The organism is Chitinophagales bacterium, from assembly GCA_020636495.1.
Taxonomy (GTDB): Bacteria; Bacteroidota; Bacteroidia; order Chitinophagales; family Chitinophagaceae; genus UBA5543.
Genome location: JACJXQ010000008.1, coordinates 230,685 through 692,057, shown reverse-complemented (window position 1 = coordinate 692,057; position 461,373 = coordinate 230,685). Strand labels below are relative to the sequence as shown.

The window sequence follows — 461,373 nt, the reverse complement described above, 5'->3', positions numbered from 1 at the left end:
GCGGAGGAGTAATATTCTTTACTTCGTAACGGGTAACTTTCACGCCCCATGGGTCACTGGCATTATCCACCGCATCTACTATCGTGCCGTTCATACTATCACGTTCCTCGAAAGTTTTGTCCAGCTCCATTTTACCTATGATGCTACGCATGGTCGTTTGTGCCAGTTGTATTGATGCGAAACGATAGTTATCGATACCATAACTGGCCTTTTGCGCATCCATCACCTGCAGATACAATACACCGTCTACCTCAACGGAGATATTATCCTTGGTGATACAGGTTTGCGCAGCCACATCTATCACCTGCTCCTTCAAGGTATGCTTATACGATACCCTGTCTACAAATGGAATGATAATGTGAAACCCCGCAAGCAATGTAGCCCTGTACTTTCCAAAACGTTCAATGATATATGCTGAACGTTGCGGGACGATCTTTATAGTGGTAAGAAAAATAAGAATGGCCAGGATAACCAGGCCGATAAAAATAACTGTGCCTCCGTTCATAAGTTTATTGAATTGGTTCTACAAATAGTTTGATGCTTTTATAGCCTGTTATCCTGAGCCTCTGCCCGGTGGTAACAGCTTGCTGCGCTATGGCTTCCCAGTTGCTGCCTTTAAAAGTAACTTTGCCCGTTTCTCCTGCAGCAAAACTACTGATCGCAACGGCAGTCTGGCCGATATATTCATCTTCCAGTTCACTATCCGGCGATTTGCGGTCCATGTACTTCTTTTTGATAAGGTTACGCAATAACACCAGGCTGATGAGCGAGCCGGCAAGAAAAATGAAGAGTTGTGTATTGATACCGGGATTGGATACTAGACAGACAAGCGCTGTTACCCATGCGCCTACGCCAAAGAACAATAACACCAACCCAGGGAGGACCAGTTCAACAAGAATGAGTACCAGCCCTACAAGGAACCATATTACAGCAGTATTCTGGAAAAATTCTGACAAGGGTATACTAATTTGATATTGCTAAATATACGAAAGTTTCCGATGTCACTTATCCGGGCAACACAAACTTGATATTTGTATAATGCCCGTTACCTTCGCAATATGTACCCGCATGTAGTGGATAAAGATCTGTGGTTTCCTGACGTAGAAGAAACGTTACCCGATGGGCTACTAGCTATTGGGGGCGACCTGTCTACAGACCGTTTATTGCTCGCTTATCAAAATGGTATCTTTCCCTGGTACGATGAGGGTGAGCCTATGTGGTGGTGCCCGGACCCCAGGTTTGTACTGTTTCCGCAAAACCTGAAAGTGAGCAAAAGCATGAAACAGGTCATCAAAAAAGGAACGCTGGAGTTCAGAATTGATTCAGCCTTTACAGACGTGATACACAACTGCAGGATGGCTCCCCGCCCGGGCCAGGACGGCACATGGATAGGCGATGATATTGTAAATGCATATACTCGGTTACACAAAATAGGCTATGCACATTCTGCCGAAGCATGGCAGGATGGTGTATTAGTGGGAGGGCTGTATGGCATACGCCTGGGTAATATCTTCTTCGGAGAAAGTATGTTCAGCAAAGTGAGCAATGCCAGCAAGTTCGCCTTTATCAATTATGTACAGTGGCTGCAGCATGATGGTGTACAAATGATAGATTGCCAGGTGTATACGGAACATTTAGAAAGCCTGGGGGCCGCCATGATACCCCGCAAGCAATTTATACAGATACTCAAAGAAAACACAACCACTGACCCTGAAACTTAATAAACCTAAAAAAGCAGAACACTACAGAACATTGTATTATATTTAATAATACTTACCATGGTAACTAGTGCTGTAAATAACCGCATCAGGTCCGTTGACATACTTCGGGGTATCGTTATGGTCATTATGGCGCTAGACCATACCCGCGACTATTTCAGCAACTTTCATAACAACCCTACCAACCTTACGGTTGCAAGTATGGGCATGTTCCTTACACGCTGGATAACACACTATTGCGCACCTGTGTTCGTATTCCTTGCAGGCACCAGTGCTTTTCTGTCACTCAGCAAAAAGAACAACAAAAAAGAAGCATCACTATTCCTGCTGAAACGCGGCATATGGCTCCTTATTCTTGAATTCACTGTCGTGCGTTTCGGGTGGATGTTCAATATGGACTATACACAAACTGTAGTACAGGTAATATGGGCCATTGGCTGGAGCATGATATTTCTCTCAGCACTTATTTACCTGCCCTTCAGAGGTATTTTAGCAGTAGGACTGGTTATGATATTCGGCCACAACCTGCTGGACATGATACAAACAGAAGCTGACACACCTTCAGGTGCCCTATGGTATTTCATACACCAATCAGGCTTTATTCAATACAACGGCAACAGCAGCGTGTTTGTCATCTACCCGATCATTCCGTGGATAGGCGTAATGGCAACAGGTTATTGTTTCGGCAGCATACTGCAACAGGATGAGAGAACCCGCAACAAGCAACTTTACCTGCTGGGAGGAACAACGATTTTGTTCTTCCTCATTATTCGTGCTACTAAACTCTATGGAGACCCTGCTCCCTGGGAACCACAAGAGAACTTTTCAAGAACAGTACTTTCGTTCATCAACTGTGAAAAGTATCCGCCTTCTCTGCTGTACCTGCTTATGACATTGGGTCCTGCCATACTTATTATGCCGTTACTCGAAAAGATGAGCGGAGCCGCCGGGCGTTTCTTTATTGTTTTCGGCAGAGTGCCCATGTTTTACTACATACTGCATATATACCTTGTACATGCTATGGCTTTGGTATGGTGTGTTATGCAGGGGCTTCCGGCAGATTATTTCACCGACGGCAATATGATATTTGCACCCAAGCAGGGCTGGGGATACGAATTACCTGTTGTTTACATGGTATGGATACTCGCCATACTTCTACTATACGTCCCCTGCAGATGGTTCATGTATATCAAGCTGAACCACAAAAAATGGTGGCTGAGCTACATATAGCCTATACGGCAGGTACGGATATTTTAGCCAACACAGCATCCCAGAGTTGTACGCGGCTGGCCAAAGCATCCTTAACGGCAACAAGACACTCATCCCATTTATCCTGGTCTGTACCGCACAGCGTAGCGGTCATTTCATAGGCCAGGTGAGAGTGATGATCACCATCTACTTCTATATGCCTTTCCAGGTAATACCTGAAGATATCCAGCTTACCAGGAAAGGTCTTACCGAGTTCCCTTACTATGCTGATAAACATGCCCGGTATCAGGTCTTCCCTGCCAAAAGTAAAGGCTGCGGCCTGTACATGTAGCTTACCGGTATCTGTCGTATCGAAAGTATTGTTCACAAATTGTACAGCCTCAACAGGAGCATCAATAGTTTGCAGGGCCTCCCTGATACCTGTATTGTTCCGCAGTTGGGCTACCAGATCATGAACAGGTTGCGTATTACAACCCGCCTCTTCCATAGCCCGCAGGTACAGTTCAAAATGGCTGATGCGATTACCATACTCATCTACATCGCTCTCCTCACCTGTCACTATCTCGTTGATAAGGTAACGCGTATCAGGACTGCCTACAGGGACCCAGGGTACATTAGTACAGGTAAGTCCTACCTGCAACGACTTAAGCAGACTCATAAAATCCCACACGGCATAAATATGATGCTCCATAAATGCCTGCATATCTTCTAATGATATAATAGAAGCGTACAAAGGATGATTCACCAACTGTTCGCGCAAAGGCGCTATCTCTGCTTTCAGCTTTTCTATGTACTGGTTCATTATCTTTCTTTTACCGGGATACAAACGATTTTTCCAACAAAAAGGTTTGTTCTACTTCCCGAATTTTTTCTTCAGCAGGCTAAGAGCGTCATTCATATTTGCACTCGGGGCTTCCTTCTGTCTGTTATTACCACCCTGTGGCCTGTCTGTACGGCCCCTGTCCTGGCGTGCCGGTGCTTCCTGCGTCTGTTTTATCGATAGCGCTATCCTTTTCCTGTCCATATCTACTTCCAGCACCTTTACCATTACCTGGTCGTTCAGCTTCAACACCTCATTAGGATCGGTGATGTATTTATGCGCTATCTCTGATACGTGTACAAGACCATCCTGTTTAACACCTATATCTACAAACGCACCAAAACGGGTCAGGTTAGTAACAATACCCGGTACTACCAAACCTACATGTACATCTTCTATACCGTAGATATTTGCAAATTCAAAAGCCTGTGCCTCGCTACGTGGGTCAAGACCGGGTTTCTTCAATTCGTTGATGATATCCTGTATCGTATGCGCTCCCGTTTCGCCCGTGATATACTTCTTAACGTCCAGTTGTTTCAGCAGTTCTTCATTGCCTATCAGTTTGCTTACCTCCACACCCAGGTCTTTCGCCATACTATTGACGATAGCATAACTTTCAGGGTGTACGGCACTGGCATCCAGCGGGTTCTCACCTTCTTTCACCCTCAGGAAACCAGCACACTGTTCGTATGCTTTACTTCCCAGTCGTGGTACCTGCATCAGTTGTTTACGCGATGTAAAGCCGCCTGATTCGTTCCTGTACTTCACAATGTTCTCCGCTATAGAAGGGCCGATACCACTCACATAACTCAACAAGTGTTTACTTGCCGTGTTCAGGTTAACACCTACCATATTCACACAACTGATCACTGTCTGGTCAAGCTTATCTTTCAATCTCACCTGGTTCACGTCGTGCTGGTATTGACCCACACCTATGCTCTTAGGATCCAGCTTTACCAATTCTGCCAGCGGGTCCATCAGCCTGCGACCGATACTTACTGAACCACGTACCGTAATGTCCTCATTGGGGAACTCTTCCCTCGCTATTTCAGAAGCGGAGTAGATGGAAGCTCCGTCCTCATTCACCAGGAATACCGGTATCTTCAGGTCCAGTTTCTTGATGAACTGCTCAGTTTCCCTGCCTGCGGTTCCGTCTCCTACGGCAATAGCCTGTATATTGTATTGCTGCACCAGCATGCGCACTTTATGCTCGGCATCGTCCAGCCTGTTCTTTTCGTGTACATATATCAAGTCGGTCTTTTTCAGATCGCCCTTTTCATCCAGGCAAACCACTTTGCAACCTGTACGATAGCCGGGGTCGACAGCCATAAGTCTTTTGCCACCCAGCGGAGAACTCAACAACAACTGGCGCAGGTTCTCGGCGAATACACTTATCGCTTCTTCATCGGCCTGTACCTTCAACGCCATTCTTATCTCGCTTTCCATACCCGTTTGCAACAACCTGCGGTAAGCTTCTTTCACTGCTTTCTTCACCTGATCGGCAGCAGCGTTATTACCTTTCACATACTGCTTTTCAAGTATAGCCAGTGCTATTTCTTCATCGGGAGAGAAACCCAGTCTCAGGAACCCTTCCATGAAACCACGCATTACCGCCAATACCCGATGCGAAGGTATTTTCGTCACAGGCTCAGAAAAATCGAAGTAGTCTTTATACTTGGCGCCTTCTGCCTCCTTACCTGTTACTATCTTACTGGTAACCGATGCTTCACGTTCAAACAGGTTACGCATCTTGGCACGTATCTCCGCATCTTCATTCACTATTTCGGCAATGATATCCCTTGCACCCTGCAAAGCATCATCTGTTGATTTTACATTTTCTGTTAGGAACTTTTCTGCCTCTGCTGCCGGGTCTATATCGCCCTGTTCAAATATCATAGTCGCCAAAGGTTCCAATCCATTCTCACGCGCCACTGTTGCCCTTGTTTTGCGTTTGGGTTTGTATGGTAGGTATATATCTTCCAGTTCTGCAATAGTAGTAGCTGCATTTATCTTCGCCTGCAACTCCTCCGTCATCTTCTCCTGCTCTGTAATGGTCTTTTCTATAAAGGCCTTCCTGTCTGCAAATTCCTTTTGTGATCTTGCCTCATCCTGTATCTGCTGTATCTGCACTTCATCCAGGGCACCTGTACGGTCTTTACGATAGCGGGCTATAAACGGTATCGTAGCACCCTCTGCCAGCAACTCCAATACCGCTGTTACATGATTTTCTTTCAATCCAAGTTTCCCGGCTACTGTATTAGCATATTCCATCATCCGTGTCTCTGTTTAGGACTGCGAATGTAAAATGTGAACCCGAAATACAAAAAGAAAATCTTTCCTCATATTTGCGTATGAACATCCGGGAAGAACTACTGAAAGACAACTCCAAAGAAGTTGCGGAGCAAATAGCCGCATGGGTAGTAACCACTCCCAAACGCATGCAGGAGTTCCTACATATCTTTCTCACTGACGAATACCGTGTAGTGCAAATGGCGGCCCATGCGCTGGGCAAAATAGCAGACGATCATCCCCAAGCACTGCAGCCCTATCTTGATCAACTGGTAAAACGCATGCAAGACCCTGATGTGCATATAGCCGTGAAACGCAATGTAGTACGCGTGTTGCAATATGTAGATATACCCGAACATCTGCACGGCGAAGTGATGAACACCTGCTTTGATATGCTGGCCGACCCCAATGAAGCTATAGCCGTAAGGGTATTTTCTATGACGGTACTGGACCATCTTTCAAAGAGCTATCCTGAAATAAAGCAGGAACTTAAGGCCATAATAGAAGACCAACTGGAACAAGGCTGTACAGCGGCCTTCAGGGCCAGGGCCAAAACCATACTCAAAGGCAAATAGTTAGTGCATTACCTTTAATTTTAGTGAATGCCGTGCTTCATTGGTTATTACGTTTATGATATACAAACCATCAGGCAATTGACCGGTAGGTATGCGTTGCTTATTAACCCCGACAACCGTTTCAGCCGCAGGGATATGTGCCATGGTTCTGCCACTGATGTCTGTGATGGTAATATCAGCTTTCCCTCTACTTTTTGCATCAAACTCCAGGGTTGTAAAATCATTGGCAGGGTTAGGATAGATCCCCGTAAAAGCTTGCTCTTTTTCACTACCGGCGACACTCAGGAAATAGCTGAGTTGGTTACTGTTGAGAATCAGCGTATCATCATTACGGAATAACATGGCAATAGCGCGCAGTTTGTTCGGGTCCCAATTGTCTTCCAGCGGTATTTTAAATTTCCGGTAATAGTTACCATTATATTTTAGCTCCGTTGCAAAAGATTTGTCACCACCCGGTGATGGCGTAATAATACGGGCTACATAATTATAATCCACATCTTTTAAAGGTACAGGGTCAGGCTTGTTCTGGTAATCTCCCATCGTACCCATAGCTCCGCCTGCATAGCCATTCTTCTGGTCCCACACACCACCTGTGCCAACCACTTTATCTTCAGTTATCACCAGCAACAACCTAAAATCTCCTGTTATGTCAATGGCCGGTTTCACGGTTACTCCTATTTCAATATTTGCTCCGTACACTCCCCCATGCATGACCAGGTCGGCATAGCCAAAGTGTTTTTTATACCTGTCAAAAGCTGAGAACAGTTCTGTTGGCTCTACATATTTCCTGTCCAGCAAAAAGAACTGGCCTGAATAATAGTTAAGGTTGTAGAAATAATCTGAATAATACTCAACTCCCATAGGGTCAGCCGTATGTACGGCTACCAAGCAGGCATCGTTATCGTAGTGCAGTGCATCCATATATACCAGCTCTCGTGGACCAAACTGGTCCCACGTGGCAGTACCTGCCTCTACAGCAACAATCTTTTTAGGTATAAAATTTACCCCGTTCAGCATGGAATGTACCGTATCGTTGCCCGTGTTGGCATCTCCTGCTGTCGATACCCAGGCTGTAATATTCACCTTGCCTATGGTAGCAATGGTATCCGGAACATTATGTGTAATATCATATTGCCCGAGTGGAGGTATGGCAATATTAAACAACTGAGACAATACATAACTATTATCACGCCTGTAGCTGACCGTAAATGAATGAACTGTGTCCAGCCCCATGTTCACCACCTTTCCTGTATGAACATATGTATTATTGATAGCCGTATATGCCTCTGCAGGGTCAAAAGGCGCGAATTGCGCCAATGCCAGGTCGTTTTTTGCAGGGCGGTAGAGTATTATATCATCTATGGCCCAACCACCGTATTTCTGGTCTACCCCCTGATCACTGTACCTGAAACCAATACGCACGTTACCATAGCCAACATACTGCGACAGATTGATGTACCAACTTGCAAAAGAATCTTTCGCTGACCCGGCAGGAACATCCTGTATCACCGTCCACGAGGCTCCGTCATTAACAGAAATCTCAACTGTGGCCTTCTCAAACTTATTGTAGGCATTCAACCGGTTGAAATAGGAATCATATTTCAGCACAACCCCTCCCTGCACAGCAGACAGGTTGATCGACTTTGTGTAAGCAAACACATCCTTATTATTCCTGGGGCCGCCTTTATCGCCGTAACAGCCTGAGATAGCAGCCACCTTTGCCCAGTATTTATACTGGGGAACCACGGAATAAGAACAATACAAGTTATACATATCGCTGGTACGCCAACCCACTGCCCCACTCTGTTTAGAGGTCCAACCCCCATTAAGATTGAGGCCCGGCATCTGGTCGAAAGTTTCTTTGAACAGTATCTGCTGGCCGCTGCCAGCATACGTTAATAGCATAAATAGTGTCAGTGCAAGCAGGTATTTCATAACCGGGTAGTTAAAAAGCAAGGTGAATGTACACACAGACATAGATAGTTTTATAATAGGATTGTCATTTGGCATGGATCAGTTTTTTGTACTTCGGTCCGAATTGTTAAGTAAAATATAGGAATTGTTGCCGGGTAGACAGAATGCAGCTTCTCCAAATATCTGACTATCAATACGATAGACAAAATTGTTAAGTATTGTTAAGTAATTGATGTCTTTGTTCATTTGCCTTAACGAGTTCGCAAGCTCAGTTGTTAAGTAATTGATGTCCTTGTTCTCGTTAATGTGGTGAACAAACCGGAATGGCCGCATCATTGCTTGTCTATCATCCAAATGTCTGCCACTTACTGTATGGTAGAACCCGATATATTGTATAATTTTTTTCATGGTTATAATAATACAAATATACAACAATTTAACAATTATTAAAAACAATTAAACTGTTTAAGTAATTCCTGTAACTTTTGATACACCTGTACGATTAACCTGTATTGAGACAGATAGAGTGGCTACTCTTTACATTTTAACAAATATATGGGAAGCCCCCTGAGTGTTGAATATTAAACCACAATAGATTTGCAAAAAACTACCTTATGAAAAAACTGATACCAATCACATCGTTGCTGATCATGAGCCTGGGTGTACATGCGCAGAACCAACAAGCTACAGTTCAGCAGTTTAAAAATGACCTGTACAGAACAATGACCAACCCTACCGGTACAGGGGGCGGTAACAAAACCACTGCAACGCTTTGGCGCATCTCCGCTACAGGCAACTGGGCGTTCAATGGTACATCGCTGGAAGCCAGTGACTCATCTAAATACAAATACTCCCTCTCGAGAGGATCAGACATAAATGCCAGCAGTGACTTTAGTATAGATGACTATGGACTGGGCGCACTGATTAATTATGACACTGCTTTGAAATTTGAGAACAGCGGCAGCGGCCTGGAACCCAGTGCCCGTTACACCGCAAGTTATGATGCCATGACGCAGAGAAAGGTATTCACCTCGCAGATGCCGGGTAGCGGGAGTTTTGTTAACGCCAGTGAGCACAGGGCAGTGCGTGATGGGAACAATAACCTTGTAAAAGAAGTGTATTTCACATGGAACTCAAGCAATAGTCAATGGGATACCACAGATGTGACTGAACATGCCTACGACAGCCAGAACCTGCTGGTAAAAGACAGCAGCTATCACTACAGTTCAGGTTCTACTACCCCGACCGAAGTATCATACTATGATTATGACAGCAATAAAGACAGGATACATTCCCTGACACTTACCTGGAACGGTACGAGCTTTGACTCCAGCCTGCAGTCAACCAGCACATATAGCAATCATCAGCCCGCACTGGTAATAGAACAATCCTATAACAACGGATGGGTGAACAGCAGCTACGACAGTTCAGGATATACCAGTGGAGGTGTATACAACTATAATGAATACCGTGAATGGGATACCCTGCTGAATGAGTGGGTAAATGTAGACCTGGAAACACGCGTAATAGGCAGTAATGGCCGCCCGCAGACAGCACATATCTCAGAATGGGACAGTACTGCCAAACAATGGAGCAATGTAGCTGATGCGACACTGACCTATGACAGTAATGACAACCCTACCAGACTAAGTGTGTATGTATATATCGGAGGTATAAAACTGCCTACGCCTTACTATATCAGCAATGTATATTATGAGTATTACTTCCCTGAAGGAATAAGTAATACACCTGTATCAGAAGCACTGAATGCATATCCGAACCCGGCTAACAATAATCTCAATATTATGTTGAATGGCAAAAAAGATGTACTACTTACACTAACCAGTATGACTGGCCAGACCGTACGCACCTTACAAGCAGGAAACAATAACAGTAAGGTATCTATGAATATCGCTGACCTGCCTGCAGGCAACTATATACTTACAGTACACAACACAGGGGCAGCACCTGCCAGGCAAATGATCACCAAACAATAGCAAGCAGGGGACAAAAAATTTAAACAGCCGGTCCAATGGGTCGGCTGTTTTTTCATGCATATACCCATGCTGCGAATAAGCCATTTGGCTATCATAGTCAATAATCATATATACAACAATAACGCATTATAATAATTTTGAAATTATTTTAACAATTCTATGGCAAAGCGTTTGATTGCTGTATGCAAAAGCACCTATAGATTTGCGCAAAACTTACCTTATGCAAAAACTAATAACCGGCGCCCTGCTCCTGGCTATGACTACAGCAAGCGCACAAGCCCACGCAAAAAATACACGAACGGAAAGAATTAAAGGCATTGACCGTATAAAAGTGCTGACAGAGACCTCGAAAAGTGCAGCAAAAACAACCGCGACCTTGTGGCGCGTTTCAGCGGTAGCCAATTATGACAACAGCGGCAGCGCACCTTCTCTGCAGGATTCATCAAAATACGTATATTCGAACGGAAGGGGATCGATGTTCGATTATTCCGAGCTATCGTATAATGATTATGGTATAGAAAGTGATGTATTATATGACACCGTGATCAGATACCAGGATATGGGAAGCGGCGCACAACTGTCGGGTCGTGACTTTATTTCTTACAACAGCAACAACAAGGCACTGAACCACACGCAACAACAGATGAATAGTGGCCAGATGACCAATACCAACAAAACTGTTGTGGTACGTGATGGTAATGACAATCCTGTTAAAAATGTAAGTCTTACCTGGAACAGTGGCAACTGGGATACCTCATTTGTATCCATTATGACCTATGATGCACAGGGCCACCTGTTGTCTGACAGCAGCTACACAAAATTTGGTGGCGTGGCATCTCCTGCCTATCGTACCAAGTATACCTATGATGGCAGCTGGAACCTGGTGCAATACCTGTATGACTACTGGGACGGTACAATGTGGACAGGCAACTCACGCACCAACTTTACCTACAACGGTACAAAGCTGGTAACGACAACCGACCAGGAATACGTGAACAGCAGCTGGCGCAACAGCTATATGGATAGTATTGGCTACAATGGTAGTGGTATCTATAATTTTTATGAGAGCCGGGAATGGGATACTGTTGGCGCCAAATGGGTAAACTCTGAACAGGAAATACATACCATCAACGGGAACGGGGTACCATCTAAAGTACTGTACTCAGAATGGAACACAGGTACTAAAAAATGGGATCCTTACTCTGAAACAGAAGTATTTTACGATGCCAATGGCAACCCGGTGCGTACGGATGTATATGACTATACCGGAGGTATAAAAGACAACACACCTTACTATATCAACTACATGTATTATGAATACTATTTCAACGTAGGAGTTAATAATGTGCCACAAGTCAATGTGGTGTCTGTATACCCTAACCCCGCCAGCAACAATGTGTATATTGTAATGAACGATATACAGGAGGGAGTAATAACATTGACCAATATGGCCGGGCAGGTTGTGCGTACCATAAGCGCCGTAGGCAACCAAAAGGTAAGCCTGGACATAACAGGTCTTGCAACAGGTAATTATATTCTGTCTGTTCAAAGCAAAGGCATGACAGATGCCAGGCAAATGCTGACGATACAATAATATTCTTTGCTGTTATAGTTCGGCCCCGGTGTTAGCGCACCGGGGCCTTTTTTTGTCATATATATAATACGTATGAAGTGCTTTTTGAAGAACTACTAAAGTTAGTGATACGCCAGGGGTAGCGGCCGATGTACTTTTGTATCACAATAAACAACAAAACAATTTCAAACAACATTCAACAACAAAAAACACAAAAACACAAAACAATGAAAAAAGTAATCGCAATCGCAATCTTCGCTACATCAGCTATCGCAGCTAACGCTCAAAATGCAAGCAGCACTGCTTCTCAGACAGTAAAATTGAACCTGAGCAACGCAATTGAACTGACCTTTACAGGTACAGGCGACAAAACAGGTGCTGACGTGAACATCCCTTTCAACAGTGTGAACGACTACGCTAACGGTGTAGAAAGCGCCAGCCAGGAACTGAAAGTTCGCTCTAACAAAGACTTCGCTGTAACTGTAAAAGCTAATGCTTCAGGTTTCACTTACACAGGTTCTACTACCCCTGCTCCTGCTATGCCGGTAAAAGACGTTCTGGGTATCCTGGTAAACGCTAACGGTACAGGTGGTACTATCGCTTCTCCGTTCTCTAACTCAACTTACGCTACCCTGACTGATAAAGACCAGGACCTGATAGACAACGGTAAGCGTGGTGGTAACCAAACCTTCGCAGTAAAATATAAAGCTACTCCGGGTTTTGCATACCCTGCCGGTACTTACGCAGTAGATGTAGTATATACAGCTACTCAACTTTAAGCGCTCGATCGCTGACAACGCGGAGTGGCGGTTTCGCTACCGCCCTCCGCACTTTTATCAAGCGGTCTCTGATATATATTCAAACAAAACAAACTTAAGACAACCCTTTATAAAGGGTTGTCTTAATCCCACAAAGGCGTTACAAAGCAAGTAGTAAATAATGCCATCGAAAACCGGAAATTCTCAATCGCATTATTTTAAAACTCAATAAAAAACACAAAATGAAAAAATTACTCCTATTCGTATTGCTGGCAGGTACCAACATTGTAACATTTGCACAGAATGTCAGCAGTACGGCATCTCAGACAGTAAAACTGAACCTGACGAACGCAATAGAAATAACTTTTACAGGTACCGGCAATAACACAGGTGCAGATGTAAACCTGAACTTCGTGACAGTAAATGACTACGCCAACGGTGTAGAAAGTTCAGACCAATGGTTGAAAGTTCGCAGTAATAAGGACTTCACCGTGGCGGTCAAATCGAATGATGAATACTTCAGCTACAGTGGCAGCAGCACATCAGTACCTAAAATGAAGGTAAAAGATGTATTATCACTGTTAGTGAGTGCAAATAAAACAGGTGGCTATATCTCTTCTCCATACTCGTTCTATAAGTTCAGAAGTATTGACGATAATAACAGTTACCTGTTGAAGAACTGCGACAGAGGTGGCGACCAGACCTTTGCCGTAAAATACAAAGCAGACCCCGGATTCCAGTTCCCGGCGGGAACATATAGTGTAGAGGTGGTGTACACTGCTACTCAACAATAATAATTAAACATTCTTTTTCATATGTGTATTACGCCTGATAGCTTTAGCTATTGGGCGTTTTTACATTATACATTATTATTTTTCTTTATAAAAAATAGACATTAAGATTTTTGACGTTTGATTTTATTAATACGTGAAATAGCCTTACCTTTGCGTTCCCAAAAATATCCGGCTATCTGCCTGTGGGTAGATATCCAGCGTTGCTGCCGGTATGAGGGACATTTTTTAACTAAGTAAATTATTTTATGGCAACAGAAAATTATCAGGATTACGAACTGATGATCATCTTCACGCCTGTACTGGCTGAAGAAGACTACAAAGCTGCACAAAAGAAGTACGCCGACTACGTAACAGAAAAAGGCGGAAAGATCGTGCACCAGAATGCATGGGGACTACGTTCACTTGCTTACCCCATTGAAAAAAAGACCACAGGACTTTACTGGGTACTTGAGTACCAGGCAGACCCTCAGATGAACGGCGCAATGGAGATCCAGATGAACCGTGATGAGGCTGTAATGCGTCACATGATCACCAAATTAGACAAATACGCCGTGCAGTATAATGCTAAGAAGCGTAGTAATGTAACAACTGAAGAGGGCGTTACTGCTTAATCACATTAAAAAAACTGAACAATGGCCAGACAAAATGATATCAAATTCCTGACCTCAACCAGGGTTGAGCAACGTCAGAAAAAATATTGCCGTTTCAAGAAAATGGGTATCAAGTATATTGATTACAAAGACCCTGAATTTTTGAAAAAGTTCCTGAACGAACAAGGTAAAATGCTTCCACGCCGTATTTCCGGTAACTCACTGAAATATCAGCGTAAAGTAGCACAAGCAATTAAAAAGGCACGCCAGATGGCTCTGCTGCCTTATGTAACAGATCTTTTAAAGTAATTAACAACCGATCATGCAAGTCATATTAATCAAAGATGTAGACAACCTGGGCTCTGCCCACGAGCTGGTAGACGTTAAGCCGGGATACGCCCGCAACTACCTAATACCTCAGAAATTTGCTCTGGAAGCAAGTCACGCTAACCTGAAAATGCAGCAGGAGCGTCACAAGCAGAAGCAAAAACGCGAAGACGCGCTGATGGCTGAAATTGCAAAAGTAACAGAAGTACTGAAAGCCAGCCCTGTGAAAGTAGGTGCTAAGACCGGTACAAGCGGAAAGATATTCGGTTCTGTTACTTCTATCCAGATAGCACGCGCTATCCGCGAGCAGAAAGGATACGAGATCGATCGTCGCCGTATATCAATAGTAGGTGATGTGAAAGAAGTAGGTATGCACAAAGTGCAGATCGACTTCGGTAAAGACAACGTACTGGAAATAGATTTCGAAGTGGTAGGTGAATAGTCTGCTGCTGAAAAGAAATACATAAAAAGGCTACCATATGGTAGCCTTTTTATTTTGTAGATGGTATTAAATATTAAGTCTTGAGCAATTTGAAAACATGCTGTTCATTTGAATCGAGCGTTATTACTATACGGTAAGTGCCCGAAGGCAACCCTGATAAGTTGATAGCAGATGTAGAATTACCTTCATTAAGTGTTATATCCTGCTGGTATAACACCCGGCCCAACACATCAAACAAAGATAAAGATATACCTTCACCAGGCATGTCAGATGTGTTCACAAATACCCTGTCTGCAGCGGGATTGGGAAACACCTTTATCTTAGTTCTGTTATCAACGATAGTATTCACGATAACATTAGTGTCAACTACTGTATCCTGCTGATAGGTATAATGAACTACCAGTAATGGCCTTTTTGTACTGTCAGGATGATCGCCGGAAGCAAATATCAATGACCTGAAGGTTTGCTCAGTCTCAAGTTTTAACATAAACGAAACTGATGTATCATGGTTAGCAGTATCAGTCCAGGCATCATTTACAATCCCTAATACATTAATGTTGAGATAATCCTGTGTTTTGGATGTAGAAACTGGAACAACGACCTGGTTCTTAGCAGTTGTAGCGGGTTGGTTATTCCATATCATAGAATCATTCCAGCCGGAAATCACTCTCATTAAAAAGCTTTTGTTGCTATCGTATGGCGAACCCGGATACATTGAATGTCTTTGCGTATGCAAGGATGTTGTGTTGCAATACAATGAAAGGTATGCACTTGTAATATTTGCGTTTGCTGGTATTGAAGCAAGGTTGAACCCGATATATGATCGTTGTATCATGAATTTGCCACCTACTGTCCATGCATTGCAAATGAAGTTTTCGTCATTACCTGCATATTGTGACGGGTACAAACTACTTACACTCACATCTTTGGCATCAAAGGGTCCGGGTCTTAATACTAATGAATCGTTGTACTGAACTGCAGATACATTAATAGAAAACATAGCAAGTATTATGAATAATAACGGTCGGCTGAAAGTTGATAGAGGCATCTGTCAGGAATTTGAATGAATGAAGTTAAACAATTATGGTACAAAAAGATGCGCTAATTCTATACCAGTTTATGCATTTTCCTGCCATTTTCAATAATAGTTTCGATAATACCCTCTGATTCAAGGTGTTGCTTTACAGTAACGGTAAACCATTCTACGGAGCCAAAAAAATCGGACCTGTTGTCCCTGATATACTCTGATACTTTATCGGCCAGGTCAGAGTAAGTAATTAATGGTGTTTGGGTAAGTATTTGTGTAATAGCTGTTTTGAATAGTTCGTAGGTCTTTACACTGATTTTAGGAGCGTTTTTACCCGCGGGATGTTTCAATTGTATCTTATCGCTTACTGCCATATTTTTGCCTGTACTGTTTTACACTGCTATATTACACATAACATTATAAATATAAATTAACTTATAGTTACTTTAAAGTATAGGATAAAGTCATAAATCATATTTCTTATTAGTAACTTTGCGGCGCTATGCAGATAGAAGTAATGAAGTCGAAGTTGCACCATATAAAGGTGACGGAGGCGAACCTGCATTATATGGGCAGTATTACCATAGATGAAGATCTGATGGATGCCGCCAATATGATAGAGAATGAGAAGGTGCAGGTATTGAACAAGAATAACGGGGAGCGCCTGGAGACCTATATAATAAAAGGCCCCAGGGGCAGTGGCGTGATATGCCTGAACGGACCGGCAGCACACAAAGTGAATGTAGGTGACATGATCATTGTTGTATCATTTGCCATTATGGATTTTGAAGAAGCGAAAAAACACACCCCTATAGTCATCTTCCCGAAAGCCGGGAATAAATTATAAACTACCCCTTATGAATAAAAAGATCCTGCTCACGGTATTACAATACATCATATTCCTTGGGCTGGGCATCGCCATTATCGTGTATATGTCCTCACAATTGTCAGAAGAGGACAAAGCAAGTATGATGTCTGCCATAAAAGGCGTAAGAATATGGTTGCTTGTACCGATATTCCTGGTAGGATTCTTATCACACTATTTCCGTGCTTTACGGTGGAAACTGCTACTGGAAGAGGTGGATATCAAATCGTCGACCGCTAATACCACCTTTGCTGTAATGATAGGTTATATAGGCAACCTGGTACTGCCGCGGGCAGGCGAGGTGGCCAAATGTACCGTACTGGCGCGCTATGAAAAAGTACCGGCAGATAAAATGATAGGTACTATAGTGGCCGAACGTGCTTTTGATGTGGTATGCCTTGTTGCCATTACAATTGCGGCATTCATATTACAGGCCGAGGTGATAGGTGAATACGCCCAGGGGCTGTTTGGTACCATGTCCAGCAATGCCAAAGGCATAGTAACTACCATTTACTTTCAGATATTCATCATAATAGCTGCAGTAGGGCTTATCACCTTTTTCATATTCCTGAAGCGTATCAAACAAACCAAGGTTGGCCAGTTTGTAAAAGGGCTGGGCGACGGTGTTGCCTCTATATTCAAATTGAAAAGGAGAGGAATGTTCCTACTATATACCACATTGATATGGGGCTGTTACTGGTTCCTGGTGCTGATGGGCTTCTGGAGTATGTCTCAACTGGAGCACCTGCCAGGGCTGGGCGCACTTGTGGTGCTTATATTTGGTAGTATTGGTATGATCACAACCCAGGGTGGTATAGGTGCTTATCCTTACCTGGTAGGCAAAATACTGGTATTCTATGGCATACCTGAAGTATATGGCCTGGCATTCGGTTGGGTATCGTGGACCGTACAGACAGGTGTTGTAGTAGTGTTTGGTGTGCTTTCTTTGATATTGTTACCTATATACAACAACAGGAGGGCCAATGATGCATAAACGACAATGGATAGAAGATAAGATAACAGACCTTGAAGTGCTGCAACGCAGAGTGAATATATGGCGTTCTGCCGGTAAAAAGATAGTATTCACCAACGGTTGTTTTGACATACTGCACAGGGGACACCTGGAGCTTATAGCCGATGCTGCAGATAAAGGCAATGTATTGATCGTGGGTGTTAACTCAGATAGTTCTGTAAAAAAATTAAAGGGCAATGACCGCCCCATATACCATGAACAGGACAGGCTGTTTCAACTGGCATCACTGCTGTGTGTAGATGCTGTTTGCCTGTTTGACGAAGACACCCCTGAAAACCTGATCAGGACGATCAGGCCTGATGTACTGGTAAAAGGTGGCGATTACAGTATAGAAACCATAGTTGGCGCAGAGTTCGTCATGAGCTATGGAGGCAGAGTGGAGGTCATACCATTTGTTGCAGGCTACTCAACCAGTTCAGTAATTACAAACATTAAGAAATTGTAAATTGTGCGTGTTGCATGTTGACAACTATCACTAATAATGGTGGTAGCGGTTAGTTTTGCAGCATTGCCAAGACAAAATATTGTATTTGTGAAATCGAATAAGCATACTATAGCAAGAGATATAAGCTGGCTTTCGTTTAATGCACGTGTATTGCAGGAAGCGCAGGATCCTAAAAACTATATTTATGACCGGCTTCGTTTCATAGGCATATTCTCCAACAACCTGGACGAGTTTTTCAGGGTGCGTGTAGCTACCCTGAGCCGTATGGTAAGGCTGGGCAAAACCGCCAAAATACACCTGGAACAAAACCCTGAAAAGATACTGGCCCGCATACAGCAGATCGTAATGCACCAGCAGATCGTATTTGATGAAACCTTTTCTGAGATAATTGCAGATCTGCAGGCCAAGAACATATTTATCAAAACAGAACGACAACTCAGCCCCGAACAGAAAGAATTTGTCAAAAACTACTTTAATGATAAAGTAAGGACACAGATCATCCCGTTGATGATAGAGAGCATCCCGCATATGCCGCTGCTGCGGGATAAATCTATATACCTGGCCTGCATGCTGGGCAATACACAAAACCCTATGTTGCAACGCTACGCACTCATAGAGATACCTACCAAAGTATTGCCAAGGTTCATTATTATGCCGTCTGAAGAAGGTAAGCATGACATCATATTACTGGAAGACATTATCCGGTACAACCTGCCCAACCTGTTCGCCCCGTTCGGATTCAACCGTTTTTTGGGGTACATTATCAAGGTGACCCGTGATGCAGAACTGGATATTGATAATGACATAAGCACCAATGTAATAGACGAGATAGAACGCGGACTCAAGAACAGGAAGAGGGGACGTGCCACACGCTTTGTTTTCGACAGGAATATTGACGCCAACCTACTGGACTACCTGATAAAAAGGCTGAACCTGTCGAAAAAAGATAACCTGATACCGGGCAGCAGGATACACAACTTCAAAGACTTTATGGATTTCCCTGACAAGGTTTTTGATGATATACAGCCCCGCCCCAAATCGTTTGTACACCCGCTTTTGCATCAGCCTTGCCGCATTATGGAAGTAATGGAGCGACGCGATGTAATGCTGAATTTCCCCTATCACTCATTTGACCCCGTGATAGACCTGTTGCGGGAAGCAGCCATCGACCCGTTTGTACAGAGTATAAAAATAACCTGCTATCGCCTGGCCAAAGACTCGAAAATAGTGAATGCACTTATCAACGCCGTGCGCAATGGTAAAGAAGTGACGGCTGTGCTGGAACTCAGGGCACGGTTTGACGAGGAAGCTAACCTGCTATGGAAAACAAGACTGGAGGAAGAAGGTGTAAAAGTGCTGATAGGACTGCCTGATATGAAAGTGCATGCCAAACTTTGTGTGATCAAAAAGCGTGAATTCAAAAAGACAAAGCAATACGCATTTATATCGACAGGCAACTTTAATGAAAATACAGCACGCTATTATGGCGACCATTGCCTGCTGACCACCAACCGGAATATCATTGCCGATGTGAACCGTGTATTCGCTTTCCTGGAAAGTCCCGTGCCCAACTTCACACACCTGGATAAGTGCAAATTGCTGCCTGTCTCGCCCAATACCATGCGTAATTTCTTTTTAGACCTGATAGAAAAAGAGATAAAAGCTGCTAAAAAGAACCAAACTGCTGCGCTTACCATCAAGCTAAACAGCCTGGTAGACGAAATACTGATAGGCAAGCTATATGATGCGGTAAAAGCCGGAGTAGACGTAAAACTTATCATAAGGGGTAGCTGTTGCGCCTATACTGAGCAGAAAGCATTTAAAAAACCGATACAGGCTATCAGCATAATAGACGAGTACCTGGAGCACGCACGTGTTTTTGTGTTTCATAACGGAGGGCAGCCCAAGGTGTTCATATCATCTGCCGACTGGATGGTGCGCAACCTGGACCATCGCGTAGAAACAGCCTGCCCGATTCTGGACAAAGAAATACAACAGGAATTAATCCACATACTTAATATTCAACTGAAAGGAAACGTAAAAGCTCGTATATTAGATAACGAACAACGTAACGAATACGTAAAACGTATAGCAGATGAGCCGGTTGTGCGTTCACAAATGGACATCTATGCGTTTTTACACCAGAAAAAGTATAAAGGTTGATATTAGCGGCTATAGATATTGGGTCGAACGCAGCAAGGTTGCTTATTTCAGAGGTCTCCGTTTATAAAGATGGCACGGTAGACTATACAAAACTTACATTATTACGCATACCTCTACGCCTGGGTTTTGACGTATTTACCCATGGGCATATTTCTGACAAAAAGCGGAAAAAACTGGTAGATACCATCAGGATATATAAACTGCTGATGGACATATACGAAGTTGAGAGTCTGCAGGCCTGTGCAACTTCGGCCATGAGGGATGCTGCTAACGGACCTGAGATCATGGAGGAGATAAAAAATGAAACGGGTGTTGAGATACAGATCATCAGCGGCATGGAAGAAGCTACCATACTATACGAGACCCATATAGCGGATAACATGAACAGCAGTAAATCTTACCTGTATGTAGATGTAGGTGGTGGTAGCACAGAGGTAACGCTGTTCTCAAACAATCATACCATATTCAAAGAGTCCTTTAATATTGGTACTATACGAATGCTGAACGAACAGGTGACAGAAGAGCAGTGGGAGCATATGAAATGGTACATAAAGACACATACAAAAGACTATCAACCACTGGAAGCAATAGGTACAGGTGGTAATATCAACAAGATATTCTCCGTATCAAAACGTAAAGAAGGCAAGCCTCTGCCATTGGAGCTGATAAAAGACTACTATAAAGAGTTGAGTGCCAGCACGGTAGAAGAAAGAATGCACCTGTACAACTTCAGGGCAGACCGTGCTGATGTAATTGTACCTGCTTTACAGATATACTCCTCAATTATGCGTTGGTCGGGAGCTGAAGAGATATATGTACCCAAAATAGGCCTGGCTGACGGGCTGGTACGTGTACTGTACAATAAATTAAGCCAGGAATCAGCTTCATAACTACCGGGCTTCCGTATTACCTGCGTCTTTAAGACATAAATGATTGGGGAGTATACCAACCATTTTACATTTTAAATACCATCTTTTTTATGGCATGGCAAAACACTGCTATGAGAATATTTGTAATTGCAAATAAGCCCCGTAAGGCTTGTTTACTAATTATAACTGTATCACTTAATAAAATGTACAACTATCCAATGAAAAAAGTATTTAAAATAGCCCTTGAGCTAATTATGTGGGCTGTAGTGTGGACCGTATTCTATGTCTATGTCCTGCCTGAAGACAGCGTATCCAATATCGTCGTAGGTGTTACCATCCAAACAGTATTGTTTACACTTATGTTCAGCATTCTGCTACGCCCTTTAAGAAGTTTTATGAATAATAAGACAACTGACGTTTACTAAGTAAAAAGGGAGAATATTTTATATTCTCCCTTTTTACATTTAATTCAGTCCTGCCCCTATAAAAGTCATTTCAAATACCATCTTTTTTAGGGTACCGCAAAGCTATTACGTTCAGATATTTGTATTGCAAAGTATCTGACGAACCGGTTCACCAATAGATAAATTGTACGCGTAATCCGAAAAGCGTGGAAACAGAGTAGGAAAACCTTTAATAACTCAAATCAATAATTAACATTATGAAAAAGTACGTATTAATTACTACCGGTATTGCACTAGCACTATTCTCGAGTATAGGGTTTTATTCTTGTACTAAAAGTGAGCAAGCATCTTCCCCTGCAAAAAAAGAAATAAATATTAATAACTATTCACGTAGTTGGATAAGCAAAATTTTAGGCTGGCTTGGATTAGTTCCATCAGTGTCAACAAGTTACAGATCTGGCTATTACGAGTCTACCGGTCCTGAAACCTTTAAATGTAATCCAGGAGATGGTATATGTGAATTTACAATCACTGCTGGTGGCATGGTAGTTCCTGACCCAGGGGATACATATCCAGTTGATGAGGGTGCAGCTGTTTTTGCGTACAAGGATGGTAATGTCATGATGATCATTGACAAAGAGACATTACATTCCACTACCTACAATAATCTGTATGCGGATGGAGTTATGTCTATTCCAGGCGACTGGGTACTACCCGAATTTGTAACCTCTGCATTAGGTATATCTGCTGGATATACAATTCCTCAAGGAGACTACACAATTGAAACTGTAAGCTATGAAAATGGTGATCCAGATGCAGTTGGGGACCTGTTAGTTGTTACATTTGAATAATTCTGAGTAATACAGTTGTAAGGGCATACATTTAAATGCCCTTACAACTGTCAATTCATCTTAAACCTATGAGAATAATTATCCTTTTTGTATTTTGTTTGTTTTGCATTTCTTCCTGTAGTTCAACTCCTACAAATGAATTGTCTAAGCCAATTGACACGTCAATAACAATACCTATTTATACTTTCCAGGAATTAGATGCACTGGGCGTACTCAAACTCAATTTCTCTGCAACAAACAATCTAATGGTTCAATACCAGGGCGATAAACTAATAATCTTACCTACAAGATCCGGAGAAGGCAGGGTTACATTCACTGATAAAAAAACATCTGATACATTAATTAACATTCGCGTAAAAACCCCTTCAGATACTAACTTCCAGAAAAAACTCAAAGACTACGACCCTATTAACAGGTTGGCAGGTGAAGATATCAGGCTATATTATGCAAATGAATATAAATTGCTAAATCACGAACTTCCTTATTTCAGCATCAGAAATATTAATGGGGATACCTTAACGGATACTGATATTCCAGGTCAAATCACCCTTATTAATTTCTGGTATTATGGTTGTCCGGCATGCATGATGGAAATCGAGGACCTGAACAGGATAAAAAAACATTTTGAAGATGAAAGGATCGTTTTCTATGCATTTTTCAAGGATAGCGCATATATAGAGAAGGGGCACAACCTATATTATGTAAAACTATTTGAAAACAATAAAAAAATATACAAATACCTGAGATCTGATTATTCTTTTGACCAGTATATCAATGCAGAATCGTCAGGCACAACTAGTAGCTTTGGGATAAAGGGTTACCCTCAAACATTTATAATAGACACCAAAGGTAAGGTTCGTTACGTCTTTCCCGGATATGGAGAAAATGTAGGTGAAACTATCAGGAACTGTATTGTAATGCTGCAAAATGAGCAGTAGAACGTTAAACAAATGTCATTAAGAGATAAATATATCAGTAAGCGGTTCGGGATATTTTTTGCGGTGAATTTTATATTAGGTATCGCCGCTGTAGGCCTCAATTCCTACATTGAATATAAAGGTATTTATTGGCCGCTATTTCTCACACTTATGCTGGGAGACCTGACCTTTATCTTTATCGCGTACGAGATATTATTAAGGTCGAACTGGAAAAAGCAATCTTAAGTCAGACATACTAAAGGGAGGATATTTTATATCCTCCCTTTTACATTTAACTCAGTACCTTCTTCAATAAAATGTTATTACAAATACCCCCATTTTTTAGGGTACCGCAATATTGTAGGATTCGGATATTTGTAGTGCAAAAATATCTGACGAACCGGTTCACCAGCAAGACAAGAAGCTGTACCAGGAACACTCAAGGCTGATGTAGTAGGTGCAGCTGTGGAAGGTGTTTACTATACTGTAACTTTCGGATGGAGTGGCTATGGTGCCCTATTAGGTTTTTTTGCAGGTGTTGTTAAAGGGGCAATGGATGGTTCCGCAATGAGTAAACTTCAAGACATTCTTTTTTAATTCAACCTTTCAGAACAAGGATAATACAATGAAGAATATCTTTCTCTCTAAGACGCCACTTTTCCCTATCCCTCTTTTAATTGTGGGTATTTTACGTGCAATTAATCTCTATAATATGAATGAGTTAAACATCGAAAGTTGTTTACAACTCGTTGCACAGCTCATAATAATACAATTACTCCTGTATGTTATATACATACTGTATAGGGTAATATGGAATCTTATTGGGAAAAAATTCAAATAAAAAAAGGTATATATTGGCCACTATTTCTCACACTTATACCAGGAGACCTGACCTTTATCTTCATCGCGTACGATATATTACTAAGGTCGAATTGGGAAAAGCAATCTTAAGTAAGACATACAAAAAGGGAGGATAATAATTATCCTCCCTTCACATTTACTTCAGTCTTTCCAAAATAAAATGTCATTTCAAACACCATCTTTTTTAGGGTATAGTGAAATGGTATAGTTATGATATTTGTAGTGCAAAATATCTGACGAACCGGTTCACCATTAAGATAGCTTGTACGCGTAATCCGAAAAGCGTAGAAACAGAGTAGGAAAACCTAAAAAACTTAACTAATTATGAAAAAATATGTATTAATAACTGCTGGACTGGGAATATTGTTATTTACAACAGTTGGCCTTTACTCTTGTAAAAAAAATAACCAAATCTCAAAAGTAGAAACTGTCAATCAAAAAGCACTTGCTACTGAAGAAGACGGATATGGTCCATTTGAAACAACCAGTGTTACCAACCCTACAACAGTTACAGATGTCAACACATACATTTCAAATAATGTTAGCAGTATACAACACGATAATAATGGTGTTCTTGAAACTGTGATATTCAATACTCAGGACCTTTCACTAACAACCGGTTATGATTTGTCTGTTTCAACCTATTATGCTTACTCAACCAACAGCTTTGGTAACATTCAATATGCGCTGGCAGTAATATATAATAGCGAACTTTCTGCATATACAGACTATATGATATTGAAAATAAACAACATATCTTCTACCTACAAAGAGATTGAATTCTATAACAGTTCTAACAATTTGATGTATACAATTGAATGGGACCAGGCAAATAATGAAGCTCGTGCTGTTGCTCCGTCCGGTCAGAATGTTATGGATTGTATAACTGATTTCTATACCAACAGAGGTTGGGTATCAGTAGGTTTGTGGTTAGGGACCCTGGTTGACCCGGGTATTGGTGGTTGCGTTGCAGCTGCATGTGCAATTGGTGAGACAGTAAAAGCAAACTACTAACATCAATTTCTGTATATAAAGTATCTATTAATCAAACAACTCAGCTATGAATAAGTATTTATATTGGATACTCATATTAACACCTGTATTTTTCATCTTGTACATGTTGTTTTATGTAGAACTCCGATACTCGATAATATTGCTTCTGATATATTCACTTGTATACAGACCTATTGTGGATGGCATAAGACTCATACATCTGGGACTGATTGATCAAAAAGATATCTGGAAACTTATATTTCCTATATACAGGTGGAAATTTTTAAGAAAACTATATTCATGATCAAAAAAGGGACGCTACATGATATAAACATGTAGTGTCCCTTTTTATGTATGCCTCATCTTTAAGACAACTACCATATAATCAGCTCATACAGGCAAAGAAGCTTAAAATCGTATACCGGGAGACCTGACCTTTATCTTTATCGTGTACGAGATATTATTAAGGTCGAATTGGGAAAAGCAATCTTAAGTAAGACATACAAAAAGGGAGGATAATAATTATCCTCCCTTTTTGTTAATTCAGCCCTACCCATAAAATGTCATATAGAACACCATCTTTTTTTGGGTACCCTAAAATCGCAGGATTCGGATATTTGTAGTGCAAAAGTATCTGACGAACCGGTTCACCATCAAGATAGCTTGTACGCGTAATCCGAAAAGCGTAGAAAAAGAGTAGGAAAACCTTTAAAACTTAACTAATTATGAAACTTTCGAAAATTTTATTCCCGACAATAGCCACGATAGCTATAGGTGCTATGACATTTGTTGCTTGTAAAAAGCAAAATATCGAAGAAAACAAAAAATCCTTCGATAGCCCAGCCCTTGCTGATATTAATTATAACCAATGGGGACAAGCACATAATGACGCGCTATCTCTTTCTGAGTATTATTGGGCCGATGCTGTATCTTATGATTTCACTACCTTGGTAACAACTATGGCAGAAGAAATGGATGCTCAATATCCGGAAGATGGTTTTGATGAGATCACATCTCAAGAAATCAGCGGTGCGGTTAATAGTACTTTATTCAATAACATGCTGGGTGTGCACAATATGACTGCTACACAGGGGACGACATTTTACAGAAATATGCTATCAGACATGTTATCTACAGGAGCTATTTCTCAAGAACTACATGACGACCTTTATGACATTGTGGATGTGTCATTAAGTTATGAAGACTGTCTGTCAGCTATCAACTCTGTAAATCAGTCTAATTATACCTCATCAGATATTGAGATATTTACCGCATTCAAATCAATCGTAGAAAGTTCACACGATTATTGGTCAAACTGGGAAACTAACCATCCAGAAAACACAGCCAGGCAAATTTCTAATGGTCAGCTTACCATTATTGCAGATGCAATAGCCGGTGCCGGCTTTTTTGCGGCAGGACCTCTAGGTATTCTTATAGCAGGAGCAATATCACTTGGTGTTAGTGACTAAAATACTGCTTAACCAGTGTACTTATGAATCAGATTACCAGAAAACACTCTATAATTTTATTCAGGCATAAATAAATATGAATACAATGAAACAATTGAATATCATTTTGAATTACCAGATGAAAATCGTCGGGATAATCTTATCGACAATTAGTTTAATTGTAATGATGATAGTGCGCATATCTGACATGTCAGTCATTGAAAGGCTAACTAACACTCAACAATATACTTTGTTTGAATGGGGAATGATATTTGGCTTATATATCATAGCTTTTAGCAAAGAAAAAAATGATAGTGATCATATTAAACTTGTCAGGCAAAAATCATTTCAGACTGCCTTTTTGTTCTCACATGGCTTATTACTCGCACTTATTTTTGCCAGCAATATTAAACCAAGCATTATTTTATCCGCGTATGACCTTTTAAGCATTTCGTCGTACAGTATAATACTGTATTTACTAACATTCTATCACAATTTATATTCTAGCAAATATTACAAAGCTACACAGGCTGAAAGCACAAAGAATAAAATAGGATATAATAGTAGTACGAAAATAACGCTCGCCTTTTATACAATAGCTGCTATTGCAATAGCTATAATGATAGCGTTAATGCTTTTGAGGCCATAGGACTACGTTTTTTAATAAATATTTGACAACTCAATATAAGCATAGCCTCCTATCCCACCTGGAGGCTATGTTGCGTAAAAGAAAATTTGATACACTTATTTAATCTGACGATCCTGACGTATCCCCTTATTCTGAAGTTTCAACCATAGAGTAAACATCGGATATTGTACATAATCACAATGCTATGAAAAGAATAAAAAAAACAACGCTCAAATTCATCATGTGGGTTATAGCCTGGACCATATTCTATGTGTATGTTTTCCCGCAAGACAGTACGCGTAATATTATTATCGGAGTTACCATTCAATCTATACTTTGCACACTTGTTTTAGGTATGATATCAGGACAAATAAAAAAAGTATTTCGCAAAATCGACAACGAAATACATTAGAAAGCACTATGAAGTATTTACTTATTATCACCTGTATTTTTCTATTCGCATCATGCAGGCCTTTAATGATGGCTACAGTTGGTATCGAGACGCCTCGCGTAAGAAAAGAAAAGAGGACCCTTAAAATGCTTAAAAGGAATAATATGGTTACAAAGGATGTTTATTATATGGATAAACAGACCTTTATTGATTTGAAAAACAAAAAATACAAACCCGGTATTGACGAAGGATTCAGATTCTTACAAATAAGATGCTATGACAAAGAGGGTCAACTAATTATGCAATGGGCATCCTGTGAAGGGCTATTAAGCGATCTGCAAACACTGCGTTCCCCTATCCCTAAAAACTACAATGGATTGGACACAACATTATCACTGGAAACTGATCTTTTGCAATATTGCGACTATAATGGCAATAAAGGAGTAGCTAAGATCCACGACAATATTGATTATTCATTTGTTGTATTTTATGCTACCTGGACAAGAGGTATGCAAAAGAGGCAACATATTTTCCGGGAGATCAACAATTTCATAGACAACAACCCTGACAAGAAAATTGCAGTTTATAAGATCAATTATGATAACGTGCCTTTTTGGGATACAAAAGTAAAAGCTAAGTTTAACATCAATAAAAATTGACCTTTGAAAACTTACCTAAAACGAATATCCATACTGCTTATAATAATCGCTACAGCAATTATTATTGAATTGATATGGAGCGGTTTTACTCCGGAAAAATATGATATGCTGGTGAGTATATCCGGCGCAATGTTTGTATTTATCGTCGTATGGATATACAATGAATACATACAAGAAAAGAAAAAGAATCTTACTGATATTAAAGGGCCTGCTAAAAGCAGGCCCTTTAAATATTGTATTAATGCAATTCTGCCAGGCAGGCATTTATAGCCTCAAAGTCGGGAATTTCACTTGGGTTATCCAGCACCTCAGCATATTTTACAAAACCCTCTTTATCTACCACAAAGGCAGAGCGTTTGCCTACCTCTTTCATGCCAAATGCAAAAGTATCGTGTACAATATCATAAGCATGAATGGTCTCCTTGTTAAAGTCGCTCAATAACGGGAATTGTAATCCATGTTCTTTTTTGAACCTGTCCTGCACAAATACATTATCGATAGAGATACCTAATACAGTTGCGTTCGCATTATTATAAGTAGCTATATTATCGCGAACCGAGCACAGTTCTTTAGTACAGGTGCCGGTAAATGCCAGTGGGTAGAACAACAGCAATACGTTATTGCCTTTCAGTCCGCTTAGCGAAACCTCGTTCTTATCAGAGTCGTACAAAGTAAAATCAGGGGCTTTTTGCCCTACTATTACAGCCATTTAGTAAAAATTTTAGGTCATAAAAATACTACAACAACAATTGTAAATGAAAGGTTGACAGTGTAGTATAAAAATTGGCTGACAAAAAAATATCATCATATTAAAAAAAGTCTGATTATCATGAAAAAATGGCGCAACTTTGTCAGCCCCGACCAAATGGCATAAAACATGCTACCTGAAAGGTTGAAATCATTAAACAAATTAAAAATCAAGATAACTATGGCTAACAAAGTGAACATTACTCCCCTTCATGACAGGGTGATCGTAGAACCGGCTGCTGCCGAAGAGAAAACTGCGAGCGGTATCATCATCCCTGATTCAGCAAAAGAGAAACCACAGCGTGGTGTTGTAGTGGCTGCTGGCCCCGGTAAAAAAGATGAGCCAATGACCGTAAAAGCAGGCGATACTGTACTGTATGGTAAATATGCCGGTACAGAAATAGCGCTGGAAGGTACAGACTACCTGATCATGCGCGAAAGCGATATCCTGGCAATCATCTAGTATAGTGCCGCTAAACAGGAACTAACAAAAATTGTAAACAGATTAAAATTGAACATACTATGTCAAAACAATTGTTTTTTAATACGAATGCCCGTAATAAGATGAAAGCCGGTGTAGACGCCCTGGCTAATGCGGTGAAAGTAACATTAGGACCTAAAGGCCGCAATGTGGTAATTGAGAAGAAATTCGGTGCACCCGCTATAACAAAAGACGGTGTTTCTGTAGCTAAAGAAATAGAACTGGAAGACGCTATTGAGAACATGGGCGCCCAGATGGTGAAAGAAGTAGCTTCAAAAACCGCTGACGTAGCCGGTGATGGTACTACAACTGCAACTGTACTGGCACAGGCTATCATAACTGAAGGTTTGAAGAACGTAGCAGCAGGTGCTAACCCGATGGACCTGAAGCGTGGTATAGACAAAGCAGTTGCTACAACTATTGAAAACCTGAAGAAACAATCTGAAAAAGTAGGTAACGACAACAAGAAGATAGAGCAGGTAGCAACTATCTCTGCTAACAGCGATAGCGAAATAGGCAAACTGATAGCAGAAGCTATGGCCAAAGTAGGTAATGAAGGTGTTATCACTGTAGAAGAAGCAAAAGGTACTGAAACTACTGTAGAAGTGGTAGAAGGTATGCAGTTTGACCGTGGTTACCTGAGCCCGTACTTTGTAACCAATACTGAGAAAATGAACGCTGAGCTGGATAACCCTTACATCCTGATCTACGACAAGAAGATCAGCACGATGAAAGACATCCTGCCATTGCTGGAAGCTACTGTACAAACAGGCCGCCCGCTGCTGATCATAGCAGAAGATGTAGATGGCGAAGCACTGGCTACGCTGGTAGTAAACAAACTGCGTGGTTCGCTGAAAATAGCTGCTGTAAAAGCTCCGGGCTTTGGCGACCGTCGTAAGGAAATGCTGCAGGACATAGCTGTATTGACAGGTGGTACCGTTATCAGCGAAGAGCAGGGCCACAAACTGGACAATGCTACCATCGAGTACCTGGGCCAGGCTGAAAGCATCACGCTGGACAAAGACAACACAACAATAGTGGGTGGTAAAGGTGCTAAAGAGAACATTGAAATGCGCATCAAGCAGATCAAATCTCAGATTGAATCTACTACCAGCGATTACGATAAAGAAAAATTACAGGAACGCCTGGCTAAGCTGAGTGGTGGTGTTGCTGTACTGTACGTAGGTGCTTCTACCGAGGTAGAAATGAAGGAGAAGAAAGACCGCGTAGACGATGCACTGCACGCTACACGTGCTGCTGTTGAAGAAGGTATCGTACCTGGTGGTGGTATCGCGCTTATCCGCGCTATCGAATCACTGGCAGGTATGGAAGGTGCCAACAACGACGAAACAACCGGTATTGCAATCATCCGCCGTGCGCTGGAAGAGCCACTGCGCCAGATAGTAGAAAATGCAGGTATCGAAGGTTCTGTAGTAGTACAGAAAGTGAAAGAAGGTAAGGCTGATTTCGGTTTCAACGCACGTACTGAAGTGTATGAGAACATGATGGCAGCAGGTGTTATCGATCCTACAAAGGTTACCCGTGTAGCATTAGAGAACGCTGCTTCAATTGCCAGCATGTTACTGACCACTGAGTGTGTGATAGCTGACAAACCTGAGCCAAAAGAAGCTGCAGGCCACGACCATGGCGGAATGCCGGGTGGTATGGGCATGGGCTACTAATATTAACAGAGTTAGTGAACATAAAAGAAGAACCCCGCAAATTGCGGGGTTCTTCTTTTATATAACCTCATAAAAATCAATAAAAATGCGGGCAAAGTGTGCGTGCCTTCTGGTATTTAGGATCTCGAAACAAGCCTGTTTTTACAATGGTCAGTTCATATCCGCCACGCAGGTTACTGGCAGCAGTCAATTTCGACACATTCGCATCATAGCTCATACCAAATGACAGGTCGTGGTAACGGACCTTTACAGTAGGTATTATCGCATCTCTGAAACGGTAGAATATACCTCCAAATATGGAGAACATGATAGTTGACGAGCTGGGTTCCGTCTTATTCCAGCCTAACAACCCTCCGGCTATCAGCTCATTATATGCACCCTGACTCATGTAGTTTGCGTGCAACTGGTAGCTGAATTTTTCACTTGCCTGAACACTTAAACCTGCACTCAGGTTCAGCCTCATAGCTATATTGATATTCCTGTCGTTGAAGAAAGAATATTTAGGCCTGGAAAAGTGGTAGCCGGCTGCACCCAGCACTATATTTATATTATTATCCTGGCCTGTGGTTGTATTAAAGCTGAAACCGGCACCCATATCTAACTGGTTGAAACTGGGCTGCGTGAACGACTCACCGGTAGCATATGAAGGGTCGTACCTGCCATTCTGGTATTGATTATCGAAAGTTGCTTTTGAAGGATCAAAGCTGCGTTGAATAAAGCCACCTGTAAAACCTACCGACAGATAGGTGTTCTTTTCACTGCTAAGTGATTTATTATAGTTCAATGCAGGATACAAGGTCAGTGTCTGCAGGCTTACACTGCCCGCCTTATCGTAATATGCCAACAGGCCAATACTGACAAAATCATTATTCATGCCCCTTACAGGAATTCTTGTTTCAGCATTTACAACGCCTGTCTGATAAGGTTTGCTGATACTGCTCCACTGACTGCGGTAAACAACACCTACTTTATAGTCGCCTGTAAATATCCCTGTGAACGAGGGGTTACGTAGAATAGAAGTTTCGTAAAACTGTGAAAAATGTATATCCTGTGCCAGCAACTGACAGCTGCAAAACAACATCAAAACAACATATCCAATCAATATCTTCTTCATACTATATCTCTCGTCTCCGTGTTTAGCGAATAATGGTTATATCACCCTTAGTTTTAAGCAGATCACCGTTCTCACAATATGCTTCTACCATATATACATACACATCCGGTGGCAGTTGTGCCCCATTGAAAGTACCGTCCCATCCTGCTGTTTGATCATTTACGTTTGCATTTAACCGTTCAAACAACAATTCACCCCAACGATTATACACCCTGAATGATTTTAGTGTGCTTATACCCGAACCACGCACCATAAAAATATCATTCATACCATCGCCATTAGGCGTGAATGTATTGGGTATGTACAACTGGCTATTGTCGCACAACACCATGATCTTTACATCTGCAGAGTCAACGCAATCATACAGGGTAAACACCTTAACTTTATATACTGTGTTTTTGAACGGAGAAGCTATCGGGTTGGCACAATCTGCACACGATAGTGTATTTGCAGGCGACCATAAGAATCTGACAATATTGTCCCCGGACGCCAACAGGTCAGCCGAAGTTCCAGCAATGATCGTTTTTTCGCCCCTTACATTTACAGTAGGTTTGGGATGCACTAATACTTCAACATAGTTTGTGTCCGGTATACAACTACCCTCATAAGCAACCACCATAAACTGCGTGGTTTTTGTAGGGTTGGCAGAAGGTGCAGGACTCTTTACATTATCCAGGTAGGCACCAGGTGACCATAAATATGTTCTTGCACCTGAAACACTAAGCTTAGTTGTTTCTCCTTCGCATATCTTGGCACCTTCACCTACAATACTTGTAACATGTGTTTTGATATCCACAACAGTCCTGCCTGTATCATGACACCCATTTACATCTGTACTGATGACTGTATACACAGTTTTCTTTTGCGGGAACGCAAATGGATTATTGCATTGAGTACAACTTAACGTTGCAGCAGGTGACCATAAGTAAGACACACCGCCATTCGGGAATAATTGTGCTGAGTCTTTCAGGCAGATAATAGTATCTCCCCCTGCACTGACTTCAATAGGTACATTGATAGTAATATTCTTTTCAATTGAATCAATGCAGCCCTGAGTATTCGTCACCACCAGTTTTACTTTATAAGTTCCCGGAGGCCCGTAATTGCGTTTTGGATTTCTTAACGCGCTGAAGGAACCATCATGGAAAGTCCAATTGGTAGTTTTTATAGGAGTAACTTCGCTCCAGGTTTTATTAATGAACTCAACTTGTGAATACTGGCAGGCAGGTCCTGTTTCAAAATCAGCAATGACACCATCTACCAGTATTGTATCCAGTCCTGCACTACCTACCTTACACCCAAGCCCATTATTAAATATCATACGTGGCAAATACCTGCCGGGAGTATTATATGTATGTGATACTTTCAATTGCTGATAACTGCCCAACAAAGTGTTACCATCGCCAAAGTCCCATATTATGGTCGGAATACTTCCTTTGACCTTCGAAGTAAAATTAACAGTCAAAGGAGTACAACCACTTATCGGGTCGTAGCTAAAGGCACCGGCATAACCCAACACCTGGATCGGCTTAGTTATGCTGTCTTTACAGCCTAATGAATCAGTTACAATCAATTTAACGTGGTATTCCTTCACATCGTTGAACACTACGGTATGTGTTTTTTTGTACCCCGGTGAAGAGCCATCATCAAAATGCCACTCGTACCTCTTCTCTCTCAACGAAACAGTGCCATCGAAATTTACGATCAGCGGAGCACAAACTGACATTGAGTCTGAAAGTGTAAAATTGGCGATAGGCTTGGTTGTTTCTACAGGAATAAGTGCAGTAGTATCTTTACACCCGAAAGTATCTGTTACTACCAATTGTGCATTAAAAGTGCCCATGGCATTATAGATATGCGTTGGGTCTGAATTTACGGTATCAATACCGCCGTCCCCAAAGTTCCAACGGAACTTAACGGCATTAGTAGATCCATTAAAGAATTTAGCTTCTGCACCAACACATAGTGGTGATTGCACATTAAATGCAGCATCTGGCTTGAGTACATGGATATACTGGCTTCTGAAAACCGTATCGGCACAGCCCAGGTTATCTACAACCACAAGTCCATTGTCATAATCACCGGTACTGTCATATAATACGGTTCGACTAACTCCAGATATGGTTAATGTGTCGCCGGGCGATCTCCCCCAATACCAGGTTCGTCGGACTATACTGGTGCCTGCACCTGCAAAAGACGTATCAGTGAATCTAACAGTGTCAGGGTTGCAGAGATGAGTCTTGTCTGTTACAAAACCAGCCGTTGGCCCCCCTACTGTTATCCAGGCATTTTTAATAAGAGTATCAATACAATTAGTATGCACATTAGTCGTTGTTACCATAATGGTGTACTGACCCGGCTGATTAAATACTTTTTTGTAATTGTCTATTTGTGCCGATACTTTTACACCATTTAAATACCAATCAAAAAGGGCAAAGCTTGTATCTTCTTTAAGGAAAGCAAAAAACAGCACTGAATCTCCTACACACAATTCTGTTTTATTAGCAACTACTTCGGGAGGATTATCTCCAAAAAAGATCATCTGTCTCATTGTATCATTACAATGTGTACTGTCATTGTGAACAATGAGCGTCACCAGATATTTTCCTTTTGTAGGATATATATGTACCGGATTGTCTAATGTTGATGTATCGTTATCCCCGAAAAACCATTTGGAAGATGAATAGCTTTGGGATCGATTAATAAATCTGACTCTCAATCTATTATCACAAGAGTCAAGCATAAAACCAAAATCTGCACAAGGCGGTTCTTTGATCACAAAATGTTCTTCAACCTTCGTACCTGAAATACACCCATTATGCGACACATACAGTTTTACGGTAAAGGAGTCTATACAAGGAGGTCCTCCCTGGTAAAAGTGCCATTTTACAGAATCACCAACAACAACCGCTTTTGTACTATCTCCGAAGTTCCAGTGATATTTCAATGTATCGTAGCTTTTTACATAAATTGAAGTATCACGTCTTGCGCGAGCTACAAACTTCACCCAGGTCCTGGGACATATCAATGTATCTGAAACCTCAAATGAGTCTACGACATGAAGGTATCCTGTCTTAATGTATAAACTGTCTTTTATGGTACATCCATTTTGGGTCTCGATCGTTACCAGCACCCTGAAATGGCCTATGTTTGTATAGGTATGTGTTGGGTTTTTCGAAGTCGAGGTACCACCATCACCAAAATCCCACTGGTAACTTTTTACACCATACGGATACGGAATTTTGTTTTCCCTGTATAGATTTACGCTAAACGACGCAAAAAAGGGAACGCAACCGGAGTCAGCATAAGCCGGAGGCCTGGCATAATGAGTATTAACCCTGGCTTCAATATTCAACTCGTAGATCTTAACTGTCTTGAATATAGTATCCATGCAGCCATTAGCATCTGTGATCACAAGATCCACCGGAAATTCACCATTGGTCGTGTAAGTGTGGCAGGGATTGGACGACGTACTTGTTGATAAACCAAAACTATCCTGGATAGACCATTGATACCCCGACATTGCCGGTACTGTCTTAAAACATATTACCTGTGGTGCCGGACAGACAGAATCTGGCACCTGCTTAATAGATGCACTTGGTTGAGGATGTATGATGATCGTCCTCATTGCCGAATCAACACACCCTCCAATAGATGTATACACCTTCACTGTATATGTTCCGGCGGCAGAATAAATATGACTTCCATTCAAAGCAACCAGTTGGCCGGTATTGTCACCAAAGTCCCATGTATGAGAAGCACCCGTTGTTGGGGACGCATTCGTAAAATTCACTGGTGTAAATACACAAGCATCAGAAGGCCCTGTAAACCCTGCCTGTGGTTTATGTAATCTAACATAGTTGGATTTCGTAACAGACCCGTCACAACCATTGCTGGATGACACAGTTAGTTTGACAGAATATTGTTTGGGAGCTGGTCCCATATAAGTATGTATAGGGCTGGTAGCGCTGCTGGTGGCACTGCCCGGAATGTCAAGGTTCCAGGCATATACATACGGTCCCGGAGCACCTCCCGTTATATTTGGAGTAAATAATACCGTAGCGGTGTCTGTACAAAAATCAGTCTGACTGGCAGTAAAGTTTACTATCGGTTTTTCTTTTACAGTTATATATAGTTTTTTAGTCAGAGAATAATAACAACTGTTGCTATTGGTAACACTTAATGTTACGTTATACTGACCTGCAGCAGAATAGCTGGTTGTGGCTGGTGACGTAGACCCCGTTGCAGGGGTTGCGTTATTGCCAAATACCCAACTAAAGGTAGGTGTGCCAGAACTACTCGCATTGCCGGTATACGTAAATGTAACTGCCTGATCAGGACAAACATTTGTACTTGATGCTGTAAAATCTACCGTAGGTGTAGGGAATACCGTTATGGTTGTTGATGCTGTTTTGGTCCCATTAGGACCTGTAACAGTGTGTGTTACAGTATAGGTACCCGGTGTAACATAAGTAGTTGACGGAGAGGGTGACGCATTGGTGATCGGAGGGCCGTTGCCAAAATCCCAGGAATGGGTAAACTGAGTTTCCTGGCTACTGAATGCAACCGATAATGGCACACAACCGGATGTTGGTGATGCTGTAAAAGCACCAGTGGATTGAGCATAGGTATAGCATGTAGATAATATAAGAATAAATATGGTGCAATATTTATATAAGTGTTTCATATCGTTATTTGTTCTAAGGCTGGTTTCGGGTTTTTGTATAATAAAGTTAAGAAATTCCTAAAATCACTTAACGTGTGATTTACAGACGGTTAATATTATTGTATCGTTGGTTGTTTTTCCATAATACAGGCAATTTTTATTAGTTTAATGATGATTTAATAAAACAAGCCATATGTCATATCCATTTCAGATAAAAACAGGTGAAGAATATACCCGTGTTTATGCGGAGAGCATCAATAACCCCGAAGCTTTCTGGGCAGGCGTTGCAGAGCATTTTGCCTGGAAAAGAAAGTGGGACAAAGTGCTGGAATGGAACTTTAATAAGCCTGACGTGAAATGGTTCATCGGGGCAAAGCTGAACATAACCGAAAACTGCCTGGACAGGCACCTGGCTGAAAATGGAGATACAATTGCCATCACATGGGAGCCAAACAACCCCAATGAAGAAGTTAAAACATTCACATACAAAGAGTTACACAGACATGTATGTCGTTTTGCTCATGTTTTGGCCAATAACGGGGTAAAAAAAGGTGATCGTGTATGCATTTACATGGGTATGGTGGCAGAACTTGCTATTGCAGTGCTGGCCTGCGCGCGCCTGGGCGCGATACATTCCGTAATATTCGGGGGATTCAGCGCACAGAGTATAGCTGACAGGGTACAGGATGCTCAGGCTGAATATATCATTACCGGCGATGGTGCTTACAGGGGTGCAAAAGAAATACAATTAAAATCCGTTGTAGATGATGCATTAACAACCTGTCCGTTTGTAAAAAGGGTGATTGTTTATGAAAGGACAGGCTGTGCGGTGAGCATGATACACCACAGGGACGTATGGTGGAGCGATGAACTGGAAAAGGTACAAGAAGATCATTTCCCGGCGGTGGAAATGGACGCGGAAGACCCACTGTTCATCCTATACACATCAGGCTCTACCGGTAAACCCAAAGGCGTAGTACACACCTGCGGAGGATATATGATATATACCACTTATTCATTTGTCAACGTATTTCAGTATCAGCAGGGCGATATTTATTTCTGTACGGCAGATATTGGTTGGATAACAGGCCACAGCTACATAGTATATGGCCCCTTAGCAGCAGGCGCTACATCATTAATGTTTGAAGGTATCCCCACATGGCCGGATGCCGGCCGTTTCTGGGACATCACTGATAAACACAAAGTGAATATCCTGTACACAGCACCCACAGCCATCCGTAGCCTGATGGCTAGTGGTCTTGAATATGTTGAAAACCACGACCTGGGTAGTCTGAAAGTATTAGGCAGTGTTGGAGAGCCTATTAACGAAGAAGCATGGCATTGGTTTCATGAACATATAGGCAAAAAAAAGTGTCCTGTTGTAGATACCTGGTGGCAAACAGAAACGGGAGGTATTATGATTTCGAACCTGGCAGGCGTGACCCCGGCTAAACCTGCACATGCTACATTGCCATTGCCCGGCATACAACCCATACTGCTGGATGAACAGGGTAAAGAGGTGTCAGGCAACAATGTAACGGGCAATCTGTGCATAAAATTCCCGTGGCCGTCTATGATACGTACTACCTGGGGCGACCATGAACGCTGTAAACAGGCTTATTTTTCTGCCTACCCCGGCATGTACTTTACCGGGGATGGTTGTCTGAGGGACGATAAAGGCAACTACCGCATTACAGGGCGTGTGGATGATGTAATGAACGTAAGTGGCCACAGAATAGGTACTGCTGAGGTAGAAAACGCCATCAATATGCACGAGGGGGTGATTGAAAGTGCCGTAGTAGGCTATCCACATGACGTAAAAGGCACGGGTATATATGCCTACGTGATAGCCGATCACATACATATAGATCAAGACCATATGCGCAACAATATCATGCAAACAGTTTCCCGCATCATCGGCCCTATAGCCAAGCCCGATAAGATACAGTTTGTATCCGGTCTGCCTAAAACACGCAGTGGCAAAATTATGAGACGGATATTACGCAAAATAGCAGAGGGTGAAACTGACAAACTCGGCGATACTACTACACTGCTGGATCCTGCGGTAGTGGATGAGATCATAAAGAATAAACAGTAGTTATATTGAATATAACAGGTTAAAAAGAGCAGGTTAGCACTTATAACCTGCTCTTTTTCTATTTTTGCACACTTATTTCATAAAACAACATGTACGAACCGATCAGTAACGAGCAGTTGATAGCAGTGGCCAAAGAGTTTGGCACACCCACTTATGTATATCATGCAGAGAAAATAGCTCAGCAATACAATAAACTGAAGGAGGCTTTTAAAGACCACCCGACCAAAATATTCTATGCCTGCAAGGCACTGACCAATATCAACGTGCTTAAATACCTGAAGAGCCTCGGCTCGAACGTAGACTGTGTGAGTATTTATGAAGTAAAACTGGCCCTCAAAGCGGGATTTGCCAAAGAGAATATACTGTTTACGCCCAACTGTGTTGATTTTGACGAGATCGTACAGGGAACAGAACTGGGTGTAAATATCAATATCGACAACATCTCAATACTTGAGTTGTTCGGACACAAGTTCGGGAATACCTATCCTATATGCATCCGTATCAATCCACACATTGAGGCGGGTGGCAACTACAAAATTTCTACAGGGCACGTAGACAGTAAGTTCGGTATCTCCATCCACCAGATGAGGCACATAGAGCGTGTGGTTAAAACCACCAACCTGAACGTACGCGGCCTGCATATGCATACCGGCAGCGAGATCAAAGACGCAGCTGTTTTCCTGCGCGGATTAGAGGTTATGTTCGAGATGGCGCGTCACTTTGACAACCTTGAATACCTTGACCTGGGAAGTGGATTTAAAGTGCCTTACCGCGATGACGAAATAGAAACAGACGTAGATGCCCTGGGGAAACAACTTACTGATGCAGTAAAAGAATTTGAAGCGGAGTATGGCAAGCCTTTGGAAATATGGTTTGAACCGGGCAAATACCTGGTGAGCGAATGTGGCAGCTTTATCGTTAAAGCCAATGTTATCAAACAAACACCCGCCACTGTATTTGTAGGTGTAAATTCCGGTTTCAATCACCTGATACGCCCTATGTTCTACGACTCATATCATAAGATCAGCAACATATCTAACCCAGATGGAGCGAAACGTATCTATACCGTTGTAGGTAATATTTGCGAAACGGACACTTTTGCCTGGGACCGTGTAATAAATGAAGTACACGAAAACGATCTGCTTGTTTTTCACAACGCAGGTGCCTACTGTTTTGAAATGAGCAGCAACTTCAACTCGAGACTGAAACCGGCAGAAGTAATGATAAAAGAAGGTAAAGCTTTTGTGATACGCGAGCGCGATGAGTTTGAAGACCTGCTACGCAACCAGGTAGAAGTTTTATAATTTGTTTAATATCGGTTGAACAGCTTTTCATTGATAAGCACTTATCTTTGATCAATACTAAAACGTACCAACACTAATGAAGAGTATAGCGGTTTTTTGCGGTTCGGGTGACGGATACAATGACATCTACAGGGAGGAAGCTTACCAGGTAGGCAGGCAACTTGCCGAAAGGGGTATTGAAGTAGTATATGGTGCAGCCAGGATAGGTATTATGGGTGCCGTGGCAGACGGCGTACTGTCTAACAACGGTAAAATAACCGGTATTATTCCGGGATTCCTGCAAACAAAAGAGATAGCGCACGACGGGCTAACAGAACTCATAGTAGTAGAAACGATGCACGAGCGCAAGCTAAAGATGTATGACAAGTGTGATGGAGTATTGGTGCTTCCGGGCGGTTGGGGAACCATGGACGAGATGTTTGAGATGTTGACGTGGGGGCAGTTGGGCATGCACTCAAAACCAATAGGCCTGCTGAATATCAATGGTTATTACGATCCGCTTAAAGCCATGAACTCAACTATGGTGCAGGAAGGTTTCCTGGATGAATGTACCCGGTCGATACTAATGTTCAGTCAGTCTTTAACTGAACTGCTGGATAAGATGGACAGCTACGAAGGACACGACCGTCCTCAAGTAATTGACAAGCAAACTACTTAAATGGGTGTGTTTGCTTTATTTCTCTTTCAACTTTAAGTTTTTTACCTTCAAAACCTGATACAGGTTTTATGGCATTAAGTAAGATATGGGCTGCATTCATCCTGGTAGCCATAGTAATGGCTGGTATACAGTTTACATACTATGGAGATAAAGAAGTATTCGGCCGTATGGTTACCGGTAAATCTTCCGATGAATACCCGACCATTTATTATGTCATTGAAGGGAATGCTCCCTCCGCATCTTTTGAAACACAGATACAGCAATACGGCTACCTGCCTGCAGACAGTGTACATGCTGCAGATGTTATCATTTGTAGCGATACCCGTTCGGCAAACATAATAGCTCTGGCACAGGTAACACCCGGAGCCAAAGCTTTGACCTTTAACAATGTAAAAGACCTCCTGGTAAAACACAATGACGGGATTATAGAAACCTGTAAAATTGCTGTAAACATATGTATAGGACTTATTGGCATCATGGCACTGTTCATGGGTATTATGGGGATTGCTGAACGTGCGGGAGGCATCAATCTTTTATCACGTATCATCGGGCCTTTCTTTACCCGACTCTTTCCTGACGTACCTAAAGGGCATCCCGCTTTCGGGCATATGATGATGAACTTCTCTGCCAACCTGCTGGGGCTGGACAATGCAGCGACACCATTCGGCCTGAAAGCTATGGAAAGCCTGCAGGAGATAAACCCGGATAAGAACACGGCATCCAATGCACAGATCATGTTCCTGTGCCTGCATGCATCAGGATTAACGCTCATTCCCGTCAGCATTATAGCTATACGTTCCTCAATGGGTGCATCCAACCCTACTGATATTTTCATACCCTGCATGATAGCTACGTTCATGGCAACACTTGCTGCAATGACACTGGTATCTGTAAGGCAAAAGATCAACCTGTTTCAGCCGGTAATACTTGCGTGGATAGGTGGTATTTCTGCTATAGTGGCTCTGCTGGTAGTATATGTCACATCGCTGAGCATGGACAGGGTGCAGAGTTTTTCATCTATACTCAGCAATGGGTTAATACTACTCATTATAGTAGCTATCGTACTAGGTGGTTTGTACAAAAAAATAGACATATTCGATGCTTTTGTAAGTGGTGCCAAAGGCGGCTTTGAAACCTCAATAAGGATCATACCTTACCTGGTGGGTATGCTGGTGGCCATAAGTTTGTTACGCACAAGCGGTGCTTTTGATATCGTTATCAATGGAATGAAACACCTGTTTATAGCTACAGGTATGGACACTCATTTTGTTGACGCGTTGCCAACGGCACTTATCAGGCCATTAAGTGGCAGCGGCGCTCGTGGCATGATGGTAGATACCATGAATACATTTGGTGCTGACTCCTTTCCAGGAAGACTATCTGGCATTATGCAGGGAGCTTCTGATACGACCTTTTATGTAATAGCGGTTTATTTTGGTGCAGTTGCAGTAAAGAATACACGCTATACTATTGGTTACATGCTACTGGCCGATCTTGTAGGTATCATTACCTCTATCGTAATGGCTTATCTCTTCTTTGGAGCTACATTGTAATCAATAAAAAAGGCCGCCATAGGGCAGCCTGATATTCGAAAATACTTTCCCTCAATTACATTTCTGTGGCGTCACCTTCTAATATGCCTTCTTCAGATGGCTCTTCGTCCAGATCGTCCTGCTTGGAGTGGCTCACCAACCATTTGCCGTTTTGTTTTTCAAGCCTTAGTTTTTGCTCCCCCGGCTCGTTAGATGCTGTGTAGATAACCGTCGCTTTGTCTCCCTCTTCTTTTACATCAACAATTTCGATCTTAATGAGTTTGGCGTTTTGCTTTACAGAGTCCGGCTGTTGTATAGAGAATTGCTCCATCAGGTTCACCAGTTCAATGGTTTTTTCGGTTGACACCGACCTGGCCTTTTCATAGTCTTTATGATAAAAAGCATTCAGGAATTTTTCGGCTACTGCCTTTGGCGAGTTGTCTGTACAGCTGGCCAGTCCAAGCATTAATAGAGCCGCAAAAATTGCAATAAAACGATTATATCTCATTGGTCACTATTTGTGTATGGGCAAAGGTATTACTTATATCGAACTTGGCAAATGCACCTTGTATGCTGGTTAAGGTATAGGTCGTCAACACCTGTAAAATGTTTACCATATGCATCACCTGAAGGTATATATGATATGTCACCCGTAGCCGTACTAACTGCTTTATACACCATTTCAGAGCAATAAAGCCGGTCATCGGTTTCTATATCAAAGTCCATGTCAAACATCCTCTTCTCCCTGTAATATGTATATACCATATCCACAAGCCTGTTTATTATACTGTCGCTCATGTCATACCTGTATGTGGCTATACAAAGGTTATTTGCCGGTGAGAACCAGGTTTCAGCAGGGTCTCTCCTGAGCAAAGCATCGGGGTTATCCTCGCCACCTATACTGTGATACACATATGGCTTCCCATTTTCGACAATAACTAACCCGCAATGCGAATAACTTTTATCTCTCCTGTTCAGTTGAGACAACATAAAGCTCGTCATATCATCACCCCTGCGCACGACAAGGTCGCCTGTATGTAACAAACCCGCGCAGGAATCAGCTGCACTAATATTAGCCGGATTGCTCTTCCTGGCCAGGTAGCGTGCTCCCTGCCAATGTTTATTGGCCGTATTCTCATACAGTACTTGAGCGCAATACATATATATTTTTGCCACAGCAATACATACCAGTATGATCAATGCTACGCGTATAGCATGCCTTTTGCCTGAATTAGTGTTATTCTTCATCTGCCGGGCAAAAATAGACATTTATACTGCCTATACCTTTATATACAACTCTTAAGGCAGGGTATACTAACTTTGCACCCGGCAAACCAAATCCGTAGTTGGTTTGTTTACAATCAGAACAGGATCATATGGCATATAAATCGTTACAGGCATTTATTGAGAAACTAGAAGCAGAAGGTGAGCTGATACGCATCAAAACATTTACAGACCCTGTGCTGGAAATAGCCGAAGTAACTGACAGGATATCTAAAACTCCTGACAGGAACAAAGCACTTCTTTTTGAAAATACCGGAACAGATTTTCCACTGCTTATCAATGGTATGGGTAGTGAAAAACGTATGTGCATAGCACTGGGTGTCAACGAACTGGACGAAGTTGCAAGGGATATAGAGAACCTGTTCAAAATGCTGACCGGCCCCAAAAACGGTTTGCTGGAGAAACTTGCCATGCTGCCACAGTTGGGCAAGTTTGCGTCGTGGATGCCTAAAGTAGTAAGCGGACGTGGCACCTGCCAGGAGGTAATTTTGGACAACCCCGATCTTGATAAACTACCCATACTGAAATGCTGGCCCAAAGACGGCGGAAGGTTCATCACACTGCCTGCCATACACACCAAAGACCCCAACAATGGCATACGCAACATAGGCATGTACCGTATGCAAGTGTTCAGCCCAACCATGACCGGCATGCACTGGCATAAGCACAAGGTATCTGCCAAACACTTTAACGAATACAAAAAGCTGGGTAAGAAAATGCCGGTAGCAGTAGCAATTGGTGGTGACCCTGTATATACTTATTCTGCGACAGCTCCGCTGCCCGAAAATGTAGATGAATACATGCTGGCGGGATTTCTTCGAAAGAAAAAAGTAGAGCTGGTAAAATGTATCACACAACCTGAAATAGAGGTGCCTGCTGATGCAGATTTCATAATAGAAGGATATGTAGACCCGAATGAAGAGCTGATATGGGAAGGCCCCTTCGGCGATCATACAGGGTATTATTCGCTACCTGATTTCTACCCACGTTTCCATGTTACAGCTATTACACATAAAAAGAACGCTGTTTACCCCGCTACTATTGTAGGTATACCGCCACAGGAAGATGCATGGTTGGGCAAAGCTACTGAACGTATATTCCTGGCACCGATAAAAATGACTATGGTGCCGGAAATAGTAGATATGAATATGCCGGTAGAAGGTGTATTCCACAACCTTGTTATTACCTCGATTGAAAAAGAATATCCCGGACAGGGGCAAAAGGTTATGAATGCTATGTGGGGTGCGGGGCAAATGATGTTCAACAAGATACTGGTAATTGCTGACGGAGGCATCAATATAGGCGACTATAAAACACTGGCGCAATATGTGCTCAATAACATGAACCCTGCTACAGACGTTTATTTCAGCCAGGGGCCAATGGACGTACTTGACCATAGCTGCAGCAAGCTGGGCTTTGGAGGAAAGATGTGTATTGACGGGACGAAGAAATGGGACGAAGAAATAACTACGCCACTTACGCCGTTCACGATTTCCAAAGATTTTTCGGCACAGGAAATCATGTCTGAGTATCCTGAAATCAAAGGTATCAACTCATCACTTGCGGCAGATGTGCAGTTACCTGTTTTGTTCGTATCTGTTGAGAAAACACGCAAAAGACAGGTAGAAGATCTGCATCTTTCGCTATGTGAGCTGCCTGCTGTGACCGGAATAAAAATGATACTGTATGTTGAACATACTGTAAATGTGAACGATATTGCCGACACACTCTGGCGTTTCTGCAATAACCTTGATCCACGTCGCGATCATTTTTACGGTGGTACTGAACATGACATATTAGGGCTGGATGGTACACTCAAAACCAAACCACTTGATGGATTTGAGCGCCCATGGCCCAATATCATAGTGGCCGATAAGGCAACCATAAGATCTGTAGATGAGAAATGGGCGGAGATGGGACTGGGAACGTTGATACCTTCCCCCTCGCTCAAGTACGAATCGCAGATGTATGGCGAGGAAGCTCAGATTCCGGGTAGCTAAATAAAGGGATTGATATAGTCGTTTTTTGTACATTTATGTAAAGCCGCTTTACATGAGGTTCCTATTGGTTATACTAATATACTGTGCTCAGCCTTTTGGCTCTTCAGGACAAACAGACACTATTGCTGAAATCAACGCTCAGCCCGACCAGCGTGTAATATTTCAATCTAAAGTGCGGCAACTGACCAGCTACCTGAATGAAGGAAACGAAAGTGCTGCAAACATCTTGTTCAAAGATGTTTCAAAAAGTATGGAAACCTTTATTAAAACGACACAGGCTGCTATAGACTCAGCAGACGGCAGCGAAAAAAGAAAACTCAAAGACAAACTTGATCGCCAACGCCAGCTCATGGCGCAGTTTCAGTCCTATCAGCCAAATCTCATCCGCAACCGCCAGTCTATTGACACGTGGACACACCAATTTGAAAAAACACTTTATCCCTGATGAGAATAAAATAAGTTAAAGTCCGGTAACGTTAAGCTCCTGCTTCCCTTTGTAACTTATAGGTACGTTGATAAATACACCTCTGCCGGCTTTTACATGCCCCTTCAGTTCTACGTCAATTGTATTATTTGCAAGTATCGCCAAGGCATTGGGTAATACCTGTTGCAGATCAGCGGTCAGGTTAACAGGTAATAAAAAAGTATCCAGGCCCGGCACATCATAGGTTTGCGCAAGCCTGGCATTACCTACTAGCCTGCCATTCAGGTAGAGGTCTATATTAGCGTCCTTCATGGTCATTCCGAATTTATTGGGGTTGTAAAACTGCACATCCATGCCAATTTTCGGGCGCATACTTACTTCCATTAGCCTGAAGTTCTTTACATCCTGGTATTCCAGGTCCTTAGGGTTAGCGCAAGACACAAATAAAATAGCTGTAACAGCAGCGAAAATGACAATATTAGCAAAAGACCTTACTCTTTCCATCGGTAAAAAAATCTGCGACAAATATAGGCTGAAACCAAAAGGCTTAATCAAAAAAACCTGTTAACTTGTAGAATAGCAATAATAACAATAGCATAACAGTAATGACAAATATCCACGAAGCTACTTTACTTCCTGTAGGAATGCCACTATCCCTTTGTGTCATTTTTTCAGCTCTCAGGTATTTGTTTGGATACTTTAGCTTATAGTACAAATTGCGAATCTCCACGGCAAAACGCCCTAATGTATTGACAATTATCTCCAATACCAGCGAGAATAATATTTCAAAAACAAGTTCCAATGTGTTCAAATATACAGGAATCTGTATGACTACCCATTAGTCATGGCAGAATATGCTGCCTATAAATACTGCTTATACCCGACAAGAAGCCCTTAAACCCGTTGAGATAGCAGAAATACCTACATTTGCACTCGTGGCAAGGGTATCGATAAAAATTAAAGCACAGCAGGTAGCTCCTATCGAGCGTATTCTGGGTCAGCAGATCCAGGTGCTGGAACGTATCCCCCTGCAAATAAACAACTATATTCATGCCGAATATATTGAGGTAAGTTACCCTGAAAACACCTGGCCGGAAGAACATGCCAGGCTTAACCTGTTCCCGATAGCAGACGGAAGTTTTTGTGTGCAATTACTTTACCTGCAGATAGATGATCAGCAAGAAACCGGGCGTATCTGCTGGATGGAATTCAAACCGGAATTCTTTGAACAATACCCGCTCGAAGCTTTGATGTCAGATATACCTTTCCGTTTCGACAGGGTTACTGAACAGCAGTTTGCCATCTGTACTCAAACTGCCAATTTGCTAGACAAGCTACTCAACACAGGAGAGCCCAGCGCCTTTACCAGGATATTACAGCAAACTGAAACGGCAACACACCTGCTGCGCAGGGCCATGGAGTGTATCATAGTTCCATTCACGGTTTGCCCGGTGCCCGCCTGCCGTTTCCTGGCCAATGACACTGAACGGGACAAAGTTGTAGAAGCTCAAAAGGTGATCCGTGAAAACCTGGACAGCCCTCTTACTATAAAAGAACTGTCACGTAAGGTTGCCATGAACGAATGCTACCTGAAAAAAGGATTCAAAGCACTTACAGGCAAAACCATACATGAATATACACAGGAGTTACGTATATCAAAGGCTAAAATATTATTACAGCAGGATGGTTACTCCGTATCAGATGTGGCCAACTCTCTGGGCTTCAGCAGCATCTCCCATTTCAGCACGGCATTCAAAAAAGCTACAGGGATGAAACCCTGCGAGTTGTTGGCATAATAGAGCATTCTGATAATCAATATTATATAAAGTAAGGAACTTTCAACCTGTTATCCCTGCCGTTTTTTCACAACATCTTAGGCTACAGGTTATTGTCGCATTGTTATGTCTTTATTATCTTTAACGATGTTCAAGGGATATTTTCGCGTTTTTCTCATTCTTTTTCCGCTGGTTTTCAGCTCTGTAACCAGCCCTTTTGCACAAACAAGCAATACAATTACCAACAATATTGAGCGTGCCCAGACACTGCTGAATGATGTGTATGCCGAGTTGAATTATAATAACACAGTAGGTGATTTAAAAATGTACATACACGGCACCTACATGCATGATGCTATGACCGAGCAAATGGGTGCTGCACGCGAGTTTCTGATGTCCGGTGTAATTACATTCAGTCATGGTGGAGAGCAACTTTTGAGGAAAGATACCTTCTCACGCATCGGTGAGAATACCATTACTTCATTTTATGATATCAATGACGAACATATTAATGTGACAGAGGCCAATGAGGTATTAAAGTTATCCGATAAAGACAGGGAAGCATACTTGTATCAGTCGCTAATATTCAGCCCGAACCTACTTTTGCAGGTTGTGCTGAAAGATGCATCGCGCAATAGCTTCATTGCTTCCGAAGACAAATACCATATTATTCGCCACAACAACAGAGCAGGCAATGCTTATTTCCTGTATATTAATTCGAAAACATATTACCTTGAAAAAATAGAACAACCCATGTACGACCCGGTTTCAGGCGACTACTTCCGTACCATAACTTATAGCAACTACGATGTTCAGGATGGCTACCAGGCACCGGGCAAAATAGTCATATCAAGGGATAGTACAGTGCTTTACAATTTATCTGTTGATATCAGGGAGATTTTGCCTCGCGTAGATTATGGCACAATGAGACTTAGCCAGAAAGACATTGGCGAGTGGTTGTACCTTGTGCCGATGGCCAAATGGAACTGCAAGACTGTTATTGCCGACATGAAAGATTTTCTTGTTGTTTTTGAACCACCGGGCACTAATGAGGCTGGCTATACTTTAATAGACAACATAAAAAGGGCCTATCCAGGCAAAGAAATTAAATACTGTGTAGTATCTCACCAACACCCCGAACATATCGGCGGTATCAGGCCTTTTATGGAAGATGGTGCCATCATAGTTACAACAGAAGCGAACAGAAGCTATTTCCAGGGTATTGCACGTAACAGGCACTTATTTTCCCCGGACGTGAGAGTAAAGAAATACATCACACCTAAATTCCTATTCGTAACATTGAACAAACAGGAAATAAAGGCCGGTGAAAGAGTGATCCAACTATTTCTGCTGAACAAGAAATCATACCATACCGATGATTATATCATTTCTTATATCCCTTCTGAAAAATTGCTCATTGAAGGTGACCTGATAAAAACATGGAACCTGAAAGAGCGTGCGTTGGATAAAAAAGAGCGCGGGCTGGTCGAGTTTATTGACGATATGAAGATCAATGTGAAGCAGGTAGTACAAACATGGCCACTTGAAAACTCGCCACATGTGTTTGATTACGACCTGATAAAACCTGAGTCAAATAATAAGTTGCTGAAAGGAACAAAGAAAGTGCTGGATGCTTTCAATTAACATTAATAGTGCTATACAATAAAAGGTCAGCTTGTGTAAGCTGACCTTTTTATTTTAAGATGATGATTAATGCTATTACAACTTGGTAAATCTTGAACGTGCCACTTGCTGATTACCCTCATCCAATAACTCTACCATATATATTCCTGCAGGCAACCTGCTTACATCCACACCTGTGCGGCTACCCTGGTTCTCTATATTACCTATCAATACTGTACTGCCTGTCTTGTCTATCACTTTGTACTTCATATTCGCAGTATTGGCTGTGCTGTTAAGCCTGATGTACAACTCCGAACTACCTGTTGGATTAGGATACAAAACCATAACCTCATCGCCGCCTATAGAATTAACAGATGTTGCCGGCGCTACACTCAATGTTGCAAATTCGCTGGTATCTCCCGGTGTAATACAACCCGAACTGGTGCCTACTATACAACGGAACCGGAAACCGTCCTGAACGTGGCTGACACCCAACACATGGAGAATATTGGTCTTTACACCCGAATAGATACCGCCGTCATTAATAAAGGCAAAGGTGTCAGGACCGGCCACCTGCCAGCGATAAGTAGCATACTTGCCCGATGCCTGTACGCTGAATACAATATTTTCTCCCTGCTTGGCCTGTACATCTTTGGGAGGTATAGCTACCGTAGGTATCGAATTAACTGTCAATGTCAGGTTAGTTGATGTACCTACGTCGCATATACCCGTAACCACACACCTGAACTGGCTGCCATCCAGTGTATCTAATACATCAGATATGGTCAGTTTATTGCCTGATTGTACATAAGGATACTGATTGGGGACATCTATAAAACCTCCGTTCACATATACCTGCCATTTATAACTTACAAGACTACCCGTACCTTTAACTTCCAGGTCTTTCGAGGCATGTACACAGGTAGTGTCTTTTACAGGCAATGGATCTAAATGAACCAGGCCATTCACTGTAAGCTGGGCGTCAAGGCTCGTATCTATACACGTAGACTTCATGGCCAGGCAACGGTATTTATTGCCATTAAAACTGAATGGTGTGTTCTTTACCGTTAATGAATTGGTAGTTACGCCTTCGTAGTTTGCACCATTGCTTATGTCCGCAAAACCGCTGCCCTCATCTACCTGCCACTGGTATGTGCTCACATCAGTTGCGCTTGCGTTAAATTTTGCCTGTTGGTTCTCACATATCGTTACAGGATTAGGACTCGAAGTAATAGCTGTATGACAAGTCTCGTAATACATTTCAACGCGACTGATATAACCACTGGGTTCTGTCCAGTAATTAGGAATACCTGATGACGGCATGTTACCCTGGTAACCCATTCTTTTTAATGTAACATTATGACCGGATATACTGGAAGTAACAGTTGTCGGGTCACCATATGAGTTCACGGTTCCCGCTGTACCTAATATCGCTATTTTTTGCCCGGCAGTTATTGGAATATTCACTGTTTGTATCACACCATTGGTGGCATTGTAAATTAATGCCAGTGTTGTGAAATTTGAAGAAGTTGTAGGATATGACACAGGGGTATTGTCATTGATCCTTATCACCTGTATTCTCTGTAATCCCGATCCGGCCTGCGAGGGTACACGCAATCCTGTAATAATAAAATCAATAGGCGCGGTAAACCAATAACCCCGTACTGCGCTTGAATACGTGTATGATTGGCTGGGTATAGCCATCATTGTTTGCGCCTTACCATACTGTAACGACAACAATGTAGCAAATGCAACAAGCAACAAGTTTGTGTATTTGTTGTGTATCATAATCAACAAGTTTTAATAAAATTGAAATAACATTTTCGTACCTGTTGAAATTTAGTCACATTACATATTGTCTCAAATTTTCACCATCTTGATTAATTTACATTTAACCCGATATGAGTAGTTTTAAAACAATCTTCATTTTATATTAATCAAATTAAAAAGGGGCATGATATCATGCCCCTTTAAATAATATGTTTTATTTTACTATTTCATCATTACAACTTGGTAAACCTTGAACGTGCCACTTGCTGATTACCCTCATCCAATAACTCTACCATATATATTCCTGCAGGCAACCTGCTTACATCCACACCTGTGCGGCTACCCTGGTTCTCTATATTACCTACCAATACAGTCCTGCCCGTCTTGTCTATCACTTTGTACTTCATATTCGCAGTATTGGCTGCTCCGTTAAGCCTGATATATAACTCAGAACTACCTGTTGGATTAGGATACAACACCATCAACTCGTCACCTCCTATAGAATTAACAGATGTTGCCGGCGCTACACTCAGCATCGCAAATTCACTGGTGTCTCCCGCTGTAATACAACCCGAACTGGTGCCTACTATACAACGGAACCGGAAACCGTCCTGAACGTGGCTGACACCCAACACATGGAGAATATTGGTCTTTACACCCGAATAGATACCGCCGTCATTAATAAAGGCAAAGGTGTCAGGACCGGCCACCTGCCAGCGATAAGTAGCATACTTGCCCGATGCCTGTACGCTGAATACAATATTTTCTCCCTGCTTGGCCTGTACATCTTTGGGAGGTATAGCTACCGTAGGTATCGAATTAACTGTCAATGTCAGGTTAGTTGATGTACCTACGTCGCATATACCCGTAACCACACACCTGAACTGGCTGCCATCCAGTGTATCTAATACATCAGATATGGTCAGTTTATTGCCTGATTGTACATAAGGATACTGATTGGGGACATCTATAAAACCTCCGTTCACATATACCTGCCATTTATAACTTACAAGACTACCCGTACCTTTAACTTCCAGGTCTTTCGAGGCATGTACACAGGTAGTGTCCTTGGCGGGTAGCGGATCTAAATGAACCAGCCCGTTCACTGTTAGCTGTGCGTCAAGGCTCGTATCTATACATGTAGACTTCATGGCCAGGCAACGGTATTTATTGCCATTAAAACTGAATGGTGTGTTCTTTACCGTTAATGAATTGGTAGTTACGCCTTCGTAGTTTGCACCATTGCTTATGTCCGCAAAACCGCTGCCCTCATCTACCTGCCACTGGTATGTGCTCACATCAGTTGCGCTTGCGTTAAATTTTGCCTGTTGGTTCTCACATATCGTTACAGGATTAGGACTCGAAGTAATAGCTGTATGACAAGTCTCGTAATACACCTCAACACGACTTATACTGGTACTTGCCGGCTCTGTCCAGTAATTAGGTATGCCCGATGTACTCATATTGCCCTGATAGCCAATCCTGGCCAATGTGATAGAATTACCCATTATGGATGCAGAAACCGCAGTACCATTGCCATACGAATTTGAAGTTCCAGCCTGGCCTACAACACCTATTTTTTCACCTGCATGTATAGGTATGTTCACAGTTTGTATCACACCATTTGTTGCCCCATATACTATACCCAGCGATGTAAAGTTGGTGGACGTGGTTGAATAAACTACAGGAGTATTATCATTGATACGAAACACCTGTATATATTGCAACCCTGATCCCGCATCTGAAGGTACACGTAAACCCGTTATCACAAAATCTACAGGGGCCGTAAACCAGAACCCTCTTATACTACCGTTATACACACTTGAGTGAGGGGGCAGTTGAATCATTGTCTGAGCATAACTACCGGGTAATGCAAATATTACCAATGCTAATGCCAGCGAAAAGCGTATTAATTTTTTTATAACAAACATTTTAACAGCTATTAATAATTTGATTTAATAGATTTTCGTTCGAGGTTTTTATTACCGAGCATAGATGCTTTACAAGCCACCTTACGCAATAAAAACTTATCGGAAGTTAAAATATTTAATACCTGTAGCCATTTGCGACAATTGATTTTAATTTACAATTAATTATAAAATTAAACGTATTTAATCTGAAGTTTTGCAGTGTTCAGGACACCTCCACTTCTATAATCAAATTCCTAACAATACTTAAAATGTCAGTTTTTTAAGATTTGGTAATAATACCATTGCATTACGAGCCTTACATTTGATATACTAAAAACTTATTCATATGCAAAATGCAAACGCTCTTAACTGGTTTGAAATTCCGGCAACAGATATCAACCGTGCAAAAACATTTTATGAGACCATCTTCGGCATAGACATGGGCGAAGTGGTAGACATGATGGGCATGCAAATGGTCATGTTCCCTGTTGAGCCCACAAGCGGCAAAGTAGGTGGCGGACTGGCACAAAGCGCCATGCACAAACCATCACATGACGGAAGTATTGTGTACCTGAACGCAAACGAAGCCGGCATGCAAAACGTCCTTGATCGTATTGAGAATGCAGGTGGACAGATAGCTATGCCCCGCACCAAAATAAGCGATGATATCGGTTACATGGCCTTTTTCATTGATAGCGAGGGCAATAAAATGGCACTGCATTCAGGCAACTGATACCAGGAACAAGCATCGTTTATAAAGGGAGCGCGCCGACAGGTTACTCCCTTTTTTATTTTATTCACCTGCGGTTAAACAAGTTATTTTAACAAGCCCTAAGCCATAAAATAACTGCTGTTTGGCTATATTTACCCTTTGAAAAATCCGGGATACAATATGAAAAGAACTTCACTGATAGCATGCGCATTAGCAATATGTTTTGCAACCCAGGCACAGATAGGTGATGTGTCGGCAGCAAAAAAGTCAGCATTCCTGGCGGCAAAAAGCATGGACGAAGCTATGGTGAACAAACGCTACGATGACTATGCCGCATTTATACATCCCCGCGTGCTGGAGAATGTGAAGGGTGGCCGTGCCGGTATGACCATACAAGTGGCCGAACAGATCAAAGAACTGGAAGAATCGGGCAACCTGCTGACGGCTGTGTGGCCCAACATGCCCGAGAATATGCTGGACACCAACGGCGAGTGGCAATGCGTACTACCCCAATATATGGAATACCGCCTGCCTGAAGGCAAAATAAAAGCCACAACTTCACTCATAGGCCTGTCGCCGGACAAGGGTAAGACCTGGTACTTCCTTGATGTAGCGGAACGCAACCTGGCCCAGATGCGCCAGCTATTCCCCAACCTGAGTTCTAAACTGGTAATACCAGCAGCGGTATCCCCACAGTTTACCGCCGACAAATAACATCAAACCAAAGAACGGTATACATCCATAACGGCTGAGGCGCAAACTTCGGGCGTGAAGTTTTGTGCGTGCACCAATCCTTTGGCTATCATGTCATCCCTCAGTGCAGTGCTGGTGCTTACATCATATATTGCCTGTGCCATATCCTCTACACTCTGCGGATCGATATAGCGGGCGGCGTCTCCTCCCGTCTCGGGCATGCAGGAGACATTGGATGTGATGACCGGCAGGCTGCTCCACAATGCTTCCAGAACGGGAATGCCGAAGCCTTCGAAAACGGAGGGATAGAGCATAGCGTGCGCCCCATGATAGATAGCCGGCATATCTGCCCCTGACACGCCTCCCGGCCTTTCGCTCAGGAAGAGGACCTTGTCCTGCAGGCCGTGGGTGGTTATATATTCCTTTACCTGCTTCATATAATCGCCACCCGTGCCTATTACTGCCAGCGGAATGTCCAGCCTGTCCTTGAGGCTGTGCAAAGCGGCGCAGACGTTCAGCAGGTTTTTGCGCTCTATGACGCTACCCACGCTGAGCAGGTATTGCTGCGGCAGGCCGTATTTCTCGCGCGCCTGCTTTTGTGCCTCCTCGCTAACTGGTTGTGCAAAACCCGGGTTACAGCTCTGGTAGCAGACCTTTATTTTGTTCTCAGGTACGTTGTAGTACGACATAAGGTCGGATTTGGTCTGGTGACTGATGGCTATGACCACATCGGCATGAGCGGCGGCGTAGCGGAATTTCTTCCGGTACACGGCCACATCGATGGGCTTGTATTGTTTGGGGTAACGCTCGAATATCAGGTCGTGCATGGTGACGACGGTGCGGATGCCCGTGCGCTGCAGGCCTACCGGCAGCTCGTGGCTGAGGCCATGATACAGATCTACACGAAGGCGCTGCAGGTCGTGGCGGACACCATTGCTGCGCCACAGGGCAGGAACGGCCTTGTACAGCCCCTGCGGGGTATGCACCTGTATATTGCCCCCCTGCTGTGGCTGAAACAGCGTACCCATCTTGGGGGTCATGAGGTGGTATTGGTGTTGCGGATAGCCGGCAAACAGGGCGCTGAGCAGGTTGCGGCTGTATTGCCCCAGTCCTGTGTTGTTGAGAAAAGCCCGTTTGGCGTCGAAAGCTATGCGCATGGGGTAAAGATAAGGGGATTTATAATTGTGTTTTCTACTCTTCCCGTTATGCCATGCCCCGACACTGTATCTCTCAACATGAGGGTCAGGTAACTCCGGTCAGCTTTCCGTTCATTTCTTTTGCCCCTCCAAAAGAAACGAACCAAAGAAAAAGAGGCCGAAACCATAAGCTTCAATGGTTTCGGAGGGTGCCCTGATGGTACTACATTACTACTGCGCTGCCGGGCTCGAGGATCTTAATTGTTTTCCATTTTTTGTTAAGTATTGTTAACCTATCGATGATTTTTTCTTTGTGTTAACGAGTTCGCAAGCTCAGTTGTTAACCTATCGATGATTTTTTCTTTGTGTTAACGAGTTCGCAAGCTCAGTTGTTAACCTATCGATGATTTTTTCTTTGTGTTAACGAGTTCGCAAGCTCAGTTGTTAACCTATCGATGATTTTTTCTTTGTGTTAACGAGTTCGCAAGCTCAGTTGTTAACCTATCGATGATTTTTTCTTTGTGTTAACGAGTTCGCAAGCTCAGTTGTTAACCTATCGATGATTTTTTCTTTGTGTTAACGAGTTCGCAAGCTCAGTTGTTAACCTATCGATGATTTTTTCTTTGTGTTAACGAGTTCGCAAGCTCAGTTGTTAAGTGAATTGATGGTATTTAACTCGTTCATTTCGGTTGTTGTGTTTTGTTGTGAAAAATGGATGTTCTCGCGAGTCAACCACCCCGATCGGGCTACATCCACCATAGGCGGACCGCCCGATATGCCTCCCTGAGAACAGGAGGGGAGCTACTTCTTCCCTGATCGGTTTTTTCATGGCTTTTATTGCAATTTCATTAATAGCAAATATACAATATTTAGTCAATATTATCAAATATGTATTTCTATGACTTTTTGCTGTATGCGGGTGTTAGTATATGTATGTCCCTTATATATAGTAAAGAGGCATGAAAAACGGGTACCCTCAAAATGTAAGTATAAAGAGGATCTATTTATTACAGAAACAAGTATATGTCGTTCGGATATTTGTGGTGCAATGTATCTGACGAACCGGTTCACCAAAAGATGTCTTGTACGCGGAATCCGAAAAGCGTAAAACAGAGTAGGAACAAAAAAATCTAAATTTTATCAAAATGAAAAAAGCATTCTTATTCTTAATGATCTGTTTCTCAGCATTTACCTACCAGGCACAGGCCATAGGTATCGAAGTTAGTTTTGAAAGGGGTATCCGTGAGTGGAACGAAGACCAATCACAATATGCCTGCATCGGTCCTAAAAAGACCTGTAAATTCACTTTCAAAATAGATTTCTCCCTGGCTATGTTTGCTGATGTTGCCCCGATGCCAGCCGGCGAAGGTGGTGTTTTCAACAACAACGGTGCGCTGACCGTGGTTATGCCTATATCTGCCATTACCGATCCTACCTGGAGCCAGATGTTTACCGGCACTTTCTTTGAGCTGTCTGCCGACTATCACCTGACACCGCAGGAGCAGGCCGCACTGGGTGCCAACTGTCCTGCTATCATACCGGCCGGCAACTACCCTTACGTTATCCAGAATAACGTAGTTGTTATCGCCATATAATCAATACACCAACAGCACTTTGCGCCTCCATGTGTTGCGCAAAGTGCTGTTATTATTTTTTAAACGAACTGTTATTAAAAAAACTATCGTGAGATGAACAAGTACCATACATACCTGCTGGCGGCTGTAGCCGTGTTGTTGTGCCTGGCCACCAACGCACAGGGGCTGAATGAAAAGGAAAGGGCCTTTATCGGGGAGCATAATATACAACTGGTAGACAGTACGGTATTATTCCGCGACCTGATGAAGGACAACGGGAAGGTGAAAATGGTGGTGATATTTACCAACTATTGCCCGGGCACACCACTGATGTTTGAGAATATAAAGAAGTTTAATGAACAGTATGCCGACAGGATAGAATATATATTGTGCAGCAGTGCAGGCAGCCACGAGCTACGCACCCTGGCTAAGGTGCCGGAGGCCAACGGGTATACCGGCAGAGTGTATTTTATAGACCCTGAACACTACCGCGAATACCGGGACGATGAGCGAAAAAAGGGCCTCCTGTTCAGGAATGCCATTTGCGGCCCTTGCAGGAACGAGGTGATAGGCACTCCTTATTACCTGTTCTTCGATACGCACAGTAACATCCTGTTTCACGGGTATAGCACCCGCAACGATTTTAATGCTTTGCTGGGCGAATATTTTAAACAACAATAATAACCATCGCAGGGGCGGGCAGACTCTCCCTGCGCTGTTTGTTTCATATATAGCATCCCGGTATTTGCCGGGATCTTTTGGTTTTGGGGTGTATACACTCTGCGACCTGCTGAACCTCTTCAGACCGCCGGATGAGATGGAGGGGGGAGGGGGTATATTTTTTGACGTTAAGTCATCATTACACTTTCCATGTAACAATCTAAAAAATCCTCTGTAACTCCTTTTAGCTTCCTTCGTTGACAAAGATTATATAATTCTTCCACTGAGGAGTATGGAAAATACTGGGCATTTAAGGGTTTAAATTGCTCTTTGTTTATTTCTTTAATTACTTTTTCCCGCTCTTCGTCCGGAGCAACAATCACGTAGCGAGTTTTAATCGAAGGTACCATATCATAAAACTCCTGCATTCTAGACAACCCAGATGTAACGCCTGTAGAATGTTCTATTTCCATAACCGCAGGCATTAACTTACCATTTTTGAACCAAATGCAATCTATCAATGCAGCGGCTTTTACAGCTTCTGACATAGACCGTATTACAGTTCCCTCATTCAAAGAAGCAATAACACCTTCATACTCACTTATTTTTTTGTCTTTATACTCTATGCTCCTATCATTTCTGGCTATCCATGTACTGTAACCCAACTGTTTACCAATAAAATACAGTGCGATCTGAATTTGTGAATGTCTTCTTTTTATGTCAATATCTATTTCACCTTTCAGTAATTCAATTGGAATATCTAACGAGTCATAAATCGCATCTTGTTGAACAATTTCTGAGATTACAATATCGGTATCAATTGGTGTAGCAATCCCATTTTTATGTACATTGTCAGGATTCCATAAAACATGTTTGTGACCATGTTTTATTTTTGTTTTACCTGCTATGTTTTCAACACGCCCTGGATAACAATAGTAAAATTGTGGTGTGTGTACAATTAAAGCTTCGAGTACAGATCTTGTATTATAACTAGCCCCTAATACACGGTCAAAATTTATTGGTCTTAAAGGACTAAATGCATTTGCAATTCTCCAAATCATTTCTGTAGAAATAGAGACCTCTTCCGCAGTACCTTCGCTTTCTCCTTTTTCAGCATTCCACCGCTTGACTCTAATTGGGCCTTCAGGACCATCTATGGACAATATTTTTATTTGGCCCTTGTTTCTATTACTTACGTAATGATATAGGTTATTCTTATCTAAATGTTTAATAAAAGTAACAATGTTATATGCTGTTAATTTTTGCATGGCTTTCTTTTACGTCTTTTATAGGGTTATCGAATAGAAAATCCAATATTGTTTTTGCGAGGCCAGAACTTAATAGATATGGAACACCATTACCTATTGACTTAAACATATTTGTTAACGAGATGTCTTCCGGAATAATAAAATCACTAGGCAAGCTTTGAACTGCTAATGCTTCTGCTACTGTAATACGTCTTGCTTTATATGGATGCAGATGGACTTCATTATTCCCATATGCAGCTGTTGGTGAATATCGCCATCTGTGAAGTCTTTTATATGACTTTTTAAGGTCATCTCCTTCCTGAATTTCAACAAATCGTTTTAATCCGGCCCTAGGCTTAAAGTAATGTTCTGAATTATTATGGTTCGAAACATCATTTTGAATAAACCAATGTTGAACAGTTAACTCTTCAGGAATACCCTCAGGCATATTAGTTATTGAATCAGGACGGAAAGGATCTAAACCGGGCCAATTATATTTAAAAACATCATCCTTATTATACGACGTATGCTTAAACCAATCAAAATTTTGGATTATTGGTGAACCATTCAATACAAATCCTAAATCACTTAAAAGATTACGTTTAAATCCTATCAGAATTATCCTGTCACGATTTTGAGCAACTCCATATTCAATTGAATTGACTAGTCTTTCAGTTAAATAGTAATTATTGGAAATGAGCTTGTTTTTTAATTCATCAAAAAAAGCTCGGTGTTTCTTTGTTCTATACAGCCCCTTTACATTTTCAAATAAGAAAAAATCAGGATTGAGTTTATTGATTAACTCTACATACGAGCCAGATAATTTGCCATTCTCACCACTTCTTCCTTTATTTTTCCCAGCTACAGAAAAATCAGGACATGGAGGTCCTCCAATAAAGCCAATGAGATCATGTTGTTTCCTTGCATCGGCGAGATTAGACTTCAATGTATTCAAATCTGTTGATGCCAGATAATTTTCAATACTTTTTACATTAATCCCATATTCAGGTCCTGAAATATTCATTTTATTTCTTGAACCTGAATATATATCTGCAAATGGTTGATGGAACTCATTTACAAATAGTGTGTGAAATCCATTCTGCTCAAATCCTAAATCCAAAAAACCTGCACCGGAAAAGAATGAAAATATGCCAATTTTACGGTCTATCATTGGAGGCAAATTATTTCAAATATTTCTGAAAATCAATTATTACTTATCCACGTCTAACTGGACAACAAATGAAGATTCAGAGTAGTGAATAATATTGTAAATTAGGCAAATACACTTCAAAGAATAATTATGACTGACATATGGCCTGAAAATAAGCGTAAGGAAGTAATGTCAAAGATCAGGTCGAAAGACACAAAACCTGAAATGTTACTTCGTAAAGCTTTATTCCAATCAGGATACAGATACAGGATACATTACAAGCAATTACCCGGTAAACCTGACATTGTTTTTCCCAAAAAAAAGATTGCCATATTCGTACATGGTTGTTTCTGGCACCATCACAAAGATTGCCGCGAAGGCAGGATACCTGATACTAATTCGAAATTCTGGAAAGAAAAGCTGGAAAAAAATATTAATAGAGATGCCCGGCATGTAGCAGAAATACAAAAAATGGGTTGGAAAGTGATTGTGGTTTGGGAATGTGAAGTAGAAAAACAACTTAACTCTACACTGGAAAAGATCAAAGACATGATGTAGCATACGGTCTATTTTATTACACAGCACCCACGTAACCTTTTACGCAAAAAAAAGAGGCGCTTGCGCGCCTCTCAGTATGTTAGCCCCTTAAGGGGTTGGGGGTTCATTTATATCATATACACCACTAAGCCGTCGCGGGTTTTGGGCTCAAACCAGGTGCTTTTGGGTGGCATTACGTTGCCGCTGTCGGCAATGTCAAAAAGCTGCTGTATGCTTACGGGGTAGCAGGCAAAGGCCGCCGCCATGTCGCCGCTGTCTACACGTTTTTCCAGCTCGCCCAGTCCGCGTATGCCGCCTACAAAATCTACACGGTAGTCGGTGCGTGGGTCTTTTATGTCCAGCAGTTTTGTGAGTACGTTGTTCTGCAGTATGGTCACGTCCAGTATGCCTATGGGGTCGGTGGTATAGGTGCCCTCTTTGGCGGTGAGCTTATACCAGTTGCCGCCCAGGTACAGGCCAAACTCGTGCAGTGCCTGCGGCTTATACTGCTCTTTGCCCATGGGCTCAGACAGTTCAAAGTCGTTCTTCAGCGCGGAGAGGAACTCATCGTTGCTCATGCCGTGCAGGTCGGTCACCACGCGGTTGTAATCAATAATAAGCAGTTGCGTATCGGGGAAGATGCAGGTAACAAAATAGTTGCTCCTGTCGTCGGCGGTACCTTCGGCTACCAGTGCCTCGCGCACTTTAGCGCCCGATGCGGCACGGTGGTGCCCGTCGGCTATATAGGTGGCAGGCACCTTCTCGTCAAACAGTTTGGTAATGCTGTCTACGGTGTCCTTATCGTTCACCACCCATACGGTGTGGCCTATACCATCTTCTGATATAAAGTCGTAGTCGGCATCGTGTGCTGCCTTCCAGTCTTCGATGATCTTGTTCACATCGGCCTGCTCGCGGTAGGCCAGGAATACGATACCCGTTTGCGCACGTGTGGTCTTTATATGGTTGATACGGTCGTTCTCCTTTACCGGGCGGGTGAACTCGTGCTTTTTGATAATACCATTGTTATAATCCTCTACCGACGAACCGCAGATGAGGCCCGTTTGCGCGCGGCCGTTCATCACCAGGCGGTAAATGTAGTAGCAAGGCTCCCTGTCTTCTACCAGTATACCTTCTTCAATCAGGTGGTTGAGGTTCTCTTTCGCCTTGTCGTACACCTGCTGGCTATGCACGTCTATATCCGCAGGCAGGTCTATCTCGGAGCGGGTAACGTGGTAAAAGTGATATGGTTCGTCTTTGTAAGCCCTTGCTTCTTCTACATTCACTACGTCGTATGGTAGTGTTGCTACTTCCTGTGCCAGTTCCTGTATGGGCCTTAATCCTTTAAAAGGGGTAATCTTTGCCATGTATCTATTTATAGTTTATTATTCAATTCAAATTCCTGCATTGCCGCCACTACGTATTTTACATCTTCTACGCTGATGGCGTTGTATAACGAGGCCCTGAACCCGCCCACAGAGCGGTGGCCTTTGATGTTAAGTATTCCGTTCTCTGTACAAAAGCTGTTGAAGAGTTCGCCCGTTTTTTCGTTCACCGCGCGGAAACATACGTTCATCATGCTCCTGTCGCTGTGCTGTACGGTGGTGCTAAATAAAGCATTCCGCTCTACTTCGTCGTACAAAAGGGTGGCTTTTATTTTGTTCTCTTCTTCTATGGTAGCGATGCCTTTGTTCTTTATCCACCTGAGTGTGAGCAGCGATACATATATGGCAAACACGGGTGGTGTGTTGAGCACCGAGTTCTTTGCCGCGTGCTGCGCATAGCTGAGCATGGGCGGCAGTTTTCGGCCGATGCGTTGCAGCATATCCTTGCGCATTACAACCAGCGTAGCGCCCGCAGGGCCGATATTCTTTTGTGCTACGGCGTAGAACATGGCGCAGTTGGTATAGTCTGTCAAACGGCTGAAGATGTCGCTGCTCATATCGGCTATAAGTGGTACATCTGCATTGGGCAACCCGGGCCATTGCGTGCCGTAAATAGTATTGTTGGTGGTGATGTGCAGGTAGGCAAGGTCTGCGGGAATTTCTGCAGGCCAGTCGGGCAATAGCTGATAACCGTGCTTTTTTGACGAGCTGAGCACGGACACTTTTCCGTAATACTCAGCATGCTTTATGGCATCTGCAGCCCATGAGCCACTGTCTACATAACCCGCGGTTTGCTCCTCGCCGAGGAAGTTCATTGGGATCATGGCAAATTGCAGTCGCCCGCCGCCGTGCATCCACATTACTTCGTAGTCATCGCCCAGGCCGCAGAGCTCTTTTACCAGTGCTTTGCTCTCTTCCAGTATCTCATTAAAAAAAACGCCACGGTGCGGTATGCTGAGTACCGACATGCCCGTATGCTCGTAGTTGAGCACAGCTTCCGCAGCCTGCTGTAGTACGAGTTGCGGCAGGGCCGCAGGCCCGGCGTTCAGATTAATGGCTTTTCCCGAATAGATCATGTTTGTGTTCTTCTACACTACTGGTAATACCGCCGCTCACGGCAAACTTCATGGCCTCGGCTGAGTTCATTTTAGTGACGGGCTTTATATTATTGGCATCTACCACTATCACCCAGCCTGATATGGCATAGGAGTGCGGCAGGTAGACGGAGACCTTTCCGGCCATGCCTACAAATGCAAGGTCTTTCTGTGTCATGAAGCCAATGCGCCACATTTCGGGGTGCAGGTTGGTACACACCCAAACGGGGGTATTGAAACGTTTTTTATCGCCCATGAAGGAGTCCATCACGTCTTTGATAGACGAGTAGATGAACTTGATGCCGGGGGTGTTTTGCAACAGGTAGTCGAACCCGTCGATAACCATGCGGCCGATGAACAGGCGTGTGCCCAGGTAACCGATGGTGGTAACCACGCCGATAACCAGCAGGAAGCCCAGCCCGCGCGGCAATGAGGGGATGAGTGTATCAATACTATCAAATACAGCATAAATGATATAAGCCGTTACCGCAATGGGGCTGAGTATCAGTATGCCCTGCAGAAAAGACCGTACTATTAAACCTGTAATTCTACGCATATCGAAAATGTTCGTTGGGCAAAGGTACAAAGTTGCGATAGGAAAGTATATTTGTTAACACATAAGCCATTATCTAACATAAATTTCAAATGCCATAATGTCCGGGAAAACCACCCTCCTTACCGTTTACCTGCTATTGTTATCGCTTGCCCAACTGTATGCACAAAACAGCTGGGACGGGATAGGCCTGGAAACAAATGTAATGCGGGGAAAGATATTCAGGCATACTAAAAAATTTCCTGTGCAGTTGCCCAAATCAGTGAACGGGTTTGAGCTGAACGCGCTATTCCAGACATACGGCACTAAAGACTGGCAGCAGCGGCGCGGGTTCCCGCTGGTGGGGTTCGGGATGATGTACACAGATTATGGCATTGACTCTATTTATGGCAAGTGCATCAGCATATACCCCAACCTGGAGATACCGATAGTAAAGTATAAAAAGTTTCAGTGGACGTTCAAGGTCTCATTTGGTTTGGGCTATGTAACCAAAGACTACCAGCGCTACCCTACGTTCGATACTATCAATACGGCCATAGGCAGCCATTTCAATAATTTTTCGCTCTTCGCTACCGACCTGCGGTATCGCGTGAACCAACATCTTGACGTACAGGTTGGGGGCAATTTTACGCACACCTCCAATGCAGCATTCCGCACACCCAACCTGGGCATTAACTCGTACGGGACGCATATAGGCATACGTTACTTCCCTACTACCTCTCAACCTGAAAAGCAGGTAAAAGAACTGACACCACTCAAGAACCGGTGGTTGATGCAAGCCAGGCTGGGGCTGGCAGCACGTGAGAATTTTTCCGCAGACGGACCTATGTACCCGATATACATTGTATCAGCCTTTGTGAGCAAACGCTACCGGAGCAAGAATAAGGTGTTCGCAGGACTGGATTACTCATATCATACCAATATGTACGCTTTTCTGCGTAATAACGAGATACTACCCGGCAAAGAAAAGGCCAACTCGTGGAAGAGCGCCGTGATAGTGGGTAATGAGTTCCTGCTGGGGCGTGTAGGTATTATGATGCAATTAGGGTTTTATATAAAGAACTATGCCATACCGGAGGATTTCTTTTACCAGAAACTGGGTGGCAACCTGTATTTAATACAACGCGAAGAAGGTTTTTTGAAAGAATTATCTGCCTCAATACTGCTGAAAGCACACAAAGCCGATGCAGAACTGGTGGAAGTAGGGCTGGGCGTGGGATTGTAAAAAATGACAAATGGGAATACATGTGATTCCTTAAATTTAAGGTATGCGCCTGCTTGTATACATATGCCTTACTCTATTGCTGCCAGTTGCGGCTCTGTGCCAGCCGGGATACATGAAAAAGGGCAAGGTATATAAAGGCAACGTACCCTTCTGCTCTTACAAAGAAAGCGGCTACCGTATCAGCACCCTGATGATGGGCAACCCCGGAGAGGTAAGCAACCCCAATGCGTATCCTGAGGCCGTGGGCGACCCTTTTAAAGATTATTCTTTTGGTACAGAATACCAGTCGTTCGTAACAGCGAAGGCTAAGATCTTTGCCTCTGCTCATGAATTGTACATCGTTTATTTCTACAATATCCGTATCCGTTTCGAGACGATGGACCTGGAACTGAATGTGCGGTACAACCCTATGCTCATCAGGACACTGGCACAGGATATGGTGAAATACGATGTGATCAACGGCAACTTTGTGAATGAAAAGAACATGCACAAACTGATAGACAAATGGAACGAGAAGAATGGCCTGCTGAATACCACACACCTGCAACAAGGCATAGTGAACAATTATAACAGCGGCACACCTACACCTGCGGAAAAACCACAATCGATAAACATACGTATAGCGGGCGATAAGATATACCGAAATGATACGCTGATGGGTTATTACCGCATGGATATGCACCTGCCACTGGGCAACCTGCACGGCAGCAGCAAAAACAACTACCTGTACAGGATAGAGGATACAACAGGAAAATTTATAGCATGGGTAAAGGTGCCTATGGCACGCAGCGTTTTCTTCATTTCTATTCCTGAAAACGATGAATCACTATGCGTAGTAACTACCGACCGTGACGAACGCAAGATCATCGCCTCTGCCGCCAAAGTGCTGACGGTGCATCTTGCCGGCAAACCATAGGTACAGGACATCCGTTAATTCTCTATTTTTGTATATGCTGATATTCTACCAGGCCATCATGGCCCTTGCAGGCTTTTTCGGGTTAACACGGGTATTAAGGCTTCCGCAACCGTTTCTGAAATACATTTTAGCATTACAATGTATCGCCATCATCCTGTCTTTTACCAGTGTTGACAGCATCCTTCTTTTTTACCTGCCGGTATTACTCATCATTATTTATGCAGCCATTGCCAAAGACATGACTACCATCAAAAGGAGTATCATCGTGCTTATTGCTTTGCCGGTACTCGCCCATGGTGTATTTACCATGAACCACTGGCCGCATGTGTACGAGTTGAAGTTCCTGCAGTTGCTTCCCCTTGCTCTTTACGCAGGTGTAGTGCTACCCAAACGCAATGATTATTACCTGGAACTTCCTTCATTGACCATCATAGCCGCAGATGCACTGATACAGGTAATATCGCTGATGGTGAGGTAATACTGACTAAATCAGCCCTTCCCTCACCAGGTCGTGCAGGTGCACGAAGCCTGAGTATTTGCCATCGTTGGTCACTACTATCTGCGAAATATTATGTTTGCGTATCAACTCTAAAGCCGCCACTGCCAGCTCTGACTCCTCAATGGTTTTGGGAGATGTGGTGAGTATATCTTTAGCCGTAAGCGATGCCGTATTATCATGTTTTTCCAGCATACGGCGTATGTCACCATCGGTAACTATACCCATCAGGTTGCCCTCATTGTCCAGTACCGCAGTAGCCCCCAGCCTTTTGCTGGATATTTCGTAGATAACCTCTTTGAGTGTCGCATCCATATGTACTTTTGGAGCTTCGTGCTGATGGCTCATATCTCCTACACGCAGATACAATCTTTTACCAAGAGCACCACCCGGGTGGAAACGTGCGAAGTCTTCTGCAGAAAAGCCTTTGAGGCTTAGCAGGCATACAGCCAGCGCATCACCCATCACCATTTGTGCCGTAGTGCTGGTAGTGGGTGCCAGGTTGTTGGGACAAGCCTCTTTTTCTACTGTTGTATTGATAAAATGGTCGGCATTGATAGCCAGGTAGGATGTTTCATTGCCGCAGATAGCCACCACGGGATTGCCAAAATTCTTAATGAACGGTATCAAAACCTTTATCTCGGGACTGGAGCCACTTTTAGAAATAATGATAACCACATCATCGGGCTGTATCATACCCAGGTCACCATGAATAGCGTCAGCCGCATGCATGAACAAGGCAGGCGTGCCCGTTGAATTGCAGGTGGCTACTATCTTCTGCGCTATAACAGCACTCTTGCCTATACCGGTTATTACCACACGGCCTTTTGCATTATGTATCAGTTTTACCACATCGGCAAAAGCCTTGTTGATATAACTCTTCAGTCCCGCCACCGATTGGACCTGCAGCTCTATTGTCTCTAAAGCCTGTTTGATGATATCTGCTTCTGAAAACATATTGGGTGCAAAGTTAACGTCATTCCTGTCAAAGTCTATATAACGGCGGTGTTTTAGCTGTTCGTATAAGTAAAATTTTGTTTTGGCATAGTAGTTGATACCTGTATTGCGATATGCTGTCGCACTCAGGCCGCTATCCCTTAATCATTTAAGTCAACCAGCCCCTCAATATCAGAAAGCGCTGCCCGGCAACAGGTGGTGCTTTTTTATGCTTGATATAAGGATATATACACTCTGTTCGTACAATAACCATAAGTTGTTATTTTTGCAGTCGATGAGTGATAATCTGGCCACATTTTTAGCAAAAAGCAAGGTAAAAGCTGCAGATCTTGAACATAAGCGCAAGCTGAGTTTCAACATTGACAAGTATGCCGCTACTGTAGTAAAGGGCAAACAGCAATATGCTGATCTGGACCTTGCCCGTAAAAGAGCCAAGAATATCAAGTGGAAGGCCATAGAGAACCTGGACAAGAACCTGGAACTTTTTGAGACCAACTTCACAGCAAGGGGTGGTAAAGTAATATGGGCAGAAGATGCCAATGAAGCGCTGGAGGCTGTTTTGCAGATATGCAAGAGCAAAAATGCCAAGCAGGTGGTGAAGTCAAAATCAATGGTGACAGAAGAGATACACCTGAATGATTTCCTGGCCAAACATAATATTGAATCTGTAGAGACCGACCTGGGCGAATATATACAACAACTGGACGGTGAGGCACCTTATCACATCGTGACACCGGCTATGCATAAGAGCAAAGAGGATGTGGCGAAACTGTTTCATGAAAAACTTGGCACAGCACCGAACCTGACTCCCAGCGAATTGACACAAATAGCGCGTGTAAAACTTCGTGCTAAATATACCAGCTCACAGGTAGGCCTTACAGGCGGCAACTTCCTGATAGCTGATACAGGGTCCGTATGCGTGAGTGAGAATGAAGGTAACGCACGCCTGTCTACCGCCTTCCCCAAAACACAGATCGCAATTGTAGGTATTGAGAAAATACTGCCTTCTATCAACGACTTGTCATTGTTCTGGCCGCTACTTGCTACTTATGGCACCGGGCAGAATGTGACCGTATATAATACCATCTTCAGCGGACCTCGCGCCAAGGACGAGACCGATGGACCGGATGAAATGTATGTGATACTGCTGGACAATGGCCGTACCAACCTGCTGCGTGAGGAGGTGCGTGAGAGTATGTACTGCATCCGTTGCGGCTCCTGCCTGAATGTATGCCCTGTGTATAAGAACATAGGTGGGCATGCCTATGGCACTACATATAGCGGCCCGATAGGCTCGGTGATCACACCACACCTGAAGGGCATGAGTGAGTTCAAACACCTGAGCAACGCCTCCAGCCTCTGCGGCAACTGTACAGAAGCGTGCCCTGTAAAGATCAATATTCATGAAATGCTGCTGGAGAACAGGCATATAGCCATTGAAGAGAAACTGGGCAACTTTGCCGAAAGCAGCGGATGGAAGATGTGGAAACTGGCTATGCTCAACCGCCGCTTAGTAAATATGGCCAGTGGCAATATGAAAAGTAAAGTGGTGAATACCCTTTTTAAAGAAAATTGGGTATCTGATCGCGCTCCATTAAATTTCCCTGCAAAATCTTTCAACGATCTCTGGAAAGAAAGGAAGTAGCATCCCTTATTTCTTGATGAAAACACGGGTACCCATGCCTGCAATTTTGTAAAGCTCGTCCATATCCGCATTTTTCAGGGCGACACAACCGTCCGTCCAACCTACACCCAGTTCTATCATGTCATCGCCACGATCCCATATTCCGTGTATACCTACATTTCCACCAATACGTGCGTTTTTGGGTATCACACCACGCTCTTTCAATCTTTGAAAGTTCTCGCGGTGCTTTTCATCCGGGTAGCTCAACTCCATAAATTTATTGTACTTGGAGTTGGGGTTAAGCCTGGTAATGGTAAACCAGCCTTCAGGAGTATTCCTGTCGCCCTCCATTTGTTTATTTAGCTGAGGGTTAGGACCGAATACTGCACGATAACGACGTATAAGCTTGTGTTTGTAGAACACCATCAATGTATAATGTGTTTTATCTACAAATATGATGAGTGAATCCCTGTTGAGCGTGTCGGGACGTATGGCCATGCCGGAAGACACCTTCTGAGGTTTGGGCATTATTACCGTCTCCGTAATGATAATTGAGCCACGTTTGTACTGTAATTCGCGTACAATATTACCCTTACCATCTTCAAATTCCCGTACCACTTTAACATCCTTCGGCCTTTCTGCCGGTTTTGCATCCTGTGCAAAACCTGAAAAGAAAGCGAACATGATAAGAACCATTAATAAAAAGGCCCTGGCAATAACTACTTTAAAATGTCTGTAACCTTTGTTCATTTATGCCTCAACTCTGTTTCTGCAACCTGCTAAGCTAATAAATTTCAGGTGTAATGTAAAGGGTTGGCAGCATGGAAGTTATCACTGATCGCGCCAGGCAGACATGCCTCCTTTCAGGTTGTATAGTGACATAAAACCATGTTGACCAAGCCTTTGGATGGCTATTACACTACGTACACCTTTCTCGCAATAAACAACAACCGGTCTATTTGGATCTATTTCAGTTTTTCTTTGTATTAATTCTCCCAACGGAATGTTTTTACCCCCGATATTGAATGCTGTATGTTCCCATTCTTCGCGTACATCTACCAGCGCAAAAACCCTCTGCTGCTGCATCCACACCTTTAGTTCACTTGCTGAAATATTTTTCATTATACCGATATAGAAATTCCTTAGTGCAATGTAACACTATCATAACATTTATGTACATACATTTGTTGAAACAATTAATGTATGTACACTAATAAATTATTTTTGACAATTTTATCAGGCACCATTTTACTTGCCTCATGCCAGGACGCACCCAAAGCTGATAACGCGGAAGCCTCTGAAGCACAAGAAACAGAACAGGTAACAGGTACAGATTATGTAGCTGATGTGAACCAGAGTAAGGTAGAGTGGGTTGGTACCAAGCCGGTTGGTCAACACCATGGTACATTCAGCCTGCAAAACGGGACACTTATTGTCTCTGACAATATGCTGCAAGGTGGCAACTTTACCATTGACATCAAAAGCCTGGCACCCGATGATCAGAACGATGAGTATAACGCAAAATTGCAGGGTCACCTGCTGAGCCCGGACTTCTTCGATGCAGAAAATCATCCTACCGGCACATTTGAGATCACCAATGTAACTGAGGGTACAGGTGACACAAATGCCCTTGTAATGAAAGATGCCACACATATGATCACAGGTAACCTGACCTTAAAGGGTATCACCAAAAGCATAACTTTCCCAGCCAAAGTTGACATGAACAATGGCAACGTAACAGCCGATGCCAATTTTAATATTGACCGTACACAGTGGGAGATGGTGTATGGAAATGATCAGAGCCTGGGTGACAAGTTCATTCGCCCTGAAGTGAACCTCCAGGTGCACCTGGTTGCTAATCAACAGATGTAATTAGTATTATCATAAAATGATAAACGCCCGTATGTTTCTACCTACGGGCGTTTTTATATTGTCAAAAAAATAGAGGCCCTGAAAAGGACCTCTGTATATAAGGGATAAGAGAGAGACTCTTACTCAGAACATTTACCGGCAAACACGGCTTGCCGACAATATTCTGTATGTTTCTTTTTCCTCTATAAATAACGGATGCAATAAATGGCTGATGATGTATTCTTTCCCCTGTATGTATGTCAAGCTAAAATTGTATCCCCTTGTAACCATGCAAATATGGTCAGGGAGTGTCAATGCTTCAAATGTTAACATGTTCATTAACGACCGCTTTACAAGCCATTAACAAGTAATTAACAAACAAGAATGAACTGTATATACGCAATAAGCCCCTGCAGAAGCAGGGGCTTTTTTAATTATTACGAGAGAGACAAAACTTATTCCTGAGTAGCAGTGTACACTACGTCTACTGCGTAAGTACCTGCAGGGTAAGCGAAACCTGGAGTAGCTTTATACTTTACACTGAAAGTCTGGTTGCCACCACGGTCAGCTGCTGTGATCAGGTCCTGGTTAGAAGCTGTCAGGGTAGAGTAAGCAGTTGAAGAGAACGGGCTGGCTATAGAACCACCTGTACCATTAGCTGTTACTTTTACTGCCAGAACACCACTTACAGGCATAGTTGGAGCCGGGGTAGTGTTACCTGTATATGAGAAGTTTGTAGCGTTAGCTTTAACAGCTACTGAGAAATTCTTGTTAGAACGTACTTTCAGTTCCTGTGCATCACTCTCAACACCATTAGCGTAGTCGTTAACTGTTGTGAAAGGGATAGTCACGTCAGCACCTGTAGCAGAGCTGTTACCTGTAAAAGTGATCTCGATTGCGTTGCTCAGTACCAGGTTGGTAGTTTGAGAAGCGGAAGAGGTTTGGTTAGCCTGGTTTTGAGCGTTAGCTTCGAAACCGATTGAAGCGAAAACTGCGATTGCGATGATCTTTTTCATAATTGTCTGTTTTTGTTAGTTTGGTTGTTTGTTTAAAAAATGTTTGTTGTTTGTGTTTGTCGTTATTGACGATACAAAGATGCGACGCCGGTACACATATGGGAAATATTTACGCCCGGTTAACGGTGCATTTGCAACCAGTTAACCGGGCGTTAACAAAATTTACAACACAGAAATCTGTATATCAATAAGTTACGAAATATCGAATAATAATACCTGCCAAGCTTTATCAATTTCGCCTGCTGCTATTAACAAACGGGCATAGCTATGCATAGCAGCTTCTGTAGCTGCTTTATCGCCTTTATTGTCTGCCAACAAGCGGTTTAGTTCTATATCAGTAAAGTTGGGATCTTTGGCAGGAACAGAAGTGCAATTGCCTAATATACCCAGATCGTTACCCGTGAGTATGTGGCTCTTCCTTATAGATTGAGGCAACATATCTACGCCTACACCTAATTCAAGATTGGGTTTTGTCACTTCAAATACCGCATTGCCCGAGGCACGGCAATAATAATTAGCGCCCATCCTGGCTACCAGGTCTATTTTATTCGGGTCAATGATACCGTTTGCATCTAATACATTATCGTCCAGGTGCATACATACTACCTCGCACACAATAAGGTTGCCGGCACCGCCTTCCTTGCCTGTCTCTATAATCTCTTTCACTTTGCACTCCAGTTGTGCGGGAGATTCTTTTACCCTGAAAGGCTTTACAAAATCGGACGCAATGGGTGTGAGGCCCGATTTGACAAACTCATCAACACCTTCCGGGTATTCGCAGCTCGCAAGGTTCATCTGCTGCACGATATTGTAATTGACTATATTGATAACAACCTCTCCTGTTCGCCTGGCATTTTCCAGGGTATGCTTGGTAGTATTATCCCTAACCCTGCGTGCCGGAGAGAATACCACGATAGGTGGTTTGCTGCCAAAAACATTGAAAAAGCTGAAAGGCGAAAGATTAGGCCTTCCATCTTCATCCACAGTACTGGCAAAACATATAGGGCGGGGAGCCACTGCACCTAATAAATAACCATGCAACTGGCCTGTCTTAATATCTCCTGGTATGATCTTCATAATCTTTAAAATAGAACGTTAATATAGACAAAATTAGCGGGTGAGAACCGGAGCATGGATAGATATAGCTGAAGACCGGGTATAAAATAACAATAGCACGCTGGAAAGCGTGCCACTGTTTTGCCGTTTACCTATGTTTACTCCTATGCTCTTGGAATAAAGCTCCTTTAAGAAGCTGATACAAATATATATCGCCATATATCCATAGAAAATTGAAATAAGACGAAACGGGAAGATTAACCGACGAAACAGGAATAACATATTATGCTCTAATATCTATTTTAATATTTCGACCGGAACAGCTACACCTGTTCTGTCCCATTCAATAGATAAACTGTCCTTTTTTACAGTAATAGTCAGCTTTTCCAGCATATCCTTCAACTCATAAACAGGTGTTGTAACCCGTAGTACATTCTTACGTTTATACTTATCATACTCATAAGCCCCCCACTGTCCCAGTTGTTTATTCAGGATGATCTGCCATTGTCTTTCTGAAGGGATAGTAAACAGTGTGTAGGTACCTGCTTTTATTTTTTTACCGGCAAAAACAGCATCTTTCTTAAATGTTATCTCTGTAGCCTCATTGGCACCTGTACGCCATACCGAATCGTAAGGTACCAGGCCACCGAATATCACACGACCTCTTTTAGAAGGCTGGCCATATGTCACAGAGACATCGCCATAAGTTGATGATGCTTTTGGACTTAGTAATTTCTTTTGCTCCTGTGCTGGTGCCGTAAACATAAACAGGCAACACAATACCGTAAATAATTTACCCATAGTTAAAATTGTACCGCAAAGATACATAAGACACAACTGATGCATCTGATGTATAGATACAGAAAGGGAGAAAATCACATGACAGATAATATTACAGCTATTCGTAACTTTAAGTGAACCGTTATCAGATGACCTACATAAAGAGCATATCATGAGCAAACATATCATCCTGTATTTTGTCATATTATTGGCAGCATACCAGGTACGGGCAGGTAATTATGGCGACTACAGAAGTTGGGAAGCCGCTTTAAAAAACAGGCATGAGGTACGCAAGATCAAGATCACCTTCCAGCAAATGGATAGCATTCCTGACGTGCTGGATCAATTCCCGAATCTTGAAGAACTAAATCTAAGCAATAACAACATCAGCAAGTTACCACCGTCATTGTTCAGATGTAAAAAACTAAAAACTCTGCTCCTGGTAAGGAACCATATAGCAAATATTCCTGAGGATCTTTGTAATATGACACAACTTGAAGAGCTATCGTTGGCCTATAATGGCATCATACAGGTACCTGACTGCATCGGCAACCTGCACAAACTAAATGAACTTAGCTTTTCAGGTAATGAACTGGACACGCTACCTGAAAGCATCGGTAAATTAAAGAACCTGACAGTACTGAGGCTGAACTGGAACCGGTTCAGGCATCTGCCGGCAGGCATTACACAACTCAGGAAACTGGAATTACTGGATGTTGGCAACAATTACCTGCAAGATCTTCCTGAGAACATTGGTGACCTTGACGAGTTGCATTTCTTTTATATTAACCGCAACCTGCTGATCACCATACCTGAATCTGTATCGAAAATGCAAAAGCTGCAAGAACTGGATGCTGTACGTTGTGGAGTTATCAGGCTAACAAACGCATTTTCTGATATCTGGTCGCTGGAAAATGTATATATAGATGACAGGACCCTGTTATTTTACCAAAACCCGAGATTTATCCGCCGCCAACAAATAACTGTTGTAGGCAAAGAAGGTAATGTATACAGACCTACCCAATAATAAAAAGCCCCTGCATAGCAGGGGCTATAAAATATATCGTTGAAATATAATTATGGTAAACGTACCTGTGAAAAACGATTCACATCAATAGGTGGTAATGATGAACCGTAATACTCATTGATAGTCCCTATCACACTGTTTGCCAGCAAAGCGTTACCCCTGCCAGTGAAATGTATACCATCTAAAGAATATATACCACCTGAAACGAATTTCACACTGTAATCAGCAGCGTTGAACTGTATGCCGTTATCAGTAACGCCACGCATGAAGAACCTTACATCAGAAGCTGCGACTTTATAGCTTGCTGCCAGTTTAATTATAGAGGAGTTATAACCTTCTATAGCATTGTTGATAGCCAAAACCTCATCCGATGTTATTACATAACGTGCAGGCATTGGCACTTTAGAACCCCAACCTTTACATTTAATAGAATCGATGGGTACATCCATTCTTACTTTTTCGCCTGCAACCAATTGCCTGAATCCGGTTGGTTGTTTCGGGTCTTCGATAACGAAATAGTTCATACCTACATCAAAGTGCACCTGTGTGCTGTTATAAGCCAGGTTGAGCGCATTAGCATCTTTTGCATTCAGCTCAAGACCATTAGCCGGAATAACATTGAAGAATGGCATATCCAATACATCGGGGATGGTCATAACCACACCTTTGGCACCGTTACGGGTCAGTGTATTCAATACGCTGTCGTATGCAGTTCTGAAGTTGCTTTGCTCTGTAAGCTTGTTACGGAATTTAGACGGACCGGCAGTGTCGCCACCCATAGTAGCATAGTCCAGTACATCATTCATACCCAGCCATAATGTAAAGAAAGTATGCTCAGGTAATAATAATTCGTCTACAGCCCTGGCAGTAGGAGCTTTCTTGAACATGCGTGCCGCAAACGGATTAGCCATTGCATAACCGGGAATCAGGTAGTCTGTAACTTTACTACCTGGTATACCCATATTACCGAACGGGCCTTCGCTACTATATATATTGCTGGCAGTTCCTGTAGTATCCAATGCCCCTGTAAAAGGCCTGGGTGCTAATCTTGGCGTACTGTCGCATGGCCCTTGTACATAATCCAGTATCAGTTTGCCAATTGGCCAGCCGTGATTACCCGGTACCAATGGTTGTTTGAAATTTCCGCCGCCTACGGCATTGAAAGCTTCGCCCAGCATTGCGGGGTAACTGTTCATCTGTCCGTCCAGGTAATAACTACCATCCATGATACCCGCAGTGTGCGAGCTACCTGCTGCCAGGTATGCACTGAAATCGGCATCGCCTCTTTCAGGTGCTTTTGGCTCTATGTTGGGTTTACACGCAGCCATTCCGCATACCGCCAAACCTAATATATATAACTTCTTCATTGCAGTTGAATTAATTGTTTTAGTTGAAATCGTAAGTAATAGCCAATCCCGGGTTGATCACTTTGGTATGGTATTTACCCTTGAAACCATTCTCTGTACTTAAGCCTGTACGTACTTCAGAAAATACATATTCTACAACACCTATAGCAGATAACCTTTCAGATATTTTGAAAGACAAACCACCTGTTGCTAACCAGCGCTTGGCATCAGGCAGGTCCGGCCCCAGGAAACCTTCCCTTACAGGAGACGGGTCATATGCTGTTCCCAACATACCTGCCCAGCGATCGTTCCTGAAAGTATAGTGAACACCCGCACGAAGTGTAACCGTGTTCCTGTAACGACGGGCTGAATGTATATCATCCAACTTGTCCGTATTATTTTCGAAATCAAAACTCAGTGTATCGTAAGCAGCCCAACCTGTATAATTCGCATCTACCTGCAACTTCAGGTTCTCGTTGATCTGCCAGCCCATACCGATAGACAATACCTGCGGCATTGGCAGACTTGATTCAAATGCTGTGTTGATAAATGATGAAGACACCGAGGAAGGTATATTGGAGAACCTGGCATAACCGCGTTTCACTTTCATATTCACTTGCGAGCGGTAGTTGATACCAAATTGTACATTCTCATTCGCTTTGATATGTATACCCAGGTTGTAACCTACACCATGTCCTTTGCCGGTAAGCTCAGCATTAGCTTCCTGTCCGTTAGCATTGGTAAGAGGCAGTGCTTTTGTGTAATCAAAATTGCCTATTGCATATACAAAACCGGCACCTACTGATATCTCATCAGTAAGTTGATAGCTCACAGTAGGCTGAAAGAAAACTGTCTGCAAACTAATACTCTGCACCATATACCTACCCGTCCAGTTGTCATCCCAGCTGATACCCGTACCAAATGGAGTATATACACCAAGGCCGATACTAACGGGACTTTTATATGCTAATGGCCCACCTATATACACATTGAACGGCGTGTATGTTTTCGCAGCAGCGTCTTGTATGTCTGTGCCCGTAGGCGCTGATACATAACGTGTACGCGGCATAAGCGCATTCATACTACCATATACCTGCACGTTGCGGATGGATGTAAGGCCTGCCGGGTTGTAAAAAATAGTAGATGCATCCCACGGTACTGCTACACCTGTACCACCCATAGCCAGTTGCCTCATGCCTTGCAGGTTGAGCTGGTAGCCCGCACCGAATACCATTGATGAGAACAGCAACGAACCGATGAGCAAAAAATGTTTTTTCATAAAGTTTCTTTTGTATTGATCTAAATAGGACAGCCTATATAAAAATTGCCTTTAAATTAGTTCTAATACTGCTAAAATGCAATAAGTTAGGTAGAATTGAAAATAATAATTCTTTGTCACCCGGCAATACCAATAGTGGCAATGCTCACCTTAACCCCTGAAACTGCTAATAAACACTGTGCACAAGCCTCTAAAGTAGCTCCCGTGGTCAATACATCATCAATTAACAATATGTGTTTATCCCGCAGCTGTTCCACCTTCAACACCTCGAAAGCGCCTTGCATGTTCTCCATACGCTCCTCTCTCGTTTTCTGGGTCTGTGTCTCTGTAAAACGGGTACGCTTTATTATTTTTTTTAATACCGGTCGGCTTAACACATTACTTATGGCCTCAGCTATGAGCAAAGCCTGGTTAAAGCCGCGTATAGCCTCCTTTTCAGGGTGCAATGGCACGGGAACAATAGCATCAATACCCTCTTGCCAGTTGGTTTGCAACAGGTCGTAGCCCAGTTGTGTACCCAGGTAGGTGCCTATTTCTTTTTTACCATCATATTTCAGCCCATGCAAAAGGTGTTGCAGCAGTCCATTTGGGGTAAAATATGCCAGTGATGTAGCTTTTTCTATCCGCACCCTGCCGGCAAATCGCATGAAGGTTTCATTCTCGTGAATATGGTGGTATGCCGTGCGTGGCAGGTTATATATACTGCAATTCAGACACAGCACCTGTTCCTCTGCCAGCAAGGGTTTGCTACACCCCTCGCACAGGCGCGGGTAGACAAGGTGACTCAGACCTTCTATCAGACTGTTCATGCTAACATTTAAATTCTTTTATACAATTGCCATTTTTATCCAAATGATACTCAAAGCCTTGCCAATCAGTGACTTTAATGATATCGTTCTCTATGACAAAACCATTTTCCACCGGTTGATAAGTAACAAATATATCTCTTGCTGAAAACTGCCAAATTATTTCACCCTTTAAACTTATATGCGTAATTGCCAGTTCTCCATGTACTATATAACCATTACTAAATCTTTGAATTGAAAAACAACAAGCCTCATCAGCCAAAACCCTCCATTCTAAATCCAGGTTTGGTATACTCAAACAGCAGATATCACCTCCAACACATATAACGATAGACTTATCTTCAGTTATCATTCTGTCTTTATGAGGCTCTAATATTGCTCCGGCAGCATTAATAACTGCTTTTGATATCATATTCCCTTCACTCGCATTACAGGTGATAACGAGGACATTATATATGTCTCCATTAGTGTACTGCTTAACATTATAATGTTCTCCGTATTCAGAGAATTGTTCCAAGCTGATATCAATAATATATGTTGATCGTTCTAAGTGCATAATTATTAAAACAACATCCTGTACACATCCTCTACTTTATTCACGGTCTTCACTTCTATCTTATAATTCTTCATGTCCAGCCCTTTGGCATTGGCTTTGGGTATCAGTATCACATCCATACCCAGCTTATCAGCCTCTGCTATGCGTTGGTCTATCCTGTTTACCGCGCGTATCTCGCCCGACAGGCCCACCTCTCCCACCAAACATATATTAGAAGGCAGGGCTTTATCTTCGTAAGAAGATAGTAATGCACATACCACTGCCAGTTCTATAGACGGATCTTCTACTTTGATACCACCCGCTATATTCACAAATACATCCTTGGCACCAAAATGGAAACCGCCACGTTTTTCCAATACGGCCAGCAACAATTGCAGCCTGCGCAGGTCCATACCGCTTACAGTACGTTGCGGCGTGCCATATACAGCCTGTGTTACCAATGCCTGAACTTCTATCATCAGCGGGCGCAAGCCCTCCATTGTAGACGCTATGGCTATACCACTGAGGGGTTCGTCGTGTTGAGACAATAATATTTCAGACGGATTGGATACAGGACGCATGCCTGTTGTCACCATTTCGTATATACCCATTTCAGATGTTGAACCGAAACGGTTTTTTATAGTACGCAGAATACGGTAGGCATAATGTCGATCACCTTCAAACTGTAATACCGTATCAACCATATGCTCCAGAATCTTTGGGCCGGCAATGGAACCGTCCTTTGTAATATGGCCTATGATGCAAACAGGTACATTGCTCGACTTGGCGAAACGTTGCAGCTCAGCCGCGCACTCACGCACCTGCGACACACTACCTGCTGCCGACTCTACATAAGGTGATTCCAATGTCTGTATCGAATCAACAATTATTAATTGCGGACGTACATTTTTTACTTCTTTGAAAATAGTTGCCGTATCAGTTGCCGTGAGTAAGTAGAGGTTTTCATTCTTTACACCCAATCTTTCCGCGCGCAGTTTTACCTGCTCAGCACTCTCCTCTCCCGATACATATAATATAGAAATATTATTCCACTGCAGTGCACATTGCAGGAATAAAGTAGACTTACCGATGCCCGGTTCACCTGCTATGAGAATTACCGACCCGGGCACTACACCACCACCCAATACACGGTTCAGTTCAACATCAGGGGCTATGATACGGGCCTCATTCTGGGGCGTGATATCGTCCAGTTTACGGGCTTTGCGCAGCTCCTTAGCCGCGTCATCCCAATCGGTCACCTTGGTTTTCGATTTGTCTTCCCGCTGGATAACCTCTTCCACAAAACTATTCCAGGCCCCGCAGGACGGGCATTTGCCGGCCCATTTGGGGGCCTCGTATCCGCATTGCTGACAGAAAAAAGCTGATTTGGTCTTTGCCATGCGCTAAAGTTAATACAAAAGAAAAGAGCCACCGGAAGAATCCCGCGGCTCTTACTTACTAACCCATTAAATTCACAACTTGACACAAATGTAATAAACTCAGCCCTATCAAAAAAATGGAAATTTTACGCTATGTGCAACATTTTTTGATATTAAAATAATTTATTATGATTGATTTTTAAGCTATGATTTGACTATCAAGACTTTGCATTTGTATTAAAAAATAATACATTTAATTGATACGAGCATTCGTTACATTGTATTAACATAGATTTTTTTATTTAATCAATATTATTTTTAATACATTAATGCTTTTAAATTTTATCTAATAGGTATCCGGTGATGAGTTTAACTTGAATGAGTTTTCCCAATTGGCTACGAAAGATGTACTTTTGCATCTCTATTTTATACCACATTTTAAACTAACTGCCGATATGCTGGCAACATTAGAACAAGCCAAACAACTTGGCCTTTTAGAACAAGAGTTTGAACAGATAAAAGAAATCCTGGGACGCACGCCCAACTTCAACGAGTTAGCCATGTACTCGGTAATGTGGAGTGAGCATTGCAGCTACAAAAATTCTATTACGTTATTAAAGACATTACCACGTGATGGTGACAAACTGCTGGTGAAAGCCGGTGAAGAGAATGCCGGCCTGGTAGATATAGGTGACGGGCTTGGATGCGTATTCAAAATAGAAAGTCATAATCACCCCAGCGCAATTGAACCTTTCCAGGGCGCTGCAACAGGTGTGGGTGGAATACACCGCGATATATTTACTATGGGGGCACGCCCTATCGCAGCGCTTAACTCACTGCGTTTCGGCAGGCTGGATAATCCTAAGACAAAGTGGCTTCTGAAAGGAGTAGTAAAAGGTATCGGCCACTATGGCAACTGCTTTGGCGTACCGACCGTTGGTGGTGAGATATACTTTGAAAGTTGTTACCAGACCAACCCTTTGGTGAATGCCATGAGCGTGGGCGTTGTAAAAGCTGGACAAACTGTTTCCGCCACTTCGCACGGAGAAGGCAACTCAGTATTTATTGTTGGTGCTGCAACTGGTAAAGACGGGATAGGTGGTGCTTCATTCGCGTCAGCAGATATAACAGAAGATAGTGCTAATGACCTGCCATCCGTACAGGTAGGCGATCCGTTTGAAGAGAAAAAATTATTAGAAGCCTGCCTTGAAGTGATTCCTACCGGCGCACTGATAGGTATGCAGGACATGGGTGCTGCAGGTATCACCTGCTCTTGCAGCGAGATGAGCGCCAAAGGTGAACATGGCATGATCATTCACCTGGACAAAGTACCAACCCGTCAGGACAATATGCTGCCATGGGAAATGCTCTTGAGTGAAAGCCAGGAGCGTATGTTGATAGTTGTAAAAAAAGGACGTGAGGCTGAAGTACAGAAGATATTCGACAAGTGGGATATCCACTGCGAGCAGATAGGAGAAGTAACTACAGACGGTCGTTTGAAATATTACATGAATGATGAGCTGGTAGCTGATGTACCTGCCGAAAGCCTGGTGCTGGGCGGTGGTGCTCCTGTTTATACCAGAGAGTCAAAAACACCCGAATACTTAAAGAAGATAAGTGCGTTTGTACAGGATGAAGTGCCTGTACCGGCCGATCTGAAAGCTACTGCAAAACAGTTGATACAGCTACCTACTATAGCCTCCAAGCGTTGGGTATACGATCAGTATGACAGTATGGTAGGCACTGGAAATACACAAACCAATGAGCCAAGTGATGCCCCCGTTGTTCGTGTGCATGGCAGCACAAAAGGCATAGCCTGCACAACAGACTGTAACAGCCGTTATGTGTTTGCCGACCCGTACAAAGGAGCTATGATTGCTGTAAGTGAAGCAGCACGTAATATAGTATGTAGTGGTGGTGAACCAGTAGCAGTAACTAATTGCCTGAACTTTGGGAATCCTTACAATCCTGAAGTATACTACCAATTCGAAAATGCAATTAAAGGCATGGGCGATGCTTGCCGTAAGTTAAGCACGCCTGTTACGGGCGGCAACGTAAGCTTCTACAACCAAAGCAGCGATGACGGACCGGTTTATCCTACACCAACCATTGGTATGGTAGGCGTTCTGGATCACCTGGAGCAGAAAATGACCATGTATTTCAAAAATGATGGCGATCTGATATATGTAATTGGTGAAAACAGGGGTGATATTAACTGTTCAGAGTACCTGCACAAACTATGTAACGTAGAGTACAGCCCGGCCCCATACTTCGATATGGAAGAGGAACACCAACTACAACAACGAGTGCTGAAAGTAGCCCGCAATAAAATGGTTCACTCTGCACATGACATATCAGAAGGTGGGTTGTTCACCACATTGATTGAAAGCTGCTTTAAGAACAACATGGGTTTTGAAGTGACCAGCGATGCCAACATCCGTAAAGATGCCTGGTTGTTTGGCGAAGGACAGTGCCGAGTGGTAGTGAGTGTGAGTCACGAAGAAAGACATGCGTTTGAAGCGGCTATGGAAGGTCACTACCATGTTCCAATAGGACGTGTAAAAGCAGATGGCAATATTGCTATTGACGGCGAGAACTGGGGTAGCATCAACGATTGGAAAGATGCATATGATACCGCAATTGAGAAACTGGTCAACAACTAATATGATTTTTACAACAGCCCCGTACATTCGGGGCTGTTGTATTTTCAATATATAATCCGGTTTATTATGTTGGGTATTATTAAAACACTGAACCTTGTATTAGCATTCACGCTTGAGATTTGTATGCTGGCAATAGTGGCATACTGGGGGTTTCATCTTAAACATAGCCTGCTGATAAGAATACTTGCAGGCATCGGAGTACCGGCAATTTTTATTGGCATATGGGGCATATTCCTATCACCTAAGGCAATAATCACTCTCGAACTGCCTGTAAAGATATCGGGCAAACTACTGCTATTTGGTATAGCTACAACATTGCTCTACAGTTCTGGCAAAACTACATTGGCTATCATCTTTGCTGTTGCAACCGCTATTAACCTGCTGCTGCTTATTACCTGGAAGCAATAGCAAAATCTCACAATTAGAGAGGTTTCTGTTCATGGCCTGAAACTGTCTTCTGTATATCCTCAACCTCTTTAATAAACTTACTGATATCTTCATTTGCATCAGCCCCATAACTATCTATCAGCATGCCCATTATCCCGTCATGAGATGTAATCAAATATAGAATAGCATTATCTTCAGGTGACGACTGGCCTTCAAAACGATAAAAGTTATCTATAACAACCTCATTCGGCAGGTAGCTTATTTTTGTAGTAGGAGCATACAAACCTTTTGTGGTCATCTTGAAGTTCTCCGTATACCCGCGTTTAATCGCTGTATTGGTAACAGTTACCATTGTTGTCATATCGCCTATATGTTCTCCGTTGTTTACCATAGTATCTGTTTTTTTATTGTTGGTATATACTTTTAGCTATTTGTCAACCGCTAACATTAAAACTATATACAACTGAAATTGTTTTCAGGTATTTGTTAATAACTGCGGATTTAACATTATTGCCAGCAAAAAAGGCTGCCAGAAGGCAGCCTTGTATATAATAATGGTAAACGTCCGAATTAGTGTGACTCTTCGCCTTCTTTCAGCGGAACAGTCTGTGGAATGAAGTCATTCCCGTTGCCGTCATCCTTGTAATCGTATGGCCAACGATATACGGTTGGTATCTCACCTTCCCAGTTACCGTGTCCCGGGTTGATCTTAGTCGTCCACTCAAGTGTAGGAGAACCCCATGGATTTTGAACCAGGCACTTACGGCCGCGGAAGATACTTACGAAGAAGTTAACCACGAACAACAATTGTGCAAAGAATACCAGGATGGCCGCGATACTGATGAAACTGTTCAGACTGTCAAACTGACTGAACGACTCCCATGCAGAGTAATCGTAGTAACGACGTGGCATACCAGCTATACCTTCATAGTGCATCGGCCAGAATATCAGGTAAGCACCGATGAATGTCAGGAAGAAGTGAATGTAACCGAGGGTATTGTTCATAAATCGACCAAACATTTTCGGGAACCAGTGGTATACGCCGGCAAACATACCGAAGAATGCACTCACACCCATTACAATATGAAAGTGGGCAATTACAAAGTAAGTGTCGTGCAGATGGATATCAAGTGCTGAGTTACCCAGGAAGATACCCGTAAGACCACCTGAAATAAACAGGGAAACGAAACCTATAGCGAACATCATTGGTACGTTCAGCCTGATATTACCTTTCCACATAGTTGTCAGCCAGTTGAACACTTTTACAGCAGATGGGACAGCGATCAATAAAGTAAGTAATACGAATATTGAACCCAGGAACGGACTCATACCCGTTACAAACATATGGTGTGCCCATACCAGGAAGGCCAGAACTGTGATACCTATTAATGATATGATCATCGCAAAATAACCAAATATAGGTTTACGGCTGTGGCATGATAATACCTCAGAAGCCATACCCATGCCTGGAAGCATAATGATATACACCTCAGGGTGACCCAGGAACCAGAACAAGTGTTGGTACAGGATTGGAGAACCACCGATGTTAGGCAGAGCTTTGCCTGCAATGAATATTTCTGACAAGTAGAAGCTGGTACCGAAGTTACGGTCAAATATCAGCAGCACGAAACCAGAGAACAGAACCGGGAATGACAATACACCCAATACAGCCGTGAACAACAATGCCCAGATAGTTAATGGCATACGGGTCATGGTCATACCCTTGGTACGCATATTTAAGATAGTAGAGATGTAGTTAAGGCCACCCAACAGTGACGAAACCACAAACAATGACATACTTGCCAACCAAAGATCCATACCCAAGCCAGAGCCCAAAGACGCCTCTTTCAGTGCGCTCAATGGAGGATAGGTAGTCCAGCCACCTGATGCAGGACCTGTCTGTACAAACAGAGAGATGAACATCACTACACTTGCCAGAAAGAAGAACCAATAAGACAACATGTTCATAAATGGTGAAGCCATATCACGTGCACCTACCTGCAGAGGAATGAGCAGGTTGGCGAATGTACCGCTCAGACCTGCCGTCAACACAAAGAATACCAGTATTGTACCGTGCATAGTCACCAACGCATAGTAGAATTCGGGAGATAGTTTACCGCCTTTTGCCCACTCGCCAAGGAATTTCTCCATGATCGGGAAAGTCTCGTCGGGGAAACCTAACTGTAAACGGAAAAATACAGACATCAATGCACCCACTACGGCCCAGAATATACCCGTGATCAGGAATTGTTTTCCTATCACTTTATGGTCCATACTGAATATCCATTTCAAAATGAAATGCTGCTCATGGTGTTCGTGGCCATGATGCTCTCCATGCGCATGTTCTGTGTGCGCTACATTAGGTCCTTGAATGATAACGTCGCTCATTTTTTGCACTTTTTTTGTCCCGGATCGTATCGGAACGATTACTTCATCGTTATTGCGTTAACACTATCAGTTTTCTGTTCAGGCTGCTCAGCCGGAGCATTATTCATAGCATAATAAGACTGCTGTCCTGCTATCCATGCATCATACTCCTCTTGCGTATGTACTATCACGGTTCCTCTCATAGAATAGTGGCCTTTACCACACATCTGGTCACATGATATTTCATAAACAAAGTCCGGGTTTCCGGTGATCTGTTTCATTTCCTCGGTACTAACCGTTGGGGTGAACCACATTGTAGTGATGATACCAGGCACGGCATCCATTTTCATACGGAAGTGAGGTAAACCAACATCATGTATTACATCTCGAGAACCGATAACGAGCTTCACAGGTTTGTCTTTTATCAAGTGGAGCTCACCATTTTGCAGGATGATATCATCCATATTGTTCTTGTCACTCCAATCAAGACCCAGTACATTATCAATATCATTAATACTGCGAAAATCCCTTTTGCCCAAAACTCCATCTTTGCCCGGGTAGCGCACTATCCAGTTAAATTGCTTACCTACTACTTCAACAACCATTGCCTCTTTCGGAGCTTCTGATGCCATAATATTCCAGTTCTTCAAACCTACTATCACGAGTATAGCCATGGCTATCGCTGGGATAGTTGTCCATACCATTTCCAATTTATTGTTGTGCGCGAAGAAAACGGAGGTACGCTTGTCGCCGGACTGGTATTTAAATGCAAACCAAAACAGAGTTGTCTGTGTCAGGAAGAATACGACACCTGTCACCAAGAGCGTAATCAGCAACATTTTGTCGTACTGTACTCCGTGGTCAGACGCTGATACCGGCAACATTTTGTCAATCAACGAGAAGTGACACTCGTAAACGCCCCACAATCCTAGCAGGAACATCAGCACTAACAACCAGGCCATTAAACGGTTGGTTTGTGCCCTGGACTTTTCTTCACCCCTAAGAATGGAAGCTAATTCACTTGCCTTAGCGATCTGGTATATGATAAAGAATACCAGACACGTTAAAAATATTGAAATAAATCCCGACATGGTCAGTTATCTTAATAGTTTCTTTTATTAATTAAATTCTTGTTGTTCTTACTCACACCTCTATCTTATGGACTTTCGTGCAAGATAGCTTCTTTCAGCAACGGATGATTAGCAGGTACTAATGATGCCTTTGATAATGTCGTATACACCAGGAACATCAGCAAACCTGCAAAACCTGCAAAAATACCCAGCTCATACCAGTTCAACTGCCAGTTGGCTCCTAACGGACCAGGCATCGTCATGATATAGAAATCCAGCCAGTGACCGAATATTATAGCCATTGCCATAAAGGTAACGGTAAAATAGTTACGTTTACTTGGGCGTGACATTAATATGAGTACCGGCATACAGAAGTTGATAATGAATACCGCATACCATATCAGTGAGTAGGGCCCTTGCTGGCGAATTTTAAAATATGTTGTTTCTTCAGGTATATTACTGTACCAAATCAGCATGTACTGGTCAAACCATACATAGGTCCAGAATATACTGAAAGCGAACATGAATTTACCAATATCGTGGATGTGCTCTTTGCTTACCAACTCAAATTGTCCCTGGTTCTTGATAGTTAGGACGAACAACATAATAATTGCCATGCCGCTCACGAACGCACTGGCAAAAGTGTACCAGCTGAACATGGTAGAATACCAGTGAGCATCAATACTCATGATCCACATCCATGGTGTAGTGCTCATTTGTGTCAACGCGTATACCAACAGGAAACCTGCAGACCATTTGAACATGGTCCAGTAAATCTTTGTGCTATTCTTAGGCGCTTTTTCCTGAGCCAGTGATAATGCACGGAATTTGCGACCGAAGAAAGCCCATAAAGCTATAGTAACAATAGTGAAACCTGCAAACATGCCCTTATTCAGGAATGCTGATTTACCTTCCAGCACAGCGTCTCCTTCAGGATGTACCCAGTGGTAAATCGGGTTGTGACCACCAACATTAAATCCGAATGCGATGTACATTAATACTATGCCTGCTATCAAACCGAATACCCATACATTGGCGCCTATCGCTTCGGGCACCCTTTTGTAGGCTACCAGCCAGCCACCCTGAGCCAGCGATGCAGCTGCCTGTATAAATACACTCGCTACAGTTACCAGCAAAAAGAATACACTGGTTTGCAAGAGCACTAACCAAAAGCGTGTTTGGGCATTGTGGTCACTACTACCCAGCATAGTTACTCCACCTATTATAAGTACCAGCAAGCCTATCACCATTAATGCGATACTGGTCTTCTTAATTCTTGCCGGGAACTCAAAACGTTCATTCATTGTGTATGCTATTAGAAGTACGTTTATTAAATCTTTTAGTGTGTTGTTGTTTCAGTCTCCTCATGTGCAGCCATTGCCGTTTGCTCAGCAGCGCCTAAAGTAAAGGGGCTGCCACCATTGTCGGCCTGCATCTTCTTAATATATGCTATTACCATCCAGCGCTGTTTGATATCCAGTTGGCTGGCATAAGAGCCCATCGCATTCTTACCATATTTGATTGCCGCGTACATGGTGCCCACAGACATGGCCATATACTTAGCATCTTTCAGGTTAGCCGGCATAGCTGCAAACTTACCGCTAGTATACAGCGGTCCCTGTCCGTCCATAGCCGTACCATGGCAGATGCCACAGTAAATATTGAACAAGCGGCCACCTTCTTCTACTTCAGCTGCGTTGAAACGCAGGTTGGTAGTAAAGGTCTTGTACGCATTGGTATCTCCTTCTACCAGGTGGTCAGGCAGTTCGTGCCCCTGTGCAACTGTACCATCTACCGGCAGGCGGCTTGTTTCGCCATCTGCAAAGTTCGGGTTAGCTGTATAAGCATCGTATGCACGTGAATAAGTCATGTCCGGTGCATAGGTTTTACCCGGGTTACGACGGATGCTACCTGAGTTGCACGCCGTAAGACCCAGCCCTATCGCCAGAATTGCAATCACTATGCCTTTGGTCTTATTCATAAATCAATATCTATATTCTTATCAAAAAGCTTTTATAAAAATTATACTGCCGCGTTCAGTTTCTCGTACTCTTCTTCTTTGTCAAAACGGCCATACCACCATTCACTCTCTGCCATTTGAATGGATATTTCCTGTGCACCGGTCGATTTCAGGAAATCCTTCACTTCCTGCTCAGAAGTATGCTCATTCAGTTCCAGAGCCACTACAAACAGGTCATCAGACTGGCGTGGGTGAAACACGTGTTTCTTAACACCCGGCATGATCTGGTTCAGGTAGCAAAAGGTAAGTACCATACCTACCGCTGCAAACAATACCGTAGTCTCGAAAGTAATTGGTATGAATGCAGGTAAGGCGAAGTGAGGCTTACCGCCAAAGTTGGTCGGCCAGTTGCTGGTAAATATCCAGCTCATGAACCCCAAGGCTGTACTGGTACCTGTGATACCGTATATAAAACCGGCAACGTGCAGGTCTGTATCCTTGTGGCCCAATGCTTTGTCTAACCCGTGAACAGGGAAAGGAGTGTACACGTCATGCAGTTTATAACCACTGTTGCGAACTTTTTCCACTGCCGGGAACAGTACCGCTTCGTCGTCATAACACCCAACCGCGAATTTTTTTATAGCCATTTTTATTAATTATTCAATTTGACAGTTAGCCACAGGGGCAATGTTCAAAAAAACTTTATTTCATTTACCGGACAAGCCAGAGCGAGCCCTGCATTCATTTTAGTGATGAGCATGTTGAGCAATGAACTCTTCAGTGCTCTGCTCTTCAATAACTTCCATTTTCTTCTTGTAGCTTTCACCTGAAGTTTTCAGTACGAACTTGATCTCTGCAATAGCTATCACAGGGAAGTATTTAGCAAACAGGAAGAAACATGTAAAGAACAGTCCGAATGTACCCAGGTAGAAACCTATCTCAGGCCATGTAGGGCTGTAATACGTCCAGCTACCCGGCAGGTAATCGCGGTACAGAGATGTTACGATGATCACGAAACGCTCGAACCACATACCAATGTTCACTATGATTGACATAAAGAACGTGAACGGAATGTTACGGCGCAGCTTCTTGAACCAGAACAACTGCGGAGAAACCACGTTGCAGGTCATCATCGCCCAGTAGCTCCACCAGTATGGACCCATAATACGCCAGTGGAATGCCGCTTTTTCATAAGGTACCATACTGTACCAGGCCATGAACAGCTCGGTCAGGTAGGCAACACCTACGATAGAACCGGTAAGTACAATTACTTTATTCATTGCTTCCAGGTGGCCTACGGTGATATAGTCTTCCAGACCCATGATCTTCCGGCATACGATAAGCAGCGTTTGTACCATGGCAAAACCTGAGAATATCGCACCCGCAACGAAGTATGGAGGGAAGATGGTAGTGTGCCATCCCGGTATAACTGAAGTAGCAAAGTCGAAAGATACTATCGTGTGTACAGAAAGTACCAATGGTGTACTCAAACCGGCCAGCACAAGAGAAAGTGCCTCATGACGTTGCCAGTTCTTAGCAGTACCTGTCCAGCCGAAAGAAGCCAAACCATACAGGCGTTTACGCAATTTTGTCTTTGCACGGTCACGTACAGTTGCAAAGTCAGGTACAAGGCCTGAGTACCAGAATAACAATGATACCGTAAAGTAGGTAGAGATCGCGAACACGTCCCACATCAAAGCAGAGTTGAAGTTAGGCCACAGAGCACCACGTGTATTCGGGTAAGGCAGTACATAGAAAGCGTTCCATACACGACCCATGTGGAATATCGGGAACTGACCCGCACACATTACCGCAAATATGGTCATCGCTTCTGCAGCACGGTTCACCCCGGTTCGCCAGCCCTGGCGGAACAGCAACAGGATGGCAGAGATCAGCGTACCGGCGTGACCGATACCGACCCACCATACGAAGTTGGTGATATCCCATCCCCAACCTACAGTGCGGTTGATACCCCATACACCGATACCAAAATAAACTTCCCACCAAACTGAGAATACACCGAAAGCCAGAAGAGCTGCCGAAAAGAAGAAACCAACATACCACATGCGGCCCGGTTTCTGCTCAATAGGACGAACAATGTCTTCTGTTACCTGGTGATAGGTCTTATCACCATCTACTAACGGTTCTCTAACAAACGATTCGTACTTCAAATGCATAGCACGTAATTAGTAATATCTTTTAAAATATATTAATAGCTTTCGCTAATTATTCAACGTTCAATTAAAACATCAATGGACTTACCATTTTGTCCGCATCCATATCGCCGGCTACTATCTTATCCGTGTTACGTATCAATGACAGATAGTTAACGTTTGGCAATGTGTGTATCTGCTCCAGAACGTAGTTTACACGCTCTTTCTGCTCCTGCTTGCGCAATTTGTATATCGCGCTGTTCTTATCGTTCACGTTACCGAATACGATCGCGTCAGTAGGGCATGCCTGCTGGCAAGCGGTACGCACTACACCATCTTTCAACGGAGTACCATCTTTCTTCGCTGCCAGTTTACCTTCCTGCAGGCGCTGAACGCAGAAGCTACATTTTTCCATCACACCACGGCTACGTACTGTCACGTCAGGATTCAATACCATACGTGTCAGGTCGCTGTTCATATCATCACGGCGGTAGTCCTCATACAGGTTGTCTGCAAATGAGTCAGCACCGTTCCAATCCATCCAGTTGAAGTGACGTACTTTGTACGGACAGTTGTTTGCGCAATATTTAGTACCGATACAACGGTTATAAGCCATTTGGTTCAGACCTTCGCTACTGTGGTTGGTTGCGTTAACAGGGCAAACGTTCTCACAAGGAGCGTTGTCACAGTGCTGGCACATCATCGGCTGGAATACTGTCTGAATGCTGTCCGGATCTTCAGGCATACCACTGAAATAGCGATCGATGCGTATCCAGTGCATTTCCTGCGATTTCAGTACGTGTGTTTTACCTACCACTGATACGTTGTTCTCGGCCTGGCAACCCATTACGCAAGCACCGCAACCAATACAGCTGGTCAGGTCGATAGACATACCCCAGTGGATACCCGGGTGGTCGTATACAGGGTACAGGGTACCATTCTTACGATAATCGTCTTCCCAGTTATCAGCATTATGATCGGCCATTGGCGCAGCAGCGTGCCCACCTTTGTGTTCATCGCTACCATGCTCCCATGGCAGGTGTGCATAATGTTCTAATTCTTCTTTACGTGTATTCAGCAGGTGCTCAGGCTCTTTGCTGAACTCCTCCAATGTATATTCGTGGATAATAGGACGGGCTTCGTAGCTGTGGTGGGTTTGTGTAATGGCAACATCGTGTGTATTTGCAGTTTTTTCAACTGTAACAGCACCACCGTAGTCAAATGTCTTACCGTTGAATGAGACCAACGGATAAGCATTCTTACCGCCTATTTCTTTGCCAAATTTATCTACACCACTACGCGCAGCCATACCAACTTTTGCGTCGCGGCCATAACCAACAGCTACGGCTACTACATCGTTGTGCATACCCGGAACTACCACGATCGGTAATTCTATGGTCTGACCGTTAGCAGTAGTCAGTTTTACTACACGCTTGGCATTAACAACTTCTGTAATGCTGGTCAACTCTTCGTCCATGTCTTTAGCCGTTTTAGGCGAAACACATACATAGTTATCCCAGGTTGCTTTTGTTATGGGGTCTGGCATCTCCTGCAGCCACGGGTTATTACTCCATGCACCGCCATGCCCGATAGATATTTTCTGATAAACAACCAGTTCTTTTCCTTCCAGTGGCTTAGATGGCTGTACAATAGACAGAGCACCTTCAGCATTGCCGGTAAAAGTGATACCTGCTATCGGCATATCGCCTGTTGGCTCAATAACACCATCCATCAATGCCATGTCCAGGTTGTGCTGGCCACCCAGTTTACTACTCCAGTAGTTCTTCCAGTAATCACCATAGGTCATACCGGCATCAGCCCATGTTAACAGGCTGTCCTGGAATGCACGTGTTTTGAACAGTGGAGCTATGCCTGGCTGCATCAGGCTGAAATAACCTGTTTTAGGTTCGGCATCTCCCCAACTCTCTAAGTAGTTGTTGTCTGGAACAACATACTTACAAGCCTGTGCTGTTTCGTCCCAACGGTCTGCGAAGGAAACAGATACGGCTACATTTTTAAGGCTTTCGCCAAATTTGGCACCATCAAAATAGTCGTATACAGGGTTTACACCGTGTATCAGTAATGCACCAACATTACCACTCTTCATGGCTTCTGTCAGAGCTACCATATCAGAGTCGATACCTTGTTTATTGTTGCTGGTCACTGCCCAGTTAATGGTAGTACCGTTAGCACCTATATTAGCGTTGATAGCATTCACTATCAACTGTATATCCATATTGTTTGAACCGCAAACAACCAATCCGTTACCTTTTTTCAGGTCAGCCGCCGCTTTTGTTATTGTTTCATTCAGTTTGTCCGTACCCAGGTTTGGTTTAGCGCCATTTACTACAGCGTTGTACAGTGCTGCAGCTATCTGGCCCATTTGAGATGGGCGGCAGGTAGCACGCATGTCAGCTTTGGCACCGGTAATAGTGTGCATCGCCTCTACCTGGTAGTGCTTAGACATCTTCAGGTTTTTAGCACTCACCTTACGGCCTTTGCTGTATTGCTTTGCAAATTCTATCGGAGTAAGCCATGTACCCAGAAAATCTGCGCCGAGGCTCACGATAGTATCTGCCTTATCCATATGATAAGTAGGCAGTGTGCGTTTGCCATAGCTGGCTTCGTTGGCCAATAGCATACCTGAGTATGATATCGGATCGTACACTACATGCTTTGCATTAGGATATTTGGCTAAGAATTTTGCAATTACGTCTTTTGTGGTCGGGCTGATAATGGTTGAAGTAAGCAGGTATGCTTCTTTACCATTGCCTGCCAGGCCATCTTTTATCATGCGGTCAATAGCTTCAAAGGTAGCTTCCTTACCTTCTGCATAAGGCTGACGCAGACGCGCATTATCATACAGGTTCAGTACAGATGCCTGCACACGTGCAGAAGTACCACCCCATGTAATAGATGATTTTTCGTTACCCTCTACTTTTATCGGGCGGCCATCACGGGTTTTGATAACAACCGGGCAATAATCACCGCCATCTACGAATGTAGAAGCATAGTAATTTGCTACACCCGGCACTATTTCCTCAGGCTTTATCGCATAAGGAATCACTTTACGCACGGGCATTTCGCAACTGGCAGCCAAAGTAGCTGCTGCTGTACTGAATCCCAGATATTTCAAAAAGTCGCGGCGGGGCGTTGTTGCATCAAGTAGTTTACCGTTCAGATCGTACGGTAAATCTTCTTTGAACTCGTTTTCAACCGCTTCCCTGTGGGCAGCAGTATCATTCAGTTCTTCAAGTCCCTTCCAATATTGTTTTTGACTCATATTGCTCGATTCGGTCTAATTAATGGTTCCGAATAATTTTTATATTATAATCAAACTACAATTAATAGTGGCATTTCTGACATTCAGTACCACCAATATCTTCTACAGTAACGCCTGAACGCTTGCCTGCTTTGATCTCTTCGTGGTATTTTTCAAATATGCTATAGTAATTGTTATCAGCGAATTGTACTTCTGTTTCGCGGTGACAGTTGACACACCAGCCCATAGACAGTGGCGCGAACTGGTAAACCTCATCCATGGTCTGGATACCACCATGGCAACGCTGACAAGCTACTTTACCAACTTTCACGTGCTGTGAGTGGTTAAAGTAAACGTGGTCAGGCAGGTTGTGTATCTTAACCCACTCAATAGGTTTAGCAAGGATATTGCCATCCGTGTCGCGGTTGTAGTCTTTTTTCTCCAGGTTCCAACCAGCATATTCATACAGCTTGTGTATCTCTGCGGTACCGTCTATCTCTTTACCTTCGTATGTGTGCAGCGGATCACCTGTATACTCACTGATAGACTTGTGACAGTTCATACAAATGTTCGGAGAGGGCACCATAGCGTGCTTACTCTTTTCAGCACCCGCGTGGCAGTATAAACAGTTGATCTGGTTTACACCTGCGTGTACTTTGTGAGAGTAGAATATTGGTTGCTCAGGCATGTAGTTCTGCTGGCGGCCCGCATTCACAGAGCCATTTACCACCCAGTAACCGGCACCTATAAATAACAATACCACTGCGATAGCGATGAATACCTTGTTGCGATACATCGGTATCTCCTTCTGATTAGGAATGCCTTGCTTTTCGAAAGCTACCCTGCGTAATGCATGGTTGATCCTCCACAGTATCAGCGTGAACAGTAATAATACAATGGTAACAACTGAATACAACCAGCTGTTGTCCTTTGCAGGCTCACCTGATGTTGTTGGACCAGCAACAGGTGCTGCAGGAGGAGGCAGATTTACATAAGTAACTATCGCGTCAATCTCCTCTTCGCTCAGGCCTGGGAAACCCGTCATAGCCGTCATGCCCCATTTCTTATACAGGTCATTGGCATACTTGTCACCACTGGCTATTACTGAAGCTGAGTTATGTACCCAATCGTATAACCACTCCTTGCTGGGCACACGGCTATCCACGCCATTCAGCGCAGGACCGGTAGCGTCCTTATAGGGGTTGTGGCAACTGGCACAATTGGATTGAAACAATGCTTTACCATCCGGCTGCGCGTAGGCTGAGCTTACACAAGCAAAAATTGCGATTATTATAGCGAAAGTGCTGGTAGCAATTTTCCGGAACAACGGCTTAATTGATTCTGACACGTAGATAAATTTGAAAATTAACGTTCCTTTTTGATAAAGTGAGGCAAAACTACAACACTCTGCCCAAAGTTTATACACATTTGTTAAAAAATGTTTGTCAATACTGGCAAGGCTTTCAGCCGATATTTTAATTGTGACAATGTGTCATTGTCACTTTTTTGTCACCTGAAAACCGCACCTCGCATTAATATATTTTTTATTAACAATGACAAAATATTGCCACTCTGTATATCAAATGTTTCTATAATTATATAGAACCCGTTCTGCCGCCGTCCACAGGTATGCTGGTACCGTTTACATAAGCCGCTGCAGGCGTAGCAAGAAATGCCACCATCGCGGCTATCTCCCCGGGTTTGCCAAAACGCCCGGCAGGTATCTCCTCCAGCATCTCTTTTTCTACCTCTTCCTTACCAGTACCTGTTTTGGCCGATTTATTATTGATTATAGATTCCAGTCTTGCTGTACCTGTAGCACCGGGCAACACATTATTTACGGTAATACCGTATTTACCCAGCTCATTGGCCATGGTTTTGGCCCATGACGCGACAGCCCCGCGTATGGTATTGGATACCCCCAGCCCCTTCAATGGTATTTTTACCGAGGTAGAGATAATATTAATGATACGACCGTAGCCGGCTGCCTTCATACCCACCATACAGGCTGTAGCTAATATATGGTTGCACACTAAATGCTGCTGAAAAGCAGCCTCAAACTGTGCTACCGTAGAGTCGGAAGCCAGTCCGGCCGGCGGGCCACCACTGTTATTTACTAAAATGTGTATCGTATTTTCCTGCACAAAGGCATTCACCGTTTCCCGTACCTGCTCCGGGTGACTGAAATCTGCCACCAGGTAGCTGTGTTTTTGCCCTTTTGTACTGTCCAGCTTGCTTACAGCTGTTTTAAGAGACTCCTCATTTCGGGAAATAAGCGTGCAGTTAGCACCCAGTTCGGCCAGTTCAGATGCAGCAGCAAAGCCAATGCCCTGCGTACTACCCGCCACCAATGCGTTTTTCCCTGCCAGATCTAATAATAACATGATTCTTACTAAGCTGCTAAGGTAATAATTGGATATCGGTTTTGAAAGGGGTTAAATTTCTCTGGTAATATATAAATTTTACCCGCTCATATTTCAACACACACCAACCAACTCAGGCTTTTGAAATTTTCCTATATTTGCACAAGCGTACCCCCGCAATATTGTCCATCCCTCCTTTTTCAGGGCAAAACTTGCAAATACATTCAATCATTACGCTTTTACAATTACTACGCTCGATATGCGTAGCTTTTATTAATTTTTTGAATTTTTACTTAAACAATGGAATATAATACTACGCGCAGCAAATTGCTGATGTCTGAATACGGAAGAAATGTGCAGAAAATGGTAGACTATATGCTGACCATTAAAGACAAAGAGAACCGTACCCGGTACGCGGAAATGCTGATAGAACTGATGAGCACCCTCAACCCCGGGCTTAAGGTGATGGAAGACTATAAACACAAACTGTGGGACCACCTGTACCTGATGTCTGATTTCAAACTGGATGTTGACTGCCCTTACCCGCCACCAACGGCCGAGGAGATGTTCAAAAAGCCTGACCCGGTACCTTATCCTCAAACAAAGATATCAGTAAGGCACTTCGGTAAGAACCTGGATGCTGTAATACAAAAAGCCATGGCAGAAACAGACGAAGAAAAACGTCAGAGCCTTACCCAGCTTATTGGTTATTACATGAAGCTGGCCTATATCAACTGGCACCGCGAGCCCGTACATGATGATATGATACGCAACGAGCTATCCGTACTTACAGGTGGTAAGCTTAATTATGAGCAGGGTGGCTACAGGGTGTACTTTGATAACCGCCAAAACTTTGGTGGCAATAATAATGGCAAAGGACGCAACAATAACAATCGTAAGGGCGGCAACCGCAATAATAAAGGCCGTAACAACAATAACAGGAACTTTAAGAATCGTAACAAATAATAAACTCCGGTATCATGAATGCTTTTGAAATACGGGGTGGCAAACCACTGAATGGAGAAATAACAGCACAAGGTGCTAAAAACGAAGCGTTACAAGTGCTTTGTGCTGCATTGCTTACTGACCAACAGGTAACATTTACAAATGTGCCAGACATACTGGATGTAAATACACTGATAGATGTACTGGGTGATATGGGTGTATCTGTTACACGCAAAGGCGCCAACACGGTAGTGCTACAGGCAACGGATGTAAATGACTCATTCTTCGTGGATCCCGCATTCAAAAAAAAATCGGCCAAACTACGCGGCGCTGTAATGCTGGCAGGACCTATGCTGGCGCGGTACAAAGTAGCACATATACCTCAACCAGGCGGTGATAAGATAGGCCGCCGCAGGCTGGATACACACATACGCGGCTTTGAAAAGCTAGGTGTTCACTTTGACTACAACAGTGAAGAAAGCCTGTTCACGCTGGATGGTAGCAACATGAAAGGCGCTACCATACTTATGGAAGAGCCCTCGGTTACAGGTACGGCTAATATCATTATGGCGGCAGTGCTTACCGAAGGCACTACCACCATCTACAATGCCGCATGCGAACCTTATGTACAGCAGCTTTGCCATATGCTCAACCGCATGGGCGCTAAAGTAAGCGGTATCGCTTCCAACAAGCTTATAATAGAAGGAGTAGAAAAACTTTCAGGCTGCGAACACCGCATGCTGGCAGACATGATAGAGGTAGGATCATTCATTGGCCTGGCAGCTATGACACAAAGCGACCTGACCATCAAAAATGCTGACATAGAACACCTCGGCATTATTCCTGAAACATTCAGCAGGCTGGGCATACAGATGAACATCAACGGTGATGACATACATATACCGGCACAAGAGCATTATCGTATACAGAAGTTTATCGACGGGTCGATACTGACCGTGTCCGACCATCCATGGCCGGGTTTCACACCCGACCTGTTAAGCATAGTGCTGGTGGTGGCTACACAGGCAAAAGGCACGGCACTGATACACCAGAAGATGTTTGAGAGCCGTTTGTTCTTTGTAGATAAGCTGATAGAAATGGGTGCCCAGATAGTACTCTGCGATCCGCACCGTGCAGTGGTCATTGGCCTGGACAGGCAGGTTCCGCTACGCGGCATTACAATGACCAGCCCGGATATACGCGCAGGGGTGGCACTGCTGATAGCTGCTTTATCTGCCAATGGCAAAAGCACCATCCACAACATCAACCAAATAGACCGTGGTTACGAACGCATAGACGAACGACTGAACGCACTCGGGGCCGATATAAGAAGGATAGACGGGTAAATTACTTCCTGAATGTTCGAAACAATGTGGTATCGCTCAGCAGTTGCTGCATAAAAACATTTACACCTTTTGCATTCAGGTGCATATGATTACTGAAAAGTGTCGAGTCATCGTATCTGGCGTCGTTAAAATCAACAACATTTATGCCATGCTCGCTTAACACTTGTTTATACTCCATACTATTGCTCATTTGGCTATAGGTTGGATAGCTGACCGGCGTAAATATGAAATAGCATTTAATGCCTTGTTGTTCCGCATAATTTTTAAATGAATCCAGGTAATCGATACTACCATCATTTACAAATCGCAGATCTCCCGGTCGCGACCAGGTATCTCCTCCCTCAACCCACATACCCCCATGGGCGGCAAAACCCTTCGAAGTATCCAGCCCAATAATATTGTCTGTTCTGTTTGTGATAAACTGGACCGATTGTTTACCTATAGCTAACATCGGCATGTATTTGTAGTAGGGCTTGTAACCTTTAAGTTGTTTCAGTGGGCCTATATCATACCTGTCCATAAACATATAAGACCTGAACCTGTGTGGACGGTATAATTCTGAACAGATCCTTAAAAATGCAGGATCGGCCTGCACATAGATTTCCTTAGGCTTTTTATTGTGTTTAGTGTACTCCTTAAATTTCCACCATAACATGTTAACACTCTGCCCGTCCTGGGCAAGGTCCTCGCAATTTGCACCTATGTGGTATCCAACAGCTACAGGGTCTATATGTGTCCATACTCTACTATTGCCGATAAATAATACATCAGAATTATGCCCTTCAAGAGTATGCCAATCGCTATGCAACGTAACAACAAAGTTATTACGGAGTTTGTACGTAACTATCCCTTCGATAACAAGGAATGGTAAGAAAATTATCGTCAGAAATAAAGCGGTATTTGCCAGAAACTTTGTCACAGGCTGCCGGGTATTTTGAAGACTGTGTAAACGAAATAGTTATCATTCTGATCAAACAGAAAATAACACGCAACCACTAATATATAATACATGATATACCTTATCAATTTGTTACGAGGCATCCTGACTACCTGCCCGGATCTGCTCATCCACCATTCTGCCAATATCAACGGAATAATATAATTGAGGATTGTAGCACCATAAGGCAACGACAAATATTGTGCTGGGAAATCAATAGAGTTGGTAATAATCCTTTTGATGTACTTTAGTGACGCTGACAGATCAGAATACCTCAAAAATATCCAACCGAATGTAATCCAACTAAATGTAATTAGCCCCGACAAATATCTCATGACACCTGTGGAAAACACATTACCCCATCTCAGCTGCAATAACATAAACACTACTACTCCGAATGCTTCAATAAGCGCACCGGTCATTATGCTTAAGTTGGCACCATACCACAATCCACCAGCCATGAACACGAGTGCTATATTTATAGAGGTGCACGTCACCCCTCTTTTTGAGCCTCCTAACGGTAGATAAACATAATCCTTTAGCCAGTATGAGAACGTGCGGAACCACCTTTGCCAAAAAGTTATCGGATCTTTTGCAAAAAAAGGGTAGTAGAAATTTACGCTTATGTCAAAACCAAAAAGCTTTGCAATGCCTAGTGCAATATCGGCATACCCACTGAAACTACCATACAACCAAAAAGAGAAACCAATAGCTGCAACTATTAATGAAAATGCACCATAGCTTCCGGGAGCATTGAATATCACATCTATAATCCCTGCAATACTGTCTGCTATCACCACTTTTTTGAACATACCCCATATAATGAGCCTGCCCCCTGCTACAGCCTGTGCATATGCAAAAAACCGTTTCCTACGTATTTGCGGAAGCATATGCCCAGCCCTTTCCACAGGTCCAGCCAATTGTAACGGGAAAAAGCCTGCATATAATGCATAGTCAACAAGACTCGATGCTTTTTCTTTGCCCCGATAGACATCCCATACATAAGACATATGCATCAACATATAGAATGAGAATCCTACAGGCAAAACAATGTCTGAAAGCAATTTATTGACAGCAATATCATTGTGAATTGTAATTCCGAAAACATTATTGTACCTGAAAATCACCCAAACACCAACATTTAGAAGTAAGCTTATCCATAAGTACAAGGTCCTGTTCTTAAAACCGTGCGTTACCAGTTTGCCAAAACTGTAGTTCACGATAGTACTCCCAAACAATATCAATACAAATCTGTAATCAACCCAACCGCAAAATATATAACTGGCAATGCTCAACAGCCAATTTTGTGATTGTACCGATCTGCTGAACACAGACCAATACAGTCCGAAAATTATCGGCAAAAACAGGAAAAATTCAAATGAATTGAATAACACAGATATAAATATATAATTGCAAATCTAATTATCTGCAAGCTATAGGCATATTCTCAGCCATTTCGCTTTTCAATGTATTGAGGAAAATTGCCAGCAAAACAATTGCAACAGTGTTAAAAGCTGTAAAAAAACGTGGCTCCAGGACTGGGAACAATAGCAAGTGGAGTGTGGCAGCCATTATTACAATCCGTATAATATGCTTTAATTGTTGCGGGGCAAAAAGCAAAAGCAATAGTGACGAAAAAAGGAAATAATAGTACCCTTCGCGCATAAACGCCTCGTAAATATGTTGCCATTGTGTAGGGTTGGTAATATTCTCCAGATATATGCTCAAGCCCCCAGGTATAGGGAAAGATCTCAGCATATTGAAGTGGACCGCAATCGAGGATGCAACTGCTCCGGCTACAGCCAGGATGATAACATATTTAGCACGTGGGAAATATTCAATAGCAATATACGAAGCCACTAAAACAATATTGTCTACTCGTGCAAAAACAGACAACAACATTGCAATGGCTATTATGTAGACAGGCTTTCTATTTGCCAACAGATACAGGCTAAGTAAAGTCAACATCGTTGACAAAGCACCAGGATCAGCACTGTTTTGTATTATGCTAAAGCCAGGTAAAAGCATGATTGCTGCTGCGCCTGCAAATGCAATATATCTTTCGTAACAACCACATAACCATCTATACAATATCAACACGATGAGAAAAACCGAGATGTATGAAGGTGCTTCTGCAGAGAAGGGAAGAGAACATCCTGCCTTTCGGAATACTCTGGAAACCCATATACTCAACGACCTGGTGCGATAATTATTAAGCATCTTTTCAAAACTCCTTACATCAGTGTAGGCGGCATAACACCTGTGACAGCTTTCGTAGGTGAGGTAATGAAAGTCATCTTTCGATACCAATGCTTTAAGTTCAGCATACACTGTAGAGTGTACTTTTTTTATATCAGGCTCAAAGGACCTCTCAACAATGCCCATATAGGGTATTATATCCCAGCCTTTTTTGTCGAGCTGTTTATGCCCAAAACGTAAAACAGCCCGAAAAGGACTATCATTATATCGAATATATAGTGAGCCCTTTTCATACTGAATTCTGGATGGAGTTATTTGCACCGGGAATAATAAGCCACCTGGTTTGAACGGTGGTTGCGAGGAAGCGCACAAACATCAAGAATATTGCATAGTTGTATGCTACCCAAAATCTTTCTTCTACCGAAGGAAACAGCACCAGATGCCCAAGAAACGTCAAACCAATAATCCTCAGCATCAACTTGCTATGACTATCTCCATATCTATGCAGCAGCAGCCACAAAAGCAAATTGAAAACAAAATACGGGGCTCTGAGCTGATGAGTAAATAATACAACAAAATGCTTACAATAATCAGAAAACGAATGCAGGAAATTGAATTGCAACAGCCAACCGGGAGTATTCCCAAATACGACCGGCACCATCAACAGCGCAAATATTGCCAGACCTGTAAAAAGGACGAATACATAAAGAAGGTTTTTGCCATAGAAGAAGCGATAGTATAATATTGCACAGGACAATATGAAATTATCTACTCTACATAAGGTCGCTAATGCCAGCATGATAATCACCCAACTACTTTTGCCCCCATGCGCTATTAAATACAATACTGCCAATACCAGCATATTCGACAGACCGTCTATTGGAGATTGGTAGGACAGATAAGAATTAACAGGCAATAGCGATATTACCCCTATCAACAGGTATAATGCCGGTCTTTTCACATATTCGCTTAACCAGGCAAGCAAGATCAACATCAAGATACACATACCAATTACGCCGGGGATGATAGTTGCAAATGCGAGCGAAACACCGAAACTATACAGGAGAAAAACCATAAGATTATATAATGGCTTTGCTCTGTGATAATTCAACACATTTCTATATTTGTCTATGTCCCTGTAGTACTCACTATACCAGTGGTTACCATCAGTATATTTATTGTAGATATTTTCCGGAGCAGCTCTCTTCAGTTCCCGATAAACTTCCTTATGAACTTCATTCAGGTCGCTGTTTGTAAATTCTAAAGTAATGCCCATATAGCACACCAGGTCAAAGCCGTCGTAGTCGGGACGAACATTATAAATAACTGACCCTAATAGTATCAATACAAAAACTATATCAAGCTTCTTCAGCCTCACTTCAGTGTTACGCATTTGGTTCCTACGTGCTAATATATAGTTATGTATTTGATAACCAAAACACGGCCATTCCGATCCATTTCCCAGTACTCCGGATAAATGACACAAAACGGAATTCGCCGAATTGTAACATTAGTCACCTTTTTGATATATCCCGGTATCTATCTTCACCACAAATTCCTATTGATGACGAATCGTATATTCCTTTTCTTTTGTACGCTACTGGCATTCAATCCGCTGCATGCGCAGGATTTCAAGTATAAAGTTGAGCTTACTTCAGTATCCATACCCGGCCTGCCCGGACTTCAATCCTATGCATTCGGGCAGGATAATGGCAAGTGGCTGATCATTGGCGGTAGAAAAGATGGACTCCACGCCCGACAACCGAACAGTTCATTCCCGCAGGCTCAAAACAACACAGACATTTACGTCGTAGATGTAGCCGCCAAACAGGTCTGGTATTCTCCACTCAGTAGCCTGCCAACAGGTCTGGCGGAGCAGTTGCAGTCTACCAATATGAGTTTTTACCAGTTGCAAGATACCTTGTACATTATTGGCGGTTATGCATATTCCGGTTCGGCTACCAATCATATTACTTTCCCGAACATGGCTACCATACAGGTATCCTCCACAATACAGGCTATCATTAACAACAGCTCTTTCACTTCCTACTTCAAACAGATATCCGACACTGCCTTTGCCGTTACAGGCGGGCACCTGGGCAGGATAGGAGACACGTTTTACTTAGTGGGCGGGCAGAAATTTACCGGGCGATATAACCCGATGGGCAACCCCACCTACACACAGGCATACACCAACCAGGTGCGTAAATTCAAAATAGATAACAGTGGCTCGCAACTAAGCTTTTCAGACTATTCAGTATTTACAGACCCGGTACATTTAAGAAGAAGGGATTACAACCTGCTGCCACAGATATTCCCCGATGGCACCGAAGGATATACTATTTCATCAGGCGTATTCCAGTTGAGTGCAGACCTGCCATTTTTATATCCCGTTGACATAAAAGCGAGCGGGCATACACCTGTCACTACCTTCAACCAATACCTGAGCAACTATCACTCCGCCAACGCAGCATTATATGACAGTACGTCCAACACGATGCATTCTTTATTCTTTGGCGGCATGAGCCAGTATTACTACCAGAATGGCACCAAAGTGAAAGACGACAATGTACCATTTGTCAAAACCATCAGCAGGGTGACACGTTCCTCCAACGGAACACTTACCGAATACCAACTGCCAGTCGAAATGCCTGCCCTGCAAGGCGCAAGTGCTGAATTCATTCCCAATGAAAATATTGCGAGTTACCCCTCTGATATTATCAAGATGCACAAGTTCAGCACAGATACCATACTGATAGGGCATATACTGGGCGGGATATTAAGCCCTTCTATCAACCCATTCGGCTCTAACCAGACCAGCACCACCAGCGCAGACAATTCAGTATACGAAGTAAGGCTGATAAAAGACACCGCTACCAACGTTACTACCATCAACGGGAGCAACCCGCATAGCTTAGAAGTATTTCCCAACCCGGTTAACGGAAAGATCAACCTTAAGTTATCCGGCACAAAATTCGGCCATGCTTATTATTACCTCACTTCCATTGACGGTAAAATATTACAACTGGGCATGTTCAAATCCGGCGACTTGTCGGGGAACCGTTATACCATAGATATGGAGGAGAACATCCCTCCGCAAACAATGACCCTGACCATGGTTTTTGACGATGTGTATTACATCACCAAAACAATAAGCAAACAATAGCAAAACAAACATAGATAAAACAGCCACTCTATTTGAGTGGCTGTTTTTATTTGTTAAGCCAGATCGAAACGATCCAGGTTCATTACTTTATTCCATGCAGCTACGAAGTCTTTCAGGAATTTCTCCTGTGCGTCAGAGCAGCCATATACTTCGGCCAAAGCACGAAGTTCTGAGTTAGAACCGAATATCAAATCTGCACGGGTAGCTGTCCATTTTACAGCACCTGTTTTACGGTCGCGGCCTTCAAACACATCCTGCGCGTCTGAAGTGGCTTTCCAGGTAGTACCTAGGTCCAGCAGGTTCACGAAGAAATCGTTGCTCAATGTACCCGGCTTGCTCGTGAACACACCATGTTTAGATCCATCGTAGTTTGTATTGAGCACACGCATACCACCCAGCAGCACGGTCATTTCCGGCACGGTCAGCGTCAGCAGTTGTGCACGGTCTACCAGCATTTCTTCCTGCGTAGTGTTATGTTTCGGGTTGAAGTAGTTGCGGAAAGCATCTGCAGCAGGTTCCAGGTATTCAAAGCTCTCTACATCCGTTTCTTCCTGCGACGCATCTACACGACCCGGCGTGAACGGAACTGATACATTATGTCCCGCATCCTTTGCTGCTTTTTCGATACCGGCACATCCGGCCAATACGATCAGGTCGGCCAGGGATACTTTTTTACTGTAGTCTTTCTGAATGCCTTCTAATGCAGCCAGTACTTTCTTCAACTGTGCAGGATTGTTCACCTCCCAGTTGTTTTGCGGTGCCAGCCTTATACGTGCACCATTGGCACCACCACGCATATCAGAGCCACGGAAAGTAGAGGCAGAAGCCCAAGCAGTTGATACCAACTCTGACACAGAAAGACCAGAAGCCAGTATTTTCCCTTTCAGGTCTGCTATATCACTGTCTGTCAGCTTATCATTATTATTGGCAGGCAGCGGGTCTTGCCATATCAATACTTCTTTGGGTACTTCAGGCCCCAGGTAGCGGCTTATCGGTCCCATGTCGCGGTGCGTGAGCTTGTACCATGCACGGGCAAAAGCATCTGCAAACTCATCAGGGTTCTCGTAAAAATGCCTTGAAATAGGTTCGTATATCGGGTCGAACCTCAAAGACAGGTCAGTCGTCAGCATGAAAGGAGCGTGCTTTTTGTTCGGGTCGTGTGCATCGGGGAACAGTCCCGCACCCGCTCCGTCTTTTGCCGTCCACTGATGTGCACCTGCGGGGCTCTTGGTCAGTTCCCACTCGTAGCCAAACAAGTTCTCGAAAAAGTTATTGCTCCATTTTGTAGGCGTGGTGGTCCATGCACCTTCCAGGCCACTGGTGATGGTTGCGTCACCATTACCTGTTCCAAAAGTATTTCTCCAGCCCAGGCCCTGCTCTTCTATGCCAGCGGCTGCAGGCTCTGCACCTACATACTTACCCGCATCAGCCGCACCGTGTGTTTTACCAAAGGTGTGTCCGCCTGCTATCAGTGCAACGGTTTCCTCATCATTCATCGCCATACGCTTAAAGGTCTCGCGGATGTCGATAGCCGCAGCCAGCGGGTCAGGATTTCCATTCGGACCTTCGGGGTTTACATATATCAAACCCATCTGCACGGCAGCCAGCGGATTTTCCAGCTCACGGTCGCCGGTGTAACGTTTGTCGCCCAGCCACTCACCTTCAGAGCCCCAGTATATATCCTGCTCAGGCTCCCACACATCTTCGCGGCCACCACCGAAACCAAAAGTTTTAAAGCCCATAGACTCAAGGGCGCAGTTGCCTGCCAATATCATCAGGTCGGCCCAGGAAAGTTTGTTACCGTATTTCTGTTTGATAGGCCATAACAGCAGGCGCGCCTTATCAAGATTCGCATTATCGGGCCAGCTGTTGAGCGGGGCAAAACGCTGCGTACCCGAACCTGCACCACCACGACCATCGCCTATGCGGTAGGTGCCAGCGCTGTGCCATGCCATACGTATGAACAGCGGGCCGTAGTGACCATAGTCGGCAGGCCACCAGTCCTGCGAGTTGGTCATCAGGTCATAGATATCTTTTTTAACAGCGGCGAGGTCCAGTTTTTTGAACTCTTCTGCATAATTAAAGTCTTTATCCATAGGGTCTGATAAAGAAGAGTTCTGACGAAGGATACCCAGGTTGAGCTGGTTGGGCCACCAATCGCGGTTTTGCGTGCCGCCTCCTGCACTTTGCCTCAATGCGCCATTATGAAAGGGGCATTTACTTTCCTGATTTTTTGAGTCCATGTTGTTACTTATTTTTAAAGATGATCAATACAATGTGTTCTGTCTAAATTATAGATAAATATCGACCAAGTCTATAACTAAAATCTATAATTACATGCCTGCGGGTTATCATTTGTTGCAACATCATACGAGGACATGAGCAATGAAAATTGTTAAGCACACGGGGCAAATTGTTAAGTAATAACAGTTTTTCTTTTAATTGACAGTTAATATCTACATAAGCTATGTAGCTGATAAACAGCTTGTTGCACAGAAAACTGTTAAGTATTGTTAAGTAAAACGGTAAGCGCGCCGTACTTAACAAATAATAAAAAATCCCGCCTGTGGGGCGGGATGATGTTAAATATTGTTGGCCGGCAAGGTAGGTGGTGGTGACTTGCCCGAGCCGATGGTAATATGGATCATTCATATGGTGTTAATTTCAGGGTATAACTATTATAGCAAATATACGCTATATTAACCAATTTAACAAATTGTATTTAAGAGAAAAGTCCTTAGTTGCAAACTAAGGACAGCTTATTATTATTTAAACTCTTCGGAGAGCCGTGAAAACAATAACTTTAGTCAGCTAAATGGATTCAATCTTCAATATTACTCATCTCATCTTCTGTTCATTTCTTTTGCTCCTCCAAAAGAAACGAACCAAAGAAAAAGAGTCCGAAACCATAAGCTTCAATGGTTTCGGGTGTTACCCTGATGAGACAACAGTACTACTGCGCTGCCATGCAAAGAATATGAATGTCCATAGTTTAGCAATACTTATTTTCAAGCAAGCCCTTAGTTTGCAACTAAGAACAGCTTATTATTTTTTGAAACACTACGGAGAGTCCGGGTTTTACGTAATCAGAATTTATTATATAATGTAGCTTGAATACCTATGCCTAAGCCTCCCGCAAGGCTTACTATATCAGATGGGAAGTACACTAACAACATTGCCTCTTCAGGATCAAATCGAAATCCAAAATCTAAAAAAGCATGTTGGATCTCTTTTTCCTTGCGGATGCATAATAATTTGTCATAATGCCTTTCAATGTATTTCTTTGCATCATTTATCTGTTTGTCTCTCGAATCGAAATCAGCCTCACTTACTTTAACGGATAAAACAGAATGTGGAAACTTTTGTCCATCTGGTTTATTTTTAAATCTTGGTTCCCCCTTATGTGTCTTGTTGTCAAACACTAATCCTGTTTTTAACTCAAAAGCATCAACATCGAAATTTTCACCCATAATACGTAGTACACATCCCATGATTTTTTTGTTTAATAATTTATGGCATAAATATATCTATACCAGGCAAGCTCCTGGTTACAAACTAAGGAAGATTATAATGCATCTTTAGGGTTTATTTTAGCGACAACTAAAACCTCCTCACATGTTTGTACAAACTTCTTGAGTTTTCTATTCTTTGTATGCAATTTTGGAGCTAAAATTGAATAAATGACTTTTTCCTGGCCAACTTTTAAAGTTAGTACAGCATTTGTAGCGTCATCATAAATAGTAACATCCGAAGGGTCCATACCTTCTAATATATCTGTTGAAGAAATAGATAAGGCAAGTTGTGTGATCTTATCAAATTTATCTTTGTCTATTTTCAGAACCGTATCTGCAATTTCATTATTAAGTATAGCTGATTTTTGTTTAACATCTATATAATACCCCTCACCTGTTTTATGCATATTCAACTCATAATAACTAAAATCTCTACTGTTCCTTTGAATTCTTAGGGACAATTCTACATAGTCATATTGTGCTGTAACATTAGTAGTACAGAGAGTCAACAACAATACAACCAGTAATGAATTAATTATTTTCATAATGACAATTTACTGTTTCTAATAATTGAGTACACCCATCCGGTGCAGGTCTTCTTTAATACTTCTTCTGTTCAATTATCGGTCTGTGACCATTATCTGAAAACTAATTTAAGCCTATTTTTATTAAGCCTGATATTTGTAGATGCAAGTCCTTAGTTGCAACTAAGGAAAGCTTATGTTATTAACAATACTCACCGAAAGGGAAGAAATAAAAAAGCTGAGTGTAGAAACACTCAGCCCCTATAAACCTTATCACCATGAAAACGATACAAAAGTACTGCAGGGTTCAACCTCTGTTTGCAACTTTTGTTACATTATTACTTAATGGTATGTTAATGCGTAGCTGTATGATATCCGGATAAAAGTGCTGTAGTTATAACACAATATATACCTGCCCTTACCACCTAATATTTTTAGCCGAAGTGCGCCCATGTCAGATCCAGGTTCAGTTGAAACTGCTTTTTTTCACGCGGGTCAAAGCATATCATGTGTACCCAGCCATTTCCAAAGAGTTTTTGCAAAACTGCGTGCTGGTGAACTATCTTTTCAATCCTCTCTTTTGGTGCATACACTACCACTGTTAATCTCATGAGTTGGTGGTACGGTTCATCATCAGATCTATATACCGACTGTAGAGGCAGCCCGTGCATCAGGTCGCTGGCGTTTCCCTGCATGATACCGATCTTACCTGTAATATTCTTGGTGACCTTGCTACCCCCACCAAAGGCAACATTGTCCAGAGTGGAGAAAAAGTATTGGGCATTGATCCATTGTGCTACGACCATTGGCGCTGTTAGAATGGTTGTCAATGATGATCCGTCATTATCTTTTTCCCATTCGTAAGAGTGCAGGAAAGAACGTCCTTCCAGGTTGACATCTCTTGTCAGCCACCTGGGCCCAACAATGAAGGCCGCATTCCCGGCCAACCCCCATTCCGGGCGAACCTGGGCCCAATCTTTAGCGCGCAATGCTGTTGCTTTTCCGGCCTCTTTAATACTTGTTTTGACACCTAATTCAGCACTTCGCCGGCAACTATTCTCATTCCTTGCCAGCTCAAGGTCGTTCCGGAGTTTTTGCACCTGCAATGCAAAACCACCTTCTGTATGCCCGCTGTATATTTCTACTTCATCGGTAGTAGTATTATGCTCTGCTGCCAGGAATAATGTATCGCCGGGTATTTCAATCTGCTGCTTTTTCAGTTCAGTCCGCACCTCTCTATTATTCAGGATCGTTGCAAGTATGCGGGCATTGGGAGCACCATGCCTGCCGCCGCATGCCCCGCAGTCCAGCGCAGTAGCATAAGCATTATTTTCAGTTGTGCTGCCATGTCCGCATAAAACAACCAATGGTGCAAAGTTTTCTGTCAGGCCCATCATTTTCAGTGCTCCGGATCCGAAGGCCACCTGCTGACCGATCGGTATGCCGGTTATGTCAGGAGTAACCGTATAATCTTTGGCTATCGATCTTTTTACAGCGGATCGCAGTGATGCTGCGCCCTGCGGTGACAGGCTTCTGACGCCCATCCACAATCCGCTTGCCAGGCCCATGGCCTCAACCAGGCTGAATGGTGTGGTAAAAGTGTACTTAAGCGATTGGTATAGTTTTCTGATCCCCTGTAGCCTGTCGTGTCCATCCCGGCAGGTTTGATGAGAAACGTCCGGCGTTTCTTTTACCTGATAGGCTGGCTTCAGAAGTACGGGGCAGGATGCGTAAGATTCTCCTGTTACTGTATTCTCTATTGAGACCGGGACACCGAAGAACCCGGCAAATCCATAAGTTTCATAGTTCCCCTGAGTCTCCAGGGCACGCCTGAAAGGCTCTGAACGCACATCGATACAAAATACCAGTTGCGCATCTGCCCTTGTGCTGTTTTGAGGTGCTTGTGCTGCCTTAAGCTGTTGCACCAGGCCTTGTTGGTAAGTAATCTCACTGCCTGAAATACTGCTGTATGTGCGGGTAGTATCTGCTTTTTGCAGCGCTTGCCTGTGCCACCTGAGCAGCTCTTTTGCCCCGGGCCAGATCAGGCTGGTCAGCACCAACCTTAGTGCCAGGTATTCTGCCTGTGTAACAGGATGCGGGTGCACCGCATCCTGAGCATCCGCCCAATTTGTACGATATTGAACATGAGCAGCCCAGCCGGGTAACGTTGTCAGCATCAGTGTCAAAAACTGTTCCTGGTCGGGCGATTGTATGCCCAGTTGAGAGAGTGTCTCAGCAATTATACCATCGGGGCTTTGCGGCAGATTTTCCAGCCATTGTATTTTCTGCTTATGATTCTTGTGTACAGGCTTGTCGAACCGTATCAGCGATAATACACTTTTTAGTAAGCCTCTGCTGCGCAGCGGCATATGTATGGTTGACTGTCCCTGGTCAAAAAATGCCTGCAGCCATTTTATTGATTCCCGGTTTACCTGCTGCATCTCTACCGGCAGTTCCTTTTGCTGGAAATATACGTTCGCCTGCCTTAGTCCATCTTCAAATTTCAGATCTTCGAACCCGGCGGCCGGATTGACTGCTATCAGATTTTTTAACGGCCAGAACGGTGCGATCTTTTTCCAACTGTTTGAGATTGCCGTATCCACCGACCTGCTGTCGTTACCAGATACAATCCTGGTTGTTTGTTCCATTGATCCTGTTTTTACTATTGCGTTCATATTGACCTCTTTTAATATTGATATTTATTGCGGTGAGCTGTAATAGTTTTAGGATGTGGCTGACTTGCATTGAGCATTTGCACATAACCTCTCAGCAACCATTGCGGGTATTGTTTTTGCCTGGCTGGCCTTGCAAACAGCATGGCCAGCCAGGATATTGTGAGTAATGCAGCAGCAATTAAGTGTATCGCATTGAGTTGCTGCGGCATTGATATTGCAAGCGGTTCGAGTGCCTGCTCGATCATATGCACGCTGAACCCATAACATGCCCCCATCACTATACCGGCAACTATGGCTAAAGGCAACCTTGTTTTTGCGTTGCCCCTAATAATTGGCAGAGCAAACTGCGCCCCCGCGATCATGGCAAGGAAGACCAGGAATAATGTCGTGTCTGTGGTTGTTATTTGTTTCCCACTGGTGAGTGAGAACATATATGCGGCAAGTACCCCGCATACCAGTGCCATAGAAAAGTGCCTGAATGACGGGGGGTAGTCCAGGTCTAGACGTTTTTCTTTGGCTGCAGAACCGGAAGACAGGAAGAGGTAAGCTTTGAACAGACCGTGCCAGCACAAGTGTGCTACCGCAGCCGGGAACAAACCCAGGCCACACTGGGCGATCATAAAACCCATTTGCCCCATAGTAGAGCTTGCAAGCATACGCTTTATATCACTCTGCATCAATTTCCATAGTGTTCCCACCAAGGCAGTTACTATTCCCGCAGTGAACATTATGCTCAGCACCTCCGGTTGACGTATCAATACAGGAGCAAAACGAGCCAGCAAGAAGCCTCCTCCATTAACCAACCCTGCATGCATGATCGCGGATACCGGTGTCGGTGAATTTAAAGAACTGGTAAGCCAACGGTGAAAAGGCCACAAAGCAGATTGTGTCATGGCAGCAAGTAGCAGCAGCAGACTGCTTAGTATCATCCAGCCTGACTCAAAAGATGTCGCAATAATACCCCGTATCGAAGTTTCCCCTGTATTGCTATACATGATCATTAACGCAGCACCCAGCAGTAAAAATCCGATCGCAAAGTTCCTGGTTGCCAGAAGAGATGACTGCCTTGCAGCCTCCCAGTCTTTTTTGTGCAGCATCAGTCTTGTCAACAAAAAGTTGCTTAGTCCCCAGGAGGCCAGCAGTAAGAGAATATGATCTGTGCTAACCATAATAACCACGGTTAGTACAAGTGCCGGCAAATTGGAGAAAAACGCTTTTCGCCTTCTGTCGCCGTTCATGTAACGAATTGCGAAAGAGCCTATACATAAGGACACGAAAGTCACCAGCCCGATCATTACCAACCCCAAACTGTCGAGATAAAATAAGTTGCTACTCGTTAGTGTGTATTCCATATTTCTGAATATTTTATGCTGTCTGTTTTACAGTGACGAAAATTTGTGATGTAACCTCTAATTCCTGCGATTTGTCCAAACGGCCTAAATAGTCTACCAGCTGTCTTCTCGCTTCTTTTAATTGTTCAATTCTTGCGAGTGAATGCTGATCCGGAACTCCGAACCTTTCTTCATGGCTGAAGTTTTTCCTGTTGTGATAGTTTATTTTTTCAGTAACAAGAGCTACCAAAACCTCTTTGGCACCAGACGGATCAAAATGACCGTCAATCAAAGTGAAATGTTCTGTTATGTTGTCCATATCATTAATTTTGGACAAAGTTGAGGTAATTAATTCATTAATATTTATTTATACTATTAATGAAATTCATAACCATCAGTTATGTATTATTTTCCGGCAAAGTACTTATGTGCAAACTATCGTTGCAACAACCTGAGACAAGAGATGGAATGAAAAGACAACCAGGAAGGCATACCGGAGCATGATAAACAAGATTATATGCCTGTACTTCAATGAGATCCCCAGCCGGAAATAAACGTGTATGGCTGTGGCAACAGATATTCCTTCTCCTGCGATAACAGAACAGAAACTTGTGAACTATAATAGTAGTTGGAATTGCGCCTGGCAATAGTTGATCAGGAGTAATTAATTACGCCGACCGCCCACAGTAAACTAATGTATTTGATATGCCATTTTGCCTTTAACTCAATGAGTTTCTGATTTGTTTGTAATAGTTTGTTCTCCCTTGAGTTGATCAGGAAGAGATTACTTTCACCAATATCATACCTGGTCATTTCGGCATAATACATTCTATGAAAATTTTGATAGGCATCTTCATACAGGGCAATTTGTTTATACAAATTGGTCACCTCTGTATAGTATGCCTTTATCTTATTTTCTATTTGAATCTGAGTGTATGACTGTTCTAATTCGGTTTCCCTGATCTTCAATGTAGTTGCCTTGTATCCGCCGTAAGACTTTCTGAAAAGGAGCGGCATTTTCAACTCAACGCCGGCAGCATAGTTATTTTCAAGAAAGGCCATTGAGAGGTTTTCGGGTGTTTTGTACCCCTTGTTTAACAGGTTTGCCTTTACGTTAACTGTTGGTAAAAATTCCTGTTGTTTTAATTTCTTTTCGATCTGCAATGCCTGAAACTTATATTCAAATAAGTTCAGCTTAGGGTGATTGGCATATGCTTTAGAAATTAATAGTTCTAACGCCGGAATATTTTCAGGAGCGACCCTGCGGTGCAATTCCATTGTATCAGGCAGGATATTATCATGCCATTCAAATGGCGTGTTGCTGTCCATCCACAGAAAAGTTGACAATTCAATACCTGTATTTAAAAATTTCACCCAGGCTTCATTTTCTGCCAATAGATAAGTTTGCAGTTGGGTAATGGCCTCAACCGTATCTATCGCTGCCCGATTACCCTGTTCATATTCTAACCTGATAAATTTTAACCTGTTTTTATTTACTTCTATAACACGTGAATAGAGCGTGTAAGTGTAGTACGCATTCACCCATTCCCAATATTTGGTTACGGCATCCAATACCGTATTGTTTTCTACCAACATTTTCTCCACCTCGCTCATACTCCTGTATGCGATTGCTTTTCTCAAAGTGGCTCTACGTTCATCAAAAAGCAATCCGTTCAGTATAGACATGTTCACTCCGGCATAACTGCTTTTCCCAAATGTTGACTCGGGGTTAACGTTGCTGCCATATGTTTCCTCCATTCCAGCCTGTATATCTATACCATACCATGTAGGTATCTTTAGTTCAGGATTGAGATAATTGTAGTACTGCTTGCCGTCGAGTGTCTTTTGCCTGGAAACCGCTGAAATACGTGGGTCGAACGCACCTCTGGCAGAGGTCACTTCAAAACCCATCCTGTCAATTCTGACATCGGCCTGTTTTACAACGGGGTGGAATTTTTTTACAATACTTATTACTTCGTCTTTGGATAAGTAAAACAGCGAATCCAGACCGAATACCGTGCCGGAATTCAGGCTTAATAAAATAAATAGTATCAATCTCCTCAAATGCATTTTTACTTTTTGGTCTTTATATCGTTATCCATATCTGGTCTGTAGTAGTCAGGAGGGAAGCCGTTAATATTACGCCATAGCTCATACCATATTGGTACGTCGTTCAATAATATTATTGCAGATGCACCTGCACCAATAGTAAGTCCTGGTGGCCATGGCTTTTTTTGTTTTTCTTCTTTAACCAGTACCCTGAATTTTCCGTTACTACTAACAGAACTTTCAATGGCAGCTACTTCGCCGGTAAATGTTCCGTAGGATGTATTAGGCCATCCACTAAATACAATTGCAGGAAATCCATCAAACAAAAACCTAACCTCTGTTCCAACTGAAAGTAGTGGCAGATCTACCGGGCGAACGAATATTTCTACTGCATGTTGCACTTTCCCGGGCACTATCTGCACAAGTTTTTCCCCGTCTTTAACAATTTCATTTAACCCAGCTTTCGTAGCTTTAACCACCTGTCCATCCTGCGGGGCTTTGAGATAATATTGCCCGGCGCGAATAGTATAATTAGTATATTGATTATTCAACTTGGATAATTCACCTTCCGACACAGCTACATAACTTTCTGTTGCTGCTATTTCACTTCGGGCTTTCATTATTTTCTCAGCGTATTCCTGGCGTATTTGGCTCAGCTCGATCAACGAATTTGAATACTTAATTTCTGTGCCCGTTGCTTTAGCCAATGCATCCTGATATTTTTGGTTTCTCTGTTCTAACTGAACCTTTGACACCAGACCGCTGTCTCTCATCACTAACTGTCGCTTATATTGCTCATCCGCAATTTTTAAGGCATTAGTTGCAGCAACAGCCTCAATGCTATCGCTTGTCACTTTCATTTTCAGTTGCTGTAGTTTGAATTCCAGCGCTTTTTCCAAAGCTGTTATCTGTGCTCTTGTAGCAGCTATCTTATCGTTATACGCCCTTATTGATGACTTTTTTGCAACAATCTGCTCTGATATTCTTTGGGTTAATTGCGGGTCCAGGTATTCATCTTTTATTTCTGCCAGCTGTACAATTGTGTCGCCTGCATTAACAAAATCTCCTTCCTTGACATACCATTTTACAATTTTACCGGGTATTATTGAGTTAAGTTCCTGCGGCCTGTCTTCCTGGCGTAATGTTGTTACAGAGCCACGTGCCCTGATATTCTGCGTCCAGGGCAAAAATATTATTATAGCTAACGTGACAAATATGCCAGCAACCCATCGTCTTATCTTGCTTACTTTATCTACTCTATATACCGTTGAGAATGACCGAATCTCATTCTCTTTCGTTATGCTACCGACAATTTTTTTTACTTCTTTCATGTTTACGATCTATTGTCAGAATTCAATATTTTCCCATTACTCAATCCAATGACTTTGTTGAAATACTCTTTGTTTATGCACGAAGTATCCGCGATAACAACAGTCGTATCTTTCATATGGGTATTTATATACTCAAGCACACTGACAACTCTTTCTGCTGATAAGCCTTTGAAAGGAGTATCCATCAGCAACAATTTCGGTTCGGTCAACAGCGCCCTGGTAAGTAATATTTTTTGTATGATGTCGTCTGGCAAATGGCAGGCAGACGGCTGTATGATCCTATCATAGCCATCTTTTATTTCCGCAACAAACTCTCTTAAACCGGTAATCCGTGCTACTTTGTCTACTTTATCGTAAGAGATGTCCCTACCCATCATGATATTATTCATAATTGATCCGCTGATAACTCCCGACTCAGAGAACAATACCGAAATGCGCTTTCTTATATCTTCAACCAGGTAATTGTTCAACGGCACATTATCAAAGGTTACCTCCCCTGAAGTTGGTTGATAAATACCACTTAATATATACAGCAACGAGCTTTTGCCTGAGCCCGGCATACCTTCCACAAATATCTTTTCCCCTGAACATATTTCCAGGTTGATATCTTCCAACACATCCCTTTCGCCGTAGGTAAAAGATACACTATTCGCTTTGATCTCAATTCCGGAATTGCCGGGCGAATATTTAAGACTACCTGTTCCTTCAAGCGGTTTCTCCAGTACTACATTTATCTTTTCCAGAGATGTCAACACATCATAAACTTTGTCGAGATTGACGATCAACTTTTCTACGGAGTTAATAACCAGGATTATGACAATTTCAGCTGCAATAAACTGACCGATGTTTAATTGTTGATTTACAAGTAACACGGCACCAACTATTAGCATTGCAGCTGTGATCAACAATTTGAACCCTATTAAAGACCAATACTGAATAAGAAGTATTTTGAAGTGTGATGTTCGTGCCTCCAGGTAATTACTTACGTGGATATCCGCTTTCTTCAGTGCAAATGAATTATCTATAAACTTGTAAGACCGCGACATCCTTGCTATTTCTTCAAGATGCGCAGCTACGCGGTATTTATGAGTACTCTCCTTTATACTTGTTTCCAGGCCTCTATTGCCTGTATACTGTAATATGATATAAAGGATAAAAACCAACAGGAGGCCAAATAAAATGAAAGCCGGATGGTAAAAGGACAAGAGTATAAGCCCAAACACTATCTGAATCGTTGCGGTTGGAATGTCTAACAATAATTTTGAAATTCCCTTTTGTAAGGAGATCACGTCAAAAAATCTATTTACCAATTCGGGCAAATAGTAATCGCTGATGCCTTTCAGATCTATTTTCTGTAGATTATATGCATATAGGAATGAGTAGCGTACAAAAAGTTGTTGCTGAATTTTTTCAATAATTTTCATTTGGTTTACCTGTAACAGGCCATTGACGAAAACACCGAAAACTACAAGTGTAATAAGAAGTACCAGAGAGGTTGATATTGAACCTCCTAACACAAAGCTAATAATGGATTGAATACCAAGCGGCAGGGTTAGCTGTACCAATCCAGCTAATATGGCATAAAAATATATGGCTGATATCTCCTTTCGCTCAAACTTTAGAATTTCCAGTATTCTATTGACGGGTCTTTTGCTACTCATTCATTATTTAATTAATACGTCTATTTTGTTGAATCAAATTAAACACTTTCACAGGGAAAAAGTTCACAAAACGCAGTAGAATATCCGTAGAAACCCGGAAACTGCTTTAGGGGAATCAAAATGACACGTTAGGATATTTTCAATTCTGTAATAAATATGCGGTGCATAGGTAATTATGCGTTCGAATAACAGGGACAGAATTCGAACACTATTTTGGTGTTGACCCCCAGGCAGTTGAATTCCTCAACGTTTGGCAATCTATTAATTTTACTAAGTTCAACTTCCAGCGAATCAATATTATTGTGTTGCATAACATTTACAGCCTGATCTGCAGGCTCTACTTTACTAATAAGCGCTTTTTTCATTTCAATTAGCTTCTCCAGTATTTCCTTTACGTCTTCGGTTGGATATTTACCGCTTAATAGTGTCACTTCCATTTCCTTCAGATTTTTGGCTCGATTGTTTTAATACGGTGCAAAGGTGCTGCAGTATATTCATTTAATTTTATTTATATTTATAATGAAAAGCATAAATAAAGATTATGAATTACACTCTTAATCAACTACAGATATTTTTAAAAATTACGCAGACGCAAAGCGTTACAAAGGCTGCCGAACAACTGCACTTGACGCAGCCTGCAGTATCTATACAATTAAAAAAGTTTCAGGATCAATTTGACATACCATTAACCGAGAGTATAGGAAGGAATATATACATAACTGATTTTGGATATGAAATAGCACAGGCAGCAGAAAAGATCCTGGAACAGGTATACGATATTAACTATAAGATGCATGCTTACAAAGGTCAGTTGATAGGTAAACTTAAGGTATCAATTGTTTCGACCGGTAAATATGTAATGCCGTACTTTTTAACTGATTTCATGAAATTAAGTACCGGTGTTGATCTACTATTGGACGTAACCAACAAAAGCCGGGTGATTGAAAGCCTGGAAAAGAATGAAGTTGATTTTGCCCTAGTCTCAATATTGCCCACTAATCTTAAAGTTGAAAAAGTTGATCTTATTACCAATAAATTATACCTGGTAGGCAATTCGAATAACCACTTAAAGAAAAAGGGATACCGTGCCGAATTGTTGAAAGAGCTACCACTGATATTTCGCGAAAAAGGATCAGGCACACGTGAAGCAATGTCCCGGTTTTTCAAGTCTCAGAACATCAATATCCTAAAAAAAATGGAGCTGACTTCTAATGAGGCTGTAAAACAGGCTGTAATTGCAGGCCTGGGATACTCGGTAATGCCATTAATAGGCATCAGGAATGAGTTGTACAATAAACAGTTAACGATAATACCCGTAAAGGGGTTGCCTATTGAAACAACATGGTCACTTATATGGCTAAAAGGTAAAGAGCATACAAATGTTGCAGAGGCATTATTGAACTACATAAAAGAGAAGAAGGAGGGTATTGTTCATGAACATTTCAGATGGTACGAGGAATACAAATAAGAAGATCACTTTCCGATACAAAACTTGCTGAATATATAATCAAGCTTATCCTCGGTAGTTACCTGCCCGGTTATCTCACCAAGATAGTGCAGGCAGCGGCGCACATCCAGCGCTACAAGGTCACCACTGATATGGTTATCCAGTCCGGCTTTTATATCGTGCAGCGACTTGAGTACTTCCTGCAATGCCGTATGATGGCGTGCATTGGTAACAATGGTGCCTTCCGTATATACTCTTCCATCTATCACATGGTCGTACAACGACTGACGCAGCGATTGTATGTTCTCTTTTTGTTTAGCGGATATGTATAGTACATCATTCCCGAATTTCTGTTTACCTGCCAGATCTGATTTATTACCAACCAACAGGTACTTCATACCTTCCTGTTCAAATACCGTTACCTGCTGCTGCAGCTCTTCCGGCTGTTCTTCGTTCACATCAAACAGGTACACTACTACATCTGCACGTTTCATGATATCGCGACTGCGCTGCACCCCCATGGTCTCCACAATATCACTGGTGTGTTCTCGTATACCTGCTGTGTCTATCAATCTGAACAATATGCCATTAATGTTCAATACCTCCTCGATACTATCGCGCGTGGTACCGGCAATATCGCTCACGATAGCACGTTCTTCATTCAGTAGCGCGTTTAGCAGTGTACTTTTCCCCGCATTGGGTTTACCTATTATCGCCACGCTCACACCTTTCTTTATCACATTACCCAGGCTGAAGGACTGTATCAATCTGTGTGTCGTATCGTCCAGTGCGGCTATCAGGTCGTAAAATCTTGTCCTGTCTGCAAACTCTACATCCTCTTCACTGAAATCCAATTCCAATTCCAGCAAAGCGCTGAACTGTATCAGCTGCTCGCGCAGGTCCTGCAACTCGCTACTGAAACCACCACGCAGGTTATGTATCGCCGCTTTGTGTGCGGCACTGCTCTGGCTGGCTATCAGGTCGGCAACAGCTTCTGCCTGTGCAAGGTCCATTTTATTATTCAGGAAGGCACGTTGCGTAAACTCTCCCGCCTTGGCCAGGTGCGCGCCATTACGAAGACACAGGTCCAGCACTCGTTCCAATACATACTGCGAGCCGTGGCAGCTTATCTCTACCACATCCTCGCCGGTATAGCTCTTAGGCCCTTTGTATAGCGAAACCACTACTTCATCTATTATCTCGTCACCATCCATTATTTTACCAAAATGTATGGTATGTGATGCCTGCTTTGTTAAGTCCTTCCCTGCAAAAATATCTTTAGTTATTGCAAAAGCTTTATCACCGCTCAGGCGTATGATGCCTATCGCACCTTCTCCAGGCGGAGTAGCTATTGCCACTATGGTCTCGTTTATGTTGTACATTCTTAAGTCAAAAGTAAAAAGTAAAAAGAGGAAGCAGGTTAGTTTTTAAAATCTTCTTTCAATATCCTGTAATACACACCCGGGTGTTCTTCAAAATCATATTCTTTCAAGAATCTCATCCCGATCTTTTCCAGCAAACGTATAGACGTGGCGTTGTCTTTCATCGTCCGGCCTACTACCCGGTTGAGGCCCAACTGTTCAAAACCATATTGTAAACAAGCCGCAGCAGCTTCTGTTCCATAACCCTTATTCCAAAACTTGCATTTTAAACGGTAACCAAGGTCCGTTTCCTGCACTGAATCAATATACTTTAAACCGCACCAGCCCAGTACCTCATCCGTTTCTTTCAATACAACCGTCCACCTGCCGTAACCATACTTAGCATACTGGTCATAGTTACGTATTAAATCCGCTGACTCTTCTACTGAAGCAAATACACGGTCAGCGGTATACCTCATCACTTCCTCGTCAAGGTTCGGTTCATAAAAATCCTGCGCGTCCGACAAATCGAACTCGCGTAGTATCAGTCTTTCCGTTTCGATCACAGTTTTCATCAATATAATATGCAATATCCAAAATCATTCGCACTTTTGCAGTATGCGTGCAGTAATACAAAGAGTTTCTACCGCAAGTGTCACAATACATGGCGATCTGAAGTCAGCCATTGGCCCCGGCTTTATGATATTGCTGGGTATAGAAACGGAAGACACCAAAGAAGATGCAGACTGGCTGGCAAAAAAAATAACAGGGTTAAGAGTATTCTCTGACGATGCGGGACTTATGAATAAAGACATAGCAGAGGCGGATGGCGAAGTATTGGTCGTCAGCCAGTTTACGCTACATGCATCCTACAAAAAAGGCAACCGCCCCTCATTCATCAAAGCCGCTCGTCCTGATGTAGCTGTACCTATGTATGAGTATTTTGTGCAACAACTGCATATACTCACGGGCAAACTTGTGGCTACCGGCGAATTTGGTGCTGATATGAAAGTTGCGCTGGTGAATGACGGCCCGGTAACTATAGTCATGGACACAAAAAACAAAGAATAAACAACTAATATCAAATATCCAGCATCGTAACAATGTTCGACGATAATTACTTTATGAAAGAGGCCTTGCGCCAGGCAAAGCTTGCCTATGACGCAGGAGAGATACCCATAGGTGCAGTTGTGACATGGGATAATAAGATAATTGCACGCGGGCACAACCAGACCGAACAGTTGAATGACAGTACCGCCCATGCCGAGATGATAGCTCTTACTGCAGCCTTCAACCAGGTGGGTAGCAAATACCTGCCCGAAGCTACATTATATGTTACCATCGAACCCTGCCTGATGTGCAGCGGTGCGCTGTATTGGTCTAAAATTGGCCGTGTGGTATATGGTGGTAGTGACGAAAAAAATGGTTATCATCGTGTAGCAGGTGATAATAACCCCTTCCATCCCAAAACAGAGATAGTGTTCGGGGTAATGGCAGATGAATGTATTGAACTGATGAAAAATTTTTTTGCGGCACGCAGATGATCTATAACTGGCAAATTGTTAAAACTGTCTCATTATCAAACCTTGAGGACAACAAACCAATAGAAATATCTGTTGATACTAAGGCGGTAGGGTTGCTGCGAAAAGGCGATGATATTTATGCATTTGCCGCTACCTGCCCGCACGCCGGCGCACGGCTTTGCGAGGGCTGGGTGGATGCACAGGGGAGGATAGTTTGCCCCCTGCATAAATACCGGTTTGACCCGGCAAACGGGCGCAACACCAGTGGCGAAGGATATAAATTAAAAACTTACCCCGTTGAAATAAGGAACGGTGCAATATATATAGGACTATGGTAAACGATCTGATCAACACACCTTCATATTTAAGAAGAGGCTCTGTAGTGGGTATTACCTGCCCTTCGGGCTATGTATCAGAAGACAGGGTACATTTTGCAGCAGAAACATTAAAACTGTGGGGGTTTGAAGTGAGAATAGGCAAAACTGTTGGCAATGAACACCACTACTTTTCAGGCACAGACAATGAAAGGGCCGCCGACCTGCAGGCAATGCTGGACAACCCGGACATTAATGCCATACTTATGGGCAGGGGCGGCTATGGTCTCAGTCGCATTATAGACAGGCTGGACTGGACCAAATTCAAACTCAACCCAAAGTGGATATGCGGGTTCAGCGATATTACCGTATTGCACAGCCACATTCACCACAACCTGCAGATACCCACTATGCATAGCCCTATGTGCGGGGCCTTCAATCCCAAGACTGTTAATTCAGGGCATATCAAAAGATTCCTCGCTTCACTCATCGGCGAGTCGCAACACTATCATACTGATCCTTTCGATTTGAATCGTATGGGCAAAACTGAAGGAATACTTACCGGTGGCAACCTGGCCATTTTAGCACACCTGGTAGGTTCTGCATCCGATGTCAATACAGACAATAAGATATTGTTCATTGAAGATATAGGCGAACACCTGTATAAGGTAGACCGCATGATGCTGACGCTGAAGCGTGCGGGTAAACTGGATAAGCTGAAAGGACTGGTGGTAGGAGGCTTTACCGAAATGGAAGACACGGAAAGACCGTTCGGGCAGACACTGGAAGAAATTATTCACGATAAGGTAGCTGAATACGATTATCCTGTTTGCTTCCACTTTCCCACCGGACATATGGAGGAGAACCACACCTTAACGTTGGGCATGTTGTATAAAATGAATGTCACCCCGCAGGGCGGGCATGTCGAGTTGGTGAAACATATTGAGGCATAACAACCGTTATACCTCCATGAAATAACACAGCATATTAGCAAAAGGCAACATGGAATTAATACCATGCGGGAAATAACATCTAGGGTTCCCGACAAACGGCATCATTGGCTTATTAAATGGTAGCCCCTGGTTATTCGCATAATCATATGGTTTATTAATTTAGCTGAAACATATTCTTAGTCAATGTTATGCAGGTTCCTTGTAACAATACTTTCCTGCCTTACGGGCCTGGCAGCCCTATATGCACAAAAGCCATTTTATAAGAACTATTCGTCAGGTAATGGCTTACCAACATCCAATGTATATTACATAACACAAGACAGGAACGGATACATATGGCTGGCAACCAATTCCGGTGTATCAAAATATGATGGCACAAACTTTATTACATACACTAATGAAGATGGGCTGGCTGACAATGAAGTTTTGCAGATACATGAAGACAGCAAGGGCAGGCTGTGGTTCCTTACCATGAACGGACAGCCCTGTTATTATATAAATAATACATTTTATACAGAAAAAAATGACAGTCATCTGCGTGGGGCAGCGATGCGATCCTTTTATTATTCATTTACCGAAAGCGACGATGGAATTATCTACCTCGGATCAGTAAGAGACCGCCTGGCTGCCATAAACAAAACAAAACAACCCTACAAATTACCGGGAGAGGTAGGAAGAATCTATTTCACGTGGTTTGAAAAAAAGCAATTGTACCTTCTTGCATCTGAAGGCATATACACTATCAGTAATGACTTGCGGTCTTACCGACTGCGATGTGCCATCTCTATACCACAGAGATATATTTGCCGAACTGCCAAAACACGTGAAGGGATAATCTTTAGTGTTGACAGGGATTTGTACGAATACAAGACAGAGACCAACAAAGTTGAAAGGCTGGCCAGGATAGACGAGCAGTTCTTTATGATAACCAGTGTAGATACAGCTAATGGTGAAAAAATATGTATAGGCACACAAAATGGTGTGCTTATATACGAGCACATAGAAGACATCAGGAAGCACAATTATACTCCTTACCTCCGTGGCTTAACTGTCACCAGTTCATTTAATGACAGGGAGGGCAGTATGTGGTTTGCTACACTGGAGGGGGGAGTATACTTTACTCCCTCGCAGGATATTGTAAGCTATAGCGACAAATTATCTGCAACCAAAGTGATATGTATTGAGAAGGATGCAAACGGCAAAATATGGGCTGGCGGTAAACGTAATCACTATATAATTTTAGATGGCAATAATGTAACGATCAATAAACTTGCGCCGGACGACAGGCTGGGAGATGTTATGGCGATCCATCATAATAAAGACGGAACAACCTATATCGCAGGTAAGTCCTGCTTGCTGAAGCTGAAGGGAAATAGCAAACAATATATTCCATATTGGGGCAATGATATTGCCCGAGACGTGCATGGTAACTATTGGATCGGGCTTTCTGTATGCTGGAGGGTTAGAGAAACAGGCATCAACAACATGCTTTCTCCACACTATTATAGCGGCTCTCTTAATTACAATAAATACGCCGAAGTAATGATCCGAGCTGCTACGAATATTATTTTCCCAATAGGAGACAGCATATTAATCGGGACAGTAAATGGCCTGTACATTGCAACAGATACCGGTGTGCAATATCTCGGTGAACGGTATACTCAACTTAAGGATAACATTACCGCCATCAACAGTATCGGCAATACATTGCTAATAGGAACCAAATACAACGGAATAATCTTTCTTGACAAAAATCTCTCCGCCACAATTTTCAATAAAGGAGCCCTGTCTGCTCTACATGTTACCTCTATTCACCCTGAAAATGATACAGTAATATGGGTAGGAACATTGGCAGGGTTGGATCGTCTGAAAAAAATTGACGGTCGTTGGCAGGCTGAACGATATCAACTGTTATCAGGCCTGGGTAATATTGCTGTTAACGGTATTGAAACACTGGGGAAATATGTCTTCCTGGCAACTGATGCCGGGCTGATCCGTTTTAGAAAAGACACCGACCAGCAGGGAATACCCAAACCATTGATATCAATTACCGGATTTGATATTGACGGGGAAGATCTTACTGCTACAGGGAAGGTTACTGTGCCATATTCAAAGAACAATGTCGCTATAAGGTTTAAGTCAGTATCATTCAAAGATCCCAATGCCATAAAATACCTCTACAAGATGGAAGGGATAGACGACTACTGGCAAACCACAACAACAACTGAAGTACATTACCTTTCGTTACCACCCGGCAATTACAGATTTAGTGTAAAAGCCGTCACCTCTTCGGGCGTAGAAAGCGACGAAACAAAACATGTGCAGTTTAAGGTAGGAGCACCGTTTTGGGAGACAAGGATATTTTATCTATTGGTAATATTCATTGCGATAGGTATAATAAGTATTGTATGGATAGTGCGTGTTAGATTCCTGCACCGGCATTTTGAATTGGAAAAACAAAGGATCACTGTCGAGAAGGAAAAAGCAGAAATGGAGCGTGACTTAAAAGAACTGGAGCAGAAAGCGATGCGACTGCAAATGAATCCGCACTTTGTTTTCAATGCACTAAATACTATTAAAGGCTACTATATAGAAAACAAAGCTGCTGAAGGAAATGTGTACATCAGTAAATTCTCCAAGCTGCTTAGGTTTATCCTGGAAAACGAAGAGTCTTTGATAAACATAGATACAGAAGTGCAGATGCTTCGTTTATATCTTGAGCTAACACAAATACGTTTTCAAGACAGATTCACTTTTGACATAGAAATTGACAAACAAATACTCATAACAGAAGCGCTCATACCATCCATGTTGCTGCAACCGTTCGTAGAAAACGCCATTATACACGGCATTGCTCCCCGCCAAGGCAAGGGCCATGTTTCTATATCTTTCAGGAAAGAAGACAATATGTTGCATTGTACAGTAACAGACAACGGTATAGGCCGTCGTGCTGCGGAGATCAACAACAGGAATCGTGAGCATAATTCTATGGCTACGATCCTTGTTCAGAACAGGCTGGAGATACTGTCAAAAAATACAGAGACAAACTGTACACTGGAAATTGTTGACCTGTACGACAAATCAGGTGACACCAAAGGAACGAAAGTGATCATTGTAATACCATATCAAACTGCATAGACATGTTCAGAGCAATTATTGTTGATGATGAAACACAGGCACGCTCAGTTTTGAGGGAGGAGCTTTTACAGAACTGCCCGAGTATAAAGGTGATTGCCGAAACTGACACTGTAGGTAATGCTGTAAAAGAAATAAAACGTAGCAACCCTGACCTTATCTTTCTCGACATTCAACTTACAGACGGTCTGGGTTTCAACATACTAGAACAAATAGGAGATAGTAATGCAAAGGTAATCTTCACAACGGCATACAGCCAGTATGCATTGAAAGCTATAAAATTCAGCGCACTGGACTACCTGCTGAAACCAATAGACGGACAGGAATTGAAGCAAGCCGTAGACAAACTGGTTAATATGCAGGACGACGAATATCAAAAAAGCCTGAAAAACTATATAAACAACAAAGGGCTGGAAGGGCGAAAAAAACGCATTGCGCTGCACACATCAAAAGGGGTTACATTGTGTCCGCTGGAAGACATCATCTACTGCGAGGCCGAAGGTAATTATACACGCGTAGTTTTTGCAAATGGCAAAACGCCCCTGTTGATGAGCAAAACACTGAAAGATTTTGAAGACATGTTATCTCATTTCGGCTTTGAAAGAATACACACTTCTTTTCTTATTAATATTGACCACCTGAGACTATATATCAATAGGGACGGTGGCTCGGTACAGATGTCCGACGGTTGCGAAATACCGGTTGCCCGGCGAAAACGTGCCGCATTGCTAAAGCTGCTGGAAGATTTTAACAAATAACCATTCTGTAACAATAGTTCTTCATTACCACATAATAAATCAACCATACCGATTGTAATGCACATAATGTTTTACAAACACTGTCACCATAAGTTTGTAATAATCAAAACTCTATGTATGCGGTGTATTATTACAATTTCCCTTCTTTATTGGTCTGTTGTCAGTTTTGCGCAACCCACAATAACCTGGAGTAAAAATTTTGGTGGTTCCAACCAGGAAGTTCAGTCGGCAATGGTTGAGTTGAGTGGTGGTTCTGTTATATTAGGATCATCAACCTTTTCTAACGATAAAGACGTGCATAACAACTATGGGAAATGGGACCTTTGGCTGGCTAAGCTGAGCCCAGCAGGAGACACGATATGGACAAAAAATTATGGCAGTACTGAAGGAGATTTCCTGAACGATATGATAGTAGACAGGACCGGCAGGTTGGTTTGTGTAGGGTCCAGTTATGCTAATAATACCGGAGATGTTGGCATGGGCAAAGGTTCAAGAGATATGTGGGTGATATGTATTGATACCGCTTCTGGTGCGGTTATCTGGTCGAAAGTCTACGGAAGTAGTGGATACGATGAGGGCTACGATATTGTTCAGATGAACAATGGGCATTTTGTTGTAGCGGGTATCAACCAGGGCAATGATGGAGATGTTACTAACAACCACGGAGGGTATGATGGATGGATAGTACAACTTGATAGTAATGGTAACAAAGTAAAAGAAAAGAGTTTCGGAGGCACCAAATTCGAGCAATTTTCAGATGTGATCGTATCTGCAAATGGCGGACTGGTTTTGGCCGGGGAGGCGCAATCTAACGATTTTGACGTTACGGGTAACCACGGCTCAAACGATATGTGGGTAGTGCGGCTGGACACTGCACTACAACTCGTTTGGCAAAAATGTGTGGGTGGCAGTAGCTATGATAATGCCTGGAGTGTTAAAGAACTTCCGGGTGGCAATTTATTGGCTGCGGGTTGCGAACAGTCAACCGATGGCGACCTGACCAGCGTCTCAAATGCCGATATAAAAGGCAACTATTACCTCGTTAAATTCAGCAGTACCGGAAATATTTTATGGCAAAAAGCATATGGCGGAACATCATACGACTACCTGGATGACATGCTGCAAAGAGGTGCCAACGAATTTGTACTGATAGGCGAGGCCGAGTCTGATGACGGAAATATTGCTACTAACTATGGTATGGCAGATATATGGCTGGCATCTGTTGATAGCAACGGGACTATCCTCTGGAGCAAAAGCATGGGTGGCAGCAAAGGGGATTTTGGCAACAGTGCCATCACCAACAGAGAAGGAGGGTTGTACGTCTTTTCTGTAAGCCAGTCGGCAGACAGTGACATTGTACAAACTAAGGGTAACAGTGACATCTGGGTAGTAAAACTTTGCCTGCCGGCAGATACAGGACTATCCAAAAGTATGTTCACTTATACGGCCGACCACAACTACCCCGGAGCAACATATACATGGATCGATTGTAGCAATAATTCCGTAGTTGGTTCGGGCAGGTCATTCACAGCTACCAAAAACGGGAACTATAAACTTGTAATCTCGCAACCATGCATTGCTGATACCTCATCCTGCTTTACTGTGACAGGTGTGGATGTAAAGAATGTGTTTGAACAACGTAATATAACTGTATACCCAAATCCCGGGCATGGTGTATTTGGGATCATTTCAGACAAAATTATTCCTAACGAAAAGATACTGGTTACCGACATATCAGGAAGGAGGATACCTACGCAACTCGTTTCAAAACAAAACAGGCAATATGTAGATCTAGGTGATGTTATCCCGGGTATCTACATTCTTACGATCGTTGATGATGTAAAAGTGAACAAGTTCAAGATCAGGGTTGAGTAAATTTTGCCTGGCAACCTGTTTGACAAGGGGGGTAATTTGATTACCCCCCTATTGTTATTATCATATAGCACATCATAACATTTTCCCTTATACATTTGACTCCTTTTATGGGCAGGATTTTATCTTTGTACCATGCGTAGAGTAGTTATAACAGGAATAGGTATATATTCATCACTGGGCAAAAACCGTGATGAGGTTGCAAAGTCATTGTTTGAGGGCAGGTCAGGCATCATACTTGACCAGGCCCGAAAAGAAATGGGTTACCGCTCAGGCCTTACCGGGTTTGTCGAGCGTCCCCAACTCAAAGGCCTGCTTGATCGCCGCTCCCGCATCATGATGCCCGAACATGCCGAATTTGCCTATATGTCTACCATTGAGGCTATGGAGCAGGCGGGTATGACCACTGAATATTTCGAGGAGCACGAGACAGGTATCATCTTTGGCAACGACAGCTGCGCACAGCCCGTTATTGAAGCTATAGACCTGATACGTGAGAAGAAAGATACTATGATGGTGGGCTCAGGCTCTGTATTCCAGGTACTCAACTCTACAGTTACTATGAACCTGGCTACTATATTCAAACTACGCGGGGTTAATTTTACTATCAGCGCAGCATGCGCCAGTGGTTCGCATTCTATCGGGCTGGGTTATATGTTCATCAAACAAGGCCTTCAGGACAGGGTGATATGTGGAGGAGCGCAAGAAGTAAATATCTACTCCATGCCCAACTTTGATGCGCTGGGCACTTTTTCAATTCGTGAAGATGAACCCACAAAAGCCAGCCGTCCATTTGATAAGGACCGTGATGGCCTGGTACCCGGCGGAGGCGCGGCTACGGTAATTCTCGAAAGCCTTGAGTCTGCTCAGGCACGTGGCGCTACCATTCTCGGCGAGGTTCTGGGCTATGGTTTCTCATCAAACGGGCAGCATATTTCCAATCCAAGCGTAGATGGACAGGTTCGCTCTATAGGCAGGTGCCTGGCAGACGCAGGTCTGTCAGCTTCAGACATACAATATATTAATGCACACGCTACTTCTACCCCTGCGGGAGATGGCGGTGAGGCAGAAGCTATATTCGAGGTATTTGGCGGAAAGACCCCGGTCAGCTCAACTAAATCTATGACAGGGCACGAGTGCTGGATGGCCGGTGCCAGCGAGATTGTTTACTCTATGCTCATGATGCGTGACAGCTTCATAGCTCCGAATATCAATTTTGAAAATCCCGATGAGCATTCTGCCAAGATCAATATCGTAGCTCAAACCCAAAAACAGGAGATTGATATCTTCCTATCCAACTCTTTCGGTTTTGGCGGCACCAATTCATCGCTTATCATCCGTAAATGGGATGAAAAAATAATTTGACATCGTCAAATTATAAGCATAAACAATTGATTATCAAAATCTATTTTTTAGTACGTCGTCAAATATTCGCTCGGCGGCCTCAATATTACCTTGTAAACCACTATTCAATAAGTCGGCATATACCAGCAGGGGTGGTGCTACATTAGTTCGGTAGTCATCATAGGTCCAGAACTTGCGAAATACCTTTATATAACCCTTTTCATCGCGTACCAGTCTGTAATTCTTCATCAGGTCGTGCCTGTTTTCCAGGCTATATATAGTAAGTTGGGTGGGTTTCAGCATACCTGTCAACAGGTGACCGCCCGGCTCACCTCCCCACATCGACTTTTTATTCTCCAGTTGGGTACGCTTCCAGTTTCTGTAGTCATCCTCAGATTCAAATCTGAAGGTTCCAATCTCAATTGCCGGTTTCAACCGGTGTTCATATTGCTCTATCCAACGCTCTGCCAAGAGCCTTTTTTGTCGTAACCTAAGCTTACCATCGGGAGTAATTTCCAGGAAATTGAGCTGTTTTAAAGCATTTATTATATTTGTAATATTTCCTAAACTAGTGTTTGTTTCCCTGGCTATCTGTCGATATGACATATCCAGAAATGCCTCGTTCATCAGGAAATGGAAGACTACTTTCAGCCCAGTTTTTGTGAAAGCTCTGCCTGTATTTTCTTTGGCGATAGGTCGTTGTTTGTTGCTGTCTATCCAGATATACAGATCCTTCTTTGGGATGAACACATTTCCATTACTCTCTATATATGCAATTCCGTTAGTAACAAGCTGCTCCTTAGCTGTTGCAGATATTTTACCCGCAATAATGATGGTCTCCTTAATACCCGTGACAGAGAGCAGTTTGGGCAACTGTTGCTCACGCAGCTCGGCCCTGGTCTCAACTACGTATTTCAGGGTCATGTCCCTTATATACAAACTTATCTCTATGCGTTCTCCGGTATGCACTACATATTTCCACATTCCTTTGAATAATGGGTTAGAATCCAGGCTATCCAGCGCAACATATATGATCTTCAGCTTTTCTTCGTTCACGTTTTATATATGTGTTCACGTTTCGTATACGTTCACATAACAATAATAAATTATCTTACTGACAAATTGAAGAATATCCATGATATTATTTTAAAATAGGTGTTTGATTATTATATAATAATGCTCAGATTGTATTATTTAACCATTTGATTACCTATCTTGTAGTAGTTTTTTACATGGTGGAAAGATTCCATTCAAAATTATTATTTGTGTTATATGAATTTACCTAAAATTGTTATAATATTATTTATATATACGTTTACTCTTCCCGTTTGCAAAGCACAAGAGGAAAAATCATTTATCAAAAAAAGAATAGATGCGTTGGCAAGCCCGGGCTTTCATGGCAGGGGTTATGTGATGAATGGTAATGCCATTGCAGCAGACTATATTGCCAAAGAATTGAAGAGTTATGGAGTACAACCCATCCGACAAAATGGCTCATATCTCCAGGACTACACTTTCTCAGTAAACACCTTCCCCGGCAAGGTACTGGTAGAGGTGAACGGGAAAAAATTACGCCCGGGTCCTGACTACATACTTAATGGAGCAAGCAATGCCTGGCACTCTAAAAAGCCGAAGAAGATGAAGTATTTAAACCTGGCTGAAATACGTGATTCAATTAGTTGGGACAATGTCAAAAAAGAGATAAAGCCCGGTAGTGTATATTATTTACAGAATGCCGACACTCCTGCCAACCACCTGAAGCTGGGCATCAGGAAATTTGCCACAGAACTACCGGAAGGGTTGTTTATCGTCCCCAAACATGGAAAACTTACCTGGACAGCCAATACCAACCAGGTACCCGGTACAATAATATATATAGAAGATACAGTGCTGCCTGCAAAACCCAAGAAGGTATTGGTAGATGTAGACGCAAAGTATATAAAAGAGTTTAATGCCAAAAATGTGATGGGCTATGTAAAAGGTACCGAGGTTGCAGATAGCTTCATTGTCTTTACTGCCCACTTTGACCACCTTGGCCGCATGGGCAAGACAGCACTTTTTCCGGGTGCCAGCGATAATGCAAGTGGTACTTCTATGGTTCTGTACCTGGCCAGCTATTTTGCCAAACATCCGCAACGTTATTCTATAGCTTTCGTTCTGTTCAGTGGAGAGGAAGCAGGACTACTTGGGTCTGAATACTATGTGTCTGATCCGGCTTTCCCTTTAGAACAAATTCGATTCCTGGTGAACCTGGACATGACCGGCGATGCTACCAATGGCATTACAGTTGTCAATGGCGTAGCCCACGAGCCCGAATTTGCCCTGCTGCAAGAGCTGAATGTGGATAGTTTGTATGCTACTAAGATCAACAAAAGAGAACGCACCTCCAACAGCGACCATTATCATTTCAGCAAAAATGGCGTACCCGCAGTATTTATATACAGCATGGGTACCAATGGCCATTACCATGATGTGTTTGATGTAGCCAAAGACATCAGCCTGGAAAGGGTGGACGACCTGGCCCATCTGCTTATCAAATTCACAGGCAGGCTAACCGGAGAATAAGCTTGACTGAGCTATTACTACGTTAAAACATTTATAAAAAACGGGAGTAATATGAACTCTCAGACATATATCCTGTTTCATAAGTATTAACCAAAAACATTAATTATGAAACAGATGATATTAACGGCCTTCTTTGGCTTACTGCTTATTTCATCTTGTACCTGCAATAATGAAAATGAGCCGGTGGTGACCAACGAGGACACAATGATGAACACCGAAGGTATGAACGGTACTATTAATAATGCTACTACCTCTGCTGAAACTAATGATGCAGAATGGCAAAAGATACGTAATATGTTTGACGAGAATAACTACACCCGTCAACAAATAGAAGACTATCGTAAAATGCACGATGAAATGGACTGGGGTAATGTTCCGGGCTTTTATCCTGAAGCTTCTACCAGGCAGTTGACCACGAACGACACCAAATTCCTGACTGAATGGGGACATACAGTAATGCTGAATGAAATATATGCCCGTCATGGTATGCGTTTTACCGATGAGGACCTGAAAGATCATTTCGGAAGACAAGAGTGGTACAAACCAACCCACGACGATGTAACCTCTATGCTTACAGCACAGGAAAGGGACAACATCACCTTCCTACAAAACCATCCAGCATAAGATCACTTTACTCACAGGCAGGCCATAATGCTTGCCTGTGATTTCAATATTATCACAACCTGTCTGCCATTTGCGTATTTTTACGCCGATGCACACGTTACAACTCAATATTCAACCACTGCCACGGCCCATCAGCTACGAGAGTAAACTATTCCTCTCAGGCTCTTGCTTTGCTGAGAATATGGCTATCCGGCTGAAACAGCATCGGCTCAACGTGCTGGACAATCCGCATGGCATCATATTCAATCCCCTGAGCGTAGCTAATAGCATAGATGGCTATATACAAGGCAAGTTATATAGTGAAGATGCACTTTTTTACCTGAACGAGCTCTGGAACAGTTGGGATCACCATACCAGCTTCTCACACATCAATAAAGAAGAAGCATTGTGCAGCATTAATACATCGCAAAAGGCAGCAACTGAATTTATTCGTACGGCTACCCATGTACTCATAACACTCGGCAGTGCCTATTATTATGTGTTGAAAGAAACAGGACAAGCAGTAAGTAATAACCATCGGGCACCATCGCAATGGTTTGAAAAACGTTTGCTTACTATCGAAGAAATAACGTCAAAATTCACCAATACTATTGAAAGCCTGTTGAAAGTCAACCCTGATGTCCAGCTGATATTTACCGTGAGCCCTGTAAGGCACTACCGCGACGGGCTGGTGGAAAATAACCGCAGTAAAGCACGCATCATAGAGAGTGTGCACCTGCTTTGCGATAAGTTTGAACAGGCATATTACTTCCCTGCCTACGAGCTGGTTATGGATGTGCTGCGCGACCATAGATACTATGATATTGATTTTGTACACCCCAACTATCTGGCAACCGATTATGTATGGGGCAGACTGACTGAGGCTTGTATGGATACATTTACGCTCGACCTGATGAAACAGGTACACGAAGTAGCCTTGGCCCGCAAACACAGGACACGTTTCCCGCAAACAGAAGCACACAAAAAATTCAGGGAAAGTTATGTACAAAAAATAAGGGCATTGATGGCTCAATACCCTTACCTACAACTCAATGAAGAGTTGGCATATTTCAGTGAATAATTAGCTGTTGTGAACTTCCAGTTCTACTTTTTTGTCTGACATTGACTTACCACCTGACACCTGGTCTGAGGTCATTTTGCACTGTCCGTTAAAGGTAGCGTTGGGTTCTATCTGCAGGCGCTTGGTATTTACATTACCATTTACAGTAGATTTTGCCTTGAGACACAGCAGGTCTTTGGCTATTACGTTACCATTTACGGTACCGAAAACGTCGGCATTTGTAGCATGCAGGTCGCCTTGTATAATACCGGATTCTCCAAGTACGATCTTGGCTTTACAGTATACATTGCCAATAATATTACCATCAATTCTCATGTCGGAATCAGACTCCATATCGCCATTAACCGTTGTACCTGAAGCAATTGTGCTTACCGCACCGGCCTGGCGTACCTGTTTGGGAGTATTTGTCTTTTCTTCGCGTTTCTTAACAAACATATACTGTTCATTTGTAATGGTTACACAATATGGCGGGGTAGGGAGACCGAAAATAATATTTTTAACTACATAATCATAAATATTACAATAAATTAAAATAATACGATTCTCTTTATATATGGGTTCAATTGCATTTTAGTTACCTTTGCACCTCATTTAAAAGTTTCATGGATCGTAATTCAGTCATTGGCTTTTCTTTGTTGGCAGTATTGGTGATAGGCTACTTTGCCTACAACAATTATTCCCAGTCAAAATTCGAAGAGCAGAAGATAGCAGACTCTATAGCCGCCGCCAAGGTGCACCCCAAACCAACAGCCGACGAAGCTAAACCTGCGGAGGTTACAATGACCGACGCTGCAGCAGAAATCAACGACTCTATTATAGAGGCGAAAGCTCCGGCATTCAAAGGGGAGGCAAACAACATAGTTCTTGAAAATGCCGACATAGCACTGACCTTCACTACCAAAGGTGCACACCCGGTTAAGGCCAATCTTAAAAAGTATAAAACCTACGACCAGGGACCACTCATCCTGTTCGACGGTGATTATAATAAACTAAGCGCAGTACTGCCTATAGATAATGGCGCTGTTGCCACCGGCGATCTGTATTATACTACCGAAGAAAAAACGGATGCCGAAGGCAACAAATCAATAATATTTACAGCAGATATGGGCGAGGGTAAAAAGACCTTCATTACTTATACCTTGCCTAAAGAAGGATATATGCTGCGCACCAACATCACGTTGGAAGGTATGCATACCAACAACCTGCCGGTAACATGGCAGACTCAGGCTCTGCATACTGAAAAGGACATCAACAACGAGCGTAAGAACAGCCAGTTCTATTACAATCTCTCTGATGGTGACCATGATTATTTCACCTTTATCAATACACAAAAAGAGAGCCTTGAAAAACCTGCTAACTGGTTAGGTTTCAGGGTGCACTTCTTTGCTACTGCATTGATATCAGAAGACGGTCTTAACCGCGTGAATATTGAAGGTGATACTAAACTGGATAATGAGAACATTGTTGCGCAAAACAGCAATACATTTGATATACCTGTAAAAGGCAACGGAAACCCATCTGTTGACCTGAAAATGTATATAGGACCCAACAGGTACAAAACACTTAACTCCTACAAAATAGGGCTGGAAGAAATGGTACCGCTGGGTTATGGCCCGATGTTCTTTGTAAAGTACATCAACAAGCTACTCATCATTCCAATATTCAATATGCTCAGCAGTTTCATCAGCAACTTTGGTGTTATCATCATGCTGATGACCATTATCATACGCCTGCTGTTGTCATTCTTTACTTATAAAAGCTACCTGTCCAGCGCAAAAATGCGTGTACTGAAACCTGAGCTGGACGAACTACGCGCACAATGTGGCGACGACCAGCAGAAATTCGGTATGGAGCAGATGAAACTATATCGCTCAGCCGGTGTTAACCCATTGGGTGGATGTTTACCAACATTACTGCAATTGCCCATACTATTTGCCATGTTCTACTTCTTCCCGTCGTCAATTGAGTTAAGGCAGGCAAGTTTCCTGTGGGCAAAAGACCTGTCTACCTACGATAGTATTGTCAGTTGGAGTGCCAATATCCCGGTACTGAGTTCAGTTTACGGTAACCATGTCAGCTTGTTTACGATACTTATGACTGTATCTAGCCTGTTCCTGGCACTGTACAACCGTAACATGACACCGCAAGATCCCAACAACCCGATTATGAAATACCTGCCGTTCATATTCCCGTTCATGCTGTTAGGCGTGTTCAATAAAATGGCCGCGGCACTTACTTTCTACTACTTCTTCTCCAACATGATCAGCATTGCGCAACAATTCATCATTCAGAAATATGTGATAGACGAAAAAGCTATACATGCTAAAATGCAGGAGAACAAAAACAAGCCGCCTGCACAATCTAAATGGCAGGCCAAGCTGGAAGAAATGCAAAAGCAACAAGCAGAAAGGGCTAAACAACAGCCTGTGCGCAAAAAGAAATAGGTACATACTTTTGTATATCAAAAATCCCCGCAGGTATACCTGCGGGGATTTTTGTTTTTTCCCGATTATGTAAGTAGCTTAGAGCAACAATTTATACCTTAAACCGTTGTAGCAGACCGTCCGGCCCTAAAGAAGAGGATTTTTTCTTACGATTTGTTTCGTGTTCAACATATTAACCCGTGTATTCGGAATAAAGACGCTTTCGTTTCAATAGGGGTAATGTCCTTTTTGCATCAGCAGAAAGGCATAAGTAAAAAGTCCTGCTTTCCAGCAGGACTTTGTTTATCTAAAGAATGTTAGTTGGTATCTGTTATACGTCAATCTTGGCGTACTTGGCATGGCTCTCGATGAACTCCCTGCGTGGTGCTACTTCATCACCCATCAGCATAGAGAAAACACGATCAGCCTCAGCAGCACTTTCAATGGTCACTTGCTTCATCAATCGTGTGTCAGGGTTCATGGTTGTTTCCCAAAGTTGGTCAGCGTTCATCTCACCCAGACCTTTATAGCGCTGTATGTTCACGCTGTCTTCTTTACCATGTCCCAGTCGCTCTATCAATGCTTTACGCTGTTCTTCTGTCCATGCGTATTCCTGCTCTTTACCTTTCTTCACTAAGTACAATGGCGGCTGTGCCAGGTACACGTGGCCTTGTTCTACCAGTGTGGTCATATAACGGAAGAAGAACGTAAGTATCAACGTAGCAATGTGAGAACCATCCACGTCGGCATCGGTCATGATAATGATCTTGTGATAACGAAGCTTGGATAAGTTCAGCGCCTTAGGGTCATCTTCGGTACCTACCGATACACCCAATGCAGTGAACATATTCTTTATCTCTTCGTTCTCGTATATCTTATGCTCCTGTGCTTTTTCTACATTCAGTATCTTACCACGTAGTGGCAATATAGCCTGGTAGCTACGGTCGCGGCCCTGCTTGGCTGTACCACCTGCCGAGTCACCCTCCACCAGGTACAGTTCGCAACGTTCAGGATCTTTATCAGAACAGTCGGCCAGTTTTCCGGGCATACCACCACCTGACAATACGCTCTTACGTTGCACCAATTCGCGGGCTTTACGTGCAGCTGCACGTGCCTGCGCAGCAATGATCACCTTGTCAATGATCATCTTGGCAGCTTTTGGATTCTCTTCCAGGTAAGCCTCTAATACACGGCTTACTGAAACATCAACCACACCCATCACCTCGTTGTTACCCAGCTTGGTTTTGGTCTGGCCTTCAAACTGTGGCTCAGGAACCTTTACAGAAATAATAGCACTCAGGCCTTCGCGGAAATCATCACCTGTTATCTCTACCTTGGCTTTTTCAAACAGTTTGTTCTTATCGCCATACGATTTGAACACACGGGTAATAGCCCTGCGAAAACCAGATACGTGCGTACCACCTTCAATCGTGTTAATGTTGTTAACGTATGAGAAGATGTGTTCGTTGTATGAGGTGTTGTAGTTCAGTGCAACATCTACTGCTACATTGGTATCATCATCATGTGCTTCTACATATATCGGGTTGGCAAGCAATGGTGTGCGTTTAGCTGATTCGTCCAGCATCTGCACAAATTCTACTATGCCGCCTTCACTGAAGAACACCTGCGATACATGCTTACCGTCTTCGTCCTGCTCACGCTCATCTACCAGCGTGATATGTATACCTCTGTTCAGGTAAGATAATTCGCGCAGGCGGCCTGCCAGTATCTCCCTGTTATAGGTGGTCTCTTTAAAAATACTATTATCGGGCCAGAAGTGCTGATGTGTACCGCGCTTATCAGTTGTCCCTTTTTCGCGTACGGAATACATGGGTATGCCCTTTTCATATTCCTGCTCAAATATCTTCCCTTCGCGGTACACGGTTGTGTGCATATGCATACTCAGTGCATTCACACAACTTACACCGACACCATGCAACCCTCCTGATACTTTATAGGAGTCTTTATCGAACTTACCACCTGCGTGCAGTACGGTCATTACCACCTCAAGGGCACTACGGCCTTCTTTCGGATGCATGCCTGTTGGTATACCGCGGCCGTCGTCCTGTACACTGATAGAGTTGTCTTCGTGAATAGTTACTGTAATGTATTTACAGTGGCCGGCAAGGGCTTCATCAATAGAGTTGTCTACGACCTCGTAAACAAGATGATGCAAACCTTTAACACCGATATCGCCAATATACATGGCAGGGCGCTTACGCACCGCTTCCAAACCTTCTAATACTTGTATACTTGCGGCATCATAGCCTGTATTACCCGGAGTGTTGACAGCAGAATTTTCTGTACTCATATTTTAGTTGAACAAGGCCCTGTTCTCAGGCCCGGAATGGTTACTGATCACCGCATAATACATACGGCAATTACATCATACGTTAGGTTAAAAATAACCATACAAAGATAACAAAAACACCCCGTTACAGCAAGCAATATCAGGGCTTTTAACAATATATCTTTGCCCCTGTTTTCAAGGACTTCAGCGGTATTATGAACAGGTTAAAATTACCTGCCTGCCACCACACTGATCTCTACATTTACACCTTTGGGCAGCCCTGCTACCTGTACCGTTTCACGCGCGGGAGGGTCTACGGTAAAATAGCCTCCGTATACCTCATTAACTTGTGCAAACTGGCCCATGTCCATCAGGAAAATAGAAGATTTGATCACATTCGAGAAATTCATACCGGCAGCAGCCAGTACCGACTCAAGGTTCTGCATCACCATACGCGTTTCAGCTTGTATATCACCCTCTACCAGGTTACCTGTTTTCGGGTCTATTGCTATCTGTCCTGATACGAACAGCATATCGCCGTATTGAATGGCCTGGTTGTAAGGCCCGATCGGTGCAGGTGCGTTATCTGTACGAATTACTTTCTTTTCCATACACAAATGTAATACTCACCGTACATTTGCAAACCATATATGGCCTATATTTTACACATAGATACTTCGGGAGACACCGGGCTTGTAGCACTGGCAAAGGACGGATCATCCATTGGTGTTATAGAGAACACTGATACACGTAACCATGCGGCAACGTTGAATACCAACATCGAACAATTGCTGCAGCAAAACAGCATCGGCCTGAACGACCTGCACGCCATTGCAGTTTGTGGTGGCCCGGGGTCATACACAGGACTACGCATCGGGCTGGCTACAGCCAAGGGCTTTTGCTATGCACTGGACAAGCCATTGATGATGCACAACAAACTGTTGCTCATGGCTACCCGTCATGCTTACAGTAATGAAGAGGTTGCAAACATTGTCAGTATACTACAGGCCAGAGATAAAGAATACTTTATCGCGGTATATAACAAAAGCCTGCAGGTACTAATAGAACCACGGCACATATTTGAAGAACAATTAGCAAATATTGCTGCTGAAATACCCGGCTCCGGGTTGGTAACAGGGTACATTAATGATGTTATCAGGTCTGTATTTAATGTCCAACCTGAACATGAAAACGGCACTGAGAAGATAGATATTGACAGTTGGGTAAGATATACGTCCGAACAATACAATTGTCATGGTTTTATCACATTGGCATCTGCCGAGCCTTTTTATTTAAAACAAGTTTATACACATAAACCAAAGACAACCAAATAGTTACAAGAGTCACACATTAATAATTTGCGTCAATTTAACGGTGGTTTAACAGAATTCACAAATATATTGTTGTTTCATATTTGCATTTGGTGTATGTTTGCACTCCGTTAATAGAACATATAGTAGGACTATATTATATTAATTAGTTTTTGTATTTTTTTATTATTCATTAGTAAATTTTTTGTAGATGGAAACGACTATGTCAGCAAACACGCTGGTTATTCGTAAAGATGAAGGTTCAAACGAACAAATTAAGCTGGATTACATGGCAGTAAAGAATGCAGCGATGACCTTAAGGGCTATCAACCACAAACTGCGCCAGCAGATCGTTAAGTTGTTGGAAGAGAACAAGCGTATGAATGTTACAGACATTTACGTGAAACTGCGTCTTGAGCAGTCTGTTGCTTCTCAGCACCTGGCTATTCTGCGTCGTGCTAACATCGTTATCACTGAGCGTGATGGTAAGTTCATCCACTATGCACTGAACCATGCTCGCATAGCTGCTGTTGCTAAGTTTGTAAACGAGTTGGTTAACTCTGACGAGGCGTAATCAAACTCAGTTAATAACTAATTAATAAAACCGTCCCGCTGAAAAGTGGGACGGTTTTATTTTACCCCCAGGCGATTATGTGTTTTGTCTATATTCACATATCAACCGATAAAACGCCACTCCTTATATTTGGTATATGTTGAAAGGCATCATCGTATCGCTGGTCATAGTTGGCATCATTGTAACGAACTACCTGCTTTGGAAAAGGAAGCAAAAAAAGCTGGCAGCTTACAAATTGCCGGCAGGTACTACATTCCTCCTGCATAGCTACGTACCCTACTACAGGGCATTGAGCGCAGAAGATAAAGCTATATTTGAGGAACGTATGCGCGATTTCCTGGCGCGAACCAAAGTGACAGGAACAGGAAATGTAGTAGTGCACGATGTTGACCTGGTATTTATTGCAGCCAGTGCTGTCATTCCATTGTTTGGTTACCTGAACTGGCGATACAACAACCTGGATGAGGTACTGTTATACGAAGGGACCTTCAGTAAAAGATACGAACTGGACGGACCGGACAGGAATGTATTAGGCATGGTAGGCGACGGCGTAATGAACCGTGAAATGATTCTTTCCCAACCAGCACTCAGGGCAGGCTACCTGTATCCAGACAATGCACACAATACAGCTATACACGAATTTGCACACCTGATAGACAAAGCCGATGGTGCTACTGACGGTGTGCCGCAATACCTGCTGGACAAGCAAAGTACCAAAGAATGGAAAAGCTATATGCAGGCATATATCAGGGCTATTAAAGAAGGTCTTACAGACATCAACCCTTATGGCGCTACCAGCGAAGCGGAGTTCTTTGCCGTGGTCTCGGAATATTACTTCAAACAGCCTGATCATTTCAAGTCTCAGTACCCTGAACTATACAACATGCTGCACAAAATGTATCAGCCCAAAGCAGCCTGATCATTTTCTGCTGTAAGGATAGTCTATCCGTTGTATCTCCCCGTTTATATCTCCTTCAATATAGGCCAGTATAGTACTGTCAGAGGTTTTGACATAAGTAATGCGCTGCGGAAAATCATGTTCCGCATTTAAAAAGCTGATGGAAGTATCTGTGTAAAAAGCTTCAGCAAAAACTATGGGCTCTCCTCCGTTCTGGTTACTTACAGTCGGGATATACAGCAACATATCTCCCCTCTGTATGATCTCTATCTCTTCGGTAGACATCACTTTACCCGATGAATCGATAAACTTGCCTACGCCCGAGTAACTGGTATCACTATTGCGTATCCACGATTCTGTTACGCTTCCTTCAGGGGTATTCATTTCCCAGTATCCTAATATCCAGCTGATAGATTTCAGCCTGGAACTTTCTTTGGAAGTATTATTGCCACATGCCTGTAGTGATATGCAGGCAGTGGCTACTAAGATTATCTTCTTCATAAATGTCCGGAATTTTACAACCTCGCCCTCCACGGCATGTCTTCAGCACCATTGATATGCGCTATATGCCTGGCCAGTACAAACAAAAAGTCTGACAAGCGATTCAGATAAGTAACAATAAGTTCAGGTACCACTTCGTTTTGCTCCTGCATAGCCACACAAATACGCTCGGCCCTGCGGCAAACACATCGTGCTACATGGGTTGTAGAAGATGCCAGGTTGCCTCCGGGCAGTATAAATGAACGCATCTCGGGCAATGACTCATTCATCTCGTCTATCTTCTGCTCCAGGAATATTACATCTGCCTCATGCAGATCGGGCAATTTCATTTTTATTTCTTTGCCCGGGTCAGTAGCCAGTACCGAACCGATGGTAAACAACCTGTCCTGCACCTCGTGTATCCATTCATTTACAAGTGCATCGTTGGCCATATCGCGCACCATACCCAGGTATGAGTTCAACTCATCTACTGTACCATAACTCTCTATGCGAATATGGTTTTTAGGCACCCTCACGCCACCTATCAGGCTGGTACTTCCTTTGTCTCCTGTTTTAGTATATATCTTAAATGCCATAATAACCCCAACCCCAATAGGGGCTAAATTGTTTTAACTGTTTATGATCTCTTTAGGAGTCCGGGTAGTATCACTTTCTACCACACCATCTCTTATCCTGACTATCCGGTTGGTAAAGTTGGCAATATCCTCCTCGTGTGTTACCAGCATTACTGTATTGCCCTGGGCGTGTATATCACCAAACAACTCCATGATCTCTTCCGATGTTTTGGTATCCAGGTTACCTGTAGGTTCATCTGCCAGTATTATTGACGGATTATTGATAAGTGCCCTTGCTACAGCAACACGCTGGCTCTGTCCACCCGATAACTCATTAGGTTTGTGATGCGCCCTGTCCGAAAGGCCTACTTTATCCAGCATGGCCCTGGCTTGCTCTTCCCTGTCTTTTTTGCTTATTCCGGCATAGATAAGCGGCAGTGCTACATTCTCCCATGCTGTCAGCCTTGGCAGCAGGTTGAACTGCTGGAACACAAAACCTATTTCTGTATTGCGTACATCAGCCAACTCATCATCAGTCATTTTGCTTACATCATGACCATTCAGGATATACCTGCCTCTGCTCAGTGTATCTAAACAGCCTATAATATTCATCAGGGTAGATTTGCCCGAACCGGATGGTCCCATAAGTGAGATATACTCATTCTGCACTACGGTAAGGTCTATACCTTTTAATACAGGTAGTTCCTGTTTACCCAGGTAGTAGCTCTTGTGTATATCGTTCAGACTGATGACTTCCTTCATAATTCCTTATGCTTCAAAAATGTGCAGGTTTCCAAAAATACAGATAATTTTATGCTTCGGTTTTGTTATTATGCACTTATGGTCTGTTTCCCCAACTGCAAGATAAACTTAGGATTATATATCACCAATCGCCGCCCGGATGGTTACCACGACCTGGAGACGGTATTCTACCCCATCAAAGGGCTGAACGATGCATTGGAGGTAGTTCCTGCAACAGGCCCAATGCCCAAGCTGGTACTGAATGGTAAAAACATTGCGGGCAACCCGGAACAAAACCTCGTATGGAAAGCCTATGAACTGCTACAACAAAGATTTCCGGCAAAGGTTCCGGCACTCGATATATACCTGCTGAAAGCAATACCCATGGGTGCCGGGCTGGGTGGTGGCTCTGCCGATGGTGCTTTTATGTTACGCCTGCTGAATGACTATTGCAGGCTGGAACTTTCTGATAAATATTTAGCAGAGATGGCACTGGAGCTGGGTAGTGACTGTCCCTTCTTTATATACAACACACCACATTTTGCCAAAGGCCGCGGGGAACAGATGAGCCCCATACCGATGCTTGACCTGTCAGCTTACAGTATTCAATTGATATGCCCTGAAGTACATATTTCCACTAAGGATGCATTCAGCATGATAACGCCACGCAAACCCATGTTCGACCTGAGAAAATTACCGGAACTTCCTATATCTCAATGGAAAGACAATGTCAGTAACGACTTTGAAGATGCCGTATTCATGCAACACCCCGAACTGGGCAAAATAAAAAGAGAATTATACGAGCAAGGAGCAGTATTCGCCTCTATGAGTGGCAGTGGCAGTACTTTATATGGTATTTTTGAAAAAGGGGCTAAAGCAGAGATAGTTTCCGGGCTACAGTTCACCATACACTACTTTGAATAAAGTATCAGGTATTGAACTTAGGCAAAGTTCTCACTTTTATCTTTTCTTCATGTTGTGTTTCTGATTGCAAACTACCGTCAGTGTTATATTTTTTCCAAATGCCGGCTTTCCTGAACTTGTAGCGCATACCCTGCTCCATTACCTTACCACTTTCACAATAATACCAGGTAGCCAGCCCGTAGGGTTTGTGTTTGTACTCTATACCCTCGTAGGTCACGTTACCATGCGTACAGTATTCATGCACCAATGCAAAATTGGTATCTTCAGCATACTGTGCTGTATACAGGGTTACTCCGGCAGTGTTCTTTATTACTCGTTCTACCAGGCTGCCCTTGCTGTACTTCAACTCTATTCGTGCTCCTTCATTCAGGTCAATATCTTCCCACGTGCTGTCAATAGTGGATTCATTATGTTCCAGCACTTCTTCTTTTATGTTTTCCTGCCAGTCAAGTATCTTATCCTTGTTGGTGCTCCCGCACGAACATATACCTGCCAAAAACAAACAATAAACAGCCAATATTCTTTTGCTCAACTTAGCACCTTAATTTTTAGTTACCTCACGTATTTCCAACCTCTCATTTCTTGATATAGCTCCGGGGTTTATTCCTGGTTCACCTTCAGGTACGGCTATGCCCAGCTCTTTATAGTAATTTATCCAGAATGGCATCAACTCACCCGTCTCAGGATCTGTGAAGGTCATCTCATTCAGCGGAAAAACTATACTATCTCCATTCGCTTCTTTAAAGCATTCATACACCAGCTCAGAACAGTAATAGCTGTCATCTCCCATCGTAAAGGCATTATCGTAAGCCTTGCCAATATATTTTTCTGATAACTCTGCACTCTTTAAAGCTAGTTTCTTATCACCCTTCAGCCTTCCTATCAATACTTTTGGATGCCCCTCACCGTCTTTACTCCTGGCAAGGAAACTATCGATACTTACCGCCTGTACTTTACCATATGCTTCCACAACTTTCAGCTGTCCATCTACCTCGGCAACAATACCACAGTGCGAAAAATCATGACCGTTCACACCTTCGGTTACTTTTTCTATTGCATCGCATGGCGCACCGCAATCAAGGTCCTGAAACAGGATATCACCTGCCTGTATGTTATAAACAGTATTACCCGCCTGCCTGCTGCCACAAGCTGCAAGTAATAAAATTGAAATAATAAAAACAGAACTCTTAAACATTGCTGATAAAAAAATAGCCGCTATCGGTGCGACAGCGGCTAATATAAATAATGTAGTAAAACCTATTTTACTTCTGCAACCAGCTTTTTGAAAGTCTCCGGCTCATTCATAGCCAGATCAGCCAGTACTTTACGGTTCAGATCGATGCCTTTAGCACTCAATTTGCCCATAAATTGTGAATAGCTCATACCTTCTTCACGAACTGCAGCGTTGATACGTGCTATCCATAATGTGCGGTATTCGCGTTTTTTCAGTTTGCGGCCTACATATTTGTAGCCCAACCCTTTTTCTAATACGTTTTTAGCAACGGTATAAACGTTTTTACGTTTACCGTAGAAGCCTTTGGCTTGCTTCAGTATTTTTTTCCTTCTTGCACGAGACGCTACTGCGTTAACTGAACGTGGCATAATTTTTACATTTAACCCACCCTATGGCAGGATGGTTGCTTATTAATAATATTTTTTCAAAAACCTCAGCCCTGCGGGCTTACGGTAAAATTATTAACCTTTAAGACCCAGCATGCGTTTTACCAGGCTCTCATTAGCCGGATGTACATATGCTGACTGACGCAAGTGACGCTTGCGCTTTGTTGCTTTTTTAGTCAATAAGTGGCTTTTAAAAGCCTTAAATCTGCGTATTTTCCCGCTTGCTGTTAACTTAAAAGTTTTCTTCGCGCGAGAATGTGTCTTAACCTTCGGCATGGACTAAATTTTGGGATGGCAAAGGTAGCACAAATAATAATTCTTCCAAAAATAAATTGTGCCCGGATCATAGATAATGGATAGCTGATATTGGATGTTGGATATTTAGATAGTGGAGCTGGATTACTGACACATCAATACCAGATGGTTAATAGCCGATTATACTATAACGTATATTTACATATGGCTTAAGGTTGGAATTTATTATTTCAAATTTGAATCTTTGCATATGTCGTCTTACAGCCACTTTCCCAAATAAATCCATTATTTTAGCGAACAGAAAGAGACGTTACATGCCTATATTACGATTCAGAGCTTATTGGGAAGAAGACGACCTGGTATACAGGGACATTGAGATAAAATCAGGACAAACATTCCTGGAGCTGCATAAAGCTATTATCCAGGCCTATGAGTTTGACGGGAAGCATACGGCCTCGTTCTGGGAAAGTAATGAACGTTGGGACCGTGGGCTGGAACTGAACTCAGAAGTATTGGTGAACAAAAAAGGCGCTCCGGCACTGTCTATGTCGCGTACACCGGTCTCTGCACTTACTTCTACCCCCGACCATAAGTTTGTGTACGAATACGATCCTGCTAAAAAGTGGACCTTCCTCATTGAACTGATAGGTATTACCCCGGATGAGAGTTCTAGGATCACCTACCCTCATGTGCTGCGCAAAGAGGGTGTTGGCCCTGCACAGTATGGCGTAAAGGGTGTGAACATGGACAAACTCCTGGAAATAGAAGAAAAGTACGACCTGGGTGCTGATGCGGAAGGCTTTGGTAGTGAAGGTGAAGACTTGCCGACCGATGATGGGAGCGGACTTGAGGATTAAACACTCGTGAACTCCAAAACAAATACGGTTTATATTATTGCCGGCCCCACAGCGGTAGGCAAAACGGCTATTGCTATTCAATTGGCTCAGGCCTTAGGGACTTCTATCATCTCTGCCGACAGCCGACAGTGTTACCGGGAGATGACCATAGGTACAGCCAAACCCAGCGAGGAAGAACTGGCTGCTGTACCTCACTACTTCATCAACAGCCACTCCGTTACCGACCACCTCAGTACTGCCGACTTTGAACAGCTGGCACTCCAATACCTGGACGAAATATTTAAAACGAACAATACAGCAGTGGTATGCGGTGGAACCGGCCTGTACATAAAAAGCCTGTGCGAAGGCATAGACGAAATGCCTGATGTTGATGCTGCTATTGAGCATCAAGTAAACGACCAATACAAGGCAAATGGTATAGAGTGGCTGCAAAAGACCGTTGAAACGGAAGACCCTGACTTTTATAAAACAGGAGAGATACATAATCCTGTGAGGCTGATAAGAGCTTTGTCATTTATACGCAGTACAGGCAAGAGCATTACAGAATACAGAACAGGTACTAAAAAGGAACGTCCTTTCAATATTATCAAGATAGCACTGGAGCTGCCACGCGAAATACTGTACGACCGTATCAACCGCCGTGTAGATATTATGATGGAAAAAGGCCTGTTGGAAGAAGCAACGGCACTATACCCGCAACGGCATTTAAAGAACCTGCAGACCGTAGGCTACTCTGAAATATTCGATTACCTGGATGGCAAATGTACACTTGACGAAGCCATAGATAAAATAAAACAGCATAGCCGCAACTATGCCAAGCGTCAGCTTACCTGGTTCAGGAAAGATAAGGAGTTTCATTGGCTGCAAGCAGATGAGACAGATATCACATCTAAAATATTGGCAAGTATTTAACTTCTGAAAAGATAAAGGGTTTTATTCACCAACGCTTTCCATACAAATATCATTAATAACATAACTACATAAATTCAAAGATCATTTCTTTGCACATCCATATGTAAGATACATAGTTAATATTAGGACGCACTCTTTAAACTATCAGCAATATCCTTACCCTTCAATACTTATAGCGTGTTTTTATATCCAACAGTCAAATAAAAAAACATGTCTACTCAACTATAAACATTTGCAGGATATTACTTATGAAAGTATTTTTGTTATTATTAATATCGTTGACTATGCTATTTGCAGCATCGGCATCAAATTCATTTTTCCCTGTGGAGCATGCTGTCTTACATTATAGGTTGATAGGGTTCACGGTCCCTGCTCATCACAAAGTAACACATTACAGGCTCGAGATATTTGAACCTTACAATACGGACAGTGATCAAGGAGCATCAAGGAAACTAATAACAAAAGAGACGCATAGTAACAGGATAATAGCGACAGTGCCGGAGTTTGGTCATAATTATTCATGGAAAATAACATACCTGAAAAAGAACAGGGTACTGGCTACTACTCCTGAATATCATTTTTCAGTTGCAGCAAACCCCTTTTCTGATACTAATACGACACGCTTAAGAATTATTGATAGTGCAACATGGTACTATGACCTGTGCATGTTTTTCGATAACACAAGATCGTTGTATAATATTTCAGGCGAAGCCCTATGGTATCTGCCGGTAATACCGGGAATAACTGACAGTTCCTGTGGTCGTATCCGTGACTTGAAAATGACAAAAGATGGTACTATCACATTCATGACAGAAAAGAATGTTCATGAAATAGACTACAATGGAAATGTGTTATGGTCGGGGCCGAACGACGAGCTCTTAAGTAGAGATACCACTGAACAATATCACCACGAAATAACCAAGCTATCAAATGGGCACTATATGGTAATCGGGAATAAGCTCATCAATGAGCAGCACGTGCAACCAGCCGAAGGGAAACAACTACCTGATCCATCTCACGAACATACAGACGAAACATATACACCCTGCGGCACTGTAGTAGAGTATAATAGCCAACAGCAGATAGTATGGACATGGAACTCCTGCGATTATCTGCATGCCGGAGACCCGCAAACACACTTCAATGCATTCTATTTTGATGAAGATAAAAATGTGTTTTATACCAGCTACAGGAATATTAGCCTGGTGGTCAAAGCCGCATACCCTTCAGGCGAAGTACTGGCCCGCTATGGTGCAGCCGTAAACGGTACACCTTGGGGCAATGGCATGTTCTACTCCCAGCACAATTGTAGTATTAACAGCAATGGAGACCTCTGTCTTTTCAACAACAACTTTAATATGCTGAGCACAGACCCTAAATACAATGATAACCGGGTATCATCAGTCATTGTATTTCATGAGCCTGCTACAAAAACTGACTCACTCAAAAAGCTATGGGAGTTTTCTTGTGACATAGACACATTTGCGCCGGCTATCACTTCGGGCGGGGGAAGTATGTATGAGCTGGACAGTGGCGATTACCTGGTGTGTATGGGATTATCCAACAGGGATTTTATTGTATCAAATGACAAAAAGATACTCTGGAATGTTCTTACTGAAACGTACTCCTGCGAATGGAAACCTCTGGCAGGATATAGGGTTTGCCCTGTAAGAAAGAAAGACCTGCGTAAGCTACTGTTCCGCTAAAAGAAAAGACGCTCTGTATGAGCGTCTTTTCTTTTGTATTGACCCTTTACCAATTAATGATGGTGGTGCTCATCGTGTGCGCTTTGCAGCTTGAAGAATGAGTCCTCATCTATTTCTTTGTCTACTAATTTGAACTTAGTTTCCAGGAAAGTGAATAGTTTGTCGAACAACAGGCGGCGGTAAGTTTCGTCCATGGTCTTCTCGTCCTTCATCACCTTAGCCATATACTCGTCCATCCATGGAGTATCTTCAGCAGCTTCAGGGCCCATACCGAAGTAAGCCAGTACGCGTGCTTTGATATCGTCCATCACCTCTTCGCGGCTCACTTTGATATCATTTTCCAGTATCAGTTTATCAGATATCAGTGTCCAGCGCAGCTGGTGGTCAAAACCCGGGTATTCCTGCTCAACCTCTTCAGCCGTTTTGGTCTTTTCGCTACCCTCCTGCAACCAACGCTTCAGGAAATCTACAGGCAGGTCGATGTTAGTGCTGTGTACCAGCAGTTCGTACATTTCGCTTTGCAGGCGCTCGCGCGACATGCGGTCGTACTCTTTACCCAACTCTTTTGCCAGCAGTTCACGGAAAGAAGCTTCATCTTTCACCTCAGCATTCTGAAACACCTGTGCGTACAACTCTTCATTTACTTCGTGCGGTATCAGCAGGCTCACTTTTGTGAGGGTCATTTTGTAATAGTTCTCCGCAGCTTCCACACCCAGCTTCAGGCTGTCTTTCATGAATACAGGCAGCTCTTCTTCTGTACAAACAGCTTTAGGCTGTATCACAACTGTGTCTTCTGCTTTCTTACCCATGATTAGCTCCTGTATCTTTACAGGCAGCTTATCCATAAGTTCTGTATCTTCTATTTTAGCCGCACCTTCTACCAGGTTACCATCTGCATCACACTGCTCAAAAGTGCTGTAGATGATATCTTCTTTATTGGTAACAGTTTCCTGTGGTTCAGCTTTACCAAAACGGCGTTGCAGACGTACTATCTCGTCGTCCAGCAGCTTGTCAGAAACCAGCACTTTGTAGCGTGTCAGTTCTTTTTTACCATTCAGCGCATCCAGTTCAAACTCCGGCTTCAGGCCTATCTCGAAAGTAAAGTCCACATCGCTGGGGTTGTTCATATCCAGCGTTTGCGGTGTACCTTCCCTCATAGCCATAGGTTGAGCGAATATCTGCAGTTTTTCATTCTTCAGGTATTCTTCTACCTGTGTACCTGCAGCACGCAGTACCTCATCTGTAAATATAGACTGGCCATACATTTTACGCACCATACCAGAAGGTACCATGCCCTTACGGAAACCCGGTACATTAATATTCTTAGCGTATTGCTTCAAAGACTTTTCAAAAGAAGGCGTGTAGTCCTCTTTTGTCAGCTTAACGATCACTTTGTCATGCAGTTTGCCAATCGTTTCACGTGTTACCGTTGCCATTTTCTGCTCTTGTTTTTAGTTTTAAAAAAAGCCGATACGAGGATCGGCTGATTATTGAGTGTGCGGGTGGAGGGACTCGAACCCCCAAGCCTCGCGGCACTAGATCCTAAGTCTAGCGTGTCTACCAATTTCACCACACCCGCTTTTGGGACGGCAAAGGTAGTATTTTTTTACACTCAAAATACTTGCAATAAAACAAATTCTTAATAGGGTGAAAAACTGCTGTTTATCCTGTCGAAATTCCGGTAATATCTCGAATTGTCATGTAATTAACATTTTTGTTGGCTCAGTTTCCGTTCTTTATGAATTGTCATTAATTTCATGTTTAGAAATCAAAACCACCTGATTATGATACGTAAAGACACCAAAGCAAGCATCCTGGTCGTAGAAGACGAAGAAAGCCTGAGAGAGGCGCTAAAACTGAACCTTGAATTAGAAGGTTATGAAGTAACCACCGTAGACAACGGTCCCGACGTACTCAAAGTAGTCAAGAATGAATATTTTGACCTGATCATATTAGATATTATGCTGCCGGATATGGACGGTATCACCGTTTGCGAGACCATCAGGGTACAGCACAATGAGGTACCTATCATGTTCCTGTCTGCCCGCAACAGCACAGCAGACAAAGTAGAAGGCCTCAAAAAAGGCGGCGATGACTACCTGACCAAACCTTTCAACCTGGAGGAGCTGCTGCTAAGGGTAGACAAGCTGATAGTTAAGAACAAAAAGATACACGACCCCCATACCGTACCCGATGTATATGAATTTGATGGATGTAAGATAGATTTCGCAGCCCACGAGTGTTTAGACCATAAGGGGGATAAACACGAGCTGAGCAAAAAAGAGGCCGCCCTGCTGAAATTGCTGATAGAGCATGAAAGCCAGGTAGTATCCCGTGAGCACATATTACAGATAGTATGGGGCTATAATGTATACCCTACCACACGTACTATTGACAACTTTATACTGAACTTCAGGAAGCATTTTGAGGAGGACAGCCGTAACCCCAAACATTTCCATTCAGTACGGGGTATTGGATATAAGTTTACCGCATGATTGCACCTTTAAAACTTTTTAGTATTTTCATAGCCGAATTACTTGAAAGAAAAATCCTGACATGCGTAAATATATATTTTTTGCTGTTGTAATTGCTGTCATCGCCGTTGCTTGTAAACAGGACAGGAACCTAGTAAAAGCCACAGTGGTTGATACCGGCGATATAGCCCTGAACGGTTGCGGATACCTGCTGAAAATTGAAGGTGAAGACAGACTGATGCGTCCTTCGAATCTGCCCACAGCATATATGCACGATGGATATAAGGTAAAAGTAAAGTACGACTCTGACGGCGGTGGCGAGGTTTGCGCCATATACCCGAAATATGATTTCATCGAGATCATACAGCTGACGGTAATTAAACCTGACCTGAACTAATCTTCGAACACCCGCCACCCAAGTTTGTGGATATAACCATCGCCTGACCGCTCCAGGACTATTGTTGAGTAGGTTTGGGTCTGTTCATTAAAATTACCTGCCTCAATCATTGCAGGATACAATAAGCCATTTTCAGAGGTGTTAAATAGGTTACTTTTTGACACCTCTCTTTTTTTGGTTATCTTATAGAATATCGCGTTGGTACTTTCATAGTTTTTATCAGCACTGTTGGAATACATGGAATCAACACCTGAGGCCAGATTTTTGTGGTCGTTAGATGGGAGGTCATTGTACAATACATAGCAATCTCCTTTGGGACTCATGAAAGATTTGTGAGACACAAACTGGTACAGCCAGTCAGAATTGGGGTCTGCCCGCCTGAACAGGCGTGCACTTTTCTCCCTGTTATGCAGGTCGTAAGAGGTAAGCACATTTTCCACGAACTGCTTTTTAGGCAGAATAACAGACCATGTTTCTTCTCCCATGTCATTCATTGTGGTTACAACAATATGCCCTATCAATGTACGGTTGGTGGTGATATTCTTTATGCGGAGTTTAAGTACGTTCTCCTCCGAGATCAGGGTCGTCATACCATATTTATTAGTATAAGCAGTCATTGGTATCGGCGCTATAAAAGTTGTCGTATCACCGGTCTGGTCTTGCAGGTATTTATTGGCCATTTTATGCGATATACCCGTATACTTCATACTAGAGATATCTGCCTTGTTATACATGAGCATAAAGGGTTCATATACCTCACGCGTAAGAGTCTGCAGGCCATTTTTATAGTATATCGTCATGGCATTCACCAGGAACAAATTCAGCATACCGCCAAAATCATTGTAGGTATACATCGAAAAATACGGCGCAGTATTGGCCGGTAGTTTTGTGACCACGCTGGAGAAAGCCGTAGATCCGTCGGGCAAATAGCATAACGCCAGGAACCTGTCGATGTCATTGGGGAAATGAATGATCTTTTTGTAAGTGAGGGTTACAACGTACGATCCATCGTTGCCGCACTGTGTGCTGACGTGCTCCACGAAATCGTAGTCATCCATACTAATAGGAACAGGGACCTCATGAGCCATGGTATGCTTTTCGTCAAAAACAAGCAGTTTCAGCGTCTCTTTAAAATTTGCCTCCAGGTCTTTCATACAAAAAACAGCATACCCGCCTTTGACAGTATTTCTCACGACACTGTACGTGTTTCTTGCTTTGAAGCTGGGTGATCGTACCAATGCCTCTTCCTTAATGATCTTGCCTGTTTGAGCATCAAAGCGCAGGAGCATAAGAGTATTATTATTCAGGATAGACTGGGTGAAGAACAATGCAGCTTCACCATTGATATCATAAAGACCATTGAACTCTGACAGTTCCAGGTCACCACAATCAAAGGTCTTCCCAAGGAATTTCTCGCTGGCTACCTCCTTACGGTCTTTATCAAAAACCTTTACCAGTATCGACTTTCGAGGTTCAAAATGAAAGAGGAGCGTGTTGCCGTTTGAGACTTGCAGGACCTTATTCCAGCCGGTGTTGGGCATATCTATGGCTTCGCTCAGTTCCACCTTGTCGGCATAAACAGTATTAGTACACAGTAACAGGCTAAGAACAGCCAGTAGGGTTCTATAGTTCATATGCAGAGTTTTGAGTGCCGAAAAATAATAACCTGATCAGTATTCTGCAAGAAAACGCCTCATCAATATGAATTGATGAGGCGTATAAATATCAACATTGTTATTGTTATGCTTCCGCATCCATGTAGGCAGAAACCGGTTCGCAGGTACAAACCAGGTTACGGTCGCCGTAGGTATTGTTGACACGGGCAACAGAAGGCCAGAACTTATTGTTCCTTACCCATACCAGCGGATAAGCCGCTTCTTCCCTGCTGTAAGCATGTGTCCACTCGTTGGCGGTAACCACGAACTGTGTATGCGGAGCGTTTTTCAGCGGGTTGTCCGTTTTGTCAGCCTTACCATTCTCAACAGCGGCTATCTCTGCACGTATCTGTAGCAGTGCATCGCAGAAACGATCCAGCTCGCCTTTATCCTCACTTTCTGTTGGCTCTATCATGATAGTACCGGGAACAGGGAAACTCATAGTAGGAGCATGGAAACCATAGTCTATCAACCTTTTGGCTACATCTTCAGCTTCGATACCTGCTGTTTTCTTGAACGGGCGCAGGTCAACAATGAACTCGTGCGCACATGTGCCGCCGCTACCGGTATATAATATATCAAAATCGTTCTGCAGGCGGGCACGCATATAGTTAGCATTCAGGATAGCATAAATACTTGCGTCCTTAACACCTTGTGCACCCAACAGGCGGATATATGCATAAGAAATAAGCAGGATACTGGCAGAACCGTAAGGAGCAGCAGACACTGCATGACCCGGCTGGCCGTGGCTGCTCTGAACATGACCCGGCAGGAATGGCGCCAGATGCTGACGAACACAGATAGGCCCCATGCCGGGACCACCACCACCGTGAGGTATAGCGAATGTTTTGTGCAGGTTCAGGTGGCAGACATCGGCGCCGATAAGGCCTGGAGCGGTTAAGCCCACCTGTGCGTTCATATTGGCACCATCCATATATACTTGTCCACCATGCTGGTGAACGATATTTGTGATGTCTTTTATTGTCTCTTCGTACACACCGTAGGTAGAAGGATAAGTCACCATGATACCTGCCAGGTTATCAGCATGCTGTGCTGCTTTTGCTTTCAGGTCTTCTACGTCTATATATCCGTTCTCAAGTGCCTTAACCACTACTACTTTGTAACCCACCATTACTGCTGATGCAGGGTTGGTACCGTGTGCGGATATAGGTATCAACATTACATCACGGTGTTTATCGCCACGGCTTTCGTGGTAGCCACGAATAGCCAGCAGACCGGCATACTCGCCTTGTGCACCACTGTTGGGCTGCAAGCTACAAGCGTCGAACTTGGTTATCTCGCACAGATATGCTGACAGATCTTTTACTATCCTGTGGTAACCTTCGGCCTGGTCGGCCGGAACGAATGGGTGTACTTTGCTCCAATGTGCCCAGCTGAGTGGTATCATCTGAGCAGCGGCGTTCAGCTTCATGGTACAAGAACCCAGAGATATCATACTGGTATTCAATGCCAGATCTTTGTTCTCCAGCATTTTCATATAGCGCATCATCAGCGTTTCGCTGTGATAGCTGTTGAAAACAGGATTAGACAAGAATTGAGAAGTACGTGTAAGCGCAGTAGGAATGTTGGTCAGTGCCAGCTCATTGCTGATATCAAACACTACTGCCTCTTCATTGTTCATGAATATATTGACGATATCAGCGATATCGGTCAGGTTGGTTGTCTCGTCGAGCGAGATACCTACCATTGTATTATCGGGGAAGTACCTGAAATTGATACCGGCTATCTCTGCCCTTGTTTTAATCACATCGGCCTGCGGTACTTTCACTACTACAGTATCAAAGAAAGATTCAGACAGGATATTAAAGCCTGCAATCTTCAGTTCTGCCGCCAGTGTGCTGGCCAGTACCGATACGCGTTTTGCGATGTCTTTCAGCCCGTCAGGACCATGGTATACGGCATACATAGCCGCCATGTTGGCCAGTAGTGCCTGTGCGGTACATATATTAGATGTAGCACGCTCGCGCTTGATATGCTGCTCACGTGTCTGCAGTGCCATACGCAGCGCGCGGTTGCCCTGTGCATCGATACTTACACCGATGATACGGCCGGGCATCTGGCGTTTGAAGTCGTCCGTAGAAGCCATGAAAGCCGCGTGCGGACCACCGAAACCTAAAGGAACACCGAAGCGTTGTGCGCTACCTAATGCTACATCAGCACCCAGCTCGCCGGGAGATGTAAGTAATGTCAGTGCCAGCAGATCCGTAGCCATTGCTACATAAGCACCTGCTGCATGTACCTTTTCAATAAACGACCTGTAATCTTCGATAGAACCTTTATCGTTAGGATATTGCACCAACGCACCAAAGTAGTTGTTATCTATCTCAGCCGTTTTGTAATCGCCAAAAACCAGCTCAATACCCAATGGTGTGGCACGCGTGATGACCACATCTTTGGTTTGCGGGAATGTTTCGTTATCAATAAAGAGCTTGTTGCGCTCAGGATTGTAGTGGTCTTTGTTCAGCGTGCTGAAGAACATAGACATCGCCTCAGCGGCAGCCGTACCTTCGTCCAGCAGAGAAGCGTTGGCCAAAGGCAGGCCTGTCAGGTCAGAGATCATCGTCTGGTAGTTCAGCAGGCTTTCCAGGCGGCCTTGTGATATTTCTGCCTGGTATGGGGTATATGAAGTGTACCAACCCGGATTCTCAAACAGGTTGCGCAGTATCACGTTCGGCGTCAGGGTATCGTAATAGCCCTGGCCTATGTACGTTTTGTTCAGTTTATTTTTCATGGAGGTTTCCTTCAGCTGGTTGAGGAATTCAGCCTCGCTTTGAGATGCGGGTATAGCCAAAGGCCCATCCATACGTATAGCCTGGGGAACGGTACGCGATATCAGGTCTTCGAGTGAAGATACGCCGATAGTCTTGAGCATCTGCTCTGTCTCATGCTCATCGGGGCCCATGTGGCGACCGATAAACTCCTGGTTCTGTTTAGAAAATAACTCCATGATTGCCTTGAAAAATTAAGAATATGCAAATGTAGCGGGATACTGCGTATTTGCAAAGTTCCAAGATGATAATATAGGCTGCTTTTATGGCTGTATATGGTTTTATTTCATCTGTCAGTTCACTCATGCAATTCTTTAATCATGTGATGGGTGTTTTGTGCACCTTGTGTGTCAACCCTGCCTACCGGCAGACAGGCCCCTTTGTCCTGATAGCTACCAGGATGTTCTGGTTTGTTGTGGAATTTCCTCCTATCCCCCTGAAGGGGGGTAACTATATACAATTTTACACTTAATTATGTTATATAAATTACACATTATTATTATATAAATAGTATATAGCTTTTGTATAACCATTTTGGTTATCTTTGCACCGACAAATATTTCAACCCAGATATGCAGCAAGAACTTGATACGCTCAAAAAAGAGCTTGACGAAACCCGTAAAGCGGTAGGTTTCATTATCCATTTGCTTGATAAAATGAATGCTACTATTGAAGATGGGTTTGAGAATGTGAATAAGAGATTATCAGAACTGGAGGGTAAAAATGGTATGCAGGGTGTAAACAAGCAATTGGGTGATATAAAAGGCGAACTACAAAAGATACAAAAAGCATACCCATATGACGATTACATAAAGAATATAGATGCTATCCAAAAGGGGGAAGCTTAAAAGCTACTTATTACATTCAACTTAAAAGCCCCTATTCGGGGCTTTTGTCTTTATCTTCTTTTGGGTTAAAGTTGAGTGCTTGTATTAACTTGTTGTCAAAATCTGTTCTTTTTGGCTTAGGTAATTTATCCTGCCTTAACTTTTTTCGGATAGCTAATACCTCCCTGGCTGATTTGACTTGCATCATATCTCCAAGTTGTTTTTCGAAATCTGAATATTCCCCCAAGTCTTGTTTTTCATGGAATAGGTCAGATTCATTACTTCTTATAACCTCCCCTTTTTCAGTTCTCATTATATCGCCTACAAGGTTAGCTAACTTTAACGCGTTTACCTCTCCCTGCATCTGTAAAAAATCCCATACGGCGTTTCTTACAGCTTCATACGTATCAAGCATTAGTACTTTATCGCTTTTCTTTTGAGTAAGCATCTTCCTTGTCAATGCAATATTATTATCAATGCAATATTGCATAATCCTATCATTAATGGTCTTTGGGTCTATATCAAGGATTTCGTTACGCCACTTATGAAAGTCCCTAAACGGGTTTTTTGAGCTGCTTTGAGATGCGTACACCTCTTTATGCGCATCCTCAACCATCTCTTGATGTGCAACAAATTTAAAAACCTCTTTTAGCCGTATTAATGCTAAAATTTGGTCATGATTAAGCAAGTCATATGAATACTTTTGACGCTCAACCTCTTTTAATCTTTGAATTTCTTCTACTAAAAAAAGTTCAAATTCGGGGCTTAGCCAAGCGGCAAACTTTATAGCTATATCCTTATGGGCATACGTGCCTATTTTCCCTGTTTCTCTTGTAAATATGCCCTTTGCGTTTGTTACATCTATATAGTATTTCAAAGATAAGCTACTGCCTTGGTCTTTAGCTTTCTGCAATACGGTGCCCATTTGGGCACCGCTAAATTTTGGGTTATGCTTTTCTTCCCAAACCTTTAAAAATGCTAATGTTTGCTGATTTTTAAGCCATGACTTAATTGACTTTCGGTTGCCCTTCCATGCATTAGCCATTTCGGTTAGGTTAACATAATCGTCCCTTTCGTCAGAAAATAAGGTTATGCTATTGCCCTGATATTTAATTATTGAGTCCTTATTATTAGCCATTGGTCAATTTTTTATACGTTAACCTTTTCGTTGAGTTTGAAAGTAATAAATTAAAACGGTTGCATTCATTATCGTGACGGGTATTGAACCTGAATGATAATTCATTGGCGTATTTCTGAATGTGCTTACCGCTTACATAATGGTAAGTACCTATTACCATACGGTCAAACATTGAAAATATACCCTCTATGCTGTTGGTATGTATTACAGCGTCCCTTACATATTCTTTCCTGCTATGGTCTACTGTCTCATGTGAAAGAAAGTGATTTTTAGCGGTACGGTAAGAGCCTGACAGGTCAGTAAGTAATACGCTGTCAGTAGCTACATTCTCTAATACGGCTGGGAATATTCCTGTTTTCTCAACGTGCTGTAACCTTAATTCGCCACCACGTACCAAGTAACCCATAATCATATGCTTATTGTCATTAGCGCCCCTTGCGCCTACTTCTTTCCTTTTCTTATGGGTCATGTTTTTCATTTTGCCGCCCACATAGGTTTCGTCAACCTCAACCATTTGACCGCCACCGCCTATTTTACCATCTTCATTATCGCTATCGGTAATGCCAAAGCAGTTACGGATACGTTGCAGCATAAACCAAGCTGTCTTTTGAGTAATATCTAAATCACGGGATAATTGCATGGAGCTAATGCCCTTTTTGTGGGCTGTTATCAGGTAGATAGCTAAGAACCATTTTTGAAGCTCAACCTTAGTATTATCGAATAATGTTTGGGTACGTACATTGAAGTATTTACCAGTGTTTTTGCAACGGTATTTATTGCCCTTACAGTTATATACTTTACTTTCAGGGTCAAAAGGAGATACTACATTACCATTCCAGCGCAATTGCTCTAAATGGTCAATACATGTTTGTTCGTCAGGGAAAGCCTTTATTAACTCTAAAACCGATTTGAATTCTGTGTTTATCATAACTATCTCCTTTGATAAAACAAAGGTAGTAGTTATTTACACAACTACCAAATTATTTTGTGTAAAATTGTATATAGTTACCCGATTTTGAGCAGGTGTCGTTGATGCCTTTGTCGCTCTCCTGTTTTTGTGGAACGTCACTACCAGGGTATGTAGTTTGTTGCTTTGAATTGCGAAATTTCCCCCTATCCCCCTGAAGGGGTGACCCAGATTGTATATTTCCCGGTGCGAGTACTCCTCCCTCGCCTGGCTGAACATTGATTCGGGCAGGTCCTCCATCGGGAATTGTTGTTTCATTCCCGTAGCTGTCGTTTTGTTGTTTTTTGTTGTGATTTTGAACTATTCTTTTATCCGGGTAGTGGCCGGCGAGTTTGCTGTCTTCGCGTAAGGCGGCGAGCATCTGGTTGATAGTGGGCGAAATGTACTGGCTGCATTGAGTACAGTTCTTGCCCTTGTATTTCTGCTCTACGTACATTTCGCCGGTGGCTATCAGTTTCAGTATGCGGCGTTTCTCGTAAATAGTGAGCAGTTCTTCGCGGTATTTCTCTTTCAGTTCCTGCTCTACCTCGTGGCGAATGGCATCGCGGGTCTCGTTAATGTATTCCGCTATTTCGGGTATGCGCAGCAGGCGGTTGGCAGCCGACATAATAGTGTCGTAATTTCTACCCGTTCCGTAAGCTCTGTTGTAAGCTACCAGTTTGCCGTTACCACGCAGGTATTCTTTCACAAAAATGAATTGTTTCTGGTTCATGGTTTTGGGGGATTTAGATATTTGATGATAAATGTTGAATTTCAAATTATTAACAACAAAAATAAATATTTAAATTGTTAAATACAAATTTAATTTTATTCGTGTATATAGATGGAGACCACCAATATTGTAAGCGGCTACTATACATATTTCCTGCGCAGGCGTAATGCTGCGTCCGGTAAGTAGTAAGTGAATATGTACTTTGTAGAAACTTAATAGCCCCTTTAGCGGGCAGGGTATACATTATTTTATATCTTAAAGCTTCAATAGAACAGGATGAAGCAGTTTCTTTTGATATGGTTGGTTGCCTTATACCCGGTGGCAAGTACTAATGCTCAGAAGCTGTACGGGCAGGCAGCAATTGATTCTATGTTGTCGGAGCTCCCCAAGGCTGAGGAAGATAGCAACAAGGTAAAGTTGCTGAACGTGATAGGTTTTCAGCTGTATGCTGTAGACCCTGATAAAGGTATCAAGTATGGCGACACGGCACTTGCATTGGCAAAGGAACTGAAATGGGAAAAAGGCATAGCAGATGCATACAAGATCATTGGCATCAATTATACATTAAAAGGGGATTATTCAATGGCGCTGGATCATTACACGCGTGCTTTTAAACAGTATGAAGCAATAGGTGATGATCAGGGTGTAGCCACGGTGGGCAGCAATATGAGCCAGGTGTTCGACTTGCAGGGCAATTATCCCAAAGCGCTGGAATATGCACTGGATGCCCTGTCTATCATTGAAAAGACAAAAACTGACAACAGCAGCCTGGGCAACACACTCAACACAGTAGGCACTATTTACAGTAACCTGGGGAACCACCTCAAAGCATTGGAATATCACCTGAGATCATATAAATACTATGTAGATAAGGATCATAAAACCGGGCAGGCCAACCTTGCATGTAATATAGGCATAGACTATATGGGCCTGGGAGATAACAAAAAAGCACTGGAGTACTATACCATTGCCAGGAAGATGGCCGAAGAAACAGATGATATGTCTGTATATATTTCCACCACTATCAATGTAAGCCAGCTTTATGCTGATCAAAAAGACTACCTGGCTGCGCTGACCTATGTACAAAGCGCATTACAAAAATCGAGAGCATTCGGCAGCAAGAACCACATTGTATACTGTTTCGGGATATTGGGGGATATATATCTTGGGATGGCAATAGATGGTGGCACTGTTTCAAAATCTATGATGCAACCTGTTGCAGACCTACCGAAAGCTGACATTCCTCAAGGACGGGCAGCACTTTTGGCCGCAGCAATAACATGTCTGCAGGAGCGGCTGGCCTTGAGTCTTGAAATGGGTGACCTTATCAGCACAAAGGCAAGCTATGAAGTATTATCCAAAGCGTACGAGTTGAAAGGTGACTTTAAGAAGTCGTTGGAAGCGCATAAACAGTACCTTGTTTTTAAAGACTCATTATTCAACAAAGAGAATACGGAGAAAATAGCGAAACGGGAAGTACAGGCAGAATATGAGAAAAAACAGATAGCAGACAGCATCCAGAATGCAGAAGCACAGAAGCTGGCGGATGTAAAGCTGCAACGCCAGCGTACTATGACCTACAGCGGCATTGGGGTAGCAGTACTTTTGCTAGCATTCAGTGTTTTTATATTCCGAAACAATAAAAAGCTGGGTGTGGAGAAAGAGAAATCGGAAACCCTGTTGTATAACATTCTCCCCGAGGAAGTGGCGTATGAACTGAAAGAGCGCGGAGCTACCACCGCACAACACTATGATAATGTTACGGTACTCTTCACTGACTTTGTGAACTTCACCACAGCAGGTGAGCGTATGGGGTCGCAGGCACTGGTAGAGGAATTGCACAACTGTTTTAAGGCCTTTGACGGCATCATGGAAAAGTATGGTATTGAAAAAATAAAGACAATTGGTGATGCATATTTAGCCGTTTGCGGATTGCCGACGGCTGATGAACAACATGCAGAAAAAGTAGTACATGCAGCAAAGGACATACTGCAATTTATGCTGAACAGGCGTACACAGTTAGGAGACAAAACATTTGAGATACGCATAGGCGTGCACAGTGGTGAGGTAGTAGCAGGTATAGTTGGCGTAAAAAAGTTTGCCTATGATATATGGGGCGATACAGTGAACACTGCTGCACGTATGGAACAGAACAGCACAGCAGGGCACATCAATATCTCGCAAACCACTTACGAATTGGTGCAAGACAAATTTACATGCACCTATCGTGGCGAACTGGAAGCCAAGAACAAGGGTAAATTGAAGATGTATTTTGTGGAAGTCAACACGTCAACATAACATTAAAACTCTTGCAGGCACTTGCATGCCACGATTAAATTGCGTTTTTTTATTGTGTGAGGGCATGCGTCATCATAATGTCTCTATTCCTTTTCAGCACCGAAGCCGGGGCGCAGCATCGTAATGGCCGTGTATTTGCAGACTCAGTATTAAAAGTATTACCCGGCATCAAGAATGATACGGACAAGCTGTATGCATATACTTTGCTTATCGATCAGTACAATGATATAAACATGGATTCTTCTGTATACTTTACTGAGAAAGTATTACAGCATGCACGCAAAATGAACTCTAAATGGGCCTGGAGTTCTGCCTGCAATACGGCAGGTTTTACCTACTACCTGGATGCACAGTTTGACACAGCACTACACTATTTCAAACAGGCTGAAGCCGGGTATATAAAACTGAAAGACACGCTGAGACTGGCCGGGGTGTACCATAATATGGGCGACCTGTACAGCCAGGACGACCAGCTCTCTACCAGCCTGAATTACTACCTGAAAGCATTGAATGCCTACGAGTCGATACATGACGATGGTATAGCGACGCTGTGTACTGATATAGGCGACCTGTATTGTACCGTAGATGAACGCGACAAAGCACGGTCCTATTACGACCGTGCACTGGAGGCCAATCAGAAACATGGCGATAAGTTTGACAGGGCATACATTATGATGAGCCTGGTAGAAGAATTGATAAAAGATAAGAAGTATGATGAGGCCATTACATATGCTGACTCAGTAGTGGCCATATATACCGAGTTCGGCAACAAATTCTTTATAGCTATAGGGCAGAACTACCTTGCCGAATGCTACTTACAGAAGAAGAACTACAACAAAGCCATGTCGCTGTTTAGGCAGGCAGAAGAATATTTTTCTATTGCCAGCGACGAATCGTACACGGCTTTCAGCATCGCTGCGATAGGCACTACCTACCTGCGGCTGGCTGCAGATACCACAGGCTATAAAGCAGATGCCACGCTCTTTGAGCCCACGCGCCTGGGCAATTACCACAAAGCTGTAGAATATCTGAATAAGGCAAGGGGATATTTTGAACAGGTAGATGACAAACCCAACCTTGTAGACCTGTACGGGAAGCTGTCTGAAGCCAGTGAAGCGTTGGGCAAAAAAGAGGATGCGCTTGCCCTGTACAAATTGCGCGCTGCATTAAAAGATTCCTTGGATATACAGAACGAGAGTAAGAAAGTAGCGAAGCTGGACGCCCAGAAAGCCATGGAACTGAAAGACAAAGAACTGGAGCTGCAAAACCTGCTGATAGCAAAAAAACATAATGAACGAATCGGGCTGATAACAGGCATTGTATTGCTGATAGTTGTTTCGGGGATCATATTCTACAATTACCGGCAAAGGGGCATCAGCAACCAGTTGCTGGCAGCAGAGAAGCAAAAATCGGAAGAACTGCTATTGAACATATTACCGGAAGAAGTAGCCGAAGAACTGAAAGAAAAAGGCACGGCAAACGCCACACATTTTGACGAAGTAACCGTATTGTTCACAGACTTTGTTAACTTCTCCCGTGCAAGTGAGCGAATGGACTCGCAAGAGCTGGTAGACGAGCTGCATACTTGCTTCAAGGCATTTGACAGGATAACAGGTAATTATCAAATAGAAAAGATAAAGACCATCGGTGATGCATACCTTGCCGTATGCGGGTTGCCGGTGGCAGACAAACACCACGCAGAAAAGGTAGTAAGCGCTGCTGTTGAGATACTGCATTTTATGAATAAACGCAGGCAAGAGCTGGGCGACAAGACCTTTGAGATACGTATAGGCATACACAGTGGGGATGTGGTAGCAGGTATAGTAGGTGTTAAAAAATTTGCCTACGATATATGGGGCGACACGGTGAACACTGCAGCCCGTATGGAGCAGAACAGTGAAGCAGGAAAGATCAATATCTCGCAAACTACCTATGATCTTGTTAAAGACAAATTCACATGTACTTATCGAGGTGAACATGAAGCCAAGAACAAGGGTAGATTAAAAATGTACTTCGTAGAAGTATAGGGATATATTTTATATCTTAAAGCTTCAGTTGTTTATGAAGCATATCCCCAAAATATTATCATTAGCAATTTTATCGTTCATAAACTCATATGCGCAGTCTGACTATGAGCTGAGATCTGACTCACTGATAAATGCGTTAAGGCAAGCTAAAGATGACACCAATAAAGTACGGTTGCTGTACAACATGTCCAGACATTTTAATGAGCCGGACGACTGTATGAAGTACAGCCATCAGTGTATGGAACTTGCTAAAAAACTAAATTGGGAAAAAGGATTAAGTCTTGCAGGCAGCGCACTGGGTTGGAACTATCACATGAAAAAACTCAACAGCGATACTGCTATTACCTTTCTGTTGCCTGCATTGGCTATAGCACAAAAGATAAGCGACGACACCATAATAGCACGTACGAACTTGACACTTGAAGGTGCGTACCGAAGAAAGGCTAACTACCCCAAAGCTATCGAATATGGAAAGGTAGCCTTAGAATACGCTGAAAAAACCGGGGACTACATGGATATCAGGTACAGCCTGAACACACTTGGTACTATATATAATAACATCGGTAACATAGACAAAGCGTTAACCTACTATGAGAAAGCCCTGGATCATGCAAGAAACAATGCCGACAAATCAGGCGAAGCAGCCGGGCTTAATAATATCGCAGGAATATACAGACAGCAAGGTAACGTTGACGAAGCGCTTCAATATTATCTTAAATCAGTTGCACTGAATAAGGAATTTAGTGCGAATAACCTGCCTGCAGACCTCTTTAGCATTGCCAGTATATATGAGCAAAAGGGGGATCAATTATTGGCATTGCACTATTTATTTGAGGCACTAAGATTGAATGAAGAATCAGGCAGAAGCACGTGGGCTTCAACAAACAGTTCCCACATAGGCGCTATCTATATAAAACTAGCCCGGGAAAACATCAGCAAGAATGAGTTAAGAAAAAATACTGAATTGGGCAATGAGGCTGAACATGTACTACAATTGATACCCAACGAAAGGAATGCAAAGATCCAAGTTGGGAAAAGATATCTGCATAGTGCTGCATCGCTACAAAAAGGCCACGGAATGGTTGACGAGCTAGCTTTTACATACATACAGCTTTCCAGGGCCGACTCTCTTTCAGGAGATTACCTTAGCGCACTTAAAAACTACCAGTTGGCAATACGCTACAGGGATTCTGTATTTAACCAGGAGGGAGCTGAAAGGATAGCCCGTATGGAAATACAGTCTGAGTATGAAAAACAAATGCTGGCGGATAGCCTGAAAAATGCAAGAACGCAGGAACTGGCGGAACAAAAATTGAGCCGCCAGCGCAGGTATACTTTTACTGGAGTGGGAGGCATACTACTACTAATATTTATTGCCTTCTTTATAGCCAAAGAGCGTAGAAAGAGTGACAAGTTATTATTGAACATCCTACCGATTGAGGTGGCAAAAGAATTGAAAACAAAGGGTGAATCGGATGCCCGGCTGTTTGACAACGTAACCGTGTTATTTACGGATTTTGTGGACTTTACAAAAGTATCGGAAAGGTTGAATCCTCAAGAACTGGTGCATGAACTGGATGAATGTTTCAAAGCATTTGACGGCATTATTGAGCAGTTTGAAATGGAGAAAATAAAAACGATTGGCGATGCCTACTTAGCTGTTTGCGGCATGCCAACAGCTGATAAACAACATGCAGAAAAGGTAGTACGAGCAGCACAAAACATCCGCAATTTTATGCTGCAGCGCCATAAGCAATTAGGCGACAGAACCTTTGAGATACGTATAGGTGTGCATAGCGGCGAGGTAGTGGCAGGTATAGTGGGTGTAAAAAAATTCGCTTACGATATATGGGGCGATACCGTGAACACTGCAGCCCGTATGGAGCAGAACAGTGAAGCGGGCAAGATCAACATCTCACAAACCACTTACGAGCTGGTACGGGATAAATTTACCTGCACCTATCGTGGTGAACTGGAAGCGAAGAATAAGGGCAAGCTGAAGATGTATTTTGTGGATGAACAGGTAGGGTAACAGGCTTATCAGCTATTGGTTTATCATTCTATTAATACAGCCGGTATATTAACAAGTATTTCATATCTTACCCATTAAACCATGGCACCAGTTGCTATAAGTTTAATTCACTGATGAAAAGACTACTATTCATTTTCCTTGCATTATTACCTGTTTTGGTATACGGCCAGGCCGATATCCAGATCAGTACAGCTCTAGGGCAAAAGAACATGCTGAAAATAATGGACTCGAGCTGGCGGTTCATTAATGCTGATGACAGCACTATGGCTATGCCTGATTACAATGACAGCAGCTGGGCTATGGTAAACCCCGAACTGAAAGGGGACAGCAGTATAGAAATGCTGAAAGGGATTGGCTGGTTTCGCAAACAAGTAAATGTGACGGACAGTGTGTGCCGCGAACCACTTGCCATGAGCATCAGGCATTACGGGGCTTCTGAGATATATGTGGATGGTAAGTTGCTGGAACGTTTCGGGAAAATATCAGGCAACCCTGACAGTACAGAATATTACAATCCCATTATGCAGCCTGTGATCTTTATTTTTCATGACACGGGCATGCATACAATTGCGATAAGGTATGCGAATTACCGAACTGAAGTGCCTTCGGGTCATGACTCATACATACACGGATTTACTGTGAGTATAACAGAAGCCAACAGTGCAATTGCCATGAACGGAATGCTACGCATGATCATAATCGGATTCATGATGGTACTCAGTGCGATATTTGCAACATTGGCGGGGCTGCATTTCCTGTTGTGGCTGTTTCGCTACAGCGACAAGTCAAACCTGTTCCTGAGTATTTTATGCGTTGTATTCTGCATCTACTTCATTATGCAGAGCTACTGGTCTCAGTCAGGCGATGCGGACGTATTCATTCATAAAAAACATACAACCGGGGTGTTACTGGCCATCGCACTTATTGTATTGAGTGCATTGCTCAACTACCTGTTCAGTCGTTTCGGCCCGCGCTTCCTGGTTATTGCAAGCCTATGTATAGCTGCTATGATAATGACCATGAATGATGCAAGACATGAAGACGTCATCTCATCGGCGATTATGGCTATCGTTATGCTGGAAGCCGTGATACTGATCATAGCGGCGATACGCAACAAAGTAAAAGGAGCCAAGATACTGGCCATTGGCATATTACCACTGGCTATTTGCACTATGCTCATCTTTATCATAACCTTGCTTATGGGCAATGATATGGAGGCGGCCGCCAAAAGCGGCAACCCCGGCGGGTCGCTATTGATGGCTATGGCTTTTCTTTCCATACTGTCACTGATAGCCTTTTCGGGCATCCCGCTTTCTATGTCTGTTTTCCTGGCCTGGCGTTTTGCGAGGGTGAACAAAGACCTGAGCATACAGTTGGAACAGGTGAAAGAACTTTCGGAAAAGACACAGCAGCAGGAAGCAGAGAAAAAACGGATACTTGAAAACCAGAAAGCACAGCTGGAACAGGAAGTGGCGGAGCGCACAAGCGAGATAATAGAAGAGAAAAAGAAATCGGATGACCTGCTGCATAACATTCTGCCACAAGAGGTAGCCAGTGAACTGAAAGAGCGCGGTGCCACCACGGCACATCATTTTGACCACGTGACAGTACTGTTTACAGATTTTGTGGACTTTACCATCGCAGGAGAGCGGATGGGCTCGCAGGCGCTGGTAGAAGAGCTGCATAGTTGCTTCAAAGCCTTTGACAACATCATGGGCAAGTATGGCATTGAAAAAATAAAGACGATTGGCGATGCTTATATGGCTGTTTGCGGCTTACCCCGTGCCGATGAACATCACGCAGAAAAGGTAGTAAAAGCAGCTATGGAGATACGCGCATTTATGCAACAGCGCTACGAGCAACTGGGTGACAAAACATTTGAAGTGCGCATAGGCATACACAGCGGAGAGGTGGTAGCCGGTATAGTGGGTGTCAAAAAGTTTGCCTATGATATATGGGGCGATACCGTAAACACCGCTGCACGCATGGAGCAAAACAGTGAACCGGGCAAGATCAACATTTCTGAAACAACACACGAACTGGTGAAACATAAATTCACCTGTACCTACCGAGGCGAACTTGATGCCAAGAACAAGGGTAAGCTGAAGATGTATTTCGTAGAAGCTTAACACTTGTATCTCTGCATGTTGGGGACTTCAAAGCACGCATACAGAATTAATGACGTCTTTCATTACCATCTGTGCGTAGCGTTATCGCCATACGGTACGTGATATTATTCAAAAAATATATAATTCCTGTTATTATTTCATATCTTAAGGGTGTTCATTGCCAATAGCATGAAAAACACCTTAATTATTACCTGTATTTTTTTGTTGCTGATCTTGCCTGTTAGCAACAGCATATTTGCACAGGTACCAGAGAACAGGGAACTGGTTGACTCTCTCTCCACTGCACTTTCTCAACAAAAAGAAGACACCACCAAAGTAGCTATACTCAACAAGCTTTCCTTTGTTTTTTCCGACATTAATCCTGACAGCGGGCTTATTTATGCTCGTAAAGCACTTGCACTGGCGAAACGATCGCGCTGGGATATAGGTATTGCTACAGCTTACTATCAAACAGGTATCAACCTGAATGAGCAGGGAATGTTTGACACTGCTGAGCAGTACTTTAAGAAAGGTTTAAAAATATACGTGGAAAAGAATGACAAACGGGGCATTGCCAACAGCTACAATGCTCTTGGAACTATGTACTTTTTCCAGGGCAATTATGTGAAAACAAGAGAGAGTTTTGACGAGGCATTGAAATGTTATACTGAGTTGCAGGATTCAGTACGCATGACAGCCGTCATGCAGAATCTGGGTTCTATATATTTTGAAACCGGTGACCCTGAGAAGGCCCTGGAATACGTAAAAAGAGGCTATGCCATTGACAAAGCACGGAATAATAAAATCGGGGTAGCGGTAACTCTTATCAACCTGGGTATGGGTTATTCCAGCCTGGGGCGGTATGATTCTGCTTTAATATTCTTCGATGAAGCGTTGGGCTTGTACAAGGAATTAGGCCATGACAAATCGGTAGCGCGGGTATATATGAATGTGGGTGTTGTGTATAACAGGATTGGCAAATACCGTGAGGCTATTGATAATTATAACCGGTCGTTGGGCATATGCCAAAAGATCAAAGACAGCATCGGTATTGCCGACAACCTGCTGAACCTGGCAATGGTCTATACGCAAACAGGCAGGGACAATGAAGCAATATCCGCAACAACACGTGCGCTGAATATATACACTGATCTGGGTATGATAGACGGCATGATGTATTGCCAGAGTGAACTATCAAAGGCTTATAGTCATAACAGGCAATACAAGCAATCGCTGGAAGCATACAAACAGTTCACTGATTTAAAAGACTCGCTCTACAACAAAGAGAATACAGAAAAAATAGCCAAGCTGGAAGTAAAAGCACAATACGATGCAAAACAGATAGCAGACAGTATAAAAAATGCCGAGGCTCAACACATTTCGCAATTGAAACTACAGCGCCAGAAAACATTTACCTATTCAGGTATCGGTATCGCGGTGTTGCTCCTTTTCTTCAGTATATACATCTATCGCAACAACAAAAAGCTTAATGCCGAGAAAAAGAAATCGGAAAGCCTGCTGCATAATATTCTGCCTGAAGAAGTAACTGAAGAACTGAAACAACGTGGTGCCACTACAGCCCACCAGTTCGATCATGTGACAGTCATTTTTACTGACTTTGTAGCCTTTACACAGGCGGGTGCACGTATGGGGTCAAAAGCACTGGTGGAGGAACTGCACAACTGCTTCAAGGCATTTGATGACATTATGGAGCGCTACGGCATAGAGAAAATAAAAACCATCGGCGACGCATACCTGGCAGTTTGTGGCCTACCGGTGGCCGATAGCAGGCATGCGGAGAAAGTGGTACGCGCAGCAAAAGACATACTGGCATTTATGGTGCAACGCCGTGAACAGCTTGGCGACAGGACCTTTGAGATACGTATTGGCATACACAGCGGAGAAGTAGTGGCCGGTATAGTAGGCATCAAGAAGTTTGCGTATGACATATGGGGTGATACGGTGAATACCGCCGCACGTATGGAGCAAAACAGTGAACCGGGCAAAATAAACATCTCGCATACAACTTATGAACTGGTTAAAGACAAAATTGATTGCACCTACCGTGGTGAACTGGAAGCGAAGGGCAAAGGCATGCTGGAAATGTATTTCGTAGAGAGCTAAAAGTTAAGTTAAAAAAGTATATACTTACCGATAAGTCTTTTGCCAATTAATACCTTGTAGTACCTGATACCATATACAAATGAAAAAGTATGCTTCTTTATTGTTTATTACTGTTTGCCTGAGTTCCTGTTTCAACTTCTATATCGCTATAAATGATACAGACTATTACTACCTGAAAGATGAACAAAGGGCGGAATTAAGACAGTTTGGAGATCCATACATTCCTGACAGCAATGGCCATTACCTGGTAGAGATAACCGCAAAGGATGTGTGCGCTTCAATCCTTGAACATACTTATACCTGGCTGCACCATTGGGTGCCCTACTGTAGTGGTGAGAACTGTAAACCGCTATTTTATTACAACAATATCATAAAAACACAGGAACAAAAAGAGGACATACAGATGTTCCTGATATCCAACTCATACGAATACAAAACTGTAAAAAAGCAGGTAAAAAACTTTGACCGGGATGTGTATGTGCTGAAAAATGACCGTTACGGTCATAAGGTGGGGAAAAACTCAAAAGCTTTTGCCAAGGAAATGCATGATGCGGGGTATTTTGATGTACCAACGTTCTGGTCAGACATGATATTTAAAGGCGATTCGCTGATATACAAAGGCAACCTTATATCCAATGCTATTGTAGACAGTGTTATTGCGGCGAATATGTAATCGTCTGCCCCTGATCGTGTACAAGGCATATTTCTATTTGCTATCTTTCCGCTGAGAAATGGCCATTCAGAAAATAAACATAAGTGATTTTTTGACGCAACGGGCGGAAGTTCCTGTATTTGACGTACGCAGTCCGGGCGAGTATACACATGCGCATATACCAGGTGCGCTCAGCCTGCCGTTATTTACAGATGAGGAGCGGAAAGTAGTAGGTACTGCTTATAAGCAACAAAGCAGGGAAGTAGCCGTAAAGGTAGGACTGGACTACTTTGGCGTGAAGATGCGCAGGATGGTAGAAGAAGTAGAGGAGTTGCTGAAAGGCCGAAACGACAAAAGAATAATTGTACACTGCTGGCGGGGCGGCATGCGCAGCGCAGGTGTTGCCTGGCTGTTGGACCTGTATGGTTTCAACGTGTCTACCCTTGTGGGCGGATATAAGTCGTACCGTAAATGGGTGCACCGGCAATTTGAGCAGGATCATCCTATTCATATCATAGGAGGCTATACCGGCTCGGGAAAAACACCGGTACTGAATGAGCTGGCACAAAAAGGACATATCGTAATAGACCTGGAAGACCTGGCTAAACATAAGGGCTCTGCTTTTGGTGCAATAGCAGGTGTGCCGCAACCCAAACAGGAAATGTTTGAAAACCTGCTGGCTGAAGAGCTTGCTCAAACAAAAGCTACTACCGATAACCCTATATGGATGGAAGATGAAAGCCAGCGCATAGGCAATATCAATATACCACCTGCATTCTGGAAAACGATGCGGAACTCGCCTGTATACTTTTTAGATATTCCTTTTGAAGAAAGGCTGAAACATATTGCAGCAGAGTACGGGCAACTGGATAAAGAGCAACTGCTGGGTGCCGTGTCGCGGATACAGAAAAGGCTGGGAGGGCTGGAAACCAAAACAACTCAGCAATGCCTGGAAGATAATGACATTACCGGGGCGTTCAGGATATTGCTGAAATACTATGACAAGCATTATAAAAAGGCACTGGAGAAAAGGAATAACCCTGATGTGGAGATAGGGCAGATACAAAGCAATGAAGTGAATGCAGAACTGAATACAAACATATTATTAAGATGGAAGGAGCTGAGCAAATCAGATTAACCCAATATGCACACGGAGCGGGATGCGGCTGCAAGATAGCCCCCGCCATACTGGAAGAGATACTGAAAAGCAATACCATACAACCAGATAATGACAAATTACTGATAGGCAACAGCAGCAAAGACGATGCCTGTGCCTACGATCTGGGTGACGGCACTGCACTTATCAGCACAACGGATTTTTTTACTCCCATAGTAGATGATGCCTATGACTTCGGGCGGATAGCTTCTGCCAATGCTATAAGCGATGTGTATGCCATGGGCGGTAAACCAATACTGGCTATCGCCATATTAGGATGGCCGGTAGACAAACTTCCTGCAGACCTGGCACAGAAAGTAATTGAAGGCAGCAGGGCTGTATGCAAAGAAGCTGGCATACCACTTGCAGGCGGGCATAGCATTGATGCCGCAGAACCTTTTTTCGGGCTTGCAGTGAATGGTCTTGCTAATATTGATAACCTGAAAAGAAACAATACCGCACAGGAAGGTGATATACTGTTTATGACCAAACCCTTGGGTGTAGGCATATTATCCACCGCACAAAAGCGGGGACTGATAACCGAGAAACAGCGGGCAGAAATGATAGAAAGTATGACCGCCCTGAACAAAGCAGGGGAAGCTTTAGGCAAGCTAAAAAGTGTACATGCGATGACAGATGTTACAGGGTTCGGACTGTTAGGGCACCTGGTAGAGATAGCAGAGGGTAGTTCTTTATCGGCAGAGATAAACTACTCTAAATTGCAGATAGTATGCGGTGCTGCTGATTACCTGAAGGACCGGGTAGTGCCGGATGCAACCTACCGCAACTGGAATGCTTACAGCAGCAAAACAGGTTTTGAAGCAGGTGTGGATGTAATGCAGGCGTTCAATCTGCTACCAGACCCGCAAACCAACGGTGGATTACTCATAGCCGTGGCACCTGATGCTGTAGCAGAAGTGCAGCAGGTACTGACTGATCATGAGCTGCATCATTTTATTGAGCCTGTAGGTAAAATGACTGTGAAAGGAGAAAAAGTAGTGCAGGTAAAAGCCTGAATGAATAACACAAAAAGAAACCGCCCTTAAGAATAAGGGCGGTTTTTATATGTCCGAATATGCGTGTTTTTAATCTTCTATTGATTTAGAGAAACGTTCTCTCCACCTCTTCACCCTAGCTTTGAAACGGAAGGCCAGCAACATCATTACCGGTACCAGTATCAGTGTCAGGAAGGTAGCGAATGCCAGGCCATATATCATGGTCCATGCCAGCGGGCCCCAGAAGGCTACGTTGTCGCCACCGAAGAATATATGTGGGTTCAGCTCTGAGAACAGCGTCGCAAAGTCTATGTTCAGGCCCACACCCAATGGTATCAGGCCGAGTATAGCAGCCGTTGCCGTCAGTACCACAGGTGTCATACGGGTACGTCCTGCTTCTACTATCGCGTTGTAAGGCTCCATACCTTCTTTCAGCATCAGGTCCATAAACTCTATAAGTAATATACCATTCCTCACCACGATTCCTGCCAGCGCTACGATACCGATACCACTCATTACGATAGAGAAGTCGTTACCGAAGATACCTACACCCAGGAACACACCGAATATACTGAAGAGGATCTCTGTCATGATAATAACCGTTCTGCTCAGTGAGTTGAACTGCATGATGAGCAGCAGGAATATCAAACCTATAGATACCATCATAGCACCACCAAGGAAGCCCATCGTTTCGGCCTGATCTTCCTGCTGGCCGCCCATAGTTATGGTAATACCAACCGGTGCTTTGAAGTTAGCCACTTCACGACCTATGGCAGCCACCACTTCGTTAGCATTATAACCTGTCAGTACGTTAGACTGTAATGAGATAATACGTTTCAAGTCTTTACGTTTGATACCACCATATGTTTTACCATACTTGATATCGGCAAATGAACTGATAGGCACCTGGCGGATGACACCACCCATACCCATATCGCGGAACAGCATCGGCATGTTTTTCACCGCGTCAATATTCTCGCGCTGGTCTTTCCTTACCCTTAATGTAATAGGATAATCATCATTTGCATCACGGAAACGTGATATCTCTTTACCGAACACTGCTGTACGCAATGCACCCACTATCTGCCCGGTCATGATACCTTCTTTGTTCATGCGCTCACGATCCAGGTCGAACACGATCTCCGGTTTATTAGCCTGGAAGTCGCTACGCAGTTCTTCTACACCTGCTATACGTTTATCATCCAGGTATTTTTTCAACCGCTCGGATGTTGCTATCAGCGAATCCAGGTCATCACCAACGATATCAACCACGATAGGCTTAGGCAATGGCGGACCACCTTGTTCCTTATCTACTGTTACTACCGCACCCGGTACACCTTTCACAGCGCTACGTATCTTGTCCAGGTATTCTGCCGTAGACACTCCGTGCCTGTCAGCAAATTCTACAAAGGCAACTGTGATACGTCCCTTGTTCGGGAAGTTACCTACCTCTCCACTGTTCGGGTCTACTGCACCTACGGTCACATTCGCTATCACCGATTTTACAACAGGGTTGGTCTTACCTGATTTGTAATCTATATCCAGTGCATCGGTCACACGTTTTTCCAATTTCTCCAACACTTCGTTAGTGTAAGCCTGATCTGTACCTACCGGCATATTCAGGTACACATAAGCAAAGTTCGGGTCGGCACTCGGGAAGAATACAACCTTCGGTGGGCGTACCATCATTATCACTATTGACAGTATCATGATACCTACTGCAATAAGCATCGTTTTACCCGGATGATTCAATGCACGTATCAACCACTTGGTGTACCACTCTTTGAATGACGGCCACAGTTTTGTCTGGAAAGCCTTTATCCATTTTGAGAAAACGAATTTCTCCAGCAAAACGAACAGGTATAAGAAGATAATGAAGTTACCCATACCTACTCCTCCACCCAGGTAGCTGAGCAATGCTATTGCGCCGAATATTACGGCAACTACCCTGTCAGACTTTCTGAAGCGTGGCTTTTCCGTGTTGTTATGATCTTCCGGCTTCATGAAGCTAACCGCAAATACCGGGTTGATGATGTAGGCCACGAACAATGAGGCCAACAGTGTAATTATCAGCGTTACCGGCAGAAAGAACATGAACTCCCCGATCACCCCTTTCCAGAATGCCAGCGGAATGAATGGCATAAGCGTTGTAATAGTACCGGTTAGTACGGGCAGGAATATCTCACCCGTCGCCGTCTTCGCGGCCTTTTCTATCGGCACCTTACCATTATCAAATATCCGGTGCGTGTTCTCTATCACCACAATGGCATCATCAACGACTATACCCACCGCCAGCAGGAAGGAGAACAGCACGATCATATTCAGCGTGATGTCTAACCCCGGCATTACCAGGAAGGCAATAGCACAAGACAAAGGCATAGCCATGGCTACGAACAACGCGTTGGTCACACCCATGAAGAACATCAATATGATGGTCACCAGTATGAAACCGATGATGATGGTATTGATCAGTTCATGCAGTGTATTACTTGTTTTCTCCGACTGGTCGCCCGTGATGACTATTTTCAGGTCTTTCGGCAACTCAGTTTCTTTCATCTCCTCTATCACCTGCTCAATATTCTCTGAGGCTGCTATCAGGTTCTCGCCCTTCGCTTTGATGACGTTCAGTGTAATTACGTTGTTACCATCCAGGCGGGCATAACTCTCCTGCTCTTCGAAAGAGTCTTTTACATCCGCGATATCTCTCAGGTACAGCGCACGGCCATACTGGTTCTTAATGATCAGGTTGCCGATCTGCTCAGCATTTTTGAACTCGTTACGGATGGTCAGGATGCGCTTCTGGTTGTTCATAGATACCAGGCCCGGTGTAGACGAAATATTCTCGTAAGCTACAGCATTCTCTATGTCACCAAAGGTGAAACCTGCGGCAGCCATTTTATACATATCTACATTGATCTGTATCTCACGCTCCAGCGCACCTACCATCTGCGCTTCCTTCACCTCTTTCAGTTCTTCTATCCTGTCCTGTATATCATCAGCGTATTCTTTAAGCCTTTTCAGGTCATAATCGCCCGATATGTTCACATACAATATCGGCAGTTCTGAAAGGTCTATATCTTTCACCTCGGGCTCGTTGGGCAGGTTCTGCGGCAGGTCCGTACGCGCTTTGTCCACCGCGTCTTTTACATCCTGCTTTGCCTTATCTATCTTAACATCTGTATTGAACTCAACAATCACCACCGAGTAATCCTGGAATGAGTTACTGGTTACTTTCTTCACACCAGACAAACCCTTTACTTCTTTTTCAATAGGTTTGGTTACGATGTTCTCCATATTTTCCGGAGAAGTACCGGGATAAACGGTCTGCACGATTATCTGCGGGATCTTGATCTCCGGGAACTGCTCTTTAGGCAGGCTGTTGTAGGTCATCAGGCCCGCCAGCGTTATGATGATCGTGAGTATGTATACAGCCGTGCGATTATTGATCGCCCAACTGGATGGTTTAAACTCTTTGAATGAATCTTTCATTGATTACTATTTTCAGATAATCTTTGTAGTGTAGTTTTTATTTTTCAACAGCAACAGGGTCGCCTGATGTTATTTCGCTCTGGCCTTCTGTTATCACCTGGTCGCCTGCACTCAGGCCACCAGTTATCTCCACCTGCCCGTTAGATGTTTCTCCCAGTTTCACTTCTACGCTTTTTGCTTTACCATCTTTCACAACAAATACCGAGTGGCCTTCAGGCAGCACCTGCACAGCAGATATAGGCACGGTCAATGCTTTGTCATTCGCGTAGCTTACGATCTGCATTTTACAAGACATGTTCGGGCTGATATTCTTATTGGTACCCAGCCATACCTCTACGTTGAATGCGCGCGATACCGGGTCTACCGAACGGGCTACATAGCTCAGCTTGGTATCGATAGTATCACCTGTCTCGGTGAATATCAGCTTTACCCTGTCACCTTGCTTCACTTTGCCTATATAGCTTTCACCCAATGCGCTTACCACTTTCAGTTTGTCGAAGCTTACCACGCGTATGCCCATAGCACCCGGAGCAGTAGCGTCACCTACCTTTACATTCACCGCATCAACAGTACCGTTGATAGGCGAAGTAATGGTGTACATACTCCTTTGTGCCTGCAGCGCTTCGTATTGCTTCTGCGTGCTTTCGTAGTTGGCCTTAGCTGTCAGCAACTGAACTTCAGAACCGATATTCTGCGCCCACAGCTTTTGCTGCTTTTCGTACACTTGTTTTACCAGTGTCAGTTGCGCTTCCTGCGCTTTTATTTGTTGCTCAACAGCAGCAGCATCCAGTGTAGCCATTACCTGGCCCCTGCTCACGTGCTGGCCTGAGCGTACATTCACCGACCTTACTACACCCGGCGCCTGCGGTGTAACGTTCACGTTCTCATCGCCGCTAACACTTGCCTGTACTTCAACATATGCGTTGAACCTGGTTGGCTGCAATACCATAGCTGTTACCGGTGTAGCCTGTCCGGGATTATCTTTCAGCACTTCTGCTTCCAGTTTGCTGATCTTGTCATCAAGAGCAGCACGTTCTTTCTTTAATTTATCCAACTTGGCAGCTTTATTTTCAGCTTGTTTTTCTTCGCCACCGCAAGAAGCCAGGATGATCGTTGTGAGTAGTAATATAACCGAGCGTTTCATGCTATTATATATTTTATATCGTTTTGGTTAATTTGATTATTTGAATTGACCCATTGCTTTTCTAAGGTCAGATTGTGCGTTTATTACATCCAGCATTGCCTGGAAGTAGTTGCTCTGTGCATTGAGCATTTCTGTTTGCGCCTGTGACACTTCCATACTGCTTCCTACACCTGCTTTATATTTTTCCCTTGTAGTTTCCAGCACACTTTTTGCCAGTGAGAAGTTACGCTCCTGGTTGTCCAGTGTGTACAATGCGTTCTTAAGCGTTGTTTTATATTGCTTATTTTCCAGGTCTATACCTCGCTTAAGGTTATCAATATTATTCTCAGTCTGCGTCAGGCTTATTTTAGCTTGCGATACCCTGCTACGTCTTTGCCAGCCGTCAAAAATGGGTACTTTCAATTGCAGGCCTATTACTGTATAGAATACATACTGATTTCCGAAAAACTTGCTGAAGTCATTCGTTTGATAAGTATATGCGGCAGTACCAAATGCAGCTAAAGACGGTAATGCTGACAAGTGATGCCTTTTCAGGTCGTACTCATTAAGGCTCTTTTGCGTTTTCAATAGCATATAGTCTGTACGGTCCGTATACTTAACCTCATCCAACAACATCTGGTTAGCTTCGGATATCGCATTACCAACCGCTGTATCTGTTAATATTATCGGTATTTCCATATCAATACCCAATTGATATTTCAACATTTGTTTACTTACAGCTATCAGGTTGCCTACCTTAGTACTATCTGCTGCCAGGTTATTTACCTGAACAGATATCCTGTCCACATCTATTTTTTCTGTAAAACCATTATCATAATAGGCTTTTGTCTCACGACCAATTGTCCTGATATACTGCATGGTCTCTTTCATGGTTTCGTATTGCTTTTCAGCCACTACCAGTGCGAAATAACCTTTCTGAATATTATACCTTATTTGTTCTTCGGTATACTGTGTCTGCCGGTCATACAACTCCAGCAAAGCTTCCCTGGCTTGCAGAGCTACCATGACACTACCATCAAATAATATCTGGGTTGCCGTTGCAGAAGCTGTTGCAGAATATTTGGGCGTAAATTGCACGGGAACAAAAGTACCCGGTGGGTATAATGGCTGACCATTTTTATCTGTAAAGAATGTACCGGGTAAGAATGATTTAACCGGATCAGGATATTGGTTATACTCACCTTTTGTACTCACCTGCGGCAATGCCAGGCCCCTCACCTCGTCGTTTATGGCCTTTTGCTTCATCCTGTCCAGCCTTGCATTCTTAGCCTGTACGTTATTTTTTACAGCCAGGTTCATGGCATCGTCCAGGCTTAGCTGCAACGGCTCACCATTTTGCTGTGCGTGTAGTGTGTTTGGTATCAATAATGCTATCAGCGATATTGAACAGAGTAGTTGTCTCATATTTTAGAAACTTGCTTAAAGTATTGTTCTTTATATTTCTGGTATAGTTTTTCTCCTTTGGGGGTCATGATGCCGTACAGGAAGTGTTCACTTATTTCCCTGCCCACAAACTGCAGGTTGAACCTGTCGTTGATAAGCAAAGTAGGGTGATACATCAGCAGCGACAGCTCCATTCTGTAACGTGCCATGAACTCGGCATCTATTTCGGGGCGGTAATAGCCCTCGTTCATGCCTCGTTCTATATTGGCCTTGATATTCTGCACGTCCTTCTCTACCATGCTGTCCCTGAACTCTTTGAACACTTCTGGGAAGAATCTTTCCAGTTCCAGCAGCGCCAGTGGATTCATTTGTTTGTTGATACTATCAAATACCTCCATCACCCGCACCATGGCCTCAACGGCATTTTCCGACTGTTCCATTATCGTGCAACAGTTCTCGGATATTTTTGTTTTGTACCAACTGATGGTTTCGCTCACCACCTCATTTTTATTGGCAAAATGCAGGTATAACGTCTTTTTAGATATACCCGCCCTCCGCGCAATATCGTCCATTGTAATTGTCTTAAAGCCGTATTGGCGGAACAATTCAATGGCAGCACCCAGTATTTTATCTAATGGTTCCATAATCTCGGGGGCAAAACTATGGAAACATTTATTATGAAAATAGTTTCCTGAGTATATTTTATTTCGATACCCGGTATTGCAAAAACAGATAAAGCCGGGTTTTGTTACTTCGATGTGGGTATTTTCCGCTTCGCTACACTTTCGGACGGAAATTAAATTTAGTATTTTGGCATACATAAAATTTCCCGTTATGAGTTTATTAAAAGATTTTAAGGCATTTGCCATGAAGGGCAATGTACTGGACCTGGCAGTAGCCGTAGTAATAGGTGGCGCTTTCGGCAAAATAGTAAGCGCATTGGTCAATGACATTATCATGCCGCTTGTAGGGGTATTGACAGGTGGCGGCAAATTCAATGACAAGTTCATTGTACTGAAAGCCGGCAAAGACGGGGACGTGTATGATACCCTGGCACAGGCCAAAGAGGCGGGCGCCAATGTATTATCATACGGTAATTTCATTCAGGCAGTAGTAGATTTCCTTATCATAGCCTTCTGTATCTTTATCATGATACGCATGATAGATAAGACCAAAAAGAAAGAAGAGGCCAAGCCTGCTGCACCACCGGAGCCTTCTTCTACTGACAAATTGCTGATGGAAATACGCGACGCGCTGAAGAAATAACGCACAGTTGCAAAGTTTTTGTGGCTAAAAACCATTTATTTACGCATTTTTGTGCTGTAAGAGTATTGTTGCATGGCTACAGGAAAGATATATGAAGACCTGAGAGCGCGTAAAAGAACGGGCAAAAGCGGCTTTGCCGTATTGGTAGACCCCGACAAGGTGGCCCCTGCCGATATGCAATACCTGGCAGAATTATGCAATGATGCGGGGGTTGACTACCTGCTGATGGGCGGAAGCCTGGTGGTAGAACACCAGTTGGAAGCCTGCGTAGAGCGTTTCAAAGCCAATAGTAAAATACCTGTATTATTATTCCCGGGCAGCCCGGCACAGGTCACACCATATGCGGATGCATTATTGTACCTCTCATTGATATCAGGCCGCAACCCCGACCTGCTGATAGGCCAACACGTGGTTTCTGCTCCGGCAGTTAAGGCCAGCGGGCTGGAAGTGATCTCTACAGGATATATGGTGATAGATGGGGGTACGCCCACTACTGTATCATATATGAGCCACTCGGCACCCATACCTGCCAACAAGCCTGATATAGCCCTGTGCACTGCATGGGCGGGCGAGCTGCAGGGCAAGCATATTATATATATGGATGCAGGGAGTGGGGCGAAAAACCCCATTTCGGAGGAGATGATACGCAAGGTGAGCGCCCATATTGAGATACCTATGTTCATAGGCGGAGGCATACAAACACCCGAAAAAGTGTACAAGAACTGTAAGGCCGGAGCCAATATAGTGGTAGTGGGCAATGCCATAGAGCGCGACCCCCTGCTGATAGCCGAACTGGTGCAGGCCACAAAAGAAGCTACAGCTTCTGTGAAATGATTTGGAAGGTATATATTTATCAATTACCTTTGCACTCCCTTAAAAAATTAAATACCACCCTGTAGCAGGGGTTAAAATAAAAATAAAGATGAAACGTACATTTCAACCTAGTCGTCGCAGCCGCAAATCAGTTCACGGATTCCGTAAGCGTATGCAGTCTGTAAATGGTCGCAAAGTATTAGCTGCACGTCGTAAAAAAGGCCGCAAGAAGCTGACAGTTTCCAGCGAAGCACGCCTGAAGTAATCATTAAAAACTAAAAGCCATTCGTAATACATTCAAAATATACGAGCGGCTGAAGCGCGAGCAACATATTGATACGCTTTTCCGTACAGGAAAAGCGTTTTCTATTTTACAGGTAAAATTCGTGTACCAGGTAGTGCCGCGCGAGGCCGAGCTGTCGCCCGCAAGGGTTGGCTTTTCCGTGCCTAAGAAAAAATTCCGCCGGTCGGTGCAGCGCCACCACCTGCGCAGGCTGATGCTGGAAGCATGGCGCCTGAACAAAAAAGACCTGTATGCCGCTATACCCGCCGACCAACACCTGCGCATCTTTATACTCTATATTGCGCGCGAAGCAGTGGATTTCAGTACCTTGCAACATAGCATACAAACAGGCATCAAAAGGCTGGCTGAAACTATGGCTGCTGACAATACATAAAACCATACATTACCCGGAGATAATCTGAGTTTTTGGTTTTCATTTTTGAATTTTGACTTATTAAAAAGTTTTTCTCCATATTATTCATCGGGCTGATACGCTTCTACCAGGGGGCGATATCACCATTGTTCGGCTCAAAATGCCGCTATACCCCCACCTGTAGCGCCTACGGACTGGAAGCCGTGAAAAAATACGGGCCATGGAAAGGCGGGCGTATGGCCATTAAGCGCATCCTGTCCTGTCACCCGTGGGGCGGTAGTGGATATGACCCTGTGCCGTAGACGTTCTTAAAAGGTCTATTGAGATAACGCATCAGTTGTCATGTTTTTACTTTTTTGGCTTTTGAATTTTTAATTTTACACATGTTCTATTCATTCAAAGGGTTTGTGCCGGTTGTGCACCCTACAGCTTATGTGCACCCACAGGCTGCAGTTACAGGTAATGTTATTATTGGTAAAGATGTATATATCGGGCCCGGGGCTGCCCTGCGTGGCGATTGGGGCGGTATAGTAGTGGAGGACGGATGTAATGTACAGGAGAACTGTACAGTGCACATGTTTCCCGGTGTGACGGTAACGCTGAAAGAGAGTGCGCATATAGGGCATGGCGCTATCATTCATGGCGCAACAATAGGTCGTAATGTGCTGGTAGGCATGAATGCCGTAATTATGGACGAAGTTGAAATAGGTGACGAAAGTATCATCGGAGCTTTATCCTTTGTGGCTGCCAATACTAAAATACCGCCACGCTCACTGGTAGTAGGCAATCCGGGTAAGGTGATCAAACAGGTGAGCGATGACATGATCAACTGGAAGACCAAGGGGACAGCACTTTATCAAAGCCTGCCCAAAGACCTGTACGAAACACTGCAGCCTTGTGAGCCTCTCAGAGAGATACCAGCTGACCGGCCCACACAGGAATCGCTGTATGATACATGGAATAAAATAAAGAACGGTTAATACAATATGTAAAAAGTCCCGCCGGTTGGCGGGACTTTTTACATATTGTATGCTAAAACTATTTAGAAGCTTTAGCCTGATCAGCGTCTTTGTCTGATTGTGCTTTTTTGTCGCAAGATTTTTTCTCGCCTTTTTTGCAGCACTCTTTTTTCTCACCTTTCTTGCAGCATTCTTTTTTGCTACCCTTGTCGCCTTCGCAAGCAAATGTTGTACCTACTATCAACAGGCCAACAAGCAGTAATGATAATTTTTTCATTGTTTCGTTATTTTGTAATTAATAATTTCGATAATATAATATACAAACTTAAGGCATTTTAGCTAAAACTGTTACACCGCCCTGGGTTATATCCCCAATTTTAACATTTATCGGTGTGCCTACGGGAAAGAATACATCTACCCTTGAACCAAAGCGAATGAAACCAAACTCTTTGGTTTGCTCTACACTGTCGCCCTCTTTTACATAATAGGCAATACGGCGCGCCATAGCACCTGCTATCTGGCGGGTAAGTAATTCCGTTTTACCATTGCTGATCACGTAGCTGGTGCGCTCGTTCAGCGTAGACGATTTAGGGTGCCATGCTACCAGGTATTTACCGGGGTGGTACTTAAAATACTTCACTACACCGCTTATCGGGTTCAGGTTCTGGTGCACGTTTAGCGGCGACATAAATATGGATACCTGTAAACGCTGGTCTTTAAAATATTCGGGCTCATATACTTCTTCTATCACCACTACTTTACCATCTGCAGGTGCAATAGCCAGACTGTCATCGCGGGTCAGATCGCGGGTAGGAATGCGGAAGAACCACAGCACCCAGAACCACAGCAGGAAGTAAACAAACTGTATAGACCAATGCAGCCAGGGTATGTTCCCCAAAAACTTATTGCTGGTGTACCAGATAATGATCCACAAAACCGTGGCTAAAACAATAAAGATATATCCTTCGCGATGTATTGACATGGGGGCAAAATTATTCTAAAAAATGGTCAATGGTAAATAATGCATGAATATATATGCGTAAACAAATGCAAATGGTGTAGCCACCAGCAAGGAATCAAAACGGTCCAGCGCACCGCCATGCCCCGGCATCATAGTGCCGGAATCCTTGATATTGGCCAGTCGCTTGAGTTTAGACTCTAAGAGGTCGCCCGCTGTGCCGGCTACCGCTGCGCACAGTGCCAGTGCCATCCAGTCGATCATAGAATAGTAAGGCGTGTAATAACCCCAGATAGCGGCACCTGCAATGGTGAGTATAGCTCCTCCTGCTGTACCTTCCCATGTTTTTTTAGGAGAAATAGGCGAGAAAGGGGTTTTCCCGATGAACGAACCTACCAGGTAGGCCATCGTGTCATTCATCCATATCATCAGCACCAGCGATAGCGGTATGAGTATAGACTGACTGCGCATATTATACAGCAATATCATGGGCAACATGATATATAATATGCCGCCCAGCGCCTGTATACCCGCCTGTAATGCCGTCTTTTTTGATAAGGTGGTCATCAATAGTATCAGCACCGGCACGAACAACATCATTTTAGAAAAGCGTACGCCATTCAGCACAGGTGTCTCTAACAACAACCATAGTAATGATAACACCTGTATGGTAACAGGCAACCAATTAGGCCAGTGTACATCAGGGAATATCTTCTTCATCAGCGGGAAATACTCCCTCAGGCATAACACCTGTATCAGGCTTATCAGCGCAATAAATGCATATTCGTTCCAGAGCAATCCCGCCATCATAATAGCGGAAAAAACAATGGCACTGCCAAGACGTGTAAAAAATGTAGGCCAATGTAAAGCCATATTATTGCCTGTTGTTTAATTCTTTTAATTTTTCTTCAAGTTCCTCAACGGTAAAATCGCTGCTCCAGCCGGCAGGTAGCGGTGTTGCCGGTTTTTTCAGCAACATAAAAAACAATACCGCCGCCGATGTACCTATTACCAGTACATACCAGGGAAAGCTATCGTTCTCTGTCACGGAATCGGGGATAATGCCATTCTTTGCCATATATTCCACTACTATCTGCAGGGCGTTGTTGGTAAAGTGTACAATGATATTGGCCCATATACTGCCGGTGTAATAATACACATAACCCAGCACCATACCCATGATAAAGATAGACGGCAGGTTGTATAACTGGCCGTGAAACAAAGCGAACAACCCTGCCGACATAAAAATAGCGAAGCTGATATTCTTTGTCTGCTTATGGAAAAAACGCATGATAACACCACGGAAGAACAGCTCCTCGCCAAAGGCAGGTATCACCGCCAGTACAAAAACCGTAAACAGCAGATCACCGACGGTCTTGTCCTGCATCAGCGCTTTCATAATAGTATCGCTGCGCTCCTGCGATTCGTTGGCTGCGGCAAAATTCAGCTCCCTCATCCACTGGCCCAGTTGCAATACAATAGGCAGAGAGGCCACCAGTAATAATAAAGAAACTACAACCAGCATCGGGCGTTTTACCTTCCTGAAACCTAAATAAGTAACTGGCTCAGGGTGACTGGTATAGGCAAATAAGAATGCGGTTCCGCCAAACAAGGCCAGGTTGCTGATCATCTGGAAGATCTTGAATGCAAATACTGTTTTATGCGGGCTGTTCACATCTATTGATACCACTTCGGCAGTAGATACTCCGGTGAGCATAGGCACCAGCAACAGGCTGAGCACTGTTGCTGCCGAGAACATAGTAAACACCATGAGTATCAGCAGCAATAGCTGCATCCATATAGGGTATTCTCTCCAGTACTTGTTAAACATAATTAAATATTACCCGCAAAGGTAACAGTGTAATGTTACTTTGGCTTGATTGTTGAAAGAATTTGGCCTGACAAGCTGTTAAAACAAGCATATCACTCAATATATTCAATTAAAATGCAACATTATCAGCGTTTTTAATGTTATTGGGCGTTACACATCGCTATCTTTTAACTATTTTTGACAGATTATTGCAAACATTGCTCATGAACGAAATTCAGGCAGGGCCGTTACTAACCAATATTGATACTCCCGCAGACTTGAAAAAGCTGAAAAAGGAGGAGTTACAGCAAGTTTGTACCGAGTTAAGGCAGTTCATTATTGACTGTGTAAGCGTACACGGAGGTCACTTTGGTGCCAGCCTTGGCGTGGTTGAACTGACCACAGCCCTGCATTATGTGCTCAATACCCCTTACGACCAACTGGTATGGGACGTAGGCCACCAGGCTTACGGCCATAAGATACTGACCGGCCGCCGTAAGGTTTTTCATACCAACAGGAAATACAAGGGACTGAGTGGTTTTCCCAAACGCAGCGAGAGTGAATATGATACTTTCGGTGTGGGGCACTCTTCTACTTCCATATCCGCGGCGCTGGGTATGGCCATAGCTTCAAAGTACAAAGGTGAGACCAACCGCCAGCACATAGCTGTAATAGGCGATGGCGCTATGACCGCGGGCCTGCCTTTTGAAGCACTGAACCACGCAGGTGTAAGCAATTGCAACCTGCTGGTGATACTGAACGACAACAACATGTCTATAGACCCCAATGTAGGGGCGTTGAAAGAATACCTGACAGACATCACAACTTCGCACACTTATAACAAGCTGCGCGATGATGTATGGAAACTGCTGGGCAAGCTGCCTTACGGCGACTACCAGCGCGACGTGGTATCTAAGCTGCAGGCGAGTGTAAAAGGTATGCTGTCTAAAACCAGCAACCTGTTTGAAGCGCTGGGACTGCGCTACTTCGGCCCGATAGACGGGCACAATGTGCTGAAGCTGGTTGAGGTGCTGGAACATATGAAAGACATTCCCGGCCCGAAATTGCTGCACATAAAAACAGTAAAAGGTAAGGGATACGACCTGGCCGAAAAAGACCAGACCCTCTGGCACGCACCCGGTACTTTCGATAAGATAACGGGCAAGATCAACAAAAAGACATACGACGTACCCCAGGCTCCTAAATACCAGGATGTTTTCGGGCATACCATTATAGAGCTGGCCAAAGCCAATGACAAGATCATGGGTATTACACCGGCAATGCCATCAGGCTGCTCGCTGAAATACATGATGGCAGAAATGCCCGACCGTGCTTTTGACGTGGGCATAGCCGAGCAGCACGCTGTAACTGTAAGTGCGGGACTGGCTACGCAGGGCATGAGGGTGTTCTGCAACATCTACAGTTCGTTCATGCAGCGTGGTTATGATATGGTGGTGCACGATGTAGCGATACAGAAGCTGCCTGTTGTCTTCTGCCTGGACCGTGCGGGACTGGTGGGTGATGACGGACCGACACACCACGGTGCTTACGACATAGCTTATATGCGTTGCATACCCAACATGGTAGTGAGCGCACCTATGAACGAAGCCGAACTGCGTAACCTGATGTACACAGCGCAACTGGACGAGAACCGGTACCCGTTTGTGATACGCTACCCGCGCGGACAAGGTGTGATGCCTGAATGGCGCACCCCAATGAAGCAAATAGAGATCGGTAAAGGCCGCATGATAAAAGATGGTGAAGACGTAGCGATACTGACACTGGGACACCCGGGCAACTTTGCCGTACAGGCCTGCAAAGAACTGATGACCGAAGGGCTGAACCCCGCGCACTACGACATGCGCTTTGCCAAGCCGCTGGACGAACCATTACTACACGAGATAGCACAGAAATTCAACAAAATAATAACCGTAGAAGACGGAACCATAGTAGGTGGTTTTGGCAGTGCGGTGTTAGAGTTTATGGCTGCTAATAATTATACACCCGAAGTAAAAATGCTGGGCATTCCTGATAGCATTATAGAGCACGGCAAACCTGAAGAACTGCAACGCGAATGCGGTTTTGACGCACAAGGCATAGCTGAAGCTGTACGCGAAATGGTGAGCAGGAGCGTGAAGGAGCTGGTTTGATAAATCAAAACCTAAAATAGAGTTCGTCATTTCGAACGAAACGGAGCATAGAGAGAAATCTCCTGAGTATTTCTCCTAAGCACGTAATATGCTTGTTTACCATTCCAACATTAACACGTGGGTACGTTGGAGAAGAACACAAACATATCTCCAACCCTACAGCTACATTAGAAATTCAGTTGTAACCCCACGGTATTCCCGCTTGTTGCAAATATCAATTGTTTTGATGGCCTTTTATGGGCGTACATTGAATTGACCCGGCCTTCCAGTGCATATCTGCCATTGCATTTTCTCTGGCCCAGGATAGCGAGAGGTATGGCAACAGCCAAAACCCCGGCACCGGCAATAGCCAGCCCCCATTCAGGGTCACCACCTCCCAGGTATGTACCGCATGGCCAGCCTATCAGGCCGCCACCCACAGCAGCAAGTACGTTACCGGTTACAGTTAGTCCATTCGTACAGGAGCCGGACCGCGCCCTGTTGTAAGCAGGGGCATGATAGTCAGTACTAACCGGAGCTGTAAGGTCGAATGCTTTTCCGGGTACGGCAGCTTTTGCAAGCAGGTCAGATCGTTGTGCATAACAATCGGCAGATAACAGCACCAACAACAATAGTAATTTATACATAGTTTACAAGTTTCAGGTATAACAAAACAATGTGAATTTAAGAAGTTCCGCTATTATTACAACTCCAGCCTGTATACAAACTCTTCTATCTCTTTCCCTCTGCCATTGGCAAAACCTTTATCCGTGCCTATTCGTACAAAGCCATTTCGCTCCAGTACTTTCTGCGAGCCTGTGTTATCGTAAGCTATTCTTGCGTATAGTATCTTCTTATCAGTAGTAGCTAATAATTGTTGAAGGGCTTTGGTGGCAATGCCCTTGCCCCAGTGCTGACGATCGATCCAGTAAGATACATTGGTTTCGTCCTCGATCTCAAAATGCGCTACACTACCTACCGGAACATCATCGACAAATATGGTTTTCATATTAATAGTGGAGTTGGCTACTATCTTTCTCCACTTCTCCATGTAGGCTTGCTTATCAGCAGGGTCGGGCGTGTTGAAAGCGGCAACATAGTTAGACGTTTCATCGGTTTGGAAAATGAACAAAGTTTCCAGGTCGTCAACTGTAGTTTTTTGCAAATGCATATTCATGATATAAATATCGGTAAACTTAGATTGTATACTTCAGTACATCCGGGTAAAAACAGGCATTAAATGTTTAACAAATAGCATTAATAACATTAAAATCTTTAAACAAAGTTACTATCTTGTATTAGATACATTCTTGTAATACAATTAATTATTCCCCTCTTGTAAAAAAATGAATGATACACTGAAAATGCATATCCTGGATGTGCTGCAGTATTCACGTGAAGTGATATGGTGTGTTGACATGAATACCTTCGATCTGCTTTACACAAACAAAGCATGTTTTGACGTATGGGGATATACCCCTGAGGAAATGATGGCGGACAAAAGCATTTTCGCTTCCCACTTACATCCTGAAGATGCAGAAATATATCAAAAAGGAGTTGCTGAAGCAAAACAAAATGGCAAGAGTCATAATGAGTTTCGTATCATACATAAAGACGGGAGCGTTAAAGTAATAAAAGGAGACGCCATTTTTTACAAAGGCGAAAATGGCTTACCTGACACGCTTACCGGTATAGCTGTTGATGTTACCCGGGAACGTGAACTGATAGAAGATCTGGCAATTAGCCAAAACAGGTTCCGGTCTATTTCTGATAATACGCCTGTAATGACATGGACGTCATCCGTTGACACAGGTGTGAATTATGTAAATAAGGCATGGGTAGATTTTACAGGAAAAAAGCTGGAAGAACTGCATGGTGCAGACTGGATGAGTATACTGCACCCTGATGACCATGACATCATCAACCGGCAACGCTCTGTTATCTACCACGAGGGCAAACCATTTGAAATAGAATGCCGGATGCAACGTAAAGATGGCGTGTACAGGTATATGATGTTAAAAGGCTCACCACAATATGACAGTAGTAATAATTGCATCGGTTTTGTGGGAACTGCTGTTGACCTTACAGATATAAAGCTACTGAACGAACAGCTGATGGATAGTGAACTGCGGTTCAAATCCATAGCCAATGATTCGCCGATACTTATGTGGACGGCAGATGAACATAAGCATTGTACTTTTTTCAACACCACCTGGGAGACCTTTTCGGGTATGAAACAGGAAGAACTGATGGGTGACGGATGGACAAAACTAATACACCCGGACGATATAGCAGGCTTCGCCCGCGAACGCGACACCCACTTTGAGTCACGTACGCCATTCGGGTTGGAATGCAGGCTTATGGGCAAAGACGGGGTATATAGATGGATGCAGGTAACAGGTAGCCCCCAGTTCAATTCCAAAGGAGAATTTTCCGGCTTCGTCGGCAATGGCACGGACATTACTGACCTTAAGAACTTCAGCGACCAGGTACAAAAGGCCAACATTCGCATGCAGGAAGCCTTGCTGGAGTCGAAACGACTGATGCGGGTCATCAACAGGACAAATAACATCATTGTTCTTGCCGATGCTGAAGGTAGAATAACCTGGGTAAATGATGCCTATACCAAAACAACCGGGTATACCATACAGGAAGCAATAGGTAAAAAACCCGGTGAACTGGTACATGGCCCCGAGACAGACCCCGGAACCGTAGCACTGATGACAGACGCTATTGTCAAAGGTGAAATGATAAAAGCTGAAATTCTCAACTACAGTAAAAACGGTGATAAATACTGGTTGGATGTACGTATTGAACCCATATATAATGGTGATACGCTAACCGGGTTTATGGCCATAGAAATGGACATTACCCAGCGGAAACAGGATGAAAAAGCACTGGCTGAAACCAACAAAAAGATCAGGCAATTCTCTTTTATCACATCACACGAGCTTCGTCATGAGTTTTCCAAGATCATGCTCTTGCTGAATGCAGGCAAACTACAGGATAATACAACTGAAGATATACTATCCTATTTTGCAGAACTCGAAGATCCTGTCAATAAGATCAACAGGATCATTCAGCACATGAATGAGACGCTCTTGTCAGCAGAAACTCATGGTACAAATTTCAACAACAGGAATATTGACCAGGTAGATGAGATATGCCTGGTAGACGATGACAGGCTCATCAACATGATCAACAAACGTCTCATATCGAAAATACTTCCCGACGTACAAATCAAAGTATTTGAGGCCCCGGATAGTGCTATTGAATATATGCGTATACAACCTGCACTTAACAGGCTTACATTCCTCGACCTGAATTTCCCGGACAATAAAACAGGCTGGGACTTTCTGGATGCATATACCCAACTGGACCTGCAACAGCCTGTTATTATATTATCTTCTTCTATTGACAACGAGGACAGGGAAAGATCCAAAAAATACAACCAGGTGGCAGACTACTATTCTAAACCACTGTCTATAGATGTAATAAATAATATATTCGACAGGTAAAACAAATATGCTGACAAACATCATGATATTTGTCAGCGTACTTGTTGAGCAAAATCCTTAGTATTACTGTTCGAAAACTGTTCTTAGATGAATATATCACGTTTATTAGCCGGGTTTGTCATTATATGCGTTATTGCGGTATCCTGCCAGCACGATCCATATGTTGTTCCCGTTCAGGACAGAACAGGGGTTCCGGGTTTATGTTTTGACAGGGATATACTGCCAATTTTCATATCAGAATGTGCTAAAAGTGGTTGTCATGACGCAGCCGGCCATGCCAAAGGGTATGTCCTGGATAGCTATGAGAACATTGTTGAGAAAGGTATTGCTCCGGGCAATGCAATAGGTAGCAAGATATATAAATCTATTGTTGGCCTTACTGAAGAACGTATGCCACAGGACGCACCGGCACTTAGCACAGAAAAAACCGACCTAATAAAAAAATGGATAAACGCAGGTGCATTAAAAGATAGCAGTTGCACATCTCCGTGCGACTCGAACAATTTCACATATGCTGCAGCCATTGAGCCACTGATGCAAAAATACTGTACGGGCTGCCACAGTGGCACTACACCCCAGGGCAATTTAGTACTAACGGATTATACTGCGGTGAAAAGTGCCGTACAAAACAAGAACCTGGTAAAATGTATCAACTATGAGCCAGGCTACCAGGCTATGCCACAGGGAGGATTAAAACTGACCAATTGCGAGATAAGGCAGGTGGAAAAATGGGTTGAGGCAGGCATGCAAAACAACTGATAGGTGGCATATAACACACGCCTACTAAATGACATCAACTAAAAAATAAATAGCATTAATTGTTATTTTTTACGTATTTTTGCGTAAGTATATTTTTTGTAAATGATACTTACGCTCTTTATTTAATGAACAACACAATGTTCCGAAGGCCTTTATATTTTTCTTCTGTTTTGGGAAACATTTGGAAACAAAACAGCGTAAAAATTTGACTATCAGCAAAATACAAGGAACCAAACAAGCTGTTTCAGTGCATTGATGGAAACAAAACGGGAACAATTTATATGCCGGGGAAACAAAACGAGAGGCGTAACATCTATAATACCCGTTTGCCAAAGGGCATCAGGCTGATCTCTACCAACTTAAAATGCTGCCTGCCGAAAGGTATGCCGATAATGGTGATATAAAGCAGTATACCAAATACGATATGGGTAATGGCTGTCCATAAGCCTCCACAGAGTATCCATATGATATTGAACAGTGTGGCCAGGCAACCGCTATTGCTGCTGCTGCTCACCACCTCCCTGCCAAAAGGCGCCAGCACCAGCCCGGCTATTTTGAAACATTGTATACCAAACGGGATACCTATGATGGTTAGTGTAAACAGTACACCACAAACAAAATAGATCAGCGCACTGATAAGCCCGCCGAAGACCAGCCAGATGATGTTGCCCAAAAGATGAAAAGGTGCCATAGTGAGTTATGTAGTGATAAAGCTACGAATAATCATATTACCGCATACTTGCATTGTACCATACACGAAACATTAACAGTTTTTGTTTTTCATTTTTATCCTTTGGCGTATCAATAACCTTATATTTGAGTTGTGAGTTTTATATACCCCTTATTCCTTACCGCGGCACTGGCATTGGCTATCCCGGTGCTGATACACCTGTTCAACCTGCGCAGGTATAAAACGGTGTATTTCCCGCATACCCGTTTCCTGAAGAATATACAGCTGCGCTCACAAAAGCAATCACAGGTACGGTATAAGCTGCTGCTGGCACTCAGGATGTTGTTCCTGGCACTGCTGGTACTGGCCTTTGCGCAGCCCTTTTTTACCAACGGCGATAAGAAAGCAACCGAAAACCGGCTGCAGGCGATATATATAGACAACTCAGGCAGCATGGGCCTGAGAAAGGACGCACAGCGCCTGCTGGACATAGCAAAATCTGCTGCGCGCAGACAGGTGAAGAATGCAGCACCGGGCACAAAGTTCGTGCTACTGACCAACGACCGTCCTGTAAGTTATCGCCCTATGCCTGCTGACAAAGTCTTAAACGAGGTGAACGGGATTGAATTATCGTCCACTACTAAAACGGCCCGGCAGGTGCTGTCCCTGCTCAAAAGTATCACTGAATCGGAAGCTATACCTGGTGCCGACCTATATTACTATTCGGACATGCAACAGGTAGCCGTAAGTGATCCGCCTGAAGCTGATGATAACATTACAGTATATGCCTTGCCTGTAAACGGTACTGAACCATTGAACATATTCATTGACACAGCCTACCTGGTTGACCCCGTCTTACAAACAGGGGAAAGCAACCAGTTGATAGTCAGAAGCAGGGTATCGGGCAAGGCGCCGGGGCAGGCGCCCGTTCTGAACCTGCTGGTAAACGGACAGATAAAAAGTGCTGCCACCATCAGCTTTGATGAGGACAACCAAAGTATTGATACACTATCCTTCAGGGCAAATGATGCAGGTTGGCAAAGAGCAGAACTGGTGATTGATGATGAGTCGGTAAAATTTGACGATACCTTTCGTATCACGGCACGAAGTGCGCCCAACCTGAGTGTACTGGCGCTGAACGAAGGACAACCCAGCCCCTACATTCAGGCAGCATTCCGTGCCTACAATGGCTTCAGGCTGAACAATGCCAACATAGATAACCCACCTGCAGATTGGAGTACTTACAGCCTGGTGATAGTAAACGGATGCACAAGGATCAGCCCGGCGCTGGGCAAGCAGATAGCCCTGGCCCTGCAACAAGGCCAGACCGTATGCCTATTCCCGGGCAAAACCAATAACATCGCCGAAATGAACGAAGGACTGGCAGAAATAGCAGACCTGTCCATTACAAATATTGATACCGTTACACAGGCTGCAACATCATTACAACAAGGCAGCGACCTGGTGCGCGACCTTTTTGAACAGGTGCCCGAAAATGTACAGTTGCCCGTAGCAAACTGGCACTATGTTATAAATTCAGGTATCACTGCCAACAGGCAGTCCGTCCTCAGCTTTCGCAACGGCGACCCGCTGTTTGCACAATACAGCCCGCAAAACGGAAAATTATACGTATTGACTACTGGTATCGATCTGCAATCCGGGAATTTCACCTCCGGCTATTTCTTTGCCCCATTCCTGTACCGTATGGGTATAAGCACCAACGGAGGAAATATGTATGCTTTGACGCTGGGCAACAATGAACCTGCTTACCTGCCTTTGAACAAGGCTAATGAGCGCAATATGGTGCATCTTTATACACAGGGCAGCGATGCAATACCAACACAACATGGATATGGTGCAGGGCTGAATGTGTTCATAGATGATGTGGTTCACCAACCGGGATTCTACAGCCTGTGGGCACAGGGCAGCGATACGACGGTAATTGCCGTTAACAGCAGCAGGACAGAATCGCAACTGGCAACAATAGATCCCGGGCAACTGAACAAGTTATGGCCGGGCATTGATGTAGAAATAGTGAGTGCTGATACAATCGGCACTACTGGTGGTTACAACAGGTGGGGCAGTTTCCCGCTTTGGAAACTTTGTGTTATTTTAGCCGTGATAATGCTGGCCGCTGAAACATGGGTTTTAGCCGGCAGCCTTCGCAAACCAACAGCTGCTACTCAATAGCCATATGCAAGTGCACATTCTACAGGCTAAGATCACTGACACGACGTCGGAATTTCATAACAAGGTCGTTGATATTACTATTAAAGATGGTATCATCAGCAAGATAGCCGCATCTGCAAAAAAAACCGGTGAAAGCAGTATAGAAGTAGATGGCAAAAAAGTATATACATCTGCTAAAAGTGAAGGCCCGATATCGGTAAGCAAAGGTTGGGTGGATATAATGGCAGACTATGCCGAACCGGGACATGAGCAGAAAGAAACGATACAAAGCGGCCTTGCTGCAGCGGCAGCCGGTGGTTTTACAGATGTATTCCTGGCACCAAATACAGACCCTGTAGTCAGCACAAAGTCAGTAGTTGAATTTTTACTGAAAAAGGCAGCAGGCAATATTGTAAACCTGCATCCTATGGGTAGTATTTCCCAGAATATCGAGGGTAAAAACCTGGCCGAGATGATGGACATGCAGGCACATGGTGCCATTGCATTTACTGATGGCTGGAAGCCGGTACAGACATCGAACCTGATGTTGAAAGCACTGGAATATGTAAAAGCATTCAATGGTACTTTGATACAAATACCGCAGGATGATTCCATAGCCAGCACAGGGCTGATGCATGAAGGAGCCGTGTCGACACGCATAGGTATGGCGGGTATACCACCTGAGGCAGAAACCATTATCATCTACCGTGACCTGCAGTTGCTGAAGTATACGGGTTCAAGGTTGCACTTTACAGGTATATCTACCGCCGCCGGCCTGGATATGATACGCAAAGCCAAAAAAGAAAAACTGAACGTTACCTGCTCCGTTACCCCCTACCACCTGGCACTGACCGATGAGGCACTGGTGGGTTACAGCAGCATGTATAAGGTAACACCACCGCTAAGAACAGAGAAAGACAGGCAGGCATTGATCAAAGGACTGAAAGATGGCACCATAGACTGCATCACATCGCACCACCGCCCGCAAGACTGGGATGCCAAAGTGAAAGAATTTGAATATGCGGCATACGGCATGAATATACAGGAGATTGCCTTCAACATTGCTCTTGAAGGTGTAGGCGATAAGGCAGAACTGGAAAGCATAGTGGATGCATTTGCCAACAAGCCACGCGAGATATTCGGCCTGGCCCAGGATGGACTGCAAAAAGGCAAGCCCGCCAATATGACCCTCTTCTCTGCAAAAGGAAAAGTTGTACTGAATAAGATGACATCCGCATCTGCCAACAATCCTTTTATTGGCAAAGAGCTACCCGGCAAAGTAATAGGCGTGGTGAATAACAACAATATCAAACTAAATCAATAATAAAATGACCCAGACACATAAAACATACGGCCTTGTAACAGCACTGGCAATGATCATCGTCAATGTTATCTTTTACGTAACAGGACTAACCTTTAAGACAGGCTGGGCAGGCTATGTCCAGTATGTACCCTTTCTGATAGGTATTATACTGAACGCGCAAGCTTATTCAAAAGCCAATGATGCCAATGTAACTTATGGCAGTGTATTCACCAGTGGTTTTAAAAGTAGTGCCATTACAGCGCTTGTATTGCTGGCATGGACTTTTCTTTCTGTCTACCTGATATTTCCTGAAATGAAAGACAAGTCGATGGAAATGGCAGCAGAGCAGATGGCCAAGAACCCGAATATGACCGATGAACAGATAGAGATGGGGCTTGAGATGACCAAAAAGTTCTTTATCCCATTCATGGTAGGCGGCGTCATTTTCGGTACGATGTTTTTTGGAGCTATCTTTTCCCTCATAGGTGCTGCTTTTGCTAAAAGGAACCCTGCACCAAAGGCCTAAATACCCTAAATTTATTTCCAGTATTTTAGCAACAGATGCAGACAGATATTAGCATAGTAATACCGCTCTATAATGAAGATGAGTCGCTACCCGAACTGGCGGAGTGGATAGAGAAGATGTGCACAGAGCATGGTTACAGCTACGAAGTGATCATGATAGATGATGGCAGCACTGATAACAGCTGGCAGGTAGTACAGGAGTTAAGTGCGCAAAACCCGCATATTAAGGGCATCAAATTCCAACGCAACTATGGTAAGAGTGCTGCACTGAACGAGGGCTTCAAAGCAGCTATCGGCAATGTAGTAATAACTATGGATGCCGACCTGCAGGACAGCCCGGATGAGGTACCTGAGCTTTATAAAATGGTAATGGCAGACGGCTGGGACCTGGTGAGTGGATGGAAAAAAGTGCGTTACGACAATGCTGTTACCAAAAACCTCCCTTCGAAATTGTACAACTCGGTCAACCGTATGGTATCAGGCATAAAACTGCACGATATGAACTGCGGGCTAAAGGCCTACAGGCGCAATGTGGTAAAGAGCATAGAGGTATATGGTGAGATGCACCGCTTCATCCCCGTGCTGGCCAAAGCAGCGGGTTTTCGTAAAATAGGCGAAAAGGTGGTACAACACCGTGCCCGTAAATACGGCGTTTCAAAGTTTGGCTGGGAGCGTTTTATCAATGGTTTCCTCGATCTGCTGTCCGTACAGTTCATCAGCAAGTTCGGCAAAAAGCCAATGCATCTGTTTGGTACTTTAGGCACATTAATGTTCCTGCTGGGCTTTGTAATGGTTGTGTACTTAGTGATACAGCGTCTTGCAGGAGGAGCAGACTACGGACTAACCAATAAAGTAACTTTCTACCTGTCTCTGGTCACTATGATACTGGGCACACAGTTCTTCCTGGCAGGTTTCCTTGCAGAGCTTGTATCCCGCTCCGCCGCAGACAGGAATCATTACCTGGTAGAAAAAAAGATAGGATTAGACGACTAATAAAGACATTATTAAAGCGGGGTGTATCAATGATACACCCCGCTTTTGTTTACTTAACAGCTTCAGTTGCAACAGGCTGTTCTGTCTTTGGCCTGTTGTGTACCGGTGTCAACAGGAACTGCACACCCAACACGCCTACCAGTATTATTGTAGTAACTATTGTATTGAGTTTTGTCTCAGGCTTACGAATGCCATTGAAAAAATACACAGGTAGCAGTACAAAGAACGAGAGAGTCAGCGTACTGATCCACATGATCCTTGCACCCGGCCAGTGCATGACCAGGAATAATGCCGAAAGACAGTATAGTATGCCTACCAGAGTGCCTGTTGTCAACACTACTTTATCGCGTGCAGAGCCGGCTTCTTTTGTTTTCAACAGAAACAGGACAGGCAGGAATAACAGGCTGAACAATACCATGCCAGTAACAAACAATATGCCTGCACCCGGCCAGTGAGCCAGTTTAAACAGCGAGCCTGTAAGTAATATAAATGCGGCTGAGGCTCCGCTTATTATCATCAGTTTTTTCATAGCATAATAATTTTTAAACGTTAATAAATTGATGGTCTCTTCTTCTATCTCCTTCAGGTCGTTCTTGTAGAACTGCCTGACGGTTTGCTGATAGAAGACCTCAAAGTCATCACCCTCTTTGAGGTTATACTCGATGATGCAACAGATATGATCCAGGAGGTTGAACTGCAGATCCTCCATTTCAACGCCATTACGTCTAATGTCATCGAGGATATATTCTACCTGTTCATCAGTGATGCAATACATTGTTATATCGTTTTGGGTTTCAGGTCCAGTAGAAAAGACATGGTATCCATAAACTCTGCTAATTCGCTCAGCTTTTCCGTAGTCTTAGTCTTGCCCGACTTGCTTATGGTATAATACTTTCGCTGGCGTTTGCCTATATACTCTATCTCTGTTGTTACCAGCCCATCTTTTTCAAGGGCATGTAGCGTTGGATATAGTGCGCCTTCTGTTATCTGTATCCTGTCGCTGGTCAGCTCCTTCACTCTTTGTGTGATCTCGTAGCCATACATTTTACCATTGTCATTCAACAACTTTAACACAATGGTTTTCAGCGTTCCTTTTATCAATTCGGATGAGAATATCATAGCCTGTATATTTATACCTAAGACAAATATACATAAGATTCCAATGTATTCAAATATTAAGTAAGATTATTTAATTATTTGCATACAAGAGCCCAGGCTCTGGGCGAGATAAATGACTTATTTTATAGTAGATTACTATTTGAGAGTTTCCGCAAACTCAATATCTTCTTCTGATTCGCTCTCGTTCAGCACCTGAATTATTACATCTCTAAATTCGGGTTTATCAGCTAATGGCTTTAAGTATGGCAGCAGGTTTTTCTTTTGTTTCATACTTAAGGAAACTATTGCATACCCTTTAATATTATCGTCCCATTTGCTAAGTGCATCCACAATATATGATATCGGTCTACTACCAGTATCTAACAATGCCATTGTTTGTAGCGCTAAAATTTTTGCTCTAGCACTTGTATCATTTATTCTCTCATAAGCAGTTTGTATGATGCTGGCTGTATCCATTCTTATATACATAGGCATCATGTGTGCGTCACCGTAATCTTCGTATTTTACAATAAAATCAAACAATACTGATGTCGACAGTGGTGCGGTTATTGCTACTGCATTGGCATTCCAAAATCCTGCGTAATCTTCTTTCTCATTTACTAATGATTTGCTTATCATATCTGAAAACGAAGTGTCCTTCAATGCTCCAACCAGTTTATAGCCTATAGCACGCTGGTATATATTATCTGCTAAAAGTAACTTCCTGATATTATTCATGTAGAGAGCATTGTCCTTAAAATCGGGTAAATAGTACCATTCGTCAGGCATTGTGGTGTCATAAATCACGCCAGGGGTATCTCTTTCCTGTATTAATTTTGAAGCTGTTTCAAAATCTATGGAAAGTGAATCTTCTAGTTTTGAAACTTCATCAAGTTTTATAGGCGGACGATTTCTATGCTTTGCATAATTAGCAAATCGCTCGGGATAATTGTCTATCATTTCTGCCAGGCTACTCAAAGAATCAATAACATTGAAAAAATAAAACATTGACTCTTTTGAATAATCTTTTGACAAACTACTCTTAAATAGACTATCCAATACGGGATTAGCTCCAGCCGAAGCAGACAAAGAATAGAGTGATAGTGATATTATCAGGCACAGGGTTTTCATAAACAATATTAATAGTTGAGAAACGATTACTAAATATAATACAGAACCCATGCAATTGCATGGGTTCTGTATTAATACCGTATAGTGTTATTACATATTCCTCCTGTACTGACCACCAACGTCAAATAAAGCTTTGGTTATCTGCCCCAGTGAGCAATATTTTACTGTTTCCATCAGCTCAGCAAATATGTTCTCATTCTTTATAGCTACATCCTGCAGCCTGTGCAGCATCTCCTGTCCTTTATCTCCGCTGCGCTTCCACAGGTTCTGTACGGTCTGTATCTGGAATTCTTTTTCTTCTGTTGTAGAACGTATCACCTCCTGCGGAATAACCGTTGGCGAACCTTTACTGCTCAGGAAGGTATTCACGCCTATTATCGGGAACTCACCATTGTGTTTCAGTGTTTCGTAGTACAGGCTTTCTTCCTGTATCTTGCTGCGCTGATACATAGTTTCCATAGCACCCAGTACACCACCACGCTCCGTTATACGATCGAACTCAGTCAATACCGCTTCTTCTACAAGGTCTGTCAACTCTTCGATGATGAACGAGCCTTGTAGAGGGTTCTCGTTCTTGGCCAGTCCCAGCTCTTTGTTGATGATGAGCTGTATAGCCATGGCACGACGTACACTTTCTTCCGTTGGTGTAGTGATGGCCTCATCATAAGCGTTCGTGTGCAGCGAGTTACAGTTGTCATATATCGCGTACAGTGCCTGTAAGGTTGTGCGAATATCATTGAAGTCAATCTCTTGTGCGTGCAATGAACGGCCTGATGTCTGGATGTGGTATTTCAGCATTTGCGAACGCTCATTACCACCATACTTATGCTTCATCGCTTTGGCCCATATACGACGGGCAACGCGTCCTATCACACTATATTCAGGGTCGATACCGTTGCTGAAGAAGAAAGACAGGTTGGGTGCGAACTCATCAATATGCATACCACGGCTCAGGTAGTACTCTACAAAGGTAAAGCCATTACTGATGGTGAACGCCAATTGTGATATCGGGTTAGCACCGGCTTCTGCAATGTGGTAACCACTGATAGAAACAGAGTAGAAGTTACGTACACCGTTGTTGATGAAATACTGTTGTACGTCACCCATTACACGTAGTGAGAATTCTGTTGAGAAGATACATGTGTTCTGTGCCTGGTCTTCTTTCAGTATATCAGCCTGTACGGTTCCGCGTACAGCTTTCAGGGTGTCTTCTTTGATCTTTGCATATACGTCAGCAGGTAATACCTGGTCGCCGGTAACGCCCAGCAGCATAAGGCCAAGCCCTTCGTTACCTTCCGGTAGTACGCCTACCGCTGCATCGCTGAAAGTGGATGCATTATATACAGGGCGGGGTAAACCTTTCTCTTTATATATCGCTTCTATCTTTTTATTTACTTCTTCTTCCAGTCCGTGCTCTTTGATATACAACTCACATTGCTGGTCAATAGCAGCGTTCATAAAGAAGGCGGTAATAGTAGGTGCCGGACCATTGATGGTCATAGATACCGAGGTCTTGGGGTCGGCCAGGTTGAAACCGCTGTAGAGTTTCTTGGCGTCGTCCAGGCAGCAGATACTCACGCCGGAGTTACCTATCTTACCATATATATCCGGCCTGTGGTCCGGATCCTGTCCGTAAAGGGTCACACTATCAAAGGCCGTGCTCAGGCGCGCAGCAGGTAACCCTTTAGATACATAGTGGAATCGTTTGTTGGTACGTTCAGGTCCACCTTCTCCTGCAAACATACGTGTCGGGTCTTCACCCTCGCGTTTGAAAGGATAGATACCTGCAGCATAAGGAAATTCACCGGGGAAGTTCTCGCTCAATGCCCATTGCAGTATCTCGCCCCATGCTTCAAACTTAGGCACGGCTACTTTCGGCACCTGTGTGTGAGACAATGACTCTGTATGTGTCTTTATCTTCAGCTCTTTATTACGCACCTTAAAGGTGTAATATTCGTCCGTATACTTCGCTTTCTTTTCCGCCCAGTTGTTCAGTAGTTCTTTGTTCTCGTGCGCCAGTCCTATCTCAGTTTTGCTGTACACCTCCTGCAGTGTCTTTATCAGGCGGTCTTTATCCTCTACATCACTATTTTTAAGCGTTTCAATGGTCTTGGTAATACCGAACAGTTTTTGAGCTATTGCAGCCTGGTCTTTTGTCCATTGGTCATACTTACGGTTGTTCTCAGATATCTCACTCAGGTAGCGTGTACGGTTGGGCGGAATGATGTATATCTTCTCGCTCATCTCGTTGCTCACCTCGAAATTAGAGTGCAGGTCTTGTCCCGTTTTTTCTTTGATGATGTCCATCAACGACTTGTACATAGTATTGGTACCCGGATCGTTGAACTGTGATGCTATGGTACCGAACACAGGCATACTGTCTGCATCCTTGTCAAACAACTTATGGTTGCGCTGGTATTGTTTCTTCACATCACGCAAGGCATCCATGGCACCGCGTTTGTCAAACTTGTTGATGACCACTATGTCAGCAAAATCCAGCATGTCTATCTTCTCCAGTTGTGTGGCTGCACCATACTCCGGTGTCATCACATACATGCTCAGGTCGCAATAGTCAGTTATCTGCGTATCGCTCTGACCGATACCTGAGGTTTCCAGTATGATGAGGTCATAATCTGCAGCCTTCAGGATGTTCACCGCATCGAGTATGTATTTAGACACAGCCAGGTTGCTCTGGCGGGTGGCCATGCTGCGCATATACACGCGCTCGTTACGGATGGCATTCATACGGATACGGTCTCCCAGCAGCGCACCACCGGTTTTACGTTTCGATGGGTCGACTGATATGATACCTATGTTCTTATCTTTAAAATCCAGCAAAAACCTGCGCACCAGCTCATCTACCAGTGAGCTTTTACCTGCACCACCTGTACCTGTGATACCCAGTACCGGTGTTTTAGACTCTGAGGATAATTCTTCTACTTTTTTCAGCAACGCTTGTGTTTCGGGCAGGTCATGATAGTTCTCTGCTGCTGATATTAACCGTCCTATCGCTTTGGGGTTCTTATCATTCAGATGTCCTACTTCACCATTCAGCTGGTTGCCTGTCGGGAAATCGCTCTTCTGTATCAGGTCATCTATCATTCCCTGCAGGCCCATAGAGCGGCCATCATCAGGCGAGTAGATACGTGTGATACCATAATCGTGCAGTTCCTTTATCTCTTCAGGCAATATTACGCCGCCGCCGCCACCGAATATCTTTATATGCCCGCAACCCTTTTCTTTCAGCAGGTCGTACATATACTTGAAATACTCCACGTGGCCGCCCTGGTAAGAGGTCATAGCTATCGCATTGGCATCCTCCTGTACGGCACAGTCTACCACATCCTGCACACTACGGTCGTGCCCCAGGTGTATCACCTCTACACCACTGCTTTGCATTACCCTTCGCATAATATTGATAGCGGCATCGTGTCCGTCGAAGAGGGAAGCGGCCGTGACAATGCGAACCTTATTTTTGGGCGTATATGACATATAAATATCTTTTTAGAAATGGGCCGGGACAGGCCATCAGCTTTTGTGAAACAGGCTGCAAAGTTACGAAAACAAGTACTAAAGATTGAGCATATATACATAAAAAAGAAACGTCCCTGCAATACAGGGACGTTTCAAATCATTTATAATTCGTTGATAATTATTCATCATCATCGTTAGCATCCATCTTCATCGGGCGCAGGTCATCACCAGGTTTTACATTACCTGTTTTGTGGTGGCAGCAGCCGAAGTTTTTAGTGATACCGAAGCTGAATTGGTTACCGAAGTTGAACATGAAGTTGCTCTGGTCGATAACTGCGTTCTGTGGACTTGGAGATTTAGGAGTATCGTAGCTGATAGTACGATAGCCAAGACCACCCATACCGAAGTTAAGTGCTAAACCATCGTGTACAGTTACAGCCACCATTGGAGTAATGAACGCCTGGAAGCCATTGTAGTAATCGTAGTTATAAATAACCTGGTTAACGATCTGGTTAGCGGTATAATCAACCATCCTTGTTTCGTCTTCAGAAACATTCTGACCGGAAACATAGCTCAGGTCCAATTGAGTATACATAGAGAATATGTTACCGAAGTATTTGGTATAACGGAAGAAAGCACCTGCTTGCCACTCCCTTGTTTCCCTTGCATTTCTCATCCATGCAGTGTTAGTTGGATTAGCGCTCCTGTTTTCACCGAATTCGCTCCAGATACCACCCTGAACACCTATCGTGATGTTGTCAGTGAATTGGTAACCAACACCAGGATTGATGTGCCAGTTAAAGCTTTTATTTTCGCTACCGCCGCCATTGTCGGTTTTGTTAGTTGACAGACCGCCAGTACCGTAAACAAGTACACTATTTTTTTGTGCATCAGCAGTACCCAAAGTTGATACAGCAAGTAAAGCTAGAATAAGTTTTTTCATACAGATCATGCGTTTTATAATGAAACAAATGTATATCCTAATTCCCTATTATGCAATAGGTACTGAGAATAGCAATAAAAATAAAAAATTGTCATATAAAGCCCTTATTTGAACCAAGAACTGTACATAACATAGTTATTTGCAATGCGTTGTACCTCTCCTTCCAGCAGTTCTGCACTGATATCTTTTACCTTTTTTGCGGGCACTCCGGCGAAAATGCTGCCTGAAGGCACCTCAGTATTCTCTAAAACAACAGCTCCGGCGGCAATAATACTGTTCTTGCCGATCTTCACATTATCCATAATAATAGCCCCCATACCCACCAGGACGTTGTCCTCTATAGTACAGCCGTGCACAATGGCGTGGTGACCGATGGACACATTATTGCCAATGATGGTTTTAGTTTTCTGATAGGTGCAATGTATGCAGGCTCCATCCTGGATATTTACTTTATCACCCATGCGAATGCTGTTCACATCGCCGCGGATCACAGCATTGAACCACACACTGCACTCCTTTCCCAAAACCACATCGCCTACAATAGTAGCATTCTCAGCTACATAACAATCTTTCGGGATATTGGGCAGTACTCCTTTTACGGGTAATATCAGCGGCATAATTATTTATTGAACAAGTTGTATTTTAAGATACAGTATATGGCCCTGAAGCCATCTTTCCAGCCTATCTTCTTACCTTCTTCATAAGTACGTCCATAATAGGAAATACCAACTTCGTAGACCCTTACCTTCGGCACCCTGGATATTTTGGCTGTAACCTCCGGCTCAAAACCAAAGCGTTTTTCACGAAGGTCAATTTTCTGTATGATGTCTGTCCTGAACAGTTTATAACAGGTTTCCATATCTGTCAGGTTCAGGTTGGTGAACATATTAGACATAAAGGTAAGCATGGCGTTTCCCAACGAGTGCCAGAAAAATAATATCCTGTGCGGATTGCCTCCCATAAAGCGGGAACCGTACACTACATCAGCAAATCCATTCACTATTGGTTTCAACAGCAGGTTATATTCGTTAGGGTCGTACTCAAGGTCAGCATCCTGGATAATGGTATAATCACCTTTGGCATATTTAATACCTGTGTGCAACGCTGCACCCTTACCCTGGTTCACCTCGTGTTTATAGTAACTGATAGGCAGGTCAGGATTGGCATCTTTATAGGCCATTATGGCATCTTCGGTATTGTCTTTAGAGCAATCGTTAACTATGATAACCTCTTTTCGGATGTTATCAATGAGTTGCACTTCCTTGATAAGGTTGAGTATCCGGTGTATGGTAGCACCTTCGTTGTAGGCCGGGATTACAATGGATAATGTTTTACTCATGCGGTAAAAAAATATGGTATGAAGTAACAAAAATAATATCATTTATAGTAAGAATTAACTGTTTATCCCCATTAGCGAGTGTTTTACCCTATTAAACTATGCTATAAGTTAACTTTGCGGTATCATATCTAAATATCGGTATTTATGCAGGCTTATCTAGATCTACTACAACATATACTGGATACGGGGGCAGAAAAGAGTGACCGTACCGGTACTGGCACTATTAGCTGTTTTGGCTACCAGATGAGGTTTGACCTGCAAAAAGGGTTCCCGATGCTGACCACAAAAAAGCTGCACCTGAAGTCTATCATATATGAGTTGTTGTGGTTCCTGAACGGAGATACCAATATTAAATATCTGAAAGATAACGGGGTAAGAATTTGGGACGAATGGGCAGATGAACGTGGCGATCTGGGCCCGGTTTACGGTCACCAATGGCGAAGCTGGACGGGGGCTGACGGTAAAACATATGACCAGATAAGCGAAGCTGTTCATCTACTGAAAACCAACCCTGACAGCAGACGCATCATTGTGAATGCATGGAATGTAGGCGACCTGAAGCAAATGGCATTAACACCCTGCCACGCCTTGTTCCAGTTCTATGTAGCCAACGGCAAATTGAGTTGCCAGCTGTATCAGCGCAGTGCAGATGTGTTCTTAGGTGTACCTTTTAATATTGCATCTTATGCACTGCTTACAATGATGATGGCACAGGTGTGCGGACTTGAATATGGCGAGTTTGTGCATACATTCGGTGACGTGCACTTATATAGCAATCATATTGAGCAGGCAAAACTGCAGCTTACGCGCGAACCATTGCCGTTGCCTACGATGAAAATAAATCCGGATGTAAAAGACATTTTCAGCTTTAAGTACGAGGACTTCACATTGGAGAATTATGAAGCACACCCGCACATAAAAGCCCCGGTAGCAGTATAAGTCAATGTTTTTAAACAGTGAAAAGGTAAAAGTTCCTGTTCACTGTTTGATTGTTTATTTCTGAATTTGTAAAATGATATTATCAGCAGTAGTTGCGATGTCTGAAAACAATGCCATTGGCCGTGATAATGATCTGCCGTGGCGACTGCCCGAAGACCTGAAGTTCTTTAAAAGAACGACTCTTGGCAGACCGGTGCTTATGGGCAGGAAAACATTCGAGTCGCTAGGCAAACCTTTGGTGAACAGGTTGAATATTGTTGTGTCATCTCAAAAAGGATTACACCTGCCTGAAGAAGTGCTTCTGTTCAACAACCTGGAAGATGCAATTGCAAGACTGGAAGAGGAAGATTTCAGTGAGAGCTTTATTATAGGCGGCGGCAAAATATATGAGCAATTAATAGATAGCATAGATCGCATCTACCTGACAAGAGTACATACCGTGATAAATGATGCGCATGCTTTCTTTCCGCACATGAACCATGCGCACTGGAAACTGACATGGGAAGAACCGCATGAAGCTGACGAAAAACATGCTCATGCGTTCACATTTCAACAGTGGGACAGGGTAAAAGAGATATAAAAAACGCCTGTTGCAGTAGCAACAGGCGTTCAATTTACCAGGCAGTTTAGTTGCCTAAATTCTTCATCATATCACCCAGCGGATCGTCACCATCCTGCTTGGCAGCAAGGAAACTATCTATCATCGGGTGCATCATTGGCGGCACTTTACTCATGATGTATTCTTTTACAACATTCAGTGCCTGCAGTGCCTGTTCTTCGGTCAGGCCGGCTTCTTCAGTAAGTTTTTTTACCAGGTCTTCCATATAGCTTTTATAGTATTAAATATGTTTCTGTATTATTTATGCTGCCCTCAGTTGGTTGAGCTTTGAATGCTCCAGCATCTGCCTTGCATAGTCTAATGTCAGCGTAAAATTCTTCTTATTCTTTTCAGAAGGTATATCGAACATCACATCTGTCAGTATCATTTCGCAGATAGCCCTCAGCCCACGGCCACCTAATTTATATTCCACGGCTTTTGACACCATGTAATCCAGCGCTTCATCCTCAACTGTCAACTCTATGCCTTCGTATTCAAACAGCTTTTTATACTGTTTCACCAATGCATTCTTAGGTTCTGTCAATATCCTCTTCAGCGCATCTGAATCCAGCGGGTTCAGGTAGGTAACTATTGGCAACCTGCCCAGCAACTCAGGTATCAGTCCGAACGAACGCAGGTCCTGTGCATTGACATATTGCAGCAAATTACTCCTGTCCAGGTCTGTAGATGCTTTGATAGCATTGTAACCGATAGAAGATGTCTGCACCCTGCGGGCTATCATTTTGTCTATACCTTCAAAAGCACCTCCGCAAATGAACAGGATGTTCTGCGTATTCACCTTAACCATTTTTTGCTCAGGATGCTTACGGCCGCCTTGCGGTGGCACAAGCACTTCGGAGCCCTCCAGCAGTTTCAACATAGCCTGCTGTACACCTTCGCCACTCACATCGCGGGTTATGGATGGATTATCTCCTTTACGGCCTATTTTATCTATTTCATCAATATATACGATTCCCTGCTCGGCGGCAGCTACATCATAATTACAGCTTTGCAGCAGGCGCGAGAGGATACTTTCTACGTCCTCACCTACATAACCGGCCTCTGTAAACACCGTAGCATCTACAATTGCGAATGGCACCTGCAATAAACGGGCAATCGACTTGGCCAGTAGTGTTTTACCGGTACCGGTCTCACCGACCATGATGATGTTAGATTTTTCAATTTCCACATCATCCACTACCGGGTGCATCAGTCTTTTGTAGTGATTATATATGGCTACAGACATTACCTTTTTAGCAGCGTCCTGGCCAATAACATATTGATCAAGGAAGTCTTTGATCTCCCTTGGTTTATACATTTTATGTTTCTTAAGTTCGTCTTTATTGTCTTTTCTTGGCTTCGCATCCGAAACAGTTTCCTGCAGCAGATGGTGGGCATTTTCTGTACATGTGTCACAAATATTGCCTTTGATCCCTGTAAAAAGTATGTTTACTTCACTTTCTACACGATCACAAAACGAACACCTTTTCTCACCTTGTTTGGACATTCAGTATATAGATTAGTCTGCAAAAGTACGAAGAAACTTACAAGTGATGAACAATGCGGTAATCTTATATAATGGCAGCAGGTAAACAGGATAGCATGAAGTCTTTTGATTAATTTGCATACTCATGTCTTTATTGCAGCAGGATAGTAAAAAAAATCATCACTCGTTCGCAGATATCATACTGCCGTTGAGCCTTCCACGCCTGCTTACCTATGGCGTGCCGATAGAGTTGCAGGCTGACATAAAGGAAGGCATGCGGGTAGAAGTTGCGCTGGGCAGGAACAAACTGTATTCTGGCATTGTGGCCGGGCTGCATGCTGAAAAACCTGATGCATACGAAGTAAAGCCGGTAAGAGCCCTACTGGATGAAGAACCTGTTGTCAACCAACTTCAATTGCAATTCTGGCAATGGATAGCTGATTATTATATGGCTGCGCCGGGCGAAGTAATGCAGGCGGCACTACCTGCCCACCTGAAACTGACAGGAGAGACAAGACTACAGTGGATGCCACAACACAATGACGTGGTATATGAATGGAGCAATAAGGCATACCCGGCTGCCGAAGCACTGGAAACAAGGAATGAACTAACCATCAGTGAGTTCAGGGCTATAACAGGAGTACGCAATTTCTCGGTAGTATTAAATGAACTGCTGGAAAATGAAGTGGTAGTTATCCACGATGAGTTGGAGACTGCCTATCGTCCCAAAAAAGAAAAGGTCATACGCCTGCACCATGATTATAAGGGCGAAGAAAAAATGCATCAATTGTTTGATGAGCTACAAAACGCCCCTAAACAATTGAGCCTGCTCATGGCATATATTGAGTTATCTGTTAAATACGGGACCGTTCCGCAAAAGAACCTGCTCGAACGGGCCGATGCTACCGCTGCACAGGTGAAGGCGCTCACCGACAAAAAGATATTTGTAATTGAAGAAGTGACCGTTGACCGCCTTACGGTCAAACACAACAACAAACCGGCAACTATCGACTTTACGCCCGCACAGGAAAAAGCATATAACGAACTGGAACTTGCACTTGCAGAAAAAGACGTTGTGCTGATGGAGGGCGTAACAGGTAGTGGAAAAACCATGCTATACATCAAAAAGCTGAAGGAGTGTATAGAACAAGGAAAACAAGCAATATTATTATTGCCTGAAATTGCCCTTACCACACAACTCGTGAGCAGGTTGTATGCCTATTTTGGCGATGAGCTTGGCGTGTACCACTCACGGTTTACCAATAATGAACGTGTAGAGATATGGGAAAAGACAAGGCTGGGCAAATACAAGATCATTGCAGGGCCTCGCTCTGCCTTATGGCTACCTTACGGCAACCTGGGCCTGGTAATCGTGGACGAGGAACATGACGCATCTTATAAGCAAAAAGACCCTGCACCACGTTTCAATGCGCGAGATGCAGCAATATACATGGCAGCATTACACGGTACCAAAACGATACTTGGCTCTGCTACCCCTTCGGTTGAAAGTATATACAACAGTCGCAATGAAAAATATGGGTATGTACGATTGGCAGAGCGTTACCTCGGCATTGAGATGCCCAATATCGAAATTGTAAATGCGAAATCGCTGGAGAGTGTACGAAAGCAGGGTGTAAGGATGATAACTCCTGAACTCACACAAGCAATTAAAGCTGCTCTTTCAAAACACAAACAGGTGGTACTTTTCCAGAATCGCAGGGGGTATGCACCTTTCCAGGTATGCGTTATGTGTGGATGGGTACCCCATTGTAAAAACTGTGCCGTATCACTTACCTATCATAAAAGCACGGATAAGCTACATTGCCACTATTGCGGGTTGAAATCTGCGGTAGTGCATGTATGTCCATCCTGCGGCAGCAATAGCCTGCAAGCCAAAACATTCGGTACTGAAAAAATAGAAGAGGAGATAGGGCAGATATTTCCTGAGGCAAAGACGGCTCGCATGGATGTAGACAGCATGCGTGGCAAAACAAGTTTTTCAGAACTTTTTGAAAAACTGGAACAGAGGAAGATCGATATTCTGATCGGCACGCAAATGGTTGTAAAAGGATTGGATTTCGCACCTATTGAACTGGTAGGTATCCTGAGTGCTGACAGCCTGCTTAACTTCCCTGATTTCAGGGTAAATGAGCGTGCTTTCCAGCTTATGGAGCAGGTAAGCGGAAGAGCAGGGCGCACAGACGGCAAAGGCAAAGTAATGATACAGGCATACAATCTGACACATCCTGTATTGCAATGGGTGAAAGCACATGACGTCCGTTCGTTTTACGAGCACGAAATAAAATACCGGGAGCAATTTGCCTATCCGCCGTTCACACGGTTCATCAAAATAACATTCCGGCACAGGGACGAACCACGTACTGTTGCTGCAGCCGGGCAAATGGCCCAAGCGCTTCAGCAGGTGCCAGAGGTAGGAGTACAGGGTCCTGTGCAGGCACTGATACCCAGGGTACGAAATTTATATGTACAGGAAGTGTGGGTGAAATGTCCCCGCAACATGAGCGTGATAGAAAACACTAAGGCCTTTATAAAAGCCACGAAAGAATACATCACATCAGCAAAAGGCAATAGTTCGCTACAGGTTCAGTTTGATGTTGACCCTATGTAATAAAATAGCCACCTCAGAGGGTGGCTATTCTGTTATTGAAATTAGATCTCTTACGTATAATTAATAAATCTGTCTATGATATTATTACCATCCGACATGATCAATGGCTCATCAAAAGCCTCTGTTGCAGTATTTGCAGTAATATCAAAACCATTGATACCTACTACGTCTATACCCGCTTGTGTAGTTGGTGTTTCGCCAGCGTATGCCCTCTGTGCCGCTGTGTTAGTGGTGTCTGAATTAGAGCCTGTTATCCAGGGCTTAATATCTACACCTATCCAGTAGCTACGCAGGAAGCGGACAAATGTAGCCTGTCTTGCCAGTACAGAATGAATACTCATTAAGGCACCGACCGTTGTTTTGTCAGAAAATACTTCTGTTATTGCACCTTTATACATGCGCGACCCACCGTCACTTAATACCTGCATCAGTATCAGGTAGTCTTCAAAAGAAGTGAGTGCTTTGTAGAATGGCCCTGAACCACTGCCTCGGCCACCGGTGGTGTCTATTTTGCCAGGTGCGATGGTGATCGGCGTGCCACCCAGGTCGGTTATGATACCCTGTATAATGCTGATATGTGACTTGTTATTCATGCCCATCTGGTCGATCTGGGGCTTGAAAGCCTCCGGAACCAGGTCTGTAGCATTAGCTGTCTCTGTGTAAAGTTGTTCTTTTACCAGTTCCAGCTTCAACAGGTAGTTCAGATAATTGATAATTGTTTCTTTGCTTTGGCCATAAGCCTTGTTGGCAAACAAGCTACCTGCGGCAAAAGGCACTGCAGCTACCGCGAGTTTTGTTCCAAAACCCTTCAGCAGATTCCTCCTGTGCTCCTTCTTTTCAAACTCAGTAGAGTCAGTACCTGCTATTTGATTGATTATATCGTTGAAGTTCATGTCTTACTACTGATTTTTTACTTGTTAGGTAGATTGTTTCCTGAAACTTTGGTTGACAGGAACCTGTTAAGTGTTGTCACAGCATTAGAAGGCAGCATACCCGGCTCAGAACCTGTAACGTCTACCGGTCCGAAGAAAGAGCCTGTATTTCTGAAATTGCTGATCGTACCTGCATGGCGCGCTTCAACCGTAGCAAGCTTTACTACTATTGCTGCATTATCGCTAAAAACCAGGAGTCTGCCTATCTCGTTATTTAATGCAACTACCAGGTTCTCTATCATTTCGGCATTTTCAAGCACATTGGCTTTATTATCAAAATTAACAGAACTAAAATCTGTCTGAACTGAAGTGCCTTTCCCTTTCAGGTAATTCCTTAAAAATTCCCTGTGAGCGATCTCATGGTCACGCATATCGGTCAGCAACAATTTTTCCGTAGGGTTCATTCCGCTGTATGGCGTCAGCAAAACCTGCGTGTAAAAAGCCGCCTCAACCTGTTGTGATACAAACATAAGATTGATCAACCCCTCATCATTTACGCCAAGGTCAGTTGCCCCGGCTTCCGGTGCTACTGTGTTGTCCTTTCCGCAAGATGCTATGAGCAACCCTGCACCAGCGAGCCCCCCGGCATAGCCTAAAAAGCGCCTGCGCGAAACACCGGTGCCATTGGCAGTTTCATGTTCAGCAATCACATTCTTTGCTTCTTTCATAATTGTGTATTAGTTATAACTTTTAAAAAGCCTTTGCAGCCTCATTATTGCATATTATCAACAATAAATAAGCTGTGCAAACATGAATTCGCACCTAAGATACAAAAAGCAGTAAGTAAATCTAATATATGAAATCTGCTTTTCATAGCATTTTTGTAAGGAAAAGTGCCGTTAAGCAGTATTTTTTGTTTTGCGATATGAAAATCGGCTAACAGATTATAGCATGTTGAATATGAACAACATACCGTCAGATGGCAATTGTTATATTAATTATTACAGGATAGGAATACAAAGGGTATACTCAATCGCTCATTAATGGCCTGGCGTAATTTGCGTGAAGACCGTATCACCTTATATTTCTGCAGATCAATTACTTCGAGTGTATTATAATGCTTTCGGCTAACAATGATATAACGTAAGTAATTCCTTAAAAAAGCAGCAGAATCAACGTCTGTAGCTAACAGCCCGTTGGTATACGATGTCCACACTTTGTTGTTATCACTCCACATAGGTCGTTGTTTTTTAGTGAAAACGTTTAGGAGATTTATACGCCCTGTTCAGGTCAGCACCGCAGCCACATCCTTTGGCTGATGTTGCACAGCTTTCTAAAATAAAGCACGATGCCAGTACCAACAACAGGTAAAGCGCAATTTTGTTCCCTTTCATCATATTCTTCTGTCTACTTTTGTAAAGTTAAGGATTTACAGTTATCAAAACTACAAAGCACATACTGGTTGCCCCGCTGGATTGGGGACTGGGCCATACCACTCGTTGTATCCCGCTTATCAGGCACCTTACAGCCTCCGGACACAAGGTGTTGTTTGCCGGTAATGAGCAACAAAGAGCCTATATAGATGCAACGATTCCTGCATTACCAACTGTACACCTTGATGGATATAATGTGCATTATGCATCACGAAAGTCCATGTTCATGCCAGCCATCATCAAGCAGGTACCGGGTATGCTATCAACCATAAAGCAGGAACATGAATGGTTGAAAGGAATTGTAGCGAACCATAAAATAGATGTTGTAATATCTGATAATCGCTATGGTTTGCATCACGATGGCGTTCCTTCTATAATCATGACACACCAATTGCAAGTACAAACAGGACTTGGCCAAACAACTGACAATATTTTCAGGAAACTGCACTATCGCTACCTGGAAAAATTTGATGAGTGCTGGGTTGTTGATGTGGCTGAGGCTCCGGGATTGGCAGGAAGTTTGTCTCACACTCAAAAGCTGCCAAAAAAAACCGGTTACATAGGTTTGCTATCTCAACAAACACCGCTATCAAATACAGACAATGATTACTTACTGGTTCTGCTTTCGGGCCCTGAGCCACAACGTACTATCCTATCAGACAAAATATGGGCACAGTTGCAAGACTATAAGTTCCCCATTGTTTTTGTAGAAGGCAGTAACAATATACAACCCCGAAACCAAATACCGGAACATATTACCTACCATAAACAATTGACTAAAGACGAACTTTCCAATGTATTTCGGAACGCCGGCATGGTTATCTGTCGCAGCGGCTACTCTACCATCATGGACCTGTTGCGCATGGGTAAAAAAGCCATACTTATACCTACTCCCGGGCAGACCGAACAAGAATACCTGGGCAGAATATTGCAGGAACATTGCATGTTCATATGTCAAGAACAAAGCGGTTTCAACCTCGCCAAAGTTATTGAGCAGACCCGCTGCTTCCCTTTTCTGACACATCATTTAGAGCATCATTTCGACGACTATAAAGCTGTAGTTGACAAATGCCTGGATAAAATATAAAGTACATTTGCTACGTGGATAACAAAGTCAAAGCACATTTAGCATTATTGGCTGTAAACATTTTTTATGGTGCGGGATTTACCGTAGCCAAATTCCTGATGCCGCGCCTGATACAACCACTTGGATTTATCCTGATTCGCGTAAGTGTGGTATGTGTACTGTTCTGGATGAGTTATGCACTTGGCAAAAAATACCGAAAACGTATACGGAAGAAAGACTGGCCGATATTGATACTCGGCGGATTGTTTGGTGTGGCTGCCAACCAGATGTTATTCTTCCTTGGCCTCAACAACACCATGCCTATACACGCCTCGCTGATCATGATGAGCACCCCTATTATTATTACTATACTCTCTCTCTTCCTTCTTAAAGAGCGGCTAAAGTGGGATAAAGCAGTAGGTTTACTATTAGGTATTGCAGGCGCGTCTTTGCTGATGAGTGCCGGTAAAGAGTTGACCACCCTTGGAAAGAATACTGCATGGGGAGATTTCCTTGTATTTCTGAATGCTACCAGCTATGCCATATACCTGGTCATTATCAAGCCCGTCATGGTACGCTACCGCCCTGTCATAGTTATTCGCTGGGTATTCCTGTTCGGGTTCCTGTTTGTACTGCCATTTGGCTGGCAGCAGTTTGCTATCATACAATGGTCAGCTTTTGCGGCGGCAGACTGGCTGGCACTGGCTTTTGTCGTCATGTTTGTCACCTTTTTTGCTTACCTATGGAACATATTTGCTGTGAAACATCTGAGTCCGTCCACCGCGGGAGCTTATATTTATTTTCAACCTTTCTTTGCCGGGCTTATATCGGTAATTGTGATGGGCGAAGAGGTGACATGGATGAAAATTTTCGCTGCGATACTTATATTTACAGGTGTATATTTTGTTAACTTCGGGTTAAACAAACAACCAAACAAACAATAAGCTATTTGCTGCTAACGTTCCAATTTTCAGAGGCCGGCAGTAAACGGTAACGTTCTTATGAGATACTTCATCCCACTATTATTAGGCGTAGTACTATGTATGTCCGCTGCATGGAGAACAGACTTCGCACAGGCAAAAACAGACGCTGCTAAACAACATAAATACATTATTCTTAAATTTTCCGGTTCTGATTGGTGCATACCCTGTATCAGGATGGAGAAGAAAATATTCGACCAGGAGGCATTTCAGCAATATGCAAAAGAAAAACTCATACTGGTGAATGCAGACTTTCCAAGACAGAAAAAGAACATGCCTGCTGAAGATGTGATAAAGGCAAACGATGCATTGGCGGAGCAATACAACAAATCGGGCCACTTCCCGCTCACCTTACTGCTGGATGCAGAAGGCAAAATTTTAAAAACATGGGATGGCTATAAAGACATGACCCCCGAAGAATTTGTCAAGGAGATAAAAGGAGTGTTGCATGAGTAATGAGGTCACATTTATCAGCAAAGGTGCTATACACAAAAAGATACTCAGGTTGATGGGTAACCGTTTTGAAATAACGGTGGTGGATAGTGACCATAAAAAAGCTGAACAATACATTGACCTTGCTATCAGCGAGATAAGAAGAATAGAAAAACTGCTGACCACATTTGCAGATGACAGCCAGGCCAATCGCATTAACGCAGAGGCAGGCATAGCACCCGTGAAAGTAGACAGGGAAGTATTTGACATTATTTACCGCTCTAACCGTATATCAGACCTGACACAGGGTGCATTTGATATAACCTATGGTTCGATCGACAAACGCTTCTGGAACTTTGACACCACTATGACATCCCTGCCTGACAGGGAAGTTGCCCGGCAATCCGTACGACTGATCAATTACCGTAACGTCCTGCTGGACAAAGGTAACTGTACTGTTTTCCTGAAAGAGAAAGGCATGCGTATAGGGTTCGGCGGTATCGGTAAAGGATATGCAGCTGAACGCGCCAAACAGGTATTACAGCAACAGGGCGTACAAAGCGGCATCATCAATGCAGCGGGCGACCTGTCTACATGGGGTTATCAACCTGATGGCAGCCCATGGACAATTGGTATCGCAGACCCGGATAGTATCGGTCAACCGTTCTCTTGTTTCAGTATCACAGATATGTCAGTAGCCACATCGGGCAACTATGAAAAATTTGTCATGATAGATGGTAAGAAATACAGTCATACTATAGACCCGAAAACAGGGTATCCTGTATCAGGTATCAAGAGCGTAACCATTATATGCCCGAATGCTGAAATAGCCGATGCGATGACAACACCGGTCATCATCATGGGCGTAAAAGCCGGACTTCATATGATCAACCAGGTGAAAGGCATTGCCTGCATCATTATAGACGATGACAACAACATTTATACATCAGATAATATTAAGCTGTCAGAAGCATGAGCAATAAACAGGTAATAAACACAGCATTATTGGCAATGGTATTATTTGCCGGTGCCTGTACTTCGGTAAAGGAATACCAGAAACAGTACATCAACGATGCCGAAATGGAACTAAGCGCCCGTAAGTCTGAAATGTTTGAAAGCAGTTTCCAGTCTTACCGTGAGGGTGCGTCAGGTGCCAATGGAGGAAAAACAGGCGGAGGCTGCGGTTGTAACTAAAAAAACACCCCTTATGAAAAAACTAACGTTAGCCATAATTGCTGCATTCATCAACCTGTTTGGTGCCTATGCGCAGGACGAAAGTGAATATAAAGACCGGAAGTTAAGTCTGCAGGAGGTGAATTTTGTATCATCATATTACCACCAGGAAGGTAACAATGCTGCCGTAACAGGAGGCATTGGTACAGAGAAGCTTACAGACTTTGCCAACCAGTTGGACATCAAATTACTCAGGAACGGCAAAAAAGACAGGAGCCATGTCATTACGGCAAGCGTAGGAATCGATAACTATACTTCAGCTTCGTCTGATAAGATCGACCCTTCAACCATATCATCAGCATCAGCCGGCGACACAAGGGTATATCCCAAACTGGGCTGGACGGTACATAATGAAAAAACAGGCTGGACAACAGGCGCCATAGCTGCATTCTCTATGGAGTTCGATTACCAGTCTTCGGGCCTGGGGTTGAGTGCTTCTAAATTATCTGCCGACAAAAACAAAGAGTTGTCGTTGAACCTGATGGGGTATTTTGACAGGTGGAAAGAAATACTGCCCATCGAGCTTCGCCCACCCTCATTACGTGCGCGTGAGACTGATGATGCTTTTAACTGGGCGCCCCGCAACTCTCTGAGCGCATCACTGGTGTACAGCCAGGTTATGAACAGGAAATTGCATGTTGCATTGTTGGCGGATGCCGTTTATCAAAGCGGGTTGTTAGGCACACGTTTCCACAGGGTATATTTTAGCGATGGCACGCTCCAGGCAGAAAACCTGCCGGGCAGCCGTTTTAAAGTGCCTGTCGGTATCAGGGTGAATTACTTCATGGGCAACAGGGTGATATTGCGTAGCTTCTTCCGCTACTATACTGACAACTGGGGGTTGAAATCCTATACAGCAGACATCGAATTACCTGTTAAGATCAACCCTTATCTTTCTGTCAGTCCGCACTACAGGTATTACGACCAGTCAGCTGTAAAATATTTTGCACCTTACGGATTGCACAGCTCGTCAGATGTATTTTACACCAGTGACTATGATCTGTCGAAACTCAACAGCCAGTTTATTGGTGGCAGTATTCGCTGGGCACCGGAGAATGGTGTATTCGGTATTAAGAACTTTGCCGTGTTGGAGTTAAGATATGGCCACTATATACGTAGTACCGGCCTGAGATCTGATATTATCACTGCTGCAATGAAATTTAAATAATATAACATGATACAGCCCTTGTGTTTAAAGTGTCATAATATACCTTTGCGCTATGTCTAAAAAACATAAAGGACGTGCAGACGGGCTGGTATACTCTACCAACCAGGACTACTACAATGATTATGAGGAGCAGCAGCAGGATGCCGAAACAGCACCCAAAAACCAGCAAAAACTGAGGGTAAAGCTGGATAGCAAACAGCGCGCAGGCAAGATAGTAACACTGGTGGAGGGTTTTTCGGGCACAGAAGATGATCTGAAAGACCTGGGCAAAGACCTGAAAACCAAATGTGGTGCCGGAGGCAGTGTAAAAGACGGGCTGATAATCATACAGGGAGACTATAAAGAAAAAATTATAGGTTGGTTGAGGGACTGGGGATATACATTAACCAAATGATAAACTTATTTTTGCGGCAATGTTACAGGATATAATAGAAACAGGTAAAAAAGACACTCGCTCTGGCTTTGGCGATGGCATTGCTGAAGCGGCACGTAAAAACCCGAATATCGTTGCACTGACAGCCGACCTGGCGGGCTCTCTGAAACTCAACCAGTTTATGAAGGAGTTTCCTGAACGCTACATACAGTGCGGTATTGCAGAAGCTAATATGATGGGCGTAGCGGCAGGGTTAACCATTGGTGGTAAGATACCTTTTACCACAACTTTTGCCAACTTCTCTACTTCCCGTGTGTACGACCAGATACGCCAGTCGATAGCATACAGCGACAAGAATGTGAAAATATGTGCATCCCACGCTGGCCTGACGCTCGGCGAAGATGGTGCTACTCACCAGGTGCTGGAAGATATCGGCATGATGAAAATGCTACCCGGGATGACAGTTATCGTTCCTTGTGATTACAACCAGACAAAACTGGCTACCATGGCCATTGCAGAGATGGAAGGTCCGGTATACCTACGTTTCGGACGTCCTGCATGGCCGATTTTCACCGCTCCTGACCAGGATTTTGAAATAGGCAAAGCACAGATAATGGCAGAGGGTACAGATGTTACCATCATAGCTTGCGGACACCTTGTATGGACCGCTGTTGAGGCTGCCAAAGAACTGGCAGAAAAAGGTATCTCTGTAGAGCTGATCAATATGCACACTATCAAGCCACTTGACGAGGCGGCTATACTTACATCTGTTAAGAAGACAGGTTGTGTGGTAACTGCTGAAGAACACCAACGCAACGGCGGACTGGGTGATTCAGTAGCGCAGGTGCTGTCGCGCAAATTACCTGCAGCACACGAATATGTTGCAGTAAATGACACCTTCGGCGAAAGCGGCAAGCCTGTTGACCTGCTGAAAAAATACGGTCTGGGCAAATCCAATATTATTGCAGCTGTTGAAAAAGTGATAAAGAGAAAATAGTATTGAATTAATACATTTTATTATATGATGCCGTGGCTTTGTCACGGCATTTTTGTATCAGGCAAAAGCCATGTTAGTGCTGAACTATGCAACAGGCTTCAATCCTGCTCAAATGTTACTACATTTGTCATTCTTTTTTAAAAAATATATATCATACGTGGCATACAGATCATTGGTACTTTTTCTCTCCTGTTTTCTTACTATCACCACATATGCGCAAAATAATACCGTGAAAGGTGTAGTCTCTGCCGGCAAGAACAAGCCTGTTCCATATGCTACGGTAACACTGCTGCAACAGGACTCTTCTGTCATAAACGGTACTATTACTGATGATGACGGAAAATTTGAGCTGACCCAGGTCAGGGACGGCGACTTTCTGCTCAGGGTAAGTGGTATCGGCATAACTACAAAAACTATTGCCGGAGTTAATGTATCCGGCGGCGCAGTAAAGAATATGGGCAACCTGCAGGTGCGCACCACATCGCAAATGCTCAAAGAAGTAGAAATATCCGGTGCCCGGCCGATGATGGAGATGGGCATTGATAAAAAAGTATTCAATGTTGACAAGAACATTACTTCTGTAGGTGGCAGCGCCGGAGATGTGTTACAGAATGTCCCTTCTGTTTCTGTAGACGTAGATGGCGGTGTGAGCCTGAGAGGAAAAAGTAATGTAACGATACTTATAGACGGTAAACCCGCCACCTTGCTAGGCGGTGACGATGCCACTGCTCTGCAAAGCCTGCCTGCTTCCAGCATCGACCAGGTAGAGGTCATCACCAACCCATCAGCTAAGTATGATGCCAGCGGCATGACGGGTATCATCAACATTATTACCAAACGAGAAAAGAAATTCGGTACTAATGGTAGTGTTACACTGGGAGCAGGAACACGCGACAAATATAATGGGAGCCTTAACCTGAATATGAAAAATGAAAAGTGGAACGTTTTCCTCAATAGCAGCTTCAGGCAGAACCGGCGCTACAGGCGAAATACCACTACCCGTGAAGACAAATATGACAACGGCTTGTCAGAAAGTTATGAAGACAACCTGCACATATTCAACGGCTTTTTTAATACATTGGGTGCCGAGTACAATATTGACACCAATAACAGTATCACACTGAAACAAAACATTAATAAAATGTATTGGGGTGGTAAGGGCAACTCTGATTTCAGTACATATGCCTCAGAAAATGACCTGCTGCTGAAACGCCTGAGGGATTTTGAATCAGGCGGCGGGCCATTGTCTTCTTCCTCTTCTTTAGAATACAAACACAAATTCAAAAAGAAAGAACGTGAGCTAAGTGGTAGCTCAACTTTTGCCCGTTCGTGGATGACACGCAAGCAGATATACACAACTAATGTGTACGATCAACAGGATGTACTCGTCTCAGGCCCTATACACCAGGATGCACCCGGTACCAGCAACAACTCAAGCCTCAACACACAGGTAGACTACGTATCTCCTATGTTCACAAAAAATGGCAAACTGGAGGCAGGTCTGAAATCACAACTTTTCTGGCTGCAGAGCAGCAACACACCCACTACGGACTCTGCAGGGAACGGAACAAAAGTAGACAGTGTGTTGCTGAATGGTTATGACTATACCCAGCAGATATATGCAGCTTACCTGAGCTGGGGAGACCAGGTTGGGAAATTCAGGTACAAAGCAGGCCTGCGCTCAGAATATGCATACTATGAAGGCACTGCAACATCAGTACAAGGCAAAAGGTATAGTAATGAGTTCCTGAACCTGTTCCCGTCCCTATTCTTTTCATACGAACTAAAGAAGGACCAGAGCGTCTACCTGAGTTATACCCGCCGGATTGACAGGCCACGATTTTACCACTTGTTGCCCTACGTAGACCTGTCAAACCCGCAAGACACAAGTGTAGGAAACCCCGCCCTGATACCGGAGTTCATTCATAATATCGAACTGAACTATAATAAACTGTTCGAACAGGGACATAATATCATAATCAGTACCTACTACCAGTACACTCAGAACCTGATATCACAATACCGTGTGCTTTATGGCGACGGAACATCGTATACACAACGCAGGAACCTGAATGCCGGAGTTACCTACGGGCTGGAACTGACCGGCCAGATACAACTGGTAAAAAAACTGTGGGATATGACCCTGAACACCAACTTTTTCAGGAACGAGATACTGGGTAGTAATATAGATCCGACACTGGACAATAGTGGTTTCAGCTGGTTTGGAAAAGTAAATACCACGGTTAAATTACCTAAAGAATTCTCCCTACAGGTAAATGGTAACTACGAAAGCCCTAAAGTAGTGGCCCAGGGTTTCAGGCAGGAAGTGTACTGGATAGATGTAGCGTTGCGCAAAAATCTCTTCAAAGGCAAAGCTAACCTTGTGTTAAATGTTTCTGATATATTCAACACCCGCAAGTACACTACCAACTTTGACTTTGGCCAATACCTGCAAACTAATTATAATGACAGGGAAACAAGAATAGGCAATATCAACTTTACCTATCGCTTCGGAAGCAGTGAAAACAAAGGGTTTGGCATGAAAAAGAAAAACGGGCGAAGCAAAAAAGCCGAAGTAAAACCAGATACGGAAAAAGACCACGATAACATAAAAGAAAAAGAGGACGACGCAGGTGGTTTCTAAGCCCCCACACTAATTATACTTAAAAGTCGTAAATTGTCACTATGAAAAAAATATCCATATTTATTTTGGCATGTTGCATGGTGGCAACATACGGATGTAATGCTCAACTGGGCGGGTGGCTGAACAAGGGTAAAAAGATCATCAATGACGCAAGTAACAATGGCGGAACAGGTGCACTTACCAACGATGAGATCATTGCTGGTCTGAAACAGGCACTTGAAGTAGGTTCTAACAATGCTGGGAAGCAACTCTCGACCATCAATGGATATTTTGGCAACCAGATCATAAAAATACTGATGCCGCCGGAGGCAAAGAAGGTGGAAAACACACTTCGTTCAATAGGTATGGGTGCGGAAGTAGACAAAGCTATTATGGCTATGAATCGTGCCGCAGAGGATGCCGCCGCAAAAGCTGCTCCTATTTTTATCAATGCTATAAAAACAATGAGCATACAAGACGGGCTGGGTATATTGAAAGGTGGTAATAGTGCTGCTACCAACTACCTGAAAAACAGGACCACGCAACAACTGACCAATGCTTTCCGCCCGGTAATAGAAAACTCACTCAACAAAGTAAATGCTACCAAATACTGGTCGCAGGTATTTACCATTTACAACCGGCTACCAACTACATTCAATAAGATCAACCCCGATCTGACAGGTTATGTTACAGAAAGGGCATTATCTGGTCTTTTTGTAACCGTAGAGCAGGAAGAAAATAAAATAAGGCAAAATCCTTCGGCACGCGTTACCGACCTTCTGAGAAAAGTGTTCGGGGCATAAGGCTAATAAATATGAATATTAATCAATGTAACAGGTAACAGACAGACCACATTGTTTCTATAAAGCAGCAGGCTATGACACAAGACACAAATCAGGCTACGGTATTAGCTGAATGGTGGGACCAATTATCCTTCGACCACAAAGATCTTTACACACTCACCGGCGAAGGTGAGTTGATGTTGAAAGCGTACCAGGGATACAAAGAACGTTCGGTAGGTACATTAGCACCGGACAGTATGGACATGGTTTTCAAACTATTAACTGAGAAGTTTCCCGAGGTGGAAAATAAAGTGACCGAGCTGGTAACCGAATGGAATGCCGAAGAGGACAAGACAAAGCTGGTAGGCAAATTAGAGCGTGTGAAGGAGTACCTGCATCACGCCAGTGCCATAGGTGATTTTCATACCATTTATAGATTAGTAGAGAATATAGATCATGAACTGGCTAAGCTGGTAGAAGAGAACTACAAGCAAAAACTGGCGCTGGTAGAAAAAGCAGAGCAGGAGGCATCCAGCGAAGAATGGAAAGCCAGTACCGATGTGATGCGCGATATGGCCGAAGAGTGGAAAAAACTGGGCTATGTCGAGAAAGAAAGAAATGATGCACTTTGGTCAAGGTTAGAGGCTGCAAAAGATAAATTCTTTGAACGCAAACGCGAACATCAGGAAGACATCAACAAAGAGATGCTGCAAAACCTGGACCTGAAAATGGAAGTAGTGGAAAAAGCAGAGGCACTGGCAGCAAGCGAAGACTGGAAGAAAGCTACAGACGAGTTAAAAGCATTGATGGAGCAGTGGAAAGGCATAGGCAGAACCATGCACGATAAGAATGAAGAGTTATGGAAGCGTTTCACAGAAGCTAACAATGCATTCTTTGAAAAGAAAAAGCAACATTTTGATGTCATTCATAAAGAACAGGAAGAAAACTACCAGGCGAAACTTGCATTGGTAGAAAAAGCCGAAGCACTGAAAGAAAGTACAGACTGGAATGAGACTACACAAGCGTATACTGACCTTATGGATGAGTGGAAAAAACTGGGGAGGGTACCAAAGGACAAGTCTGATGAAGTATGGAATGCCTTTAATGCTGCCCGTGACTACTTCTTTGGTAAAAAACGTGAAAGCTTCGAATCATTCAAAATATCGCTGGAAGATAACTATGCACAAAAACTGGCTTTGTTGAAAAGGGCAGAAGACCTGCAAAACTCCAATGCCTGGAGAGAAGCTACCGACGAGCTGAATGAACTGATGAATGAATGGAAAAAGATAGGCCCTGTCCCGCGCAAGCACAGCAATGATATCTGGGATCGTTTCATAAAAGCACGGAAAAAATTCTTTGAACGTAAGGATGCCAACCGTGAACAACGACGCAACTTTTATGAAAAGAAAGAGCAGGAGCGCGCTACCCAGACCAAAGATTTTGTTGGGAAAATAATAGCTGAGTTAAGAGAAGAGGAAGAGAAACTTGCTGATTTTAAAAACGGCCTGGAAAACATTGAACCAGGCATGAAAAAAGAAGCCGAACTAAGAGAGCACCTCACGAAGCTTATTGCACAAACAGAGCATAAGATAGAGCACAAAAAAGAGAAACTGGAAGAAGCCAAACAACAATTGGAGGCGCTGAAAGAAAAAGCTAAAGGTGAATAGCCGTTTACATGTATATAAATAAGAAAGCCGTTACAGTTGTAACGGCCTTTCTTTATACGTTCATCTTATTTATTACACAGAGAAACTGTCACCGCAACCGCAGGTACGGCTGGCGTTCGGATTATTGAAGTGGAATCCTTTACCATTCAGTCCGTCAGAAAATTCCAGCACGGTATCGCAGAGGTACAGGAAACTCTTCAGGTCTGTTACCAGCTTTACCCCATCTTCTTCAAAGACCTGGTCGTTCGGCTGCGACTCGTTATCAAAGTCCAGCTTGTATGAAAGGCCGGAGCAACCACCGCCTACAACACCAACACGTAGAAAATAGGTATCATCCAGCTCTGCGTTTTGCTTCAGCTGAAGTATCTTTTTCTTTGCTTTTTCACTGATGTGTATCATATCTCTGTCTCAGTTATCAAAAGTGGTTAATAGCATAGTAATTTCACCAGCGCTATTACAACACCTGAATTGTAACTATCCTGCTGCGTGATTAATGTTTTTTCTCGTCCAGTGCCAGTTCTTCCAGTCCGTTCTTCACACGGTAGTCATTGATCGCTGCCTTGATAGCGTCTTCAGCCAGTACTGAGCAGTGAATTTTCACCGGCGGCAGGTTCAGCTCTTCAACAATATCCATATTATCAATAGCCAGTGCCTGGTCTACGGTTTTGCCTTTCAACCATTCGGTAGCCAGCGATGAAGATGCGATAGCTGAGCCACAACCAAAGGTTTTGAACTTAGCGTCTTTGATCAGGCCGGTTGTATCGTCTACTTCTATCTGCAGGCGCATTACATCGCCGCACTCAGGAGCACCAACCAAGCCGGTACCCACGTTCTTTTGCGACTTATCAAGTGTGCCTACGTTCTTAGGATTCTGGTAGTGGTCGATTACTTTTTCTGAATATGCCATAATATCTTTTTCTTTTTTTTATTGGTTAGTGATGTGCCCATTCTATCGTGTTCAGGTCGATGCCTTCTTTGTGCATCTCCCAAAGCGGGCTCATTTCACGCAGTTTATTAACCGTATCCGAAATTGCTTTTATTGTAAAGTCTATCTGTTCGTCTGTCGTAAAACGTCCCAGGCCAAAACGCAAAGAACTGTGTGCTAGGTCATCGCCCAAGCCCAGCGCTTTCAAAACGTACGACGGTTCCAGCGATGCAGAGGTACAAGCAGAACCACTTGAAAGCGCTATATCCTTATTAAAGCCCATCATCAGTCCTTCACCTTCTACATACTTGAATGAAATATTTGCAACGTGTGGCAGGCGGTGTTCCGCGCTACCATTCACGTAAGCCTCTTCCAGCTCCAGCAGCCCTGCCTCCAGCCTGTCGCGCATTACACTCAGCCTTTTTGCTTCAGCTTCCATTTCGTTCATGCATATTTCGCAAGCTTTACCAAAACCTACAATTCCCGGAACATTCATGGTGCCGCTGCGCATACCGCGCTCGTGGCCACCGCCATCCATCTGGGCGGTAACTTTTACACGCGGATTCTTACGTCGTACATACAATGCACCTACTCCCTTGGGGCCGTACATTTTGTGTGCACTGAAAGCCATCAGGTCAATACCATCTGCCATAACGTCAACCGGTATTTTACCAACAGCTTGTGTAGCATCTGTAAAGAACAGTACACCATGCTTTTTAGCTATCGTGCTGATCTCTCGAATAGGTTGTACCACACCTATTTCATTATTACCATACATGATGGCAATCAATATAGTTTTGTCTGTAATGGCATTTTCCAGCTCCTGCAGGTCTATCAGCCCGTCAGGTTGCACCTGCAGGTAAGTTACCTCACCTCCCATTTTCTCAACATGCTTGCAGGTATCCAGTACAGCTTTGTGCTCAGTGGTGCAGGTAATGATGTGATTGCCTTTAGAAGCATACATTTCAAACACACCTTTAATAGCCAGGTTATCAGCTTCGGTAGCGCCTGAAGTGAATATGATCTCTTTTGAGGTTGCATTTACCAGTTTGGCCACCTGCTCACGGGCATAATCAACAGCTTCTTCAGCTACCCAACCAAAAGAATGGCTCCTGCTGGCTGCGTTACCGAACTTTTCGGTGAAATAAGGTATCATCTCTTCTACTACCCTTGGGTCGCAAGGTGTAGTAGCGTTGTTATCCAGGTAAATTGGTAATTTCAAACTCATGTATCAATAATTAGTCTAATGTTAAATCGAGCTACAAAGTTACGTACTAATTGAGTGTAATCAACCTTTTTGTACATTGTAGCTTTATATGTACCTATACTTAAAACTTATTTGAATTATATGCTGAAAATTGAGCACCTGGGCATTGCTGTTTCCGATCTTGCTTCTTCTGTTCACTTGTTCGAACAACTGTTAAATACACCCTGCTATAAAACAGAAGTAGTTGAGAATGAGGGGGTAAGTACAGCCTTTTTCCGTATTGGAGAATCGAAAGTAGAACTACTGGAAGCTACACGCGAAGATAGCCCCATCCGGAAGTTCATCGATAAAAAGGGACAAGGGCTGCATCATGTAGCTATAGAGGTAGAAAATATCGAAGCCGAAATGAAACGCCTGGCCGCATTGGGCTTCGAATTGCTGAGTGATCAGCCTAAAGAGGGTGCTGATAATAAGCTGATCTGCTTTCTGCACCCTAAAACAACAAACGGTGTACTGATTGAATTATGCCAGGAAAAAGATGATCAATCTCCTTTGTACCTGACAACCGGCAATACCAGGTAAGCTATAGCCAGGTAGACAATAAATCCTGTAAATAAACCAAGAATAGTTACCAGCAAGTACGACTTGCTGTTTTTGACCGGCACAATGGCATCGTCAATTACATAAAGGTTCAACGGCATTTCTTTTTTCTTCAGCAATTCCTGCTTCCTTTTGTACAACTCGTACGAAAGCTGGTAAACTGCTCCCCCCCCCGCGCTGTTATCCGCTGCAGACTGATCTGAAGAAGCCCTCGAAGAACCTACATTGTTCTTCCTCTTAAACGTGTCCATTAAAGCCAGTTGCTCAGTAATAAATTCAAGTTCATTATCTATTTCCTCTCTCCTTAGTTTCCTTTTCGATATCAGGTAACTATTGCCGGTTTCCAGGTAGGCAACAATGGCATCCTGCAGTTCGGCCATATAGCTGGTGTCATTCAGGTTCATGGTCACAATGAACGGTATCTTATCCGTATTCATGTCGGTAGACAGATCTTCACCCAGTATATTGGTTGCTGTTATTTCATTTACACTCTCAATAACAGGCTTTTTTACGTTCAGCAATACTTGTGCTTTAACGGTATTATTCTGCAACAGGTTATTCAGCTTCTCCAGCCTGTCGCCATATACTTTCCTTACCAGCTCTTCGTATACTATTGTAAATGAAGCGCTGTAAGAATTAGACTTTTTTATATTGTACCCAAGGAAAGATCCGGTTACTACGATAAGACACAAAAGAAAAACTACAATATTCCTTCGCAGATCGGCATAGAATTTGCGTAAAAATGCAATGACCTTACCGTACAACCCGGTACCAGATTCATTATTAAGGCTATTGCTTCCGTGACTCATAAATTACAATTGTTTTAGTATGTGGCAATGTGTTTATAACGCACGCAAAAATAAAAACTTTATGTCAAGGATAGTTTTTTATTTGTCATACTATTAAGTACTAATAACTAAATTAATAAATATAAAGTCAATTTTAATACTTGTAAATCATTAGTTTACTATCTTTATAATCCGCTTTACCAAAGTTTATTCCTGCATTTATTAATTTCTTAATCATTGTAATAATGATAAGTGATAGGACAATTGTGCAGGTTGTTGATAATGACGCCGACATACAGGAGGCAGTTGAAGCCGTGTTGAAATACTTTAATATTTTCAGGCACGCATTATATATTCATGAGATTCATAAGTTCCTGCAGGTAGAAACTACCCGCCAGGAACTGCTGGATACACTTAATGAAATGGTAAGAGAAGGCAGGATATTCTGCGACTATGGCTTGTATGCATTGACCAGCTCCAGCCAGATCTACCTTAAAAGGATAGTAGGTGCCGACGTAGCTGCCGAAAAAATGAAAGAAGCCAGCCGTAGTGCCCGCATGATATCCAGGTTCCCGTTTGTAAAAGGTATATGCGTTTCCGGCTCATTGTCCAAAGGTTATGCTGATGAAAATTCAGACATAGATTTTTTTATCATCACCGCCAATCAAAGGTTATGGATATGTCGTACTATGCTTCACCTGTTCAAAAAGCTAACTTTCCTGATCAATAAGCAGCATTCTTTCTGCATGAACTATTTTATAGACGAAGGACAGCTGTGCCTCGATGAGCAGAACCTTTTTACGGCCACCGAACTGGCAACCCTCATCCCCATGTACAATATGGATACATATGAAATGCTGATGGCGCAAAATATTGACTGGATCAAAGCTGAATATTTCCCAAACGTATGTGTACTCCAGGAAGACCTGCAAAAGAACAACAAACTAACACTCAAAAGATCAGCGGAATGGGTCTTCAATAGTCTGCGCCCACAAGCCGTTAATAAATTCCTGATGAACCTGACGGACACGTTATGGAGGTATAAATGGAAAAGAAAGAACTACCCGATGGAGGATTATGATCTGGCCATGAAAACAAAATGGTACGTGTCGAAACACCACCCGCTGAACTACCAGAAAAAGGTGCTGGAAAGGCATATGAAGGATTCTTATCAGTCACCGGCTATGGACATATAGATACTATGCGCATTTTGGTTTTGGGAGCTACAGGATTTACGGGTGCTGCCTTTCTGGATTACCTGTGTAATATCAAAGGATTAAGTGTTACGGCCTTGGTACACAACAGGCCACCGGCAAAAAGACATGCACAGGTGCACTATTTACAGGCGGCATTAAGTGACATTGAACTTTCTTTCCTGCAGTCCGGGAATTTCGACATAATATTTCACCTGGCCAGGATACCGGGCAAAAGATGGGGTGATGTAGGACGCACACTGGCCGGATGGCAGGGCGCAAAGGCTAACAGGCGGCTACTTGCAGCAATAAACAAACTTGATAAACGCCCAAAACTCATTTACCTGTCGGGTTCCTTAATGTACGGGCATATGCCTGGTGGAAAGGCCACAGAAAATAGCAAACTGAATCCTGCTGGCTTTGCAAAGTATTATTTGCATGCCGAACAGCCGATACTGAAAGCCATCAATAATGGTGCAGATAATATTATGATGCTCAGGGCACCGTGGATCATCGGTGATGGCTCATGGTATAAACAACTATATACTGAACACGTTGTAAAGCACAATTCAGTACCAATATATGGGAATCCGCAAAGGCAAATGTCTGTAATAACGGTGGAAGACTGTGCGGCTATGTTATGGCACTATGCTGCCAACGCTCCTTATGCTTCTATATACAATATATATACCTTTCAGCAGGTAGCCTATAAAAGCTTTGTTCAATACATCGCAGATGCATATAAATGTAATGAGCTGAAACAGTATACTAAAGATGAGATGATAGGTAAAATGGGCAAAACAGCTGCTGACTCTGTAAATTGTGAAATAATACTGGATACAAAATATACAACCATCAAGGAGAGGTATCAACCCATATACCCCGACCTGGCAAAATACATAACAGAAAAGGCAAAAGGATAAAATGACAGATACTACTAATACAGGAACTTACTACAACGAGGTAGGTAATTACTTTGACCTATTTGCAGAAAAACACCACAACAAGAGTGATAATAATATTATCCTCTCTGAAATGCGTAACTCATTCCGCACCTATGCCCTGCACAACAACCCGAAAAATATACTGGACATAGGTTGTGGCCCGGGCATGGATGTGGTCTACTTCGCCACCAGGTTTCCGCAGGCTACGGTGTATGGCATTGATGTGTCTGCCAAAATGCTGGAATGTGCCAAAGAGCTGGCAGCATCGCAACAATTATCTAACACACTTCATATTAATACGGGCATTGAACAACTGGCCGAGCAACTGGATGTAAATGTTAAATTCGACATCATTTGTGTCTTTTTCGGTGCGCTGAATACCGTCAGCTCATTGGAAGATGCAGCAGCCATCATTGACGAACGGCTTAACCCCGGAGGTACGGCAGTCCTTACTTTTGTCAACAAATTTTACCTGGCAGAGTTCTTTACCAATATTCTGAAACTGAGACCGGGCAAAGCACTGGCCCGCTGGGGTGAAATATGGCGGGGGTATTCCAACGACTATGAACTCGCAAGCAAAACATACACACCTTCACAAGTGATAAGTGCCTTTTCAAAAACCTCTCTGCAACTGCAAAAGAAAAGAGGTTATTCTATCTTTTACCCGGCATGGTTTCAGCAAAACAGGTTGAAGAAGTTCCCTGGCTTATGCAAACTACTCGCTAAAATGGATAACCTCGCCAATAAAACCGGGCTGCTCTGGGGTAACGGTGAGTACACGCTTTTTGTATACCAAAAGCCTTAGAACCAGCCCTTGCGCTTAAAATACCACCACATGATCAGGGGGATAAGGAGCATCAGTCCCACAGTAATATAAAAGCCATCCTGCTGGTGAGAAAGCGGGATAACATCAAAGTTCATACCGAAGATACCACCTATAAGTGTGGCAGGAGCCATAAGTGTTGCCAGTAATGTAAATACCTTCATCACTTCATTCATCCGCAGGTTGATCTGGCTCATTGACAGGTCCTGAAGGTTCATCACCATATCCCTGTGGTTCTCGGTATATTCACTGGCTTGTGTTATGTGGTCCAGTACGTCTTTGTAGTATTTCTCATGCTCTTCTTCCAGCAATTCACTCTGGCTTTTTATAAATGCCTGCACCAGGTCTTTTACAGGAGCTATTGAACGTCGCATCACCATTACCTCTCTACGCAGGATACTGAGCCTGGACAAGATAGCCTGCTCTCTTTTCTGCAATAGCAGGATATCTTCCAGTCTTTCTATTCGCTCGTTTATTTTTTCAATGATACCAAAATAGCTATCTACTATGATATCTATCAGGCTGTAACAGAGATAATCAGCCGTCCCTTTTCTTACCCTTGACAGCGGGTTTCTGATTCGCTCCCTGACCGGGTCAAAAACATCACGTTTAGGGTCTTCCTGAAAAGAGATAACAAAATCAGCCCCCAGTACAATACTTACCTGCTCGCTTTCTACCTGTCCTGTATCGTTATTATAATACAGCATGGGCAGCAGGCAGAATATCACGTTCTCGCTATCGTCCATTTTGGCACGCTGGCCTGAGCTTAAAATATCTTCTATCGTAAGGTGGTGTATACCATAGTGCTTACAAAGTTTCTCAACTTCTGCCTTATTGATGCCGTCCACATTTATCCATGTTACCCTGCCGCTTTCTATATATGGGTTACATTCCTCGTTCTTGATGTTCTTACGTTCTTCCAGCGTTGTTGCATCAAAGTCGAAAACAGAATATACAGGCTCAACTTCCGTTACACGTTGCTCGTCAATCTTGGTTGGGTTGAACGAGGTAAGCGGCTTCCTCAGGTCGATATTCCACGTCCATTCGGGTAATAATTTGGCCAGTCCGCGCCTGTATCTCCTTGTATTCATTACGGATATTTTATTAGCAGTACATCGGGTTTTTCATTAAGTTCGTACCTGAAAAATACAAAAGCAACTGCTAAAAAATAATATTTACACAACCATTTATGAAGAAGCTATTATTAACATTACTGAGTGCCGCTATCATAACAACCGCGTGGGCAAAGGATAAGACCAAACGCGTAACTATCGAAACGGAATACGGAAACATCACTTTTGAACTGTTTGACAACACACCCAAACACAGGGATAATTTCGAGAAACTGGCAAATGAGCATTTTTATGACAGCACACTTTTTCACCGCATAATACCACAATTCATGATACAGGGCGGCGACCCTGAATCAAAGAACGCACCGGCAGGCACCCCACTGGGCAATGGCGATGTAGGCTATCGCATAGATGCGGAGATCAACGATACCAATTTTCACCAATACGGTGCAGTGGCTGCTGCAAGGGATAACAACCCTAATAAATCATCATCGGGCTGCCAGTTCTATATAGTAGTAGGCAAGCAGTTTACTGATGCCGACCTGGACAACCTGTCTCAACGCACCGGCAGGAACTTTAGCCCTGCACAACGCGAGGTGTATAAGACCAAAGGTGGCACTCCGCACCTGGATGGTAACTACACTGTGTTCGGACAGGTAACAGATGGCATGGACGTGGTAGAAAAGATCATAAAAGAACCGCGTAACAGCATGGACCGCCCCAACAAAGACATGCGCATGCTGAAAGTGTATATGACTAAGAAGAAAAAGAAATTCCTGGGTATATTCTAACGATGGACGAACACCTGCAACAAATAAAGAACTTACTGGATAATAAAAGAAGGCTGTACAATCAGCCTTCTTTTATTAAGGGCGACCCTATATCTGTTCCGCACAGGTTCACAAAAAAGCAGGATATAGAAATAGCTGGCTTGTTCGCGGCAGTGCTGGCATGGGGCAACCGTACTGCCATCATCAACAGTTGCAACAAACTGGTAGCACTTATGGATAGTGCACCGCATGATTTTATACTGAACCATAAGGATACCGACCTGAAACCATTTATGCATTTCGTGCACCGTACTTTCAACGCTACCGACCTGCTGTATTTCATCCATTTGCTGCAATGGCATTATAAGCAACACGATTCGCTGGAAGATGCTTTTGTGCCCGGCAAGACATATAAAGAGGAAACTGTGGAGCAGGCACTGGTGCATTTTCATAATTACTTCTTCAGTATTGAGCATCCTGAACGTACGCGCAAACACATAGCCACACCCGCACGTAAAAGCGCCTGCAAGCGTATCAACATGTACCTGCGGTGGATGGTGCGCAAAGACAAGCAATGCGTTGACTTTGGCATATGGAAGAAGATAAAACAGCACCAGCTTGTTTGTCCGCTGGATGTACATGTGGCACGTGTGGCGCACAGGCTGGGGCTGATAGATAATACCAACTCCAACTGGCAGAACGCCCTGCAACTCACAACAGCACTGCGCGAAATGAACCCGCAGGACCCGGCTGTATATGATTATGCTCTTTTTGGATTGGGAGCTGAGGAAAGGTTGTAATGATTTTGTTTGTACATTTATTATTCAACTATTCCGCAATGAATAAAGACATACAGGAATACCACGACACTTTATCTGAAGAAGACAAGGCTATAGCCGACGTATTACACGATGAAATATGCAAAGCGCTGCCCAAAGCCGAGAATAAGATATGGCACAGGCACCCCGTTTGGTTCATTGAGGGCAACCCCATAGTAGGCTACCACAAACTGAAAGACTGCATGCGCCTGTTGTTCTGGAGCGGACAATCTTTTGAGGAAGAAGGCCTGGCTCCTGAAGGGAAATTCAAAGCCGCTGAAGCACGCTATACCGATGTAAAACAAATAAAAAAGACCGACCTGAAACGCTGGCTCAAAAAGTCAAAAGACATACAGTGGGATTATAAGAATATTGTTAAGCGTAAAGGAAAACTGGAAAGGTTATAACATAAATAGATTTACAATGCTGACACACATACACCCCAAACTACCCATGCGCGATAAGAACAAGAGCAGGGATTATTATATCAATCAACTTGGTTTCAGCCAATCGGGAGGAGATTATGATGGCTACCTGATGGTACATAAAGACGATATAGAGATACACCTGTTTGAGTTCAAAGACCTCAACCCGGAAGAAAATTACGGGCAGGTGTATATTCGCGCCAATGATATTGATGGTTTATACCAGTCTATGCTGGATAACAAAGTGGCTATTCATCCCAACGGCCCGCTGGAAACCAAACCATGGGGAATGCGCGAGTTCTCCTTACTCGACCCGGATAATAACCTGCTCACCTTCGGGCAAAGTGTAGTATAAAAAAAATACAATAACCCGCCTGTTGCCAGGCGGGTTATTTGTGTTATACGAACAACACTTCCTCCTCCTCTCTTTTCTTTTCCGGCAGTTTGTCTGCAAAAGCATCCGGTAACAATATCAGCGATACACCTTTTTGTTTCCACCAATTGCTTTCTGCTAATTGTGTACAACTGATGATGCCCGTTACACTGCAACGCTTTTCATTACTGGCCCACTCCTCTATCCGCTCAAACCTGTGATGCGGCACATTGAACAACCCGTCGAAACTGGCATATACGCGCAGGTAATACTCATCGGTAAGTACAGGGGTATTATCCCTGTTCAGCTTTTTGTATTCGTATTTATAATCATAACGCAGGGCTGATATATCACTCAGCACAGCCGATGCTGTCGGGAAACTGCCCGCACCCTTCCCGTAAAAGAATTGTTCTTCCGCAAGTCCGCTCACTATTACTACGCCGTTGTATTCATTCTTTACACGGTGTAAGAGATTGGCAGGGCGTACAAACTGGGGCAATACAAAAGCGGCTACCTTGCCATCATTCAGCTTACGCGCCTGTGCTACCAGTTTTATCTCGTAACCTTTTTCGCGTGCATATACAGCATCATGTTCGTTGATGTTCTGTATACCCGTGTGCACTATGTGCGATGGCCGCGCTACGATACCATAAGTATGCGCCAGTATGATAGCAAGTTTATTCACCGCGTCTATACCTTCCACGTCCAGTGTAGGGTTACTCTCCGCAAAGCCTTCACACTGTGCATCCAGCAGTGCGTCATGGTAACTCAGGTTATCTTCAAACACTTTGGTGAGTATATAGTTGGTAGACCCATTCACGATACCGCTGATGCCTGCCAGCAGGTCGTTGTCATAATATTCTTCCAGGTTGCGGATGACAGGAATACTGGCGCAACATGCAGCTTCATACAGCAACGGTGTGTTATATTCCTTTTGCAGTTGTAAGAGTTCCGGCAGGTGCTCTGCTATCATTTTCTTATTCGCACTTACTATGGCCTTACCTGCCTTCAGTGCTTTTTTAGTTATTTCAAAAGCGGCTTCTGCATCATCTATCAGTTCTACTATCACGTTGATGCTGCTGTCTGATAATAATATCTCCGGGTAAACGGTAAATAGTTCCGCAGGCGCGTCACGCTTTTTTTCAGGATGTTTAATACATACTTTTTTTATACTGGCGTTGAGCGAAGAAGTTTGGTTCAGTACTTTGTACAGGCCCTCGCCCACTACGCCAAAGCCGAATAATCCGATATTGAGTTGTTTCTGTTGTATAGACATTTCGTTATTGATTTTATTGCCTGCATGCCGCAGGTATGTTTAGACAATATTATTTTCCTGGTAATGATTATTGGTATTCAAACACGCGTGGCTCCTGCACTGTTTTATTCAGCCTGTTCAGTGCCTGTTCTATATCGCGCTTCAGGTCGGCTACATCTTCCAGCCCTACACTCAGGCGCACCAGGCTATCCTGTACACCTGCTGCCCTGCGTTTTTCTGCCGGAGTCGATTTGTGTGTCATCGTTGCAGGATGGCACAACAGGCTTTTTACGCCGCCCAGGCTCTCCGCCAGTTTAAACAGTTGTGTATTGCACACTACTTTCTTCGCTGCTTCTTCCGTGTCGTTCTTAAGCGTAAAGGAGATGATACCGCCAAAAGCCGATTGCTGTTTTGCCGCTATGTGGTGATTCACATGCTCTTTCAATCCCGGGTAGTACACCTTGTCAATAGCGGGATGCTGTTGCAGGAACAACGCCAGTTCAAAGGCATTGGCTGAGTGTTGCTGTGTGCGCAGGTGTAAGGTTTCCAAACCGCGAATGACCAACCAGCTATCGTGCGGGGAAAGTATCGCACCGCAGGCGTTCTGTATGAACTTGATCTGTTCGCCCAGCTCTTTGGTACGGCTCACTACCAGTCCCGCTATCAGGTCGCTGTGACCACCCAGGTATTTGGTAGCGCTGTGTATCACAATGTCGGCCCCCAGTTTTATTGGCTGCTGTAATGCGGGCGAAGCGAAAGTGTTGTCTACACACAACAGCAGGTTGTGCTGCTTTGCTATCTCTGCTATGGCTGCAATGTCGCTGATCTTCAGCGTGGGGTTGGTAGGCGTTTCCAGCCATACCAGTTTCGTGTTGGGCGTAATGGCTTCAAACACATTGGCAATATCTGTAGTGTCTACATAGTTCACCTTGATGCCGAACTTTTGGTAGATGTGTGTGAACTGCCTGAAAGCACCGCCGTAAATGTCATCTACCGCAAGTATCTCATCACCGCTTTGCAGCAGTTTTACTACCGCATCAATAGCCGCCAGCCCGCTGGCGAAAGCTGAAGCCTGCGCGCCACCCTCAAGCGTGACGATGAGGTTTTCCAACGTCTCCCTTGTGGGGTTATTGCTGCGCGCATAATCGTAGCCCTTGTTTACGCCCGGTGCTTCCTGCACGAAGGTAGATGTCTGGTAAATGGGCACCGATATAGAACCTGTAAGCGGGTCTACCGGGATGCTGTGGATCAATTCTGTTGCTGTACTCATTTTATTCCTGGTTTTTAAAAAGTGACAAAATCGTTACGTTCGTACGACTGCCTACCAGGAACTTACCGGAAAGAGCTGATTTGCGTAAAACAAAAAAGCTCTTCCGATAAAATCAGAAGAGCTTTAAGTTATGTATCAATAACGCCGCGGCGTTACTATCTGCAAACTATTGCACCTGACTTATCTGCCCCCGCCTTGCGGGGATGGAAGTAGCACCTTTCAAAGTTTTTACCTTGATGGTTGCTAAGACGTCAACGGGCCATATCCCTCAGTCTTTCTTGATAAGCAATGTTGTAAAGAACTGGTGCAAAGATATACACGCAGTTTTCAATTCTCCAAATATTTTTTTTGAAGTGCGCCTGAAAGTATTGGTGGTATTGGGTTTGGGGTTTTGTGATTTACTAGAAAATAACAGTACTATTGAGGAATAATAATATTCCAACTTATTGAATAGCCAATTCTATGGACAACTCTTGGTATTGTAATTCCACTATAGGTTTTCTCGTCATTTTTTATCAATATCGAAATATCATCCCAAGCACTTTTCGAGGGGCTAGGGATTAAGACGCACGCAGTAGCATCTACATTAAGTCCTCTTAAATAAATATTTGCTCCAAAAGCGATACGTTTATTCCCATCTTGCAAAATGGAAATACCGGTTGGTAATATTTTATCTTTTTCGAACCATGAAATTGGGACTTGGCAGGGATATTTTTTTTCTCCTTTTATGACTTGTCGAATTAAAGCACCATGATCACTAAAAACAAATTCGTAACCCCACCAAGCAAACGATAATAAATATGCAGACTTAACTAGTGCTCGTTCTAACTTATTACTATCATATAGTATTGGTTTAATTTTTATTCTAGGCATTTTACCAGAATTCACTCTGTTAAGAAAGTCAATATATTCTTGTTTGTGTTTTTTTAGATTTTCATTGAATAGAATATTAGTTTCCCCATTTTCATTGTGTGCAACACCCTTAATACATTTTCCTGTTTCAGGATCAGTTAACTCTACTTTCAGCTTTAATTTTTCATTTGGATCAGTTTTATCAATACCAAAATTTAAAACTTTTTCTATTTCTGATTCAAATGTTCCAGAATCATTATTGCATTTTTTACATGTAATGATTTTAAACCTCCCACTTGCTGATTTTGGTGGTAGATGATCTAGGGAAAATTCAGAGTTCCCATTTATTCCTGAACTAGTTTCGATGAAATAATTTTTAAGACATAATGGACATATGTATAAACCAAATGGTAATTGTGAATGGTATTTGGAGGGTATTATTTTTTGAATTTCTGGGATATAGTCCATTAAAGTTTTGCAGTAAGTAGACAAATGATCCTTCCATATATTTTCACTTATGGTATTAGGGAATATTCTCATCTTTTATATTTTGGTTTAATAAATCATTCAAAAGGGTAGTAACATTTTCTAAAAAGGCAATGCTCTGTTTTTTGTTGTTTATGGGGTCGTCATCATAATTTTTCTGGCACTCTTTCCATAACTCTGCATACTCGTCTTTAAATGTCATTTTTACTTGCTGTACTTGAGCAACTTTCATTAGTCGTGACATTTTAGACTGAATTACTGGAAAAAAAACTTCGTCATGTGGTTTATATCCTTCAGGAGAAGCACCTTCAGGATATTTTACGGTGATTTTTTTATCAACTTGTTTGCCTTCAATAACATCAATACAATATGTTTTTTCAAAGTCGTCACCATCAAAGTTATCACTTAATTTAAGTACAAAAGATAGAGTATTAAACAGCTCTATGTATACAAATAATATTTTGCGTTCTTTATTTCCCTTTATATAAATGCAATGACAAACCTCCAATGGCTCTAGAGTCATCGTTGGGTTTGGTTCAACATGATAGTGAATAAGATTACTATGTGCATTCTGTGGATTACCGATATATTTTACAGCAGTATTTATATATTTTCTATCACCTCCTAAATGTAAATATGAATTAACTCCTATTTTTGCGATTGTTCTAAAAAAATTTACCCCACCAAAATTCAATTGAAAATGTAATGGTTCACGCATTCTTGTTTTTGTCTCTACAAGCTTTTGTTCCCAATTATCTATTTCTAGTGTTGGCTCCTTTGCCTTAAGTTTTTGTATTATATGAGTAGCCTCCTTAATATCCCTTGCAGAAATAAAATAATTACTATCCAGTTTTTGTATTTGAGGTTTTATCTTAATTGGCTTTCGACCATTATGTAAATTATAAAGATTCCCATCCTTATCCTTTAAGTTTTTGATGTGAGGGAAATTCTTTCTATCACGTTTAATCTGTAGCAGTGCACAAAGAGGATTTAACGATTTGGCAAAATCACCTTCTATTTCAAGTCCCAACTTTGTATTACAATTTCTACACAATAAATTATATGAGCCTGCAAACCCGCCAATGCTATTAGGAATAATATGTTCAAATGACTTATTATCGCCTTCTAATGAACTATTACATATATAACAGTATGATAGAATCATTATACAATTTAATACAAAAACATTACTCTTTGACTCAATAGATTTTTATAAACAACCCTCCCCGGTCTAAGCGTCTCGCTTATACCCGGGATAATGCAAGCATCCGCTTGAAACCACAACATATTTTTATAAACAATTTTACGTACATTTACATATTATTAGTGCTGGATATTCAGCCACAGTTCTTTGACATCATGGAAACAAAACCGTAATACAGAGGAGGGATGATATCTCTTTTTAGTCATGGTGTTATACTAAATATATAACTGTTCAAACAGGCACATAAAAACACGCCAACACGTGCAAAAGTGGCAAAATCATAAACCATTGAAAATCAATCGCGAGCCGAAATAGAATTTTCTATCCCCTGCAAAACCGATACAAAACGATACAAAACATAACATTACTTAACAAAACAACCGCCTCAACCCAAAAACCACTTATATATCAGAAAATGTATCACTTATTCCTCTGCCGACATATTAACCGATTTGACCTTTTAACCAATTAACTATCTTTTCGCCTTTGTTGGTGTTCTTCACCAACAAACCCCGCGGCAGGAAAACAAAACTTATATTTCTATCTTTGCGCATTATTCACCTCATGGACTTACCCCAGGGCAAAAAAATATATTTCGCTTCCGACTTCCATCTCGGCATCCCAGACCGTGCTTCGAGCCTTGCGCGCGAAAAGCGTTTGTGCATGTGGCTGGACGAGATAAAAGACGATGCGGAGCAACTATATCTCGTGGGCGACCTGTTTGATGCCTGGTTCGAATACAAAAAGGTAATACCCAAGGGTTACGCCCGTTTCCTGGGCAAGCTGGCAGAGCTGTCTGACAATGGCCTGCATATAGAAGCTTTTTCGGGCAACCACGACCTGTGGATGAGGGATTATTTTGAGGATGAGCTGAATATTCCTGTACATCACCAGCCGGTAGAAAGAGAATTCAACGGAAAAAAATTCTTCATAGGCCACGGCGACGGGCTGGGCCCCGGCGACCATGGCTACAAACTGCTGAAAGGCGTACTGCGCAATAAGCTGGCACAATGGCTGTACAGGCGCATACACCCCGATACTGGCGTGGGCATGGCTGAATGGTTCAGCAGGTTGGGCCCCAAACACACCGACAGTAAAGAAGAGGTATTCCAGGGGCCGGAAAAAGAATTCCTCGTTCAGTTCTGCATAGAGAAACTGAAAGAAGAGCACTTCGATTATTTTGTTTTCGGGCACAGGCATATTACATTAGAATATCCCTTGCCGGGCAACAGCCTGTATGTGAACCTGGGCGACTGGATACGCTACGACAGCTACGGTGTTTTTGACGGTAACGAACTGAAATTGGCATACTACAAAGAAAAGTGATGATGGAAGGTCGACGATTATTGATGATAAGGCACGCAAAGTCTAGCTGGAGCAACCCTTTGCAAAGTGATTACGACAGGCCGCTGAATAAGAGAGGAGAAACAGATGCCCCGATGATGGGCGAAAGATTGAAGAAACTGGGCATCGTGCCCGACCTCATCATCAGCAGCACCGCAAAAAGGGCAGAACAGACTGCCAAAAAGATAGCCACTGCCATAGGATATGATATAAACAGCATAAAATGGGTAGAAAAGTTATATCATTGCATCCCCGCTGTTTTCGAAGAAGTGATATATGAACTGGATGACAATATAAAAACCGTGTTCATAGTAGCGCACAACCCCGGCATTACAGATTTTGTGAATGAGTTATCGTCCGCCTTTGCAACTGACAATATGCCTACATGCGGAATAGTTGGCGCAGAATTTGCGCTAAGGGACTGGAGTGAGTTCAGCAGGGTGGAAAAGAGAGTGATTTTATTTGAATATCCCAAGAAATATATATGACGGTATCTGTTACAGATAACATAAGCGTACTGGAGAAACTTTTTGAAGACCATTTTGAGACGAAGCCCGAAAGCATCACGGCATTACCCGTGTCCGGTTCAGACAGGAGGTACTACCGTATCAAAGCAGGTGCTATATCTGCCATTGGCACTTACAATTCCAATATAGCTGAGAACAACTCATACTTCTACTTTACTGACCTTTTTCGTAAGCACGAGATAAACGTGCCGGAGGTATATAAGGTAGGTAAAGAGCGCAGGTACTACCTACAGCAGGACCTAGGCAGCACATCGCTGTTCGACATACTGATGGAGAAGGGCCATACCGACGAAGTGAAAGATCTGTTTCACAAGTCGGTAGAGCAACTGGTAAAAGTACAGTGGCTGGCAGGACGTGAATGCAACTACAACCAGTGCTTCGCCTCCAAACAGTTTGACGAGAAGACCATCATGGCCGACCTGCTGTACTTTAAATACTACTTTGCCGACCTGCAAAAGATACCTTATGACAAGAATGCATTGATGGACGAAATGGAATCGCTGAGCCGCGACCTTGGGCGCATACAGCCACAGGCGCTGATGTACCGCGATTTCCAGAGCCGTAACATAATGATACACGAGGGCAAGGTTTTCTTTATAGACTACCAGGGCGCTATGCAGGGCCCGCCTCAATACGACCTCGCATCGCTGCTGTGGCAGGCCAAAGCGCAACTGCCGCAGGCATGGAAAGAAGACATGCTGAACAAGTATGTAGCCGCCATGGAAGACCTGAAGATAAGCCGCGTAGAAGAGATATACTTCCGAAAGGGCTACCTGCAGTTCGTACTGCTCAGGATGTTGCAGGTGCTGGGCGCCTATGGTTTCAGGGGCTTGCTGGAAAATAAACCACACTTCCGCACCAGCATAGGCCCTGCGCTGAAAAACCTGAATACCTTCCTTAACGACCATACACACTTACCTTCTTATACAGAGTTGCGCGCATTGTTGGAGAATATTTCTTCTGCCGCTATGCAAGAGCATTATGCAGTACCACAACCTTCTGCCGATGTAAAGCTGAAAGTGAACATCACAAGCTTCTCGTATAAAAAGAACGGCATACCAAAAGACAAGACCAGTCACGGTGGTGGTTATGTGTTCGATTGCAGGGGTATTAAAAATCCCGGCAGGTATAAAGACTACAAACACCTGAGCGGCCTTGACGAACAGGTAAAACAGTTCCTGGAGCGCGAAACGCGCATGTCAGAATTTTTGCAGCATGCCGAGAGCATGGTGTCGCTGAACGTAGAAGACTACATGTCGCGCGGGTTTGAGCATCTGAGCGTGTCATTTGGTTGCACGGGCGGTCAGCACCGCTCCGTTTACTCCGCAGAGCACCTGGCGGCATACATTACCAATAAGTATAAAATACCGGTTGAGGTCACCCACCTCAATCAAGAGAACTGGGTAACTGAATAACAAGTTTACATCATCCCCCTCCAGGTGCGCCGACAGGGGGATTTTTATTCCTTATATTATTCCTAACTTCACCATCCTTTTTTGAACATAAATACTTGATATGAAATATTTACCGATTCCATCCGATCTGTACACGCAAAACAGGAAACGTTTCATAAAAAAAATGAAACCCAATTCAATTGCCATCTTCCCTGGCAATCCTGAATTGCCAACGAACGGAGACGCATTATATACCTACAAACCAAATTCAGACGTACTGTGGCTGTCGGGTATAGTGCAGGAAAAAAGTATGGTCATATTATTCCCTGATAATCCAGACAAGTCGGCCAGGGAAGTGCTGGTGTTGCAACGCCCCAACGCTGATGTAGAAAAATGGTATGGTCACAAACTGCGCAAAGAAGAAGCGACGGCTATATCCGGCATTCAGAACATACAATGGATGGACAGCATTGACCCGGTATTGCAGGTGATGATGCACAACGCCGACAATGTGTACCTGAACAGCAACGAGAACGACAGGCTGGACACTGCTCTACCGCGTACCGACCTGCTTTTCGTGCGCAGTATCATGGAGCGCTATCCGCTGCACAATTATGAGCGTGCTGCACGTATCATGAAAGACCTGCGTGGCATCAAAACCAAAGCGGAGGTAGACGTGATAAAACAGGCGGTAGACATCACACACAAGGCCTTCCGCAGGGTGATGGACTTCATCGAGCCCGGTGTTATGGAATATGAAATAGAAGCAGAGATAACGCACGAGTTCCTGCGCAACAGGGCTACCAAACACGCTTACGACTGCATCATAGCCTCAGGCGACAGCGCGCGTATACTGCACTATGTAGATAACAACCGCGAATGTAAAGATGGTGACCTGATACTGATGGACTTTGGCGCCGAGTACGGCAACTACGCATCAGACCTGACACGTACCATTCCCGTGAACGGTAAATTCAGCAAGCGCCAGAAAGAAGTATATAACGCAGTGTTGCATGTACACAACTATGCTAAAAAGATACTGAAGCCCGGTATATCTGTAGTAGACTATACAGATAAGGTTGGTGCAGAGATGGAGAAGCAATGCATAAAACTGGGATTGATTACCAAAACAGATATCAAGAACCAGGATCCTGCTAACCCGGCTTACCGAAAATACCTGTATCATGGCATATCGCACCACATGGGTATAGACGTGCACGACCTGGGCACACGCACAGAGCCTGTTCAGGCAGGTATGGTCTTCACGGTGGAGCCCGGCTTGTATATTGAAGAAGAGCAGATGGGCATTCGTATAGAGAACGATATATGGCTCACAAAAACCGGGCATATCGACCTCTTCAAAGACATACCGATAACGGTAGAGGAGATAGAAGCCTGCATGAAGCGTAAAAAATAAAACAGGTGATAATTGATGCGCGTTGTTCATACAACGCGCATTTGCTTTATATTTAACAAGCAAACCGAAGGATATGAAAAAGATACTGACACCGATATTGCTGATGTTTTTACTGCAAAGCACAACATCTCATGCACAGGAAATGTACTTCAGGGGCGGTTTCGGCTATGCTACCGCACATGGAGGTTATGTTGAAGGTTCAGTATACGCAGGATTCCTGAACGCGGTATTACCTTATAATGGCAGCTATTCCGGTTACAACCTGCCCACTAACACATCAGAGACCTTCGATTATAAAAAAGCTTCTTTCTCATCAGGTCTGCAGGCAATACTGGGATTGGGTTTGATGCTGAACAAACACATAGGCGTAGAGCTGGCAGCCAATCTTGCCATGACAACACAGCAAATGGAATCAGATGTCTATTTAGAATCTCCGGATCTGAAAACCAGTATCAACACTAAACAACATGCTGACCAGCCTGTATTCATTACTCCCGCTGTGGTATTACAGACAGGTGGCAAAATCAATGCTTATGCACGAGGTGGTGTGGTACTACCTATACAGTCAGGCATAACACAAGACGTAACCTATACTGAAGAAAGATACAATGAAGCAACCAACTCATACGTCACCACTACCTGGAACATGATAGAGCAGTACAAAATGCGATTCAATGTTGGATTCTCAGGCGCTATGGGTGTAAAGTTCAAAGCTACCAAACGCCTGCAGGCATGGGCGGAAGCGGGCATTATGTCAACAACACTATACTTCAAAGAGTCTGTATTAGCAGCTTATTCTGAGAACGGGCAAAGCCTGCTGAACCAGGTGCACCCTTCGCAAAGAACAACCAAATATGAGCGAAAAGGTACTAACAGCGGCAGTATGAATACAGCGCCCACATCACAGGTACCCTTCAGCAACCTGAACTTCTGCGCCGGTATATCAGTAGGTATTTAGCTTTACCTCAACCTGTCTGTCGACCTGACGAGCTTTTCATCTTTACGAATACCACGCCAGGCCATAAAAAGGAATATTTCAGACACCAAAGGCACAAATGCAGCCAGTCCGTATGAACTTCCTGTAACTGCCGGTTTGTGATTGGTAGTAAAAGAGTCAATGCTCATAATGGAAAAAGCGACAAACCCGAAGTTGAGCACCATAGCTAATATGGTCATCAGCGACTGCTTCTTCCTGTTCCTGAACATGAATATGGCCACAAGCGGCAATACTACTAATACTGCTGCAAGTGCTGCCAGTAAATAGCCCTGTACACCAAAACCCAGTAATGTAAAACTCTGGTTGATCTCGCTTCCTGTACTTGCGTAATTGATGGTTACTATATTGAAGTAGAACAATAGCAAACTGAGCAAAGATGCTACCAGTAACCAGACTGTTTGAATTCTTTGTATCATTGATAAATCAAATTTATTCAGGATAGCCGAATGGGCATTTCATTAATTAATAATATTTCTTCCGAAGTAAGGTACCAGTATTTCAGGTATCCTGATACCTTCAGGCGATTGGTAATTCTCCAGCAGGCAGGCCATAATACGCGGTAGTGCCAGCGAGCTACCGTTCAGTGTATGCGCCAGTTGCGGCTTACCATTCTCTTCCCTGTAACGTATCTTCATCCTGTTGCTCTGGAAGGTCTCAAAGTTAGATACAGAGCTCACCTCCAGCCAGCGTTCCTGCGCCGCACTGTACACTTCAAAATCATAAGTAAGCGCCGAAGTGAAACTCATATCACCACCACACAATCGTAGAATGCGGTATTGCAGCCCCAGTAGCTTCAGTAACTGCTCTACATGAACAACCATTTCTTCCAATGCCTCATAACTCCTGTCAGGATGTGCTATCTGCACTATCTCTACTTTGTCAAACTGGTGCACCCTGTTCAGCCCTCGTACATCCTTACCATAAGATCCTGCCTCACGGCGGAACGACGGCGTATAAGCGGTCATCTTAACCGGTAGTTCGGCCTCGGCAGTAATTGTATCGCGGTAAATATTGGTCACCGGTACTTCGGCTGTTGGTATCAGGTAATAATTATCCTGTGTCAGGTACATCTGGCCTTCTTTATCCGGCAACTGACCGGTACCAAAGGCACTTTCTTCGTTCACCACATAAGGTGGGTAGTATTCCTTATACCCTGCGTTGATATTATGGTCCAGGAAGAAGCTGATAAGTGCGCGTTGCAGTTTTGCCCCTAATCCCATATAGACAGGGAATCCACTACCTGTTATTTTGGTGCCAGTTTCAAAGTCTATCAGGCCGTATTTTTCCGTCAATTCCCAATGTGGCAGTTTTTGAGCACTCAGGTCAGGGGTCTCACCATGCTGGCGCACCACCTCATTATCTTCAGGGGTTTTACCCACAGGAACACTGTTATGTGGCAGGTTGGGTAGCTTCACTATCGTATCTTGCAGTTCTGCTTCCAGTTCATTCAGCCTTTCAGTCAGCTCTTTGGTCTTGTCTTTGTTCTGTGCCACTTGTGCTTTGGCCTGTTCTGCCTCTTCTTTCTTGCCAGATGCCATCAGTTTGCCTATCTCTTTCGAGGCAGCATTGGTAGCGGCAAGAATACTATCATTCTCTGCCTGTATATGGCGGCGTTGCTCATCCAGCCCGATGATCCTGTCAACCAGTTCTATTTCCTTAAAATTCTTCTTTTCCAGCCCGGCTATCACCAAGTCCCTGTTCTGCCTGAATAGTTGTATCGGAAGCATTGTAGTTTTTTGTATTTCGTGGCAAAGATAGCTAAAAGGGTAAAGGGTTAAATTGTTATGCCGTTTTATTTATTGTCAAAAGCATGATTATTTCAATATGTAATATTGCATGAGACCTTGCGATAAATATTATACCAGCTGATCTTACCTCGTTGATAAATATCATGTAACCTAATCGATTACCAATACCCTTTCGGTATACCTTTGTCCATCAGTGTAAACGGTGATGCAATATACCCCCACAGGATAACTATGTGCATCCCATTGTCCATTCCCGGTAGTATTATATTGCTCTACTTGTTGCCCGCATGAATTAATAACGGAGACTTGTATTGGGGATGTATTATGTGTACTTATTAAAAACTGCCTGCCAACTGTAGGTACTACGAAAACAACATTTTTATCTACGGCTTCCACATTTACTGATGTTGCCGGTCGAACCTTCACGCAATTAGGGTCTGTAAGACCGTTGCCTGTGCAAAATAATCCCAAAAGTGTACCATCAGGTTTTACCAGGTGTACTGCATCCTGACCCCAGTCACCTATAAGCATATCACCATTGGGTAGAAAAGCTATTCCCTCTGGGTTGGTCATGCCAGTAACAAAAGTACTGATATATTGACCAGAAGAATCATAACGCAACACTTTGCCCAGGGTCCAGTCTTCTACCAGCAAGTCGCCGTTGGTATCAAACCATATATTGGTCGGGCCCTGCAAGATGTTGGTATTGACGAATACACCCATATCGTTGCCCATAGGGTCAAAACGTTGCACCACACCATCGCCGCCATTGGCATACAACGAGATATAAAAATTACCTTTAGCATCCCATACGTGACCCAGACCTTTAGGAGCAGGCGTACTGGTAAACTGATCTACATAATTGCCCTGCAGGTCAAAGCGAACTACTTTGTCCTGGGCCGAACCCCACTGTGTAACATATATAAGGCTGTCAGGACCGATAGACATTTTGGATGGCTTATTCAGAACAAATCCTTTTGAGAAATCTCCTATGAATGCTCCCGTTTTACTATCATATCTTTTTATGTAAGAATTATTATTACCTGTCACCAACACAGTACCATCCGGGTGAAAAAGAATATCTTCCGGCGCGCTCAATCCACCTCCGCCCGGGCTGATAAAGTCACCAAGATACTTGCCTGTCTCATCGTATTTCTGTACTGCTCCTAACGAACGGTTATTAACCAGTATCTCGACCCCAGTTTGCGCAATCCCCTGTAAATAACACGCCGGCAATAAGCACAGCAGGAAGTATAGCTTTTTCATAATGAGTGTATTGTTGATGATGCGTGAAAAAATGTACTGCGTAGTGTTTTCAACTCCTGTAAAAGTAGCTGTGATGGTTGCAGCATCAAATAAAAGCGTGTCATTTAATGGTCACTGTCATGTCATAACATCGTTTTGCATCTATTCTGTCAACAGAATAATTTCTGCATTTCTGATGTCGGCATCAAAAGTAGATATATCCCTGTTCAGAAATACTGTTACAGTTCCATCTGAAAAATAATCAGGTACATGCATATGCAGTTCATAGCTGTTCCATTGCTGGTTCCGGCTGATGGGATTGGCAAGCCTGGCCCTGGCCGTTTTTACTGAATCTCCTTTTTGTAACTGAATATTCAGGTATCCTTCCCAGAAACCATCTTTGACCTTTACGCTACACTTTGCTTTTATCCATGTATCCTGAGCATTGTCTGTATGCAACGTCTTTTTGCAAATAATACCTTTTTCACCCTCAACAAGTTTTACCGGGGTTTCTTCATCTGCCTGTGCCAATACAGTAGTGTTATATCCGCTTTCATTATGCAGCACTTCATCATTATCCAGCAGGCTCATATCAAGTGGAGTAGGATCTGTGTCCAGGTATACTGCACCGTAATACAGCCTGTTCATATCCCTGTAATGAATGATGGTCTTTGCATATTGCTCCAGTTGAAACAGGTTGAGCCCGATAAGATAACAGCCGGCAATATAGAACAGCCAACGCCACGATGATGTACGTATATGCTGCACAAATGCAGCCAGGGCAAATGCAAAAACAGGGTAGCTCTGCACAAGTGCCCTTGTACTGTAACTTCCTCCGTAATGCCAGTCGCGCCAGGCTATTATGATGTATATGTTCAGGATGCAAAACCAGAGTACGGAATTTCTTAAGGGATATTTTTTGAGATAAAAAAGTCCGGCTATAAAGAAGATGGTAACAGGTGTATAGATCAACCAACCCTTTTCCCAGCCAACAAGTACCTGTAGGTGCGGTGTAAGAAAATCCCATGCGCTGCCAACGTCGTATATCCATTGCCCGGATGCTGAATGCCAGTAAATGAGTTGAGGTAGTATACCTGCAACTCCGCCAACAATGGCAGCAACAACATGTGGCCTGTTTGCTTTTACCATTCGCCACTTTGCTTTAGCTATATCTTTGTTATATGTATTCCACAACAAAGGAATGAATAACATCACGGCTTCAGTAGGGCGGCAGATAGTAGCCAGGCCTATGATGTAGCCCGTTGCCGCAGCGATGAACGCAGAAGGCCGCTGATGCCAGCGCATGGTAGTATACAGCACCAACGAATACAACGGGAATATATACACGTGGCTCATGGCAGCATCAACGGCTACATACTGTATAAAATTCGTGGCCAGGCACAACAACAATATGGTAATGGCAACTATCCCGTCATCAAAATATTCTTTAAGTACACGCCGTAGTACAAATATGCCGAGAAAGGCGTAAAACAATGCAGCTATTGCTATAGCGTACTGGTAAGGAGCGGAAAAACCATCTTGCGAATAACCCAGGTAGGGCGCCAACCGGTGTGCTACTACAAAAAATGGCGACTCTAGTAAAGCCACACCGCCCAGGTATTTATATACATAATTACCGTTTTTCGCTTTGCCGGCCTGGTACAACCCGCCCCCGGTAAGATGATATTGTTCTTCCTTCTGCGGTAGCCAGTTCAGTTCTTTATAGTCATCATATATCACAACAGATGGCAGGTACATATAATAGCCAAATGCATCCCATGTAGTAAGTTTCAATGTTTCGTTACCTGCTTTGGGTATATGCGTATACCTGTGCTGTAGCAGCATTATACATACAAATGCACAAGCAATAATTGAAACATGTTTTTTCATCCCTGGATAAAAATATAACAATCAGTGAAGTATTATGGCGATAACCCTTTATTTGCAATATTAACATTCTTTGTTATTGACAACAGTTATTGAACAGGGGTATTTCAATAACTATTAGTTATTTATACAATTAACCCTGAGTTAATAAGTATCGGAATATCAATTAGTTTTCCGTAACTTAAGCTTATGCAAGAGGCGCAGCAAATATTATCAAAGCTTAAAAATGTCAAAACATCCTTAAAACGCCGTTATGGTGTTACGGAGGTAGCTTTGTTTGGTTCGTACAGCAGGGGCGAGGCTCAGCATGATAGTTATATTGAACTACTGGTGACCTTTGACAAGAACCCCGGCCTCCGTTTTACTGACCTGGAAGAAGAGCTGGAACAGCTACTGGAAAGGAAAGTAGATGTTACAATGCGCAAAGGGATAGAACAGCAATTCTATAAATCTATCCGTAAAGAGCTGTTGTACGTATAAAAAAGTCACATTCGTTTATGCCGCCGAAAAGGGGTAACATTCACCGCTGTATACTATCCGTTTACCGACAGTAATATTCTTTTTGCCGAAACATAGTTTTGTCATACAATTGTCTGGCTTACATTTGCCAAACAATAAACACCCCGAATGCACACACTGTTACGCTTATCATTAGTCTTATTCGTTGGAATGTTCACGATTGTGCAGGCTATGGCACAATCTACCATCAGTGGAAAGATAATAACTATGGCAGGCGAGCCCATCCCCGGCGCCAGCGTTTACCTGCTCAATACTATTGACGGATCTACTACAGACAGTAGTGGTACCTTCTCTTTCGAGACTGAAGAAAAAGGGCAACAAACTATTGTGGTAGAGGCGATGGACTACCAAAATGCCGGTAAGCCGATAACTATTAATGGCAACATAACGGATGTTGAACTGAAAATGAAAAGAGGTGCGGTAAGGTTGAAGAACGTGACCGTAACCGCCGGATCGTTTGAGGCGTCGGGCAGTGAAGCTACGATACTGAAACCCCTTGACATTGTAACAACAGCAGGTGCGCAGGCAGATGTGGTAAAAGCGATACAAACCCTGCCTGGCACGCAGCAACAAGGTACGCAGACTGGACTATTCGTACGTGGAGGTGATGCCAGCGAAGCGGCTGTTATCATTGATGGTATGGTGGCACAGAATGCATTCCTAAGCACTGCACCCGGCGTTGCAGCACGCAGCAGGTTCGGCCCGTTCCAGTTCAAAGGTGTGTCGTTCAGCAGCGGTGGTTACAGTGCGCGCTATGGACAGGCATTATCATCGGTGCTGGAGCTGAACAGTAACGACCAGCCTGATAAGAGTACCATCAATACAGGCGTTAATATGGCCGGTGTATACCTGTCTGCATCCAAGCTGCTGAAAAAGTCGAGCATAGAAGGCTCTGCCAATTATACCAACCTTACACCCTTCTATGGTATAGCCAAAACCAATTTTGATTTTTATGATGTACCAAAAGGCGGAGGTGGCTCATTAAAATATACCTACAAGCCTAACGACAAAGGCATCTTCAAAGCATTGGTCAACTATGCACAGTTTCAGAACGGCACCCGCCTGCCCGACCCAAGTGACGCCACACAAACGCTGGACTTCGGGTTGAAGAACCGTAACGTTTATACTGTTCTGTCGTACAACCAGATATGGAAAGCCAAATGGGGTATGTACGCCGCAGGTATGTACAGCTACAACCAGGACGACATCAACTACAATGGCACACCGGTTGTAAACAAAGACGACAGGGCACAGATGAGGCTGGAAGGTAAATACTACGGTGGTACAAAAATAAATGTACTGCTGGGAACTGAGATACAACAGTTCATGTACGACAGGACGTTCTCTGTATATAATAATAACTTCAAAGAAACACAGGTAGCCGGTTATGCAGAGGCAGAATGGAGCCCGCTGTACTGGCTGGCACTAAAGCCTGGTGTACGATACGAGCACAGTGCTTTGGTGAACCAGGATGCAGTAGCTCCGCGACTGGCAGCTGCGCTGCGTGCAGGAGAACATGGACAGTTCTCATTGGCGAGCGGTATTTTCTACCAGCTGGCAGACCCCCAGTATTACCTGCTCGGCTATCGCCCTAAATTGCAAAATTCCATACACTACATAGCCAACTACCAGTATATGGATAACGACCGTACACTAAGACTGGAAGCATATTATAAAGACTATAATCAATTGGTGCGTGAGCGACTCACTACTGTATACAACGCCAACACCTACCGTCAGCCTACAGGAATGGTTGATAACTCAGGCTATGGTTACGCACAAGGCCTTGAACTGTTCTGGAGAGACAGGAAAACAATAAAAAACGGCGACTACTGGATATCGTATAGTTATATCGATACACGCAGGTTATATAAAAACTACCTGGCAGAAGCGCAACCAGACTTTATTGCAACCAACAACCTGAGTGTAGTTACCAAATACTTTATACCTAAATGGTCAACACAAGTAAATGCCACATATAGTTATGCAAGCGGCAGGCCTTATTACAACCCGGCAAATACTACTTTCCTGGGAGACAGGACACCCGATTTTCATAACCTGAGTATCACAGTGAACTACCTGCACTCCTTCGGCAAATGGTTCTCCGTTATATACGCAGGTGTCGACAATGTTACTAACCATAAGAACATATTCGGATACAGGTATAGCGGCAATACACGCACGCCTATGATACCGGCTATATACCGTTCGGTATTTGTCGGGGTGAATTTCTCGCTATCTGCTTTCGACCTGGATGAATTATAAAAACTAAAAAATATATACATCAGAAAAACTACAATTATGACACGTTACATTTTACTTATCGCAACTGCTGCACTCATGTATATTCAATGTGGAGCACAGGACATGAACAGCACGCTACTGAAAACATTCAGCGCATTTGACAGCACACGGGACGTAACCGTAAAAACAGCCCAGGCCAACAAGCTGGGACTGATAGCAAAAAAATGGAAAGACGAATGGGCGCCACATTACTACATGGCTTATGCCAAAGCGCAGATGTCATTTATGATGCCACAGGATGAAATGGAAAAGAAAGATGCACTGCTGGACGAAGCAGATGTGGAACTGGATGAGGCTGTAAGTATTCTAGGCAAGGACAATGACGAGACATTTATTCTGCGCGCTATGCTGGCACAGGCACGCATGGCAGTAGACGGCAAGAACCGCTGGCAGAAATACGGCAAACTGTTCGACGACAACCTGAGATCTGCCAAAGAGCTGAACGAAGAGAACCCACGCATATATTATATGAAAGGAACCGCTACCTACTTTACACCAAAAGCATTTGGCGGTGGCGCAAAAAACGCGCTCAGTTATTTTGAAAAAGCACAGCCATTGTTTGAAAAAGAAGAGAAAGGAAATATGAACGAGCCTTTCTGGGGCAGTCGTGCAAATGAATATTTCATTATGCAGTGCAAACAAACCAAAGACGATGCTGCAGACGGTGCAGCCAAAGAAGAAACAGATAGCAAAGGCTAAAAAAATCTGTAATTAGTAATACATATCCCTGTACAGGTTAGCCCTGTGCGGGGACTTTTATTTTAGGGCGTGTCTAAAGTATTTAATTTCAATTAATTATGCGGGTTTAACATTTGTTTACCAACAATCCGGGGTCACGTATTGTTGGTAAAAGGTATCAACTTTTATACTAACTATTTACGGAAAAACTAAATCGGATAATTATGAAAATGAATATAAAAAGCTTTTCGGGATTAGTATTAGGTATGGCATCGGTGATCATGCTTTTTACAGCATGTAATAAAAAAGAGAGCACGATAACTGACAACTCGCAGAAGGCAAGCATCAACTTCAGGCTTACCGATGACCCTGCCAATTATGACGCTGTCTACATCGATATACAACAGGTAGAAGTAACAATGGAAGGAAGAGCAGCAGTAACACTGACACCTGTACGTGCCGGCGTTTATAATTTATTAGACCTGAGAAATGGTACAGATACACTGCTGGCTCGTACAGAATTACCCCCAGGCAAAATAAGCCAGGTACGATTGATATTGGGTAGCAACAACTCTGTTGTTATTGACGATCAGGTTCATACTTTAAATACACCTTCTGCGCAGCAAAGTGGTTTGAAACTGAACCTCAACCAGGAATTTATAGCAGGCGGTTCATATAACGTATGGATAGATTTTGATGCCGGAAAATCAATTGTTGAGACGGGCAATGGCAAGTACCAGTTAAAGCCGGTTATCCGTGCTTATTCATCACTTACAGACGGAAGGATAAAAGGTTATGTGAAACCGGCAGATGCAAATGTAACTGTATATGCTACTAACGGCACAGAGACCTATGCAGCAATACCGGCAGACGATGGTTTCTATATGTTCACAGGTTTGCCCGAAGGAGTGTATGATATAACTTATGATGCATCAGTAGCAATATATATCGATGTAACCCTGAATAATATTGCCGTCGGTTATGGGCAAACTACCGACCTGGGAACGACGATACTCGTCAAATAACTTTAAAACAGAGGATGGGGTGATATGAAGAAGGAAAGACAGGCTGATGTTTGTCTTTCCTTTTATTTTTTAACCAAACAGTAAATGTGTATTTTTCAGTCAGTATTTTGAGAAACTGCTGATACATGCAAAAGAAACTGACGAGACTCCCTTATATCATTTGTTATATCTGTGCCTTTGTTGTGGGTATGAAACAACTGCGCGAACCCGATATGTGGTGGCAGTTGCTTACCGGCCGCTGGATGCTGGAGCATGGTGAAGTAACACATACCGATATGTTCTCTTACACCATGGAGGGTACAAAGTGGGTCAATGTCAAATGGCTGTATGAAGTGTTGGCTGCCTTCCTCGAAAAAGGGCTCGGGCCACACGGGGTAATGCTGCTACAGGCAATAATGAACGTGGCTATTGTTTACCTGCTGCTGAAACTGCTGGTCAATATATCCAAACACATGGGCCAACAGGTGTCCACGCTTTTTTCTACTACTGCTGTATTATTATTCCTGGCCATCAGCGAGTTCAGGATGGCGGGCCGCCCAGAGATGATCAGCCACCTGATGGCTGCATTGTACCTCTTCATTCTCTGGCAATCTAAAGACCTGTCATGGAAAAGAATAGGGTGGCTGGTACCATTGCAATGCCTCTGGGCCAATATGCACGAAGGCTATCCTGTTGGTATGGCCATCATTGGTTTGTATGCAGCAGGTGGATTCATAGCCCATCTTTTAGATAAGAACAAAGGCTACTTGCAGCAGGCCATCCGTTTAACATTGCTGGGTGTCGCTATGGCTGCCGTTATTCTCATCAACCCGAATTTTACAGAACTGTGGTTGCATTCACTGGAAATATTCAGGCAGTTATCAGCCAATAAATACACTACGGAGCTTTTTTCTATATCGCAACCCGAATACTGGACCATCCAGGGCAAGGCACATATCACCATGCTGGCGATCGTTTGCCTGTTCTGGACAGCCCGTATCATGCAAAGCCGAAAAGGTAAATATCCGCTGGTATTCAGCCCGTTGCTGGTGGGCTATCTGTTGTCTATTCCGGTCATGGGTTATTTGTCTATGACCGCCAACCGCAACATACCCTTTGCACAAATAGTGCTGATGCCATCGGTGGCTATTATGTTGGTATGGGTCGTAAAAATGAGGAAACTGGATACGGAAGATTTTTACATCAAAGCGGCCAAACGTACCTTGCTGGTGAGTGCTGCTTTGGGTGTGCTTTTTTATATATCCATCGTCAGCAATAAATACTATAAGTTCACCAAATCTCCCAACAGATATGGTATACACCTCAACACGCTGCACAACCCTACTTCAGCGGCAGATTTTATAAAGGCATACAAGCTGAAAGGCCCGGCCTTCTCCGACTATTTTGTGTCGTCGTACCTGCTATGGGATCTCTACCCGCAGTTCAAATCTTATATCGACCTGCGCGACCTGGACATATTCCCGGCGAAATTCTTTGACGATTATTTTAAGCTATACACCCGGCCTACCGGTTTTTACGAGCTTGATTCCACTTATAAGTTCAACTATGTAGTGCTGAGTACATCACAGCTTACCACGCTGCAGCAACTGCTGTACTGGCAGGAAGGTTTTAACGTAGTGCATATTGATCCGGTATGCCTGGTACTGCTCAGGGATACAGAGGAGAACGAGCCCATCAACCACGGACCTGCCGCCCAACGATTGTTCGACTGGCCACAGGAAGCCATAGACCCCGGTTGGGCCGTTGCACTCAACACATTATTCAACCCCGCTGTCTCTTACGAGAAAGAAAATGAAAAATACGCGCCGCTGTATGCAGGCAGGTTCTACAATATGGTACAGAACTACCGGCTGACGCTAAAAATGATGCGCGCGCCTATCATTACCGACTTTGCCGAAGACCCTGAAGCACTGGGCATTGTGGGGCAAAGCATGCTGGGCGATGCTGAATTCAGCGAGAGCCCGCAGGAAAAACAACTGAAAAGAGACAGTGCACGCATGTATTTTGAGCGGGTACTTGAATATGACGACGAGAACATGGGAGCATACCTGGGCCTGGCCAGTCTGGCCATCAGCAAAGGTGATTTTGCAGACGCAATGGACAACCTGGACGATTACCTGATATTAGACAAGACAAACGACTTCGCTTATTTTATGTATGGCATCTGCGCGCGTAACCTCTGGCACAAAACAGGTGACAAAGCACTGTTGGAAGATGCCATAGCCAGCTTTGAACAAGCCATCAACCTGAATGATCAGAACGACAAATCTTACCTCTACCTCGCAGAAGTATACATGGCTGCAGGGCATAAAGACAAAGCCCGCGAAAGCATGCAGCACACGTTGAAAAATGATATCCGCTGGACACCGCAGGAAAGAACGCTGCTGGATACGCTCATCAGCCGTACAGGAGTAGAGCGGATACAGTCACCGATAGATATGATAAACCCCGTTGATGATCATGCGGGACATGACCATGGTCATTAATTCCATTAGGAGGATTTTGTAATTTCAGGGCAGCCAAATAGTATAGTTATGCAGTCAAAATTCATTACGTTGCTGGTCATGTTTATGTTAGGCACCGGCATAATGGGTTATGCCCAGCAAGACCTGAAGGACAGGCAGAAGAAACAGGAAAAAGAGATAAAAGCGGCCTATAAGAAAAAAAAGGTCTCAGAGCTGGAATACAATAAGCTGATGCGCGAGCAGGAGATCATCAAGCAGGCTATGGAAGACTATGCCGCCGACGACGTGTGGACATCAAAAGAAAAGAATGCCATATACGGCAAGCTGGAGCGTGCCGAAAAACGCCTCAGGAAATACAAGACCAACCACGAGATATACTAAACCTAAAAGGCCAGTATGAACCCGATAGTAGGTATGGATACCGGGTCGCCCTGCTTGATTATATAAGGTATCGCGTTGCTGCCGTCCATCTGTACAGGTTGCCCGTCAGTTGTGGCGAAAGCGGTATTATCCGGCGTACGCTGGAAAGTATATTGCGGGTACTGCGGCTGCACGCTGCGGTACACATTGGTCACGTCTACAAATACATCCAGCGCCCATTTCCTGAAGTTCCATTTCTTATCCAGGCGTATATCCATCGAGTGGAAAGCACCTAAACGCAAAGTATTGAACTGGCTGTTGTCAGCTATGCCCGAACCTGTGGTCAGGTAGTTCTGTTGAGAAGCTGCAAGGTCGAATGGCGTATAGGGCGCACCGCCCTGGTAACGGAACTTAACGCCCAACTCATAATTACGTTTGAATTTATAGCCCCCGATAAAGGACAACAAATGACGGTTGTCCCACGAAGCCGGCTTGTACACACCGTCAGCATTGGTAAACTCGCTGAAGTAATAGGTATAAGAAAGTATCGCAAAGAAATTCTTCGTCAGCTTTTGCTGAAACTGGAACTCCACGCCATAGCTCCTGCCTTTACCTGTTGAGGTGATAGGCTCGTTACCAAGCACATTGAAATCGCCACCCTTGTTAGCCAGCGATATACTGTCTATCAACGATACCGGGTAATTGCTGTATTGCTTATAAAAACCTTCCAGTGTAAAACGGGTATCACGCGCAGGCAGGTATTCAAAACCGGCTACCAGGTGGTCGCTCTGTATATAATCACTTCCCTTGTTCACATATACACCACCGCTCTGGAAACCCAGTACCGTATAGGTGGGTATCTTATAATAGCGTGCTGCCGAGGTATTGAACTTCAGGTTCTCTGCAACAAATACTGATGCGGTAAGCCTTGGCGAGATGGTCTTGCCCAGGTTATTACCGTTGCTGGTAAATGTATTTCCATCTGTACGCAGGCCTGCCGATACCGTCATACGCTCTTTGAACAGTTTTACCGCCGCCTGCGCAAAAGCACCATAGCGGAAGAAGTTGAGCGAGGTGTTTCCCTGCACAGCGAATGCGGGCTGCACCACGTTGCCATTAGCATCTTTAATCTCGCTGCGCACCCTTGTATAGTAATCATTGGAGAACTCGCAGAACTGACCCACTACCCCAAAGCTGTAGCTCCAGTGGTCAAAGTATTTATTCCATACAAAGCGCGTCCTGTTCTCCGCCTGTTGCGATTTTACTTTCAGTATCCTTTCCGATTCTACCGGGTTTTGGTTGTCCTCAAAACGGTTCAGCTCATTGTCCAGCATATTGCGGCTGAAGGTCAGGTTCCAGTAGCCGTTCTTTACCAAACCTTTTAGTCCATACCCGTTTGTGTAGTTCCACTGGTTGATGGTAGGGTTGCCTTTCAGGATGTACACATTCTCCGGTGTCAGCTCCTGTGGTACCAGGAAACTGAAGTTGTCTATCGCGCCAATGCCCAGTGTATAAAAGCTCAGCTTGTCGTTGATCTTATAATCCACCTTATACTGGAAATCCCAGTACGAAGGCTGTATCGGCACATCCAGTAGTTTGAACAGCAGTTGCAGGTAAGAGCGCCTGGCCGATGCCAGGAAGGTCAGCTTGTCCTTTTTTATCGGCCCGTCAACACTATAAGCCAGCTCCGTTGCGCTGAGCCTTACATTGTGCTGCACCTTATCAGGGTTGGCGCTGCGCTGCTGCATTTCCAGCACGCCCGACAGCGGGTTGTCATACTTGGCAGGAAAGGCCGAAGTGTACAGGTTCACCTCGCTGATGAAGTTGGTATTGACGATACCCGTAGGCCCGCCCGCGCTGCCCTGCGTGGCAAAATGGTTGATGACAGGCACCTCTATACCATCCAGGTAATATACATTTTCATTAGGCGCGCCACCGCGAATGATGAGGTCGTTACGGTAGCCACCTACCGAACCCGAAGTACCACCCACACCGGGGAAAGCCTGTATCACGCGCGATATATCAAAGTTTCCACCCGGGTTGCTCTTTATCTCCTGTGCAGAGAGCGATTGTAACGACAAAGGCGTTTCTGCCGACTTGCTGAATGGGTTGCTGCGTATCACCACGCCGTCCAGGTTGATGCTGTTCTTCTCCAGTTCTACCTGCAAGATCTCGGCATTACCCGTAGTGATCACGATATTATTCAGCATGATCTCCTTATAGTCGATGGATTTTATCCTGACGTTATAACTCTTTGGCGGAATGTTCTCAATGGTGAATTTCCCATCAATATCCGTTACCGTGCCCAGGCTGGCCCCCTCCAGCGATATGCTCACGCTGGGGATAGGCTCCTGTGTCTGCTTATCCTTTACCGTACCGGTAAGTATGCCCGAGGGCCCCGTACGCTGGGCATATCCTGCAATTGTATAGCTAAGAAAAACGAGTAGTAATGCGGCAATATGTCTCATATTCATTCCAAATATCCGAAATAGACAATTTTCATGCAAAAAGGTTGAGGAAAAGTAGAAAAACTATTGCACGGTGAAAACTCCCCTCCCGTCATCACACCCCCTCTCCCGTCATCATGAGGAGGTATTTATGAATGTAAATACCGGCGTGATGATCTCACCCAAACACGGACACATAACACCCCCCTCCCGTCATCACACCCCCTCTCCCGTCATCATGAGGAGGTATTTATGAATGTAAATACCGACGTGATGATCTCACCCAAACATGGACACATAACACCCCACTCCCGTCATCACGAGGAGGTATTTATGAATATCAATACCGACGTGGTGATCTCGCCCAAACATGGACACACAACACCCCACTCCCGTCATCACGAGGAGGTATTTATGAATATCAATACCGACGTGGTGATCTCGCCCAAACGTGGACACACAACACCTGGCAATCTCGCCACATCATACCTATACACCTTCTAGGCTATGGCTGGATATACCACTAATCCGTTGCAGTGTGTTCTTCACCTGCAACTTGTACTGCACGAGGTTTGTTGGTGAAGAACACCAACAAAGGCGGAAAGGGCATATCCTTCGTTCAACCGTCATGTAAGCAACATAGCAGCCAACATTGCAAACAAATTACTTGCAGAATGAACAATAGCTGTACTCCAGTATGCCTTACCACTTTGTGCGCGAGAATAATAGTAATGATATATATAAGCGAGTACAATTCCTGCTAAAGTAGCATTCAATACAGTTGTATTACCTGTATGTGCCACACCAAAGAGCAAGGCGGATATACAAAATATTAATAGGGGTCGCTGCTTAAAGTAAGACACTAGCAATAGTAACCTTATAATCAATAACTGAAAAATAAGCGTCTCTAATAATGGTGCGTATACCAGCCCATCAAACCATGTATGCCTGCTGCCCTGCACAGAAATATCCGGGTAAATGACCTTTAAGGCAATAGCAAAAGGTAATAACAGGATTTTGAATACGCAAACCAACAAACAGAAATACATCAACTGATATACATATGATTTGCCATCAAAAAACTTATCTATGCTACGCATCATGAAATATACAACTATAAAATTCGATATCACACTGAATATGAATACTATGATGGTTAATATACCTCACCACAATCCGTCATTTAATCTTCTTGTTGTTTTGATCTAACAAGCATTTTATTTTTCCACTCACGCCCCCACTGGCGCAGTTCTTCCGCAGGACGAACTGTGTCTGTCAGGTTACCCGGTCTGCGACCGGTATTCAGAACGGAAGAGTTAAATGTTATTCGTAAGAAAAATAGCCTTTATATATGTAGTCATGCCCCCACCCGTCCTAATTAGCAACGAGGATGTAACGGAACAGCTATTGTATCGCTACATTCGTACATCTTGTAAATCTTAAAATCTTTTAATCCTGATTCAGACAAAAATTACGTATATTTGCTGTAATAAAAGCGAATGCTTTTATGGAAGTCCCGCCCAAGCGGGATAGTATAATAATAAACCAAAACCATGCACCACCCACCATCATATCAAAGCCATTCAAACCGATTCAGTCCCGCCCATGCGGGACTTTTTTATGAGTTGTTAAATACGGTGCGTTTGCCCTTTTACTTAACATTACTTAACAATTTTATTGCAATGGGTTCTATATCAATTATTTACAGAAGCCTGGTATTGCTTTCAGTTAAGCCGGCAATTACATTACTTAACAAAATAAACCATGAAGTAGCTAATACCATATATTCGGCAAGCATATCGGCACATTAACTAACCGTTATTAGCCGCTTTGCCGCCTATATCGTAATTTTATAGTTCTTAGAAGTTATTATATATATGTTTTCGAGACTGTTTGGCACAAAGAAGGAAAAGATCACCCATGCATACAATGGCCAGCCATTGGTCAATGACCTGTCGTTTATCGGTGTGGATATGCACTCGCATTTCATACCCGCAATTGATGACGGTTCGCAGAGTATAGAGGATAGCATAGAACTGGTGCAGAGTTTGCAGCAACTGGGTTATAAAAAGATAGTCACAACACCGCATATCAAGGTCGACCATTTTGCCAATACCCCCGGTACCATTCTCAATGGCCTGGCCGACCTGAAAGAGGCGTTGAAGGAAAGAGGTATTGATATGCCTATACATGCGGCGGCTGAATATTATATAGATGATTATTTTTTGCAACTGTTAGATACGGAGCAACTGCTCACCGTGTGGAAGAATGAGGTGCTGGTAGAGATATCATTCATGTTTGAGCCTATCAATCTGCATGATATCATATTCAAACTGACCTCCAAGGGCTACCAGCCCATCATGGCACACCCCGAAAGGTACATGTATTACCACCACGACTTCAACAAATATGAAGAATTGAAAGACCGTGGCTGCTATTTGCAAATGAACCTGGGTGCCATAGCAGGCTATTATGGTAAGCAGGTAAAGCAGGTGGCGGAAAAGCTGTTCAATATGGGTATGTATGATTATATAGGCACGGATATGCACAATGTGAAACATGCAGAGGTGGCAAAGAGTGTGCTCAATAACCCCGATCTGCTGGCCACATTACAAAGCCAGCCTTTGAGAAACCCTTTAATTCAATTTTAACCGATGACAGGCGATAAATAATTTGTTATCGTTCATTGCCTGTTCTTTATACTTGGGCTGCTTTTATATATTTGCCCTCGTCGTAACCAAACTAAAAACAGGTAATATTTTATGCCCCGAAAAATACTTGTTACCGGCGGTGCCGGCTATATAGGTTCAGTACTAGCCCGGCAATTGCTCGAAAAAGGCTATCATGTGCGCGTTCTGGACAAGCTTATGTATGGCGGCGAACCTATCATTGATATGTTCAATTATGCCAATTTTGAATTTGTAAAAGGTGATGTACGTAACCGCCATGATGTAGAAAAGGCAGTTGAGGGAATGGATTGTGTAGCGCACCTGGCTGCAATTGTTGGTGATCCCGCCTGCGCTGCCGATCCTGAACTATCCCGTAGTACCAACCTGGAAGGCAGTAAGCTGCTCTATGATGTGGCCAACGAAAAAGGCGTTTCAAAATTCGTTTTCGCTTCTACCTGCAGCAACTATGGCAAAATGGATGACCCGGATGCCTATGTGAATGAAAATTCTAAACTGGCACCGGTTTCATTATATGCAGAAACCAAGGTGGCTACGGAGCATTATTTGCTCAGCCAGCCACATACAAATAAATGTAAACCAACATGCCTGCGTTTTTCAACTGTATATGGCCTGTCATTACGCCCTCGTTTCGACCTGACTGTGAATGAATTCACCAAGGAGCTGGCACTAGGCAGGGAACTGGTGGTATTCGGTGAACAGTTCTGGAGGCCTTATTGTCATGTATACGACCTGGCCCGCTCAGTAGTAGCGGTAATAGAAGCTGAAGAGGAAAAAGTTGCTTTTAATGTGTTCAACGTAGGAGATACGAAAGAGAACTACCAGAAGCAGATGATAGTGGATGAGATACTGAAGCAGATACCGGACGCCAAAGTAAAATATGTTTCTAAAAATGAGGATCCTCGTGATTATCGTGTGGACTTCACCAAGATAAAAGAGCAACTTGGCTTCGACCTCGTTTTTACGGTACCGGATGGTATCAGCCAGATAAAAGAGGTGCTGGAAGCAGGCTTTATCCTGAACCCTGACGACAACAAGTACAAGAATGTTTAACGAAGTTGTCGCATATATAAGAGAAGTTTTCAAAACACCTGAAGGGTTTATTCCATTGCATGCGCCCTATTTTGGTGGCAATGAAAAAAAGTACCTGGCAGATACTATCGATTCTACTTTTGTTTCGTCGGTAGGTGCCTATGTCAATCGTTTCGAGGAAATGATGGCTAAGATAACAGGCGCTAAATATGCCGTTGCTACTACTAACGGTACGGTAGCATTACAACTCTCGCTTATAGTTGCAGGTATACAGCAAGGTGATGAGGTCATCACCCAGCCACTCACCTTTGTAGCTACTGCCAATGCAATAGCACACGGCAACGCAACACCCGTTTTCGTTGATGTGGACAGGGATACTATGGGCCTCTCACCCGATGCGCTGGAAAAATTCCTGGAAGAGAATGCTACCATTAAAGATGGTGCAGCATACAACAACAAAACAGGAAAACGAATAGCAGCATGTATTCCCATGCACACATTTGGTTTCCCATGTCGTATTGATAAGATAGTGGAGATATGCGACCGTTGGCACATAACGGTTATAGAGGATGCTGCTGAATCATTAGGAAGTTATTACAATAGCAAGCATACAGGTACATTTGGTAAGCTGGGTACCTTTAGTTTCAATGGCAATAAAACAGTTACCTGTGGTGGTGGTGGCGCTATTGTGACAGATGATGAGGCTTTGGCAAAACGTGCAAAACATATTTCAACCACGGCTAAAGTGCCGCATGCATGGGAGTTTGTACACGATGAGGTAGGCTATAACTTTCGAATGCCTAACCTGAATGCAGCGTTGGCATGCGCACAGTTAGAACAACTGGACGCCATACTTGCTAACAAAAAAGAATTGGCGGAGCTATATCAGCATTTCTTCGCCGGCACAGATATCGGTTTTGTAACAGCAAAGAAAGGCAGTATAGCCAACAACTGGCTGAACTGTGTGATACTGAAAGACCTGGGGCAGAGAAATGCCTTTCTTGAGGCCACTAATAATACAGGAGTCATGACTCGCCCGATCTGGCAACTTATGAATAAACTGGCTATGTATCAGTATTGTCAATGCGGCGATCTTTCTAATGCTTTATGGCTGGAAGACAGGATAGTCAATATTCCCAGCAGTTTCCGACCGGGATAAAAATACAATGTAAATGAGATGTTATCACCATGTTGCGACGATGTTATTCACCTTGTAATAATCTTCATATGGCTATTGACCGCTGTATTTTGCGGTGGTATTAGTTATTAGAAAAGATCATTACAATGAAAAACATCGACAAAAAACATATACTTTACTGCAACCAGACCGTCCGTGAAGCATTGATAATGCTCAACGATCTGAAAAAGAATACCATTCTTATTGTTGTAGATGAAAATGAAAAGCTGGTAGGATCACTTACTGACGGCGACCTGCGTAGAGGATTTATCAAAGGGCTTACGTTCGATAACTCACTCAGGGATTATCTGCAGCCCGATCCGTTGTTCATATACGAAGATGAGTTGCCAAAGTCGAACCTGAACAAACTCAGGTTAAGGAACTTTATGGTAGTACCTATAGTTGACCGTACCAGGAAAGTAGTAAGAATACTGAGCCTGAGCGAGATACAGTCTGTAGTTCCTGCGGATGTATTTATCATGGCAGGTGGCCGTGGACAGAGGCTGATGCCGCTGACACAGAATACACCGAAACCTATGCTGCATGTAGGCGACAAGCCAATTATAGAACATAACATTGACCGGCTGATCAAATATGGAATAAAAAATATTTACCTGAGCGTAAACTACCTGGCCGACCAGATAGAAGAATATTTCGGTGATGGTAGCGACAAAGGAGTATCGATAAACTATGTACATGAAGATAAACCGTTGGGCACACTCGGCTCAGTGAAAATGGTAGAGGAACTGGAAAATGATTATGTGATGGTGATGAATTCGGACCTGCTGACAGACATTGATTTCAATGGATTCTTTCAAACCTTTATCAGGTCGGGTGCCGACATGGCTGTGGCTACTACGATGTACGAGGTGGATGTGCCATATGGAGTAATGGAAGTTGACAACGGTAACTTCGTAAACGCCCTACAGGAAAAACCACGGTACACTTACTATTCAAACGCAGGCATCTACATTATTAAGAAAGAGTTACTGTCGCTTGTGCCACATAACGAATTCTACAATGTGACCGATCTTATGGAGTCACTGATAGCACACGATAAGAAACTCATATCCTTCCCGATACTGGGTTACTGGCTGGACATAGGTAAGCACGATGATTTCATAAAAGCCCAGGAAGACATCAAATCTCTTGTGCTATAAACAGGGCTGAAACCCTTTACTTTAGCAATAATTATTTATATTTTTGTTACAGGTTGAGTAATAATATTACTCAACCTGTTGTCGTCTTATGGGACTGACTATGGCGAAGCCATGCCAATAAGGCTACTAAGGCAAAAATCTGATAACATGCTGGAAACATTGATATCCTCGCGAACGCGCATCAAATTATTGTTGCGGCTGTTCCTGAACCCCGATACTACTGCTTATTTGCGCGGCCTTGCCGATGAATTTGATGAAAGCACCAATAGTGTGCGGGTAGAATTGAACAGGTTTGAAGAAGCCGATATGTTAGTTTCTGAGAACAAAGGGAATAAAAAAATATACAAAGCCAATGACAAGCATCCCTTGTTCAGGGATATTCATAATATCCTGTTGAAATACATCGGTGTGGACAGAATAATCGGGGTGATCATAGAGCGGATGGGGAAACTGGAAAAGATGTACCTGACTGGTGACTATGCGATAGGAAGAGATACGGGTATTATTGACCTGGCCTTTGTAGGAGAAATAGACAAAAGTTACATCATGGAAATGGTGACCAAGGCTGAAAATATGATCAATAAAAAAGTAAGGTTTATTATATACAAGTCTGAAGAATGGTCGGAAAAGCGGCTGAAGGAAGACAGTAATGACGCGTATCTGCTATTGTGGGAGAATAAAATGGAAAAAGTATGAGTTGGTATGTGTTGTACACAAAATCAAGAAATGAAAAGAAAGTAGCCAAAAGGCTGGAAGAGAAAGGTATTGAGGTATATTGCCCCCTACGTGAGGAAGTCAGACAATGGAGTGACAGGAAGAAGAAGGTAGCTGAGCCTGTGTTCCGCTCATACCTATTTGTGAACCTGGCAGATTATACTAAAGAAAGTGTTGAAGTGCTGTATACGCCTGGTACTGTGAGGTTTTTGTGGTGGAACAACAAACCCGGTATTGTCAGGAAGCATGAGATCGAGGCGATAAAAAGCTTTCTGAATGATTATAAAGACGCAGAGATAACGGTTACGTTCAAAGAAGGTGAAAAAATAGTTGTTAATGAGGGGCCGCTTAAAGATGCACGTGGTAAGGTATTGATGATACAGGGAAATAAAGCGGTATTGCATTTACATTCACTTGGTTTGAATATGACCGCAAAACTACCTTTGCAGTCCTTGAGTAAATCTGATACTAATTAAACATTAAATATCATGATTTAGCTATAGATAAAGTGTTGATGTATATAATTCGCCTGTCTTTTTCACTACATTTGAGCAAAATTTTGAAGAATATGAAAATTGTACCTGGTATTGCTAAACAAAGAAGCCTGTTAGCCATTCTGTTATTATGGGTTGTTATCGGCTTTACTGACTGTAACAGTGCAAAGCAAGTGGCTTATTTTCAGAACATACCGGATAGTGCCGATGTGGTGAAGCGTATCAGGCACTCACAATTTATAGAGCCGGTAATTAATAAAGGTGATATACTGGACATAGACGTAACAACAATAGATGCTGAGTTTAGTGGTATTAGCAGGGAGAAGCAAACAAATATGGAATCCAGTGACCCGAGGTTATCTGGATATATGGTAGATAAGAATGGCTTTGTTGAAGTTCCAATATTGGGTAAAATATCTGTTGTAGGCCTTACTACAATTGAAGTGAAGGAGCTTGTAAGAAAAAATGCGTTGAAATATTATAAAGATCCATTGGTAAATGTTCATATCGTTAACTTCTACATTACGGTTCTTGGAGAAGTGAGAAACCCGGGAAGGTTCATTGTAAATAGTGAGAAGGTAAATATCCTGGATGCGATAGGCCTTGCAGGAGACCTGAAGATAACCGGCAAGAGAGGTAATGTTATGCTCATGAGAGAAGAGAACGGGGAAACGGTATTTACGAGGATAGATCTGAATAATACAGATATTTTCGAATCTAAATATTTTTACCTGCAGTCCGGCGATAAGATCTATGTGGAGCCATTGAAAGCTGCGGCAAAAGTCGGTACCAGGGATCAGAGCGGAGACCGTGTAATAAGCATAACGCTAGGTCTTGTAACACTGGCAATATCGATTATCACATTAGGCCTGAGGCTGAAGTCATAAATTATACCCGGTAAATTTATCTATGGAGGATACCCGCGAGCCGATTTTTGCTGAGGAAAAAAGACGAGGTAATGACCATGGTGTCAATGTAGAGAAGTTATTGACTAAAATACTGGTATACTGGCCGCTGTTCTTAACTTTCACGGTTTTCTCCTGTATTACAGCATATATATATCTGCGATATGCCACACCGAAATATATGACATATGCCAAGATACTGGTGAAAGATGATAAAGGTGGCAGTGGAGGAGATGGGAAATTATTACAGGAACTGGGCCTGCAAACATCCGCGGCAAATGTTGACAACGAAATAGAAATATTCAGAAGCCGGACACTGATGCAAAAGGTGGTAGCTGAGCAGGAGTTGAATATTCATTACTATGCTCCCGGAAGGATCAAGACGAGTGAATACTATTATAAAGATCTCCCTTTCAGGTTTTATCCTCTTTTTGATAACAGTAATGTACCAGCCAGGTACAAATACAAATTACGGATAGCAGGGGACAATGATTTTGTTATCGAGGATAAGAAAAAATCCTGGCCGGGACATTGGGGAGATACGATCAACCTGCCGGTAGGGCGGGTAGTACTCAAAGACAGGAAACAACTGGCCAATCCCGCATACATCTTCCCGGAATATACTATTGAAATAAAAGCTACGGAATACCAGGCAATAAGAACACTAAGGCTGTTATCAATAAAGCCGGTAAACAAAGCAACTATACTGGAATTATCTGTTTCTGACGTATTACCTGAAAGGGGTGAGGATATTCTGAATAAACTGATAGATGTTTATCTGCAGGCAAATATTGACGACCGCAACAAGACACAGGACGCGACGGTAGAGTTTATTGATGAGCGCCTGAAAAAAGTGACATTGGAACTGACGGGGATAGAAAAGAATATAGAGGAATTTAAGAGCAGCAGAAAGCTTACAGACCTTTCAGAGCAATCTAAATTATTGCTTGATTATACCAGTGAGAATGCCAAACAGGTGACGGAGCAAGAAGTAAAACTAAGTGTAATTGAAACACTTGAGCAATACCTGCAGGACGACAGGAACAATGACCGTATCGTACCTTCTACTTTGCTGGTAGAAGATAATGCCGCCATGACTGCAATGGAAAGCTATAATGATCTGCAACTTAAAAGATCGGCATTGCTGCTGACCAATACCGAGGATAATCCTTTTGTCAGGAATCTTGATAAGCAGTTGGAGAATATTCGTGAGGATATGATGCGCTCGCTAAAGTCAATGAAGCAGGTAACACTGGCATCAATAAAAGCACTGAATAAACGTTCCGGTACAGTTGATGAGCAGATACGTAAAGTGCCTGAAAATGAACGGATGTTTCTTGAATATTCGCGCCAGCAAAACATTAAACAAGAGTTGTACTTGTTTATGCTCACCAAGCGCGAAGAGGCTGCAATATCCAAATCATCGACAGTTGCTAATGCAAGGATCATTGACCCTGCTAAAAGTGATGGTGCTCCATTCTCGCCCGGCACAGGCCGTATATACCTGGCAGCTATAGCTTTGGGCCTGATGATACCCGGCACGTGGGTGTTTGTTCGTGAATTGCTGAATGTGAAAGTAGGAAGCAAAGAAGAAGTAAAACGTCTTACAGCTATCAGTATTGCTGCTGAGATAACTCATAACGATACATCGGAAGATATAGTAGTATACAAGGATAGTAAGACGGTAATTGCTGAACAGTTCAGGGCATTACGTACTAATATGCAGTTTCTGCTGGCCGATGAAAATGAGAAGGTCATATTATTGACCTCGAGTATGAGCGGAGAAGGTAAATCGTTTGTGGCATTGAACCTGGCGATCACATTAGCATTGTCAGGAGCAAAAGTGGCACTGATGGAACTGGACCTACGCAAACCTAAAATATCTGCCAGTCTTGACCTGAAAGGGAACGCAGGCTTTACCAAATATATAATCGGGCAAGCAAAAATTGAGGATATCATACATCCTTCAGGCATTGTTGATACACTTAGTGTGATACCATCAGGATCGATACCACCCAACCCCTCAGAGTTATTACTTTCGCCAAAATTGAAAGATATTTTCGTGCACCTGGGGAGTGAATATGATTATGTTATCATTGATTCGGCCCCGGTAGGTTTGGTTACAGATGCACAACTGTTGAGCAAGTACGCCGATACGGTATTATATGTATGCCGGATAAACTATACCTATAAAGAACAGTTGAGAAATGCGGAGGAACTTAGGAGATCAGGCAAAATGCAGAAATTGAACCTGATACTCAACGATGTGAAAACAAAAGGAAGCGTATATGGGTATGGTTATGGCTATGGTAGTCATAATGATGACTATTTTGATGATAGTGGAAAAAATAAAGGGATTTTTAATTCAATAAAGAATATTTTTAACAAGACTTCATAACTATACAAGTAACACATACTTTTATATAATGGCGGAGAACAATAAAAAAATCGCAGTAATAGGTCTGGGCTATGTAGGGCTACCTCTTGCGGTTGAATTTGCAAAGAAATTTTTAACGGTTGGTTTCGATATTAATGAGAAGAGAATAAAGGAACTTCAAGCTGGTGTAGACAATACACTGGAAGTGGAAGATGGAGAGCTGCAGAAGGTAAATATTTCCGGACCAAATGCTGAAAAAGGTTTGTACTGCAGCAATAAGCTTGAAGATATTGCAGGCTGTAACTTTTACATAGTTACTGTACCTACGCCTGTAGATAAATATAACCGTCCTGATCTTACGCCATTGTATAAAGCCAGTGAGACAGTAGGCAAAGTACTGTCTAAAGGAGACATTGTTGTTTATGAATCCACCGTATATCCCGGTGTAACGGAAGATGAGTGTGTTCCGGTGCTGGAAAGAGTATCAGGTTTGAAATACAATGTAGATTTCTTCTGTGGCTATTCTCCTGAGCGTATCAACCCCGGTGATAAGCAACATACTGTTACCAAGATATTGAAAGTGACCTCGGGTTCTAATGATGAAATTGCTGAAGAGGTAGACCAACTTTATAAGAGCATTATTGTTGCTGGTACACATAAGGCATCAAGCATAAAAGTGGCTGAAGCGGCAAAAGTGATTGAGAACGCGCAACGCGACATTAATATTGCTTTCGTGAATGAGCTGGCTAAGATATTCAATCGTATGGGTATTGATACCACTGATGTGCTTGCTGCTGCTGGTACTAAGTGGAACTTCCTGCATTTCAAACCAGGCCTTGTAGGTGGTCACTGTATAGGTGTTGACCCTTATTACCTGGCACAGAAGGCACAGGAAGTAGGCTACCACCCCGAAATAATACTGGCAGGACGTAGGCTGAATGATAGCATGGGTGGCTACATAGCCAATGAGGTAGTACGCGAAATGATCAAACGCGATATGCCGGTAAAAGATGCTAATATCCTGGTACTGGGTATCACTTTCAAAGAGAATTGTCCTGATGTACGCAACACAAGGGTGGTAGATATTGTGAATGAACTGCAGACCTATAATGTGAACCTGACCGTATATGACCCCTGGGCTAACCCTGATGAGGTGATGCATGAATATGGTGTGACCACTACTAATAAGTTACCTGAAAAAGGAAATTACAAAGCGGTGGTACTGGCTGTAGCGCACAAAGAATTCCTGGATACTAACTGGAAAGAATTCCTGGCAGAGGGCGGCATTATTTACGATGTAAAGAGCTCGCTGGATAAGTCAATGATAGATTCCCGTTTATAAGCAAAGTGATGAACTACTACGCACATCCCACAGCAGTAATTGATGAAGGGTGCGGTATCGGCGACGATACAAAGATCTGGCACTTTGCACATATCATGTGTGGATGTGTTATTGGTAGTGGGTGTAACATCGGGCAGAATGTGGTCATCTCTCCTAAAGTGATATTGGGCAATAATGTAAAGGTGCAGAACAATGTATCTGTATATACAGGTGTCACCTGTGAGGATGATGTCTTCTTAGGGCCTTCGTGTGTGTTCACCAATATCAGCAATCCACGCAGTGCTATTGTACGCAGGGAAAATTATGAACAGACACACGTAGGCAAAGGCGCTACGATAGGAGCCAATGCCACGATCATATGTGGTCATGATATAGGTGCGTATGCTTTCATCGGGGCGGGTGCTGTTATTACTAAAGATGTACCTCCTTATGCACTGGTAGTAGGCAACCCCGCCAGGCAAACAGGCTGGATGAGTGAGTATGGGCTTAAACTGCATTTTGATGAACAAGGCGTGGCGGAATGTCCTGAAAGCAAACAACAATACAAGTTATCAGGTGGTGTAGTTACACGCCTGTCATAATCCTTCATACAAGCAGGTAGCTCTTAATGAGTATCGGCAAAAAAGCAGGTAAAGGTTTTGTAAAACTGTTTCAGCGCAACATGCTGGAAAAGCTGATGGGTTTAACCACAGTCATCGTGCTGGCTCGTAAACTTACGCCCTACGATTTCGGGTTGGTGAGCATTACTGAGGTATTGTTGTATATGATATCAGTGTTTGGCACTACTGGTCTGAGCGAGTACCTGCTGGCTTACAAGAAAGAGGATGAGGAAGATATATTCAGAGCCGCTTTCTGGTTCAATGTGATACTGACCATTGTAGTTCTGGCGTTGTTTTTATTGGTAGCACCTTTATGGGCCAACTTTCAGCATGAACCCAGGATTTGGAATATCAGTTTTATAGTAGGTGGCATATTCGTGTTCTCACAATTATCTGTAATTCCTAAAACATGGCTGAGCAGGCACCTGATGTTTGACAAGCAGGTACGGATACAAACGCCATTTATCATCCTAATCCCACTGGCGAAACTGGCAGCCGTGTTTGCAGGTATGGGTGTATATAGCCTTGTAGTGCCTACATTGATTTTTACACCGATACAGACATGGATGTTTTACCGTGCCACAAAACTGGCTCCGGGCTCCAAACTATATTCAGAAAGATGGAAAGAGATATATGGTTTTACCAAACACCTGATAGGCTCCGGCCTGCTGCGACGCATGAGCGATCACGGTGATAAATTTATATTGAGTAAGTTCCTCGGACTGGGTATGCTGGGTATATACAACATAGCTATGCAGATGGCTGAGTTGTTTACTACACAGTTGATAGCCGTATCTAATAATGTACTCTCATCGGTATTGCCAAAGTATGTAGAGGATAAAGAACAGTTCTACAGTCATTATATCAACTTCCTGAAGACATTTGTTTTCGTGCTGTTGCCTTTTATGGTCATTATGCTGCTGGCAGCAAAGCCCATCATATTACTGTTGTATGGTGAAAAATGGATAGCGGCTGTATTGCCTATGCAGATATTGATCGTGTATTCAGCCATGCGCTCCGTCACCAGTTCGTTCAGTATTGTAATGAATTCTTTTCACCTGAATAAACTATCGTTCAAAGTAAACCTGTTCTTTACGCCTGCACATCTTATAGGTTCTGCTATAGGTGCATACTATGGAGGTGTAATAGGCGTTGCGATATCATTGGTGCTGGTACGTGCGTTCTTTTATAACTGGCGGATAAAGATGACCATGGATGCAGTGGACCAACCTGTATTGCGCTGGCACAAAGACCTGTACCCGTATTTTATCAGTGCTGTTGCAACCGTGGCTGTGTTGTGGCTGGCGAGTATGTACCTGTCGGGCGTCTTTACGGGGTTCTATGCTGTTTTCACAGTGGCGATCATTGGCATATCTGTTATCGTTATTTACAACGTGCTGGTGAAGTTCATTTTCCCGGGAGAGCTGAATATCATTTCAAAATTTTTGGGGCTAACCTTTCCTGAAGTGCAAAAACCATTCAAGAAGTTATACGGGGTATGAGGATAACCATTCTTTCCGGTTCGGTACCAACTACTACATTCATTGATGGCCTTATTAATGCAATGGCGGATGAAGGTTTTGAAATGACTGTAATAGGAAAAAGAACAGGAACATACCATTACCATAAGAATGTACAGGCCATCATTGTGCCGGATGGCTTTATCAGGAGGATCATCTTTATCAAACTAATGATATTGACGACGGGTTTTAAACACTTGGGAAAGATATTCCGCGCCAGTAAAGGATGGAAAGGTTTTTACAATGACCTGCTTTTCTACCTGCCCATTATCAGGTCGAAACCGGACCGGATACACCTGCAATGGACAGCTTTTATACATAACAGAGATCTGTTGTTCGATATGTTTCCCGGCAAGGTGCTGGTAAGTATGCGGGGTGCGCACATAAATTACACACCCATTACCACACCGGAAATAAAAGAAAGTTACCTGCGGTTGTTTCCATATGTACATAGGTTTCATGCTGTAGGAGAAACAATTGTAAAAGAAGCGGAACAATACGGTGTGGACAGGCAGAGAACGGACGTTATTTATTCTTATGTAGCAGATGAACTGCTGGCAAAAGAGATAATACCGAAAGAGACCAGGAAAGAGTTACATATTATATCAGTAGGGCGCTTCTTCTGGAAGAAAGGATATGAATATGCCCTTGACGCATTGCATATACTTAAACAAAAAGGTATACCGTTCAGGTACACATTGATAGCAGAAGGGAATACGCCACCGGACATAATCTACCAGCTGCATCAACTTGGGTTGACTGATTATGTGGATATACAGAATGGCGCAACGCACGATGAAGTACTGAAGCAGATTGAAGGACAGGATGTATTGCTATTGCCCAGTGTAGAAGAAGGAGTGGCCAATGTCGTGTTGGAGGCTATGGCATTGGGTACACTTGTTGTTACTACCAACTCAGGTGGCATGGAAGAAGCAATCGATAATAACATAAGTGGCTTTGTGGTACATGTAAGAGACACACAGGGCATAGCCGACGCACTGGTGAGGGTAAATGCTTTAAGTAAAGAAGAGCGATACACTATTGCATTGGCCGCAAAGAATACCGTGCTGCAAAGGCACAATAAAAAAGAGTTCGTTGCAAGGTTTGCACAATTCTATAAGCGTTAAATAATTAACAAGAGTATTGAAAAAGATCAAAGTATTATTCACATTGCCCAATCTTGTAACAGCAGGTAGCGGCAGAGAAATGCTGAACATCGTAGAACGTTTAGATAAAAATGTTTTTGAAGCATGGGTAGGTGTGCAGGAAGTGGGCGGAGATCTGTTTGATGAAGTGATAGCTAAAAAGCTACCAGTGGTGGTGCAGCCTTTTCTTGCAGAGGAGGGGTTGAACCTTGTGAATAAGATCAGAAAGGCGAAACGTTTTGCTAAAGACTTCAAAGCACTTGATTTTGATATATGGCAGTCGTTCAACTGGTCGTCAGATTTTTCTGAAGCCTTTGTGGCACGCTGGGCGGGTGCTAAGTATGTGTATGTGAAAAAAAGCATGAACTGGGGCCGTAAAGCGTGGAAGACAAAGAGCATGCTGTCTACGGCCATTGTTGCGAGGAATACAACTATGATGGAAACCTTTCTCGCAACAAAGAACCTGAAGAGGAAAGTACACTTCATACCGGGTGGCGTAGATACAGATGTATTCAAACCGGCATTCAATATGTCTGCACGTACTGAATTGGGTATTCCTGAAAAGGCGATCATGTTATGTTGTATAGCTCAGATAGTCCGCTCGAAAGATCAGACTACTTTGATAAAAGCAGTGGCAAAGGTTGATAATGTGTACCTGGTACTGGCAGGTGCCGCAAGAGATGAGGCATATAAAAAAGAACTGGATGCATTGATCAAGAAACTCGGTGTACAAGACAGAGTACAATTTACAGGTGCTTATAAAGATGTGAACAAACTGCTGAATGCATGCAATGGTTCAGTGTTGCCAACATCTAATTACCAGGGGCATGAAGAGGGTTGCCCAGTTTCGGTATTAGAGTCTATGGCTGCGGGTACAACATGTATAGTAAGCGACGTAGCAGGTAACAGGGATTTGATACAAAATGGTAAAACGGGAATGGTGTTCAAACCGGAACATGTGGATGGCCTTGCAGATTGTATCAGGGATTTTACACTAAAACCGTCATATCCGAAAGAGTTGGCAGAAAGAGCATTAGATAAAGTATATGCAGAATATACTATTGACAGGGAAGTAAAGAGATTTGAGGACTTGTATAAAAAAATAATGAAGTATTAGTGTCTGCCTTTTACGACATATGGATACATGCTAAGGGTACAAAGCCTTTATATAAAAGGGAGAAGAGTAGAGACTGGCAGTATGCTGACGATAATAGCTGGTTCAGCTACCCTGCTGAGGATAAGGGATTTCTAAGGAATGTAAAAAAGGATGGCTACCATTTGGTACTTATAGGGCAGTTGTATGAAATAATAAGTGATGATGAATTGTTACAACGTTGTATTACCTATATAATGCAGCCACAAAAAGAGTTTGATGATCCTGCGGGGCATTACATAATCTTTCTGACTGACGGGAATAAAAAGCAAAAACATGTGTTTACTAACCGTTTGGGTAGTTATCATGCATATTGGTCTGCTGATGGAGCAATAAGCACTTATTACCTGGGACTTGCAAAAACAAAGCTTGATAAAAAACTTGACTGGGAAGGTATAACAGGCTTCATGGCTATGGGTTACTTCCCCGAAGATAGAACCTACCTGGAAGGCATCAGCATTTTTGAGCCGGGAGCGTATTATGCTTTTGACGACCAACTGCAATTGCTCGACAAGAAGAAATACTACAAGTGGATTCATTCAACTACAAGTGATAGTGAAGAACACTATGCTGAATTGTTGCACGAAATATTGCAATCCTGTTTAAGCGTAGCTACTAAAGACAGAAGGACAGCCATACCACTTTCGGGGGGACTGGATAGCAGGTTGTTAGCGGGGGAGTTAACTGGGGAAGGTTTACCATATACCGGCTTGCAGGCTTTTTCATACGGATATTCAGATAGCTCTCCGGAGCTAAAAATAGCAACGCAGATAGCAGAGAAAAGGAACATACCGCTCTATGCATACAAAATGCCGGATTACCTGTTTGAGAAACTAGATGAGATAATAGATTCAGTAGAGTTGTTTCAGTATGTGGATGGAACGCGCCAGGCATCTGCTACTGAATGGCTGAATGAAAATGCAGATGTGGTAGTAGGTGGTCATTGGGGAGATGTGTGGATGGATAACATGCACGTGAATAGCAAAGACGAATTGCCTGATGCATTTCGTAAAAAGATCATTAAGAAAGGCGCCGACTGGCTGTTGGAAAATGTATGTGAACCACAACTAAAGAATGGTAGGGACAGTCTGGATGACTATTTCAGCACATGCGTGAATAAGTATAATGATATAGATGATGCTGAATTCATCATGAAGATTTACAAGACAGAACAATGGTCTTTTAGGTGGACGGCTGCCAGCCTGCGGATGTACCAGTCTGCATCATTTCCTGTTCTTCCTTTTTATGATAAGCGCGTAATCGACTTGTTCAGCACAATTCCTACAAGCATAGTAAGCGACAGGACTTTCCAGGTGAACTACCTGAAACACTATCATGACGACCTTGCAAGAATAACATGGCAGGAGTACGATGCTAACCTCTATTCATATAAATATTTCAACAACAGGAACATAGGCTACCGTGTAGTTGATAAAGTAAGAAGAACGGTAAGTGCGGAAAAGACGATACAACGCAACTGGGAAGTGTTTTACCTGAATCCTGAAGGAAGAAAGAACCTGGAAGAAAAATTATTGAACAATAAAATACTGAATGATATTGTACCTGTTGCAAAGATAAAGCAGTTGCTGGATGACCTACAGGAAAACCCAACAGCCGCTAATGGTTATTCTGTGTCTATGTTACTAACCTTTGCCCTGTTCCTACAGGAAGTATTTGAAAACTAAAGTATCAGAAATTGAGCTTGATATTATCCATAAATGCCGGTATCAATAGTTCCGTCGGTTTGTTCAAAGACGGACGGGCCGTTATCAGCATGGAAGAGGAACGCTTTAACAGGATAAAGAACTGGTTCGGATTCCCGGAGCAGGCACTGAACTATCTTATTGATGAAGGTTATGTGCATCCCGGTGAGATAACGGATATTGCCGTTTGCGATGAGGTGTCAGGTAATGCTAGCCGCGAACGTTTTTACGCACGTTATGAATATCATTATAACTATGGTAAGCTGCTGGCCTACAATGTCAACCTGGAACGCACTAAGCTGGACCTGAAGAACAAACTGAAATCAGCTGGGTTGTACAAAGCCTATACACAGGCAAGACATGAAAAGACTACAAGCAAAGAATACAATGAACAGTTGCACCAACGTCTTGATAGACTAGGATTTGATATAAGTAAAGTAATACATGTTGAACATCATTTGTGTCATGCAGCATCAGCATATTATGGGTTGGCAGACGATATGAATGAGCCGTATCTTGTATTTACACTTGATGGTGGTGGGGACAACCTTCGTTCGACAGTGAGTATTGCAAAGGGAGGCAATATTGAAAGGGTGTCTGCCGGTAATGAATATTCAATAGGTAATATTTACTCTGCCATCACACATCACCTGGGCTTTCGCAGCCATGAGCATGAATACAAATTAATGGGCCTGGCTCCATATGTTGACCCTAAATATGCACTAACTTATAAAAAGTTCTTTGAGCAATTCCTGTACCTGAAGAATGAGGATACAGAATTCGTTAATCCTGAGTTTCTGAACCACTCTTTATTCTTTGCCAGAGTAATACGCGAACTCGGTGGTGCACGTTTTGATAATATAGCTGCCGGCTTGCAGGCTTTTACAGAAGATATAGTAGTAAGGTGGGTAAAAGGCAACATTAAAAAACACGGTATAAAAAAAATACTCTGTGCAGGTGGTGTATTTATGAATGTGAAGCTGAACATGCTACTATCCCAACTCTCTGAAGTTGAGTTTATAGATGTGTTCCCTTCCTGTGGCGATGAGTCAAATATTTTTGGTGCGGCATATTATAGGCATAATAACAAGTATCAAAAAGAAACAGGCCTGCTGGAATACTATACACTGGGTACGACACCAATAGCCGGAATACAGAACACAATAGAAAAAAATAAAGAAAAAATTACGGTAACCGAAGAAGAGGATGTGAATAGTGTTGTAGCGGAGATGTTGAGTAAGAATATGATCGTTGCCAGGTGCACAAGTAATATGGAGTTTGGAGCAAGGGCCTTGGGTAACAGGTCGGTATTGGCTAATCCTTCACGCTTGCAGAATATCAATAAAATAAACAGGAGTGTGAAGAAACGTGATTTCTGGATGCCATTTGCCCCGGCTATGCTGAGTGAGGATGCTGAGACGATGATCAATATTCCTGCTTCATTGAAAAAGCAAGGCTCTCCTTACATGATGTTTGCCTTCGATACGAAAGAGACGAAACGCGATGATATTACCTGTGGTATTCATCAGGCAGACTCTACGGCACGTGCACAGATAGTTACAAAGGAGCAATACCCGGAATTTCATGATCTTATTACTAAGTTCAAACAGCTTACAGGAATACCTTGTGTGCTGAATACATCTTTCAACCTGCATGGTTACCCCATAGTGGAAAACAATGAGCAAGCTGTTGATGTGTTGTTACGTTCAGAGATAGATGTATTGGTAATAGACAATTACGTTATCAGGCGAAAATAATTTTATGGAATTGTATGTATCAGCTGGCAGCATAGACATAACTCCGGAAAAACCGGTTGCCTTATTCGGCTTTGCAGAACGTCATGGTCTGTATAGCCGTATACACGACAGCCTGGAGATCAACCTTTCTGCACTGAAGCAGGATAGTAAACTGGTATTGATATATTCAGTTGATACATTGTTTACACCTGAAGATTTTACAAAGCTGGTATTGGATAAGTTTGGCGGTGCATATGGGCTGACAGAAAAGGACATCTGGATGGCTGCTACCCATACGCATTTCGCACCATCGCTGGACAAAGAGAAACCGGGACTGGGGCATTTTGATGATGCGTATTACAATTATGTAGCCGATAAATTATTGTTACTGACAGAGCAGGTGTTAAAAGCATCATTTACTAAGGTCAGTATTCATTACGGCAATTCGCAGTCCGTATTGAATGTGAACCGCAGGAAAAAATTATTGCGACCCAAGCCCAAAGGTAAGTTCGGTTTGTACAGGAAGGTACTAATGTACCCTGACTTTAACGGACCGAAAGACAAAAATATACACACCATAAAACTGGTAGGTGAGGATGGCAAAACAAAAATGGTGTTGTGGAATTATGCCTGCCACCCTGTTGGATTCGTGCACCGAAGCCAGGTCACTTCAGAGTTCATAGGTGTCATTCGGGATGAGATGAGAGCACATTATAAACACCCGAAAATGCCTGTTGTGTTCTTATTGGGTTTTGCAGGCAACCTGAAGCCGGATGTTACACCGGTAACGCATACAAGGTTGAAGGATAAGATACGTTACTTTTTCCAGTTAGGACCTGAACACACACGCTTCCCGAATACGGATGCTTATATGGACTGGGCGGAAATGCTGTGGAAAGAAGTCAAAGAAGCGTTGCATCACGCTGATGAAATAAGTGGAACGACTATTACAACATCAAAGAATGAGATACCACTTAACGAAATAATAGGCGATCATACATTCCCGGTACATTTTTATAAGTTAAAGCTGGCTGATGAATTGCAATTCATCGGTGTTTCGGCTGAGGTATTGGTAGAGTATAAAGACATCGTAAAAGAGGCATTGAAAGGACAACCCTCAATTAATGTGGGCTGCCTGGCGGGTACGCATATATACCTGCCTACAGATAAACATGTTAAAGAAGGTGGTTATGAGGTACATTGGTTCCAACACAGGTTTGCTATTGTTGGCGAATTTAAAAACAACCTAAACGATAAAATAAAAGCAGCTGTTGCTCAGCTATGAGTAAAACGCCGAGAATAATATTAGTTACAAATTCTGTTCCCCTGCCGGATACAGACTTTCTGAAATATAAAGTGTTCGGATTGTCGCATGTGTTCGACCTCCATGTGATGTGTTGGGATACAGTTGCTAACAAGCAAGCGTTCTATGATAAATACAGTGACAAGGTAAGAGGTAAAAACATCTCGTTGTTTTACGATACGCTTAATGCCTTTACGGTATTCAAATTATTATTCATCAATTTTTTCCGGTTCATTACCGCACCGCATATTAGTATGCCACTTGCCAATAAACTAATAAACGTGTATGGCTGGGACCCGAAAAAATTGTTTACAAAGTTCACACTGTATTTCCCGATAGCAACACTCAAACCGGATATTGTACATTTTGAGTATGGCACACTGGCACATCGTTTCAGCGATATAAAACAATTTGTTAAGTGCAAAACAAGTGTCAGCTTTAGAGGTTACGACCTGAACTATGTAGGGCTGGAAGATACAGATTATTACAATAAGGTCTGGAAGAACTTTGATGGATTCCACTTCCTGAGTAACGACCTGAAGAACCGCGCGATAAAGCGTGGTTATCCCGAAGGTAAAACAGAAGCCCTGATACCGCCAGCCATAGATACTTTGTTTTTCAAACCTATAAGCGAAAAGAAACCTAATGATAAACTGGTCATCATTAGTGTAGGGCGGATGGCGTGGAAGAAAGGTTACGAGTACGGCCTGCAGGCGGTAGCCAGCCTGAAACAAAAAAAGATTCCTTTTGAGTACAGGATAATAGCTGATGGCAGAGATAGCCAGCCTGTCAGGTTTGCTATCTCTGAACTTGGATTGGAACAAGAGGTGAAGTTATTGGGTAGTAAAACCCCAGATGAGATAAAAGAAGAATTAGATGCCGCTGATGTGTTCTTACATCCTGCTGTGTCAGAGGGGTTCAGTAATGCTGTTCTGGAGGCACAGGCTATGGGCTTGCCTGTAATAACCACAGGCGCCGACGGCTTGTCTGAAAATGTAGCTGATGGTGTTACGGGCTTTGTAGTGCCTGTGTACGATGTGGCTGCAATGGCAGTGAAGCTGGAATGGTGCTATCATAACAGGGAACAACTTAATAATATTGGTAAGGCCGGAATAGAAAGAGTGAAGACTCACTTCAGGATAGAAGACCAGGTAAAAAATTTTGAACAGTTCTATAAGTCTTTAAATGAATAAGGGAATTGACCTGGTATGTTTTTCTAAGGATGGCTGTTCTGCTCTATGGGAAGCAGGTAATGTATTACATGCGTCTGATGGCCTTGCAGTATTAAAAAAGCAGGTAGATGAAGTTGTGGCTTCAACCGATGCGGAATGGCTCTTGTTTTGGGATTATTCATTGGGTGAACCGAAAAAGGAATTGATTCAGGAGCTGGCGCAAAAACCTGTTGATGTTTTTCATGCCGGCCTCAGGTGTGGAACAAGGGGCTTGCCGGATGTGCTCAACTATGTTCATCCCACATGGATGTACAATATAGATGGTGATGAAAATGTTACACATACCAACTTCAGGCTCAGCCTGAAGGCTTGCATGATAAGGACATCTGTTTTGAAACAAACAGGTTCTTTCTCTGATGAGTATGTGTCGTTAGCAATGAGTGGGGTGGCATTGGGCTATCGCATCCTGAAACAGGGAGGAATAATAAGGTATCATTCTGGTTTATTAGAAAAAGCACACCAAGCCAATGTTGAAGCACCATTAAAAGATGAATGGGTTTTCGCCAAACACTTCTTTACTAAAAAATGGTTGTTCTGGACCTTGTTTAATAAACCCGGTTTCGGGGCTAATCTTGCCGCATGGTCATCTGTAAGGGATGTGAAGTATATAAACCCTAAGCCCTGCCTGTATCCTTCTGCAAAAACGGAAAAGGCAGTCCAGCCCACCACTGTATCGGTGTTGGCACCAACACTGGACAGGTATCCTTACCTGGAAGAAGAGCTGAGAGAACTGAACCTGCAAACCATTCTGCCACACGAGGTATTGATAACAGACCAGACAGATAAAGAACACAGGCAACAAATAGATCTTACTAAATATAAGAATATCACGGTCAGGTATTTTCCACAGGATGAAAAAGGACAATGCCTGGCGTGGAATAAACTTATAGAAGAATCGACGGGAGAATATATTTTCTTTTTCGGGGATGATGCCTATAATATAAAACCTGACCTTATAGAAAAGATGTTGCAGACCATGTATCGTTTCGATGCGGATATGGTGGCTTCTAATGTGAGGGAGAAAGGTATTGTGTACGGGGCTGTTAATTATCACTACTATCTGTCAGACACTTTCCCTATTACACTGATAAAAAAGTCGGTAGTAGAAAAAGTGGGAGGCATGGACATGTTCTTTAACAGGAATGTAAAGGCTGACCACGACCTGGCGATGCGCTGTCATCTGAATGGCGCACTGATGATATTCGACCCCTCGGCAGAAATAGGTCACCATCGAGCACCTTCCGGTGGATTACGTGCGCACAATGCAAGGGTCATTACAAACTTCATGACGAAGAATACGGTTACTAAAGTATTGAATCCCTCTACCAGCGAGATATTCATTTATAACAAGTACTATACACACCGCCAGTTCCTCAACCATGTGAAGATAAAATACATGAACCAGGTCATCATCAACGGAAATATTCTTAAAAAAATAGCCCGGTTGTTTGTGTTGTTGTATAAAATGCCTTCAATGAGGAGGGCTTACAAAGCCAATTATCAAACCACGATGGACGAATTTAAAAAACGTGGTATAGAGGTTCGCTAATGAAAGTACTGCATGTAATAGACAGGCTGGAAACAGGTGGGGCAGAAAAGCTTTTTGTCAGCATCACAAAGTTGTTAACAGCCAGGGGTATTGAAACGGGTGCGTTGTTGTTTACTGCCGGTAGCGCGTTAGATAAAGAACTGGAAAAACGTTTACAACTGCATGTGTTGAACCGCAGAGGTAAGTACAACCTGCTGACATTATACAAAGCGCACAAAATATGTAGCGGCTATGATATTGTACACACGCATTTGCGTCACGTGTATGCATATATCAGGTTGGCGCAGTGGCTGTTTGGAGGGAAATACAAATTGGTTGTGCACGACCATGCAGCTATAATAAAAGATATACCTAAACGCTATGCAGGAATGTTCAAACCTGCTTACTACATAGGTGTAAACAAAGAACAAATAGCGTGGGCCGTATCGACCATAGGAGTACATAAAGAACATATTTTCCTGCTGGAGAATACAGTAATGCCTGTAACCGGTGATGAAAACAAAACCGACAACCCTAAAGACCTTATGGTGGTTGCCAATATACGTGCGGTAAAGAATATTGAGTTTGCTGTTGCATTGGCAAAGCGAATAAACTTCACGCTGGACATTTACGGGAATATCATAGAGCGTGATTATTACAAGAGGCTGTTGCAGGATATAGATAATGATACTATCCGAATGATACACGATGTATCAGATATGACGCCCATGTACGGGCAATACAAAATGGCCATACATTGTTCCCCTGCTGAAACGGGACCGCTTGTACTGATAGAATATCTTGCGGCAGGACTGCCCTTTATTGCATATAAGACTGGCAGTGCTGCAGAAGCCATTGCAGAAGAATTGCCGCAGTTGTTTATGAACAACTTTGAATATGAGGATTGGGGCAAACGAATAGAAGATATTTTATTGGACCATAGTTTGCCTGATAAAATGAAGACCCTTTATAAAAAGAAATTTAACCCTGAAGATTATACCAACAAGTGCCTGGACATTTACAGAAAAATATACTCCTCGTAGTTTCTGATACCGCCATGATGTATGACGGTAACAAGCTACTGGCTTTCGATCCCGTGCTGCGGGAGATGAAAGTGGTAGAGGAAATGTTCGATAAGATCATATGGCTTGGCGCGAGGACATTAAAAATGAAGCCATCACTGAAACCCGTCAGCAGTGCTAAGGTTCATCCGGTGGTTATGCCATGTGTCAGCCACAGTGGGTTCATTAATATACTGTATGTATTGTCTGCATATCCTGTGTTCCTGTATCAAATATTAAAACACCTGAAGTACGCCACACATGTACATACACGTGGGCCGTCACATCCTGCGCTATTAATGATACTTATATCCTTGCTGGATAATAAAAGAATATACGCACATAAGTATGCAGGTGAGTGGACGGATGATAATATCCCGTTTACATATCGCCTGCAGCGAAACCTGCTGAAGAAAGTCAGAAAGCCGAACATACGCATTACCGTAAGTGGTAAGAACGATACGGATAGTGAGAATGTATATGACCTGGAAAATCCCTGTATGTATGAAGATGAGTTAAGAGGCATGAACGCGACAGGTGCAGAAAAAGATTTCTCTGGCAAGCTGAGATTGCTGTTCGTAGGCAACCTCATGCCTTCAAAGGGTATCATTCCGCTGATGCAGGCATTGCAGAGTAGTAAGCTCAGTGACAGGTACGAAAGTATACATATAGTAGGTGGTGGTATGCTGATGGATGAAGTGAAAGCTCTTGCTGAAAATGTGCAGCACATTAATGTAGTGATAACGGGAGACATAAGCAGGGAAGAGCTGAATAAACTCTATGCATCCGCACATTTTATGATACTACCCAGCATTTCAGAAAGCTTCCCGAAAGTTGTGGCAGAAGCAGCGGCATTCGGGTGTATACCAGTTACAACCAAACTATCGGCTATAACCAAGCAGATAACGGATGGCAGGAACGGTTTCCTGATGAACAATACTTCGTCTGGATATATATTAGATGTGCTGAACAACATAGCCGTGAATAAGCAACTGAAGGAGATAAGCCTGAACGCGATAACGATGAGCAAACTGTTTACTTACGAGCGGTTCAAACAGAGAATGGCCAAAGTGTACAACATAGAGCAGTGAGCAACTACAACACAAATAAACTGACCTTATTACAGGTAGGGCTTTTAGTAGCAGTTGGTGTTGCGGGCTGTTATGTGCCATATATGGTCACGATAATATGGTCGCTGGTGTTCCTTGTTACGATATTCGCCTCTGTTTCCAACAGGCAGGAATGGATATGGTATTGTATAGCGGCATCACCCATACTTGAGGTATGGTCGAGAATGGTGAAGGGGTCTGTGATGGTGGATGAGGTTGGTAAGTATTATATATTATTTGCCATAGGCACCATCATATTGTACCATGTAAGGGAGCGCTCTGAAAAACCATTATACCACGCGGGTGTATTGATATGTGTTTTCCTGTTGCCGAGTTTGTTTGTCAATCTGGCAAGTTTTGACAGGGAGCAATGGGTGTTTAATATTCTCCCTACGCTGGAGCTAGCAGTGTTGCTGATATTGGTGTCAAGGGAGCGGTGGGATATAGAACGTTTTGCCAGTACGCTACAGTTCGGGCTGATGCCGATCGTTTTAGTGGCGGCATACCTGGCATTGAAAACCCCTGCTATCAGCAGTGTACATTTCAACCTGCGTGCCAATTTCAAAGCATCAGGTGGTGGCACCAACCAGGTGTCTACGATACTGGGTTTAGGTATTGTTTACACTATGCTGCTACTGTTGCTCAAGCGACCCATCATGGCAAAGTGGCTTTGCTATATATTAATAGGCTTCCTGTTCTTTCGCAGTTTTCTCACGTTCTCCCGTGGCGGGGTCTTTGCAGCCGTGGCATCTGTATTTGCCGCTATTGGTTTTGCTATGATGGTCAACCGCAGAACATTCATTCGCTATTCCGTCATCATGATATTGTTCAGCATATCAGGTGTGCTGGTGTTCAATAAGGTGGATGAGATGACCGGGCATATGTTGTCGGACAGGTATCGTGGCGAGACCATAGCTACCAAAAGCGGTGAACTGGAAAAGACGTGGAACAAAGTAACATCAGGCCGTACCAGCCTTATAGCTGCCGACTGGTATATCTTTAAAAGTAACTTTCTGTTTGGTGTGGGTCCCGGTGGTGCTAAAGATCTGAGAGGCAACTATGGTGGCCCTCCTGATTCAGCGGCACATACCGAATTTACAAGGCTTATAAGTGAGCATGGTATCGGGGGGCTGCTGGCGTCGTTGGTACTGTTGCTATTCCCTGTATACTGGATAAGCAAACAGAAATACCGTTTGTGGATGGGAGTAAGTGCGGCCTTGTTTTGCCTTGCGATACTTTCTGCTTCTCACTCGGCCATGCGTACCAATACAACTATAGTTTGCTATGTGCTCGCTGCCGTACCTGTTTATGTCACTACAAAAAAACGGTGTGAGTAATAAGCTGAGCATATTATACATTGGTAATAAATTGGCTGTACATGGCAGAACACCTACAAGTATTGATACGCTCGGCAAACTATTAGAGGAAGAAGGCCATACACTTTATTATAGTTCCTCGAAGCTTAAACAACGCTCACGTATGCTGGATATGTTATCGGCTATATGGAAGTATCGCGGCAAGGTTGATGTAGTGTTGATAGATACATATAGTACAGCGGCGTTTAATTTCGCATGGGCTTGTGGCAGGTTGTGTAAGATGTTAGGTGTAAAGTATATCCCCATACTGCATGGTGGCAATTTACCTGAGCGTTTCAAGAACTCTCCGAGAAAATGCAGGCAGCTTTTTGGACGAGCATTCACCAATGTTACTGTTTCTGCTTACCTGCAGGATCACTTAGTAAATGCAGGATATAAAGGTGTTACGATCGGTAACGCAATTACGTTTGAAAAATATCCTTATAAAGAAAGAAGCCGGATACAACCGTACATTCTTTGGGTGAGAGCGTTTCATACAACATACAATCCTGAAATGGCTATCCTTGCTTTTGAAATGTTTGTAAAAGAATTCCCGAATGCAAAGCTAACCATGGTTGGCCCGGACGTGGATGGCAGTATGATCCTGTGTAAACAGTTGGTCAAAGATTACAAATTAGAAGGCAAGGTTCAGTTCACTGGGAAACTGTCTAAAGAGGAATGGATACAACTGGCGCAGGACTGTAATATGTTTATCAATACCAGCAACTTTGATAACCAACCTGTAAGTATAATAGAAGCTATGGCACTTGGCTTGCCCATTATATCAACCAATGTCGGGGGTATACCATATATGCTGACGCATACAGCAACAGGAATGCTGATACCCCGGGATAATCCCGAAGCACTTTGCAATGCAATGACCCTGCTTATGCACGATGCCAAAATAGCAAACAGGTTGAGCATGAATGGCAGAAAGTACGCTGTACAATTTGACTGGGATATTTTAAAGAATAAGTGGGAGCAACTTTTCGCTTCTGTATAATAGACAATTGAGTCTTTTTGAAAAAATATTACAACTAAAGGGCTACCCGATAGGCAAAGCGAAAGCTGACCTTATACGTTTGCAATCAATGAGTAAAGATGAGTTCATTCATTGGCAGACAGAAAAGGCATGGCAGATAGCTAAGTTACATTTTGACAATAACGCTTTATACAAACAACTGGTCGGAAACATATTCCCTGATAGGTGGGAAGACTTGCCAGTAGTCACAAAAAAAGACCTGCAGCTGCCTTTGCAGCAAATGCTATCAAGTGGTATAAAACTATCTGATTGTCATACGGGCAGTACATCGGGTTCTTCAGGCACCCCGTTCTTTTATGCGAAAGATAAAATGGCCCATGCCATGACATGGGCGGTAATTGCCGATAGGTATAGCTGGTATGGTATTGATCTGTCATCAAAACAGGCACGCTTTTATGGTATACCCAAAGAACTGCTGGCCAATAAAAAAGAAGTATTCAAGGATGGGTTCATGAACCGTCAGCGTTTCAGTGTGTTCGATTTGTCAGATAAGGCACTGGACGGATTCATAAAACGTTTTCAACATAACGCCTTCGACTATATTTATGGCTATACCAATTCACTGGTTACGTTCGCTCGTCATTTGCTGAGTAAAGGATTGACCCTGAAAGAAATTACACCTACACTCAAAATATGTATCAGCACGTCAGAGACCTGCACGCCTGAAGACCATACAATACTTGAACAGGCATTTGGTGTGCCGAATATTCGCGAGTATGGTATTTCTGAAACCTGTATTACAGCCTTTGATGCTCCCGATGGGAAATGGAGACTGACGGAAGAAACTTTGCTTACAGAAACATTGGAGGACAACCGTATCATATCAACCTCGTTGTATAATATGGCCATGCCGATGATACGTTATGAAACAAGTGATGTAGGTATCATCAGCAATGAAAGGGCGGGCATATACAGAAGCCTGGAGCAGCTGTCGGGTAGGCTGAATGATACCATCGTCCTGCCCTCCGGCAAAAAAGCGGCGGGTCTTACATTCTATTATATATCCCGCAGTGTGCTGGAAGCAAGTGGTGTGTTGAAGGAGTTCATCATTCGCCAGACTAAGCTAAACGAGTTCGTCTTTGACATAGTTGCAGACAGGGATCTTGCAAAAAACGAGGTCGATTTAGTAAAAGAGAAGATAACCTTATATCTTGAGCCGGATTTAAACATTATAATAAACCGTGTTTCAAAAATAGACCGACCCTTATCCGGAAAGTTGAAACATTTTTATTCGGAATTGAACTGATATTGGAGAAGAAGCTCGTACTACTGACAAAATACTTTCCGCCCGAAATGGGTGCTCCTCAATCCAGGCTCTACGAAACCGTTTTAGGACTTCAGAAACGCGGTTGGGATATACGTGTCATTACAGCTATGCCCAATTACCCTACCGGCAGGGTGTTCGATAGGTACCGCGGGCGTTTCTCTATGCAGGATGATATGGATGGTATCAATGTGCGCAGATATACGCTTTATGCTTCTCATTCCAAAAGGTCTGTACCCCGTATCATCAGCATGTTGTCCTTTGGTTGCACATCAATGTTTGCGTTGTTCAAAATAAGAAGGTTCAGGCCGGTATATATTATTACCGAGTCACCGCCACTTACCCTGGGGTTGACAGGACTTGCTTTGGCCCGCCTTTCAGGAGCCAAACATATCATGAACGTATCAGACATATGGCCTTTGTCCGCGCTCAGGTTAGGCGCTATTTCTGAAGGTTATATTTATAAGAGATTGGAGAAACTGGAGCGTTACCTGTATCGCCGCTCATATGCATGTATGGGGCAGTCTGCTGAGATAACAGAACGACTGGAAAAAACAGATAGTAAAAGGACACTTCTGTTTCGTAATGGAGTGGATTTTAACCGCTTTGAAAAAATTAGAGATAAAGTAGTACCACAGGAAAGCAGAGGCAAACTACGCATAGTGTATGCCGGCCTTTTGGGTATAGCGCAGGGGGTGGCTGAACTTTGCAGGCAGATAGACTTCGGAGCTTTAGGTGCAGAGTTGCATATATATGGCGATGGGTCAGAAAAAACAGAGATTACAGAACTGGTGAAAAAGCAACCCAACCGCGGTATATATATATACCCATCAGTACACAGGGATATGATACCTGAAACACTGATGAAGTATGATGTAACTATAATACCGCTGGTAACACCTATCTATGGTGCTATACCCTCTAAGATATATGAGGCAATGGCTGCGGGACTACCGATCATATTTTCAGGCGGTGGAGAAGGTGAACAGATAATCAATGAATATGGTGCAGGCTGGACTTGTCAGCCGTCAGATTATAAACAGATATCCGTAAAAATAAAAGAGGTGGCAGAAACAGATGATGCGGAGATACAAAAGATAAAAGCTAATTGTGTAAAGGCTGCCCGTAATGTATTCAATCGTGAGATACAGATAGAGCACCTGAATCAATTTCTACTCAGGACCAACAAATGAAGTTAACCATAGTTGCAGGGGCCAGGCCCAACTTTCTGAAAATAGCACCGCTGATAAGTGAACTGGAAAGAGTGCGCGAACTCGGGGTGAACATCAGTTACAGGCTGGTGCATACGGGGCAACATTATGATGATAGGTTAAGCCGTGTCTTTTTTGATGAACTCGGTATACCTCTACCACATGTAAACCTGGAAGCCGGCTCAGGTTCGCAGGCGGTGCAAACGGCCAATATCATGATAGGGTTTGAGCAGGAGTTGCTGAATAATACTTGTGATGTAGTGGTAGTGGTAGGCGATGTGAATTCTACACTGGCATGCAGCATCGTTGCTAAAAAACTGAATATAAAGGTGGCGCATATTGAAGCAGGTATCCGTTCTTTCGATATGACCATGCCAGAGGAGATAAACAGGCTGGTGACGGATAGCATCTGTGATTATTATTTCACGCCTACAGAAACGGCCAACGAAAACCTGATGCGCAGTGGTGTGCAGGCTGGTAGTGTTTATTATGTGGGTAATATAATGATAGACAGCCTGTATGCTAACAGGAACAGGCTTACAGAGCCATCTATTGTACAAGAGCTGTCGCTCCATCTTGATAAATGTATCATTCTCACACTACACAGGCCGCATAATGCTGACGACCCGGAACAATTAAAGTCTTTACTTGACCGCATTGTGCAAAACAGCAAAGGACATAATATTATTTTTCCCGTACATCCACGCACGAAAAAGACACTCGACGAAACAGGTTTCTCTCATGAAAACCTGATAGTTATCGAGCCGCAGGGCTATTTATCCTTTATCTACCTGGTCAGCCGTTGCAAAGCAGTAATAACAGATTCGGGTGGTATACAGGAGGAGACCACCGTTATGGGTGTGCCCTGTGTAACACTACGCGAGAATACCGAACGTCCCGAAACGGTAAGCATCGGTACCAACGAGCTGGTAGGTAACGACCCGGATAAACTGGAAAGTGCATTGGCACGCATTTTTTCAGGCAACTGGAAAGAAGGTGCTATCCCCGACCTGTGGGATGGAAAGACAGCAGAGCGTATTGTAAAAACACTGCTCAGTATTGAAAGATTCATCAACGAATAATCTCCCCGTACAGGATATAATAGAATGGGACATACTTAACTGGTCTCAACTAATGGCTTATTGGCAACCTGTACTGGAACAACTTCCCCGTGATAGCAAAGTATTGGCCATAGGCGAGCGCAATGGTGGGTTATCGCTATGGTTGGCATTGATGGGGTATCATGTTACCTGCACCGATATTGATGATATAACATCAACAGCAGGCCAACTACATGCCCGGTATAATGTCTCCAATAAAATTGAGTACAGGAAACTTGACATAGTAAACGACAAGTGGCCTGATGAGCAATACGATATCATCATAGCAAAATCTGTAATAGGTGGAGTGAAGGCACAGCGGGATAATGCAGGCTCAAGAAGTTTTGAGGTTCAACGACAGGCAGTTAATAATATCCTGAATATGCTGAAGCCGGGCGGTTATTTCCTCTCGGCAGAGAATATGATGGGAGGATGGCTTACACGGTCGGTTCGTGGCGTGGGTAAGCGCGCTTCAGGCTGGCGTTACATTTCTTACAGCGAACTCAAAGAATTATTCAACGCCTTCAGCCTTGTACAAACCAAAACATTTGGTATTTTACCAACCTTTTTTTCTCGTAGGGTGTATAACACAACAGCGTATTTTTTAAACAGGTACCTGCTGGATATATTATCCCCTGCGACAAAATATGTAGCTTTTACGATAGCCCGGAAATAGATGGTAGTACGAATAAATGATAGAATTAGTTGATGAGTAGCGCAAAGATCCGTTTCGCTGTTCTTGGCTGCGGGCACATCGGTACTCGCCATGCTGATATGATTATGGCCAATGATGGTTGTGAGCTCGTTGCTGTTATTGATGCAGCACCTGCTTTGCAGAACAGGGTGGAAAAGGACTATCAGGTGCCTTTTTTCAGCTCATTGGAGGCATTCCTTGCTTCGGACACCCAGGCCGATGTGGTGAATATAGCAACACCCAACGCACTGCATGCCGCACAGGCACTTGCCTGTATCAAAGCAGGCTGCCATGTGGTTATAGAAAAACCAATGGCATTGACCACAGCAGATTGTAACAGCATACTGGAATGTGCAGCTACTCATGACAGGCAGGTATTCTGTGTAATGCAGAACCGTTATTCAGCCCCTATGCGGTGGTTGAAAGAATTAGTGACGCAAGGCATTCTGGGTGATATATACATGGTAAATGTGCATTGTTACTGGAACAGGGATGAACGCTACTACACGGGTAAGACATGGCACGGTACCAAATATCTGGACGGTGGCACGCTATTTACCCAGTTCAGCCATTATGTAGATTTATTATATTGGGTGTTCGGCGATGTGCAGGATATTACCGCGCGTTTCGCCAACAACAATCATAAGGAAATGATAGATTTTGAGGACAGTGCGGATATCAGTTTTAGGTTCAACGGTGGCGGCATGGGCTCCCTGAGCTATTCTACCTCTGTTTGGGACAGGAATATGGAAAGTACCCTCGTGGTTGTGGCTGAGAAAGGAACAGTAAAGATAGGTGGTCAGTATATGGATAAAATAGAATATTGCCATATAAAAGACTATGAATTAAAGGAAAACATATCTTCGCACAACTTGCAGGTAAACGGGTATACAGGAGCCAAAGCAAACCATTACTATGTGATACAGAACGTGGTAGATGTATTGAAAGGTAGCTCTGGTATTACCACTAATGCAATGGAAGGAACAAAAGTTGTAGAAATAATAGAGCACGTATACGCCCTAAAAGATTAAGATGCGGAAAATTGATTTTGCGCCGCCGTATATAGACGATGATATTGTAGCGGCTGTTACTGAAACTCTGAGATCCGGTTGGTTAACCACCGGCCCGAGAGTGCGTGAACTGGAAGATCTGTCTGCCCGGCTGTTTGGCTTAGAAAAAACAATTTGTGTTAACTCATGGTCGTCAGGGGCAGCAATTGTATTCAAATGGCTGGGCATTGGCCCCGGCGATGAGGTCATCGTACCTGCTTATACCTATGCAGCAACCGCATTGAGCGTTTTACACACGGGTGCAACACCTGTTATGGTAGATGTACAGGACGATTTTAACATTGACCCGGAAAAGATAAAACAGGCCATCACACCACGTACCAAAGCTATTATGTGTGTGGATATTGGTGGTTGGCCTTGCGACTATGAAGTTATAAACGAACTGGTAGAAGCAGACGATGTGCGGAATAATTTCCAGCCGGGTTCTGATATACAGGAAGCCTTTGGAAGGCCTGCGGTTATTGCAGACGCTGCACACTCCATCGGCGCGATATATGATAATCGCCCTGCGGTACAGTTTGCAGATATTTCCATCATCTCTATGCATAGTGTAAAGAATATCACTACTGCAGAGGGAGGTATCATTTGTCTGAGCTTGCCCGAACCATTTAACAACGAGGAGGTATACAGGTGGATGAAACTGATATCTATGAATGGCCAGGACAGGGATGCATTTGCCAAGAAACGCATCGGCAGCTGGCGGTATGATATAGTGACAGACGGGCTCAAAGCCAACCTGACAGATGTTTGCGCATCAATAGGGCTGACACAACTGCGTAAGTACAATGACTTTATGTTGCCCGAACGCCGTAGAGTGTATGACCATTATACTGCATTTTTTAAGGATAAAGACTGGGCCATCATCCCTCCGGGGCATGAGGAAACCCGTAAGTCTTCACATTACCTGTACCAGCTACGCATAAAGGACATTACCGAGGAGCAAAGGGATGATATCATTCAAAAGATAATGGATTCAGGTGTGAGTGTGAATGTACATTTCCTGCCTCTGCCTACACTTACCGTGTTTAGCGAACGTAGCTACAAAGTAGAAGACTACCCGAATACCTACAGGAATTATGCCTGTGAGATATCTTTACCTATCTATGTACAGCTTACTGATGAGGATTGTGCCTATGTTGAAGAGCAGGTGGAAAAAGCGTACATTGAGGTGGTTTCATGAAAAGGCTCCTGGATATTTTGTTCTCCCTTACCGGGATAGTAGTATTAAGTCCGCTCCTGTTGTATATCTCTATGCGTATCAAAATGGATACGACAGGCAATATTTTTTACAAGCAAAAGCGTGTAGGTAAGGGAGGCAAGGAGTTTTTCCTATTCAAATTCAGGACTATGAATGCAGGCTCTGACAAAACAGACCTACTTACATACGGCACAACCGATGCGCGCATTACCGGATTCGGCTCCTTTCTACGACGTTATAAGTTAGATGAACTTCCACAGCTTTTTAATGTATTGATCGGCGATATGAGCATTGTTGGCCCACGCCCGGAGGTGAAGAAGTATGTGGATTTGTACACGCCTGAGCAAAGGCTGATACTGAATGTAAAACCCGGCATTACTGATATGGCCTCTATCAGTTTTTTTAACGAGAATGAACTACTTGCAACACAGCCACAGCCAGAGCAATATTATATTGAATATATTATGCCTGAAAAGATCAAACTCAACCAGGTATTCATTACTTCCCCCAATGTGTTCAACTATTTCCGCATCATAGCATTAACCATAAAAAAAATAGCCACACATTAAGTGCGGCTATCGTATATCTTTTCTGAACCTTTCTATTGGTTTAGTTTCTTATCCAACTGATCACTGTTTTGGTAAGATGAATTGTTGCTGGTGTATTCCGGTACAAGATCTTTTATCAGTCCCACTGTTTCCAGCGTATAGTGCTGTTTCGCACTGGCCAACAACTTCTCTACTTTCTCTCGTACCACTTCAAAATCATATTCCGCTACTTTGGCTATCATTATTTTGTCGTGATACGTAGGCATCACATTTTCTGAGTCGCTCAATAATTCTTCGTACAGTTTTTCGCCCGGCCTCAGTCCGGTGTACTCTATCTTGATGTCTACATCCGGCTCTTTACCCGCCAGTTTAATGATCCTTCTGGCAAGGTCAACTATCTTCACGGGCTTGCCCATATCAAATACGAATATTTCGCTACCCTGTCCCATTACACCTGCTTCAATTACCAGCTGGCATGCCTCAGGTATGGTCATGAAATAACGTGTTATTTCAGGGTGCGTAACTGTTATCGGTCCGCCTTTATCCAATTGCTTTTTGAAGCGTGGAATAACGGAACCATTGGATCCAAGTACATTACCGAAACGGGTGGTGACGAACTTGGTGACACTTACTTTTTCACCGGTTTCATTACCTTTTATCAGATCTTTATAGTAGCTCTGGGTAAATATCTCGGCTATGCGCTTGGTAGCACCCATGATGTTGGTCGGGTTAACAGCTTTGTCTGTCGAAACCATCACGAATTTCTCTACACCATTGGCAACAGAAAGCTCAGCCAGGTTCTTGGTGCCCATCACATTATTCAGTACAGCTACAGATGGGTTATCTTCCATCAGGGGTACATGTTTATATGCTGCTGCATGGAATACCACTTCGGGGTTGAATATTTCAAACAGGTGTTCCATACGCACCCTGTCTGTGATATCTCCCAGGTAAGTTTTTACCGTGGCGTGTTTATAGTTCTCCATAATCTCCAGGTGCAGGTCGTGCATCGGAGTTTCAGCTTTATCACACAAGATGATGATTGAAGGCTTGTATTTTATCAACTGGCGTACCAGCTCACTTCCTATTGAGCCCGCTGCTCCTGTTACAAGTATACGCTTGCCCTTCAATTCAAAATGTATCTTATCGTTATGGATCTTGATCACCTCACGTTCCAGCAGGTCCTCGATCTTGATATCTTTTAATTGCTGTGCGCCCAGCTGTCCGTTCAGCCATTCACGTATCGGTGGCACCTGCTGCACCTTCATGCCATATTTCAGGCTGGTATCTACCAGATGCACCAGTTGCTCTTTCGAAAGCTTTTTATTGGCAATAATGAGTAGCTCTACTCCGTCTTCTTTCAGCTTCTGGAAGCTGGCATCATCCGTATTGTAAATAGGGATGTTCTCCATCAGCTTGCCGCTCTTGCTCAGCACGTCATCTATAAAAGCTACTATCTGTATGTTACTGCTGGGAAAATTATTGATCACTTTTTTAGTCTGCAGTCCATATTCTCCGGTATCAAAAACAGCAGCTTTGATCTTTACAGTCTCGTTCTGTGTGGCTTTGTAGTAGTTAAACGTATAGCGCACCAGCAAGCGGTAGGTAATCAGTACGAAGTTGGTAATGAAGAAGTTGATAACGACAACTGAAGTGGGGAAAAGGTTCACTTCTGAGGCGAAAAAGTTAACACCAAAGTTGATAGAGAAATAGAATATTGCTGCTATTGAGTTGACTATCAGCAGCCGAAATGTATCTTCAATATTGGTATACCTGATAATGCCCGCATAGCTCTTAAGCAAGTAGAACAAAATGCCATTCAGCAACAAAGATGCAATCAGTATAAAGGAGATATTATACTTGGCAACTTCCTCAAGGTTAAAATTGAAACGTAGAATAAAAGAAAAGAAAATACAAAGCTGGATGCACGCAAGATCTAACAGGAAAATAAACCAGCGGGGCAAAATGCGTATTTTATATTGCATATATTTTGTTTAATCTCAAAACATATAATGTTGTAACAAATTCATATATCCAACATCGTATGCACTTTAAATCCTTTTTGTTTCACCCTTATTCCATAGCAAAAGTAACAAATAGTAATCCTATTTGATAAAATTGAAACTTATTTAATGGAAATAAATTAATTAAAATAAGTAATTGATTGATTATCAACAATAAAAAGATGCAATTTTCCCGCTTAATGCTGATAATTAATAATTACTTGATAAACAGAAAATACCATGCCAACTTTCTTATTTTTGTTTAAATACACATACATATTTGGTAGATATTATTTGTAATATATGGAGGAGCAATTAGTTGATTTTGATTTTCTGGAGGAGTTGTCCGGAGGAGATTCGAAATATAAATTTGAATTACTGACCATTTTCCTGGATACAGTGGGCGAAGGTTTAGCCAACCTGGAAAAACTTATTAAGGAAACAGGTGATATGGATGCTATTTATAAACAGGCACATGCGCTCAAATCAAGTGCCGGTATTGTCAAAGTGAGAGATATGCACGGCCAACTGGCCAGGATTGAAGAGTTGGGCCGGGCAAATACGGGCGAAAGCGAGATCAACAGCCTGTTTGATGACCTTATGAGCACATACAGGCAAGCACATCCCTTGCTGGTTGGTGTGCGCGACAAGAATAAACCAGCAGATGCATAAAATACTAACGCCACCTATGCAAAAGGTGGCGTTAAAGTTAATAATGTAAAATAGTAGGTATGTTAGATACCTCCTATCCTTAGGCCTATGCTAAGCGGGTGCTGGTCCAACCCATTATCATGCAGCGCAGTTATCTGGTAGCTGGCATATAGCCTGAAGTAACCATCCAACCCTATTTCAGCGGTGGCACAACTATTAAAATCATTAAGGTTGAACTTATCATGATCTTTTTGCTTGCCATCTTCCTTTGATATCTGTTTCATGTGAGACGTGATACGATATCCCCCGGTAATACCAAATCCATAAACTATCCAGGCTTTTTTAGCCGCTTTGGTTTTAAAGGTCAGCATTAGTGGTATGCTCAGGTATGTTACTGCCAGTTTATTCTTCTTAAAAGTATGAGTACTATCCAGGAAAACAACGGGGTTGACATTATTGGCATACGTAACCGGTTTGTTAAACCGGAAGTTGTACATCTGTAATCCGACACCCGACCCGATGAATATTTTCTGGCCGTCACCGTTCACTAATCGCCAAGAGGGTAATACCGGCCAGATATTTACATTCCATGATTTACCGCTGCGCAGACTGAAGAGGTTTTCATTCTGATAATCATCCGGTACTTGCAACAGTGTTTGTGCAGCAGTGCTTGTATAGTTTGATTTATCCTGTATAGAGTTCAAGCCTATATCCAGTACAAAAAAGTCGATGTAGAATGGTTTGTCTTTCTGATTCCCCTTATCAAAGCTTATACCATCCTGGCTGATGGAAATGCTCTTGCCCACTTTACCATCTGTTTTCTCCTCTTCCTGTGCCTTTGCTGCATTGTTGAGTAACAGGCTTAAGGCAAACAACAGGCCTATTTTTTTTATATACATGATATATTGTTTTAAAAGTTTAAAGTCTTACGGTGAACAGTTCTTTTTTCCCGATTCTGAATGTTACATCCGTGTCTTTCAATTGATCTTTTACGTTTTTTGCTATTACTACTTTGTCATTCACTACGGTTTCGATTTCGTTAAATATCTGGGGTTTACTACCCAATACCGAAGCGATAAACCGGTTTTTCTTCTTGGGTTCAGATACAGCTATGATCTCTTCCGCAGGTTCTTCTTTAATATGCTCATCCTGTCCTCGCGCTTCTGTTTTTACAATAACAGTTTCAGGTTGTTTTTTTTCTGTCTCCACTGCCGGTTGTACTCGTTCTACAGCTACTTTTTCTTCAGGTTTGGCGCGGGGCTGTTGTTGTACCGGCTCAGTTTCCACAGGTGCCTGTGCTTGTGTTTTTTGTTTTGTTTCCACGGCAACAGCGTCTACAGGTTTAGTTGAATGGACTTCCTTTGCAGGTAGTGTATGCTCCTCAACGGTTGTTTCCTGTTGTGCTATAGCTTTTTCTGGTGGTGTATCTGCTGTGGTTTTAGGTGGCGTTAGTTCCTGTATAGTCACAGGTTGCTCAGTTGTCTGCTTTTCACCACTATGGTTTATGGCAAACAATGCTATGAATAGTATTACGCTTGCGGCGGCTGCATAGGTTTTCCAGCCATTTAGCCAAATGGCACCCTTACGGGGCTCATCTTTCATCAGGTCTTCTTTGCCTTCAAACACTATCGTAGTGTCCGGTTGCAGCCTTGTAGCAGCATAGGCTTTCAGTTCAGCCTGCAGTTCAGGGTGCTGTGCTACAAAGGCGAGTAATGCCTGCTCGTCTTCATGGTTCAGCTCCCCGTCTGCATACAGCAGCATATACTCCTCGTAGTTCGTCATGTTCACCATAGCTTCTGTTTTTTATATTATATGTTCAACGCTTACAAGGTAGTCCTTCAATGTTTTCCGTGCACGGTGCAGGTACACTTTTACCTGCGAGTCGGACAGCCCGGTTATTTGCGCTATTTCATTATAGGTATACCCTTCATAATCCTTCAGTAGCACCAGTGCCCTCGCCTGGTCGTCCAGTTTAGACAGGGCCCTGTCTAACACTTTCTTCAGGTCGGTATTAGTGGTCGTCACCACCCTAGCATCCTGTACCTCTTCTTTGTAGCTTATCCTGTTCTGTTTGCGGTACAGGTCGATCGACTGCCTATAGGCCACCTGGAACAGAAAAGATTTGGCTTTTGCCGGCTCCACATCTTCTCTTTTTTGCCACAGTATTGAGAAGCTGTTCTGAACTATATCCCTGGCGTCCTCCTGGTTGCCGGTGCATTTGCAGGCAAACCGAAAAACCGCGTCGGACCACTCCCTTACGCAAGTGTTATAGTCATTAAGCTCCATTCAATTACTAAATCGTGGTTGATTAGGAAAAGTTACAGTATATAGATATATTTTTTACAACAGGATTTATGTAAGGTGCCGGATGATGTAACTTGCTGCCAATTGTCGCCTGCATACTGTAAATTTACCCCATGGAAGATAAAAGACTCTTTTTACTGGATGCCTTCGCATTGATATTCCGTGCATATTATGCTTTGATACGTAGTCCTCGTATTACGAGCACCGGTAAAAACACCAACGCCCAGTTTGGCTTTACCAATACACTGTATGAACTGATAAGAAAAGAGAACCCTACACACCTGGCAGTAGTATTTGATACGTCAGCACCTACTGAAAGACATACTGATTTTGCTGATTACAAAGCAAACCGCCAGGAGGCACCAGAAGACCTCGTAGCAGCTATACCGGATATTAAACGTATCATCAAAGGTTTTAACATACCGGTTATGGAATGTGATGGCTTCGAAGCTGATGATGTGATAGGTGGACTGGCATACGAAGCTGCTGATATGGGTTACCAGGTATATATGGTAACACCCGATAAAGATTATGGCCAGCTGGTCCGTGACAACATATTTATATACAAGCCCGGGTACCAGGGTAATGGTGTGGAAATACTGGGGCCTAAAGAAGTGTGCGAGAAGTGGAACATTAAGAGAGTAGACCAGGTGATAGATATGCTGGGCCTTATGGGCGATGCGGTAGATAATATTCCTGGTATTGCAGGTGTTGGTGAAAAGACAGCTGCCAAACTGCTGGCAGAATATGATACACTGGAGAATATACTGGACAATGCAGATAAGATAAAAGGTAAGATGGGTGAAAAGATAGCTGCCGGCAGGGAGAATGCCATCATGTCTAAAAAGTTGGCGACTATCATTACCGAAACGCCATGCAAATTCCACGAAGAAGATTTTCACCTGGACCCACCTGATACAGAAGCCCTAAAGGAAGTATTTGCGGAACTGGAATTCAGGACACTGGCAAAACGCATATTGGGAGAAGATGCTGTACAAACCGCGGTTGTTGAGGTAAATGCCAATGCCCCGCTCGACCTGTTCGGCAATCCTATTCCACAGGCACAACGCCCTGCACCTAAAGAGACCATAACTGAAGAAGCGCCGGAGCCAGAGGCAACTCTCGAATTAAAAACTATTGCCAATACAGAACATAACTATAAACTGGTGACTGATGAGGCAGGTGCAAAGGAGCTGGTACAAAATATCCTGCAACAAAAGGAAGTAGCATTTGATACAGAGACCACAGGCATTGACGCCAACCTCGCGGATATATTGGGCATGAGTTTCTGCTGGGAGAAAGGTAATGCATATTATGTATCGGTGCCACACGATAGAGAGGCTGCTGTTGCCTTTATGAAAATTTTTCAACCTGTATTTGATAAAGAGGATATGCTATGGATAGGACAGAATATCAAGTACGACCTGACCATACTTAAATGGTATGGTTTTGCGCTGAAAGGAAAGATATACGACACCATGCTGGCGCACTACGTAATAGAGCCTGAGGGCAAGCACAACATGGACATGATGAGCGAGAAATACCTTGGTTACGAGCCGGTGTCTATTGAAACACTGATAGGCAAGAAGGGCAAAGGACAAGGCAGTATGAAAGACGCGCCGATAGAAGAGGTAAAGGAATATGCAGCAGAAGATGCGGATATCACATTGCAATTGAAAAAAGCGCTCGACCCGCTTTTAGATGAAAAAGAAGTACGCACCGTTTTTACAGATGTAGAGAACGCACTGGTGCCTGTGCTGCTGGATATGGAGTATGAAGGAGTTGGGATAGATACTGACTTCCTGAAGCAATACTCCAAAGAGCTGGAGAAGGATATTAAAGCTGCCGAAGAGAGTGTATATCAACAGGCGGGTATAGCTTTCAACCTGGCATCACCTAAACAACTGGGCGAGGTCCTCTTTGACAAAATGAAACTGGACGATAAGGCGAAAAAAACCAAAACAGGCCAGTATGCAACAGGTGAAGATGTCCTGCAAAAGCTGCGGGATAAACATAAGATAGTAGATGATATACTTGTATTCCGCGAGCTGAGTAAACTTAAGAGTACTTATGTAGATGCACTGCCCACCATGATCAATCCACGCACCGGTAGGGTGCATACAAATTTCAATCAATCGGTGGCGGTAACCGGCAGGCTGAGCAGTATCAATCCCAATCTGCAGAACATTCCTATTCGTACAGACCGTGGCCGTGAAATAAGAAAAGCATTCATACCAAGAGAAAAGGGCTGGTTGTTGTTATCGGCCGACTATTCGCAGATAGAGTTACGCATCGTGGCAGCCATCAGCAAAGATGAGGCTATGATACAGGCGTTTAAAGACAATGTAGATATACACACGGCAACTGCAGCAAAGGTATATGGTGTGTCGATAGATGATGTGACCAAAGACATGCGCCGGGCTGCCAAGGCTGTAAACTTTGGTATCATTTACGGGCAAACGGCATTCGGATTGGCGGGTTCATTAGGTATTGGCCGTACAGAAGCCAAGGAGATCATTGACAACTATTTCATACAATACCCGGGTATCAAACAATACATGGATGATACCATCAACTTTGCCCGAGAGACTGGTTATGTACAAACACTTATGGGTCGAAAGCGCTACCTGGCAGATATTAACTCTGCCAACCAGACAGTGCGTGGTTTTGCTGAGCGTAACGCCATCAATAGCCCCATACAAGGTACAGCAGCAGATATGATAAAGCTGGCCATGATAAAAGTGAAAAAGGCGCTGGATACTTCAGGACTTCAGTCTAAGATGATATTGCAGGTACACGATGAATTGGTATTTGATGTGCCGGAGAAGGAAGTAGATGAACTGAAAAAACTTGTGGTAGAAGGTATGGAATCAGCTATGCCATTGCCTGGGGATGTGCCGGTAATGGCCGAGGCAGGTGTTGGAGAGAATTGGCTGGCAGCACACTAAGGTTGTTGGTTCTTGAAAGGATGCCTCGATTCCCAGGCTCCTTCACTTTCGTCAATGTTTTTTTGCGCCTGCATCACACGTTGGCGAACAAAACGGTTTTTGATATATACAAATGTGGACAGGTACCTGGGTGTGCACCCCAAACGCGCTTTCGCGTCCAGTGCGGTACGTCCCAGTATCAGTTTGTTTTTCTTCATTAGTATGGCTTGCTCTATGGCAAAGTACAGTATGTTGAAATAGAGGTTCAACTCTTTGTTCTTCTCATAGTCAAATCCAATATAGAACATATCAAATGCCCCGTTGTGTACCCAGGCAGAGAAAAATCCTAGCAGGTTGCCATGCTCATAACCTGTCCATACTTTCAGGCGTTCCTCATTATGTCTTTTCAACACAGGCAAAAAATCAGAACTCAGCAAACCTATACGTACCTGTTGGTGATCAGTCACTTGTTGATACAGCGCAAATAACTCATGTTTATTTTCTTCAACTTCAGCTGAGGATAATTCCTTAATATCCAGGGATGCGAACGGTTGCTGTATCTTTCTGAAACGTTGCGCGTATTTATGCTTCAGTGCTTTTTCATAATCATGTATATCATTCCACTCAGCCGGAATATTCATTTCCATCGAGATGTCGTTGCGCAGCATGATATACTGTGGTTCGTAGTTCTGAAAATACTTGGCCAGTTTTTCAGGCATATCTTTTATTACTACTGCCGACGCACAGCTCAAATCCATTACATGATCAATGGCCTGCTTGTAATACAGGTAAGTATCATACACAGGTATCTCTGCTCCGCAATATACAGATGTCACATCATGGCGAAACAAGTGGCCACCCACCAGCAATTTGGGATGAGCAATAATGGTGAACGCACGCCAAAGCATTTGCTGCACGAGCTCTATCATCGCGGGATTGACATGCTTACTCTTCAGACTCAGAAGTTGAAACCCTGCTGCAAGCACCGGCTCGTTATTGTTGAATACCTGGACGTAGCAATATGACAGGTCCGGCAGGTTGGCAGATTCGGTAATACCCAGTTGTTTGCTTTGCAGAAAATGTCCCTCAGGGATAAAGTCATTCCACTCAACAGGCAGCTCGCTGCTGTTGGTGTAATGTTTGATGGTTATTGTACTCTTCTTTTTGTGACAGTGTTTCAACCTGTTCGTTTTTCCATTTGGATATGTGGTATGCCTACTTCTGTAAACTCATCGCCTGTCTGCAGGTAGCCCAGCCGTTCATAAAACCCTTTGGCTACCATTCGGGCGTGCAGCATGATACGCTCATAACCATGCTCCCGGGCAAATTGTTCGGCATAGTTTACTAATTGTTTGCCAATGCTTCTCCCCTGGTGTTTTACGGCAACGGCCATCTGTCTCAGTTGCACTGTGTTTCCCGGCCTGGGGCTCAGTATCAGGCAGGCTATTATTTCGTCATTATCCTCTGCAATAAGTATATGGTCATTCACCTCATCGCTCAGATCCTCATCATGCAGCGATAAGCCTATCGGCTTGCGCAATATCTCTTCCCTTAGTTCAAAAACATCAGCGTACTCTTTATCTGCCGGAGTTATCTTTTTGAAATTAAGGTGGGCCATCTGCATGGTATTAGTCCAGGGTTATTTCTGTTATCGTATTGCTCTTGATAATAAAATCCTTGATCTTGGGTTTAGGATTAGGCACCAGCGGGTCAGCGATATAGGCTATTTTATATCTGCCTGGCTGTATCAGGAATTCCTGCTGGTAGGCTGTACCTTTAACTTCTATTGGCGTAAATGATTCGTACCTGTCTCCATGCTGGTATTGAAATTCTACTTTATAAGCTTTGGGGTTCAGTACCCTTATCTGTCCGGGTTCTTCCAGGCTCAGGTAAACAGTAACGCCAAAATCCAGATCAACGTTAAAATGTTTGATCGGATTGGTATTCACAATAACGTGGTAGTTATCCGGTGGATAAGGTACAAGCTCTGTACACAATTGCCTGTTCTCCAGTCCTCTCCTTAATGCAATGTTGACTTTAGCAGCAAACTCGGTTACAGGCCTGCTGGGGTTGGCATTGTAGGTAAAACCTAATGAACCATCAGGAACAATGATCTTGTATTTGTTTTTCTCATTGGCACGAACCTCGATATTAGACACCACAAATCCATCTTTCCCTGTTACAGTCAGGTTGTAAGTACCCACTGGTACGCCTTTTTGTGGTTGAGGGTTGCCATATACATCCACCGTACGTTGAAATTTGTGTATGATGGCATTGGTTTTCATATCACGCAAAACCACTTCAGGAGCGGTTTCGTAATATTTACCTCTGCCATCCCAAAAGAATATTTCCAGGGTAGACTCTTTTGCTTCTTCTCTTGATACAGTATACTCTGCCGATTTAAAAGAGGGTTTTGTCGGTGTTGTTGCAGTCGTTTTGTTTGCGTTGGCTGTAGGCATAGGTTTGTATACCGGCTCTTTGGGTTTTTCCGGTTCAAACTCAATAACAGGTAATGTTACCTCCGGCACTTTCAGCACGGCAAATGAACGGGAGAAATAGGCTACGGGCAATATTCTTTGCCTGGTGGGCGAAACTACAGCTAGTTTATCCTTAGGCCTTTCCACTATCTCGTTCACCACAATGTTCGATTGTTTTTTTGGCTCCGGTTTGGGTGCCGGAGGTGGTGGTGGAGTATGTACTACGGTATCTTTTGGGTGTTCGGGTTTGGGCACAGGCTTTTTTATTACTACCGGTTCTTTCTTTACAGGCTCCGGTTCGGGTTTATCTTTAGGTATGGTCACCTTGAATTCCGGCGTGGTCACTTTCAGCACGCTTGGGGCCTTCCGGGCTGTTTCTATCAGCTTGGCCACAGCTACGGGCTGGATAAAAGTGTGCCTGTACGACTCTACTATTTTACCCACAACAGGTTCTATATCTTCCGGTTTGGTCACCAGCAGGTAGTCTCCCAGGCAGGCGTATTGCGAGCGCAGCGGTGCATAGTCTACCAGGCTCAGGATATAAGGTTTGAAGTCGATCTTCTTTTTCAGCAGTTTCTCTACTACGCTGCATATATCTCCGTCACAGCTTTCTCCACCGTCTGTTATCAGTATCAGGCTGTACTTGTTGTCTTTCAGGTTCAGCATGTCATTCTCGGCTGCCTGCTCCAGCGAGTAAGCTATAGGCGATATCCCCAGCGGGTGTAGAGCCGCCAGCCTCAGCATCATCTGCGTATAGTTGTCCTTACTGAACATTACCTCCAGCCGGGTATCATAACAGTTGTTCTTAGAGGTGGGTTGTGTATGGCCGTATACGCGTAGTGCAAACTCCACATCTTTGTTCACGGCATACACGCTGTCCATCAGGCGGTCTACTATTTTGGCTGCGGCCTCAAAACGAATGTTATCGGCAGTCCATTCGTGCAGCATACTCGATGAGCCGTCCAGCAATATCAATATGCGGGGATTCTTTTCTTTTTCCTCTGTTTGGGCTAATGCCTGGATACTACCCAGCAGCAATACAATAAATATGATAAAACGGTATCTGCGCATTAATATGTTTCTGACTCTTGCAAACCTACATTAAAACCCTGACTATATGCTGTCGCAGGTATCCCCTCATAAGGGTTATTTAACAATATATGCAGAATGCTTATCTGTTGATAACTGAAAAATAAACATACACTTTTTTTCGTTCATACTTAAACGCTGTTACCTTTCACATAATTGTAAAACAAAGGCGGGCAGGTGATAATGCGGGGAATTTTCCGTAACTTTTAAGGAGAAAATACAGCAGATGAAAAAAATACTCAAAGGCATATTCCGTTTCTTGCCCGTACAGTTGTTTTTGCTGCATTTTCGTAAGTACCAGCTCTTTCTCGTTTTCTGGATCTTATTAGTGCTGGTCATCACCGGCCACTTTGCATCTGTGTTCGGCGCGTCATCACTATTCCTTTCGCCTGAATACCTGGGCAAGACCAACTTTCGCAGTATGTTCCTGCTGGGAGGTGCTATGGCTGTATTTGTCATGGCTTGGCATATCACTACGTTTATTATCAACCATACACGTATACCTTACATTGGTGCTATCAGGTTCGCGTTTATTAAATACTGCCTCAACAACTCTTTGCTGCCGCTTATATATCTGATATTCTACACTATAACAAGTATCCGTTTCCAGCTGGTGCACGAAAAGGTGGCCATATACCAGCTGGTCAGGTTGCAACTGGGTTTTTACCTGGGTTTTTCTTTTGTCATTATCATATCATTTGCCTACTTCTTCCGCGTCGGGCGCGACCTGCTGAAAGTGGTGGTAGGCCGCATCACTAATCCTGCGCGCATACGCAAACTGGTGCCTTACGATAGCCTGGACTATGAAATAGACCTCATCAAAGCAGATACTTACCTCACAGGCAGGTTGGGTATACACAAGTTCTCCGAGCTGGATCATTATCACCCGCGTCTGCTCAATACCGTATTGAGGAAGCACAGCCGCAATGCTACCACGGCTACCATTTTCGCTATATTGTTGTTGTTGTTGCTCGGGCTCTTCAGCGAGCATCCGCAGCTCAGGGTGCCTGCTGCTGCCAGCTTTCTGCTGTTGTTTGCCGTTGTAATGGGACTGGTAGGTTCGGTAAAATATTTCCTCCGCAGTTGGGAGATACTGGGCTGGGCTATATTTATTTCCCTGTTCGCCTTCCTGGTAAAAGAACGAGTGGTAGACCTGCGTAGCATTGCCTACGGGCTGAATTACAAAACAGAAAAGACAGACATACCGGCCTATAACTATAAAAACCTGCAAGCCGTGTTCAGCAAAGAACGTTATGAGCGGGAAAAACAGGCAGAACTGCACAGGCTGGACAACTGGAAAAGCAGGATAGCCATGGGCCATAAGCCCACGCTGGTAATACTCTCTGTAAGCGGTGGCGGTTCGCGGGCTGCTTTCTGGACATTCCGTTCATTGCAATATGCCGACAGCCTAGCAGATGGCAAACTCTTCAGCCATACTGTAATGATGACAGGTGCTTCAGGTGGTATGATGGGAGCTGAATACTGGCGTGGCCTGCATGACAGCTACCGCGAAGGGAACATCGACAACCCTTACAGAAAACAATATCAGGAAAATATTGCCAAAGACCTGCTCAACTCAATCATATTTTCACTGGCCAGTGTAGATATGATCTCCCCCTTCAACAAGATATCATTGGCAGGCTATTCCTACACCAAAGACCGCGGTTATGCCATGGAGCAGGAAATGATACGTAACACCGAGGGAATACTGGATAAAAAGCTCGGCGATTTCAAACAGAAGGAACTGGAGGGGCTCATACCCATGGCCATAATCAATGGTACGGTCATTAACGACGGGCGCAGGCTCATGATGTGCGCGCAGCCGGTAGGTTACCTCACACAGTCTGAATACGATGTGCGCTATACCGCCTCCCCCGCTATTGATGGCGTAGACCTGGCAACATTATTTCATAAGCAGAACCCCTACAACCTGAGGCTGGCCACAGCTCTGCGCATGACAGCCACCTTCCCTTATATACTGCCGGTAGTACGGCTCCCGTCAGAACCGATGATGAACATTATGGATGCAGGTTTGCGCGACAATTTCGGTATCGAATTGTCTAATCGATACCTGCATACCATGCGCAACTGGATCATACAGAATGTTGGCAAGGTAGTGATGCTGCAGATACGGGACACCCGCCAGTTCGAGATATTTCCACCGTCAGACATGAACACGCTCGGCAAAATGCTGGCCGACCCGCTATTTGCGATACAGAACAAGTGGGAACCTTTCCAGTCATACAGCCAGGGCTACACCAAAGACTACCTGAAAGAGTACTTCGGCGACAGGCTGGAATATATTACCCTGCAATACATCCCAGAGGATGGCAAGAAGGTGGCGGCACTTAATTTTCATGTCACTGCCAAAGAACAGGAAGACCTGTTGCAAAGCATTTACAAGACGGAAAACCAGCGCGAGATACAAAAATTGATCACACTACTGGGGCAGGAATAAACAGCTTTAGTACTTTTACGCCCGGATGAAGGTTACCGGTTTCACATTTATCAGGAATGCTATTACGTACGACTACCCCATTGAGGAGGCCATACGCTCCATACTGCCCCTTTGCGACGAATTCGTGATCGCAGTAGGCAAATCAACGGACGGCACTCTGGCGATGATACAAATGATAGACCCCGCCAAAATAAGGATCATTGAGACAGAGTGGGACGACTCCCTGCGCACAGGTGGGCGTGTGTTGGCGGTAGAGACCGATAAAGCTTATGCAGCCGTAAGTGATGATACCGACTGGTGTTTCTACATACAGGGCGATGAAATAGTGCATGAAAAATACCTGGACACTATAAGAGCAGGTATGGAGAGATGGAAGGACGATAAGAATGTTGACGGCCTGCTGTTTCATTATGAACACTTTTACGGCTCATACGATTATGTTGGCACCTCTACCCGCTGGTACCCTTATGAGATACGCATAGTGCGCAAGAACAACAGTATATTTTCCTATCGCGACGCACAGGGTTTTCGCAAGGGCAATGATGAGAAGCTGAACGTAAAACTGCTGGATGCCTATATATACCATTACGGCTGGGTGAAAGACCCCCGTACCATGCAGCGCAAGCAGGAGATATTTCATAAGCTGTGGCACGACGATGAATGGGTAGAGAAGAACGTAGTAAAGGCCGAAGCCTTTGACTATACAGCGGATATAGACGCCGTGAAAAAATTCACGGGCACTCACCCTGCTGTTATGCAAGACCGTATCAGCCGCAGCAACTGGGCCTTCGATTACGACATCTCTTTCAACCGCATGTCACTCAAAGAGCGCCTCAAACAATTCGCCGATAAAAAACTTGGTCTCAACTTCAGCTACAAGAACTACAGGATAGTGTAAAAATTGCCAACCCCCTTCTACCATATTGCCTTACAACTTTTTTAAGTTTCGGGCAATTAAAAAAGATGGTTTTCCCCCATGCTAAAAAAATATTTTTAACCTACGATACAGGGGTAATAGTGACTTACATTATCCCCAAGTTTGTATCGCAGTTCATTCAGGGTGCCCAAAATTAATGAAATGACTTGTACGCGTAAACTGAAAAGCGGAAAACAGAGTAGGTAAAAACTGAAAAACTTTATACAAATGAAATCACAATCTTTAGCAATTGCCATTATGGCATTTATGGTATCTGTACTTTTTGCATGTAAGAAACAGGAGAAAAACATATCCGCGAACAATCCTAACCCGCCTTTAAGGGAAACCAGCAATTATTATCATAACGTTAAGAGTACAGCAGCTAACACACACAACGACTACCTGGAGTATATGTATACCCAGTTTGACAACCAGAGCATAGGTACTGATGATAATCTGAACAACTTCAACGCAATGTTATCATCAGCACAATCCTATTTCAATACACACGGATACCAGATCAACAGCGGCGACTGGAGCAGTTTGACCGCATTAATATCAAATTGGTACGGTACTTCTCAAAACATGGTTACATATGCTGAATCAAATATTGATAACCTGGGCGAAAGCGGAACAGCCTTTATTGACTATTGTAATTCGCTCAATGCACTGGTAACAAACGAGCCGCAAGACTTTGTATCTCAAACAGATGATATGCTGGACGACGCTATTGCTGATAATTCATTAACAGACGACCAGGTTGAAGCTTTTGCAAACATCATCGGTGTAGCGCAGGGCAGTTACGCATATTGGAGTAATACCAATAATTACGATAAATGGGTAGATATCAGCAATGAGCCACAGGCTATGTCTCTGTGGGGGGCATTTATCGGTGCCGATGCAGCAGGTGTTTGTGCAGGTGCATGTGCAGGTGCTGTACTTGGCGGTGTTGGTGCAGGTCCTGGTGCTGTGTGCATGGGCGCAATATTTTCAGGTGCCGTTGCTATGTCATGGTAATATTGTCAGCTAAAAATAAACTACAGGTTATGTCAAGTCTTTCTATAAAAAGAGAAAATCAGTTTGCTTCACGATTTCGCGACATTACTATCGAAATTGATGGTGGAAAAAATGGAACTATTCATGCCGGGGAAACAAAGAATATACTTGTGCAAGCGGGCAAACATTCAATAAAGGCAAAAGTAGATTTTTTTACCAGCAGCGAATATCATTTTACTGTAGCCGAAAATGCACAGGCTAAGTTAAGATTGCGCTCGCCTTATTTAATGGAAGGCTATAAATGGCTGCTGGTAGTATTTCGCCTCATAGCTGCATCTATCACAATTCTTATCGGTGCATACTATAAAAATTATCTCCTTATTGAGTATTTCTCCTGGTTTATTGTAGCATGGGTTATTCTTGAATACCTGTTCGATAAAAAGAATTCTATATTTTATTACCTCTTAAAGAGAAATGAATTTTTAGAATTCGTAGATGATAATAACAATTAACAAAAAGGCATGGAATTTCTCCATGCCTTTTTTACTTTTCTAACAACCTGATATTATTATGCCGAAATGTTATTTTCTTGACAGATGCACCAAATACAATGCGGCAGGGGTGTCCATTCAAAGAGCGCCACATACAATTCGCCGACAAAAAAAATCGGCCTCTACTTTAGCTATAACAACTACAGGATGGTGTAACATAGCTCCTAACCTTGCTGCTGTAAAGGTAGAATGACTGCAGACAGAACAACCCGCGAAGCAGAGACCTCCTAATGAGGTACTGGCGGAACGATGTTTACCATCCTTGTAAGTGGCTGCTGTGTTATTAAATTATGAACATCCGGTTCCACTACACAATGGCATAATATTTGTTTTTTTACTTGTATGAAACAACTATTCCTTTGCCTGTCATTCATCATTATCTCTTTTGCCATGCGTGCGCAAAAGATGGATACTATTCCTTCGCGCGTGAACTTGGGGCTGAACCTGGCCACGCTGGTCAGCGGAACGCCTGAGCTACAGGGCGAATACTATTTCAATAAGTATGTAGGTGCTTTTGCCGCCACGGGTTATACTTTTCGCCCGGTACGCGGGTGGATAAAGGTGAAGGACGATGTGAACCTGGAATCGCAACACGGGGCGTACTGGAAGATAGGCTTTAAGGCAAGGTTGTTTCGCCCCGACAAGCGCATACCATTGCCATGGATACAGTTACTGTACATAGGCTCGCAGTATGACGAGCGGGGTACGCAAGACTCATACAATTATACAACCGGCGCATATTCTGTTATCAACAGGCATGAATCGGGGATAGTGCATGGTGGCGCCGTGGCTGTGGGTGCCGATTTCCGGGCAGGCAGGCACTTTATCATAAGGGTCGGGTTTCAGTCGGGCTATTACAAAAGGAATGACCATATGGGTAGTTCTTTACTTACTTATCAGCCGGGGTTTGGCGCAGAAGGTTTCTTACTGCCTGAGCAGGCTATGCTTTGCGTAATGTACCGGCTGGGCAATGTGGACAGGAAGTGATGTTATTCTTCGGGCTCTTCCATATCGTTGGCCACGTAGTCTAAGATGATACGAAGCATATCCGTCTCCATGCTCTCGTCTACGGTTTCGGTTATCCTGCCTATCTCTTTCTGCCCGTCCAGCAGTATGAAAGTCGGCACCCTTGTTACATGATACTTCAGCTCTTCGCCGTCCTTACCTTTCTTCTCCATATCCAGCGCATACATGGTCACTTTCGATGCAGGGTAGTTGCAGGCCTGCAGCACATTGTAGAACTTGGGCAACAGTATATGCGTATCGTCGCACCAGGTACCCATGAATACGACCGGCTTTATATTGTATTGTTTCAGAGCAGCAGCCAGCTCGGATACTACATCTTTATTAGGCTGGTAGCCTTTTATGCCTGCTTTGTACCATACAAAATCAGGTTCTGTAGCAAGGTCGTTGAATGTTACTTGTCCCTGGTATATCAATTGCTTTGTGTCTTTGTCTGTGAATTTCTTATACTTTTCCTGCGCAGTGAGTTGAGTGGAGGCAATAAGGGCGAATATCAGCAGCAGGTATTTCATCGTTACTTAATGCTGTTTTTCAGTTGCACCAGCTTGTTGCGCAGTTGCAGCAGCGAGTCTTTCAGGTCTACGGAGTCAACTGATACTTTTTTGCTCTCTTTGAGTTTCGCCTTGGCGCCGTTAATTGTAAAGCCCCTGTGTTTCACCAGGTGATATATGGTGCGTATCTCCTTTATTTGCTCCGGCGTGTACAGCCTGTCGCCTTTGCGGGTGGTGCGTACTTTCAGCGCAAACTCTTTGGTCCAGTACCGGATGTTGGAGGTCCGCACGTCGAACAGTTTGGCCACTTCTCCTATTGAGTAATACTTTTTATCTCCTTCCCAATCTACCAGTATCTCCTGCTTCGGTTCTTCCGCTACTGCTGCTTCCTCTGTTTCGTCAATGGCAATTGATTCTTTCTCCGCTTTGGGTTTTTCCTCCTTCTTCTTTTTGGGCGTAGCCTTCTTCCTGCCTACAGCGTTCAGCTGTTCAGGAACTATCTCTTCGCCAAATAATGTGAGGATATGTGTACTCATTGATACGAAAATAGCAAAAATACCATCATCAAAACGCACCCCATGTAAAAAGAGGGACGTATACATATTTTTTCAACATCAGCATGCCATATACAGCTATCGGATATTTGTATGCGTGGGCGGGTTTTTTAGGTTAATTTTGCAGGTACCGGCCAATACAATTTGACAAGATGAATTTATCAGAATTATACAGTAAGGCGTTGAAGTTTGAATCGTTGAGTATGGAAGAAGGAGTATTCCTTTTCAACAACGCCCCGCTTGCAGAGCTGATGTTTGTGGCGAACGAACTGCGCAAGATACAGGTGCCGCATGGCAAAGTAACATGGATCATAGACCGCAACATGAACACCACCAACGTGTGTATCGCCAATTGCAAGTTCTGCAACTTTTACCGCATACCCGGCCACCCCGAGTCTTACATTACAGATATAGAGACCTATAAGGAGAAGATAGACGAGACCTTTAAATACGGCGGTGAGCAACTGCTGCTTCAGGGCGGCCACCACCCGGAGCTGGGACTGGATTATTATACCACCCTCTTCAAACAACTGAAAGAACTATACCCCGACCTGAAACTGCACGCACTGGGCCCGCCCGAGGTAGCGCATATATGCAAGGTTTCGGGCGTGACATATAACGAGGCGCTAACAGCACTGAAAGAATCCGGTATGGACAGCATGCCCGGTCCGGGAGCAGAGATACTGAACGACAGGGTACGCAGGCTGATATCTAAAGGGAAGTGCGGCGCGCAGGAATGGCTCGACATTATGCACGAAGCACATAAGGTAGGGCTGACCACCAGCGCCACGATGATGTTCGGCCACGTGGAGACGATAGAAGAACGCTTTGAGCACCTGGTGAAGATACGCGAGGTACAGGCCATGAAGCCCGAAAGCGCCAAAGGCTTTATCGCTTTCATACCATGGACTTTCCAGGATGTGGATACCATGCTGAAACGCATACGCGGCACCAAGAACCTGACAACAGGAGAAGAATACGTGCGCATGATAGCCATGAGCCGCATCATGCTGCCAAACGTGAAAAACATACAGGCTTCCTGGCTGACTGTGGGTAAAGAAGTGGCCCAGCTATGCCTGCACGCCGGTGCCAACGACTTTGGTTCCATCATGATAGAAGAGAACGTGGTGAGCGCTGCAGGTGCTCCGCATCGCTTTACTTACAAAGGCATACAACAGGCCATTAACGAGGCGGGCTTCCCGGCTCAATTGCGCAACCAGCAGTATGAGTTCAGGGAGATACCTGAAACCATAGAAGAGCAGGTGATCACTTATTAATACAAAACAGATTTTATACTTTTAGCCACTACGCTGATAACGTAGTGGCTTTTTCATGATTGCACTATCTGTACTTTGCCTTTTTGCTTTCGTGGCCGGCTTTGTTGATGCCGTAGCCGGTGGTGGCGGTATGATACAGCTTCCCGCCATGTTCATCCTTCAGCCACAACTTACACTGGTGCAAACACTGGCGACCAACAAGATGGCCTCTTTCTCCGGAACATCCGTAGCGGCGGTACGCTACATCAAAAAGGTGACGATCGACTGGCGGCACTTGAGCCCGGCGATTATTTCTTCTTTCATTGCATCATTTGCCGGGGCGCTATTAGTCAGCTTCATTCATAAAGAGCAGTTCATGCCTTTTATCATCGGGGCATTGGTACTGGTGCTGGCTTATACCGTTTTTAAAAAACAACTTGGCATGGTGCATGCCGTAAAGACGCTTACACCGGCGCGGTATTATATTTCCGCTATTGCCACAGGGGGTATACTTGGCTTGTACGAAGGACTGATAGGGCCGGGTACCGGCAGCTTTCTTGTCTTCGCATTTATCATCCTGTTCGGGTATGATTTTCTGCATGCATCAGCCAATGCAAAGGTTATTAATGTAACGGCCAATATCGGAGCGCTGATATTCTTCATCTCCAAAGGTTTTGTGATGTGGCATATTGCCATACCCGTTGCGCTATGCAATATGACTGGCAACTATGCCGGGGCGCATATGGCCATCAAGAAGGGCAGCTCATTCGTGCGGGTATTCTTTATCGTTATCTCCATCGCACTGATCATCAAGCTGAGTTCCGACTACCTATAACGTGGGCATCTTGATAACAGACAGCTTATCTACCGCGGCTTTGAGTGTTTCCTCTTTTTTGGCGAAGCAGAAACGTATGATCCTGTCGTCCTGCTTATTGCTGTAGAAAACACTTATGGGTATCGTCGCCACACCATGTTCTACTGTCAGCCATTTAGCAAACTCCGTATCCGGCATATCGCTGATTCGGCTGTAATCTACCGTCTGGAAGTAACTACCGCCAGCAGGTTGGTGTACCTTGAACGGCGTGTCTTTCAGCAGGTCGAGGAAGTAATCCCTCTTGCGCTGCATCATATTGGCTACGTCGGGCAAAACGGGTTGCGACAGGTATTGCGCCAGTGCATACTGCGCAGGTGTATTGACAGAGAATACCAGGAACTGGTGGATACTCCGGAAGGCTGCCGACAATTGCGGCGGCGCAATAACGAAGCCCATTTTCCAGCCTGTATTATGATATACTTTACCGAAAGAGTAGATAGCAAAACTGCGCTGCCTTAACTCTTCGTGCTGTAATACGCTATGATGTTGTTTGCCATCGAAAACCAGTTGCTCATACACTTCGTCAGACAGCAGGATGATATCAGTGCCGCGGAGTATCTCTGCCAGGCTGTCCCAGTCTTCTTTGGTCCATACCGCACCTGTGGGGTTGTGCGGGGTATTGATGATTATAGCACGGGTCTTATCCGTAATAGCGTCTTTTACCTTGTTCCAATCGACCGTGAACATAGGTGCTGATAACGGAACAGAAACCACTACCGCGCCATTCGTTTCTATGTTCGGGATGTAACTGTCGTATGCAGGCTCCAGTACTATTACCTCATCGCCTTTTTGCAGGATAGAGGTAAAGGCAGTGTAGATGCCATAAGTTGCGCCGGGGGTTACCGTCACATCGTTCGCATCAACCGGGGTATTGTAACGACGCTGCACATCAGCAGCTATTGCTTCCCTGAGCATGGGCAGCCCTGTCATGGGGGCATATTGATTGAACCCTTTCTGCACCGACTCGCCCAACAGCACACCCAGCTTCTCGTCTACCGGGAAATCAGGAAAGCCCTGAGACAGGTTGATGGCGTTGTGCTCAGTAGCCAGTGCGCTCATCACCGTGAAGATGGTTGTTCCTTTTGCTGAATGTTTTACGGGCAGGTTCATCTATTACAAATATTTATCTCCTTTGTTGCGTTTTACTTCGGCAACATAATCTTTTATCTGTTGCTCGCGGCTGCGCTGGCATATCAACAGTACATCCTCCGTATCTATCACCACACACTCTTCCAGGCCTTGCAGTACCACCAGTTTGTTATCGGGTGCTTTTATCATACACTCACTGGCGTCTATCACCATTACATTCTTACCGTACACAGCGTTACCCAGGTAGTCTTTTTCAGAATTCTCGTAGGCAGACTCCCATGTACCGAGGTCTGACCAACCGAAGTAAGAAGGTATCACGTATACATTCTTGGCCTTTTCCATTATACCATAGTCGATAGAAATGTTGGTGCATTGTGCATACAGGCTGCTGATCACATCATGCTCCTTCGGAGTATTATAAACACTGTCTGCCTGCATGAACACCTCATTCAACTCAGGCTGGTGTTTGGCCAGCGCTTCCATAATGGTCTTTACATTCCATACGAATATGCCTGAGTTCCAGAGGAAGTCGCCGCTTTTGATGAAGGTCTGCGCCAGCTCCAGCGACGGTTTTTCGGTAAAGGTCTTCACCTTGAACACCTTGTTGATATCCTCTTGCAGGTCGTGCTGTATATAGCCGTAACCCGTATCGGGGCGGGTAGGCTTGATGCCGAGCGTCAGCAGGGCGTCGTGATTTGATACGTATTCCAGCGCATCTTTGGCTGTTTTCTCAAAAGCCTTCTCGTCCATGATCAGGTGATCGGCCGGCGACATGATAATGTTGGCATCCGGGTTCATGGCCATCATCTTGTGGGCAAAGTATGCCGCACAAGGGCTGGTATTCTTACGGGAAGGTTCGCTGATGATGTTATCCATGCTCACCTCGGGTATCTGCTCCTTCAGGGTGTTGATATAACTCTCATTGGTAATGAAGTATATATTTTCCTGCGGCACAATATTCTTGAACCTGTGGTAGGTCCACTGTATCAGTGAGCGGCCCGTGCCAAGCAGATCCAGAAATTGTTTCGGGTAGCTGGTACGGCTCACGGGCCAGAAACGGCTACCTATTCCTCCGGCCATAATGGCCACATAATTGTTTTTCTCGTTCATCGTTTCGCTATAGAGGCGTAAAAATAGCATATTACTATGTTTTCAAAGGGTTTTTAAGGATTTATTGACGTTGGGTTCCATTATGATTAAAAGGTTAATATGTTAAAGGGGCAACAAGGCAAATTCATTCTATAATTATGCCTTTTCATTGGTCTTACTAAGGTTGCTGACGCTAAATTGTTAAGTAATTTAAACCGAGGTTTAACTGAAAGCAACATCCGATCTTTGTAAACAATTGATAAAGAGACAATTGCATTCAGATTGTTAAGTAATGTTAAGTAAAACGGTAAACGTGTTGTACTTAACAATTCATAAAAAAGTCCCGCCGGGGCGGAACTGAAAGCAATTCTGTTCGTCATATGTGTACTTTTCATGTGCTCAGGGTTATTTCATTAATAGCAAATATACGTCATTTATTTATAATTATAAAATTTAATTGCCCGGATCGTCTCCCATTGTTATCGGGTGCACAGGATAAATAGACTTTTTTAAGAGTTATCATACCGAAGCCCCCTTGCGAAACGGAAATGTCTATACCCGACACAAAAAAGCCCCGCTTAAAGCAGGGCAATTGACTATAACAAAAAAGACTTTTACTTACGAACCGTAGTATCCTGATATAATGCGTAGAATATAATAGGCCGCTACGCCCAGTACGATAAGGTTGCTTGCAAAGAGTATAAGTATTACTGCATTCAGTTTCATCACTTGTGTTTTTTAGATATGGTTTGCAGCAACAAACCTGATAACTAACACAAAATCGTAATAAATCAATGGTATTTTGTCCCGAGTTAGTAAATGACCTGAATTAGTTGTTTAACGATGCTTTTCTGTATATATGTGTTGCATTTGCTTCATTATATTAGTAACTGTCAGTATACACGTAAGGCCTGTTATTTAGTTTTTTCTTTATGTTCCCTGATCTTTTTAATGCCATATCCTGCTGCTAAAGCGGTAATAAAAGTCACACCTCCGTCAAACGGTACGGGTACATCTTCTACATCCTCATCAAAACCGGGTCCCTGTGCAAGAGCTACGGTAACCGAAAAACAAAGAGCACCCACAAGAACCAGAATAACTTTTAATTTTGTGCTGATCGTATACATATCTGTTTTTTACCTGTTACTGTTTGATTAGTTTTTCTGTAAACTGTGTATTGTTGCTTTGCACCTGAATAAAGTATACCCCTGCCGGAATATTGAGCAAAGGCAGAATAATGCTGCCTGTATTTCCTGTCATTTCTTTTGTCATCAATACCTGTCCTGTGATACTCAATAACTTCAGTTGCGCTTTGCTTCCTGATTTTTTGAAGGATATTTTCACGTCCTTATCAGCAGGGTTAGGAATTATTAGTATATCCGGATCAATATTTCCTGTTGTTGTCAAACCTGCTGCTTTGCCTACCATATTTATCTCAAAGCGATTGTTGCCCTGTGATGCAGTGTCACTGGTGACATCGAACCAATACGCAAAACCTGTTTTCAGTTCTTGTTTTACATTCAGGTATTTGTCATGCAAGAATAGTTTTGTACCTGCCGGAATGTCGAACATCCCGGTTGTTATTACGTATCGGTTGTATCGGTTGTAGGCAGTTAAACCAAGCGGAATAGCTGCTCCGTCATTATAAGGACGAACGTCTACTGCCAGTCGTACTTCATCTTTGGACAAGGTGAAGAAATCAAGCCCCGGATTATATAGTTTTTCTCCATCCAGATTGTCCTGTACATCCATGGCATTGTTATCCAGGTTGATGAGCAACCTGTCCCATTGTATTGTACTATCTGAGATGAGCAGCTCTACCCAATTACCGGGTGCAGTCTTTTTAAACAACGAGGCTCCTGATGTTACTTTATCAGCCTCTTCAAATGTCAAGGTGTTAGATGAGTTGGCCGTAGCTGTTGTAAACAATGCAGCAAAAGCCGGCAAGTTATATGACAGAGTAAAAGGATTGGTAACATATGCACCCGCAACACCTGATGTAGCATCCCAAACATAATAGTTTGCTCCTATATTTGCTCCCTTAGCTACATTCTGCATATCTACCGGACCTGGGAAAGGATTACCACATGAAACAAAATTGGAACCCGACCCTTTGGTGAGCGTAACCACCTGTGTACCCTGGTTCACCACACCTGTCATATCCAGCGTAACTGCCGAAGGGCTGTATGTACCTCCTGCCAGGCCTTCACCAATCGCGCCACGCACCAATATGCGCATCAATTCATATTGATCCCAGCTATTGGCGCTAACACCGTTGGTATTTGTAAATGGCGTCCAGCCGGGATTATTGCCCGATGTAGAATTGTCTGCGGCACTTACGTCGAACCAGAAAGCAGATGGGTTATTGGTTGTTGTTGTTGTGAAGCCGTTGGTCGCTCCACTGCTCCCTGTTATGTCAATATCATCCGTCAATGTTGTGAGCGCCTGTGAGGTGCTGAACGGGTGACCCAGGAAACGGAATGCGCGTTTACCGGGTATGTAGCGTTGCATTGTAACATTCCCGGAAAGGTAACCTCCCGCTGAAGGGCCCGCAATGCTGCCGGTATTACTGGCGTCTGAGCCAATGGTCAGCAGGCCGCCTGTAGATAATGTACAACCTGAACTGACCGTTACAGTTCCTTTTACGGTAATTGCATTACCTGATATACCTGCTGTTCCTGTTTTAGAAAAAGTAAGATTGCCCGCGCCGCTTATTCCATTGCCGTCATTTGTTACATCGCCATAAATATTAGCTGTTACACCACTTCCCAAAGTAAGAGAAATGCCACTGTTAATAGTGATGTCCCTGCATGTAAATGAACCCGGCGTAGTGCTTGATGCTATCTCAACATCACTTGAAGATGTGGGAGTTCCACCGCTCCATGCAGTACCATTCCATATATTGGTTGAAATCTCACCAAACGCAAACCAATAGTAGGTTCCACTGCTGGTGTTAACGCGTGACGTAGTACCTATCTCTATACCATTAGTCAGCAATTGCTGTATGGCATCTGTTACAGAATTGGTAGCATTGGGTATCAGTGTAATGTCTGTAGTAGTTCCTGTACTGGTCGATTTCATTGCACCTGTGGTGGCACCATCGCCCCGTTTCACTACTACAAATCCCGGAGTTAATCCGAAACCAGTTATCGACCTGTTGTCATTGCCATCACCGGTATAGCTACCAACAGCAAATTTTCCACTTACAGATTTGACGGCGACATAATTATATCCGGTACTCGAAGCATTAACCTTTGCATCATCACCCACCTGGAAACCATTACTATTGATCGCCTGTATCCAGTTTGCCGTCTGTGAAAACGAATTGAAGGTGATACTATTATCTCCGGTCATAGAAGAGGTGCGCCACACACATTGCTGGCCCGGAGACAAGACCCAGACAAAGTCAGGCTGAAAGCTAACGCCTGTAATATTGCGGTTGTCCGTTCCGTTTCCGGTATAGGTACCCAATTCAATTTCACCAGATACCGCTTTGATGGCTACATAGTGATACACATCAGAACTTGTATTTACATTAGCCGAAGCACCAATTGTAAATCCGCTTGACGTAAATCCTGTGATACGGTCTGTAGCACTGGTAGCGGAACTCATATCAATAGTTGTGCTCATTGTAGCCGTGCGAACGACTGCCGTTTGGCCTGTACCCGACGTGGCTCCTCTTTTTATTATAACGATGTCCGGCTGAAAACCCGGTGCCGTAATAGATTGTGAAGAGCCGTTACCGGTATATGAACCACTGAAAAATTGTGCCTGGCAAATGCCGCATATTGAAAGCAATATCGCCGATAATATTAAAACCCTCATAATTGAAGTTTGTCTGCCCGTAAGTAAAGAGTAACCGGGTGGCTACAGCAGTCAAATTTCAGGAAGGCAAAAAAGACTTCAATACCCGTATGTAAATACGGTATGAACTATATATCAAGCGGTACTCAATTATTAGTATGCGGCAATAAACATGTTTAGATATCGTAAGTAGTTCCTTCTATCGTAACCAGCGAATTGGGGAAAACCGTCATGGCTTCTTCCCTGAAGGGGGACAGGTCGCGGTATTTAGATGAATAGTGGCCGAGTAACAACTGTTTGGCGCCCGCCATTTTTGCTACTTCAGCCGCCTGGACTGACGTACTGTGGTAACGTGCTTCCGCCTTTTCAACTTCAGCATGCAGGTAGGTACATTCGTGATAGATGGTGTCTGCACCTTGTATGTATTTAATGAATGAATCGGTAAACTTAGTATCAGCGCAGAACGCGTATTTCTTTACCGGCGGCCCTTCTGTGGTCAATACCTCGTTTTTGACAACAGTCCCGTCTTTACGCATATAATCCTCTCCTGCTTTCAACTTATCATAATAATAACGCGGGATCTCATAGTCACGGCATTGAGCAGGCAATATCTTCCTGCCTCGTGTTTTACTTTCAACCAGGAAACCCATACATGGTATCCTGTGCTCTACAGGAAAGCAGGTTACTTTAAACGTATCGGTCTCTACCAATAATTCACTTGTTTCAGGCAGGGGATGAAAGTGTAACTCGTATGATAAAACCGTCTCTGCCAGGTCCAGCGTCTCCTGCAATATAGGCATGAGCGGCGCAGGCCCATACAAATGCAGTGGTGCCACACGTCCTAAGAGACTCATACTGTTGATAAGTCCGGGCAAACCAAAATAATGGTCGCCATGCATATGACTGATGAAAATATGCCCGAGTTTGCGCCATTTTATGGCATGCGTCTGCATCTGTACCTGTGTGCCCTCGCCACAGTCAATCAATAAATATTCACCATACACCGACACGATCTGCGCAGTGGGGTTTCTGCCAAATGCGGGTAGTGCCGAGTTGTTTCCTAAAATTGTTACTCTCATCTCAATAGCTTGATTAACATCCTAACGCTGACAAAAACAACAGGGTAAAATAGCTTCGTTTCAGTAAATCAAGGTGTTTTTGGTGAATAAACCAATTATTGACAAGTGTTTATACAATAATTGTGGTCAATACTAATCTTCATTCATCAGGTCTCGTTCCAGAATCTCCATGCTTATAATATCTACCGCTTCCTGCATAGTTGGAGCGATATTTAACATTTCGGCCAGTTCATTTTCATTCAGCGCATCCAGCACAGGAGCTTGTATACCGGTGAAAACCAGTGACCTCTGGTTCATATAGCAATCTTCATGCAGCTCTGCCAGTGCCGGGAATGACGTATTGTCGGTTTTTGAGCATTGTTGCATGTCGATAATAAAATTATTACTGCCCTTATTGATATACAGGGCTATCTGTTCCGCCAGTTGTCCTGTCAAATTAACATCCAGGGCATCTGTTTGGGGCGTAATGACCGTGTAAGAAGGTTTGGTATCAAATTTGAACTCCATATAGATGTAGTTTTGTAAGACGATTGTAAATTAGCACGTCTAAAAATAACATATTCGCAGTATTTTTTGTTTTATATTGTAGGTATACAAACTTTAGTTGTGCTGCTGATGTTGATATAGCAAATCTTAATACTTAGCTACCCACAATTATCGTTAATTTTAAGAAACAAAAAAGCGAGGGCATAAATCGATGGATTCAAATTTTTCACCAAAGGTAAAAGAGATCATCTCCTACAGCAGGGAAGAGGCGTTGAGGCTAGGGAATGACTTTATAGGCACGGAGCACTTGCTGCTGGGCCTTATCAGGGACGGAGAAGGGCTGGCTGTAAAAGTATTGCAGACCATGCAGGTAGATCTTTTTGACCTGCGCAAAGAACTGGAAATGGCCATAAGGGATAAGGGCAACAAACCGCTTGCCAACATCAACAGCCTGCCACTGACCAAACAGGCAGAAAAGGTAATACGCATAACCGTTCTGGAAGCTAAGGCGCTGAAAAGCCCTACAGTAGAAACAGAACATTTAATGCTGTCTATCCTTAAGAACAAAGAGAATGTAGCTACACAGATATTACATCAGTATGAAGTAGACTACGAAAAATTCAAAAGCGAACTGGCTATCGTACAGGGCGAAGCTCCGAGAGGAGATTACAGTGACCCGGGCGGAGAAGAGTTTGAAGAGGACGATGAACGCCGCCAGTTTCAGCAACGCAGGCAGGCAGGAAACACAAAATCGAAAACGCCCGTACTGGACAACTTCGGCAGGGACATTACCAAAATGGCCGAGCTGGGTACACTGGACCCGATAGTAGGCAGGGAAGAAGAGATAGAGCGTGTATCGCAGATACTTTCGCGCCGCAAAAAGAATAACCCGATCCTGATTGGTGAACCCGGTGTCGGAAAGACCGCCATCGTAGAAGGCCTTGCATTGCGCATCATCCAGCGTAAGGTTAGCCGGGTGCTGTTTGACAAACGCATCATTATGCTGGACCTCGCAGCGCTGGTGGCAGGTACCAAATACCGGGGCCAGTTTGAAGAGCGCATGAAAGCCATCATGAATGAGCTGGAAAAGAACCGCGACGTCATCCTCTTCATTGATGAGATACATACCATCGTTGGAGCTGGCGGGGCTACCGGTTCACTGGATGCTTCCAATATTTTCAAACCGGCTCTGGCCAGAGGTGAACTGCAATGCATCGGAGCTTCCACCCTGGATGAATACAGACAATACATCGAAAAGGACGGAGCACTTGACAGACGCTTTCAGAAGGTTCTGGTAGATCCGCCAACTGCCGATGAAACCATAGAGATTCTCAGCAACATCAGGCCTAAATATGAAGAATTTCATAATGTTGAATACAGCGAAGAGGCCATCAAAGCCTGTGTGACACTCAGTAACCGATACATCAGCGATCGCTTCCTGCCCGATAAGGCCATTGATGTAATGGATGAAGTAGGCGCTCGTGTGCACCTGAAGAATATCCATGTTCCTGATGAGGTAGTGCAGCTGGAAGGAAAGATCGAAGAGATCAAGGAAGAGAAGAATAAGGTGGTCAAGAGCCAGCGATATGAAGAGGCTGCCAAACTTCGCGATACAGAAAAACGCCTGTTGGAAGAACTGGAGACCGCCAAAAATAAATGGGAAGAACAGGTCAAGACAGAAAAATACCCTGTCGGGGAAGAAGATATTGCAGAAGTAGTGGCCATGATGACCGGCATTCCTACAAGACGTATTGCCCAAAGTGAAGGCAACAAACTGGTAGGTATGGCCGATGAATTGAAACAGGGAGTCATCGGGCAGGACGAAGCCATCGTCAAGATCACCAGGGCTATCCAGCGCAACCGGGTGGGACTGAAAGATCCTAAAAAACCCATTGGCTCATTCATATTCCTGGGGCCTACCGGTGTGGGCAAAACAGAACTGGCCAAGGTACTCAGTGAGTTCATGTTTGATTCCAAAGACGCTCTCATTCGAATAGATATGAGTGAGTACATGGAAAAATTCAGTGTGAGCAGACTGATCGGTGCGCCTCCGGGTTATGTTGGGTATGAAGAAGGCGGGCAGCTGACCGAAAAGGTCAGACGCAAACCATACAGTGTAGTGCTGCTCGATGAAATCGAAAAAGCTCACCCTGACATTTTCAATATTCTGTTGCAGGTTCTTGATGATGGCCAGCTTACAGACGGGCTCGGACGCAAGGTTGACTTCAAGAACACACTCATCATCATGACCTCCAACATTGGTGCCCGTCAGCTGAAAGATTTCGGTCAGGGCGTGGGCTTCAGTACCGGCGCCAAACAGGCAGCCGCTGAAGACCATAGTAAAGGTGTGATAGAAAGTGCCCTGAAGCGCACTTTCTCTCCTGAATTCCTGAACAGGATAGATGATGTGGTCATCTTCAACCAACTGGATGAAGTTGATATCAGTAAGATCATAGACATCATTATGAAAGATGTGCTGAAACGCCTGAGCAACTTAGGTTTCCAACTGGAGTTGAAAGAGGCTGCCAAGAAGTTCATCGCACAAAAAGGTTACGACCCTCAATTTGGTGCAAGGCCGCTGCACAGGGCTATACAGAAACACCTGGAAGACCCACTGGCAGAAGAACTGCTGAACCACAAAATAAAAGAAGGCGATACAGTTGTGGCAGACTTTAATGAGAAAGAAGGTAAGATCACTTTCAAAATAGAAAGCAAACCATCTGCCAAGAAAAACGAAAGCGCAGAAACTGAATAAACGTTTTAATGAATAGTTCAAAAAAAGGGTAGACAAATTGTCTACCCTTTTTAATTATCATTAATGTTGTTCTCTAAGCAATAGCCTCGTTCTTCTCTTCCAGCTTCCTCGGCTTTAAATCTTTCACCGCTTTGGCTATTTCACGAATATGATCGGGTGTAGTACCGCAACAACCACCAACTATATTTACCCATCCTTCCTGTGCAAAACCTTTTACAATATCAGCAGTCATTTTGGGTTGCTCATCGTATTCGCCCATAGCATTGGGCAGGCCCGCGTTAGGATAAGAGCTTACAAAGCATGTAGCGAGGTCTGACAGTTCCTCCACATAAGGCCTCATTTCATGTCCACCTAATGAGCAATTCAGACCTATGCTTATAGGCTCGGCATGCATCACGGATATATAGAAAGCTTCTAAAGTTTGTCCACTTAATGTTCTGCCCGAAGCATCAGTGATGGTACCTGATATCATCAGCGGCAGCTTTTCTTTACCTGTCTGCTGAAAGTAATTATTGATAGCGAATATGGCAGCCTTGGCATTCAGCGTGTCAAATATCGTTTCCATCAGCAGGATGTCCGCGCCGCCGTCTACAAGGCCATGTACCTGCTCTGTATAAGCATCTACTATCTCATCGAAAGTAATAGCCCTGTAACCCGGGTCATTCACGTCAGGAGAAAGAGATAGTGTTTTATTCATCGGGCCTATGGCTCCCGCTACGAATTTCTGCGTGCCCGGATGCTCCTGCATAAATTCCGTAACCGCTTCTTTGGCCAGTTTAGCAGCAGCCACATTTATTTCATATGCCAGCGATTGCATATCATAATCAGCCAACGATACCGCCTGCGCATTGAATGTATTGGTCTCTAATATATCAGCGCCGGCATCCAGGTATTCTTTATGTATCTCTTTTACTATCTGTGGTTGTGTCAGCACCAGCAGGTCGTTATTGCCTTTCAGATCACTTGGCCAGTCTTTGAAACGCTCGCCACGATAATCCTCCTCCGTCAGCTTATAACGCTGTATCATGGTACCCATGGCACCATCTAACACCAGTATCTTTTCACTTAATATATCGCGCAGTTGCTGTTCTTTTGTCATGTTGTAAAATTACGGTATTTGAGAAGATTATGCTCATTTTACTATCCTGTACAGAATTGAAATAAACTATACAGCGATGCTAAAAATAAAGATCCCGCCTGTATTTACAGGCGGGATACATATCATATCTGTCTCTCTATCTTATCAATGTTACATCGCCTCTTTCTTCTACTTCGTTATCAACATCATCATCTTCGCAGGAGTATTTAATGTAGTAGTAATAAGTACCGATACCTTGTGGCTGACCATTGTACGTACCGTCCCAGCGGTCGCGCTGGTTCCTGGTGCTGAATACCTCATCGCCATACCTGTTCACTATTCTGAAAGATGATATCCTGTAGTTACCGCTGGATATGATGCCGAACTGATCATTCCTGCCATCGTTGTTGGGCGAGAATGCACTTGGCAACACTGCCTTACAGCACAGCTTGATGCCTACATATACGCTGTCGTTTCCTGTACAACCAAAATCATCAGTAACAGATAAACGTATGTAGCCCGAACTAGGTATCGTTGCAATTACATCGGTAGACTTGTTGATAAGGAAGTATTCAGCCGGAGACCATTCGTATTTATGGAATCCCTGTAATACTTCCGCCTTCAGGTTAACGCCAGTTTTGGTACATATAGTTGTGTATTCAAGCGGTAATATCTTTGCCTTCGGCTCTTCTCTTACAGTGATCGTATCAGCAAACATAGGAGACATACAACCGGAATCTGAGATCGTTCTTAGTTTAACGGAATATATGCCGGGCTTATCCCAATAGGTGACAAAACCCGTACTATCAGACCTGACGATATCAGACGCGCCTTCAATGGTCCAGTTGTAGCCATACGCATATTTCAGGAAACTGTCGACAGTCGTTACTTCCAGTTCTTTGCCCGGGCATATCTCATCCGGCATATTGAACCAGGCTTCCGGCAGTGGCAGCACTTCTAATGTACTCGTGTCTGATGCCCTGCAACCATTATCTTCTGCATTCAAAGTTATTGTCTTTTTACCCGGAGTATTCCACTTCAGTATATATGGCCCTGACGTATCTCCTGACAACACATTACCTCCATCCCATGTCCAGGTAAACATTCCTGTGTCAGGCATTACACCTGTCTGTCCTATTTCTACTGAGTCTGTCAAACAGAAGAATTTATCACTCACATAAATATTTACAGTAACCAGGGTATCAACTTTTACAACCGCAGTATCGCGGGGGCTCTCGCAACCAAACATGGTTTGTGATACATAATAGCGTATGTAACCTATTGATGATGTAGTGGGTGTAGGCGCAGTTGCTAAAGGTGTACCTCCAAATGGAACGGTATACCATTTCAGGTCCTGGCCTGTTGCTGTAACAGGTTGTGCTACTCCATTCAGGCAATATTCAGCACTGTCTGCTACAGGCGCATCAGGTAACTGCACCACTTCTATTTCTACGGTATCACGGTCACTTTCACAACCCAATAGCGTCTGGCTCACATACCAGTAGAATGTTCCCGGTGTTGAGGTAACCGGCGACGGTGGAATAGAGATGCCTATGCCTCCTGTCGGCGCCAGGTACCACAAAAGGTTGCTACCTGTACCTGATAGGGGAACCGGTACTGAATACTGGCAAACAGAATCATCATTACCAACCGGAGGTTGTGGTTTCGGATTTACGGTTACTACTATTGAGTCTCTCTCACTCTCACAACCGTTCACTGTTTGCGATACATAATATTTGAACGTACCGGCAACTGATGTAGATGGTACTGGTGCTACCGTTTTGCCCGTACCTCCCGTTGCTGCAGCATACCATAACAGGTTCTGCCCGTTGGCAGCCAGCGGACCGGCAATACCAAACTGGCAATACGTGACATTATTCGTTTGCGGAGGCGCAGGATTAGCAATGACATTTACGATGATCATACCCCTTGGCCCTTCGCAGGTATTTTGTGTCTGCGATACATAATATGTATCTATAGTAGCAGTGGAAGTGTTAGCCACAGGGGCTGTGCTGCTGCCAATACCTCCTGTAGGTACTGTATACCATTTCAGGTTGCTGCCCGCTACCTGCGATGCTATGCTTGGTGTAGCCGGCCCACCCACACAATAATTTATGGGCGAAGTAATAGCCGGTGGTGCCGGAGTTGCATATATCGTTACTGTCACCGGCACACGATCGCTCTCACAACCTGTAGTACTGCTGGTTTGCGATACGAAGAAAACTGTGTTACCCGGTGTGGATGTAGATGGTGTTGGCGGGTTGGTCAACGGCGCTCCCCCTGTAGGCACTACATACCATTTGATATTGGTACCCGTTGCAGAGAGCGGCCCGACAACTGCGTTCTGACAAAAACCCTGGTTAGACGTAACAGTAGGGTTCGACGGTTTCGCTGTTATGATAACTGTTGCGGTATCTCTTGAACTTTCACAACCATTTACCGTTTGCGATACGTAATACCTCGTCACACCCGGGCTAGAGGTAGAAGGAATAAGTGTAGAGCTACCTGTACCTCCTGTTGGTACGGTATACCATTGCAGATTGGTACCCGTTGCAGTCAGTGCCGACGCCACCACAGACTGGCATAAACCTGTAGTATCCGGCGAGACGACTGGTGCCAACGGTACAGCATTAACTGTAATTGTTACGCTATCAGTATTCGTTACGCATCCGTCTTTTACAGCATACACATAATATTTGCCCGCATTTGCAGAGGTTGAATTATTTATGACCGGATTCTGCTGTGTCGACGTAAAACTATTCGGGCCCGACCAATGATACGTTACGTTGGTTCCTTGTATTGTCGACGCGGTAAGAATGATCTGGTTGCCCGCACATACCGGGCTGTTGCTGGAAGCGTTAGGGCCTGCGGGAACAGCTACGAGAACCTGTAGATTGAATACCTGCGAAGAGCAGGTACCATTATTAACTGATAACCCGTAAAATCCTGCATTGATACTTTGTGCATTGGGTATCACCGGGTTTTTCAAGGTTGAAGTAAACCCGTTTGGCCCGGTCCAATTGTAGTATACACCGGATACACCCGCGAATAGTTTCAGTGTATCGCCGGGGCAAACCGGGGAATTGCTGGTGGCGCTAACTCCCTGTTGTATGACGGTAACAGTTACCGTATCTGTATTTTGGTTGCAGACACTCGCGCTGTTGGAGTTGACAATGTAGCTGGTTGTAACTGTTGGTTTGGCAACTGGTGATTTACATGAGGTACAGCTCAGAGAACTGATCGGCGATCCGCCCGGAACAACAGACCATACATATGCCGTACCTCCAAGGCCGATGAGTACCGTACTGTCTCCCGTACAAATGGCTGTGTCCTTCAACGCATGGGTAACAGCCCAAACATATACCGGTACTGTGATGACATGGTTGATAACAACACCGGCAGAGTTACAACTTGAATCCTTTACAGTAACCACGAAAACACGATTACCTGTATCGGTAGGAGAAGGCGTCCATGAAACGCAACCCCTGATAGAATCTGTTTGCAGGTTTGTATATGAAATAGAAGAACCCGGCATTGCTACGCCACTGTTATCCGTAACAACAAGTTTAGCTGCCGTATCTGTTGATTTTATATCAAAACAGAAGGTAAACGCTTTTGTAGCACATGCTGTAATGCTACCGTTAGAATATACGCCTGAACCCGTAACACTGGCAGAGTCTGTATTTAAGGTAGGTGTAACACCACTACCATTACAGTTAAGCACCTGCACCTGTATGTCCCTCATTACCGAACCTATGAAAACACCATTCCGATATTCATTAGCTTTTATTGCCACGGTTTGCGAGCCCAGTAATCCGGGCGTGAATGACATTTCACCTGTAGTAGCGCTGATAGCAAATGTATTATTGGTTTGAAAAGGATTGTTGGGTATCGAATAGGCAGGAGTCCCTGACTGAAAGCTACAATTAGCTGCTGTACCCACACAATTGCCCGCAGCTAATGGATTAACCACCTGGAACGCTACCGAATCTCCATCCGGGTCAACACCACCATTATTATATTTGTAAAACTGGTTCAGGCAAACATAGGGTACCGGCTTTACTGAAAATACAGGCGAAGAGTTGCCCTGTGCTAGTTGGTTGTTCAATCTTACTTCTACATAAAAGTTTCCTGAAACAATGTTTACCGACGGGTTCCTGGCATTGATACTTACGCCGAACTGCCAGTAATTACACTTGTGTGTCAATGTCACGTCTGCACTGTACCACCATTCCCGGTAACCCGGAATTGGTGATGAAGTATTCTGACAGGTACTGGGCTGATTGGCACAACCTGTTGCTACCTGGCTACCGTTGGGAATACCTCCGGGTAGTGTGGTCAGCTTGTTCATGGTAGTATTAAAGTTCTGGTTAGTGCAGGTACTGTATGCGCATAAGTTTACCGTGCCCGGCTCCGGTATACCCGTACAGTCCCTGTAAAATTTAAAATAGAACCTGTAAGTAGAATCACTTACCCATTGATATATTAATTCACCACCCGCAGCATGCGACGCTTTTGCCTTAAAGCCCGTCAAGGTCATCAATAAAAATACAGCCGCGACAGAGGTATAAACTAGTCTTTTCAAGATCTATAAGTTTAGTTAGTAATAGCTTAAATAAAAGTAAGAAGAATGTGGTGAATATAATAATATGTAAACCACGCTAATTAAACACTATAAACTGACGGTTAATATTGCGAGCATGAAAAAGCCTCCCTAGGGTTAGGGAGGCTTGAATAGTCTTTCATTAATTCATTTACCTGATCAGGGTGACATCACCTCTTTCTTCTACTTCATTGTCTGCATCATCATCTTCGCATGAATATTTGATGTAGTAGTAATAGGTGCCAATGCCCTGCGGCTCGCCGTTCACGGTTCCGTCCCAACGATCGTGCTGGTTCTTAGTACTGAACACTTCGCGTCCGTACCTGTTCACGATCCTGAAGGCTGAGATCCTGTAGTTACCGCTGGAGATGATACCAAACTTGTCGTTCCTGCCATCGTTGTTTGGCGAGAACGCGCTTGGTAATATTGCTTTACAGCAAAGCTTAACGGCAACATAAATACTGTCAGATCCTGTACAACCATATTCATCGGTAACGGTCATTTTCACGTAACCCGAACTGGACAGTTTAGCTGTTACCTCTATGCTTTTGTTGTTCAGGAATAGCTCTGCCGGCGACCATTCATATTGATAGAATCCACCAGTAGTGATCGGTTCTCCTTTCAAAGTCAGTTCTGTCCTTGTGCAAATTTTATTATCATCAGGCCTGATGATCTTCGCATTCGGGTCATCCCTCACATTAACAGTATCTGCAAAAACAGGAGAAACGCAACCGGAATCGGATATCGTCGTTTGTGTTACAATGTGTTTGCCAACAGTATTCCATTTCATCGTAAATCCACCGCCAGACCTGAGCGCGATTACACTGGTCTCACTATCCCACTTGTAGCTGTACATGGATACCCCTTTAAGAACAGTATCCAGGTTCATCGTCAATGGCTTGCCCACACACACTTCCGCATCCATATTGAAATAAGATTCCGGCAACGGCAACACCTCAACCTTAGCAGTATCAGATGCTTTACATCCATTGTTCTCAGCATATACGGTTATCGTTTTTATGCCTGCCGTATCCCATTTCACAGTATACGGACCTGATGTATCACCGCTGATAACATTACCGCCCCCCCATGTCCAAGTAAATGCACTGGTGTCCGGCATCTTACCTGTCTGGCTCACCTCGATAGTATCTGTAAGACAGAATATCTTATCGCTTATCACAAGATTCACGGTTACAAACGTGTCCACTTTCACGGTAAGCGTATCACGCGGACTTTCACAATTATTGATCGTTTGCGATACATAATAATTTGTATAACCGATAGTGGTAGTGAGTGGTGTTGGCGCTGTCGGGCTACCTACTCCTCCCACGGGCACTGTATACCACAGCAGGTTCGTTCCCATCGCCGTCAACGGTTGGGCAATACCTCCCAGGCAATACTCTACCGTATCAGATGTCGGCGCAGCTGGCTGCGGTACTATTTCTATTTCTACGGTATCACGATCACTTTCACAACCATTGATCACCTGGCTTACATACCAGAAATAGGTACCCGGTATGGTGGTTGCCGGTACCGGAGCAGTTGTGCTGGCGAAACCACCTACTGCTGTATCATACCAACGCAGATTAGAACCAGTAGCTGTGATAGCAACCGGTGTGGTATACTGGCATATTGAATCGTCGTTGCCAACAGGTGGTTGCGGTTTGGCATTCACCGTTACAGTTATTGAGTCGCGCGGACTTTCACAACCATTGATGGTTTGTGATACATAATATTTGAATGTACCTGCCGAAGCTGTAGAAGGCGTAGGAGCCGTTGTGCTACCCGTACCTCCTGATGATGAGGTATACCATTTCAGGTTTTGCCCGGTTGCGGTCAGCGCGCCCGAAGGTGCAAACTGGCAGAAAGTGGTATCATTTGTCAGCGGCGGGGCCGGGTTGGCCTGTACAACTGCTATTATCATACCCCTGGCACCTTCACAAGTATTCAATGTCTGCGATACATAATAAGTATCATTTGTTGGCACAGATGTACTTACTACAGGAGCGGTAGTGCTGCCGGATCCTCCTGTGGGAACAGTATACCATTTCAGGTTGCTGCCAGTTACCTGCGAAGCAAGTGTAGGTGTTGCCGGTCCGCCCACACAATAGAACACCGGCGACACAATAGTTGGCGCAGCTGGGGTAGCATATATGGTTATTGTTATTGAAGCACGGTCACTTTCGCAACCGGTTGAGCCGTTGGTTTGTGATACGAAATAGGTAGAGTTGCCAGGTGTGGCTGAGCTAGGTGTAGGCGCACTGGATAAGGGCGAACCTCCGATAGGCACTACATACCATTTCAGGTTGGTTCCTGTCGCTGTCAGCTGGGGTATGGTAGCGCCCTGGCAGTATGATTGATTCGCAACAACAGTTGGCGCATTAGGTTTAGCAGTAATTATGGCTACCACCGAATCACGCGGTCCTTCACAACCATTACCATCTGTCTGCGAAACATAATATTTGAATGTACCTGCTACCAGTGTTGACGGGCTGAGTGTTGAAGATCCGGTTCCTCCCGTAGGTACATTATACCATTTCAGGTTAGTACCTGTTGCTGTCAGCGGACTGGCTACCACGTTCTGGCAATATCTTACCGTATCAAGTGTTGCTACCGGTGCCGCAGGTAATGGATTGACTGTAATACTTACACTATCCGAGAAAGACTGACAACCATCTTTTATTGCATAAACAAAATACTTACCTGAATCTGCATAGGTCACATTATTGCGTATGGGGTTCTGTGATGTCGAAGTAAATCCATTAGGGCCACTCCAGTGATAGGTCACGGTTGTTCCCGAAACGGTAGATGCTGTCAGTATCAATTGATTATTCAAACATACAGGGTTGTTGCTGGATGCGGCAGGGCCCGCAGGCGGGCCTACATACACCTGCATATTGAACACATCAGAAACACAACCATTGCTTCCTGTTACTGTAAGGCCATAGAAACCGGAGTTAACTGTAGAAGCATTAGGTATCACCGGGTTTTGCGATGTTGATGTAAAACTATTCGGCCCGGTCCAACTGTAGGTAGCACCGGCTACTGTTCCTCCGTATAGTTTCAATGTATCACCCGGACAAACGGGACTGTTGCTGGTTGCAGTTGCATTGGGCAATGGTAATACCGTAACAGTCAGCGTGTCTGTATTCTGACCGCATATCTGTGCACTGTTCGAGTTAACTACATAGCGTGTTGTTGTTGATGGTGTAGCCACGGGGTTTTTACAGGCTGTACAACTCAATGAGTTAATTGGGGAACCGCCCGGCACAACCGACCATACATATTGTGTACCGCCTACTGCGTTCAGTGTTACACTTTGTCCTGCACATATGGTTGTATCTTTTATTGCTTTGGTAACAGCCCATACATACAACGGCACCGTAATAGCATAGTTGATAGGTACGCCACCTGAGGCGCAACTGGAATCTTTTACTGTTACAACGAACACACGTGTGCCTGTATCCGTTGCAGATGGTGTCCATGTTACACAAGCTCTTACTGAATCTTTCTGGAGGTTGGTGTAGCTGATAGTAGAACCCGGCATTGCTACGCCATGGTTATCAGTAGCAACAAGATGCGCTGCTGTGTCAGTAGATTTTATGTCAAAACAGAAAGAAAATTGTTTTGTCGCACAACCGATTACCGTACCACCACTATACGTTGCCGCGCCTGATACACTGGCCGGGTCGTTAGTAATGGTAGGAGTGGTGTTGGTACCGGTACAGGTGATCACCTGCACCTGGATATCCCTCATCACAGAGCCTATAAAAACACTGTTCCTGTATTCCTTAGCCCTTATAGAAACAGTATGCGCACCCAGCAGGGCCGGAGTAAAGCCCAGCTCTCCTGTTGTGTTACTGATCGTAAATGTATTGTTGGTCTGGAATGGATTAGTAGGAATAGACAACGAAGGCGAAGCGGATTGGTAAGAGCAGCTTGAAGGACTGGAAGCACAGTTACCACTGCTGGTCAACGGTGTTAATACTTCAAATGCCACAGAGTCTCCGTTCGGGTCAACACCACCATTGTTATAATTGTAGAACTGGTTAAGGCAAACATAAGGTACCGGCTTAACAGAAAATACCGGGGACGAGTTACCCGGCGCATCTACACTGTTCAATACCGTTTCAACATAAAAGTTAGGCAGGCCAACAATATTTGCCGATGGATTTCTTACAGCAACTGTAACCGAAAATGTCCAGCTGGAACAGGCTGATGGCAATGTATAGTCAACACTGTACCACCACTCCCTGTATCCAGGTATAGGAGACTGGAGACTATCGCAGGTGTTTTTCTGGTTAGCACAGCCTGTTGATACTTGTGCGCCATTAGGCAGGTTGCCCGGAAGGGTTGTTAGCTTCTGCATGGTCCTGCTGCCACTTGTATTGGTACAGGGGTTATTGAAGCAAAGGGTAACTGCGCCGGGCTCGGCACTTCCGGAACAGTCACGATAAAATTTAAAGTAAAATCTGTAGGTCGTACCCTGCAGCCATTCGTACACTAATTCACCACCTGCAGCATGCGATGCCTTTGCATTACTGGAAAATAATGATGCTGACAGAACCAATAAGCAAATCGCCAGAAAAGTAAACTTTTTCAAGACTTCTGAATTTTAATAAGAAATTAACTATTTGAGTAGATAAAAGTAGCAATAATGCTACGATTGTCGATAATAAATTATCAGTATTTTATTTTATCTGACGAACAAAATGACATTTTCGTTTGCAGGCGCAAATAAAAAATCCCCGGAAAATATTCCCGGGGATTAAAACTGTACTATTATCTTATGATTTTAGGCTTCTGCCTTCATCATTTTTTCGTACTTCTTGCGGTCTTCTTCGTTCAGCTGTATTTTCCTCAGCCTGATGTTCTTTGGCGTTACCTCGATGCACTCGTCCTGCTGAATGTACTCCATACATTCTTCCAATGACATCACGATCTTAGGTGCGATGCGTGTAGCGTCATCACTACCGCTGGCACGGTGGTTGGTCAGTTTCTTACCTTCTATCGCGTTCACGTTCAGGTCGCCCGGCTTGATGTGCTCGGCGATGATCATACCTGCATATACTTCTTCACCCGGATCTACGAAGAAAGAACCCCTGTCCTGCAACTTGTCTATTGAATAACCTGTAGTAGTACCTGTACCTTTTGATATCAACACACCGTTGTTACGTCCGGGTATCGGGCCTTTCCATGGCTTGTATTCGTTAAAACGGTGCGCCATTACAGCTTCACCTGCAGTGTTGGTCAGCATCTGCGAACGCAGGCCTATCATACCACGAGATGGGATCTCAAACTCCAGGTGCTGCATTTCGCCTTTGCTCTCCATGATCAGCATTTCGCCTTTGCGCTGCGTTACCAGGTCTATCACCTTACCGCTGTATTCGCTCGGCACATCTACTACCAGTATCTCGTATGGTTCAGATTTTTTACCGTCTATTTCTTTTACAATTACCTGTGGTTGTCCTACTGTCAGTTCATAGCCCTCGCGGCGCATAGTTTCTACCAGTACACTCAGGTGCATGATACCACGGCCATAAACCAGGAATTTATCCGCATCGTCCGTATCCATTACCCTCAATGCCAGGTTCTTTTCCAGTTCTTTCATCAGCCTGTCCCTGATGTGGCGGCTGGTAACAAACTTACCTTCTTTACCAAAGAAGGGTGAGTTGTTGATGCTGAACTGCATGTTCATGGTAGGCTCATCAATAGAGATAACCTCCAGTGCTTCAGGATTCTCAAAATCAGCTATTGTCTCTCCTATCTGGAAACCTTCGATACCTACTACTGCACAAAGGTCACCGGCCTGTACTTCTTCCACGCGCTTCTTGCCCATACCCTCAAATACGTACAGCTCTTTTACTTTGCTCCGTACAAATGTGCCGTCTGTTTTGCACAGGTTCACATTCATACCTTCTTTCAGCGTTCCACGTGTTACTTTTCCTATAGCTATACGGCCCAGGAAGCTTGAGTAGTCCAGCGAGGTGATCTGCATCTGCAAATTACCTTCAGTTACCTTCGGCTCAGGTACTTTTTCCAGTATCGTATCCAGCAGAGTCTCAATACCTTCTGTTGGTTCCAGAGAGGTGTTGAACCAGCCTTGCTTTGAAGAACCATACAGGGTAGTGAAATCCAACTGCTCTTCTGTAGCATCCAGTTGGAAGAATAATTCGAATACAGCATCGTGCACCTCGTCAGGACGGCAGTTAGGCTTGTCTACCTTGTTGATAACAACGATAGGCAGCAGGTTCAGTTGCAACGCCTTCTGCAGTACGAAACGCGTTTGCGGCATCGGCCCTTCAAAAGCATCCACCAACAATATCACACCATCAGCCATTTTCAGTACGCGCTCTACCTCACCACCAAAATCGGCGTGGCCCGGAGTATCTATCACGTTTATCTTAACGTCTTTGTAAGTAACAGAAGCGTTTTTACTAAAGATGGTGATACCCCTTTCTTTTTCCTGGTCGTTGCTGTCCATGATCAGCTCACCTGTTTCCTGGTTGTCGCGGAAAACTTTTGTGGTGTGTAAGATCTTATCTACCAGGGTGGTTTTACCGTGGTCAACGTGTGCGATGATCGCTATATTACGTATATTCATAATCCTTTATTCCTGTAAAAAATAACCCCTCCTTTATGTTCGAAAAAAGGAAGGGTCTCCATTTCGGGCGCAAAGGTACGGAAATAAAGCTTTGAAAAGACTTTATACCCTTTTTTAATTTGTTAATTTATTATGACAATTAATTCCCCTTGAACGGAGCTTCCAGCTGAAACTCGGGAATGTTTACCGTGAAACGTGATTTGTTGAAGAGGTTCTCCATCTCGTAGGTGCCGTACATCTTACCGATGTCTGAGCGGAGGTTTGCAGCAGAAATGTATTGGTATATTTCGCCGGGCTGCATAATGGGTTGCTCACCTACTACGCCATCGCCCACCACTTCGCGAACTTCTGTACCATAAAATGTATCTGCAATATACCAGTGACGACTGATGAGCTGTACAGGCATTGGGCTCATATTTTCTATAGTGATACGATAGGCATGCAGGTATTCATTCGTCAGAGGGTTCGACTGTTCAGGTTGGTAGAATGTTTCTACAGTTATGCTTACTCCTTGTGTTACCTGTTGTACCATAGTTGCATGGTTTATGTAAATATAACCCTTTAGTAGTTGATTTGTTATATTTAATGTTTTAATATTTCGTTAACGGCCTCATTGATGAGTGAGCTCTCATATCCCTTTTGGGCCAGGTAACGGTATATTTTCTGCTTGCGGATGAATATGTTTTTCTCCGACCTTATCTCGTTAAGTTTTTTCTCCGCCAGCTTTTTTATAGTAGCCAGGTATTCATGCTCATCTATTTCGGTCAGGGCTTTCTTTATGCAATATTCTGAAACCTGTTGTTGCTTCAACTGTTGTACTATTTTGTTGCGGCCCCATTGTTTCATCCTGAATTTTCCACGTGCAACAGCCCGGGCGTAACGCTCTTCGTTCAGGAAACCCGCCTCTATTACTTTGATGATATACTCCTCTACCTCATCCGTAGTACAACCCAGTTCGTACAGTTTGTTCTTCACTTCTTTGTGCGAGCGCTCCTGGTAACGGCAGTAATGTGTAATAGATGCTAACGTAGAATCACCCCCACCATCTCCTCCTAACGGAGAGCGGTATATAGAATTATGTTGAAGTAAACTCAATTTTTGGTTTTGAGTTTTAAATTTTGACTTAATAATTATCTCCCCATGTACACCATCAGTATCTGCACATCGCTGGGGTTCACTCCGCTTATGCGGCTGGCCTGGCCCAGTGTACCCGGCCTTATTTTGTCCAGCTTCTGGCGTGCTTCGGTAGATAGTGCGGTCAGCTTATCATAATTGAACGATGCGGGTATGATCATATCCTCCAGTGTAGACATTTTTTTCACCAGCTCTTTTTCCTTCTCGATATACACATCATACTTGGCCTGTATCTCTGCCTGCTCCAGTTCCAACACATTAGCATCGCCTATCGCTTCAGCCAGTCCCGGTATCTCGGTCATCATTTCTTTCAGGCCTATGCCGGGGCGCAGCAACATTTTCAGTGCGCGTGTTCTTTCGTTTATGGTCGATGAGCCAATTTTTTCCAGGTATGCATTTGCCGCTTCGGGCTCTATCGGGAAATCTGCCAATAGCTTTTTGATCCTTTCTACCTGTTCTTTTTTATGGTTCACACGCTCCAGCCTTTCATCCGATGCCAATCCTATCTCGTGACCCAATGGCGTTAGTCGCATATCGGCGTTGTCCTGCCTCAGTATCGTTCTGAACTCGGCACGGCTGGTGAACATGCGGTAAGGTTCATCCGTTCCTTTGTTGATCAGGTCGTCTATCAGCACACCAATGTAAGCGTCACTTCTTTTCAGTACAACGGGTTCCTGCTCCTGCGCTTTCCTGTGTGCATTGATACCGGCCATCAGCCCCTGGCATGCCGCCTCTTCATAACCGGTCGTCCCGTTTATCTGCCCCGCAAAGTACAGGTTCTGCACCAGCTTGGTCTCCAGTGTAAAATGCAGTTGTGTCGGCGGAAAATAATCGTACTCAATGGCATAACCCGGGCGGAAAAACTTACAGTTCTCAAAACCCGGTACCGTCCTTAGTGCATTATACTGCACCTCTTCCGGCAGCGAGGTGCTGAAACCGTTTACATATATCTCCACCGTGTTCCACCCTTCCGGCTCTACAAAAAGCTGGTGCCTCTCTCTTTCCGCAAAACGGCTGATCTTATCTTCTATACTCGGGCAATACCTGGGGCCACTTCCTTTTATCCTGCCCTGGTACATGGGCGATTTCTCGAACCCGGTCTTTAAAATATCGTGTACTTCCTGGTTGGTATAAGTTATCCAGCAGGTACGCTGCTGTTCGGGTTTTATCCTGTCTACCGGTAAATAAGAAAACCCGACTATTTCCTCGTCTCCGTGTTGCACTTCCATTTTCGAATAGTCCAGGCTTCTGCCGTCTACCCTTGGCGGGGTTCCTGTTTTCAGGCGGGCGCTTTCAAAACCTATTTCTACCAACTGCTCTGTAATACCGGTTGCTCCCTTCTCGCCCATACGGCCGCCGCCAAATTGTTTCTCGCCCACGTGTATCACACCATTCAGGAAAGTTCCGTTGGTCAGTACCACGGTCTTGCCATATATCTCCTGCCCCATTCCGGTCACCACTCCTTTCACCGTTCCACGTGAAACGATGAGCCCTTTCACCATATCCTGCCAAAAGTCCAGGTTCGGTGTCTGCTCGAGCATCTCCCGCCACAAAGTAGCAAACAGCATACGGTCGTTCTGTGTACGGGGGCTCCACATACCCGGGCCTTTTGAGCGGTTCAGCATACGGAATTGTATCATGCTCTTATCACTCACTATACCGCTGTAGCCCCCCAATGCATCTATCTCCCGCACTATCTGGCCTTTGGCAATGCCACCCATAGCGGGGTTACAGCTCATCTGTGCGATGGTCTGCATGTTCATGGTGACCAACAGCACCTTAGAACCCATATTGGCAGCAGCGGCAGCGGCTTCACAGCCTGCATGCCCGGCACCTACCACTATTACATCATACTCCGGAAACATAAGGGCGCAAAGTTACGAACCATTACTGTTAAAAAGCCGTTACAACAGTTATGAATATGATTTTTCCTTAACTTTATTAAAACGATACGAAATGAAACTTATAACCACCACTCTTTTAGCCGCATTGTTGTGTGGCAGTTTATATGCTCAAAGCTTCTCCGCAGGTCTTCGCTCCGGAATTGGCAAAACGCTGGATGTTGCTAAGATCAATGAAGGCACTATCAATAATACATGGGATAAAGAATTGTTTCTGCGGTACGAGACCAAAGGCCGCTTTGCCTTTGAAGCCGGTGCTACACAATACATCTTCACACGGAATAATAGCGACAGTTATGTAAACACGATCATTTGCTTCCCGGCCGATGACTATTACTATAAATATGAACGAGTAAGCCAGTTTAATAAGTATAATGTCATTGACTTTGGCCTATCAGCACAATTAGACCTGACGTGTAAAGGCATGCAACAATGCCCTGTATTAAAAAACATGCGAAGCTTTGTAGGTGTTTATGGCTCTATGGGATATGCCTATACCACCACTACTTATACAGACAGGAGTTATGCAGATGGTATGGAAGTAAACCGTATTCTGGAAGATAAATACCCCTACAATGTGACACTGGGATTGAATCATACGCTGAAATATACCATCAACAAAATGTATATCACATCTGTTGTTGCATATGGTATTCAACCAGGAAGCTTCAGTTACATGTATTGGGCCGGCGATCCTACACCCAATAGCAAATTATCGCTAAGACTCGGTGCAGGCTATAACTTTTAGTATAATTGGTTGCTCATATTACAGCCCGTCAGTGTTATGCTGACGGGTTTTTTATTTGATTATCAATTAATTATACCCAAAATACACCCAGGCAAACCTATCCTGCATATACACTGTCTTTACCAGTACCATTAATGAACAGGAACATGAACAGGATCAACCTTATTACAATTGCCATATTACTCGTTTCTTCTCCGGTTTTTGCGCAAAACTTTTCCTTTGGAGCCCGGGCTGGTGTAGGTAACACCTACGATATGAGTAGCCTGAAGTCAGGTGTATTAGACAAAAGCCTGGATAAAGAACTTTTTCTACGCTACCAAAGCAAAGGCAGGCTTGCTTTTGAAGTGAGCTGTATACAATATAATGGCACCCATACCACACCAGCGCAAATATTCGATTGTAGGTGGGGAGAAACAGAGCCCCCAACATCTACAGACGGAGGAAGTAATGCCCTGAGTAATTATGTAGACCTCAACTTATCCGCCCAGTACGATATTTCCTGCCCTTATATTCAGGAGCATTGCCCGGTAATGAAGCACCTCCGTAGTTTCATCGGGATAAATATTGGTGCCAGGTACCAATCAAGTACTAACAAACATTACGTTATATCACTGTCAGATGGCAGTATATCCCAGGAAATAACGAGGTATAAAGAGATAAATACCCCACAGGCGGGATTAACCCATACACTTACATACAGCTTTGGTAAGTTCTATGCCAGTTCTGTAGCTTCGTTTTATATCAGGCCATGGGACATGTCTGCCATGTACATGAATAGTAGCATCTATCCTGATAGCAAATTATCACTCAGGCTTGGCCTTGGTTACAGGCTTTAGAGGTTCATTTGTGCTGTAAATCAATTACTTACCGCTCAATCAGGCCATTTAATTATTAACCGTTCCACGTGGAACATCACATTACTAAGACTATGAGACTTATACTATTATCATTGCTGGTGTTGCTATTTTGTACCACAACATACTGCCAGGAATATATCATCGGATATAGAATCGGCCCGATAAAGAACTTCGATGGAAATCAACCCACAAGGCGACCTTCATTTAAAACCTTTGAAAATGGTATTTACTATAGGTACAACTCCAAAGGACGTATATCCCTGGATATTGGGGTGAGCTATCATGAATATCGTGAACAATCCGGCCCACAAATAATATTTGATGCAGGCTATAATATTTATGACAGCAAGCTCAAACTCCAGATGCTGGACTTTCAATACGCTATTCAGTACAACATTACCCCTAAAAGTTATCAAAGATCCGGGGTATTGAAGCATGTGGACCATTATATGGGTATCGTGCTCGGGCACAGAAGTTGTAGAATAACCGATACATGGTATACAAAAGACTGGGGAACGGACTTAAAAAGAGAGCAGGTACATAAATCTGGGGACATATCTGCCTTTGCAGGTGTAAACTACACTCTATCGTACACTTTTAATCGGCTGATACTGCAATCTACCAGTACAATACTAACAAATTCAAGTGATTTCGGATTCCTTTCAAGTGATTACTATAACTTTCCATCCAGCAGACTATCCATAAACTTCGGCATAGGCTACAATCTGCACAAAGAAAAGAATGATGTTCCACGTGGAACGCAGGCAAAATAATTATCCCGCAATCATTATCTTTATTATAGGTTCCACGTGGAACCTATAATAAAGAGCTATGAAAAAAATTCTACTAGGGTTATCCCTGTTATTGACTGCCTGTAATCAAAAAGAACAGGTAGACACCATAATTACGGCCGCGGGAATATATACCTGTGATAGCCAATTCAGTACAAAACAGGCTATAGCCATAAAAGATGGGAAAATCCTGGCTACGGATAGCAAAGAAAACATCCTGAAACACTATACAGCAAAGGAGCTTATTGATGTACCGGACAAATGGGTATTTCCAGGCTTTATTGATGCTCATTGCCACTTTTCAGGATATGCTTTGCAGCAGTATAAGTGCGACCTGGTAGGAACTAACTCTTTTGAGGAAGTACTGGAGCATCTACAGGACTATGAAAAAGAAAATAAACTTAGCTGGATCTATGCCCGTGGTTGGGATCAGAATGACTGGGAGATAAAACAATTCCCCGATAATACGGAGTTGGACAGGTTATTCCCTGACAAACCGGTGATACTTAAAAGGATCGACGGACACGCTGTATTATGCAACAGTAAAGCATTACAATTGGCAGGCATTAATAGCAAAACAGTAATCAATGGGGGCATTATTGAAAAGAAAAACGGAAGACTTACCGGAATCCTGATAGACAATGCAACAGGCCCTGTAGAAAAATTAATACCTGCTCTTCCCGATTCGGTAGCTGTAAAATATTTGCAGCAGGCAGAGCGTGAATGTTTCTCTTTAGGACTTACAGGTGTAGTTGATTGCGGAGTCAAGGCACCAATAATAAAACAACTATTTGCATTGTATAAAAATGGCCAACTGCAAATAGGAAACTCACTGCTGCTGGACCAGGAAAAAAACACCTTAGATGAGTATGCTCCTAAAGGTCCATACAAAAAAGGGCAGATACAGATCAACGGTATAAAATTATATGCTGATGGTGCACTTGGCTCAAGAGGTGCATGTTTACTAAAACCATACTCAGATATGCCGGGTCATTATGGTATGCTCCTGTCTGATATTGATAAAATGGAAGAAGTTGCAAAGCTCGCTAAAGCCACTCATTTGCAGCTGTGCACACATGCTATAGGGGACAGTGCAAACCACGCGATTCTCAGGCTTTATAGCAAATTTCTACCTGAAAATAACGACCTGAGATGGCGTATAGAACACGCACAAGTTGTTGATTATCAAGACTATAACATGTTCGGAAAGTATAAAATAATACCCTCTGTACAACCGACTCATGCCATATCAGATATGCCATGGGCGGGTGAAAGATTAGGAGAGGAGAGATTACCCGAGGCTTATGCCTATAAAAGACTTTTAGACCAGAATGGTTGGATAGCACTAGGTACGGATTTCCCTGTGGAACAAATAAACCCCTTTGCAACATTTTATACCGCAGTTGCAAGAAAAGATAAAGACGGAGATCCGGAAAATGGTTTCATGAAAGAAAATGCACTGAGTAGAAAAGAAGCGCTTATGGGTATGACCTCCTGGGCAGCGAAAAGTGTATTCCTGGAAAAAGAAACAGGTAGCTTAGAAATAGGAAAACAAGCTGACCTTATTATACTTGATAAAGACATCATGAATATTCCTGAAAAAGAATTGCTCTCAACAAAAGTGTTATACACCATAGTAAAAGGAAAAATAGTGTACAACAAAAAAGGGGCTGAATGATCAGCCCCTTTTAATACTATTTCAATTCAACTATTTAATAACAGAGAACTTGCGTAATGTCTGCTGTCCGTCTACACTTATGATAAGGTAGTAAGAACCTGCAGCCAACTCTGAAGTATTAATAGTGTACTTATCGTTTGACACGTTGTTGTGTGTTACTTCTTTGATCTTGGCACCTATTACATTCAGTACAGAATAAGTAACATCGTTGGCTGGCTTATCCAGTGTAACAGCTACGTTCAGTACTTCAGTTGCAGGGTTAGGGTACAAACTCACATCAAACGCCGCTGACTGTGTATTCTCAACACCAACTTTGAACAGCGACATACTTACAGGGATAGAAGGTACCAGGCCATTCTTTTGTTGAGAGAACCTGATAGAATCTTCCAGGAAGTAGTATGACTCAAAAGGATAGTGAGCCGGAACACCATCAGGTGTAGTAGAACCTGTGAAAGAACCGAAGTTGTTAGGGAACAACGGAGCATATGGCTCACGTGTGCTGTTGGTAGCGTGTTTCCTTCCCCATGATCTTACAAAGTAGTTGCTCTCACCATCAACTGCCAGGAATGCATTGGTCGGCATTGCTGCGCTGATCCAGTACCAGGTGTTTGCTTCTGTAGTAATCACTTTTGAAGGTTCAAAAGCATCCTTAATAACTACTTTATGTACCTGTCCTGAAGTATCTGCAGCTACGAAAGTTTTTTCACCTAGACCTACGATAGAACACTCATCAGCTACGATAACACTGTCACCATTAGCATCAGTCCATTTCCATACCAGTATCTGCACTTTACCAATAGAAGCCATGCTATTGTCAGTTTGCGCATTCTCTTTAGACAGAGATATCATAGCATTCTCAAACTGGTAACCAGCTTTTTCCATATATAGGAATGGTCCCCAGGTGAACTCAGCATTAGAACTTAACCTGTAACCACGTCCAGAGAAAGGAACATCATTATTGAAATCATAACGGCCTTTAGAATAAACGTGGTTATCAACATAGAAAGAATAGCTTGCTTTGTTATCACCCATAAACTGGTCTGTGAATACATCAGACGTCAGCTCATACTCAACATCATAACGGCCTGTTCCTGTCGGAGCCAGGTCATAATCTTTATCGATGAATGGAGTAACGATAGAATCACCGGGAGCGAAACCTGTAAAGCTTGTAGAGTCTACCCTTACTACAGAAGTAGAACCACCTGTAGGTGTCCATTTAAGTGTAGCATACATTTTAACGTTATTAGCAGTAGTAGTACCGAAGTTACCTATAACAGCTCCGTAGAAAGCTTTGTAAGGTACCGATGATGCACCAGTGATCTGTGCCAATGGTATAGAATAAGCGTGTTGCAGACCAAGACCCGCATCAACAAATCCTATGTCATTGTTATAACCATTGCTCCATACAGACAACGACATTTTTACTGCACCGCTTGATAAAGCTGTCTCAATAGCTGCTCCTTCAACGTCAGATACCATGATAACAGGTATGGTAACGTTAGCGCCTTGTGCACCTGCACCCATACCTACCGGTGGGCCAGGGCTGTGGTTAACAATAATTACAGCAACAGCACCGGCGTTCTCTGCATTTAAAGCTTTGGCACCAAATTCACAGGTTCCCCTTTTTATCAGTGCTATCTTACCGGAGATTGCACTTGCATTTACCAGCGTTCCGCACGCATCATATGGGTCGGCTTTTACGATATCTATACCCACGATCGGATTCGACAAACCTGCAATAGATCCGCCCCACTGGCCACTTGACTTACCATCATTTGATATAGTGTGAATAACAGGTCCCGCAAGATTAGACGGAGTGCTGATCGTTACACGGCCACCAACATAGTCAATGTAGAAGTTGTTGTTAGACGGTGTGGTCTGGTCACCCCATGCACCCATTTTCGGCTGAGCTACCGCCAATAGCGGCATAGCCATGGCTGTAACCAGGAATGTTTTTAAAAAGTTGAATTTCATCATAGTATTTCCCTTTTTCTGTTATTTAGAAAATTAAAAAGTGTACTAAAATAGGCAATATTTGTATCTAAAGCAAAATTTGTACCCCTTTTAGGGGTATTTTAGATTACACTGTCATTTCTGTGTCAAATGCCTAATTCTGCGCTCATTTTCAGCATCCTGTTTATCGGTTTCTTTGCAGCTATCCTCACTTCTTCCTCCATGGTTATCTCCGGAAGTTCATATTTCATACACAGGTACAATTTCTCCAATGTATTCAGTTTCATATGGGGGCAATCATTGCAGGCACAGGAGTTGTCAGGTGGGGCAGGGATAAAAGTCTTTTCAGGAGAAAGTTTCTGCATCTGGTGCAATATCCCAGCCTCTGTAGCTACTATAAATGTATTTGAATCATGCGTTTGTGTATAATTGAGCAGCTGGGTGGTAGAACCTATAAAATCTGCCATCTTCAACACTACATCTTCACATTCGGGATGTGCTATCAACTGTGCTTCAGGATGACGTTCCTTAAGTTTTGTGATCTTTTCAAGCGAGAATAACTCATGTACCATACATGCGCCATTCCATAATAACATTTCACGCTTCGATACCTTGTTGATATATGCACCCAGGTTCTTATCAGGTGCGAAGATTATTTTCTGATCTGCCGGCAGACTTTCAACTATCTTCCGTGCATTAGACGAGGTACATATAATATCACTCAGCGCTTTGATACCTGCAGAACAGTTGATATAAGAAATAACTAAATGATCAGGGTGTTTTTCTTTAAATGCTTTGAATATTGCCGGCGGGCAACTATCACTTAGCGAACAGCCTGCATTAAGATCTGGTAACAAAACTTTCTTATCGGGGTTGAGGATCTTTGCTGTCTCTGCCATAAAATGCACACCTGCAAATACGATAATGTCGGCATCAGTGTTGGCTGCTTTCTGCGCCAGGCCTAAACTATCGCCTATGTAATCTGCTACATCCTGTATATCCGGTTCCTGGTAGTAATGTGCGAGTAGTATTGCGTTCTTCTCTTTCTTCAAACGCTCTATTTCTGCAAACAGATCCAGCGTCGGATCAATTTCCATGTCAAGAAATCCTCTTTTTTTCAAATTTCCCAACGAGATTTCAACCTTATCAACCATTGTAAAATATTAATAAAAAAACTTTTTAAAAACTGACTATTATAAACTAGGACTGTGGATATGGGGGTATTATTTTACTATCCCTATTGCAAAGTTAAATAAGTATACCCATACACAAATATTCCCGACAATATCCACACTAGCAATGCTCATTAAACGGACATTCCCACAAAAAACACCCGGTATGTGAATAAACAACGGTGTTAAAAAGTTCCGGGGTCTGAATATCGGACATGACTGTTGAAAAACAGGGTTATCAACATAACAAAAAAGTAATGTTGTATTAACAATTTATAAATATTGGATAACTACCCATGTTACCACAACGTTATCAACGGGAATCAACACCCCATCTGAATAACACAAAATAATGCATATATTTTAGGTATAATACTTATAAAACAGCTCCTATTTTGGCAAATAATATATTAAAAACAAAATCTGTAGACGAAATCACGATTTTTCATATAAATTTGCCGTCCTTACATTTAAAAGTCAGAACCTATATTATATGTCTGTAATACAGAAGATCAGGACGAAATACGCAAAACTCGCAGGTGGGGTTATTGCTGTGGCATTGGTTGCATTTATATTAATGGATGCATTGAATAGTAAAACCGGTAGCCTATTTGGTAAAGATAACAGCATAGCCAAAGTGAATGGTGAAGCAATAGATTACCTGGACTACACACGCCGTACCAAAGATTACGAAACATTATATGGTAGCAACCAGACCATTGATGATAATTTCCGTGCACAGATCAACGAAATGGCACTGCAGGATCTTATCAAAGAAAAACTAGTAGCTGAGCAGGCTGAAAAACTGGGACTGGTAATTACTGAAGCTGAGAAAAAGGATATGATATATGGTAACGATCCTGACCAGGCAGTAAAAAGCTATCAGCCGTTTACCAACCCCAACACGAAATCTTTCGACCCGCAATATGTAAAATTGTTTGAAGAACAGGCCGATCAGCTGGACCCTACCGGTAAAGCCCGTGCACACTGGGAGACTTTCAAGGATTACATCATCCGCACAGCAATGACCAAGAAATTCAATACGCTGTTCTCCGCAGCAGTATACATGCCCAAGTTCCTGGTCGAGGCAAGGTCTAAAGAACAAGCGCAAATGGCAGACATCAATTATGTGTCTGTACCTTTCGAATCTGTAAATGACAACGAGGTTGAACTGACAGATGCCGACTACAACAACTTCATCAAAGAACATAAAGCTGATTTCACTACCGAAGTTCCTACACGTGCTATTGAGTATGTAAGTTTCAATGTATTGCCTACTGCTGTGGATACGGCAAGGGCGCTGGGTGTTCTTAATACCATCAGAGAAGATTTCGTTAATACGAATGACAACGAAAGCTTCGTGAACAGGAACTCTGAAGAGTCTTTCGATTCTACTTATAAAATGAAGAAGTCTTACCAGTCTATATATGCTGATTCTGTTTTCGCAATGTCTGTTGGCAGCGTAATGGGTCCGGTATACGAGAACGAAACATACAAACTGGTAAAAGTAACCGGTAAGAAATCATATCCTGATTCTGTTAAGTGCAGGCACATATTAATTAAGACCGGCGAAAAAGGCCAGCTGACCGTAGAAGACAGTGTGGCTAAGAATAAAATTGACAGCATCGCAGCCGCTATAAAAGCAGGTACGCCTTTTGCCGAGATGGTTCAGAAATATTCTGACGATGAGGGCAGTAAAGAAAAGGGTGGTGAGTATACATTCTCTTTCGAGCAGAAGAACAACTTGTCTAAAGAATTTGGAGATTTCATTTTCGAGGGTAAAAAAGGTGAGTCTAAAGTGGTGAAGGTGTCCAACAACTCTTATGCAGGATATCACTATATAGAGATACTGGACCAGACCAACTTCGCTCCCGCACTGCAACTGGCGGTAATATCAAAGGCATTATTTGCCGGCGACGAAACAGAGAACGAAGTATATGCGAAAGCAGCTGAATTTGCAGGCAGCAATTCAAAAGCAGCGGAGTTCGACAACGCCATTGCAACTGAAAATCTGCAAAAACTGATGGCGGACAATATTAAAGTATCCGACTTCACTATACAGGGCATAGGCCCCTCACGCGAGATAGTACGGTGGGTATATGAGTCAGAGGTGGGCCAGGTGTCAGGTGTATTTGCACTGCCGGGCAAATACCTGGTAGCCAAACTTACTGCAGTGAACAAAGCCGGCCTCAGGACACTGGATTCAAATACACGCAGGAACATTGAGCCACAGCTGAAGAACGAGAAAAAAGCGGATGTAATTGCTAAGAAATATGACGGTAAAAAATCATTGTCTGAAATAGCTTCTACCGCAGGTACTGAGCTGCAGTCTTTCGATTCGTTCAGGGGCAACAACTCTTTCTCTGGCCCTATGGGTTATGCTCCGAAAGTGGTAGGTTATTCTTTCTGTAATGATTTCAAACCAAACACAGTTTCTCCTGCTATTAAGGAGCAAAGCGCGGTTTACTTCATCAGCGTGAAGAACAGGTATACTTCTGCTAACAAAGACGAGACTTTTAGCGAAAGAGAACGCGATATGATGCAGATGGAGATCAAGAACTCGCTGAACGGCAGGATAGAAGAGCAATTGAAAAAGAACGCCAATATCAAATACAACCCGCAAAACTATTAATATAAGTTTCTCTGAAGACGATATAAGCAAAAACGGCCCCGTAACCTCGGGGCCGTTTTTATTTGCTCACCAACTGTTTGTAACTTTGTAGCATGGATACGATCGTAAACAAAGTAGCCGAAAGCGGTATTATTACCCTGGATCTCGCAGCTTATCTGCCTGAAGAGGGTTCGGTTGTTCCTTTCGATATTAAACCGTTCTTGTTTCGCGAGATGATCCTGAAAGAAAAAGACTTTCGCGATGCCATGAAAGAACACGACTGGACAACATACAAGGATAAGTATGTAGCTATTTATTGTTCGGCAGATGCAATTGTACCTGTTTGGGCATATATGCTCATCTCATCCTGCCTGCAACCTTTCGCGGCCTCAGTGTACTTTGGTACGGTTGAAGAAATGACGAAAAAAATAGTTGCTGACAAAATTGGTGTGATAGATACCGCAGAGTATGTAGACAAGCGTGTAGTGCTGAAAGGCTGCGGTGATAAAAGCGTGCCTGAAATAGCTTATGTGGCAGCAACGGAAAAACTAAGGCCTGTTGTAAAATCGCTGATGTATGGGGAGCCCTGCTCTACGGTACCTATCTACAAGCAGCCCTTGAAAAGAAATTAAGCATCCCGGTCATTTACACTACCAGTATATTGACAGATATCTTTTCTGATAACTGAAAGTTGTCCCCGTTCTTATTGGTTACCCACACGCTGTTGTCGTAAGGCATACGCTCTGTAACGTTCAGCTCTGTGCCTATTTCCAGGTTAAAACGTTTCAGCTGCTGCAGAAAAGCGCTCGAGGTATCATTCACTGCTACGAATACACAAGTAGTATTTACCGGTATTTCAGTAAGCGGTACGGCCTTGCTGGCGGGCAACTCTCCGTTCTGTTTCGGTATCGGGTCTCCATGCGGATCATACTCCGGAAAACCCAGGTACTCATCCATGCGGTCTATCAGTTTCTGAGAGCGGATATGTTCCAGTTGTTCTGCTATCTCGTGCACCTCGTCCCAGGCAAAGTTCAGTTTGTCGCAAAGAAAGGTTTCCCACAACCTGTGCTTGCGCAGTATGGATAATGCAATTTGGGTTCCTTCATTCGTCAGCCTTACTTTCTTATATTTCTCGTAGTGTATCAACTCTTTTTCCGACAGTTTTTTGAACATGTCGGTCACCGTTGCGGGGCGGGTTTGCACGCGCTCGGCTATTTCATTTACAGAAACTTCCCCGGTGTCATTCCTGTCGGAGATGGTATATATAGCTTTGATATAATTCTCTTCTGTAAACGTAAGCGCCTGCATGCGTCTAAATTAAGAAACAATCGCTACAAACAACCGAATAAAGATGTCAACCCGCTTTTTTTGCCTGCATAAAATAATAGACTACCGGCAGTGTGGTCAGCCCCATGATCAATGGCAGCAACCATATGCCAACCGTGGCCGAATCCTGTGAGCGGACCATAGCATATGCCGTAGCCAGCATACTCACCTGTAGTCCGGTATTCAGCACCCGCAGCATGCGGGTGGCCAGGCTGTATTGTCGCAGGGCATTTTCTTCGGTAATAGCTACCGGGTAGTTGAACAGGTGCGGTGCTCTGTTCAGTGCAACAAACAGGAAAAACAGGAGGGTACTGATAATGGGAATGACAAACAAAGTGTTTTTGCTGCCGGTACCGTTCACGTGGCCCGAAGCGTCAAAATGGGTGTTGATGGTCTCCGGCAGAATATTGTAGTGATACAGCACTAGGCTCCAGATCCCGATCACCAGTACGATTGAAATAATATCCAGCATACGGTCTGCAGGGCCGGATGTAATTTTTATTTTTGGTCTTGCATTCACAGCGGTTTATTTTTAACACCTTAAGATAGATAAAAAACATAACTTGTTAATATATGAAAAAGACGATACTTGCACTGCTGTTGTTCATAGGTTGTATCAGCAATGCACGGGCAATGGGCATAAAACTGTATATAGGTTCTGCTGAAACAGAAGCCAACCAGTCTAGCCGTTTTTTCCTGCAACTGGTAGTGTGCAACAACAATACTGATACCATATACATAAGAAGGGATGACCTGGACAATATTTACCCGCGTGTAACGCTGGACGCGTCTGTAATAGGTGATGGCGGTAGTTATTACTTGCTGAATAATGTGACCAGGCTTATAGAAGAGCCGGACAGGATGCGCGAATTGGTGGGCAAACACCCGGCACAACATTTTGAGGCGACCACCACGCATCAGAAAGAGTTGTATGAAGAGAACAACAAGCTACCACAAAAAGAAGTGAGAGGGGAAAAGTATTACGTTATAGCCCCTAATAAATGCCTGACGGTAAATAGCGTTACCCAGTCCGCGATATTTGAGCTGGTGAAACTGGAAGACCTGACCAAACAAGAAAAAGAGGTGGCCGAGGTCTATCTCACTCTGCCGGTATGGTACCAGACTTATACGGATGAGACACGACGCCTGGACCTGCTCATTGCCCGCTCCTCCGACGACCTGAAAAAATGCATATTCGTGCATAATAAGCATTGATAAGTGTGCCTGAGTATGTTGTTGAAGAACACCAACATGTTCGTCATAGACAAGCAATACATTGCGAAAGTTGCCGGTGTAGAACACACTGCAACGTCGGACTAGATGTATAGCGGCTATTTTTTACGTACTTTCGATACCCCAATTATGAAGTTGACGGATAATCATGGAAGGGCGGTAAACTACCTCAGGCTGGCGGTGACGGACAGGTGCAACCTGCGCTGTTTCTATTGCATGCCCGAACATGGTATCGACTGGCTGGACAGGGCAGAGCTGATGACCTGGGAAGAGATGCTGCAGATATGTGGTGTATTGATAAATATGGGCGTTGAGAAGATACGCATCACTGGCGGAGAGCCTTTTGCCCGCAAGAACTTTATGGATTTTCTACGCAGCCTCTCGCAATTGGAAGGCCTGAAAGAACTGACACTTACTACTAATGGCGTACTGACAGCGCAATATGTACCCGAATTAAAGAAACTGGGGATCAAGTCGGTAAACCTGAGCCTGGACACAGTGGACAGGGACCGCTTTTTTGCCATTACCCGCCGCGATGAATTACCTAAAGTGCTGGATACCATGCACGAATTGTTAAGGCATGACATAGGCGTTAAGATAAACGCCGTGGTGATGGAAGGAAAAAATACGCAGGACATAATTCCGTTGGCAGCATTGACCAAAGACCTGCCCGTGGCGGTGAGATATATTGAAGAAATGCCTTTCAGCGGTACCGGTACCTATGCCGGGCTGACATGGGATCATATAAGGATATTGGACACGCTGAGAGAGCAATACCCCGATATTGAAAAAATGCAGGATCCTCTTTACTCCACTTCTTATAATTATAGCATACCGGGGCATAAAGGAACGGTGGGCATTATTGCCGCTTATACCCGTTCGTTCTGTGGCACCTGCAATCGCGTGCGCATCACACCACAGGGTGAGTTGAAAACCTGCCTCTATGGTGATGGCGTACTGAACGTCAAAGACCTGTTGCGCAAAGGTTATGATGAAGAAATGATACAGGGCAATATTCTGCGGGCGATAAACCACAGGGCGAAAAATGGTTGGGAAGCGGAAGAAAGCCGCAAGGCAGATGCCAACCGCGAATCAATGGCCGCAATAGGAGGATAACGATATGACCAGTGTAGCAGCAGCCGAACATATTATCTTGTCAGAAAAGAAAGACTATGGCACTGAGCTTGTGGGGATAAGACAGGCTACGGGTAGAGTATTGGCTGAAGACATTGGCGCAGACAGGGATTTTCCCCCTTACGATCGGGTGACCATGGATGGTATCGCGATACTGTTCGAAGCCTATGAAAAAGGCAACAGGACGTTCCGCATAAAAGGAACACAACAGGCAGGCGATGCACCGATAGCGATAGAAAGCGATGGAGAATGTGTAGAGATAATGACGGGCGCAGCGTTACCCGATATTACCGATACTGTGATACGTTATGAAGACCTGGAGATAAATGATGGACATGCCACTATCGTAACTGATAACATAAGGCAGGGAAAGAATATACATTACAAAGGCTCTGATAAAATAGAGAACCAATTGTTGGTTGCCGCCAATTGTGTTATAACGCCGGCTATTATCAATGTAGCAGCGTCAGTTGGCAAGTCGCAACTCTTGGTGAAAAAATTGCCGCGTGTAGGTGTATTATCAACGGGTAATGAACTGGTACCTATTGAGCAAACGCCTTCACCTACAGAAGTACGTCGCTCTAATACATATGCCATTGCATCCGTTTTGCAGCAATACCATATACAGGCAGATATGTTGCACATACCCGATGATGAGGCAATTATATTATCTGCATTGAGTAAATGCCTGCAGGAATATGATGTGCTGATATTAAGCGGTGGCGTATCGATGGGTAAATATGATTACCTGCCCGAAGCATTTGCCAAACTGGACGTAGAAAAGAGATTCCATAAAGTGAGGCAACGCCCAGGCAAGCCGTTCTGGTTTGGTGCGAGTCCTGAAGAGAAAATAGTTTTTGCCTTTCCCGGCAATCCTGTTTCTACGTTCATGTGTATGTACAGGTATTTCGTTCCGTGGTTGCAGGCATCGTTGGGTATGGAACAGAGCAAACCCTTGTATGCAGTATTAGACAGGGACTATATGTTCAAGCCGGAGTTGCAGTATTTTTTGCAGGTGAAAATTAACAGCACAGAGGACGGATGTTTGATAGCCACACCATCCGAAGGTAATGGCTCAGGCGATTTCGTTAACCTGCTGTACACCGATGCGTTCATGGAACTGCCGGAACATAAAACTAACTTTACAGAAGGAGAGGCATACAGGATATGGCCTTATAAAACTATTATATGAGTGAGCTGACACATCTGGACGAACAGGGACGCGCCAATATGGTAGACGTAAGCGCAAAGGCGGTAACCAAGCGCACTGCACGTGCCAGGAGTATTGTATTGCTTCCGCAAAACGTATTGGCGCAATTGGTGAACGGTGATATACAAACAAAGAAGGGTGCGGTTTTTCAGACGGCGATAATAGCGGGTATCATGGCTGCGAAAAAAACGGGCGAACTGATACCGCTTTGCCACCCGCTGGGCTTGGACAACTGCCATATAGATATACAGGTGAATGAACAGGATGAAGTGGTGATAGATTGCACTTGCAGCATCACGGCAAGAACAGGCATAGAGATGGAAGCGTTGACGGGCGCTTCTGTTGCGGCACTTACTATATACGATATGTGCAAAGCCATGAGCCATGATATTGTGATAAAGGAAACTAAGCTGATGGAGAAAACGGGAGGTAAAAGTGATTTCAAAAGAGACTAAACTATACGGGCTTGTACTGGCCGGTGGCAAGAGCCAACGCATGGGGCACGACAAGAGCATAATAGAATGGCATGGTAAAGAACAGCGCTATTATGTAGCCGACCTGTTGCAGGAGTTTTGTGATGAAGTATATATCTCCTGCCGTGCAGAACAACAAAACGAAATAGACAACCATTACCAAACACTTGTTGATAAGATAGAAGTGAAGGGCCCTGCAGCGGGGATACTCACTGCACTATTTGAAAAAGAAAATACTGCATGGCTGGTCGTTGCTTGCGATCTGCCCCTGCTATACAAAGACACGTTGCAATATCTTATTGATAACAGGGATCAAACGAAAGTGGCTACTACATTCAAAAGTCCGCACGATGGTCTGCCCGAACCGCTGATAACCATCTGGGAGCCGAAGGCCAAAGAGGCATTGTTGTCGTTTGTGGAAACAGGACATTCATGCCCGCGCAAAGCACTCATCAACAGTGATACCTATATTATAGAACCGCAATATCCTGAGGCGCTCATTAATGCCAATACGCCCGAAGATGCGGAACGTGTGCGGGATATTTTAACGGCTAAAATGAACACTACCCGATGAGCGACCTGGCAAGATATAGCTGTCAAATGGCATTGCCTGGTTTTGACATCCGGGCACAGGAAAAACTATCTGCCACAAAAGTGCTGATAGTCGGTGCCGGAGGTCTGGGTTGCCCTGTTGCGCAATATCTTGTTTCAACTGGTGTGGGTACACTTGCTATTGCAGACTACGATACTGTTGTTGTAAAGAACCTGCACAGGCAGATATTGTATACGCCTGCTGATGAAGGAAAGAAAAAAGTAGCAGTAGCCGCTGAACGTTTACAACAACAGAATCCGGAGATAAATATTATTCCGCTTGACCTGAAAATAACAGCGGAGAATGTTTTAGACATCATCAACGGTTATGATGTAGTGGTAGATGCAACGGATAATTTTGATACCCGTTATTTGCTGAATGATGCATGTGTATTGTCTGGCAAGCCACTGGTGTATGGTGCCATCTATCAATACGAAGGACAGGTAGCTGTTTGGAACGTAGCCAATGCTGACGGCTCCCGTTCACCCAATTACCGCGATCTTTATCCTGATGTAAATGCCGCCGTTGTTCCTAATTGTGCGGAAGGTGGTGTGCTGCCAACCATTGCGGGTATCATTGGTTGTATGCAGGCTAACGAAGTGATCAAATACATAACCGGCATAGGTGAATTGCTGGCGGGTAAATTATTATTCGTGGATGCAACCACCATGCAAAGCAGGACGATAAAACTCGGGAAGACCACCCAAACTAATATTACCGCCCTGCCTTTTTCTGTACAGGAAATATCAGCAACAGTTTTACAGAATGATACCACAGCCTATTATTTGATAGATGTAAGAACGGCAGAAGAGCGCAATACTTTTCATATCGGTGGTGTGCATATTCCATTACAGGAAATCACTAATGCCGCAATAGAAACAGGCAAACCGATAGTTTGTTATTGCGCATCTGGCAGGCGCAGCGCAGAGGCCGTTAAGATATTATCCGGAAGATTTCCCGGAGTTGAGATATACTCATTGCAGGGAGGTGTTGAGGCATGGAAGGTACATCAGGGGTGAGCAGCTACCCACACTTCGCCATCCTCAAAAATTTCTTTCTTCCAGATAGGAACAGTTTCTTTCAGCGTATCGATGATGTAACGGCAGGCATCAAAAGCAGCATCGCGGTGTGCAGCGGAGACTGCTATCACAACGGGTACATCACCCGTCACCAATATACCTGTGCGATGATGTATCACTACTTTCTGCAGCTCCCACTTTTCCATCGCCTGTTCGGCCAGCTTCTCCAGTTCTTTCAATGCCATGCTTTCATAAGCCTCAAACTCCAGGGTCACTACCCTTTTGCCGTTGGTCATATTGCGCACGGTACCGATGAATACATCTATGCCCCCGCACTCAGGCGCCTGTACCTGTTCGATACAGTAATTGATGTCTAATGTTTCTGATGAGATCTTTACTTCTATCATAATTATCCTCCGCTTACTGGTGGTATAATGGCTACTTCGTCTGCTTCTGTGATAACAGTACCCGCCTGTGCATATTCGTCATTCACCGCTATCATATAAGACCGCAGTTCTTTCAGTTCGGGATATTCTTCTTCCAGCGCAGCTTTCAGTGTAGCGGTTGTTGCATTATCATTCAGCTCAACATTGATCGCCGTGCCTCCGAAAATATCTTTCGCTATGCCAAATGCCAGGACTTCTATAGTCATACTCGTATGTTATTACAGGTGCTTTATCAGCACATTCACGCCTGCGGCAAATACCAGCAAGGCTGTCAGTCTTCTTATCCATAATGGATTCAGTTTTACCGCTCCCATTCGCGAGCCCAATTGCCCCCCGGCAAATACCGCTATACAAAGCAACGAAATCTGGCGGTAATTTATGTTATCCGGCAGTTGTGTTATTTGTCCCGCTATGCCTGCCAGTGAATTGACAAGTATAAATACACTCGCTGTAGCGGCTATCTTCCTGGGGGCGTCCCATTTCAACAGGTTGAGTAATGGCGCTAAAAATATACCACCGCCTATGCCTACCATCCCCGACAGGAAACCGATACCACCGCCCAATGCACTGTCTTTTACCATATTAGCCTCCCCGTTTATGGAGAGGATATTTGCTTTGGCTTTTTGTGTCTGCACCCAGAGCAACATAGCGGCAACAATAAGGCTGCAACCGAGAATGATAAAGAAGGTCTGCTCACTGATCTTCATAGTAGCGCCCAGGTAGGCCATAGGCACGCTGATGAGTACCAGCGGTAATATCTTGCGCAGATCTACCTGTTTGTTCCTGATGAAAATGATGGTGCCACCCGTTACCACAATGATGTTACAAATCAGTGCGGTGAGACGTATCTCTTTAAAGGGCAATGCATACAATGCCAGTATGGCCAGGTAGCTGGACCCGCCACCGAAACCCACCGAAGCGTACACAAATGCGATGACGAAAAAGAACAATAATAACTCCCAGTGCGGCATAGTGTAATATTAAGCAATAATGCCTTTCAGCAAAAAAGTAAATAAGCCGTACATTTATCCAAAATCAGTTCATATGAAAAATATTATCGCGGCGCTGGGCCTGGCCGCTATCTTTCTATCCTCCTGCGGCAATAGCGCCAATGTGCAACAGGATGCCCAGGCCTTCATTGATAAGTACACCGAAAAATATGTGCAGCTGTACACAGCATCAAGCGAGGCACAGTGGAAATTCAATATTGAGATAATAGAAGGCGACGAAACCAATAAACTGGCCGCGCAAAAAGCAGACGAAGAAATGGCTGCTTTTACCGGTAGTGCTGAAAACATTGAACAGGCAAAAAAATTCCTGCAACACAAAGATCAGCTGACCGATATACAGGTAAAACAACTGGAGCTTATTTTATACAGCGCCGCTAACAATCCGCAGACGGTTGCTGAAACAGTGAAAGAACGCATCAAAGCAGAAACCGACCAGACAGAAAAGCTGTATGGTTTCCAGTATATGCTGGGCGATAAAAAAGTAAGCACCAACGATATTGATGGTGTTCTGAAAACAGAGAACAACCTGGACAAAAGGTTGGCAGCATGGAATGCGAGTAAAGAAGTGGGCGCTCCGCTGAAAGACGGACTGGCACACCTGCGCGACCTGCGCAACCAGACCGTACAGGCGCTGGACTATAACGACTACTTCACATACCAGGTGAGCGACTATGATATGAAGACCGATGAGATGATGCAGACAATGGAGCGCCTTATGGGTGAGCTATACCCGCTGTATCGTGAGCTGCACACATGGATGCGTTACGACCTGGCTAAAAAATACGGCGCGAAAGAAGTGCCGGACTACCTGCCCGCACACTGGTTGCCTAACCGTTGGGGACAGGACTGGAGCCCGTCGATAGAAGTAGAAGGATTGGACATCAACGCAGTTCTGGGCGAAAAAACGGCTGAGTGGATAGTGAAAGAAGGAGAGAAACTATACACCAGTATCGGTTTCCCTGATCTGCCGCAGACATTCTGGGAAAAGTCAAGCCTCTACCCTTACCCCAGCGACTCTAGCGTGAAAAAGAACAATCACGCATCGGCATGGCATATGGACCTGAACAAGGACGTGCGCAGCCTCATGAGTGTAGAGCCTAATGCTGAGTGGTGGGAGACTGCCAACCACGAGCTGGGCCATATCTATTATTACATGACCTATACCAATCCTGACGTACCGCCATTGTTGCGTGGTGGTGCCAACCGTGCATACCACGAGGCTATTGGTAGTATGATGGGACTGGCTGCTATGCAGAAGCCATACCTGGTTGGTCGTGGCCTGGTACCTGCCGACGCTAAAACCGACGAGATACAAAGCCTGATGAAAGAGGCCATGAACTCTGTAGTGTTCATGTTCTTCTCTTGCGGTACCATGAGCCATTTTGAAAGAGACCTGTATGTGAACAATCTGCCCGAGGACCAGTTCAATGCAAGGTGGTGGGAGTATGTGAAGAAATACCAGGGTATCGTTCCGCCAACAGACAGGGGCGAGGAGTACTGCGATGCCGCTACAAAAACGCATATCAACGACGATGCCGCGCAGTATTATGATTACGCGCTCTCTTATGTATTGCTGTATCAACTGCACAACCACATAGCCAAAGAGATACTGAAGCAAGACCCGCGTGCTACCAACTACTACGGCGAAAAAGGTATCGGCGATTTCCTGAAGAAGATCACCTACCCCGGTGCTTCTAAAGACTGGCGCACCGTGCTGAAAGAAAGTACAGGCGAAGAGCTGAATGCAAAAGCTATGCTGGAATACTTCGACCCGCTGGTAAACTGGCTGAAAGAACAAAACAAAGGCAGAACCTACACCCTGCCCGAGCAACTATAATTTTTCACAACTAATATATAGTACAAACGCCCCAACAGGGGCGTTTGTAGTTTTAAGCGTATCATCACTTCCCTATAACCACTTTCCTGTGGCTGCGGCCCCATTTGCGCATTTCATCTATTATGCGTTCCAGCGTGCGGCCGTGAGGGGTGAGTTCATATTTAACTGTAGTAGGTTTGGTGTCCATTTCGGTACGTTTCACCAGCAGGTTCATTTCCAGGTCTGATAATTCTTTGGAGAGCATCTTGGTGCCTATGCCATCTACCAGGCGCAGTATCTCCATAAACTGGAGCGCACCGCCACAATTCAGCGTAGTGATGAGCTGTATCTTCCATTTGCCGCTCAGTACGGCAATAGTATCCATGGCGGCTATCAGCTCATCATCTTTTGTACATGCACTGTCCAATACGATGGTTTCTTTTTTTCTCATAGTAAATGGTTTGCCCCTTACAAATTTATCAAAAACACTGTTGGTAATTAGTTCCCTCGGGGAAACTACTTTCTTAAAGGGAATACAGGAGTATATACGGGTGCAATAAAGATAGTTTTGTGTTTTACAAACCATAAAAAACTTAGCTCTATGTCAGCAGTATTTACAGACGCGAATTTTGATAATGAAGTATTGAACTCCGGTAAACTATCAATAGTAGACTTCTGGGCCACATGGTGCCCACCGTGTATTGCCATCGGCCCTTCTATTGACGCACTGGCTACCGATTTTGAAGGACAGGTAAACGTAGGCAAACTGAATGCGGATGAGAACCCGCAGGTATCATTAAAATATGGTGTGACCAACCTGCCCTGTGTGTTATTCATTTACAATGGCGAAGTGGTAGACAAGGTAGTAGGTGTGGCATCAAAAGCGGCCTATCAGCAAAGGGTACGTAAGTTGCTGGAGGTGTACGCATAGTTAATGGTTCACTTGCGTGCTGTTATCAGCAGGTCGGTCACAGTTACACCATCGTTATGAGCATACTGTTTTCGTTGCAGGTCAATTACAGTAAATCCATTTTCAGCCAACGCGTGTAACAGGTATCCGGCTTCGTGGTAATACATATATATGCTATCGCCCGAGCTACCTGTTTCATAACCTGATTTGTTGTGATCATCTTCCATCGTGCTGATGTACAGGGCACCGTTATTATTTAGTATGGCCGCTGCATCTTTTATTAATTGAGTTGCCTCCTGCTTAGATAAATAAGGCATACAAAATCCACACACGATGCCATCGTATTTGCGCCCGATGCCTGCTATATCCCTGCAATCCATTAGCTGAAATGCAGCAGCGGGGTTATTGGTTTTTGCCAGTTCCAGCATATTGGCAGAAAGGTCGGTACCCAGTAGCTGAAGGTCAGGTCTTTTATCCAGCATGTATTTTGTAATGTTGCCCGGACCGCAGGCAAGTTCCAGTATGGTAGCATTGTCTTTCAGCAAACCACAAAACACATCCAGCGAATCGTGGTACAGGCTTATATCCATGAACTTGTCGGCGTATGCCTGTGCATGTTTGTCAAATACCTCTACTGCTTCTTTTGTTTTGTTCATACGCTGAAGAATAGTAAAGCTATGAAAAGCCTGTTAACATTAGTGTATGGCCCGGTGTACAAAACAAAAACTGTATATTCATACTACACTAATACAAATACAATGAAGCAGTTATCATACTTACTGGTTATTTCCGTTCTTTTATTTGGCTGTGGCTCTGCTACAAAAAATACGGCAGAAACAACAGACAGTGCAGCTGTGGAAGAAGCTCAGTTCAATGGTGAGCGCGAACCCTATGATGATGAGATACATGAGTATGGTATGGTGAAGGAAGTAGAGGATATGGGTTATCCTATATTTGCTGTGGATATGGAATTTCCTGAGCGGCAGATGGAGGCAAGCTTCAACCTTAATATTGAGCAGGGAGGCATAGACCACGATGCTGTTTACAACATGAAAGGTAAATACGTCACCTTTTACTATACAGTAAATGACGAACCCGACCTGGCAGACATGCAGGTAAACGGTAAGTCGCTGTTTGGACAATATGCACCTGAAAAGATCGACCCTGACTGGAAAAAGATAACAGGTACTTTAAGCGGTGCTAACGAGCCTACCCCTGGCGACCTGCCCGGCAAAGTGACGGTATCAGCTAAAGACGGCAATGCAGTAACCTTCAGATATTTTGTGGATGTTGCCATGGTGACAGCCAATGGTAAAGAGGTAAATGCTTATTATACCATGAGTGGCACACAGGATATTACTTATATAAAAGTATCAGAAGATTGATCATTGGTGAAAGTAAGGGTGATCCCAGATCACCACTTTAGGGTTAGCCGACTGTACTGCGGCATTCAGTTTTTTAGACACACCACCAAAGTCCCACGGAAAGTAGCGCAATTTGCGTTTTTTGCCCGTGCCGTCATCATAGGTCACTATCCAGTGGCGCCTGCCATTAATTTTAGACCTGCTCTTTTTTATGCTTTCTATGTCCGAAAAATGGATGGTCCTTTCTGCCCGGCCGTGAATGACGTATAAGTTCTGTTGGTCGAAACGTAATCTTCTTGCCCTGAGCAACAGCAGGTATAAACCAATACTGATAATAAGTCCCGCCAACATTCCTGCGTTTTTCCCTCCGCTGTTTATTACATCCATCGCAAATATCAGCACAGGTATATATAGTACATGTCTTAAATTCCTGTAGCCATTCGTCAGCAATATGCGCTCCTCTGTCATCAGTGAGAATATTGATATGCTAAAAATAGATAATTTCTGCTCTTTTCAGGGATTGTGTTAAGCGAGGTACCTTATTACCCATAAGTGAATATCTTTACTGGCAGGATTATTGATTAATATTATTGCCCCGTTGTCGGACCAATATAACAGGAATGAAAGAACTGATAAAGAAGGTATTAAAGAAATTACCCGTTGCCATTACCCAAAACCAGAAGTATGATAGCCAGACCACAAAGGTTATCAGCAGGGTGTGCAGTGCCGGTAGTTCCTGTATCGACATTGGTGCGCACAAGGGCGAGGTATTGGATATCATGCTGAAATATGCCCCCAACGGCACTCATTATGCCTTTGAGCCTATACCGGACATGTATAAAAACCTGGTGACAAAATATAAAGGCATGGGTAATTGCAAGATATATGATTACGCCCTGAGCAATAATACAGGTACAGCGTCTTTCAATTATGTAATATCCAACCCCTCATATAGCGGACTGGTAAAAAGAAAATACGATCGTGATAATGAAGAGGATACTAAAATAGAGGTGAAGACCGAGCTGCTGGACAATGTGCTGCCTGGTGGTTATATGCCCAACTTCATGAAAATAGACGTTGAAGGTGGCGAGCTGCTGGTGCTGGAGGGAGCTAAAAAGACGATCAGCAGCGCTAAGCCTGTTATTATATTCGAGCACGGTTTGGGCGCATCAGAATGTTACGGTTCTACACCAGAAAAGGTATACGAATTGCTTACCTCCTGCGGGCTGGTGGTATCTACCATGCACAGGTGGCTGAACAACAAACCACAATTCACAGAAAAGGACTTCTGCGACCATTATTACAAAAAGCTGGATTATTATTTCATTGCATATCCTCTATAGATAAAAGCATCTTGCATATGGCTACTGTCAAATTCAAAACCATTGATGAGTATCATGCCGCATTTCCCGCAGATATACAGCTATTGCTGGATAAAATGAGGGTTACCATCAGGCAGGCCGTACCGGGCGCTGCAGAGGTCATCAGCTATAATATGCCTGCTTTCAGGCAGCATGGAGTATTGGTGTATTATGCTGCAAATAAGGCGCATATCGGATTTTACCCCACAGCATCGCCGATGACTGTTTTTGCCGCCGACCTGGAGCAATACAATACCAGCAAAGGTGCTATACAATTCCCGCTGGATAAGCCATTGCCGGTTACACTCATCAAAAAAATAGTGAAATACCGAGTACAGGAAGACATAGAAAAAGCAGCAGCAAAGAAGAAAAAAAAGTAGATACCAAAATTTACCCGGGACAAGTGCGGTTGACTTGCGCAACCCCCTCCTGTCATCACAACCCCTCCCGTACGTCATCACGAGGAGGTATTTATGAATATCAATACCGACGTGGTGATCTCGCCCAAACGTGGACACACAACACCCCCTCTCCCGTCATTGCGAGCGAGTATCTGCGAATGCAGATAAGATTGCCCTCGTTCATAATGCCACTGGCATTACTCGCTCGCAATGACGGGAGGTGGCGATAACCTCACACAAAGCGTAATTTTAATGACTATTTTGTATATTATTACGTATATTTGCTGTAATAAAAGCGAATGCTTTTATGGAAGTCCCGCCCAAGCGGGATAGTATAATAATAAACACAAAACCATGTACCTACCACCATACCAAAGCCATTCAAACAGAGTCAGTCCCGCCCCGGCGGGACTTTTTTATGAGTTGTTAAGTACGGCGCGTTTACCCTTTTACTTAACATTACTTAACAGTTTAGCTGCAAATGCTTCTTTATCAACCTGTTACAAAATCCTGATATTGCTTTCAGTTAAACCCGCAAATGCATTACTTAACAAAATATTACCCTTTGCTCAAACACTTATGCATGTATTAATAATAAAATATGAATACTGTACAAGCACAAATACTAACCGTCATATATATGAAACTGCCATAAAATTGCAACCGCGGATTAAAAAAACCCTTAACATTTCCCCAACACTTTTAAAAAAGTGCCTGTCTTTATTGATTCCTGACGTTATGATGAAGCAAATCACTGTCCATACGGCGCTGCTGCTGGCGTTAGTAATGCACATTCATTGTGCAGGTCAGAACCTTGTGCCCAATCCATCATTCGAAACCTACAAAACCTGCCCCAACAACATTTCAGGGCTCGAATACTCTCCCGGTTATGTCAGTTTCCCAACCGTTCAGGGCTGGGTCAACCCCATGTCTTCCGGCTCTGCCGACTATTTTAATACCTGCGCCACCCAAAGCAGTTATGTATCCATACCCGGCAATGCTTTTGGCTACCAGCTACCGCGCACCGGCAATGCCTACATAGGCATGATAGCCTGGGAGGGCAGTAACCAGGGCGGCAATATGGTCAATGTTTTTGCAGAATATGTGCAGTGCAAACTCAATCAGCCTATGGTGGCCGGCACCAGCTACTGTGTCACTTTCTATGTTAATAATGGCGTATCGCCCGCTACCTACAACTATGTGGGCATCGATAAAATAGGGGTCAACTTCTCTGCCACCAAGGCCACGCAATCCACAGGTTTTACTATGGCACTGTCCAACAGCGTCATCAGTCAGCCCGGCAAGTTCCTGTCTGATACCTCGGGCTGGATAAGGATCAACGCCATATACAAGGCAACGGGCGGAGAAGAATGGATGACTATGGGATGGTTTAACAATGGCAGCGCGCCCAATTTCCTGCCCGTACAGCCGCAGGTGCCCAATCCCCGCGACAACTATCGCTGCTACCTGTTCATAGACGATGTATCTGTTGAGAAGATGAGCACTGTAGATACCTTGTTCACCTCGCAGGACTCCATAGCCTGTACGCCTGATACAGTATTTACCATGACCCTGAACAGTAATGCCCAACTGGGCGACTACCAATGGAGTAATGGTGCAACGGTAGAAAAGATCAACATTTCAGACACGGGCACTTTCTGGTGTGTAGCCTCGGCGGGATGTGTCACTTATATTGATACCTACAAAGTAAAATATGTACCCGCCCCCCGCCTTGACCTGGGCAAAGAACTGGTCAACTGCGAGAACCAGCCTGTGACCATTAATGCCAACTATCCGAACAGTACTTATCAATGGAGTACCGGAGCCACTACGCCATCCATAACTGTTAACAGCCCCGGAGTATACTCCCTGTCGATAAACAATAAATGCGGAACACAAACAGACTCGGTTCAGGTGTATATCCAGCCCCCGACACCCGCACCCGCCGCTACCGACACTATGATCTGCCAATTTGTTGACGACCCTGTCATCAACGTATCGGGTACGGATATCACCTGGTACACCCATGCAGGCGGCGTCTATGGCAGTAAGATCCAACCCCCTGTCGTAACACTTGAACCGGGTACCTATGCACTCTTTATCAGCCAGACCTACGGCAAATGCGAAAGCATTAAAGTGCCGGTTAACGTCACCATCGACTATACACCTCATGAAGAATTGGGAGATAAGGCCGTCATGTGCGAGAACAACATCGAACTGATAGGCAAGAACGTAGCAGGCGTTGACTACAAGTGGAATACCGGTGCCAGCGTCTGCTGCATTTATCCCGATCGCGAAGGACTCTACAAAAGGGCCATCACCAATGTCTGTGGCAGCTTTGTCGACTCAATATGGGTCTATCATACCTCATGTAACGACTGTATCGTATTTCCCAATGCCTTTACCCCGGGCCATGAGATCAATAATATCTTCAGACCATTGCTCAAATGCCCGGTCGATGAGTTCAATATTCAGATATTCAACAGTTGGGGTAATAAGGTGTACGAGTCGAATGATGTTACCAGGGGCTGGAATGGCAGGTATAACTATGATTGGGGAGAGGTAGGCACTTACGTATTTATGGTGCAGTATCGCGCCAAAGGCAAGCTGCAACAACAGGTAATAAAAGGTAATGTGACCCTGCTCAGGTAGGCTCTGCCCGTTTTCATATTCGGGAATAATATCCGTTTTTAAGCCTTAAGCGCTACAAACACCGTTATATAATGGTAAATTTGCGCTCTTATTCATGCGGGCTTCTTTTACCATAGCACTTGTCGGCAATCCCAACAGCGGAAAGAGTTCGCTCTTTAATGTGCTTACAGGCCTCAACCAGCGGGTGGGCAACTTCCCCGGTGTTACGGTTGATAAGAAGACCGGCGTCAGTCGCATTGCAGAGGGACTGTCGGCCAATATCCTCGATCTGCCGGGCACATACAGCCTCTACCCCAAAAGTGCAGACGAGCAGGTAACCTACGAGGTGCTGCTGGACCGCAACCATGCAGAAAGGCCGGATATGATCGTAGCCATAGCCGATGCGTCCAACTTACGCCGGAACCTCCTGTTCTGCTCGCAGATAATGGACCTGGGTATACCGGTTGTCATCGGTCTCAGCATGAACGACCTGGCCCGCAAAAAGGGTATCGAGGTAGACGTGGAAGGTTTGGAAAGGTTGATGGGTGTTCCCGTTGTGAAGATCAACCCGCGTAAGAACAAGGGTATATCTGCACTGAAGAAGACAATAGCCGATGTGTACCATACAGGTATAGGTACACAGACCCGGGAGTTCATTGACATAAAAGAGCAGGCGGGTGAATGGCTGGAAGAAGTTAAAGACTTCTGTAGCCTGAAGAGTACTTACAGCGCTATGCACGTGGCCTGCAACTATATGGAGCTGTCGTTCCTGAACGCTGCACAGCGTATACGCTTGCTGGCACTTACCAACGAGAACGGGTTTCATAAAGCGAAAGTGCAGGCTGAGGAGGTAATGGTGCGCTATCGTAAGATAGGTAGCATCATGGAGAAGTGTGTAGTAGAGACCAGTCCTCTGAAACAGAGCATGATGAGCGAACGTATGGACAAGATATTGTTGCATCCTGTTTGGGGCAATCTCGTATTGTTGGTTGTGTTGTTCCTCATGTTCCAGAGTATATTCTGGCTGGCAGAGTATCCTATGGATTGGGTAGAGCAGGCGTTCAGCTACCTGGCCAAAATGCTCAACAGTATCATACCCGCTGGTTTTGTGCGCGACCTTTTGGTTAACGGAGTGCTGGCAGGCATTGGTGGTATCGCCATATTCATCCCGCAGATCATGATACTCTTCGGGCTGATAACTCTGCTGGAAGATACAGGCTATATGGCTCGTATCAGCTTCCTGTCAGACAGGCTGATGCGTAGCGTAGGCCTCAACGGACGTTCTGTTATGCCATTGATAAGTGGTATGGCCTGTGCAGTGCCTGCGGTAATGGCAGCCCGTACTATCCAGAACAGAAAGGAACGGCTGATAACTATTATGGTCACACCGCTTATGAGTTGTTCTGCACGCCTGCCCGTATACACAATACTCATAGGCCTGGTCATTCCTGATAAGAGCTTCCTTGTTTTCAACCTGCAGGGGCTTGTACTTATGGGCTTGTACCTCTTGGGTTTTGTTATGGCACTGTTGGTGTCTAAGGTAATGAGCCTTATGATAAAATCTACAGAACGTAGTTACTTCCTGATGGAGTTGCCTGTATACCGCGCCCCCCGCTGGAATAATGTCATCACCACCATGATAGAGAAAGCAAAGATCTTCGTGGTTGATGCAGGTAAGGTCATCATGGTCATATCGCTGATCCTCTGGGTACTTGCAGCGTTCGGACCGCCGAAACAGATGCAGAAGGTAACGGCAAAGTACGCGGTGTTGAAGGAACAACATCCGGACAATCTGAAGCAACTGAAAATAGAAGAATCAACTGAGCGCCTGGAACACTCATTTGCGGGTATCATGGGTAAGGCTATTGAGCCGGCCATACGTCCACTGGGTTACGACTGGAAGATAGGTATTGCCATCATCACATCCTTCGCTGCTCGCGAGGTTTTTGTCGGCACTATGGCTACCCTATATAGTGTTGGCAACGATGAAACTTCTGAAACGGTAAGAGAAAAGATGCGTGCTGCACGCCGCCTGGACGGTACACCTGTTTATACCATAGGCACAGGAGTGTCCTTACTTATATTCTATGTATTCGCTATGCAATGCATGAGTACTCTTGCCATAGTAAAGCGGGAAACCCGCAGTTGGAAATATCCTTCTTTACAATTCGTTTACATGCTAGGTCTGGCCTATACCTGCGCCTGGATTGCTTTTCAGGTGCTCAGCTAACCCCCTTTCTTAACAGGTAGTTAATAGCATTTTTACACTATGTGTGCCTCTAATATTAAGTTAACTTCGTGAGATTAAATTGTAGCGAAAGACTGCGTGCAGACACGTAACAAAACAAAAAATACAGGCACCTTGTAAGGGTATCTGTCGGGCAGACATGACTATGAAGGAAGTAATAAACTTCTTTACGAACCTCTTTGAATACCAGGATTTCCGTCCTTTCTGGCAATGCGGAAATTGGACGGATTTTCATGGCTGGTTCTATATTGTAAGCGACCTGTTAGTATGGTCAGCTTACTTTGTCATACCCCTGCTGATACTACGCTACGCTCTGCGCATGGGTAAGTCTATCCGCTTTAATAAATTGTATTTCCTTTTTGCTTCTTTCATACTGGTTTGCGGCGCCACCTTCTTTGTTGATGCACTCATGTTCTGGGTACCGCTGTACAGGTTCAGTGCATTCATTCGTTTTGTTACAGGTGTCATTAGTTGGATAACTGCATTTTATGTAGTGAAGCATATGCCTAAGTTGTTCTCTTTTCGCTCGGGCGAGGAGATGCAGGTGGAGATACAGAACCGTATTGAAGCTGAGAACGAGCTGAAAGTGAAAAACGAGCAATTGCAGGAAGCTGAGAAACTGGCCAAGATAGGTTACATAAAATGGGATGTAGCCAATGAAAAAGTGCAGTACTCGGAGTCTGTACCGGAATTACTGGAAGTGGACGAACATAAAAAACTGAACTATCAGTTGTTGCTGGACATCATACACGAAGAAGATGAGAAGAACCTGGAAAAGGTTATTGATACCATCTTCATCAAAAAATTCTTCCCTAATTTTTATTGTCGTATCAATACGCCTCGTGGTGTAAAGCATATGTTGGTAGTAGGGCAGGTGATATTGTCTCCCATGGGTTCTATTATGGCCGCAAAAGGCACAATACAGGACGTAACGGAACAGCGCCTGTATATTCAGAAGATACAGAACCAGAACCAACGATTGAAAGATATAGCCTGGATACAGTCGCACAAGGTACGCGCCCCGGTGGCTTCAATTCTGGGTCTCGTGCAGTTGTTCAACAAAGAGCAACCGGACGACCCGATAAACCTTGAGGTGTTAGGCGGTGTGGCCGAAGCAGCACAGACGCTGGATGAGGTAATAAAGGAAATAAATGCAAAAACTGAAAGTGAGAAAGAGGAAGACAACAACGAGCACGCGTAATGCGTGTTCGTTTGCTTTTAGGATATCAACAAAACAGCGGACCACCAGTCCGCTGTTTTAATAAAAGCTATCGGCAATTATTTATACATTCTTCTTCAATGCCAGCAGGCTGAAGTCTGAATCTGCTTTTACTATCTTATTAGTCAAGGTACCCAGTCCGTCAATTTCCATTTCTACCACGTCACCTTCTTTGAGCCACTGTACCTGGTAGTTAGGGTCGTGGAACAGTCCCGTACCGTTCAGTTCCAACAGGCAGCCTGTACCTACCGTACCACTGCCTATCACATCGCCGGGCAGAATATCTGCGCCATATGCGCAACGCTCTACTATCTCAGCAAATGTCCAGTCCATATCACCCATATTACCATCACTCAGCAGTTCGCCATTCACCCAGCATTTCATGCCCAGCTTGTAGCTGTTACCGGTATGACCGTCTTTGGCGGGAACTTTATAAGGTTCCAGCTCATCAGGTGTTACCATTATCGGTCCGATCACTGTACTGAAATCTTTACCTTTTGCAGGGCCCAGGTTCAGCTTCATTTCTTCCATTTGCAGTGTACGCGCACTCATGTCGTTCATGATCATGTAGCCTGCAATATATTCATCCGCCTGTGCTGCCGTGATGTTACGTCCTTTTTTGCCTATTACTACAGCTGCTTCCAGTTCAAAATCCAGTTTGTTGAAATGGTCAGGCATACATACTATGTCGCCGGGGCCTTGTATGGCATTATGGTTGGTAAAGTACCATATAGGATATTGATCAAACTCTTCGATCATATCCACCTTCCGGTTGCGGCGTGCAGCAGCCACGTGCTGGCGGAATGCATAACCATCGCGGCATGAAGTAGGGTGTGGTACAGGAGCCATTATAGTCACTTCTCCATAGTTAACACCCATTACATTGTTCGTACCATTCTTAATACCTTCTTCTGTAGCACGCGCCAGGGGAGCGTACTCCTCCCAATCATTCAGCATTTGCCTCATTGTAGCAGGCAGAGCACTGTTCGCTTTGTTCGTATCGTATAATTTACCGTCTATCAACAGCGCTAACTGCTCTTTTCCTTCACGGGCATATGTTACCAGTTTCATATATCGTAATTTTTAGAGTGGCAAAATTAACCATTATAAGGCGTTTTTTAAACCTTTATAGACCCTATAACTGTTGATAGGCTGATATTCACTATTATTGTAGCTCAACAAATATGTATTTATGGCAGTTCCGTACGAACAGATTTTTGAGAATAATAAGCTGTGGGTAGAGAAAATGAAAGGCACCAATGCCGATTTCTTCGAACAACTGGCACAAGGCCAGCAACCCGACTACCTGTACATCGGGTGTGCAGACAGCCGTGTACCCGCTAACGAAATTATGGGTGTAAGCCCCGGAGACGTGTTCGTACACAGGAACGTAGCTAACCTGGTAAATAACATCGACCTGAATGTGATGTCGTGCATCAACTATGCGGTGCAGCACCTGCAGGTGAAGCACGTGGTAGTATGCGGCCACTATGGTTGCGGAGGTGTGAAAGCTGCTATGACGCCGCAAGACCTGGGCATACTGAACCCATGGTTGCGCAACATCCGAGATGTGTACCGTATGCATGCGGATGAATTAAACGCAATATCGGACGAACATGCCCGCTATGACAGGCTGGTTGAGTTGAACGTAGAGGAACAATGCCTGAATGTGATCAAAACGGCTGTGGTGCAAAAATCATATGCAGCTAATAAGTTCCCGGTGGTGCATGGTTGGGTTTTTGATTTGAATTCCGGTATGCTCAAAGACCTGGAGCTTGACTTTGAAGCAATGCTGAACAAAATACGGCAGGTGTATGACCTCACAGGAAAATAACAGTTTACAAATATTGAATTGAAGGGCGGATGAATTTCATCCGCCTTTTTTATGGCACGATTACTTTCTGTGCTCCTTTCTCAATACGGAAATGGATACTGTTGCTGCACTCATGTGCATCACCATCTGTCTGCATTAGTTTCAATTTGGGATGGCTGATGACTACCTCTTTGGCTGTAAAATGGTCTACATAAGGACTGTCAGTAATAGTGCCGCTCATGGCACGTAGCACCAGGGCACCGCCCAATACCTTCGGGAATTTTTTGATGATCACCACGTCCAGCAAACCGTCTGTCCAACTGGCGCCTGGTGCTATCTGGAAGTTGTAGCCAAACTGTTTACCATTGGCTACGCTTATAATGAATGCTTTTTCTTTTATCTCTTTACCGTCGATGGTGATGCTCCATTCCCACTCTTTGTAAGTCCACATATAACGGGTGACCAACCAGCTGTATATGGCAAAACCCCTGCGCACGCTATTCGCGAACTTTTTAGATATCAAGGCATCAAAAGCTACGCCGGCATTACTGATAAAAGGCCTGTCGTTGGCATAGCCTATATCCATCATAATGGTATTGCCACGATTGATGATGTCAATGGCTTCCTGTTCTTTCAGTGGGATATCCATTGTGCGCGCCATACCGTTGCCACTGCCTTTGGGTATAATGGCCAGTGCTGTGTTTGTACCTAATAGCCCGGCCACAATATCATTTACAGAGCCGTCTCCGCCTACGGCCACTACAGCATAGGCACCTTTGTCTGCAGCTTCTTTTGCCAGTTCCGTACCGTGTTTTGCATATTCTGTATGAATCAGCTCGTAGCTGAATTGTTCTTTATCCAGTTTGGTATCTATAGCCAGTTGTATAGCTTTTTCGCGCTCTACACCGCTTTTAGGGTTGATGATGAAGACCAGGTGTTTCTTACTCATGCCAGTTGTGCTTTTAAGCTAAGGTCCATACTAACAGCATGGTGTATAATTGCGCCAACTGATATGAAGTCTACACCTGTACGGGCATAATCCTCAACCGTATCTAAATTGATACCGCCCGATGCTTCCGTTTCATATTTACCGTCTACCAGTTGTACAGCTTCGGCCAGTTGTTCGGGTGTGAAGTTGTCCAGCATGATGCGATGCACGCCGCCATGTGCTATTACCCTTTTTACATCATCTATCGTTCGGGTCTCTATTTCTATTTTCAGGTTCAGCCCGTTGGCTTCCAGGTAATTGTTGGTGCTGGTAATGGCCTCTTCTATGCCTCCGCAAAAATCGATATGGTTATCCTTCAGCATGATCATATCGTACAAACCCATACGGTGATTCTGTCCGCCTCCTATCAGCACGGCCGCTTTTTCGTACGCCCTGAACAATGGTGTTGTTTTCCGGGTGTCTAAAATTTTCGTTTTATAGTTCTTTATCTTTTCAGCATATATATTTGTCAGTGTCGCGATACCACTCATGCGTTGCATACAGTTCAGCGCCAGCCTTTCTGCCTGCAGTATGGTGTGTACTTTGGCCAAGACGGTAAAGGCGGTCTCGCCTTTGGTCACCCGGTCTCCGTCTTTTTTGTAGAGTACAAATTGCGCCCCGGGCTCTATATATGTAAATATCTTCTGTGCCAGGTCTATACCGGCTATTATGCCATCCTCTTTTATCTTCAGCACTGCCTTGCCGGTAGCATCAGGGGCAATACAAGCCAATGTTGAGTGGTCTCCGTCCTTAATATCTTCCAGTAACGCCGCCCCGATAAATTCTAAAGTATTCACAAGCTCAATGTTTAATGCGTGCAAAACTACTAAATACATCAGTTACATATCAGATGTAACTATTTAATAACCTTGCGGTCAAATAAGTTTTGTAAGCCTTTTAAGGCCATATCAGGCAGCCGTCTCCATAACTCAGGAAACGGTATCCATGCTGCATAGCATGCTGATACAGGTCTTTCCATTTGTCGCCAATCATAGAGGCAACCAGCAACAATAGTGTGCTTTGCGGTTGGTGGAAGTTGGTCACCAATGCATCTACCACACGGTTTTTATAACCCGGCGCTATGAGTATCTGCGTGCGTGTCACCAGTGATGTGAGGTTCTCCCGTTGCAGGTAATCGACTATCGCCTGCAATGCCTCTTTAGTTTCAACGATGCTGTCTATTTCATAAGGGTCCCATTGGGTTACGGCAAAGCCTGCAAAATCCGGAGTGCCCCCGTTTGCCAGTTGTACGCCTATCCAGTACAGGCTTTCCAGCGTACGCATGGTAGTGGTGCCTACCGCTATGATGCCCGTATCCAGGTGTTTGATGATATGCTGTATACTACCAATATCCACGCCTATCCACTCGGCATGCATGGTGTGATCTTCCATGGTGTCCGTCTTCACGGGCATGAAAGTACCCGCTCCCACGTGCAGGTTCACAAATTCAGTATGAATATGTTTTTCTTTCAGGCTGCCCATGATAGCATCGGTAAAATGCAGGCCGGCTGTAGGTGCGGCCACACTGCCTTTATCGCGTGCGTATATGGTCTGGTAGCGTTCTTCATCACTATCTTCCGCATCGCGGTGCAGGTAGGGAGGTAAGGGAATCTTGCCCGCTATGTGCAGCACCTCGGCAAAACTTATATCAGTTCCCCAGGATAACTCAATGGTAAAAGAACCTTCATTCCTTTCTGTAATTTTTGCTTTGAGGATGAAGTCATCGTGCTTTTGCTCCAGCACCATGCCATGCTTCCACTTGCTGGCGCCGCCTACCAGGCAGTTCCACTGCACTTTTTGCGTTTGCAGCATGGCTGTCTGTACATCGCTGTATTGCTCGTGCGGCTCCAGGCAGAATATCTCTATCACACCACCCGTATCTTTTGTAAACAACAGGCGCGCCTGCACTACTTTGGTACGGTTGAACACCATTAACGCTTTTGCCGGAATATGTTCAGCAATGTTGCGATAGGTATCTTCTGCCGGTTGACCTTTTTTGTATATAAGCAGCTTCGACGCATCACGCTCCTCAAGCGGGTATTTGGCTATCCGCTCATCGGGCAGGTGGTAGGTATAATCTTCTATTCTCAGTTCCTTCGGGTGCATGCTTATTTTATTTCAGGTATGTTGATGCCTGTTATTTTACGGTATATGTCTATGGCGTAGAGGTCGGTCATGCCGGAGACAAAATCTACAATTGATAAGATATCCTCGTAGAGATTCTCCCGGTTGCGGCTGATGTGGAACTGTCCCGGCACTAATTGCAGCAGCTTGAACGATTTTGTTTTTTCGGGGTGCAGTATCGCCTGCATCAGTTCTTCCAGCAGGCCGCCTATTACGTTGTAACCCGCTATCTCGATCTCTACTACCGACTTGTAATTGTATATATGTTTGAATGAAAAATCGTTGATGGTCTTTATGAGTTGTTGCTCCTGTTCGGGCAGGCAGCTCAGCAGGTCGCTTTGCAAAGTGCCGGCCAGCAGTTCTTCTTCGTGCTGCATAAATATGCGGGCCAGCTTGTCGGTCATCAGGCCTATCCAGCGGGCACGTATGTATTGCACTTTCTGGTTGGCGTCGTGCAGGCTGTCTACTTTTTTATGAATGTACTCCCTACTGTTGTAGCCCTCCGGCTCGTTGAAGAAGGGGTAGAACAACTCCTGTATCTGCTCCAGGCTTACTATATCCAGCCTGTGGGCATCTTCCATATCTATTATACGGTAGCAGATGTCATCGGCCGCCTCGGTGAGGTATACGAACGGGTGGCGCGCGTAAACCGTATCATGCCCTTCTGTTTTAGGAATGTCCAGCGTTTCCGCAATATCCTTGTATATATCTATCTCGCTGTTGAAAAAGCCCGACTTGCGCGTGGCTATCAGCCCCGTTGACTTATTGAACCCTTCGTGCGAAGCGCAGGGGTATTTTACGATAGACGCCAGCGTGGTATATGTGAGCTTATAGCCGCCTTCCGCTTTTTCGTTGAAGTTGTTGGTGAGGATGCGCAGGGCGTTGGAGTTGCCCTCAAACAGTTCAAAGTCTTTTACCTGCTGTTCGGTAAGGCGTTTGTGTATCTCCGCTTTGGTGTCGTTATCCAGCTCTTTGAAAAAGGTGCGGATGGCATACTCGCCCGAATGACCGAAGGGTGGATTGCCGATATCGTGCGCCAGGCAGGCGGCGGCTATTACCGACGATAACTCGTAACGATAAAAATCGATGAACTCATGCGACTCATCGGGGTATTTTTCAGCTATGGCGTCGCCTACGTATTTGCCCAGCGAACGGCCTACGGAGGCTACCTCCAGGCTGTGTGTGAGCCTGTTGTGCACGAACACCGCGCGTGGCAGGGGGAACACCTGTGTCTTGTTCTGCAACCTGCGGAAGGCCGATGAGAATATCAGCCGGTCGTAGTCGCGCTGGAAAGAGGTACGTACACGGTCTTTGTTGGTTTTCTTGCCTTTGCTGTCACCCGTACGTATCGTGCTGTATAATGACGCCCAATTCATGCTGCAAATATAGCTTTCCTTTGGTTGGCAGTTGACAGACGTTATTGGTTGGCCCGTCTATAACGTTGTAAGGAAACCACAAAAGAATAAACAGCCAATAAAGCATACAGTAAGAAAAGGACCGTAAACCAGGTTGAACGCTCGTGCTGGATCGTATAAACAGACATTGTCATAAAAAAGACGAATGACATGGCACTAAAGCACATCCAGAAAATGTTTGCTTTTTTTGACCTGAATATTTTAGATAACTGTTTCATATTAAAGTTTGCCTGCCAAAGTTTTGTACTACAAATATCAGGAAGAAGAAAATAAACAGTACCCTAAAAATGAGGGTATTGGCAATTATAAAATAATGCGGCTGTTAATCAGGGGGAACGCATCCCGCCCATGTTGTTGAAGAACACCAACAACGGCGGAAAAGTATAGGTGATCCCTAATCGTCCTCGTTTGCAACTAGGATGTAATGGCATAGCGATTGTATCGCCCATATCTGAAATTATCCTACTTTCGCCATGCAAATGAATACACTGTTATCTAAGTTAACCGTGACAACGCTGCTGATAGCGGCACCGATATTATCATCAGGGAAAGGAGTAACCGAATCATTGGTTTATATCAAGAATGCATTGTTGCTGAACAAACAAGATGTGAAGGGGGATGTGGGTATCACAAAAATGGCCAACACATTGCAGCAGGGGATAGGGTATAATATTACCCGGTGTACAACACCGGGTGTGTTACTGTCATCAGGTATAGAAGCCGGCTATGAGCGGTACAATGCAAATATTAAATATCCCTTCAGTGATTATGGTTTTATAAAGCCTAAATATCCTGGCGACAATTACCATTTGCATGCAACTATACCGTACATACAACTGAACATAAATATCGGTTACCGGTTCACGAAAAAGAAATATATGCCTGAGTTCAGGATAGGACAGATATTGCATTTACCCCTGCATAGCAAACCACTTGATTATTACTCAACTGAAACGCCAATTAACGGGTTATTTGATTTTAATTACGAGATAAACGGGAGCTTCGGCAAGAATGATAATGCTTTTGTTGGCGAGCTGATCAACTATCTGTACCTGGGTATGCAAGTACCCGGCAAAGGGCATAAAAGTTACCGTTTAGGACTGCAGGTGCAACGTAAGTTTTTCAATAATATTGATGGGTTCAGTTCGTACCGTATCATTTATTACGACAAGTTTGGTTTTGAGCGCGGACGTGAGTACTTCAAAGGCACACATACATCCATAGGTATAGTACTGGGAATTACTATATAGTTTGCGATCCTTCTCCATGTTGGTAATGAACATAAAGGTGTTATTTCTCCTACTCTCGTCATCACGAGGAAGTATTTGCCTCCCCGCCCATGTTGGTGTTCTTCACCAACATGCTCGCGAGGTTCAAAAGTTCAATCAAAGATATAATGAGTAATGAAATCCCAATCATCGGTTCCGGTTTCATAATACTTTGCGCTGCTAAAAAGGTAATCTTCCGGAAGGTTACATAGATTTGCTTTTACGGGGTTCTCATGTATATAGTTCAACTTCTGTTTCAATACGGATTCAGACCTTACAGGTACTGATAATGGGTTTCGCTGCCATACCTGGTATTTTCTGTCTTTAGCATTTACATGTAAACTTTCTAATAATGGATGATTTGTATTGCGTAGTTGTTTTAATATCTGCTGTGCGGTGTACTTCAGAAAGTCCCGTTGTACGTTCTTTAATTCCTGCGGATGAATGATTTGCCATAGTAAGTGAATATGGTTGTTCATAATGCAGAAAGCACATACATGAATTCTATTTTCATGCACTAAAAATTTCAGGCTATCTAGTATTACCTGTTTATGAGTATTGCTTTGCAATACAGGCTGCCAGTCAAGTATCGTCGCGGTGAAAAAGTACAGTTCATATCGTTTGTAAGCAGACATACTTAAAAATACATATTTCGCGGTATATGCATGTTGCGTATTGTCCTGCACGAGGGTTGTTGGTGAAGAACACCAACAACGGCGGAAAAAATTGGAGTAGTTTTATCAAAATATCTTAGTAGTTTTCATAAATGATAACTTACGAAAAGAAGAAAGAGGCAATCTTAGCGCAGTATTTCAATCAATACACAGCCCAAATTTATCCTGCGATCGACCTGTATAACGACTTAGCACCAGAATACAACAATGGCATGTTAAACGTTATGCATACTATGTTCTTGTGCAGCGTTATAGATCATTTCGGTAAAGTGTTAAGAGTTGGACATACAAAGAGCGTTACTCCATTAAAGCCAGGGCAAAATGAAAAGAACTTCTTATTCTTTATCTCAACCTTTTTCCCGGCAGACGGTTGCAAAGGTGATATTATTTATAAACTTTTTAGAAATGGTGTCATGCACCAGTTTTTCCCAAAGGCATCGGGTGTATTTTGGTCGAATGAGGCTCAACATAAGTATGTGCTTTTAGACGAAGATGGCGGCCATCCGCGAATGAATAATTATGTTTTGGGCAATCATATAAGAAGTGCTTTGAAAAATATCGATAGCAATATTGCCAATGACACTTTGGCGGTTGAAATTGAAGAGATGTATCAGCACCTAATAGTTGATAACTACGGCTTTAATGATCATGATATATTAGCAAAGTTGAAAGCATCATATACTGCGCGGGGAAAATCGCTATACGACCCTTGCTAAATTAAGGATAGGAATTAAATAAACGCAACTGCACCCAAACAGTCAAACGGCCGTCTTAATTCTTCAAGACTTGATCCATCGCAGTTGAATGTTTGAAACCATATGGATTCAAAAATGTTGTACCTATATTGTACCAATGCTTCTTAATTCAGCATATAGAGCATGCCTGAAATCACTACCTATATTGAATTTTACTGTTTTCATGGATACGATAAAAATTAAGTGAAGAACACCAACAACGGCGGAAAAGTATAGGTGATCCTGGTCATGAGAACGGTATTTTCTTCCTATAGTGTAAATAACACATTTTGTTTTTTGTAAGCCGGACGCTTGTATTGTTTGGGGTCTAAGTGAGACGCTTAGACCAGTGGTGAGTAATATTGATTTGCCTCAATAGGGGTTCTTTTTATTGATCAATATCCTATAAACAATTGTAATTTCAACAAAATTACGTATATTTGCTGTAGTAAAATACAAACCAATACCATGCACCCGCCATACACAACATATTCTATAAAGTTCAGCCCCGCACATGCGGGGCTTTTTTATGAGTTGTTAAGTGCAGCGCGTTTACGGTTTTACTTAACAATACTTAACAGTTTGGTTGCAAGGTGTTATTTATCAATGGGTTACAAAGCATCCATATTACCCGCAGTTAAACCCGCTTTTCAGCTACTTAACAATTTAGCGTCAGCTTTGCACCTGTTTTATCGCCAACAGGCAGCAACAAACTGCCTGTTACCAACGCTAAACAGTCAGCCAAAGGAAACCTATATTTGCAGCATGGAATTACCACATCATATCTCAATAGCCTACCTGCAAAAAGCGGGCAACAACCCTATCAACCTGTCTGCCGATGCCATGGGCAGGATACAGGACAACCGCAAATATCTCGACAATATATTAAGCAAGGGCGAGACCTATTATGGTATCAATACCGGTTTCGGTTCGCTCTGCGATGTGCGTATCAACGACGACCAGTTGGCTGAGCTTCAGGAGAACCTGGTTTGCTCGCATGCCTGCGGTATGGGCGATGAAGTGCCCGAAGATGTGGTGAGGCTGATGTTGTTGCTGAAAGCGCACGGGCTCAGCCAGGGCTACAGCGGTGTGCGTACAGAGGTAGTGCAAAGGCTGGTAGACTTTTACAACCTGCGCATCCACCCGGTGGTGTACGAGCTGGGTTCCCTCGGTGCTTCCGGCGACCTGGCGCCACTGGCGCACCTGAGCCTGCCTATATTCGGTAAGGGCAAGGTCAGGTTCAACGGTAAGGTGCGAGAGAGCATGGAAGTGCTGGAAGAAATGGGGCTGGAGCCGATACCGCTGGCCGCTAAAGAAGGGCTGGCCCTGCTGAATGGTACCCAGTTCATGAGCAGCTACGGCACATGGGCGCTGATGGCGTCGGAAAGGCTGTATGCCTGGGCCAACGTAATAGGTGCTTTGTCTACCGATGCCTATCATTCAAAAAGCGACCCTTTCAAACACCCCATACACAGGGTGCGCCCGCACAAAGGGCAGATAACCACCGCACAGCAGCTGATGGACCTGCTGAAGGGCAGCGCCATACAGGATATTCCTAAAAAGCAGGTGCAGGACCCGTATTCGTTCCGCTGCATGCCACAGGTACACGGCGCCACCCGCGATGTGATAGACACGGTGAACAACGTAATAGAAACAGAGATCAACTCGGTAACGGATAACCCCATCGTCTTCCACGACGAGGATGAGATAATAAGCGGTGGTAACTTCCATGGTCAGCCGCTGGCCCTGCATTTAGACTTCCTGGCTATTGCTATGTCTGAGCTGGCCAATATATCAGAACGCCGTACTTACCTGCTGGTCAGCGGGCAAAGGGGCTTGCCCCCGTTCCTTGCTCCACAGGCCGGTCTGAACAGCGGTTTTATGATAGCGCAATATACCGCCGCGGCTATCGTAAGCCAGAACAAACAGCTATGTACTCCTGCTTCTATTGACAGCATTGTGAGCAGCAACGGGCAGGAAGACCATGTGAGCATGGGCGCCAACGCTGCTACCAAACTGCACAAGCTCATCAAGAATGTACAGCGGGTGCTGGCTATAGAATTGCTCACCGCTATGCAGGCCATAGAGTTCCGCCGCCCGGACAAGAGTTCAGAGCCGCTGGAAAAACTGGCTGCAGCTTTCCGCAGGCAGGTAACTTTTATGGATAAAGACAGATTGCTGCACGATGATATGATCATTGCGGAACAGTTCCTGGCGCAGCACCCGGATAATATCATTGGCAGTTAAAACAGATCATGAATAGTAAAACCCAAATACACCTATGTACTACAAAGAAGCGATACTCTGCCTGATGTTCGGCGTTGCCGAAGCCGATGACCACCTGCGCGAAGATGAACTTATCTCTATCGTGACGATGAAAGAGGTGTTCAAAGGTTATTCCGAGGTGGATATCATCAACCTGTATAAAGAATACAAGGTACGCTTTGAGGATAAGCCGTTCACCGAAACGGCTTACATCATGGCCAAACAGATACCCGCCGAATTGTACATGGGTACCTTATCAATACTGGCGGACATCATCGTGCTGGATTTTAATATCGATATAAAAGAAGGGTCGTTCATCAGTATAGTGGCCAATACCATGGGCATATCAGATGTAGCAGTAAAAACCCTCTTGCTGGCGTCGCTATCCAAAAAGCTGCTGATGACCACCGGCAAAGAATAGAACCATAAGTGGCGCCTATGTATGTATAAACATTAGTGTAAAGAATGGTATAATATATTGGTGTAAATTTATACTATGATGTCAAGACGTAAATTCATAAAAGGTTCGGCGATATTAGGCGCATCGGTAGCGGCACCCTCTTTGTTGTTAGGCCAGTCAGGCATGTACTCGGCGGCAGGCAACAGGAAGATACACAGGATACTGAATGCTGATCGTGTGAATGTGGGCACCTTACCTGTGATGCGTGCCTTTGCCGGCAATCATCTGGATTACGTCTCGCCCTTTGTGCTGTTCGATGAGTTTGGCCCCGTAGATGTTACCCCCGGAACAAATCCGCTGAGGGTAGACGCGCACCCGCATGCCGGGGTAATACCCACCACCTATTTCCTGTCGGGTAGCGGGCACCACAAGGATAGCCTGGATTATGATTTCCAGATAGAGAAAGGGGAGTTCATGATGTTTACCTCAGGCAAGGGGGCGATACATATGGAAGAGTCGGGTGCGAGGCTGAAAGAGGACGGCGGCAACCTGCACGGTTTCCAGGTATGGCTAAATATGCCTGCCAATAATAAGTATGACGACCCAACGACCATCGTGCATAGGAACGGTGTAATGCCGACCATTGTAAAAAAGGATTTTACAGGCAGGGTGGTGATGGGCGAGCTGATGGGCTATAAGTCTGAGATACAGACATTTACACCCACGTTCTACTACTACCTGAAACTGAATAAACAGGCAAGATTGAACATCCCGGTAGACCCGACACACAATGCTTTTGCCTATTGCGTGAGTGGCAAGCTGGAGATAGAAGACCAGAACGAACTGAAGCCCAACCAGGTAGTATTATACAAGCGTGGTGGTGGCAATATCAACCTGTACAGCGAAGAAGGTGCTGAGGTTTTCGTATTGGGCGGCCAGCCTTTGAATGAGCCTGTTTTTTCTTACGGGCCTTTCGTAATGAACAATGAAGAACAGATCATGCGCTGCTATGCCGACTACCAGTCCGGCAAAATGGGCGACCCGTATAAGGTTAATGAGTAGTTAACTACAATAAACATTACGGAATAACGTATATCGGATATATATATTTACGGCGGATAAGAGACCACCGTAATGAAAAACAGGATATACAACATACTGCTTGTAGCCCTTGCCGGGTTTATTGTGCTGTACTACAGCCAGAAGCCTGAGTATAACTGGGATATGATAGCCTACATGGGTATCGTGACTGAATACAGTGAGCCTGATATGCAGAAGATGCATGATGAAGTATATACCAGCCTGCAAAACGAAACGCCTGCTGAAATATACAACGGGCTTACAGCCGATATAGAAGACAGGCGAGATTGCCTGCTGGCTGCCGCAGCGTTTTATGATGAGCTGGAATATTTCAGGGTAAAGCCATTGTATACGGGATTTGTATACGCGCTGCATAAAACGGGCATACCATTGGTCAAGGCTACGCTTATCCCTTCGCTGATAGCATCATTCCTGTTGCTGATTGTATTGTATGCTTTGCTCTCATTGTATGTACAAAATCCCTTCGCTCTTATACTAACGGTGATATTGGGTTTGTACGAACCCTTCAGGGAGATAACGGCATTATCATCTCCTGATGCTATGTCTAACCTGTTCATTATGCTGTCGCTCTACCTGGTAGCTAAGCAATACAAAGGCATTTGGTTGCCGGTTGTGTTGTTCTTTTCTGTGGTGAGCCGTGTAGATAATTTCATTTTCGCGGGAGTGGTAAGCTATTTTGTGTACCTGCAGGGCAAGCGCAATGTACTCTTGCTGTCAGGCGTTATAGGTGCTATCGGCCTTGCCGGTGTGATACTGATTCCTGTGCTTATGGGTGATACACCCGATTGGTTCATGAAGTTTGCTTACGTCGCATCCATAGGTGATTATGTACAACACTGGAGAGATGTATTCTTCCTGTTCAGGCATTCTGTTTATGATATGCTTGTTATAGCTATTTCTATCTTCCTGTTAATAAAGACACATGGGTTGGCAAAGAAGATGACCTTAATAGTGCTGATAAGTGTAGCGGTACATATGCTGCTCTTCCCTTCGCTGCAGGAAAGATTTTTGGTAGCTTATGAATTTACTTTGGTAACTATGCTTGCCTGGTATGTAATCGCTAAATACAGGATATTACCTGCGCAGAAACTGGCGGTATAGTAATTTATAATACTGAAACAGTAGTGCTGCTATCCATATCGCTGATATGAAGTATTCCCGGCTTTTTACCTTTTTCTATACTGCCGACGGTATCATCCATTTGCAGGGCTTTGGCTCCATTATATGTTCCCCAGCGCAGCAGATCTTCCCAGTTAGTTTCCGGGTAGTGTTTTTTTATGGTTTGTAACTCGGCCAGTACAGATAGCTGATGGTTGGAAGAAAGGCTGTCGGTACCTACGCAGATAGTATCACATTCCCGCATCAGCATGGGTATATCAGGCAATGTATTTTCAATATACAAATTGGCATTCGGGCACAGGCACCAGTATACGTTCTTAAGCAGCGTTTGCGCTACTTCTATGTCCGCACGATGTGTGTAGGTATTATGCACGAAGATAAAAGGGTGAGATGCGGACAGCCATTGCAGGTAGGTTTGCAGCGATGTTTTGCCCGAAGGCAGAAAGAAACTGTCGTCAATACCCAGTGTCTGCAACAGGTCGTTTACCGGCCCCTTTTTTGTGAGGTAATATTCATCTTCTCCCCTACTTTCCTGGTTGTGAATAGACAGTAAAGCGTTCTCATCAAAGGTATCTATGAGCCGGAAAAGTTGTTCTGAAACACTGTAAGGTGCATGTGGTATAATAGATTGGCGGATGATCCTGCTTTCTTTTTGCTGTGCCGCAAATGCATGGTATACCGCAACAGAATAATCAAATTGCCTCTGAGGTGTTTGAGAAAAACCAAGAGCCTCGACAAAGCTATGGAAGTGTATCTTATCCTGTATACGCAGGTCGAGCGTATCGCTGGTATTGGCAATATCGCCTACAGCAACAACACCATTATTGCGCATGGCATGAAAAGCTTCATGCCGGGCGGTAACTTTCTGTTCTTCTGTAAAATTATTTCTTGTGGTGGCGACCAGTTTCAGAAATGGGATAAGGCCTGTATGTTCGGGAATGGCCCCTTTCATATGTGACAACTCCAGGTGGCAATGAGCATTGACAAAACCGGGGCAAATTATGCCCTCATAATGTTTTGCTTCCTCCCTATGCGTTTCAAAATAAATGCCTGTTACTACTCCGTCATCACTCAGTTCAATAACCGTACCTAGTGGCAACCAGTTTTTGCCGTCGTGAATGCGTGTAGCGGTAACCAGCATATTATTGTTTGAAGTGTTTCAGGTTGATTATCTCTTTTTCGTTGAGGAAACGCCATTTGGCACGCGGGATGTTCTTTTTGGTCAGGCCTGCATACATAACGCGGTCCAGTTTTTCCACAGCGTATCCCAGCGATTCAAAAATACGGCGCACGATGCGGTTGCGGCCACTGTGTATCTCTATACCTATCTCATTTTTCTTTTCAAGATAAGCAAGTGCGTCTACTTTCACTTCTCCGTCTTCCAGTGTCAGTCCGGCCAGTATCTTTTCAAAATCAGGTTTGCCCAGGTTCTTGTCCAGTGTTACCTGGTATACCTTTTTGATATTGTATTTAGGATGAGATAGTTTTTGTGCCAGTTCTCCATCGTTGGTCAGGAGTAATAACCCCGTCGTGTTCCTGTCCAATCTGCCTATGGGGTATACCCTTTCGTCTCCAGCATCTGCCACCAGGTCCATTACTGTCCTTCTTTCCTGCGGGTCGTCTGTGGTGGTAATGTAGTTCTTGGGTTTGTTCAGTAGTATATACACCAGGTTCTTCTTTGATGTAATAGGCTTGCCGTTATATTCTATTTTATCTGTTGGCTGTACTTTATAACCGGGTTCTGTTTTCACTTCGCCATTCACTTTTATCAGTCCCTGCTTTACCAGTTCTACAGCCTCGCGGCGGCTGCAGATACCGCAGTGCGCTACGAACTTGTTCAGCGGCATCACTTCTTCTTTCTTCATGCCGGCATTCGCCCTTTCGCTATCCGCTTTTGCTACATCTGCACGCCTTACAGGTTTATCAAAGTTGCGTTTGGGTTTGCGGTCATCAGAGTAGCGTGAGCGTTCTCTTGTTTCTCCATCTCTTTCAGGGCGTTCTGCTTTTGGCCGTTCAGGTTTTGCAAAGAATTTGTCAGGACGGTCGCCTTTAACGTGTTTTTTAGGAAGATAATGATCATTGGTACTCATATCAGGCCTGGCTCCGTTACTGCGTTTCGGCCTGTCGTTATGAGCAGGGCGCTCTGCTGATGGCCTTGCTCCATATGGGCGTTTCCTGTCATTATTGCCACGATTATCACCCGTATCACGTGTGCCATACGGGCGCTTAGCTCTATCGTTGGCCGGTCTGCCCTCTTCCCTTTTGCCGTATGTACGTTTGGGATGTTCTTCGTTATTATATGGTTTGCGCTCATCAGCACTCTTGTTCCTGACAAAACGTTTGCGCTCGCCGGATGCAGGCTTTCCTCCTCTCTCATTATGCTTTTCAGCGTCGTTCTTTCGTTTGCCTGAAGGCCTGTCTGTGCTCATTTTGGAAAATTATCAGTCGGTAAAGGTACAACGTTTATGTAGAATAGCTGTAACCTACTATAGTGTATTATATGCAAAACAAACGGGCTGCAGTGCTGCAGCCCGTCCGGTAAAATATATTGAACTGTTTTATTATTCTTCGGTTTTCTTTTTAGCCGCTTTTTTAGCTGCAGGCTTTGCTTCGCCGTCAGCTTTGGGTGCCGCTTTCTTTTTGGTAGCTTTTTTAGCAGGCTTTTCTTCTTCTGTTTCGTCATCAGCTTTAGGAGCTGCTTTCTTTTTAGTTGCTTTTTTAGCAGGTTTTTCTTCTTCAGCAGGAGTTTCAGTTGCAGCTTCTGCTTTTTCCTCTTCCTCTTCAGCTTCCTGGTTCATATTGTCAAAGTTCAGCAGGTCGTTCTCTTTGAGCATCTGATACCATTTCAGCATTTTCTTCATGTCGCTTACATATACCCTGTCCTGGTCAAAATCAGGGAAGATGCCTGAGAAGTATGCTTTAATGTCATTATTGCCTGCTTTAGCATCGACCGGAGCATTGGTAGCTTCGGCGTCTTTCATTTTCTGGAATACCTCGTGGAGGCGAACGTTATCTCCCGTTGTGTACACTTCTATACTCTCCAGCGGAGTAACGTTGTGCAGACGAGCAGAAATAAATTTCGTTGACTTGTCAGAAATGTTGCGTACGATAGCTCCGTCGCTTTTGGTTGTCAATAATTGGAACAAACCACCAATACCTGTAACTGATACTAATTCTTTATAATTCATACGTCGTTTGAAAGGGGGACAAAAATAGTTGTTTTTCAGACAATACGCGGCTAAATATGCAAAAACTTTACCTGATCAATGTGATAGTGCCTTTATACATAACTTCTTCCGTACCACCGTTGCCACAAATACCTTTGATAAAATAATTATATGTGCCGATATCCTGTTGGGTGGCGTTGTATATACCATCCCATCCTTTTTCCATATTAGTGGTTTCAAATACTCTCTGTCCGAAACGGTTATAAATGGAAAAAGTATGTAATTCAAAATCCCCTTTCACCCTCATACGAATGAGATCATTCAGCCCGTCGTTGTTAGGGGTAAATGCATCCGGTACGAATACTATACAACAATTGTCATATATCATGGTTGCAGATGCCTTTTCTTCGCAGTCGTTGGCATCAGTTACAGTAACGGTGTAAGTGCCATTCGGCATGCCTTGTATATAATAACTTATTTGCTCAGGACGTGTGTTCCAGCTATACTTGTATGTAGGGGTACCACCCGATACAAACGCGTCAATACGTCCTACATTATCAACACCTTCACAATTGTTGGGCGTTACTTTAGTTGTGACCACTATCTTCTCAGGGCTTTCTACACTATATGCGCTATCCTTGATGCAGCCTGCATTGTCTGTTACTGTGAACTGGTATTTACCTGCTTTAAGACCCTCAAATTTACTCAGGAACCCTGGTACTCCGCCACTGATAGCATAGCGTAAAGGCTGCACGCCGCCTGAAACAAACAGGCTCACCCTGCCATCGGCACCGTCAAAACAACTTACGGGTTCAGAGATTATGGAGTTATATGTGATATGAGGATAACCGGTAAGGGTCAGCGTTGTATCGTAGATACAACCATTGTTGTCCTTTATGAAAAATGTGTTCTTACCTTCCTTAAGGCCATTGAATGTATTTGATGCAGCATAGTTACCTCCGTTGGCCATAAATGAATAAGGCTGAACACCTCCGTTACCATACACTTTCACACTACCATCAGCATAACCTTCGCATGTCGGGTTAGTGACGATGGGGTTGGTAATAAATAAAGGTGCAGGTTCTGAGAAAACGACCTGGCTGTCGATGATACAGCCATTATTGTCTTTCATTTTTATCATATGCTGTCCTGCGCTGATGCCATTTTGCAGGGGATTGCTGTTATAAGGATTCGAATCGAAAGTATATGTGTATGGTTGCGTACCTCCTATGCCATTGATATATACGGTGCCGCTGGCATCGTGATAACATTTCAGGTTAGAGATACTTAAAGAGAAACCGATCAGTGGTGGCTGGATCAGTTTTACAGTGGTATCTATGATACAGTTGTTAATATCTTTTACACTTACTACATGTGTGCCGGCAGCCAGTGCCCCGAAATTGGTAATTACAGAGAAAGGGCTGTTGTCAACTGAGTTTGTATAACCCGGAGTACCACCTGTTGCTGAAATAGATATTAATCCATCGCTGTAATCGTAGCAGGAAGGATGTGTAAGTATAAGGCTTGGCACTATGCGTGTAGGTTGTGCTACAGTAAGGGTTGTATCTTTCTGGCAACCGAGATTGTCTTTAATATGGATGGTATATGTATTGGCTTTCAGGCCACCGAAAGCACTGATGGTACCATAGCTACCGGTGCCTATAGCATAACTGTAAGGTACCACACCACCATTCACCCCAACATTGATAATTCCGCTGCTGCTGTCGTAGCAATGAGCGTCTGTAATACTGGCACTTGCATTCAGGATAAAAGAATCAGCAACAACGATAGTGGTATCTAATACGCAGTTGTTCTGGTCTTTAACATGCATGATGTAAGTGCCGGCAGCCAGCGGAGAGAAAACAGTTGATGCAGAGAACGAACCGGACCCTGCTGCATAGGTATATCCCGGAACGCCGCCTGTTGCATTGATAGTAATGCTTCCGTCGTTCAATGGTTTACAGGTAGATTTCCTTACCGCAACGGAAGGTATGATCCTTGGGGGTTGTGTAAGCAATACACTGCTGTCTGCTACGCAATTGTTGTTGTCTTTTATATGAAAAGTATGCAGGCCCGCAGTTAATCCGCCAAATGTATTAACAGAAGAGTACGAGCCGGTGCTTACAGCATATTGGTAAGTTGAAACACCACCTGTAGCAGTAACAATAACCTGCCCGCTGGCAGCACCATAACAGGTGGGGTGGGTTATCTGGAAGTTTGCAAAGTCAAGCTTGGTAGGTTGTGTGATAGTAAGTGTTGTATCACGAAGACAGTTGTTATTGTCTTTTATATGGATAGTATAGGTGCCCGCTGATAAAGGCGAAAAGTTGTTGGCAGAGCTGTATGTGCCTGTGCCAATAGCATAGGTATATGGGGACACACCTCCAGTACCATTTATGGAAATACTACCGGTTGTATCGCCAAAGCACAGCACATCAGTGATGGCTGGTGTGCTTCCTATCCTTACTGGTTGTGTGAGCGTGATACTGGTATCCAGGTAACATTTATTGGTGTCCTCAATGTGAAAATTATGTGTAATTGCTGGTAAATTGTTGAATGTGTTTACAGGGCTTAATGTGCCTGATGGCAAGATTTTATAACGGTAGGGAGCTGTGGCTGCAAAAGCATTCAATGTGATGACACCTGTACTGTCGCCATTGCATAATATGTTTGTGATCACAGCATTGGCATGCACTTTTATCGAGTCAGGCAGCACAACCGTTGTATCCAGCAGGCAGTTGTTACTATCTTTTACCTGTACTGCATAGGTGCCTGAATATAGCCCGCTGAAAGTATTGGTAGCACTGAATGATCCCGAAGCAAATGAGTATAAATAGGGCGATTTGCCGTTTTTGCCGCTAATGGTTATGACGCCGCTGTTGTAATAATTACAAGGAGGTTGACTGACAATAACATCGGCGCTGACAGGTAGCGGGTTTACGATCTGAATGATAGAGTCTTTAATACAATCGTTCTGATCTTTGATGCGGAACGTCTGGTAACCACCACCCAGATTGCTGAAGGTATTATTGCTGCCAAAGCTGGAGGAACTCATAGCATAGGTATAAGTAGGTTTACCGCCCGAAGCTGTTATAACAACTACAGCATTGGTATCATTATGACACTTGAGCGGTGTCACTGCTAACGATATGCCTATTGGAGGAGGGGGAGCGATAACCAGTGCAGTGTCTTTAAAACAAGTATCGGCATTGTAAACACGTACGGTATATGAACCGGGCGTAAGACTGTCTGTCTGAACGCCTGTTACACCATTAAAGTTGTGTAGTACAGTACTTCCCTGCAGCACCTGTAGGCGCCAAGGAGATGGTGATACAGAAGGGGTCATAGTGAACACAGCTTTTTTAGTACATGTTGCCAGAGATGTTATGTTAACGGCTACATCGGGTATAGGCAATACCTTTACTGTGTAAGCAATAGTTTGTTTGGAAGATAACGGGCAGCCATCATCAACATATGTGATAAAGAAATTGTAGTTGCCGGGGTTCACATTGGTAAGGTTCCATAAAAACACCCCGTGTGGAGCAGTGGTATTATTGTTGGTAAGTGTAAAGGTGGCGCCCACCGGCAAGCCGGTATAGCTAACATTGATCACGTCAGTATCCAGGTCAGTAGGGTCAATATAAAAGTTAATAGTACCTGCAGATTTACAAACATCAATAATGACACCGCTGGTATCCACTTTACCACTTGAGTTATTGGTGATCTTACCACCCGGAGGATTGTTATTACAGTTATTCAATACTACATAAGTCATTTCGCGCATGCTGGTACCCACAAGAACACCATTTCTGTATTCTTCTACCTGGGTCACTACCAGTGACTGCTGTGTAAGATTGGGAGTGAAGTTGATCTGACCTGTCTGTGCATTGAAGTTAAATGTACTTGTTGCTGCTGCTACAGGAGATGTAGCGGAATACCCGGTCAGATAGGTTACGGTACCTCCTGATGTTAGTCCGGGTACAAGGCTGTATGACAGGCTGTCGCTATTTACATCAACAGTACCTGGATTGTAACTCGCGGCTTTGTTAATACAGAAAAACGGAGTAGGTATTGTTGTGTAAGTGGCAGTTGAGTTGGGGCCATTCACATTATTGAGTGTTGCTTCCAGGTTCATAATAGTGCTGCCGCTACTCGAAATGTTGGTGATCAGCGAGCTTCGGCCGGCAGACGATCCGCTACCCATATTGCCGGTAAAGCGAAACCGCCAGTTGTTGGATGTGGTATTAAGCGTCACCGTTCTGGAATACACGAATTTTTTTACGCCGGGAAGAGAACCATTGTTACAGGCAGTATTATTGATCTGTGAAGCACATACAGGCGTAACCTCTACCCCTGTAGTGGGATTTTGTATGAGCAGTGTGAGTGTAGTGAATAAACTTGAACCATTGAACACATTAACTTGTGCGCTTGAACTCTGCAGGTTAGGGAATGCGCTTCCCGCACAGTCGCCGTATACGTTAAGCGTGACAGTATAAGTATTGCCGCTGACATGTGTATAGTACAGGTCAGCCCCGTATATATGGGTAGCCCTGGCACAATCCAGAAAACTAAGAATGAAAATGGCAATCAAAAGTACAGGGCGGTACAGGTGTGTGTATGATATATTGTATTGCTTGCTCATTCAGGAAGTTATTATCCCGCTTATACAGGAGATATTCTATCGTTTACATTAAAAATAGTCACAGTCAGGTTACTATAGGTTATATATTCATACTTTCTGCCAAACATGTTTCATTGCTGTGACAATTCTTACACGTTTGGTTAATATGAAGGGTACTATGCTCATCCGAAACAGGCTTTATCAGGCAGTTTTGGGCAAGCTATGTACACACATGCAAATTATTGAAAATATACTTCGCCTCAAAAAATATGTGATGTATCGGCAATATTCAGGGATGAATGTGCCTCAGAACAGTTTTTTGTCCTTTTTAATGTTCTCCAGGTATACTACCAGGTCATTTGAAGGCTTCAGCCATATAAGCATTAAACCATATACAAACAGGACCACGATGCTACGAAGGGTAGTATCAACTACGGGGTTTAATATATAAGGCCAGAAGTATCCTGCTGCTGCCGCTACGATACCTGAAAGGACGATCAACCATGTTTTCCGTGTAAAAGGGTGCAACTTCATCTTGCTATAAAGGAAGATCATTTTTGACAGGTTGAAAACGCTGACGGATGCCGTTGCTACCCATGCTGCCCCGAAAACTCCGTATCTGGGTATGTATATCCTGTCCAGTACATATACCATAACCAACAGAAATACGGCTATCCTGAAATTGAATTTATAATATTTAGAAATGCTGATCAGCTCGTTATTCAGCCCGGTAGCCATATCTATAAGTTTACCCAGCATCAGTATCAGTACCAATGGTTTCACGTTCTCATATCCTTCCGGCAAAACAGCCAATGCGTTATCCAGGTTCAGGCCAATAAGAATATACATGCCAACGGCAACAATAATGATGTTGGCACCTGCACGGGTAAAAAGGTCATTTACTTTTGCCATGTCTTTTTCGATATAGGCCTGGTTGAGTATGGGTAACGATGATGTAGACATGGCTCTGTAAGGCATGTACATGACAGTAGCCAGGAATGTTGCAGCAATATATGGTGCTGTTGACGATAAGCCCCCTTCATCCAGCGGGCCCAGCATCAGCGCATCCAGGAAGTGCAAAATGGTGAGCGATGCACCCACCAGCAGGTGGTACCAGCTGAAATGGAGCATATCCTTAAGTTCTGCCAGGCTGAATACTTTAAAGTTCAGCGAGAAGCCGAACCCTTTTGTTCTGGTTGAAACTGCAAATAATACTATTACCGGGATAATGTATATAAGGACATTAAACAGGACATACAGGGAGAAGGATAGAACATTGAAGAACAGAAGTACCAGTAATACAAGGTTGCACACACGTAATAGTACCTCCCGGGAGAAGGCGGATACAGCAATTTTTACATGTGCTATCAGGTACTGGTCAAGAATGGTCATCAGCGACCAGATATACACCAACACCGGCACCAGCGGGTAATATTTGCTTATTAGTGGTTGATCCTCAGGTTTGTACAAGTTAACGATCGAATCTTTGAAAAGAAAAAAGCAGGCGCTGAATATAAGCGTGCCAACTGTGCTGGTCAACAAGCCGATGGTAAAAAGTGCCTTTCGCCTTTCATCTTCGTACAGGTACCGTTGGGTATATACAGATATCAGGTTGGCAGTACCCATAATAACGAATAGTTGTACTATTGCAGCTGTATAGGTAATGGTGGTAATAAGGCTTAATCCTGTTTTTGACAGCAGGTGTGTGTTGATGTACAGCACTAAGGCTCCCAGCCCTGCACCGGTAAAGGTTACTATTGTAGTTTTTATCGACTGGCGGAAAACAATGCCCATGGAGAACAAAGTTAATCAGAAGGAATAAATGTAGCTGCTTTCGCCATCATAATGTATTTTCACATTTGGTAATGGAATTTGTTAATATTTCTGCAATAATAATTATTACACTATAATATTATGTCTGATAACATAAGGGAAGAATTTGCACCCAAATGGTATAGTATTTTCTTTAACCCGTTCTTTATAATTCGCGGACAGTTGTACAGGGCTATTAAGCGCAATATAAAATATGTAAACAGCGGCGATATACTTGACTTTGGATGTGGCAGCAAACCATACAGAAGCCTTTTTGAGGTTAACTCATACACGGGGTTAGATTATGCTACTGAGGTGAGTTCGAAAAATGAAAGCCTGGCAGCAGATGTCATTTATGATGGGAAAACAATACCATTCGGCAACGATCATTTTGATGGCGCGTTCTCGTCTGAAGTTTTGGAACATGTCTTTAATCCCGATGAGATACTACCTGAGCTGTATAGGGTGTTGAAGCCGGGGGCACATCTTTTGTTGTCATGTCCTTTTTACTGGCCTGAACATGAACAACCCTATGATTATGCACGCTACTCTTCTTTCGGATTGAAACACCTGATGGAGAAAAACGGCTTTGAGGTTGTTCATTATGAAAAAACAGGTTCATATTGGGATTGTTTGGTGCAAGGAGTAGTTTCATATATCAATTACTTTATTCCCAGAAAACCGATGTGGCTGCATGTCATATTCTTCAGTGTTCTCATTACTCCTGTTTTGTTACTGGGTTTACTTATGTCAGCCATACTGCCTAAACGTATTAAACGGTCTGATTTTTACCTGAACAATATCATTGTAGTTAAGAAAAAGTAAACATGCACGTCAACGGAGTGCTGCTTCATTGAGCAGAAAGGTATGATAAGCAGCTGTAAAGGTTGCCTTATCAAAATGTTCTTTTGCATATGAATAACAATCGTCGGATAACCGCTGTAGTTCCCGGTTGTTATCAGTCAACCATTGCAGGTGTGCATACCCTTGCTTTATCACATTTTCCTCATCTTCAGGGTTTAATATCAACAGGGCATTCCGGTTGTTGTATAAGTGCATTTTATTTCCCTCCAGTGCAGTAACTACAGGTATGCAACCATTAGCCATACCCTCTTTTATCAACATCGGGAATCCTTCATATGCCGAGGTCATAAGCAATACGTGACAGCTACGGTAAAGAGCATACATTTCTGACTGTGTGCTGAGCTCGCCGTGTATCACAGAATTCTGTTTAACAAATTCCGACAACTCGTCCATCATAGTACCGGCAAAATGAAACACTACCGGCAATTTATCTTTAATAACTTTTTCTGCGACCATGTTCAGCAGATATATTCGTTTTTGTGGTCCGCCTCTACCGGCGTACAGCACTTTTAATGGTAAAGAGAGGTCTTTTTCAGATTTATCCGGTACATATACGCCGGGCTCTATCAGTATTATTCTGTCAGCATACGTTTCGGGTATGTTATACTGTTTGTATTGTTCAATGATATTATTTCGCGTAGCGGCATCTACCACAGCACGGTGGTCTAGGTAACGATAATTTGCCAGTCCGAAGAACTCCATACCGTTATTTCCATAGGTAAAGTTGTGCAGCAGTTCAGTCTTTTTTACCTTTTTACTAATGAAGAACAGCATATCATAAAAGAAAGTACTGTTTGAGCTGAACACAATAGCTTTTGTATGCCTGTTGAGATAAAATGCATAGTAGTGGACAGTAAACAACCTGAACAACAGGTTGTCGCACCAGGTATGTATGTCTTTGCAATCACTATCAGGTATGCTATAGAACTCCTTTTTAAGTTTATCGTTAGTAGACAGGCGTGTAAAATACACTTGTTTGTATATACCCGGAATAGCGTTGAGGATATCGATATGCACTTTTTGCGCCCCCCCGATTACATATCTGTCGAAGAAGAAAAAATAACCGGAAGGGTTCCTTTTTCTCATCAATGCAAATGGCAAGACCAATACACATGCCGGCAGATAACTTAATATCAGCAGTATGCGGAATACTTTTATTTTAGTGAGATTATGCATTTGCTTATTTATCGTCCTACCCTGTTAAACATTTGCAGGAAATCCTCTTTGTGTTTTTTGGATATTGGTATTTCTGTGCCATCATTCATGATAACAAGACCTGTAGCGTCATATCTTTTAACATGGTTCAGGTTGACAATGAACGACCTGTGTAATTGATAGAACAGCTCCCGGGGTAGAGTTTCATGATACCTGCCGATATTATAAGAACTGAGAATCTCCATATTCAGGGTAACTACTTTAGTATATCTGTTGAATGTTTCACAGTAAATAATGTCATCAATATCAACATAACGTATCCCATTGTCGTCGGGTATGCCTATTTTTTCACTTTTGCTTTCATTGTTTTCAATTGCTTTCCGCTTAGTAAGTATTCTTGTTTTAGCTCTTTCAATAGCTTTCACCAGTTGTTTTTCATTGATGGGTTTTAGCACATACCCACACACGTCAAAGTTAAAGGCATCCAGGGCAAATTCTGTGTGGGCTGTAACAAAAATAATTTCTGAAGATAGGTTGGGGATAAGATCAAGCAGGTCGAAACCCGTTTTTTCAGGCATAGAAATATCCAGAAAGAGGATGTCAGGTTTGTTGGACTTAATGCCACTTATGGCCGATTTCCAGTCAGTGTATGTTCCTGTTATCTCAATTTCAGGAAACAATTCTTCGAGGGTTACAGACAACAACTCAACCATTTTGGGCTCATCGTCAGTTATAATGCAACTGATATTATACATTGTTCAGGTTTTCAATTTTTATGATCACAGTCGTACCGGTATCAGGTTCGGTTTTGTCCACATATTCTATCCCTATCCTGATCTTTTCATACTTGTTGAAAGTATCAATAAGATCTTTTATCAAAATGGTCCCATAAGAGTCTGCTTTTTTGATTCGCTCACTTCTTATTTCTTTCGAACGTGTCCTGCCGATCCCGTTATCATCTACTACACAAATAAGGATTTTTTTATCAATTGTAAAAGATATGTTTAACAGGCCTTTTTGGTCTTTATGAAAAATGCCGTGGTTCAGAGCATTTTCTACAATGGGCTGTAGTAATAACGAAGGTAGTTTAACAATATCGGGTTTGATAGTTTTATCTACAGTTATGGTGTAATCAAATTTTTCTTCAAACCTTGTCTGTTGAAGCTGCAAGTAATTCTCCAGGTTTTCAATTTCTTCAGTAATAGTTATATATGTGTTTCTGGACGATTTTATATAGGAACGTAACAGGTCTGAGAACTGGTTGATGTGTTCATAAGCCTCTTTATTTTTGTTCTTCTTTACAAAATATTGGGCCGTACTCAGCGAATTGAATATGAAGTGAGGGTTGATCTGTGAATAAATGGACTTTAGTTCCAGCTCCCTGCGTTGATTCCTTCTCTCATTATTTTTGTTGACAATTTTTCGTGTAATAAGTACAGCTATGTAGATAAGGCATATGATGAAGAGTACAACACCGCTAAAAATAATTTTTTTGGCCACATGTGTTTGCCACCAATGAGGTTTTATATAGATAAAGAATTTCATAGGTTCACTTTTCCATGAGTCATCAGAAGCTTTAAGGTAAATAGTGTTGTAGTTGCCGGGTTCAGGGTTAGGGAGTATTACCTGGTATCCTGTATTGGTCAGGGAGGAACCATTTATTGAATATTCTATTTTCAGTTCTCCGGTTCCGGCAGGTCTGATTATATCTACAAATATACTGTTGACAGATTGGTCTATTGAAATAGTATCATTACCGTAGATACTAATAAGTGTGGTATCATAGTTCAGAGTGACCTTATATTCTGATTCAAATTTTGATATTTCCTTATCATTATTCGTATTTATCAGATAGGCACCCTTATTTGTTTTAAGCAATACGTTGTTCTTTGAAAATTGGGCATCATCCACAAAGTCATAGAAAATATGCTTAGTATTAAGGTATGAGTTAACGTCTGATACATTACATGGCCCGGTGACGTGAGATCTGATAACACCAAAACTCCCTGCTAGAGATAATACGTTGTCATCCAGGTCAATTAGTGCACCCTCTAATTGGTAAGCATTAAAAAGCAAACGAATCTGTTTTGTGAAAATATTAGCTACTATCAGTTTGTTATAGTCCTTTATGAATATGTTCCCGAAATCATCAGATAAGATTTTTTCAATACCGTTTACACCCAAAGTATGTAACTGGTCATTATTTATTAAGATGTTTCTATTGACGCCCCTGTTAATTATCATTACCCTGTCTGATGTATACAGGATCGCTATCTTATTGTGAGCATTGTAGCTGATATGGGTGTACTTGTCAAAGTAAATGCTATCGATACGGATCGTATTTGAGCTTTGCTCGTAAGTAACCTGGTTCAACCCGTTGTACGATAAGCCTACCATATATATAGCATTAGAATCTATCCTGGCGCAGTCTGCAGAGTAATCTAGCACACCTTTGGTAATTTGGAAAGAATCATTGGAAAGGTGAGTTATCTTATTTCTGAATGCTATATACTCAAACCCATCTATAAGGCTTACTACATTACCATTTTTAAACAACCACCCAGATTTGCGATTATTTAAAAGAATATATTTACTATCATTAAAAGGTATTATTTTATTAACATCAGGGATATCTTCCAGTATAAACGTTTTAGTCGTTTTACCACTGCACAATAGTTGGAGAGTATGTGTTTGCTTATTCCACCAAAAGCCTGTTGAATCATTGGCTTTACCTACATATTTGTAATCATCCAGGTCTATCGATTTTTTCAAATACTCCCTGTTTGACATGTAACTTATATATAAACCCTTATTGGCAGTACTTAACATGCTTCCCCAAAACGGATTTCTGGAAAAGTATGTATTATTGATATTGTAATGTCTTTCTGTCCCGTATAAAGAGTCCAGATCTATTCTTTGCGTGATGAGTAGTTGTGAGTCAAGTAAATATACAGCAGAGGCTGAGAGTATAACAGCTAATGTATCAGATACATACATATGGACGGCAGCTTCTAAATTGCCTTTTCGCCCTTTTAACAAAATAGTGTCAATATTATTTTGTACATAATCGTAAATGCATACTGTATTCAGGTTGCGGTCCAGGTAGTAAATAAACCTGTTTGCAAAAGAGCCACAAAATGAACTTGATTGCAGTTGTTTCTGGATGTTAATCGTGCATATTTTTTGAGTGTTGGGTTGATAACTATGCCTGTTGGGAGTATTTATATAATCCGCAGAGCTGACCTGGAATATTTTATCATCTAATATTTCAATAAAACCACTGCCCAGGTTGTTTATATTTGATCGGTATATTTCACTAATATGATCAGCGATCAGTTTCCTGTGTAAGGTATCGTCTACTATAATAGAAAGCGAGGAATAATTTGTCTGAGTAGATGCTTTGTTCATGAATACCAGCGAATCGCCGTACTCAAATATTTGCGACGGGTATATTACCGGCATATTTTCGGGCGCCTCTATGTTTACATTTCTGTAGAAGTTGTTATGGATGTAGCCAAAATGGTTGGAAATGGAGCATAGCCATATGCGGCCTTTTCTGTCCTGGTAAAGGTCCCATATATCAAGGTTTGACAGGCCATCAGTATAGTCAAATTTTCTTAATACATAACCGTTGTATTTATATACACCTTCTTCTGTAGCTATCCATAAATATCCATTCTTGTCAACTAACGTGGTATATACGTGGTTGGTTGACAAACCATTGTTTTTATTAATATTATAGACTGCTGCATCCTGGCCCGATGCATATAGAACAATTGAAAATGATAACAGGAAAAGATTAATGAATTTCAACAATGTAGTCTACGGCTTAGCTATAAAAATAGGCAACTATATCTGCATAATCCATATATCCATAGATAGTTTCATATGAAGATTTTATCAAATTACATTCCGCAATGGCATACATGCAGGTTTTATATCCTATTTCCTTGGCTTACAGCCTTGTTATTTCGGCCTATACACTTAACTTTGTTCGCGTTGTAACAAAACGTACGAGCCTGATATATAATTATGGACATCTTATTACTGGCAACTGATCAGAACACGCCTATCAATTATCTACCGGTTGTGGTGCAACTGGTGGTGGCATTAGGCTTCGTAGTAGTTACATTACTGGCCACTCACCTCCTCGGGCCAAAAAGAAAAACCGCTGATAAGCTCATAAGCTTTGAGAGTGGTATACCATCGGTGGGTAATGCCCGCCAGCCCATGGCTATCAAATATTTCCTGGTAGCGATTTTATTCGTTCTGTTCGATGTGGAAGTGATATTCTTCTATCCCTATGCGGTCAATTTCCGCGATCTGGGAACAGACGGTTTCTGGGCAGTGGTAATGTTTGTATCTTTCTTCCTTTGCGGCTTTATATATATCGTGAAAAAAGGTGCTTTGGATTGGGAAGATTAGAGACTATAAATTAATTAAATACAATCCCTCCGTTTTTGGAGGTCAGGAGAATTAATATGGGTCGTCCGGTACAATATAATACTAATGTGAAGTTGGCGGAAATGCCTGAAGGCTATTCCGGAGAGGGCTTTATGGCCACGTCGTTTGACAAAATAATAGGCCTGGCGCGTAAGAACTCGCTGTGGCCATTGCCATTCGCTACCTCTTGTTGTGGTATCGAGTTCATGGCTACTATGGGTTCTAACTACGACCTAGCGCGTTTTGGCTCTGAGCGCATGGGCTTTACGCCCCGCCAGTGCGATGTGCTGCTGGTGGCGGGTACTATTGCCAAAAAAATGGCGCCGGTACTTCGCCAGGTGTACCTGCAGATGGCAGAACCCCGCTGGGTGATAGCTATTGGAGCATGTGCCTCTAGTGGTGGAATATTTGATACTTACTCTGTATTGCAGGGTATAGACCAGGTGATACCCGTAGATGTATATGTTTCAGGATGCCCTCCACGCCCGGAGGCGATACTGGAAGGCGTGATGCATGTACAGGAGCTGGTACATAATGAAAGTTTGCGCCGCAGAAACAGCGATCAGTATAAAGCATTGCTGGAAAGCTATGGCATACAATAAGATATTTGACTGAACAATGGCATTGACCAACGAGATAGTAAAAAACAGGCTGACGGAAAAGTTCGGCGACTCGCTCACAGAGTGGGAAGAGCAGTATGGTTTGCTTACCTGCACTATGCCTGCTGCCGACAACCTGAAAGTATTGCAGTTTCTTTATGATGATGAAGAGCTGCGTTTTCGTTTTATGACCGACCTGACAGGGGTGCATTATCCCGAAAGGAAAGGCGAAGAGCTATGCGTAGTGTACCATATGCACAACATGGTAGATGGTATGCGCCTGCGCCTGAAGGTATACGTACCGGTTGAAAAACCGGATGTATTTACATCAACCAAACTGTTTTCGGCAGCCAACTGGATGGAGCGTGAGACCTACGACTTTTTCGGGATCAACTTTGTTGGTCACCCCGATATGAGGCGTATTTTGAATGTAGACGAAATGGATTACTTCCCCATGAGGAAGGAATATACTCTGGAAGACCCCACACGTACAGACAAGGATGATGAGATGTTTGGCCGTGGTGGTACGATAGTGTAATTATTAAAAATAAACTGACTTGAGGCGATAATGTCTGAGCATAATCAAAATATACAACTAGCAGAAGAGTCGCTGGAGAAACAGACGACTACACTGAACCTGGGTCCTACACACCCGGCCACGCATGGTATATTCGAGAATATACTCGAAATAGACGGCGAGCGGGTGTACAGTGCCAAGCAGACAGTTGGTTATATACACAGGGCATTTGAAAAGATTGCCGAACGCAGGCCATACTACCAGGTCACTCCGCTAACAGACAGGCTCAACTATTGTTCCGCGCCCATCAACAATATGGGCTGGCACATGACCATAGAAAAACTGCTGGGGCTGAAGCTTCCTAAACGCGTAGACTATATGCGTGTGCTGGTGATGGAGTTGGCACGTATTGCCGACCACCTGATATGTAACTCAGTAGTTGCGGTAGATACCGGGGCGCTTACAGGTTTCACTTATGTGTTTCAGTGGCGCGAACTGATATATGAGATATATGAGGAGATAAGCGGATCTCGTCTTACGACCAATATGGGCCGTGTAGGAGGTTTTGAGCGCAACTTCTCTGATGTTGCCTGGCAGAAGATAGACAAATTTGTGCAGGGCTTTCCTGCCGTGATGAAGGAGTTCGAATCTCTGCTGGACCGTAACAGGATATTTATGGACCGCTGTATTGGTGCAGGTCCGATAAATGCGGAAAGGGCGCTGAACTATGGTTTCACCGGTCCTAACCTCAGGGCTACGGGTGTAGACTATGATGTGCGTGTGGCTCACCCGTATTCATCTTACGAAGATTTTGATTTTAAAGTACCGACCGGTACTACCGGCGATGTGTACGACCGTTACCTGGTGCGTAATGCAGAGATATGGGAAAGCCTGAGCATTGTAAAACAGGCAATAGAGAAAATAAAGAAAATAGAGCAGGAAGACCCTTCGCAGAAGGATGTTTTTTATGCTAAAGATGCAGATAAATATCACCTGCCGCCCAAACAGGATGTATATACTAAAATGGAAGCCCTGATATACCACTTTAAAATGGTGATGGGCGAGATAGAGGTATTGCCGGGCGAGGTATATCACAGTGTAGAAGGTGCGAACGGCGAGTTAGGGTTTTACCTGATAAGTGATGGTGGACGTTGCGCGTATCGCTTACACTTCCGCAGGCCATGTTTCATTTATTACCAGGCATTCCCTGAGATGATACACGGTGGTTTGCTGAGTGATGCGATCATTGCATTGAGTAGTTTGAATGTGATAGCGGGAGAGTTGGATGCTTAACCCCCTGACCCCCTGTTGGGGGAAAGGTGTATATAATTTAAAAAAAGAAAAGCCCCTTTAGGGGTTGGGGTATGATAAAGTTTAGTGAAGAAAAACTGAATAAAGTAAAAGAGATCATGGCGCGCTACCCGGAAGGGAAGCAAAAGAGTGCCCTGATACCTGTTTTGCACATAGCACAGGAGGAGTTCGGCGGATGGCTGGAAATACCTGTTATGGACTATGTGGCAGAGTTACTGAGCATTACGCCTATCGAGGTATATGAGGTAGCGACATTCTATACGATGTTCAACCTGAAACCCGTTGGTAAATATGTGCTGGAAGTATGCCGTACAGGGCCTTGTATGCTCAACGGCAGCGATGAGATAATCGAGTATATCAAGCAAAAGCTGAATATAAAAGAAGGAGAAACAACGGCAGATGGTCTGTTTACCCTGAAACCTGCAGAATGTCTGGGAGCATGTGGATATGCGCCTATGATGCAGCTGGGCAAAACATACCGCGAGTTTTTGACCAACGAGAAGATAGACCAGTTGATAGACGAGTTGAGAGCATCAGCAAAAAACTAAGCTATGGCTTACGACCTGACATTGGAGTTTCATTTGCCCGTACCACCCGCAAAGGTGATGCGACTGTTGACAGATGCTGAACTGATAAAAGCATGGAGCGGTAACGGGGCTAAGATGGAAAACAAGGTCGGCGGAAAGATGGAGTACTTTGACAATTGGGTGAGTGGTAATGTGCTGAAGACAGGAGACGATGAATTGGCCTATACATGGTCGGTTACAGAGTGGGATATGGATGTGCCACCATCTGAAGTGCATTATAAGTTGTTTGACGAGCATGGAGGAACGAGGGTGGAAGTGAAACACATCAACCTGCCCGATGAAGAGGAGATGAAAAAACATGAAGGAGGCTGGACAGAGCATTTCTTCGGACCTATGGAAAACTATATACTGGAAAACGATTTTTGACATGAGGCTATTGACTGTTATATCGGTACTGGTAATACTTACCTCCTGCGGCGATGCCGTGAAGGTGGATTATCGTACAGGTGAGCATAAGCCTGAGGATGTGAGGAAGATGGCCTATGAGTTCAATGCAGCTATGATAGCAAAAGATACTGCTAAGCTCAGCACCTTGTTACATGACAAACTCAGCTATGGGCACAGCAACGGCTGGATAGAAACAAAAGAAGAGCAGAAGGCGAATTTGTATAATGGCACCATTACTTATCACAGTGTGGAGCAGCCTGAACTGAAAGTGATCATGAACGGAGATATCGCCACGGTAAGAGGCAATGGTATTTTCGATGTGGATTATAAAGAACACGAACACCTGTTATTTGACCTGAACGTGATGCAGACATGGGTGTACGAGGACGGACGCTGGCAAATGCTGAACAGGCAGAGTGCAGTGAACAAAAAAGAATAAAGTAGATAAAATCAAAAGAGGAGATCAGAAAGAAAACACTTTTTGGTTTTGACTTTTAACTTTTGAATTATAAATGAAACTATTATTAGAACACGCGCATGTTGAAGGTATTCGTTACTACGATACCTATCGCAAACATGGCGGCTACCGCTCAGTAGAAAAGGCGCTGAAAATGACGCCAGACGAGATAGTGGAAGAAGTGAAGAAAAGCGGTCTGCGTGGCCGTGGTGGTGCCGGTTTCCCTACCGGTCTGAAGTGGAGCTTCCTGGCCAAGCCCGAAGGTGTGCCTCGTCACCTGGTATGTAATGCCGATGAGTCAGAGCCGGGTACTTTCAAAGACCGTTACCTGATGGAGTTCCTCCCTCACCTGCTGGTAGAGGGTTTGATAGTGAGCAGCTTTGCACTGGGCAGCCATGCTACCTATATATATATACGTGGCGAGTATGCATGGATCGTGGATATACTGGAGCAGGCCATTACTGAAGCTAAAAACAATGGCTGGCTGGGTAAGAACATCCAGAACAGCGGTTTCGATTGTGAGATATACGTACAGCGTGGAGCCGGTGCATATATATGTGGTGAAGAGACTGCGCTGATAGAAAGCCTGGAAGGTAAGCGTGGTAACCCACGTATCAAGCCTCCGTTCCCTGCCGTAAAAGGTGTTTGGGGCAGGCCGACCGTGGTAAACAATGTGGAGACACTGGCAGCCGTAGTGCCTATCATCAATATGGGTGGCGATGAATATGCCAAGATTGGCGTAGGCCGCTCTACAGGTACTAAACTGTTATCAGTTTGTGGTAACGTGAACAAGCCTGGTGTATATGAAATAGACATGACCCAATCGGTTGAAGAATTTATCTTCTCTGATGAGTATTGTGGAGGTATACCTAAAGGCAAACGCCTGAAGGCTTGTATCCCCGGAGGTTCGTCAGTACCTATCGTGCCAACCAACCTGCTGCTGAAAACTGCAAAAGGTGAAACACGTTACATGAACTACGAGAGCCTTTCTGACGGTGGTTTTGCAACCGGTACCATGATGGGTTCGGGTGGTTTCATCGTGTTTGATGAAGACCAGTGTATCGTTCGTCATACCATGACGCTGGCACGTTTTTACAACCACGAAAGCTGCGGACAGTGCAGCCCCTGCCGTGAAGGTACAGGCTGGATGTACAAAATTTTGAAGAACATCGAGTACGGTAAAGGAAAGATGAGTGATATAGACCTGCTTTGGGATATACAGGGTAAGATAGAAGGTAATACTATCTGTCCGCTGGGTGATGCTGCGGCATGGCCGGTAGCTGCGGCTATCCGCCACTTCCGCGATGAGTTTGAGTGGCACGTACTGAATCCCGAAGAGTCGCAGAAAAGAAACTATGGTTTAGCGCATTATGCAGACCCACTACCCGTAGTGGCGGAGTAAGGCAAAACTCAAAAGTGAAAACCTAAAACTTGGCAAATGATATAAAATACCGTTGTTATGATTTTTCAGTAAGTGTGATACGGTATCTGAAGAAGAGGGAATGGGATAGTTTTAGTTTAATAGCAGTAAAGCAGGTAATGCGTTCTGCTATGTCGATAGGAGCAAATATTGTTGAAGCGACAAACAGCTCAACAAGAACAGAATTTAAAAGATATTATGAAATAGCATTAAAGTCAGGAAATGAAACTAAATATTGGCTTTGTATATTAAGAGATGGATTTGAGGTGAAAGATGATGAAATTGCAAACTTGTTGAAAGAATGTGATGAGATAACAAAGATTTTGGCATCATCAATTCTGAAATTAAAGAAGCCGGATAAATAGTTTTTGGTTTTGACTTTTAACTTTTGACTTAATTTGAATTATGGCTGAAGGAACGCCAAAAATGAAAGTAACAATCGATAACATCACCATTGAGGTAGATCCAGGCACAACTATCCTGGAGGCTGCACGCCAGATAGGTGGTGATGTTACTCCGCCTGCTATGTGCTACTACAGCAAGCTGGAAGGTAGTGGTGGTAAGTGCCGTACCTGCCTGGTAGAGGTGAGCAAAGGTTCTGAAAAAGACCCGCGCCCTATGCCGAAGCTGGTGGCCAGTTGCCGTACAGGTGTGATGGATGGCATGGAGGTAAAGAACATTACTTCTCCTCGTGTGGTAGAAGCGCGTAAGGGTGTGGTTGAAATGTTACTCATCAATCACCCGCTGGATTGCCCCGTGTGCGATCAGGCAGGTGAGTGTCACCTGCAGGATCTGAGCTACGAGCATGGTGCAGAAGGTACACGCTATGAGTTCGACCGCCGTACGTTTGAGAAAGAAGATATAGGAGATTATATATCGCTGCACATGACACGTTGCATTCTGTGCTACCGTTGTGTATATACAGCAGACCAGCTGACAGAGAAGCGCGAACATGGTGTACTGGAGCGTGGCGATCATGCCGCTATCAGCACAATGCTGGGTAAGAACCTGGACAATGAGTTTATTGGTAACGTAATAGACGTGTGCCCCGTGGGTGCTTTGACCGATAAGACCTTCCGTTTCAAGAACAGGGTATGGTTTACCAAGCCTGTAGATGCACATCGCGATTGCGATAATCCTAAGTGTTGTGGTAAAGCCCGCCTGTGGATGCGCGGTGATGAAGTGTTCCGTGTAACGGCCCGCAAAGACAAATGGGGCGAGGTAGAAGGATGGATATGTAACGATTGCCGTTTCCATAAGAAAGAGGCGAAAGACTGGGTGATAGAAGGACCTACGAAGGTTGACCGCCACAGTGTTATTTCACAGGGACAATATGTAGGTACTGAAAAGCCACATGTATTGATAGATAAGGTAATAGGAAAGAATCCTAAGTTGTTGCTGGATATACATGATGTGAGTGATGTGAACAGGCCCGAAGTTGATCTGTCGAAGATAGAAGGCCCTGCACACTCCGATGATTTTGAAAAGAAAGACAATAAATAATTTAAACAACTAACTACTTTTGCGCCACTATGCTGCTGTTAGATATTGACATAGCGTTTATTATAGAAAAACTCATATTGGCAACGGTTATCCTGTTGGGATCGCTGGGTGTTGCCATGTATGCCACATGGGGTGAGCGTAAGGTAGCCGCCGTTATGCAAGACCGCGTAGGTCCTAACCGTGCAGGTCCGTTTGGTTTGTTGCAGCCGCTGGCCGATGGTGGTAAGCTGTTCTTCAAAGAAGAGATCATACCGGAAGGCTCTACCAAGTTCTTATTTATTCTTGGTCCGGGCCTGGCGATGCTTACCGCCTGTATGACCAGTGCTGTTATACCCTGGGGGCCTGATTTTGTAACGGAAAGCGGAAAAGTAATTTCATTGCAGGTAGCAGATATCAATATCGGTATCCTGTTCATATTCGGAGTAGTGAGCCTGGGTGTATATGGTGTGATGCTGGGCGGATGGGCTTCTAACAACAAGTTCTCGCTGTTGAGTAGTATCCGTGCTGCGGCGCAGGCCGTTTCTTACGAGCTGGCTTTCGGTATCGCACTGGTTGCGCTGCTGATGATGACCGGTTCATTAAGCATGAGGGATATCGTGGCACAGCAACATGGTTTCTGGGCAGACGGTTATTTTACATGGAACTTCTTCAAGCAGCCTTTGGGCTTTTTGATATTCCTGGTTTGTGCTTTCGCTGAATTAAACCGCGCACCGTTTGACATGGCTGAGTGTGAGAGTGAGCTGAACATGGGTTACCACCAGGAGTATTCATCTATGAAGCTGGGCTTTTACCTGTTCGCTGAGTACATCAACCTGTTCATCAGCTCTGCGGTAATAGCTACCTTGTATTTCGGTGGCTACAACTTCCCGTTCATGGATGCGGTTTCTGATGCGGTGGGTCCGCTGTTGTTCACGCTCATCAGCGTACTGGTTCTTTTGACAAAAGTTATTTGTATCATATTGTTTTTCATGTTCGTCCGTTGGACCTTACCGCGTTTCAGGTATGACCAGCTGATGAAACTGGGTTGGAAGTCCCTGATACCATTGGCATTGGTAAATATGCTGATAACAGGGATCGTGATTTTGTATGCGCTTAATTAAGTATTGAAATGGAAAAACTAACAAACAGGTCGGTACAGGTTGACCGCAGCCCGATGACGTTTGGCGAGAAGATATATCTTCCGGCCATCTTCAAAGGGTTGACTATAACCATCGGGCATATATTTAAGAAGAACGTTACGTTCAAATATCCTGAACAAAAACGTGCTTTTAGTCCTGTATTCCGTGGCCTGCATATTCTGAACCGTGACGAAGAAGGTCGTGAGCGTTGTACCGCCTGCGGACTTTGTGCGCTGGCATGCCCCGCTGAAGCTATTACAATGGAAGCGGCTGAACGCAAGCCGGGAGAAGAGCACCTGTATCGTGAAGAAAAATACGCCGCTAAATACGAGATCAATATGCTGCGTTGTATTTTCTGCGGCTATTGTGAGGAGGCTTGTCCTAAAGATGCGGTATACCTGAGTGAAACGCTGATGCCTACGCATTACAGCCGCAAAACAATGGTGTACAAAAAAGAAGATCTGTTAATTCCTAACCCCAAAAATCACGGCAACCAATAATACTCATGAGTGCATACGAGGCAATATTCTGGTTACTTACGGTTATGGCAATAAGCTGTGCGTTGGGTGTAGTGCTCAGCCGCAACCCCGTGAGCAGTGTTCTGTTCCTGATAGCAACCTTTTTTGCGGTGTCAGGACATTATATATTAATGAATGCGCAGTTCCTGGCTATAGTTAACATTATAGTATATGCGGGAGCTATCATGGTACTGTTCCTGTTCGTCATCATGTTGATGAACCTGAATGCGGATACCGAACCGCAGAAGAACCGGCTGGTGCAGCTGGCGGGTGTCATATCCGGGGGTATCATGTTCCTGGTAGTACTGGCAGCGCTGAAAACGTCTACCAACAACATGTTGGAGCAGACGGCTACCGACATCGGATTGATCAAAAACCTGGGTATGACACTCTTTACCAAGTTTGTCCTGCCTTTTGAAATAAGCAGTGTTCTTTTCTTGAGTGCAATGATTGGCGCGGTTGTGTTAGGTAAAAAAGGAGAAGAATAATCTTGAAAATGTTTTTGGTTTTGATTTTTGACTTTTGAATTTTTTGAAATGCCGATACAATATTATTTATTCTTAAGCCTGGCGTTATTCAGCATTGGTGTTATGGGTACGCTGATGCGTCGCAACGCCATTATCATTTTCATGTGCATTGAGCTGATGCTGAATGCGGTGAACTTGTTGCTGGTTGCATTCTCTAAAATGTACAACGATGCTTCTGCACAGATATTCGTGTTCTTTAGCATGGTAGTGGCAGCGGCTGAGGTTGCGGTAGGTTTGGCGATAATTGTGATGATGTACCGCAAAGTACATTCGGTAGACATTAATATTTTAAACAGATTAAAACACTAAGCGTTGACTAATTTAGTTTACTTAGTTCCATTATTTCCACTGATAGGTTTTCTTATCAACGGTATCGGCTGGAGAAAAATACCAAAGTCTGCAGGTGGTATCATTGGTAGCGTGGCGGTATTGGCTTCTTTTGCAGTTTCACTGGGTATTTTCTTTGAGGTTAAGTCTTCCGGCACAAGTACGGTTGTCAACCTGTTCGATTTTATCCGGTCCGGTAGCTTGAATGTGCCTTTCGCCTTCCAGGTAGATGCACTGTCGTCCCTGTTCTTACTCATCATTACCGGTGTTGGTTTCCTGATACATGTATACTCTACATCTTATATGCACGATGATGAAGGTATGGTGAAGTATTTCGCTTACCTCAACCTGTTCGTGTTCTCTATGTTGCTGCTGGTGCTGGGTGCCAACTATCTTATCATGTTCATCGGTTGGGAAGGTGTGGGACTTTGCTCTTACCTGCTCATCGGTTTCTGGTATAAGAATCGTGATTTCACCAATGCCGCTAAAAAGGCATTCGTGATGAACCGTATCGGTGACCTCGGCTTCCTGGTAGGTATGCTACTGGTGCTGTACAACTTTGGAACACTTTCTTACGGCGAGTTTTTCGGACAAATAAATAGTGGTTCTGCTGTAGTAACAGACAGCATGTACAACTGGATAGCTGTTTGCTTCTTCATAGGTGCTATGGGTAAGAGTGCGCAGATACCACTGTTCACATGGCTGCCCGATGCGATGGCGGGTCCTACTCCTGTATCGGCACTGATACACGCTGCTACCATGGTTACTGCGGGTATATATATGATAGCACGCAGCAGTGTGTTATACAATATGGCTCCCGGTGCGCAACATCTGGTGGCTGTTATAGGTCTTGCTACAGCAATTATTGCAGCATCTATTGCTATCAAACAATACGATATCAAAAAAGTACTGGCCTACTCTACTGTCAGCCAGCTGGGCTTTATGTTCCTGGCGCTGGGCGTAGGTGCTTATACAACTGCGGTGTTCCACGTTATGACACACGCCTTCTTCAAGGCCCTGTTGTTCCTTGGTTCGGGTAGTGTGATACACGCTATGGGCGGCGAGCAGGACATTCGCAAAATGGGTGGACTGAACAAACACATGCGCGTTACGGGTATCACCTTCCTGATAGGTTGTTTAGCTATCGCAGGTATCCCCGGGTTCTCCGGCTTCTTCTCGAAAGATGAAATACTGGCATCTGTTTATACGCACAGCCCTGTAATGTATTACCTGGCACTGGGTGCGGCATTGATGACAGCTTTCTATATGTTCCGCCTGTACTTCCTGACGTTCACGGGTACATTTCGTGGTACGCACGAGCAGGAACATCACCTGCACGAAAGCCCTGCGGCTATTACCATACCACTGGTAGTGCTGGCTATACTGGCTATCGTAGGTGGTTATGTTGGCCTACCCCCTGTTATCAGCGAGCATCATACGCTCAATGCTTACCTGGCACCTGTTGTCAGCAACTTTGACGTACATCACCTGGAGCACGCTACTGAGTGGATGCTGATGAGCTTGTCTACCGGACTGGTAATAATGATGATAGCAGTAGCCTACTCATTTACTAAAAAGCCAAACTTTGCGGCCAATACGGGTATTGCCAAAATGCTGGAGGACAAATGGTATTTCGACGAATTATATGATGCGATCATTGTTCGACCTATAGCTGCACTGGCAGGACTGCTCAATAACGTGGTTGAGAAACTGGGTATTGACGGCGCTGTAAATGGTGTTGGTAAACTGGTGAACTGGGGTAGCGGAAAAATAAGACTGGCGCAGAGCGGACAGGTAGGTTTTTACATTTTTGCGATGGTACTGGGGATAACAGCCCTGTTCGCTATCAGCTTTTTTTGGATACAATAATTAAGACACAGCAATATTGCGACTGATATTATGATATTGATATTACTCATACTGATCCCTTTGATAGCAGGCATTTTCAGCATGCTGGTGAAAGCGCAGGCCAAGGGTATCGCGTTGTTAAGTTCTGTTGCTACACTTGGTATATCTGCGTTGTTGTGTACAGATATATATAATGGTGCGCAAATAGCCTGGAGTATGCTGTGGATACCAACCCTTGGTACTAACATCAGCCTGTTGGCCGATGGTATGGCTATTATGCTTTGCCTGCTTACAGGTATTGTGATGACGGTTGTATTCATTACCAACAGCAATAAAGAGGTAGAGAACCGTGGCGCGTATTACGGGCTGATGCTGTTATCACAGGCGGGCATTACGGGTGTATTCCTCGCTTCTGATGCTCTGCTGTTCTACTTCTTCTGGGAGCTGGCACTGATACCTGTTTACTTCCTTTGCTCGCAGTGGGGTGGCGAAAGGCGTATTGCGGTTACTTTCAAATTCTTTATCTATACATTCATTGGTAGCCTTATGCTGCTGGCGGGTATCATCTACCTGGCTATGCAGGGTTCAGGTTCCAATGCATTTGCATGGGATAACATCGTACGCGCGGGAGCTTCGCTGCCTGCCGACCAGCAGCAGTGGTTGTTCTGGCTCATCTTCATAGCCTTCGCTATCAAGATGCCGATATTCCCTTTCCATACATGGCAGCCCGATACTTACGAGCAATCGCCTACCCCGGTTACGATCATACTGAGCGCCCTGATGGTGAAGATGGGTTTGTTCGCGGTGGTGCGCTGGTTGCTGCCCGTAGTGCCCGATGGCATGATGTACTGGTCTGATACGGTAATTACACTTTCTGTTATCGGTATCGTTTACGCGTCGCTGCTGGCTATTGTACAGACCGACCTGAAACGCCTGGTGGCCTATTCATCTATCGCCCACATGGGCCTGATGAGTGCGGCTGCCTTTGCCAATACAAGTGTAGGTACACATGGCCTGATGGTGCAGATGTTCAACCACGGTATCAACATAGCAGGTATGTGGGTGATAGTAAGTATGGTAGAGCAACGTTGGGGCACACGCGATATGAAACAACTGGGTGGTATGGCCAGTACGGCACCTTTGATGGTGGTAGCTCTGGTTATCATATCACTGGCTAACATAGCACTGCCGCTTACCAATGGTTTCATAGGCGAGTTCATGTTGTTCAACGGTTTGTTTGCAAGCCAGTCGCAATACCACATCGTATTTATGGTGGTGGCAGGTCTGGGTATCATACTTGGCGCGGTGTACACGCTGAACATGATACAGCGTACAGGTTATGGCGAGGCTGTGGCTATGAAGCCCGGCACCGGCGATCTTACAGTAAATGAATATATTGGCCTGGCTATTTTGATAGGCCTGATCATAATATTGGGTGTTTATCCTAAACCATTGCTGGAGCTAACAGCCGGCATGGCGGGTTTGATGCCTTAATGGTTATAATTATTAACTAAAATAAAAATCGAGGTGATCATGCATGGGCATGATGATCCTGGTACTGGAATATGAAGGCAATTATTGCTGCTACGATATTGGGTATAATATTGATGTTCTCCGGTCTTTTCATCAAAGAAAAGAAGACCATTGTATCAATTGCTACAGCTTTGTTCCTGGCGCTGCTTGGCGTAACTATCTGGGAAGTACAGTCGGCATCTGCCACGGCTCCCGAAATGCTGTTCAACAACATGCTACGTTTCGATAGCTACGCGCTTTGGTTCAATATGCTCATGGCGGGATGTACATTACTATACATAATGCTTATGGGCAGGGATATTATGCGCGTGGGCAACCACGTAGCGGAATATTTCTCGCTCATCAGCTTTATCCTTTGTGGTATTTTCCTGCTCAGTACCTACAACAACCTACTCATGCTGTTCATCGGTATCGAGATCATGTCTATACCTCAGTACATACTGGCGGGTAGCGATAAGCGTAACCTGAAGAGCAACGAGGCATCGCTGAAATACTTCCTGATGGGTGCCTTTACTACCGGTATCCTGCTTATGGGTATCACCCTGTTGTATGGTGCTACAGGTTCTTTCTACATTACTAATTTCACCTTCCTGCAAACATCGGCGCTCAACCCGATGGCACTGGCGGGTATCATGTTCATACTTATAGCATTCGCTTTCAAAGTGTCGGCGGCGCCTATGCATATGTGGACACCCGACGTGTACGACGGTTCGCCTACTGCATTCACGGCTTTCATGTCTACTATCGTTAAGGCGGGTGCATTTGTCGGTTTCCTGCGTTTGTTCCACGTTGCCTTCGGCAGCCTCAACGAGCACTGGATGATGATAGTAGCGCTGATAACTGCGGCTACCCTGTTCATCGGTAACATTACTGCGGTATTCCAGCAGAGTGTGAAACGTATGTTGGCCTATTCTTCCATCGCGCAGGCGGGCTTTATGTTGTTCGCTATCATTGCCGTCAACTCAGTAGCATGGCAGGGTATGATCATTTATGCGACAGCTTACAGCGTAGCTACTATCGGTATGTTCTCCGTACTGATAAAAATGAAAGATTATACGTACGACGGCTTCAACGGGCTGGCTAAAAAGCAACCGTTGCTGGCATTCTTTACTACTATATTTATGCTGTCGCTGGCGGGTATACCGCTTACCGGTGGTTTCATGGCCAAATACTTTGTGCTGACGGCTGCTATGCAACACGGCAACCTGCTGTGGCTGGTGATATTCGCACTACTGATGGCGGCTGTGAGTGTGTACTACTATTTCCGCGTTATCATAGCCATGTACTTCAAAACAGGCGATGCTGAGATGACCGTAGAAATGGGCCCTTCAGACAAAGTCCTGTTGGCCATTACCTGCATACTGGTGATACTCCTCGGCGTTGCTCCGCAACTGTTTTTGGGTAGCATATAGAAATATTTGTCTAGTCTATATTTAACCGGTCCTTGTTTGCAATGCTTGTAACAGACACCAGCAATTGGCATAATTATTGTCCTTTCAATGCCATACAAAAAGCACCAATATGCGTTACCTTTTATCCTTAATTATTGTAATGTTTCTTTCAACCTTTAGCTATGCTCAGCATAACTGGTATCTGTCTTCTGGTGTGGGTATGAATTTTACCAACGTAACGTTGAGTAATTACGAGAGCCCTTTCGTTTTCGATGCGAACCCGGATATACTGATTGACCTGAAACTTGCAAAACAACTGAACAAACACTGGCAGGCAGGCCTGGCTGTCGAAACCGGTAATATGCGCACCAAAATGTGGTATAAAATAGAAATGTACCAGGATGACAGACTGGTGTATAACTACGCATATTATGATGAGGTAAGGCTCGTATCTCCCAATGTATCGCCCGCCTTGTTTGTCAATTACCAGCTAAATATGGGGCGTGGCTCATATATGTATGCAGGTCCGCAGCTCGGCATTATTACAGGGGGTAATGATCTCGGTTTTTCACAGGCGGTGTTGCCCATGGCCGGTGCCAATGCAGGAATGGCGCTGGCACTCACAAAAAATACTAAGCTGCAACTGAATAACGGCTGGCGCATTGCCCGTTTCAACCATAGCAAAGCAGATGGCATACTGGAAACCACGGGTACAAACACTTATACCATACGCAGAAACTCGGGAGTCACCCTGAGTTATTTCACATTCACGGTAGGCATAGTTGCGGCACTATAAACAATTCATTATTACAATATAATTACGTATATTTGATATGGTATTACACCCGTAATATCCCTCAAGTTCTTTGACATCCTGTTACCTGAAAATCAGTGAATGAACATTCGTTTCCGAAACAAAAAAGAGGTTCCCCTCCTGTTACTAGGAAGGGATATTGACGAACACCTCAAAGGAGTATGAGACAATCGGGGTGGTTGACTCGTGAAAACCATACTATTTCACAACAACTGAACACATTGAGCTCAATAAGGCAACTAAAATCAATATGAACGAATTACAACATTTGCTTCCCATTGTTAAGGCAGAAAATCACTAATCCACTTAACATTACTTAACAAATGACCCTGCGAACTCATTACGACGGACATATTAACAAAAACTGGGTGATTTTCCCCTTGTGGCAGGGCCGCATCATAAAGTACTTTTAAGGGTTCATAATGGCAATAATCCGGTTCAGCTATGTGAACGTATTACTGAACCACTATTTGCTAATGTGATTACCCGTATACACCAGACGTGCCCCTGCTGTTTAGCAGGGGTTTTTGTATCCTCAGCCAGCTCATTTCAGGTCTTTACAAAAAGGTAATATGCATAGATCGCCGGCAAGTAATGTAAGTACACCGATTTATCTTGCTTTCCGGGTCTGATTGTTATTGAAATATGTTATTTTACAGCCCCTAATTGAAAAGCATATTATGTTTGCATATATAGAAGGGGATTTAACATATAAATCCCCGTCTTTAGTATACTTATCGGTAAACGGGCTGGGCTACGAGGTCAATATCACCTTGCAGACCTTCAGTAAGATACAGCACCTGGACAAATGCCGGCTGTATACCCACCTGCAGGTACGCGAAGATGCCTGGGTGATGTACGGTTTTGCCGATGAGCAAGAGCGTGAAACATTCCGCCACCTATTGAGTATCAGCGGAGTAGGGGCAGCTACAGCCAGGCTGATATTGTCCTCACTGAAACCCGAAGAATTGGGCCGCATCATCAGTACCGAAGATGTGAACAGCCTTCAGAAAGTGAAGGGCATAGGCGCCAAAACGGCGCAACGTATCATCCTGGAGCTGAAAGGTAAGCTGCAGTCACTGCCCCAGGATGCAACATTTACGGGCATTCAGCACAATACAATCGAGAATGATGCGTTATTTGCATTAGTGAACTTAGGCATTAACAAGGCCGCAGCACAGGCAGCCATCGGCAAAATAGAAAATGCAGGTTCGCTGACTGTTGAAGACATAATTAAAAAGGCATTGCGGTTACTATAAAACCTTGGGAATCAAGTACATTGACGGGTAAAACGAATTTCGGATATAAGTTAGTATTGGCTATATCACTATTGATAGTGATAGCGAATGTTGCTGCCCGCGATTTTGATGACCCTTTTTTCTACGACGAGCCGGACGAAAAAGATACTGCGAGCAAGAAAAAGGACTCGCTTGAATTGAAATTCCCTATATATGACAACTCGGGTAATCCCGTTGACCAGAACCCTTCCAGTATCGACCTGAAACAACCTGCTAATATTCAGCAGGAGGTAGAATACTCGCCAGGCGACAGTGGATATTACTTCTCAAACAAACTGAGCGATCGTTACCTGAGCACGCCTACCTTCCTGACCTTTGACGAGTACATGGATTACCAGGCCAAAAAAGATGAACAGGCCTACTGGCAACGCAGGATGAAAGCCCTGACATTGTTCAATAACAAGCCTGACCTGCCGCAGATGTATAAAACGGGCCTTTTCGACAGGATATTCGGGGGTAGTACCATATCAGTAAAACCGCAGGGTAATGTGGATGTTACATTCGGTGGTAACTGGCAGAACATACAGAACCCTACACTGCCGCAACGTGCGCAGAAGTATGGCCGTTTCGACTTTGATATGCAGATGAACGTCAACCTGCTGGCCACGGTTGGCGATAAGTTGAAACTGAATATCAGCAATAATACCAAAGCCACTTTTGACTACCAGAATGTACAAAAGCTGGAGTATGTGGGTAAAGAGGATGAGATCATAAAAAAGATAGAGGCCGGTAATATCAGTTTCCCGCTCAACAGCAGCCTGATAAGTGGCGTGCAGTCGCTCTTTGGTTTGAAAACGCAATTGCAATTTGGTAAGCTGTGGGTTACCTCTGTAGTATCTCAGCAAAAGTCAAAAACACAGAGCCTTACCATACAAGGTGGTGCGCAGACGCAACAGTTCTCAGTTAAGGCTGATGACTATGAAGAGAACAGGCACTTCCTGTTATCGCACTATTTCAGGAATAACTATAATAAGGCTTTGTCTACCTACCCGGTTATCTCTTCGTTGGTTACCATTAACAAAATAGAGGTTTGGGTGACCAACCGTACAGGTGCAACAGAAGGCGTACGTAATATCATTGCATTCACAGACCTGGGTGAAGCTGAGCCTTATCGTGATATAGTAAAAGGAGCGGTAAAATCTGTACCATATGGCCTGCCTGATAACTACTCGAACCAGTTGTACTCTACGTTGCAACAGATACCCGGCCTGCGCAGCCAGGGCAATACGGGGCAGATCGTGAATACCGGTTTCGGGCTGGAAACTACCAAAGACTTTACGGCTGTTACAGCACGTAAGCTGAACACTACAGAATACTCTTTCAATCCGCAATTGGGTTATATATCGCTGAATACGCAGATCAACTCGGATGATGTGTTGGCGGTGGCATTCAGGTATACTTACAACGGCAAGACGTTCCAGGTAGGTGAATTCTCTGAAGACCTTCCGCCACAGCCAGGGCAAAATGTGATCAATCCTAACCCGCAGAACCCTCAACAGAATACATCTTCCAACTCACAGCGGGTGTTGTTTATGAAGATGCTGAAAACTACTTCGCCCAGCCCGGCATTACCCATATGGGACCTGATGATGAAAAACATCTACGCATTGGGTGGACTGGGTGTTTCTAAAGATGAGTTCAGGCTTAACGTGCTGTACCAGGATCCGGGCGGTGGTGAAAAAAGATACCTGCCTGAAGGTGTGCAGGCTGGTGTACCGCTTATCAGGATACTGAACCTGGACAGGTTGAATTTTCAGAATGACCCTGCTCCTGATGGTATATTCGATTTTGTAGAGGGCATTACGATCAACACACAGCAGGGTAAGATCATATTCCCTGTTCTGGAGCCATTTGGTAGTGATCTGAAACCGGCCCTGGGAGATAATGCGACACAACTGGAGAAAAAATATCTCTACCAGATACTGTACGATTCAACTAAAACCGTTGCTCGCCAATTTCAGCAAAACAACAGGTATGTAATAAAGGGTTCTTACCGGTCATCATCATCATCTGAGATATTTCTGGGAGGATTTAATATCCCGCAGAACTCGGTATCCGTTTCAGCCGGTGGACAAAGGTTAGTGGAAAATGTTGATTACCAGATAGATTACGGCCTGGGACGTTTGAAGATATTGAACACCGGTATACTCAACTCAGGTATTCCTATCAATGTGCAGTATGAGGATAATGCCACATTCGGTTTCCAGCAGAAAAACTTCTTAGGTACGCGTCTTGATTACTTTGTCAATGATAAGCTGACAATAGGTGGTACCTATATGAGGTTAACAGAACGGCCGTTCACCCAAAAAACAAATGTGGGTGAAGACCCGATCAAGAATACCGTGTTGGGCCTGGATGCAAACTACCAGTCGGAAACACCCGGGGTAACCAGGCTGCTGGATAAGCTACCGATATTTTCTACCTCTGCACCGTCATTGCTGAACGTAACAGGTGAGGTTGCAGGGTTACTACCAAGTCACCCAAGGCAAATTGATGTATTGGATCCTGAAGGTTCTGTATACATTGATGACTTTGAAGGAACGCGCAGTTCTTACGACCTGAAATTCCCGGCAAATGCATGGACCCTTGCTTCTACCCCGGTGGGAGCTACAGACAGGAATGGTATAAAACTGTTTGCCGAAGCCACAGAGAATAATAACCTGGTATATGGCTCCAACAGGGCCCGCCTGGCTTGGTATTTCCTGGAGCCAACCCTGGTTGACCCGAACACAGGCGTGCCTGACTATGTAAAGAATGATCCGAACCAGCACTATATAAGGTTGGTACAACAAACAGAAGTATTTCCTCAGAAATCCACTGTAAGTCTGCAGAATGCATTAAGTACACTTGACCTCGCATATTTCCCGGCAGAAAGGGGCCCTTATAACTTTGATGTTGACGGGTTGACAGCAGATGGTAAACTAAGCAGGCCTGAAACACGCTGGGCAGGTATCATGAGATCGATAGATAACAGTGACTTTGAGGCATCGAACGTAGAATTCATTGAGTTCTGGATGCTGGATCCGTTTATCAACCGGCCGAATTCGAAAGGAGGTTCTTTCTATATCAACCTGGGTAATGTGTCAGAAGATGTATTGAAAGACTCGCGCCTGTTTTTTGAGAATGGTATCAGCTATCCTAAAAACACGAACCAGTTGCTGGAGAGTAAATGGGGTTATGCTCCGGTATTTCAACAACAAATCACCCGCGCTTTTGAGAACGATCCTGCCGCAAGAACAACGCAGGACGTCGGTTATGATGGATTGGATGATGAGGAAGAGCGACACTTTTTTGCGCAATATCTGAGCCAGGTAGCAGCCAAAGTAAGCCCCGAAGTGCTGGATAAGCTCAATAACGACCCATCTGGTGACAACTATAAATATTTCCGCGACCAGGAATATGAGAACAACCAGACGGACGTCATCACCCGATATAAAAAATTCAATAACCCGCATGGTAACTCACCTGTTTCTGACGGTAGCTCCAGCTATTCATTTGCCGGTACCAATATTCCGGAATCAGAGGACATCAACAGGGATAATACACTGACTGAGTCAGAAGATTATTATCAATACCGGATAGATATACAACCCAATATGCAGGTGGGAACGAATTATATCATCAGCAAGGTAGAGACGGATGCCAAGCTACCTAATGGAGCTACTGAAAAGGAAACCTGGTACCAATTCAAAGTTCCTTTGCGCGAATATTCAAATGTGGTAGGCGGTATCTCAGACTTCCGTTCGATACGTTTCATGCGTATGTTTCTTACCGGTTTTGAAGACAGCGTTGTTATGCGTCTTGCCCGTTTAGAACTGGGACGTAATAACTGGAGGCGTTATCTCTTTTCGCTGGAGCACCCGGGAGAAAAAGTTCCTGAGAATGATAATACAGAATTCTCAGTGCTATCTGTCAGCCTTGAAGAGAATAGTAAACGCCAGCCAATACCTTATGTAATACCGCCGGGTGTAAACAGGCAACAGGCAAATATCAGCAGCGGTCAGAATGTTCAGCTCAATGAACAGGCACTGTCATTGCAGGTATGTAACCTGAAAGATGGCGATGCAAGGGCTGTGTTCAAAGAGGTAAACGTGGACATGCGCCAGTTTACCGGTATGCGCATGTTCGTACACGCGGAATCGAGGGTAGGCCAGGCACCATTGGTAGACGGTGAGCTAAGGGCTATTATTCGTATTGGTAGTGACTTTATCAATAACTATTACGAATATCAGGTACCGCTGAAGATATCTCCTGCCGGAGATGGTAATGCAGATGCAGTGTGGCCGGAAGGGAACAGGATAGACCTGGTGCTTGAAGACCTTGTAAAGGTAAAGACAGAACGTAACGCAAAAGGACTTACAACCTATGAACCATATACTTCGGTAACACCCGACGGCAAAACGATACTTGTATTAGGTAATCCTAATATAGGTGATGCAAAAACGATGATGCTGGGTGTCTATAATCCTGACAAAACTGACAACCCCAATGATGATGGTCTGAAAAAATGTGCTGAGGTATGGTTCAACGAATTGCGTCTGGTTGGCCTGAATGAGAAGCCTGGTTACGCTGCATCTGGTAAGATCAGCCTGCAAATGGCTGACCTGGGTAATATCAACCTGAGTGGTAGTATGCATACTCAGGGTTATGGTAATATCGATCAGAAACTGAACCAGAGGTTCAGGGATAATTTCTACCAATATAGTGTATCAACCAACCTGAACATGGGTAAACTGTTGCCACGCAAGTTGGGGGTACAATTACCTGTGTTTGTCGGGTATTCAGAAAATATCAGCAACCCGCAGTACGACCCGTATGATCGTGACGTTACCTACAAGAACAAGATCAATTCGGCTTCGGATGCCCAACAAAGAGATTCACTGAAAAAAACAGCCCAGGATTTCACGTCTGTGCTCAGTGTCAATTTTTCTAATGTGCGCATACTTGGCAACCCGGATAAACAAACAACATCTACCAAACCGTGGAGTGTCAAGAATTTTGACGTGAGTTATGCATATAACAAACAGTTCAAACGCAACCCGATAATAGAAAGCGACAACCTGTTGGATCAGAAAGCAGGGTTAGGCTATACATACACGATCAAGTCTAAACCTATTGAACCATTCAAAAGAACCATAAAAACAAAGTCTCCCTGGGTTTCACTCATAAAAGACTTCAATATTAAATTGCTGCCTGCCAACTTTACTTTCCGTACCAACCTGCAGAAAGTTTTTGAAGAGACACAGGTACGTAACGTTACTAACGATCCGATAGAGATACAACCAACATACTTTAAGAACTTTTTGTGGTCGAGGGTGTACACTACCCGCTGGGAGCTGTCTCGTTCATTGTCGTTCGATTACACAGCTACAAACAATTCAAGGATAGATGAGCCATATGGGAAGATAGATACACAAGAGAAAAAAGATTCATTGTGGAATTCTATCAGCAAGCTTGGGAGGAACACATTTTACACCCAGCAGTTCAATACAACCTATACACTTCCTCTGCAAAAGATACCGGCTCTTGACTGGACTAATGTTCGCATAAACTATGGTAATACCTATAGTTGGACAGCTGCATCCAGGCTGGCGAAGAGCCAGGGTAATACCATTGGTAATACGCAGAATACACAAGTGAATGGTGAGTTGAATTTTGACAGGATATATAACAAGCAAAGATGGCTCCGTGCTGTTAACCAGCCCAAACCGCGGAAAGTGCCAACGAAAGATACAACCGGCGGGAAAAAGGCTAAAGACCTAAGGGCCAAGTCTAACGATAATAGCAAAGCAAAAGACAAGAAGGAAGAAAAAGTTCCTGAGAAATTTGATATTGATGAGGCCATTGAGAAACTGGCCGGAAAGATGAGCAATGAACAACTGGATTCTGTACGCAAAGTATTTGAAGCACAGGAAGTAGCAAGGCTTAAAGCAGAAAAAGAGAAGAAAAAACGTAAAAAGAAGGAAGAAAGAAGAAAGAAAAGAAATACTACTCCTGAAGTGAACGACCTGGAGAGGTTTGCAGGCCGCCTGCTGACAAGTGTGAAACGAACGACCATAAACTATACAGAAAACTCGGGCTCTACATTACCGGGTTATATGGATAGTACACGCTTTATGGGTATGAATGACCGCAGCGGAGCGCCAGGTTTCAACTTTATCTATGGTTATCAGCCTGACAGGCCATGGCTGGAAAAGCAGGCTCGCGAGGGAAAACTAAGTACAGACTCACTGTTCAATGCACAGTTTCAGCAGCAGTATACGCAAAGCATTAACCTGGTGACAACTATGGAGCCTATCAAAGACCTGCGTATTGATATGACCCTGACGAAGACATACAGCAAATCGCTCAGTGAGTTGTTCAAAGACACTACATTTGGTGGTGGTGATTTCACTCATAATAACATTTATGAGACAGGGTCGTTCACAGTAACTTATATAGGACTAAAAACACTATTCCAAAGCGGTGGTGTTAATTCCGAAGCATTCACACAGCTTTTGAACAACAGGACCATTATTTCAGAGCGATTAGGTAATGCCAACCCGTATGTAAATGGTGCAAATGACCCCAATAATGCCGACTATCAAAAAGGATATACTGAATATTCACAGGACGTGCTTGTGCCATCGTTCATTGCGGCATATACCGGCAAAAAAGCCAGTGACGTGGGCTTGATAAGCTATGATAACAGGAACATCAAGAACAATCCGTTCAAGGCATATAAACCTATGCCTAACTGGCGTGCAAGGTATAACGGTCTGATGAAGATCGAGGCCATACGTAATATAGCCAGCAACTTTGTACTGAACCATTCTTATTCGGGTACTTTGTCAATGAACAGCTTTGTGTCGGCATTATACTACCAGGATATCTACAACCTGGGTTTCCCTTCGTTCATCGACTCTAACTCTGGCAACTTTGTACCGTACTTCCAGGTGCCTAATATTACCATATCAGAGCAACTGAACCCGTTAGTTGGTTTTGATGCGGCTTTCAAAAACAATATGCAGACCAGCTTTGAATATAGGAAGACAAGAACCGTAAGCCTTAGCCTGATAGACTACCAGGTAAGTGAAACTAACAGTACCGAATACGTGATAGGTCTGGGTTACCGCATCAAGGGCCTTATTCTGCCATTTGAAGTATTTGGCGTCACCAAGCTGAAAAATGACCTGAATGTAAAGGTAAACGTGTCGCTCAGAGATGATAAAACGGTGAATAACTACCTGGCTCAGAACCTCAGTGTCGTAACAAGGGGGCAAAAAGTGATCACAATCTCACCAACCATCAACTATATAGTAAGTGATAAGTTGACCCTGATATTCTTCTACGACAGGCGTAAGAGTATACCATATATTACCAGCTCATACCCTATCACTACTACCAGGGCGGGCATTACCCTCAGGTTCATATTTGCCCAATAGTATTATAGACAAACTATAATGCGTAAGGCTAACTTATTCGTGGCTTAAGTGCTATATTTGTAGCTGGTAAAAAAATAATATATATGACGGCACGTGACTTTCAGGAGTATTTTGACGAAAAGATAGATAAGGAGATCGCGATAGAGCCCCGCGACTGGATGCCTGATAATTATCGTAAAACCCTCATCAGGCAGATATCGCAACATGCTCATAGTGAGATAGTAGGTATGTTGCCTGAGGGTAACTGGATAAGTCGAGCCCCGAGCTTGCGCCGTAAGGCCGTGTTGCTGGCTAAAGTGCAGGATGAGGCAGGCCATGGCCTGTACCTGTACAGTGCTGCAGAAACCCTGGGCATTACCCGCGATGAGATGTATGATCAATTGCACTCAGGCAAGGCTAAATATTCCTCAATATTCAATTATCCCACTACTACATGGGCTGATATGGGGGCTATTGGCTGGCTGGTAGATGGTGCTGCTATTATGAACCAGGTAGCACTTTGCCGTACATCATATGGTCCGTACGCCAGGGCAATGGTGCGCATATGCAAAGAAGAGAGTTTTCACCAGCGCCAGGGCTACGAGATACTACTGCAAATGTCAAAAGGAACAGAAGTACAGCGTAGGATGGTGCAGGATGCTATTGACCGCTGGTGGTGGCCTTCTCTGATGATGTTTGGTCCTTCTGATGATGACAGTCCTAATACAGAGCAAAGCATGAGGTGGCGTATCAAGAGGTTCACTAACGACGAACTACGTCAACGTTTTATAGATGTAACTGTAGAGCAGTGTAACATTTTGGGTATGACCCTGCCTGATGATAAGCTGAAATGGAATGAAGAACGTGGCCACTATGATTTCGGTGAAATAAACTGGGATGAGTTCTGGAACGTAGTAAATGGTAATGGCCCATGTAATAAAGAAAGGCTTGGTGCCCGTGTTAAGGCATGGGAAGATGGTAAATGGGTAAGAGAAGCAGCTATGGCTTACTCTGAAAAAAGAAAAGCACGTGCCGCAAAAGGCGACACAAAAGCTGCGTAATAAATTAAACCGTATCTGTTATTTATATATATGTCTGAACAAAAAGCGAATAAGAACGAATGGCCGTTGTGGGAGGTATTCATACGTAGTAAGGCCGGGTTAGACCACAAACATGTAGGTAGTTTACATGCCATAGATGCGGAAATGGCTATTGAAAATGCCAGGGACGTATATACACGCCGTATGGAAGGTGTAAGTATCTGGGTAGTTGAAAGCAAACATATTCATGCTTCAGACCCTCACAAATCTGCCGACATGTTTGAGCCGGCTAATGATAAGATATACAGGCATCCTACTTTTTACGATCTGCCTGATGAATTAACACATATGTAATTGTTCCTGATGAGTGATCATATTTTATATATACTGCAATTAGCAGATAATGCGCTTATCTATGGCCATAGGCTGGGAGAGTGGTGCGGGCACGGGCCAATACTGGAACAGGATATTGCTTTGACCAATATTTCGTTGGATTATATAGGTCAAGCGCGTAGTTTATATCAGCATGCTGCCAACTTGTTCAATGAACTGCCTGAAAATGAGAAGGAGGGACTGTTCAAGTCGGTACAACTTGAAGAGAAAATAAAGAGGAACGAGCCGTTTGATGAAGATGACCTTGCCTACCTGCGCGATGGCTGGGATTACCGCAACATATTGTTAGTGGAACAACCCAACGGCGACTGGGCTGTAACTGTTGCTCGCGCTTTCTTCTTTGATGTATTCCAGTTCATGTATTACAAGGCTTTGCAGAAAAGTAAAGATCTGCAACTTGCAGCCATAGCTGAAAAGTCATTGAAAGAGGTTACTTACCATAAACGCTGGAGTGCTGAGTGGGTAATTCGTCTGGGTGACGGTACGGAGGAAAGTCATGAAAAGATACAGGCAGCTGTAAATGATCTGTGGACGTTTACAGGCGAGATGTTTACCATGACTGCAGCAGAGCAGATAATGACAGATAAAGGCATAGCAGTGGATGTAAAACAATTGTTGGAAGGCTGGATAGAAGAGGTAAAAACTGTTTTCGAGGAAGCTACTTTGAGTTTGCCGGAAAATAGCTGGATGCAGGAAGGGGGTAAGAGTGGCCGCCATACTGAGCATTTAGGGTACATACTTACCGAGCTGCAGTTTATGCAGCGCACATACCCGGGTATGGAATGGTAATGCCTCTTTACGGTCCTATACCTGTATATCAAGCATAATTACCGTACAGGTGTGAATATAAAGCCATCATGTTCCATAGTGTTACCTTGTTATGATCCGCAGCAGCATTGGGTGTCGCGGGTTGTAGAACAGTATTATGCCTTGTCAGCAAAGCTGGGCATACCCGTAAGCGTTATTTTGGTGAATGATGGCAGCACGCGTGGTATCAGCCAGCAGGACATAGCAACACTTGAGGAAAAGATACCATCTTTTCAATTGGTAGAAAACCATGCCAACAGGGGAAAAGGGTATACCCTGAGGAAAGGGGTATCAATAGCAACAACTAGTGTTATCATATACACGGATATTGATTTTCCATATGCTTCTGATAGTATTGCTGATATTTATACAGCCCTGCAAGACCCGGATATCGATATTGCTATCGGTGTAAAGGATGAACAGTATTATGCCAGGGTGCCGCTTGCACGCAGGTATATTTCTAAAGTACTGCGGCTGCTTACAGCTATTCTTTTCAGTCTGCCGGTTACCGATACGCAATGTGGTTTGAAAGGCTTTAAGGCAGAGGCAAAAGATGTATTCCTTTCTACTTCTATCAATAGGTATCTCTTCGACCTGGAGTTTATTAGGAATGCGCACAAACAAAGATTCAGGATAAAAGCCATACCTGTAAGGCTAAATGACAATGTTGTTTTCAGCAGTATGAACTATAAATTGCTGATAAGCGAGGCGATGAATTTTCTGAAACTTGTTGTCCGCCGAAAATGATACAGGCATGAAAAAAGAAAGAGTATCATTCCTGTTGGTATCACTGGCTGCATTGGCAGTTACAATCTATTGCCTTTCGTATATAGTTACTGCACCGGGTAGTGTATTACTCAGCACAACCGGCGATGGAGCCAAAAATTATTTTACGTTTTTATATCATGCCACCTATGGCGAAGGTGTATGGTTCACGGGAATGAACTATCCTTATGGTGAGCATATTGTGTTTACTGACGGACAGCCTGTTTTTTCTGTACTGTTGGGTTATATAAACCATTGGATTCATGTTAATCCAATGGTTGTGATACATCTTCTTATCGGGACAGGATTTTTCCTGGGTATTGTATATATATATAAGATCCTACTCAGGTTAGTCTTGCCGCAATGGTGGGCATTTGTTTTTGCTTGTCTCATCATCATCATGTCTCCGCAGCAGTTGAAACTCACGGGGCATTTTTCATTGGCATATGCTTGTGTGTTGCCTATGTTGTTTTACTATCACCTTGCATGGCTACAAACAGGACAGCGCAAATATGTATGGCGATTATTCTTAACAGCTCTGGTCATCGCATTTGTGCACGTGTATTTCTCAATGATGTATGTATTGTGGGTGGTTTTCTACACTCCGGCATATGTTGTGTCATTAAGAGGTGGACTACGCTCAAAATGGAAGCACCTACTACCTGTATGGTTGGCTGTAACAGTTCCCATGGTTGTACTTAAGGTTTTCATGCTGTTGACAGATACTGTTACTGACAGACCGCAATATCCTTATGGCGCAAGAGATAACAGGACCTTTCTTAATGATATCTACACCTCATATACATCTCCCGTATGGATATGGCTGGAAAAACATACACAAACAGGTGCCTTAAGTGCAGGTAATGAGGGATATGCTTACACAGGTATGGCAACGATTATTATACTACTGATTGCTTTTGTAGTCTATTTGCTGAAAGTATTCAGGCAGAGGCAGATCAACAGTCCGTCAGCAGATGATAAACAGGTGGGGATATGGTTATGGATTGCAGTATGCATGTTGCTATTTGCCAGTTCTATCGTTTTTAGAAAATGTTATACATGCCTTGACCATGCTTATATCATTCGCCAGTTCAGGGCAGTTGGTCGTTTTGCATGGCCGTATTATTATATCGTAACCATTGTTTCTGTAGTCATTTTATACCGTTCGTATGTTCAACTCCGGTCAAAGGGTAGGAAGATTACCGCAATAATTATTGCATCCTTTTTGCTTCTTGTATGGTTATTTGAAGCTATCCCGTTTGCTGAAAAGACAAGAGCACTTGCACAAACGGCTCATAAAAAATATAATACTCTGCATCATAATGATGGAGTAACATGGCAGCATTATCTTGCACAACACCATTTTGAAAAAGAAGATTTACAGGCGATACTGGTAATGCCCTATGTACATATTGGCACTGAAAAGCTGGGCGTGCATGCCGGGCAAAGTGATATACTTGCCGGTGCTTTTAATATTGCTTTGCAGTTACATCTACCGCTTATGGATGTGATGATGTCGCGTAGCTCATGGTCGCAGGCATTTGCACAGGTAAAGGTAAATGGCGGGCCATTTACTGAGAAATACTTTAGCCAAACTGAGAATAGGAAAGGGGTACTGGTGCTTCATCCTGCCGGTGTTGCACTTAACAGGGATGAACAACATATCATCGACATGTCGAAGACAATAGGCACCAAACAAGGTTACGATGTGTATGTATTGTATCCTGAACACATACGTAATTACGAACAACAGTACCTTGATAGTTTGCAGTTAGTTTTCAATAGTATGACAGTGGGAGATACATGTATTAATGATGTCGGTCCGTGGGCAGTAGAACATTATGATACAGGAGCAGCTACTGAAAAGTTGTTTGGAGCTGGGGCCGAAGTAGCTATAAAAGGTAATATGAATATTGTTTTCAACCAAAAGCTTACTCCTGCCTATCATAACCAGTTATATGAGTTCTCTGCGTGGACATTAGTAAGTGATAAGGACTACAAAATAGGAAGGTTCAGGGTGATGGGTTTCGATGAAAAAGACAGCCTGGTACTAAATAAAATGATATTAGTACAGGAAAGTACTGATAACAAAGGTTTGTGGCTCCGCGCAAATGGTTATTTCAATATACCTGTAAGCTGCTACAGGGTAGAAGTGGAGCTTATTAATATTATCAATCCGGCATACCGTGCGCTGGATGAGCTGATGGTACGACCGGCAGATGCTGTTATACTTTCTAAAATGGCTGATGGTACAAGTATGGTGAATAACCATGTCTTCAGATAATACTCTTCATCTCTTATGTCATGGCAGTTACGTAATTTTATAGGACAATGAGTATAGCAACAGAACAGGTATATGAATGGTTGAGTCAGGTGTCTGATCCGGAAGTGCCTGTGCTTACAGTGATCGATATGGGTATCATCAGAGATGTACGATTGGATAATGAAGAGGGCACGGAAGTTACTATTGTTATCACGCCTACCTATAGCGGTTGTCCGGCTATGGATATGATCAGTATGAATATACGCATGTCTCTGATGAGCCGAGGCATTAAAAAAGTACATTTTCAAGAGCAACTTAGTCCTGCATGGACCACTGACTGGATGAGTGAAGATGGAAAACGAAAGTTAAAAGAATATGGAATAGCTCCACCACAAAGAAAGACATCTGACTCAGGTTTGGGTTTGTTTCAGCAGGATAATGTGCCATGTCCCAGGTGTGGTTCAACAGACACAGAGCTCGTAAGCCAGTATGGGCCTACTTCCTGCAAAGCATTATATAAATGTAATGCCTGTAAAGAACCGTTTGAGCATTTTAAATGCCACTAAGATTTACAACCCCAACTTTTCTATAGCATTTTGAGCAGCTACCTGTCCGGCTTCCTTTTTATTGTAGCCCGTACCAGTAGCAATAATTTCGCCTTCAAGCTGAATACCTATAGTGAATATTTTGCGGGTACCTTCGTTCTCTTCGCTTATGGTTTCAAAACTGATATTGTTGTTCTTCTTCTGTGACCAGCTGAGGAGTTTGTTCTTAAAGTTTGTATCCCTGTTTTCCAACGTGTCAATATCAATGTATGGTTTGAGTATCTGTTTGAGTATAAAACTCTTGGTACGGGAAAACCCCTGGTCAAGGTAAACAGCACCTATTAATGCTTCCAGCGCATTACCGAATATATGGCTGCGGCTTAGCCCTTTATCGTTCTCGTTGTACTGAACGATCTTTTGCAGCCCCATACGTAGCGCCAGATTGTTCAGTGTTTCGCGACGTACTATGCGGGAGCGCATCTCCGTCAGGTATCCTTCAGATTGGTATGGGTATTTTTTGAAAAGGTAATCTGCAATAACAGAGCCTAGTATGGCATCGCCCAAGAACTCGAGCCTTTCATTATTCTGTGCTATTTCTTCCAGTTTGGACCGATGCATCAATGCCAGCTGATAATAAGGCAAATGGTTAGGCGTAAAACCTAACAGGTGCTCTAACTGCGATACCAACTGTTTGTTGGGTGAAAATAGGTGCAGAATTCGTGAGGTAAACCGCCTCACAACTACTCCTGGTATTTTTTAAATATGACAGATGCATTGTGTCCGCCAAAGCCAAAAGTGTTGCTTAGCGCCACATTTACAGTACGTTGCTGAGCCTTGTGGAAAGTCAGGTTCAGTTTCGGATCTATTTCCGGATCATCTGTAAAGTGATTGATGGTCGGCGGCACTATATCGTGCATCACTGCTTTGATACTCGCGATAGCTTCAATAGCTCCCGCACCTCCCAGCAGATGGCCGGTCATAGATTTTGTAGAGCTGATGTTGAGGTTATAAGAGTGTTCGCCGAATACTTTTTTGATAGCCGTAAGTTCTGCGATGTCACCCAATGGAGTAGATGTACCATGTACGTTGATGTAATCCACCTCTTCCGGTTTCATACCTGCGTCATCCAGTACATTGTTCATCACATTGATAACACCCAATCCTTCAGGGTGCGGAGCAGTCAAGTGATAGGCATCGGCACTCATGCCACCGCCGCATACTTCGGCCAATATAGGCACGCCACGTTTTTTAGCATGTTCATACTCTTCCAGCACAATTGCACAACCCCCTTCGCCCAGTACAAAACCATCCCTGTCCTTATCAAAGGGGCGGCTGGCTGTTGCCGGATCGTCGTTACGTTCGCTCAGTGCTTTCATTGCATTGAAACCACCTATGCCTGCTTCTGTTACCACGGCTTCAGAACCACCAGTAATAAATACGTCAGCTTTGCCCAGGCGTATATAGTTAAAGGCATCTATTAATGCGTTGGTTGAAGAAGCACAGGCGCTTACAGTAGCGAAATTAGGCCCGCGGAAACCGTATTTCATAGAAATATGGCCTGCTGCGATGTCTAATATCAGTTTGGGAATGAAAAAGGGGTTAAACCTAGGCGTTCCGTCTCCGGCATTGAATGCTGTCATCTCTTCAATGAAGGTGATCATACCCCCGATGCCCGATGCCCAGATCACACCTACGCGGTCTTTATTTATGCTTTCGTCAGTAAGCCTTGCATGCTGTACTGCTTCGTCGGCAGAAATAACTGCAAGTTGAGAAAAACGATCCAGTTTCCTGGCTTCCTTGCGGTCCAGGTAGTTGAGCGGATCGAAGTCCTTTAACTCGCACGCAAATTTGGTTTTGAACTTTGTTACATCGAATTGTTTAATGAAATCGGCGCCCGAAACACCATTAATTAAGCCTTCCCAGTAAGCCGGAACGGTGTTACCTAATGGAGTCAGTGCGCCGAGACCCGTAACGACAACGCGTTTTAACGGTAATTTCATTGAAACAATTTCAGTTAACTAATTCTAAATCAAAATTTACTTTACGTGCTCTTCCAGGTAAGATATAGCCTGGCCTACAGTAGTAATGGTCTCTGCCTGTTCGTCAGGGATAGAGATGTTGAATTCTTTTTCGAATTCCATGATCAATTCTACTGTATCCAGAGAATCAGCTCCCAGGTCGTTAGTAAAACTAGCTTCAGGGGTAACTTCTGATTCGTCTACACCCAGTTTGTCCACGATAATTTTCTTAACGCGAGTTGCAATTTCAGACATGATTTATGCATTTAATTATGGTGCAAAAATATACTTTTTACCAAAACGAAAAAGCAATATCCAAATTTCTTCTTTTCCGCCTGTTTTATAATAAGTATTATAAATATAATATTAATTATTGTGACGCTCCTCAATTATTTTTCCGTCCTTCATAATCAGCGTCCTGTCGGTCATTCCGGCTAGTTCATCATTGTGTGTTATCATTACAAATGTTTGCCCGAATTGTTCTCTCAGGCTCAAAAAAAGGCGGTGTATGGCCTCTGCGTTATTACTATCAAGGTTGCCTGTAGGTTCGTCAGCCATAATTACATCCGGTTTGTTGACCAGAGCCCTTGCTATAGCCACACGTTGTTGCTCGCCGCCTGAAAGTTCAGACGGCTTATTATTAATCCGGGCTGACAGCCCTACTACATGCAGTATCTCAGCAGCCTCTTCAAGAGCTTGTTTTTTCCCTTTGCCACTTATCCATAACGGTACAGCTACATTCTCTATTGCTGTAAACTCGGGCAATAGGTGGTGAAACTGGAACACAAAGCCCATATGCTTATTGCGGAACGCTGCCTGTTTTTTCTGTTGTAGGGCAAAAAGATCAGTGTTATGTATAGTTACCTGCCCGCTATCCGGTTTATCCAATCCTCCCAGCAGGTGCAGCAAGGTGCTTTTGCCCGCACCCGATGCCCCGATAACCGAAACCACCTCGCCCTTGCCAACTTGCAAAGACACACCGCCGACGACGGTAAGATCGCCATATTTTTTAACAAGGTTATCGGCTACCAGCATGATGTAAAAATCTATTAAAAAGACAGCTTAACCAAACAATTACCTATATTAAATTTCATCAAGCAATGTCATTGAAAAATCAATATTGTTACATTAAAATTAAAAAGTTTGTAATTGTAAATTGAAAACTTACATTTGCGGGAGCAAGTAATACAATAAAATAAATTTAATATGTTTTGGACACTCGAATTAGCATCACATCTTGAAGATGCACCATGGCCGGCGACAAAAGACGAGTTGATAGATTACGCTATCCGTTCGGGAGCACCGCTTGAGGTGGTTGAGAACATCCAGGAGCTGGACGACGAGGGTGAGATATATGAAGGCATTGAAGACATATGGCCTGACTATCCTACTCAAGAGGATTTCTTCTTTAACGAAGACGAATATTAATAATTGATAAAACACTACATCCCTGTATGATATTCATACAGGGATTTTTTTATTGGTCAAATCTCTACCGTCACGGTATTAATATATCCATGTTCATCTACAGAATATCCATGTTCATCACAAAAACACAATGTTTAAATACTAGTGAAGGGACATTAGCGTTTTTGATACAAACAAAACAACAAACATGAAGCGCTACGCCATTATCGGGTTTTGCCTGTTTATTTTTTCCTGTAAAAAATCAACGCCCGTAGACTGTAGTACAGTTGCTTACTCCTCAACTATCAAACCGCTCATAAGCTCGAAGTGCGCTACAAGTGGTTGTCATTCAGGTAATTCATCGATAGGGAACTTTACCAATTATGACAATGTGTATGCCTATTATAAAAGCGGCAGGTTGAAGAGCGCAGTGGTGACCACTAAATCAATGCCGCCGAACAACTCGTTGTCGTCAACAGAAAGGAAACAGATTGAGTGCTGGATCAATAATGGGGCTATCAATAATTAAATTCAGTATTTAATTGAGTAAAAGAATATAAGGGCTTACCATTCGTATTCCTTCTCCACTCTTTTTCTGAGCTTGTTTACAAGCTCGAATGTAGCAGGGCAGCGAGGTACGTTACCTATGAAGGTATCATTGTACAACTCGAAAGGCTTTTTGTTATGATGCGGGAACTCTGCACAGTCAGCAGGGCGTATTTCATATATGGTACATTTATTGTCGCTACCCAGAAACTGACAAGGAGTAGCTGTATTCATCCAGTCTCCATCCTCGTCTTTATACAGCCATTTGTCTTTGAACTGTTTTGGTGTCATGCCCATGTGTTTGGAAATTCGGGCTATGTCTTTATTGGTATAGGTGGGCGTCATGGTTTTGCAGCAATTAGCACATTCCAGGCAATTAACATCTTCCCAAACGGCTTTCTCTATCTCAGCTACCAGTACGGGCAAGTCTTCAGGCACTATCCTATCCAGTTTATTAAGGAATTTTATGAGTTTGCCCTTTTTTTTGTCGGCTTTCTTAGCAAATTTCTTCAGATCCATAACGGTCATAAATATAGTGGTTTACCAATATGCTATCGTATTTTTGCATACTTTTTTATTTCCCTGTTGTTTTAATGTTAAGCTACAGGGCTTATGAGCGGTCATTAACATTCGTGTTTGAGGCTGTGCACCCCAAAGTATTATGAATATTAAGCAGGCAGGTATTTTATTGTTGTTATTATTTATGGTAGTGCACCTGCATGCGCAAACCAACGACTCGTTGAAGAAAAAAGAGTCGCTGAACCAGCCTGTAAGAAAGCAATATTTCAATGGTTATGTGCTTACAGGCAAGATAACGGATGCTGAAGACGGACAACCTGTACCTTTTGCACCTGTATTCATCACCGGTAGCCAGGTAGGTACAGTTACAGATGCAGATGGTGTGTACCTTATAGAGGTGGCATTGTTGCCAGGTGACAGTATTAAAGCTCAGGTGATAGGTTATGAACACAAAGCTGTAAAAATAGATAAAGGTAAAAAGAAGGCTACTTATAATATAGAACTGGAACGTTCATCGAACTTTATGAAGGAGGTGATCATCAAGCCAGGAGAAGACCCTGCTATAACCTTGATGAAGACTGTAATTCGTCAAAAACCTGTAAATAGTACTTCAAGGCTGGAGAATTATAAATATGAATCTTATAATAAGATAGAACTTGACCTGCTGAACCTGAACCGCAAAACCTTTGAAAAGCTGCCTGTACCATACCTTAAACAATTAGGCTTCGTATTCGAGAATACAGATTCTAACTCGTATGATCAGCCTTTTCTACCCATGTATCTGACAGAGGCTCTGTCGGACTATTACTATCAGCGGGAACCGAAAAAAAGTAAGGAATATATAAAGGCGACGCAGGTAAAGGTCATTAACAATAAGAACATGATGAACAGTATGTCTCAATACCTGGGTAAGATATACCTGGCTATTGACCCATACGAGAACAGGCTGCCATTTTTTGATAAGGAATTCATCAGCCCGGCCAGTAATAATGCACTCGCTTTTTATAAGTATAGGATCAGAGATACACAACAGTTATACGGTCATAATATCATCACCCTGCATTTTGAGCCACAACGCAAAGGCGAGAACTGTTTTGAAGGTATATTGAAAATAGTAGACTCTGTATTTGCGATACAACACATATCGGCTGACATGCCTGCAGCTGCTAATGTGAACTGGGTAAAGAAATCTTCTTTTTATAAAGAGTATGAACCGTTTGGTGATTCATTATGGTTCTGCACTAAAGAGAACATTACCGCAGAACTGGCAATAAGCCAGGAAGGGTTGGTAAAGATCCCTGGCTTTATTGTTAGAAAAACGACTTCTTACAAAGACCTTGAGGTAAACAAACCTGAGATCAGCGAGACAGTGAACGGTAAGAGCTTTAAGAAAGATGTTGTGGTGGCAGACAGTGCTACTAGTATGGGTGAAGCCTTCTGGGAGCATGCACGACATGAAAAGCTGAATAGAAATGAACAGGGCATATATGATATGTATGACTCGCTGGAAAACAACAGGGCTTACAATAGGTTGAAAACACTGGGTAAAATATTTGCAACAGGAGGGTATAAATTTGGCCCGATAGAAGTTGGTCCGTACTGGAATGCTTACAGCAACAACCAGATAGAAGGCAACCGTTTCCAGTTCTCATTAGGAACAACACCTAAATTGTTTAAGAGTATCTATCTGAATGGTTATCTGGCGTATGGTGTAGGTGACAATAGATATAAATACAACATGAACGCATTCTGGCTGATTAAGCGACAGCCACGCATGTACTTCAATTTTGCTTATACAAGAGATATAGATTATACTGTGAATTATTATGACAGGGTTACCTTTAACAACATAGCAACATCTCTGATCAGAAAATCTGGCATACCCCTGAAATACGTATTTGCCGATGATGTAAGGTTTGAGTTTTACCATGAATTCTTCAGCGGTTTCAGCCAGATGCTTACTGTATATCATAAAATATATGATCCCTATGATCCTCTGCCTTCGTCCAGTATATTCAGAGATGTGAATGGCAATGCCTCACCGACGGTTACCAACAGCGAAGTAAATGTTAGGTTGAGGTATGCCTATAAAGAAAGGTTCCTGAACGGTAATTATTACCGCTACAGCCTGGGCAGCAAATACCCGATAGTTGAAATGCGTCTGGCATTAGGACTGAAGAACGTGCTTAAAAGCGATTATGACTACCAGCGTGTAACACTCACAGTATCGGACAACTGGCGAATACCCGCAATGGGCCAGTTGTATGTAAACCTGTTCATGGGTAAATATTTTGGCACGTTGCCTTATCCGTTGCTGGAGCAGCATCCAGGTAACGAATATTACTCATATAACAAGTACGCATTCAATATGATGAACCAATACGAGTTCCTGAGTGACCAGTATATTGGCATCAACCTGGAACATAGCCTGGGTGGCGGATTGCTGAAATACATTCCATTGGTGAAAAAGCTTAAGTTTCGCCAGTTCTGGACGGCCAAAGGCCTTGTAGGCTCATTGAGCGACGCCAACAAAGCCTATAACTTCGACAAAGGATTTACCTTCCGTTCACTGGATGGGAAACCATATCTGGAGGTGGGCACAGGTATTGAGAATATATTGAAGATATTTCGCGTAGACTTTGTGTGGCGTGTAACGCCTAAAAGCATTCCAAATGAGAACCTACGCCGGGATTTTGGCGTGTTTGGTAGTATGAGGCTGAACTTCTAAAGCCCCCACTTAGCTAGTATCTGCACAGTATCGTTACCAGTCTTTGGTTTTTTAATGATGTGCTGTATAGTGCCATCTTCGTTAATGAGGAAGGTCCAGCGACGCATTCCGATAACAATATTGCCATACATATTCTTCTCGCCCCATGTACCGTAAAGTCCTGATATTTTCTTTTCAGGGTCTACCAGCAGTGGAAAGTTGAGTTTGAACTTTTCCGTAAAGTGTACATGACTGTCTTTGGTATCAGGGCTGACACCCAATACTGTGATGCCATACTTTTCCAGGTCTTTCCTGCTGTCCCTGAAGTTGCATGCTTGTTTGGTACACAGTTCGGTATCATCTTCAGGATAGAAGTATATCACCAGTTTTTTGCCTTTATAATCTCCCAGCGATATAGTATTTCCGTGCTGGTCTTTTGCTTTAAATAAGGGTGCTTTGTCACCTGCTTTTAATTCCATTGTATATTATCTTTTGAATGAGTATTTGATCGTCTCTTCGTTCCCATTCTCATCAGCAGCCGTGATGATAAGTTCATGGTCTCCTTTGGGACAATGATCATCAAAGGTATAAAAGAATACATCGCCACTTTGTTCAAAAGGAACCCACTGCCCGTCCAGCGTTGCATCAAACTTGTCAACAGACGTAATATCTTCATTAACTTTAAAAGTGATACGACTTGATTTCAACAATGCCTCCCTGCTTTGCATAGGTATGATAGAAGGAGGCGTGTTATCGGCCACAAGTCTGTATTGGCCAAAGTTGCGGGTAGACGCCCGGTACCATCCATTGTCATAAACAGCAGCTTTGCCATAGTCTTTATTATTGTCTTCTTCTACCAGGGCTATTTTGCTACGCAGCTCAAATGGTACCGGTTTGTTTGGTTTAATGTACAAACTGAAATAAGAATGTACGGGCACAGACGTGTTGTGCAGGTAATAGCGTGCTGAGTAGGCATTCGCATCAGGCTTCTCAATGAATGTAAAACATACATCGTCATATAAGTCTTTACTATCTAGTACGAATTTTACATTGGGGTGTGAGAAGCTATTAGGCTTATTTACTTTGAACAGTGTACCGCTATCGCAATTATTAGGTACTTGTTCTGCCCCATTGTACCGAACATAGAATTCAATATTTGTAGGATTGCCCAACGCATCCGCCAAATGCATTTTCACCAAATGTGGCAGTCCGTCCTCAATTTCTAACCGGCCTTTCATTTTGTTCAGTTGCGTGTAAATATGTGTCAGGCGGTTGCCGGGCAACAGAAAGAACTGTTGTACCCAGCGGTCTTTTTCCCGTTTGGTCTTATAATCGGCAAAAGCGTGCAGGTAGCGGGTGATATCATATGATATATTGTCGATTGTTATCTCACTTTGTTGCTCTTCATCCATATAAAGCTCTCCTTTATACATAGTAAGAGTGTTCTTACTGTCATTCATGTAGTCAAACTCATCAATCCCGATACCTATTAAAGGCGTACTGACGATAACCGTATCTATGAAGTATATATTCCCTTTTTTTTTGGGTGTTTTGAACAATGGCTTTTGCTCATATACACTTTGGAGCATATCGTAGAATACCACGTTGTAGGGTGTAGGGGGAATGTTGTCTTTGATATCGAAACCAAACAGCAGTGGGTTAACTGGATTCTCAGTACGTGAATCACGTATCTCAAAATGAAGATGAGGTGCTGTGGAACCTCCGGTATTACCGGAGTAGGCGATCAGGTCACCTTTTTTTACAGGAAACTTTGAAGCAGGTATATACAGGTCTACAGTCCAGCTTTTGCGGCGGTATTGTTCGGCTTTCATGTATTCCTGTATTTCGGGAGCAAAATCATTCAGGTGTGCATATAGTGTAGAGTATCCGTTGGGATGGACAAGGTATAGGGCATGCCCAAACCCGCCTTTTTGCATTTTTATCCTCGCTACATAGCCATCAGCCGCCGCATATACGGGTAGGTTCTCCCTGCTTTCTGTTTTGATATCCAGCCCGCTGTGAAAATGGTTCGATCTGCATTCGCCGAAATTACCGGCCAGTACAATAGGGATATTAAGTGGATTCCGAAAATATCCTTGCGGGTATTCCTGCGCCGTGACAATAAAAGGTAATAACAATATCAATAATATAAGTTGTCGCATCTCGAACGGGAATTTTCAATAATTATCACTAAGATAAACACAATAGGCACTGCTTTCAGAATAAAACTTAGATTTGCACACGCAAATTAAACAGTTATACAGTTTTTAATGTTCGACAAGCTGAAAAATAAGTGGAAAGTAAATGGGATACAACTATTCCTGATACTATGCACTTTTGCCCTTGGAGGAAGTTTGTGTGGTTATGCCGGTCGAAAGATATTAGCACTGGTACAAATAGACAAGGGGGTGTTGTATTATGTGCTGTACGTTCTGCTTATTACCCTTTTGTGGCCGGTGAGCGTTTTGCTCATCAGTGTATTTCTGGGTCAGTTCAGCTTTTTCAAAAACTACCTGGTGCGTGTTGGCCGACGCATGAAGATCATAAAATAAGTTAGTGTAATATTGACCGAAGTACGGGAAGTGACCGTATCTCCCCCATATGCTGAGTATGGTTATGCATAAATGCCAGCAACCAGTCTAGCATACGAAAACGCGCACTGCCATTCATCTCAACCTGTTGTGCCTGGTCAAAATTGTTAGCATTTAAGAGTTTATCAAGCATTTGTGCATCATCGTCTGTCACAAAAGGTCTTTCAGAGGGAGGATGAGCAGTATAACCACCCTCCTGTAGATTCAGGTAAGGAGTGTCAGCGCAATAATTCCCGTTGATGTTATAACCTAGCATATTGCTGCACTGCACCACGAAATATACAGGGTAGTTGCCTATATATGCACTATCAGTTTTGTCAATAGAGCAGAAGTAATCATATGACAGGTTAAAAAGTTCAGAAAAAGGCGCCTGTTCGGGTAGCAAGCGCAAAAGTAGTTCTACAGAAAAGAGAGCTATGCTGTTTTTGATAATGTCTTCTTGTAAAGAAAGGTATACGTACGCAGGATGAAACTCTTTTATCCGTTGAAGGTTGGCAGTAGGCTTGTGGTACACTATCATATCAAGAAGTGTAGCAGGTTGTAATAACCCTGCCCTGCTTTGTTTGTTTTTACCAGTAGTACGTATGCCTTGTACCAGGTAGGATTGCACACCATAAACGTCTGTAAAAACAGTACAAATAAGGCTTGTTTCGCCATATTTTACAGAGCGTAATACTATGCCATTAGTTTGTTGCAACATAGTTTATTCCATAAAGACCATTTTGCCCTTTACAGTTTCAGAGCCGTCTTTGTTAGTGCCAAATATGAGGTAAACGCCAGATTGTGGCCTGCGGCCTGTGTAATCTTTGCCATTCCATACAGCCTGTCCGCCAAGCGCTGTTGTGCGGTATACCAGTTGACCGGAGATGTCTGTTATTCGCACATCGGCATTTTCAACAAAGCCCTTTATAGCAATAGTGCCTGTATAGCCTGAAGGAACCGGATTGGGGTATGTAATAAGATCATTGTTTTGTTTTCCTCCATCAATAGCGGTTCCATGATAACTCATCAATCCCATTTCTGTTCCTATGTAAACATCGCCGGTTAACGGATCAATGGTGATTTTCTGGATGATATCTGATGGAAGAGGACTATTGTCTTTTGTAAATCGTTCGATAATTTCATCGCCGTTAGCCGATATCAGCCATACACCATTGTTAGTGCCTATCCATTTACGGTTAGCCCCGTCTACAGCAATAGTTCTCACTTGCTCGTTCTGGAAGAGATAACCGGCAAACTGGTCAAACTGTACAATCCGTTTCTCTGCCTCGCATTGGCGCTGTATTACCTGTGAGGGGCAATTGACAATGCCTATACCATTGGCAGTACCTATCCATACAGCACCCGATTTATCATTGGCAAGGCATAGTACTTCATTGTCAGGTAATCCTCCTGAGCCCTCACCAGACTGAAGTTGTATGTAAGTGTCATCACCAGGTACTTCTGGAGTGTGGTTATCGTCGTAAACGATTAAGCCACCCCCGCCGGGTGCAGCATACCATTTCTGGTTTACATCATCTGTTATTAGGTAACCCGCGGAGTTGGCAATCGTCCTGTTGGCAGAAATAGTGTATTGATGCCACTGTCCGTCTATTGTGCGAGACACCAGCTCGTGAGGTGTACCGCCTAAAACAGTCAACCATAGTACTCCATCGTTGTCAAATGTCATCCCTCCAATGCGGTATAAAGTACTACCCGTACTGGATGGGTCGATAAACGAATTTTGTTTGTAATATTCGGTACTGCCATCTGCACTAAGGATAAATAAACCACTTTCAGTTGAACCGGCATATATTTCTCCTTTGGGACCTTTCAATATATTGCTGATGTCTACGACACTATCCCCAAATGGTGCGTAATCAAATATCTTATAGCTTTTCCACTCATTTTCCTTGTACACAGAGAAGCCGTTACCATTGCCTAAAGGCCTGTATTTATCGTCAAATCCGCCATGCGCCACAACCAGGTCTTTGTCACGCGCATATATGTCAAAATTGGCAATGTCTCCAGGCCCGGCAGGCGCATATGTGCTGAATGTAGAACCCTTTCTTGTGCGTTTTTTCAGACCATTTGCTATACTAGCCACCCACTTTGTACTATCCGGATCTGCTATGTCTATCATTTCGATAGCTTTACCCAGAGTGTTGATGGTATCTGTAAACTGATAATCCATATTCATTCTTAAGGCTATTCCCTGAAAAGTAGTGTCATTATACTGCACTACCCACAGGCTGTTAATACCTTCTTCAATGTTAGTTATTAAACTATCGCCTGGCTGGTAAATATTGCGCATTGTATCATTTTCAAGGACAAACACTGTGTCCTGAAGAGCGAGGAATACCCTCCCTTGTGTTGAGGCAATTGATACGAAGTTGTGGGATGTGTCCAATGCTGTCCACTCCTGGAATGACTGTAAGCCGGGGTTGTCTTTATTTATTTTGTACAGCCCCTTATCTGTTGCGGCATAAAATAAATTGTTTAAGGATACTAATCCCTTGACGGGTATGTTTTCACTGTTCTTTGTGAAATTATAGGTCTCTTTGATCTCATTTTCTGCCAGATTGACCACTACAATACCAACATCTGTGCTCAGGTAGGCCAGTCCATCTTCTGTAAGTATCTGGTTGACTGTTTTGGTGCCCGTAACTGTTTTCAATTTCAAATCAGGAATATTGTAGAAGCTGCCATTTTTGAACAGGTCAATATTGCTGTTCTCGTAGGTCATGATAACGGTACCTGTAAAGTCGTCATAAGCAATTTTAGACATGCCTACATCTGACATTCCACTTACTTTGCTGTAAGGTATTGGTTCGTCACTGACAATATCAAGTGTGTAAAAGCTGTATTGGGTTGCTACGTACATTTTTACTCCATCAGTGGCTATACTTACAGCACTGTTGTAGGGAAGATGTGAACGCCATTGCCCGATAGGCATATTCTGGCCAAAAGCTACGTTGCTGATGGTTAGAAAGAGTATTATGGATAGTATCCTGCTGATATTCATAACTTACGAGTAATAAACTACGTTCTGAATTAAAAAAACGGACGACGACTGCTGATATTGCCCGCTGTAATTTATTAAATATTCTCCAACAGGTATTCAATGGTTCGTGGATAGAAGAAATGTTCCAGTTTATGAATGCTTTCTGCCAGTATGTCTGCAGTATCCCCGGGTTGTATGGGGCAATGGGCCTGCAAGATTTTATTCCCATTGTCATATACTTCGTCAACATAATGTATGGTTATGCCACTTTCTGTTTCTCCCGCGCTAATCACCGATTCGTGCACATGAGACCCGTACATGCCTTTACCACCATATTTGGGTAACAGTGCAGGGTGAATATTGACAATCTGTTCAGGGAAAGCTTTAACCAACACTGTCGGTATTTTCCATAAAAAGCCTGCCAAAATTATCAGCGCAGGGTTATGCATTTTCAAGTCTTCGATGAACTGAGTGCTGTTAAACATTATCTTGTCTATAAGCATCGACGGGACTCCTTCAGCCCGCGCAATGTTAAAAACGCCGGCCTCAGCTTTGTTGCTGACAATAAGAGATACTCTTGCCCCACCATTATTTTTGAAATAATCAATAATTGCCTGCGCATTACTGCCCTTGCCCGATGCGAAAATGATCAATGAATGCATATTGTTGAAAATGCGAAAGGTAAAAATATAAAAGTAGCCGCCCTTTTGCTATTATTTTTGATATTTGTTAGACATATATCAAGAGTTTATGAGTGACGATAGGACAAGACTAGACAAGTACCTTTGGGCGATACGTATATTCAAAACAAGAACATTGGCGACAAAAGCATGTGATGATGGACGAGTAAGGCTAGCCGGCGCTACAATGAAGCCTGCGAGATCAGTAGCTATAGGTGACATATATGATGTTAGGGCAGATGGCAGAAAGTGGACAATAAAAGTGACGGGTATTATACAGAATAGGGTAAACTATGAGACAGCGTCGCAGCATTATATTGACCATACAACTGAGGAAGATAAACAGTATAATCAGCGCATGACCAATAGCTTTAATACCGGAAAGCGCCAAAGCAAAACAGGTCGCCCGACTAAGAAACAGCGGCGCGACCTGAATGATCTTTTAGGTTTTGAAACCGAGGATTAATGTACCTCGGTGAATGTGTTATTAATGCTGGTTACATCAAGGCGAACCCAGTTCTGGCCCAGGTCATCACTCCGATACAATCCCCTGTTAGTGCCTACAAATACGTATTCCCCTGTTTTCTCGTTCTTGAAAGTATTGTTCTTGTATGAAATAGCATATACTTCAGCACCTTCTTTCAGACCTACGCTTGCACTCTCCCATGCACCTTGTGCAGAAAAGCGCCAGATACCATGATTTTTGGTACATGCTATCAATACTTTGCCAAAGGGAGCTGCTGCACATGTAATGTCCTTTAATGGTACGTTGTCAACCATTATGTCAGGAAGCTTTGAGAATGTTGCGCCGTCATCAGAACTTCTCCAGATACCGTCAGTATTGCCATTTACAGCAACAGCAATGATATCATTCTTTTGTGTAATGATATACATCTGGCCGTTACCTGCAGCTGGTAAGTTTGTTGCAGGCTTATTAATCCAGGCAGTAGCCAGATCAGGTTTGATCCAAATCTTACGGGATACATCATCAAAAGCAACGATAGTACCGTTTGCCTGGCGGGCAAATGATGTTACCTTGTCTGTAAGAGCCGGATCACCTACCTGGAACCAGGTAGAATCGTTGTTGCCGTTATAGTCCTGGTAAACTATACCCGAACCCTTTCTGCTGGCAAGGTATATCCTGTCTTTTTTTACAGCACCGCTATCATTGTAACCCGGGAGATTAATGATCATTGAGGGACCGAAAGCAAAAAGGTTGATACTATCGTATGTTGGATTGAAATTCGGGAACTTGTCATTTGCCCCGTCACTTACAAACAATATAGTTCCACCTTGCTTAACCATTAACATGCGCTCGCCCGATGTTGCAAGCGTCTGTACAGGAATACCGTCTGAACCCGTGTACACTTCAAAGCGTTGACCATCATTGGTGCTGTAGATAAGGCCTTTCGCATCAGAAAACAGTAAAGAATAAGGTTTAGTAATAACGTTAAGGTTATCTAACCCCCCGCTCCTGTTGCAACTCTGGAGTGTCAAAGCTGCCAAAGCTACACAGCCTAAGGTGTATGCTATATTAAAACGACGCATCGATATACTAATTTTCACCAAGTTTATGAAAAAATGTTAATAAATCAAAGGTTTTGTTAAATGAAAAGACCTCTAAATCACATATAAGGTTTGAGGACACTTATATATATATTTTATTGCCTTATTCCTTATTGTTAAAACGGCAGATCATCTACGCTTTCGGGAGATGGATTGTAGTTATCATTTGCCCCTGTATTGCCGCCGGTATTCATATTAGTATATGCGGGAGAAGCGGGTTGAGAACTGTTTGAAGGTTGCTGTGCACTTTCAATTCTCCATGCATCGAGGTTGGTGATATAATTCACATTCCCGTCGCGCTCCCATTTATTGCCTTTAATATTAAAGTTCACTTTGATCATATCCCCCAGCTTATAGTTATCTATGATCTCGCATTTGTTTTGCACCAACTGCATCTTAGCATAATTTGTATACACATTACCATTTATCTCCTCTGCTGTTTCCAATACGAATTCACGTTTTTTAAAACGTTCGCTTACCTGTTGTGTCTCATTTACAGCTATCAGCTTTCCTGTGATCTCGAAACTCATATTATATATTTATTTTTATGTTTACTTTTTTCAGGGATGTAAAGCTAACAATTATCTGACAGCAATAGAAACAAAAAAAAGTGCCTATAAGGCACTTTAAAATTGATTTAATATGGGAGACTAATGGGTCTCGAACCCACGACCTTCGGAACCACAATCCGACGCTCTAACCAACTGAGCTATAGTCTCCGTGTAGTTCGGGGCAGCAAAGGTAAGTAAATTTGATATTCCCAACACAATTACGGTCAATATATTCTGCAAAAAATTACCTATTCATATATGCTACAACGGGGTATCTTTCACAGTATTAGGTCAATTGTAGCAGTTTTAACAAATAAAACGTACCGGGGGTGCTATATTTGCGCTTCAATTCTTATTTATGAATCTACGTTATGCAATAATGGGCATCATTTCTCTGGCGGTATCTACACAGTCAGTCTTGGCCCAGGATGTAGAAAAAGATGATAACAAGGCAGGAAAGAGCATGGTTTCAAAACCATCACGTGATTTCCTGATGTTACAATTTACTTATAGTGGTTGGCTCAATGCACCGGATAGTATCAAAACCAAAGGCTTTGGCAGGGGCTTCAATGGTTATGTATGTTATGATTTTCCGATAAAAAAGTCGCATTTCAGTTTTGCTGCAGGCATTGGTGTTGGGGTTGACAATATATACCTGAATGGTCAGGAAGTAGTACTTACTGATAATGACAGCAATGCCCAGGCTCGTTTTGTACCTGAAACTATTAATTACAAAAGGTATAAAGTAACCACTACTTATCTTGAAGCACCATTTGAACTGCGTTTTTTCGGAAATAAAGAAAACAGGAATAGTGGCTTTAAGGCTGCTTTGGGCCTCAGGGTAGGTACATTGATGGGTGCGCATACAAAGGGTAAAGAAGACGGTACCAAAATTATCTACCAGGTCAACTCTAAAAGATATCTTGAGACATGGCGGTTTGCAGGTACTGTTCGCTTAGGATATGGAAATTTTACACTATTAGGAACCTATAATCTTACCAACCTTTATAAAGACCTCTTAGGGCCACCATTAACGCCTTTTTCAATAGGGTTGTGTGTTACAGGATTATAATAAAAACTCTTTATTTAAAAGCGCCCCGCTTGCGGGGCGCTTTTTTCTGTTACAGGGGGTAACATCCTGTTATACATCGAGAAGACCATGTTGTTGCAGCAGAAGTTGTCAAGGGTATAAAGCCTTTGGCACCAGACCCTGAACGTCGGGTTGGCTTACATAGCAAAGATGCATTCAGTTACTGCTTTTATACAAATAAATACCGTCCCGAAAACGTCCCAAACTAATGTGTTAATTACCAGGTGTGTATATGGTGTATTCAAATAGAAATTACCAGCCCTACCTAAAACATGTCAGTATTTATCTAAAATGGTGTGACATTGATAAGCATAAATATTATGGAAATAAAAAAGCCCCTACATAATGCAGGGGCTTTTTTGTTTTTAAAAGTTGCTTTTATTTCAATTTCAGATCCATTTCAACACGACGGTTTTTAGCACGTCCTGCAGCTGTTTTGTTGCTTGCTACAGGATTTTCTATACCATGGCCGTCAGAAGTTAGCCTTTCTGCAGATATACCTTTGCTGATGAAGTATTCTTTAACAGCGTTAGCACGTTCTTTAGATAATTGCAGATTTCTTTCAGCGTTACCTGTGTTGTCTGTATAACCATCTATGGTCATATTATAATCCTTATACTCGTTCAGGATCGCAACTACCTCGTCTAGCAGTTTGTGAGATGTTTTCTTGATTGTAGCTTTTCCTAAGTCAAACTGGATTGCTGTCGCTGCAAATGCGAGACGTTTTTTCACTTGAACGCTTACTTCAGGACAACCATAGTTTTCTTTGGTACCGGCTACTGTAGGGCATTTATCCATATGGTCAGGAATACCATCGTTATCAGTATCAGGGCAACCTTCGTTTGCTATGGGGCCTGGTTTTTGCGGACATTTATCTTCATTATCCGGAATACCGTCACCATCAGTGTCTGGACAGCCTTTGTATTCGGCCAGTCCCGGAACATCCGGACAAACATCGTCGATGTCAGCAATACCATCAGCATCACGGTCTGGACAACCACCTAATCCAGGAGCGCCTGCCTCTGTAGGGCAACGGTCTTCAGCATCAGCAACACCATCTAAGTCACTATCAGGACATCCATTAGCAGTTTTAGACCCTGCAACATCAGGACAATTATCATCCTTGTCTAATACACCATCACCATCTTTATCAGGGTTCGGGCATCCTCTTTCTTCCCAAACACCTTTCTCATTCTTACACTTATCTTTCTTATTTGACACGCCATCGCCATCACTATCTTTAGGCTTTTTGTTGTTTATAGGAATTGATGCACCAAAATAGAAGTTAGCACCGTATCCTTTTTTACCCATGATACCTGTCAGGTCATCACTACCCAGGAAGAAACCACCTACGCGCAGACCCAGGCCATACTTAAGGCTTTTGGTCAGGAAATCATATGTCAAAGGTATACCTGCACTGAATACGCGGGTATCCCAACGTGGAGTAACTGTTAATTGGTTATAGTACGACGTACCGAATTTTTCACGGTTAGCCATATTGCTCATGAACATAGCATTTACATACAGGCCTTTTACTGCATGATAGTCAACACCTACTATGAAAGCAGTAGGCATATATACTTTAGATGTCGTGCTACCTGTACCTGTATCAGCAATATCCATATTGTGATTGGCTGCAAAAGTCTTCAGGTCGTTAAAATTACCAATGCTATCAGCCAGGGCGCTACCTTTTATAATAGCAGGTTGGCTTGATTTTGTTTTGATACTTGCTGTGAAGTTGTTAGTCTTATATTTAATTGAACCAAGATCAACTACAGAAGCTGAGAAACGTAATTTATATTTGTTCTTACTACGATCACCAATACCTGTTTTGCCGTCCATATCATACCTGTATTTTTCGTGGTCAGGTCTCCATTCGTATACTACGCCAAGATCGGCACCGAAGCCGCTACCGCCACCACCAAGATAGTCGGATATGCTGCTACTAATACCATTACCACTTGTAATGTTACTACCAAAAGATACGCTTGTATTTGTAATACGCAGTGAGTCCTGGAAAGGGTAAGCTGTTGCATTGATACCACCACTTACCATACTGACATATGCGGCTCCCATGAGGTAGCGTAAAGTGAAACCACCTTTCACAAAGTGATCTCCTCCATCATAGATAACCCCTGCGTAACTCAGGCCAATTTCGCTCCATGCATGCGTAGTATAGTTGAATGCATCAGAATTAATGCTTACCGGCTTGGTGTTGTTAGGATCGATAGTGTAAGTAGTATCAGTTATTGAGCGATACAGATCCTGGTTAAAGTTGTGGAACTGGTTCATAGCCCTTACCCGTGTTGTAATTGCTATACTGTGCTTGGAGTTGATACTAACCATAGCACCAGGACCGCGTAGCTCAAAGTAAGGAGCAAGTAGACTAAATTGGTTGTTGTTAGTGAATGTAAAAGCAGAGGATATGCCGTCATTTCCGATATTAGTTAACCCGCTCAGACCATTATTCAGCTGTGCCAGGTTGTTATTTACGCCCAGGTTAATCGAAAACAGGTCGATAGTAAATTTGTGTCGACTGTCGGCAATGTTCGCAGGATTGAGGTACATGCCGTTGGTACCACTCCAGTTGCTGGTTGCTATCCCAATATAACGTTGGGCATTACTCATCAATGGCAACATAATTGCCAGGATGAAGATTAGTTTAATTTTGCTCATATCAGGGGTTGATTTATTTGTAAAGTATTGATTAATTGATTTCTCCGTGAATAATCTATATTGTACTTTTTTTAATACACGTTGTTATTTTCCGCAAAGTTTATAAATATTTTTGATTAATGAAAGTTGTCAATCTGTTTTATATTTTAAAACTGTGCTTAAGATTTTGCACATTCTCGCAAAAATAATGCCAGTTAATAATATCTATCATACACCAAATGTGGTATTATTATTAAGTACTGGCACTGATATATAGCAAAAAGCCATATGGATAAACCATATGGCTTTTTTGTTATTAGTTTGGATGTTGTTAACCCACTGCGATACGATTAAATGCTGTGACGGTAAGGCCTTTGTCAACAGAATTCAAATAAGCACCAACTGTAACTCCGCTATCCTTCACAAAAGGTTGGTCTAGAAGTGTATTGTCTTTGAAGAATTTGTTGAGTTTACCCATAGCAATCTTCTCAGCCATGTCAGCAGGTTTGCCTTCTGCCTTAATCTGCTCAATAGCAAGTGCCTTTTCGCGATCGATGGTTTCCTGCGAAATACCTTCTGCATTTACAGCCAAAGGATTCATGGCAGCTATCTGCATAGCAGCATCACGGCCTGCTTCTGTAATGGCTTCATTAGCAGCTTTGTTCATGCTTACTAATACGCCAATACGGTAACCAGAGTGGATGTAAGCCACTACAGCAGTTGCTGTCATTACTTCGTACTTAACGATGTCTATTTTCTCACCGATTTTAGCTACTACTTCCAATAATTTGTCGGCAACTGTAGCACCGTCCATATTGGCCGCTTTCAACTCATCGATAGTATTGATATCACCAGCCAGGGCTATGTCGGCCAAAGATTGCGCAAAATCAATAAAATCCTGGTTTTTAGAAACGAAGTCCGTTTCAGCACTCAGGTTTACTAATACGCCTTTGGTGTTGTCAGCATTTGTTTTAGCAATTACTACTCCTTCTTTAGCTTCCCTGTCTTCACGCTTAGCGGCAACTTTCTGGCCGTGAAGGCGCAGGTAGTCGATCGCTTTTTCAAAATCACCATCGCTTTCCATAAGGGCTTTACGACAATCCATCATACCGGCACCTGTTTGCTGGCGCAGTTTGTTTACATCAGAGGCAGATATTGTAACACTCATTTTGTTATGTCCTTTTTAAAGGTTGAAAATTATTAAAGTAAAATTCTGAAACCATGTTTAAAGCCCCAAGTCTGGGGCTTTAAAACTATATTATCATTGAAAATAACCTGACTTTAGCGTTTTGCAGCACCACTACCGCCGGTAGTTTTGCGGGTGCCCCTTGCGCCACCGCCTTGACGACCACGGCCTGCGCCAGCACCACCCGAACCTTTCTTACGGTCACCACGACGACCACCTTCTTCTTCTTCGCTCATTTCAACACCACGCTCCTTAGTTACTTCTTCTTCGTCTTCGTTCTCTTCCTCGTCTTTAGAGTTCGCACGTTCTTCCAGCCCTTCCATAATAGCGGCTGTCAGGTATTGAGTGATGATTGCGATAGATTTGGTAGCATCGTCGTTTGCCGGTATAGCGAAATCAACCTTAGTAGGGTCGCTGTTCGTATCAACCATCGCAAATGTTGTGATACCCAGGCGTTTTGCCTCAGCCATAGCAATATGCTCATGTGTAATATCTACGATGAATAAAGCTGCAGGTACACGGCCCATTTGAGCGATACCTCCTAATACTTTCTCCATTTTTTCTTTACCGCGGGTCAATGTCAGGCGTTCTTTTTTGGTAACGCTGTCCATTGTACCATCTTCAAGCATTTTTTCAATGCTCTGCATTTTCTTAACGCTCTTACGGATAGTACTGAAGTTGGTAAGCATTCCACCCAACCAACGTTCTGTTACATAAGGCATGTTTACTTTAGCAGCAGCCTCAGAGACAATCTCTTTTGCTTGCTTCTTAGTAGCAACAAACATGATCTTCTTACCGCTTTTTGCGATAGATTTCAATGCTGCAGCAGCTTCTTCCAGACCATCTACTGTTTTTTTCAGATCGATGATGTGGATACCATTTTTCTCGGTAAAGATATATGGCAACATCTTAGGATTCCACTTTTTCTTCAGGTGGCCGAAGTGCACGCCGGCTTCGAGGAGCGACTGCTGCAGGTTCTTATTATCTTCCATTTTAATTTTTTCTTGACGGTTAATAAAATAAATACAATCGCACGATTAACGTTTAGAGAACTGGAAGCTACGACGAGCTTTGCGCTTACCGAATTTCTTACGTTCAACAGAACGTGGATCACGGGTAAGCATACCCTCTTTTTTCAGTGCATCGTGGTATTGTTCAGCATTTTCCTGCATTAAGGCGCGGGCAATACCCAGCTTAATTGCTTCTGCCTGTCCTTTAGGACCTCCACCTTGTACATTAACGGTAATATCAAAACCGGTTAATGTCTCAGTTACTAACAACGGACGCTCAACCTGGTTTTGCAGGTACATCAGTGTAAAGTAATTTTTGTATTCTTTTCCGTTTACCGTGATGTTGCCGGTGCCTTTGCTCAGGTAAACCCTTGCAACTGCTTCTTTACGACGACCAACGGTATTTGTACGCTTCTCCATTATATATCGGATGAGTTTTAAACTTAATTATTAATTATACGGAACTGTTAAGTGATTATTTATCAAATTTCAGTTCAATGGGTTGTTGTGCTTTATGCGGATGCTCAGCACCTTCATACACGAATAATTTCTTATACATAGCACGACCTAAACGGTTTTTAGGCAACATACCTTTTACAGCACGCTCAATTACCACATTGGGACGACGAGCCATCAATGACTTAGATGTCTCGATCTTCTGACCGCCGGGATATCCTGAGAATGTCTGGTATTCTTTGGTCAGCATCTTAGTGCCGGTCATTTTAACCTTACCACTGTTTATTACTATTACATAGTCTCCACAATCAAAGTGTGGTGTATAGTATGCTTTGTTTTTGCCACGCAGGATAGATGCTATCCTTGATGTCATACGGCCTAATGTCTGGTTAGTAGCGTCTACCACGTACCAATCGCGTTTTACGATCTTCTCGTTAGCCGATTGTGTTTTAAAACTAAGGTGTCTCATTCTTTTATCAATTTACTCTTTATTGCCTGTCAATGCTGTATTTCAGCCGATCAGGTACCCTCAATTGTTTTTTGGGGACTGCAAAGGTAATTTTACCCCCTGATTACACCAAAAAAATCATTATAAATTTTTGTCGTTCGTCTGTAACTAATTGATTATCAGTATAAATTTCGCAAATATAATTTCAATACTCCTGATTTGAGCTGTATATTTTTGCAAAATGGGTGACTAAGATGTTGTATTAGTAGTGCTCTTGTTAATGACTCGGAATATGAATAGTATAATTATTCCATACGTAATGACATTAAATACATCATGATGATCTATTGGAATATTAAAAATTGCCGGGTCTTTGGGTGCCAGTGCCACCAACATTATGCGTATCACATTAAGCAAGAAAATAAATATTGTGCCGGTGACCAGGTAAATAAGTTTACGGATCTGTGTCTGAGGAAATGATATTATGAATGCCCACCACATTGCAATAATATTCAGCCCTATACAGGAATATACCATTCGGATGGTGTTGTGTTCCATTACCTGTAAATAATGGCCGTATACGTAATTATCATAACCTATAATACTGAGGAAATATGAAGCAGTATTAAGTATCAAGTTTCTAAGGCCTGAGATATAGTCAAGATGATGGTCAAGGAAAGGGCTATAGTTACCTCCTTTTACTGTGAGGCCGGTATATACAAAGTTAAAAGTGTACAATAAACCATATAGCAGTAGAAAACGTACAATAAATTTAGTCGTGTCGTTTCTGAAAATTTTCTTCAATCTTAACGTATTGTGATCTCGCATAAAAGTACGCAAGATTAGCTTACAGATCGTCGAAAGAAACAATGCCTGATTTGATAGCGTAAATAGCCAGCCCCTGTCTTGTGGTCAGTTCAAGTTTGTCGCAAAGCGCATTTCGATAGCTTAAAGCAGTACTTGTGCTAATGGACATCTTATCAGCAATTTCTTTCATGCTCAACTCTGTGCAGCAATACCGTAGAAACTCCATTTGACGTTGGGTAATGTTACTGGTCACTTGCTTTTCGTTCTTAATAGATCTGAAATAGTTATTCGCAATGAACTCAGAACTGTAATAGCCTTTCTCGTACAGGTAGGTAAGTGCCTTTTGCAACTCTTCCAGGTCACTTGCTTTTGACAAGTATCCGCTTGCCCCAAGTTTCAGCATACGTATTATCGCAAATTCATCTTCAAGCATGGATAGCGCAAGTACCTTCAGATCCGGCCAGTGTTTTTTAAGGTATTCCATCGTTTCATAGCCATTCATCTCGGGCATTTGTACATCCAGTACACAAATCTCAGGAAATGGGTCTGCTTTTTTCAGTTGCTCTACAAGGTCTTTGCCATTACTTGCCTTGATACATACCTTGAACATTGGAAAATTTGATACCATATTGCTGATAGAATCGCGCACTACAGCATGATCGTCGGCTATCGCAATTAATATTGGAGATTGGCTATTCATAACAGGTAAATGATCTTGATACATGGAAATTGCCGGTGAAAGAATATAATCAACGGTAAATATAATTAATATTAAAAGTAAAATGAATAAAAGTATATCGATAAGTAGCGTATAACAAAATAATTGAAATATGCACCATTATAAAGGTATAGTATTTACTTACAAATTGGGGGTATGAAAACTTAAAAAAAGTAGAGGAATTACGAACATACTTTATGAAAACCCAGGATACTTCTTTTGAAATTTGTGTTGAACCCGGTGACGATAGCTTTGGTAATGAAGCAGGATCAGATACCGGTTAAAACCTTTGTTCTATGAAAATAACGATACTTTTTATTACAGCCGGATTAATAACTTTTGCCGGTGCTATTTCTGTACTATTCCGAATTGGATTCAACAGCTACCAGGTATTATTTTCACAAGCAGTATTGATCTCTGTGGTCCTGCTTTTTCTTATTATATACAAAAAAAGGTATTCAAAATAAATTTCATAACACGCGAACAAGAATGATACTAATCGTTTGTAAGGTCTTTAAAAGATGTAATGCCCATTCTGATAGCAAATATTGCCAAGCCTTGTCGGGTATTTATCTTTAACTTTTCAAAAAGCGCATTCCGGTAGCCCTGCACAGTGCTTGGACTTGCATTCATATGCTCAGCAATTTCCTTAATGGTATATTCGGTAGGGCAGTATTTTAAGAATTCAAATTCTCTTTCAGTTATTTTATATAGGGCCTTTTCTTTTTCAGTATTTACGAGTTGAAAAAAATTACTAACCAGCAACTCAGAGCTATAATAACCTTTTTCGTGAATGTATGTTAATGCAGCTTGTAATTCTTCAAGTGTATTACCCTTACCGATATATCCACGTGCACCAAGTTTCAGCATCCTTATAATAGCAAATTCGTCGTCAAGCATAGAAAGCGCCAGTACTTTCAGGTCTGGCCATTTTTTTTGTATCTGTTCCATGGTTTCATAGCCATTCATTTCCGGCATTTGTATATCCAATATACATATCTCGGGGAATGGTTTCGTTTTTTCCAGTAGTTCAAGTAGGTGCTTACCGTTTTTTGCTTTAATATTTACTTTGTAATCCGGAAAGCTAGATATCATGTTGCTTATTGAGTCTCGTACAACTGCATGATCATCAGCAATAGCTATGTATATTTTTTCCTGGTTATTCATATGGTATGTTTAAGGTAATTTGTGTTCCGCTATTTTTTTCTGATTTTATGTTCAGAGTACCGTGCATTACTTCAGCTCTTTGATGCATGTTTATAAGACCGATACCCTCACTTTTCCCATTGGTATTATCAAACCCCTGGCCATCATCCAAAATTGTCATTACGAATGATTTCTGGAGGTACTCAATACTAATGCTTACATTTTTTGCAAAGGCGTGTTTGACAATGTTTGCCAACGCTTCCTGTGCTATTCTGAATACCATCAGCTCTATCTCAGGAGCCAGGCTCTTGTTCTCATTTTCTTCTACTGAAAGCTTAAAATGGATGTTGTTATATGAGCCAAGATATTCAGTTTCTTTAAGCAATGATTCTTCTAAACCTATCTTGTTGATATATTTACTATTTAATACGTGGCTGAGGTTTCGAAGGTCTTTCAATGACTTTGAGACCTGGTTTTTTGTATCTTCTACAAGGGATTTTGTATCAGAAATATAGCCGCTATGCAGAGTGATAAGATTGGCATGCACACCTGTAAGTATCTGCCCTATATTATCATGCAGCTCTTGCGAGATCTGGTTAGAAGCTTTCTCCTGCACCTCAAGCATGGTTTGCAGTAATTGTTTTTCATACTGGTGTTCGATCTCCTTTTTTTCGATTTCATTTTTTCGTTGCCTGTTCTTACTCACAATAATAAATACGGTGAAATAGAACATGAACATGGGTATTAATATCGACCCCGCGATCAGAATAGGAATGATATAATTATCCTTCATGGCTCAGTCGCTTATTTGAAAAAATGAACAATACTGCAGCTATAGCCAGATAGGTGATAATATTTACCACCCATAATATATCGTATAGGTGCTCCATTATATACATTTTCTTTAGCATTATTACTGAGTGTAATGCCCAAATGGTATAGGTTATACTCCAGAAGAATACAAGAATAATATTAAACCAGAAATATGGGTATTTGTATATGTCTATTTTATCATCATTCAATATACGCTGGAATGTAAATAGTGATAACGCCATAACTGCTAATCCTTCGAAAAGCAGAAAATTGGAATTCAATGCTGTAGGTGGTTGAAAAAGCAAAGTATTGCAAATGGCTATTAAAACCCCTGCTAAACCAATGATTAGCCCGATCCTCTTTTTTTTGAACCTAGGTTCAATACTGTCAAAATAAATGCCAAGAACTAATAGCTGTACTGGTGCAAAAATGTGGTATACGTACATATTGTTATGGAACACACTTGCTGATATTTTTGCAATCAGTTCACTTACAAAAGTAAGGGATAACAAGAGGACAATTATTTTTACAGTGATGTCCTTAGTTCTGACTTTGTACAGTCCTATTAATATTGCTAGTAGCAATACTCCCAGGTAATAATAATAACGGTGATGAATATCCATTATTGGCCTATTAATTATTAAGCAGGTCACTTGCTCCTGTTCCGCTAGAGGGACAATGCGTTGGACATGGTTCACAAAAATCCATAACAGCTCCCTGCGGACTATAAATATAATTATTATTAGAATCCAAGCCAGCAATAACTATGGTTAGGGATTCATAATCCAGACCATCATAAATATTCTTACCACCTCCATGTACATAACTAAGCTTGTGTGCAAACATCAACCTGACATGTGTAATATTTGTATTCTGTAAATAATAGCGCAGAGAGTTAGCGTCTACCCTATAAGATTTTACATCATTAGTCCCCCTGGCATTCAGGTAGCTTTGTATCATTACATTAGCTGTATCCGGTAACAAAAATGGAGAATCCAGGCCCATTAATGCATAAGAGCTTAGATCGATCGGTTTTTTGATATCTGTTGAGCCGGGACCTACATCCGTATTTTTTTTGCTACATGCATAAACTAATAAAACTGCCACCATCAGGAATAATAAGTTCTTTTTCATTGTTCGTGTTGTTTTTAAAGTGAATAATTTATGGATACAAAAGTAGGTTGACATTTCCCTGTACGGTAGACCATTTTTATGGAATAATTCGATTAAAAAATGAGGGTAGTTGCACTTAATATCTCTGCATGAATTATGATTTTTTGTATCTATTTAGTTGCATAGTAATGATGAAGTAACGCCTGAAATTTGCAACAGGCAAGGCTTACAGTTTAAATACCCCTAAAAATGGGGGTGAAATTTATTAAAATAATAAGTTCAATTTCAGGTATTGTTTAGATAGAGTGGGAAGTAGTATATAGATATTTGAATAGAGTTATATAACCAACCAAAACTATGTTATGAATCTCCTTGTATCAATTTTAGATGACACTACATTTATTGCACTAATAGTTGTGTCACTGTTCATTTTTTATTTACTCCTAAACGCTGTTTATGAGTATATAAGAAAGTAACCTTTTTTAATTTTTAGCATACTACCATGAAACATAAAGTGTACAATATCGTCCTTATTACCTGTAAAAGACACCGAAGCAAATTGTTGTTACAGGC

410 protein-coding genes, 2 tRNA genes and 1 riboswitch (1 of these 413 cut by a window edge) are annotated in these 461,373 nt (G+C 43.5%); of the genes, 226 read left to right on the top strand and 186 right to left on the bottom strand.

What is annotated here, in order from left to right; translation table 11 throughout:
* Positions 1-505, bottom strand: partial view of a paraslipin gene (locus tag H6550_03130; protein MCB9045115.1) — the 5' portion only. 428 nt of this gene lie to the left of the window's left edge; only the first 505 of its 933 coding nucleotides appear in the window; it begins with the start codon at positions 503-505; its stop codon lies beyond the left edge, outside the window.
* A gap of 4 nt (positions 506-509) precedes the next feature.
* Positions 510-956 carry an NfeD family protein gene (locus tag H6550_03125; protein ID MCB9045114.1) on the bottom strand — a complete coding sequence of 149 codons (447 nt, stop codon included), beginning with the start codon at positions 954-956 and terminating at the stop codon, positions 510-512.
* 102 nt (positions 957-1,058) lie between these two features.
* On the opposite strand from H6550_03125, the gene H6550_03120 reads away from it, so the two are divergent.
* Positions 1,059-1,721: a leucyl/phenylalanyl-tRNA--protein transferase gene (locus H6550_03120; protein MCB9045113.1), complete on the top strand. Its 663-nt coding sequence runs from the start codon at positions 1,059-1,061 to the stop codon at positions 1,719-1,721.
* Between the two features lie 57 nt (positions 1,722-1,778).
* Complete coding sequence (locus tag H6550_03115) at positions 1,779-2,948, top strand: DUF1624 domain-containing protein (GenBank protein MCB9045112.1); 1,170 nt, start codon at positions 1,779-1,781, stop codon at positions 2,946-2,948.
* Between the two features lies 1 nt (position 2,949).
* Here H6550_03115 and H6550_03110 read toward each other — a convergent pair whose 3' ends face one another.
* Together H6550_03110 and H6550_03105 are read right to left on the bottom strand one after the other, a co-directional pair.
* The gene (locus H6550_03110; GenBank protein MCB9045111.1) at positions 2,950-3,729 is read right to left on the bottom strand and encodes a DUF3050 domain-containing protein; all 780 of its coding nucleotides are present in this window, start codon (positions 3,727-3,729) and stop codon (positions 2,950-2,952) included.
* 51 nt (positions 3,730-3,780) lie between these two features.
* Positions 3,781-6,018, bottom strand: a complete 2,238-nt coding sequence (locus H6550_03105; protein ID MCB9045110.1) for an RNA-binding transcriptional accessory protein — start codon at positions 6,016-6,018, stop codon at positions 3,781-3,783.
* A 74-nt stretch (positions 6,019-6,092) separates the two neighbouring features.
* Between H6550_03105 and H6550_03100 the strand changes: the two genes are divergently transcribed.
* A complete protein-coding gene (locus H6550_03100; GenBank protein MCB9045109.1) occupies positions 6,093-6,611 on the top strand; it encodes a hypothetical protein in 519 nt (172 codons plus the stop codon).
* Here H6550_03100 and H6550_03095 read toward each other — a convergent pair whose 3' ends face one another.
* Entirely contained in the window at positions 6,612-8,546 is a 1,935-nt protein-coding gene (locus H6550_03095; protein ID MCB9045108.1) for a T9SS type A sorting domain-containing protein, read from the bottom strand.
* Between the two features lie 593 nt (positions 8,547-9,139).
* Here H6550_03095 and H6550_03090 point away from each other — a divergent pair.
* The 7 genes from H6550_03090 (at position 9,140) to H6550_03060 (ending at position 15,006) form a co-directional block, all read left to right on the top strand.
* Positions 9,140-10,522: a T9SS type A sorting domain-containing protein gene (locus H6550_03090; GenBank protein ID MCB9045107.1), complete on the top strand. Its 1,383-nt coding sequence runs from the start codon at positions 9,140-9,142 to the stop codon at positions 10,520-10,522.
* A gap of 220 nt (positions 10,523-10,742) precedes the next feature.
* On the top strand, positions 10,743-12,116 hold the full coding sequence (locus tag H6550_03085) for a T9SS type A sorting domain-containing protein (GenBank protein MCB9045106.1): 1,374 nt from the start codon (positions 10,743-10,745) through the stop codon (positions 12,114-12,116).
* 206 nt (positions 12,117-12,322) lie between these two features.
* On the top strand, positions 12,323-12,874 hold the full coding sequence (locus H6550_03080) for a hypothetical protein (protein MCB9045105.1): 552 nt from the start codon (positions 12,323-12,325) through the stop codon (positions 12,872-12,874).
* 221 nt (positions 12,875-13,095) lie between these two features.
* Positions 13,096-13,647 (top strand): hypothetical protein, encoded by a 552-nt coding sequence (locus tag H6550_03075; protein ID MCB9045104.1) that lies wholly within the window; start codon positions 13,096-13,098, stop codon positions 13,645-13,647.
* Between the two features lie 245 nt (positions 13,648-13,892).
* Positions 13,893-14,258: a 30S ribosomal protein S6 gene (rpsF, locus tag H6550_03070; GenBank protein MCB9045103.1), complete on the top strand. Its 366-nt coding sequence runs from the start codon at positions 13,893-13,895 to the stop codon at positions 14,256-14,258.
* A gap of 21 nt (positions 14,259-14,279) precedes the next feature.
* The gene (locus H6550_03065) at positions 14,280-14,546 is read left to right on the top strand and encodes a 30S ribosomal protein S18 (protein MCB9045102.1); all 267 of its coding nucleotides are present in this window, start codon (positions 14,280-14,282) and stop codon (positions 14,544-14,546) included.
* Positions 14,547-14,559: 13 nt separating this feature from the next.
* Positions 14,560-15,006, top strand: coding sequence for a 50S ribosomal protein L9 (locus H6550_03060; protein ID MCB9045101.1), 447 nt, complete (start codon positions 14,560-14,562; stop codon positions 15,004-15,006).
* 73 nt (positions 15,007-15,079) lie between these two features.
* Here the strand turns inward: H6550_03060 and H6550_03055 are convergent, their stop codons facing one another.
* Positions 15,080-16,006: a T9SS type A sorting domain-containing protein gene (locus H6550_03055; protein ID MCB9045100.1), complete on the bottom strand. Its 927-nt coding sequence runs from the start codon at positions 16,004-16,006 to the stop codon at positions 15,080-15,082.
* Positions 16,007-16,113: 107 nt separating this feature from the next.
* Positions 16,114-16,407 (bottom strand): hypothetical protein, encoded by a 294-nt coding sequence (locus tag H6550_03050; GenBank protein ID MCB9045099.1) that lies wholly within the window; start codon positions 16,405-16,407, stop codon positions 16,114-16,116.
* A 128-nt stretch (positions 16,408-16,535) separates the two neighbouring features.
* On the opposite strand from H6550_03050, the gene H6550_03045 reads away from it, so the two are divergent.
* The 13 genes from H6550_03045 to H6550_02985 all read left to right on the top strand — a co-directional run bounded on the left by H6550_03045 (position 16,536) and on the right by H6550_02985 (position 28,830).
* Positions 16,536-16,880 (top strand): aspartate 1-decarboxylase, encoded by a 345-nt coding sequence (locus H6550_03045; protein MCB9045098.1) that lies wholly within the window; start codon positions 16,536-16,538, stop codon positions 16,878-16,880.
* Between the two features lie 10 nt (positions 16,881-16,890).
* On the top strand, positions 16,891-17,892 hold the full coding sequence (locus H6550_03040; GenBank protein MCB9045097.1) for a flippase-like domain-containing protein: 1,002 nt from the start codon (positions 16,891-16,893) through the stop codon (positions 17,890-17,892).
* Positions 17,885-18,376: a D-glycero-beta-D-manno-heptose 1-phosphate adenylyltransferase gene (gene rfaE2, locus H6550_03035; protein ID MCB9045096.1), complete on the top strand. Its 492-nt coding sequence runs from the start codon at positions 17,885-17,887 to the stop codon at positions 18,374-18,376. Before H6550_03040 ends, rfaE2 begins: the two co-directional genes overlap by 8 nt.
* A gap of 36 nt (positions 18,377-18,412) precedes the next feature.
* Positions 18,413-20,539: a polyphosphate kinase 1 gene (gene ppk1 / locus H6550_03030; GenBank protein ID MCB9045095.1), complete on the top strand. Its 2,127-nt coding sequence runs from the start codon at positions 18,413-18,415 to the stop codon at positions 20,537-20,539.
* Positions 20,536-21,429 carry an exopolyphosphatase gene (locus H6550_03025; GenBank protein MCB9045094.1) on the top strand — a complete coding sequence of 298 codons (894 nt, stop codon included), beginning with the start codon at positions 20,536-20,538 and terminating at the stop codon, positions 21,427-21,429. Before ppk1 ends, H6550_03025 begins: the two co-directional genes overlap by 4 nt.
* A gap of 197 nt (positions 21,430-21,626) precedes the next feature.
* Positions 21,627-21,833: a hypothetical protein gene (locus H6550_03020; protein MCB9045093.1), complete on the top strand. Its 207-nt coding sequence runs from the start codon at positions 21,627-21,629 to the stop codon at positions 21,831-21,833.
* A 236-nt stretch (positions 21,834-22,069) separates the two neighbouring features.
* Positions 22,070-22,663: a hypothetical protein gene (locus tag H6550_03015; protein ID MCB9045092.1), complete on the top strand. Its 594-nt coding sequence runs from the start codon at positions 22,070-22,072 to the stop codon at positions 22,661-22,663.
* 68 nt (positions 22,664-22,731) lie between these two features.
* Positions 22,732-23,601 carry a TlpA family protein disulfide reductase gene (locus H6550_03010; GenBank protein ID MCB9045091.1) on the top strand — a complete coding sequence of 290 codons (870 nt, stop codon included), beginning with the start codon at positions 22,732-22,734 and terminating at the stop codon, positions 23,599-23,601.
* Between the two features lie 1,164 nt (positions 23,602-24,765).
* Positions 24,766-25,455, top strand: a complete 690-nt coding sequence (locus H6550_03005; GenBank protein ID MCB9045090.1) for a hypothetical protein — start codon at positions 24,766-24,768, stop codon at positions 25,453-25,455.
* Between the two features lie 704 nt (positions 25,456-26,159).
* A complete protein-coding gene (locus tag H6550_03000) occupies positions 26,160-26,903 on the top strand; it encodes a hypothetical protein (protein MCB9045089.1) in 744 nt (247 codons plus the stop codon).
* Between the two features lie 812 nt (positions 26,904-27,715).
* Positions 27,716-27,922: a hypothetical protein gene (locus H6550_02995; protein ID MCB9045088.1), complete on the top strand. Its 207-nt coding sequence runs from the start codon at positions 27,716-27,718 to the stop codon at positions 27,920-27,922.
* An 8-nt stretch (positions 27,923-27,930) separates the two neighbouring features.
* On the top strand, positions 27,931-28,560 hold the full coding sequence (locus H6550_02990) for a hypothetical protein (protein ID MCB9045087.1): 630 nt from the start codon (positions 27,931-27,933) through the stop codon (positions 28,558-28,560).
* Between the two features lie 3 nt (positions 28,561-28,563).
* On the top strand, positions 28,564-28,830 hold the full coding sequence (locus H6550_02985; GenBank protein MCB9045086.1) for a hypothetical protein: 267 nt from the start codon (positions 28,564-28,566) through the stop codon (positions 28,828-28,830).
* Here H6550_02985 and H6550_02980 read toward each other — a convergent pair.
* Positions 28,799-29,269: a redoxin domain-containing protein gene (locus tag H6550_02980; GenBank protein ID MCB9045085.1), complete on the bottom strand. Its 471-nt coding sequence runs from the start codon at positions 29,267-29,269 to the stop codon at positions 28,799-28,801. The genes H6550_02985 and H6550_02980 overlap by 32 nt on opposite strands.
* A gap of 219 nt (positions 29,270-29,488) precedes the next feature.
* On the opposite strand from H6550_02980, the gene H6550_02975 reads away from it, so the two are divergent.
* Both H6550_02975 and groL read left to right on the top strand, forming a co-directional pair.
* The gene (locus tag H6550_02975; protein ID MCB9045084.1) at positions 29,489-29,770 is read left to right on the top strand and encodes a co-chaperone GroES; all 282 of its coding nucleotides are present in this window, start codon (positions 29,489-29,491) and stop codon (positions 29,768-29,770) included.
* Positions 29,771-29,829: 59 nt separating this feature from the next.
* On the top strand, positions 29,830-31,470 hold the full coding sequence (gene groL, locus H6550_02970; protein ID MCB9045083.1) for a chaperonin GroEL: 1,641 nt from the start codon (positions 29,830-29,832) through the stop codon (positions 31,468-31,470).
* A 76-nt stretch (positions 31,471-31,546) separates the two neighbouring features.
* Here the strand turns inward: groL and H6550_02965 are convergent, their stop codons facing one another.
* Both H6550_02965 and H6550_02960 read right to left on the bottom strand, forming a co-directional pair.
* On the bottom strand, positions 31,547-32,584 hold the full coding sequence (locus tag H6550_02965) for a PorP/SprF family type IX secretion system membrane protein (protein MCB9045082.1): 1,038 nt from the start codon (positions 32,582-32,584) through the stop codon (positions 31,547-31,549).
* 22 nt (positions 32,585-32,606) lie between these two features.
* A complete protein-coding gene (locus tag H6550_02960) occupies positions 32,607-37,271 on the bottom strand; it encodes a PKD domain-containing protein (protein MCB9045081.1) in 4,665 nt (1,554 codons plus the stop codon).
* A 172-nt stretch (positions 37,272-37,443) separates the two neighbouring features.
* Between H6550_02960 and acs the strand changes: the two genes are divergently transcribed.
* From acs to H6550_02940, 4 genes are all read left to right on the top strand, one after another.
* Positions 37,444-39,348 (top strand): acetate--CoA ligase, encoded by a 1,905-nt coding sequence (gene acs / locus H6550_02955; protein MCB9045080.1) that lies wholly within the window; start codon positions 37,444-37,446, stop codon positions 39,346-39,348.
* An 89-nt stretch (positions 39,349-39,437) separates the two neighbouring features.
* Positions 39,438-40,652, top strand: a complete 1,215-nt coding sequence (lysA, locus tag H6550_02950; GenBank protein ID MCB9045079.1) for a diaminopimelate decarboxylase — start codon at positions 39,438-39,440, stop codon at positions 40,650-40,652.
* Between the two features lie 76 nt (positions 40,653-40,728).
* On the top strand, positions 40,729-41,310 hold the full coding sequence (locus H6550_02945; GenBank protein MCB9045078.1) for a TIGR00730 family Rossman fold protein: 582 nt from the start codon (positions 40,729-40,731) through the stop codon (positions 41,308-41,310).
* 68 nt (positions 41,311-41,378) lie between these two features.
* A complete protein-coding gene (locus H6550_02940) occupies positions 41,379-42,863 on the top strand; it encodes a spore maturation protein (protein ID MCB9045077.1) in 1,485 nt (494 codons plus the stop codon).
* 55 nt (positions 42,864-42,918) lie between these two features.
* On the opposite strand, the gene H6550_02935 is transcribed toward H6550_02940, so the two are convergent.
* Both H6550_02935 and H6550_02930 read right to left on the bottom strand, forming a co-directional pair.
* Positions 42,919-43,350, bottom strand: a complete 432-nt coding sequence (locus H6550_02935) for a DUF4878 domain-containing protein (protein ID MCB9045076.1) — start codon at positions 43,348-43,350, stop codon at positions 42,919-42,921.
* 29 nt (positions 43,351-43,379) lie between these two features.
* Positions 43,380-44,090, bottom strand: a complete 711-nt coding sequence (locus tag H6550_02930) for a hypothetical protein (GenBank protein MCB9045075.1) — start codon at positions 44,088-44,090, stop codon at positions 43,380-43,382.
* Positions 44,091-44,218: 128 nt separating this feature from the next.
* Here H6550_02930 and H6550_02925 point away from each other — a divergent pair, with 128 nt between their 5' ends.
* Positions 44,219-46,126 (top strand): menaquinone biosynthesis decarboxylase, encoded by a 1,908-nt coding sequence (locus tag H6550_02925; protein MCB9045074.1) that lies wholly within the window; start codon positions 44,219-44,221, stop codon positions 46,124-46,126.
* Positions 46,127-46,178: 52 nt separating this feature from the next.
* A complete protein-coding gene (locus tag H6550_02920) occupies positions 46,179-46,571 on the top strand; it encodes a hypothetical protein (GenBank protein ID MCB9045073.1) in 393 nt (130 codons plus the stop codon).
* Between the two features lie 15 nt (positions 46,572-46,586).
* Here H6550_02920 and H6550_02915 read toward each other — a convergent pair whose 3' ends face one another.
* The gene (locus H6550_02915) at positions 46,587-47,054 is read right to left on the bottom strand and encodes an LEA type 2 family protein (protein ID MCB9045072.1); all 468 of its coding nucleotides are present in this window, start codon (positions 47,052-47,054) and stop codon (positions 46,587-46,589) included.
* 43 nt (positions 47,055-47,097) lie between these two features.
* Positions 47,098-47,352, bottom strand: coding sequence for a hypothetical protein (locus tag H6550_02910; protein ID MCB9045071.1), 255 nt, complete (start codon positions 47,350-47,352; stop codon positions 47,098-47,100).
* A gap of 400 nt (positions 47,353-47,752) precedes the next feature.
* On the opposite strand from H6550_02910, the gene H6550_02905 reads away from it, so the two are divergent.
* Together H6550_02905 and H6550_02900 are read left to right on the top strand one after the other, a co-directional pair.
* On the top strand, positions 47,753-48,346 hold the full coding sequence (locus tag H6550_02905; GenBank protein MCB9045070.1) for a helix-turn-helix transcriptional regulator: 594 nt from the start codon (positions 47,753-47,755) through the stop codon (positions 48,344-48,346).
* A gap of 126 nt (positions 48,347-48,472) precedes the next feature.
* Positions 48,473-49,969 carry a hypothetical protein gene (locus H6550_02900; protein MCB9045069.1) on the top strand — a complete coding sequence of 499 codons (1,497 nt, stop codon included), beginning with the start codon at positions 48,473-48,475 and terminating at the stop codon, positions 49,967-49,969.
* A 75-nt stretch (positions 49,970-50,044) separates the two neighbouring features.
* Here H6550_02900 and H6550_02895 read toward each other — a convergent pair whose 3' ends face one another.
* Both H6550_02895 and H6550_02890 read right to left on the bottom strand, forming a co-directional pair.
* Entirely contained in the window at positions 50,045-51,736 is a 1,692-nt protein-coding gene (locus H6550_02895; GenBank protein ID MCB9045068.1) for a T9SS type A sorting domain-containing protein, read from the bottom strand.
* 215 nt (positions 51,737-51,951) lie between these two features.
* Positions 51,952-53,649, bottom strand: coding sequence for a T9SS type A sorting domain-containing protein (locus H6550_02890; GenBank protein ID MCB9045067.1), 1,698 nt, complete (start codon positions 53,647-53,649; stop codon positions 51,952-51,954).
* Positions 53,650-53,974: 325 nt separating this feature from the next.
* On the opposite strand from H6550_02890, the gene H6550_02885 reads away from it, so the two are divergent.
* Complete coding sequence (locus H6550_02885; GenBank protein MCB9045066.1) at positions 53,975-54,361, top strand: VOC family protein; 387 nt, start codon at positions 53,975-53,977, stop codon at positions 54,359-54,361.
* A gap of 159 nt (positions 54,362-54,520) precedes the next feature.
* A complete protein-coding gene (locus H6550_02880) occupies positions 54,521-55,054 on the top strand; it encodes a hypothetical protein (GenBank protein MCB9045065.1) in 534 nt (177 codons plus the stop codon).
* A 2-nt stretch (positions 55,055-55,056) separates the two neighbouring features.
* On the opposite strand, the gene H6550_02875 is transcribed toward H6550_02880, so the two are convergent.
* On the bottom strand, positions 55,057-56,190 hold the full coding sequence (locus tag H6550_02875) for a glycosyltransferase family 4 protein (GenBank protein ID MCB9045064.1): 1,134 nt from the start codon (positions 56,188-56,190) through the stop codon (positions 55,057-55,059).
* 1,124 nt (positions 56,191-57,314) lie between these two features.
* Between H6550_02875 and H6550_02870 the strand changes: the two genes are divergently transcribed.
* A complete protein-coding gene (locus tag H6550_02870; protein MCB9045063.1) occupies positions 57,315-57,764 on the top strand; it encodes a hypothetical protein in 450 nt (149 codons plus the stop codon).
* A gap of 93 nt (positions 57,765-57,857) precedes the next feature.
* Positions 57,858-58,424 carry a hypothetical protein gene (locus H6550_02865; protein MCB9045062.1) on the top strand — a complete coding sequence of 189 codons (567 nt, stop codon included), beginning with the start codon at positions 57,858-57,860 and terminating at the stop codon, positions 58,422-58,424.
* Positions 58,425-58,591: 167 nt separating this feature from the next.
* Here H6550_02865 and H6550_02860 read toward each other — a convergent pair whose 3' ends face one another.
* Complete coding sequence (locus H6550_02860) at positions 58,592-59,647, bottom strand: restriction endonuclease (protein ID MCB9045061.1); 1,056 nt, start codon at positions 59,645-59,647, stop codon at positions 58,592-58,594.
* 1 nt (position 59,648) lies between these two features.
* Positions 59,649-60,821 carry a DNA cytosine methyltransferase gene (locus H6550_02855; protein ID MCB9045060.1) on the bottom strand — a complete coding sequence of 391 codons (1,173 nt, stop codon included), beginning with the start codon at positions 60,819-60,821 and terminating at the stop codon, positions 59,649-59,651.
* A gap of 129 nt (positions 60,822-60,950) precedes the next feature.
* Here H6550_02855 and vsr point away from each other — a divergent pair, with 129 nt between their 5' ends.
* Positions 60,951-61,358, top strand: a complete 408-nt coding sequence (vsr, locus tag H6550_02850; GenBank protein MCB9045059.1) for a DNA mismatch endonuclease Vsr — start codon at positions 60,951-60,953, stop codon at positions 61,356-61,358.
* 107 nt (positions 61,359-61,465) lie between these two features.
* Here the strand turns inward: vsr and H6550_02845 are convergent, their stop codons facing one another.
* Genes H6550_02845 through H6550_02835 form a run of 3 tightly spaced genes read right to left on the bottom strand, consistent with a single transcriptional unit; the run spans position 61,466 to position 64,369 of the window.
* Entirely contained in the window at positions 61,466-62,701 is a 1,236-nt protein-coding gene (locus tag H6550_02845; GenBank protein ID MCB9045058.1) for a DUF1015 domain-containing protein, read from the bottom strand.
* An 8-nt stretch (positions 62,702-62,709) separates the two neighbouring features.
* Complete coding sequence (gene serC / locus H6550_02840) at positions 62,710-63,795, bottom strand: 3-phosphoserine/phosphohydroxythreonine transaminase (protein ID MCB9045057.1); 1,086 nt, start codon at positions 63,793-63,795, stop codon at positions 62,710-62,712.
* A complete protein-coding gene (locus H6550_02835) occupies positions 63,770-64,369 on the bottom strand; it encodes a DUF502 domain-containing protein (protein MCB9045056.1) in 600 nt (199 codons plus the stop codon). Before H6550_02835 ends, serC begins: the two co-directional genes overlap by 26 nt.
* 97 nt (positions 64,370-64,466) lie before the next feature.
* On the opposite strand from H6550_02835, the gene H6550_02830 reads away from it, so the two are divergent.
* From H6550_02830 to H6550_02820, 3 genes are read left to right on the top strand one after another with little or no spacing between them, the layout of a single operon-like run.
* Positions 64,467-65,591: an acyloxyacyl hydrolase gene (locus H6550_02830; GenBank protein MCB9045055.1), complete on the top strand. Its 1,125-nt coding sequence runs from the start codon at positions 64,467-64,469 to the stop codon at positions 65,589-65,591.
* Positions 65,592-65,634: 43 nt separating this feature from the next.
* Positions 65,635-66,507: a hypothetical protein gene (locus H6550_02825; protein MCB9045054.1), complete on the top strand. Its 873-nt coding sequence runs from the start codon at positions 65,635-65,637 to the stop codon at positions 66,505-66,507.
* A 34-nt stretch (positions 66,508-66,541) separates the two neighbouring features.
* Positions 66,542-66,985, top strand: a complete 444-nt coding sequence (locus H6550_02820; GenBank protein MCB9045053.1) for a hypothetical protein — start codon at positions 66,542-66,544, stop codon at positions 66,983-66,985.
* Positions 66,986-66,991: 6 nt separating this feature from the next.
* Here the strand turns inward: H6550_02820 and H6550_02815 are convergent, their stop codons facing one another.
* Entirely contained in the window at positions 66,992-67,960 is a 969-nt protein-coding gene (locus H6550_02815; GenBank protein ID MCB9045052.1) for a KpsF/GutQ family sugar-phosphate isomerase, read from the bottom strand.
* A 274-nt stretch (positions 67,961-68,234) separates the two neighbouring features.
* On the opposite strand from H6550_02815, the gene H6550_02810 reads away from it, so the two are divergent.
* The gene (locus H6550_02810; protein MCB9045051.1) at positions 68,235-69,605 is read left to right on the top strand and encodes an iron-sulfur cluster-binding protein; all 1,371 of its coding nucleotides are present in this window, start codon (positions 68,235-68,237) and stop codon (positions 69,603-69,605) included.
* A 6-nt stretch (positions 69,606-69,611) separates the two neighbouring features.
* On the opposite strand, the gene H6550_02805 is transcribed toward H6550_02810, so the two are convergent.
* Both H6550_02805 and H6550_02800 read right to left on the bottom strand, forming a co-directional pair.
* Positions 69,612-70,334, bottom strand: coding sequence for a L,D-transpeptidase (locus tag H6550_02805; protein ID MCB9045050.1), 723 nt, complete (start codon positions 70,332-70,334; stop codon positions 69,612-69,614).
* Between the two features lie 81 nt (positions 70,335-70,415).
* Positions 70,416-70,706 carry a rhodanese-like domain-containing protein gene (locus tag H6550_02800; GenBank protein ID MCB9045049.1) on the bottom strand — a complete coding sequence of 97 codons (291 nt, stop codon included), beginning with the start codon at positions 70,704-70,706 and terminating at the stop codon, positions 70,416-70,418.
* 102 nt (positions 70,707-70,808) lie between these two features.
* Here H6550_02800 and H6550_02795 point away from each other — a divergent pair, with 102 nt between their 5' ends.
* Positions 70,809-71,456: a YceI family protein gene (locus H6550_02795; GenBank protein MCB9045048.1), complete on the top strand. Its 648-nt coding sequence runs from the start codon at positions 70,809-70,811 to the stop codon at positions 71,454-71,456.
* Positions 71,457-71,890: 434 nt separating this feature from the next.
* Here H6550_02795 and H6550_02790 read toward each other — a convergent pair whose 3' ends face one another.
* The 3 genes from H6550_02790 to H6550_02780 form a co-directional block, all read right to left on the bottom strand.
* On the bottom strand, positions 71,891-72,451 hold the full coding sequence (locus H6550_02790) for a hypothetical protein (GenBank protein ID MCB9045047.1): 561 nt from the start codon (positions 72,449-72,451) through the stop codon (positions 71,891-71,893).
* 192 nt (positions 72,452-72,643) lie between these two features.
* Positions 72,644-73,528, bottom strand: a complete 885-nt coding sequence (locus H6550_02785; GenBank protein MCB9045046.1) for a flavin reductase family protein — start codon at positions 73,526-73,528, stop codon at positions 72,644-72,646.
* Between the two features lie 276 nt (positions 73,529-73,804).
* Complete coding sequence (locus tag H6550_02780) at positions 73,805-74,308, bottom strand: DUF2911 domain-containing protein (GenBank protein ID MCB9045045.1); 504 nt, start codon at positions 74,306-74,308, stop codon at positions 73,805-73,807.
* 151 nt (positions 74,309-74,459) lie between these two features.
* On the opposite strand from H6550_02780, the gene H6550_02775 reads away from it, so the two are divergent.
* Positions 74,460-75,314: a leucine-rich repeat domain-containing protein gene (locus H6550_02775; protein ID MCB9045044.1), complete on the top strand. Its 855-nt coding sequence runs from the start codon at positions 74,460-74,462 to the stop codon at positions 75,312-75,314.
* A 50-nt stretch (positions 75,315-75,364) separates the two neighbouring features.
* On the opposite strand, the gene H6550_02770 is transcribed toward H6550_02775, so the two are convergent.
* From H6550_02770 to radA, 5 genes are all read right to left on the bottom strand, one after another.
* Positions 75,365-76,681 carry a hypothetical protein gene (locus H6550_02770; GenBank protein MCB9045043.1) on the bottom strand — a complete coding sequence of 439 codons (1,317 nt, stop codon included), beginning with the start codon at positions 76,679-76,681 and terminating at the stop codon, positions 75,365-75,367.
* A gap of 19 nt (positions 76,682-76,700) precedes the next feature.
* Positions 76,701-77,939, bottom strand: a complete 1,239-nt coding sequence (locus tag H6550_02765) for an outer membrane protein transport protein (GenBank protein MCB9045042.1) — start codon at positions 77,937-77,939, stop codon at positions 76,701-76,703.
* Positions 77,940-78,055: 116 nt separating this feature from the next.
* Positions 78,056-78,748 (bottom strand): ComF family protein, encoded by a 693-nt coding sequence (locus H6550_02760; protein ID MCB9045041.1) that lies wholly within the window; start codon positions 78,746-78,748, stop codon positions 78,056-78,058.
* A gap of 1 nt (position 78,749) precedes the next feature.
* Positions 78,750-79,301, bottom strand: coding sequence for a hypothetical protein (locus H6550_02755; protein ID MCB9045040.1), 552 nt, complete (start codon positions 79,299-79,301; stop codon positions 78,750-78,752).
* A gap of 5 nt (positions 79,302-79,306) precedes the next feature.
* The gene (gene radA, locus H6550_02750; GenBank protein ID MCB9045039.1) at positions 79,307-80,680 is read right to left on the bottom strand and encodes a DNA repair protein RadA; all 1,374 of its coding nucleotides are present in this window, start codon (positions 80,678-80,680) and stop codon (positions 79,307-79,309) included.
* 434 nt (positions 80,681-81,114) lie between these two features.
* On the opposite strand from radA, the gene purL reads away from it, so the two are divergent.
* Positions 81,115-83,322, top strand: coding sequence for a phosphoribosylformylglycinamidine synthase subunit PurL (gene purL / locus H6550_02745; GenBank protein MCB9045038.1), 2,208 nt, complete (start codon positions 81,115-81,117; stop codon positions 83,320-83,322).
* Positions 83,323-83,388: 66 nt separating this feature from the next.
* Entirely contained in the window at positions 83,389-83,730 is a 342-nt protein-coding gene (locus H6550_02740; GenBank protein ID MCB9045037.1) for a YrdB family protein, read from the top strand.
* Between the two features lie 13 nt (positions 83,731-83,743).
* Here the strand turns inward: H6550_02740 and H6550_02735 are convergent, their stop codons facing one another.
* The 10 genes from H6550_02735 to H6550_02690 all read right to left on the bottom strand — a co-directional run bounded on the left by H6550_02735 (position 83,744) and on the right by H6550_02690 (position 96,905).
* Entirely contained in the window at positions 83,744-84,100 is a 357-nt protein-coding gene (locus H6550_02735) for a hypothetical protein (protein MCB9045036.1), read from the bottom strand.
* Between the two features lie 179 nt (positions 84,101-84,279).
* Positions 84,280-86,097 (bottom strand): cbb3-type cytochrome c oxidase subunit I, encoded by a 1,818-nt coding sequence (locus tag H6550_02730; protein MCB9045035.1) that lies wholly within the window; start codon positions 86,095-86,097, stop codon positions 84,280-84,282.
* Between the two features lie 38 nt (positions 86,098-86,135).
* Positions 86,136-87,038 carry a cytochrome c oxidase subunit II gene (locus H6550_02725; GenBank protein ID MCB9045034.1) on the bottom strand — a complete coding sequence of 301 codons (903 nt, stop codon included), beginning with the start codon at positions 87,036-87,038 and terminating at the stop codon, positions 86,136-86,138.
* Between the two features lie 194 nt (positions 87,039-87,232).
* Positions 87,233-88,450: a quinol:cytochrome C oxidoreductase gene (locus H6550_02720; protein ID MCB9045033.1), complete on the bottom strand. Its 1,218-nt coding sequence runs from the start codon at positions 88,448-88,450 to the stop codon at positions 87,233-87,235.
* 35 nt (positions 88,451-88,485) lie between these two features.
* Positions 88,486-89,127: a cytochrome c gene (locus tag H6550_02715; protein MCB9045032.1), complete on the bottom strand. Its 642-nt coding sequence runs from the start codon at positions 89,125-89,127 to the stop codon at positions 88,486-88,488.
* Between the two features lie 41 nt (positions 89,128-89,168).
* A complete protein-coding gene (locus tag H6550_02710) occupies positions 89,169-89,753 on the bottom strand; it encodes a DUF3341 domain-containing protein (GenBank protein ID MCB9045031.1) in 585 nt (194 codons plus the stop codon).
* A gap of 99 nt (positions 89,754-89,852) precedes the next feature.
* Entirely contained in the window at positions 89,853-91,283 is a 1,431-nt protein-coding gene (gene nrfD, locus H6550_02705; GenBank protein MCB9045030.1) for a polysulfide reductase NrfD, read from the bottom strand.
* 64 nt (positions 91,284-91,347) lie between these two features.
* Positions 91,348-94,542: a TAT-variant-translocated molybdopterin oxidoreductase gene (locus H6550_02700; GenBank protein ID MCB9045029.1), complete on the bottom strand. Its 3,195-nt coding sequence runs from the start codon at positions 94,540-94,542 to the stop codon at positions 91,348-91,350.
* 61 nt (positions 94,543-94,603) lie between these two features.
* On the bottom strand, positions 94,604-95,803 hold the full coding sequence (locus H6550_02695; GenBank protein MCB9045028.1) for a c-type cytochrome: 1,200 nt from the start codon (positions 95,801-95,803) through the stop codon (positions 94,604-94,606).
* A 313-nt stretch (positions 95,804-96,116) separates the two neighbouring features.
* Entirely contained in the window at positions 96,117-96,905 is a 789-nt protein-coding gene (locus H6550_02690) for an SDR family oxidoreductase (GenBank protein MCB9045027.1), read from the bottom strand.
* A gap of 279 nt (positions 96,906-97,184) precedes the next feature.
* Between H6550_02690 and H6550_02685 the strand changes: the two genes are divergently transcribed.
* Together H6550_02685 and murA are read left to right on the top strand one after the other, a co-directional pair.
* Positions 97,185-97,850 carry a DUF4290 domain-containing protein gene (locus tag H6550_02685; protein ID MCB9045026.1) on the top strand — a complete coding sequence of 222 codons (666 nt, stop codon included), beginning with the start codon at positions 97,185-97,187 and terminating at the stop codon, positions 97,848-97,850.
* A 14-nt stretch (positions 97,851-97,864) separates the two neighbouring features.
* Positions 97,865-99,175 (top strand): UDP-N-acetylglucosamine 1-carboxyvinyltransferase, encoded by a 1,311-nt coding sequence (gene murA / locus H6550_02680; GenBank protein MCB9045025.1) that lies wholly within the window; start codon positions 97,865-97,867, stop codon positions 99,173-99,175.
* Between the two features lies 1 nt (position 99,176).
* On the opposite strand, the gene H6550_02675 is transcribed toward murA, so the two are convergent.
* The 4 genes from H6550_02675 to H6550_02660 form a co-directional block, all read right to left on the bottom strand.
* Complete coding sequence (locus H6550_02675; protein ID MCB9045024.1) at positions 99,177-100,094, bottom strand: hypothetical protein; 918 nt, start codon at positions 100,092-100,094, stop codon at positions 99,177-99,179.
* Positions 100,091-101,332: an MBOAT family protein gene (locus tag H6550_02670; GenBank protein ID MCB9045023.1), complete on the bottom strand. Its 1,242-nt coding sequence runs from the start codon at positions 101,330-101,332 to the stop codon at positions 100,091-100,093. Before H6550_02670 ends, H6550_02675 begins: the two co-directional genes overlap by 4 nt.
* A gap of 202 nt (positions 101,333-101,534) precedes the next feature.
* Complete coding sequence (locus H6550_02665; GenBank protein MCB9045022.1) at positions 101,535-102,497, bottom strand: hypothetical protein; 963 nt, start codon at positions 102,495-102,497, stop codon at positions 101,535-101,537.
* Positions 102,498-102,600: 103 nt separating this feature from the next.
* On the bottom strand, positions 102,601-103,704 hold the full coding sequence (locus H6550_02660; GenBank protein MCB9045021.1) for a hypothetical protein: 1,104 nt from the start codon (positions 103,702-103,704) through the stop codon (positions 102,601-102,603).
* A gap of 171 nt (positions 103,705-103,875) precedes the next feature.
* Between H6550_02660 and H6550_02655 the strand changes: the two genes are divergently transcribed.
* Complete coding sequence (locus H6550_02655) at positions 103,876-105,477, top strand: hypothetical protein (protein MCB9045020.1); 1,602 nt, start codon at positions 103,876-103,878, stop codon at positions 105,475-105,477.
* Positions 105,478-105,530: 53 nt separating this feature from the next.
* On the opposite strand, the gene katG is transcribed toward H6550_02655, so the two are convergent.
* The 10 genes from katG to H6550_02605 form a co-directional block, all read right to left on the bottom strand.
* Positions 105,531-107,720: a catalase/peroxidase HPI gene (gene katG, locus H6550_02650; GenBank protein MCB9045019.1), complete on the bottom strand. Its 2,190-nt coding sequence runs from the start codon at positions 107,718-107,720 to the stop codon at positions 105,531-105,533.
* A gap of 843 nt (positions 107,721-108,563) precedes the next feature.
* A complete protein-coding gene (locus H6550_02645; GenBank protein MCB9045018.1) occupies positions 108,564-108,968 on the bottom strand; it encodes a hypothetical protein in 405 nt (134 codons plus the stop codon).
* A gap of 74 nt (positions 108,969-109,042) precedes the next feature.
* Positions 109,043-109,534: a hypothetical protein gene (locus H6550_02640; protein ID MCB9045017.1), complete on the bottom strand. Its 492-nt coding sequence runs from the start codon at positions 109,532-109,534 to the stop codon at positions 109,043-109,045.
* 413 nt (positions 109,535-109,947) lie between these two features.
* Complete coding sequence (locus tag H6550_02635) at positions 109,948-112,083, bottom strand: DUF2309 domain-containing protein (GenBank protein ID MCB9045016.1); 2,136 nt, start codon at positions 112,081-112,083, stop codon at positions 109,948-109,950.
* A 116-nt stretch (positions 112,084-112,199) separates the two neighbouring features.
* Entirely contained in the window at positions 112,200-113,540 is a 1,341-nt protein-coding gene (locus tag H6550_02630; GenBank protein ID MCB9045015.1) for a proton-conducting membrane transporter, read from the bottom strand.
* A gap of 13 nt (positions 113,541-113,553) precedes the next feature.
* Positions 113,554-113,838 carry a hypothetical protein gene (locus tag H6550_02625; GenBank protein ID MCB9045014.1) on the bottom strand — a complete coding sequence of 95 codons (285 nt, stop codon included), beginning with the start codon at positions 113,836-113,838 and terminating at the stop codon, positions 113,554-113,556.
* Positions 113,839-114,173: 335 nt separating this feature from the next.
* Positions 114,174-115,589 (bottom strand): TolC family protein, encoded by a 1,416-nt coding sequence (locus tag H6550_02620; GenBank protein MCB9045013.1) that lies wholly within the window; start codon positions 115,587-115,589, stop codon positions 114,174-114,176.
* Positions 115,590-115,591: 2 nt separating this feature from the next.
* Entirely contained in the window at positions 115,592-116,899 is a 1,308-nt protein-coding gene (locus tag H6550_02615; protein ID MCB9045012.1) for an HlyD family efflux transporter periplasmic adaptor subunit, read from the bottom strand.
* Positions 116,900-116,901: 2 nt separating this feature from the next.
* A complete protein-coding gene (locus H6550_02610; GenBank protein MCB9045011.1) occupies positions 116,902-118,560 on the bottom strand; it encodes an ATP-binding cassette domain-containing protein in 1,659 nt (552 codons plus the stop codon).
* Positions 118,561-118,733: 173 nt separating this feature from the next.
* A complete protein-coding gene (locus tag H6550_02605) occupies positions 118,734-118,997 on the bottom strand; it encodes a hypothetical protein (GenBank protein MCB9045010.1) in 264 nt (87 codons plus the stop codon).
* Between the two features lie 104 nt (positions 118,998-119,101).
* On the opposite strand from H6550_02605, the gene H6550_02600 reads away from it, so the two are divergent.
* Positions 119,102-120,028: a LysR family transcriptional regulator gene (locus tag H6550_02600; GenBank protein ID MCB9045009.1), complete on the top strand. Its 927-nt coding sequence runs from the start codon at positions 119,102-119,104 to the stop codon at positions 120,026-120,028.
* A gap of 5 nt (positions 120,029-120,033) precedes the next feature.
* Here the strand turns inward: H6550_02600 and mnmE are convergent, their stop codons facing one another.
* Positions 120,034-121,389, bottom strand: a complete 1,356-nt coding sequence (gene mnmE, locus H6550_02595) for a tRNA uridine-5-carboxymethylaminomethyl(34) synthesis GTPase MnmE (GenBank protein MCB9045008.1) — start codon at positions 121,387-121,389, stop codon at positions 120,034-120,036.
* Positions 121,390-121,427: 38 nt separating this feature from the next.
* Positions 121,428-121,943 carry a GNAT family N-acetyltransferase gene (locus H6550_02590; GenBank protein MCB9045007.1) on the bottom strand — a complete coding sequence of 172 codons (516 nt, stop codon included), beginning with the start codon at positions 121,941-121,943 and terminating at the stop codon, positions 121,428-121,430.
* A 43-nt stretch (positions 121,944-121,986) separates the two neighbouring features.
* Here H6550_02590 and H6550_02585 point away from each other — a divergent pair, with 43 nt between their 5' ends.
* The 8 genes from H6550_02585 (at position 121,987) to H6550_02550 (ending at position 131,288) form a co-directional block, all read left to right on the top strand.
* Positions 121,987-122,439, top strand: coding sequence for a D-tyrosyl-tRNA(Tyr) deacylase (locus H6550_02585; protein ID MCB9045006.1), 453 nt, complete (start codon positions 121,987-121,989; stop codon positions 122,437-122,439).
* A 32-nt stretch (positions 122,440-122,471) separates the two neighbouring features.
* The gene (locus H6550_02580; protein ID MCB9045005.1) at positions 122,472-122,912 is read left to right on the top strand and encodes a nucleoside deaminase; all 441 of its coding nucleotides are present in this window, start codon (positions 122,472-122,474) and stop codon (positions 122,910-122,912) included.
* Complete coding sequence (locus tag H6550_02575; GenBank protein ID MCB9045004.1) at positions 122,909-123,229, top strand: Rieske (2Fe-2S) protein; 321 nt, start codon at positions 122,909-122,911, stop codon at positions 123,227-123,229. Before H6550_02580 ends, H6550_02575 begins: the two co-directional genes overlap by 4 nt.
* A 5-nt stretch (positions 123,230-123,234) precedes the next feature.
* Positions 123,235-124,158, top strand: coding sequence for an LD-carboxypeptidase (locus tag H6550_02570; protein MCB9045003.1), 924 nt, complete (start codon positions 123,235-123,237; stop codon positions 124,156-124,158).
* 183 nt (positions 124,159-124,341) lie between these two features.
* Entirely contained in the window at positions 124,342-127,296 is a 2,955-nt protein-coding gene (locus H6550_02565) for a histidine kinase (protein MCB9045002.1), read from the top strand.
* Positions 127,297-127,298: 2 nt separating this feature from the next.
* Entirely contained in the window at positions 127,299-128,051 is a 753-nt protein-coding gene (locus H6550_02560) for a response regulator transcription factor (GenBank protein MCB9045001.1), read from the top strand.
* A 117-nt stretch (positions 128,052-128,168) separates the two neighbouring features.
* A complete protein-coding gene (locus H6550_02555) occupies positions 128,169-129,926 on the top strand; it encodes a T9SS type A sorting domain-containing protein (protein ID MCB9045000.1) in 1,758 nt (585 codons plus the stop codon).
* A 132-nt stretch (positions 129,927-130,058) separates the two neighbouring features.
* Positions 130,059-131,288 (top strand): beta-ketoacyl-[acyl-carrier-protein] synthase family protein, encoded by a 1,230-nt coding sequence (locus H6550_02550; GenBank protein MCB9044999.1) that lies wholly within the window; start codon positions 130,059-130,061, stop codon positions 131,286-131,288.
* 33 nt (positions 131,289-131,321) lie between these two features.
* On the opposite strand, the gene H6550_02545 is transcribed toward H6550_02550, so the two are convergent.
* Entirely contained in the window at positions 131,322-132,323 is a 1,002-nt protein-coding gene (locus H6550_02545) for a hypothetical protein (protein MCB9044998.1), read from the bottom strand.
* A 216-nt stretch (positions 132,324-132,539) separates the two neighbouring features.
* Between H6550_02545 and H6550_02540 the strand changes: the two genes are divergently transcribed.
* From H6550_02540 to H6550_02530, 3 genes are all read left to right on the top strand, one after another.
* A complete protein-coding gene (locus tag H6550_02540) occupies positions 132,540-133,832 on the top strand; it encodes a M28 family peptidase (GenBank protein MCB9044997.1) in 1,293 nt (430 codons plus the stop codon).
* Between the two features lie 105 nt (positions 133,833-133,937).
* A complete protein-coding gene (locus H6550_02535) occupies positions 133,938-134,456 on the top strand; it encodes a YARHG domain-containing protein (GenBank protein MCB9044996.1) in 519 nt (172 codons plus the stop codon).
* Positions 134,457-134,544: 88 nt separating this feature from the next.
* Entirely contained in the window at positions 134,545-135,516 is a 972-nt protein-coding gene (locus H6550_02530; protein ID MCB9044995.1) for a GSCFA domain-containing protein, read from the top strand.
* Here H6550_02530 and H6550_02525 read toward each other — a convergent pair whose 3' ends face one another.
* A complete protein-coding gene (locus H6550_02525; GenBank protein ID MCB9044994.1) occupies positions 135,517-135,951 on the bottom strand; it encodes a polymer-forming cytoskeletal protein in 435 nt (144 codons plus the stop codon).
* A 167-nt stretch (positions 135,952-136,118) separates the two neighbouring features.
* Here H6550_02525 and yidC point away from each other — a divergent pair, with 167 nt between their 5' ends.
* Positions 136,119-137,960 carry a membrane protein insertase YidC gene (yidC, locus tag H6550_02520; protein ID MCB9044993.1) on the top strand — a complete coding sequence of 614 codons (1,842 nt, stop codon included), beginning with the start codon at positions 136,119-136,121 and terminating at the stop codon, positions 137,958-137,960.
* Between the two features lie 310 nt (positions 137,961-138,270).
* Here the strand turns inward: yidC and gyrB are convergent, their stop codons facing one another.
* Both gyrB and H6550_02510 read right to left on the bottom strand, forming a co-directional pair.
* Positions 138,271-140,250: a DNA topoisomerase (ATP-hydrolyzing) subunit B gene (gyrB, locus tag H6550_02515; protein ID MCB9044992.1), complete on the bottom strand. Its 1,980-nt coding sequence runs from the start codon at positions 140,248-140,250 to the stop codon at positions 138,271-138,273.
* Between the two features lie 209 nt (positions 140,251-140,459).
* Positions 140,460-140,840, bottom strand: coding sequence for a RidA family protein (locus tag H6550_02510; protein ID MCB9044991.1), 381 nt, complete (start codon positions 140,838-140,840; stop codon positions 140,460-140,462).
* Between the two features lie 39 nt (positions 140,841-140,879).
* Here H6550_02510 and tsaB point away from each other — a divergent pair, with 39 nt between their 5' ends.
* The 3 genes from tsaB (at position 140,880) to H6550_02495 (ending at position 143,032) form a co-directional block, all read left to right on the top strand.
* Positions 140,880-141,563, top strand: coding sequence for a tRNA (adenosine(37)-N6)-threonylcarbamoyltransferase complex dimerization subunit type 1 TsaB (gene tsaB, locus H6550_02505; GenBank protein MCB9044990.1), 684 nt, complete (start codon positions 140,880-140,882; stop codon positions 141,561-141,563).
* A gap of 187 nt (positions 141,564-141,750) precedes the next feature.
* On the top strand, positions 141,751-142,113 hold the full coding sequence (locus H6550_02500) for a helix-turn-helix transcriptional regulator (protein ID MCB9044989.1): 363 nt from the start codon (positions 141,751-141,753) through the stop codon (positions 142,111-142,113).
* A 136-nt stretch (positions 142,114-142,249) separates the two neighbouring features.
* A complete protein-coding gene (locus H6550_02495; protein MCB9044988.1) occupies positions 142,250-143,032 on the top strand; it encodes a zinc-dependent peptidase in 783 nt (260 codons plus the stop codon).
* Here the strand turns inward: H6550_02495 and H6550_02490 are convergent, their stop codons facing one another.
* Genes H6550_02490 through H6550_02480 form a run of 3 tightly spaced genes read right to left on the bottom strand, consistent with a single transcriptional unit; the run spans position 143,033 to position 144,828 of the window.
* Positions 143,033-143,512 carry a hypothetical protein gene (locus H6550_02490; GenBank protein ID MCB9044987.1) on the bottom strand — a complete coding sequence of 160 codons (480 nt, stop codon included), beginning with the start codon at positions 143,510-143,512 and terminating at the stop codon, positions 143,033-143,035. It lies immediately after the preceding gene.
* Between the two features lie 14 nt (positions 143,513-143,526).
* Positions 143,527-144,087: a cob(I)yrinic acid a,c-diamide adenosyltransferase gene (locus tag H6550_02485; GenBank protein ID MCB9044986.1), complete on the bottom strand. Its 561-nt coding sequence runs from the start codon at positions 144,085-144,087 to the stop codon at positions 143,527-143,529.
* A 33-nt stretch (positions 144,088-144,120) separates the two neighbouring features.
* Positions 144,121-144,828 carry an ABC transporter ATP-binding protein gene (locus H6550_02480; GenBank protein ID MCB9044985.1) on the bottom strand — a complete coding sequence of 236 codons (708 nt, stop codon included), beginning with the start codon at positions 144,826-144,828 and terminating at the stop codon, positions 144,121-144,123.
* Positions 144,829-144,906: 78 nt separating this feature from the next.
* On the opposite strand from H6550_02480, the gene H6550_02475 reads away from it, so the two are divergent.
* Positions 144,907-145,731, top strand: a complete 825-nt coding sequence (locus tag H6550_02475; GenBank protein MCB9044984.1) for a 4-(cytidine 5'-diphospho)-2-C-methyl-D-erythritol kinase — start codon at positions 144,907-144,909, stop codon at positions 145,729-145,731.
* Positions 145,732-145,735: 4 nt separating this feature from the next.
* On the opposite strand, the gene H6550_02470 is transcribed toward H6550_02475, so the two are convergent.
* From H6550_02470 to rpmI, 4 genes are all read right to left on the bottom strand, one after another.
* On the bottom strand, positions 145,736-146,227 hold the full coding sequence (locus H6550_02470) for a hypothetical protein (GenBank protein ID MCB9044983.1): 492 nt from the start codon (positions 146,225-146,227) through the stop codon (positions 145,736-145,738).
* Positions 146,228-146,272: 45 nt separating this feature from the next.
* Complete coding sequence (locus H6550_02465) at positions 146,273-146,926, bottom strand: hypothetical protein (GenBank protein ID MCB9044982.1); 654 nt, start codon at positions 146,924-146,926, stop codon at positions 146,273-146,275.
* 62 nt (positions 146,927-146,988) lie between these two features.
* A complete protein-coding gene (gene rplT, locus H6550_02460; protein ID MCB9044981.1) occupies positions 146,989-147,333 on the bottom strand; it encodes a 50S ribosomal protein L20 in 345 nt (114 codons plus the stop codon).
* A gap of 93 nt (positions 147,334-147,426) precedes the next feature.
* Positions 147,427-147,627 (bottom strand): 50S ribosomal protein L35, encoded by a 201-nt coding sequence (gene rpmI, locus H6550_02455; GenBank protein MCB9044980.1) that lies wholly within the window; start codon positions 147,625-147,627, stop codon positions 147,427-147,429.
* Between the two features lie 293 nt (positions 147,628-147,920).
* On the opposite strand from rpmI, the gene H6550_02450 reads away from it, so the two are divergent.
* The 3 genes from H6550_02450 to H6550_02440 all read left to right on the top strand — a co-directional run bounded on the left by H6550_02450 (position 147,921) and on the right by H6550_02440 (position 151,081).
* The gene (locus H6550_02450; protein MCB9044979.1) at positions 147,921-148,463 is read left to right on the top strand and encodes a hypothetical protein; all 543 of its coding nucleotides are present in this window, start codon (positions 147,921-147,923) and stop codon (positions 148,461-148,463) included.
* A 6-nt stretch (positions 148,464-148,469) separates the two neighbouring features.
* Positions 148,470-149,375: a tRNA (adenosine(37)-N6)-dimethylallyltransferase MiaA gene (gene miaA / locus H6550_02445; protein MCB9044978.1), complete on the top strand. Its 906-nt coding sequence runs from the start codon at positions 148,470-148,472 to the stop codon at positions 149,373-149,375.
* A gap of 284 nt (positions 149,376-149,659) precedes the next feature.
* A complete protein-coding gene (locus H6550_02440) occupies positions 149,660-151,081 on the top strand; it encodes an aryl-sulfate sulfotransferase (protein ID MCB9044977.1) in 1,422 nt (473 codons plus the stop codon).
* A gap of 53 nt (positions 151,082-151,134) precedes the next feature.
* On the opposite strand, the gene H6550_02435 is transcribed toward H6550_02440, so the two are convergent.
* Both H6550_02435 and H6550_02430 read right to left on the bottom strand, forming a co-directional pair.
* Positions 151,135-152,517 carry a trigger factor gene (locus tag H6550_02435; protein MCB9044976.1) on the bottom strand — a complete coding sequence of 461 codons (1,383 nt, stop codon included), beginning with the start codon at positions 152,515-152,517 and terminating at the stop codon, positions 151,135-151,137.
* A 61-nt stretch (positions 152,518-152,578) separates the two neighbouring features.
* A tRNA-Leu gene (locus tag H6550_02430) sits at positions 152,579-152,660 on the bottom strand.
* A 205-nt stretch (positions 152,661-152,865) separates the two neighbouring features.
* Between H6550_02430 and H6550_02425 the strand changes: the two genes are divergently transcribed.
* Together H6550_02425 and H6550_02420 are read left to right on the top strand one after the other, a co-directional pair.
* Complete coding sequence (locus tag H6550_02425; protein ID MCB9044975.1) at positions 152,866-153,576, top strand: response regulator transcription factor; 711 nt, start codon at positions 152,866-152,868, stop codon at positions 153,574-153,576.
* Positions 153,577-153,637: 61 nt separating this feature from the next.
* Complete coding sequence (locus H6550_02420; protein MCB9044974.1) at positions 153,638-153,952, top strand: hypothetical protein; 315 nt, start codon at positions 153,638-153,640, stop codon at positions 153,950-153,952.
* Here H6550_02420 and H6550_02415 read toward each other — a convergent pair.
* Both H6550_02415 and gcvP read right to left on the bottom strand, forming a co-directional pair.
* Positions 153,949-155,586, bottom strand: coding sequence for a hypothetical protein (locus H6550_02415; protein ID MCB9044973.1), 1,638 nt, complete (start codon positions 155,584-155,586; stop codon positions 153,949-153,951). The two genes, H6550_02420 and H6550_02415, sit on opposite strands and share 4 nt — an antisense overlap.
* A gap of 106 nt (positions 155,587-155,692) precedes the next feature.
* Entirely contained in the window at positions 155,693-158,575 is a 2,883-nt protein-coding gene (gene gcvP / locus H6550_02410) for an aminomethyl-transferring glycine dehydrogenase (GenBank protein ID MCB9044972.1), read from the bottom strand.
* A 393-nt stretch (positions 158,576-158,968) separates the two neighbouring features.
* Between gcvP and H6550_02405 the strand changes: the two genes are divergently transcribed.
* The gene (locus H6550_02405) at positions 158,969-159,244 is read left to right on the top strand and encodes a hypothetical protein (GenBank protein ID MCB9044971.1); all 276 of its coding nucleotides are present in this window, start codon (positions 158,969-158,971) and stop codon (positions 159,242-159,244) included.
* 31 nt (positions 159,245-159,275) lie between these two features.
* Here the strand turns inward: H6550_02405 and H6550_02400 are convergent, their stop codons facing one another.
* The 3 genes from H6550_02400 to H6550_02390 are packed head-to-tail and all read right to left on the bottom strand — an operon-like array spanning position 159,276 to position 162,040.
* Entirely contained in the window at positions 159,276-160,361 is a 1,086-nt protein-coding gene (locus tag H6550_02400) for a KilA-N domain-containing protein (protein ID MCB9044970.1), read from the bottom strand.
* Positions 160,354-161,286 carry an IS1595 family transposase gene (locus H6550_02395; protein MCB9044969.1) on the bottom strand — a complete coding sequence of 311 codons (933 nt, stop codon included), beginning with the start codon at positions 161,284-161,286 and terminating at the stop codon, positions 160,354-160,356. Before H6550_02395 ends, H6550_02400 begins: the two co-directional genes overlap by 8 nt.
* 55 nt (positions 161,287-161,341) lie before the next feature.
* A complete protein-coding gene (locus H6550_02390) occupies positions 161,342-162,040 on the bottom strand; it encodes a terminase small subunit (protein ID MCB9044968.1) in 699 nt (232 codons plus the stop codon).
* Positions 162,041-162,316: 276 nt separating this feature from the next.
* Here H6550_02390 and H6550_02385 point away from each other — a divergent pair, with 276 nt between their 5' ends.
* The 8 genes from H6550_02385 to selD all read left to right on the top strand — a co-directional run bounded on the left by H6550_02385 (position 162,317) and on the right by selD (position 175,453).
* Positions 162,317-164,338: a tetratricopeptide repeat protein gene (locus H6550_02385; protein ID MCB9044967.1), complete on the top strand. Its 2,022-nt coding sequence runs from the start codon at positions 162,317-162,319 to the stop codon at positions 164,336-164,338.
* Between the two features lie 77 nt (positions 164,339-164,415).
* On the top strand, positions 164,416-166,365 hold the full coding sequence (locus tag H6550_02380; GenBank protein MCB9044966.1) for a hypothetical protein: 1,950 nt from the start codon (positions 164,416-164,418) through the stop codon (positions 166,363-166,365).
* 34 nt (positions 166,366-166,399) lie between these two features.
* On the top strand, positions 166,400-168,397 hold the full coding sequence (locus H6550_02375) for a tetratricopeptide repeat protein (GenBank protein ID MCB9044965.1): 1,998 nt from the start codon (positions 166,400-166,402) through the stop codon (positions 168,395-168,397).
* A 113-nt stretch (positions 168,398-168,510) separates the two neighbouring features.
* Positions 168,511-170,526, top strand: coding sequence for a hypothetical protein (locus H6550_02370; GenBank protein ID MCB9044964.1), 2,016 nt, complete (start codon positions 168,511-168,513; stop codon positions 170,524-170,526).
* A 168-nt stretch (positions 170,527-170,694) separates the two neighbouring features.
* On the top strand, positions 170,695-172,629 hold the full coding sequence (locus H6550_02365; GenBank protein MCB9044963.1) for a tetratricopeptide repeat protein: 1,935 nt from the start codon (positions 170,695-170,697) through the stop codon (positions 172,627-172,629).
* A gap of 79 nt (positions 172,630-172,708) precedes the next feature.
* The gene (locus tag H6550_02360) at positions 172,709-173,302 is read left to right on the top strand and encodes a hypothetical protein (GenBank protein MCB9044962.1); all 594 of its coding nucleotides are present in this window, start codon (positions 172,709-172,711) and stop codon (positions 173,300-173,302) included.
* Between the two features lie 91 nt (positions 173,303-173,393).
* Positions 173,394-174,419, top strand: coding sequence for a tRNA 2-selenouridine(34) synthase MnmH (mnmH, locus tag H6550_02355; protein MCB9044961.1), 1,026 nt, complete (start codon positions 173,394-173,396; stop codon positions 174,417-174,419).
* A complete protein-coding gene (gene selD, locus H6550_02350; protein ID MCB9044960.1) occupies positions 174,392-175,453 on the top strand; it encodes a selenide, water dikinase SelD in 1,062 nt (353 codons plus the stop codon). The genes mnmH and selD overlap by 28 nt, the downstream gene beginning before the upstream one ends.
* A gap of 69 nt (positions 175,454-175,522) precedes the next feature.
* On the opposite strand, the gene H6550_02345 is transcribed toward selD, so the two are convergent.
* The 4 genes from H6550_02345 to H6550_02330 are packed head-to-tail and all read right to left on the bottom strand — an operon-like array spanning position 175,523 to position 182,092.
* Complete coding sequence (locus tag H6550_02345; GenBank protein MCB9044959.1) at positions 175,523-178,921, bottom strand: efflux RND transporter permease subunit; 3,399 nt, start codon at positions 178,919-178,921, stop codon at positions 175,523-175,525.
* A 37-nt stretch (positions 178,922-178,958) separates the two neighbouring features.
* Positions 178,959-180,065 (bottom strand): efflux RND transporter periplasmic adaptor subunit, encoded by a 1,107-nt coding sequence (locus tag H6550_02340; GenBank protein MCB9044958.1) that lies wholly within the window; start codon positions 180,063-180,065, stop codon positions 178,959-178,961.
* Between the two features lie 36 nt (positions 180,066-180,101).
* A complete protein-coding gene (locus tag H6550_02335) occupies positions 180,102-181,469 on the bottom strand; it encodes a TolC family protein (GenBank protein MCB9044957.1) in 1,368 nt (455 codons plus the stop codon).
* Positions 181,466-182,092, bottom strand: a complete 627-nt coding sequence (locus tag H6550_02330) for a TetR/AcrR family transcriptional regulator (GenBank protein ID MCB9044956.1) — start codon at positions 182,090-182,092, stop codon at positions 181,466-181,468. Before H6550_02330 ends, H6550_02335 begins: the two co-directional genes overlap by 4 nt.
* A 190-nt stretch (positions 182,093-182,282) precedes the next feature.
* Between H6550_02330 and mscL the strand changes: the two genes are divergently transcribed.
* From mscL to H6550_02300, 6 genes are all read left to right on the top strand, one after another.
* On the top strand, positions 182,283-182,714 hold the full coding sequence (gene mscL, locus H6550_02325) for a large conductance mechanosensitive channel protein MscL (protein MCB9044955.1): 432 nt from the start codon (positions 182,283-182,285) through the stop codon (positions 182,712-182,714).
* A 72-nt stretch (positions 182,715-182,786) separates the two neighbouring features.
* Positions 182,787-183,548 carry a geranylgeranylglyceryl/heptaprenylglyceryl phosphate synthase gene (locus H6550_02320; protein MCB9044954.1) on the top strand — a complete coding sequence of 254 codons (762 nt, stop codon included), beginning with the start codon at positions 182,787-182,789 and terminating at the stop codon, positions 183,546-183,548.
* 88 nt (positions 183,549-183,636) lie between these two features.
* Positions 183,637-183,792, top strand: coding sequence for a 50S ribosomal protein L34 (gene rpmH, locus H6550_02315; protein ID MCB9044953.1), 156 nt, complete (start codon positions 183,637-183,639; stop codon positions 183,790-183,792).
* Positions 183,793-183,811: 19 nt separating this feature from the next.
* Positions 183,812-184,204, top strand: a complete 393-nt coding sequence (locus H6550_02310) for a ribonuclease P protein component (GenBank protein MCB9044952.1) — start codon at positions 183,812-183,814, stop codon at positions 184,202-184,204.
* Positions 184,205-184,263: 59 nt separating this feature from the next.
* Positions 184,264-184,485, top strand: coding sequence for a membrane protein insertion efficiency factor YidD (gene yidD / locus H6550_02305; protein ID MCB9044951.1), 222 nt, complete (start codon positions 184,264-184,266; stop codon positions 184,483-184,485).
* Between the two features lie 81 nt (positions 184,486-184,566).
* Complete coding sequence (locus tag H6550_02300; protein ID MCB9044950.1) at positions 184,567-185,163, top strand: transferase hexapeptide repeat family protein; 597 nt, start codon at positions 184,567-184,569, stop codon at positions 185,161-185,163.
* 58 nt (positions 185,164-185,221) lie between these two features.
* Here the strand turns inward: H6550_02300 and H6550_02295 are convergent, their stop codons facing one another.
* Genes H6550_02295 through H6550_02280 form a run of 4 tightly spaced genes read right to left on the bottom strand, consistent with a single transcriptional unit; the run spans position 185,222 to position 187,931 of the window.
* Positions 185,222-185,419, bottom strand: a complete 198-nt coding sequence (locus H6550_02295; GenBank protein ID MCB9044949.1) for a hypothetical protein — start codon at positions 185,417-185,419, stop codon at positions 185,222-185,224.
* 48 nt (positions 185,420-185,467) lie between these two features.
* Complete coding sequence (locus H6550_02290; GenBank protein MCB9044948.1) at positions 185,468-186,124, bottom strand: phosphatidylserine decarboxylase family protein; 657 nt, start codon at positions 186,122-186,124, stop codon at positions 185,468-185,470.
* A gap of 15 nt (positions 186,125-186,139) precedes the next feature.
* On the bottom strand, positions 186,140-186,973 hold the full coding sequence (locus H6550_02285) for a phosphatidate cytidylyltransferase (GenBank protein ID MCB9044947.1): 834 nt from the start codon (positions 186,971-186,973) through the stop codon (positions 186,140-186,142).
* Position 186,974: 1 nt separating this feature from the next.
* The gene (locus H6550_02280) at positions 186,975-187,931 is read right to left on the bottom strand and encodes a CPBP family intramembrane metalloprotease (protein ID MCB9044946.1); all 957 of its coding nucleotides are present in this window, start codon (positions 187,929-187,931) and stop codon (positions 186,975-186,977) included.
* A 203-nt stretch (positions 187,932-188,134) separates the two neighbouring features.
* On the opposite strand from H6550_02280, the gene H6550_02275 reads away from it, so the two are divergent.
* Positions 188,135-190,060, top strand: a complete 1,926-nt coding sequence (locus H6550_02275; protein ID MCB9044945.1) for a 1-deoxy-D-xylulose-5-phosphate synthase — start codon at positions 188,135-188,137, stop codon at positions 190,058-190,060.
* 167 nt (positions 190,061-190,227) lie between these two features.
* Here H6550_02275 and H6550_02270 read toward each other — a convergent pair whose 3' ends face one another.
* Positions 190,228-190,686, bottom strand: coding sequence for a hypothetical protein (locus tag H6550_02270; GenBank protein ID MCB9044944.1), 459 nt, complete (start codon positions 190,684-190,686; stop codon positions 190,228-190,230).
* A gap of 56 nt (positions 190,687-190,742) precedes the next feature.
* The gene (locus tag H6550_02265) at positions 190,743-191,216 is read right to left on the bottom strand and encodes a GNAT family N-acetyltransferase (protein ID MCB9044943.1); all 474 of its coding nucleotides are present in this window, start codon (positions 191,214-191,216) and stop codon (positions 190,743-190,745) included.
* A gap of 169 nt (positions 191,217-191,385) precedes the next feature.
* Between H6550_02265 and H6550_02260 the strand changes: the two genes are divergently transcribed.
* Positions 191,386-193,557 (top strand): PAS domain S-box protein, encoded by a 2,172-nt coding sequence (locus tag H6550_02260; GenBank protein ID MCB9044942.1) that lies wholly within the window; start codon positions 191,386-191,388, stop codon positions 193,555-193,557.
* Positions 193,558-193,644: 87 nt separating this feature from the next.
* Positions 193,645-194,316 carry a hypothetical protein gene (locus tag H6550_02255; protein ID MCB9044941.1) on the top strand — a complete coding sequence of 224 codons (672 nt, stop codon included), beginning with the start codon at positions 193,645-193,647 and terminating at the stop codon, positions 194,314-194,316.
* A gap of 313 nt (positions 194,317-194,629) precedes the next feature.
* Here H6550_02255 and H6550_02250 read toward each other — a convergent pair whose 3' ends face one another.
* Positions 194,630-195,007, bottom strand: coding sequence for a YccF domain-containing protein (locus tag H6550_02250; GenBank protein ID MCB9044940.1), 378 nt, complete (start codon positions 195,005-195,007; stop codon positions 194,630-194,632).
* A gap of 132 nt (positions 195,008-195,139) precedes the next feature.
* Here H6550_02250 and H6550_02245 point away from each other — a divergent pair, with 132 nt between their 5' ends.
* The 4 genes from H6550_02245 to H6550_02230 are packed head-to-tail and all read left to right on the top strand — an operon-like array spanning position 195,140 to position 199,976.
* Positions 195,140-197,176, top strand: a complete 2,037-nt coding sequence (locus tag H6550_02245) for a BatA domain-containing protein (protein ID MCB9044939.1) — start codon at positions 195,140-195,142, stop codon at positions 197,174-197,176.
* 4 nt (positions 197,177-197,180) lie between these two features.
* Complete coding sequence (locus tag H6550_02240) at positions 197,181-198,479, top strand: dihydroorotase (protein ID MCB9044938.1); 1,299 nt, start codon at positions 197,181-197,183, stop codon at positions 198,477-198,479.
* A 4-nt stretch (positions 198,480-198,483) separates the two neighbouring features.
* Positions 198,484-198,984 carry a DUF4199 domain-containing protein gene (locus tag H6550_02235; protein ID MCB9044937.1) on the top strand — a complete coding sequence of 167 codons (501 nt, stop codon included), beginning with the start codon at positions 198,484-198,486 and terminating at the stop codon, positions 198,982-198,984.
* A gap of 35 nt (positions 198,985-199,019) precedes the next feature.
* Positions 199,020-199,976, top strand: a complete 957-nt coding sequence (locus H6550_02230) for a glycosyltransferase (GenBank protein MCB9044936.1) — start codon at positions 199,020-199,022, stop codon at positions 199,974-199,976.
* 49 nt (positions 199,977-200,025) lie between these two features.
* On the opposite strand, the gene H6550_02225 is transcribed toward H6550_02230, so the two are convergent.
* The 7 genes from H6550_02225 to H6550_02195 form a co-directional block, all read right to left on the bottom strand.
* The gene (locus H6550_02225; protein ID MCB9044935.1) at positions 200,026-200,751 is read right to left on the bottom strand and encodes a hypothetical protein; all 726 of its coding nucleotides are present in this window, start codon (positions 200,749-200,751) and stop codon (positions 200,026-200,028) included.
* A gap of 2 nt (positions 200,752-200,753) precedes the next feature.
* The gene (locus H6550_02220) at positions 200,754-201,092 is read right to left on the bottom strand and encodes a helix-turn-helix transcriptional regulator (GenBank protein MCB9044934.1); all 339 of its coding nucleotides are present in this window, start codon (positions 201,090-201,092) and stop codon (positions 200,754-200,756) included.
* Between the two features lie 138 nt (positions 201,093-201,230).
* Positions 201,231-202,205 (bottom strand): hypothetical protein, encoded by a 975-nt coding sequence (locus H6550_02215; GenBank protein MCB9044933.1) that lies wholly within the window; start codon positions 202,203-202,205, stop codon positions 201,231-201,233.
* A gap of 90 nt (positions 202,206-202,295) precedes the next feature.
* Positions 202,296-205,697 (bottom strand): methylmalonyl-CoA mutase family protein, encoded by a 3,402-nt coding sequence (locus H6550_02210; GenBank protein ID MCB9044932.1) that lies wholly within the window; start codon positions 205,695-205,697, stop codon positions 202,296-202,298.
* A gap of 160 nt (positions 205,698-205,857) precedes the next feature.
* On the bottom strand, positions 205,858-206,622 hold the full coding sequence (locus tag H6550_02205; GenBank protein MCB9044931.1) for a hypothetical protein: 765 nt from the start codon (positions 206,620-206,622) through the stop codon (positions 205,858-205,860).
* A 104-nt stretch (positions 206,623-206,726) separates the two neighbouring features.
* The gene (locus H6550_02200) at positions 206,727-207,239 is read right to left on the bottom strand and encodes a gamma carbonic anhydrase family protein (protein MCB9044930.1); all 513 of its coding nucleotides are present in this window, start codon (positions 207,237-207,239) and stop codon (positions 206,727-206,729) included.
* A 2-nt stretch (positions 207,240-207,241) separates the two neighbouring features.
* Positions 207,242-207,961: a glycosyltransferase family 2 protein gene (locus H6550_02195; protein ID MCB9044929.1), complete on the bottom strand. Its 720-nt coding sequence runs from the start codon at positions 207,959-207,961 to the stop codon at positions 207,242-207,244.
* A 144-nt stretch (positions 207,962-208,105) separates the two neighbouring features.
* On the opposite strand from H6550_02195, the gene H6550_02190 reads away from it, so the two are divergent.
* Positions 208,106-208,900, top strand: a complete 795-nt coding sequence (locus tag H6550_02190; GenBank protein MCB9044928.1) for a thymidylate synthase — start codon at positions 208,106-208,108, stop codon at positions 208,898-208,900.
* A 73-nt stretch (positions 208,901-208,973) separates the two neighbouring features.
* The gene (locus H6550_02185; protein MCB9044927.1) at positions 208,974-209,480 is read left to right on the top strand and encodes a dihydrofolate reductase; all 507 of its coding nucleotides are present in this window, start codon (positions 208,974-208,976) and stop codon (positions 209,478-209,480) included.
* Between the two features lie 46 nt (positions 209,481-209,526).
* Here the strand turns inward: H6550_02185 and H6550_02180 are convergent, their stop codons facing one another.
* Together H6550_02180 and clpX are read right to left on the bottom strand one after the other, a co-directional pair.
* Positions 209,527-209,724: a hypothetical protein gene (locus H6550_02180; GenBank protein ID MCB9044926.1), complete on the bottom strand. Its 198-nt coding sequence runs from the start codon at positions 209,722-209,724 to the stop codon at positions 209,527-209,529.
* 36 nt (positions 209,725-209,760) lie between these two features.
* Positions 209,761-211,005: an ATP-dependent Clp protease ATP-binding subunit ClpX gene (clpX, locus tag H6550_02175; GenBank protein ID MCB9044925.1), complete on the bottom strand. Its 1,245-nt coding sequence runs from the start codon at positions 211,003-211,005 to the stop codon at positions 209,761-209,763.
* A 124-nt stretch (positions 211,006-211,129) separates the two neighbouring features.
* Between clpX and priA the strand changes: the two genes are divergently transcribed.
* Entirely contained in the window at positions 211,130-213,613 is a 2,484-nt protein-coding gene (gene priA / locus H6550_02170; GenBank protein MCB9044924.1) for a primosomal protein N', read from the top strand.
* A gap of 50 nt (positions 213,614-213,663) precedes the next feature.
* Here the strand turns inward: priA and H6550_02165 are convergent, their stop codons facing one another.
* The 4 genes from H6550_02165 to H6550_02150 all read right to left on the bottom strand — a co-directional run bounded on the left by H6550_02165 (position 213,664) and on the right by H6550_02150 (position 215,882).
* A complete protein-coding gene (locus tag H6550_02165) occupies positions 213,664-214,506 on the bottom strand; it encodes a ferritin-like domain-containing protein (protein ID MCB9044923.1) in 843 nt (280 codons plus the stop codon).
* Positions 214,507-214,523: 17 nt separating this feature from the next.
* Entirely contained in the window at positions 214,524-215,213 is a 690-nt protein-coding gene (locus H6550_02160; protein MCB9044922.1) for a ferritin-like domain-containing protein, read from the bottom strand.
* A gap of 266 nt (positions 215,214-215,479) precedes the next feature.
* Positions 215,480-215,722 carry a hypothetical protein gene (locus H6550_02155; protein ID MCB9044921.1) on the bottom strand — a complete coding sequence of 81 codons (243 nt, stop codon included), beginning with the start codon at positions 215,720-215,722 and terminating at the stop codon, positions 215,480-215,482.
* A 13-nt stretch (positions 215,723-215,735) separates the two neighbouring features.
* Positions 215,736-215,882, bottom strand: a complete 147-nt coding sequence (locus H6550_02150; GenBank protein ID MCB9044920.1) for a hypothetical protein — start codon at positions 215,880-215,882, stop codon at positions 215,736-215,738.
* A gap of 262 nt (positions 215,883-216,144) precedes the next feature.
* Between H6550_02150 and H6550_02145 the strand changes: the two genes are divergently transcribed.
* The 11 genes from H6550_02145 (at position 216,145) to H6550_02095 (ending at position 227,239) form a co-directional block, all read left to right on the top strand.
* Complete coding sequence (locus H6550_02145; GenBank protein ID MCB9044919.1) at positions 216,145-217,005, top strand: glycosyl transferase; 861 nt, start codon at positions 216,145-216,147, stop codon at positions 217,003-217,005.
* Positions 217,006-217,019: 14 nt separating this feature from the next.
* Positions 217,020-217,928, top strand: coding sequence for a DMT family transporter (locus tag H6550_02140; protein ID MCB9044918.1), 909 nt, complete (start codon positions 217,020-217,022; stop codon positions 217,926-217,928).
* A 57-nt stretch (positions 217,929-217,985) separates the two neighbouring features.
* Positions 217,986-218,420, top strand: coding sequence for a thioredoxin family protein (locus H6550_02135; protein ID MCB9044917.1), 435 nt, complete (start codon positions 217,986-217,988; stop codon positions 218,418-218,420).
* On the top strand, positions 218,413-219,372 hold the full coding sequence (locus H6550_02130; protein ID MCB9044916.1) for an FAD:protein FMN transferase: 960 nt from the start codon (positions 218,413-218,415) through the stop codon (positions 219,370-219,372). The genes H6550_02135 and H6550_02130 overlap by 8 nt, the downstream gene beginning before the upstream one ends.
* Positions 219,369-219,590 carry a DUF4266 domain-containing protein gene (locus H6550_02125; GenBank protein MCB9044915.1) on the top strand — a complete coding sequence of 74 codons (222 nt, stop codon included), beginning with the start codon at positions 219,369-219,371 and terminating at the stop codon, positions 219,588-219,590. The genes H6550_02130 and H6550_02125 overlap by 4 nt, the downstream gene beginning before the upstream one ends.
* Positions 219,591-219,603: 13 nt before the next feature.
* Positions 219,604-220,797 carry a DUF3570 domain-containing protein gene (locus tag H6550_02120; GenBank protein MCB9044914.1) on the top strand — a complete coding sequence of 398 codons (1,194 nt, stop codon included), beginning with the start codon at positions 219,604-219,606 and terminating at the stop codon, positions 220,795-220,797.
* Positions 220,798-220,849: 52 nt separating this feature from the next.
* Positions 220,850-221,191 carry a translation initiation factor gene (locus H6550_02115; GenBank protein ID MCB9044913.1) on the top strand — a complete coding sequence of 114 codons (342 nt, stop codon included), beginning with the start codon at positions 220,850-220,852 and terminating at the stop codon, positions 221,189-221,191.
* Positions 221,192-221,210: 19 nt separating this feature from the next.
* Positions 221,211-222,167 (top strand): transketolase family protein, encoded by a 957-nt coding sequence (locus H6550_02110; GenBank protein MCB9044912.1) that lies wholly within the window; start codon positions 221,211-221,213, stop codon positions 222,165-222,167.
* Positions 222,168-222,324: 157 nt separating this feature from the next.
* On the top strand, positions 222,325-224,811 hold the full coding sequence (locus H6550_02105; protein MCB9044911.1) for a TonB-dependent receptor: 2,487 nt from the start codon (positions 222,325-222,327) through the stop codon (positions 224,809-224,811).
* A 41-nt stretch (positions 224,812-224,852) separates the two neighbouring features.
* Positions 224,853-225,593, top strand: coding sequence for a DUF4197 domain-containing protein (locus H6550_02100; protein MCB9044910.1), 741 nt, complete (start codon positions 224,853-224,855; stop codon positions 225,591-225,593).
* A 74-nt stretch (positions 225,594-225,667) separates the two neighbouring features.
* Complete coding sequence (locus H6550_02095; GenBank protein MCB9044909.1) at positions 225,668-227,239, top strand: DUF349 domain-containing protein; 1,572 nt, start codon at positions 225,668-225,670, stop codon at positions 227,237-227,239.
* Positions 227,240-227,311: 72 nt separating this feature from the next.
* Here the strand turns inward: H6550_02095 and H6550_02090 are convergent, their stop codons facing one another.
* From H6550_02090 to H6550_02080, 3 genes are all read right to left on the bottom strand, one after another.
* The gene (locus H6550_02090; protein ID MCB9044908.1) at positions 227,312-227,638 is read right to left on the bottom strand and encodes an iron-sulfur cluster assembly accessory protein; all 327 of its coding nucleotides are present in this window, start codon (positions 227,636-227,638) and stop codon (positions 227,312-227,314) included.
* 91 nt (positions 227,639-227,729) lie between these two features.
* Positions 227,730-228,146 carry a Fe-S cluster assembly scaffold IscU gene (iscU, locus tag H6550_02085; GenBank protein MCB9044907.1) on the bottom strand — a complete coding sequence of 139 codons (417 nt, stop codon included), beginning with the start codon at positions 228,144-228,146 and terminating at the stop codon, positions 227,730-227,732.
* Positions 228,147-228,171: 25 nt separating this feature from the next.
* Entirely contained in the window at positions 228,172-229,386 is a 1,215-nt protein-coding gene (locus H6550_02080) for an IscS subfamily cysteine desulfurase (protein ID MCB9044906.1), read from the bottom strand.
* A 126-nt stretch (positions 229,387-229,512) separates the two neighbouring features.
* On the opposite strand from H6550_02080, the gene mce reads away from it, so the two are divergent.
* Positions 229,513-229,953, top strand: coding sequence for a methylmalonyl-CoA epimerase (mce, locus tag H6550_02075; GenBank protein ID MCB9044905.1), 441 nt, complete (start codon positions 229,513-229,515; stop codon positions 229,951-229,953).
* Here mce and H6550_02070 read toward each other — a convergent pair.
* The gene (locus H6550_02070) at positions 229,914-230,780 is read right to left on the bottom strand and encodes a hypothetical protein (protein ID MCB9044904.1); all 867 of its coding nucleotides are present in this window, start codon (positions 230,778-230,780) and stop codon (positions 229,914-229,916) included. The genes mce and H6550_02070 overlap by 40 nt on opposite strands.
* A gap of 224 nt (positions 230,781-231,004) precedes the next feature.
* Between H6550_02070 and H6550_02065 the strand changes: the two genes are divergently transcribed.
* From H6550_02065 to H6550_02055, 3 genes are read left to right on the top strand one after another with little or no spacing between them, the layout of a single operon-like run.
* Positions 231,005-231,955 carry a nucleotidyltransferase domain-containing protein gene (locus tag H6550_02065; protein MCB9044903.1) on the top strand — a complete coding sequence of 317 codons (951 nt, stop codon included), beginning with the start codon at positions 231,005-231,007 and terminating at the stop codon, positions 231,953-231,955.
* Positions 231,859-232,875 carry an NAD(P)-dependent oxidoreductase gene (locus tag H6550_02060; GenBank protein ID MCB9044902.1) on the top strand — a complete coding sequence of 339 codons (1,017 nt, stop codon included), beginning with the start codon at positions 231,859-231,861 and terminating at the stop codon, positions 232,873-232,875. The genes H6550_02065 and H6550_02060 overlap by 97 nt, the downstream gene beginning before the upstream one ends.
* Before the next feature lies 1 nt (position 232,876).
* The gene (locus H6550_02055; protein ID MCB9044901.1) at positions 232,877-233,701 is read left to right on the top strand and encodes a class I SAM-dependent methyltransferase; all 825 of its coding nucleotides are present in this window, start codon (positions 232,877-232,879) and stop codon (positions 233,699-233,701) included.
* Here the strand turns inward: H6550_02055 and corA are convergent.
* Positions 233,698-234,810 carry a magnesium/cobalt transporter CorA gene (gene corA / locus H6550_02050; protein ID MCB9044900.1) on the bottom strand — a complete coding sequence of 371 codons (1,113 nt, stop codon included), beginning with the start codon at positions 234,808-234,810 and terminating at the stop codon, positions 233,698-233,700. The two genes, H6550_02055 and corA, sit on opposite strands and share 4 nt — an antisense overlap.
* A gap of 98 nt (positions 234,811-234,908) precedes the next feature.
* Between corA and H6550_02045 the strand changes: the two genes are divergently transcribed.
* The 4 genes from H6550_02045 to H6550_02030 are packed head-to-tail and all read left to right on the top strand — an operon-like array spanning position 234,909 to position 237,160.
* Complete coding sequence (locus H6550_02045; protein MCB9044899.1) at positions 234,909-235,583, top strand: peptidylprolyl isomerase; 675 nt, start codon at positions 234,909-234,911, stop codon at positions 235,581-235,583.
* A 2-nt stretch (positions 235,584-235,585) separates the two neighbouring features.
* Complete coding sequence (locus tag H6550_02040) at positions 235,586-236,362, top strand: TIGR02757 family protein (GenBank protein MCB9044898.1); 777 nt, start codon at positions 235,586-235,588, stop codon at positions 236,360-236,362.
* 38 nt (positions 236,363-236,400) lie between these two features.
* A complete protein-coding gene (locus H6550_02035) occupies positions 236,401-236,787 on the top strand; it encodes a DUF1801 domain-containing protein (GenBank protein ID MCB9044897.1) in 387 nt (128 codons plus the stop codon).
* Positions 236,788-236,803: 16 nt separating this feature from the next.
* Positions 236,804-237,160 (top strand): VOC family protein, encoded by a 357-nt coding sequence (locus tag H6550_02030; protein MCB9044896.1) that lies wholly within the window; start codon positions 236,804-236,806, stop codon positions 237,158-237,160.
* Positions 237,161-237,203: 43 nt separating this feature from the next.
* On the opposite strand, the gene H6550_02025 is transcribed toward H6550_02030, so the two are convergent.
* The 4 genes from H6550_02025 to H6550_02010 form a co-directional block, all read right to left on the bottom strand.
* A complete protein-coding gene (locus H6550_02025; GenBank protein ID MCB9044895.1) occupies positions 237,204-238,454 on the bottom strand; it encodes a homoserine dehydrogenase in 1,251 nt (416 codons plus the stop codon).
* Positions 238,455-238,521: 67 nt separating this feature from the next.
* Positions 238,522-239,703 (bottom strand): PLP-dependent transferase, encoded by a 1,182-nt coding sequence (locus H6550_02020; GenBank protein ID MCB9044894.1) that lies wholly within the window; start codon positions 239,701-239,703, stop codon positions 238,522-238,524.
* A 177-nt stretch (positions 239,704-239,880) separates the two neighbouring features.
* A riboswitch (SAM riboswitch) is annotated at positions 239,881-239,991 on the bottom strand.
* Between the two features lie 129 nt (positions 239,992-240,120).
* A complete protein-coding gene (locus H6550_02015; protein MCB9044893.1) occupies positions 240,121-241,095 on the bottom strand; it encodes a hypothetical protein in 975 nt (324 codons plus the stop codon).
* Positions 241,079-242,206, bottom strand: a complete 1,128-nt coding sequence (locus tag H6550_02010) for a hypothetical protein (protein MCB9044892.1) — start codon at positions 242,204-242,206, stop codon at positions 241,079-241,081. Before H6550_02010 ends, H6550_02015 begins: the two co-directional genes overlap by 17 nt.
* Positions 242,207-242,809: 603 nt before the next feature.
* Here H6550_02010 and H6550_02005 point away from each other — a divergent pair.
* From H6550_02005 to H6550_01985, 5 genes are all read left to right on the top strand, one after another.
* On the top strand, positions 242,810-243,571 hold the full coding sequence (locus H6550_02005) for a UDP-2,3-diacylglucosamine diphosphatase (GenBank protein ID MCB9044891.1): 762 nt from the start codon (positions 242,810-242,812) through the stop codon (positions 243,569-243,571).
* Entirely contained in the window at positions 243,571-244,077 is a 507-nt protein-coding gene (locus H6550_02000) for a histidine phosphatase family protein (GenBank protein MCB9044890.1), read from the top strand. The genes H6550_02005 and H6550_02000 overlap by 1 nt, the downstream gene beginning before the upstream one ends.
* Positions 244,074-245,531, top strand: coding sequence for a phosphotransferase (locus tag H6550_01995; protein MCB9044889.1), 1,458 nt, complete (start codon positions 244,074-244,076; stop codon positions 245,529-245,531). Before H6550_02000 ends, H6550_01995 begins: the two co-directional genes overlap by 4 nt.
* Positions 245,532-245,631: 100 nt before the next feature.
* Entirely contained in the window at positions 245,632-246,927 is a 1,296-nt protein-coding gene (locus tag H6550_01990) for an aminopeptidase P N-terminal domain-containing protein (GenBank protein MCB9044888.1), read from the top strand.
* A gap of 73 nt (positions 246,928-247,000) precedes the next feature.
* Positions 247,001-247,885: a hypothetical protein gene (locus H6550_01985; GenBank protein ID MCB9044887.1), complete on the top strand. Its 885-nt coding sequence runs from the start codon at positions 247,001-247,003 to the stop codon at positions 247,883-247,885.
* 2 nt (positions 247,886-247,887) lie between these two features.
* Here the strand turns inward: H6550_01985 and H6550_01980 are convergent, their stop codons facing one another.
* The 4 genes from H6550_01980 to H6550_01965 form a co-directional block, all read right to left on the bottom strand.
* Positions 247,888-248,340 (bottom strand): DUF4293 domain-containing protein, encoded by a 453-nt coding sequence (locus H6550_01980; GenBank protein MCB9044886.1) that lies wholly within the window; start codon positions 248,338-248,340, stop codon positions 247,888-247,890.
* A gap of 42 nt (positions 248,341-248,382) precedes the next feature.
* Positions 248,383-249,651, bottom strand: a complete 1,269-nt coding sequence (gene serS, locus H6550_01975) for a serine--tRNA ligase (protein MCB9044885.1) — start codon at positions 249,649-249,651, stop codon at positions 248,383-248,385.
* A 171-nt stretch (positions 249,652-249,822) separates the two neighbouring features.
* Positions 249,823-250,938: a T9SS type A sorting domain-containing protein gene (locus H6550_01970; GenBank protein MCB9044884.1), complete on the bottom strand. Its 1,116-nt coding sequence runs from the start codon at positions 250,936-250,938 to the stop codon at positions 249,823-249,825.
* A 141-nt stretch (positions 250,939-251,079) separates the two neighbouring features.
* Positions 251,080-252,807 carry a hypothetical protein gene (locus H6550_01965; GenBank protein ID MCB9044883.1) on the bottom strand — a complete coding sequence of 576 codons (1,728 nt, stop codon included), beginning with the start codon at positions 252,805-252,807 and terminating at the stop codon, positions 251,080-251,082.
* 186 nt (positions 252,808-252,993) lie between these two features.
* On the opposite strand from H6550_01965, the gene H6550_01960 reads away from it, so the two are divergent.
* The 6 genes from H6550_01960 (at position 252,994) to H6550_01935 (ending at position 260,176) form a co-directional block, all read left to right on the top strand.
* The gene (locus H6550_01960) at positions 252,994-253,284 is read left to right on the top strand and encodes a nucleotidyltransferase domain-containing protein (GenBank protein ID MCB9044882.1); all 291 of its coding nucleotides are present in this window, start codon (positions 252,994-252,996) and stop codon (positions 253,282-253,284) included.
* Positions 253,285-253,473: 189 nt separating this feature from the next.
* Complete coding sequence (locus tag H6550_01955; GenBank protein ID MCB9044881.1) at positions 253,474-255,588, top strand: TonB-dependent receptor; 2,115 nt, start codon at positions 253,474-253,476, stop codon at positions 255,586-255,588.
* A gap of 36 nt (positions 255,589-255,624) precedes the next feature.
* A complete protein-coding gene (locus H6550_01950) occupies positions 255,625-256,326 on the top strand; it encodes a hypothetical protein (GenBank protein ID MCB9044880.1) in 702 nt (233 codons plus the stop codon).
* Positions 256,327-256,529: 203 nt separating this feature from the next.
* Positions 256,530-257,330: a DUF4382 domain-containing protein gene (locus tag H6550_01945; GenBank protein MCB9044879.1), complete on the top strand. Its 801-nt coding sequence runs from the start codon at positions 256,530-256,532 to the stop codon at positions 257,328-257,330.
* A 125-nt stretch (positions 257,331-257,455) separates the two neighbouring features.
* On the top strand, positions 257,456-259,816 hold the full coding sequence (locus H6550_01940; protein ID MCB9044878.1) for a tetratricopeptide repeat protein: 2,361 nt from the start codon (positions 257,456-257,458) through the stop codon (positions 259,814-259,816).
* Between the two features lie 48 nt (positions 259,817-259,864).
* The gene (locus H6550_01935) at positions 259,865-260,176 is read left to right on the top strand and encodes a hypothetical protein (protein ID MCB9044877.1); all 312 of its coding nucleotides are present in this window, start codon (positions 259,865-259,867) and stop codon (positions 260,174-260,176) included.
* A gap of 2 nt (positions 260,177-260,178) precedes the next feature.
* On the opposite strand, the gene H6550_01930 is transcribed toward H6550_01935, so the two are convergent.
* On the bottom strand, positions 260,179-262,623 hold the full coding sequence (locus tag H6550_01930; GenBank protein ID MCB9044876.1) for a TonB-dependent receptor: 2,445 nt from the start codon (positions 262,621-262,623) through the stop codon (positions 260,179-260,181).
* Positions 262,624-262,854: 231 nt separating this feature from the next.
* Between H6550_01930 and H6550_01925 the strand changes: the two genes are divergently transcribed.
* The gene (locus tag H6550_01925) at positions 262,855-263,106 is read left to right on the top strand and encodes a hypothetical protein (GenBank protein ID MCB9044875.1); all 252 of its coding nucleotides are present in this window, start codon (positions 262,855-262,857) and stop codon (positions 263,104-263,106) included.
* A gap of 122 nt (positions 263,107-263,228) precedes the next feature.
* On the opposite strand, the gene H6550_01920 is transcribed toward H6550_01925, so the two are convergent.
* Entirely contained in the window at positions 263,229-263,705 is a 477-nt protein-coding gene (locus tag H6550_01920; protein MCB9044874.1) for a CPBP family intramembrane metalloprotease, read from the bottom strand.
* A gap of 774 nt (positions 263,706-264,479) precedes the next feature.
* Between H6550_01920 and H6550_01915 the strand changes: the two genes are divergently transcribed.
* The 29 genes from H6550_01915 to H6550_01775 all read left to right on the top strand — a co-directional run bounded on the left by H6550_01915 (position 264,480) and on the right by H6550_01775 (position 298,082).
* Positions 264,480-265,253, top strand: a complete 774-nt coding sequence (locus H6550_01915; GenBank protein MCB9044873.1) for a histidinol phosphatase — start codon at positions 264,480-264,482, stop codon at positions 265,251-265,253.
* Positions 265,254-265,364: 111 nt separating this feature from the next.
* Positions 265,365-266,342 (top strand): NAD(P)-dependent oxidoreductase, encoded by a 978-nt coding sequence (locus H6550_01910; GenBank protein MCB9044872.1) that lies wholly within the window; start codon positions 265,365-265,367, stop codon positions 266,340-266,342.
* A complete protein-coding gene (locus tag H6550_01905) occupies positions 266,335-267,480 on the top strand; it encodes a LegC family aminotransferase (protein MCB9044871.1) in 1,146 nt (381 codons plus the stop codon). Before H6550_01910 ends, H6550_01905 begins: the two co-directional genes overlap by 8 nt.
* A gap of 125 nt (positions 267,481-267,605) precedes the next feature.
* Positions 267,606-268,658: an NTP transferase domain-containing protein gene (locus tag H6550_01900; protein ID MCB9044870.1), complete on the top strand. Its 1,053-nt coding sequence runs from the start codon at positions 267,606-267,608 to the stop codon at positions 268,656-268,658.
* A 147-nt stretch (positions 268,659-268,805) separates the two neighbouring features.
* On the top strand, positions 268,806-269,354 hold the full coding sequence (locus H6550_01895; protein ID MCB9044869.1) for a winged helix-turn-helix transcriptional regulator: 549 nt from the start codon (positions 268,806-268,808) through the stop codon (positions 269,352-269,354).
* Complete coding sequence (locus tag H6550_01890) at positions 269,351-269,848, top strand: UpxY family transcription antiterminator (GenBank protein MCB9044868.1); 498 nt, start codon at positions 269,351-269,353, stop codon at positions 269,846-269,848. Before H6550_01895 ends, H6550_01890 begins: the two co-directional genes overlap by 4 nt.
* 92 nt (positions 269,849-269,940) lie before the next feature.
* A complete protein-coding gene (locus H6550_01885) occupies positions 269,941-270,753 on the top strand; it encodes a polysaccharide biosynthesis/export family protein (GenBank protein MCB9044867.1) in 813 nt (270 codons plus the stop codon).
* Positions 270,754-270,775: 22 nt separating this feature from the next.
* Positions 270,776-273,169 carry a polysaccharide biosynthesis tyrosine autokinase gene (locus H6550_01880; GenBank protein ID MCB9044866.1) on the top strand — a complete coding sequence of 798 codons (2,394 nt, stop codon included), beginning with the start codon at positions 270,776-270,778 and terminating at the stop codon, positions 273,167-273,169.
* A gap of 28 nt (positions 273,170-273,197) precedes the next feature.
* Complete coding sequence (locus H6550_01875) at positions 273,198-274,490, top strand: nucleotide sugar dehydrogenase (protein ID MCB9044865.1); 1,293 nt, start codon at positions 273,198-273,200, stop codon at positions 274,488-274,490.
* A gap of 8 nt (positions 274,491-274,498) precedes the next feature.
* Positions 274,499-275,071 (top strand): N-acetyltransferase, encoded by a 573-nt coding sequence (locus H6550_01870; protein ID MCB9044864.1) that lies wholly within the window; start codon positions 274,499-274,501, stop codon positions 275,069-275,071.
* Positions 275,072-275,097: 26 nt separating this feature from the next.
* Positions 275,098-276,591, top strand: coding sequence for an oligosaccharide flippase family protein (locus tag H6550_01865; protein MCB9044863.1), 1,494 nt, complete (start codon positions 275,098-275,100; stop codon positions 276,589-276,591).
* Positions 276,588-277,736, top strand: a complete 1,149-nt coding sequence (locus H6550_01860; protein ID MCB9044862.1) for a glycosyltransferase family 4 protein — start codon at positions 276,588-276,590, stop codon at positions 277,734-277,736. Before H6550_01865 ends, H6550_01860 begins: the two co-directional genes overlap by 4 nt.
* A 16-nt stretch (positions 277,737-277,752) precedes the next feature.
* Positions 277,753-278,871: a glycosyltransferase family 4 protein gene (locus H6550_01855; GenBank protein ID MCB9044861.1), complete on the top strand. Its 1,119-nt coding sequence runs from the start codon at positions 277,753-277,755 to the stop codon at positions 278,869-278,871.
* Entirely contained in the window at positions 278,871-280,592 is a 1,722-nt protein-coding gene (locus H6550_01850; GenBank protein ID MCB9044860.1) for a hypothetical protein, read from the top strand. Before H6550_01855 ends, H6550_01850 begins: the two co-directional genes overlap by 1 nt.
* Positions 280,593-280,603: 11 nt before the next feature.
* The gene (locus H6550_01845; protein MCB9044859.1) at positions 280,604-282,367 is read left to right on the top strand and encodes a hypothetical protein; all 1,764 of its coding nucleotides are present in this window, start codon (positions 280,604-280,606) and stop codon (positions 282,365-282,367) included.
* Between the two features lie 4 nt (positions 282,368-282,371).
* A complete protein-coding gene (locus H6550_01840) occupies positions 282,372-283,631 on the top strand; it encodes a hypothetical protein (GenBank protein MCB9044858.1) in 1,260 nt (419 codons plus the stop codon).
* A complete protein-coding gene (locus H6550_01835) occupies positions 283,628-284,842 on the top strand; it encodes a glycosyltransferase family 4 protein (GenBank protein ID MCB9044857.1) in 1,215 nt (404 codons plus the stop codon). The genes H6550_01840 and H6550_01835 overlap by 4 nt, the downstream gene beginning before the upstream one ends.
* A complete protein-coding gene (locus H6550_01830; GenBank protein MCB9044856.1) occupies positions 284,835-286,430 on the top strand; it encodes a glycosyltransferase family 2 protein in 1,596 nt (531 codons plus the stop codon). Before H6550_01835 ends, H6550_01830 begins: the two co-directional genes overlap by 8 nt.
* Positions 286,430-287,452 (top strand): glycosyltransferase family 4 protein, encoded by a 1,023-nt coding sequence (locus tag H6550_01825; protein ID MCB9044855.1) that lies wholly within the window; start codon positions 286,430-286,432, stop codon positions 287,450-287,452. The genes H6550_01830 and H6550_01825 overlap by 1 nt, the downstream gene beginning before the upstream one ends.
* Positions 287,416-288,561 carry a glycosyltransferase family 4 protein gene (locus H6550_01820; GenBank protein MCB9044854.1) on the top strand — a complete coding sequence of 382 codons (1,146 nt, stop codon included), beginning with the start codon at positions 287,416-287,418 and terminating at the stop codon, positions 288,559-288,561. The genes H6550_01825 and H6550_01820 overlap by 37 nt, the downstream gene beginning before the upstream one ends.
* Positions 288,558-289,916, top strand: a complete 1,359-nt coding sequence (locus tag H6550_01815) for a hypothetical protein (protein ID MCB9044853.1) — start codon at positions 288,558-288,560, stop codon at positions 289,914-289,916. The genes H6550_01820 and H6550_01815 overlap by 4 nt, the downstream gene beginning before the upstream one ends.
* Positions 289,909-290,937: a glycosyltransferase family 4 protein gene (locus H6550_01810; protein ID MCB9044852.1), complete on the top strand. Its 1,029-nt coding sequence runs from the start codon at positions 289,909-289,911 to the stop codon at positions 290,935-290,937. Before H6550_01815 ends, H6550_01810 begins: the two co-directional genes overlap by 8 nt.
* Positions 290,938-290,944: 7 nt before the next feature.
* Positions 290,945-292,222, top strand: a complete 1,278-nt coding sequence (locus H6550_01805; GenBank protein MCB9044851.1) for a phenylacetate--CoA ligase family protein — start codon at positions 290,945-290,947, stop codon at positions 292,220-292,222.
* Between the two features lie 47 nt (positions 292,223-292,269).
* Complete coding sequence (locus tag H6550_01800) at positions 292,270-293,433, top strand: glycosyltransferase family 4 protein (protein MCB9044850.1); 1,164 nt, start codon at positions 292,270-292,272, stop codon at positions 293,431-293,433.
* The gene (gene wecB / locus H6550_01795) at positions 293,430-294,533 is read left to right on the top strand and encodes a UDP-N-acetylglucosamine 2-epimerase (non-hydrolyzing) (GenBank protein ID MCB9044849.1); all 1,104 of its coding nucleotides are present in this window, start codon (positions 293,430-293,432) and stop codon (positions 294,531-294,533) included. Before H6550_01800 ends, wecB begins: the two co-directional genes overlap by 4 nt.
* Entirely contained in the window at positions 294,511-295,227 is a 717-nt protein-coding gene (locus tag H6550_01790; protein MCB9044848.1) for a class I SAM-dependent methyltransferase, read from the top strand. Before wecB ends, H6550_01790 begins: the two co-directional genes overlap by 23 nt.
* A 32-nt stretch (positions 295,228-295,259) precedes the next feature.
* On the top strand, positions 295,260-296,276 hold the full coding sequence (locus H6550_01785) for a Gfo/Idh/MocA family oxidoreductase (protein ID MCB9044847.1): 1,017 nt from the start codon (positions 295,260-295,262) through the stop codon (positions 296,274-296,276).
* 1 nt (position 296,277) lies between these two features.
* A complete protein-coding gene (locus H6550_01780; protein MCB9044846.1) occupies positions 296,278-297,495 on the top strand; it encodes a DegT/DnrJ/EryC1/StrS family aminotransferase in 1,218 nt (405 codons plus the stop codon).
* A complete protein-coding gene (locus H6550_01775; GenBank protein MCB9044845.1) occupies positions 297,492-298,082 on the top strand; it encodes a sugar transferase in 591 nt (196 codons plus the stop codon). Before H6550_01780 ends, H6550_01775 begins: the two co-directional genes overlap by 4 nt.
* Before the next feature lie 32 nt (positions 298,083-298,114).
* Here H6550_01775 and H6550_01770 read toward each other — a convergent pair whose 3' ends face one another.
* Complete coding sequence (locus tag H6550_01770; GenBank protein ID MCB9044844.1) at positions 298,115-300,046, bottom strand: polysaccharide biosynthesis protein; 1,932 nt, start codon at positions 300,044-300,046, stop codon at positions 298,115-298,117.
* Between the two features lie 321 nt (positions 300,047-300,367).
* Between H6550_01770 and H6550_01765 the strand changes: the two genes are divergently transcribed.
* Positions 300,368-300,736, top strand: a complete 369-nt coding sequence (locus tag H6550_01765) for an Hpt domain-containing protein (protein ID MCB9044843.1) — start codon at positions 300,368-300,370, stop codon at positions 300,734-300,736.
* Between the two features lie 62 nt (positions 300,737-300,798).
* Here the strand turns inward: H6550_01765 and H6550_01760 are convergent, their stop codons facing one another.
* From H6550_01760 to H6550_01750, 3 genes are read right to left on the bottom strand one after another with little or no spacing between them, the layout of a single operon-like run.
* On the bottom strand, positions 300,799-301,614 hold the full coding sequence (locus tag H6550_01760) for an outer membrane beta-barrel protein (GenBank protein MCB9044842.1): 816 nt from the start codon (positions 301,612-301,614) through the stop codon (positions 300,799-300,801).
* A gap of 19 nt (positions 301,615-301,633) precedes the next feature.
* Positions 301,634-302,506, bottom strand: coding sequence for a hypothetical protein (locus H6550_01755; GenBank protein ID MCB9044841.1), 873 nt, complete (start codon positions 302,504-302,506; stop codon positions 301,634-301,636).
* Between the two features lie 12 nt (positions 302,507-302,518).
* The gene (locus H6550_01750) at positions 302,519-303,001 is read right to left on the bottom strand and encodes a sigma-70 family RNA polymerase sigma factor (protein ID MCB9044840.1); all 483 of its coding nucleotides are present in this window, start codon (positions 302,999-303,001) and stop codon (positions 302,519-302,521) included.
* Positions 303,002-303,132: 131 nt separating this feature from the next.
* Here H6550_01750 and polA point away from each other — a divergent pair, with 131 nt between their 5' ends.
* Positions 303,133-305,967, top strand: a complete 2,835-nt coding sequence (gene polA / locus H6550_01745) for a DNA polymerase I (protein MCB9044839.1) — start codon at positions 303,133-303,135, stop codon at positions 305,965-305,967.
* Here polA and H6550_01740 read toward each other — a convergent pair.
* Genes H6550_01740 through H6550_01730 form a run of 3 tightly spaced genes read right to left on the bottom strand, consistent with a single transcriptional unit; the run spans position 305,964 to position 309,494 of the window.
* Positions 305,964-307,127, bottom strand: coding sequence for a hypothetical protein (locus H6550_01740; GenBank protein MCB9044838.1), 1,164 nt, complete (start codon positions 307,125-307,127; stop codon positions 305,964-305,966). The genes polA and H6550_01740 overlap by 4 nt on opposite strands.
* A complete protein-coding gene (locus tag H6550_01735; GenBank protein MCB9044837.1) occupies positions 307,124-307,564 on the bottom strand; it encodes a GNAT family N-acetyltransferase in 441 nt (146 codons plus the stop codon). The genes H6550_01740 and H6550_01735 overlap by 4 nt, the downstream gene beginning before the upstream one ends.
* Positions 307,565-307,574: 10 nt before the next feature.
* Positions 307,575-309,494 (bottom strand): hypothetical protein, encoded by a 1,920-nt coding sequence (locus tag H6550_01730; protein MCB9044836.1) that lies wholly within the window; start codon positions 309,492-309,494, stop codon positions 307,575-307,577.
* 244 nt (positions 309,495-309,738) lie between these two features.
* On the opposite strand from H6550_01730, the gene H6550_01725 reads away from it, so the two are divergent.
* The 5 genes from H6550_01725 to H6550_01705 all read left to right on the top strand — a co-directional run bounded on the left by H6550_01725 (position 309,739) and on the right by H6550_01705 (position 315,420).
* On the top strand, positions 309,739-311,970 hold the full coding sequence (locus H6550_01725) for a patatin-like phospholipase family protein (GenBank protein MCB9044835.1): 2,232 nt from the start codon (positions 309,739-309,741) through the stop codon (positions 311,968-311,970).
* A gap of 25 nt (positions 311,971-311,995) precedes the next feature.
* Positions 311,996-312,868, top strand: coding sequence for a glycosyltransferase family 2 protein (locus H6550_01720; GenBank protein ID MCB9044834.1), 873 nt, complete (start codon positions 311,996-311,998; stop codon positions 312,866-312,868).
* A gap of 246 nt (positions 312,869-313,114) precedes the next feature.
* On the top strand, positions 313,115-313,903 hold the full coding sequence (locus tag H6550_01715; GenBank protein ID MCB9044833.1) for a hypothetical protein: 789 nt from the start codon (positions 313,115-313,117) through the stop codon (positions 313,901-313,903).
* Positions 313,904-313,932: 29 nt separating this feature from the next.
* Positions 313,933-314,394, top strand: coding sequence for a hypothetical protein (locus tag H6550_01710; GenBank protein ID MCB9044832.1), 462 nt, complete (start codon positions 313,933-313,935; stop codon positions 314,392-314,394).
* A gap of 381 nt (positions 314,395-314,775) precedes the next feature.
* Positions 314,776-315,420: a hypothetical protein gene (locus tag H6550_01705; GenBank protein ID MCB9044831.1), complete on the top strand. Its 645-nt coding sequence runs from the start codon at positions 314,776-314,778 to the stop codon at positions 315,418-315,420.
* Positions 315,421-315,422: 2 nt separating this feature from the next.
* On the opposite strand, the gene H6550_01700 is transcribed toward H6550_01705, so the two are convergent.
* Complete coding sequence (locus tag H6550_01700) at positions 315,423-315,968, bottom strand: thioredoxin family protein (GenBank protein MCB9044830.1); 546 nt, start codon at positions 315,966-315,968, stop codon at positions 315,423-315,425.
* Between the two features lie 2 nt (positions 315,969-315,970).
* The gene (locus H6550_01695; GenBank protein ID MCB9044829.1) at positions 315,971-316,483 is read right to left on the bottom strand and encodes a MerR family transcriptional regulator; all 513 of its coding nucleotides are present in this window, start codon (positions 316,481-316,483) and stop codon (positions 315,971-315,973) included.
* A gap of 170 nt (positions 316,484-316,653) precedes the next feature.
* Between H6550_01695 and mqnC the strand changes: the two genes are divergently transcribed.
* Together mqnC and H6550_01685 are read left to right on the top strand one after the other, a co-directional pair.
* Positions 316,654-317,778, top strand: a complete 1,125-nt coding sequence (gene mqnC, locus H6550_01690) for a dehypoxanthine futalosine cyclase (GenBank protein MCB9044828.1) — start codon at positions 316,654-316,656, stop codon at positions 317,776-317,778.
* A 55-nt stretch (positions 317,779-317,833) separates the two neighbouring features.
* Positions 317,834-318,592: a TSUP family transporter gene (locus H6550_01685; protein ID MCB9044827.1), complete on the top strand. Its 759-nt coding sequence runs from the start codon at positions 317,834-317,836 to the stop codon at positions 318,590-318,592.
* Here the strand turns inward: H6550_01685 and H6550_01680 are convergent.
* The 6 genes from H6550_01680 to H6550_01655 all read right to left on the bottom strand — a co-directional run bounded on the left by H6550_01680 (position 318,587) and on the right by H6550_01655 (position 326,199).
* Complete coding sequence (locus tag H6550_01680) at positions 318,587-319,741, bottom strand: aminotransferase class I/II-fold pyridoxal phosphate-dependent enzyme (protein ID MCB9044826.1); 1,155 nt, start codon at positions 319,739-319,741, stop codon at positions 318,587-318,589. The two genes, H6550_01685 and H6550_01680, sit on opposite strands and share 6 nt — an antisense overlap.
* A 3-nt stretch (positions 319,742-319,744) precedes the next feature.
* Positions 319,745-320,830 (bottom strand): mannose-1-phosphate guanylyltransferase, encoded by a 1,086-nt coding sequence (locus H6550_01675; protein ID MCB9044825.1) that lies wholly within the window; start codon positions 320,828-320,830, stop codon positions 319,745-319,747.
* A gap of 893 nt (positions 320,831-321,723) precedes the next feature.
* Positions 321,724-321,936 carry a hypothetical protein gene (locus H6550_01670; protein MCB9044824.1) on the bottom strand — a complete coding sequence of 71 codons (213 nt, stop codon included), beginning with the start codon at positions 321,934-321,936 and terminating at the stop codon, positions 321,724-321,726.
* 16 nt (positions 321,937-321,952) lie between these two features.
* Positions 321,953-324,634, bottom strand: a complete 2,682-nt coding sequence (locus H6550_01665; protein ID MCB9044823.1) for a T9SS type A sorting domain-containing protein — start codon at positions 324,632-324,634, stop codon at positions 321,953-321,955.
* Between the two features lie 155 nt (positions 324,635-324,789).
* Positions 324,790-325,692 carry a ribonuclease Z gene (locus H6550_01660; GenBank protein MCB9044822.1) on the bottom strand — a complete coding sequence of 301 codons (903 nt, stop codon included), beginning with the start codon at positions 325,690-325,692 and terminating at the stop codon, positions 324,790-324,792.
* A 132-nt stretch (positions 325,693-325,824) separates the two neighbouring features.
* Positions 325,825-326,199: an STAS domain-containing protein gene (locus H6550_01655; GenBank protein MCB9044821.1), complete on the bottom strand. Its 375-nt coding sequence runs from the start codon at positions 326,197-326,199 to the stop codon at positions 325,825-325,827.
* 190 nt (positions 326,200-326,389) lie between these two features.
* On the opposite strand from H6550_01655, the gene H6550_01650 reads away from it, so the two are divergent.
* On the top strand, positions 326,390-328,933 hold the full coding sequence (locus H6550_01650) for an ATP-dependent Clp protease ATP-binding subunit (protein MCB9044820.1): 2,544 nt from the start codon (positions 326,390-326,392) through the stop codon (positions 328,931-328,933).
* 73 nt (positions 328,934-329,006) lie between these two features.
* Here H6550_01650 and H6550_01645 read toward each other — a convergent pair whose 3' ends face one another.
* The 7 genes from H6550_01645 to mnmG all read right to left on the bottom strand — a co-directional run bounded on the left by H6550_01645 (position 329,007) and on the right by mnmG (position 344,217).
* Positions 329,007-330,032 (bottom strand): homocysteine S-methyltransferase family protein, encoded by a 1,026-nt coding sequence (locus tag H6550_01645; protein MCB9044819.1) that lies wholly within the window; start codon positions 330,030-330,032, stop codon positions 329,007-329,009.
* A 136-nt stretch (positions 330,033-330,168) separates the two neighbouring features.
* Positions 330,169-334,596, bottom strand: a complete 4,428-nt coding sequence (locus H6550_01640; protein ID MCB9044818.1) for a gliding motility-associated C-terminal domain-containing protein — start codon at positions 334,594-334,596, stop codon at positions 330,169-330,171.
* 169 nt (positions 334,597-334,765) lie between these two features.
* Entirely contained in the window at positions 334,766-339,217 is a 4,452-nt protein-coding gene (locus H6550_01635; GenBank protein MCB9044817.1) for a gliding motility-associated C-terminal domain-containing protein, read from the bottom strand.
* 192 nt (positions 339,218-339,409) lie between these two features.
* Positions 339,410-341,221 carry a translational GTPase TypA gene (typA, locus tag H6550_01630; protein ID MCB9044816.1) on the bottom strand — a complete coding sequence of 604 codons (1,812 nt, stop codon included), beginning with the start codon at positions 341,219-341,221 and terminating at the stop codon, positions 339,410-339,412.
* Between the two features lie 136 nt (positions 341,222-341,357).
* Positions 341,358-341,750, bottom strand: a complete 393-nt coding sequence (gene apaG, locus H6550_01625) for a Co2+/Mg2+ efflux protein ApaG (protein MCB9044815.1) — start codon at positions 341,748-341,750, stop codon at positions 341,358-341,360.
* 50 nt (positions 341,751-341,800) lie between these two features.
* Positions 341,801-342,235 carry a RecX family transcriptional regulator gene (locus H6550_01620; protein MCB9044814.1) on the bottom strand — a complete coding sequence of 145 codons (435 nt, stop codon included), beginning with the start codon at positions 342,233-342,235 and terminating at the stop codon, positions 341,801-341,803.
* 113 nt (positions 342,236-342,348) lie between these two features.
* A complete protein-coding gene (gene mnmG, locus H6550_01615) occupies positions 342,349-344,217 on the bottom strand; it encodes a tRNA uridine-5-carboxymethylaminomethyl(34) synthesis enzyme MnmG (protein MCB9044813.1) in 1,869 nt (622 codons plus the stop codon).
* A gap of 91 nt (positions 344,218-344,308) precedes the next feature.
* Between mnmG and H6550_01610 the strand changes: the two genes are divergently transcribed.
* From H6550_01610 to H6550_01595, 4 genes are all read left to right on the top strand, one after another.
* Positions 344,309-345,001, top strand: coding sequence for a hypothetical protein (locus H6550_01610; protein ID MCB9044812.1), 693 nt, complete (start codon positions 344,309-344,311; stop codon positions 344,999-345,001).
* Positions 345,002-345,147: 146 nt separating this feature from the next.
* Positions 345,148-345,837: a hypothetical protein gene (locus H6550_01605; GenBank protein MCB9044811.1), complete on the top strand. Its 690-nt coding sequence runs from the start codon at positions 345,148-345,150 to the stop codon at positions 345,835-345,837.
* Between the two features lie 92 nt (positions 345,838-345,929).
* Positions 345,930-346,631, top strand: a complete 702-nt coding sequence (locus H6550_01600; protein MCB9044810.1) for a hypothetical protein — start codon at positions 345,930-345,932, stop codon at positions 346,629-346,631.
* Between the two features lie 58 nt (positions 346,632-346,689).
* Positions 346,690-348,327 (top strand): amidohydrolase, encoded by a 1,638-nt coding sequence (locus tag H6550_01595; GenBank protein MCB9044809.1) that lies wholly within the window; start codon positions 346,690-346,692, stop codon positions 348,325-348,327.
* Positions 348,328-348,357: 30 nt separating this feature from the next.
* On the opposite strand, the gene H6550_01590 is transcribed toward H6550_01595, so the two are convergent.
* On the bottom strand, positions 348,358-350,304 hold the full coding sequence (locus H6550_01590; GenBank protein MCB9044808.1) for a T9SS type A sorting domain-containing protein: 1,947 nt from the start codon (positions 350,302-350,304) through the stop codon (positions 348,358-348,360).
* A gap of 122 nt (positions 350,305-350,426) precedes the next feature.
* Complete coding sequence (gene nadA, locus H6550_01585; GenBank protein ID MCB9044807.1) at positions 350,427-351,434, bottom strand: quinolinate synthase NadA; 1,008 nt, start codon at positions 351,432-351,434, stop codon at positions 350,427-350,429.
* 511 nt (positions 351,435-351,945) lie between these two features.
* Between nadA and H6550_01580 the strand changes: the two genes are divergently transcribed.
* Together H6550_01580 and H6550_01575 are read left to right on the top strand one after the other, a co-directional pair.
* Entirely contained in the window at positions 351,946-354,084 is a 2,139-nt protein-coding gene (locus H6550_01580; GenBank protein MCB9044806.1) for a SurA N-terminal domain-containing protein, read from the top strand.
* Positions 354,085-354,176: 92 nt separating this feature from the next.
* Positions 354,177-354,695: a DUF2480 family protein gene (locus tag H6550_01575; GenBank protein ID MCB9044805.1), complete on the top strand. Its 519-nt coding sequence runs from the start codon at positions 354,177-354,179 to the stop codon at positions 354,693-354,695.
* A gap of 13 nt (positions 354,696-354,708) precedes the next feature.
* On the opposite strand, the gene H6550_01570 is transcribed toward H6550_01575, so the two are convergent.
* Together H6550_01570 and H6550_01565 are read right to left on the bottom strand one after the other, a co-directional pair.
* Positions 354,709-355,371, bottom strand: a complete 663-nt coding sequence (locus H6550_01570) for a metal-dependent transcriptional regulator (GenBank protein ID MCB9044804.1) — start codon at positions 355,369-355,371, stop codon at positions 354,709-354,711.
* Between the two features lie 46 nt (positions 355,372-355,417).
* Entirely contained in the window at positions 355,418-355,909 is a 492-nt protein-coding gene (locus H6550_01565) for a DUF1648 domain-containing protein (GenBank protein ID MCB9044803.1), read from the bottom strand.
* Between the two features lie 53 nt (positions 355,910-355,962).
* Between H6550_01565 and H6550_01560 the strand changes: the two genes are divergently transcribed.
* The 6 genes from H6550_01560 (at position 355,963) to H6550_01535 (ending at position 361,050) form a co-directional block, all read left to right on the top strand.
* The gene (locus H6550_01560; protein MCB9044802.1) at positions 355,963-356,604 is read left to right on the top strand and encodes a hypothetical protein; all 642 of its coding nucleotides are present in this window, start codon (positions 355,963-355,965) and stop codon (positions 356,602-356,604) included.
* A gap of 147 nt (positions 356,605-356,751) precedes the next feature.
* Entirely contained in the window at positions 356,752-357,738 is a 987-nt protein-coding gene (gene moaA, locus H6550_01555; protein ID MCB9044801.1) for a GTP 3',8-cyclase MoaA, read from the top strand.
* 4 nt (positions 357,739-357,742) lie between these two features.
* Entirely contained in the window at positions 357,743-358,948 is a 1,206-nt protein-coding gene (locus H6550_01550) for a molybdopterin molybdotransferase MoeA (GenBank protein MCB9044800.1), read from the top strand.
* Complete coding sequence (gene moaC, locus H6550_01545; protein ID MCB9044799.1) at positions 358,945-359,421, top strand: cyclic pyranopterin monophosphate synthase MoaC; 477 nt, start codon at positions 358,945-358,947, stop codon at positions 359,419-359,421. Before H6550_01550 ends, moaC begins: the two co-directional genes overlap by 4 nt.
* Positions 359,402-360,013: an NTP transferase domain-containing protein gene (locus H6550_01540; protein ID MCB9044798.1), complete on the top strand. Its 612-nt coding sequence runs from the start codon at positions 359,402-359,404 to the stop codon at positions 360,011-360,013. The genes moaC and H6550_01540 overlap by 20 nt, the downstream gene beginning before the upstream one ends.
* Positions 360,010-361,050 carry a ThiF family adenylyltransferase gene (locus tag H6550_01535; protein MCB9044797.1) on the top strand — a complete coding sequence of 347 codons (1,041 nt, stop codon included), beginning with the start codon at positions 360,010-360,012 and terminating at the stop codon, positions 361,048-361,050. The genes H6550_01540 and H6550_01535 overlap by 4 nt, the downstream gene beginning before the upstream one ends.
* Here the strand turns inward: H6550_01535 and H6550_01530 are convergent.
* From H6550_01530 to H6550_01520, 3 genes are read right to left on the bottom strand one after another with little or no spacing between them, the layout of a single operon-like run.
* A complete protein-coding gene (locus tag H6550_01530; protein ID MCB9044796.1) occupies positions 361,041-361,457 on the bottom strand; it encodes a molybdenum cofactor biosynthesis protein MoaE in 417 nt (138 codons plus the stop codon). The genes H6550_01535 and H6550_01530 overlap by 10 nt on opposite strands.
* Positions 361,458-361,459: 2 nt before the next feature.
* Positions 361,460-361,702: a molybdopterin converting factor subunit 1 gene (gene moaD / locus H6550_01525; GenBank protein MCB9044795.1), complete on the bottom strand. Its 243-nt coding sequence runs from the start codon at positions 361,700-361,702 to the stop codon at positions 361,460-361,462.
* A 12-nt stretch (positions 361,703-361,714) separates the two neighbouring features.
* Positions 361,715-362,467 (bottom strand): sulfite exporter TauE/SafE family protein, encoded by a 753-nt coding sequence (locus tag H6550_01520; GenBank protein ID MCB9044794.1) that lies wholly within the window; start codon positions 362,465-362,467, stop codon positions 361,715-361,717.
* Positions 362,468-362,540: 73 nt separating this feature from the next.
* Between H6550_01520 and H6550_01515 the strand changes: the two genes are divergently transcribed.
* Positions 362,541-364,343 (top strand): M2 family metallopeptidase, encoded by a 1,803-nt coding sequence (locus H6550_01515; GenBank protein ID MCB9044793.1) that lies wholly within the window; start codon positions 362,541-362,543, stop codon positions 364,341-364,343.
* Between the two features lie 64 nt (positions 364,344-364,407).
* Here H6550_01515 and H6550_01510 read toward each other — a convergent pair whose 3' ends face one another.
* Positions 364,408-364,773, bottom strand: a complete 366-nt coding sequence (locus H6550_01510; protein ID MCB9044792.1) for a helix-turn-helix transcriptional regulator — start codon at positions 364,771-364,773, stop codon at positions 364,408-364,410.
* Between the two features lie 150 nt (positions 364,774-364,923).
* On the opposite strand from H6550_01510, the gene trxA reads away from it, so the two are divergent.
* Positions 364,924-365,253 carry a thioredoxin gene (gene trxA, locus H6550_01505; protein ID MCB9044791.1) on the top strand — a complete coding sequence of 110 codons (330 nt, stop codon included), beginning with the start codon at positions 364,924-364,926 and terminating at the stop codon, positions 365,251-365,253.
* A gap of 8 nt (positions 365,254-365,261) precedes the next feature.
* Here the strand turns inward: trxA and H6550_01500 are convergent, their stop codons facing one another.
* Positions 365,262-365,888: a methyltransferase domain-containing protein gene (locus tag H6550_01500; GenBank protein MCB9044790.1), complete on the bottom strand. Its 627-nt coding sequence runs from the start codon at positions 365,886-365,888 to the stop codon at positions 365,262-365,264.
* A gap of 102 nt (positions 365,889-365,990) precedes the next feature.
* On the opposite strand from H6550_01500, the gene H6550_01495 reads away from it, so the two are divergent.
* A complete protein-coding gene (locus H6550_01495; protein ID MCB9044789.1) occupies positions 365,991-366,617 on the top strand; it encodes a hypothetical protein in 627 nt (208 codons plus the stop codon).
* Here the strand turns inward: H6550_01495 and H6550_01490 are convergent, their stop codons facing one another.
* A complete protein-coding gene (locus H6550_01490) occupies positions 366,618-367,064 on the bottom strand; it encodes a hypothetical protein (GenBank protein MCB9044788.1) in 447 nt (148 codons plus the stop codon). It abuts the gene before it with no gap.
* 152 nt (positions 367,065-367,216) lie between these two features.
* On the opposite strand from H6550_01490, the gene H6550_01485 reads away from it, so the two are divergent.
* From H6550_01485 to H6550_01465, 5 genes are all read left to right on the top strand, one after another.
* Complete coding sequence (locus H6550_01485; GenBank protein ID MCB9044787.1) at positions 367,217-367,939, top strand: FkbM family methyltransferase; 723 nt, start codon at positions 367,217-367,219, stop codon at positions 367,937-367,939.
* A 17-nt stretch (positions 367,940-367,956) separates the two neighbouring features.
* Entirely contained in the window at positions 367,957-368,337 is a 381-nt protein-coding gene (locus H6550_01480; GenBank protein MCB9044786.1) for a DUF1801 domain-containing protein, read from the top strand.
* Positions 368,338-369,096: 759 nt separating this feature from the next.
* Positions 369,097-371,010 (top strand): gliding motility-associated C-terminal domain-containing protein, encoded by a 1,914-nt coding sequence (locus H6550_01475; GenBank protein MCB9044785.1) that lies wholly within the window; start codon positions 369,097-369,099, stop codon positions 371,008-371,010.
* A gap of 94 nt (positions 371,011-371,104) precedes the next feature.
* Positions 371,105-373,219: a ferrous iron transport protein B gene (gene feoB / locus H6550_01470; GenBank protein ID MCB9044784.1), complete on the top strand. Its 2,115-nt coding sequence runs from the start codon at positions 371,105-371,107 to the stop codon at positions 373,217-373,219.
* A gap of 163 nt (positions 373,220-373,382) precedes the next feature.
* Positions 373,383-374,438: a hypothetical protein gene (locus H6550_01465; GenBank protein ID MCB9044783.1), complete on the top strand. Its 1,056-nt coding sequence runs from the start codon at positions 373,383-373,385 to the stop codon at positions 374,436-374,438.
* Positions 374,439-374,519: 81 nt separating this feature from the next.
* On the opposite strand, the gene H6550_01460 is transcribed toward H6550_01465, so the two are convergent.
* Complete coding sequence (locus H6550_01460; GenBank protein MCB9044782.1) at positions 374,520-375,527, bottom strand: fumarylacetoacetate hydrolase family protein; 1,008 nt, start codon at positions 375,525-375,527, stop codon at positions 374,520-374,522.
* Positions 375,528-375,648: 121 nt separating this feature from the next.
* On the opposite strand from H6550_01460, the gene H6550_01455 reads away from it, so the two are divergent.
* Positions 375,649-376,290 carry a carbonic anhydrase gene (locus H6550_01455; protein ID MCB9044781.1) on the top strand — a complete coding sequence of 214 codons (642 nt, stop codon included), beginning with the start codon at positions 375,649-375,651 and terminating at the stop codon, positions 376,288-376,290.
* 49 nt (positions 376,291-376,339) lie between these two features.
* Here the strand turns inward: H6550_01455 and H6550_01450 are convergent, their stop codons facing one another.
* The 4 genes from H6550_01450 to H6550_01435 all read right to left on the bottom strand — a co-directional run bounded on the left by H6550_01450 (position 376,340) and on the right by H6550_01435 (position 380,757).
* Entirely contained in the window at positions 376,340-377,218 is an 879-nt protein-coding gene (locus H6550_01450; GenBank protein MCB9044780.1) for a diacylglycerol kinase family lipid kinase, read from the bottom strand.
* Positions 377,215-378,093 carry a carboxylating nicotinate-nucleotide diphosphorylase gene (gene nadC, locus H6550_01445; GenBank protein MCB9044779.1) on the bottom strand — a complete coding sequence of 293 codons (879 nt, stop codon included), beginning with the start codon at positions 378,091-378,093 and terminating at the stop codon, positions 377,215-377,217. The genes H6550_01450 and nadC overlap by 4 nt, the downstream gene beginning before the upstream one ends.
* Before the next feature lie 61 nt (positions 378,094-378,154).
* A complete protein-coding gene (locus H6550_01440; protein ID MCB9044778.1) occupies positions 378,155-379,363 on the bottom strand; it encodes an S-adenosylmethionine:tRNA ribosyltransferase-isomerase in 1,209 nt (402 codons plus the stop codon).
* A 2-nt stretch (positions 379,364-379,365) separates the two neighbouring features.
* Positions 379,366-380,757: a deoxyguanosinetriphosphate triphosphohydrolase gene (locus H6550_01435; protein ID MCB9044777.1), complete on the bottom strand. Its 1,392-nt coding sequence runs from the start codon at positions 380,755-380,757 to the stop codon at positions 379,366-379,368.
* Between the two features lie 518 nt (positions 380,758-381,275).
* Here H6550_01435 and H6550_01430 point away from each other — a divergent pair.
* A complete protein-coding gene (locus H6550_01430; protein ID MCB9044776.1) occupies positions 381,276-382,046 on the top strand; it encodes a hypothetical protein in 771 nt (256 codons plus the stop codon).
* 131 nt (positions 382,047-382,177) lie between these two features.
* Here the strand turns inward: H6550_01430 and H6550_01425 are convergent, their stop codons facing one another.
* Positions 382,178-382,699 carry a transposase gene (locus tag H6550_01425; protein ID MCB9044775.1) on the bottom strand — a complete coding sequence of 174 codons (522 nt, stop codon included), beginning with the start codon at positions 382,697-382,699 and terminating at the stop codon, positions 382,178-382,180.
* A gap of 131 nt (positions 382,700-382,830) precedes the next feature.
* Here H6550_01425 and H6550_01420 point away from each other — a divergent pair, with 131 nt between their 5' ends.
* The 5 genes from H6550_01420 (at position 382,831) to H6550_01400 (ending at position 388,339) form a co-directional block, all read left to right on the top strand.
* Positions 382,831-383,454, top strand: coding sequence for a hypothetical protein (locus H6550_01420; protein MCB9044774.1), 624 nt, complete (start codon positions 382,831-382,833; stop codon positions 383,452-383,454).
* Positions 383,455-384,237: 783 nt separating this feature from the next.
* The gene (gene hutH, locus H6550_01415) at positions 384,238-385,719 is read left to right on the top strand and encodes a histidine ammonia-lyase (protein MCB9044773.1); all 1,482 of its coding nucleotides are present in this window, start codon (positions 384,238-384,240) and stop codon (positions 385,717-385,719) included.
* Positions 385,720-385,753: 34 nt separating this feature from the next.
* On the top strand, positions 385,754-386,158 hold the full coding sequence (locus H6550_01410; GenBank protein ID MCB9044772.1) for a hypothetical protein: 405 nt from the start codon (positions 385,754-385,756) through the stop codon (positions 386,156-386,158).
* A 75-nt stretch (positions 386,159-386,233) separates the two neighbouring features.
* A complete protein-coding gene (locus tag H6550_01405; protein ID MCB9044771.1) occupies positions 386,234-387,199 on the top strand; it encodes a pirin family protein in 966 nt (321 codons plus the stop codon).
* A 72-nt stretch (positions 387,200-387,271) separates the two neighbouring features.
* Positions 387,272-388,339, top strand: a complete 1,068-nt coding sequence (locus H6550_01400) for a hypothetical protein (protein MCB9044770.1) — start codon at positions 387,272-387,274, stop codon at positions 388,337-388,339.
* Positions 388,340-388,343: 4 nt separating this feature from the next.
* On the opposite strand, the gene H6550_01395 is transcribed toward H6550_01400, so the two are convergent.
* From H6550_01395 to H6550_01375, 5 genes are all read right to left on the bottom strand, one after another.
* Positions 388,344-389,498 (bottom strand): amidohydrolase family protein, encoded by a 1,155-nt coding sequence (locus H6550_01395; protein ID MCB9044769.1) that lies wholly within the window; start codon positions 389,496-389,498, stop codon positions 388,344-388,346.
* A gap of 1 nt (position 389,499) precedes the next feature.
* On the bottom strand, positions 389,500-390,786 hold the full coding sequence (locus H6550_01390) for a pseudouridine synthase (protein MCB9044768.1): 1,287 nt from the start codon (positions 390,784-390,786) through the stop codon (positions 389,500-389,502).
* 132 nt (positions 390,787-390,918) lie between these two features.
* A complete protein-coding gene (locus H6550_01385; protein ID MCB9044767.1) occupies positions 390,919-391,545 on the bottom strand; it encodes a DUF5606 domain-containing protein in 627 nt (208 codons plus the stop codon).
* Positions 391,546-391,612: 67 nt separating this feature from the next.
* Positions 391,613-396,166 (bottom strand): gliding motility-associated C-terminal domain-containing protein, encoded by a 4,554-nt coding sequence (locus H6550_01380; protein ID MCB9044766.1) that lies wholly within the window; start codon positions 396,164-396,166, stop codon positions 391,613-391,615.
* 285 nt (positions 396,167-396,451) lie between these two features.
* A complete protein-coding gene (locus H6550_01375) occupies positions 396,452-397,939 on the bottom strand; it encodes a lipopolysaccharide biosynthesis protein (protein ID MCB9044765.1) in 1,488 nt (495 codons plus the stop codon).
* A 120-nt stretch (positions 397,940-398,059) separates the two neighbouring features.
* Here H6550_01375 and H6550_01370 point away from each other — a divergent pair, with 120 nt between their 5' ends.
* Positions 398,060-398,782 carry a class I SAM-dependent methyltransferase gene (locus H6550_01370; GenBank protein ID MCB9044764.1) on the top strand — a complete coding sequence of 241 codons (723 nt, stop codon included), beginning with the start codon at positions 398,060-398,062 and terminating at the stop codon, positions 398,780-398,782.
* A 9-nt stretch (positions 398,783-398,791) separates the two neighbouring features.
* On the opposite strand, the gene H6550_01365 is transcribed toward H6550_01370, so the two are convergent.
* The 3 genes from H6550_01365 to H6550_01355 are packed head-to-tail and all read right to left on the bottom strand — an operon-like array spanning position 398,792 to position 403,789.
* Positions 398,792-399,997: a glycosyltransferase family 4 protein gene (locus H6550_01365; GenBank protein MCB9044763.1), complete on the bottom strand. Its 1,206-nt coding sequence runs from the start codon at positions 399,995-399,997 to the stop codon at positions 398,792-398,794.
* An 8-nt stretch (positions 399,998-400,005) separates the two neighbouring features.
* Positions 400,006-400,731, bottom strand: a complete 726-nt coding sequence (locus tag H6550_01360) for a response regulator transcription factor (protein MCB9044762.1) — start codon at positions 400,729-400,731, stop codon at positions 400,006-400,008.
* A complete protein-coding gene (locus H6550_01355) occupies positions 400,724-403,789 on the bottom strand; it encodes a histidine kinase (GenBank protein MCB9044761.1) in 3,066 nt (1,021 codons plus the stop codon). The genes H6550_01360 and H6550_01355 overlap by 8 nt, the downstream gene beginning before the upstream one ends.
* Before the next feature lie 219 nt (positions 403,790-404,008).
* Here H6550_01355 and ndhC point away from each other — a divergent pair, with 219 nt between their 5' ends.
* The 26 genes from ndhC to paaJ all read left to right on the top strand — a co-directional run bounded on the left by ndhC (position 404,009) and on the right by paaJ (position 433,811).
* Positions 404,009-404,401 carry an NADH-quinone oxidoreductase subunit A gene (gene ndhC, locus H6550_01350; protein ID MCB9044760.1) on the top strand — a complete coding sequence of 131 codons (393 nt, stop codon included), beginning with the start codon at positions 404,009-404,011 and terminating at the stop codon, positions 404,399-404,401.
* Positions 404,402-404,457: 56 nt separating this feature from the next.
* A complete protein-coding gene (locus tag H6550_01345; GenBank protein ID MCB9044759.1) occupies positions 404,458-405,021 on the top strand; it encodes an NADH-quinone oxidoreductase subunit B in 564 nt (187 codons plus the stop codon).
* 16 nt (positions 405,022-405,037) lie between these two features.
* Positions 405,038-405,556 carry an NADH-quinone oxidoreductase subunit C gene (locus H6550_01340; GenBank protein ID MCB9044758.1) on the top strand — a complete coding sequence of 173 codons (519 nt, stop codon included), beginning with the start codon at positions 405,038-405,040 and terminating at the stop codon, positions 405,554-405,556.
* 30 nt (positions 405,557-405,586) lie between these two features.
* The gene (locus H6550_01335; GenBank protein MCB9044757.1) at positions 405,587-406,828 is read left to right on the top strand and encodes an NADH-quinone oxidoreductase subunit D; all 1,242 of its coding nucleotides are present in this window, start codon (positions 405,587-405,589) and stop codon (positions 406,826-406,828) included.
* Positions 406,829-406,899: 71 nt separating this feature from the next.
* A complete protein-coding gene (locus H6550_01330; GenBank protein ID MCB9044756.1) occupies positions 406,900-407,394 on the top strand; it encodes an NAD(P)H-dependent oxidoreductase subunit E in 495 nt (164 codons plus the stop codon).
* A 3-nt stretch (positions 407,395-407,397) separates the two neighbouring features.
* Positions 407,398-407,799 (top strand): SRPBCC domain-containing protein, encoded by a 402-nt coding sequence (locus tag H6550_01325; GenBank protein ID MCB9044755.1) that lies wholly within the window; start codon positions 407,398-407,400, stop codon positions 407,797-407,799.
* A gap of 1 nt (position 407,800) precedes the next feature.
* Positions 407,801-408,259: a nuclear transport factor 2 family protein gene (locus tag H6550_01320; protein ID MCB9044754.1), complete on the top strand. Its 459-nt coding sequence runs from the start codon at positions 407,801-407,803 to the stop codon at positions 408,257-408,259.
* A 73-nt stretch (positions 408,260-408,332) separates the two neighbouring features.
* Positions 408,333-409,679: an NADH-quinone oxidoreductase subunit NuoF gene (gene nuoF, locus H6550_01315; GenBank protein ID MCB9044753.1), complete on the top strand. Its 1,347-nt coding sequence runs from the start codon at positions 408,333-408,335 to the stop codon at positions 409,677-409,679.
* A gap of 29 nt (positions 409,680-409,708) precedes the next feature.
* The gene (locus H6550_01310) at positions 409,709-410,062 is read left to right on the top strand and encodes a four helix bundle protein (protein ID MCB9044752.1); all 354 of its coding nucleotides are present in this window, start codon (positions 409,709-409,711) and stop codon (positions 410,060-410,062) included.
* Between the two features lie 61 nt (positions 410,063-410,123).
* Positions 410,124-411,200 carry a (2Fe-2S)-binding protein gene (locus H6550_01305; protein ID MCB9044751.1) on the top strand — a complete coding sequence of 359 codons (1,077 nt, stop codon included), beginning with the start codon at positions 410,124-410,126 and terminating at the stop codon, positions 411,198-411,200.
* 29 nt (positions 411,201-411,229) lie between these two features.
* Positions 411,230-412,300: an NADH-quinone oxidoreductase subunit NuoH gene (gene nuoH / locus H6550_01300; GenBank protein ID MCB9044750.1), complete on the top strand. Its 1,071-nt coding sequence runs from the start codon at positions 411,230-411,232 to the stop codon at positions 412,298-412,300.
* Between the two features lie 8 nt (positions 412,301-412,308).
* Positions 412,309-412,818 carry an NADH-quinone oxidoreductase subunit I gene (locus H6550_01295; protein ID MCB9044749.1) on the top strand — a complete coding sequence of 170 codons (510 nt, stop codon included), beginning with the start codon at positions 412,309-412,311 and terminating at the stop codon, positions 412,816-412,818.
* 5 nt (positions 412,819-412,823) lie between these two features.
* Positions 412,824-413,324: an NADH-quinone oxidoreductase subunit J gene (locus tag H6550_01290; GenBank protein MCB9044748.1), complete on the top strand. Its 501-nt coding sequence runs from the start codon at positions 412,824-412,826 to the stop codon at positions 413,322-413,324.
* Positions 413,325-413,372: 48 nt separating this feature from the next.
* Entirely contained in the window at positions 413,373-413,672 is a 300-nt protein-coding gene (gene nuoK / locus H6550_01285) for an NADH-quinone oxidoreductase subunit NuoK (protein MCB9044747.1), read from the top strand.
* 3 nt (positions 413,673-413,675) lie between these two features.
* Positions 413,676-415,559 carry an NADH-quinone oxidoreductase subunit L gene (nuoL, locus tag H6550_01280; GenBank protein MCB9044746.1) on the top strand — a complete coding sequence of 628 codons (1,884 nt, stop codon included), beginning with the start codon at positions 413,676-413,678 and terminating at the stop codon, positions 415,557-415,559.
* A gap of 30 nt (positions 415,560-415,589) precedes the next feature.
* Complete coding sequence (locus tag H6550_01275; protein ID MCB9044745.1) at positions 415,590-417,032, top strand: NADH-quinone oxidoreductase subunit M; 1,443 nt, start codon at positions 415,590-415,592, stop codon at positions 417,030-417,032.
* Positions 417,033-417,103: 71 nt separating this feature from the next.
* Positions 417,104-418,483 (top strand): NADH-quinone oxidoreductase subunit N, encoded by a 1,380-nt coding sequence (locus H6550_01270; GenBank protein ID MCB9044744.1) that lies wholly within the window; start codon positions 417,104-417,106, stop codon positions 418,481-418,483.
* A 139-nt stretch (positions 418,484-418,622) separates the two neighbouring features.
* Complete coding sequence (locus H6550_01265; GenBank protein ID MCB9044743.1) at positions 418,623-419,258, top strand: hypothetical protein; 636 nt, start codon at positions 418,623-418,625, stop codon at positions 419,256-419,258.
* A 698-nt stretch (positions 419,259-419,956) separates the two neighbouring features.
* Positions 419,957-420,535: a Holliday junction branch migration protein RuvA gene (ruvA, locus tag H6550_01260; GenBank protein ID MCB9044742.1), complete on the top strand. Its 579-nt coding sequence runs from the start codon at positions 419,957-419,959 to the stop codon at positions 420,533-420,535.
* Between the two features lie 56 nt (positions 420,536-420,591).
* The gene (sprA, locus tag H6550_01255) at positions 420,592-427,998 is read left to right on the top strand and encodes a cell surface protein SprA (GenBank protein ID MCB9044741.1); all 7,407 of its coding nucleotides are present in this window, start codon (positions 420,592-420,594) and stop codon (positions 427,996-427,998) included.
* A gap of 83 nt (positions 427,999-428,081) precedes the next feature.
* On the top strand, positions 428,082-429,038 hold the full coding sequence (gene paaA / locus H6550_01250; GenBank protein MCB9044740.1) for a 1,2-phenylacetyl-CoA epoxidase subunit A: 957 nt from the start codon (positions 428,082-428,084) through the stop codon (positions 429,036-429,038).
* 30 nt (positions 429,039-429,068) lie between these two features.
* A complete protein-coding gene (paaB, locus tag H6550_01245; GenBank protein MCB9044739.1) occupies positions 429,069-429,371 on the top strand; it encodes a 1,2-phenylacetyl-CoA epoxidase subunit B in 303 nt (100 codons plus the stop codon).
* A 9-nt stretch (positions 429,372-429,380) separates the two neighbouring features.
* A complete protein-coding gene (paaC, locus tag H6550_01240; GenBank protein MCB9044738.1) occupies positions 429,381-430,199 on the top strand; it encodes a phenylacetate-CoA oxygenase subunit PaaC in 819 nt (272 codons plus the stop codon).
* Positions 430,200-430,250: 51 nt separating this feature from the next.
* Complete coding sequence (locus tag H6550_01235; protein ID MCB9044737.1) at positions 430,251-430,964, top strand: glycosyltransferase; 714 nt, start codon at positions 430,251-430,253, stop codon at positions 430,962-430,964.
* A 7-nt stretch (positions 430,965-430,971) separates the two neighbouring features.
* Positions 430,972-433,266: a hypothetical protein gene (locus tag H6550_01230; GenBank protein ID MCB9044736.1), complete on the top strand. Its 2,295-nt coding sequence runs from the start codon at positions 430,972-430,974 to the stop codon at positions 433,264-433,266.
* 47 nt (positions 433,267-433,313) lie between these two features.
* Positions 433,314-433,811, top strand: coding sequence for a phenylacetate-CoA oxygenase subunit PaaJ (paaJ, locus tag H6550_01225; protein MCB9044735.1), 498 nt, complete (start codon positions 433,314-433,316; stop codon positions 433,809-433,811).
* 3 nt (positions 433,812-433,814) lie between these two features.
* On the opposite strand, the gene rnc is transcribed toward paaJ, so the two are convergent.
* From rnc to H6550_01205, 4 genes are all read right to left on the bottom strand, one after another.
* Positions 433,815-434,507 (bottom strand): ribonuclease III, encoded by a 693-nt coding sequence (gene rnc / locus H6550_01220; GenBank protein MCB9044734.1) that lies wholly within the window; start codon positions 434,505-434,507, stop codon positions 433,815-433,817.
* A gap of 23 nt (positions 434,508-434,530) precedes the next feature.
* On the bottom strand, positions 434,531-435,790 hold the full coding sequence (gene fabF, locus H6550_01215) for a beta-ketoacyl-ACP synthase II (GenBank protein MCB9044733.1): 1,260 nt from the start codon (positions 435,788-435,790) through the stop codon (positions 434,531-434,533).
* 36 nt (positions 435,791-435,826) lie between these two features.
* Positions 435,827-436,063 carry an acyl carrier protein gene (locus tag H6550_01210; GenBank protein MCB9044732.1) on the bottom strand — a complete coding sequence of 79 codons (237 nt, stop codon included), beginning with the start codon at positions 436,061-436,063 and terminating at the stop codon, positions 435,827-435,829.
* A gap of 111 nt (positions 436,064-436,174) precedes the next feature.
* On the bottom strand, positions 436,175-436,843 hold the full coding sequence (locus H6550_01205; protein ID MCB9044731.1) for an ABC transporter ATP-binding protein: 669 nt from the start codon (positions 436,841-436,843) through the stop codon (positions 436,175-436,177).
* 171 nt (positions 436,844-437,014) lie between these two features.
* On the opposite strand from H6550_01205, the gene H6550_01200 reads away from it, so the two are divergent.
* Entirely contained in the window at positions 437,015-437,236 is a 222-nt protein-coding gene (locus H6550_01200) for a DUF2795 domain-containing protein (GenBank protein ID MCB9044730.1), read from the top strand.
* A 187-nt stretch (positions 437,237-437,423) separates the two neighbouring features.
* Positions 437,424-437,744 carry a hypothetical protein gene (locus tag H6550_01195; GenBank protein MCB9044729.1) on the top strand — a complete coding sequence of 107 codons (321 nt, stop codon included), beginning with the start codon at positions 437,424-437,426 and terminating at the stop codon, positions 437,742-437,744.
* A 35-nt stretch (positions 437,745-437,779) separates the two neighbouring features.
* Here the strand turns inward: H6550_01195 and H6550_01190 are convergent, their stop codons facing one another.
* Positions 437,780-438,289 (bottom strand): YkgJ family cysteine cluster protein, encoded by a 510-nt coding sequence (locus H6550_01190; protein ID MCB9044728.1) that lies wholly within the window; start codon positions 438,287-438,289, stop codon positions 437,780-437,782.
* 133 nt (positions 438,290-438,422) lie between these two features.
* Here H6550_01190 and H6550_01185 point away from each other — a divergent pair, with 133 nt between their 5' ends.
* Positions 438,423-441,008 carry a carboxypeptidase-like regulatory domain-containing protein gene (locus H6550_01185; GenBank protein MCB9044727.1) on the top strand — a complete coding sequence of 862 codons (2,586 nt, stop codon included), beginning with the start codon at positions 438,423-438,425 and terminating at the stop codon, positions 441,006-441,008.
* Here H6550_01185 and bcp read toward each other — a convergent pair.
* Entirely contained in the window at positions 441,005-441,466 is a 462-nt protein-coding gene (bcp, locus tag H6550_01180; protein ID MCB9044726.1) for a thioredoxin-dependent thiol peroxidase, read from the bottom strand. The two genes, H6550_01185 and bcp, sit on opposite strands and share 4 nt — an antisense overlap.
* Positions 441,467-441,472: 6 nt before the next feature.
* Entirely contained in the window at positions 441,473-443,149 is a 1,677-nt protein-coding gene (locus H6550_01175; GenBank protein MCB9044725.1) for a M23 family metallopeptidase, read from the bottom strand.
* A 108-nt stretch (positions 443,150-443,257) separates the two neighbouring features.
* Here H6550_01175 and H6550_01170 point away from each other — a divergent pair, with 108 nt between their 5' ends.
* Positions 443,258-443,539: a hypothetical protein gene (locus H6550_01170; GenBank protein MCB9044724.1), complete on the top strand. Its 282-nt coding sequence runs from the start codon at positions 443,258-443,260 to the stop codon at positions 443,537-443,539.
* Between the two features lies 1 nt (position 443,540).
* Here the strand turns inward: H6550_01170 and recO are convergent, their stop codons facing one another.
* The 3 genes from recO to purN form a co-directional block, all read right to left on the bottom strand.
* Positions 443,541-444,278 carry a DNA repair protein RecO gene (gene recO / locus H6550_01165; GenBank protein MCB9044723.1) on the bottom strand — a complete coding sequence of 246 codons (738 nt, stop codon included), beginning with the start codon at positions 444,276-444,278 and terminating at the stop codon, positions 443,541-443,543.
* A gap of 3 nt (positions 444,279-444,281) precedes the next feature.
* Positions 444,282-446,582: a T9SS type A sorting domain-containing protein gene (locus H6550_01160; GenBank protein ID MCB9044722.1), complete on the bottom strand. Its 2,301-nt coding sequence runs from the start codon at positions 446,580-446,582 to the stop codon at positions 444,282-444,284.
* 74 nt (positions 446,583-446,656) lie between these two features.
* Entirely contained in the window at positions 446,657-447,223 is a 567-nt protein-coding gene (gene purN, locus H6550_01155; GenBank protein ID MCB9044721.1) for a phosphoribosylglycinamide formyltransferase, read from the bottom strand.
* An 88-nt stretch (positions 447,224-447,311) separates the two neighbouring features.
* Between purN and H6550_01150 the strand changes: the two genes are divergently transcribed.
* Positions 447,312-447,707, top strand: a complete 396-nt coding sequence (locus H6550_01150; protein MCB9044720.1) for an RNA-binding S4 domain-containing protein — start codon at positions 447,312-447,314, stop codon at positions 447,705-447,707.
* Here H6550_01150 and H6550_01145 read toward each other — a convergent pair.
* The 3 genes from H6550_01145 to H6550_01135 all read right to left on the bottom strand — a co-directional run bounded on the left by H6550_01145 (position 447,704) and on the right by H6550_01135 (position 449,526).
* Positions 447,704-448,789 carry a hypothetical protein gene (locus tag H6550_01145; protein MCB9044719.1) on the bottom strand — a complete coding sequence of 362 codons (1,086 nt, stop codon included), beginning with the start codon at positions 448,787-448,789 and terminating at the stop codon, positions 447,704-447,706. The genes H6550_01150 and H6550_01145 overlap by 4 nt on opposite strands.
* Before the next feature lie 134 nt (positions 448,790-448,923).
* Positions 448,924-449,337 carry a DUF3127 domain-containing protein gene (locus H6550_01140; protein MCB9044718.1) on the bottom strand — a complete coding sequence of 138 codons (414 nt, stop codon included), beginning with the start codon at positions 449,335-449,337 and terminating at the stop codon, positions 448,924-448,926.
* A 115-nt stretch (positions 449,338-449,452) separates the two neighbouring features.
* Positions 449,453-449,526 (bottom strand) — tRNA-His (locus H6550_01135).
* Positions 449,527-449,716: 190 nt separating this feature from the next.
* Here H6550_01135 and H6550_01130 point away from each other — a divergent pair.
* Positions 449,717-450,430 carry an outer membrane beta-barrel protein gene (locus H6550_01130; protein MCB9044717.1) on the top strand — a complete coding sequence of 238 codons (714 nt, stop codon included), beginning with the start codon at positions 449,717-449,719 and terminating at the stop codon, positions 450,428-450,430.
* 396 nt (positions 450,431-450,826) lie between these two features.
* On the opposite strand, the gene H6550_01125 is transcribed toward H6550_01130, so the two are convergent.
* The 11 genes from H6550_01125 to H6550_01075 all read right to left on the bottom strand — a co-directional run bounded on the left by H6550_01125 (position 450,827) and on the right by H6550_01075 (position 460,821).
* Positions 450,827-453,124: an OmpA family protein gene (locus tag H6550_01125; protein MCB9044716.1), complete on the bottom strand. Its 2,298-nt coding sequence runs from the start codon at positions 453,122-453,124 to the stop codon at positions 450,827-450,829.
* A 310-nt stretch (positions 453,125-453,434) separates the two neighbouring features.
* Positions 453,435-454,271, bottom strand: coding sequence for an elongation factor Ts (locus H6550_01120; protein MCB9044715.1), 837 nt, complete (start codon positions 454,269-454,271; stop codon positions 453,435-453,437).
* 113 nt (positions 454,272-454,384) lie between these two features.
* The gene (gene rpsB / locus H6550_01115; protein ID MCB9044714.1) at positions 454,385-455,281 is read right to left on the bottom strand and encodes a 30S ribosomal protein S2; all 897 of its coding nucleotides are present in this window, start codon (positions 455,279-455,281) and stop codon (positions 454,385-454,387) included.
* A 45-nt stretch (positions 455,282-455,326) separates the two neighbouring features.
* The gene (gene rpsI / locus H6550_01110; protein ID MCB9044713.1) at positions 455,327-455,719 is read right to left on the bottom strand and encodes a 30S ribosomal protein S9; all 393 of its coding nucleotides are present in this window, start codon (positions 455,717-455,719) and stop codon (positions 455,327-455,329) included.
* Between the two features lie 55 nt (positions 455,720-455,774).
* Positions 455,775-456,224, bottom strand: a complete 450-nt coding sequence (rplM, locus tag H6550_01105) for a 50S ribosomal protein L13 (protein ID MCB9044712.1) — start codon at positions 456,222-456,224, stop codon at positions 455,775-455,777.
* A 228-nt stretch (positions 456,225-456,452) separates the two neighbouring features.
* Entirely contained in the window at positions 456,453-457,007 is a 555-nt protein-coding gene (locus H6550_01100; GenBank protein ID MCB9044711.1) for an archaeosortase/exosortase family protein, read from the bottom strand.
* A 43-nt stretch (positions 457,008-457,050) separates the two neighbouring features.
* A complete protein-coding gene (locus H6550_01095) occupies positions 457,051-457,710 on the bottom strand; it encodes a response regulator transcription factor (GenBank protein ID MCB9044710.1) in 660 nt (219 codons plus the stop codon).
* A gap of 513 nt (positions 457,711-458,223) precedes the next feature.
* Positions 458,224-458,895, bottom strand: a complete 672-nt coding sequence (locus H6550_01090; protein MCB9044709.1) for a response regulator transcription factor — start codon at positions 458,893-458,895, stop codon at positions 458,224-458,226.
* Complete coding sequence (locus tag H6550_01085; GenBank protein MCB9044708.1) at positions 458,888-459,667, bottom strand: hypothetical protein; 780 nt, start codon at positions 459,665-459,667, stop codon at positions 458,888-458,890. The genes H6550_01090 and H6550_01085 overlap by 8 nt, the downstream gene beginning before the upstream one ends.
* Positions 459,657-460,310, bottom strand: coding sequence for a hypothetical protein (locus H6550_01080; protein MCB9044707.1), 654 nt, complete (start codon positions 460,308-460,310; stop codon positions 459,657-459,659). The genes H6550_01085 and H6550_01080 overlap by 11 nt, the downstream gene beginning before the upstream one ends.
* 10 nt (positions 460,311-460,320) lie before the next feature.
* A complete protein-coding gene (locus H6550_01075; protein MCB9044706.1) occupies positions 460,321-460,821 on the bottom strand; it encodes a hypothetical protein in 501 nt (166 codons plus the stop codon).
* Positions 460,822-461,373 lie beyond the last annotated feature (552 nt).

Coding starts and splice junctions, on each gene's coding strand:
- H6550_02250 (MCB9044940.1), bottom strand. CDS start 195,007: ATGGCACCTTTTCATCTTTTGGGCAACATCATCTGGCTGGTCTTCGGC.
- H6550_02720 (MCB9045033.1), bottom strand. CDS start 88,450: ATGAATGAACGTTTTGAGTTCCCGGCAAGAATTAAGAAGACCAGTATC.
- H6550_01705 (MCB9044831.1), top strand. CDS start 314,776: ATGAAACAACTATTCCTTTGCCTGTCATTCATCATTATCTCTTTTGCC.
- H6550_02780 (MCB9045045.1), bottom strand. CDS start 74,308: ATGGGTAAATTATTTACGGTATTGTGTTGCCTGTTTATGTTTACGGCA.
- H6550_02260 (MCB9044942.1), top strand. CDS start 191,386: ATGAATGATACACTGAAAATGCATATCCTGGATGTGCTGCAGTATTCA.
- H6550_02215 (MCB9044933.1), bottom strand. CDS start 202,205: ATGAAAACCCTGTGCCTGATAATATCACTATCACTCTATTCTTTGTCT.
- H6550_01670 (MCB9044824.1), bottom strand. CDS start 321,936: ATGTATACGATCAGCACAAAATTAAAAGTTATTCTGGTTCTTGTGGGT.
- H6550_03065 (MCB9045102.1), top strand. CDS start 14,280: ATGGCCAGACAAAATGATATCAAATTCCTGACCTCAACCAGGGTTGAG.
- H6550_01885 (MCB9044867.1), top strand. CDS start 269,941: ATGAAAATTGTACCTGGTATTGCTAAACAAAGAAGCCTGTTAGCCATT.
- moaA (MCB9044801.1), top strand. CDS start 356,752: ATGAAGTTGACGGATAATCATGGAAGGGCGGTAAACTACCTCAGGCTG.
- H6550_02185 (MCB9044927.1), top strand. CDS start 208,974: ATGATATTATCAGCAGTAGTTGCGATGTCTGAAAACAATGCCATTGGC.
- apaG (MCB9044815.1), bottom strand. CDS start 341,750: ATGGTACAACAGGTAACACAAGGAGTAAGCATAACTGTAGAAACATTC.
- purL (MCB9045038.1), top strand. CDS start 81,115: ATGCTGGCAACATTAGAACAAGCCAAACAACTTGGCCTTTTAGAACAA.
- H6550_02065 (MCB9044903.1), top strand. CDS start 231,005: ATGATAAGTGATAGGACAATTGTGCAGGTTGTTGATAATGACGCCGAC.
- recO (MCB9044723.1), bottom strand. CDS start 444,278: ATGTTGCAACAAACTAATGGCATAGTATTACGCTCTGTAAAATATGGC.
- H6550_01450 (MCB9044780.1), bottom strand. CDS start 377,218: ATGAGTAAGAAACACCTGGTCTTCATCATCAACCCTAAAAGCGGTGTA.
- H6550_03120 (MCB9045113.1), top strand. CDS start 1,059: ATGTACCCGCATGTAGTGGATAAAGATCTGTGGTTTCCTGACGTAGAA.
- H6550_02535 (MCB9044996.1), top strand. CDS start 133,938: ATGAAACAGATGATATTAACGGCCTTCTTTGGCTTACTGCTTATTTCA.
- H6550_01865 (MCB9044863.1), top strand. CDS start 275,098: ATGAGTATCGGCAAAAAAGCAGGTAAAGGTTTTGTAAAACTGTTTCAG.
- H6550_02550 (MCB9044999.1), top strand. CDS start 130,059: ATGCGTAGAGTAGTTATAACAGGAATAGGTATATATTCATCACTGGGC.
- H6550_01645 (MCB9044819.1), bottom strand. CDS start 330,032: ATGACAAAAGAACAGCAACTGCGCGATATATTAAGTGAAAAGATACTG.
- H6550_02360 (MCB9044962.1), top strand. CDS start 172,709: ATGAAAAAGTATGCTTCTTTATTGTTTATTACTGTTTGCCTGAGTTCC.
- H6550_02930 (MCB9045075.1), bottom strand. CDS start 44,090: ATGAAGAATAACACTAATTCAGGCAAAAGGCATGCTATACGCGTAGCA.
- trxA (MCB9044791.1), top strand. CDS start 364,924: ATGTCAGCAGTATTTACAGACGCGAATTTTGATAATGAAGTATTGAAC.
- H6550_02275 (MCB9044945.1), top strand. CDS start 188,135: ATGAACGAAATTCAGGCAGGGCCGTTACTAACCAATATTGATACTCCC.
- H6550_02060 (MCB9044902.1), top strand. CDS start 231,859: ATGGTACGTGTCGAAACACCACCCGCTGAACTACCAGAAAAAGGTGCT.
- H6550_02210 (MCB9044932.1), bottom strand. CDS start 205,697: ATGTCATATACGCCCAAAAATAAGGTTCGCATTGTCACGGCCGCTTCC.
- H6550_01195 (MCB9044729.1), top strand. CDS start 437,424: ATGAAGCGCTACGCCATTATCGGGTTTTGCCTGTTTATTTTTTCCTGT.
- H6550_01290 (MCB9044748.1), top strand. CDS start 412,824: ATGAGTGCATACGAGGCAATATTCTGGTTACTTACGGTTATGGCAATA.
- H6550_02870 (MCB9045063.1), top strand. CDS start 57,315: ATGAAAAAAGCATTCTTATTCTTAATGATCTGTTTCTCAGCATTTACC.
- corA (MCB9044900.1), bottom strand. CDS start 234,810: ATGAATACAAGGAGATACAGGCGCGGACTGGCCAAATTATTACCCGAA.
- H6550_02610 (MCB9045011.1), bottom strand. CDS start 118,560: ATGAGTAGCAAAAGACCCGTCAATAGAATACTGGAAATTCTAAAGTTT.
- H6550_01435 (MCB9044777.1), bottom strand. CDS start 380,757: ATGAATTGGGCGTCATTATACAGCACGATACGTACGGGTGACAGCAAA.
- H6550_01475 (MCB9044785.1), top strand. CDS start 369,097: ATGATGAAGCAAATCACTGTCCATACGGCGCTGCTGCTGGCGTTAGTA.
- paaC (MCB9044738.1), top strand. CDS start 429,381: ATGAGTGATCATATTTTATATATACTGCAATTAGCAGATAATGCGCTT.
- H6550_02885 (MCB9045066.1), top strand. CDS start 53,975: ATGCAAAATGCAAACGCTCTTAACTGGTTTGAAATTCCGGCAACAGAT.
- priA (MCB9044924.1), top strand. CDS start 211,130: ATGTCTTTATTGCAGCAGGATAGTAAAAAAAATCATCACTCGTTCGCA.
- H6550_02365 (MCB9044963.1), top strand. CDS start 170,695: ATGAAAAACACCTTAATTATTACCTGTATTTTTTTGTTGCTGATCTTG.
- H6550_02805 (MCB9045050.1), bottom strand. CDS start 70,334: ATGAACAAAGGTTACAGACATTTTAAAGTAGTTATTGCCAGGGCCTTT.
- H6550_02300 (MCB9044950.1), top strand. CDS start 184,567: ATGTTCTATTCATTCAAAGGGTTTGTGCCGGTTGTGCACCCTACAGCT.
- H6550_01150 (MCB9044720.1), top strand. CDS start 447,312: ATGAGTGACGATAGGACAAGACTAGACAAGTACCTTTGGGCGATACGT.
- H6550_02030 (MCB9044896.1), top strand. CDS start 236,804: ATGCTGACACACATACACCCCAAACTACCCATGCGCGATAAGAACAAG.
- H6550_01880 (MCB9044866.1), top strand. CDS start 270,776: ATGGAGGATACCCGCGAGCCGATTTTTGCTGAGGAAAAAAGACGAGGT.
- H6550_02580 (MCB9045005.1), top strand. CDS start 122,472: ATGTTCGACGATAATTACTTTATGAAAGAGGCCTTGCGCCAGGCAAAG.
- H6550_02335 (MCB9044957.1), bottom strand. CDS start 181,469: ATGAGACAACTACTCTGTTCAATATCGCTGATAGCATTATTGATACCA.
- H6550_02195 (MCB9044929.1), bottom strand. CDS start 207,961: ATGAGTAAAACATTATCCATTGTAATCCCGGCCTACAACGAAGGTGCT.
- nuoH (MCB9044750.1), top strand. CDS start 411,230: ATGCTGCTGTTAGATATTGACATAGCGTTTATTATAGAAAAACTCATA.
- H6550_03090 (MCB9045107.1), top strand. CDS start 9,140: ATGAAAAAACTGATACCAATCACATCGTTGCTGATCATGAGCCTGGGT.
- H6550_02540 (MCB9044997.1), top strand. CDS start 132,540: ATGAATTTACCTAAAATTGTTATAATATTATTTATATATACGTTTACT.
- nrfD (MCB9045030.1), bottom strand. CDS start 91,283: ATGCATTTGAAGTACGAATCGTTTGTTAGAGAACCGTTAGTAGATGGT.
- H6550_02345 (MCB9044959.1), bottom strand. CDS start 178,921: ATGAAAGATTCATTCAAAGAGTTTAAACCATCCAGTTGGGCGATCAAT.
- H6550_01410 (MCB9044772.1), top strand. CDS start 385,754: ATGTACTACAAAGAAGCGATACTCTGCCTGATGTTCGGCGTTGCCGAA.
- H6550_02205 (MCB9044931.1), bottom strand. CDS start 206,622: ATGAAAAAACTTATTCTAGCTTTACTTGCTGTATCAACTTTGGGTACT.
- H6550_02485 (MCB9044986.1), bottom strand. CDS start 144,087: ATGGCATTTAAGATATATACTAAAACAGGAGACAAAGGAAGTACCAGC.
- H6550_01995 (MCB9044889.1), top strand. CDS start 244,074: ATGACGGTATCTGTTACAGATAACATAAGCGTACTGGAGAAACTTTTT.
- H6550_01120 (MCB9044715.1), bottom strand. CDS start 454,271: ATGAGTGTTACAATATCTGCCTCTGATGTAAACAAACTGCGCCAGCAA.
- H6550_01510 (MCB9044792.1), bottom strand. CDS start 364,773: ATGAGAAAAAAAGAAACCATCGTATTGGACAGTGCATGTACAAAAGAT.
- H6550_02290 (MCB9044948.1), bottom strand. CDS start 186,124: ATGTCAATACATCGCGAAGGATATATCTTTATTGTTTTAGCCACGGTT.
- H6550_01130 (MCB9044717.1), top strand. CDS start 449,717: ATGAATCTACGTTATGCAATAATGGGCATCATTTCTCTGGCGGTATCT.
- H6550_02020 (MCB9044894.1), bottom strand. CDS start 239,703: ATGAGTACAGCAACAGAATTGATCCACAGCATCCCGGTAGACCCGCTT.
- H6550_02600 (MCB9045009.1), top strand. CDS start 119,102: ATGAATTACACTCTTAATCAACTACAGATATTTTTAAAAATTACGCAG.
- H6550_01145 (MCB9044719.1), bottom strand. CDS start 448,789: ATGCGTCGTTTTAATATAGCATACACCTTAGGCTGTGTAGCTTTGGCA.
- H6550_01860 (MCB9044862.1), top strand. CDS start 276,588: ATGAGGATAACCATTCTTTCCGGTTCGGTACCAACTACTACATTCATT.
- H6550_02665 (MCB9045022.1), bottom strand. CDS start 102,497: ATGGGCATTGTTGAGAGGTCCTTTGAGCCTGATATAAAAAAAGTACAC.
- H6550_01380 (MCB9044766.1), bottom strand. CDS start 396,166: ATGAGCAAGCAATACAATATATCATACACACACCTGTACCGCCCTGTA.
- wecB (MCB9044849.1), top strand. CDS start 293,430: ATGAAGTTAACCATAGTTGCAGGGGCCAGGCCCAACTTTCTGAAAATA.
- moaD (MCB9044795.1), bottom strand. CDS start 361,702: ATGACTATAGAAGTCCTGGCATTTGGCATAGCGAAAGATATTTTCGGA.
- H6550_01970 (MCB9044884.1), bottom strand. CDS start 250,938: ATGAAAAAGCTATACTTCCTGCTGTGCTTATTGCCGGCGTGTTATTTA.
- H6550_02035 (MCB9044897.1), top strand. CDS start 236,401: ATGAATAAAGACATACAGGAATACCACGACACTTTATCTGAAGAAGAC.
- H6550_02775 (MCB9045044.1), top strand. CDS start 74,460: ATGAGCAAACATATCATCCTGTATTTTGTCATATTATTGGCAGCATAC.
- H6550_01760 (MCB9044842.1), bottom strand. CDS start 301,614: ATGTATATAAAAAAAATAGGCCTGTTGTTTGCCTTAAGCCTGTTACTC.
- moaC (MCB9044799.1), top strand. CDS start 358,945: ATGAGTGAGCTGACACATCTGGACGAACAGGGACGCGCCAATATGGTA.
- rpsI (MCB9044713.1), bottom strand. CDS start 455,719: ATGGAGAAGCGTACAAATACCGTTGGTCGTCGTAAAGAAGCAGTTGCA.
- nuoK (MCB9044747.1), top strand. CDS start 413,373: ATGCCGATACAATATTATTTATTCTTAAGCCTGGCGTTATTCAGCATT.
- H6550_01700 (MCB9044830.1), bottom strand. CDS start 315,968: ATGAAATACCTGCTGCTGATATTCGCCCTTATTGCCTCCACTCAACTC.
- H6550_01875 (MCB9044865.1), top strand. CDS start 273,198: ATGGCGGAGAACAATAAAAAAATCGCAGTAATAGGTCTGGGCTATGTA.
- H6550_01905 (MCB9044871.1), top strand. CDS start 266,335: ATGTTTAACGAAGTTGTCGCATATATAAGAGAAGTTTTCAAAACACCT.
- H6550_02975 (MCB9045084.1), top strand. CDS start 29,489: ATGGCTAACAAAGTGAACATTACTCCCCTTCATGACAGGGTGATCGTA.
- H6550_01175 (MCB9044725.1), bottom strand. CDS start 443,149: ATGCGACAACTTATATTATTGATATTGTTATTACCTTTTATTGTCACG.
- H6550_02685 (MCB9045026.1), top strand. CDS start 97,185: ATGGAATATAATACTACGCGCAGCAAATTGCTGATGTCTGAATACGGA.
- H6550_02640 (MCB9045017.1), bottom strand. CDS start 109,534: ATGAAAATAATTAATTCATTACTGGTTGTATTGTTGTTGACTCTCTGT.
- H6550_01305 (MCB9044751.1), top strand. CDS start 410,124: ATGAAAGTAACAATCGATAACATCACCATTGAGGTAGATCCAGGCACA.
- mscL (MCB9044955.1), top strand. CDS start 182,283: ATGAGTTTATTAAAAGATTTTAAGGCATTTGCCATGAAGGGCAATGTA.
- H6550_02120 (MCB9044914.1), top strand. CDS start 219,604: ATGAAAAAACTAACGTTAGCCATAATTGCTGCATTCATCAACCTGTTT.
- H6550_01425 (MCB9044775.1), bottom strand. CDS start 382,699: ATGTCTGCTTACAAACGATATGAACTGTACTTTTTCACCGCGACGATA.
- H6550_02000 (MCB9044890.1), top strand. CDS start 243,571: ATGATGGAAGGTCGACGATTATTGATGATAAGGCACGCAAAGTCTAGC.
- H6550_01170 (MCB9044724.1), top strand. CDS start 443,258: ATGTTCGACAAGCTGAAAAATAAGTGGAAAGTAAATGGGATACAACTA.
- H6550_01915 (MCB9044873.1), top strand. CDS start 264,480: ATGTTTTCGAGACTGTTTGGCACAAAGAAGGAAAAGATCACCCATGCA.
- H6550_02935 (MCB9045076.1), bottom strand. CDS start 43,350: ATGAGATATAATCGTTTTATTGCAATTTTTGCGGCTCTATTAATGCTT.
- rfaE2 (MCB9045096.1), top strand. CDS start 17,885: ATGCATAAACGACAATGGATAGAAGATAAGATAACAGACCTTGAAGTG.
- rpsB (MCB9044714.1), bottom strand. CDS start 455,281: ATGGAAGATAATAAGAACCTGCAGCAGTCGCTCCTCGAAGCCGGCGTG.
- H6550_02015 (MCB9044893.1), bottom strand. CDS start 241,095: ATGAGAATATTCCCTAATACCATAAGTGAAAATATATGGAAGGATCAT.
- H6550_01125 (MCB9044716.1), bottom strand. CDS start 453,124: ATGAGCAAAATTAAACTAATCTTCATCCTGGCAATTATGTTGCCATTG.
- purN (MCB9044721.1), bottom strand. CDS start 447,223: ATGCATTCATTGATCATTTTCGCATCGGGCAAGGGCAGTAATGCGCAG.
- H6550_02115 (MCB9044913.1), top strand. CDS start 220,850: ATGTCTAAAAAACATAAAGGACGTGCAGACGGGCTGGTATACTCTACC.
- H6550_01295 (MCB9044749.1), top strand. CDS start 412,309: ATGGAAAAACTAACAAACAGGTCGGTACAGGTTGACCGCAGCCCGATG.
- H6550_03105 (MCB9045110.1), bottom strand. CDS start 6,018: ATGGAATATGCTAATACAGTAGCCGGGAAACTTGGATTGAAAGAAAAT.
- H6550_02765 (MCB9045042.1), bottom strand. CDS start 77,939: ATGAAAAAACATTTTTTGCTCATCGGTTCGTTGCTGTTCTCATCAATG.
- H6550_01455 (MCB9044781.1), top strand. CDS start 375,649: ATGGCAGTTCCGTACGAACAGATTTTTGAGAATAATAAGCTGTGGGTA.
- H6550_01575 (MCB9044805.1), top strand. CDS start 354,177: ATGGATACGATCGTAAACAAAGTAGCCGAAAGCGGTATTATTACCCTG.
- H6550_02865 (MCB9045062.1), top strand. CDS start 57,858: ATGAACAAGTACCATACATACCTGCTGGCGGCTGTAGCCGTGTTGTTG.
- polA (MCB9044839.1), top strand. CDS start 303,133: ATGGAAGATAAAAGACTCTTTTTACTGGATGCCTTCGCATTGATATTC.
- H6550_02160 (MCB9044922.1), bottom strand. CDS start 215,213: ATGAAAGAAGCAAAGAATGTGATTGCTGAACATGAAACTGCCAATGGC.
- H6550_01230 (MCB9044736.1), top strand. CDS start 430,972: ATGAAAAAAGAAAGAGTATCATTCCTGTTGGTATCACTGGCTGCATTG.
- H6550_01920 (MCB9044874.1), bottom strand. CDS start 263,705: ATGATGCGTAGCATAGATAAGTTTTTTGATGGCAAATCATATGTATAT.
- H6550_02615 (MCB9045012.1), bottom strand. CDS start 116,899: ATGAAAGAAGTAAAAAAAATTGTCGGTAGCATAACGAAAGAGAATGAG.
- H6550_02875 (MCB9045064.1), bottom strand. CDS start 56,190: ATGCGCATAGCTTTCGACGCCAAACGGGCTTTTCTCAACAACACAGGA.
- acs (MCB9045080.1), top strand. CDS start 37,444: ATGTCATATCCATTTCAGATAAAAACAGGTGAAGAATATACCCGTGTT.
- H6550_02235 (MCB9044937.1), top strand. CDS start 198,484: ATGACCCAGACACATAAAACATACGGCCTTGTAACAGCACTGGCAATG.
- H6550_02450 (MCB9044979.1), top strand. CDS start 147,921: ATGCCTATATTACGATTCAGAGCTTATTGGGAAGAAGACGACCTGGTA.
- H6550_01345 (MCB9044759.1), top strand. CDS start 404,458: ATGGGTCGTCCGGTACAATATAATACTAATGTGAAGTTGGCGGAAATG.
- H6550_02500 (MCB9044989.1), top strand. CDS start 141,751: ATGGAAACGACTATGTCAGCAAACACGCTGGTTATTCGTAAAGATGAA.
- H6550_02130 (MCB9044916.1), top strand. CDS start 218,413: ATGAGTAATGAGGTCACATTTATCAGCAAAGGTGCTATACACAAAAAG.
- H6550_01375 (MCB9044765.1), bottom strand. CDS start 397,939: ATGGGCATTGTTTTCCGCCAGTCGATAAAAACTACAATAGTAACCTTT.
- H6550_01910 (MCB9044872.1), top strand. CDS start 265,365: ATGCCCCGAAAAATACTTGTTACCGGCGGTGCCGGCTATATAGGTTCA.
- H6550_01535 (MCB9044797.1), top strand. CDS start 360,010: ATGAGCGACCTGGCAAGATATAGCTGTCAAATGGCATTGCCTGGTTTT.
- H6550_01080 (MCB9044707.1), bottom strand. CDS start 460,310: ATGGATATTCATCACCGTTATTATTATTACCTGGGAGTATTGCTACTA.
- paaA (MCB9044740.1), top strand. CDS start 428,082: ATGACGGCACGTGACTTTCAGGAGTATTTTGACGAAAAGATAGATAAG.
- H6550_02690 (MCB9045027.1), bottom strand. CDS start 96,905: ATGTTATTATTAGATCTGGCAGGGAAAAACGCATTGGTGGCGGGTAGT.
- H6550_02370 (MCB9044964.1), top strand. CDS start 168,511: ATGAAAAGACTACTATTCATTTTCCTTGCATTATTACCTGTTTTGGTA.
- H6550_03080 (MCB9045105.1), top strand. CDS start 12,323: ATGAAAAAAGTAATCGCAATCGCAATCTTCGCTACATCAGCTATCGCA.
- H6550_01265 (MCB9044743.1), top strand. CDS start 418,623: ATGTTTCTTTCAACCTTTAGCTATGCTCAGCATAACTGGTATCTGTCT.
- murA (MCB9045025.1), top strand. CDS start 97,865: ATGAATGCTTTTGAAATACGGGGTGGCAAACCACTGAATGGAGAAATA.
- H6550_02435 (MCB9044976.1), bottom strand. CDS start 152,517: ATGGCAACGGTAACACGTGAAACGATTGGCAAACTGCATGACAAAGTG.
- H6550_01075 (MCB9044706.1), bottom strand. CDS start 460,821: ATGAAAAAGAACTTATTATTCCTGATGGTGGCAGTTTTATTAGTTTAT.
- H6550_02770 (MCB9045043.1), bottom strand. CDS start 76,681: ATGAAGAAGTTATATATATTAGGTTTGGCGGTATGCGGAATGGCTGCG.
- H6550_03005 (MCB9045090.1), top strand. CDS start 24,766: ATGAAAAAATATGTATTAATAACTGCTGGACTGGGAATATTGTTATTT.
- H6550_01365 (MCB9044763.1), bottom strand. CDS start 399,997: ATGCATAATCTCACTAAAATAAAAGTATTCCGCATACTGCTGATATTA.
- nadC (MCB9044779.1), bottom strand. CDS start 378,093: ATGTATTTAGTAGTTTTGCACGCATTAAACATTGAGCTTGTGAATACT.
- mqnC (MCB9044828.1), top strand. CDS start 316,654: ATGAATTTATCAGAATTATACAGTAAGGCGTTGAAGTTTGAATCGTTG.
- serC (MCB9045057.1), bottom strand. CDS start 63,795: ATGATCTATTCGGGAAAAGCCATTAATCTGAACGCCGGGCCTGCGGCC.
- rpsF (MCB9045103.1), top strand. CDS start 13,893: ATGGCAACAGAAAATTATCAGGATTACGAACTGATGATCATCTTCACG.
- H6550_02845 (MCB9045058.1), bottom strand. CDS start 62,701: ATGGCAAAGATTACCCCTTTTAAAGGATTAAGGCCCATACAGGAACTG.
- H6550_02480 (MCB9044985.1), bottom strand. CDS start 144,828: ATGAAGGAAGTCATCAGTCTGAACGATATACACAAGAGCTACTACCTG.
- H6550_02135 (MCB9044917.1), top strand. CDS start 217,986: ATGAGATACTTCATCCCACTATTATTAGGCGTAGTACTATGTATGTCC.
- H6550_01800 (MCB9044850.1), top strand. CDS start 292,270: ATGGGTGCTCCTCAATCCAGGCTCTACGAAACCGTTTTAGGACTTCAG.
- H6550_02045 (MCB9044899.1), top strand. CDS start 234,909: ATGAAGAAGCTATTATTAACATTACTGAGTGCCGCTATCATAACAACC.
- H6550_02190 (MCB9044928.1), top strand. CDS start 208,106: ATGCAGGCTTATCTAGATCTACTACAACATATACTGGATACGGGGGCA.
- H6550_01655 (MCB9044821.1), bottom strand. CDS start 326,199: ATGGAGTTCAAATTTGATACCAAACCTTCTTACACGGTCATTACGCCC.
- H6550_01205 (MCB9044731.1), bottom strand. CDS start 436,843: ATGCTGGTAGCCGATAACCTTGTTAAAAAATATGGCGATCTTACCGTC.
- H6550_02830 (MCB9045055.1), top strand. CDS start 64,467: ATGTCCGGGAAAACCACCCTCCTTACCGTTTACCTGCTATTGTTATCG.
- H6550_02855 (MCB9045060.1), bottom strand. CDS start 60,821: ATGATAGACCGTAAAATTGGCATATTTTCATTCTTTTCCGGTGCAGGT.
- H6550_01200 (MCB9044730.1), top strand. CDS start 437,015: ATGTTTTGGACACTCGAATTAGCATCACATCTTGAAGATGCACCATGG.
- H6550_02740 (MCB9045037.1), top strand. CDS start 83,389: ATGTTGGGTATTATTAAAACACTGAACCTTGTATTAGCATTCACGCTT.
- H6550_02180 (MCB9044926.1), bottom strand. CDS start 209,724: ATGGAAGACCTGGTAAAAAAACTTACTGAAGAAGCCGGCCTGACCGAA.
- H6550_01490 (MCB9044788.1), bottom strand. CDS start 367,064: ATGACAGAGGAGCGCATATTGCTGACGAATGGCTACAGGAATTTAAGA.
- H6550_02820 (MCB9045053.1), top strand. CDS start 66,542: ATGCTGATATTCTACCAGGCCATCATGGCCCTTGCAGGCTTTTTCGGG.
- H6550_01900 (MCB9044870.1), top strand. CDS start 267,606: ATGAAAAACATCGACAAAAAACATATACTTTACTGCAACCAGACCGTC.
- H6550_01590 (MCB9044808.1), bottom strand. CDS start 350,304: ATGATGAAATTCAACTTTTTAAAAACATTCCTGGTTACAGCCATGGCT.
- H6550_03050 (MCB9045099.1), bottom strand. CDS start 16,407: ATGGCAGTAAGCGATAAGATACAATTGAAACATCCCGCGGGTAAAAAC.
- H6550_02295 (MCB9044949.1), bottom strand. CDS start 185,419: ATGAAAAAATTATCATTACTGCTTGTTGGCCTGTTGATAGTAGGTACA.
- H6550_02700 (MCB9045029.1), bottom strand. CDS start 94,542: ATGAGTCAAAAACAATATTGGAAGGGACTTGAAGAACTGAATGATACT.
- tsaB (MCB9044990.1), top strand. CDS start 140,880: ATGGCCTATATTTTACACATAGATACTTCGGGAGACACCGGGCTTGTA.
- H6550_02590 (MCB9045007.1), bottom strand. CDS start 121,943: ATGAAAACTGTGATCGAAACGGAAAGACTGATACTACGCGAGTTCGAT.
- H6550_01580 (MCB9044806.1), top strand. CDS start 351,946: ATGTCTGTAATACAGAAGATCAGGACGAAATACGCAAAACTCGCAGGT.
- H6550_02320 (MCB9044954.1), top strand. CDS start 182,787: ATGGCTACAGGAAAGATATATGAAGACCTGAGAGCGCGTAAAAGAACG.
- yidC (MCB9044993.1), top strand. CDS start 136,119: ATGGATCGTAATTCAGTCATTGGCTTTTCTTTGTTGGCAGTATTGGTG.
- H6550_01140 (MCB9044718.1), bottom strand. CDS start 449,337: ATGAGTTTCGAGATCACAGGAAAGCTGATAGCTGTAAATGAGACACAA.
- H6550_01940 (MCB9044878.1), top strand. CDS start 257,456: ATGCAAAAGAAACTGACGAGACTCCCTTATATCATTTGTTATATCTGT.
- H6550_02800 (MCB9045049.1), bottom strand. CDS start 70,706: ATGAAAAATATTTCAGCAAGTGAACTAAAGGTGTGGATGCAGCAGCAG.
- H6550_01660 (MCB9044822.1), bottom strand. CDS start 325,692: ATGAGAGTAACAATTTTAGGAAACAACTCGGCACTACCCGCATTTGGC.
- H6550_01695 (MCB9044829.1), bottom strand. CDS start 316,483: ATGAGTACACATATCCTCACATTATTTGGCGAAGAGATAGTTCCTGAA.
- H6550_03040 (MCB9045097.1), top strand. CDS start 16,891: ATGAATAAAAAGATCCTGCTCACGGTATTACAATACATCATATTCCTT.
- H6550_02625 (MCB9045014.1), bottom strand. CDS start 113,838: ATGGACAACATAACAGAACATTTCACTTTGATTGACGGTCATTTTGAT.
- rplT (MCB9044981.1), bottom strand. CDS start 147,333: ATGCCACGTTCAGTTAACGCAGTAGCGTCTCGTGCAAGAAGGAAAAAA.
- feoB (MCB9044784.1), top strand. CDS start 371,105: ATGCGGGCTTCTTTTACCATAGCACTTGTCGGCAATCCCAACAGCGGA.
- H6550_01785 (MCB9044847.1), top strand. CDS start 295,260: ATGAGTAGCGCAAAGATCCGTTTCGCTGTTCTTGGCTGCGGGCACATC.
- H6550_01935 (MCB9044877.1), top strand. CDS start 259,865: ATGCAGTCAAAATTCATTACGTTGCTGGTCATGTTTATGTTAGGCACC.
- H6550_02475 (MCB9044984.1), top strand. CDS start 144,907: ATGGTCTGTTTCCCCAACTGCAAGATAAACTTAGGATTATATATCACC.
- nadA (MCB9044807.1), bottom strand. CDS start 351,434: ATGGTTGATAAGGTTGAAATCTCGTTGGGAAATTTGAAAAAAAGAGGA.
- H6550_02405 (MCB9044971.1), top strand. CDS start 158,969: ATGCAGCAAGAACTTGATACGCTCAAAAAAGAGCTTGACGAAACCCGT.
- H6550_01750 (MCB9044840.1), bottom strand. CDS start 303,001: ATGGAGCTTAATGACTATAACACTTGCGTAAGGGAGTGGTCCGACGCG.
- bcp (MCB9044726.1), bottom strand. CDS start 441,466: ATGGAATTAAAAGCAGGTGACAAAGCACCCTTATTTAAAGCAAAAGAC.
- H6550_02200 (MCB9044930.1), bottom strand. CDS start 207,239: ATGCCGCTGATATTACCCGTAAAAGGAGTACTGCCCAATATCCCGAAA.
- H6550_01485 (MCB9044787.1), top strand. CDS start 367,217: ATGAAAGAACTGATAAAGAAGGTATTAAAGAAATTACCCGTTGCCATT.
- H6550_01185 (MCB9044727.1), top strand. CDS start 438,423: ATGAATATTAAGCAGGCAGGTATTTTATTGTTGTTATTATTTATGGTA.
- H6550_02710 (MCB9045031.1), bottom strand. CDS start 89,753: ATGGCTATAAAAAAATTCGCGGTTGGGTGTTATGACGACGAAGCGGTA.
- H6550_02225 (MCB9044935.1), bottom strand. CDS start 200,751: ATGTATTGCATCACTGATGAACAGGTAGAATATATCCTCGATGACATT.
- H6550_01270 (MCB9044744.1), top strand. CDS start 417,104: ATGAAGGCAATTATTGCTGCTACGATATTGGGTATAATATTGATGTTC.
- H6550_02755 (MCB9045040.1), bottom strand. CDS start 79,301: ATGCACTTAGAACGATCAACATATATTATTGATATCAGCTTGGAACAA.
- H6550_01870 (MCB9044864.1), top strand. CDS start 274,499: ATGAACTACTACGCACATCCCACAGCAGTAATTGATGAAGGGTGCGGT.
- H6550_01095 (MCB9044710.1), bottom strand. CDS start 457,710: ATGAATAGCCAATCTCCAATATTAATTGCGATAGCCGACGATCATGCT.
- H6550_01370 (MCB9044764.1), top strand. CDS start 398,060: ATGTCTGATAACATAAGGGAAGAATTTGCACCCAAATGGTATAGTATT.
- H6550_02920 (MCB9045073.1), top strand. CDS start 46,179: ATGAGGTTCCTATTGGTTATACTAATATACTGTGCTCAGCCTTTTGGC.
- H6550_01680 (MCB9044826.1), bottom strand. CDS start 319,741: ATGAACCTGCCCGTAAAACATTCAGCAAAAGGAACAACCATCTTCACG.
- H6550_02230 (MCB9044936.1), top strand. CDS start 199,020: ATGCAGACAGATATTAGCATAGTAATACCGCTCTATAATGAAGATGAG.
- H6550_02465 (MCB9044982.1), bottom strand. CDS start 146,926: ATGTTTAAGAGTTCTGTTTTTATTATTTCAATTTTATTACTTGCAGCT.
- H6550_01950 (MCB9044880.1), top strand. CDS start 255,625: ATGACACGTTACATTTTACTTATCGCAACTGCTGCACTCATGTATATT.
- ndhC (MCB9044760.1), top strand. CDS start 404,009: ATGGACATCTTATTACTGGCAACTGATCAGAACACGCCTATCAATTAT.
- H6550_01595 (MCB9044809.1), top strand. CDS start 346,690: ATGAAAAAAATTCTACTAGGGTTATCCCTGTTATTGACTGCCTGTAAT.
- H6550_01965 (MCB9044883.1), bottom strand. CDS start 252,807: ATGAAAAAACATGTTTCAATTATTGCTTGTGCATTTGTATGTATAATG.
- groL (MCB9045083.1), top strand. CDS start 29,830: ATGTCAAAACAATTGTTTTTTAATACGAATGCCCGTAATAAGATGAAA.
- H6550_02110 (MCB9044912.1), top strand. CDS start 221,211: ATGTTACAGGATATAATAGAAACAGGTAAAAAAGACACTCGCTCTGGC.
- H6550_02630 (MCB9045015.1), bottom strand. CDS start 113,540: ATGGAATACACACTAACGAGTAGCAACTTATTTTATCTCGACAGTTTG.
- H6550_01765 (MCB9044843.1), top strand. CDS start 300,368: ATGGAGGAGCAATTAGTTGATTTTGATTTTCTGGAGGAGTTGTCCGGA.
- H6550_01780 (MCB9044846.1), top strand. CDS start 296,278: ATGCGGAAAATTGATTTTGCGCCGCCGTATATAGACGATGATATTGTA.
- hutH (MCB9044773.1), top strand. CDS start 384,238: ATGGAATTACCACATCATATCTCAATAGCCTACCTGCAAAAAGCGGGC.
- H6550_02560 (MCB9045001.1), top strand. CDS start 127,299: ATGTTCAGAGCAATTATTGTTGATGATGAAACACAGGCACGCTCAGTT.
- H6550_02790 (MCB9045047.1), bottom strand. CDS start 72,451: ATGAAAAAGATCATCGCAATCGCAGTTTTCGCTTCAATCGGTTTCGAA.
- H6550_01775 (MCB9044845.1), top strand. CDS start 297,492: ATGAAAAGGCTCCTGGATATTTTGTTCTCCCTTACCGGGATAGTAGTA.
- H6550_02425 (MCB9044975.1), top strand. CDS start 152,866: ATGATACGTAAAGACACCAAAGCAAGCATCCTGGTCGTAGAAGACGAA.
- H6550_01395 (MCB9044769.1), bottom strand. CDS start 389,498: ATGCTGGTTACCGCTACACGCATTCACGACGGCAAAAACTGGTTGCCA.
- H6550_02660 (MCB9045021.1), bottom strand. CDS start 103,704: ATGCGTAACACTGAAGTGAGGCTGAAGAAGCTTGATATAGTTTTTGTA.
- rpmH (MCB9044953.1), top strand. CDS start 183,637: ATGAAACGTACATTTCAACCTAGTCGTCGCAGCCGCAAATCAGTTCAC.
- H6550_03000 (MCB9045089.1), top strand. CDS start 26,160: ATGAAACTTTCGAAAATTTTATTCCCGACAATAGCCACGATAGCTATA.
- H6550_03110 (MCB9045111.1), bottom strand. CDS start 3,729: ATGAACCAGTACATAGAAAAGCTGAAAGCAGAGATAGCGCCTTTGCGC.
- H6550_02980 (MCB9045085.1), bottom strand. CDS start 29,269: ATGGCTGTAATAGTAGGGCAAAAAGCCCCTGATTTTACTTTGTACGAC.
- H6550_01755 (MCB9044841.1), bottom strand. CDS start 302,506: ATGGTGAACATGACGAACTACGAGGAGTATATGCTGCTGTATGCAGAC.
- H6550_02735 (MCB9045036.1), bottom strand. CDS start 84,100: ATGGTAAACAACGGAGAACATATAGGCGATATGACAACAATGGTAACT.
- H6550_01715 (MCB9044833.1), top strand. CDS start 313,115: ATGAAATCACAATCTTTAGCAATTGCCATTATGGCATTTATGGTATCT.
- H6550_02330 (MCB9044956.1), bottom strand. CDS start 182,092: ATGGAACCATTAGATAAAATACTGGGTGCTGCCATTGAATTGTTCCGC.
- mnmG (MCB9044813.1), bottom strand. CDS start 344,217: ATGTTTCCGGAGTATGATGTAATAGTGGTAGGTGCCGGGCATGCAGGC.
- H6550_01600 (MCB9044810.1), top strand. CDS start 345,930: ATGAGACTTATACTATTATCATTGCTGGTGTTGCTATTTTGTACCACA.
- H6550_01330 (MCB9044756.1), top strand. CDS start 406,900: ATGATAAAGTTTAGTGAAGAAAAACTGAATAAAGTAAAAGAGATCATG.
- H6550_02825 (MCB9045054.1), top strand. CDS start 65,635: ATGCGCCTGCTTGTATACATATGCCTTACTCTATTGCTGCCAGTTGCG.
- H6550_02380 (MCB9044966.1), top strand. CDS start 164,416: ATGTCTCTATTCCTTTTCAGCACCGAAGCCGGGGCGCAGCATCGTAAT.
- H6550_01480 (MCB9044786.1), top strand. CDS start 367,957: ATGGCTACTGTCAAATTCAAAACCATTGATGAGTATCATGCCGCATTT.
- H6550_01650 (MCB9044820.1), top strand. CDS start 326,390: ATGGATTCAAATTTTTCACCAAAGGTAAAAGAGATCATCTCCTACAGC.
- H6550_01340 (MCB9044758.1), top strand. CDS start 405,038: ATGGCATTGACCAACGAGATAGTAAAAAACAGGCTGACGGAAAAGTTC.
- H6550_02145 (MCB9044919.1), top strand. CDS start 216,145: ATGCCAGCCATCATCAAGCAGGTACCGGGTATGCTATCAACCATAAAG.
- H6550_01190 (MCB9044728.1), bottom strand. CDS start 438,289: ATGACCGTTATGGATCTGAAGAAATTTGCTAAGAAAGCCGACAAAAAA.
- H6550_02070 (MCB9044904.1), bottom strand. CDS start 230,780: ATGAGTCACGGAAGCAATAGCCTTAATAATGAATCTGGTACCGGGTTG.
- H6550_01605 (MCB9044811.1), top strand. CDS start 345,148: ATGAACAGGATCAACCTTATTACAATTGCCATATTACTCGTTTCTTCT.
- H6550_02155 (MCB9044921.1), bottom strand. CDS start 215,722: ATGTGGAGTGATAACAACAAAGTGTGGACATCGTATACCAACGGGCTG.
- H6550_01685 (MCB9044827.1), top strand. CDS start 317,834: ATGATTGCACTATCTGTACTTTGCCTTTTTGCTTTCGTGGCCGGCTTT.
- H6550_02490 (MCB9044987.1), bottom strand. CDS start 143,512: ATGAAGAAGATAATCTTAGTAGCCACTGCCTGCATATCACTACAGGCA.
- H6550_01085 (MCB9044708.1), bottom strand. CDS start 459,667: ATGAAGGATAATTATATCATTCCTATTCTGATCGCGGGGTCGATATTA.
- H6550_02280 (MCB9044946.1), bottom strand. CDS start 187,931: ATGTTTAACAAGTACTGGAGAGAATACCCTATATGGATGCAGCTATTG.
- H6550_01460 (MCB9044782.1), bottom strand. CDS start 375,527: ATGAAACTGGTAACATATGCCCGTGAAGGAAAAGAGCAGTTAGCGCTG.
- H6550_02915 (MCB9045072.1), bottom strand. CDS start 47,054: ATGGAAAGAGTAAGGTCTTTTGCTAATATTGTCATTTTCGCTGCTGTT.
- H6550_01420 (MCB9044774.1), top strand. CDS start 382,831: ATGATAACTTACGAAAAGAAGAAAGAGGCAATCTTAGCGCAGTATTTC.
- H6550_03010 (MCB9045091.1), top strand. CDS start 22,732: ATGAGAATAATTATCCTTTTTGTATTTTGTTTGTTTTGCATTTCTTCC.
- H6550_02010 (MCB9044892.1), bottom strand. CDS start 242,206: ATGATTCTATCATACTGTTATATATGTAATAGTTCATTAGAAGGCGAT.
- H6550_01890 (MCB9044868.1), top strand. CDS start 269,351: ATGAGTTGGTATGTGTTGTACACAAAATCAAGAAATGAAAAGAAAGTA.
- H6550_01465 (MCB9044783.1), top strand. CDS start 373,383: ATGAAGGAAGTAATAAACTTCTTTACGAACCTCTTTGAATACCAGGAT.
- H6550_03015 (MCB9045092.1), top strand. CDS start 22,070: ATGAAAAAGTACGTATTAATTACTACCGGTATTGCACTAGCACTATTC.
- H6550_02940 (MCB9045077.1), top strand. CDS start 41,379: ATGGCATTAAGTAAGATATGGGCTGCATTCATCCTGGTAGCCATAGTA.
- ppk1 (MCB9045095.1), top strand. CDS start 18,413: ATGGTGGTAGCGGTTAGTTTTGCAGCATTGCCAAGACAAAATATTGTA.
- paaJ (MCB9044735.1), top strand. CDS start 433,314: ATGAGTATAGCAACAGAACAGGTATATGAATGGTTGAGTCAGGTGTCT.
- H6550_02555 (MCB9045000.1), top strand. CDS start 128,169: ATGCGGTGTATTATTACAATTTCCCTTCTTTATTGGTCTGTTGTCAGT.
- H6550_01675 (MCB9044825.1), bottom strand. CDS start 320,830: ATGAACGAGAAAAACAATTATGTGGCCATTATGGCCGGAGGAATAGGT.
- lysA (MCB9045079.1), top strand. CDS start 39,438: ATGTACGAACCGATCAGTAACGAGCAGTTGATAGCAGTGGCCAAAGAG.
- H6550_01665 (MCB9044823.1), bottom strand. CDS start 324,634: ATGAGGGTTTTAATATTATCGGCGATATTGCTTTCAATATGCGGCATT.
- H6550_02895 (MCB9045068.1), bottom strand. CDS start 51,736: ATGATACACAACAAATACACAAACTTGTTGCTTGTTGCATTTGCTACA.
- H6550_01440 (MCB9044778.1), bottom strand. CDS start 379,363: ATGCACCCGAAGGAACTGAGAATAGAAGATTATACCTACCACCTGCCC.
- H6550_01500 (MCB9044790.1), bottom strand. CDS start 365,888: ATGAACAAAACAAAAGAAGCAGTAGAGGTATTTGACAAACATGCACAG.
- H6550_02495 (MCB9044988.1), top strand. CDS start 142,250: ATGTTGAAAGGCATCATCGTATCGCTGGTCATAGTTGGCATCATTGTA.
- H6550_01090 (MCB9044709.1), bottom strand. CDS start 458,895: ATGAATAACCAGGAAAAAATATACATAGCTATTGCTGATGATCATGCA.
- H6550_02385 (MCB9044967.1), top strand. CDS start 162,317: ATGAAGCAGTTTCTTTTGATATGGTTGGTTGCCTTATACCCGGTGGCA.
- H6550_01730 (MCB9044836.1), bottom strand. CDS start 309,494: ATGCGCAGATACCGTTTTATCATATTTATTGTATTGCTGCTGGGTAGT.
- H6550_02530 (MCB9044995.1), top strand. CDS start 134,545: ATGCACACGTTACAACTCAATATTCAACCACTGCCACGGCCCATCAGC.
- H6550_02510 (MCB9044991.1), bottom strand. CDS start 140,840: ATGGAAAAGAAAGTAATTCGTACAGATAACGCACCTGCACCGATCGGG.
- H6550_01160 (MCB9044722.1), bottom strand. CDS start 446,582: ATGAATATCAGCAGGATACTATCCATAATACTCTTTCTAACCATCAGC.
- H6550_01390 (MCB9044768.1), bottom strand. CDS start 390,786: ATGAGCACAGACAGGCCTTCAGGCAAACGAAAGAACGACGCTGAAAAG.
- H6550_02890 (MCB9045067.1), bottom strand. CDS start 53,649: ATGTTTGTTATAAAAAAATTAATACGCTTTTCGCTGGCATTAGCATTG.
- H6550_01930 (MCB9044876.1), bottom strand. CDS start 262,623: ATGAGACATATTGCCGCATTACTACTCGTTTTTCTTAGCTATACAATT.
- gcvP (MCB9044972.1), bottom strand. CDS start 158,575: ATGGAGTTATTTTCTAAACAGAACCAGGAGTTTATCGGTCGCCACATG.
- H6550_02055 (MCB9044901.1), top strand. CDS start 232,877: ATGACAGATACTACTAATACAGGAACTTACTACAACGAGGTAGGTAAT.
- H6550_02995 (MCB9045088.1), top strand. CDS start 27,716: ATGAAAAGAATAAAAAAAACAACGCTCAAATTCATCATGTGGGTTATA.
- katG (MCB9045019.1), bottom strand. CDS start 107,720: ATGGACTCAAAAAATCAGGAAAGTAAATGCCCCTTTCATAATGGCGCA.
- H6550_03060 (MCB9045101.1), top strand. CDS start 14,560: ATGCAAGTCATATTAATCAAAGATGTAGACAACCTGGGCTCTGCCCAC.
- nuoF (MCB9044753.1), top strand. CDS start 408,333: ATGAAACTATTATTAGAACACGCGCATGTTGAAGGTATTCGTTACTAC.
- H6550_01320 (MCB9044754.1), top strand. CDS start 407,801: ATGAGGCTATTGACTGTTATATCGGTACTGGTAATACTTACCTCCTGC.
- H6550_03115 (MCB9045112.1), top strand. CDS start 1,779: ATGGTAACTAGTGCTGTAAATAACCGCATCAGGTCCGTTGACATACTT.
- H6550_02815 (MCB9045052.1), bottom strand. CDS start 67,960: ATGTTTTCAGAAGCAGATATCATCAAACAGGCTTTAGAGACAATAGAG.
- H6550_02645 (MCB9045018.1), bottom strand. CDS start 108,968: ATGGGATGTGTACTACGTATTATGGGTGAAAATTTCGATGTTGATGCT.
- H6550_02960 (MCB9045081.1), bottom strand. CDS start 37,271: ATGAAACACTTATATAAATATTGCACCATATTTATTCTTATATTATCT.
- H6550_02715 (MCB9045032.1), bottom strand. CDS start 89,127: ATGAATAAGACCAAAGGCATAGTGATTGCAATTCTGGCGATAGGGCTG.
- H6550_01400 (MCB9044770.1), top strand. CDS start 387,272: ATGAAAAACAGGATATACAACATACTGCTTGTAGCCCTTGCCGGGTTT.
- H6550_01735 (MCB9044837.1), bottom strand. CDS start 307,564: ATGGCCCACCTTAATTTCAAAAAGATAACTCCGGCAGATAAAGAGTAC.
- H6550_03085 (MCB9045106.1), top strand. CDS start 10,743: ATGCAAAAACTAATAACCGGCGCCCTGCTCCTGGCTATGACTACAGCA.
- H6550_01560 (MCB9044802.1), top strand. CDS start 355,963: ATGAAAAAGACGATACTTGCACTGCTGTTGTTCATAGGTTGTATCAGC.
- H6550_02965 (MCB9045082.1), bottom strand. CDS start 32,584: ATGAAGAAGATATTGATTGGATATGTTGTTTTGATGTTGTTTTGCAGC.
- H6550_03020 (MCB9045093.1), top strand. CDS start 21,627: ATGAAAAAAGTATTTAAAATAGCCCTTGAGCTAATTATGTGGGCTGTA.
- H6550_01990 (MCB9044888.1), top strand. CDS start 245,632: ATGAAATATTTACCGATTCCATCCGATCTGTACACGCAAAACAGGAAA.
- H6550_01830 (MCB9044856.1), top strand. CDS start 284,835: ATGAATAAGGGAATTGACCTGGTATGTTTTTCTAAGGATGGCTGTTCT.
- rpmI (MCB9044980.1), bottom strand. CDS start 147,627: ATGCCGAAGGTTAAGACACATTCTCGCGCGAAGAAAACTTTTAAGTTA.
- H6550_02900 (MCB9045069.1), top strand. CDS start 48,473: ATGTTCAAGGGATATTTTCGCGTTTTTCTCATTCTTTTTCCGCTGGTT.
- fabF (MCB9044733.1), bottom strand. CDS start 435,790: ATGAAATTACCGTTAAAACGCGTTGTCGTTACGGGTCTCGGCGCACTG.
- H6550_01210 (MCB9044732.1), bottom strand. CDS start 436,063: ATGTCTGAAATTGCAACTCGCGTTAAGAAAATTATCGTGGACAAACTG.
- H6550_02090 (MCB9044908.1), bottom strand. CDS start 227,638: ATGATACACATCAGTGAAAAAGCAAAGAAAAAGATACTTCAGCTGAAG.
- H6550_02925 (MCB9045074.1), top strand. CDS start 44,219: ATGGCATATAAATCGTTACAGGCATTTATTGAGAAACTAGAAGCAGAA.
- H6550_02150 (MCB9044920.1), bottom strand. CDS start 215,882: ATGATGAAAGGGAACAAAATTGCGCTTTACCTGTTGTTGGTACTGGCA.
- H6550_01335 (MCB9044757.1), top strand. CDS start 405,587: ATGTCTGAGCATAATCAAAATATACAACTAGCAGAAGAGTCGCTGGAG.
- H6550_01945 (MCB9044879.1), top strand. CDS start 256,530: ATGAAAATGAATATAAAAAGCTTTTCGGGATTAGTATTAGGTATGGCA.
- H6550_02265 (MCB9044943.1), bottom strand. CDS start 191,216: ATGAATATGCATTTGCAAAAAACTACAGTTGACGACCTGGAAACTTTG.
- H6550_01840 (MCB9044858.1), top strand. CDS start 282,372: ATGGAATTGTATGTATCAGCTGGCAGCATAGACATAACTCCGGAAAAA.
- H6550_02100 (MCB9044910.1), top strand. CDS start 224,853: ATGAAAAAAATATCCATATTTATTTTGGCATGTTGCATGGTGGCAACA.
- H6550_02125 (MCB9044915.1), top strand. CDS start 219,369: ATGAGCAATAAACAGGTAATAAACACAGCATTATTGGCAATGGTATTA.
- H6550_02165 (MCB9044923.1), bottom strand. CDS start 214,506: ATGAACTTCAACGATATAATCAATCAAATAGCAGGTACTGACTCTACT.
- H6550_02785 (MCB9045046.1), bottom strand. CDS start 73,528: ATGAAGATCATACCAGGAGATATTAAGACAGGCCAGTTGCATGGTTAT.
- H6550_02270 (MCB9044944.1), bottom strand. CDS start 190,686: ATGTATAAATTACTATTGTTGTTGGTGCTGTTATCTGCCGATTGTTAT.
- H6550_01835 (MCB9044857.1), top strand. CDS start 283,628: ATGAGTAAAACGCCGAGAATAATATTAGTTACAAATTCTGTTCCCCTG.
- H6550_01955 (MCB9044881.1), top strand. CDS start 253,474: ATGTTCACGATTGTGCAGGCTATGGCACAATCTACCATCAGTGGAAAG.
- serS (MCB9044885.1), bottom strand. CDS start 249,651: ATGCTTCCGATACAACTATTCAGGCAGAACAGGGACTTGGTGATAGCC.
- H6550_01720 (MCB9044834.1), top strand. CDS start 311,996: ATGAAGGTTACCGGTTTCACATTTATCAGGAATGCTATTACGTACGAC.
- H6550_01770 (MCB9044844.1), bottom strand. CDS start 300,046: ATGCAATATAAAATACGCATTTTGCCCCGCTGGTTTATTTTCCTGTTA.
- H6550_01980 (MCB9044886.1), bottom strand. CDS start 248,340: ATGATACAAAGAATTCAAACAGTCTGGTTACTGGTAGCATCTTTGCTC.
- rplM (MCB9044712.1), bottom strand. CDS start 456,224: ATGAGACACCTTAGTTTTAAAACACAATCGGCTAACGAGAAGATCGTA.
- H6550_02990 (MCB9045087.1), top strand. CDS start 27,931: ATGAAGTATTTACTTATTATCACCTGTATTTTTCTATTCGCATCATGC.
- vsr (MCB9045059.1), top strand. CDS start 60,951: ATGACTGACATATGGCCTGAAAATAAGCGTAAGGAAGTAATGTCAAAG.
- H6550_02285 (MCB9044947.1), bottom strand. CDS start 186,973: ATGGCTTTACATTGGCCTACATTTTTTACACGTCTTGGCAGTGCCATT.
- H6550_02420 (MCB9044974.1), top strand. CDS start 153,638: ATGCGTAAATATATATTTTTTGCTGTTGTAATTGCTGTCATCGCCGTT.
- H6550_03045 (MCB9045098.1), top strand. CDS start 16,536: ATGCAGATAGAAGTAATGAAGTCGAAGTTGCACCATATAAAGGTGACG.
- H6550_02255 (MCB9044941.1), top strand. CDS start 193,645: ATGAATATATCACGTTTATTAGCCGGGTTTGTCATTATATGCGTTATT.
- H6550_02725 (MCB9045034.1), bottom strand. CDS start 87,038: ATGGCCTGGTTGTTAGTGCTGATGTTCCTGCTAGGATTGTGGGGCGTT.
- H6550_01360 (MCB9044762.1), bottom strand. CDS start 400,731: ATGTATAATATCAGTTGCATTATAACTGACGATGAGCCCAAAATGGTT.
- H6550_02375 (MCB9044965.1), top strand. CDS start 166,400: ATGAAGCATATCCCCAAAATATTATCATTAGCAATTTTATCGTTCATA.
- H6550_01610 (MCB9044812.1), top strand. CDS start 344,309: ATGAAACTTATAACCACCACTCTTTTAGCCGCATTGTTGTGTGGCAGT.
- H6550_02440 (MCB9044977.1), top strand. CDS start 149,660: ATGCTATTTGCAGCATCGGCATCAAATTCATTTTTCCCTGTGGAGCAT.
- H6550_01925 (MCB9044875.1), top strand. CDS start 262,855: ATGAATGTAAATACCGACGTGATGATCTCACCCAAACATGGACACATA.
- H6550_02390 (MCB9044968.1), bottom strand. CDS start 162,040: ATGAACCAGAAACAATTCATTTTTGTGAAAGAATACCTGCGTGGTAAC.
- H6550_02415 (MCB9044973.1), bottom strand. CDS start 155,586: ATGAACTATAGAACCCTACTGGCTGTTCTTAGCCTGTTACTGTGTACT.
- gyrB (MCB9044992.1), bottom strand. CDS start 140,250: ATGAGTACAGAAAATTCTGCTGTCAACACTCCGGGTAATACAGGCTAT.
- H6550_01725 (MCB9044835.1), top strand. CDS start 309,739: ATGAAAAAAATACTCAAAGGCATATTCCGTTTCTTGCCCGTACAGTTG.
- H6550_02905 (MCB9045070.1), top strand. CDS start 47,753: ATGGAATTCAAACCGGAATTCTTTGAACAATACCCGCTCGAAGCTTTG.
- H6550_01430 (MCB9044776.1), top strand. CDS start 381,276: ATGAATACACTGTTATCTAAGTTAACCGTGACAACGCTGCTGATAGCG.
- H6550_02810 (MCB9045051.1), top strand. CDS start 68,235: ATGAGTGATAATCTGGCCACATTTTTAGCAAAAAGCAAGGTAAAAGCT.
- H6550_01570 (MCB9044804.1), bottom strand. CDS start 355,371: ATGCAGGCGCTTACGTTTACAGAAGAGAATTATATCAAAGCTATATAT.
- H6550_02585 (MCB9045006.1), top strand. CDS start 121,987: ATGCGTGCAGTAATACAAAGAGTTTCTACCGCAAGTGTCACAATACAT.
- H6550_02005 (MCB9044891.1), top strand. CDS start 242,810: ATGGACTTACCCCAGGGCAAAAAAATATATTTCGCTTCCGACTTCCAT.
- H6550_01895 (MCB9044869.1), top strand. CDS start 268,806: ATGCTGGAAACATTGATATCCTCGCGAACGCGCATCAAATTATTGTTG.
- H6550_02620 (MCB9045013.1), bottom strand. CDS start 115,589: ATGCATTTGAGGAGATTGATACTATTTATTTTATTAAGCCTGAATTCC.
- H6550_01960 (MCB9044882.1), top strand. CDS start 252,994: ATGCAAGAGGCGCAGCAAATATTATCAAAGCTTAAAAATGTCAAAACA.
- H6550_02525 (MCB9044994.1), bottom strand. CDS start 135,951: ATGTTTGTTAAGAAACGCGAAGAAAAGACAAATACTCCCAAACAGGTA.
- iscU (MCB9044907.1), bottom strand. CDS start 228,146: ATGGCATATTCAGAAAAAGTAATCGACCACTACCAGAATCCTAAGAAC.
- selD (MCB9044960.1), top strand. CDS start 174,392: ATGGAAGGAGCTGAGCAAATCAGATTAACCCAATATGCACACGGAGCG.
- H6550_02655 (MCB9045020.1), top strand. CDS start 103,876: ATGACGAATCGTATATTCCTTTTCTTTTGTACGCTACTGGCATTCAAT.
- H6550_01520 (MCB9044794.1), bottom strand. CDS start 362,467: ATGCCGCACTGGGAGTTATTATTGTTCTTTTTCGTCATCGCATTTGTG.
- H6550_01515 (MCB9044793.1), top strand. CDS start 362,541: ATGAAAAATATTATCGCGGCGCTGGGCCTGGCCGCTATCTTTCTATCC.
- H6550_01710 (MCB9044832.1), top strand. CDS start 313,933: ATGTCAAGTCTTTCTATAAAAAGAGAAAATCAGTTTGCTTCACGATTT.
- H6550_02945 (MCB9045078.1), top strand. CDS start 40,729: ATGAAGAGTATAGCGGTTTTTTGCGGTTCGGGTGACGGATACAATGAC.
- H6550_01985 (MCB9044887.1), top strand. CDS start 247,001: ATGAAAAAGATACTGACACCGATATTGCTGATGTTTTTACTGCAAAGC.
- mce (MCB9044905.1), top strand. CDS start 229,513: ATGCTGAAAATTGAGCACCTGGGCATTGCTGTTTCCGATCTTGCTTCT.
- H6550_01325 (MCB9044755.1), top strand. CDS start 407,398: ATGGCTTACGACCTGACATTGGAGTTTCATTTGCCCGTACCACCCGCA.
- H6550_02880 (MCB9045065.1), top strand. CDS start 54,521: ATGAAAAGAACTTCACTGATAGCATGCGCATTAGCAATATGTTTTGCA.
- clpX (MCB9044925.1), bottom strand. CDS start 211,005: ATGTCCAAACAAGGTGAGAAAAGGTGTTCGTTTTGTGATCGTGTAGAA.
- H6550_02040 (MCB9044898.1), top strand. CDS start 235,586: ATGGACGAACACCTGCAACAAATAAAGAACTTACTGGATAATAAAAGA.
- H6550_01385 (MCB9044767.1), bottom strand. CDS start 391,545: ATGAATTATAAAGAATTAGTATCAGTTACAGGTATTGGTGGTTTGTTC.
- H6550_02095 (MCB9044909.1), top strand. CDS start 225,668: ATGACACAAGACACAAATCAGGCTACGGTATTAGCTGAATGGTGGGAC.
- H6550_01495 (MCB9044789.1), top strand. CDS start 365,991: ATGAAGCAGTTATCATACTTACTGGTTATTTCCGTTCTTTTATTTGGC.
- H6550_01405 (MCB9044771.1), top strand. CDS start 386,234: ATGATGTCAAGACGTAAATTCATAAAAGGTTCGGCGATATTAGGCGCA.
- mnmE (MCB9045008.1), bottom strand. CDS start 121,389: ATGTACAACATAAACGAGACCATAGTGGCAATAGCTACTCCGCCTGGA.
- H6550_02605 (MCB9045010.1), bottom strand. CDS start 118,997: ATGGAAGTGACACTATTAAGCGGTAAATATCCAACCGAAGACGTAAAG.
- H6550_02835 (MCB9045056.1), bottom strand. CDS start 64,369: ATGCGTAGAATTACAGGTTTAATAGTACGGTCTTTTCTGCAGGGCATA.
- ruvA (MCB9044742.1), top strand. CDS start 419,957: ATGTTTGCATATATAGAAGGGGATTTAACATATAAATCCCCGTCTTTA.
- H6550_02025 (MCB9044895.1), bottom strand. CDS start 238,454: ATGTCTATACAACAGAAACAACTCAATATCGGATTATTCGGCTTTGGC.
- radA (MCB9045039.1), bottom strand. CDS start 80,680: ATGGCAAAGACCAAATCAGCTTTTTTCTGTCAGCAATGCGGATACGAG.
- H6550_02400 (MCB9044970.1), bottom strand. CDS start 160,361: ATGGCTAATAATAAGGACTCAATAATTAAATATCAGGGCAATAGCATA.
- paaB (MCB9044739.1), top strand. CDS start 429,069: ATGTCTGAACAAAAAGCGAATAAGAACGAATGGCCGTTGTGGGAGGTA.
- H6550_02575 (MCB9045004.1), top strand. CDS start 122,909: ATGATCTATAACTGGCAAATTGTTAAAACTGTCTCATTATCAAACCTT.
- H6550_02565 (MCB9045002.1), top strand. CDS start 124,342: ATGTTATGCAGGTTCCTTGTAACAATACTTTCCTGCCTTACGGGCCTG.
- H6550_03095 (MCB9045108.1), bottom strand. CDS start 8,546: ATGAAATACCTGCTTGCACTGACACTATTTATGCTATTAACGTATGCT.
- H6550_01550 (MCB9044800.1), top strand. CDS start 357,743: ATGACCAGTGTAGCAGCAGCCGAACATATTATCTTGTCAGAAAAGAAA.
- H6550_03055 (MCB9045100.1), bottom strand. CDS start 16,006: ATGTTTTCTATTAATGTATCTGCAGTTCAGTACAACGATTCATTAGTA.
- H6550_02730 (MCB9045035.1), bottom strand. CDS start 86,097: ATGAGCGACGTTATCATTCAAGGACCTAATGTAGCGCACACAGAACAT.
- H6550_02240 (MCB9044938.1), top strand. CDS start 197,181: ATGCAAGTGCACATTCTACAGGCTAAGATCACTGACACGACGTCGGAA.
- H6550_02760 (MCB9045041.1), bottom strand. CDS start 78,748: ATGAACAGTCTGATAGAAGGTCTGAGTCACCTTGTCTACCCGCGCCTG.
- H6550_01275 (MCB9044745.1), top strand. CDS start 415,590: ATGATATTGATATTACTCATACTGATCCCTTTGATAGCAGGCATTTTC.
- H6550_01530 (MCB9044796.1), bottom strand. CDS start 361,457: ATGATAGAAGTAAAGATCTCATCAGAAACATTAGACATCAATTACTGT.
- H6550_02340 (MCB9044958.1), bottom strand. CDS start 180,065: ATGAAACGCTCGGTTATATTACTACTCACAACGATCATCCTGGCTTCT.
- H6550_01825 (MCB9044855.1), top strand. CDS start 286,430: ATGAAAGTACTGCATGTAATAGACAGGCTGGAAACAGGTGGGGCAGAA.
- H6550_03075 (MCB9045104.1), top strand. CDS start 13,096: ATGAAAAAATTACTCCTATTCGTATTGCTGGCAGGTACCAACATTGTA.